The 454760-nt window shown below is 45.4% G+C and carries 490 protein-coding genes, 4 tRNA genes, 1 other RNA gene and 3 pseudogenes (2 of these 498 cut by a window edge); 160 read left to right on the top strand and 338 right to left on the bottom strand.

Translation table 11 applies throughout. The features are described 5' to 3' along the window. The 7 genes in view from Pas1_RS02785 to Pas1_RS02755 are tightly spaced (at most 48 nt apart) and all read right to left on the bottom strand, a layout consistent with a single transcriptional unit that may run on beyond the window. Nucleotides 1–426: the 5' portion of an ATP-binding cassette domain-containing protein gene (locus Pas1_RS02785; RefSeq protein WP_112294428.1), read on the bottom strand. 1497 nt of this gene lie to the left of the window's left edge; 426 of the gene's 1923 nt are visible here — the first part of the coding sequence; it begins with the start codon at nucleotides 424–426; its stop codon lies off the left edge, out of view. Between the two features lie 48 nt (nucleotides 427–474). Further along, nucleotides 475–927 (bottom strand): molybdopterin synthase catalytic subunit MoaE, encoded by a 453-nt coding sequence (gene moaE / locus Pas1_RS02780; RefSeq protein WP_112237523.1) that lies wholly within the window; start codon nucleotides 925–927, stop codon nucleotides 475–477. A gap of 3 nt (nucleotides 928–930) precedes the next feature. Then, nucleotides 931–1188 carry a molybdopterin converting factor subunit 1 gene (gene moaD, locus Pas1_RS02775; RefSeq protein ID WP_112204611.1) on the bottom strand — a complete coding sequence of 86 codons (258 nt, stop codon included), beginning with the start codon at nucleotides 1186–1188 and terminating at the stop codon, nucleotides 931–933. A 3-nt stretch (nucleotides 1189–1191) separates the two neighbouring features. Next, nucleotides 1192–2433: a molybdopterin molybdotransferase MoeA gene (locus tag Pas1_RS02770; protein WP_112294427.1), complete on the bottom strand. Its 1242-nt coding sequence runs from the start codon at nucleotides 2431–2433 to the stop codon at nucleotides 1192–1194. Nucleotides 2434–2452: 19 nt separating this feature from the next. Beyond that, the gene (gene thrC / locus Pas1_RS02765; RefSeq protein WP_112204615.1) at nucleotides 2453–3895 is read right to left on the bottom strand and encodes a threonine synthase; all 1443 of its coding nucleotides are present in this window, start codon (nucleotides 3893–3895) and stop codon (nucleotides 2453–2455) included. A gap of 11 nt (nucleotides 3896–3906) precedes the next feature. Next, complete coding sequence (locus Pas1_RS02760) at nucleotides 3907–5217, bottom strand: homoserine dehydrogenase (RefSeq protein ID WP_112204617.1); 1311 nt, start codon at nucleotides 5215–5217, stop codon at nucleotides 3907–3909. Beyond that, the gene (locus Pas1_RS02755) at nucleotides 5214–6470 is read right to left on the bottom strand and encodes a pyridoxal phosphate-dependent aminotransferase (protein WP_112237513.1); all 1257 of its coding nucleotides are present in this window, start codon (nucleotides 6468–6470) and stop codon (nucleotides 5214–5216) included. The genes Pas1_RS02760 and Pas1_RS02755 overlap by 4 nt, the downstream gene beginning before the upstream one ends. Nucleotides 6471–6548: 78 nt before the next feature. Here Pas1_RS02755 and Pas1_RS02750 point away from each other — a divergent pair, with 78 nt between their 5' ends. From Pas1_RS02750 to Pas1_RS09735, 10 genes are all read left to right on the top strand, one after another. Continuing rightward, nucleotides 6549–6929 carry an Mth938-like domain-containing protein gene (locus Pas1_RS02750; RefSeq protein WP_112204621.1) on the top strand — a complete coding sequence of 127 codons (381 nt, stop codon included), beginning with the start codon at nucleotides 6549–6551 and terminating at the stop codon, nucleotides 6927–6929. Next, nucleotides 6926–8620 (top strand): ArnT family glycosyltransferase, encoded by a 1695-nt coding sequence (locus Pas1_RS02745; RefSeq protein ID WP_112294426.1) that lies wholly within the window; start codon nucleotides 6926–6928, stop codon nucleotides 8618–8620. The genes Pas1_RS02750 and Pas1_RS02745 overlap by 4 nt, the downstream gene beginning before the upstream one ends. A gap of 6 nt (nucleotides 8621–8626) precedes the next feature. Beyond that, the gene (locus tag Pas1_RS02740) at nucleotides 8627–9784 is read left to right on the top strand and encodes a DegT/DnrJ/EryC1/StrS family aminotransferase (RefSeq protein ID WP_112294425.1); all 1158 of its coding nucleotides are present in this window, start codon (nucleotides 8627–8629) and stop codon (nucleotides 9782–9784) included. A gap of 63 nt (nucleotides 9785–9847) precedes the next feature. After that, nucleotides 9848–10819 (top strand): glycosyltransferase, encoded by a 972-nt coding sequence (locus tag Pas1_RS02735; protein WP_112204627.1) that lies wholly within the window; start codon nucleotides 9848–9850, stop codon nucleotides 10817–10819. Continuing rightward, nucleotides 10820–11695 carry a formyltransferase gene (locus Pas1_RS02730; protein WP_112209509.1) on the top strand — a complete coding sequence of 292 codons (876 nt, stop codon included), beginning with the start codon at nucleotides 10820–10822 and terminating at the stop codon, nucleotides 11693–11695. 18 nt (nucleotides 11696–11713) lie between these two features. After that, nucleotides 11714–12760 carry a bifunctional UDP-4-keto-pentose/UDP-xylose synthase gene (locus tag Pas1_RS02725; RefSeq protein ID WP_112209510.1) on the top strand — a complete coding sequence of 349 codons (1047 nt, stop codon included), beginning with the start codon at nucleotides 11714–11716 and terminating at the stop codon, nucleotides 12758–12760. Nucleotides 12761–12770: 10 nt separating this feature from the next. After that, nucleotides 12771–13688, top strand: a complete 918-nt coding sequence (locus Pas1_RS02720; RefSeq protein ID WP_112294424.1) for a polysaccharide deacetylase family protein — start codon at nucleotides 12771–12773, stop codon at nucleotides 13686–13688. Nucleotides 13689–13706: 18 nt separating this feature from the next. Beyond that, on the top strand, nucleotides 13707–14174 hold the full coding sequence (locus tag Pas1_RS02715; protein WP_112294423.1) for a peroxiredoxin: 468 nt from the start codon (nucleotides 13707–13709) through the stop codon (nucleotides 14172–14174). Between the two features lie 208 nt (nucleotides 14175–14382). Further along, nucleotides 14383–16047 (top strand): PhoH family protein, encoded by a 1665-nt coding sequence (locus Pas1_RS02710; protein ID WP_112209512.1) that lies wholly within the window; start codon nucleotides 14383–14385, stop codon nucleotides 16045–16047. Beyond that, nucleotides 16028–16585, top strand: a complete 558-nt coding sequence (locus tag Pas1_RS09735; protein ID WP_112237503.1) for a C40 family peptidase — start codon at nucleotides 16028–16030, stop codon at nucleotides 16583–16585. The genes Pas1_RS02710 and Pas1_RS09735 overlap by 20 nt, the downstream gene beginning before the upstream one ends. On the opposite strand, the gene dnaB is transcribed toward Pas1_RS09735, so the two are convergent. The 6 genes from dnaB to Pas1_RS02675 form a co-directional block, all read right to left on the bottom strand. Continuing rightward, a complete protein-coding gene (gene dnaB, locus Pas1_RS02700) occupies nucleotides 16582–19086 on the bottom strand; it encodes a replicative DNA helicase (protein ID WP_112294422.1) in 2505 nt (834 codons plus the stop codon). The two genes, Pas1_RS09735 and dnaB, sit on opposite strands and share 4 nt — an antisense overlap. A 24-nt stretch (nucleotides 19087–19110) precedes the next feature. Continuing rightward, nucleotides 19111–19563, bottom strand: coding sequence for a 50S ribosomal protein L9 (rplI, locus tag Pas1_RS02695; protein WP_112204643.1), 453 nt, complete (start codon nucleotides 19561–19563; stop codon nucleotides 19111–19113). A 13-nt stretch (nucleotides 19564–19576) separates the two neighbouring features. Beyond that, nucleotides 19577–19849, bottom strand: a complete 273-nt coding sequence (rpsR, locus tag Pas1_RS02690; RefSeq protein ID WP_112204645.1) for a 30S ribosomal protein S18 — start codon at nucleotides 19847–19849, stop codon at nucleotides 19577–19579. 12 nt (nucleotides 19850–19861) lie between these two features. Continuing rightward, nucleotides 19862–20155, bottom strand: a complete 294-nt coding sequence (priB, locus tag Pas1_RS02685; RefSeq protein ID WP_112204647.1) for a primosomal replication protein N — start codon at nucleotides 20153–20155, stop codon at nucleotides 19862–19864. A 59-nt stretch (nucleotides 20156–20214) separates the two neighbouring features. Next, a complete protein-coding gene (gene rpsF, locus Pas1_RS02680; RefSeq protein ID WP_112204649.1) occupies nucleotides 20215–20589 on the bottom strand; it encodes a 30S ribosomal protein S6 in 375 nt (124 codons plus the stop codon). 113 nt (nucleotides 20590–20702) lie between these two features. After that, entirely contained in the window at nucleotides 20703–21779 is a 1077-nt protein-coding gene (locus Pas1_RS02675) for an asparaginase (RefSeq protein WP_112209516.1), read from the bottom strand. 63 nt (nucleotides 21780–21842) lie between these two features. Here Pas1_RS02675 and lexA point away from each other — a divergent pair, with 63 nt between their 5' ends. Next, nucleotides 21843–22562, top strand: a complete 720-nt coding sequence (gene lexA, locus Pas1_RS02670) for a transcriptional repressor LexA (protein WP_112204653.1) — start codon at nucleotides 21843–21845, stop codon at nucleotides 22560–22562. A 68-nt stretch (nucleotides 22563–22630) separates the two neighbouring features. Here lexA and Pas1_RS02665 read toward each other — a convergent pair whose 3' ends face one another. The 5 genes from Pas1_RS02665 to uvrC form a co-directional block, all read right to left on the bottom strand. Beyond that, complete coding sequence (locus Pas1_RS02665) at nucleotides 22631–23086, bottom strand: hypothetical protein (protein ID WP_112294421.1); 456 nt, start codon at nucleotides 23084–23086, stop codon at nucleotides 22631–22633. Nucleotides 23087–23181: 95 nt separating this feature from the next. After that, nucleotides 23182–23255: transfer RNA gene (locus tag Pas1_RS02660), tRNA-Cys, on the bottom strand. Nucleotides 23256–23303: 48 nt separating this feature from the next. Next, nucleotides 23304–23379, bottom strand: a tRNA-Gly gene (locus Pas1_RS02655). Between the two features lie 73 nt (nucleotides 23380–23452). Beyond that, nucleotides 23453–24028 (bottom strand): CDP-diacylglycerol--glycerol-3-phosphate 3-phosphatidyltransferase, encoded by a 576-nt coding sequence (gene pgsA / locus Pas1_RS02650; protein ID WP_112204657.1) that lies wholly within the window; start codon nucleotides 24026–24028, stop codon nucleotides 23453–23455. 48 nt (nucleotides 24029–24076) lie between these two features. Next, entirely contained in the window at nucleotides 24077–25996 is a 1920-nt protein-coding gene (gene uvrC / locus Pas1_RS02645; RefSeq protein WP_112294420.1) for an excinuclease ABC subunit UvrC, read from the bottom strand. On the opposite strand from uvrC, the gene earP reads away from it, so the two are divergent. Further along, nucleotides 25995–27065 (top strand): elongation factor P maturation arginine rhamnosyltransferase EarP, encoded by a 1071-nt coding sequence (gene earP, locus Pas1_RS02640; protein ID WP_112294419.1) that lies wholly within the window; start codon nucleotides 25995–25997, stop codon nucleotides 27063–27065. The genes uvrC and earP overlap by 2 nt on opposite strands. Before the next feature lie 86 nt (nucleotides 27066–27151). Then, nucleotides 27152–27712 carry an elongation factor P gene (gene efp / locus Pas1_RS02635; RefSeq protein WP_112204670.1) on the top strand — a complete coding sequence of 187 codons (561 nt, stop codon included), beginning with the start codon at nucleotides 27152–27154 and terminating at the stop codon, nucleotides 27710–27712. 46 nt (nucleotides 27713–27758) lie between these two features. On the opposite strand, the gene nagZ is transcribed toward efp, so the two are convergent. From nagZ to Pas1_RS02550, 17 genes are all read right to left on the bottom strand, one after another. Then, nucleotides 27759–28841 carry a beta-N-acetylhexosaminidase gene (nagZ, locus tag Pas1_RS02630; RefSeq protein WP_112294418.1) on the bottom strand — a complete coding sequence of 361 codons (1083 nt, stop codon included), beginning with the start codon at nucleotides 28839–28841 and terminating at the stop codon, nucleotides 27759–27761. A gap of 12 nt (nucleotides 28842–28853) precedes the next feature. After that, nucleotides 28854–29249 carry a holo-ACP synthase gene (gene acpS, locus Pas1_RS02625; RefSeq protein WP_112204674.1) on the bottom strand — a complete coding sequence of 132 codons (396 nt, stop codon included), beginning with the start codon at nucleotides 29247–29249 and terminating at the stop codon, nucleotides 28854–28856. Further along, nucleotides 29246–29992 carry a pyridoxine 5'-phosphate synthase gene (gene pdxJ / locus Pas1_RS02620; protein ID WP_112237489.1) on the bottom strand — a complete coding sequence of 249 codons (747 nt, stop codon included), beginning with the start codon at nucleotides 29990–29992 and terminating at the stop codon, nucleotides 29246–29248. Before pdxJ ends, acpS begins: the two co-directional genes overlap by 4 nt. Nucleotides 29993–30022: 30 nt before the next feature. After that, the gene (gene recO, locus Pas1_RS02615) at nucleotides 30023–30757 is read right to left on the bottom strand and encodes a DNA repair protein RecO (RefSeq protein WP_112237487.1); all 735 of its coding nucleotides are present in this window, start codon (nucleotides 30755–30757) and stop codon (nucleotides 30023–30025) included. Next, on the bottom strand, nucleotides 30758–31654 hold the full coding sequence (era, locus tag Pas1_RS02610; RefSeq protein WP_244973719.1) for a GTPase Era: 897 nt from the start codon (nucleotides 31652–31654) through the stop codon (nucleotides 30758–30760). A 44-nt stretch (nucleotides 31655–31698) separates the two neighbouring features. Further along, nucleotides 31699–32490, bottom strand: coding sequence for a ribonuclease III (gene rnc, locus Pas1_RS02605; protein ID WP_112209527.1), 792 nt, complete (start codon nucleotides 32488–32490; stop codon nucleotides 31699–31701). Nucleotides 32491–32493: 3 nt separating this feature from the next. Further along, nucleotides 32494–33300 (bottom strand): signal peptidase I, encoded by an 807-nt coding sequence (gene lepB, locus Pas1_RS02600; RefSeq protein WP_112209528.1) that lies wholly within the window; start codon nucleotides 33298–33300, stop codon nucleotides 32494–32496. Next, nucleotides 33300–35105 (bottom strand): translation elongation factor 4, encoded by a 1806-nt coding sequence (gene lepA, locus Pas1_RS02595; protein ID WP_112204686.1) that lies wholly within the window; start codon nucleotides 35103–35105, stop codon nucleotides 33300–33302. The genes lepB and lepA overlap by 1 nt, the downstream gene beginning before the upstream one ends. Nucleotides 35106–35241: 136 nt before the next feature. Continuing rightward, nucleotides 35242–36696, bottom strand: a complete 1455-nt coding sequence (locus Pas1_RS02590) for a Do family serine endopeptidase (protein WP_112209529.1) — start codon at nucleotides 36694–36696, stop codon at nucleotides 35242–35244. 49 nt (nucleotides 36697–36745) lie between these two features. After that, on the bottom strand, nucleotides 36746–37993 hold the full coding sequence (gene fabF / locus Pas1_RS02585) for a beta-ketoacyl-ACP synthase II (protein ID WP_112237483.1): 1248 nt from the start codon (nucleotides 37991–37993) through the stop codon (nucleotides 36746–36748). A gap of 21 nt (nucleotides 37994–38014) precedes the next feature. Then, complete coding sequence (acpP, locus tag Pas1_RS02580) at nucleotides 38015–38254, bottom strand: acyl carrier protein (protein ID WP_028819177.1); 240 nt, start codon at nucleotides 38252–38254, stop codon at nucleotides 38015–38017. A gap of 105 nt (nucleotides 38255–38359) precedes the next feature. Then, the gene (fabG, locus tag Pas1_RS02575) at nucleotides 38360–39103 is read right to left on the bottom strand and encodes a 3-oxoacyl-ACP reductase FabG (protein ID WP_112204691.1); all 744 of its coding nucleotides are present in this window, start codon (nucleotides 39101–39103) and stop codon (nucleotides 38360–38362) included. A 38-nt stretch (nucleotides 39104–39141) separates the two neighbouring features. Further along, nucleotides 39142–40077: an ACP S-malonyltransferase gene (fabD, locus tag Pas1_RS02570; protein ID WP_112294416.1), complete on the bottom strand. Its 936-nt coding sequence runs from the start codon at nucleotides 40075–40077 to the stop codon at nucleotides 39142–39144. 34 nt (nucleotides 40078–40111) lie between these two features. After that, nucleotides 40112–41098, bottom strand: coding sequence for a beta-ketoacyl-ACP synthase III (locus Pas1_RS02565; protein WP_112294415.1), 987 nt, complete (start codon nucleotides 41096–41098; stop codon nucleotides 40112–40114). After that, a complete protein-coding gene (gene plsX / locus Pas1_RS02560) occupies nucleotides 41095–42108 on the bottom strand; it encodes a phosphate acyltransferase PlsX (protein WP_112209533.1) in 1014 nt (337 codons plus the stop codon). The genes Pas1_RS02565 and plsX overlap by 4 nt, the downstream gene beginning before the upstream one ends. 84 nt (nucleotides 42109–42192) lie before the next feature. After that, a complete protein-coding gene (gene rpmF / locus Pas1_RS02555) occupies nucleotides 42193–42372 on the bottom strand; it encodes a 50S ribosomal protein L32 (protein WP_112294414.1) in 180 nt (59 codons plus the stop codon). A gap of 102 nt (nucleotides 42373–42474) precedes the next feature. After that, nucleotides 42475–43056, bottom strand: coding sequence for a YceD family protein (locus Pas1_RS02550; RefSeq protein ID WP_112294413.1), 582 nt, complete (start codon nucleotides 43054–43056; stop codon nucleotides 42475–42477). Between the two features lie 31 nt (nucleotides 43057–43087). Here Pas1_RS02550 and Pas1_RS02545 point away from each other — a divergent pair, with 31 nt between their 5' ends. After that, nucleotides 43088–43696 (top strand): Maf family nucleotide pyrophosphatase, encoded by a 609-nt coding sequence (locus Pas1_RS02545; RefSeq protein ID WP_112294412.1) that lies wholly within the window; start codon nucleotides 43088–43090, stop codon nucleotides 43694–43696. Next, on the top strand, nucleotides 43693–44466 hold the full coding sequence (locus Pas1_RS02540) for an SAM-dependent methyltransferase (RefSeq protein WP_112209536.1): 774 nt from the start codon (nucleotides 43693–43695) through the stop codon (nucleotides 44464–44466). Before Pas1_RS02545 ends, Pas1_RS02540 begins: the two co-directional genes overlap by 4 nt. On the opposite strand, the gene sppA is transcribed toward Pas1_RS02540, so the two are convergent. Genes sppA through Pas1_RS02525 form a run of 3 tightly spaced genes read right to left on the bottom strand, consistent with a single transcriptional unit; the run spans nucleotide 44463 to nucleotide 47150 of the window. Beyond that, nucleotides 44463–45416 carry a signal peptide peptidase SppA gene (gene sppA, locus Pas1_RS02535; RefSeq protein WP_112204705.1) on the bottom strand — a complete coding sequence of 318 codons (954 nt, stop codon included), beginning with the start codon at nucleotides 45414–45416 and terminating at the stop codon, nucleotides 44463–44465. The two genes, Pas1_RS02540 and sppA, sit on opposite strands and share 4 nt — an antisense overlap. A gap of 17 nt (nucleotides 45417–45433) precedes the next feature. Beyond that, the gene (locus Pas1_RS02530) at nucleotides 45434–46117 is read right to left on the bottom strand and encodes an HAD-IA family hydrolase (protein ID WP_112294411.1); all 684 of its coding nucleotides are present in this window, start codon (nucleotides 46115–46117) and stop codon (nucleotides 45434–45436) included. 1 nt (nucleotide 46118) lies between these two features. After that, complete coding sequence (locus tag Pas1_RS02525; RefSeq protein ID WP_112237473.1) at nucleotides 46119–47150, bottom strand: RluA family pseudouridine synthase; 1032 nt, start codon at nucleotides 47148–47150, stop codon at nucleotides 46119–46121. A 446-nt stretch (nucleotides 47151–47596) separates the two neighbouring features. On the opposite strand from Pas1_RS02525, the gene Pas1_RS02520 reads away from it, so the two are divergent. The 5 genes from Pas1_RS02520 to Pas1_RS02500 all read left to right on the top strand — a co-directional run bounded on the left by Pas1_RS02520 (nucleotide 47597) and on the right by Pas1_RS02500 (nucleotide 53599). Further along, nucleotides 47597–50194, top strand: coding sequence for an Rne/Rng family ribonuclease (locus tag Pas1_RS02520; protein ID WP_112294410.1), 2598 nt, complete (start codon nucleotides 47597–47599; stop codon nucleotides 50192–50194). Between the two features lie 83 nt (nucleotides 50195–50277). Further along, complete coding sequence (gene moaA / locus Pas1_RS02515; protein WP_112204712.1) at nucleotides 50278–51393, top strand: GTP 3',8-cyclase MoaA; 1116 nt, start codon at nucleotides 50278–50280, stop codon at nucleotides 51391–51393. Continuing rightward, nucleotides 51393–51998 carry a molybdenum cofactor guanylyltransferase MobA gene (mobA, locus tag Pas1_RS02510; protein ID WP_112204714.1) on the top strand — a complete coding sequence of 202 codons (606 nt, stop codon included), beginning with the start codon at nucleotides 51393–51395 and terminating at the stop codon, nucleotides 51996–51998. The genes moaA and mobA overlap by 1 nt, the downstream gene beginning before the upstream one ends. Then, nucleotides 51995–53293 carry a molybdopterin molybdotransferase MoeA gene (gene moeA / locus Pas1_RS02505; protein ID WP_112294409.1) on the top strand — a complete coding sequence of 433 codons (1299 nt, stop codon included), beginning with the start codon at nucleotides 51995–51997 and terminating at the stop codon, nucleotides 53291–53293. Before mobA ends, moeA begins: the two co-directional genes overlap by 4 nt. Nucleotides 53294–53305: 12 nt before the next feature. Then, complete coding sequence (locus tag Pas1_RS02500) at nucleotides 53306–53599, top strand: hypothetical protein (protein ID WP_112204718.1); 294 nt, start codon at nucleotides 53306–53308, stop codon at nucleotides 53597–53599. 28 nt (nucleotides 53600–53627) lie between these two features. Here Pas1_RS02500 and Pas1_RS02495 read toward each other — a convergent pair whose 3' ends face one another. Next, nucleotides 53628–54629, bottom strand: coding sequence for a 2-hydroxyacid dehydrogenase (locus Pas1_RS02495; protein ID WP_112204720.1), 1002 nt, complete (start codon nucleotides 54627–54629; stop codon nucleotides 53628–53630). A 133-nt stretch (nucleotides 54630–54762) separates the two neighbouring features. On the opposite strand from Pas1_RS02495, the gene fdxA reads away from it, so the two are divergent. Genes fdxA through Pas1_RS02475 form a run of 4 tightly spaced genes read left to right on the top strand, consistent with a single transcriptional unit; the run spans nucleotide 54763 to nucleotide 57469 of the window. After that, entirely contained in the window at nucleotides 54763–55086 is a 324-nt protein-coding gene (gene fdxA / locus Pas1_RS02490) for a ferredoxin FdxA (RefSeq protein WP_112204722.1), read from the top strand. Nucleotides 55087–55117: 31 nt separating this feature from the next. Continuing rightward, nucleotides 55118–56155 carry an NAD(P)/FAD-dependent oxidoreductase gene (locus tag Pas1_RS02485; protein ID WP_112294408.1) on the top strand — a complete coding sequence of 346 codons (1038 nt, stop codon included), beginning with the start codon at nucleotides 55118–55120 and terminating at the stop codon, nucleotides 56153–56155. A gap of 28 nt (nucleotides 56156–56183) precedes the next feature. After that, on the top strand, nucleotides 56184–56978 hold the full coding sequence (locus Pas1_RS02480) for a thymidylate synthase (protein ID WP_112204726.1): 795 nt from the start codon (nucleotides 56184–56186) through the stop codon (nucleotides 56976–56978). Nucleotides 56979–56980: 2 nt separating this feature from the next. Continuing rightward, the gene (locus tag Pas1_RS02475; RefSeq protein WP_112204728.1) at nucleotides 56981–57469 is read left to right on the top strand and encodes a dihydrofolate reductase; all 489 of its coding nucleotides are present in this window, start codon (nucleotides 56981–56983) and stop codon (nucleotides 57467–57469) included. Between the two features lie 3 nt (nucleotides 57470–57472). On the opposite strand, the gene pmbA is transcribed toward Pas1_RS02475, so the two are convergent. After that, nucleotides 57473–58819 (bottom strand): metalloprotease PmbA, encoded by a 1347-nt coding sequence (gene pmbA / locus Pas1_RS02470; RefSeq protein WP_112294407.1) that lies wholly within the window; start codon nucleotides 58817–58819, stop codon nucleotides 57473–57475. Between the two features lie 26 nt (nucleotides 58820–58845). Here pmbA and mog point away from each other — a divergent pair, with 26 nt between their 5' ends. After that, the gene (gene mog, locus Pas1_RS02465) at nucleotides 58846–59457 is read left to right on the top strand and encodes a molybdopterin adenylyltransferase (protein ID WP_112204733.1); all 612 of its coding nucleotides are present in this window, start codon (nucleotides 58846–58848) and stop codon (nucleotides 59455–59457) included. An 8-nt stretch (nucleotides 59458–59465) separates the two neighbouring features. On the opposite strand, the gene orn is transcribed toward mog, so the two are convergent. Then, nucleotides 59466–60065, bottom strand: a complete 600-nt coding sequence (orn, locus tag Pas1_RS02460; protein ID WP_112204735.1) for an oligoribonuclease — start codon at nucleotides 60063–60065, stop codon at nucleotides 59466–59468. A 15-nt stretch (nucleotides 60066–60080) separates the two neighbouring features. Between orn and Pas1_RS02455 the strand changes: the two genes are divergently transcribed. Further along, nucleotides 60081–61337, top strand: coding sequence for a M48 family metallopeptidase (locus Pas1_RS02455; RefSeq protein WP_112204737.1), 1257 nt, complete (start codon nucleotides 60081–60083; stop codon nucleotides 61335–61337). Beyond that, nucleotides 61337–62350 carry a ribosome small subunit-dependent GTPase A gene (rsgA, locus tag Pas1_RS02450; protein WP_112204739.1) on the top strand — a complete coding sequence of 338 codons (1014 nt, stop codon included), beginning with the start codon at nucleotides 61337–61339 and terminating at the stop codon, nucleotides 62348–62350. Before Pas1_RS02455 ends, rsgA begins: the two co-directional genes overlap by 1 nt. On the opposite strand, the gene Pas1_RS02445 is transcribed toward rsgA, so the two are convergent. The 6 genes from Pas1_RS02445 to rpsP form a co-directional block, all read right to left on the bottom strand. Next, on the bottom strand, nucleotides 62295–63254 hold the full coding sequence (locus Pas1_RS02445) for a CobD/CbiB family protein (protein WP_112204741.1): 960 nt from the start codon (nucleotides 63252–63254) through the stop codon (nucleotides 62295–62297). The genes rsgA and Pas1_RS02445 overlap by 56 nt on opposite strands. Next, complete coding sequence (locus Pas1_RS02440) at nucleotides 63251–63988, bottom strand: CoA pyrophosphatase (RefSeq protein WP_112204743.1); 738 nt, start codon at nucleotides 63986–63988, stop codon at nucleotides 63251–63253. Before Pas1_RS02440 ends, Pas1_RS02445 begins: the two co-directional genes overlap by 4 nt. A 67-nt stretch (nucleotides 63989–64055) precedes the next feature. Further along, nucleotides 64056–64451 (bottom strand): 50S ribosomal protein L19, encoded by a 396-nt coding sequence (gene rplS / locus Pas1_RS02435; protein ID WP_112204746.1) that lies wholly within the window; start codon nucleotides 64449–64451, stop codon nucleotides 64056–64058. Nucleotides 64452–64527: 76 nt separating this feature from the next. Continuing rightward, on the bottom strand, nucleotides 64528–65280 hold the full coding sequence (trmD, locus tag Pas1_RS02430) for a tRNA (guanosine(37)-N1)-methyltransferase TrmD (protein WP_112294406.1): 753 nt from the start codon (nucleotides 65278–65280) through the stop codon (nucleotides 64528–64530). A 6-nt stretch (nucleotides 65281–65286) separates the two neighbouring features. Beyond that, nucleotides 65287–65844: a ribosome maturation factor RimM gene (gene rimM, locus Pas1_RS02425; RefSeq protein ID WP_112294405.1), complete on the bottom strand. Its 558-nt coding sequence runs from the start codon at nucleotides 65842–65844 to the stop codon at nucleotides 65287–65289. Between the two features lie 81 nt (nucleotides 65845–65925). Further along, entirely contained in the window at nucleotides 65926–66171 is a 246-nt protein-coding gene (gene rpsP, locus Pas1_RS02420; protein ID WP_112204750.1) for a 30S ribosomal protein S16, read from the bottom strand. 236 nt (nucleotides 66172–66407) lie between these two features. Here rpsP and Pas1_RS02415 point away from each other — a divergent pair, with 236 nt between their 5' ends. Then, on the top strand, nucleotides 66408–66953 hold the full coding sequence (locus Pas1_RS02415; protein ID WP_112294404.1) for an META domain-containing protein: 546 nt from the start codon (nucleotides 66408–66410) through the stop codon (nucleotides 66951–66953). Further along, the gene (locus Pas1_RS02410) at nucleotides 66950–67396 is read left to right on the top strand and encodes a hypothetical protein (protein WP_112204754.1); all 447 of its coding nucleotides are present in this window, start codon (nucleotides 66950–66952) and stop codon (nucleotides 67394–67396) included. Before Pas1_RS02415 ends, Pas1_RS02410 begins: the two co-directional genes overlap by 4 nt. Before the next feature lie 12 nt (nucleotides 67397–67408). Here Pas1_RS02410 and Pas1_RS02405 read toward each other — a convergent pair whose 3' ends face one another. The 3 genes from Pas1_RS02405 to Pas1_RS02395 form a co-directional block, all read right to left on the bottom strand. After that, the gene (locus Pas1_RS02405; protein WP_112294403.1) at nucleotides 67409–68344 is read right to left on the bottom strand and encodes an electron transfer flavoprotein subunit alpha/FixB family protein; all 936 of its coding nucleotides are present in this window, start codon (nucleotides 68342–68344) and stop codon (nucleotides 67409–67411) included. Further along, a complete protein-coding gene (locus Pas1_RS02400; protein ID WP_112294402.1) occupies nucleotides 68345–69094 on the bottom strand; it encodes an electron transfer flavoprotein subunit beta/FixA family protein in 750 nt (249 codons plus the stop codon). An 85-nt stretch (nucleotides 69095–69179) separates the two neighbouring features. After that, nucleotides 69180–70100 (bottom strand): histone deacetylase family protein, encoded by a 921-nt coding sequence (locus Pas1_RS02395; RefSeq protein ID WP_112204764.1) that lies wholly within the window; start codon nucleotides 70098–70100, stop codon nucleotides 69180–69182. An 83-nt stretch (nucleotides 70101–70183) separates the two neighbouring features. Here Pas1_RS02395 and Pas1_RS02390 point away from each other — a divergent pair, with 83 nt between their 5' ends. Next, nucleotides 70184–71446, top strand: a complete 1263-nt coding sequence (locus Pas1_RS02390; protein WP_112294401.1) for a lytic murein transglycosylase — start codon at nucleotides 70184–70186, stop codon at nucleotides 71444–71446. On the opposite strand, the gene cysM is transcribed toward Pas1_RS02390, so the two are convergent. From cysM to gyrA, 16 genes and pseudogenes are all read right to left on the bottom strand, one after another. Then, entirely contained in the window at nucleotides 71443–72354 is a 912-nt protein-coding gene (cysM, locus tag Pas1_RS02385; RefSeq protein WP_112209548.1) for a cysteine synthase CysM, read from the bottom strand. The genes Pas1_RS02390 and cysM overlap by 4 nt on opposite strands. A 41-nt stretch (nucleotides 72355–72395) precedes the next feature. Then, on the bottom strand, nucleotides 72396–72824 hold the full coding sequence (locus tag Pas1_RS02380; RefSeq protein WP_112204769.1) for a ComEA family DNA-binding protein: 429 nt from the start codon (nucleotides 72822–72824) through the stop codon (nucleotides 72396–72398). Between the two features lie 126 nt (nucleotides 72825–72950). After that, complete coding sequence (locus Pas1_RS02375) at nucleotides 72951–73697, bottom strand: alpha/beta hydrolase (RefSeq protein ID WP_112204771.1); 747 nt, start codon at nucleotides 73695–73697, stop codon at nucleotides 72951–72953. 8 nt (nucleotides 73698–73705) lie between these two features. Next, complete coding sequence (rfaD, locus tag Pas1_RS02370; RefSeq protein ID WP_112294400.1) at nucleotides 73706–74725, bottom strand: ADP-glyceromanno-heptose 6-epimerase; 1020 nt, start codon at nucleotides 74723–74725, stop codon at nucleotides 73706–73708. After that, entirely contained in the window at nucleotides 74722–75651 is a 930-nt protein-coding gene (rfaE1, locus tag Pas1_RS02365; RefSeq protein ID WP_112294399.1) for a D-glycero-beta-D-manno-heptose-7-phosphate kinase, read from the bottom strand. The genes rfaD and rfaE1 overlap by 4 nt, the downstream gene beginning before the upstream one ends. 35 nt (nucleotides 75652–75686) lie before the next feature. Further along, the gene (locus tag Pas1_RS02360; protein WP_112204777.1) at nucleotides 75687–77051 is read right to left on the bottom strand and encodes a UDP-glucose dehydrogenase family protein; all 1365 of its coding nucleotides are present in this window, start codon (nucleotides 77049–77051) and stop codon (nucleotides 75687–75689) included. Nucleotides 77052–77133: 82 nt separating this feature from the next. Continuing rightward, nucleotides 77134–78345 (bottom strand): lipopolysaccharide assembly protein LapB, encoded by a 1212-nt coding sequence (gene lapB / locus Pas1_RS02355; protein ID WP_112294398.1) that lies wholly within the window; start codon nucleotides 78343–78345, stop codon nucleotides 77134–77136. Between the two features lie 66 nt (nucleotides 78346–78411). After that, nucleotides 78412–78750 (bottom strand): annotated as a pseudogene (locus Pas1_RS02350) (integration host factor subunit beta); the annotation flags it as partial. 52 nt (nucleotides 78751–78802) lie between these two features. Beyond that, entirely contained in the window at nucleotides 78803–80476 is a 1674-nt protein-coding gene (gene rpsA / locus Pas1_RS02345; RefSeq protein ID WP_112204783.1) for a 30S ribosomal protein S1, read from the bottom strand. A gap of 126 nt (nucleotides 80477–80602) precedes the next feature. Next, on the bottom strand, nucleotides 80603–81265 hold the full coding sequence (gene cmk / locus Pas1_RS02340) for a (d)CMP kinase (protein WP_192874759.1): 663 nt from the start codon (nucleotides 81263–81265) through the stop codon (nucleotides 80603–80605). 6 nt (nucleotides 81266–81271) lie between these two features. Further along, nucleotides 81272–82600 (bottom strand): 3-phosphoshikimate 1-carboxyvinyltransferase, encoded by a 1329-nt coding sequence (aroA, locus tag Pas1_RS02335; RefSeq protein WP_112294396.1) that lies wholly within the window; start codon nucleotides 82598–82600, stop codon nucleotides 81272–81274. After that, nucleotides 82600–83469, bottom strand: a complete 870-nt coding sequence (locus Pas1_RS02330; protein WP_112204789.1) for a prephenate dehydrogenase — start codon at nucleotides 83467–83469, stop codon at nucleotides 82600–82602. The genes aroA and Pas1_RS02330 overlap by 1 nt, the downstream gene beginning before the upstream one ends. Before the next feature lie 3 nt (nucleotides 83470–83472). Continuing rightward, on the bottom strand, nucleotides 83473–84591 hold the full coding sequence (gene hisC / locus Pas1_RS02325; RefSeq protein WP_112295152.1) for a histidinol-phosphate transaminase: 1119 nt from the start codon (nucleotides 84589–84591) through the stop codon (nucleotides 83473–83475). Next, on the bottom strand, nucleotides 84591–85673 hold the full coding sequence (gene pheA / locus Pas1_RS02320; protein ID WP_112237437.1) for a prephenate dehydratase: 1083 nt from the start codon (nucleotides 85671–85673) through the stop codon (nucleotides 84591–84593). Before pheA ends, hisC (Pas1_RS02325) begins: the two co-directional genes overlap by 1 nt. Continuing rightward, nucleotides 85673–86770, bottom strand: coding sequence for a 3-phosphoserine/phosphohydroxythreonine transaminase (gene serC, locus Pas1_RS02315; protein WP_112294395.1), 1098 nt, complete (start codon nucleotides 86768–86770; stop codon nucleotides 85673–85675). The genes pheA and serC overlap by 1 nt, the downstream gene beginning before the upstream one ends. Before the next feature lie 33 nt (nucleotides 86771–86803). Then, nucleotides 86804–89512 carry a DNA gyrase subunit A gene (gene gyrA / locus Pas1_RS02310; protein WP_112294394.1) on the bottom strand — a complete coding sequence of 903 codons (2709 nt, stop codon included), beginning with the start codon at nucleotides 89510–89512 and terminating at the stop codon, nucleotides 86804–86806. Between the two features lie 160 nt (nucleotides 89513–89672). Here gyrA and ompA point away from each other — a divergent pair, with 160 nt between their 5' ends. The 4 genes from ompA (at nucleotide 89673) to ssrA (ending at nucleotide 92100) form a co-directional block, all read left to right on the top strand. After that, a complete protein-coding gene (ompA, locus tag Pas1_RS02305; RefSeq protein ID WP_112294393.1) occupies nucleotides 89673–90239 on the top strand; it encodes an outer membrane protein OmpA in 567 nt (188 codons plus the stop codon). A 64-nt stretch (nucleotides 90240–90303) separates the two neighbouring features. Next, nucleotides 90304–90999 (top strand): bifunctional 2-polyprenyl-6-hydroxyphenol methylase/3-demethylubiquinol 3-O-methyltransferase UbiG, encoded by a 696-nt coding sequence (gene ubiG, locus Pas1_RS02300; RefSeq protein ID WP_112294392.1) that lies wholly within the window; start codon nucleotides 90304–90306, stop codon nucleotides 90997–90999. After that, a complete protein-coding gene (locus Pas1_RS02295; RefSeq protein WP_112204800.1) occupies nucleotides 90990–91670 on the top strand; it encodes an HAD family hydrolase in 681 nt (226 codons plus the stop codon). The genes ubiG and Pas1_RS02295 overlap by 10 nt, the downstream gene beginning before the upstream one ends. Nucleotides 91671–91741: 71 nt before the next feature. Further along, nucleotides 91742–92100, top strand: a transfer-messenger RNA (tmRNA) gene (gene ssrA, locus Pas1_RS02290). A 43-nt stretch (nucleotides 92101–92143) separates the two neighbouring features. Here ssrA and Pas1_RS02285 read toward each other — a convergent pair. The 4 genes from Pas1_RS02285 to Pas1_RS02270 form a co-directional block, all read right to left on the bottom strand. Next, nucleotides 92144–92443 (bottom strand): hypothetical protein, encoded by a 300-nt coding sequence (locus tag Pas1_RS02285; protein WP_225971640.1) that lies wholly within the window; start codon nucleotides 92441–92443, stop codon nucleotides 92144–92146. A 61-nt stretch (nucleotides 92444–92504) separates the two neighbouring features. Further along, nucleotides 92505–93671 (bottom strand): 50S ribosomal protein L11 methyltransferase, encoded by a 1167-nt coding sequence (locus Pas1_RS02280; RefSeq protein WP_112294390.1) that lies wholly within the window; start codon nucleotides 93669–93671, stop codon nucleotides 92505–92507. 6 nt (nucleotides 93672–93677) lie between these two features. Next, on the bottom strand, nucleotides 93678–94220 hold the full coding sequence (locus tag Pas1_RS02275) for a carboxymuconolactone decarboxylase family protein (RefSeq protein WP_112204804.1): 543 nt from the start codon (nucleotides 94218–94220) through the stop codon (nucleotides 93678–93680). Between the two features lie 8 nt (nucleotides 94221–94228). Continuing rightward, complete coding sequence (locus Pas1_RS02270; RefSeq protein ID WP_112205854.1) at nucleotides 94229–95227, bottom strand: tripartite tricarboxylate transporter substrate binding protein; 999 nt, start codon at nucleotides 95225–95227, stop codon at nucleotides 94229–94231. An 88-nt stretch (nucleotides 95228–95315) separates the two neighbouring features. On the opposite strand from Pas1_RS02270, the gene Pas1_RS02265 reads away from it, so the two are divergent. After that, entirely contained in the window at nucleotides 95316–96086 is a 771-nt protein-coding gene (locus tag Pas1_RS02265; protein ID WP_112294389.1) for a sulfurtransferase, read from the top strand. A gap of 12 nt (nucleotides 96087–96098) precedes the next feature. On the opposite strand, the gene Pas1_RS02260 is transcribed toward Pas1_RS02265, so the two are convergent. Beyond that, entirely contained in the window at nucleotides 96099–96401 is a 303-nt protein-coding gene (locus tag Pas1_RS02260) for an antibiotic biosynthesis monooxygenase family protein (RefSeq protein WP_112294388.1), read from the bottom strand. 81 nt (nucleotides 96402–96482) lie between these two features. Between Pas1_RS02260 and Pas1_RS02255 the strand changes: the two genes are divergently transcribed. The 6 genes from Pas1_RS02255 to Pas1_RS02230 are packed head-to-tail and all read left to right on the top strand — an operon-like array spanning nucleotide 96483 to nucleotide 101914. Next, the gene (locus tag Pas1_RS02255; RefSeq protein WP_112209560.1) at nucleotides 96483–97463 is read left to right on the top strand and encodes a Bug family tripartite tricarboxylate transporter substrate binding protein; all 981 of its coding nucleotides are present in this window, start codon (nucleotides 96483–96485) and stop codon (nucleotides 97461–97463) included. 35 nt (nucleotides 97464–97498) lie between these two features. Further along, entirely contained in the window at nucleotides 97499–98872 is a 1374-nt protein-coding gene (locus Pas1_RS02250; protein ID WP_112209561.1) for an MmgE/PrpD family protein, read from the top strand. A 4-nt stretch (nucleotides 98873–98876) separates the two neighbouring features. Continuing rightward, on the top strand, nucleotides 98877–99857 hold the full coding sequence (locus tag Pas1_RS02245) for a D-2-hydroxyacid dehydrogenase family protein (RefSeq protein ID WP_112294387.1): 981 nt from the start codon (nucleotides 98877–98879) through the stop codon (nucleotides 99855–99857). Nucleotides 99858–99870: 13 nt separating this feature from the next. Beyond that, complete coding sequence (locus Pas1_RS02240; protein WP_112294386.1) at nucleotides 99871–100407, top strand: chromate transporter; 537 nt, start codon at nucleotides 99871–99873, stop codon at nucleotides 100405–100407. Continuing rightward, on the top strand, nucleotides 100407–100928 hold the full coding sequence (locus Pas1_RS02235; RefSeq protein ID WP_112294385.1) for a chromate transporter: 522 nt from the start codon (nucleotides 100407–100409) through the stop codon (nucleotides 100926–100928). The genes Pas1_RS02240 and Pas1_RS02235 overlap by 1 nt, the downstream gene beginning before the upstream one ends. Nucleotides 100929–100939: 11 nt before the next feature. Beyond that, on the top strand, nucleotides 100940–101914 hold the full coding sequence (locus Pas1_RS02230; protein WP_225971639.1) for a Bug family tripartite tricarboxylate transporter substrate binding protein: 975 nt from the start codon (nucleotides 100940–100942) through the stop codon (nucleotides 101912–101914). A gap of 9 nt (nucleotides 101915–101923) precedes the next feature. Here Pas1_RS02230 and crcB read toward each other — a convergent pair whose 3' ends face one another. Genes crcB through Pas1_RS09610 form a run of 4 tightly spaced genes read right to left on the bottom strand, consistent with a single transcriptional unit; the run spans nucleotide 101924 to nucleotide 103464 of the window. Further along, the gene (crcB, locus tag Pas1_RS02225) at nucleotides 101924–102307 is read right to left on the bottom strand and encodes a fluoride efflux transporter CrcB (protein WP_112294384.1); all 384 of its coding nucleotides are present in this window, start codon (nucleotides 102305–102307) and stop codon (nucleotides 101924–101926) included. Nucleotides 102308–102315: 8 nt separating this feature from the next. Beyond that, the gene (gene ygiD, locus Pas1_RS02220) at nucleotides 102316–103092 is read right to left on the bottom strand and encodes a 4,5-DOPA-extradiol-dioxygenase (protein ID WP_112204823.1); all 777 of its coding nucleotides are present in this window, start codon (nucleotides 103090–103092) and stop codon (nucleotides 102316–102318) included. Between the two features lie 23 nt (nucleotides 103093–103115). Next, nucleotides 103116–103253 carry a hypothetical protein gene (locus Pas1_RS09680; protein WP_168183336.1) on the bottom strand — a complete coding sequence of 46 codons (138 nt, stop codon included), beginning with the start codon at nucleotides 103251–103253 and terminating at the stop codon, nucleotides 103116–103118. Nucleotides 103254–103296: 43 nt separating this feature from the next. Further along, nucleotides 103297–103464, bottom strand: coding sequence for a hypothetical protein (locus tag Pas1_RS09610; RefSeq protein ID WP_158525191.1), 168 nt, complete (start codon nucleotides 103462–103464; stop codon nucleotides 103297–103299). 28 nt (nucleotides 103465–103492) lie between these two features. Between Pas1_RS09610 and Pas1_RS02215 the strand changes: the two genes are divergently transcribed. The 4 genes from Pas1_RS02215 (at nucleotide 103493) to Pas1_RS02200 (ending at nucleotide 107889) form a co-directional block, all read left to right on the top strand. Next, on the top strand, nucleotides 103493–104155 hold the full coding sequence (locus tag Pas1_RS02215; protein ID WP_112205856.1) for a site-2 protease family protein: 663 nt from the start codon (nucleotides 103493–103495) through the stop codon (nucleotides 104153–104155). Between the two features lie 9 nt (nucleotides 104156–104164). Further along, the gene (locus Pas1_RS02210; RefSeq protein WP_112294383.1) at nucleotides 104165–105370 is read left to right on the top strand and encodes an MFS transporter; all 1206 of its coding nucleotides are present in this window, start codon (nucleotides 104165–104167) and stop codon (nucleotides 105368–105370) included. A gap of 71 nt (nucleotides 105371–105441) precedes the next feature. Continuing rightward, entirely contained in the window at nucleotides 105442–106368 is a 927-nt protein-coding gene (locus tag Pas1_RS02205; RefSeq protein ID WP_112209564.1) for a dihydrodipicolinate synthase family protein, read from the top strand. Between the two features lie 90 nt (nucleotides 106369–106458). Further along, a complete protein-coding gene (locus Pas1_RS02200) occupies nucleotides 106459–107889 on the top strand; it encodes a M23 family metallopeptidase (RefSeq protein WP_192874758.1) in 1431 nt (476 codons plus the stop codon). Nucleotides 107890–107899: 10 nt separating this feature from the next. On the opposite strand, the gene Pas1_RS02195 is transcribed toward Pas1_RS02200, so the two are convergent. Then, the gene (locus Pas1_RS02195) at nucleotides 107900–108340 is read right to left on the bottom strand and encodes a universal stress protein (protein ID WP_112204829.1); all 441 of its coding nucleotides are present in this window, start codon (nucleotides 108338–108340) and stop codon (nucleotides 107900–107902) included. A 96-nt stretch (nucleotides 108341–108436) separates the two neighbouring features. On the opposite strand from Pas1_RS02195, the gene Pas1_RS02190 reads away from it, so the two are divergent. Then, nucleotides 108437–108838: a DUF2177 family protein gene (locus tag Pas1_RS02190; RefSeq protein WP_112294382.1), complete on the top strand. Its 402-nt coding sequence runs from the start codon at nucleotides 108437–108439 to the stop codon at nucleotides 108836–108838. Between the two features lie 13 nt (nucleotides 108839–108851). On the opposite strand, the gene Pas1_RS02185 is transcribed toward Pas1_RS02190, so the two are convergent. After that, nucleotides 108852–110084: an MFS transporter gene (locus tag Pas1_RS02185; RefSeq protein ID WP_112294381.1), complete on the bottom strand. Its 1233-nt coding sequence runs from the start codon at nucleotides 110082–110084 to the stop codon at nucleotides 108852–108854. Between the two features lie 14 nt (nucleotides 110085–110098). After that, entirely contained in the window at nucleotides 110099–110845 is a 747-nt protein-coding gene (locus Pas1_RS02180) for a 2OG-Fe dioxygenase family protein (RefSeq protein WP_112204835.1), read from the bottom strand. A 64-nt stretch (nucleotides 110846–110909) separates the two neighbouring features. On the opposite strand from Pas1_RS02180, the gene Pas1_RS02175 reads away from it, so the two are divergent. Then, nucleotides 110910–112019, top strand: a complete 1110-nt coding sequence (locus tag Pas1_RS02175; protein WP_112204837.1) for an AbrB family transcriptional regulator — start codon at nucleotides 110910–110912, stop codon at nucleotides 112017–112019. Between the two features lie 35 nt (nucleotides 112020–112054). After that, entirely contained in the window at nucleotides 112055–112816 is a 762-nt protein-coding gene (locus tag Pas1_RS02170; RefSeq protein WP_112204839.1) for an SDR family oxidoreductase, read from the top strand. 9 nt (nucleotides 112817–112825) lie between these two features. On the opposite strand, the gene ccmI is transcribed toward Pas1_RS02170, so the two are convergent. From ccmI to Pas1_RS02090, 16 genes are all read right to left on the bottom strand, one after another. Beyond that, entirely contained in the window at nucleotides 112826–114010 is a 1185-nt protein-coding gene (gene ccmI / locus Pas1_RS02165) for a c-type cytochrome biogenesis protein CcmI (RefSeq protein WP_112294380.1), read from the bottom strand. Next, nucleotides 114007–114489 carry a cytochrome c-type biogenesis protein gene (locus Pas1_RS02160; RefSeq protein ID WP_112204843.1) on the bottom strand — a complete coding sequence of 161 codons (483 nt, stop codon included), beginning with the start codon at nucleotides 114487–114489 and terminating at the stop codon, nucleotides 114007–114009. The genes ccmI and Pas1_RS02160 overlap by 4 nt, the downstream gene beginning before the upstream one ends. Next, nucleotides 114486–115016: a DsbE family thiol:disulfide interchange protein gene (locus tag Pas1_RS02155; protein ID WP_112204845.1), complete on the bottom strand. Its 531-nt coding sequence runs from the start codon at nucleotides 115014–115016 to the stop codon at nucleotides 114486–114488. The genes Pas1_RS02160 and Pas1_RS02155 overlap by 4 nt, the downstream gene beginning before the upstream one ends. Further along, entirely contained in the window at nucleotides 115006–116928 is a 1923-nt protein-coding gene (locus Pas1_RS02150) for a heme lyase CcmF/NrfE family subunit (RefSeq protein ID WP_112294379.1), read from the bottom strand. Before Pas1_RS02150 ends, Pas1_RS02155 begins: the two co-directional genes overlap by 11 nt. Then, on the bottom strand, nucleotides 116925–117359 hold the full coding sequence (gene ccmE / locus Pas1_RS02145; RefSeq protein ID WP_112295149.1) for a cytochrome c maturation protein CcmE: 435 nt from the start codon (nucleotides 117357–117359) through the stop codon (nucleotides 116925–116927). The genes Pas1_RS02150 and ccmE overlap by 4 nt, the downstream gene beginning before the upstream one ends. Nucleotides 117360–117373: 14 nt before the next feature. Further along, nucleotides 117374–117562 (bottom strand): heme exporter protein CcmD, encoded by a 189-nt coding sequence (gene ccmD / locus Pas1_RS02140; RefSeq protein WP_112204849.1) that lies wholly within the window; start codon nucleotides 117560–117562, stop codon nucleotides 117374–117376. Then, the gene (gene ccmC, locus Pas1_RS02135; protein ID WP_112204851.1) at nucleotides 117562–118323 is read right to left on the bottom strand and encodes a heme ABC transporter permease CcmC; all 762 of its coding nucleotides are present in this window, start codon (nucleotides 118321–118323) and stop codon (nucleotides 117562–117564) included. Before ccmC ends, ccmD begins: the two co-directional genes overlap by 1 nt. A 5-nt stretch (nucleotides 118324–118328) precedes the next feature. After that, a complete protein-coding gene (gene ccmB / locus Pas1_RS02130; RefSeq protein ID WP_112237403.1) occupies nucleotides 118329–118994 on the bottom strand; it encodes a heme exporter protein CcmB in 666 nt (221 codons plus the stop codon). Then, complete coding sequence (ccmA, locus tag Pas1_RS02125) at nucleotides 118991–119635, bottom strand: cytochrome c biogenesis heme-transporting ATPase CcmA (RefSeq protein WP_112204855.1); 645 nt, start codon at nucleotides 119633–119635, stop codon at nucleotides 118991–118993. The genes ccmB and ccmA overlap by 4 nt, the downstream gene beginning before the upstream one ends. A gap of 133 nt (nucleotides 119636–119768) precedes the next feature. Then, on the bottom strand, nucleotides 119769–120344 hold the full coding sequence (locus tag Pas1_RS02120; RefSeq protein ID WP_112209572.1) for a YceI family protein: 576 nt from the start codon (nucleotides 120342–120344) through the stop codon (nucleotides 119769–119771). Nucleotides 120345–120371: 27 nt separating this feature from the next. Beyond that, a complete protein-coding gene (locus Pas1_RS02115) occupies nucleotides 120372–120947 on the bottom strand; it encodes a YceI family protein (protein ID WP_112294378.1) in 576 nt (191 codons plus the stop codon). Continuing rightward, nucleotides 120944–121501 carry a cytochrome b gene (locus tag Pas1_RS02110; RefSeq protein WP_112204863.1) on the bottom strand — a complete coding sequence of 186 codons (558 nt, stop codon included), beginning with the start codon at nucleotides 121499–121501 and terminating at the stop codon, nucleotides 120944–120946. Before Pas1_RS02110 ends, Pas1_RS02115 begins: the two co-directional genes overlap by 4 nt. Before the next feature lie 6 nt (nucleotides 121502–121507). After that, entirely contained in the window at nucleotides 121508–122149 is a 642-nt protein-coding gene (locus Pas1_RS02105; RefSeq protein ID WP_112237400.1) for a lipid-binding SYLF domain-containing protein, read from the bottom strand. Nucleotides 122150–122173: 24 nt separating this feature from the next. Then, on the bottom strand, nucleotides 122174–122656 hold the full coding sequence (locus tag Pas1_RS02100; protein WP_112209574.1) for a methyltransferase family protein: 483 nt from the start codon (nucleotides 122654–122656) through the stop codon (nucleotides 122174–122176). A gap of 73 nt (nucleotides 122657–122729) precedes the next feature. Then, the gene (locus Pas1_RS02095; RefSeq protein ID WP_225971638.1) at nucleotides 122730–123710 is read right to left on the bottom strand and encodes a quinone oxidoreductase family protein; all 981 of its coding nucleotides are present in this window, start codon (nucleotides 123708–123710) and stop codon (nucleotides 122730–122732) included. A 55-nt stretch (nucleotides 123711–123765) separates the two neighbouring features. Further along, nucleotides 123766–124467, bottom strand: a complete 702-nt coding sequence (locus Pas1_RS02090; RefSeq protein WP_112294376.1) for a pirin family protein — start codon at nucleotides 124465–124467, stop codon at nucleotides 123766–123768. A gap of 184 nt (nucleotides 124468–124651) precedes the next feature. Between Pas1_RS02090 and Pas1_RS02085 the strand changes: the two genes are divergently transcribed. Together Pas1_RS02085 and Pas1_RS02080 are read left to right on the top strand one after the other, a co-directional pair. Further along, complete coding sequence (locus tag Pas1_RS02085) at nucleotides 124652–125071, top strand: hypothetical protein (RefSeq protein WP_112204871.1); 420 nt, start codon at nucleotides 124652–124654, stop codon at nucleotides 125069–125071. 82 nt (nucleotides 125072–125153) lie between these two features. Next, complete coding sequence (locus Pas1_RS02080; protein WP_112294375.1) at nucleotides 125154–126764, top strand: FMN-binding glutamate synthase family protein; 1611 nt, start codon at nucleotides 125154–125156, stop codon at nucleotides 126762–126764. A 4-nt stretch (nucleotides 126765–126768) separates the two neighbouring features. On the opposite strand, the gene Pas1_RS02075 is transcribed toward Pas1_RS02080, so the two are convergent. From Pas1_RS02075 to Pas1_RS02060, 4 genes are all read right to left on the bottom strand, one after another. Next, the gene (locus tag Pas1_RS02075; protein WP_112204875.1) at nucleotides 126769–127311 is read right to left on the bottom strand and encodes a DUF3833 domain-containing protein; all 543 of its coding nucleotides are present in this window, start codon (nucleotides 127309–127311) and stop codon (nucleotides 126769–126771) included. Beyond that, nucleotides 127308–127865 (bottom strand): chalcone isomerase family protein, encoded by a 558-nt coding sequence (locus tag Pas1_RS02070; protein ID WP_112294374.1) that lies wholly within the window; start codon nucleotides 127863–127865, stop codon nucleotides 127308–127310. The genes Pas1_RS02075 and Pas1_RS02070 overlap by 4 nt, the downstream gene beginning before the upstream one ends. 66 nt (nucleotides 127866–127931) lie before the next feature. Then, on the bottom strand, nucleotides 127932–128615 hold the full coding sequence (locus tag Pas1_RS02065; protein WP_112294373.1) for a haloacid dehalogenase type II: 684 nt from the start codon (nucleotides 128613–128615) through the stop codon (nucleotides 127932–127934). A 29-nt stretch (nucleotides 128616–128644) separates the two neighbouring features. After that, a complete protein-coding gene (locus Pas1_RS02060) occupies nucleotides 128645–129913 on the bottom strand; it encodes an MFS transporter (protein WP_112204881.1) in 1269 nt (422 codons plus the stop codon). Between the two features lie 187 nt (nucleotides 129914–130100). Between Pas1_RS02060 and Pas1_RS02055 the strand changes: the two genes are divergently transcribed. Together Pas1_RS02055 and Pas1_RS09605 are read left to right on the top strand one after the other, a co-directional pair. After that, a complete protein-coding gene (locus tag Pas1_RS02055; protein ID WP_225971637.1) occupies nucleotides 130101–130721 on the top strand; it encodes a cysteine dioxygenase family protein in 621 nt (206 codons plus the stop codon). 115 nt (nucleotides 130722–130836) lie between these two features. After that, entirely contained in the window at nucleotides 130837–130998 is a 162-nt protein-coding gene (locus Pas1_RS09605; protein WP_158525192.1) for a hypothetical protein, read from the top strand. A gap of 129 nt (nucleotides 130999–131127) precedes the next feature. On the opposite strand, the gene cydB is transcribed toward Pas1_RS09605, so the two are convergent. The 9 genes from cydB to Pas1_RS09600 form a co-directional block, all read right to left on the bottom strand. After that, complete coding sequence (cydB, locus tag Pas1_RS02050; RefSeq protein WP_112294372.1) at nucleotides 131128–132141, bottom strand: cytochrome d ubiquinol oxidase subunit II; 1014 nt, start codon at nucleotides 132139–132141, stop codon at nucleotides 131128–131130. 8 nt (nucleotides 132142–132149) lie between these two features. Then, nucleotides 132150–133502 (bottom strand): cytochrome ubiquinol oxidase subunit I, encoded by a 1353-nt coding sequence (locus Pas1_RS02045; protein WP_112294371.1) that lies wholly within the window; start codon nucleotides 133500–133502, stop codon nucleotides 132150–132152. Nucleotides 133503–133612: 110 nt separating this feature from the next. Next, nucleotides 133613–135058 (bottom strand): amino acid permease, encoded by a 1446-nt coding sequence (locus tag Pas1_RS02040; protein ID WP_112294370.1) that lies wholly within the window; start codon nucleotides 135056–135058, stop codon nucleotides 133613–133615. Between the two features lie 54 nt (nucleotides 135059–135112). Next, nucleotides 135113–135565 (bottom strand): hypothetical protein, encoded by a 453-nt coding sequence (locus Pas1_RS02035; RefSeq protein WP_192874757.1) that lies wholly within the window; start codon nucleotides 135563–135565, stop codon nucleotides 135113–135115. Nucleotides 135566–135729: 164 nt separating this feature from the next. Further along, nucleotides 135730–136170, bottom strand: a complete 441-nt coding sequence (locus Pas1_RS09815) for a coenzyme F420 hydrogenase/dehydrogenase beta subunit N-terminal domain-containing protein (protein ID WP_112294369.1) — start codon at nucleotides 136168–136170, stop codon at nucleotides 135730–135732. 13 nt (nucleotides 136171–136183) lie between these two features. Next, nucleotides 136184–138061, bottom strand: coding sequence for a 1-deoxy-D-xylulose-5-phosphate synthase (gene dxs, locus Pas1_RS02025; protein ID WP_112295147.1), 1878 nt, complete (start codon nucleotides 138059–138061; stop codon nucleotides 136184–136186). Nucleotides 138062–138077: 16 nt separating this feature from the next. After that, nucleotides 138078–139379 carry a glutamyl-tRNA reductase gene (hemA, locus tag Pas1_RS02020; protein ID WP_112294368.1) on the bottom strand — a complete coding sequence of 434 codons (1302 nt, stop codon included), beginning with the start codon at nucleotides 139377–139379 and terminating at the stop codon, nucleotides 138078–138080. A 138-nt stretch (nucleotides 139380–139517) separates the two neighbouring features. Next, nucleotides 139518–139757: a hypothetical protein gene (locus Pas1_RS02015; RefSeq protein ID WP_112294367.1), complete on the bottom strand. Its 240-nt coding sequence runs from the start codon at nucleotides 139755–139757 to the stop codon at nucleotides 139518–139520. 36 nt (nucleotides 139758–139793) lie between these two features. Next, nucleotides 139794–139931 (bottom strand): hypothetical protein, encoded by a 138-nt coding sequence (locus tag Pas1_RS09600; protein ID WP_158525979.1) that lies wholly within the window; start codon nucleotides 139929–139931, stop codon nucleotides 139794–139796. Nucleotides 139932–140251: 320 nt separating this feature from the next. Here Pas1_RS09600 and pufB (Pas1_RS02005) point away from each other — a divergent pair, with 320 nt between their 5' ends. From pufB (Pas1_RS02005) to Pas1_RS09595, 5 genes are all read left to right on the top strand, one after another. Then, nucleotides 140252–140395 carry a light-harvesting antenna LH1, beta subunit gene (gene pufB, locus Pas1_RS02005; RefSeq protein ID WP_112294365.1) on the top strand — a complete coding sequence of 48 codons (144 nt, stop codon included), beginning with the start codon at nucleotides 140252–140254 and terminating at the stop codon, nucleotides 140393–140395. Nucleotides 140396–140410: 15 nt separating this feature from the next. Further along, nucleotides 140411–140614, top strand: a complete 204-nt coding sequence (locus Pas1_RS02000) for a light-harvesting protein (RefSeq protein WP_112294364.1) — start codon at nucleotides 140411–140413, stop codon at nucleotides 140612–140614. A gap of 88 nt (nucleotides 140615–140702) precedes the next feature. Then, a complete protein-coding gene (locus Pas1_RS01995) occupies nucleotides 140703–142115 on the top strand; it encodes a PucC family protein (protein WP_112294363.1) in 1413 nt (470 codons plus the stop codon). 239 nt (nucleotides 142116–142354) lie between these two features. Further along, the gene (locus Pas1_RS01990; protein WP_112294362.1) at nucleotides 142355–142537 is read left to right on the top strand and encodes a hypothetical protein; all 183 of its coding nucleotides are present in this window, start codon (nucleotides 142355–142357) and stop codon (nucleotides 142535–142537) included. Next, the gene (locus tag Pas1_RS09595) at nucleotides 142534–142689 is read left to right on the top strand and encodes a hypothetical protein (RefSeq protein ID WP_158525978.1); all 156 of its coding nucleotides are present in this window, start codon (nucleotides 142534–142536) and stop codon (nucleotides 142687–142689) included. Before Pas1_RS01990 ends, Pas1_RS09595 begins: the two co-directional genes overlap by 4 nt. A 42-nt stretch (nucleotides 142690–142731) precedes the next feature. Here Pas1_RS09595 and Pas1_RS01985 read toward each other — a convergent pair whose 3' ends face one another. Further along, nucleotides 142732–143205 carry a glutathione peroxidase gene (locus tag Pas1_RS01985; protein WP_112294361.1) on the bottom strand — a complete coding sequence of 158 codons (474 nt, stop codon included), beginning with the start codon at nucleotides 143203–143205 and terminating at the stop codon, nucleotides 142732–142734. Between the two features lie 125 nt (nucleotides 143206–143330). Here Pas1_RS01985 and Pas1_RS01980 point away from each other — a divergent pair, with 125 nt between their 5' ends. The 4 genes from Pas1_RS01980 to Pas1_RS01965 are packed head-to-tail and all read left to right on the top strand — an operon-like array spanning nucleotide 143331 to nucleotide 146110. Further along, nucleotides 143331–144527 carry a Coenzyme F420 hydrogenase/dehydrogenase, beta subunit C-terminal domain gene (locus tag Pas1_RS01980; RefSeq protein ID WP_112294360.1) on the top strand — a complete coding sequence of 399 codons (1197 nt, stop codon included), beginning with the start codon at nucleotides 143331–143333 and terminating at the stop codon, nucleotides 144525–144527. 26 nt (nucleotides 144528–144553) lie between these two features. Further along, nucleotides 144554–145138 carry an NnrU family protein gene (locus Pas1_RS01975; RefSeq protein WP_112294359.1) on the top strand — a complete coding sequence of 195 codons (585 nt, stop codon included), beginning with the start codon at nucleotides 144554–144556 and terminating at the stop codon, nucleotides 145136–145138. A gap of 53 nt (nucleotides 145139–145191) precedes the next feature. Next, the gene (locus tag Pas1_RS01970; protein WP_112294358.1) at nucleotides 145192–145518 is read left to right on the top strand and encodes a hypothetical protein; all 327 of its coding nucleotides are present in this window, start codon (nucleotides 145192–145194) and stop codon (nucleotides 145516–145518) included. A gap of 28 nt (nucleotides 145519–145546) precedes the next feature. Continuing rightward, nucleotides 145547–146110: a lipocalin family protein gene (locus tag Pas1_RS01965; protein WP_112294357.1), complete on the top strand. Its 564-nt coding sequence runs from the start codon at nucleotides 145547–145549 to the stop codon at nucleotides 146108–146110. Nucleotides 146111–146275: 165 nt separating this feature from the next. Here the strand turns inward: Pas1_RS01965 and Pas1_RS01960 are convergent, their stop codons facing one another. From Pas1_RS01960 to bchF, 11 genes are read right to left on the bottom strand one after another with little or no spacing between them, the layout of a single operon-like run. Beyond that, complete coding sequence (locus Pas1_RS01960) at nucleotides 146276–147478, bottom strand: geranylgeranyl diphosphate reductase (protein ID WP_112294356.1); 1203 nt, start codon at nucleotides 147476–147478, stop codon at nucleotides 146276–146278. Between the two features lie 43 nt (nucleotides 147479–147521). Further along, nucleotides 147522–148877 (bottom strand): BCD family MFS transporter, encoded by a 1356-nt coding sequence (locus tag Pas1_RS01955; RefSeq protein WP_112294355.1) that lies wholly within the window; start codon nucleotides 148875–148877, stop codon nucleotides 147522–147524. A gap of 10 nt (nucleotides 148878–148887) precedes the next feature. Further along, nucleotides 148888–149775 (bottom strand): chlorophyll synthase ChlG, encoded by an 888-nt coding sequence (gene chlG / locus Pas1_RS01950; RefSeq protein ID WP_112294354.1) that lies wholly within the window; start codon nucleotides 149773–149775, stop codon nucleotides 148888–148890. An 11-nt stretch (nucleotides 149776–149786) separates the two neighbouring features. Next, a complete protein-coding gene (gene puhE / locus Pas1_RS01945) occupies nucleotides 149787–150539 on the bottom strand; it encodes a putative photosynthetic complex assembly protein PuhE (protein WP_112294353.1) in 753 nt (250 codons plus the stop codon). A gap of 4 nt (nucleotides 150540–150543) precedes the next feature. After that, nucleotides 150544–151638, bottom strand: coding sequence for a magnesium-protoporphyrin IX monomethyl ester (oxidative) cyclase (gene acsF, locus Pas1_RS01940; protein WP_225971636.1), 1095 nt, complete (start codon nucleotides 151636–151638; stop codon nucleotides 150544–150546). Between the two features lie 25 nt (nucleotides 151639–151663). Beyond that, complete coding sequence (gene puhC / locus Pas1_RS01935; RefSeq protein ID WP_112294352.1) at nucleotides 151664–152125, bottom strand: photosynthetic complex assembly protein PuhC; 462 nt, start codon at nucleotides 152123–152125, stop codon at nucleotides 151664–151666. After that, a complete protein-coding gene (gene puhB / locus Pas1_RS01930) occupies nucleotides 152122–152781 on the bottom strand; it encodes a photosynthetic complex putative assembly protein PuhB (RefSeq protein WP_112294351.1) in 660 nt (219 codons plus the stop codon). Before puhB ends, puhC begins: the two co-directional genes overlap by 4 nt. Nucleotides 152782–152805: 24 nt before the next feature. Beyond that, complete coding sequence (puhA, locus tag Pas1_RS01925; RefSeq protein WP_112294350.1) at nucleotides 152806–153576, bottom strand: photosynthetic reaction center subunit H; 771 nt, start codon at nucleotides 153574–153576, stop codon at nucleotides 152806–152808. 56 nt (nucleotides 153577–153632) lie between these two features. Further along, entirely contained in the window at nucleotides 153633–155075 is a 1443-nt protein-coding gene (locus tag Pas1_RS01920) for a BCD family MFS transporter (protein ID WP_112295145.1), read from the bottom strand. Between the two features lie 8 nt (nucleotides 155076–155083). After that, entirely contained in the window at nucleotides 155084–155809 is a 726-nt protein-coding gene (bchM, locus tag Pas1_RS01915) for a magnesium protoporphyrin IX methyltransferase (protein WP_112294349.1), read from the bottom strand. A gap of 23 nt (nucleotides 155810–155832) precedes the next feature. After that, nucleotides 155833–156507, bottom strand: coding sequence for a 2-vinyl bacteriochlorophyllide hydratase (gene bchF / locus Pas1_RS01910; protein ID WP_112294348.1), 675 nt, complete (start codon nucleotides 156505–156507; stop codon nucleotides 155833–155835). A 350-nt stretch (nucleotides 156508–156857) separates the two neighbouring features. On the opposite strand from bchF, the gene Pas1_RS01905 reads away from it, so the two are divergent. The 5 genes from Pas1_RS01905 to Pas1_RS01885 all read left to right on the top strand — a co-directional run bounded on the left by Pas1_RS01905 (nucleotide 156858) and on the right by Pas1_RS01885 (nucleotide 162181). Beyond that, the gene (locus tag Pas1_RS01905; RefSeq protein WP_136625598.1) at nucleotides 156858–157637 is read left to right on the top strand and encodes a cobalamin B12-binding domain-containing protein; all 780 of its coding nucleotides are present in this window, start codon (nucleotides 156858–156860) and stop codon (nucleotides 157635–157637) included. 1 nt (nucleotide 157638) lies between these two features. Next, nucleotides 157639–159054: a transcriptional regulator PpsR gene (gene ppsR, locus Pas1_RS01900; RefSeq protein WP_112294346.1), complete on the top strand. Its 1416-nt coding sequence runs from the start codon at nucleotides 157639–157641 to the stop codon at nucleotides 159052–159054. Nucleotides 159055–159064: 10 nt separating this feature from the next. Further along, entirely contained in the window at nucleotides 159065–159751 is a 687-nt protein-coding gene (locus Pas1_RS01895; RefSeq protein WP_112294345.1) for a spheroidene monooxygenase, read from the top strand. Beyond that, complete coding sequence (gene crtD, locus Pas1_RS01890) at nucleotides 159744–161309, top strand: 1-hydroxycarotenoid 3,4-desaturase CrtD (protein ID WP_225971635.1); 1566 nt, start codon at nucleotides 159744–159746, stop codon at nucleotides 161307–161309. Before Pas1_RS01895 ends, crtD begins: the two co-directional genes overlap by 8 nt. A 158-nt stretch (nucleotides 161310–161467) precedes the next feature. Continuing rightward, nucleotides 161468–162181 (top strand): carotenoid 1,2-hydratase, encoded by a 714-nt coding sequence (locus tag Pas1_RS01885; RefSeq protein ID WP_225971634.1) that lies wholly within the window; start codon nucleotides 161468–161470, stop codon nucleotides 162179–162181. A gap of 11 nt (nucleotides 162182–162192) precedes the next feature. Here Pas1_RS01885 and Pas1_RS01880 read toward each other — a convergent pair whose 3' ends face one another. From Pas1_RS01880 to Pas1_RS01810, 14 genes are all read right to left on the bottom strand, one after another. After that, complete coding sequence (locus Pas1_RS01880) at nucleotides 162193–163227, bottom strand: phytoene/squalene synthase family protein (RefSeq protein ID WP_112294343.1); 1035 nt, start codon at nucleotides 163225–163227, stop codon at nucleotides 162193–162195. After that, complete coding sequence (locus Pas1_RS01875) at nucleotides 163224–164741, bottom strand: phytoene desaturase (protein WP_112294342.1); 1518 nt, start codon at nucleotides 164739–164741, stop codon at nucleotides 163224–163226. Before Pas1_RS01875 ends, Pas1_RS01880 begins: the two co-directional genes overlap by 4 nt. Before the next feature lie 77 nt (nucleotides 164742–164818). Further along, on the bottom strand, nucleotides 164819–165886 hold the full coding sequence (gene pufC, locus Pas1_RS01870; protein WP_112294341.1) for a photosynthetic reaction center cytochrome PufC: 1068 nt from the start codon (nucleotides 165884–165886) through the stop codon (nucleotides 164819–164821). Continuing rightward, the gene (pufM, locus tag Pas1_RS01865) at nucleotides 165883–166905 is read right to left on the bottom strand and encodes a photosynthetic reaction center subunit M (protein WP_225971633.1); all 1023 of its coding nucleotides are present in this window, start codon (nucleotides 166903–166905) and stop codon (nucleotides 165883–165885) included. Before pufM ends, pufC begins: the two co-directional genes overlap by 4 nt. An 18-nt stretch (nucleotides 166906–166923) precedes the next feature. Then, nucleotides 166924–167748, bottom strand: a complete 825-nt coding sequence (gene pufL / locus Pas1_RS01860; protein WP_112294339.1) for a photosynthetic reaction center subunit L — start codon at nucleotides 167746–167748, stop codon at nucleotides 166924–166926. A gap of 85 nt (nucleotides 167749–167833) precedes the next feature. Then, nucleotides 167834–168040, bottom strand: coding sequence for a light-harvesting antenna LH1, alpha subunit (gene pufA, locus Pas1_RS01855; RefSeq protein ID WP_112294338.1), 207 nt, complete (start codon nucleotides 168038–168040; stop codon nucleotides 167834–167836). 261 nt (nucleotides 168041–168301) lie between these two features. Beyond that, entirely contained in the window at nucleotides 168302–168454 is a 153-nt protein-coding gene (gene pufB, locus Pas1_RS01845) for a light-harvesting antenna LH1, beta subunit (RefSeq protein ID WP_112294336.1), read from the bottom strand. Nucleotides 168455–168596: 142 nt separating this feature from the next. Then, complete coding sequence (bchZ, locus tag Pas1_RS01840; protein WP_112294335.1) at nucleotides 168597–170054, bottom strand: chlorophyllide a reductase subunit Z; 1458 nt, start codon at nucleotides 170052–170054, stop codon at nucleotides 168597–168599. Further along, nucleotides 170054–171592, bottom strand: coding sequence for a chlorophyllide a reductase subunit Y (bchY, locus tag Pas1_RS01835; protein WP_112294334.1), 1539 nt, complete (start codon nucleotides 171590–171592; stop codon nucleotides 170054–170056). The genes bchZ and bchY overlap by 1 nt, the downstream gene beginning before the upstream one ends. Before the next feature lie 24 nt (nucleotides 171593–171616). Further along, the gene (locus Pas1_RS01830; protein ID WP_112294333.1) at nucleotides 171617–172624 is read right to left on the bottom strand and encodes a chlorophyllide a reductase iron protein subunit X; all 1008 of its coding nucleotides are present in this window, start codon (nucleotides 172622–172624) and stop codon (nucleotides 171617–171619) included. After that, complete coding sequence (gene bchC / locus Pas1_RS01825; RefSeq protein ID WP_112294332.1) at nucleotides 172621–173568, bottom strand: chlorophyll synthesis pathway protein BchC; 948 nt, start codon at nucleotides 173566–173568, stop codon at nucleotides 172621–172623. The genes Pas1_RS01830 and bchC overlap by 4 nt, the downstream gene beginning before the upstream one ends. 157 nt (nucleotides 173569–173725) lie before the next feature. Then, nucleotides 173726–174850: a methyltransferase gene (locus tag Pas1_RS01820; protein WP_112294331.1), complete on the bottom strand. Its 1125-nt coding sequence runs from the start codon at nucleotides 174848–174850 to the stop codon at nucleotides 173726–173728. Between the two features lie 39 nt (nucleotides 174851–174889). Continuing rightward, nucleotides 174890–175792 carry a polyprenyl synthetase family protein gene (locus Pas1_RS01815; RefSeq protein WP_112294330.1) on the bottom strand — a complete coding sequence of 301 codons (903 nt, stop codon included), beginning with the start codon at nucleotides 175790–175792 and terminating at the stop codon, nucleotides 174890–174892. Between the two features lie 10 nt (nucleotides 175793–175802). Next, nucleotides 175803–179621 (bottom strand): magnesium chelatase subunit H, encoded by a 3819-nt coding sequence (locus Pas1_RS01810; protein ID WP_112294329.1) that lies wholly within the window; start codon nucleotides 179619–179621, stop codon nucleotides 175803–175805. Nucleotides 179622–179877: 256 nt separating this feature from the next. On the opposite strand from Pas1_RS01810, the gene bchI reads away from it, so the two are divergent. Further along, the gene (gene bchI, locus Pas1_RS01805) at nucleotides 179878–180924 is read left to right on the top strand and encodes a magnesium chelatase ATPase subunit I (protein ID WP_112294328.1); all 1047 of its coding nucleotides are present in this window, start codon (nucleotides 179878–179880) and stop codon (nucleotides 180922–180924) included. A gap of 27 nt (nucleotides 180925–180951) precedes the next feature. Continuing rightward, nucleotides 180952–182895, top strand: coding sequence for a VWA domain-containing protein (locus Pas1_RS01800; RefSeq protein WP_112294327.1), 1944 nt, complete (start codon nucleotides 180952–180954; stop codon nucleotides 182893–182895). Here Pas1_RS01800 and bchO read toward each other — a convergent pair whose 3' ends face one another. Together bchO and Pas1_RS01790 are read right to left on the bottom strand one after the other, a co-directional pair. After that, entirely contained in the window at nucleotides 182896–183747 is an 852-nt protein-coding gene (gene bchO, locus Pas1_RS01795) for an alpha/beta fold hydrolase BchO (protein ID WP_112294326.1), read from the bottom strand. Nucleotides 183748–183750: 3 nt separating this feature from the next. Continuing rightward, nucleotides 183751–184677, bottom strand: coding sequence for an alpha/beta fold hydrolase (locus Pas1_RS01790; protein WP_112294325.1), 927 nt, complete (start codon nucleotides 184675–184677; stop codon nucleotides 183751–183753). 61 nt (nucleotides 184678–184738) lie between these two features. Between Pas1_RS01790 and Pas1_RS01785 the strand changes: the two genes are divergently transcribed. Further along, nucleotides 184739–185722 carry a protochlorophyllide reductase gene (locus tag Pas1_RS01785; RefSeq protein ID WP_112294324.1) on the top strand — a complete coding sequence of 328 codons (984 nt, stop codon included), beginning with the start codon at nucleotides 184739–184741 and terminating at the stop codon, nucleotides 185720–185722. 21 nt (nucleotides 185723–185743) lie between these two features. On the opposite strand, the gene bchL is transcribed toward Pas1_RS01785, so the two are convergent. From bchL to Pas1_RS01760, 5 genes are all read right to left on the bottom strand, one after another. After that, on the bottom strand, nucleotides 185744–186649 hold the full coding sequence (gene bchL / locus Pas1_RS01780) for a ferredoxin:protochlorophyllide reductase (ATP-dependent) iron-sulfur ATP-binding protein (protein ID WP_112294323.1): 906 nt from the start codon (nucleotides 186647–186649) through the stop codon (nucleotides 185744–185746). 39 nt (nucleotides 186650–186688) lie between these two features. Beyond that, nucleotides 186689–188257, bottom strand: a complete 1569-nt coding sequence (gene bchB / locus Pas1_RS01775; RefSeq protein WP_112294322.1) for a ferredoxin:protochlorophyllide reductase (ATP-dependent) subunit B — start codon at nucleotides 188255–188257, stop codon at nucleotides 186689–186691. Then, nucleotides 188254–189537 (bottom strand): ferredoxin:protochlorophyllide reductase (ATP-dependent) subunit N, encoded by a 1284-nt coding sequence (locus tag Pas1_RS01770; RefSeq protein ID WP_112294321.1) that lies wholly within the window; start codon nucleotides 189535–189537, stop codon nucleotides 188254–188256. The genes bchB and Pas1_RS01770 overlap by 4 nt, the downstream gene beginning before the upstream one ends. 271 nt (nucleotides 189538–189808) lie before the next feature. Further along, nucleotides 189809–190012 (bottom strand): hypothetical protein, encoded by a 204-nt coding sequence (locus Pas1_RS01765; protein WP_136625597.1) that lies wholly within the window; start codon nucleotides 190010–190012, stop codon nucleotides 189809–189811. Nucleotides 190013–190096: 84 nt separating this feature from the next. Then, complete coding sequence (locus tag Pas1_RS01760; RefSeq protein ID WP_112294319.1) at nucleotides 190097–191074, bottom strand: NAD-dependent epimerase/dehydratase family protein; 978 nt, start codon at nucleotides 191072–191074, stop codon at nucleotides 190097–190099. Between the two features lie 320 nt (nucleotides 191075–191394). Between Pas1_RS01760 and Pas1_RS01750 the strand changes: the two genes are divergently transcribed. Then, nucleotides 191395–193167, top strand: coding sequence for an ABC transporter transmembrane domain-containing protein (locus Pas1_RS01750; protein WP_112294317.1), 1773 nt, complete (start codon nucleotides 191395–191397; stop codon nucleotides 193165–193167). A 170-nt stretch (nucleotides 193168–193337) separates the two neighbouring features. Next, a complete protein-coding gene (ispH, locus tag Pas1_RS01745) occupies nucleotides 193338–194285 on the top strand; it encodes a 4-hydroxy-3-methylbut-2-enyl diphosphate reductase (protein WP_112294316.1) in 948 nt (315 codons plus the stop codon). 327 nt (nucleotides 194286–194612) lie between these two features. On the opposite strand, the gene Pas1_RS01740 is transcribed toward ispH, so the two are convergent. Next, nucleotides 194613–195802 (bottom strand): IS3 family transposase gene (locus tag Pas1_RS01740; RefSeq protein WP_112294315.1). Its coding sequence is split into 2 segments (ribosomal slippage): nucleotides 194613–195535 and nucleotides 195535–195802, totalling 1191 coding nucleotides; the frame shifts between segments, so codons are not numbered across the junction. Between the two features lie 18 nt (nucleotides 195803–195820). On the opposite strand from Pas1_RS01740, the gene Pas1_RS01735 reads away from it, so the two are divergent. Next, nucleotides 195821–196783: a site-specific integrase gene (locus Pas1_RS01735; RefSeq protein WP_112294314.1), complete on the top strand. Its 963-nt coding sequence runs from the start codon at nucleotides 195821–195823 to the stop codon at nucleotides 196781–196783. Between the two features lie 589 nt (nucleotides 196784–197372). Here Pas1_RS01735 and Pas1_RS01730 read toward each other — a convergent pair. The 9 genes from Pas1_RS01730 to Pas1_RS09860 all read right to left on the bottom strand — a co-directional run bounded on the left by Pas1_RS01730 (nucleotide 197373) and on the right by Pas1_RS09860 (nucleotide 206860). Further along, on the bottom strand, nucleotides 197373–198122 hold the full coding sequence (locus Pas1_RS01730; RefSeq protein WP_112294313.1) for a glycosyltransferase family 2 protein: 750 nt from the start codon (nucleotides 198120–198122) through the stop codon (nucleotides 197373–197375). Beyond that, nucleotides 198115–199239 carry a glycosyltransferase gene (locus Pas1_RS01725; RefSeq protein ID WP_225971632.1) on the bottom strand — a complete coding sequence of 375 codons (1125 nt, stop codon included), beginning with the start codon at nucleotides 199237–199239 and terminating at the stop codon, nucleotides 198115–198117. Before Pas1_RS01725 ends, Pas1_RS01730 begins: the two co-directional genes overlap by 8 nt. Beyond that, nucleotides 199236–200399, bottom strand: coding sequence for a glycosyltransferase (locus tag Pas1_RS01720; protein ID WP_112294312.1), 1164 nt, complete (start codon nucleotides 200397–200399; stop codon nucleotides 199236–199238). Before Pas1_RS01720 ends, Pas1_RS01725 begins: the two co-directional genes overlap by 4 nt. Nucleotides 200400–200401: 2 nt before the next feature. Continuing rightward, complete coding sequence (locus Pas1_RS01715) at nucleotides 200402–201574, bottom strand: glycosyltransferase (protein WP_112294311.1); 1173 nt, start codon at nucleotides 201572–201574, stop codon at nucleotides 200402–200404. Then, nucleotides 201571–202065, bottom strand: a complete 495-nt coding sequence (locus tag Pas1_RS01710) for an acyltransferase (RefSeq protein WP_112294310.1) — start codon at nucleotides 202063–202065, stop codon at nucleotides 201571–201573. The genes Pas1_RS01715 and Pas1_RS01710 overlap by 4 nt, the downstream gene beginning before the upstream one ends. Before the next feature lie 155 nt (nucleotides 202066–202220). Continuing rightward, nucleotides 202221–203450 carry a glycosyltransferase family 4 protein gene (locus Pas1_RS01705; RefSeq protein ID WP_112294309.1) on the bottom strand — a complete coding sequence of 410 codons (1230 nt, stop codon included), beginning with the start codon at nucleotides 203448–203450 and terminating at the stop codon, nucleotides 202221–202223. Between the two features lie 279 nt (nucleotides 203451–203729). Next, entirely contained in the window at nucleotides 203730–205253 is a 1524-nt protein-coding gene (locus tag Pas1_RS01700; protein WP_112294308.1) for a hypothetical protein, read from the bottom strand. Between the two features lie 80 nt (nucleotides 205254–205333). Further along, the gene (locus Pas1_RS01695; protein WP_112294307.1) at nucleotides 205334–206065 is read right to left on the bottom strand and encodes an ABC transporter ATP-binding protein; all 732 of its coding nucleotides are present in this window, start codon (nucleotides 206063–206065) and stop codon (nucleotides 205334–205336) included. Nucleotides 206066–206068: 3 nt separating this feature from the next. Continuing rightward, nucleotides 206069–206860 (bottom strand): ABC transporter permease, encoded by a 792-nt coding sequence (locus Pas1_RS09860; RefSeq protein ID WP_112294306.1) that lies wholly within the window; start codon nucleotides 206858–206860, stop codon nucleotides 206069–206071. Nucleotides 206861–206872: 12 nt separating this feature from the next. On the opposite strand from Pas1_RS09860, the gene Pas1_RS01685 reads away from it, so the two are divergent. Next, complete coding sequence (locus tag Pas1_RS01685) at nucleotides 206873–208270, top strand: hypothetical protein (protein WP_112294305.1); 1398 nt, start codon at nucleotides 206873–206875, stop codon at nucleotides 208268–208270. Nucleotides 208271–208462: 192 nt separating this feature from the next. On the opposite strand, the gene Pas1_RS01680 is transcribed toward Pas1_RS01685, so the two are convergent. The 16 genes from Pas1_RS01680 to Pas1_RS01605 all read right to left on the bottom strand — a co-directional run bounded on the left by Pas1_RS01680 (nucleotide 208463) and on the right by Pas1_RS01605 (nucleotide 223982). Further along, nucleotides 208463–209416, bottom strand: a complete 954-nt coding sequence (locus Pas1_RS01680) for a glycosyltransferase family protein (protein WP_112294304.1) — start codon at nucleotides 209414–209416, stop codon at nucleotides 208463–208465. Beyond that, nucleotides 209416–210132, bottom strand: a complete 717-nt coding sequence (locus Pas1_RS01675) for a TylF/MycF/NovP-related O-methyltransferase (RefSeq protein WP_158525977.1) — start codon at nucleotides 210130–210132, stop codon at nucleotides 209416–209418. The genes Pas1_RS01680 and Pas1_RS01675 overlap by 1 nt, the downstream gene beginning before the upstream one ends. A gap of 2 nt (nucleotides 210133–210134) precedes the next feature. Beyond that, a complete protein-coding gene (locus Pas1_RS01670; RefSeq protein ID WP_112294302.1) occupies nucleotides 210135–210872 on the bottom strand; it encodes a class I SAM-dependent methyltransferase in 738 nt (245 codons plus the stop codon). After that, nucleotides 210869–211642, bottom strand: a complete 774-nt coding sequence (locus tag Pas1_RS01665) for a phytanoyl-CoA dioxygenase family protein (protein ID WP_112294301.1) — start codon at nucleotides 211640–211642, stop codon at nucleotides 210869–210871. Before Pas1_RS01665 ends, Pas1_RS01670 begins: the two co-directional genes overlap by 4 nt. 2 nt (nucleotides 211643–211644) lie before the next feature. Then, nucleotides 211645–212607, bottom strand: coding sequence for a hypothetical protein (locus tag Pas1_RS01660; protein ID WP_136625596.1), 963 nt, complete (start codon nucleotides 212605–212607; stop codon nucleotides 211645–211647). Further along, a complete protein-coding gene (locus Pas1_RS01655) occupies nucleotides 212567–213334 on the bottom strand; it encodes a phytanoyl-CoA dioxygenase family protein (RefSeq protein ID WP_112294299.1) in 768 nt (255 codons plus the stop codon). The genes Pas1_RS01660 and Pas1_RS01655 overlap by 41 nt, the downstream gene beginning before the upstream one ends. After that, complete coding sequence (locus tag Pas1_RS01650; RefSeq protein WP_112294298.1) at nucleotides 213335–213991, bottom strand: acetyltransferase; 657 nt, start codon at nucleotides 213989–213991, stop codon at nucleotides 213335–213337. Continuing rightward, the gene (locus Pas1_RS01645) at nucleotides 213988–214671 is read right to left on the bottom strand and encodes a WbqC family protein (RefSeq protein ID WP_112294297.1); all 684 of its coding nucleotides are present in this window, start codon (nucleotides 214669–214671) and stop codon (nucleotides 213988–213990) included. Before Pas1_RS01645 ends, Pas1_RS01650 begins: the two co-directional genes overlap by 4 nt. Nucleotides 214672–214735: 64 nt before the next feature. Continuing rightward, on the bottom strand, nucleotides 214736–215647 hold the full coding sequence (locus tag Pas1_RS01640) for a glycosyltransferase family 2 protein (RefSeq protein WP_112294296.1): 912 nt from the start codon (nucleotides 215645–215647) through the stop codon (nucleotides 214736–214738). Between the two features lie 224 nt (nucleotides 215648–215871). Then, on the bottom strand, nucleotides 215872–216981 hold the full coding sequence (locus Pas1_RS01635) for a DegT/DnrJ/EryC1/StrS family aminotransferase (protein WP_112294295.1): 1110 nt from the start codon (nucleotides 216979–216981) through the stop codon (nucleotides 215872–215874). Between the two features lie 117 nt (nucleotides 216982–217098). After that, the gene (locus tag Pas1_RS01630) at nucleotides 217099–217956 is read right to left on the bottom strand and encodes a Wzz/FepE/Etk N-terminal domain-containing protein (RefSeq protein ID WP_112294294.1); all 858 of its coding nucleotides are present in this window, start codon (nucleotides 217954–217956) and stop codon (nucleotides 217099–217101) included. A 127-nt stretch (nucleotides 217957–218083) separates the two neighbouring features. Further along, nucleotides 218084–219307: an NAD-dependent epimerase/dehydratase family protein gene (locus tag Pas1_RS01625; protein ID WP_318784736.1), complete on the bottom strand. Its 1224-nt coding sequence runs from the start codon at nucleotides 219305–219307 to the stop codon at nucleotides 218084–218086. Further along, nucleotides 219264–220319 carry a hypothetical protein gene (locus Pas1_RS01620; RefSeq protein ID WP_112294292.1) on the bottom strand — a complete coding sequence of 352 codons (1056 nt, stop codon included), beginning with the start codon at nucleotides 220317–220319 and terminating at the stop codon, nucleotides 219264–219266. The genes Pas1_RS01625 and Pas1_RS01620 overlap by 44 nt, the downstream gene beginning before the upstream one ends. Beyond that, on the bottom strand, nucleotides 220316–221290 hold the full coding sequence (gene fcl, locus Pas1_RS01615) for a GDP-L-fucose synthase (protein WP_112295142.1): 975 nt from the start codon (nucleotides 221288–221290) through the stop codon (nucleotides 220316–220318). The genes Pas1_RS01620 and fcl overlap by 4 nt, the downstream gene beginning before the upstream one ends. Before the next feature lie 29 nt (nucleotides 221291–221319). After that, entirely contained in the window at nucleotides 221320–222462 is a 1143-nt protein-coding gene (gene gmd / locus Pas1_RS01610) for a GDP-mannose 4,6-dehydratase (RefSeq protein ID WP_112294291.1), read from the bottom strand. A 32-nt stretch (nucleotides 222463–222494) separates the two neighbouring features. After that, the gene (locus Pas1_RS01605) at nucleotides 222495–223982 is read right to left on the bottom strand and encodes a mannose-1-phosphate guanylyltransferase/mannose-6-phosphate isomerase (RefSeq protein WP_112294290.1); all 1488 of its coding nucleotides are present in this window, start codon (nucleotides 223980–223982) and stop codon (nucleotides 222495–222497) included. A 113-nt stretch (nucleotides 223983–224095) separates the two neighbouring features. Here Pas1_RS01605 and Pas1_RS09590 point away from each other — a divergent pair, with 113 nt between their 5' ends. Beyond that, nucleotides 224096–224242, top strand: a complete 147-nt coding sequence (locus Pas1_RS09590; protein WP_158525165.1) for a hypothetical protein — start codon at nucleotides 224096–224098, stop codon at nucleotides 224240–224242. Between the two features lie 23 nt (nucleotides 224243–224265). Here the strand turns inward: Pas1_RS09590 and Pas1_RS01600 are convergent, their stop codons facing one another. The 11 genes from Pas1_RS01600 to Pas1_RS01550 form a co-directional block, all read right to left on the bottom strand. Further along, a complete protein-coding gene (locus tag Pas1_RS01600; protein ID WP_112294289.1) occupies nucleotides 224266–224805 on the bottom strand; it encodes an HPP family protein in 540 nt (179 codons plus the stop codon). A gap of 67 nt (nucleotides 224806–224872) precedes the next feature. Continuing rightward, a complete protein-coding gene (locus tag Pas1_RS01595) occupies nucleotides 224873–225730 on the bottom strand; it encodes a class I SAM-dependent methyltransferase (RefSeq protein ID WP_112294288.1) in 858 nt (285 codons plus the stop codon). 156 nt (nucleotides 225731–225886) lie between these two features. Further along, on the bottom strand, nucleotides 225887–226195 hold the full coding sequence (locus tag Pas1_RS01590) for a high-potential iron-sulfur protein (protein ID WP_112294287.1): 309 nt from the start codon (nucleotides 226193–226195) through the stop codon (nucleotides 225887–225889). 154 nt (nucleotides 226196–226349) lie between these two features. Continuing rightward, nucleotides 226350–226568, bottom strand: a complete 219-nt coding sequence (locus Pas1_RS01585) for a hypothetical protein (RefSeq protein WP_112208828.1) — start codon at nucleotides 226566–226568, stop codon at nucleotides 226350–226352. 32 nt (nucleotides 226569–226600) lie between these two features. Beyond that, nucleotides 226601–227392 carry a GTP cyclohydrolase I gene (folE, locus tag Pas1_RS01580; RefSeq protein WP_225971463.1) on the bottom strand — a complete coding sequence of 264 codons (792 nt, stop codon included), beginning with the start codon at nucleotides 227390–227392 and terminating at the stop codon, nucleotides 226601–226603. A 19-nt stretch (nucleotides 227393–227411) separates the two neighbouring features. Beyond that, a complete protein-coding gene (locus Pas1_RS01575; protein WP_112294286.1) occupies nucleotides 227412–227783 on the bottom strand; it encodes an MAPEG family protein in 372 nt (123 codons plus the stop codon). A gap of 12 nt (nucleotides 227784–227795) precedes the next feature. Then, nucleotides 227796–228419, bottom strand: a complete 624-nt coding sequence (gene plsY / locus Pas1_RS01570; RefSeq protein ID WP_112208826.1) for a glycerol-3-phosphate 1-O-acyltransferase PlsY — start codon at nucleotides 228417–228419, stop codon at nucleotides 227796–227798. 23 nt (nucleotides 228420–228442) lie between these two features. Then, nucleotides 228443–229348 (bottom strand): site-specific tyrosine recombinase XerD, encoded by a 906-nt coding sequence (gene xerD, locus Pas1_RS01565; protein ID WP_404824873.1) that lies wholly within the window; start codon nucleotides 229346–229348, stop codon nucleotides 228443–228445. Nucleotides 229349–229387: 39 nt separating this feature from the next. Then, entirely contained in the window at nucleotides 229388–229660 is a 273-nt protein-coding gene (locus tag Pas1_RS01560; protein ID WP_112203046.1) for a BrnA antitoxin family protein, read from the bottom strand. Then, nucleotides 229644–229946 carry a BrnT family toxin gene (locus tag Pas1_RS01555; protein ID WP_112294285.1) on the bottom strand — a complete coding sequence of 101 codons (303 nt, stop codon included), beginning with the start codon at nucleotides 229944–229946 and terminating at the stop codon, nucleotides 229644–229646. Before Pas1_RS01555 ends, Pas1_RS01560 begins: the two co-directional genes overlap by 17 nt. A 60-nt stretch (nucleotides 229947–230006) precedes the next feature. After that, nucleotides 230007–230492 carry a YajQ family cyclic di-GMP-binding protein gene (locus tag Pas1_RS01550; protein ID WP_112203042.1) on the bottom strand — a complete coding sequence of 162 codons (486 nt, stop codon included), beginning with the start codon at nucleotides 230490–230492 and terminating at the stop codon, nucleotides 230007–230009. Between the two features lie 93 nt (nucleotides 230493–230585). On the opposite strand from Pas1_RS01550, the gene murB reads away from it, so the two are divergent. Further along, complete coding sequence (gene murB, locus Pas1_RS01545) at nucleotides 230586–231620, top strand: UDP-N-acetylmuramate dehydrogenase (RefSeq protein WP_112294284.1); 1035 nt, start codon at nucleotides 230586–230588, stop codon at nucleotides 231618–231620. A 20-nt stretch (nucleotides 231621–231640) separates the two neighbouring features. Here the strand turns inward: murB and Pas1_RS01540 are convergent, their stop codons facing one another. Continuing rightward, nucleotides 231641–232693: a nucleotidyltransferase family protein gene (locus Pas1_RS01540; RefSeq protein WP_204881662.1), complete on the bottom strand. Its 1053-nt coding sequence runs from the start codon at nucleotides 232691–232693 to the stop codon at nucleotides 231641–231643. Between the two features lie 53 nt (nucleotides 232694–232746). Further along, nucleotides 232747–233949 carry an exodeoxyribonuclease VII large subunit gene (gene xseA, locus Pas1_RS01535; RefSeq protein ID WP_112294283.1) on the bottom strand — a complete coding sequence of 401 codons (1203 nt, stop codon included), beginning with the start codon at nucleotides 233947–233949 and terminating at the stop codon, nucleotides 232747–232749. Between the two features lie 314 nt (nucleotides 233950–234263). Here xseA and Pas1_RS01530 point away from each other — a divergent pair, with 314 nt between their 5' ends. The 7 genes from Pas1_RS01530 to Pas1_RS01500 all read left to right on the top strand — a co-directional run bounded on the left by Pas1_RS01530 (nucleotide 234264) and on the right by Pas1_RS01500 (nucleotide 239555). Then, nucleotides 234264–234890, top strand: coding sequence for a MotA/TolQ/ExbB proton channel family protein (locus Pas1_RS01530; RefSeq protein ID WP_112203036.1), 627 nt, complete (start codon nucleotides 234264–234266; stop codon nucleotides 234888–234890). After that, a complete protein-coding gene (locus Pas1_RS01525; RefSeq protein ID WP_112294282.1) occupies nucleotides 234887–235348 on the top strand; it encodes an ExbD/TolR family protein in 462 nt (153 codons plus the stop codon). Before Pas1_RS01530 ends, Pas1_RS01525 begins: the two co-directional genes overlap by 4 nt. 23 nt (nucleotides 235349–235371) lie before the next feature. Further along, the gene (gene lpxK, locus Pas1_RS01520; RefSeq protein WP_112294281.1) at nucleotides 235372–236463 is read left to right on the top strand and encodes a tetraacyldisaccharide 4'-kinase; all 1092 of its coding nucleotides are present in this window, start codon (nucleotides 235372–235374) and stop codon (nucleotides 236461–236463) included. 24 nt (nucleotides 236464–236487) lie between these two features. After that, complete coding sequence (locus Pas1_RS01515) at nucleotides 236488–236667, top strand: Trm112 family protein (protein ID WP_112203030.1); 180 nt, start codon at nucleotides 236488–236490, stop codon at nucleotides 236665–236667. 27 nt (nucleotides 236668–236694) lie between these two features. Beyond that, the gene (gene kdsB, locus Pas1_RS01510; protein ID WP_112294280.1) at nucleotides 236695–237450 is read left to right on the top strand and encodes a 3-deoxy-manno-octulosonate cytidylyltransferase; all 756 of its coding nucleotides are present in this window, start codon (nucleotides 236695–236697) and stop codon (nucleotides 237448–237450) included. Nucleotides 237451–237551: 101 nt separating this feature from the next. After that, nucleotides 237552–238217: an adenylate kinase gene (gene adk / locus Pas1_RS01505; protein ID WP_112294279.1), complete on the top strand. Its 666-nt coding sequence runs from the start codon at nucleotides 237552–237554 to the stop codon at nucleotides 238215–238217. A gap of 111 nt (nucleotides 238218–238328) precedes the next feature. Then, nucleotides 238329–239555, top strand: coding sequence for a dicarboxylate/amino acid:cation symporter (locus Pas1_RS01500; RefSeq protein ID WP_112294278.1), 1227 nt, complete (start codon nucleotides 238329–238331; stop codon nucleotides 239553–239555). Between the two features lie 6 nt (nucleotides 239556–239561). On the opposite strand, the gene nrdR is transcribed toward Pas1_RS01500, so the two are convergent. Together nrdR and glyA are read right to left on the bottom strand one after the other, a co-directional pair. Further along, nucleotides 239562–240008: a transcriptional regulator NrdR gene (nrdR, locus tag Pas1_RS01495; protein ID WP_112203024.1), complete on the bottom strand. Its 447-nt coding sequence runs from the start codon at nucleotides 240006–240008 to the stop codon at nucleotides 239562–239564. A gap of 25 nt (nucleotides 240009–240033) precedes the next feature. Further along, entirely contained in the window at nucleotides 240034–241284 is a 1251-nt protein-coding gene (gene glyA, locus Pas1_RS01490; RefSeq protein ID WP_112203023.1) for a serine hydroxymethyltransferase, read from the bottom strand. Nucleotides 241285–241350: 66 nt separating this feature from the next. Here glyA and tolQ point away from each other — a divergent pair, with 66 nt between their 5' ends. The 7 genes from tolQ (at nucleotide 241351) to queC (ending at nucleotide 246628) form a co-directional block, all read left to right on the top strand. Next, nucleotides 241351–242007 carry a protein TolQ gene (gene tolQ, locus Pas1_RS01485; protein ID WP_112203021.1) on the top strand — a complete coding sequence of 219 codons (657 nt, stop codon included), beginning with the start codon at nucleotides 241351–241353 and terminating at the stop codon, nucleotides 242005–242007. A 9-nt stretch (nucleotides 242008–242016) separates the two neighbouring features. Next, entirely contained in the window at nucleotides 242017–242436 is a 420-nt protein-coding gene (gene tolR / locus Pas1_RS01480; RefSeq protein WP_112203019.1) for a protein TolR, read from the top strand. Between the two features lie 13 nt (nucleotides 242437–242449). Further along, entirely contained in the window at nucleotides 242450–243241 is a 792-nt protein-coding gene (locus Pas1_RS01475; RefSeq protein ID WP_112203017.1) for an energy transducer TonB, read from the top strand. A gap of 3 nt (nucleotides 243242–243244) precedes the next feature. Further along, nucleotides 243245–244540, top strand: coding sequence for a Tol-Pal system beta propeller repeat protein TolB (tolB, locus tag Pas1_RS01470; RefSeq protein WP_112294277.1), 1296 nt, complete (start codon nucleotides 243245–243247; stop codon nucleotides 244538–244540). Nucleotides 244541–244636: 96 nt separating this feature from the next. After that, a complete protein-coding gene (gene pal / locus Pas1_RS01465; RefSeq protein WP_112208814.1) occupies nucleotides 244637–245140 on the top strand; it encodes a peptidoglycan-associated lipoprotein Pal in 504 nt (167 codons plus the stop codon). Continuing rightward, nucleotides 245140–245871 (top strand): tol-pal system protein YbgF, encoded by a 732-nt coding sequence (ybgF, locus tag Pas1_RS01460; RefSeq protein ID WP_112294276.1) that lies wholly within the window; start codon nucleotides 245140–245142, stop codon nucleotides 245869–245871. Before pal ends, ybgF begins: the two co-directional genes overlap by 1 nt. Before the next feature lie 16 nt (nucleotides 245872–245887). Further along, nucleotides 245888–246628 (top strand): 7-cyano-7-deazaguanine synthase QueC, encoded by a 741-nt coding sequence (gene queC, locus Pas1_RS01455; RefSeq protein ID WP_112294275.1) that lies wholly within the window; start codon nucleotides 245888–245890, stop codon nucleotides 246626–246628. 33 nt (nucleotides 246629–246661) lie between these two features. Here queC and Pas1_RS01450 read toward each other — a convergent pair whose 3' ends face one another. From Pas1_RS01450 to Pas1_RS01425, 6 genes are all read right to left on the bottom strand, one after another. Beyond that, nucleotides 246662–247288, bottom strand: a complete 627-nt coding sequence (locus tag Pas1_RS01450) for a riboflavin synthase (protein WP_112203007.1) — start codon at nucleotides 247286–247288, stop codon at nucleotides 246662–246664. A 25-nt stretch (nucleotides 247289–247313) separates the two neighbouring features. Continuing rightward, nucleotides 247314–248444, bottom strand: coding sequence for a bifunctional diaminohydroxyphosphoribosylaminopyrimidine deaminase/5-amino-6-(5-phosphoribosylamino)uracil reductase RibD (gene ribD / locus Pas1_RS01445; protein ID WP_225971629.1), 1131 nt, complete (start codon nucleotides 248442–248444; stop codon nucleotides 247314–247316). Between the two features lie 18 nt (nucleotides 248445–248462). Then, nucleotides 248463–248993: a pilus assembly FimT family protein gene (locus tag Pas1_RS01440; protein ID WP_112295139.1), complete on the bottom strand. Its 531-nt coding sequence runs from the start codon at nucleotides 248991–248993 to the stop codon at nucleotides 248463–248465. Nucleotides 248994–248997: 4 nt separating this feature from the next. Continuing rightward, nucleotides 248998–249261: a hypothetical protein gene (locus tag Pas1_RS01435; protein WP_133256436.1), complete on the bottom strand. Its 264-nt coding sequence runs from the start codon at nucleotides 249259–249261 to the stop codon at nucleotides 248998–249000. Nucleotides 249262–249323: 62 nt separating this feature from the next. Then, nucleotides 249324–249971, bottom strand: coding sequence for a PilW family protein (locus tag Pas1_RS01430; RefSeq protein WP_112294273.1), 648 nt, complete (start codon nucleotides 249969–249971; stop codon nucleotides 249324–249326). Then, nucleotides 249968–250174, bottom strand: coding sequence for a type IV pilus modification PilV family protein (locus tag Pas1_RS01425; protein WP_112203001.1), 207 nt, complete (start codon nucleotides 250172–250174; stop codon nucleotides 249968–249970). Before Pas1_RS01425 ends, Pas1_RS01430 begins: the two co-directional genes overlap by 4 nt. A gap of 128 nt (nucleotides 250175–250302) precedes the next feature. Here Pas1_RS01425 and ribBA point away from each other — a divergent pair, with 128 nt between their 5' ends. Genes ribBA through Pas1_RS01405 form a run of 4 tightly spaced genes read left to right on the top strand, consistent with a single transcriptional unit; the run spans nucleotide 250303 to nucleotide 253974 of the window. After that, nucleotides 250303–251442: a bifunctional 3,4-dihydroxy-2-butanone-4-phosphate synthase/GTP cyclohydrolase II gene (gene ribBA / locus Pas1_RS01420; protein WP_112294272.1), complete on the top strand. Its 1140-nt coding sequence runs from the start codon at nucleotides 250303–250305 to the stop codon at nucleotides 251440–251442. A gap of 5 nt (nucleotides 251443–251447) precedes the next feature. Further along, the gene (gene ribH, locus Pas1_RS01415; protein WP_112294271.1) at nucleotides 251448–251966 is read left to right on the top strand and encodes a 6,7-dimethyl-8-ribityllumazine synthase; all 519 of its coding nucleotides are present in this window, start codon (nucleotides 251448–251450) and stop codon (nucleotides 251964–251966) included. Continuing rightward, nucleotides 251966–252478 carry a transcription antitermination factor NusB gene (gene nusB / locus Pas1_RS01410; protein ID WP_112208808.1) on the top strand — a complete coding sequence of 171 codons (513 nt, stop codon included), beginning with the start codon at nucleotides 251966–251968 and terminating at the stop codon, nucleotides 252476–252478. Before ribH ends, nusB begins: the two co-directional genes overlap by 1 nt. 17 nt (nucleotides 252479–252495) lie before the next feature. Beyond that, nucleotides 252496–253974, top strand: a complete 1479-nt coding sequence (locus Pas1_RS01405) for an NAD-dependent succinate-semialdehyde dehydrogenase (protein WP_112294270.1) — start codon at nucleotides 252496–252498, stop codon at nucleotides 253972–253974. 40 nt (nucleotides 253975–254014) lie between these two features. Here the strand turns inward: Pas1_RS01405 and trmB are convergent, their stop codons facing one another. From trmB to Pas1_RS01385, 4 genes are read right to left on the bottom strand one after another with little or no spacing between them, the layout of a single operon-like run. After that, nucleotides 254015–254866, bottom strand: coding sequence for a tRNA (guanosine(46)-N7)-methyltransferase TrmB (gene trmB / locus Pas1_RS01400; RefSeq protein WP_112294269.1), 852 nt, complete (start codon nucleotides 254864–254866; stop codon nucleotides 254015–254017). Then, nucleotides 254820–255755, bottom strand: coding sequence for a UDP-glucuronic acid decarboxylase family protein (locus tag Pas1_RS01395; RefSeq protein WP_112202990.1), 936 nt, complete (start codon nucleotides 255753–255755; stop codon nucleotides 254820–254822). The genes trmB and Pas1_RS01395 overlap by 47 nt, the downstream gene beginning before the upstream one ends. 20 nt (nucleotides 255756–255775) lie before the next feature. Next, entirely contained in the window at nucleotides 255776–256237 is a 462-nt protein-coding gene (locus Pas1_RS01390) for a DUF2721 domain-containing protein (RefSeq protein ID WP_112202988.1), read from the bottom strand. A gap of 16 nt (nucleotides 256238–256253) precedes the next feature. Continuing rightward, nucleotides 256254–257123, bottom strand: coding sequence for an undecaprenyl-diphosphate phosphatase (locus Pas1_RS01385; RefSeq protein ID WP_112202986.1), 870 nt, complete (start codon nucleotides 257121–257123; stop codon nucleotides 256254–256256). A gap of 118 nt (nucleotides 257124–257241) precedes the next feature. Between Pas1_RS01385 and Pas1_RS01380 the strand changes: the two genes are divergently transcribed. Next, on the top strand, nucleotides 257242–258903 hold the full coding sequence (locus Pas1_RS01380; protein ID WP_112294268.1) for a TolC family protein: 1662 nt from the start codon (nucleotides 257242–257244) through the stop codon (nucleotides 258901–258903). Here the strand turns inward: Pas1_RS01380 and waaC are convergent. The 5 genes from waaC to rfbB are packed head-to-tail and all read right to left on the bottom strand — an operon-like array spanning nucleotide 258900 to nucleotide 263516. Then, a complete protein-coding gene (waaC, locus tag Pas1_RS01375) occupies nucleotides 258900–259937 on the bottom strand; it encodes a lipopolysaccharide heptosyltransferase I (protein WP_112294267.1) in 1038 nt (345 codons plus the stop codon). The genes Pas1_RS01380 and waaC overlap by 4 nt on opposite strands. Nucleotides 259938–259978: 41 nt before the next feature. Continuing rightward, the gene (gene rfbC / locus Pas1_RS01370; RefSeq protein WP_215276885.1) at nucleotides 259979–260545 is read right to left on the bottom strand and encodes a dTDP-4-dehydrorhamnose 3,5-epimerase; all 567 of its coding nucleotides are present in this window, start codon (nucleotides 260543–260545) and stop codon (nucleotides 259979–259981) included. Further along, nucleotides 260545–261471, bottom strand: a complete 927-nt coding sequence (gene rfbA, locus Pas1_RS01365) for a glucose-1-phosphate thymidylyltransferase RfbA (RefSeq protein WP_112202980.1) — start codon at nucleotides 261469–261471, stop codon at nucleotides 260545–260547. Before rfbA ends, rfbC begins: the two co-directional genes overlap by 1 nt. A 26-nt stretch (nucleotides 261472–261497) precedes the next feature. After that, nucleotides 261498–262454, bottom strand: coding sequence for a dTDP-4-dehydrorhamnose reductase (gene rfbD, locus Pas1_RS01360; RefSeq protein WP_112294266.1), 957 nt, complete (start codon nucleotides 262452–262454; stop codon nucleotides 261498–261500). Between the two features lie 3 nt (nucleotides 262455–262457). Continuing rightward, nucleotides 262458–263516, bottom strand: a complete 1059-nt coding sequence (gene rfbB, locus Pas1_RS01355) for a dTDP-glucose 4,6-dehydratase (RefSeq protein WP_112294265.1) — start codon at nucleotides 263514–263516, stop codon at nucleotides 262458–262460. Between the two features lie 93 nt (nucleotides 263517–263609). Between rfbB and Pas1_RS01350 the strand changes: the two genes are divergently transcribed. From Pas1_RS01350 to Pas1_RS01340, 3 genes are read left to right on the top strand one after another with little or no spacing between them, the layout of a single operon-like run. Next, a complete protein-coding gene (locus Pas1_RS01350) occupies nucleotides 263610–264377 on the top strand; it encodes a hypothetical protein (RefSeq protein ID WP_112294264.1) in 768 nt (255 codons plus the stop codon). Between the two features lie 7 nt (nucleotides 264378–264384). Then, nucleotides 264385–265173: a hypothetical protein gene (locus Pas1_RS01345; RefSeq protein WP_112294263.1), complete on the top strand. Its 789-nt coding sequence runs from the start codon at nucleotides 264385–264387 to the stop codon at nucleotides 265171–265173. Nucleotides 265174–265183: 10 nt separating this feature from the next. Further along, nucleotides 265184–266029 (top strand): glycosyltransferase family 17 protein, encoded by an 846-nt coding sequence (locus Pas1_RS01340; protein WP_112294262.1) that lies wholly within the window; start codon nucleotides 265184–265186, stop codon nucleotides 266027–266029. Here the strand turns inward: Pas1_RS01340 and Pas1_RS01335 are convergent. From Pas1_RS01335 to Pas1_RS01295, 9 genes are all read right to left on the bottom strand, one after another. Beyond that, complete coding sequence (locus tag Pas1_RS01335; RefSeq protein ID WP_158525976.1) at nucleotides 265991–266926, bottom strand: glycosyltransferase family 2 protein; 936 nt, start codon at nucleotides 266924–266926, stop codon at nucleotides 265991–265993. The two genes, Pas1_RS01340 and Pas1_RS01335, sit on opposite strands and share 39 nt — an antisense overlap. A gap of 54 nt (nucleotides 266927–266980) precedes the next feature. After that, a complete protein-coding gene (locus tag Pas1_RS01330) occupies nucleotides 266981–268318 on the bottom strand; it encodes an O-antigen ligase family protein (protein ID WP_112294260.1) in 1338 nt (445 codons plus the stop codon). Between the two features lie 9 nt (nucleotides 268319–268327). Further along, nucleotides 268328–269065: a DUF5672 family protein gene (locus Pas1_RS01325; protein ID WP_136625595.1), complete on the bottom strand. Its 738-nt coding sequence runs from the start codon at nucleotides 269063–269065 to the stop codon at nucleotides 268328–268330. 65 nt (nucleotides 269066–269130) lie between these two features. Then, complete coding sequence (locus tag Pas1_RS01320; RefSeq protein WP_112294258.1) at nucleotides 269131–270057, bottom strand: DUF6492 family protein; 927 nt, start codon at nucleotides 270055–270057, stop codon at nucleotides 269131–269133. A 10-nt stretch (nucleotides 270058–270067) separates the two neighbouring features. Further along, nucleotides 270068–271390 carry a glycosyltransferase gene (locus Pas1_RS01315; protein WP_112294257.1) on the bottom strand — a complete coding sequence of 441 codons (1323 nt, stop codon included), beginning with the start codon at nucleotides 271388–271390 and terminating at the stop codon, nucleotides 270068–270070. 28 nt (nucleotides 271391–271418) lie between these two features. Beyond that, nucleotides 271419–272387 carry an aspartate carbamoyltransferase catalytic subunit gene (locus Pas1_RS01310; protein WP_112294256.1) on the bottom strand — a complete coding sequence of 323 codons (969 nt, stop codon included), beginning with the start codon at nucleotides 272385–272387 and terminating at the stop codon, nucleotides 271419–271421. Beyond that, complete coding sequence (gene pyrR, locus Pas1_RS01305; RefSeq protein ID WP_112202955.1) at nucleotides 272384–272890, bottom strand: bifunctional pyr operon transcriptional regulator/uracil phosphoribosyltransferase PyrR; 507 nt, start codon at nucleotides 272888–272890, stop codon at nucleotides 272384–272386. Before pyrR ends, Pas1_RS01310 begins: the two co-directional genes overlap by 4 nt. Then, complete coding sequence (gene ruvX / locus Pas1_RS01300; RefSeq protein WP_112208795.1) at nucleotides 272887–273297, bottom strand: Holliday junction resolvase RuvX; 411 nt, start codon at nucleotides 273295–273297, stop codon at nucleotides 272887–272889. The genes pyrR and ruvX overlap by 4 nt, the downstream gene beginning before the upstream one ends. Then, the gene (locus tag Pas1_RS01295; protein WP_246531484.1) at nucleotides 273290–273829 is read right to left on the bottom strand and encodes a YqgE/AlgH family protein; all 540 of its coding nucleotides are present in this window, start codon (nucleotides 273827–273829) and stop codon (nucleotides 273290–273292) included. The genes ruvX and Pas1_RS01295 overlap by 8 nt, the downstream gene beginning before the upstream one ends. A gap of 162 nt (nucleotides 273830–273991) precedes the next feature. On the opposite strand from Pas1_RS01295, the gene Pas1_RS01290 reads away from it, so the two are divergent. Then, a complete protein-coding gene (locus Pas1_RS01290; RefSeq protein ID WP_112294255.1) occupies nucleotides 273992–275464 on the top strand; it encodes a cryptochrome/photolyase family protein in 1473 nt (490 codons plus the stop codon). 37 nt (nucleotides 275465–275501) lie between these two features. Beyond that, nucleotides 275502–276341, top strand: coding sequence for a symmetrical bis(5'-nucleosyl)-tetraphosphatase (locus Pas1_RS01285; protein WP_112237155.1), 840 nt, complete (start codon nucleotides 275502–275504; stop codon nucleotides 276339–276341). A 6-nt stretch (nucleotides 276342–276347) separates the two neighbouring features. Here Pas1_RS01285 and hemL read toward each other — a convergent pair whose 3' ends face one another. The 10 genes from hemL to Pas1_RS01235 are packed head-to-tail and all read right to left on the bottom strand — an operon-like array spanning nucleotide 276348 to nucleotide 286889. Beyond that, complete coding sequence (gene hemL, locus Pas1_RS01280) at nucleotides 276348–277646, bottom strand: glutamate-1-semialdehyde 2,1-aminomutase (RefSeq protein ID WP_112294254.1); 1299 nt, start codon at nucleotides 277644–277646, stop codon at nucleotides 276348–276350. 19 nt (nucleotides 277647–277665) lie between these two features. Further along, nucleotides 277666–277836: a rubredoxin gene (locus Pas1_RS01275; RefSeq protein ID WP_112202943.1), complete on the bottom strand. Its 171-nt coding sequence runs from the start codon at nucleotides 277834–277836 to the stop codon at nucleotides 277666–277668. Between the two features lie 60 nt (nucleotides 277837–277896). Continuing rightward, the gene (locus Pas1_RS01270) at nucleotides 277897–279318 is read right to left on the bottom strand and encodes a THUMP domain-containing class I SAM-dependent RNA methyltransferase (RefSeq protein WP_112294253.1); all 1422 of its coding nucleotides are present in this window, start codon (nucleotides 279316–279318) and stop codon (nucleotides 277897–277899) included. Between the two features lie 23 nt (nucleotides 279319–279341). Then, a complete protein-coding gene (locus Pas1_RS01265; protein ID WP_112202939.1) occupies nucleotides 279342–279767 on the bottom strand; it encodes a CopD family protein in 426 nt (141 codons plus the stop codon). Between the two features lie 16 nt (nucleotides 279768–279783). Continuing rightward, nucleotides 279784–281061, bottom strand: a complete 1278-nt coding sequence (locus Pas1_RS01260) for a glutamate-5-semialdehyde dehydrogenase (RefSeq protein ID WP_112294252.1) — start codon at nucleotides 281059–281061, stop codon at nucleotides 279784–279786. A gap of 3 nt (nucleotides 281062–281064) precedes the next feature. Continuing rightward, entirely contained in the window at nucleotides 281065–282123 is a 1059-nt protein-coding gene (holA, locus tag Pas1_RS01255) for a DNA polymerase III subunit delta (RefSeq protein WP_112294251.1), read from the bottom strand. A gap of 18 nt (nucleotides 282124–282141) precedes the next feature. After that, nucleotides 282142–282702: an LPS-assembly lipoprotein LptE gene (locus Pas1_RS01250; protein ID WP_112237142.1), complete on the bottom strand. Its 561-nt coding sequence runs from the start codon at nucleotides 282700–282702 to the stop codon at nucleotides 282142–282144. 20 nt (nucleotides 282703–282722) lie between these two features. Further along, complete coding sequence (gene leuS / locus Pas1_RS01245) at nucleotides 282723–285404, bottom strand: leucine--tRNA ligase (RefSeq protein ID WP_112294250.1); 2682 nt, start codon at nucleotides 285402–285404, stop codon at nucleotides 282723–282725. Nucleotides 285405–285429: 25 nt separating this feature from the next. After that, entirely contained in the window at nucleotides 285430–286230 is an 801-nt protein-coding gene (gene dapB / locus Pas1_RS01240) for a 4-hydroxy-tetrahydrodipicolinate reductase (RefSeq protein ID WP_112294249.1), read from the bottom strand. A gap of 14 nt (nucleotides 286231–286244) precedes the next feature. Continuing rightward, nucleotides 286245–286889 carry an outer membrane protein assembly factor BamE gene (locus Pas1_RS01235; protein WP_168183328.1) on the bottom strand — a complete coding sequence of 215 codons (645 nt, stop codon included), beginning with the start codon at nucleotides 286887–286889 and terminating at the stop codon, nucleotides 286245–286247. A gap of 49 nt (nucleotides 286890–286938) precedes the next feature. On the opposite strand from Pas1_RS01235, the gene fur reads away from it, so the two are divergent. Next, on the top strand, nucleotides 286939–287388 hold the full coding sequence (gene fur / locus Pas1_RS01230; protein WP_192874756.1) for a ferric iron uptake transcriptional regulator: 450 nt from the start codon (nucleotides 286939–286941) through the stop codon (nucleotides 287386–287388). Nucleotides 287389–287441: 53 nt separating this feature from the next. Here the strand turns inward: fur and gap are convergent, their stop codons facing one another. Together gap and tkt are read right to left on the bottom strand one after the other, a co-directional pair. Further along, nucleotides 287442–288470: a type I glyceraldehyde-3-phosphate dehydrogenase gene (gap, locus tag Pas1_RS01225; RefSeq protein ID WP_112237138.1), complete on the bottom strand. Its 1029-nt coding sequence runs from the start codon at nucleotides 288468–288470 to the stop codon at nucleotides 287442–287444. A gap of 44 nt (nucleotides 288471–288514) precedes the next feature. Next, nucleotides 288515–290506 carry a transketolase gene (gene tkt, locus Pas1_RS01220; protein WP_112294247.1) on the bottom strand — a complete coding sequence of 664 codons (1992 nt, stop codon included), beginning with the start codon at nucleotides 290504–290506 and terminating at the stop codon, nucleotides 288515–288517. Nucleotides 290507–290550: 44 nt separating this feature from the next. Between tkt and Pas1_RS01215 the strand changes: the two genes are divergently transcribed. Further along, a complete protein-coding gene (locus Pas1_RS01215) occupies nucleotides 290551–291294 on the top strand; it encodes a 16S rRNA (uracil(1498)-N(3))-methyltransferase (RefSeq protein ID WP_112294246.1) in 744 nt (247 codons plus the stop codon). Nucleotides 291295–291298: 4 nt separating this feature from the next. On the opposite strand, the gene Pas1_RS09715 is transcribed toward Pas1_RS01215, so the two are convergent. Then, the gene (locus Pas1_RS09715; protein ID WP_112202920.1) at nucleotides 291299–291919 is read right to left on the bottom strand and encodes a barstar family protein; all 621 of its coding nucleotides are present in this window, start codon (nucleotides 291917–291919) and stop codon (nucleotides 291299–291301) included. Between the two features lie 128 nt (nucleotides 291920–292047). Then, the gene (locus Pas1_RS01205; protein WP_112208784.1) at nucleotides 292048–294372 is read right to left on the bottom strand and encodes an NADP-dependent malic enzyme; all 2325 of its coding nucleotides are present in this window, start codon (nucleotides 294370–294372) and stop codon (nucleotides 292048–292050) included. A gap of 84 nt (nucleotides 294373–294456) precedes the next feature. Between Pas1_RS01205 and thiL the strand changes: the two genes are divergently transcribed. Genes thiL through Pas1_RS01190 form a run of 3 tightly spaced genes read left to right on the top strand, consistent with a single transcriptional unit; the run spans nucleotide 294457 to nucleotide 296520 of the window. Beyond that, nucleotides 294457–295479 carry a thiamine-phosphate kinase gene (gene thiL / locus Pas1_RS01200; RefSeq protein ID WP_112294245.1) on the top strand — a complete coding sequence of 341 codons (1023 nt, stop codon included), beginning with the start codon at nucleotides 294457–294459 and terminating at the stop codon, nucleotides 295477–295479. Further along, nucleotides 295476–296039 (top strand): phosphatidylglycerophosphatase A family protein, encoded by a 564-nt coding sequence (locus tag Pas1_RS01195; RefSeq protein ID WP_112202914.1) that lies wholly within the window; start codon nucleotides 295476–295478, stop codon nucleotides 296037–296039. The genes thiL and Pas1_RS01195 overlap by 4 nt, the downstream gene beginning before the upstream one ends. 1 nt (nucleotide 296040) lies before the next feature. Next, complete coding sequence (locus Pas1_RS01190; protein ID WP_112202912.1) at nucleotides 296041–296520, top strand: CinA family protein; 480 nt, start codon at nucleotides 296041–296043, stop codon at nucleotides 296518–296520. On the opposite strand, the gene corA is transcribed toward Pas1_RS01190, so the two are convergent. Continuing rightward, complete coding sequence (corA, locus tag Pas1_RS01185) at nucleotides 296521–297486, bottom strand: magnesium/cobalt transporter CorA (RefSeq protein ID WP_112202910.1); 966 nt, start codon at nucleotides 297484–297486, stop codon at nucleotides 296521–296523. Nucleotides 297487–297560: 74 nt separating this feature from the next. On the opposite strand from corA, the gene pyrF reads away from it, so the two are divergent. Then, a complete protein-coding gene (gene pyrF, locus Pas1_RS01180) occupies nucleotides 297561–298403 on the top strand; it encodes an orotidine-5'-phosphate decarboxylase (RefSeq protein ID WP_112202908.1) in 843 nt (280 codons plus the stop codon). A gap of 1 nt (nucleotide 298404) precedes the next feature. On the opposite strand, the gene mtgA is transcribed toward pyrF, so the two are convergent. The 6 genes from mtgA to mpl are packed head-to-tail and all read right to left on the bottom strand — an operon-like array spanning nucleotide 298405 to nucleotide 305119. Further along, entirely contained in the window at nucleotides 298405–299136 is a 732-nt protein-coding gene (gene mtgA, locus Pas1_RS01175; protein ID WP_112294244.1) for a monofunctional biosynthetic peptidoglycan transglycosylase, read from the bottom strand. Nucleotides 299137–299143: 7 nt separating this feature from the next. After that, a complete protein-coding gene (gene aroE / locus Pas1_RS01170) occupies nucleotides 299144–300058 on the bottom strand; it encodes a shikimate dehydrogenase (RefSeq protein WP_112208778.1) in 915 nt (304 codons plus the stop codon). 24 nt (nucleotides 300059–300082) lie between these two features. Continuing rightward, complete coding sequence (locus tag Pas1_RS01165) at nucleotides 300083–300961, bottom strand: energy transducer TonB (RefSeq protein WP_225971627.1); 879 nt, start codon at nucleotides 300959–300961, stop codon at nucleotides 300083–300085. Next, nucleotides 300942–302951: a ribonuclease catalytic domain-containing protein gene (locus Pas1_RS01160; protein ID WP_112294243.1), complete on the bottom strand. Its 2010-nt coding sequence runs from the start codon at nucleotides 302949–302951 to the stop codon at nucleotides 300942–300944. Before Pas1_RS01160 ends, Pas1_RS01165 begins: the two co-directional genes overlap by 20 nt. A gap of 2 nt (nucleotides 302952–302953) precedes the next feature. Further along, nucleotides 302954–303688, bottom strand: coding sequence for a 3-oxoacyl-ACP reductase FabG (gene fabG, locus Pas1_RS01155; RefSeq protein WP_112202900.1), 735 nt, complete (start codon nucleotides 303686–303688; stop codon nucleotides 302954–302956). A gap of 42 nt (nucleotides 303689–303730) precedes the next feature. Beyond that, nucleotides 303731–305119 (bottom strand): UDP-N-acetylmuramate:L-alanyl-gamma-D-glutamyl-meso-diaminopimelate ligase, encoded by a 1389-nt coding sequence (gene mpl, locus Pas1_RS01150; protein WP_112294242.1) that lies wholly within the window; start codon nucleotides 305117–305119, stop codon nucleotides 303731–303733. Between the two features lie 26 nt (nucleotides 305120–305145). On the opposite strand from mpl, the gene Pas1_RS01145 reads away from it, so the two are divergent. The 7 genes and pseudogenes from Pas1_RS01145 (at nucleotide 305146) to Pas1_RS01120 (ending at nucleotide 310757) form a co-directional block, all read left to right on the top strand. Beyond that, nucleotides 305146–305673 (top strand): TlpA family protein disulfide reductase, encoded by a 528-nt coding sequence (locus tag Pas1_RS01145; RefSeq protein WP_112202896.1) that lies wholly within the window; start codon nucleotides 305146–305148, stop codon nucleotides 305671–305673. Nucleotides 305674–305909: 236 nt separating this feature from the next. Then, nucleotides 305910–306359 carry a type II 3-dehydroquinate dehydratase gene (aroQ, locus tag Pas1_RS01140; protein WP_112202894.1) on the top strand — a complete coding sequence of 150 codons (450 nt, stop codon included), beginning with the start codon at nucleotides 305910–305912 and terminating at the stop codon, nucleotides 306357–306359. A gap of 25 nt (nucleotides 306360–306384) precedes the next feature. Then, complete coding sequence (gene accB / locus Pas1_RS01135) at nucleotides 306385–306855, top strand: acetyl-CoA carboxylase biotin carboxyl carrier protein (protein ID WP_112202892.1); 471 nt, start codon at nucleotides 306385–306387, stop codon at nucleotides 306853–306855. A gap of 12 nt (nucleotides 306856–306867) precedes the next feature. Next, nucleotides 306868–308232, top strand: a complete 1365-nt coding sequence (gene accC / locus Pas1_RS01130) for an acetyl-CoA carboxylase biotin carboxylase subunit (RefSeq protein ID WP_112202890.1) — start codon at nucleotides 306868–306870, stop codon at nucleotides 308230–308232. Between the two features lie 2 nt (nucleotides 308233–308234). Further along, nucleotides 308235–309158, top strand: a pseudogene (gene prmA, locus Pas1_RS09710) (50S ribosomal protein L11 methyltransferase); the annotation flags it as partial. 105 nt (nucleotides 309159–309263) lie between these two features. Continuing rightward, complete coding sequence (locus Pas1_RS09705) at nucleotides 309264–309758, top strand: DUF3426 domain-containing protein (RefSeq protein ID WP_252865976.1); 495 nt, start codon at nucleotides 309264–309266, stop codon at nucleotides 309756–309758. A 39-nt stretch (nucleotides 309759–309797) separates the two neighbouring features. Then, nucleotides 309798–310757: a carbohydrate kinase family protein gene (locus Pas1_RS01120; protein WP_112208772.1), complete on the top strand. Its 960-nt coding sequence runs from the start codon at nucleotides 309798–309800 to the stop codon at nucleotides 310755–310757. A gap of 192 nt (nucleotides 310758–310949) precedes the next feature. Here Pas1_RS01120 and Pas1_RS01115 read toward each other — a convergent pair whose 3' ends face one another. The 5 genes from Pas1_RS01115 to Pas1_RS01090 all read right to left on the bottom strand — a co-directional run bounded on the left by Pas1_RS01115 (nucleotide 310950) and on the right by Pas1_RS01090 (nucleotide 317664). Further along, nucleotides 310950–311186, bottom strand: a complete 237-nt coding sequence (locus Pas1_RS01115) for a hypothetical protein (RefSeq protein WP_404824870.1) — start codon at nucleotides 311184–311186, stop codon at nucleotides 310950–310952. 332 nt (nucleotides 311187–311518) lie between these two features. Continuing rightward, entirely contained in the window at nucleotides 311519–312703 is a 1185-nt protein-coding gene (locus Pas1_RS01105) for a ribonucleotide-diphosphate reductase subunit beta (RefSeq protein WP_112202882.1), read from the bottom strand. A gap of 45 nt (nucleotides 312704–312748) precedes the next feature. Continuing rightward, nucleotides 312749–315730 (bottom strand): ribonucleoside-diphosphate reductase subunit alpha, encoded by a 2982-nt coding sequence (locus Pas1_RS01100; RefSeq protein WP_112294240.1) that lies wholly within the window; start codon nucleotides 315728–315730, stop codon nucleotides 312749–312751. Between the two features lie 270 nt (nucleotides 315731–316000). Continuing rightward, nucleotides 316001–316819, bottom strand: a complete 819-nt coding sequence (ampD, locus tag Pas1_RS01095) for a 1,6-anhydro-N-acetylmuramyl-L-alanine amidase AmpD (RefSeq protein WP_264080454.1) — start codon at nucleotides 316817–316819, stop codon at nucleotides 316001–316003. Continuing rightward, complete coding sequence (locus Pas1_RS01090; RefSeq protein WP_112294239.1) at nucleotides 316816–317664, bottom strand: cytochrome C assembly family protein; 849 nt, start codon at nucleotides 317662–317664, stop codon at nucleotides 316816–316818. The genes ampD and Pas1_RS01090 overlap by 4 nt, the downstream gene beginning before the upstream one ends. Before the next feature lie 20 nt (nucleotides 317665–317684). On the opposite strand from Pas1_RS01090, the gene ffh reads away from it, so the two are divergent. Continuing rightward, nucleotides 317685–319067 carry a signal recognition particle protein gene (ffh, locus tag Pas1_RS01085; protein ID WP_112208769.1) on the top strand — a complete coding sequence of 461 codons (1383 nt, stop codon included), beginning with the start codon at nucleotides 317685–317687 and terminating at the stop codon, nucleotides 319065–319067. Here the strand turns inward: ffh and Pas1_RS01080 are convergent, their stop codons facing one another. Then, nucleotides 319068–320810, bottom strand: coding sequence for a proline--tRNA ligase (locus Pas1_RS01080; RefSeq protein WP_112294238.1), 1743 nt, complete (start codon nucleotides 320808–320810; stop codon nucleotides 319068–319070). Between the two features lie 48 nt (nucleotides 320811–320858). Here Pas1_RS01080 and Pas1_RS01075 point away from each other — a divergent pair, with 48 nt between their 5' ends. Then, entirely contained in the window at nucleotides 320859–321458 is a 600-nt protein-coding gene (locus Pas1_RS01075) for an RNA pyrophosphohydrolase (RefSeq protein ID WP_112294237.1), read from the top strand. Further along, nucleotides 321451–322020 carry a CNP1-like family protein gene (locus Pas1_RS01070; RefSeq protein ID WP_112294236.1) on the top strand — a complete coding sequence of 190 codons (570 nt, stop codon included), beginning with the start codon at nucleotides 321451–321453 and terminating at the stop codon, nucleotides 322018–322020. Before Pas1_RS01075 ends, Pas1_RS01070 begins: the two co-directional genes overlap by 8 nt. A 9-nt stretch (nucleotides 322021–322029) precedes the next feature. On the opposite strand, the pseudogene proB reads toward Pas1_RS01070, so the two are convergent. From proB to rplU, 4 genes and pseudogenes are all read right to left on the bottom strand, one after another. Further along, nucleotides 322030–322806: pseudogene (gene proB / locus Pas1_RS01065) on the bottom strand (glutamate 5-kinase); the annotation flags it as partial. Between the two features lie 13 nt (nucleotides 322807–322819). Next, nucleotides 322820–323902 (bottom strand): Obg family GTPase CgtA, encoded by a 1083-nt coding sequence (gene cgtA / locus Pas1_RS01060; RefSeq protein WP_112208765.1) that lies wholly within the window; start codon nucleotides 323900–323902, stop codon nucleotides 322820–322822. A gap of 90 nt (nucleotides 323903–323992) precedes the next feature. Further along, the gene (gene rpmA / locus Pas1_RS01055) at nucleotides 323993–324253 is read right to left on the bottom strand and encodes a 50S ribosomal protein L27 (RefSeq protein WP_112294234.1); all 261 of its coding nucleotides are present in this window, start codon (nucleotides 324251–324253) and stop codon (nucleotides 323993–323995) included. A 26-nt stretch (nucleotides 324254–324279) separates the two neighbouring features. Next, complete coding sequence (rplU, locus tag Pas1_RS01050; protein WP_011902040.1) at nucleotides 324280–324591, bottom strand: 50S ribosomal protein L21; 312 nt, start codon at nucleotides 324589–324591, stop codon at nucleotides 324280–324282. 76 nt (nucleotides 324592–324667) lie between these two features. Here rplU and Pas1_RS01045 point away from each other — a divergent pair, with 76 nt between their 5' ends. The 3 genes from Pas1_RS01045 (at nucleotide 324668) to Pas1_RS01035 (ending at nucleotide 326588) form a co-directional block, all read left to right on the top strand. Further along, on the top strand, nucleotides 324668–325672 hold the full coding sequence (locus Pas1_RS01045; RefSeq protein WP_112294233.1) for a polyprenyl synthetase family protein: 1005 nt from the start codon (nucleotides 324668–324670) through the stop codon (nucleotides 325670–325672). Between the two features lie 21 nt (nucleotides 325673–325693). Further along, nucleotides 325694–325770 (top strand) — tRNA-Pro (locus Pas1_RS01040). A 50-nt stretch (nucleotides 325771–325820) separates the two neighbouring features. Next, nucleotides 325821–326588, top strand: coding sequence for a fumarylacetoacetate hydrolase family protein (locus Pas1_RS01035; RefSeq protein WP_112208764.1), 768 nt, complete (start codon nucleotides 325821–325823; stop codon nucleotides 326586–326588). Nucleotides 326589–326628: 40 nt separating this feature from the next. On the opposite strand, the gene Pas1_RS01030 is transcribed toward Pas1_RS01035, so the two are convergent. Both Pas1_RS01030 and Pas1_RS01025 read right to left on the bottom strand, forming a co-directional pair. Continuing rightward, nucleotides 326629–327648, bottom strand: a complete 1020-nt coding sequence (locus tag Pas1_RS01030) for a 2-dehydropantoate 2-reductase (RefSeq protein ID WP_112208763.1) — start codon at nucleotides 327646–327648, stop codon at nucleotides 326629–326631. A 99-nt stretch (nucleotides 327649–327747) separates the two neighbouring features. Continuing rightward, on the bottom strand, nucleotides 327748–329160 hold the full coding sequence (locus Pas1_RS01025) for a sodium:solute symporter family protein (RefSeq protein ID WP_112294232.1): 1413 nt from the start codon (nucleotides 329158–329160) through the stop codon (nucleotides 327748–327750). Nucleotides 329161–329264: 104 nt separating this feature from the next. On the opposite strand from Pas1_RS01025, the gene Pas1_RS01020 reads away from it, so the two are divergent. Beyond that, the gene (locus Pas1_RS01020; protein WP_112294231.1) at nucleotides 329265–330257 is read left to right on the top strand and encodes a squalene/phytoene synthase family protein; all 993 of its coding nucleotides are present in this window, start codon (nucleotides 329265–329267) and stop codon (nucleotides 330255–330257) included. On the opposite strand, the gene Pas1_RS01015 is transcribed toward Pas1_RS01020, so the two are convergent. Next, a complete protein-coding gene (locus Pas1_RS01015) occupies nucleotides 330239–330751 on the bottom strand; it encodes a methylated-DNA--[protein]-cysteine S-methyltransferase (protein WP_112202854.1) in 513 nt (170 codons plus the stop codon). The two genes, Pas1_RS01020 and Pas1_RS01015, sit on opposite strands and share 19 nt — an antisense overlap. Before the next feature lie 115 nt (nucleotides 330752–330866). Here Pas1_RS01015 and Pas1_RS01010 point away from each other — a divergent pair, with 115 nt between their 5' ends. The 6 genes from Pas1_RS01010 to zapD are packed head-to-tail and all read left to right on the top strand — an operon-like array spanning nucleotide 330867 to nucleotide 336198. Beyond that, the gene (locus Pas1_RS01010) at nucleotides 330867–332156 is read left to right on the top strand and encodes an HlyC/CorC family transporter (RefSeq protein ID WP_112202852.1); all 1290 of its coding nucleotides are present in this window, start codon (nucleotides 330867–330869) and stop codon (nucleotides 332154–332156) included. Beyond that, nucleotides 332153–333226: a GspE/PulE family protein gene (locus Pas1_RS01005; RefSeq protein WP_112202850.1), complete on the top strand. Its 1074-nt coding sequence runs from the start codon at nucleotides 332153–332155 to the stop codon at nucleotides 333224–333226. The genes Pas1_RS01010 and Pas1_RS01005 overlap by 4 nt, the downstream gene beginning before the upstream one ends. Further along, nucleotides 333226–334293 carry a type II secretion system F family protein gene (locus Pas1_RS01000; protein ID WP_225971626.1) on the top strand — a complete coding sequence of 356 codons (1068 nt, stop codon included), beginning with the start codon at nucleotides 333226–333228 and terminating at the stop codon, nucleotides 334291–334293. The genes Pas1_RS01005 and Pas1_RS01000 overlap by 1 nt, the downstream gene beginning before the upstream one ends. 17 nt (nucleotides 334294–334310) lie before the next feature. Next, the gene (locus Pas1_RS00995) at nucleotides 334311–334787 is read left to right on the top strand and encodes a prepilin peptidase (RefSeq protein WP_225971625.1); all 477 of its coding nucleotides are present in this window, start codon (nucleotides 334311–334313) and stop codon (nucleotides 334785–334787) included. Further along, on the top strand, nucleotides 334784–335419 hold the full coding sequence (gene coaE / locus Pas1_RS00990; RefSeq protein WP_225971624.1) for a dephospho-CoA kinase: 636 nt from the start codon (nucleotides 334784–334786) through the stop codon (nucleotides 335417–335419). Before Pas1_RS00995 ends, coaE begins: the two co-directional genes overlap by 4 nt. 26 nt (nucleotides 335420–335445) lie before the next feature. Then, the gene (zapD, locus tag Pas1_RS00985) at nucleotides 335446–336198 is read left to right on the top strand and encodes a cell division protein ZapD (RefSeq protein WP_112202844.1); all 753 of its coding nucleotides are present in this window, start codon (nucleotides 335446–335448) and stop codon (nucleotides 336196–336198) included. On the opposite strand, the gene Pas1_RS00980 is transcribed toward zapD, so the two are convergent. The 6 genes from Pas1_RS00980 to secA all read right to left on the bottom strand — a co-directional run bounded on the left by Pas1_RS00980 (nucleotide 336195) and on the right by secA (nucleotide 344311). Then, the gene (locus Pas1_RS00980) at nucleotides 336195–336611 is read right to left on the bottom strand and encodes an NUDIX domain-containing protein (protein WP_112294228.1); all 417 of its coding nucleotides are present in this window, start codon (nucleotides 336609–336611) and stop codon (nucleotides 336195–336197) included. The two genes, zapD and Pas1_RS00980, sit on opposite strands and share 4 nt — an antisense overlap. A 12-nt stretch (nucleotides 336612–336623) precedes the next feature. Then, entirely contained in the window at nucleotides 336624–337481 is an 858-nt protein-coding gene (locus Pas1_RS00975; protein WP_112294227.1) for an ATP-binding protein, read from the bottom strand. 6 nt (nucleotides 337482–337487) lie between these two features. Further along, complete coding sequence (gene argJ / locus Pas1_RS00970) at nucleotides 337488–338723, bottom strand: bifunctional glutamate N-acetyltransferase/amino-acid acetyltransferase ArgJ (protein ID WP_112294226.1); 1236 nt, start codon at nucleotides 338721–338723, stop codon at nucleotides 337488–337490. A gap of 78 nt (nucleotides 338724–338801) precedes the next feature. Next, nucleotides 338802–340922: a xanthine dehydrogenase family protein molybdopterin-binding subunit gene (locus Pas1_RS00965; RefSeq protein ID WP_112294225.1), complete on the bottom strand. Its 2121-nt coding sequence runs from the start codon at nucleotides 340920–340922 to the stop codon at nucleotides 338802–338804. A gap of 9 nt (nucleotides 340923–340931) precedes the next feature. After that, a complete protein-coding gene (locus Pas1_RS00960) occupies nucleotides 340932–341390 on the bottom strand; it encodes a (2Fe-2S)-binding protein (RefSeq protein ID WP_112294224.1) in 459 nt (152 codons plus the stop codon). A 155-nt stretch (nucleotides 341391–341545) separates the two neighbouring features. Continuing rightward, a complete protein-coding gene (gene secA / locus Pas1_RS00955) occupies nucleotides 341546–344311 on the bottom strand; it encodes a preprotein translocase subunit SecA (protein WP_112294223.1) in 2766 nt (921 codons plus the stop codon). 54 nt (nucleotides 344312–344365) lie between these two features. On the opposite strand from secA, the gene Pas1_RS00950 reads away from it, so the two are divergent. Continuing rightward, entirely contained in the window at nucleotides 344366–344857 is a 492-nt protein-coding gene (locus Pas1_RS00950) for a hypothetical protein (protein WP_112202830.1), read from the top strand. A 10-nt stretch (nucleotides 344858–344867) separates the two neighbouring features. Here the strand turns inward: Pas1_RS00950 and lpxC are convergent, their stop codons facing one another. From lpxC to bioB, 19 genes are all read right to left on the bottom strand, one after another. After that, entirely contained in the window at nucleotides 344868–345782 is a 915-nt protein-coding gene (gene lpxC / locus Pas1_RS00945; protein WP_112208754.1) for a UDP-3-O-acyl-N-acetylglucosamine deacetylase, read from the bottom strand. A gap of 25 nt (nucleotides 345783–345807) precedes the next feature. Continuing rightward, the gene (locus Pas1_RS00940; protein WP_112237079.1) at nucleotides 345808–346308 is read right to left on the bottom strand and encodes a peroxiredoxin; all 501 of its coding nucleotides are present in this window, start codon (nucleotides 346306–346308) and stop codon (nucleotides 345808–345810) included. 118 nt (nucleotides 346309–346426) lie between these two features. After that, nucleotides 346427–347755, bottom strand: coding sequence for a cell division protein FtsZ (ftsZ, locus tag Pas1_RS00935; RefSeq protein WP_112202824.1), 1329 nt, complete (start codon nucleotides 347753–347755; stop codon nucleotides 346427–346429). Between the two features lie 50 nt (nucleotides 347756–347805). Further along, nucleotides 347806–349035, bottom strand: coding sequence for a cell division protein FtsA (ftsA, locus tag Pas1_RS00930; RefSeq protein ID WP_112294222.1), 1230 nt, complete (start codon nucleotides 349033–349035; stop codon nucleotides 347806–347808). A gap of 21 nt (nucleotides 349036–349056) precedes the next feature. After that, nucleotides 349057–349914: a cell division protein FtsQ/DivIB gene (locus Pas1_RS00925; RefSeq protein WP_112294221.1), complete on the bottom strand. Its 858-nt coding sequence runs from the start codon at nucleotides 349912–349914 to the stop codon at nucleotides 349057–349059. Next, complete coding sequence (locus Pas1_RS00920) at nucleotides 349911–350906, bottom strand: D-alanine--D-alanine ligase (RefSeq protein ID WP_112202818.1); 996 nt, start codon at nucleotides 350904–350906, stop codon at nucleotides 349911–349913. The genes Pas1_RS00925 and Pas1_RS00920 overlap by 4 nt, the downstream gene beginning before the upstream one ends. Next, the gene (gene murC, locus Pas1_RS00915; RefSeq protein WP_112202816.1) at nucleotides 350899–352335 is read right to left on the bottom strand and encodes a UDP-N-acetylmuramate--L-alanine ligase; all 1437 of its coding nucleotides are present in this window, start codon (nucleotides 352333–352335) and stop codon (nucleotides 350899–350901) included. Before murC ends, Pas1_RS00920 begins: the two co-directional genes overlap by 8 nt. Further along, nucleotides 352332–353381 (bottom strand): undecaprenyldiphospho-muramoylpentapeptide beta-N-acetylglucosaminyltransferase, encoded by a 1050-nt coding sequence (murG, locus tag Pas1_RS00910; protein WP_112295135.1) that lies wholly within the window; start codon nucleotides 353379–353381, stop codon nucleotides 352332–352334. Before murG ends, murC begins: the two co-directional genes overlap by 4 nt. Before the next feature lie 20 nt (nucleotides 353382–353401). Continuing rightward, on the bottom strand, nucleotides 353402–354673 hold the full coding sequence (gene ftsW, locus Pas1_RS00905; protein WP_112208751.1) for a putative lipid II flippase FtsW: 1272 nt from the start codon (nucleotides 354671–354673) through the stop codon (nucleotides 353402–353404). Then, on the bottom strand, nucleotides 354670–356283 hold the full coding sequence (gene murD, locus Pas1_RS00900) for a UDP-N-acetylmuramoyl-L-alanine--D-glutamate ligase (RefSeq protein ID WP_112294220.1): 1614 nt from the start codon (nucleotides 356281–356283) through the stop codon (nucleotides 354670–354672). The genes ftsW and murD overlap by 4 nt, the downstream gene beginning before the upstream one ends. A gap of 10 nt (nucleotides 356284–356293) precedes the next feature. Further along, nucleotides 356294–357463: a phospho-N-acetylmuramoyl-pentapeptide-transferase gene (mraY, locus tag Pas1_RS00895; RefSeq protein ID WP_112202812.1), complete on the bottom strand. Its 1170-nt coding sequence runs from the start codon at nucleotides 357461–357463 to the stop codon at nucleotides 356294–356296. Further along, entirely contained in the window at nucleotides 357454–358884 is a 1431-nt protein-coding gene (locus Pas1_RS00890) for a UDP-N-acetylmuramoyl-tripeptide--D-alanyl-D-alanine ligase (RefSeq protein ID WP_404824872.1), read from the bottom strand. Before Pas1_RS00890 ends, mraY begins: the two co-directional genes overlap by 10 nt. A gap of 2 nt (nucleotides 358885–358886) precedes the next feature. Next, nucleotides 358887–360425: a UDP-N-acetylmuramoyl-L-alanyl-D-glutamate--2,6-diaminopimelate ligase gene (locus Pas1_RS00885; RefSeq protein ID WP_112294218.1), complete on the bottom strand. Its 1539-nt coding sequence runs from the start codon at nucleotides 360423–360425 to the stop codon at nucleotides 358887–358889. Next, nucleotides 360422–362197, bottom strand: coding sequence for a peptidoglycan D,D-transpeptidase FtsI family protein (locus Pas1_RS00880; protein ID WP_112294217.1), 1776 nt, complete (start codon nucleotides 362195–362197; stop codon nucleotides 360422–360424). The genes Pas1_RS00885 and Pas1_RS00880 overlap by 4 nt, the downstream gene beginning before the upstream one ends. Continuing rightward, nucleotides 362194–362460, bottom strand: a complete 267-nt coding sequence (gene ftsL, locus Pas1_RS00875) for a cell division protein FtsL (RefSeq protein ID WP_112202804.1) — start codon at nucleotides 362458–362460, stop codon at nucleotides 362194–362196. Before ftsL ends, Pas1_RS00880 begins: the two co-directional genes overlap by 4 nt. Beyond that, nucleotides 362457–363401 (bottom strand): 16S rRNA (cytosine(1402)-N(4))-methyltransferase RsmH, encoded by a 945-nt coding sequence (gene rsmH / locus Pas1_RS00870; protein WP_112202802.1) that lies wholly within the window; start codon nucleotides 363399–363401, stop codon nucleotides 362457–362459. The genes ftsL and rsmH overlap by 4 nt, the downstream gene beginning before the upstream one ends. Before the next feature lie 12 nt (nucleotides 363402–363413). Then, a complete protein-coding gene (gene mraZ, locus Pas1_RS00865) occupies nucleotides 363414–363842 on the bottom strand; it encodes a division/cell wall cluster transcriptional repressor MraZ (RefSeq protein WP_112237066.1) in 429 nt (142 codons plus the stop codon). A 271-nt stretch (nucleotides 363843–364113) separates the two neighbouring features. Next, nucleotides 364114–364743, bottom strand: coding sequence for a 2-polyprenyl-3-methyl-6-methoxy-1,4-benzoquinone monooxygenase (gene coq7 / locus Pas1_RS00860; protein WP_112294216.1), 630 nt, complete (start codon nucleotides 364741–364743; stop codon nucleotides 364114–364116). An 11-nt stretch (nucleotides 364744–364754) separates the two neighbouring features. Beyond that, on the bottom strand, nucleotides 364755–365792 hold the full coding sequence (gene bioB, locus Pas1_RS00855) for a biotin synthase BioB (RefSeq protein WP_112294215.1): 1038 nt from the start codon (nucleotides 365790–365792) through the stop codon (nucleotides 364755–364757). 181 nt (nucleotides 365793–365973) lie between these two features. On the opposite strand from bioB, the gene bioA reads away from it, so the two are divergent. From bioA to Pas1_RS00835, 4 genes are read left to right on the top strand one after another with little or no spacing between them, the layout of a single operon-like run. Further along, on the top strand, nucleotides 365974–367242 hold the full coding sequence (gene bioA / locus Pas1_RS00850) for an adenosylmethionine--8-amino-7-oxononanoate transaminase (RefSeq protein ID WP_404824869.1): 1269 nt from the start codon (nucleotides 365974–365976) through the stop codon (nucleotides 367240–367242). Next, nucleotides 367239–368474: an aminotransferase class I/II-fold pyridoxal phosphate-dependent enzyme gene (locus tag Pas1_RS00845; RefSeq protein WP_112237057.1), complete on the top strand. Its 1236-nt coding sequence runs from the start codon at nucleotides 367239–367241 to the stop codon at nucleotides 368472–368474. The genes bioA and Pas1_RS00845 overlap by 4 nt, the downstream gene beginning before the upstream one ends. Next, nucleotides 368471–369202, top strand: coding sequence for a dethiobiotin synthase (bioD, locus tag Pas1_RS00840; RefSeq protein WP_112294213.1), 732 nt, complete (start codon nucleotides 368471–368473; stop codon nucleotides 369200–369202). Before Pas1_RS00845 ends, bioD begins: the two co-directional genes overlap by 4 nt. Before the next feature lie 33 nt (nucleotides 369203–369235). Next, the gene (locus Pas1_RS00835) at nucleotides 369236–370426 is read left to right on the top strand and encodes a M20 aminoacylase family protein (protein ID WP_112294212.1); all 1191 of its coding nucleotides are present in this window, start codon (nucleotides 369236–369238) and stop codon (nucleotides 370424–370426) included. Here Pas1_RS00835 and Pas1_RS00830 read toward each other — a convergent pair. The 3 genes from Pas1_RS00830 to apaG all read right to left on the bottom strand — a co-directional run bounded on the left by Pas1_RS00830 (nucleotide 370423) and on the right by apaG (nucleotide 372875). Next, nucleotides 370423–371199 carry an enoyl-CoA hydratase gene (locus Pas1_RS00830; protein ID WP_112294211.1) on the bottom strand — a complete coding sequence of 259 codons (777 nt, stop codon included), beginning with the start codon at nucleotides 371197–371199 and terminating at the stop codon, nucleotides 370423–370425. The two genes, Pas1_RS00835 and Pas1_RS00830, sit on opposite strands and share 4 nt — an antisense overlap. Nucleotides 371200–371226: 27 nt before the next feature. Beyond that, nucleotides 371227–372381, bottom strand: coding sequence for a murein transglycosylase A (gene mltA, locus Pas1_RS00825; protein WP_112294210.1), 1155 nt, complete (start codon nucleotides 372379–372381; stop codon nucleotides 371227–371229). 119 nt (nucleotides 372382–372500) lie between these two features. Beyond that, on the bottom strand, nucleotides 372501–372875 hold the full coding sequence (apaG, locus tag Pas1_RS00820; RefSeq protein WP_112208738.1) for a Co2+/Mg2+ efflux protein ApaG: 375 nt from the start codon (nucleotides 372873–372875) through the stop codon (nucleotides 372501–372503). Nucleotides 372876–372924: 49 nt separating this feature from the next. On the opposite strand from apaG, the gene rpe reads away from it, so the two are divergent. From rpe to Pas1_RS00790, 6 genes are all read left to right on the top strand, one after another. Next, a complete protein-coding gene (gene rpe / locus Pas1_RS00815) occupies nucleotides 372925–373650 on the top strand; it encodes a ribulose-phosphate 3-epimerase (protein ID WP_112202781.1) in 726 nt (241 codons plus the stop codon). Continuing rightward, the gene (gene trpE / locus Pas1_RS00810) at nucleotides 373650–375155 is read left to right on the top strand and encodes an anthranilate synthase component I (protein ID WP_112294209.1); all 1506 of its coding nucleotides are present in this window, start codon (nucleotides 373650–373652) and stop codon (nucleotides 375153–375155) included. Before rpe ends, trpE begins: the two co-directional genes overlap by 1 nt. Continuing rightward, nucleotides 375139–375702: an anthranilate synthase component II gene (locus Pas1_RS00805; protein ID WP_112202777.1), complete on the top strand. Its 564-nt coding sequence runs from the start codon at nucleotides 375139–375141 to the stop codon at nucleotides 375700–375702. The genes trpE and Pas1_RS00805 overlap by 17 nt, the downstream gene beginning before the upstream one ends. An 8-nt stretch (nucleotides 375703–375710) precedes the next feature. Then, nucleotides 375711–376739, top strand: coding sequence for an anthranilate phosphoribosyltransferase (trpD, locus tag Pas1_RS00800; protein ID WP_112294208.1), 1029 nt, complete (start codon nucleotides 375711–375713; stop codon nucleotides 376737–376739). Nucleotides 376740–376749: 10 nt separating this feature from the next. Further along, a complete protein-coding gene (trpC, locus tag Pas1_RS00795) occupies nucleotides 376750–377562 on the top strand; it encodes an indole-3-glycerol phosphate synthase TrpC (protein ID WP_112294207.1) in 813 nt (270 codons plus the stop codon). Between the two features lie 87 nt (nucleotides 377563–377649). Then, a complete protein-coding gene (locus Pas1_RS00790; RefSeq protein WP_112237041.1) occupies nucleotides 377650–378003 on the top strand; it encodes a hypothetical protein in 354 nt (117 codons plus the stop codon). Nucleotides 378004–378065: 62 nt separating this feature from the next. On the opposite strand, the gene ychF is transcribed toward Pas1_RS00790, so the two are convergent. Further along, entirely contained in the window at nucleotides 378066–379160 is a 1095-nt protein-coding gene (gene ychF / locus Pas1_RS00785; RefSeq protein ID WP_112202769.1) for a redox-regulated ATPase YchF, read from the bottom strand. Nucleotides 379161–379200: 40 nt separating this feature from the next. Between ychF and Pas1_RS00780 the strand changes: the two genes are divergently transcribed. The 11 genes from Pas1_RS00780 to rmuC all read left to right on the top strand — a co-directional run bounded on the left by Pas1_RS00780 (nucleotide 379201) and on the right by rmuC (nucleotide 389576). Continuing rightward, a complete protein-coding gene (locus tag Pas1_RS00780; RefSeq protein WP_112294206.1) occupies nucleotides 379201–380475 on the top strand; it encodes an FAD-dependent monooxygenase in 1275 nt (424 codons plus the stop codon). Continuing rightward, nucleotides 380468–381187: a DsbC family protein gene (locus Pas1_RS00775; RefSeq protein ID WP_112294205.1), complete on the top strand. Its 720-nt coding sequence runs from the start codon at nucleotides 380468–380470 to the stop codon at nucleotides 381185–381187. The genes Pas1_RS00780 and Pas1_RS00775 overlap by 8 nt, the downstream gene beginning before the upstream one ends. Nucleotides 381188–381203: 16 nt before the next feature. Then, entirely contained in the window at nucleotides 381204–382985 is a 1782-nt protein-coding gene (locus Pas1_RS00770) for a M61 family metallopeptidase (protein WP_112295134.1), read from the top strand. Nucleotides 382986–382995: 10 nt separating this feature from the next. After that, nucleotides 382996–383718, top strand: coding sequence for a uracil-DNA glycosylase (locus tag Pas1_RS00765; protein WP_112294204.1), 723 nt, complete (start codon nucleotides 382996–382998; stop codon nucleotides 383716–383718). A gap of 116 nt (nucleotides 383719–383834) precedes the next feature. Then, nucleotides 383835–384050 carry an antitoxin MazE family protein gene (locus tag Pas1_RS00760; protein WP_112294203.1) on the top strand — a complete coding sequence of 72 codons (216 nt, stop codon included), beginning with the start codon at nucleotides 383835–383837 and terminating at the stop codon, nucleotides 384048–384050. Continuing rightward, the gene (locus Pas1_RS00755; RefSeq protein WP_112294202.1) at nucleotides 384047–384373 is read left to right on the top strand and encodes a type II toxin-antitoxin system PemK/MazF family toxin; all 327 of its coding nucleotides are present in this window, start codon (nucleotides 384047–384049) and stop codon (nucleotides 384371–384373) included. Before Pas1_RS00760 ends, Pas1_RS00755 begins: the two co-directional genes overlap by 4 nt. Before the next feature lie 313 nt (nucleotides 384374–384686). Then, nucleotides 384687–386003 (top strand): glutamyl-tRNA reductase, encoded by a 1317-nt coding sequence (gene hemA / locus Pas1_RS00745; protein WP_112294201.1) that lies wholly within the window; start codon nucleotides 384687–384689, stop codon nucleotides 386001–386003. Beyond that, nucleotides 386004–387083, top strand: a complete 1080-nt coding sequence (prfA, locus tag Pas1_RS00740; protein WP_112294200.1) for a peptide chain release factor 1 — start codon at nucleotides 386004–386006, stop codon at nucleotides 387081–387083. Between the two features lie 6 nt (nucleotides 387084–387089). Then, nucleotides 387090–387932, top strand: a complete 843-nt coding sequence (gene prmC, locus Pas1_RS00735; RefSeq protein ID WP_112294199.1) for a peptide chain release factor N(5)-glutamine methyltransferase — start codon at nucleotides 387090–387092, stop codon at nucleotides 387930–387932. Between the two features lie 82 nt (nucleotides 387933–388014). Continuing rightward, nucleotides 388015–388323 (top strand): Grx4 family monothiol glutaredoxin, encoded by a 309-nt coding sequence (gene grxD / locus Pas1_RS00730; protein ID WP_112202749.1) that lies wholly within the window; start codon nucleotides 388015–388017, stop codon nucleotides 388321–388323. Between the two features lie 17 nt (nucleotides 388324–388340). Beyond that, nucleotides 388341–389576 (top strand): DNA recombination protein RmuC, encoded by a 1236-nt coding sequence (gene rmuC / locus Pas1_RS00725; RefSeq protein WP_225971454.1) that lies wholly within the window; start codon nucleotides 388341–388343, stop codon nucleotides 389574–389576. A 78-nt stretch (nucleotides 389577–389654) separates the two neighbouring features. Here the strand turns inward: rmuC and Pas1_RS00720 are convergent, their stop codons facing one another. After that, nucleotides 389655–390236 carry a phasin family protein gene (locus tag Pas1_RS00720; protein ID WP_112294198.1) on the bottom strand — a complete coding sequence of 194 codons (582 nt, stop codon included), beginning with the start codon at nucleotides 390234–390236 and terminating at the stop codon, nucleotides 389655–389657. Nucleotides 390237–390453: 217 nt separating this feature from the next. On the opposite strand from Pas1_RS00720, the gene Pas1_RS00715 reads away from it, so the two are divergent. After that, a complete protein-coding gene (locus tag Pas1_RS00715; protein WP_112295133.1) occupies nucleotides 390454–391752 on the top strand; it encodes an MFS transporter in 1299 nt (432 codons plus the stop codon). 9 nt (nucleotides 391753–391761) lie between these two features. Here the strand turns inward: Pas1_RS00715 and Pas1_RS00710 are convergent, their stop codons facing one another. The 10 genes from Pas1_RS00710 to petA all read right to left on the bottom strand — a co-directional run bounded on the left by Pas1_RS00710 (nucleotide 391762) and on the right by petA (nucleotide 399324). Further along, on the bottom strand, nucleotides 391762–392913 hold the full coding sequence (locus tag Pas1_RS00710; RefSeq protein WP_112295132.1) for a DegT/DnrJ/EryC1/StrS family aminotransferase: 1152 nt from the start codon (nucleotides 392911–392913) through the stop codon (nucleotides 391762–391764). A 10-nt stretch (nucleotides 392914–392923) separates the two neighbouring features. Next, nucleotides 392924–393679, bottom strand: a complete 756-nt coding sequence (locus tag Pas1_RS00705; protein ID WP_112294197.1) for a hypothetical protein — start codon at nucleotides 393677–393679, stop codon at nucleotides 392924–392926. A gap of 42 nt (nucleotides 393680–393721) precedes the next feature. Beyond that, nucleotides 393722–394627, bottom strand: a complete 906-nt coding sequence (locus tag Pas1_RS00700; protein WP_112294196.1) for a glycosyltransferase family protein — start codon at nucleotides 394625–394627, stop codon at nucleotides 393722–393724. Continuing rightward, nucleotides 394605–395300: a DUF5672 family protein gene (locus tag Pas1_RS00695; protein WP_112294195.1), complete on the bottom strand. Its 696-nt coding sequence runs from the start codon at nucleotides 395298–395300 to the stop codon at nucleotides 394605–394607. The genes Pas1_RS00700 and Pas1_RS00695 overlap by 23 nt, the downstream gene beginning before the upstream one ends. A 10-nt stretch (nucleotides 395301–395310) precedes the next feature. Next, nucleotides 395311–395386 (bottom strand) — tRNA-Thr (locus tag Pas1_RS00690). A gap of 17 nt (nucleotides 395387–395403) precedes the next feature. Next, nucleotides 395404–395811, bottom strand: a complete 408-nt coding sequence (locus Pas1_RS00685) for a ClpXP protease specificity-enhancing factor (protein WP_112294194.1) — start codon at nucleotides 395809–395811, stop codon at nucleotides 395404–395406. A gap of 27 nt (nucleotides 395812–395838) precedes the next feature. Further along, a complete protein-coding gene (locus Pas1_RS00680; RefSeq protein WP_062307169.1) occupies nucleotides 395839–396450 on the bottom strand; it encodes a glutathione S-transferase N-terminal domain-containing protein in 612 nt (203 codons plus the stop codon). 55 nt (nucleotides 396451–396505) lie between these two features. After that, on the bottom strand, nucleotides 396506–397279 hold the full coding sequence (locus tag Pas1_RS00675) for a cytochrome c1 (protein WP_112294193.1): 774 nt from the start codon (nucleotides 397277–397279) through the stop codon (nucleotides 396506–396508). Between the two features lie 31 nt (nucleotides 397280–397310). After that, the gene (locus tag Pas1_RS00670; RefSeq protein ID WP_112202733.1) at nucleotides 397311–398711 is read right to left on the bottom strand and encodes a cytochrome b; all 1401 of its coding nucleotides are present in this window, start codon (nucleotides 398709–398711) and stop codon (nucleotides 397311–397313) included. Nucleotides 398712–398721: 10 nt separating this feature from the next. Beyond that, complete coding sequence (gene petA, locus Pas1_RS00665) at nucleotides 398722–399324, bottom strand: ubiquinol-cytochrome c reductase iron-sulfur subunit (protein ID WP_112208722.1); 603 nt, start codon at nucleotides 399322–399324, stop codon at nucleotides 398722–398724. 139 nt (nucleotides 399325–399463) lie between these two features. Here petA and mscL point away from each other — a divergent pair, with 139 nt between their 5' ends. Both mscL and Pas1_RS00655 read left to right on the top strand, forming a co-directional pair. Beyond that, nucleotides 399464–399886 (top strand): large conductance mechanosensitive channel protein MscL, encoded by a 423-nt coding sequence (gene mscL, locus Pas1_RS00660; RefSeq protein WP_112202729.1) that lies wholly within the window; start codon nucleotides 399464–399466, stop codon nucleotides 399884–399886. Between the two features lie 21 nt (nucleotides 399887–399907). Further along, nucleotides 399908–401071: a trypsin-like peptidase domain-containing protein gene (locus tag Pas1_RS00655; protein ID WP_112294192.1), complete on the top strand. Its 1164-nt coding sequence runs from the start codon at nucleotides 399908–399910 to the stop codon at nucleotides 401069–401071. Here Pas1_RS00655 and Pas1_RS00650 read toward each other — a convergent pair. Further along, complete coding sequence (locus Pas1_RS00650) at nucleotides 401068–403269, bottom strand: tetratricopeptide repeat protein (RefSeq protein ID WP_158525975.1); 2202 nt, start codon at nucleotides 403267–403269, stop codon at nucleotides 401068–401070. The two genes, Pas1_RS00655 and Pas1_RS00650, sit on opposite strands and share 4 nt — an antisense overlap. Nucleotides 403270–403417: 148 nt before the next feature. Beyond that, nucleotides 403418–404830, bottom strand: coding sequence for a porin (locus Pas1_RS00645; RefSeq protein WP_112294190.1), 1413 nt, complete (start codon nucleotides 404828–404830; stop codon nucleotides 403418–403420). Nucleotides 404831–405037: 207 nt separating this feature from the next. Between Pas1_RS00645 and Pas1_RS00635 the strand changes: the two genes are divergently transcribed. Next, nucleotides 405038–406504, top strand: a complete 1467-nt coding sequence (locus Pas1_RS00635; protein ID WP_112294188.1) for a tetratricopeptide repeat protein — start codon at nucleotides 405038–405040, stop codon at nucleotides 406502–406504. Here Pas1_RS00635 and tatC read toward each other — a convergent pair. From tatC to hisB, 10 genes are read right to left on the bottom strand one after another with little or no spacing between them, the layout of a single operon-like run. After that, on the bottom strand, nucleotides 406471–407256 hold the full coding sequence (gene tatC / locus Pas1_RS00630) for a twin-arginine translocase subunit TatC (protein ID WP_112294187.1): 786 nt from the start codon (nucleotides 407254–407256) through the stop codon (nucleotides 406471–406473). The genes Pas1_RS00635 and tatC overlap by 34 nt on opposite strands. Nucleotides 407257–407271: 15 nt before the next feature. After that, nucleotides 407272–407754, bottom strand: a complete 483-nt coding sequence (gene tatB / locus Pas1_RS00625; protein ID WP_112237013.1) for a Sec-independent protein translocase protein TatB — start codon at nucleotides 407752–407754, stop codon at nucleotides 407272–407274. Nucleotides 407755–407777: 23 nt separating this feature from the next. Then, nucleotides 407778–407999, bottom strand: a complete 222-nt coding sequence (gene tatA, locus Pas1_RS00620) for a Sec-independent protein translocase subunit TatA (protein ID WP_112202701.1) — start codon at nucleotides 407997–407999, stop codon at nucleotides 407778–407780. 16 nt (nucleotides 408000–408015) lie between these two features. Then, nucleotides 408016–408372 (bottom strand): histidine triad nucleotide-binding protein, encoded by a 357-nt coding sequence (locus Pas1_RS00615; RefSeq protein WP_112202699.1) that lies wholly within the window; start codon nucleotides 408370–408372, stop codon nucleotides 408016–408018. Nucleotides 408373–408377: 5 nt separating this feature from the next. Next, nucleotides 408378–408779, bottom strand: coding sequence for a phosphoribosyl-ATP diphosphatase (locus Pas1_RS00610; RefSeq protein WP_112294186.1), 402 nt, complete (start codon nucleotides 408777–408779; stop codon nucleotides 408378–408380). Nucleotides 408780–408812: 33 nt separating this feature from the next. Continuing rightward, the gene (hisI, locus tag Pas1_RS00605; protein ID WP_112202695.1) at nucleotides 408813–409214 is read right to left on the bottom strand and encodes a phosphoribosyl-AMP cyclohydrolase; all 402 of its coding nucleotides are present in this window, start codon (nucleotides 409212–409214) and stop codon (nucleotides 408813–408815) included. A gap of 15 nt (nucleotides 409215–409229) precedes the next feature. Further along, nucleotides 409230–409988 carry an imidazole glycerol phosphate synthase subunit HisF gene (hisF, locus tag Pas1_RS00600; protein WP_112294185.1) on the bottom strand — a complete coding sequence of 253 codons (759 nt, stop codon included), beginning with the start codon at nucleotides 409986–409988 and terminating at the stop codon, nucleotides 409230–409232. A gap of 5 nt (nucleotides 409989–409993) precedes the next feature. Continuing rightward, nucleotides 409994–410755: a 1-(5-phosphoribosyl)-5-[(5-phosphoribosylamino)methylideneamino]imidazole-4-carboxamide isomerase gene (gene hisA / locus Pas1_RS00595; RefSeq protein WP_112294184.1), complete on the bottom strand. Its 762-nt coding sequence runs from the start codon at nucleotides 410753–410755 to the stop codon at nucleotides 409994–409996. A gap of 8 nt (nucleotides 410756–410763) precedes the next feature. Continuing rightward, entirely contained in the window at nucleotides 410764–411420 is a 657-nt protein-coding gene (gene hisH / locus Pas1_RS00590; RefSeq protein WP_112294183.1) for an imidazole glycerol phosphate synthase subunit HisH, read from the bottom strand. A gap of 48 nt (nucleotides 411421–411468) precedes the next feature. Next, a complete protein-coding gene (gene hisB, locus Pas1_RS00585) occupies nucleotides 411469–412056 on the bottom strand; it encodes an imidazoleglycerol-phosphate dehydratase HisB (RefSeq protein WP_112202687.1) in 588 nt (195 codons plus the stop codon). Between the two features lie 127 nt (nucleotides 412057–412183). Here hisB and hisC (Pas1_RS00580) point away from each other — a divergent pair, with 127 nt between their 5' ends. Continuing rightward, nucleotides 412184–413251 carry a histidinol-phosphate transaminase gene (gene hisC / locus Pas1_RS00580; protein WP_112294182.1) on the top strand — a complete coding sequence of 356 codons (1068 nt, stop codon included), beginning with the start codon at nucleotides 412184–412186 and terminating at the stop codon, nucleotides 413249–413251. Nucleotides 413252–413256: 5 nt separating this feature from the next. Here hisC (Pas1_RS00580) and hisD read toward each other — a convergent pair whose 3' ends face one another. From hisD to Pas1_RS00500, 16 genes are all read right to left on the bottom strand, one after another. Further along, a complete protein-coding gene (hisD, locus tag Pas1_RS00575) occupies nucleotides 413257–414579 on the bottom strand; it encodes a histidinol dehydrogenase (RefSeq protein ID WP_112294181.1) in 1323 nt (440 codons plus the stop codon). 3 nt (nucleotides 414580–414582) lie between these two features. Further along, nucleotides 414583–415209 carry an ATP phosphoribosyltransferase gene (hisG, locus tag Pas1_RS00570; protein WP_112236999.1) on the bottom strand — a complete coding sequence of 209 codons (627 nt, stop codon included), beginning with the start codon at nucleotides 415207–415209 and terminating at the stop codon, nucleotides 414583–414585. A gap of 20 nt (nucleotides 415210–415229) precedes the next feature. Next, entirely contained in the window at nucleotides 415230–416504 is a 1275-nt protein-coding gene (murA, locus tag Pas1_RS00565) for a UDP-N-acetylglucosamine 1-carboxyvinyltransferase (RefSeq protein ID WP_112294180.1), read from the bottom strand. Next, nucleotides 416497–416742, bottom strand: coding sequence for a BolA family protein (locus Pas1_RS00560; RefSeq protein ID WP_112202677.1), 246 nt, complete (start codon nucleotides 416740–416742; stop codon nucleotides 416497–416499). The genes murA and Pas1_RS00560 overlap by 8 nt, the downstream gene beginning before the upstream one ends. 19 nt (nucleotides 416743–416761) lie before the next feature. Then, nucleotides 416762–417550 carry an ABC transporter permease gene (locus tag Pas1_RS00555; protein ID WP_112236995.1) on the bottom strand — a complete coding sequence of 263 codons (789 nt, stop codon included), beginning with the start codon at nucleotides 417548–417550 and terminating at the stop codon, nucleotides 416762–416764. Further along, nucleotides 417547–418299 carry an ABC transporter ATP-binding protein gene (locus Pas1_RS00550; RefSeq protein ID WP_112202673.1) on the bottom strand — a complete coding sequence of 251 codons (753 nt, stop codon included), beginning with the start codon at nucleotides 418297–418299 and terminating at the stop codon, nucleotides 417547–417549. The genes Pas1_RS00555 and Pas1_RS00550 overlap by 4 nt, the downstream gene beginning before the upstream one ends. A 1-nt stretch (nucleotide 418300) precedes the next feature. After that, nucleotides 418301–418561, bottom strand: coding sequence for an STAS domain-containing protein (locus Pas1_RS00545; RefSeq protein ID WP_112294179.1), 261 nt, complete (start codon nucleotides 418559–418561; stop codon nucleotides 418301–418303). Nucleotides 418562–418571: 10 nt separating this feature from the next. Then, on the bottom strand, nucleotides 418572–419219 hold the full coding sequence (locus Pas1_RS00540; protein WP_112294178.1) for an MlaC/ttg2D family ABC transporter substrate-binding protein: 648 nt from the start codon (nucleotides 419217–419219) through the stop codon (nucleotides 418572–418574). 63 nt (nucleotides 419220–419282) lie between these two features. After that, nucleotides 419283–420029, bottom strand: coding sequence for an MlaA family lipoprotein (locus Pas1_RS00535; RefSeq protein ID WP_112294177.1), 747 nt, complete (start codon nucleotides 420027–420029; stop codon nucleotides 419283–419285). Further along, nucleotides 420029–420511, bottom strand: coding sequence for an outer membrane lipid asymmetry maintenance protein MlaD (mlaD, locus tag Pas1_RS00530; protein WP_112236985.1), 483 nt, complete (start codon nucleotides 420509–420511; stop codon nucleotides 420029–420031). The genes Pas1_RS00535 and mlaD overlap by 1 nt, the downstream gene beginning before the upstream one ends. A gap of 20 nt (nucleotides 420512–420531) precedes the next feature. Then, a complete protein-coding gene (gene mlaE / locus Pas1_RS00525) occupies nucleotides 420532–421329 on the bottom strand; it encodes a lipid asymmetry maintenance ABC transporter permease subunit MlaE (RefSeq protein ID WP_174683280.1) in 798 nt (265 codons plus the stop codon). Further along, nucleotides 421326–422192, bottom strand: coding sequence for an ABC transporter ATP-binding protein (locus Pas1_RS00520; RefSeq protein WP_112294176.1), 867 nt, complete (start codon nucleotides 422190–422192; stop codon nucleotides 421326–421328). The genes mlaE and Pas1_RS00520 overlap by 4 nt, the downstream gene beginning before the upstream one ends. Before the next feature lie 8 nt (nucleotides 422193–422200). Then, on the bottom strand, nucleotides 422201–423664 hold the full coding sequence (locus Pas1_RS00515) for a glutamate synthase subunit beta (protein ID WP_112208702.1): 1464 nt from the start codon (nucleotides 423662–423664) through the stop codon (nucleotides 422201–422203). Between the two features lie 33 nt (nucleotides 423665–423697). Further along, nucleotides 423698–428443 (bottom strand): glutamate synthase-related protein, encoded by a 4746-nt coding sequence (locus Pas1_RS00510; RefSeq protein WP_112294175.1) that lies wholly within the window; start codon nucleotides 428441–428443, stop codon nucleotides 423698–423700. 169 nt (nucleotides 428444–428612) lie between these two features. Beyond that, entirely contained in the window at nucleotides 428613–429317 is a 705-nt protein-coding gene (locus Pas1_RS00505) for a transposase (RefSeq protein ID WP_112202659.1), read from the bottom strand. Between the two features lie 11 nt (nucleotides 429318–429328). Next, nucleotides 429329–431665, bottom strand: coding sequence for a penicillin-binding protein 1A (locus Pas1_RS00500; RefSeq protein WP_112208700.1), 2337 nt, complete (start codon nucleotides 431663–431665; stop codon nucleotides 429329–429331). A gap of 103 nt (nucleotides 431666–431768) precedes the next feature. Between Pas1_RS00500 and Pas1_RS00495 the strand changes: the two genes are divergently transcribed. The 4 genes from Pas1_RS00495 to aroB are packed head-to-tail and all read left to right on the top strand — an operon-like array spanning nucleotide 431769 to nucleotide 435171. Further along, nucleotides 431769–432461 carry a hypothetical protein gene (locus Pas1_RS00495; RefSeq protein ID WP_112202655.1) on the top strand — a complete coding sequence of 231 codons (693 nt, stop codon included), beginning with the start codon at nucleotides 431769–431771 and terminating at the stop codon, nucleotides 432459–432461. Further along, the gene (locus Pas1_RS00490) at nucleotides 432458–433555 is read left to right on the top strand and encodes a type II and III secretion system protein (RefSeq protein WP_112294174.1); all 1098 of its coding nucleotides are present in this window, start codon (nucleotides 432458–432460) and stop codon (nucleotides 433553–433555) included. Before Pas1_RS00495 ends, Pas1_RS00490 begins: the two co-directional genes overlap by 4 nt. Nucleotides 433556–433567: 12 nt before the next feature. Continuing rightward, complete coding sequence (locus Pas1_RS00485; protein WP_225971623.1) at nucleotides 433568–434092, top strand: shikimate kinase; 525 nt, start codon at nucleotides 433568–433570, stop codon at nucleotides 434090–434092. After that, nucleotides 434089–435171 (top strand): 3-dehydroquinate synthase, encoded by a 1083-nt coding sequence (gene aroB / locus Pas1_RS00480; protein ID WP_112294173.1) that lies wholly within the window; start codon nucleotides 434089–434091, stop codon nucleotides 435169–435171. The genes Pas1_RS00485 and aroB overlap by 4 nt, the downstream gene beginning before the upstream one ends. Here aroB and cyaY read toward each other — a convergent pair. Further along, entirely contained in the window at nucleotides 435155–435535 is a 381-nt protein-coding gene (gene cyaY / locus Pas1_RS00475; protein WP_112205763.1) for an iron donor protein CyaY, read from the bottom strand. The genes aroB and cyaY overlap by 17 nt on opposite strands. A gap of 47 nt (nucleotides 435536–435582) precedes the next feature. On the opposite strand from cyaY, the gene lptM reads away from it, so the two are divergent. Further along, a complete protein-coding gene (gene lptM, locus Pas1_RS09855; protein ID WP_112294172.1) occupies nucleotides 435583–435774 on the top strand; it encodes an LPS translocon maturation chaperone LptM in 192 nt (63 codons plus the stop codon). Beyond that, complete coding sequence (lysA, locus tag Pas1_RS00465) at nucleotides 435771–437066, top strand: diaminopimelate decarboxylase (protein WP_112294171.1); 1296 nt, start codon at nucleotides 435771–435773, stop codon at nucleotides 437064–437066. The genes lptM and lysA overlap by 4 nt, the downstream gene beginning before the upstream one ends. 68 nt (nucleotides 437067–437134) lie before the next feature. Here lysA and Pas1_RS00460 read toward each other — a convergent pair whose 3' ends face one another. Continuing rightward, nucleotides 437135–437830 carry a c-type cytochrome gene (locus Pas1_RS00460; protein ID WP_112294170.1) on the bottom strand — a complete coding sequence of 232 codons (696 nt, stop codon included), beginning with the start codon at nucleotides 437828–437830 and terminating at the stop codon, nucleotides 437135–437137. Between the two features lie 114 nt (nucleotides 437831–437944). On the opposite strand from Pas1_RS00460, the gene yihA reads away from it, so the two are divergent. Both yihA and hemB read left to right on the top strand, forming a co-directional pair. Next, a complete protein-coding gene (yihA, locus tag Pas1_RS00455; protein ID WP_112202641.1) occupies nucleotides 437945–438610 on the top strand; it encodes a ribosome biogenesis GTP-binding protein YihA/YsxC in 666 nt (221 codons plus the stop codon). Then, nucleotides 438594–439613, top strand: a complete 1020-nt coding sequence (hemB, locus tag Pas1_RS00450) for a porphobilinogen synthase (protein ID WP_215274635.1) — start codon at nucleotides 438594–438596, stop codon at nucleotides 439611–439613. The genes yihA and hemB overlap by 17 nt, the downstream gene beginning before the upstream one ends. Here hemB and dsbD read toward each other — a convergent pair whose 3' ends face one another. The 29 genes from dsbD to rplD form a co-directional block, all read right to left on the bottom strand. Then, nucleotides 439614–441269, bottom strand: a complete 1656-nt coding sequence (dsbD, locus tag Pas1_RS00445; RefSeq protein WP_112294169.1) for a protein-disulfide reductase DsbD — start codon at nucleotides 441267–441269, stop codon at nucleotides 439614–439616. Continuing rightward, nucleotides 441266–441598 (bottom strand): divalent-cation tolerance protein CutA, encoded by a 333-nt coding sequence (gene cutA, locus Pas1_RS00440; RefSeq protein ID WP_112202635.1) that lies wholly within the window; start codon nucleotides 441596–441598, stop codon nucleotides 441266–441268. Before cutA ends, dsbD begins: the two co-directional genes overlap by 4 nt. Nucleotides 441599–441667: 69 nt before the next feature. Beyond that, on the bottom strand, nucleotides 441668–442060 hold the full coding sequence (rplQ, locus tag Pas1_RS00435; RefSeq protein WP_112202633.1) for a 50S ribosomal protein L17: 393 nt from the start codon (nucleotides 442058–442060) through the stop codon (nucleotides 441668–441670). 16 nt (nucleotides 442061–442076) lie between these two features. After that, nucleotides 442077–443057, bottom strand: coding sequence for a DNA-directed RNA polymerase subunit alpha (locus tag Pas1_RS00430; RefSeq protein ID WP_112202631.1), 981 nt, complete (start codon nucleotides 443055–443057; stop codon nucleotides 442077–442079). A 23-nt stretch (nucleotides 443058–443080) separates the two neighbouring features. Beyond that, nucleotides 443081–443704, bottom strand: coding sequence for a 30S ribosomal protein S4 (rpsD, locus tag Pas1_RS00425; RefSeq protein ID WP_112202629.1), 624 nt, complete (start codon nucleotides 443702–443704; stop codon nucleotides 443081–443083). 113 nt (nucleotides 443705–443817) lie between these two features. Further along, nucleotides 443818–444225 (bottom strand): 30S ribosomal protein S11, encoded by a 408-nt coding sequence (gene rpsK / locus Pas1_RS00420; protein ID WP_112202627.1) that lies wholly within the window; start codon nucleotides 444223–444225, stop codon nucleotides 443818–443820. Nucleotides 444226–444243: 18 nt separating this feature from the next. Then, nucleotides 444244–444609, bottom strand: coding sequence for a 30S ribosomal protein S13 (gene rpsM / locus Pas1_RS00415; protein ID WP_112202625.1), 366 nt, complete (start codon nucleotides 444607–444609; stop codon nucleotides 444244–444246). 24 nt (nucleotides 444610–444633) lie between these two features. Further along, entirely contained in the window at nucleotides 444634–444750 is a 117-nt protein-coding gene (gene rpmJ / locus Pas1_RS00410; RefSeq protein WP_012357167.1) for a 50S ribosomal protein L36, read from the bottom strand. Between the two features lie 34 nt (nucleotides 444751–444784). Next, on the bottom strand, nucleotides 444785–445003 hold the full coding sequence (gene infA, locus Pas1_RS00405; protein ID WP_112202623.1) for a translation initiation factor IF-1: 219 nt from the start codon (nucleotides 445001–445003) through the stop codon (nucleotides 444785–444787). Nucleotides 445004–445007: 4 nt separating this feature from the next. Next, nucleotides 445008–446345: a preprotein translocase subunit SecY gene (secY, locus tag Pas1_RS00400; RefSeq protein WP_112202621.1), complete on the bottom strand. Its 1338-nt coding sequence runs from the start codon at nucleotides 446343–446345 to the stop codon at nucleotides 445008–445010. 17 nt (nucleotides 446346–446362) lie between these two features. Beyond that, nucleotides 446363–446803 carry a 50S ribosomal protein L15 gene (gene rplO / locus Pas1_RS00395; RefSeq protein ID WP_112202619.1) on the bottom strand — a complete coding sequence of 147 codons (441 nt, stop codon included), beginning with the start codon at nucleotides 446801–446803 and terminating at the stop codon, nucleotides 446363–446365. Between the two features lie 24 nt (nucleotides 446804–446827). Next, the gene (rpmD, locus tag Pas1_RS00390; RefSeq protein WP_112202617.1) at nucleotides 446828–447019 is read right to left on the bottom strand and encodes a 50S ribosomal protein L30; all 192 of its coding nucleotides are present in this window, start codon (nucleotides 447017–447019) and stop codon (nucleotides 446828–446830) included. 23 nt (nucleotides 447020–447042) lie between these two features. After that, a complete protein-coding gene (gene rpsE / locus Pas1_RS00385; protein WP_112202615.1) occupies nucleotides 447043–447561 on the bottom strand; it encodes a 30S ribosomal protein S5 in 519 nt (172 codons plus the stop codon). Between the two features lie 21 nt (nucleotides 447562–447582). After that, entirely contained in the window at nucleotides 447583–447936 is a 354-nt protein-coding gene (rplR, locus tag Pas1_RS00380) for a 50S ribosomal protein L18 (protein ID WP_112202613.1), read from the bottom strand. Between the two features lie 13 nt (nucleotides 447937–447949). Beyond that, the gene (gene rplF / locus Pas1_RS00375) at nucleotides 447950–448483 is read right to left on the bottom strand and encodes a 50S ribosomal protein L6 (protein ID WP_112202611.1); all 534 of its coding nucleotides are present in this window, start codon (nucleotides 448481–448483) and stop codon (nucleotides 447950–447952) included. A gap of 10 nt (nucleotides 448484–448493) precedes the next feature. Continuing rightward, complete coding sequence (rpsH, locus tag Pas1_RS00370) at nucleotides 448494–448889, bottom strand: 30S ribosomal protein S8 (RefSeq protein WP_112202609.1); 396 nt, start codon at nucleotides 448887–448889, stop codon at nucleotides 448494–448496. Between the two features lie 25 nt (nucleotides 448890–448914). After that, nucleotides 448915–449220, bottom strand: a complete 306-nt coding sequence (rpsN, locus tag Pas1_RS00365) for a 30S ribosomal protein S14 (protein WP_071464445.1) — start codon at nucleotides 449218–449220, stop codon at nucleotides 448915–448917. Nucleotides 449221–449229: 9 nt separating this feature from the next. Next, nucleotides 449230–449772: a 50S ribosomal protein L5 gene (rplE, locus tag Pas1_RS00360; RefSeq protein ID WP_112202607.1), complete on the bottom strand. Its 543-nt coding sequence runs from the start codon at nucleotides 449770–449772 to the stop codon at nucleotides 449230–449232. Between the two features lie 16 nt (nucleotides 449773–449788). Next, a complete protein-coding gene (rplX, locus tag Pas1_RS00355) occupies nucleotides 449789–450097 on the bottom strand; it encodes a 50S ribosomal protein L24 (protein WP_112202605.1) in 309 nt (102 codons plus the stop codon). Nucleotides 450098–450106: 9 nt separating this feature from the next. Then, nucleotides 450107–450475, bottom strand: a complete 369-nt coding sequence (gene rplN / locus Pas1_RS00350) for a 50S ribosomal protein L14 (RefSeq protein ID WP_112202603.1) — start codon at nucleotides 450473–450475, stop codon at nucleotides 450107–450109. A 187-nt stretch (nucleotides 450476–450662) separates the two neighbouring features. Then, nucleotides 450663–450932 (bottom strand): 30S ribosomal protein S17, encoded by a 270-nt coding sequence (gene rpsQ, locus Pas1_RS00345; protein WP_112202602.1) that lies wholly within the window; start codon nucleotides 450930–450932, stop codon nucleotides 450663–450665. 12 nt (nucleotides 450933–450944) lie between these two features. Further along, the gene (gene rpmC, locus Pas1_RS00340) at nucleotides 450945–451139 is read right to left on the bottom strand and encodes a 50S ribosomal protein L29 (protein WP_112202600.1); all 195 of its coding nucleotides are present in this window, start codon (nucleotides 451137–451139) and stop codon (nucleotides 450945–450947) included. Nucleotides 451140–451153: 14 nt separating this feature from the next. Then, a complete protein-coding gene (gene rplP, locus Pas1_RS00335) occupies nucleotides 451154–451567 on the bottom strand; it encodes a 50S ribosomal protein L16 (protein ID WP_100379479.1) in 414 nt (137 codons plus the stop codon). 2 nt (nucleotides 451568–451569) lie between these two features. After that, nucleotides 451570–452397 (bottom strand): 30S ribosomal protein S3, encoded by an 828-nt coding sequence (rpsC, locus tag Pas1_RS00330; RefSeq protein ID WP_112294168.1) that lies wholly within the window; start codon nucleotides 452395–452397, stop codon nucleotides 451570–451572. 8 nt (nucleotides 452398–452405) lie between these two features. Further along, entirely contained in the window at nucleotides 452406–452738 is a 333-nt protein-coding gene (rplV, locus tag Pas1_RS00325) for a 50S ribosomal protein L22 (RefSeq protein WP_425325354.1), read from the bottom strand. A gap of 7 nt (nucleotides 452739–452745) precedes the next feature. Beyond that, entirely contained in the window at nucleotides 452746–453024 is a 279-nt protein-coding gene (gene rpsS / locus Pas1_RS00320; protein WP_087908800.1) for a 30S ribosomal protein S19, read from the bottom strand. A 19-nt stretch (nucleotides 453025–453043) separates the two neighbouring features. Further along, nucleotides 453044–453874 (bottom strand): 50S ribosomal protein L2, encoded by an 831-nt coding sequence (rplB, locus tag Pas1_RS00315; protein ID WP_112202594.1) that lies wholly within the window; start codon nucleotides 453872–453874, stop codon nucleotides 453044–453046. A 2-nt stretch (nucleotides 453875–453876) separates the two neighbouring features. Continuing rightward, nucleotides 453877–454191: a 50S ribosomal protein L23 gene (gene rplW, locus Pas1_RS00310; protein ID WP_068947693.1), complete on the bottom strand. Its 315-nt coding sequence runs from the start codon at nucleotides 454189–454191 to the stop codon at nucleotides 453877–453879. Then, nucleotides 454188–454760, bottom strand: the 3' portion of a protein-coding gene (rplD, locus tag Pas1_RS00305; RefSeq protein ID WP_112202592.1) for a 50S ribosomal protein L4. The gene runs 48 nt beyond the window's last position; only the last 573 of its 621 coding nucleotides appear in the window; the start codon falls outside the window, past its right edge; its stop codon occupies nucleotides 454188–454190. The genes rplW and rplD overlap by 4 nt, the downstream gene beginning before the upstream one ends.

Raw genomic sequence — 454760 nt, 5'->3', positions numbered from 1 at the left:
GCGGTCTAGTGTTTCATGAACACGTTGCTCCCAATTCCAACCGCTGAGGGCTTCCAATTGAGACTGGACTTGATCGAGGCGATGATGAGAGGCATCATCCCACTCTCCTACGCTCAGGGCTTCGTATTCTTCACGCAAGGCTTTTGCTTGGGCAACTCCCTTAGAGACTGCCTCAAAGATACTTTCATTGGCTTCGAAGAGCGGTTCCTGAGGCACATAAGCAATGCGTAAGCCTTGCTGATATTGCAACAGGCCATCGTCCATTTTTTCAATGCCAGCCAGAATCTTTAATAAAGAAGATTTACCAGTACCATTGCGACCAATCAGGCCGACACGTTCGCCAGATTCAAGAGAAAAAGCAGTGTTTGCGAGTAGATCAACGTGGCCAAAAGCCAATTTTGCATCAGTGAGTACGATTAGAGCCATGGCAGCATTATCGCTACTTTAGCCAACACTCTCAGAATTAGAGCGACTTTAGGTTTTCTTCCAGCGTGCCATGGCGGCATCGTCAGCTACTCTGGCATCAACCCAACGCCCACCATCGGCAGTCTCTTCTTTTTTCCAGAAGGGAGCAGCCGTTTTGAGGTAGTCCATCATGAACTCACAGGCTGCAAAAGCTTCGGCTCGATGAGCGCTAGTGACTACGACCAAAACGATTTGGTCTTCGGGCTTCAGCGGCCCTACTCGATGAATAATCAAAGTATTGCGGATATCCCAACGCGCTTTAGCTTGAGCAACAATTGCCTCCAAAGCTTTCTCGGTCATGCCAGGATAATATTCAAGGGTCATCGAGTGCACCTCGCTACCCACGTTCATATCCCGTACCGTTCCTAGAAAAGATACAACGGCGCCTACTTGTCGATCACCCTTGCGTAGATTGGCAATCTCAGCACTGAGATCAAAGTCAGATTCCTGAATGCGAATCATTTTTTAACCTCCGGTTACCGGTGGAAAGAAAGCGACTTCGGCATCATCACTTAAAGGCGTACTCGAGTCAACCATGACTTGATTTAAGGCGCAACGAATGACTTGATTACCCGCCAAGACTTCAGACCAAAGCGCGTTTCGTTTACAAAGATAGTTTTTGAGATCATCGATGGTTTTAATATCATCAGGAATATCAATGCTCTCTTGAGAAACACCCAGTTTTTCACGCAGAGCGGCAAAGAAGCGTAATTGAATCTTCATAGACTAAGTCAGTAGCGCACTAAAAGGAATGTACTTCACCATGCTGCCAGCCTCAAAGGCTTGACCTGCTGGACAGTCAATCAAACCATCACCCCATGAAGCACTGGTTAATACACCTGAACTCTGATTGGGGAATAAATCTAGACCACCCTGGCTATTGACTTTAACGCGCAAGAATTCATTACGGCGATCCGCTTTAGGCCAAGCAAAATCAGCCCGCATCAGATAGCGAGGCATCGACTCTGAGCTACGTCCTTGTAATTTGAGAATAAATGGGCGGACAAACAATAAGAAAGTGACAAAACTAGAAACGGGATTGCCGGGCAAACCGATAAACCATGCCTCTCCAGCCTCTGCTTGTTCTGCTTTGCGAACAGCCCCAAATGCCAAAGGTTTACCGGGCTTAATAGCAATTTGCCATAAATCGAGACGTCCCTCTGCGGTCACTGCAGGTTTAATGTGGTCCTCTTCACCAACGGACACTCCGCCAGAGGTAATAATCAAGTCATGATCTTTGCTAGCTTTGCGAAGTGCCTCCCGAGTAGCATCAAGGCGATCAGGGATGATTCCCAAATCAGTTGCATCGCATCCCAAAGAACGTAAGCATGCTAATAATGTGTCGCGATTAGAGTTGTAAATACCACCTGGCTTTAAGGGTTCGCCTGGTAGCGCTAATTCATCACCAGTAAAGAATGCAGCAACCCCTACACGACGCTTCACATTTAAATGGGTCAAGCCAGCCGAGGCAGCAACACCCAACTCTTGGGGACGCAGAAATATGCCTGCATGAAGCGCAACTTTTCCAGCACTCAGATCTTCACCACGACGGCGAATCCATTGACCTAATTTAGGGATGTAATTAACTTGAACTTGATCGGCTTGACCTGCAACAAGAGAGGTGTCTTCCTGCATGATGATCGCATCGGCATTGGGTGGAACAGGAGCCCCTGTAAAAATTCGTGCGGCACAAGCGGCCTCTAAAGGCTTGCCGACTGAACCTGCCGGAATCCGCTGGTTTACTCTCAGTACTGCGCCCTCTTTAGTGATGTCAGCAGTTCGTACTGCATAGCCATCCATTGAAGTGTTATCTAGTGGGGGGACGTCTACCAAGCTATTGACGTCTTCAGCAAGAACTCTCCCGAGAGCAGATTGCATGGCAACCCGCTCTGTTTCTGAAACTGCTTTTGCATGACCGAGTAAATGCTCAAGTGCCTGCTCAGCAGTCAGCATGGGTGGCTTATTCATGGCGGCTTTAAAAATAGAATTAATTGACGTGATCAGTGATGAAAGACTTCACTTGACTAACATCAGCATCGATATTAACGACGCGTTGTGGAAGTGACTTAATGCCTTCCAGTCCTTTGGGGCAGTCAGCCGGGCGGCCAAGAGCCTCTAAAATAGTTTCTTCGAACTTGATAGGTAGTGCAGTTTCTAGAACAAGCATAGGAATACCTGCTTGCAGATGCTCACGAGCCACCTTCACGCCATCGGCGGTATGCGTATCGATAACTACGCCATAGCGTTGATCGATATCCTGAATGGTTGCAATCCGGTTTTCATGAGTACTGCGGCCCGACTGAAAGCCATACTTAGCCATCGTTTTATAGACAGAATCTTTTGAGAGATCAAAGCCGCCTTGGCTCTCTACTTGCTGGAAGAGCTTAGCAGTCGCTTGGCCATCTTGTGACATCAAATCAAAGATAAAGCGTTCAAAGTTACTGGCTTTGGAGATGTCCATCGATGGGCTTGAAGTATGCAAGGTCTCTGCAGACTTGCGAGCGCGATAAACACCGGTCTTATAAAACTCGTCAAGGACATCGTTCTCGTTAGTTGCAACCACTAAATGCTCAATCGGCAAGCCCATCATGCGAGCAATATGACCAGCGCAGACATTACCGAAGTTGCCCGAAGGAACTGTAAAAGATACTTTCTCATTACTTGATTTGGTAGCTAAGAGATAACCTTGAAAGTAGTAAATCACTTGGGCTACTACCCTACCCCAGTTAATCGAGTTCACGGTACCGATTTGGTTCTTGGCTTTAAAAGGCAGATCATTGCTGACTGCTTTCACAATATCTTGACAATCATCGAATACACCACCAACCGCTAAGTTAAAAATATTAGGGTCTTGCAGCGAGTACATTTGGGCTGACTGAAAGGCACTCATCTTACCGCGGGGTGACAACATAAACACGGTCACACCCTCTTTACCTCGCATCGCATATTCTGCTGCACTGCCAGTATCTCCAGAAGTTGCGCCCAGAATATTGAGCTGTTGACCAGCACGTTTAAGTGCGTACTCAAATAAATTACCCAGCAATTGCATGGCCATATCTTTAAAGGCTAAAGTGGGTCCATTCGAGAGGCTCAGTAAACCAATACGTGTGCCCTGCTCTTCGCCCAGCCAATGAATAGGGGTAATATCTTGCGCTGAGTCTGCTGCGCGGCCATTGCAGTACACCTGAGCGGTATAGGTCTTGCGCAATAAAGCACGCAAATCTGTGTCAGGAATATCGTCACAGTACAGACTCAGAATCTCGTAAGCAAGATCAGCGTAGGAGAGGCCACGCCAGCTATCGAGTTGAGCTTTACTAATTTGTGGATAGTGCGAGGGCAGATATAAGCCGCCATCTGGCGCTAGCCCACCCAGCAGAATTTCTAAAAAGGATTGTTGCGGACTATTGCCGCGAGTCGATTGGTAACGCATCTCTTTAAATACTAGGATAAGTTCTCTAAACGAATCTTAATGACTTCACCCGTTACCGTTTTCAAGCCTTGAATCTCTTGAATTGCAGCCAACATATTTTTCTCTTTAGTTTCGTGCGTGAGCATAACTAGATCAGTTTGGCTTTCGCCCTCATTGGCTTCTTTTTGAAGAAGCGCATCGATAGAGACGCCATGGGAAGCCAAGATTTTGGTAATTTCCGCTAAGACACCTGCCTGATCTGCTACCCGCAAACGCAAGTAGTAACTTGTGGTGATCTCACCAATTGGCAGAACAGGAATATCCTGCACGGCATCAGACTGGAAAGCCAAATGGGGTACGCGATTTTGAGGATCGGCCGTTAACAAGCGTGTCACATCAACTAAGTCTGCAATCACAGCAGATGCGGTTGGCTCAGAGCCAGCACCCTTACCGTAATACAAAGTGGTGCCCACTGCATCACCAAAGACTTGTACCGCATTCATAGCACCTTCAACGTTAGCAATCAAACGCTTGCTTGGTATTAAGGTGGGGTGAACACGCAACTCTATACCAGCAGATGTTTTCTTGGCAATGCCCAGTAATTTGATCCGATAACCCAATTGCTCAGCGTAACGAATATCAGTAGCAGATAACTTAGTAATACCCTCCACATGGGCTTTATCAAACTGCATTGGAATACCGAATGCAATTGCGCTCATGATCGTTGCTTTATGAGCAGCATCAACGCCTTCAATATCGAAGGTTGGATCTGCTTCTGCATAGCCCAGACGCTGAGCTTCTTTGAGGACGGTAGCAAAGTCCAAGCCTTTGTCACGCATCTCGGAAAGAATGAAATTGGTGGTGCCATTAATAATGCCAGCGAGCCACTCAATACGATTAGCGGTTAGGCCTTCACGCAAAGCTTTAATAATTGGAATGCCGCCAGCAACAGCTGCTTCAAAAGCGACCATCACACCTTTTTCGTGGGCTGCCTTGAAGATCTCATTGCCGTGTACCGCAATCAAAGCTTTATTAGCAGTCACTACATGCTTGCCTGCGGCGATCGCTTCCATTACGAGGTCTTTGGCAATGCCATAGCCACCAATCAACTCGACCACAATATCAATCTCAGAGTTATTGATAACGGCGCGAGCATCGCTGACGATCTGAGCGTGATTGCCAACCAATTCTTTGGCACGCTGAACATTTAAATCTGCTACGGTATGAATGCGGATACCACGACCCGCACGGCGCTGAATCTCATCTTGATTACGTTCAAGAACATTGAATACACCGCTACCAACAGTGCCAATACCTAATAGACCTACTTGGATCGGTTTCATGATGCCTTTGCTGCAGAAGAAGCCGCTTTACGGCCATGTTTATTACGATAGCGCTCTAAGAAGCTAGCCAAACGAGTAATCGCTTCTTTAAGAACGTCCTCATGAGGTAAAAACACAACACGGAAATGATCTGGAGTGGCCCAGTTAAATCCGGAGCCTTGTACCAAGAGTACTTTTTCTTCTTTTAATAAATCAGCAATGAATTGTTGATCATCTGTGATTGGATACATCTCCGGATCCAGCTTGGGAAAGAGGTACAAGGCAGACTTTGGTTTGACACAAGTCACACCAGGAATCGCAGTAATGAGCTTCCAAGCAATATCACGCTGTTTTGCCAGGCGACCGCCCTCTGCTACTAAATCATTAATACTTTGATAGCCACCTAAAGCCGTCTGAATCGCGTATTGGCCTGGAACATTGGCACAGAGTCTCATTGAGGACAACATATTGAGTCCCTCAACATAATCTTGCACCATCGACTTATCGCCTGAGACCACCATCCAGCCAGCCCGGTAGCCGCAGGATCGATAGTTCTTGGATAAACCATTGAAGGTAATGGTGACAACATCCCGAGAAAGGGAAGCCAAAGACACGTGCTTCTCTTGGTCATACAGCATCTTGTCGTAGATCTCATCGGCAAACAGAATCAAGCCATGCTCACGAGCAATCTTAGTCAGCTCAGTTAATACTTCGGTGGAATAAATTGCACCCGTTGGATTGTTGGGATTGATCACCACAATCGCTTTAGTCCGTGGCGTAATTTTTTTACGCAGATCGGCTAAGTCAGGAGCCCACTCTTTAGACTCATCGCATAAGTAGTGCACTGGTGTACCGCCAGACAAACTCACTGCTGCCGTCCATAAGGGATAGTCTGGTGCCGGCACCAATACTTCGTCACCATTGTTCAGCAATGCATTCATAGCAAGAACGATTAACTCGGATACACCGTTACCGGTATAAATGTCATCGAGAGTGACACCCTGGATACCTTTTTCCTGGCAATACTGCATGATGGCTTTGCGAGCAGCAAAGATTCCTTTTGAATCGGAGTAAGCAGAAGCATTGGCCAAATTACGAACCATATCTAACTGAATTTCTTCAGGGGGATCGAAGCCAAAGATGCCCACATTGCCAATGTTGAGCTTGATGATCTTTTGCCCCTCTTCCTCCATGCGCTGAGCCAACTCGAGCACGGGCCCACGAATGTCATAACAAACGTCTTTTAGTTTTTCGGACTTAAGGATCGGCTTCACGTTAAATTAGAGGTAAGTTCTTGAAATCTTGGAAAAAATGCCTAGCTATAATCACCATAATTATGACAGAGAGTCCATGTGAAGCTTGAATCTGACCCCCATTCTGGAGCTAATACCATTACTGGTTACGGCGATGGCTACGTTGAAATCAACAAAGTCCCCCATCAACACGCTGTTCTACTGAGCTCCAATGGCGAGATCAGTCCATGGCCGGTAGCCCGTTTTAGTGAGCTTCAAAGCGAGCATTTTTCACAAATAGCTACCCTCAAGCCAGAATTAATCATCATTGGAACTGGTAAACGTCAGCAATTTCCTAAACCAGAACTGCTTAAGCCATTAATTGCTGCCAAGGTGGGTTTTGAAATCATGGACTCACAAGCGGCCTGTAGAACGTACAACATTTTGGTTGGCGAAGGACGTCGAGTTTTACTCGCACTGATCGTTGAAGGCGATTCATGAGCTTTAGCTCCAGAAAACCCGAGACTCTATTAACTCCGGGCAAAGTTCTTTTGCTCTTAGCCATTTATGCATTACTTTGGTTCGGTAGTCTCAACTATCGACATCTCATTCCGTCAGATGAAGGTCGCTATGCAGAGATGGCACGCGAGATGTTGGTGACAGGCGACTGGGTTACGCCGCGTTACAACGGCTACCAATACTTTGAGAAGCCTCCGCTACAAATTTGGGTCACTGCAATTGCATTTAAGATTTTTGGCATTGGTGATTGGCAAGCGCGTTTATGGTCGGCGTTAACGGGTTTTATCACGATTCTCTTCGCTGGCTTTACGAGCGCACGTATCTATGGTGCTCGAGCAGGCTGGCTAACTGCCGCTGTGCTTGCGTCAAGTCCGATGTGGATTATTGGAGGTCACTTTAATTCACTCGATATGGGTTTGTCTGCATTTTTAGTTGCAGCGCTATGCAGTCTTTTGTTATCACAAACATCGAACAATAAAAATGCAAGCAGGCAATGGATGTGGGTCTGCTGGATCATGATGGGTCTAGCAACACTCTCCAAAGGCCTGATTGGCGCAGCCATACCGCTCATGGTGTTGATTGCGTATTCCATTAGCAGTTGGAATTGGAAAATCTGGAAGCAACTTTCAGTACTGAGTGGTTTGATTATTTTTCTAGCCATTACTGCGCCATGGTTTGTATTAGTTTCAAGCCGTAATCCCAATTTCGCAGAATTCTTTTTCATTCACGAACATCTGCAGCGGTTCACCAATGATGCCCATAGCAGAACCGGCCCAATCTATTACTTTGTCCCCTTGCTTCTGATTGGCTTCTTGCCCTGGATCTTCCAGATTCCCGGCGCAATTGCACAAGCTTGGAGAGAATCCAAGCGGGGCTTCTCTAGCGCTTGGTTATTGGTGTGTTGGTTTGCTGTAATTTTTGGATTCTTTAGCGTATCTCACTCCAAGCTGCCTGGCTACATCATGCCAATCTTTCCAGCACTTGCCATCTTGGTTGGCTATCGTCTCAATCACAACTTAGGCCAAATGAATGTACTCAAGTTCACTTGGCAATTGCAGACTCTTGCCTTCGCAATTTCGGGTGGCATCGGATTTGTGTTCTTAGATAAAGTGGGCGCTCAAGCGCGTCCCGATGAAATCGCTGCCTATGCAAGTTATGTGTCTTGGATTATTGCTGCTTTAATTACATTGATCGTTTTTTCCCTGCTTGCTGCTTGGCAAGCTAAGCGTAATGGTCTTACCAGCATCGCTAGTTTTGCGATGGGATTCTTTTTATGCGCCATCATTGCTGGCACCGGCCATGAAACTTTAGGCCGCGCTGTCTCAGGAGTTGATCTGGCTGAGCGCGTGAAATTGATTATTCCAGAGAAAGTGAATTTCTACTCTGTTCGCATTCTGGATCACACCCTGCCCTTTTATTTAGGCAAAACGATGATCATGGTAGAAGATCCTGATGAGCTGGAATTTGGTGTAAGCCAGGAGCCCAATCTCTGGCTACCTACTTTAGATGCTTTCATCGTGCGCTGGAAAGAAGATCCCACTAGCTATGCCTTGATGGTACCCGAGCAATATACGCAACTGCAACAGCAGGGCTTACCAATGCAAGAGGTGGATCGCGACTCCCGTCGAGTTATTGTGAAACATCCCGATAGCCCGCAATCTCTGCAACAATAAGGCACCATGGCAGATACCCCCTTTATTCCGTTTACGCGCCCCAGCTTTGATCAAGCTACGATTGATGCTGTTGGTGAAGTATTGCGCTCGGGTTGGGTTACATCAGGCCCCAAGTTAGCCGAGTTTGAATCTGCCTTGAGTGACTATTTTGGCGGTCGTCCAGTACGTTGCTTTGCTAACGGCACGGCTACCATGAAGATTGCTCTCCAAGTAGCAGGCATTGGCGAAGGCGACGAAGTGATTACTACCCCCATCTCTTGGGTTGCTACCTCTAATGTGATTTTGGGTGTGGGTGCTAAGCCCGTCTTTGTTGATATTGATCCGATCACCCGCAATCTCGACTTAGCCAAAGTTGCCGCTGTAGTTACCTCTAAGACACGCGCCATCATGCCCGTCTATCTTGCAGGCTTACCGGTCAATATGGATGAACTTCATAGCTTAGCTAAACAATACAAATTGCGCGTGATTGAAGATGCTGCACAAGCAATAGGCTCGACTTGGAAAGGTCATAAAATCGGTAGCATCGGTGATCTTGTGAGTTTTAGTTTTCAGGCCAATAAAAATCTTTCGACCGTTGAAGGCGGCTGCCTGGTTTTCAATAATCTAGATGAGGCAAAACTTGCTGAGAAGTTACGTTTACAGGGCGTGACTCGGCAAGGTATGGATGGCATGGACGTCGATGTACTTGGTGGTAAGGACAACCTCACCGATGTCAATGCGGTCATTGGCTTACATCAACTCAAACAGCTCCCTCAATTTCAGGCTAAACGTGCTGAGTTAGCGCGTCACTACTTTGCAACTCTTCGTCAAGAAATGAAAACCGCTGGTCTTGAGAGTTTGAACTTAGAGTTACCCCCAGAAAATTTCACTGAGACAAATTGGCATATGTTTCAAGTGGTCTTACCATTAAATCAACTCCATGTTGATCGCGCGCAAGTCATGACAGAACTAAAAGAGATGGGCATTGGTACAGGGGTACATTACCCAGCCATCACTGGCTTTAGTCTTTACAAAAAACTGGGGTATCAAGTCGGTGCTACACCAATTGCTGAGCGCATCGGCAAATCAATTTTGACCCTACCGCTATTCCCGGGCCTCACCCAGGTGAACGTTGAGTTCATCTCCAAGAGCATGGTTGCCATCCTCAAAAAACACGCTAAATAGTCCTTTAAGTGCCTCTCTAGGTCAGAATAAGGGCTAAATGCCAAGATCAGGCAAAATTGCGGCATGACTGCGAATATAGCCACCCCAGCCAATAAGCCTCAACTGAGCATCGTTATCCCGGTATATAACGAGGAAGATGGTCTTCAAGCCCTCTTTGATCGTCTCTACCCTGCAATGGATAGCGTAGCAGCCAAGCATCAACTCTCCTACGAAATCATCTTCGTAAACGATGGCAGCAAAGATCGTTCGGCTGGAATGCTTAGCAAGCAATTTGAGCTTCGCCCTGACCAAACCCGCGTTCTGTTATTTCATAGTAATTTTGGTCAGCACATGGCAATCATGGCAGGCTTCGAATATGCTGGGGGCGATTACATCATTACCCTGGATGCTGATCTTCAAAATCCTCCCGAAGAAATTGATGCTTTAGTTGTCGAATTACTTAAGGGTCATGATTACGTTGGCACGATTCGTGCAAACCGCCGTGACAGCTTCTTTCGTAAATTTGCATCACGCATGATGAATCGTCTGCGCCACAGCATTACCCATATTACGATGACCGATCAAGGCTGCATGTTAAGAGCTTATAGCCGTCGAATTGTGGACTTGGTCCGTCAATGTGATGAGAGCAACACTTTCATTCCAGCCCTTGCTTACACCTTTGCTGCTAACCCAGTAGAGATTTCGGTAAAGCACGAAGAGCGTTTTGCTGGTGAATCCAAATACAGCCTCTATCAGTTGATTCGCTTGAACTTTGACTTAGTTACCGGCTTCTCAGTGATGCCACTTCAGATCTTCTCTATTTTGGGCATGCTGCTTGCCTTGGCTGCAGGCAGCCTGTTTGTCTACCTCTTGGTACGTCGCTTCTTGCTAGGCGCAGAGGTAGAGGGCGTCTTTACCCTCTTCGCTTTAACCTTCTTCTTGATCGGCGTGATGTTATTTGGTCTCGGTTTAGTAGGCGAATACATTGGGCGTATCTACCAACAGGTTAGACAACGTCCTCGCTATGTTGTCAAAACTGTTCTCGAGAAAAAATAATTGCGTGTAGTCGTCTTTGCTTATCACGATGTAGGCGTCAATTGCTTACAGGCCTTGCTGGATGCAGGCGTTCAAGTCGATCTGGTGGTAACGCATCACGATGATCCTAATGAGAATGTTTGGTTTGGTAGTGTTGCTAAACTCTGTCAAGAAAAACAGATACCTTATGTTCAGCCAAGCGCTAGTGAATTAGTAAGTCTTGCTCCAAAACTCCAAGTACTTGCACCAGACTATCTATTTTCTTTTTATTACCGCTATATGATTCCTGCAGAGCTTCTGAGTTGCGCCAAGATCGCAGCTCTGAATATGCATGGTTCATTACTACCAAAGTATCGTGGTAGAGCGCCGGTTAATTGGGCGATACTGCATGGTGAATCCGAAACCGGTGCGAGCTTACACATCATGGAAGCCAAGCCCGATGCAGGCGATATTGTTGGTCAAGAAGCAGTAACGATTGGTCCTAATGAAACCGCAACAGAGGTATTTACCAAAGTGAGTAAGGCCGCTGTAGTAGTTCTCAAAAGCGTTCTTCCAAAACTGCTCCATGGCCAAGTTCCTCGCGAACCCAATCTTTTGAGTGAGGGTAGTTATTTTGGTGGACGCAAGCCTGAAGACGGACGGATTATCTGGGGCCAAACAGCTCAGCAGGTTCATAACTTGGTCCGCGCGGTAGCACCCCCCTATCCTGGCGCTTTTACCGAATATCACGGGCAAACGCAGATTGTGGCTAAAACCCGTTTGGACGGGCCATTTCCGCGGGGGCTTGATCTTCAGACCCCAGGAGTCCAAGTGGTTGATAATCGGGTATTTGGCATCTGCGGAGACCATCAGGCTCTGGAAATTCTGGATTGGTATCCCGCAAACAAAACTTCATGAAAACGGGGCAGTAAGAAGATGAAAAAAGTACTCATTCTGGGTGTTAATGGCTTTATCGGCCACCACCTCTCCAAACGTATTTTGGAGACGACTGATTGGGATGTCTATGGCATGGACATGCAAAACGATCGCTTAGGCGATTTGATCAATCATCCACGGATGCATTTCTTTGAGGGTGATATCACCATCAATAAAGAATGGGTTGAATACCATATTCGTAAATGCGATGTGATCCTGCCCTTAGTTGCAATTGCAACCCCTGCAACTTATGTTCAGCAACCACTTAAAGTATTTGAGCTCGACTTTGAGGCTAATTTGCCCATCGTGCGCTCTGCGATGAAATACAAAAAGCATTTGGTCTTCCCTTCAACCTCAGAAGTCTACGGCATGTGCGAAGACAGCGAGTTTGATCCCGGCACATCCAATTTAGTTTACGGTCCGATTAACAAACCCCGTTGGATTTATGCCTGCTCTAAACAGCTGATGGATCGCGTGATCTGGGGTTACGGCATGGAAGGTTTACGCTTTACCCTGTTCCGTCCGTTCAATTGGATTGGGCCTGGTCTAGACAGCATCTACACACCTAAAGAAGGTTCCTCACGCGTGGTAACCCAGTTCTTGGGTCACATCGTTCGTGGTGAACCCATTAACTTAGTGGATGGTGGCGCTCAAAAAAGAGCCTTCACTTATATTGATGATGGTATCGATGCTTTGATGCACATTATTGCGAACAAGAATGATGTTGCTAATGGCAAGATTTATAACATTGGCAATCCTAAAAATAATCACTCTGTGCGCGAACTCGCTAATCAGATGCTCGAGATTGCTAGAAGCATTCCTGAGTACGCCAAGACTGCTAAAGAAGTGAAGATTGTTGAGACTACTTCAGGCGCCTATTACGGCGAGGGCTATCAAGACGTTCAGAACCGCGTCCCTGCAATCGATAACACTATGGCTGAATTAGGCTGGAAACCTACAACCACGATGACCGATGCGCTCAAGAATATCTTTGAAGCTTATCGTATGGATGTGGATAAAGCCCGCCAGCTCGTCGACTCAGAATAATTCGGGGTCCATGGCAAAAATTGCTCTCAAGGTTGATGTTGATACCTTACGCGGCACTCAAGAAGGCGTCCCCAATTTAGGGCGCCTCCTCCAACGGCACAATTTAAAGGCTACCTTTTTATTTAGCTTAGGGCCAGACCATACCGGTTGGGCATTAAAGCGCGTCTTTCGTCCAGGCTTTCTGAAAAAAGTGAGTCGCACCTCTGTCTTAGAACACTACGGACTTAAAACACTCTTGTATGGCGTTCTGTTGCCTGGGCCAGATATTGGCAAGGAGGCGGCTAATGAAATGCGTGCTGTTGATCAATCGGGTCATGAGACTGGCATTCATACTTGGGACCATGTAGCCTGGCAAGATGCCGTCCGTGATCGAGATCCACAGTGGACTCAAACGCAAATGCAAAAGAGCTGGGATCGCTTTGTAGAGATCTTTGGCCATCCTCCAATCACCTATGGAGCAGCAGGCTGGCAAATGAATGAGGCCGCTTTTGAGCAACTCGATCAATGGGGTATTCGCTTCTCCTCTGATGGTCGATCTGAACCAAACCTCATGCCCTACCGCTTGGCACTTCCATCTGGTAAAGCAAAACACGTCCAATATCCAACCACCCTCCCCACATTTGATGAACTCATTGGTGTAGATGGGGCTTCAGAACTCGATGCGGTGAAACAAATACTGGCTATTACCCAAAGCAACCCTAATGACCAAGTCTTCACATTGCATGCTGAACTCGAAGGGCAAAAACTCCTCCCCGCCTTTGAAGCCTTGATTCGAGAATGGCTAGAGCAGGGTCATGATCTAGTCACAATGGGAGAGTTACATCAATCCTGGGAAGCAACAAAACAGCTTGATAAGATAGCGGTACTCCCCCTAGCTTGGGCCGAGATTCCGAATCGCAGTGGTGAACTAATCGTACAAACCCATTAACACTTAAGAGAGACCAATATGACTGTATCCATCGGCCACAATATCCCTAACTGTGCGATTCCTGCCACATCAGGACTGACCTTCAGCCCAGAGTCTGCAAAAGGCAAAAAACTGGTGCTCTACTTTTATCCTAAAGATATGACTCCTGGATGCACGGCTGAATCTGGCGAGTTCAGAGATCACATTGAGGCATTTACCAAAGCCAATACTTTGGTCGTTGGCGTCTCCCGCGATAACCTCAAGTCACACGATAACTTCCGCAGTAAGTTGGGTCTGCCATTTGAATTGGTAGCCGATACCGAAGAAAAACTATGCCAGCTTTTTGGCGTCATGAAAATGAAAAATATGTATGGGAAACAAGTCCGTGGCGTTGAGCGCAGCACCTTCCTATTTGACGCTTCAGGCAAGCTGGTCAAGGAGTGGCGCGGCCTGAAAGTTCCCGGTCATGTGACAGAAGTATTACAAGTTGCCCAGGCAATTAAATAAATTTGCTGCAGTTGCTTGCAAAGCCTTAAATTTGGGGTAAAGTATTTATATGCACCGTAAACGACGGGAAAGTCTGACAATCCGTTTGAATCATCAGCCTGAAGACTCTAGAGCAGGCACGGTAAGTAACCCCCTCTTTTTTGTATCCAGTTTCATCACAAACCGTCAACGCAAATCGCTTGGCGGTTTTTTCTTTTAGGAGAGCTGCATGCCATTGCCCCCCATCCCAACTCAAATTGCTGGTCAAGTGAAATTGAGCACCAAAGACACACCTGATTTAAAGAAACGTCCTGCTCCAGCAAAACCTGTTGTGATGGAAAATCATGCGCCTGATTGGGCTAGTGATGATGAGGTCGATTTATCTGCTGCAGAAGAAGCCTTAGAGAAGATTAAAAGCGATCATCGCCCAGCGCAAATTCAGCGCACCGAGGCTAAAGCTCCAGCTCCAGAAAAGCCAAAGCGAATCATCCGTACCGGCCCACCCAGCTTGTTTGTGCTCGATACCAATGTGTTGATGCACGATCCTAGCTCGCTCTTCCGCTTTGATGAGCACGATCTATTCTTGCCAATGACCACTCTGGAAGAGTTAGATAACCATAAGAAGGGTATGACCGAAGTAGCGCGTAATGCCCGAACCGTTAGCCGCTCGCTCGACCAACTGATTGCCGGCACCAATGGTTCGCTAGATGAAGGCATTCCACTGAACAAGCTAGGCAACCAAGATGTTTCTGGTCGCCTCTACTTCCAAACCAAGTTATCGACCCAAGCTTTGCCTGAAGGTTTGCCTGAAGGTAAAGGCGACAACATGATCTTGGCGGTAGTGAGTGAATTACAAAAAACTCGCCAAGGCCAAGAGGTAGTGCTGGTTTCTAAAGATATCAATATGCGTATCAAGGCGCGCGCCTTGGGATTGCCTGCAGAAGATTATTTCAATGATCAAGTCTTAGAAGATCGCGACCTAATGTACTCGGGTGTCATGACGCTGGCAGCCGATTTCTGGCCTAAGCATGGTAAATCGATGGAAAGCTGGGCTGACTCTAAGTCAGGCACCATGTTCTATCGTGTGACTGGCCCAGCTGTGCCAAGCATGCTGGTCAATCAATTTGTATACCAAGAGAATCCTGACGGCTCCACGCCTTTCTACGCTCAAGTACGCGAGATCAATGGTAAGACTGCCCTACTCCAAACCTTGAGAGATTTTTCTCATCAAAAGAATAATGTGTGGAGTGTCACAGCACGTAATCGTGAGCAGAACTTTGCAATGAACCTGCTCATGAATCCTGAGATTGATTTTGTAACACTCTTGGGCCAAGCCGGTACAGGCAAAACCTTATTAGCCTTGGCCGCTGGTCTCGAACAAGTACTCGATAGCAAACGCTATAACGAAATCATCATCACACGTGCCACAGTTCCTGTTGGGGAAGATATTGGCTTCTTACCAGGCACCGAAGAAGAAAAAATGCAGCCTTGGATGGGAGCATTTGACGATAACCTCGAAGTGCTTCATCGCAACGACGATAACGCTGGTGAATGGGGCCGTGCTGCCACCCAAGAACTGATTCGTTCACGCATCAAAGTAAAGAGCATGAACTTTATGCGCGGCAGAACCTTTGTTAGCAAGTTTGTGATCATTGACGAGGCGCAAAACTTAACACCAAAGCAAATGAAAACTTTAGTTACCCGTGCAGGTCCTGGCACAAAGATTGTGTGCTTGGGTAATATTGCTCAGATTGATACGCCTTACTTGACTGAGGGGTCTTCGGGTCTGACCTATGTTGTCGATCGCTTTAAGGGTTGGCGTCATGGCGGCCACATTACCTTAGCTCGGGGCGAGCGTTCCCGTCTTGCGGATCATGCTGCAGACGCACTCTAAATCGCAATCATCATGCCGCACTCTCCTGGGGTGCGGCATTTTTATTTGTGCTTTGCTAGCACTATCGGGTTGTAGCACCTTCTCCAGCTCAACAGGTAAGCACTCCAATCCTAAGCTCGCTCAATTCAAAAATGATACGAGTGTGGGTACTGAAGACATTTCGATTGCAGCAGTCGGTTTAGTGGGCGTTCCTTATCGCTGGGGTGGCAATAATCCGAATGGTGGCTTTGATTGCAGTGGCTTAATCAACTACGTCTATCTCAAGGCTGCAAGCATCAAATTACCGCGGACCATCCAAGAGATGAGTAATAAGGGTCGCAGTGTTGATAATCAAGCGCCCGCACCAGGTGATTTGTTGTTCTTTAATACCACCGGTGAAAAGTATTCACACGCAGGCATTTATGTGGGTCAAGGACGTTTTGTCCATGCCCCTAGTGCAGGTGGCACAGTTCGTTTAGAGCAAATTGAAAGCCCTTACTGGGCAGCACGCTTTACGGAAGCGAGAAGGTTTAGCTTCTCAAGCCAGCGCGCGAATTAAAACGGCTCGTAGCCACCAGAGGAGTAGCCAATAGATCCTAGTGCCAAGTTATCGAACTTGGTATATGGACCTTGCCAGCTCAGGCGGATTGTCCCGATCGGACCATTACGCTGTTTACCAATAATGATCTCTGCCATACCTTTATCTGTCGTGGTATCTGGGTGATAGACCTCGTCACGATAAATAAACATGATTAAGTCAGCATCTTGCTCAATCGCGCCTGACTCCCGCAAGTCAGACATGATGGGGCGTTTATTAGGACGTTGCTCAAGACCCCGGTTTAACTGAGACAGGGCAACTACAGGGCATTGCAGTTCTTTTGCAAGCGACTTTAAGGAACGGGAGATCTCAGAGATTTCCGTGGCACGGTTTTCAGAACTAGAGCCACCACTACCACTCATGAGCTGCAAATAGTCGATCACGACCAAGCCGAGTGTGCCGCCAAAGTTTCGGGCAATGCGTCTAGCGCGAGCACGGAGCTCGAGACTCGATAAAGAGCCGGTTTCATCAATCAGAATTTGGGTATTACTGAGGCGGGCAATGGCATCAGTCACGCGAGGCCACTCATCATCTTGCAACTTGCCAGTACGCATTCGACTCTGATCTACCTTGCCTACCGAACCTAGTAAACGAGAGGCCAATTGCTCACCCGACATCTCCATCGAGAAGAGAACTACTGGCAAACCTTCAGAAAGGGCTACGTTCTCGGCAATATTCAGTGCAAATGCGGTGTTATGGGTAACAACGTAATCGTCCGTTATATATGTTCTCTGAGGATGACTCACTGAAATACATTGCGCCTCAGACATCCTGGAGGGTTCAATACTTTTGAATGAAAGCCTGCGTTGACGATCCCAACTTGCTCGTAACCTTTCAGTCTTTTCAGGCAGAGTAAACGCTTGAAAACCAGGGCCAAAACTCATATTTAGAACATAACTGAGGCGACCTTGCTTCTTTTCACCCTTGTAGGTATAGCTTGTCTGCTTATGCGCTATTGAGCAAAAGCCACCCAATGATCTGGCTAAAGATGCAACATCTTCAGACAATTGCTTGCTTGCTGTACAAAAGCGAATGGAGCCCCACTTCTCAATCCAGCCATCAGTGTCCATTAGCCCCTGAAATAAAGCGAGACGAGAATTCTTATTGGCCTCAAGATAAGTTGCTGGAATATATTTATCAAAACTTCTGCACCCAAGAACACCTATATCCTGCAATGCAGACCTAAAATAATTTGTTGGAACTGTTTGACGTGCACCATTGGCTGCGACTCTCGCTTTAGAGACTATTCTCCAGTCGTATGCATTAGCATGCACCAACTCCATCTCATAGTTCGCAAGTAAATTCATACGCTCTACCAACTCTGGAGATTTGGTAGAGAATGAAATGCTGGTATGAGATAAAGCCAAAGTTCCATCGCCAAGCAATGCACCCAATACCCAGGGATGAATTGGCAATGCATTCGAATGACCAAAATCACCTGATACAGGGTCAATCCATAGTCTGTTCTTATATCGAACACACTGCAGCATTTCCATTAAACGAGCTGTATTGATAACGCGCGGCTCAGACCAATCGCGATACATCACACGCCATAGGTGCTCATCGCAACACTCTGCTTGACGACCATCTGAAAAAGTGACTTTGTATATCTGCTTAAGGCCTTGTGGGTAAATGCCAGTCACCATTGAATGCTGACCATCCACCGAAGCGAGGCGATCGCCAAAACGTAAATCACCCATCAACTTCCAACCATCAACCGTTTTGATCTTTGCGTCTAAAGGTTGCGCCTTGCCCATAGAGGGTCTACCGGCCACAATAACCAAATCACCTTTTTGTAAGCCACTCGTTTGTTTGTCTAGATCGATGAAGCCTGTAGCAATACCAGTGATATCGCTTCCACCTTGACGGTTATAAAGCTCATCGATTCGTGCAACAACAGATTTGAGCAAAGGTTCGATTTCGAGCCAGTCGTTTTTGCGATTGCCCTCTTCACCGATCTGCAAAATGCGAGACTCTGCCTCATCAAGCAAAGTTCTGACAGTGCGACCTTCAGGCACAAAAGCCGAGTTCACAATACTGTCTGAGACTTCAATTAAGCGCCGCAGAATACTGCGATCACGCACGATATCAGCGTAGCCTTTGATATTTGCTGAGCTGGGTGTGTTCTGCGCTAAAGAATTTAAATAATCAATACTAACGAGATCGCCGCCCTGCTCTGCCTTAACGGCGTCGTGCACAGTAATTACGTCAGCGGGTTGATTCTCACCAATTAGTCGTGCCAGTACCTTAAATACCAAGGCATGCTCAGGACGATAGAAATCTTTATCAGTTAACACGCCGCCCAAACGGTCCCAGGCGGTGTTATCGAGAAGTAGACCGCCGAGCAGTGACTGCTCGGCTTCTACGGAGTGAGGCGGGACTTTTAAAGCCTGCAAGACTGAGTCCCCAGAACCCGTCATGCCGGGATTCAGCGTAACAGAACGTGAACGGGATTCAGCCATGAGGCTAGTTTACAGGTCTAAAACTTAAGCTTGCTCGCCAATGACACGAATGGTGATATCAGCCACTACATCGGTATGAACAGCAACCGCTACAGGGTGATCACCAACCATTTTCAATGGGCCAGTAGGCATACGAATAGACGCTTTTTCAATCACAAAACCCTTGGTCTTTAAACCATCAGCAATGTCATGATTAGTAACCGAACCGAACAAACGGCCATCTACGCCAGCTTTTTGACTAATTTCTAAAACGAGGTCTTTCAACTTCACGCCAATTGCTTGCGCAGCAGCCAATTTCTCAGCAGCCAGCTTTTCCAATTCAGCGCGACGCACAGCGAAGTCAGCAATCGCCGCTTCAGTTGCACGCCGGGCTTTGCGTTGTGGGATCAAGAAATTACGAGCGTAGCCATCTTTGACACGAACTACGTCGCCAAGATTGCCCAAATTGGTCACTTTTTCTAAAAGAATAATTTGCATAGTGGGCTCCTAATTATTTCTTATGTTGATCTGAGAAAGGCAACAGAGCCAAGAAACGGGCACGCTTGATAGCGGTGTCCAATTGACGCTGATACTTTGCTTTTGTGCCGGTCAAACGTGCAGGGGTAATCTTTGCATTTTCAGCAATGAAGTCCTTCAAGGTATCGACATCTTTGTAATCGATCTGCTCAACACCAGCAACAGTAAAACGGCAATAACGCTTACGCTTGAACAATGGGTTCTGAGCGGGCTTCTTTTTGAAATCGGGTTTCTTTCCAAACGCCATGATGATTCCTCTTTAATCTTTCAATTGAATATGGGTAATGTGGAAAACGAGTCTTTGATTACGTAAGGTCTTGGGGGCTAGGAATCCTTCAAACACTGCCTTGGCTCCTAAATCCATTTGCTCTATGCCCTTTTGAATCGGACCGATTGCAATAGCTTCAACACTCATCTGAATTTTCCTCGCTACTCCTACTTCGTTAGCTTCACCAGCATGTTCTAACTGGCAATGCATTACTGGTATTCCAGCGGGGGTAAATCGAATTGCGTCTTTAGCAACCAAGCGTGCAGTTAGGGTGAAATGATTCAACGCCGTTCCGCCACTCTATTTCGTTTCGTAGTCTCTGTTTTCCTCTTCAAATTTCTTACTTAGACGGCCAATTCAGGCGCATCGGTATGAGCTTGTTTGCGTGCTTCTTCACGTTGAACTTCTTTCATCATGATGGAGGGCTCTGTTTCAGCTTTCTTAGTCTTGATGATGAGATGACGCAAAACAGCATCATTAAACTTGAACGCATGCTCGAGCTCTTCCAGAGTTTTCTGGTCGCACTCAATATTCATACAAACGTAATGGGCTTTAGCAAGTTTGTCGATCATGTAAGCCATCTGACGACGACCCCAATCTTCAATACGATGAACTTTGCCGCCGCTGGCAGCTAAGGTCGCCTTGTAGCGATCAATCATCGCTGGCACTTGCTCGCTTTGGTCCGGGTGGACGATAAAAACGATTTCATAATGACGCATCTAACACTCCTTTAGGGTAAAGCCACCTGGGCGTCTTGCTAAGTTCTGATGGTTGTGGAACTTAGCGACCAGTGTGGCAAGGTAGTAACAAATTGTAGGTAAACCTAAAACCCTTACCTGACTTCAGGCAAGACCGCTATTCTAGCAAAAAAATCCTGCCAAGTCAGCGATTTAGCGCTACCGCCTTCTAAATCTGCAGCATTTAACGCCAATTGCAAGGCCACCCTGGCTTTGGCGCTCGAAAGCTTTCCAGAGGCCATGAAGCCTGGGGCATCTTGCTCTGGAATATTGGGATAAACCGGGCCTGCGCCAGTGCGAGTGCTTCTCACAATGCCTATGCCCTGCTTAGCAGCCTGCTCTAAAGCAAACTTCCAGGCATCATGAAAGCCTCCCAAGCCCGAGCCCGCGACTACCAAGCCTCTGACACCTGTTTTAAGCCAATGGGCAATAGCTGCCTCTCTAGCGCCTGCATGGCTAGTCAAAATCTCGACCCAGGGCCAAGCATCTTCTGCTGGGATCGGCAAATCTGCCTTGAAGTTCGCCAAAGTCTCACGAACCATCGACAACCAAGAGGGGTTAATTAAGTGCATTGGGCTTGAAGGTGAGTCTTGGATGGGGGCATTGAGGGCGCTGCTATGCCGTTTGGCAAGATCTGCAGCCAAGCAAACCTGGCCTGAAAACACCCCATAAACCCCGCCTGGGGCATTATCCAAGGAGGTGGCAGCCCAGCCAATCGAAGCCATCAAGTTCTTTGGCCCATCCGCCCCAGGCGCATTGGCTGGTAGCATCGCACCAGTCAAAACCACCCGCTTACCTAAGCTTGCAGCCAGCTTGCTGCAAGTGGACTGGAGAAATAGTCCAGTCTCTTCCAAGGTATCCGTACCATGGGTGATCACGATCCCCGAGACTTGAGGATTTAAAAGGGATTCCCTGACGGCATTGCCGAGCTGGGTTAGCAGCTCTTCACTCAGATTGCGACTGTTGATATTGGCAAGCTGCTGGGGGATAAGGCGGATGCCCTCCGGAAGAGCCGACTTTAACTGGCTCAGCAGGGTGTCCACGCCCAATTGTCCAGCCTCATACTGAAGGGGGTTTGCAGAGGGATTAGGAGTCACCCCAGCGATCGTGCCGCCCATTCCGAGAATCAGGATATGGGGAGAACTCGAGGTATTTGTGGTTTTTGTGCTCATGGTTCATTATCCCGCTTCCCAAATTCTCTTGAATTGTCCAAAACTGCTGTATACAATCACAGCATGGACATAAATACAGTCGATTTCCCTGAGGAGCTAGCTGCCCTCCCCAAACTCACTCCCCGCCAAAGTGAGATTTTGGAACTTATTACCAGCGCGATTGAAGAAAGTGGTCTGCCACCTACTCGCGCAGAAATTGCAACGCGCTTAGGTTTTGCATCTGCCAATGCAGCTGAGGAACACTTGCGCGCTTTAGCTCGTAAAGGTTATGTTGAATTGAGTCCTGGTACATCACGCGGCATTCGGATTCCACAACGCTTCAACCAATCCCACACTCAATCTCGCCCACGTCAAATGTCCTTACCTTCGGGCGCGTTACAACAATTGACTCTGCCTCTTATTGGTAGAGTTGCTGCAGGCTCCCCCATCATGGCGATTGAGCATATTGAGAAACACGTTCCAATTGATCCGAGTTTATTTAGCAAAGGTGCTGATTATTTACTTAAAGTAAAAGGCATGAGCATGCGCGATGCCGGCATTTTAGATGGTGATTACCTTGCCGTTCGCAAAACTACTGAAGTACGCAATGGTGATATTGTGATTGCGCGCTTAGATGACGAAGTCACTGTCAAACGTTGGCAGCAAAAGAAAACTGCAGACGGTCTAGTAATCGAACTACAAGCAGAGAACCCCGACTTCAAAAATATTGTGGTGGACTCCCGGCAAGCGAACTTCGCTATCGAAGGTCAAGCAGTTGGTTTGATTCGGTCAGGCGGCTTATAGAGCTTAGCTAAAGCACTAATAGAAAAGGCCTCGTTAGAGGCCTTTTGCTTATGTACTTCCTGCCAGTCTTAACGCTTAGTAGGAGAAATCACATTCGCGTTCTTGGGAGATGAAGTAATCACAATGATTGTCTTGGGTCCACTAAATGAACCCTCGGAAACTTCGACCGTTGCCGTTCTATCACCTTTGGTGAATACCAAAATACTGGTCTTAGCCTTGACTGCACTGACTGTATTCCAGCCAGCCTTAGGATACTCAGATTGGAAGAAAGCGTAAACATCAGTTGCGCCTTGCAGAGCATTAATCACTGCGCGCCCTACCCATTGATCACCGCGCCCAATGATGATGGACTCACCACCAACAATTTTGGCGCCTTGTGGCAAAGGCATATCACCCAATAGTTGAGTCTGGACTTCTTGGACTTCAGCTTGTGTACCACTTGGAGAATCGCCTGATGCGCAAGCAAATAATACGGAGCCTAAGAGAATTAAGAATCCGGCTTTGATCATTTTGAATAAAGTCATGTTTTGCTCTTTTCGATTATTTTTTCTAGAGTCATACAAATTACAGCAACTAGAAGTATTTTAGGTGAAGCCACTATTTCGTCAAGGGAAATAGTTGGAGGCGCGTGAGGGAATCGAACCCCCGTACGAAGCTTTGCAGGCTCCTGCCTAACCACTCGGCCAACGCGCCAGAACTTGAATCAAAAATGGGAAGCTTTTCAGGGCTTCCCATCAAAATTGGAGCGGGAAAGGAGGTTCGAACTCCCGACCTATACCTTGGCAAGGTATCGCTCTACCAGCTGAGCTATTCCCGCATAACAGGGCGACAGTTTAACAAACAATCGCCAAGAGAGCATTATTTCAATTTAAGAGAGGTGCTACCTCAGCTTAATTGGCCTTGCCACTCAGTTGGGGTAAGGCCTTTTGCAGGTAATAGAACATTGACCATAAGGTTAAAAAAGCAGCAACCCAAATCAACCAGGTTCCGACCCGAGCACAATTTAGCCAACCAAAAAGAGTGTCATTGAGCAGTAAAAAAGGAATCGCTATCAGCTGTGCCGTAGTTTTGAGCTTACCAACCAAATGCACTGCCACACTTCTGCCCGCGCCTAGGAGTGCCATCCATTCACGCAGTGCCGAGATCGTAATCTCGCGTCCAATAATGACTAGGGCCACCCAAACCTGAACACGGTCCATATTGAGCAGAACTAGCAATGCGGCAGCTACGATGAGTTTATCCGCGACTGGATCTAGAAACTGCCCAAAAGCCGATTCTTGTTTAAGACGTCTAGCCAGAAAACCGTCTAACCAATCTGTGATGGCTGCTGAAACAAATAAAATCGTTGCAAATAGATTTTGATCAAACGGAGATAACCAAGAATTAGGTAAGTAAAAAATGGCTAGCAATAATGGGATGGCGGCAACGCGCAACCAGGTTAAAGCGATTGGTAAATTAAAAGGCATCGTGTAAGCATAAACCAATGCCAAATATTGGTAGCAGGACTCCAGAAATCAGTGTAGCTGTCGATAGATTTGCTCTGCCAGAGTCATTGAGATTCCATCTACTCCAGCAATTTCTTCAACGGTAGCACCAGCTACGCCACGTAAGCCCCCGAAACGGGCCAAGAGTTTTTGACGACGCTTTGCCCCAATACCCTCAATCTCTTCCAAACGAGAAACTGTTCTGGCCTTAGCACGTTTGGCTCTCATACCAGTGATTGCAAAGCGATGTGCCTCGTCCCGAATTTGCGCAACCAATAATAAGGCTGCGCTATCGATGCCCAACTCGAGCGGTTTACGCTCATCAGCAAAGATGAGCGTCTCTAAACCTACCTTACGCCCCTCACCCTTAGCAACACCCACAATCAAACTAATATCCATACCGAATTCAGTGAGGACTTGTCTGGCCATCTCAACCTGCCCTTTACCGCCGTCAATCAAAATCACTTGCGGTAATTTATCAACGGGTAATTCTTGAAAATTGGCATAACGTCTTTGCAAGACTTGACGCATCGCTGCGTAATCATCTCCAGGAGTGATGCCGTCAATATTGAAACGACGGTATTCACTCGATTGCATATCGTTCTTGGCATACACCACACAGGATGCTTGAGTTGCCTCACCAGAGGTGTGACTAATATCAAAGCACTCAATGCGGAGTTGCTCCAGATTTTCTAGATCTAAGCTCAGAACATCCGCTAGCGCTCGGGCGCGGGCTAACTGCCCTCCTGTCTCTACCAAGCGCTTGGTGAGTGCAAGCTTGGCATTGCCCTCTGCCATAGCTAACCAGTGGCGACGCTGACCTTGGGGTTGATGTAAGAAGGTAATTTTTTTACCTGCTTGGATGCTTAATAAACTTTGTAAACTCTCGACTGATTTATCTTCAGAAGACCCACCATCTTCAGCTGCAATCTGCAAAGAGTGATTCAGAATAAAGACAGGGGGAATTAAATTAGTCGTACTTGCTCCCCCCTCGGTCGGCTCATCCTCTAAGTAATGTTGCTGAATAAAGGTTTCTAAGATTTCTGCTGGGCTGGCTTGTTCACCCGAAGACATTCGCAGACCTTTAGGGAAATACGGCCTATCCCCCAAGTGGCGGCCACCGCGCACCATTGCCAGATTGACGCAAATCATTCCCTCCATCTGCGCCACTGCGATGATGTCAACGTCACCCTCGCCATCGGCGACAGTATCCATCGATTGCTGTTGCAGAACACTAGAGAGGTCAGCAATACGATCCCGCATGACAGCAGCCATTTCAAATTCCATCGCCTCGCTATGCGCTTCCATCTCTTTTTCTAATTCAGATAGCACGCGACTATGGTCGCCCTCTAAGAAACGGGTTGCCTGCATAACGTCCTGCCCATACTGCTCTTCACTCAGTCGCCCCACACAGGGTGCACTACAGCGATGAATTTGATGGAGTAGGCAAGGACGACTACGATTCTTAAACACAGAGTCTTCGCAAGTACGTAAGCGAAATACTTTCTGCAGAATCTGCACGCTATTACGGACTGCCCATGAATTTGGAAAAGGACCAAAGTAACGGTTGCGTTTATCTACCTTGCCACGATATGAAGCTAGGCGCGGAAATGTATGGCCTGTGAGCATGACATAGGGATAAGATTTATCATCCCGGAACAAAATATTGAACGGCGGCGACAACTCCTTAATCAGATTGTTTTCTAAAATTAAGGCTTCGGTTTCAGTTCGTGTTACCGTCGTTTCATAGCGGGCAATTTTGCGCACCATATTTTGAATTCGTGGAGATAACTGGGTGCGCTGAAAATAACTCGATACACGCTTTTTGAGGTTGCGGGCCTTACCCACATACAGAATATGTCCTGCTTCATCAAAAAAGCGATATACCCCCGGCAATCCGGGAAGCCGTTTAACGTCCTGCTGAAGGGTTTCAAAAAGCGAATTACTCATGCGTTGGGATATTTTCTGCCAAATCGTCGATAACTATGGTGATGCCGGTATTTGCTGGCGTCTAGCCCGAAGCTTAACAAGTCTTTATGGTCAAGAGGTCCGTATTTTTTGCGATGACCTGCCAACCCTCAATTTACTCGCCCAAGGCTGTCCAGTAGAGATTGGGGAGAAAATCAGAACAGAGTCTTGGGAGGCCAGTTTTGAAAATGCGCGCCACCCTATTGAACCCCCCGATGTTGTGATTGAAGCATTCGGCTGCGATTTACCTGAACGCTATCTATCAGGCTTGCTGATCGCCCCCAAAAAGCCAGTCATTATTAATCTGGAATATCTGAGTGCTGAACCTTGGGTGCTGGGCTTTCATGCAAAGGCTTCACCTCAAGCCCATGGAATACCGAAATATTTTTTCTTTCCTGGATTTCAGGAGGCTGCGGGGGGCATCCTTGTTGATCCTATTCCTACCGAACAATTTCAAGCTGCAAGCAATATTCCTAAGAGCTTGATGAATACTTGGGGGAAGCTGCGGCCTGGTGCAAAGCGCATTAGCGTGTTCTGCTACCCTGGCTTCCCACTGCGCAAATGGATTGAAGACTTGGGTTCAATAGGTGAGCCAATCGATGTGATTCTCACTCATGGCCATGCTGAGCTTTTAAAGATGGGTTCTAAAGAATCTCTTGAGCTGGCTCCCAGCATTCAAGTGCTTTCAATACCATTTATTTCTCAAGATGATTACGACTGGTTTCTTGCTCAGTGTGACTTGAATATCGTTCGTGGAGAAGATTCATTTATCCGCGCTCAATTGGTTGGTAAGCCATTTATTTGGCATATCTATCCACAGGGTGATCAAGCACATCAAGTCAAATTGGCAGCCTTTTTAGAGCTCTATCTTGCTTGCGCAGGTGCGCCTTTACAGAATGCTTGCCGAAATGCCATGAATTGGGCACTGCCCCATACCTGGTTTTCGGAGTTAGATGGCTGGACCATACATGCCAAGGCTTGGCAGGCAGATTTACTGGAAAAACAAGGTGATGGGGGCTTGGCAGCACGTTTGGTCAAGTTCGTGAGTTAACCCCCTGTGGACTAGGTCTGCGGGCGGTTACAATGCTGTCTTTGATAAAAATCGCAGATTATTGATCTGCCCTCAGGAATAGCAAGATGAAAACAGCACAAGAACTCCGCGTTGGTAACGTAGTAATGCTCGGTACCGATCCTATGGTTGTATTAAAGGCTGAATATAGCCGCTCAGGTCGCAACTCTTCCGTTGTGAAGATGAAATTTAAAAACCTGATATCTGGCGCGCCTAACGAAGGTGTTTACAAAGCGGATGATAAGTTCGATGTCGTAATCCTGGAGAAGAAAGATTGCACCTATTCTTACTTTGCCGACCCAATGTATGTCTTTATGGATTCTGAATACAACCAATACGAAGTTGAAGCAGAATTTATGGGTGATGCACTCCATTACCTCGAAGAAGGAATGCCATGTGAAGTGGTGTTCTATGAAGGTAAAGCGCTTTCTGTCGCAATGCCAAACTCTTTGGTTCGTGAAATTACTTACACCGAGCCAGCAGTTAAAGGCGACACCAGTTCAGGCAAAGTATTGAAGAACGCTAAGCTTGCCACTGGTTATGAATTACAGGTCCCCTTGTTCTGTAACACTGGCGACAAGATTGAAATTGATACCCGCACTGGTGAATACCGCAGTCGCGCCAATTAATTACCAAGCCTCAGATCTTAATAAAGCCCGCTAGTAGCGGGCTTTATTATTTGATCAAGTCAAACTCTACGAGTAAGCCCTTGGCATGCTGATATTCAGCCTGCTTTTGTAACCCATCCCAATTAGCTGCACTGGCTGTTGGCATCAAACGATTTAAACGCAATCTCGATTCAGATTGCTTTGCTGCTGAAACTTTAAGCTTAGCAAGCAACTCATCCGCAAGATCTGGACGGTTACAGATCAAGACTGCATCACAACCAGCATCCAGAGCCAACTCAGCGCCTTTGACGACTGAACCATCAACGCTAGCGCCTTCCATGGAGAGGTCATCACTGAAGATCACACCCTGAAAACCTAATTCTTGACGCAAGACGGAGTGAAGCCATATTTTGGAGAAACCCGCAGGCAGTTTGTCTACCTTTGGGTAGATCACATGTGCAGGCATCACCGCAGCCAAACTCAGGTCAAGCCACTCGTAAGGCTTCGCATCATCATTGAGAATTTCTTCTAGAGAACGCTCGTCGACCGGAATGGCGATATGAGAATCTGCTTCTGCCCAACCATGGCCTGGAAAATGCTTACCGCAATTGGCCATACCTGCCATACGCAAACCTTCATTCAGGCTTTTAGCTAGAGCAAAAACAATTTGGGGGTCGCGACTAAATGAACGATCACCAATGACGGCACTGCGCCCAAAATCTAAATCTAGTACCGGCGTGAAACTGAAATCAACACCACAAGCCCTAAGCTCTGCTGCTAATACATAGCCGCAGGCTGTTGCAGCTGCCATCGCCAAGGCTGCAGACTCAGCAGGAAGGCTTGCTTGACTCTTGCTCATCCAAATCTCACCTAGCTTGCGCATCGCAGGCAGATGCGTGAAGCCATCAGTTTTACAACGTTGTACTCGACCGCCTTCATGATCAATCGAAATCAAAACATCAGGACGTAGCTTCTTAATTTCTGCAGTGAGTTTACTCAGTTGCTTGCGATTAGAAAAGTTTCTACCAAATAAAATCACTCCGCCTGTTAGTGGATGCAGGATTCGGCGGCGATCTTCGGCGTTAAGCTCTAAACCGATAACGTCCAGAGTCACTGGGCCCGGAGAAGATTGATGAAGATTTTGCGCCATTGATAGTCCTAGTTAATTTTGTTCAGTCACAACTACAAAAGCAATAGCCATATCGAGTTCATCACTGACAGTGACTTGCGCCTGCCATTGTTTTTCTGTCATGAAGCGTGCTAAGGCGCCTGAATAACTTGTTACTGGTTTACCGCTCACTTCATTCAAAGTCTGTAATGATCTCCAAGTCATTGGCATTCTCATGCCTAGACCAATCGCTTTTGAGAAAGCCTCTTTGGCAGCAAACCGGGTTGCCAGGAAAGCTATACCCCGCTTGTGGTTGCGGGCTAAGCGGGCTTTGAAGACCAGCATCTCGTCAGGGCCCAGAATTTTTTCTGCTAATCGTCCTTGCGTACGATCATAGGCCGCTTGCAAGCGCTCGATCTTCAAAATATCAGTGCCAATACCTATGATCATGATTGGACTTGCCTTGCTTTTACCATCAAGGCTTTCATATCTGCAATAGCTTTTTCCAAGCCTTTGAATAAAGCCTCCGCCACAATCGCATGGCCGATGTTCAGTTCAGATAACTCGGCAATAGCGGCTATAGGTAGAACATTGTTTTCATTTAGGCCATGACCGGCATTGACTCTGAGGCCTAAACTTTTACCAAATTGAGCAGCTTTTTTAATACGTTCTATCTCAGCGGCCTGCTCTGCTCCAGAAAGATCGGCATAAGGACCCGTATGAAGTTCAACCACACTAGCCCCAGCATCTTTGGCAGCCTGAATCTGCTTTTCTTCAGGATCAATGAAGAGAGATACCCGAATACCAACAGCTTTTAATTGTTGTGTCGCCGCTTTCACTGCAGCAAAATGCGTCACCACATCTAAACCACCCTCCGTTGTGACTTCTTCCCGTTTTTCAGGAACTAGGCATACATCCTGTGGCTTTACTTGACAGGCAATAGCAAGCATCTCAGGAGTAACAGCGCACTCTAGATTCATGCGGGTCTTAATTAGTGGACGCAAAGCCAAGAGGTCAGCATCTTTAATATGACGTCGATCCTCACGCAAATGCAAAGTGATTAGGTCTGCGCCTGCTTCTTCTGCCAATTGAGCAGCCCGAATCGGGTCTGGGTAAAGCGTACCCCGCGCATTGCGTAAGGTAGCTACGTGATCGATATTGATGCCAAGCTCAAGGGTTGGGGAAGGGCTCATGGCGATAGATTACTGGAATTTATGGGCAGGCTAGATTTTCTTGAGATCAATCAAGATCTGGCGGGTAGTGAGCACTTGATCCTGAAGATGGAGCCCTAGTAAAAATCGCATCAACTGTTTACTCTCTGCAAGAGTCACTGGATCAGAAAAATTACCCGCTGCAATATTCAGTAGGGATTGCCCACTCAATATTGGCCAATGAGAGGGATCATCGGCTTGGACTGGCCTAACCCCTTTCTCGGGCTGGTAAACATATTGCAAGTCTGGTTCTGGCTTATTTTGTGTCTCTACACAACGATCTAAAGCGGCTGCATAACCCGTTTCTTGCAAGAGCGCCAACTCAAAAGGTCGCAGAATTTCTTCTAGGCCCTTAGATTCAAACTCGAGATTGGACAACGCAGTGATTGTCTCGGTATAGCGGTCATAGAGTCTTTCATAATCATCCTCTCGAGCTAGGAATTTGACTAAGAGCTCATTGAGGTAAAAACCGCAGAGCAGAGCATCGCCTACTAAGGCAGGCGTACCTCCAACCCATTCCGACTTAGTTAGGGTACGTAGTTCAGATTTACCGCTCCAAGAAACCAATAGTGGCTGAAAGCGTTGCAGTACAGGTCGCAAAACGGAGTGTGGACGCTTTGCACCTTTCGCTATCAGAGCCATGCGGCCGTGCTGTCTGGTGAAGACGTCTAGGATTAGGCTAGTCTCTTTATAGGGAATACTGTGTAACACGAAAGCAGGCTCATCAACGATCCGGATCGAAGCCATTTATTCCAAACCTTGCGCCCGGAGTTCAGCGCGATCATCAGCCCAGCCACGCTTGACTTTGACCCAAGTTTCTAAGAACACCTTGCCATCAAATAATTTTTCCATATCAATCCGAGCATCGGTTGATATCTTTTTGAGGCGCTCGCCTTTCTCACCAATGATCATGGCCTTGTGGCTATCCCGATCCACCAGAATCGTGGCAGCAATACGGCGCATTCGACCATCCATCTTGAACTGATCAATGACTACCGTACTGGTATAGGGCAACTCATCCCCAGTAAAACGAAAAACTTTCTCACGCAAAATCTCAGCTGCTAAGAAACGCTCATTACGGTCAGTCAAAGTGTCTGGATCGTAAACTGCTTCAGCTTCTGGTAGGTAGTCCTCTAGGACATCTAGCAAGCGTGCAATGTCAGGAGGACTTTTAGCGCTCATTGGGACGATCTCAGCAAACTCGCATTTATCCTGATCTTCGTGACCACCTAATTCACTCCAAGGACGACTCATGTCTTTCATGAAATTTAATAAAGCCTGATCACGCTCCGATGGTGCTTGGAAACGGCCATTAAAGAGATCAAGCTTATTGAGTATCAAGACAACGGGTATATCAGCGGGCAAGAGTTTTAATACTTTCTTATCATCCTCGCCCCAATAGCCCGCCTCGATAATGAAACAAACCACATTCACATCTTGTAAGGCAGTAGTCACCGTGCGATTAAGCGCTTTATTGAGTGTATTGAGTAAGCGCGTTTGAAAGCCGGGCGTATCAATAAAAATGAACTGGGCATTTTCCCTTGTCTGGATACCTAAAATACGATGTCGGGTAGTTTGTGCTTTCCGAGAAGTAATACTGATCTTCTGCCCAACTAAAGCATTGATCAAAGTTGACTTGCCCATATTGGGACGACCAACAATAGCAATAGTGCCGCATCTAAACACAGTTAGCCCTTCAGCTTTAAATTCAACTGCTCTTCACCAGCATCTTGCTTAGCGGCCTTCTTCTTAGCTGCTCTGGTCTTCTTGGGTTTACGAGATTCCTGTGGCAAGGCTTTGAGTATTGCAGCCAGTGCCAACTTTGCCGCACCTTGCTCTGCTGCTCGGCGTGAGGCGCCCTCGCCCTTAACGGTAATCTTGAGATTCGGAATTAAGCATTCCACTTCAAACTGTTGATTGTGAGCAGCGCCGCTAGTGCCTGTCACGTTATACGTTGGTAGTGGTAGCTGATAGCTTTGCAAGCATTCTTGCAAAAGGGTTTTGTCGTCTTTACCTAATGTTTTAGGGTCTACATTTTGCAAGATCAATGAGTAGAGTTTGCGTAGACAGTCTTTTGCAGAATCAAAGCCACCATCCAAGAAAATTGCTCCTGTAACTGCTTCCAAGGTATCTGCCAAGATTGAAGGACGTCTAAAGCCCCCGCTCTTAAGCTCCCCCTCGCCTAAACGAAGATAGTCTGATAAAGCGAGTGATTGTGCGATTTCATATAGCGCTTGCTGCTTTACAAGGTTGGCGCGTACCCTGGACAGATCACCCTCATCTAAATCAGAGTAACGCTCATACAGCATTTCAGCAACCACACAATTGAGAACGGAGTCTCCTAAAAACTCAAGGCGCTCATTATTCTTTTTACTATGACTACGGTGTGTCAGGGCTTGCGTCAACAGCTCAGGCTTCTTGAAGGTATACCCCAAGCGCTCTTGTAGCGGGACGATATCGATGACAGCGCGTGCGTTCATAGCTTAGTTAAAGCCGCCAATACGACTTAGTGAGCCTAAGTTCAACCAAACAAAGAAGGCTTTACCAACAATATTTTGATCAGGTACAAAACCCCAATAACGGGAGTCAGCACTGTTATCGCGGTTGTCACCCATCGCAAAATAGCTTCCAGGTGGAACTGTGCAAACTAAACCGGCATTGATATAGTGACAGGCTTCAAATCCGGGAAAACGCTCAGCCGGGAACATTCCTGCTGGGCGATCAGGATCATTAATAATCTCGTGATGATTACCACCTAGATCCGCAGGGAATGATTCCGTAAAGCGCTTGTCATAACGCATGCTTTCGGGATCGAGATAAGATTCGCCGCCGCTATAACTTAATGCTTGGCCATTAATTTTTAAACGCTTGTCTTGATACTCAATCACATCGCCTGGTAGAGCAACAATTCGTTTGATGTAATCGACCGACTCATCGCGTGGGTAGCGGAACACTACAACGTCACCGCGCTGTGGAGAGCCTAATTGAATGACTTTTTTATTGATCACCGGCAAGCGGATGCCATAGGTAAACTTATTAACCAAGATGAAATCACCGATTTGTAAAGTCGGGATCATCGAGCCGGAAGGGATCTTAAAAGGCTCAACAATAAACGAGCGCAAAACAAAAACAGCGCAGATCACTGGAAAGAAGCTGGCGGTGTACTCCAGCCACAAAGGCATCCGCTCAATTCCAGCAGCGCGGCGTTGGGGTGCGAAATGCCATTTATCGGCAACCCAAGCAATGCCTGAGATGATCACGAGCACAAATAGAATCAGAGCAAAGTTCATTAATCGTCCACCTGCAATATGGCAAGAAACGCCTCTTGAGGAATCTCTACGTTACCAACCTGTTTCATGCGCTTCTTACCCTCTTTTTGTTTCTCTAATAATTTACGTTTACGAGAAATATCGCCGCCATAGCATTTAGCCAGAACGTTCTTGCGAAGTGCTTTGACATTCTCACGAGCCACAATATTGCTACCAATGGCCGCCTGAATTGCGACATCAAACATTTGACGCGGAATAATGCCGCGCATCTTAGCGACGACTTCACGACCACGATGCTGGCTATTACTTCGGTGCACAATCACTGACAAGGCATCAACGCGATCGCCATTAATCAAGATGTCCACCTTCACCACATCGGCAGGACGATATTCCTTGAACTCGTAATCCATCGATGCATAACCACGAGAAATTGACTTTAAGCGGTCAAAGAAATCCATCACAATTTCTGCCATCGGTAACTCATAGGTCAACTGCACTTGGCGGCCGAGATAGTTCATCCCAGTCTGAATGCCCCGCTTACCTACGCACAAAGTAATGATGGAACCAACATACTCTTGTGGCATGTACAAATTGACGGTAACAATAGGTTCATAAATCGTATCGGTCTTACTCGGCTCTGGCATCTTGGATGGGTTATCCACCATCAAGATTTCGCCATCAGATTGCTTAACTTGATAAACCACTGTTGGCGCAGTCGTAATCAGATTCATTCCATACTGACGCTCTAAACGCTCTTGGACGATCTCCATGTGGAGCAAGCCCAAGAAGCCACAGCGAAATCCAAAACCCAGTGCTTGAGAAACTTCGGGCTCATACAAGAGCGAGGCGTCATTGAGTTTGAGTTTTTCTAATGACTCACGCAACTGATCGTATTCACTTGCCTCAACCGGATATAGTCCAGCGAAGACCTGGGACTTCACTTCTTTAAATCCTGGTAATGGCTCTGGAGAAGGCGTTCGACCTTGTTGACCGGGCGCATGTGTTACCGTGTCGCCGACTTTGGCAGCCTTGAGTTCTTTAATGCCCGCGATGATGAATCCCACCTGTCCCGCAGAAAGTTCTGGGCGATCAACTGATTTAGGGCTAAAGACTCCAACATGCTCAACCAAATGGGTAGAGCCGTTTGCCATCAGTAGAATTTTGTCTTTGGGTTTAAGAGTGCCATTTACGACCCGAACCAACATCACGACACCAACATAATTATCAAACCAAGAATCAATGATTAAGGCTTGTAAAGGAGCAGATGCATCTCCCTTGGGTGCTGGTACACGCCGAATCATTTCTTCAATGACTTCAGCCACACCCAGGCCGGTTTTAGCAGAGCAAGTCACGGCATCGGTTGCATCAATACCAATCACATCTTCAATTTCTTGTTTAGCGCGCTCAGGATCGGCTTGGGGCAAATCAATCTTATTGAGCACTGGCACCACCTCAACACCAAGCTCAATTGCGGTGTAACAGTTGGCTACAGTTTGGGCTTCGACCCCTTGACTAGCGTCGACTACGAGCAGCGCACCCTCACATGCCGAAAGTGAACGACTGACTTCATAAGAGAAGTCAACATGCCCCGGGGTGTCAATGAGATTGAGGTTGTAGATCTTGCCATCTTTGGCTTTGTAATTGAGAGCTGCAGTTTGGGCTTTGATGGTGATGCCACGCTCGCGCTCAATATCCATCGAGTCCAAAACCTGGGCTTCCATCTCACGATCAGAAAGTCCACCGCATAATTGAATAATGCGATCAGCCAAGGTCGACTTGCCGTGATCAATGTGGGCGATGATTGAGAAATTGCGGATTAAATCCATGGCGTCTTGTAAGGTCCTTCAAAAAACGCCTTATCAGAACACACCACTATGATGCGCTGCAAAAAGTCGTCTTATGGGAATTGTAATGGGTGAACCTAAACCCAGCTCCAAGGCCGATTTAGGGGTGAGAAAGGCCTTATTTTGGCCTTACAGGGATCACTAGGGTGCTATCGCCTCGACGGACAAAAACTGGCACAGCCCTATTAGAATCAAGTCCTTTGACCAGGGATTCGAACTGTTTTACCCCTGAGACGTCAGTATCAGCAACCCTCACAATGATGTCTCCAGGTCGAATACCCGCGCGCGCCAAGGGGCCATCAGCTAGGCCGGTCACCTCAACCCCCGATCTCAGCCCCATGTCCTTCTTCTTGGTGTCGGATAGCTCGGTTACGGCAACCCCAAAAGCATTATTAGTAGCTCCAGAATTATTAGCTGGACTATCTGATCTCTTAGCGACACTCGAGTTATTTTCAGTATCGGATACTGTAATACTCAAATCGCGTGAAGCACCCTTCCGCCAGATCTGGACAATCGCTACAGTTCCGGGCCGTGTATCACCTACCACTCTCGGTAAATCCGTTGCTTTATTAATATCACGGCCATTGAAACTCAATATGACATCGCCTGCCTCCATGCCACCAGCCGCGGCAGGGCCACCAGCTTCAACATTACGCACATACGCACCACGAGGTTTACCGAGACCCAAACTCTCAGCCACTTCTTTGGTCATATCGCCTAAAGCAACACCAATCCGGCCTCGAACCAATTTGCCATTGGTCCGCAACTGATCAGCAACGCGCATCGCCTCATCAATTGGAATCGCAAAAGAGATTCCCATGTATCCACCGGAGCGACTAAAGATTTGAGAATTGATTCCGATGACTTGGCCCGCAGTGTTCAACAAAGGCCCTCCTGAATTACCAGGATTGACTGCGACGTCTGTTTGAATAAAAGGCAAGTAATCACCAGTATCTCGACTCTTCGCGGAAACAATACCCGCTGTTACAGTGTTCTCTAAACCAAATGGCGAACCAATTGCCAAGACCCACTCGCCTACACGCACCTTTGAAGAGTCACCCAAAGGAAGCTTCGGTAAATCATGCGCATCGATTCGAACCACAGCAACATCGGTACGTTTATCCATGCCTAATAATTTGGCCTTGAATTCGCGTTTATCTGTGAGAGTCACATAGATGGTTGTTGCGCCTTCAACCACATGGGCATTTGTCAGAATCAAGCCATTCGCATCAATGATGAAACCCGATCCAACACCTCGCTCAGATTCTTGAGGCTTACCGGAGTTAGGTTGTTGGGGTTTTGGGGTATTTGGTATACCGGGAATAGGCACACCAAAGAAACGACGGAAGAATTCAGCCTGATCTTCAGGCATGCCTGGAATACCGCCCTGGGCTTGTTGAATAACGACATTTTCTGTTGTCCGAATATTCACAACTGCAGGACTAGCACGCTCGACTAAGTCGGCAAAGTCAGGAATAGTAACCCGGGGGTTTTGCGCAAACGCAGTAGGCGAAACAAATACTTGCCCTATAGCAAGAGCAACCAGAAGTACGATCAGAAACTTTTTCATCATGCCCTAAACTTACCGAGTTAATGCAAATGAAGCCAATATGAATTGAATATTAGTTTATTTTGCCAAAAACCAGTGAGCCGTTAGTACCCCCAAAGCCAAAATTGTTTTTAAGGGCGTAATCAATCTTCATATCTCGGGCTGTATTGGCGCAGTAGTCCAAATCACATTCGGGATCTTGATTAAAGATATTGATAGTGGGTGGTGATTTTTGATGATGCAAAGCCAGAATCGTAAAGACGGACTCTAAGCCACCAGCACCGCCCAAGAGATGACCTGTCATTGACTTAGTCGAGTTAATCACAGCCTTCTTAGCATGATCACCCAAAGCGGCTTTGATTGCTTCGGTTTCATTCTTATCGCCCAAAGGTGTAGAAGTACCGTGGGCATTGAGATACTGAATTTGATCATTGTTCAAACCTGCATCACGAATCGCATTCACCATACAGCGGCGTGGGCCGTCCATATTAGGTGCAGTCATATGATAAGCATCGCCACTCATGCCAAAGCCAACGAGTTCACAATAAATCTTGGCGCCACGGGCTTTAGCATGCTCATATTCTTCAAGAACAACAACACCAGCGCCCTCTCCCAATACAAAACCATCACGGTCTTTATCCCAGGGGCGAGAAGCGGTAGCGGGATCATCATTGCGTGTCGAGAGTGCACGTGCAGCAGCAAAACCGCCAACACCTAATGGTGAAATCGTAGACTCTGCACCACCAGCAACCATGACATCCGCATCGCCATACTGAATTAAGCGAGCCGCTAAACCAATGCTATGCAGACCCGTTGTACAGGCAGTCACTGCGGCAACGTTAGGGCCCTTCAGCCCAAACAAAATACTGAGATGGCCAGAGATCATATTGATGATCGAACCTGGCACAAAGAAAGGGGAGATGCGACGAGGACCACGGGACAGATACTCCGCATCAGTCTCTTCGATCAGCGGCAAACCACCAATACCGGAACCAACCATCACGCCGACTCTCTCGGCATTAACATCATTGATCTCCAGACCGCTGTCACGAATCGCTTGGGAACCAGCAGCAATGCCGTAATGGATAAAGGTATCCATATGGCGCGCCTCTTTGGCAGACACATACTCTTCTACATTGAAGTCTTTGACCTCTCCAGCGAAATGAACGCCTAGAGCTGCATGATCAAATTTGGTGATGGTCGCAATGCCTGATCTGCCCGCAAGCAAATTGGACCAAGCTACATCGACTGAATTGCCGACAGGTGAAATGAGGCCTAAGCCGGTGACTACTACCCGGCGTCGGCCATTTGATGCTGACACGAAAAGTCCTAAGCTCGGGAATTAACCCTGAGCTTTAGATTTAGCGAAATCGATCGCGAGCTGAACGGTGGTGATTTTTTCGGCTTCCTCATCAGGAATTTCGATACCGAATTCATCTTCCAAAGCCATTACTAACTCAACAGTGTCAAGAGAGTCAGCGCCCAGGTCATTCACAAAAGAAGACTCATTCTTGATGTCTCCTTCAGCGACGCCCAATTGCTCAGCGACGATTTTCTTAACGCGTTGTTCGATGTTATCCATTAAGTCCCCCAAGGGTTGTAAAAAAACGATTTGAGGATTTTATCAGCTTGCTGGAATAAATCAGCAAATCCGCTAAAACCCAATGAAATCCATAGCTTAGCGAGATCAAGCCAAATAGAGCCCGCCATTGACATGTAGCGTATTTCCGGTGATATATCCAGCGGCTGGAGAGGCCAGAAACGCCACAGCTTGGGCTACATCCTCCGGAGTGCCCAAACGGGCTAAAGGAATATTGGCTTTGAGCGCATTTTGTTGCTCTTCACTCAAGGCACGAGTCATATCGGTATCGATAAAGCCGGGCGCCACACAATTGACCGTAATGTTACGACTGCCAATTTCTCTAGCAAGCGCCCGAGTCATTCCAGAGACCCCTGCTTTAGCAGCCGCGTAGTTCGCCTGCCCAGGATTACCCATATGTCCCACAATCGAGGTGATGTTAATAATGCGGCCAGCGCGGGCTTTCATCATAGGGCGTAAAACTGCTTGCGACAACCTGAAGACTGCGCTCAGATTTGTATCAATCACGTCCGCCCATTCATCAGACTTCATGCGCATCGCCAATTGATCTTTGGTGATGCCGGCATTATTAACTAAAACATCGATTCCACCGAAGTCTTTAACAAGCAAATTGATAATGTCTTCACAAGCCTTTGGGTCAGTGACATTGAGCGCCAAGCCCTTGCCACCATTACCCTTCAAGCGCTCATCGATCGCTTTAGCGCCGGCCTCTGTAGTAGCTGTACCGATCACCTTTGCGCCACACTTCATTAACTCATCAGCAATTGCCTGACCAATACCACGCGAGGCGCCAGTAACTAATGCAATTTTTCCGTTGAGATCGAGGTTCATATTCTTTTCTATTCCGTAAGCGATAGTCTACTGGGGATTTATTTCACACCCTGCAATACTTCTTGAAGACTAGCCTCATCGAAGACTGCTAAGCCTGTGACTTGATCATTAATCCGTTTTGCTAAACCCGCTAGCACTTTGCCAGGGCCACATTCAATGACTTGGGTGACACCATGGTTTGCCATCGCATTAATGGTTTCATGCCAGCGTACCGGTTTGGCAGCTTGACGGACCAAAGCATTTTTAATCGCAGCAGGATCGTTCAAGACTTGCACATCTACGTTATTCAAAACGGAGATGCTTGGGATATTGAAAACAACGCTACTTAAGTAGTCCTGTAATTTTTCTGAGGCAGGCTGCAAGAGTGAAGAATGAAACGGTGCAGAGACAGGTAATGGCAAAGCACGCTTAGCACCGGCTGCTTTTAACAGCTCGCAAGCCTTAGTGACTGCATCGCTTGAACCTGCTATCACCACTTGACCAGGGGCATTGAAATTGACTGCTTCTACTATTTGACCAGAGGCTTTACTAGCTTCATCACAAACCCGCTTCACGATCTCATCATCTAAACCCAAAATCGCTGCCATACCACCAGTACCCACCGGCACAGCAGTCTGCATAGCCTCGGCTCGGAAACGCACTAAGGGCACGGCATCTTCAAATGCAATGACCCCTGCCGCAACCAATGCAGAGTACTCACCCAAGCTATGGCCAGCCATCATGGCGGGTGCAGTGCCGCCATCTGCCAACCAAGCGCGGTAGAAAGCAACTCCTGCGGTCAACATGACGGGTTGAGTATTGGTAGTTAAAGACAAGGTCTCAGCAGGGCCCTCAGCAATCAGTTTCGCTATATCCTCATTGAGCGCATCAGAAGCTTCTTGCAGGATGGCTTTAACTTCTGCACGATGTGCGATGGTGTTCAACATGCCTACTGATTGCGAGCCTTGACCAGGAAAAATAAATGCAAAAGTCATGTGATGAATAGTTGTATTGAAATTAAGTAGTTATTTAGTATTTAAGAACAACCGCGCCCCAAGCAAAACCCCCACCCACACCCTCTAATAAAAGATGTTGGCCACGCTGTATTTGACCAGAACGGACACCCGCATCTAATGCGAGCGGAATAGAAGCTGCTGAAGTGTTGCCATGCTCGTGCACGGTCACAATCACTTTATCCATCGACATGCCCATCTTGCGAGCCGTGCCTTCCATAATCCGGATATTGGCTTGATGTGGCACTAACCAATCGATCTGCTCTGACTTGAGACCCGCTTTTTCAATCGCTTCATGAGCAACTTGCTCAAGCACCTTGACGGCTAACTTAAACACAGCCTGACCATCCATGGTCATAAAAGCTGAGCCTTCAACGCCGCCGTGAGCTGCTCTGCCTGGTACACATAGAATGTCGCGTTGACTGCCATCAGCATGCAAAGCACTCGATAAGATTCCGGGAGTTGTTGAAGCTTCAAGCACTACTGCACCTGCACCATCTCCGAAGAGGACACAGGTTGTCCGATCTTGAAAATCTAAAATACGTGAGAAGGTTTCTGCGCCGATCACTAAAACTTTTTTGTAAGTGCCTGTTCGAATGAATGCATCAGCAATCGCTAGAGCGTATGAAAAGCCAGCACAAACTGCTTGCACGTCGAATGCAGCGCATTGATTATGTGCGCCAAGCTTATCTTGTACTACACAAGCTGTGCTTGGGAATCCACCCAAGTGATCGGGAGTAGATGTAGCCAGAATAATAAGATCGATTTCATCGGCAGAAGCGCTAGCACTAGCTAAAGCAGCCTGAGCTGCTTTGAGTGCGAGATCGCTAGTCAGCTCATTTTTCGCAGCGAAGTGACGTGCAGAAATTCCGCTACGACTAAAAATCCATTCATCACTTGTTTCTACACCACTCTTTGCTAGGCGCTCGACCAGATCTTGATTAGTCAGGCGTTGCTCTGGCAGATAACTGCCAGTGCCTGCTACCCGAGAATAGATACTCATGCCTTAGTCTCCACGACAAAATCTTGTGCGATACGCTCCACCATTTTGTTCTTAGCCGCCTCATAGGCGCGATCCAAAGCACAACCAAAAGCAAAACGATCAGCGGAGCCATGACTTTTAATGACGCAGCCCCGAAGACCTAACAATACAGCACCGTTATAGCGACGATGATCTACCCGCTTACGTACCCTCAATAAAGGCACCATGGCAAAGGTTGCCATAATCTTGGTCATCAATGAACGATTAAATTCTTCCCGAATCAAGCCGCTCATCATCTTAGCTAAGCCTTCACTCGCTTTGAGAACCACATTACCAACAAAGCCATCACAAACCACGATATCGGTTGTGCCTTTAAAGATGTCATTGCCTTCAACGTTGCCATAGAAATTGAGTTTGCTTGCACGCAAGAGTTCAGCGGTTTGCTTAACCACCTCATTACCCTTAATCACCTCTTCACCAATATTGAGTAACCCAATTGAAGGGCGATCTTTACCATCAACTACTTGAACCATCACACTCGCCATTTGAGCGAACTGCAATAAATGCATCGGCTCACAGTCTGCATTAGCACCTAAATCTAGCATCGTCGTTCCGCGCCCTAACTCATTAGGGATTGCAGTGGCGATAGCGGGACGGTCAACTCCATCGAGCGTTTTAAGAACATAACGAGAGATCGCCATCAAAGCACCGGTGTTCCCAGAAGAAATTACAGCGTCTGCCAAGCCCTCCTTCACCTGCTCGATTGCCACGCGCATCGAAGAATCTTTTTTACGACGCAAGGCGACCTCAATCGGATCATCCATCAAGACGATCTCACTTGCAGGAATAATTTGAATCTGCTCGATCAGTGTTTTGGAGTATGGCTTTAGGGCGAGCTTAAGTTTTTCAGGATCTCCGACTAATGAGATTCTGACATCAGGGTGTTTTTCTAGAAAGTCGCAGCAAGCAGGAACGGTAACAATGACCCCATGGTCTCCGCCCATGGCATCAATAGCGAGAGTGACACTCATAAGCTGATTGAATACTGCAATTGGGTATGTTCAAGAAAAAAGCGGCTTTTTAGGGAGCCGCTTCGATCTTTATTAGACTAAAAATTAGTCGTTTTTGGTTTTAACAACCTTGCGACCACGGTAGTAGCCGTTTGGTGAAATGTGGTGACGCAAATGCGCCTCGCCTGTGGTGGCTTCAACAGCCTTAGCAGGTGCGGACAAGAAATCGTGCGCACGGTGCATGCCACGTTTGGAAGGTGATTTTTTATTCTGTTGGACGGCCATATTGAACTCCTAAGCAAGGCGATATTCTAGCATGGAAAACCGCCTAAATGCTTGATTTATTGGCAATTTGACTCAAGCCCACCCCCTAACTGCCTGTGCTATCTAGGAACTTTTCTTCATATTTTTCAATATGTTAAAGGGATTTTCTCGCTTTTCAGTGGGGCTAAGTTCTGTCTCATTGGCGTCAACAGAAGACAGGTGGGCTGAACAAGCCCCATCAGGGTGTTTTGGGATTAAAGGCAAGGAAAGGAGGATTTCATCCTCAATGGTTTCAAGCAAATTGAAGTGCTGACTAGCTACCAAGGGCTCTAGCTCATCATCCTCAATGGGATAGGCATCGGCCTCCGCTTCGCTTGCCATCAGCAAAAATTGACGGTTTTCAGCCAGATGCGCAAGAAAAGGCTTGAGGCAGCGCTGGCAGACCAGATGAAGCTCTCCATTGAGACTGAGATCCAAAATTGGGTTGGGATCGCTGCCAGGCGAATGGGTAAAGTGACTCTGTATTGTCCAGTCAAAACCGTCGCCTTTGGCAACTTCAGAGACCTCCTCAGCCACTCGGGGCAAGGCTTCGATAGGCAAGAAGCCTTTGCCTTGATAGGTCTGGGGCGCACAAAAATCGATCTTGCGTAAGGAGCTAGGTTCGCCTGATAAGACCACTTGAGGTAAAACTTGATTACGATTCATGACATCAGTCTAAATGAAGGTAAGTTTTAGTATGAGCAATTTCAAAAATCCCAGGTTGATCTTGGCCTCAACTTCGGTTTACCGCAAGGAACTTTTGGGGCGGCTTGGCATTCCTTTTGAGGTGGTCTCGCCCAAGGTAGATGAAACTCCGCTTGCTGGAGAAACTACTCAGACCCTCGCTTTGCGCCTAGCTAAGGCAAAAGCTGCGGCTGTTGCTTCACTCAATCCAGAAGCTTGGGTTATCGGATCAGATCAAGTGGCTGACCTGTGTGGAGCAGCTATCGGCAAGCCAGGCAACTTTGAACGCGCACTCGCACAACTTCAACTCATGCGTGGCTCAATAGTCACCTTTCATACTGCTTTGTGTTTAATGCGCGGGGATATAGGAACAACTGTTTGTATTCCGACTGAAGTGAAATTTCGTAATCTCAAAGATGATGTTCTCGAAGCTTACTTACATGCTGAAGAGCCTTATGACTGCGCCGGCAGTGCCAAGTCCGAAGCTATGGGTATCAGCCTTTTGGAATACATTCGTAGCGACGACCCAACTGCACTCATTGGCTTACCTTTGATTGCACTCAGTGGTTTATTACGCGATGCAGGTTTTTTAATTCCCAACAGCAAAGAGCGTACTGAGTGAGTTCTTCATTAGGAACTTTATATCTTGTTCCCAATACTTTGGGTGATCAAGCTCGTCAGGCGCAATTAGCATGGGTGCTCCCATCTGAAACGATTGGCCAAGCGGCCAAACTTCAACATTGGATTGTTGAAGAAGCCAAAACAGCTCGCGCATTACTCAAAGCAATTGAAACTGTGACGCCTTTGGTATGCCCTATTCAAGAAATGCAAATGAGCGAATGGCGTGGTGCAGCTCGCAACGCCAAATATGGTGCGGAAATTAAAGCAGCGGATCTACTCAAGCCCCTGCTTGCCGGAAAAGATATGGGGCTGATGTCAGAGGCAGGTGTACCTGGTGTTGCCGACCCTGGTGCGGAATTGGTATTAGCTGCGCATCAACTGGGGGCTAAAGTGAAACCTTTGGTTGGCCCAAGCTCGCTCTTATTGGGTTTGATGGCCAGCGGCTTGAACGGACAACGCTTTGCATTCCAAGGGTATTTGCCGCATGACAATCAAGAGCGCGTTAGCAAGCTTAAGCAACTCGAGCTGGAGTCCAGAAAATTACAACAGACTCAACTCTGGATTGAAACGCCCTATCGCAATACTGTAATGGTGATGGCTTGCTTGAGTAACCTATCGCCACAAACAAAACTCTGCATTGGGATCGACCTCACGCTGCCAACTGAGGCAATTAGCACTCTAAGTATTTCTGAATGGCGCAAGCGTTACCCAAATGAGGCAGCTTGCGCATCTTTACAAAACCGGCCAGCCGTATTTTTAATATTGGCCTAGTGCAGATCTGAAGCTTTCACGATAGCTTTACCAGCAGCCGTTCCTGCCTCGGCACCAAAACGCTTTGCTACTCTCTCAGCAAAGTTTTCTTTCACGGTGTAATCCAAAATGTCTGGAGCCTTGAAGGTATCGCGCGCAACCGAATCGACCGTGCCATAGCCGTCAGCTAAGCCAAGCTTGACTGCTTGTTCGCCATTCCAAACGCGTCCTGAGAAGAGATCTGGTGCATCTTTCAGACGATTACCTCGTCCTTCTTTCACTACATTAATGAATTGCTGATGAATTTCATTAATCATGGTTTGTACCATCTCAACTTGTTTTGGATTTTCTTTGGTGAAGGGATCCATCATTCCTTTATTAGATCCCGAAGTAATCATGCGACGAGTCACACCCAACTTATCCATCAAGCCAGTAAAACCAAAGCCTTCCATGATGACGCCGATTGAACCCACTAAGCTGGCTTTATCGACCAAAATCTGATCACTCGCGACTGCTACGTAATAGCCGCCTGAGGCACAAATATCCTCGACTACAACCACAAAGGGTTTGTTGGGATGAAGCTTGCGCAAGCGATGAATCTCATCATTCATCATGCCAGCCTGGACTGGCGAACCACCAGGACTATTAATGCGCAGAATGACACCAGCACTGTGCTCATTCTCAAAGGCGGCATCCAATGATGCATTAATGTCTTCTGCGTTAGCCATTGAACTTGAAGAAATCTCGCCCTCTAGAGAAACCAAGGCGGTATGTTTTTCAACGCCCATACCATGACCGGGTAAATGGAAATCAAATAATGAGATGGCAATACCAATCATGATTAGCAGCGTGACGACTCTAAAGACAACACGCCAGCGACGGCCTCTCCGACTCTCTTTGAGATTTTCAAGGAGCAAATGCTCGAGTGCTTGACGCTCCCAGTTAGGATTTGGGTTCTGATTATTTTCCATGAGTGCCTTCCAAGCCTTTATTGCTCTATTAAGTTCAGTTTTAACCACTGTGATAATTGAGAAACATTATCCACATGGATCAGGGACTTTGCTTCTCGCAAAGTATCTGGGGGATGTGCCCCATAAGTTACGGCAATCGCATCGACTCCTGCATTATTAGCCATATCCAGATCGTGTGTAGTGTCACCAATCATCAGCATCCGGCGTGTTGGCACTTGCATTACATCCGATAACTCTAAGAGCATGCCAGGATGCGGTTTTGAAAAGGACTCGTCTGCAGTGCGAGTCTCATGAAAGACATGGCCTAATTGATGAAATTCAAGAGAGCGATCTAAGCCTACGCGCGACTTTCCGGTAGCAACACCTAATAAGTAACCTTCATTACGCAAATCCTCTAGCAGCTCACGGATACCTTCAAATAAATGGAGCTCGTGATCTTTGGCTAAATAATGAAAGCGAAAACGGTCTGTCAGTTTCAGAAAATGAACGGGCTCAATCCAAGGCACTGCCCGTCTTAGTGAGTCCTGAATCCCCAAGCCAATCACTGAGCTTGCTAAAGAATCATCTGGCTCCTTGAAACCTAAGTCACGGCAGGCCTGTTGAATGCAGTTCACAATCGTTGGCGTGGAATCCATGATCGTACCATCCCAGTCCCAAACAATGAGGTCATAGCGTCGGTTCAATTTTGGCGCTTTGGTCATACTACTGCTCAAAGCTTTGCATCATGGCTGCGAATTCTGCAGGCAAGGGAGACTCAATACGCATTTTTTCTCCCGTTCGCGGATGGGTAAAGCCTGCTAGATGAGCGTGCAAATAGAGTCGCTTGGATTTAATCCGTTTATCTGCGTCCTCAAAGCCATACTTATCATCACCCAAAATGGCATGCCCCAGTTTTTGTAAATGCACCCGGATTTGGTGGGTACGGCCCGTCTTTAATTGCGCCTCAGCAAAACTGATTGCAACATCCCCTTGTTGCAACTTTTTGACAAGCCGCAAGGCGGTATGGCTAGGTAGTCCTTCAGGATCAACTCTCACCCGACGCTCACCATTAGGCAATAAATACTTATGGAGTGGAAATTTCAGCTGCATGGTGCCTGGACCAGCATCAATTGCACCATGCGCTAAAAGGTAATAGCGTTTATCGGTGTGGCCTTCCCGAATTTGCCGGTGCATCTCTACTAAAGCACTGCGCTTCTTAGCCAACATTAAAACGCCAGAAGTATCTCGATCTAAGCGATGTACCAATTCTAGAAAATTCAGTTCGGGCCTAGTAATACGAAGTGTCTCAATCACGCCAAGCGCAATTCCGGAGCCACCATGCACAGCTAGTCCTGGTGGCTTATCGACAATCAGTAAAGCCTCATCTTCAAATAAGATTGGCATCTTGTCAGAAAAGCCCTGGGCACGGGATTGAGTTTGAGCAGAATTCGCAGCCGCAATTTGGGCTGGTTCCGCAATTCTGACGGGGGGTACTCGAACGACATCACCTTCAATGAGACGGGTTGTGGGCTCTGCTCTTTTTTTATTGACCCGCACTTCACCTGAGCGAATAATCCGATATACATGACTTTTGGGGACGCCCTTAGCCCAGCGCAAGAGGTAGTTATCTAGACGCTGTCCAGCCTCTTCGGGTCCGATCGTTTCCAAGCGAACCGCTGGGGCAACCGGGATTTTGGTCTTGGCGGGCCTACTCATTGGCTTAGTTTGGGGCTTGGGGGATGGGGTCGATTTCATACTTTTATCTCTCGCCAGACTGGCAAGGGACTTAACAATACCCCATTGTCATTCAACTTGTGCCGTATAATCAACGCTCTAGCCAATTTATTGGGCCGAGACCAGTCTAATTTAGACTTGAATCGTGGAGCTTGGAGTCGCCCTTAAAGACTCCCAGGGTTGCCCCTCCCCTGTTTAATGAGGCGCAGGGTTGGTGTGCCGTATGCCGCGACCCGCGATTAGAAGACAGTTTTCAGGCGCGCGCCTGCATTGATGACCTAAAGGAGGTCTCTGTGGCGAGCGTCAAGTGTGGCACCGAATCACAGAACAGTGAATTCAGTGAGCTCAGTGAAATTCACTGGCAATAGTTTGACCCACACTCTTATACCAATGGGCTTGCCCATCACTGGTACAAATCTGTCCCCTAACGCACCGCGCAACGACGCCCTCCCCCTTAGGAGAGTGTTATGAAACGCATGTTATTTAATGCAACTCAACAAGAAGAGTTGCGAGTTGCCATCGTCGATGGTCAAAAACTCATAGATATTGATATTGAAGCTGCCGGTCGTGAACAACGTAAAGGCAATATTTACAAAGGGGTTATCACCCGCATTGAACCTTCCCTCGAAGCCTGCTTCGTAAATTACGGTGAAGAACGGCATGGCTTCCTGCCATTTAAGGAAGTAGCCCGTACCTATTTCAAAGAAGGTATCGACGTTCGCAACGCTTCGATTAAAGATGCCTTGCGCGAAGGCCAAGAAATCATTGTTCAGGTAGAAAAAGAGGAGCGGGGCCAAAAAGGTGCTGCCCTAACGTCTTTTATCTCTCTGGCAGGTCGTTACTTGGTGTTGATGCCAAATAATCCTCGCGGAGGTGGCGTATCTCGTCGTATTGAGGGTGAAGACCGTCAAGAGCTGCGAGATGCCATGTCGCAATTGGATATTCCCGACGGAATGAGCATCATTGCTCGTACCGCTGGTATTGGCCGTGATGCTACCGAATTGCAATGGGACTTAAGTTATCTCATGCAGTTGTGGAAAGCGATTGATGAAGCAGCTCAAGGCAACTCAGCGCCACTGCTGATTTATTTAGAGTCCAGCTTGGTGATTCGCGCGATCCGTGATTATTTCCAGCCTGATATTGGCGAAATTCTGATCGATACCGACGACATCTTTGAACAAGCGCAAGCATTTATGTCGGTAGTCATGCCAGACAACTTGCCACGGGTTAAGCGTTATCAAGATGATGTTCCCCTCTTCTCGCGTTTCCAAATTGAGCATCAAATTGAAACTGCGTACTCACGTACCGTGCCTCTACCATCTGGCGGCGCCATTGTGATTGACCATACCGAAGCTTTGGTGTCGGTCGACGTGAACTCGGCCCGCGCTACTCGTGGATCTGATATTGAAGAAACTGCAGCGCGTACCAATTTAGAGGCCGCCGATGAAATCGCTCGTCAAGCACGCTTGCGTGACTTGGGTGGTTTGATTGTGATCGACTTCATTGATATGGACTCGAGTAAAGCACAGAAGGATGTTGAGAATCGCCTACGCGATGCTTTGCGTCATGATCGTGCCCGCGTTCAGATGGGCAAGATCTCTAAGTTTGGTTTGATGGAAATGTCACGCCAGCGTTTGCGCCCCGCTCTTTCTGAGGGTAGTCATGTCACCTGCCCACGTTGTAATGGCACAGGCCATATTCGGGATACCGAGTCTTCAGCACTGCAAGTCTTGCGCATCATTCAAGAAGAGGCAATGAAAGAAAATACCGCTGCGATTCATACGCAGGTACCAGTCGAAGTGGCTGCTTTCCTACTCAATGAGAAACGCGCTGAAGTGATCAAGATCGAAAGTCGCTTTAAGGTCAATGTCTTGATGGTGCCTAATAAGCACCTTGAGACACCGCACTACAAGCTTGAGCGTTTGCGTCATGATGATCCTCGCTTAGACGATCAAAAAGCCAGCTACGTGATGGCTGAAGAAGCCGCTCGTGAATTAGAAGCAGACACCATCGTGAGCCGTAAAGATGCTGATCTCAAAGTTCGTCCTGAAGCTGCGGTAAAAGGTATCACACCAAATCAACCGGCGCCAATCAGTCAGCCACGTCCACAACGTGAAGCTGCTAAGAAAGTGGAAAGTTCCGGAGGTGTGTTTGGCTTTATTAAAAAGCTGTTCTCATCTGCTGAGCCAGAAGTCAAGCCAGAAGAAAACCGTGGTCGCGGTCGTAATCCCAACCAACGCAACGCCAATGGCAATAATCGAAATCGTGGACGTCGCGGTGAGCGCAACGATCGCAATGGTGAACGTGCTGAGCGGCCCGCTGTGGATGCTGCTTCAGGTGAGCAAAAAACTCGCCCAGAAGGTCAGGGCCAAGGACGCAATCGTAACAATCGTAATCAAAATGGTCCTAAGCCTGAGCGTCAACCAAACAATGCGAATGCCGCAACTCCAGCAACAACTGGTGAGGCGGCCCCTCAAGCTGATGCACCTCAAAATGCAGACGGTGAAGAGCGTCGTGGTCGTGGTCGCAATCGTCGCGGTCGCGGACGGGGTCAACGCGAGCGTGGCGAACGTAATGATGGAGAAAGTAGTCAAGCCAATGATGTTGCTACGAGCACTGTATCTGCGGCTCCAGTTTCAGCGCCTACTTTCTCGGGACCTCCTGTTGGGATGGCGGGATCCTCTGCTTCAATGCCTACCCAAAATTTGGCACAAAGCTTTGGTAAGCACAAGCCTGCTCCTGTCACTCCTGAGCGCACACAGAGAAGCCATAGCAGTCCAAAATCTGCAAGTCCAGCCCCCGCAATTGAAGTGATTGCTAAGCCTGTAGCTGAACTTCCTAAAGTGGCTTTCAAGGCGCTAGAGGAAAGTCCCCTGCAGAATGTCGTGCAATCGGCTGGCATGGTTTGGGTAGCTACCGACTCCAGTAAACACTCGGAAGTACAGTCTCAAATTCAGACAGAACACATTTCTGTGAATTTGGGCCGGACTCCTAAGGCTCCAGCAACACTTCCCGACGGCCCAATGGTTTTAGTTGAAACCGGCGGTCAAGAAAAAACGGTTTAAAACGAATTCTCCAAGCCGCGAGATACCTTACTAGGGTATTCAGCGGTTTGGCAGAAACCGCGTTTCACAGCCATAATTGAACGATGGTTGAAAAAGTCATCCCCATTCGAATTGATGAAGGAAAAGGTCTAACCCCCTCTATTCCTCCTCAACTTCAATCTCCGAATTCATCAAACCAAGACACTCGAGGTCGACTCTTAAGAGATCTGCGAATTTCTGTTACCGATCGCTGTAACTTTCGGTGTACTTATTGCATGCCAAAGGAAGTCTTTAATCAAGACTATCCTTATCTAGCCCATGATGAACTTCTCAGCTTTGAAGAAATCACCCGACTGGCTACGATCTTTGCATCTCTCGGTGTAGAAAAAATTCGCTTAACGGGTGGCGAACCCTTACTTCGGAAAAATATCGAGGTTCTGATTGATATGCTGGCAAAGATTCGGACCCCTCAAGGTGAGGCACTAGATCTCACTTTGACAACGAATGGCAGCATCTTACGTAAAAAAGTTGCTGCTCTTAAAGCAGCCGGACTCAAGCGCGTCACTGTGAGTCTCGATGGTCTTGACGATGCTGTCTTTAAAAAAATGAATGATGTTGATTTTCCAGTTGCTGATGTATTGGATGGTATTGCGGCAGCACAAGAAAATCGATTTGAATCCATCAAAGTGAATATGGTGGTGAAGAAGGGTAGCAATGAACATGAAATCATTGCTATGGCCAAACGCTTCAAAGGTACTGGTGTCGTTCTGCGCTTTATTGAATATATGGATGTTGGCAGCTCTAATGGTTGGAACATGGCTGAAGTAGTCCCCTCACAAGAGGTTATTTCAACAATTCATGCGGTCTATCCCCTGGAGCCTATCTCCCCTAATTATTCTGGTGAAGTCGCTAAACGTTGGCGCTACCTGGATGGTTCTGGCGAGATTGGTGTGATCTCCAGTGTGACCCAAGCCTTTTGCGGTGATTGCTCCCGCGCACGCATTTCAACAGATGGGCAACTGTATCTCTGTCTCTTTGCTAATGATGGTTTTGATTTCAAATCTATGTTGCGTTCAGGCAAAAGTGATTTAGAGATTGCCAATGCCATTATGAGCGTTTGGTCAAAACGGGATGATCATTATTCTGAAATCCGGGGATCGCTACTTGAATCAGCACCTTCAGCAGGACCCAAAGTTGAAATGTCTTACATTGGCGGCTAATGATCTCTCAAACAGAAATCACCGGACTCATTCTTGCTGGCGGTCGCGCCCAAAGAATGGGCGGCATTGATAAGGGTCTTATTCCCTTTCATCATCGCCCACTCATTGAATCGGTCATTCATCGACTGCGCCCTCAAGTGGGTTCAATATTGATCAATGCTAATCGCAATCTTGAACAGTACTCAACTTATGGATTCCCAGTTATTAGTGATGATGATCTGAGCTTCTCAGGGCCTCTAGCAGGCTTTGCAGCTGGCCTAAAGGCCTGTCCCACTGAATACTTAGTAACTGCCCCTTGTGATTCTCCATTACTACCAACAAACTTAGTCGAACTTCTAGTGACCAAGATGACTGAGGGATCTTTTGATCTCGTCTATGCATCTAGCAAAGATCCTGCAGGTAAAACTTGGGCTCAACCTGTCTTTTGTCTGATGCGTGTCTCACTATCAAAGTCACTAGAGGAATTTATTAGTCTGGGTGATTTGAAAATTGATCGCTGGTTCAAAGAACTCAATAGCAGTACAGTAGTTTTTGATTCAGAATCTGCATTTGCGAATATCAATACTCCTGAAGAACTCCTTACTTTAGAAAAAGCTTCATCATGAAGTGTTCACCTAATAATCCTATTCTCCTAAGCTCATCCTTGCGCGTAGATCAAGCGCGTGAAGCAATCGCCGGCTTGGTGAATGAGTTGCTCACAGAATCTCCCCTTGATTCTGAACTCGTGGCACTCAATGATGCTCTCAATCGGGTGTTATCAGAAGATCTGCTCTCGCCGATAGATGTTCCATCTGCCGATAATTCTGCGATGGATGGTTACGCTTTTGATGGCGTTTGCTTGAAGGGTGGCAGCGGAAAAACCCAGTTAAAGATAGCTGGAATTGCTTATGCAGGCAAACCATTTGTTGGTGAAATTGCAAAAGGAGAATGCATCCAAATCATGACCGGCGCTCTGATGCCTAGCGCATGTGACACTGTCATCCCCCAAGAATTAGTAAGCATAAGTGATCATGAGATAGTCTTCGATCCATCCCTCTTAAAGTCTGGCGATAACCGCCGTCTTAAAGGAGAGGACTTGCAAAAGAACAAGCCAGCAATCATTGCCGGCAGAATTTTACGGCCTGCCGATCTCGGCTTAGCAGCTTCATTGGGAATTGCATCATTAAAGGTTAAACGTAAATTACGAGTAGCTATTCTGTCATCGGGCGATGAACTGACCCCTTTAGGAAAAACGCTTCAGGAAGGTGGCATCTACGATAGCAATCGCTACAGCTTAACTGGCATGCTTAAGCGCTTAAATTTAGATGTGATCGATTGCGGCATTGTGCGGGATGATCCAGATTCATTAAAGGCAGCCTTCTGTGCGGCAGCGGTTAAGGCTGATGTACTGATCTCCAGTGGCGGGGTCTCGGTTGGTGAGGCGGATTTCACTAAACATGTTCTACAAGAGCTTGGAGATGTAGGCTTCTGGAAAATTGCCATGCGACCTGGCAGACCAATGGCATTTGGCACTTTAAAGCCAGTTCCTGAAAAGACTCCAGCCCACAAGACCCTCTTCTTTGGCCTACCAGGCAACCCTGTGGCTGTGATGGTTACCTTCTACCAATTTGTTCGATCCGCCCTTTTACAGCTGAATGGCGCCAAGGACACTACACCTCTACTCACTCAAGCGATTGCTGAGAACGCGATTCGAAAAAAGGCTGGCCGCACTGAATTTCAAAGGGCTATTTTGAGCCGAGATCCAGAGGGTAAGCCCAGTGTGAGACTAACTGGTAGCCAGGGTGCAGGCATCTTGCGCTCAATGAGTGAGGCAAACTGCTTCGTCATTCTTGCTCATGATCAAGAAAATATTGCTGCTGGTGACTGGGTAGATGTAGCGCTTTTCGAAGGACTGCTTTAAGATTGCAGCATTATGAAATTCACTAAAAAAGAAGTTGTCTTCCTCGATCCGATGCACACTGCCAAAACTCTGGTTTTGGTTTACCTCTGCTTCTCGGTGCCGATCGTTCTCCTAGCCCTGTTTGTCGCATTTATTCGGGATGGTGCAATTCCTGGATTTACTGTGATCTCTGCATTAATTCTGAATGCACTACTCGGTTTTGCATTGCTATGGATTGCATGCAAAGTCTACAACTGGGTCGCCAGCAAGTTTGGTGGCATTGAATTGGCTCTGCGCGAGCTATCAGACGAAATCGAAACAGAGTAATTACTCTGTTTCGATTATTTATCAAACGCTAGTTCTGCATTAAGTCTGTATTAATTAAGTTTGGCGGTCTTTGACCTGCGAGTCCTGCGCGCAGATTTTTGATTGCTAAATTCATCATGGCTCTGCGGGTCTGCTCAGTCGAGCTACCTACGTGCGGTGCGAGCACTACATTACTGCACGCCAATAACTCTGGGATTACCTTCGGTTCGCCCTCAAATACATCTAAGCCAGCACCAAAGATCTTGCCAGCCTTGAGGGCTTGCGCCAGCGCGAGATCGTTCACAATACCGCCGCGAGCGATATTCGTTAAGGTTGCAGTGGGCTTCATCAGTGAGAGCTCTTTCTCGCCAATCGTGTGATGACTCTCTGCACTGTAAGGCAAGACCAAAATGATATGGTCAGCTGTTTTTAGTAATTCCTCTTTTGATACATGGGTCGCACCACACTCTTGCTCAAGTGCCTCTGGCAATCGTTTGCGATTGCAATAGATCACCTTCATACCAAAACCTAAACCGCGTTTGGCGATAGCTTGTCCAATGCGGCCCATACCAATAATGCCCAATGTGCTGTGGTGAATATCTACGCCCAATGGATTGTTGAACAAGGCCCACTTTTCCCACTTACCCGCTCTGAGCCAATGCTCCGATTCAGTCACTCGACGCGCAGCCGCCATCATCAAAGCAAATCCAAAGTCGGCGGTTGTATCCGTTAGGACATCAGGGGTATTGGTACCCATCACACCTGCGGCAGTCATTGCCGGAATATCCAAGTTGTTGTAACCCACTGCAATATTGGCCACAATTTTGAGGTCTTTTGCGGCAGATAAAACCTTAGCGTCAATTCGGTCGCCGCCCGATACTAGGGCGCCATCCATACCTACAAGGGCTTTTTGTAATTCTTCAGGGGTCAATACCTCATCCGACTGATTTGAGGTCACCTCAAAAGACTCCTCTAATTGGGGGAGTGCATCTGCAAATATCGCTCTGGCGATGAAAATTTTAGGTTTTTTAGCTGTATTTTGTGTAGTCATTTAAATCTCCTTAAAAGAGACTTTACCTCAAGTGAATTAGCGGGTTTACCAAGAAAAAGGGTGAATTCGGCTAAAATGCCTTTAATCCCCATGGCATGCCCTGGGCTACCGAATCGAAAACTGACCAATTACCATGACTTACGTTGTTACTGAATCTTGTATCCGCTGCAAATACACCGATTGTGTGGACGTTTGCCCAGTGGACTGCTTCCGCGAAGGCCCCAATTTTTTAGTGATCGATCCTGACGAGTGTATTGATTGCGCCGTATGCGTTCCAGAGTGCCCAGTCAATGCGATCTATGCAGAGGATGATGTCCCTGGAGATCAGCAACAATTCATCAAAATCAATGCTGACCTCGCATCCTCTTGGACGTCCATTACAAAATCCAAAGGCGCTCTACCCGACGCTGATGAGTGGAAAGACGTTAAAAGTAAATTGGCTGAACTGGTTAAGTAAGCTTTACTTACTCACCTCTTAGAGCGCCCATTTGTCCTCTTCCATTGAAACCGATGCAGTCATCATTGGCGCCGGTCCGGTGGGGCTCTTCCAAGTATTTGAACTTGGTCTTCTAGAAATTAAAGTCCATGTGATTGATGCGCTACCCATTATTGGTGGCCAATGCATGGAGCTCTACCCCGATAAACCGATTTACGATATCCCCGCTTTACCAGTTTGCACTGGTAAAGAGCTAACCGACAATCTTCTAAAACAGATCGAACCTTTTGGCGCCCAATTTCATTTGGGGCAAGAGGTCAGCATGGTCACTCAGAGACCTGATGGTCGCTTTGATATTCATACCAGCGCTGATCAGCACTTCATTAGCAAAACCGTTTTTATTGCCGCTGGTGTCGGCGCATTCCAACCGCGACTGGTTCCGCTCGATGACATTGATAGATTTGATGGCACACAAGTGTTTTATCGAGTCAAAGATCCCGAGCAATTCGTTGGTAAAAATATGGTGATCTGTGGCGGCGGAGATTCTGCACTCGATTGGGCTTTATATTTTGCGGATAAGGTCAGTCAGTTGACTCTGATTCATCGGCGCGATGACTTTAAGGCTGCACCAAAATCCGTTTCCAAAATGCGTGAGCTTTGTGACGCTGGGAAGATCAATCTCAAGATCGGGCAACTATCTGGGTTTGAAGTCCATGATGGAAAACTGAGTGAGCTATTTGTCACTGGTATTGATGGCACCAAGAGCTCTGTGCCTTGTGATGTGATGTTGGCATTCTTCGGCCTGTCCCCTAAATTAGGTCCTATCGCCGACTGGGGCTTGGATATTGATCGTAAGCAAATTACAGTTGATACCGAAAAGTTCCAAACTAGTACGCCAGGAATATTCGCGGTAGGTGATATCAACCTCTATCCTGGGAAGAAGAAACTGATTCTGTCGGGCTTTCATGAAGCAGCCTTGGCAGCCTTTGCAGCTGCAGCCTATCTGAGCCCTGAAAAAACCATTCAACTCCAATACACCACCACCTCAACCAAGCTTCACAAAGTCCTTGGGGTGGGGAATACAGAGTGAAGCCCTTTTACATTACACTTTACTAATCATGCGCCAATATCACGACCTGATGAAAGAAGTTCTCGCCAAGGGAACCCCCAAATCTGACAGAACAGGCACTGGCACACTCTCGGTTTTTGGCCACCAGATGCGCTTTAATTTGGCCGACGGTTTTCCGATGGTGACAACCAAAAAACTCCATCTTAAATCCATCATCTATGAATTACTCTGGTTCCTCAAAGGTAGCACTGATAACAATTGGTTAAAAGAGCGTGGCGTCTCGATTTGGAATGAATGGGCCGCGCCCGATGGTGATCTTGGTCCAATCTATGGATATCAATGGCGTTCCTGGCCAGCGCCCAATGGCCAACACATCGATCAGATCACTGAAGTGCTCGAGACCATCAAAAAGAATCCTGATTCTCGTCGCATCATTGTCTCAGCATGGAACGTAGCAGATATCCCCAAAATGGCACTAGCACCTTGTCATGCTTTCTTTCAGTTCTATGTTGCGGATGGCAAACTCTCGTGCCAGCTCTACCAGCGCAGTGCAGATATCTTTTTAGGGGTTCCTTTCAACATTGCGAGCTATGCTTTGCTAACGCACATGGTTGCTCAGCAATGTAATTTAGAGGTAGGTGACTTTATTTGGACTGGCGGTGACTGCCACTTGTATAGTAATCATCTTGAGCAAGTTGAGCTCCAATTATCTAGAGAATTCTTCCCTCTACCTAAGCTCAATATTTTGCGCAAGCCAGACTCTCTGTTCGATTATGAGTTCGAAGACTTTGAGATTGTCGGCTATGAATCTCATCCTCATATCAAAGCGCCGGTAGCGGTTTAATCATGGCGCAACCTGCAATCTCAATGATTGTTGCTCGTTCACAGAATCATGTAATTGGGCGAGACAATCAAATGCCTTGGAAGATCTCAGCAGATCTTCAATTCTTCAAGCGCGTGACCATGGGTCATCCTGTCATCATGGGTCGCAAGACTTGGGAATCCATTGGTCGTCCACTTCCGGGTCGCCGCAATATTGTTGTGACACGCAATCTTGATCTCCAGCTCAATGGTGGTGAAGTCGTTCACTCTTTAGAGGAAGCGCTTGCTAGTCTTGCAGAGTTCCCCCGAGTATTTGTGATCGGCGGAGAGCAGCTCTTTACCCAAGCCTTCCCTTTAGCGGATCGCCTATACCTGACTGAAATCAAACTCGACGTACAGGATGGAGATACCTTCTTTGAGATTCCAGACCCAGTCCATTGGCATGAGGTAGAACGCATCCCGAATGTCGAAGGCGACATTCACTTTGACTTTGTTACTCTAGAGCGCAAGTAAAGCTTACTTACCGCCGACGGTCATTGAGCCAATCAAGATCGATCCGGTTTCTTTGCTGCCCCGAACCAAAGTATCACTGCCAATCATCGCAATATCCATTAGCATGTCGCGCAGATTGCCAGCAATCGTCACTTCTTCGACTGGATACTGAATTTCACCGTTCTCGACCCAGTACCCAAAAGCCCCTCGAGAGTAGTCACCAGTAACGTAATTCACGCCCTGCCCCATCAGTTCAGTTACCAATAAACCGGTGCCCATTTCTTTTAGTAGCGCAGGTAATCCACCCTTACACGTTTTTTTACTTTGGAATGTGAGGTGGTGTGAGCCGCCCGCATTACCAGTAGTTTTCATACCCAACTTACGTGCTGAATAGGTCGACAGAAAATAACCTTGCAAAATTCCTTGATCTACCACAGTACGCGCATGGGTTTTAACACCTTCTTCATCAAATGGCGCACTACCCATCATCGCATGATGATGCGGCTCTTCAATCAGACTGACATGCTTAGGGAGTACTGCTTTACCCAAACTATCCAATAAGAAGCTCGACTTACGATATAAAGCTCCACCTGAAACTGCTTGGACTAACCCACCCATCAGGCCAGCAGCCAGCGGGGCTTCAAAGATCACTGGACAACGACGGGTACTAATCGATTTTGCATTCAGACGAGAGAGTGCTCGCTGCGCTGCGTATTTTCCAATCGCAGCGGGCTCCGCTAACTCCTTGGGCACTCGAGAGCTGGAGTACCAGTCGTCACGTTGCATACCTGATTTTTTAGTCAGGCCGTTCGCAATCGGTGCGCATGAAATGTAATGGCGTGAGAAAGGATAGCCTCCCATAAAACCATTTGTAGTCCCCATCATAAAATGCCCGTGATGCGCTGATACTGAGGCGCCATCACTATTGCGAATTTGTTTACTGACCGCAAAGGCGGCAGCTTCCGCAGCGCGCGCAATCTCTACGGCCTCAATTGCATCAATTGCCCATGAATGAAATAAATCCAAGTCTTTCGGTTTTTTCTCTAAAAGCTCGGGCTCTGCTGGACCTGCACAATCATCCTCGGCGGTATGTTGAGCGATATGGTACGCAGCCTCTACGGTTGCGCGCAAGGATGCTTGAGAAAAATCACTGGTACTGGCATTACCCCGGCGCTGTCCCAGAAAAACAGTAACCCCAACTTGTTTGTCGAGACTTTGCTCAATAGTTTCTACTTCACCCTTGCGGACAGTCACTGCTAGGCCTTGACCTTCGGAGACTTCAGCAATTGCATCAGAGGCGCCTCTCCGCCTAGCCTCTGCCAGCATAAACTCGATGGTTTCTTGAAACTGATTGGATGAATAAGTAAACATGTCTCAATAATAGCTAGAATAGAAACATGAAGCATACAGAAGCCGCCCCGGATTCGATCAAAATTGGCCTAATCTCGATCTCTGACCGAGCCAGTCAAGGTGTTTATACCGACGAAGGCATACCAGCCCTCAAGACTTGGCTTGAAAAAGCCATGCTTAATCCCTGTACTTTCTCTGAGCGCTTGATTGCGGATGAATCTCATATCATTACCAAAAATATTATTGAATTGGTTGATCAAGAAGCTTGCGATTTAGTTCTAACAACTGGTGGGACAGGGCCATCACGCCGCGATGTCACCCCTGAAGCAACCATTGCTGCTGGCACCCGGGAAATGCCTGGGTTTGGTGAGCAAATGCGACAGATCAGTTTGCGTTTTGTACCTACCGCTATTTTGTCGCGGCAAACTGCTGTTCTGCGAGAAATTGAGAACCATGCTGCTTTAATTATCAATTTACCGGGACAACCTAAGTCAATTCAAGAAACTTTGGAGGGCTTAAAGGATTCCGAAGGCAAATCGATTGTCCCTGGCATCTTTGCTGCTGTACCCTACTGTATCGATCTGATTGGCGGTCCTTATATTGAGGTCCAAGAAAGTGTCGTCAAGGCATTTAGACCCAAAAGCGCTATCAAGAAATAATTGCCCTGCTATTGAGGTAGCGGCACGATAAACTTTTCGCGGTAATACTTTAACTCTTCGATAGATTCTTCAATATCAGCCAGGGCTGTATGGGCCTGTTGCTTGGTAAAGCCCTTGAGTAGTTCAGGGTGCCACCGCTTACAAAGCTCTTTGAGGGTTGAGACGTCAATATTTCGGTAATGAAAGTAGGCCTCTAGTTTAGGCATATACCGAGCCATAAAACGCCGATCTTGGCCGACGGTATTACCGCACATCGGCGCAATGCCTGCTTTGATATGTTGCTTGAGAAAGGCAATACATTGAGCCTCAACCGTTGCCTCATCGAGCACAGACGCTTTGACTTTATCGATCAGACCAGATCTGCCGTGGGTGCCCTTGTTCCATGCATCCATGGCATCTAAAACAGTGTCATCCTGATGGACCACCCAGACTGGAGCAGTCGCAATGGTATTGAGGTGGGCATCAGTAACAATAATGGCGATTTCTAGAATACGCTCAGTTTCTGGATTTAAGCCTGACATCTCCATATCAACCCAAATGAGGTTCTCACTGGCAGGAGGGCTGCTTGGGACATTTTTGGGGGCCTGGGACTCAATATTTTCACTCATAACTATAATCATCTCATGACATTCACAATTGTTTTTTTAATCGCCTTTGCCACCAGTTTCGGCCTTCGTTACTGGCTTTCTCAACGCCAAATTCGCTATGTTGCAAAACACCGCGCTCAGGTGCCCACAGAATTTGTCCAAAAAGTTTCATTAGCAGAACACCAAAAAGCTGCTGACTATACGATTGCTAAATTACGCCTGGGTATTTTAGAGAATAGCGTCAGCGCGATTGTGCTGATTGGCTTCACTTTACTGGGCGGACTCCAAATCCTCAACCTCATTCTGATTGGCAGTCTTGGTCAGGGCATTATTCAACAGATCGCTTTGCTTGTTTCGATTGTGCTGATCTCAAGTGCGATTGATCTGCCCTTCTCTTGGTACAAACAGTTTCACCTAGAAGAGCGGTTTGACTTCAATCGCATGTCAAAGAAACTCTTTTTTATCGATTTGCTTAAAGGCGTCCTCTTAGGTGGAGTGATTGGTATTCCCTTGCTGTGGATCATCTTAAGCTTGATGGCCCAAGCAGGTAGCTTCTGGTGGCTCTGGGCTTGGGCTGTCCTCACTGTGTTCAGTCTATTAATGCAATGGATTTTCCCCAGTGTTATTGCGCCCCTCTTCAATAAATTCCAAGCGCTGGAAGATGGCGCTCTAAAGACACAAATTGAGGCACTACTAAAGCGTTGTGACTTTGCTAGCCAAGGTCTTTTTGTAATGGATGGCAGCAAGCGGAGTGCGCATGGCAATGCTTTCTTTGCCGGTATGGGTAAGGCCAAGCGGATTGTTTTCTTTGATACCTTGATTGAGAAACTCAATGCCAATGAAGTTGAGGCTGTCCTCGCTCATGAACTCGGTCACTTTAAGTGTAATCATATTCGTAAGCGGCTTTTATTTTCTTTCGCCTTAAGCTTTGGGGTCTTTGCCTTACTAGGCTGGATCAGCACACAGGTTTGGTTCTACGAGGATCTCGGGGTAATGCCGAGTATGGATGGCTATAACGGGGGCTTAGCTCTGGCACTCTTTATGCTGGTCTCACCTGTGTTTACCTTCTTCTTCACACCACTAGGTAGCCTCGCCTCTCGTAAACATGAATACGAGGCTGATAACTTTGCTGCTAGCAAATCCTCTGCGAGTGATCTCATTGCAGCACTAGTGAAGTTATATCAAGACAATGCCTCTACGCTAACACCTGATCCAATCTATACCGCTTTCTATAGTTCTCATCCACCCGCTCCATTACGGATCGCGAATCTGCAAAAGAGTTCAGCAAACTGATGGCACAGTTTCGCGCGCTACTGACGGCTTCTTATGGTCGACATTATTTAGCGCAGCGTTTGGCACAAGACTCATCTGGCAATGAGTCGCCCGATGGACCCCTGATTCAAGTAAGTACTCCTGCCAAACAACATATTGGTGCCGTAGGTGATCGGATGTTGCTAGAAAGTACTTCGGCTGACCAAGCCCGCCTGGTCGAGATCGAGCCACGCCGAAATTTACTCTATCGCTCAGATGCATTCAAGAGCAAATTGATTGCTTCAAATGTGGATCAAATTTTAGTGGTACTGGCTACCCAGCCTGCTTTCTCGCCAGATCTCTTAGGTCGAGCCGTTGTTGCTGCGCAGGCCAATCAAATTGATTTGCATATTCTGCTTAATAAGTCTGATCTGCCCGAGAACTTAGCGCATGCCCGCAAACTGATTGAGCCTTATGCACGAATGGGCTATCCCGTCAGTGAAGTATCTGCCAAGTTTGATAGTGCCTCGATTGAGGCCCTGCGTCCTGCGCTGCAAGGCAAAGTCTCTGTCTTTGTGGGTCAATCCGGTATGGGAAAATCGAGCCTACTCAATGCTTGGGTACCCAATGCTGCTGCTATTACCCAAGAGTATTCCGTCAGACTGGATACGGGTAAACACACCACCACAGCCTGTCGTTACTTCGAACTTCCTGAGTCTTGGGGAAGAAACCCTTCAGGGAAGTTGGGGGCTTTAATCGACTCCCCGGGCTTTCAAGAATTTGGGCTTGCCCATATGTCAGTAAGCGAACTCCAGCATGCCTTTAGAGAGTTCCAACCGCTTTTAGGAAAGTGCCACTTTCATAACTGCGCCCATCAATCCGAGCCAGGCTGCGTGATTCGGGAGGCGGTTGAGAAGAATGAAATCGCGCCAGAAAGACTGGCGCTATTTAGACAATTACACTCGGATTCGAGAACAGCGGATACGCAGCTACAGGGAATTACCCAAGCCAAAGAGCGATGGTCAGCATTAACAACAAAGCCAACCAAACGATAACTAAGCGCCACACTAAGCCTACTGCTGAGCGCATAGTTCTTTCGGTAGGTTCGATACCAATTTCATAAATCTGAGGCTCACCCGCTTCTGCCATGAGCAAAGCTTGATCACTATCGGGCTCGGCTAAGGGTTCACCTAAACGCACGCCAAGCGCGCCACTACCAGCAGACAAAATCACTGCATTGATAGAGTCAGCCCATTTATGAGTAAGGTGACGCCACGCATAAGCAGCATCTTCAAAATTACCTACGATGGCAAAGCCCATCGCTGTAATACGTGATGGAATCCAATCAATCACATAGAAAAAGTAACGAGCCGCCTCGCTGAGGTTGAAATCACCTTTAGCAGACCAACGTGTAATAGCCGTGTCTGCCAAGCGATACATCACAATTCCGGCGGGGCCAAGCGGCATCAGGAACCAAAATAGCACTCCAAAGACATGGCGATGGGCGCCCACAATGGCTCGCTCAAGTGCTAAAGAGATAACTTCGGTTTCATTCAGATTGCTCACATCTAAATCTGGGCCATACCACTGGGCTAAAGCGGCACGAGCGGCAGGCAAATCATGAACCTCAATTGCTTCGTGAACTTTAGTAAAGGAATGGCTAAATTGGCGAAAGCCAAAAAAGAGATAAGCAATGATGACATTCCAGATGAAACCTAGAATCGCGTACTTCAGCATACAAGCAATATAAATACAGAATACGATAAAGGTCGGAAGAATAAAAGCGATGGCACAAGCAATTCTTGCACCTACTGGACTTGCGCCCTCTTGATTCTTGCCACCGAACTCTTTGGCGATCCAATCTAACCAGCGATCGCTCATCCGCCGAATCCAATGATTAGCGTTGACTGGGCGATATTGCTCAGCAATCAGGGCGATGAGAATTGAGAAGAAAGTCATGCTTTTAATAAATGATACAGGTTACGCAACATACCGGCAGTAGCGCCCCAGATGAACCGATTCTCGTAGGGCATGGCATAAAAACGGCGCATCCCCTGCGCACTCTGCCAGATACGGACTTGATGATTAGCTGGGTTCATCAGAAAGCTCAGGGGCACTTCAAAGACGTCCGCCACCTCAAACTCGTCATGGAGATATTCTGCCTGAGCCTGAACTAAACCTATAACCGGAGTGACGCTGTATCCAGACACTGTCAGATATTGAGGTAAATGCCCAATGATTTCAACATTAGCAGGGTTTAGACCAATCTCTTCCTGACTCTCACGTAAGGCAGTATTTTCTGGAGTGAGGTCCTCCGGATCCATGCGGCCACCCGGGAAACTAATTTGCCCAGCGTGATCATGAAGATGCTGCGTTCTCTGAGTGAGTAATACCGATAAACCGCCCTCCTTTAACAAGAGGGGAATGAGTACTGCAGCCTGGGTAATTTTCCCTGCCGCTTGACGCTTGGCAATAATATCGGCTGCAATGACATGACGGTTCTCATCGGTAATCTCAGGTTGCCATTGCGGAGGATTTTGAATACGTTGCCGCAGTTGTTCTGGCTGCAAGATTTGGGGAGATACCTTTGGGTCTTGGCTACACTGCAAATGAATTGGGATTGCCTCTGCATCAAACCCTGGGGGCGCTGCAACATTCAACTGCATGTGTTCAGGAGAGGAGGCTTTAGACATAGTTCGATTTTAGGGCAATAAAAAGGCGACCGAAGTCGCCTTTTTGATAGCAAGCCAAGGGCTCAGATTATTCAGCAGCTGGAGCAGCCACTTCTTTAACGCGAGCTTGAAGCTTTTCTTTAATACGTGCAGACTTACCTGAACGATCACGCAAATAGTAGAGCTTAGCGCGACGTACGTCGCCACGACGCTTCACTTCAATGCTAGCGATCAGTGGAGAGTAAGTTTGGAATGTACGCTCAACACCTTCGCCAGAAGAGATCTTACGCACGATGAAATTGGAGTTCAGACCACGATTGCGTTTAGCAATAACGACACCTTCAAAAGCCTGAGTACGTTTACGAGTGCCTTCAACGACGTTAACGCTTACAACAATCGTATCGCCAGGAGCAAAACTTGGTAGCGTTTTGTTGGCAGTGAGGCGAGCAATTTCTTCTTGCTCAATTTTTTCAATTAAGTTCATTTTGAATCCTTAAACATCTTGTCAGAGTTCAATCCCGAGACTTTCATCAACGGACCTGATAGAGGATGTAGTTAAATCATTTCACTAAATCTTGAAGGAACCGCTCATCTTCTCGACTTAGTAACCCATTGGCTCTGGCCAATTCAATAAGATCTGGCCTGATCCTTAACGTCAGCTCAAGAGACTTCTGCCGACGCCAATCCGCTATTTTAGCGTGATGTCCGCCTAAAAGCACGTCCGGTACCGATAAATTTTCATAGACCTCTGGCCGGGTGTAGTGGGGATAGTCCAAAAGACCGTTCATAAAGCTATCCTGCAGGGCAGACTCATCATCCCCCAAAGCTCCCGGAATCAGCCTAATTAAGGCGTCCATGATGGCCATAGCAGGGATTTCACCCCCAGAAACAACGAAATCCCCCAGGGAGATCTGCAGGTCTACATTTCGGTCAACAAAACGTTGGTCAATTGCCTCATATCTGCCACAAATCAGGGTCAAATTGCTTCTTTTGAGGAGGTCTGAGGCCAATTTTTGAGAAAACCGCTCCCCTTGAGGTGCCAGTAAACAAACGGGGCCGCTGGAGAGATTTTGCGCCTGATGGTCGGTCTTGATGGCATTGACCGTGTCTTCCAATGGTTTGACCATCATCACCATGCCAGGGCCGCCCCCATAGGCACGATCATCGACCGTCTTACGGGAATCGCTTGAATAGTCTCTGGGGTTCCATAGTTTTACTTGAGCTAAATCCTGCTCACATGCGCGACCAGTGACTCCCCATTGCGTTAATGCGGAGAACATTTCTGGAAAGATGGTGAGAACATCAAAGCGCATCATGCTTTACCAATCTGCTTGCCAATCAAGCGTAATGAGTTTCTTAGATAAGTCTACGCTTTGCACTACGTCTTTGACAAAGGGAATTAACTGCTTCGTTGTGCCTTCAGCAAGATTACCCAAAGTAATCACACCATGCGCACCATTTTCAGTCACATCTAAAACCTGACCTAAATTGTCACCTTGTAAATTAACGGCATCACAACCAATCAAATCGACCCAGTAATAACTATCTGCCTCTGCTTTTGGGAAAGTATCACGCGCCACCAAAATGCGTGCACCCTTCAAGGCCAAGGCTTGATCACGATCAGTCACACCATCAAGAGTAATGACGACAGTACCACTGTGCATCTTCGCTTGCTTGAGCTGATACAACTCTAAGGAAGGTTTGACGCTAGTCTGAGCAGCCGCCATCCGCGGCAATAGAGAGAGCCAAACAGTCTTGCTAGAAAGTAAGGCTACGGGATCAGATGAATATGGACGAACCTTAAGTTGGCCCCGCAAGCCTTGAGCATCTTGAATAGAGCCCAGTTCAATTAAATCTTCTAGGGAAGGTGTGCTCATATGCAAGTCACCCTATCACCCCTAAATAGTCCTGCTACTAAGAGCTCAATCATGTTGACTAAGCTCTTAGCAAAACAGTTTTTAGACTGCAGGATGATCTTTGATCAAACGCTTAACGGTTGGAGAAATCTGCGCTCCAACACCAGTCCAATAGCTCAAACGATCTTGAGCAACGCGCATAGCTTGTTCAGCTTCTGCAGCTTTTGGATTGAAATAACCAATGCGCTCGATGAAGTTCGAGTCACGACGGTTGCGTTTATCAGTAGCAACGATGCTGTAAAAAGGGCGCTTCTTAGAACCGCCGCGTGCCAGTCGAATGACGACCATATTTATTCCTTAAAATCTAAAATGAAAACGGGTTGATTACAAGCCAAAGCAATTTCTTTCAAAACTGCAGGCTCCAACTAAGAAGGCAAATGCTGAAAACATGTGCAATGCATAGCGGAAAACCTCATATTCTAGACGAAAAGCCCTATTTGTTCCACCTATTTAAGCACTTTAGTCATTAGAATAGATGCACTGTCGTAATAAAAAAATCATTAAAAACAATAACTTACCTATTTATGTCAATCCAAGAACGCACCCCAAATAGCCTCAAGGCACCCGCCAGAGGGCTTCGAAGTGTTGTTTATGGCATCGGATTGACTTTCTTAAGCGCCTGTTCTGGGGTCATTCCACCCTGTGGTGCAAAAATGAGCCCGCCCAGTAGCGAGTTACGCAATACCAAATGGGAACTGATTCGCTGGAATCTGACTCCCAATGCCAATGGTGAAGTCCGGGGTCGACAAATTCCGCTGGGTGATACCAGTAACCCTATTCAATTGGCATTTGATGTCAATGGTGAGCGCGTGAGCGGCTTCACTGGATGCAATCGCTTCACTGCCAGTCTGAGTGAAGATTCAAGAGGCTTTACCTTTGAAAAAATCACTACGACTAAGATGGCTTGCAATTCTCAGCGGACCGAATTAGAAAATGATTTTCTATATGAGCTTAATGACTATCGCAATATCGTACGCGATGGTGATCGCTTGCTCATGATTGGTCGCGATCGAGAAGTACTCACTTTTGCGCAACGCGATATTCCTCAAAGCAAATCAGGATCGAAATGAAAAAATATAAGTTCTTATTTTGTGCACTTGGTCTTTTACTTCCAGGTACTGGCCTCAATGGTTTTTATTTAAAGGGTCCAAAATTCTTTTGGTCCTGGATTCAGTTGTTTGCCCTCATCGGCGGTGTTGCAGGTTGGTTTCTTTTAAAAGAATATCGCTTTCAATCTGCACCGGGCTGGGTCTTAATCACGCTAGGCTTTATTGCCATGGAGGCAAGCTGGCTGACCACCATCACCTTTGGTCTGCGTCCTGATGAAAAATGGGATGCACAATTCAATCCACAGCTTGATGCTTCTCAAGCAACCCAATCGCGTTGGCCTACGATATTGACTGTAATCTTCTCACTCATTCTTGGCGCAGGCGTAATGATGACTTTCCTAGCGATTTCTTTTGAGCAGTACTTTGTATCCCAAATTTCAGAAGCGAGAAAAATTTCTCAGTGAGGCATTGCAATATTAAGAGATCGCCTTAGTAAGCTCAGGCACAGCAGTAAAAAGATCAGCAACTAAGCCATAGTCAGCAACACTAAATATTGGCGCATCAGGATCTTTGTTAATTGCCACGATGACCTTGGAGCCTTTCATTCCTGCTAGATGCTGAATCGCCCCAGAAATTCCGATGGCGATATAAAGATCAGGAGCCACGATCTTCCCAGTTTGGCCTACTTGATAATCATTGGGCACATAACCCGCATCGACAGCTGCACGTGACGCACCTAAAGCAGCACCCAATGCATCAGCTAAGGGCACGACTAATTCTTGATAGGCCTCACCAGAACCTAGTCCGCGCCCTCCCGACACAATGATCTTTGCTCCCGCTAATTCTGGGCGATCCGACTGATTCAGATCGCGACTCATAAAGATCGATTGCCCAGCATCAGGCACAGCGACCAACTTTTCAATGCTGGCAGAGCCGCCGCCAGCTTGGGCAGGTTCAAAGCTAGTAGTCCGAACTGTAATGGCCTTAATGGGATCAATGGATTGAATCGTTGCGATTGCATTACCAGCATAGATCGGACGCTCGAAAGTATCGCTGCTGACTACCTTCGTAATATCTGATAACTGAGCTACATCTAATTTGGCTGCAACACGTGGCATCAGATTTTTACCGCTCGCATTCGCTGGCACAAGGATATGGGTATATTGACTTGCAACAGCCAGCACCTGGGCAGTTAAAGGTTCAGCTAACCGATTGGCTAGATGAGGGGCATCTGCTTGAATAACTCTACGCACTCCAATAATTTTGGATGCTTCTAGTGCAACTGTATCTGAGCCATGACCCATAATGAGGATATCAACCTCGGCATTACATTGCAGCGCTGCAGTAACGGTATGCAAAGTTGCAGCGTTTAAAGATAGATTATTGTGTTCAGCTATAACAAGTGAGGCCATTTAAATTACCTTCGCTTCATTCTTGAGCTTCTCAACTAGCTCTTCAACATTAGCCACCATGATTCCGGCAACGCGCTTAGGCGGCTCATCCACTCTGAGGGTCTTGAGCCGAGGGGAAATATCTACATCCAACTCTTCTGGCCTCACAATATCTAAAGGCTTCTTCTTGGCCTTCATGATGTTAGGCAGCGTGACGTAACGAGGTTCGTTCAAGCGTAAGTCTGCAGTAATCACTGCAGGTAGTGAGAGGTTGATAGTCTCAAGGCCGCCATCCACTTCACGCGTCACAATCGCTTTTCCATTCTCAATCGTGACCTTTGATGCAAATGTTCCTTGTGGAATATCCATCAAGCTAGCTAACATCTGGCCAGTTTGATTGCTATCGTCATCAATCGCTTGCTTGCCTAACAAGATCAGTTGGACTTGCTCTTTTTCACAAATCGCTTTGAGTAATTTCGCAACTGCTAGAGGCTGTAACTCAACATCGGTCTCTACGAGGATTGCCTTATCGGCTCCAATCGCTAAAGCAGTGCGAAGGGTTTCTTGGCACTGTATAGATCCAGCTGAAACTACTACGATCTCACTGACGATACCAGCTTCTTTTAATCGAACGGCCTCTTCAATTGCAATTTCGTCAAAAGGATTCATACTCATTTTGACGTTAGCAATGTCGATTCCAGAATTATCGGATTTGACGCGGACTTTTACATTGTAATCAACGACGCGCTTTACTGCCACCAAGATCTTCATGCTGCTTTCACAATCTATCTAAAACGATGTAAATAAGGTTAAGACCCTTATTTTATCTTTATCAATTGGCGATTGTGGATATTGACTAAAGATCGGCCAATGCCTTGACATGAGCGACTACGCTACGCCCCAGCGCAGAAAGGTTATAACCCCCCTCCAGACAACTGACGATTCGCCCGCCCGCATACTGATTTGCAAGCTCTTTCAGTTTTTTAGTAATCCATACATAGTCTTCCTCGACTAGACCCATCTGTCCCAAATCATCTTCGCGATGCGCATCAAAACCCGCAGAAATAATGATGAGCTCAGGCTCAAAAGCCCGCAGACGAGGTAACCACTCCTCCTCTACGATTGAGCGGACCACATCTCCTCTAGTGGATGCTGGCAGCGGAATATTGACCATATTCTTCGCATGATCTAAACCACTATATGGATAAAAAGGATGCTGGAAGAAGCTACACATCAAGACATGGGGATCATTTATGAAGGCAGCTTCAGTTCCGTTACCATGATGGACATCAAAATCAATTAATGCAACGCGTTCAATGCCGTACTCCTCAATAGCGTAACGCGCTGCAATGGCTACGTTGTCGAATACACAAAATCCCATGGAGCGAGTGGGTTCTGCATGATGGCCTGGCGGTCTCACTGCACAGAAAACATTCTCTACCTCACCTTTCATGACGGCATCAACGCCTGCAATCGCAGCGCCAGCGGCTCTCAAGGATGCCTGCCAAGTATGGGGGTTCATGATCGTATCCCCATCGAGCATGCGATAACCACTTGCCGGAGCTTGTTCTTTAACAAAAGCAATGTGATCTTGAGTATGAACAAGCTCAAGTTGGTCCTCTGAAGCCAGAGGTGCATCAAGATGTGTTAGAAATTGATCTACTCCACTTCGAATCAGTTGATCATTAATAGCCTGAATTCGTTCCGGGCACTCAGGATGATGACTTCCCATTTCATGTTTCAGAAAATCTGGATGCGTAATATATCCTGTAGTCATTAAGAGTATTCCTTCATAGCCAAATGATCTTTTTTGTAATCTAATGCATTGTGCTCACAAACCTAGAAATTCCCCATTCAAGAATGAAGTTATCTCTACCGTTATTTCCCAAGCTCTTCCTGCTTACTTTAACCATTCTTTTGGGAGCTTGCTCTACGCCAGCTCCTGAGGTAAGCGATTCTGTAGATGCTGGGAACTCAGATTCGATTTCCCAGGCAGCTTTAAGTCAAAATCTTCAGCTTTTAATTAGCCAAGTAAGCCAATCCCAAGATATCCCCTTAGCCTTTATAGAGTCCGGTTTTTCCGATACTAAGACCATCCCATCTATACGCAAATTGGTATTACCCCCATCCGGAACTTTTAAGAAAAATTGGGCGGTCTATCGACAGCGTTTTGTCGAACCCATCAGGCTGAAGGCCGGAAAAGTCTTCTGGGATCAAAATGAAGCCTATTTAAGCCAAATTGAGCAGGACTCTGGGGTGCCAGCTGAGGTCATTGTGGCCATCATTGGTATCGAAACCATATATGGTCGCCAAACCGGCAATTTCAGGGTGAAGGATGTTTTATCGACTCTCGCCTTTAATTACCCCGATACACCCAATAAAACTGTCCGCGAGCAGTTATTTAAGGATGAAGTCAAATCCCTCATTCTGCTTTGCTGGACCCAAGCTGGCGGAAAGTTGCCTGCCAATCAGTCCACTCTGGGAGTAAGCCCTGCTCTATTCAATAATTGCGTCAATCAAAATAGCTCTTATGCAGGTGCAATTGGTCTACCCCAATTTATGCCCAGCAGTATTCGAGCTTACGCAGTCGATGGCGATAGTGACGGGCAAATTGACTTAAGACAAAGCCCCAGAGATGCGATTGCGAGTGTGGCCAACTTTCTAAAGAAACAAGGGTGGCATCCGGGTATGCCAATCTATTTTGCAATCCCAGAGAGTGCCTTTGCACAAGCCAGCCTTCTTGCTGATGGTGAGCCTCAACTGAAATACTCTGTGCAAACATTCATTAATCAAGGTATTTTGACGCCTGAGCAAGGTGACCTGCAAGCAGGTGGTGTATCACCACAAAGTAAAGCCCTCATTGTTGATTTACCTTATATAGATAAAGATGGCACAGATAAGGTTCGGTATGTAGTTGGTCTCAATAACTTCTTAACGATTGTGCAATATAACCGTAGTTATTTTTATGCCCAGAGTGTTGCTGAATTTGCAGAAGCCTTGGGCTATAAGAACCAAAGTGTCATTGCTGCTAATTTACCTGCATTGCCATCAGCCAAGCAAAGTGCTAACTCTAAAAAGAAGAAAGTACCTCACAAGAAAGCGACTAAAGCCTCAGCCAATTAGGCCGGGAATACACCCGTGGAGAGATAACGATCACCCCGATCGCAAACGATAAATACAATCGTGGCATTCTCAACCTGTCTCGCTACGCGCAGCGCCACTACCAGAGCACCTCCCGCAGAAATGCCGCAAAAGATACCTTCCTCTGCCGCTAAGCGTCTTGCCATTTCTTCCGCATCGGCTTGACTAACATACTCGATGCGATCAACACGATCTCCTTGATAGATTTTAGGGAGATATTCAGGAGCCCATTTACGAATACCTGGAATTTGTGAGCCCTCTTCAGGCTGGACGCCAATAATGAGAACATTCGGATTCTTGGACTTTAGGTAAGTAGAGACACCAGTAATAGTCCCCGTAGTCCCCATCGAAGAGATGAAATGGGTTATTTGACCATCAGTATCACGCCAAATTTCTGGGCCAGTGGTTTCGATATGCGCACGAGGATTGTCAGGATTGGCAAACTGGTCGAGCAATTTACCGCGCCCCTCTCTTTGCAATTGCAGTGCGTAGTCACGCGCAAACTCCATACCACCTGAAGCTGCGGTCAGAATGAGTTCTGCACCATAAGCGGCCATACTCTGGCGACGTTCGATACTTTGATTTTCTGGCATCACCAAAACCATCTTGTAACCCAACATGGCAGCAGCCATTGCCAGGGCAATACCGGTATTGCCACTGGTAGCTTCTACAAGGGTATCGCCTGGTTTGATTTCGCCACGCTCTTGTGCGCGCAGAATCATCGACAGCGCGGGTCGATCTTTGACCGACCCGGCTGGATTGTTACCCTCTAACTTACCCAATATCACATTATTACGAGCCGTATTATCAGCACCCGGAATACGTTGCAATTTAACTAAAGGCGTATTGCCAATAGTCTGTGAAATGGTCAAGTAGTTAGGAGTCGCCATAAGGACATTTTAGCCACAAGACCGCTCAGACATGGAAAGGTTTAATTTCGGCGATTTGTGCTTGGGCGATCCTGATGATTGCGAGTATTGCCCTGATTGCGGGAAGAACGACGGCTCGATGCGGATCCCTCTTTTTTCGTCCGACCATGAGGCTCCCGAAAAGAACTTGGGCTTTCAATCGTTAAGCCGTTGTCTACCATTTTTTCAACAGACTTCATCCCAATGCCCCGAACCCGCTTTTGTAAATCATTAGCATCTTGAAAATGGCCGCCATCTTCACGTTCAGCAATGATGGTTCTTGCTTTGGCTGGGCCAATGCCTTTAATGGTTTCTAACTCAGTCTGCGAAGCCGTATTCACATTAACCGGTGATGCCTGTGCATGACTAACTCCTGATATTGCTAACCAAGCTGATAGCAATACAGCAGCGACAGGAACAACAAAATTATTCAATGCAAAATGTTTAATCATCTTTTCTCCAGAAGTAAATAAAAAATCCACGCCAAAAGGACGTGGATCATTTACAACGGGACGAGTGATCTTAAGTTGACTCCATCATAGACCACTACAAATCAATCCGTAATGACTGATAGCTGCTTAATTACCGAGAATAAATTTTGCCGCTCTTCTGATGAGCTCTGGCTCAGTTTGATTGAAACCATGATAGGCAAAGGATTGGCACTCATCACCCTGAGAAGTTCCACCTTCAATCATTTCTAATTGAGCAATAAACTTAGGCGGCCTTCCCTTAATAATTCTAGCGGAAGCATCTGGTGGGGTACCTCCACAAGAGTCCTGAACATGATGCAGAGCAAGAATTGGTAAAGACACATCGTCGCTAACCGAGGCAGTTCTCACGGTACCAGCAATAATGATTCCGGATATTAAATGGGAATTTTTATCCAAGCTATTGGCAAAGTTTGTTGCAGTTGAGGTGCCCATACTATGCCCAAAAATCCAGATTGGCAGGTGGTATTTATCTTTGTAATAAGCAGCAACTTCAGCAACTCTTTCCAAATGATCAGAGCGACCCCGAAGATCTCCTCTTCGGTAGTCACCTAAATCATATGGGGTATCAACTAGAACAGCATCAATATGGTATTGACTCCATTGATCCACCGAACGAATAAAGGTATGTCGATTTTTAGTGGAGCCATCATCCTGCAATCTCATCATTCCACCGCCACCAGGAAAGAGTAAAACGAGTGCTTTAGGATTTGGCGCAGTAAACAATAGGGTTCTAGTTGCCGCGTCTTGTTGGTGCGGAATATCAATCACCTGAGCAAATACTGGAGATCCAATATAGGCCAGGATCAATGTAAGAAAAAACTTTCTTACTAACATGCAATTCTTTACAGCGGATTAGCTAAGAAATCCGCATTAGCGGCCAGCCAGTCGATATAACGACTGACCCCCTGCTCAACATTGAGAAAGGGTTCGGCGTAACCGGCGGCTCTGAGTTTGGTGAGGTCTGCCTGTGTAAAGCACTGATACTTACCTTTGAGTGCTTCTGGGAAGGGAATGTACTCAATAGCCTTCATCTTGACAAGTTGTTCTAATGATTCTGAATTAGCACCATCCAGCTTTCTGAGTGAATTCACTACGGCATGGGCTACGTCATTAAAGGGTTGGGCACGGCCGCTTCCCAAATTAAAGATGCCGCTGATTTCTGGATGATCAAAGAAGAAGAGGTTGACCTTCACTACATCCTCTACCGAGACAAAGTCACGGCTTTGCTGTCCTTGTGCATAGCCACCATATTCACCAAAGAGCTTTACCACTCCGTCTTTCTTGTATTGGTGGTACTGATGGAAGGCTACTGATGCCATACGACCTTTGTGGGATTCACGTGGGCCATACACATTGAAATATCTAAAACCAACTACTTGGGCGGTATTGGCTTTTTCAGAAAAGCGCTTACGCATCACTTGGTCGAATAAGAATTTGGAATAGCCGTAGATATTTAAAGGCTTCTCGTGCTCACGGCTTTCAACAAACACATCTGATCCGCCGTAGGTGGCTGCAGAAGAGGCATAGAGTAATTGCACTTTTTGCTCAGTGCAGATATCGAGCAGATCCATGGTGTAGCGATAATTATTCGCCATCATGAAGATGCCGTCTGTTTCCATCGTATTGGAGCAAGCGCCTTCATGAAAAACGGCCTTCACTTTACCAAAGCGACCGCTTCTAAAAGCTTCTAGAAACTCATCTTTATCAAGGTAATCAATGATATCGAGATCGGCTAAATTGCGATATTTATCAGCAGGACACAAGTCGTCGACTGCAATAATATTTTTCTCGCCACGAGCATTGAGGCCCTGAACAATATTGGCACCAATAAAGCCGGCGGCTCCAGTTACGATAATAGTCACTGTAATTCCTCGGAAGTAACGGTTGCAGTACCCAACTTGCCAACCACAATGCCACCAGCACGATTAGCTAATGCCATCGCCTTCTCAAGCGGCCATTTTGCAGCCAATGCAACTGCTAGGGTAGCAATCACAGTATCACCAGCGCCTGAGACATCAAAAACTTCACGTGCTTGGGCTTTGACATGGCTCACACCTGCATCGGTAAATAAACTCATACCCTCTTCTGAACGAGTCAAGAGAAGCGCCTGTAGATTAAGCGAGCGGCGCAGGTCTTGGGCTTTTTTAGTGAGGTCCTCTTCACTACTCCAGCGACCAACCACCTGGCGCAGCTCGCTGCGGTTTGGTGTTAGGACAGTGGCGCCACGATATTTTTCATAGTCCTCCCCCTTGGGGTCAACGAGAATCATTTTGTTTTGAGCGCGAGCCTGCTCAATCATCAGCGTGACTTGATCCAGGGCACCCTTGCCATAGTCAGACAGAATCACGACATCAGCATCAGCAAGAGACTTTTCAAAACGCTCGAGCTTTCTGGCGAGCGCCTTATCGCTAGGGGGCTCTTCAAAATCTAAACGAATGAGCTGTTGTTGTCGTGCAATCACCCGCAGCTTCACAATGGTTGGGACTTTGCTATCGACTTCCAGCTGACTATCTACTCCGCTGGCTGTGAGAAGTTGAGTAACGCGCTGACCAGGCTCATCATCGCCAATCACACCCAAAATCGTGGCATGGCCGCCTAAGGCTGCAACGTTACGCGCTACGTTAGCAGCACCACCCAAACGTTCATCAACCTTGCCTACTTGTACTACCGGCACAGGAGCTTCTGGAGAGATCCGATGGGTATCGCCAAACCAGTAGCGATCGAGCATCACGTCACCAACAACCAGTAAGCGGGTTTTGGCAAATTGTTCTAGGTTAGCTTTTTCCACGGGCAAATGAGTCTTTAAATGCAATTTAAGTAATTTTAATTATGACGACCAATACCTTGGTACTCAATGCCTAATTCTTGCATAGCTTGAGGCTCATAGAGGTTTCGGCCATCAAAAATGACTGGATGCTTGAGTTTTTGCTTAACAACATCAAAGTCAGGGCTACGGAAGGCCTTCCACTCAGTCACGATCACAAGAGCATCACAACCCTCTAAGGCTGTTGTGGGGTCATCAACCATCGCAACTTTTTTCAGGCCCTCGGGATTACCTTTAAAGTCTAATTCAAGCGCGTGCTTCGCTTCGGGCATTGCTACCGGATCAAATGCCACAACCTCGGCACCACGCCTAACCAACTCGCCAATAATGACGCGGCTTGGGGCTTCGCGCATATCGTCTGTATTGGGCTTAAATGCTAAGCCCCATAAAGCAAACTTTTTGCCTTGTAAGTTTTTACCAAAGCGTTTTTCAATCTTTTCAACCAAGATCGTTTTTTGAGCTTCATTGACTGCTTCAACAGCTACCAAGATTTTGAGATCTTTACCATGCTCAATGGCTGTTTTGCTCAGTGCTGAGACGTCCTTTGGAAAGCATGAGCCTCCATAACCAGTTCCCGAATACAAGAAGCCATAACCAATACGAGAATCTGAACCAATACCTTGACGAACGGCTTCGATATCAGCACCAACCAGATCAGCTAAGTTAGCCAATTCATTCATGAAAGAGATGCGGGTGGCCAACATGGCATTAGCGGCGTACTTCGTCAATTCAGCACTCTTCACATCCATGTAATAAGTACGCTCGTGGTGACGATTAAAGGGAGCATAGAGTTTACGCATCTGCTCTTTAGCGCGCAAACCTGCTGCATCGCTAGAGGTACCGATCACAATGCGATCAGGGCGCATAAAGTCCTCTACAGCAGCGCCCTCTTTTAAGAATTCTGGATTAGACACAACTGAACACAGCTCAGGGCTAAGATTGCGCTTTGATAGTTCTTCAATGATAGCGGCGCTAACCTTATCAGCAGTGCCTACAGGAACTGTTGATTTATCAACAATCACCTTTGGCGTGCTCATATGCTTGCCAATATTACGAGCCGCTGCAACGACGTATTGCAAGTCTGCTGAACCATCTTCATCAGGAGGGGTACCTACGGCAATGAATTGGATCTCACCGTGGTCTACTGATGCTTTGATGTCGGTCGAAAACTGAATGCGTCCTGCAGCTCGATTACGCTCAATCATTTCTTTGAGACCAGGCTCGTAAATAGGCACACCACCAGAATTGAGAATATCAATTTTCTTGGGATCGAGATCTAAGCAAAAAACATTGTTGCCCTGTTCTGCCAAGCATGCACCAGTTACCAAACCGACGTAACCACTACCAATAATCGTAACTTTCAAAACGCCTCCGACTGATTTAATAATGTAATCGTCATTAAACTGTAATTTAATGACGAATTAGTTAATTCTCTTTATCTACCAATCACATTGATGGTCCGCTAGGAGCCACCCCTTCGCTTCTTCTAGGAGAATACGCTTCCCAATGATTGCACCCAGGGCACTGCCAGTAAAAACGACGGGCTCTAAAGCCACAATTACCGCAGGTATAGCGGGCTAGGCTAGTCGTACGCTGCTTTAATAAGCCCAAAATAGCCTTGATCTCTGCAACCTTATCGTCAGAGCCATTGCTTTGTGCTAGAGCTAAACGGGTTTCGGCAAGCTTGGATAAGGCACTCAAACTGGGTGAGCTCTGCATCACCTCAACTAGCATGGTCTGTGCAACATGAGAGCCCCTTAATTGGGTGATGTGCTTGTGAACAATATCCAGCAATTCACCTGATGCTTGGGTTTTTAACAAGTCCACCAAGCGATCCAAGCCCTCTTCAGCTTTATTCAAATTGGTATGGGCAAGCATCCAACGGTCGGCCAGCAAATGCATGTAAGCAGGATGTAGCTTAGTAAGCACGCTCCAAGTCTCAATCGCTTGCACAGGACGATCCATCGCCATCAAATAATCGCCTTGCAAAATGAGGGCACGTGCATGATTGGGCACCGCTTGAAGTGCGCGAGTGATCGATTGTTCTGCCCCGACTAAATCCTGGCGGCGCAATGCCTCTTGACCTAACTCGCAATGAAACTGAGCGATTTCTATTTGATGGGGCTTGCTTTGAAGTGATTCCAACTCCTGTGCAGCAATGATCGCTTTTTGCCAATCTCGCTCGATCTGATACATCTCGAGCAAGCTCTCTTTTGCTGGAGCAGCATATTTGCCTTCTCCAACGCGGTTCAATGAGGCTTCAGCACGATCCAATAAACCAGCACGCAGAAAGTCTCTACCGAGCTCATAAGCAGCATGATCCCGATCACGCGGCTTTAAATCATCTCGATTGGCTAAGTGTTGATGTACCCGAATCGCACGTTCAGTTTCACCGCGGCGGCGAAATAGATTTCCTAAGGAAAAATGAAGTTCAATAGTTTCTGGATCAAGCTGTGCAATTTTCACCAGAGTTTCAATTGCTTGATCAGGTTGCTCGTTCAATAATAGGCTTAGGCCTTTAAAGGTAGAGCGCTGTTGACGTAAACGTTCACGCTCATCCATCCGGTTCTCAAGTCCAAGATCCCAGCGTGCCGCCATCCAACCCAAACCAAATAAAATTGGAATAAGAAATAACCAAGCGGTAGCGATCTGAATCATAGCGCTAGGCTCTTTAATAAAAAAATGGTCCGAATGGACCACTGGTGGTTTGCCGAATGATTAGGCACCAGAACCCTCTTTGGGCCCTGACTGCTTCAGTGGCTTGTAATCAACCCGTTCGCGTAACTCTTTACCAGGCTTAAAGTGTGGCACCCGTTTTTCTGGAATAAGCACTTTCTCGCCAGACTTAGGGTTGCGTCCAGTTCTAGCAGGACGGCTGTGCAAAACAAAACTGCCAACACCCCGTAACTCAATCCGCTTGCCTTCGGCCAAAGCGTGGGTCATGGTGTCCAACAATGTTTTGACGGCCAGCTCTACATCCCTTGGAAGCAACTGGGGAAACTGTTCCGCCAGGCTCTCCACAAGTTCGGAGCGTGTGATTGCTTGTTGCTCTTGATCTGACATGATCTATCAATAAAAAACCGCCGTCCCCAACTCTGGAGACGGCGATATTGATTTAGCCTTGATTGTCCATTTTTGCTTTAAGCAAAGCACCCAAGTTGGTGGTGCCAGACTGCGCATCACCTTGGAGCTTGCTCATTGCATCTTGTTGATCAGAGCTATCTTTTGCCTTAATCGAAAGATTGATGACGCGGGACTTACGATCAATATTAATGATCATAGCAGTCACGCTATCACCCTCTTTCAATACATTACGTGCATCTTCAACGCGATCGGTTGAGATTTCAGAAGCACGTAAGTAAGCTTCAACTTCGTCAGCCAAATGAATGGTTGCACCTTTAGCATCAACAGCCTTCACAGTGCCAGTAACAAGACTACCCTTGTCGCTAACAGATGTGTAGTTGTTGAATGGGTCGCCAGACAATTGTTTGATACCGAGAGAGATACGCTCTTTCTCAACATCAATCGCCAATACAGTAGCTTCAACTTCGTCACCTTTTTTATATTTCTTAACAGCCTCTTCGCCAGGCTCATTCCAAGAGATATCGGAAAGATGAACCAGACCATCGATGCCGCCAGGCAAGCCAATGAATACACCAAAGTCAGTAATTGACTTGATTGCACCGCTTAACTTGTCACCCTTTTGATGGGCGCGTGAAAACTCTTCCCATGGATTGGCTTTGCACTGCTTGATACCCAAGCTAATACGACGCTTGTCTTCATCAATATCCAAAACCATAACTTCAACTTCAGTACCCAAAGCAGTTGCTTTACTTGGAGCAACGTTCTTATTGGTCCAGTCCATTTCTGAAACGTGAACGAGACCTTCAATACCGCTCTCGATTTCAACGAATGCGCCGTAGTCAGTCAAGTTGGTTACTTTGCCGAATAAACGGGTATTTGGTGGGTAACGACGAGCGATACCAACCCAAGGATCATCACCAAGTTGTTTTACACCGAGGGATACACGATTCTTCTCTTGATCGAATTTCAAAATCTTAGCGGTAACTTCTTGACCAACAGTCAACATCTCGCTTGGGTGACGCACACGACGCCATGCCAAATCGGTAATGTGCAAGAGGCCATCGATACCACCAAGGTCAACGAATGCGCCGTAGTCAGTAATGTTCTTAACGAGGCCAGTCACTACTGCACCTTCTTTAAGATTCGACATCAACTCAGCACGCTCTTTACCTTGGCTAGCTTCAACCACTGCACGACGTGACAAGACAACGTTGTTACGCTTACGGTCCAACTTGATAACCTTGAACTCCATGGTCTTGCCCTCGTAAGGGCTGGTGTCTTTAATAGGACGGGTGTCAACGAGTGAGCCAGGCAAGAATGCGCGGATACCGTTCACCATTACTGTTAAGCCGCCTTTAACTTTACCGGTAACCGTACCAGTAACAATCTCAGCTTGCTCGAGTGCTTTTTCTAGATTCATCCAAGACGCTAAGCGTTTTGCTTTATCGCGTGAGAGGATGGTGTCGCCGTAGCCGTTTTCAAGGGCATCGATCGCAACAGAAACGAAGTCGCCAGGGCTTACTTCAATTTCGCCAGCGTCGTTATGGAATTCTTCAACAGGAATAAACGCTTCAGACTTCAAACCAGCGTTAACAACAACGAAGTTATGGTCGATGCGGAGGACTTCAGCCGAAATAACTTGGCCGGTCTTCATATTCGATCGGGTTAATGATTCTTCAAATAGTTCTGCAAATGATTCAGACATGTTTATTCACTTTGTGCCGTCAGAAGGCCTGACGGGTTAGGTTGTAAAAGTCTCAAGAAACACGCTGATTAAGAAATCGCGTTGTGGAGCTTCCGAAGACGCCAAAAAACTACTGCATTCAACTACTTACGCTGATGTGGATTGGTACCAATCCAACACCGTTTGGACCGCTTGATCGATCGATAAATTCGATGTTTCAAGCACTTGCGCACCTTTTGCAAGAACTAAAGGGGAGGCACCTCGACTACTGTCTCTGGCGTCACGCTCTTCTAAATCCTGCAGCAAGTCTTCTAGTTTAGCAGAAATTCCCTTAGCTATCAATTGCTTATACCGACGCTCGGCTCTAGCTGAGGCGCTGGCCGTCAGAAAAACCTTCAAACTGGCGTCTGGAAAGATAACGCTGGCCATATCTCGCCCATCGGCTACTAGGCCGGGTTTTTGCCTAAAACTACGCTGCAGGCCCACTAAAGCCCCCCGAACTGATGGCTGAGTAGCTATATTTGAAGCTCGCAGCCCATTAGCCTCAGTCCGAATGGCTTGCGTTACCTTCTCGCCCCCGAGGAAAATTTGGCCATCTCTGAAGCTAATCTGAAGGTTTTCTGCTAACCGACCCAAGGCAGGGCCATTGTTGACATCAATGTCCTCTTTTTGACTAGCAAGCGCAACTAAACGATACAAAGCGCCACTGTCCAAATAATGAAAGCCCAGCTTCTGAGCTACCAAGGATGCGACCGTCCCTTTGCCAGAGGCGGTGGGTCCATCAATAGCGATAACTGGGGGCAAATTCATAGCGATCTAGGAAACAATCTTGGCAAATTCAGCAAAGTACGCAGGGAAGGTTTTTGCAACGCAATTGGGATCATTGATCTTGAGGGCATTGGGGCCAAAGGCAGCGAGCGAAAAACACATTGCCATCCGATGATCATCGTACGTATCAATTCCACTTGCAGGAGATTTCCAATCAGCCAATTTGGCTGGAGCTTCTACCGTAATGTAATCAGCACCCTCCTCCACAGCGGCGCCAAGCTTACGCAATTCGGTTGCGATTGCCGCAATACGATCGGTTTCCTTAACGCGCCAACTGGCAATATTATTCAGACGCGTTTGCCCTTCAGCAAATAAAGCAACGACTGCTAAAGTCATTGCTGCATCAGGAATCTCGGTGCAATCCAAAGTAATTCCCTTGAGCTTGCCGCTTGAATTGCTTACTCCAGAGACCTCAATCGATTCATCTGTTGCAGTAATGTTAGCGCCCATCTTGGCTAAGGCATCTGCAAAAGCCACATCACCCTGAATACTATTGGATCCTACACCCAAGACTTTCACGGGGCCAGCACCAATGGCGCCAAGCGCCAAAAAATATGAAGCTGATGAAGCATCCCCTTCAACGAGTAACTCGCCTGGACTGGAGTAGACCTGGTCGCTTATTTTCGGGGGGATGATAAAACTTTGTGCATCAGGACAAATGACTTTCACACCAAAACGCGACATGAGTTTGAGCGTGATATCGATATAAGGTCGAGAAATCAGCTCTCCGATTACTTCGATTCGAATCGGCTCTTTGGCTACCAGAGGTAATGCCATCAATAGCGCAGTTAAAAACTGGCTCGATACATCACCCCGTACCTTCACAATATCGGTAATCTTGATTGGGGCAGCCCCGATCTGAATCGGTGGGTAGCCCTCTTGTAACTCATAAGTAATCTTTGCACCGACTTGACGAAGACCATCGACTAAATCCTGAATGGGCCTTTCATGCATGCGCGGCACGCCCGATAGACGATAGTCTCCGCCTTGCATCGCAAGCGCAGCAGTGAGTGGGCGAATGGCGGTACCAGCATTACCCATGAATAAATCTGCATCCCTGACTGGGAAATGTCCGCCACATCCTTCGATCACGCAGACTTGATTAGGTTGGTCAGTAACGGATACACCCAGCTTACGCAAAGCATTACGCATCACTTGCGTATCGTCGGCATCTAAGAGATTCTTTAGTGTGGTTTTACCATTTGAGAGCGCCGCTAACAGTAGCACTCGATTTGAAATACTCTTAGATCCTGGTAGAACTACTGCGCCTTGGGCTCGCGCCAATGGACCGATTGTGATACTGGGAGAAGCAGTCATTAGCTTGCATCCAAGTCTTGTCGCGCTTTACTCGCTTTTGCAAATAGCCTTTCAATTCCAGCGCCATCATTGTCTGCAATCAATTTACGTAAATGCTGAACGATCGCCAAATATTGATCTAACTCTTTGAGGATTGAAGTACTGTTAGCCAAGCAGATGTCACGCCACATCTCAGGACTTGAGGCTGCAATCCGGGTAAAATCTTTAAAGCCTGCACCAATGTGACTTAATTTATCTGCAGCGTCTTCAGAATTGATCACACTTGCCATCAGAGCGTAAGAGAGTATGTGGGGCAGATGGGAGACTGCTGCATAAATAGCATCGTGTTGCACACTCGAAAGCATTTTTACTAGCGCACCCACTGCCTGCCAAAACTTCTCAATCAATGCGATATCTTGCGGAGAATTTTCTTGCAGAGGGCAAATAATGACTTGCTTACCGAAGAACAAATCGGCTTTAGCAGCAGATGCACCATGCTGAGCGCCGCCAGCAATTGGATGCGCAGGTACAAATTGGCAAGCTTTCTTACCTAAGACTTCTTTAGCAGCCAAAATAACATCACCTTTGGTACTACCAGCATCGGTAATTAAAGTCTTAGAGGCAAGATGGGGTTCGATAGCTGCAAAGGTAGCGCGCATTTGCGCAACGGGCACACATAGGACAATCAAATCAGATTGCTTGGCAGCGTCGACTAAATCCACTGCACCATCGATCGCACCAATCTTTAATGCTTGCTCCAAATTCAACTGGCTTCGGCCAACACCAAGTACTTTGGTGACTACTCCAGCCTGCTTTAGTGCCAAACCAAGCGAGGCACCAATCAGGCCCACGCCAACAATTGATACCACGCCGTAGTTTGGTTTTGTCATCACTTAGCCCAGAATCGCTCTTAGGGCGTCAATAAATGCCGCATTTTCTTCGGGCAGGCCAATAGAAATTCTGAGCCACTGTGGCAAACCATAATTTGCGACTGGACGCACAATAATGCCGCGCTTGAGCAGAGCCAAATTCACCTTCGCTCCAGCATCTGCCTCGTCACCCACTTTAACTAAAACAAAATTACCTGCGGAAGGCAAGTATGTCAATCCCATCTCTTCAAAGGCATCGGTTAATTGGAGATAGCCCACACGATTGAGGTCGTATCCTTTTTGTAAGAACGCTGTGTCTTGCAATGCTGCAATCGCTGCAGCTTGCGCCAAACTATTCACATTAAAGGGTTGACGAATACGATTGAGTAAATCGGTGAGGACAGGCTGTGCAATGCCGTAGCCAATCCTCAGCCCCGCCAAACCATAGGCCTTAGAAAAACTCCGTGAGACGATCAAGTTTGAAAAACGTTTTACCCAATCGATTGCGTTGTATTGCTGATCGGGTAAGAGGTATTCGTTGTAGGCTTCGTCTAGCACTACGATGACATTAGCAGGAACCTTCTCCAAAAAAGCTTCAATCTCTTGCGCGCTTAAATAGCTGCCAGTCGGATTATTGGGATTTGCTACAAAAACCAATTTTGCTTTTGCACCTGAAGTCTGAATGGCTTTGAGCATTGCCTCTAGATCATGGCCATAGTACGGTGTTGCAGCAACTTCTATTGCGCGCGCCCCAACTGCCTGAGTAGCTAATGGATAAACTGCAAAGGCATGCTTAGAGAAAATAATTTCATCATCGGTATCCGCAACTGCTCGCGCAGTGAGCTCAAGAATGTCATTACTACCATTGCCGAGTGTGATCCAGTTTGTTGGAATACCTAGTCGCTCCGATAAAACCTTCTTAAGCTCAAAACCGTTGGAATCGGGATAACGACCTAAGTCACTAGCTGCCTTAAGCATCGCATCATGAGCCGACTGAGGCATGCCTAGAGGATTTTCATTAGATGCCAGCTTGATAATCTTGCTCTCATCTAAACCATATTCACGCGCAACCTCGCTGATGGGTCTACCACCAACGTATGGTGCAATAGCCTGAATATGTTTTAAACCGAAAGAACTCATGATCAAATTGATGAGCGAGGATAAGAGCCAAGCTTTTTATAGAAAGCTGCGGTATCTTGGAGCTCAGTTAATGCTTTAGCAACCTTCTCTTCGTCTGCATGGCCAGCCACGTCAATAAAGAAGTGATACTCCCAAGTTCCCTTCCGCGCCGGACGAGACTCAAAACGATTCATGGAGACGCCATGCTTTGCCAAGGGAGCAAGTAAGCGATGCACAGCACCAGGTTGGTTATCAACAGATAACACCAGTGAAGTTTGATCATTACCAGTCGCTTGACATACATAGTTGCCAATCACTACAAAGCGAGTGCGATTATGGGGATCATCCTGAATTTGAGATGCCACAGCTTGTAAGCTGTAAGCAATTTGTGCAGGCTCACCGGCAATCGCCGCTAAAGTAGGATCAGCAGCAGCCATGCGAGCAGCTTCTGCATTACTGCTAACTGCTTGGCGTTTTAACTGAGGAGCATGCTCGCTCAACCACTGTTGGCATTGGGCGAGTGCTTGAGCATGGGCACAGACAGTAGTGACCCCATCCAAGCTTCCACTCTTGGTCAACAAGTGATGACGAATCGGTAGCACTACTTCACCGCTGATTTGCACAGGAGCATCAAGCAACAAGTCTAAGGTTCGAGAAATAGCGCCTTCACTAGAGTTTTCAACTGGCACAACGCCAAATTGCGCTGCGCCCTTCTCAACCGCCTTGAAGACCTCATCGATACTAACGCAAGGTAAACCTGCGATGGATTGACCAAAATAGGTTTGCGCAGCTTGCTCAGAAAAAGTTCCCACTGGTCCGAGGTATGCAATCGTTTGGCGCGCCTCTAGAGCGCGACAAGCAGACATCACTTCACGCCAGATAGCAGCAATCCCATCGGGCAGCAGTGGACCCTGATTGATCTCTTGTAGCTTAGCCACAACTTGGCGCTCGCGCTCAGGACGAAATATTGGTGAAGCAAATCCACCTTTGACATGCCCTACTTCTTGTGCGGCTTGGGCGCGCTGTGAGAGCAGATCCAAGATCTTGGCATCCAGAGCATCAATCTTGTCACGCAGGGGCGCAAGTCGCTGTTCTTCAGTACTCATTAAGCCCGCCTTTCAAAATCACGCATAAATTCAACCAAGGCTTTTACACCTTCTATAGGCATTGCATTGTAGATACTCGCCCGCATTCCACCAACTGCTTTGTGACCTCTCAATGCTACCAAACCTGCAGCATGGGATTGCGCCAGAAACTCGGCGTTCAAGGCCTCATCCTTCAAAAAGAAGGTGACGTTCATTCTGGAGCGATAGAGTTTGGCAATACGGTTCTCATACAAACTACTTTGGTCGATACATTCATAAAGCAAATCGGCTTTGGCTTGATTCTGCTTAGCAATCGCTTTAACACCACCCTGCTTTAACAACCACTTGAAGCTAAGACCAGCCATATAGATGGCAAAAGTAGGCGGAGTATTCAACATCGATTGATTGGCAGCCTCCTTGGCCCAATCCCAAACTGATGGGGTAATTGGCATGCAGTGGCCCAACAGATCTTTGCGCACGATCACAATTGTGACACCAGAAGGCCCAATATTTTTTTGCGCGCCTGCGAACAAGACGCCGTATTGGCTTACATCCATTTCTTTTGAAAGAATGTTGCTCGATACGTCCGCGACTAAAGGCACATTGCCAACATCGGGCGCATGGTCAAATTCAACGCCACCAATTGTTTCATTTGCGCAGATGTGAACATAAGCGGCATCGCTAGATAAGTTCCAAGCGGAGCGTGGCGGAACAGTGGTGAATTTTTCTGCCTCTGAAGAAGCGGCTAGATGGGCCACTCCATACTTTTGAGCTTCCTTGAAAGATTTCTCGGACCAAATACCCGTCACAATAAAATCTGCCTTGGGACCATTCTTGCCAAGACCCATGAGATTCATTGGGATTGCCGCGTTTTGACCAATACCCCCACCTTGTAAGAGCAAAATCTCATAGTCATTGGGAATGTTCATTAGAGTTCGCAGATCGTGCAATGTCTCTTCATAGACTGCCATGAACTCTTTGCTGCGGTGGCTAATTTCCATGACGCTGCTACCTAGACCATGCCAGTTCAGCATTTCATCGGCAGCCTGCCTCAGAGTCTCCTCTGGCAGAGTGGCGGGACCCGCAGCGAAATTGAAAATGCGGCGGTCAAACGTCATGTTGGTATCGACTAGTCTTTAATCGATGCCAGTTTAGGCATCACTAGCAGTATCGCTAGCAGTATCACCAACATCGCCAGCATCAATCGAATCATCTTCTCCAAGATCATCCTCGTCATCTGAATCGCTCTCAGCAATTCTCTGCAAGCCAGACAGACGTGTACCTTCGTCAACGTTAATCAGCGTTACACCTTGAGTAGAACGACCCATCTCACGGATTTCAGAGACGCGCGTACGAACTAAGACACCGCCCGTAGTGATCAACATAATTTGGTCTTCAGGAGAAACGAGTGCTGCAGCAACAACTTTGCCGTTACGCTCTGATGTCTGAATGGCAATCATGCCTTTAGTACCGCGGCCATGGCGGGTGTATTCTGCGATTGGCGTACGTTTACCAAAACCATTTTCTGTTGCAGTCAATACGCTACCGGTGATTGCATTCGCTTCAGCATCCGCGTTACTAATCTGTGCACCTTCAGCTGCTTCAGCAGGTGCTACTAGCATTGCAATGACTTGCTGACCTTCGCCCAAGTTCATACCACGCACACCACGAGCAGTTCGGCCCATTGGACGAACATCATTCTCATCAAAGCGCACTGCTTTACCAGCATCGGAGAACAACATCACATCGTGTTGACCATCGGTAATCGCCGCGCCCACCAAGAAATCGCTCTCATTGAGATCGACCGCAATAATGCCGGCCTTACGTGGGTTAGAGAAGTCCGATAAACGGGTCTTCTTAACGGTACCTAAGCTGGTTGCCATGAAGACGTACTGATCATCTTGATAGCCTTTAATTGGCAAAATCACAGTGATCTTCTCGCCTTCAATCAGCGGGAACATATTGACGATCGGTTTGCCTCTGGAAGTACGACTACCTTGCGGTACTTCCCAAACCTTGAGCCAGTACATACGACCGCGATCAGAGAAGCACAAAATCGTATCGTGTGTATTTGCTACGAATAGAGTGTCAATCCAATCTTCATCTTTAGTTGCTGCAGCTTGTTTACCGCGACCACCGCGCTTCTGTGCGCGATATTCGCTGAGCGGTTGGCTCTTCATATAACCCGTATGTGAGAGCGTAACCACCATGTCTTGCGGTGTGATGAGATCTTCAGTGAAGAGCTCAGTTGCATTCATCTCAATGAATGAACGGCGACCATTATCGCTACCCGCGATGCCAAACTCAGCTTGCACTTCTTTTAATTCGCTTTCGATAACCTGAGTCACACGCTCTGATTTAGCCAGCAGGTCGAGCAGGTCAGCAATCTCGGACATTACGTCTTTGTACTCTGAAACAATCTTATCTTGCTCAAGACCAGTCAAGCGTTGCAAACGCATTTGCAGAATCTCTTGCGCCTGACTATCTGATAAACGATAGAGGCCGCTACTTTGCATGCCGTACTCAGGTAAGAGCCCGTCTGGACGATAAGCATTGCGACCGCCAGGTGTATCCGTCTCAGCGCGCGCCAACATCTCACGCACCATAGAAGAATCCCAATTCTTACCCATCAACTCTGTCTTCGCTTCCACTGGGTTAGCAGCAGCTTTGATGATCGCAATGAATTCATCAATGTTTGCTAATGCGACAGCTAAACCTTCGAGCACATGACCACGCTCACGCGCTTTACGTAATTCAAAGATCGTGCGACGTGTTACAACCTCGCGACGATGCTGCAAGAAATACTCGAGCATCTGTTTCAAGTTCAACAAGCGTGGCTGGTTATCAACCAAGGCCACCATATTCATACCAAAATTATCTTGTAACTGTGTGCCCTTGTACAAATTATTGAGAACAACCTCAGGCACTTCACCCCGCTTAAGCTCAATTACAACGCGCATACCGGATTTATCGGACTCATCCCGTAAATCCGAAATACCTTCAATCTTTTTCTCATTCACTAACTCAGCAATCCGCTCGAGCAAGTTTTTCTTATTCACTTGGTAAGGTAACTCATCAACAATGATGGCTTGACGTGAACCCTTATCAATATCTTCAAAGTGGGTCTTCGCACGCATGACCACACGTCCACGACCCGTGCGATAACCTTCGCGTACACCTTGCACGCCATAGATGATTCCAGCGGTTGGAAAATCTGGTGCTGGGATGATTTCAATCAATTCATCAATCGTGCAGTCTGGGTTGTGCAAAACATGTAAACAGGCCTGCACGACCTCGTCTAGGTTGTGGGGCGGAATATTGGTTGCCATACCTACCGCAATGCCTGAGCTGCCGTTAATCAGCAAATTAGGCACTTTAGCCGGCAGAATCAGGGGTTCCTGCTCGCTACCGTCATAGTTGGGGCCAAAATCAACTGTTTCTTTGTCTAAATCGGCTAACAGATCATGGGCGATTTTGCGCAAACGGATCTCGGTATACCGCATTGCAGCAGCGTTATCACCGTCTACGGAACCGAAATTGCCCTGGCCGTCAACCAACATATAGCGCAGAGAGAAATCCTGAGCCATCCGAACAATGGTGTCATAGACCGCAGAATCGCCATGGGGATGGTATTTACCGATTACATCGCCAACTATACGGGCAGATTTTTTGTAAGCTCGGTTCCAATCGTTGTTTAATTCATACATCGCAAATAAGACCCGGCGGTGTACCGGTTTGAGGCCGTCACGCACGTCAGGCAAGGCTCTGCCGACAATGACGCTCATAGCGTAGTCCAAATAGGACCGCCGCATTTCGTCTTCTAGGGATATTGGTAGTGTTTCTTTAGCGGCTTGTTCCATTTAGAAATAATATCATTTTGATGACGGAAGGCCCCTATGCTAAGATTCTGTCAGTTTGTACGAAATTGAGATGTGTCGCTTTGCGGTGTTTTTGCTTCAAAGTAGGGCGAATTACATTTAAGTTTGACTTTAATTAAAAAGAGATTTTTGAGGACTAAAAATGAACAAAACCCTAAAACTGTTGCTCGCTTCCGTTATTACCGTTTCTGCATCCGCAGCAATGGCTTCTGATAACTGGCAAAACGGCGACGGCTCCCTGAACTGGAAAAACGGCGACGGCACATTGTGCTGGCGTGATAACGCTTGGACTCCTGCTTCTGCAGCTCCTGGCTGTGACGGCGCTTTGAAAGGTCACTCTGCATCTGGCGTTAGCCAAAGCAAGATCACTTTGCAAGCTGACACCCTCTATGATTTCAACAAGTCTGACTTGAAACCAGAAGGCAAAGCAACTTTGGACAAGATCGCTGCTGATCTTTCCAAGATTAAGTTAGAAGTCATCATCGCTGTTGGTAACACTGATAGCGTTGGTACAGATGCATACAACATGGCCCTCGGTCAGCGTCGTGCACAGTCTGTTAAGGCATACCTCGTAGCTAAGGGTATTGATGCAAGCCGCATCTACACAGAATCTAAAGGCAAGAGCAATCCAGTTGCATCAAACGCAACTGCTGAAGGCCGCGCTAAGAATCGCCGTACCGATATCGAAGTTGTTGGTACAGCTAAGTAATTCGCTTCAAACCTAAAAAAGCCCGGTTCTGCCGGGCTTTTTTATTTCCGCTATATTCGTTTACATGAACGTCGATCAATCCGAAATCGCTAAATTTAGCGCCCTAGCCCATCGCTGGTGGGATCCCAATAGTGAATTTAAGCCTCTGCACGCCATTAATCCGCTGCGCTTGAACTGGATTAAGTCCTTTATCAGCCTAGAGGGTAAACAAGTACTGGATGTCGGGTGTGGTGGTGGCATCCTGGCAGAGTCCATGGCGCAGTCTGGCGCCAGTGCTACTGGTATCGATCTATCAGAGAAGGCCCTCAAGGTCGCTGAATTACATGCTCTCGAGGTAGGAGCCAAACTCAACTATCGCGCGATTTCGGCCGAAGCACTCGCGCAAGAGAATGCTGGCCAATATGATGTTGTGACCTGCATGGAGATGCTTGAGCACGTTCCAGATCCGGCATCGGTTGTAAGGGCCTGTGCGGCGCTTGCAAAGCCCGGTGGCACCCTTTTCTTCAGCACACTCAATCGCAATCCCAAATCCTACTTATTCGCCATTCTTGGCGCTGAATATCTTCTTCGACTGCTCCCTAAAGGGACTCACGAATACGCTAAATTTATTAAGCCATCTGAGCTAATTGCCTTTACTCGTGAAGCACAATTAGATCTACTAGGCATGAAAGGGATGAGCTACAACCCATTTACTCAAGTCTATTCACTGGGTAGCGATATGGATGTCAATTACATGATTGCTGTTCGTAAATGCACTTGATACAGAGTCCTTATCGCGGGATCTTCTTTGACTTAGATGGCACCCTAGCAGATACCGCCCCTGATTTAGTTGCCGCTGCAAATCAATTACTCATTGCCCGCAAGCAAGCTGCACTCCCTTATGAAATATTGCGCCCTCGGGCCTCTGCTGGGGCTCGTGGTCTTATCGCAGGCGCCTTTGGTATTAACCCAGAGCACCCTGACTTCAGTCTCTTGCGCGATGAGTTTTTTACCAACTATGAAAAAGCCTTGCTAGTAAATAGTGTTTTATTTGACGGCATTGATGAGTTACTCAATCAGCTTGACCAAGCCAAACTACCTTGGGGCATAGTGACCAATAAGCATGAGCGCTTTACGCATCCTCTTACTGAGGGGATGGGCCTACGTCAGCGTGCAGCTTCAACAGTCTCTGGTGACACCACACCTCATGCAAAACCTCACCCAGCGCCGATCTTGCATGCTGCCAAGCTAGCTAAAGTGGACCCCACAAAAGGACTTTATGTTGGCGATGACATCCGCGATATTGTTGCTGGTAAAGCAGCAGGCATGAAAACGGTTGCTGCAGCCTATGGCTATTGCGGCTGCGCAGAGCCGCCCGAAGCATGGGGAGCCGATTTTTTGGTGAAAACCCCACAAGAACTAATGGAAATCATCTTTCCTGGTCAGCCTTAAGGTCTTTGGAAAAGATAACGAGCTTTTTTAAGCCGTCCGCCTTAAAATAGATTTCCAAATGCACAGTCTTCGGGGTCGACATGGTTTCGACGTGGATTACAAAGCATCAAGGGCATACCGAGGACCCGTTATCTCGTAAATCAATGGGAATGTAATAACTGCTAACGACGAACGTTACGCACTAGCCGCTTAAATGCGGTTGCCCCTGAACTGATTCTCTCTTGGGTCAGGTAGCGCAAGCTACATCAGGGTCATTTACAAGAGATAAGACTATCTCGTGTCACGAGTGATAGTTCGAAAATCAAGTGAATCGCCAGTCAGTAACGTGTCTATTCGTGACTAGCTGGTTAAATCAAATGATAAGACTAAGTATGTAGAACTTGTTGTGGAGGATTTGCGGACGCGGGTTCGATTCCCGCCGACTCCACCATTATTAGTAGTAGCCTCAGCAAAAACCCCTTACGGTGAAAATCTTAAGGGGTTTTTTGTTCACTCTCGTTTTTGACTTTATACCAACCTTTTTCTAACATGCAGCGACTGTATAAGTCTGCCTTAGGTCCAGTATTGCGCATAGGCTGAAACAGGGCATTACCTTGATCGGGGAGCGCGCTTTGTCGTATAACTCGATCGCAATGTGCCTCATCAGCTTCTAGGTTTGCATTACTGTTAGTGTTATGCCACTCATTTTTAGTAGCACAAGCAGCTAAGCAAAGCATGCAAGCAAACATGCTTAAAGCAAGCAAGAGGCGATAGCCCAAGATTGAACGAAGCATAGCGAATTTCATCAACAATCCCCTGAATTTAATCCCTGATATTTCCGATATTACCTGAAATTTATTTCAAAATTAGACGCCATAAAGAAGTTACCTCTTTGCTTCTGGCGACATGCAAAGGATCTGTTTGATCAAAGACCTTTTTGTGATGTGGCTTGATATTCATACGATCAACTACCTTGACCCCAGCCTCATCGAACCAGGCTTGTAGTTGCTCTCGGCTACGCAAACCTAAATACTCAGCTAGATCAGACAGAACTAACCAAGCCTCACCTTCAGGCAACAAATGATCTTTCAATCCCGATAGAAACCCTGTAAGCATTTGGCTATTAGGATCGTAGATCGCACCCTCCAGGAGCGAGCTAGGCCTCGCAGGAAGCCAGGGGGGATTACAAACTATCAGAGCGGCTTTACCTTCTGGAAACAGATTGGTTTTAAGCAGCTCAATCTGTTTAGCAAAGTTCGATCGCTCAATATTATCTTTGGCGCAATCCAGCGCCCTTTGATCCAAATCTGTTGCAATGATTTTTGCTATACCCCTACTGGCTAGGACGATGGATAAGATCCCTGTCCCCACCCCAATATCAAATGCAATGGGATGTGAATCCAGTATTCTAGGTAAAGGCGCTTGATTAACTAGGTCAATATATTCACCTCGTATCGGCGAGAACACACCGTAGTGAGGATGAATGTGAAATGCTTGAGTTCCACTTAGCGCTGGAATAAGAACGCCTTTCTTGCGCCATTCGTGAGCACCAACTACACCTAGCAACTCTCTTAGCGAGACAAGATATGACGATTGAGTGGGGCCATAAGCCTCTTCGCAAGCCTGCGCAATATCGGGCGCTCGTCTTAAATCAATATGATGCTCAGCAGTACATTCAATTAAGAGCATGCCTAAAGTACGAGCGCGTTGTGATTGCGCAAGACGATGCAAATTAAAGATGTCTAGCTGGCTCTGATGAAAATCTTTTTTGCTACGTACCGATTTCTTAGATGGTTTATCGACTCGTCTTGCTAAGGCTTGCAATAGCTGACGCGCATTCTGAAAATCGCCACGCCATAAAATGGCAGTTCCTTCGCAAGCCATTCGATAAGCTGCGTCTGCAGTCAGAGTGTCGTCAGCAATCACCAGTTTTTGATGGGGTCGAATCCCATTTTCAGAGCGCCACAGGGCAGAATGGGTTACACCATCCTCCTCCCAGCCGATGGATTGATCAGAGCTCAACTTAGCTTAATGATCTTCGGGGGTTACGTCTAAGGCAATGAGGAAACGTGACACCATGTTGTATGCCGCAATGACACTCACCAACTCAACTACTGCAGTATTTCCAAGTTCGGTATGTAGGCGCTTCATCAGTTCTGGGTGAACTTGAATGTTGCGCGTCATTTGTAGAGTGAGCTCTGCAGCATCTTGCTCAATAGAATTGAATAAGTGCTTAGGGAAAGTTGCCTGTCCTAATAAACGAAGGGCCTCAACCTGCTCTTGTGTTCCACCAGCTTCTTTAAAGGGGGGTGCATGATGAATAAATTCATATTCAGCACCATTTAAAACGGCCACTCCACACATTCCCAGTTCACGCAACTTGGGATCTAAAGAAAGCTGATTTCGGATTGCACCAATGTAATGATTCCAGCCCTCTGCAATTGGCACGCTATGTAAAAGCATGCGATCCAGATTGATAAATTTGCCGCCACGTCGTTTCCGAATGGCAGCAACCAACTCTGCAGGCTGGGCCAAATCCATCGGCTGGTAATCAATTAAGCGCTTATTCATTACTTGCGTTACTGAGAATCTTTAATATTGTTCTCAATCACAAACTTGCCCCAGATCGCAATTTGTTTACCAACAAAATCGCCCAATACCTCTGGACTGCCGCCCACAATTTGAATGCCCTGTGCTTTAAATTTCTCAGAAACAGCTGGGTTCTTGAGAGCCTTATTAACTGCAGCATTCATCGCGTTCACAATGGCTGGAGGTGTCTTGCCTGGCGCAAGTAATCCCCACCATGCTGGCGCATTAAATCCTGGGAAGCCACTTTCAGCAACAGTGGGCACATTAGGTAGCTCTGGAGATCGTTTGGCTGTAGTGATGACTAAAGGCACTACCCCGCCATTTTCAATATGGGGCATGACCAAAAATTGCGAGCCAATCCCAAGGGGCACTTGGCCACCCAAAACATCTTGCATCAAGGGGCCGCCGCCACGATAAGGAACGTGAATCCAATCAAAGCCCGCTGTCTTCGCTAGACGGGCAATCGCCAAATGTCCAAGACTTCCAATACCAATTGAGCCATAGCTAAACTTCTTACCTGCCTTTGATTCTTCCACCAATTGCTTAAAGGTTTTAATACCCGAGGCCTTACTTGCAACTAAGACCATTGGAGAAGTTCCAATTAAACTCACAGGAGCAATATCTTTGATCGTGTCGTAGGGTAATTTGTCTTTAAGGCTGGGGTTAACGCCGTGAGTATCAAAGACCACTGCAAAGGTGTAACCATCTGGCTCAGCTCGCGTCATGGCAGCCGTTCCAATCACACCAGAGGCACCACCGACGTTCTCCACAATCACGTTCTGCTTGAGTTCTGCCTGCAATGCGGGGGCCAAAATACGGGCAACCTGATCAACCGATCCCCCTGCCGGGAAAACGGCAATTAAACGAATGGGTTTCTGGGTAGGCCAAGTGCCAACCCCCGAGTCTGCAGCCAACGCAAGGCTACTCATACCGCACAAAATAAGGCCCATCGATAGGGCTCTAGTGATTTGATTAAATAGGTGTCTCATTGACAGGTCTCCTCCACTTAAGGACATAAGATTACCACTCCTACAGCGCCTTGTTTGATAATAGAGGGGCGTATTAGAAAGAAAATCCATGAAACCCATTCTGAACATTGCCGCCTACTTGTTTGTTAGCCTTGACGGGCTAGAAGACCTGCGCGCGCTCATGCTCGAAGAGTGTCAACAGCGCCATTTAAAAGGGACAATTTTGCTCACTGGCGAGGGTATCAATTTATTCCTTGCCGGCACAGAGCCAGATATGCGTGGTTTTTTAAGCTGGTTACGGAGTGACTCCCGTTTTAGTGCTATCGAGTCAAAAGAGAGTTGGTCGGATGAGCAGCCCTTTAAAAAAATGCTCATCAAACTCAAAAGCGAAATTATTCGCATGAATCATCCAACTATTCAACCAGAAAAGGGCCGGGCTAATTTCCTTCCTCCCCAGAAGTTAAAAGAATGGTTAGATCGGGGTACTGATGATTTAGGACGGCCAGTCGTGATGCTCGATACGCGCAATGCATTCGAAGTTGACTATGGCACTTTTGAAAATGCCCTGCACTTCAATATTGAAAAGTTCACTGAATTTCCAGAGGCGATTACGAAGCACAAAGAAGCATTGCTAGACAAAACGGTTGTGAGTTTCTGTACTGGCGGCATTCGCTGTGAGAAGTCTGGACTGTATATGCGTGAAATTGGAATGGAGCATACCTACCAACTTGAGGGTGGAATTCTGAAATACTTTGAAGAGGTTGGTTCAGCCCATTACCAGGGGTCTTGTTTTGTCTTTGACGAACGTGAAGCACTCGAGCCCAGCCTAGATATCATTCCCCCCGAACACTCAATACGTAAAAAGCTTCAAGCCAGCTAACTAGCAAGCTGACTAGGCTGACTTTCCTACCAAATCGAAGTGCTCCACCACTGGAGGCTTTAGGAAAAAAGGTCCGACAATCGAGCGCCATTTTGCAAAGTCAGGAGATTGCCGAAAATCAACAGTGTGATTCTCTAGGGTGTCCCAATAGTTCATGAGTAAATAACGTCCAGGGCTTTCCTGGCTGTGATTCACTTTAAAGCCTTGGAAGCCCTTGGCCTTTGAAATGACGGTCTGGATGCCCCGCAAAATAGCCTCTTCGAACTCTTTTTGCTTGGCTGGATCAATTTCTATATCGGCAACTTCTAGAATCATGACTGTTCCCTTATTTCTGCTTCACTAAATAGTAAAATTCCTACATAACGATACATTAATCCAAACCCAAGGATGCGAGACATGTCTAAATTTTGCAATCGGCTGCTGCCGATTTTTTTATCCTCATTCATCTTGGCAATCAGCTCTTCTGCTTTTAGTCAGAGTGCCTATCCTACGAAAACCATTCGATTGATTGCGCCGGTATCTGCTGGCGGCGGATTAGATAATATTGCCAGGGCAGTCGCAGAACGCCTATCGAAGAATTTAGGCCAAAGCGTCATCGTTGATAACCTCTCCGGTGGTGGTGGCGCAATCGCAGCCATCACTACTGCTAAAGCAAATCCAGACGGTTATACCCTCATGATTGCCTATGTGGGAACCCATGGCACTAATCCAGCAGTTCGCAAGCTCAACTACGATGCGATAAAAGACTTCACACCAATCGGTATGATTGGTGCAACCCCCAATGTTTTGATTGTGAATCCTCAGGTGCCAGCAAAAACACTGGGTGAATTTATTGCCTATGTAAAGAAGAATCCGTCCAAGCTGAGTTACGGTAGCTCTGGTCCTGGGACCCTAACGCACTTGTCGATGGAAGAATTCAAAATGGCGACTGGGATCTTTATGGTTCACATACCTTATCGCGGCATTGCTCCCGCCTTTACCGATCTGATTGGTGGCCAAACCGATGCCATGTTCCCAGGCTTATTTGCAGCCATGCCTTACATCACTACAAACCGTGTGCGCCCCTTAGCAGTCACCGGTGTGAAACGCAGCCCTGCTGATCCATCGATTCCGACCTTTAAAGAATTAGGTTATCCCGGCTTTGAAGGTCAACAGTGGTATGGCATTGCAGGTCCTGCCAATATGCCACCAGCCGTAGTCGCCAAATTAAATACCGAACTTAATAAGGTGTTATCGAGCCCCGAGTTCGCAGACAAAATGTCTGCAGAGGCACTTACCGTGCTGCCAATGAATCCACAACAATTTGCTACCTATATTAAGGATGACATTGCACGCTGGAGCAAAGTAGCTAAAGACCGTCACATCGAAATTGAATAACCTATCTCACTCCTCACTTCTCATTAGGAATTCTTATGTCACAAGTTATCGCCGCAGCAGCCGATTTGAACGCTCCACCAGTCACCAAGACCTTGGCGGACTTTGTCAGCACTCACCCATCTCAGGGATGGTCTGCAGAAGTTGAGCACGAGGCTCACCGCACTTTTTTAAATTGGTTAGGTTGCGCAATTGGCGCAGCCCAGCACGAGAGCGTAACGTCTTCCCTTGCAGCTGTTCAAGAGTTTCAACCAGCACCGCAAGCCTCCATCCTGGGACGGAAAGAGCGCGTGGATATGGGTGGCGCTGCATTAATCAATGGCATCAGCTCACATACTTTTGACTTTGACGATACCCATCTGAAGACTGTTATTCATCCAGCGGGCCCAGTTGCCTCTGCCATTTTGGCGCTTGGTGAACACATCAATACGAATGGTCGTCAAATTATTGATGCGATGGTTCTAGGTATAGATGTGGAATGTCGAGTGGGTAATGCAATGTACCCAGATCACTACCATCGTGGCTGGCATATTACCGGCTCTACCGGCATGTTAGGTTCTGCTGCAGCCTGTGCCCGCATTCTGGGTTTAGACACTCACAAAACAATGATGGCTTTAGGTATTGCCGCCTCACAACCCATTGGCATGCGTGAGCAATTCGGCACAATGACTAAACCCTTTCATCCGGGAGGTGCTGCCCGTGCAGGACAAATGTCAGCCCTCTTAGCTAAACATGGCTTTACCGCGAGCTTGCGTGCATTAGAAGCAGGTCGAGGTTATATGCAAACCGTCTCCACTAAAAATGATTGGTCAGAAATTGATCGTGATCTCGGCAAATCGTTTGAGATTTCACTCAATACCTACAAGCCTTTTGCTTGCGGCATTGTGATTCATCCTGCGATTGATGCTTGTGCGCAATTACGCGCCCAGGGTGTTAAAGCGGATGAGGTTGAGCGAATTGAGCTGCGTGTTCACCCTCTCGTGCTTGAGCTTACTGGCAAAAAGACACCTAAGACAGGTCTGGAAGGCAAGTTCAGTGTGTACCACGGCTGTGCCATGGGCTTAATTTTTGGGCAGGCAGGTGAGAGTGAGTACGCCGATGACATCGTGAATCGTCCTGACGTTGTAGCGCTGAGAGCAAAAGTCAATGCCACCACCGATAGCGATATTAGCGAGGCATCAGTGGATGTCAAAGCCATTTTGAAGAACGGCAAAGAAGTTCACGTCTTTGTGAAGAATGCCATTGGCTCTGTTGAAAACCCAATGAGTGATACTAATCTGGAGCAAAAATTTACTAGCCTAGCTGAGCCTATTATTGGTAAACAAAAAACGGCTCAACTAATTTCTGCTCTCTGGAATTTAGGTAAAGCTGCTGATCTCAAGCAAATTATTCAACTCTCAACACCCAATTAAAGTAATGACCGAAATTACCAAACCTACGATTGTTGTCCTCGGAGATTACGAGCAAGCACTGCGGCGCTTCTCATCCTGGGATCAACTCGACCAGCGCGCGAATCTCACCATCCATCACGAACCCTTGAGGGATGAGGCACTCTATGAAGCTGTTAAAGATGCAGATGCGATTGCGATTGTGCGCGACCGCTCTCCTTTTAATGAGGCGATGATTGCACGCTTACCGAGATTGAAGTTTCTGATGTTTACGGGTGAGCGCAACGGCACGCTCGATGCGGCAGCTTTAATCAAGAGAAATATCCCCATGGCATGCACCCATGGTGGCCCCTCAAAAGAGACGACTGCTGAACTGACTTGGGCCATGATTCTAGGTGCATCCAAACGCTTGATAGAACAAAATCATCTGATTGCTTCAGGTGGTTGGCGAGATTCCTTATCGCTACTCCCAATGCTTTCTGGAGAACGTCTCGGCATTATGGGCTTAGGTGCGATTGGCAGTAAAGTAGCAAAAGTAGGCGCAGCATTTGGGATGGAAGTGGTTGCTTGGAGTCCTCGCATGACTCCTGAAAGAGCTGCGGCAGAAAATGCAAAGTCCGTTAGTTTGGAAGAATTGCTCAGCACCTCTAAAGTGGTGACGATGCATTTAGTCGCAGGTCCTGGTACGAAAGGTCTTATTAGCGCAGATCAATTAGCACTGATGCGCCCCGATGCGATCTTGGTGAACACATCGCGTGCAGCACTCATTAACATGACTGATTTACAAAAGGCATTGGCTGCTGGTAAGCCAGGTCAAGCTGCGGTCGATGTCTTTGATCTAGAGCCACTTCCGCAAAACGACCCACTTCGCAATACGCCTAACTTGCTGGTTACCCCTCACCTGGGTTTTATTGCAGAACCGATTTTTGAGACCTTCTCCAAAGGCATCACGCAAACTTTGGAAGCATGGTTAGATCAGAAACCTGTACCCATGCCCTTCAAGCCATAACAATTTTTCCCCCTTGAAAACCCTTACTCCTCTACAACTATTTATCGGCTTTTCTAGGATTGGCCTGTCAGGATTTGGGGGTGTTCTGCCTTGGGCAAGACGCACGATTGTGGAACAAGAGAAATGGCTCACTTCAGAGGAATTTAGTGCCATGCTTGGCATCTGCCAAATTGTCCCAGGCCCAAATGTAACCAACTTAGCAGTGTGTGTTGGCTCTCGATTCTGTGGTGTAAGGGGTGCAATCGCTTCGGTTTTAGGCTTATCGCTTGGCCCAATTTGTATCGTGATACTTCTAGCCCTGCTTTACGATCATTTCAGCTATTTAGAATCTGTGAGCGGCATCTTAAGAGGCATTTCAGCAGTAGGCGTAGGCTTAATTGCCTCTACCGGTTTGAAGATGCTCAAAGATGAATTTCACTATCCACCGAGTCTGCTGGTTGTGGTCGTAGTGATCATTGCAGCCAGCTACTTTCATCTAGGATTAGCTTGGGTGGTACTCATTGCTTCACCAGTCGCACTGTTTTTAGCATGGCATAAAGCAAAAAGATAATGCCAACACTGATCACTCTTTTTCTGAAGTTTTCGGCTTTCTCCCTAATTGCCTTTGGGGGTGTGAACGCTCTACTTCCCGTATTACTAGAACTCGCTGTTTATCAAGAGCATTGGTTGGATTTACAAACCTTCTCGGATTACTTTGCAATTGCTCAGGCTGCGCCCGGTCCAAACTTTATGACAGTAACCTTAATTGGTTGGCATATTAGCGGAATTCTCGGTGCATTTATGGCCACTTTTGCTATTATTTGGCCCGCTGGGATTCTGGTATTTTTCTTGCAACGTTTTATCTTGAAGATGCAAGATCCTATGCGGAAGAAAACAGTGCATTATGCCGCTGCTACTTTAGCAATTGGTCTAGTACTCTCTTCTGCCATTGAAATATCATTACAAATTAACCATGGCACTATGGCCTTTTTATTGAGTGGAATCACTATTGCCATAGTTTTATTGACACGCTGGCATCCTTTATATTTAATTGGATTGGGCGCCCTCCTGGGTGCATGTGGCTTAATTTAGAGGTGAACTGCATGAGTAAATTGAATCTTTGGAAACTGGGCTCCTTGGTCCTGATCATTTTTGGCCTTCATTCTGCTTGGGCAGACAACTACCCTAGTAAACCGATTAATTTCATAGTGCCCTATGGCGCTGGCGGTGGTGCAGACGCACGAAGCCGTCAAATTGCGCAAAAGATGAGCGTCATTTTGAAGCAACCCATCATTGTCGATAACAAGCCTGGTGCTGGCGGCAACATTGGTACCGAGTACATAGCCAGAGCTACCCCCGATGGATACACGATCGGCATGGGGAACTTTGCTCCAATGGCTGTTAACAAAACCCTCTTTGGTAATTTGCGTTATGACCCTGAAGCTGACTTAACACCCATTGTCTTGGTTGAAAAAGGTCCGCTAGTATTGGTTGTTAATCCCAACTCGCCTTATAAAACGGTCCAAGATATTGTGGCAGCTGCCAAAGCAAAACCTGGCAGCCTTACTTTTTCTTCTGGTGGCATTGGTGGTAGCCATCAATTGTCTGCTGAATTGTTTCAGCAAAATGCCGGCATTGAAATGATTCATGTTCCATACAAAAGTGGATCTGCTGGCTTAACCGATCTCATGGCGGGTAATGTCACGATGATGTTCGATCAAATGTATTCAGCAATGCCAAGCATTAAGGCAGATAAACTTCGTCCAATTGCGATCACCAGTAAAAAACGCTCCCCCTTGCTCCCCGATGTGCCAAGCTTTGCAGAGGTGGGGTATCCCAAGGTTGTTGTTCTGAATTGGCAAGGTCTGATAGCGCCAAAGGGAACGCCTAAAGTAATTATTGATAAGCTCAATGCGGCGGCTAATGAAGCTTTGAAGGATCCTCAACTCAGGGATCTAATGCTCTCTCAGGGAAATGAAATCGGCGGGGGCAGCCCTGCAGATTTTGCTGCTTTGATTAAATCAGAGTCTGCTAAATGGGGCGCTGTAGTCAAGCTGGCAAACATCAAGCCAGAATGAGACAAAGTCTTACCTAGAAAACAATGCCTGGAACGTCATGATGCCAAGGAAGGTCAGCGTTAGGGAACCCACTAGATGAATGACTGCTGTACCCAGTGCCCAGGTGAACTCGCCGCGCTGCATAAAGCCAACTACTTCAGCAGAGAAACTCGAGAATGTAGTCAGGCCGCCCAGAAAACCTGTCACCACTAAAAGGCGCCACTCGGGAGAAAGACCAGGGTTGTTGCCAAAGAAAGCAACTGCCAAACCAATCAGGTAGCCGCCGAGCATGTTCGACAGCAGAGTACCCATCGGGATGATAGAGGGGGAGTTAATTGTCCAAAAGTTAAAGCCTGCCCTGAGTAAAGCACCGAAGCCTGCACCAACAAAGATTGCGAATATCGATAGCCACATAATGGTCTCTATTGTAAATAAAAGCTGAGCATACTAATCGAACTCATTTCAATACCATCGACCAGTAGCTCAACCTGCTCTTGCTCAGCCTGTAATGCCAAGGTATAAAGCGCGGGCCAATAGTGCTCGGGGGTTGGAATCGACAAATGCGCAGCTTCACCAAATTGCTCCCAATCAATCAGGGGCTGGTGTTGCCGAGCTTGGATATGTGAAATAAAGAATTGATTAAACGATTGCGCCCAAGGATAAGGCTGCGCATCATCTTGCCAGTGGATAGTACGTAAGTTATGAACCACATTGCCACTCGAAACAATCAGAATATTTTCATCACGCAAAGCTTGCAACTGCTTAGCCAAATCGTAATGCGACTGTGCACTCATTGCCCCATTTAGACTAAGCTGTACTATGGGAACATCCGCCTTAGGGAAAAGATATTTCAGTACCGACCAAGCACCGTGGTCAATCCCCCATTCATGTTCTTCAAGAACAACTGGGGTGCTTAATAATTCTTGGATACGGTCTGCTAGTGCCGGACTTCCAGGGGCGGGATATTCAATTTCAAAAAGGGCTTGCGGAAAACCGCCAAAGTCATGAATGGTTTTAGGCTTTGGCATTGCCGTGACCCAGACACCTCGTGTAACCCAATGCGCAGAGATCATCAGAATCGCATCGGGTCTTTTAAGTGACTTGCCTAAATTAGCCCAAGCCGCTGTATAGCGATTGGGCTCAAGGGCATACATCGGACTACCATGGCCTACAAAGATTGCAGGCTGGCGGGCAGTCATCGGGGGCTATCTAATCGCTTCTTTTAACCGAATACGTAGCCGATATGAGCGGCAACGAGGGCAAATAAAATCGCTAGGCTGGTAGCGACTGCCAACATCACCACGAGGGTGATGATCTTCTTATTGATCACTTCTTTGGTTTCGTTTTGCCATTCATTCATACCAAATCCTTAGTAAATACCGTATTAATCCCTTAATTATCCACTATCGGCCGCGGCCGGCCTTACGCATCATGCCTTTACCGCCCCCAAAGCCAGCCTGTGGGCGTCCACTTCCAGCCCCAGGCCCCTTAGAAACTTGAGGGCGTAGTGCAGGCTTTGCGGTTAAGGGTTTAGCGGGAACTTTTACTACGGGCTTTTTGTCATCGGTCACAATGGTCTCCTATCGATATCATATTGCCATGATTACTGACTATTCTATCCAAGCTATCGCAATTAATGCGATTCCCTTGATTTTCGCTATTACGATCCACGAAGCTGCCCATGGCTATGCGGCCCGTTATTTTGGCGATAACACCGCTTACGTCCTCGGACGGGTTAGCCTCAACCCTGCCAAACACATTGACCCCATAGGCACTGTTTTAGTCCCTCTGATGCTCATCTTGGCTGGCTCACCCTTTTTGGTGGGATATGCAAAACCCGTCCCAGTTCGCTTTGATCGTCTGCATCACCCCAAAACAGACTCGATTTGGGTGGCTCTTGCAGGGCCTGGGGCAAACTTTATTCAGGCTATCTTATGGGCTATGGCTTGGATTGTGATTCAGGGGCTTAGCATCCAGGAACCCTTCCTAACAGGCATGGCTCAAGCCGGGGTGATGTGGAATATCGGCCTCCTTGTCTTTAACTTATTTCCCATTCCTCCCCTGGACGGCGGGCGGATTTTATCTGGCCTACTGCCAACGCGCCAATCGCTTGCGTTTGACCGATTAGAGCGCTGGGGATTCTTCATTGTTTTGGCTCTGGTATTTACTGGCATTATTGGAGAGTTGTGGATGCAGCCATTGAGTAATCTATTTATGCGTCTGATTGATCTGCTCATGACCCCTTTGCGGATGATTTTTTAATTGAACTCGATGTCGCCTAGTAAGGGCTTTAAAACGATTCTGCTGTATCGCGTTGGCAATACGCTAAGCTATCAAATCATGATGGTTGCTGTCGGCTGGCACCTCTATGAAATTACGAATAGCGTTGTCTCTTTGGGTCTCGTGGGTCTTGCTGAGCTCGTACCCTATTTTTTATTTGCCTTGTGCTCCGGACATGCAGTTGATCACTACTCCCGCAAAAAAATTGCGGCTTTAGCTTGCTTCATTCACATGAGTGTTGCCTTATTTCTTACGGCAATCGCGTTGGGTTGGTTAAGCCCTCCCGTACCACTCATCTATACCGCAGTCGCTTTGATTGGAGTTGGTCGCGCAGTGATGCGGCCTGCGTACCAAGCCCTATTTGGTCAAGTGATCCCACGTGAGCATCTAGCCCGCTACACCGCTTACGCTTCATCGGCCTTTCAGATCTGTGTGGTTGCAGGTCCTGGCTTAGGCGGTCTCTTAATTGGGTTTGCTGGCCTTGAATGGACCTACCTTTCAGCAGCAATTGCAGGCGCTCTTGGTTTATACGGTGTGAGCTTGATTAATGTTAAACAAGAAATTACTGGCAATCTTTCAGGAAACTTTCTGAAAAGTTTTCTCGAGGGCTTTCATTATGTGAAGCAGCATGAACTTATTCTCGGCACAATGGCTCTGGATATGTTTGCCGTTTTATTTGGCGGAGCCGTTTCGATATTGCCCGCTTTTGTCAAAGAAGTACTTCATTCAGGGCCAGAGATTTTAGGAATTTTGCGAGCAGCTCCTGCAGCAGGCGCTGTCATTACTGGAATTTATTTAGCCAGCAGACCCCTTATGATTGATTCAGGAAAATATTTGCTTATGGCTGTCGCTGGCTTTGGCTTGGCCATTATTGCTTTTGGTCTTTCAAGCAGCCTATGGGTCTGCGCCTTTTTTCTGTTCATCTCGGGATGTTGTGACTCGGTCTCAGTTGTCATCCGCGGAAGTATCATTCAGCTAACCACGCCCGATCATATGCGCGGCAGAATTGGTGCGATTAATGGGATTTTTATTGGCTCCTCAAATGAGTTGGGGGCTTTAGAGTCTGGTATTGCTGCCAGCTTGATGGGTTTAGTACCCTCAATCGTCTTTGGGGGGATTGCCACTATTGTCGTGGTCCTGATTACCTCCCAAATGGCCCCCCATTTGCGTAAATTGCATATTCGAGATCTTTCCTAAGACAATTAATTTAGAAGTATGATTTACCCATTCAATCTCATCTGACACCCTATTTCTGATTTGGAGCCCCTATGACCTTCGCCCTCCACCCATCTAGCTTGCCAGCAGTTCTCTCCCCAGTCCTAACCCCTTTTACGGCCAATGGCAACGTAGATCATCAGCGCCTGTTGAAGCATTGTCAGTGGCTAGCCGCAAATGGAGTTGGTCATGCATTATTTGGCACAAACTCAGAGGCTAACTCGATGTCAGTCCGTCAAAAGATGGATGCGCTAACCAAGTTAATTGAAGGTGGCTTAGATCCTGCTCATATCATGCCTGGCACTGGTGCTAACGCTATCGATGCTGCAGTGAATATGACCAACCATGCGCTTGCCCATCATTGCGCTGCAGTTCTCATGATTCCGCCTTTCTACTACAAAGATATTTCAGATGATGGATTGTTTGCCTATTTTTCTGAAGTGATTCAGAAGGTTGGTAACTCTGCATTACAGCTTTATTTTTATAACATCCCTCCCGTAACCAAAATTACTTTGAGCCTCGCTTTGTTAGATCGCTTAGTCAGAGCCTATCCAAAAACAATCGTAGGTATGAAAGATAGTTCTGGAGACTGGTCCTATACCGAGTCGGTGATTAAGCTCTTAGCGCCTCACGGTTTTAGAGTCTATGCTGGTAACGAAGCATTCTTATTGCGCACTATGAAAGCGGGTGGTGCTGGCTGTATCTCAGCAACAGTGAATATGAATCCAAAAGCGATCGCTAAACTTGCAGCTCATTGGGAGGATGCAGATGCTGCTGAACAGCAAGTCGGCTTAGATCGGGTGCGTTCCGTATTTGACAAACATCAAATGATTACCGGGATGAAAACAGCGCTCGCTTTCTTTAGCAAAGATCCTGACTGGCTTCGGGTTCGTCCTCCACTGATGCAATTGAGTGGAGACCAGCAAGGGCAATTAATGGGTGAATTGAAAGCCATTCACTTTGATATGCCAGGGCTGTAATTTAGCCTTCTAAAAAATTGGTGTCTACTAGCTTTGGTAGATAATGATGTTGTGAAAAAAATTGTGCTCCTAAGGCCTCGTTTTCAGAGGTTGAGAATTCTTTGCATTGCCTTGCTAATTGCAATTCAGATTCCTGGCCTTGAGCTGATTTCGTATGCTAATGCGCAGACTAGCCAAAACAATAAAACGGTACAAATACGAAAACGGGCTGGATCTCAAAATACTCGCCCTGTTGGATTTAAAGATAGCGCAAACTCTAAATCAAATAGCCTAAGCCCCAGCCTAATTGATAACAGCTCAACCCAAACCTTTACTGGCGATGCAGCTGATAACTTAGACTATCGCGTGACAAGAGGCTGCTTACGCCGCAGTCTCAATGATGACAATTTGCCTGCGAGTATTGGTATAGAAGATCGCACTTTCTCTGAGTTTTTCAGGAATCAAACTAGGACTTTCTTTGAACACATGCGCGGCAATTGTGTTCCTTACGCCGTAGCACTTGGTAAGCGTAATCGCTTTGAATCACTTAGCATTATGAATGGTCCTGTACAAGATAATAAGACTGAAATTTGGACTTTTACACCATCTGCTGTTGGTGGTTTTTTGATTCAACAAGATTACCTCAAAGATGAATCTAAGCGCTTCGCTGAAATTCAGATTCCTTTGCGTAATGTTTTGTACGATCCCAATAAAGTTAGCGATAAGCTTCCAGTTGAATTGGTTTGGGATCTGAATGCATTAATTAAGCAAATTTATCCCGAGACCAATAACACGCTTGAAAATACTAATAGTGTGGTTAGGCTCATTATTGACTTTGGTGATCGAGAGCGCTGGGCACAGATTTGGGCCGTTGAAATCATCAATCCTACTAATGGCGAAGTCTATGCAAGCGCCTATTGGTTAGAGCGTGGAGACATTCCAGGGGGATTCTTTACAGCCAATGGCGAACCCTTAGAGCATGCTTTCTGGACCAACCCACTAAGCTATCGCCGCATCTCACGAGGCGTTGGAATGGTGCCAGCAGGAAGAAGAAAAAGTACTAAGCCTTCTGCTGCCAATACTAAAGCTGCTGTTGCAGCAGCCACCAACCCACAGCCACAGTCTGGGCAGAATAAGCAGCGCTATCGAGCCCATATGGGAATTGACTATGCAGCACCGATTGGAACACCTGTCTTTAGCGTTGCTACAGGTAAAGTGATTCAGCTCGGATTTAATGGTGCTTTTGGCAATCTCATCATCCTTGAGCATCCTGGAAACTACCGTACCTATTACGCACATCTGAGTAGCTTCAATCCTGAACTTGAACTGGGCAATGAAGTCCGTCGCGGCTTTGAAATCGGCTCAGTAGGAATGACTGGCAGATCAACAGGCCCTCATCTTCACTTTGAATTACGTAAAGATGGAGTTTATGTCGATCCATATAGCGCAAAGACGCAACTCAATCTTTGGCTCATGCGCGATACTGATAGCGGCCAACTCACCCGAGAAATTCTTTTACTCGGTAGCGTGCTGAAAAACTAATCCTTCTGAACTAGCCCAGTACTAATACTGGCAACTTAGCATGCACAATCACGTCGTGGGTTTCACTGCCAAGTAGTACGCCTGAGATTCCAGTACGTTTATGTGAAGCCATCACAATCACGTCGGCCTTGGATTTTTTAGCAGCATCCAAAATTCCTTGAGCCAATGAGATATCGAGCGCATGAATCGTGCTCACCTTAATTCCAGCGCCAAATTGGGTCTGCGCTTGCTTGAATACACTTTTAGCAAAAGCTTCGCATGCCTGTTTATGCTCTTTAGTCGTAATCATGTACCCCATGGTGCTATCTGAGTAAGCCAAAGGTGGGGTTGGATCAGAAACGTAAACTAAGGTCACAGCAGCGCCATCGGATTTGGCTAATTGAGCCACTTTCTTAAGCGATTTTTTACTGATGTCTGAACCGTCTACTGGAACCAATAATTGCTTAAACATATTACCCCCTGGTTTATTTACTATCGTGATGTTGGCATTATTCCTAATTCCATCATAATGCTATTTATTGACTCAAACCTTACAAAGGTAACTTAAATGCTCAAGTATTTTTTACTCTATCTTGCTTTTCTCGTGGCGCTGGCTTCAATCGATCTAGTATGGCTATTAGGGATCGCTAAAAACGTCTACCGCGATGAAATGGGCAGCCTCATGGCAACCGAGCCTAAACTCTTGGCTGGGCTTGCCTTCTATGTTTTATACGCCCTGGGAGCTCTTATTTTTGTCGTGATTCCTGCGCTATCTAAGCAGTCTCTATCGCATGCACTGTTGTATGGCGCCCTCTTTGGCTTTTTTTGCTACATGACCTATGACTTAACCAACTTGGCAGTGATTCGGGATTTCCCAAGCCGCTTGGCATTCATTGATATTGCTTGGGGTAGCCTGGTTACTGCTGGCGTATCCGGCTTGATTTATAAACTCGGTGAGTGGGCAAAATAAGTACCGCCTTGATTTAACTGGCCTGCTCTGCCCAGCCTCTGCGTCTTTCATACATTACGAATAAAACGCCCCACATCACAATCGAGGTATAAGCCCAGATCCAGGCATGGGGTGAGCTTCTCGATCCGCTCATATCTAAAACAAAACCAAAAATCGCTGGGCCAACTAAACCACCGCCAAAGCCCATCAAAGAATGGAGCCCCATAGCCGCCCCTTTAATATCAGAACGAGCGCTAATGACTAAGCCGGCCGTTAAGGTGGAAGAGTCTGCCATGATGAAAATTGCATGCGCAACAGCTAGCGCAACAATAAGCCACCAACTTTGACCTGTTGAAGCTGCTAGAGAGATTCCGATGACAGCACTGATGAGCATCACAATACAGACCCACTTTTGACGGCCAATACGCAGAGCAACTTCATTTCCTAAAATGGATGCTGGAACGGCAAAAAAATTGACAACGCCTGCCAGTGTGGTTGCCGCCAGTAAAAAGCTCTGTCCAGCATATGCTGTACAAAATCCAAAGAAAGCAACTAGCCAACTACGTGAGGCGAAGAGTTCTAAAGTATGGGCGGTATAGCCCAAGATAAAGCCAGCAGCATTACGGTCTTGTAACACCAGCTTCCACTTCGCAATTGGAAAAATATCCTGCATGCGTAAATTAATCGGTCCATGCCATTGGGCGGATACTAAAGGCGGAATACAAAAGAACACAATCACTACTGCAGCAAGGGGCGCTAGAGCAATCCAAGCGAAAACTGCGTGCCAGCCGAAGGCCGCATAAATCCAACCAGAACACAAATACGAAAGCCCGGTACCAATTCCAAAAAAGGCGGTATAGAAAGCAATATGTCGTGTGAGCTCTCCACTTTGAATACGATCAGACAAGATTTTTAAACCAGGCATATAGGTCGCCGCTAGACCTGCGCCATTCATTGCCATCCAAAAAAGTGCAGTGAAAAATCCATTAGCGAAGAACGCCATACCCAATAAGCCACAACTCGCTAATGCCCCGCCACAGAAATACACCTTACGAGCATCGATGCGATCTGTAAGCGCAGTAGCAAGAGGTACGGCCAGCATATAACCAAAGAAAAAAGCGCTAGCAATTAAACCGGATTGGAGATTATTAAGATGCCACTCCTCTTGCAAGGGAGTGAGGACGACTGCGTAACAAGCAAAACCGAGTAAAGCACAGATCTGCGCTAAGAGCATGAATGGAGTGTAGGCTGCCGAACGGATGCGCACTGGGAGAATGATTTTTACTGCTGCGTCTGCAAAGGAGAATCCTGAAATCCATTCGAACGATAGGTCAGCACCAAAGTATCACGATGACCATGCGCTCCCAGCGGTTGAATCGGAGTCGACTCATGAATCATTTTTTCATCATTCATGAGCAGCAAAGACCAAGGCTGAGATAAAGTAAAACGAAGACCAGCGGAACCATTCGCATCAAAGATACGGGTTTCACCACCCTTAATGCCCACTCGGTTCAATAAGAACACTGCAACAAAATCAACCCCGTCTCGATGTGCTCCTTCGGGTGTTGGGCGGCCAATTCCATCGGTGGTATCAATCCGAAATTGATGCGCCTCTATAAACCATGTTTTGATTGGCTTCAAACTACTGAGCGTATTTGCAATTCCAAGCAAGACTGCCTGCCATGCGGCAGACTTGGCTAAATCGACATGGATAGGATCAAACCATCGCTCAATGCCACCATGCAGCGCGTTATAAGTGACAGACTGCCAATGAGCACGATGTGGCACCATCTCTAGCTGCTGACCGGTGATTTGATAGCTAGCATGACGACGATAACGATAGCGACCGCCATCCTTCAAATACGGATCTCTGGGCATCTCATCCCAAAAATGATTGAGGGCTTCCAGGTCACTCACAGCAACATGACATAGCTCGGCGACCGATTCAGCAGAGATCACCACATATCCATTCTTTTTAAGCGACTGGACAATTTCCTGGCGCGGGGTTAACAAGGGAGCTAGGGTCATCGCCCTATTTTAGGCTAATGCGCCAACGTGAGCTCTCCCTGACCGCTAAAATGGGGCCAACATCATGAAGCCAGCCCATCATCCGCTCGATTTTCTCCGTCAAGGTCAACAATCTATCTGGCTCTTGTGGGCTCTGACCTACCTGATTGCAATCGCCAGTGCTTGGATCGCAGAGCTTCTCCATACCCCACTCCCTTGGATGCTGGGACCCCTCTTCGTTTTAGCCTTGCTGGGCTCTCTCGGCATTCCCTTGCAAGCACCACCCTTAGGTAGAAGTGCTGGGCAATGTTCGCTCGGCATTGCGATTGGACTTTACTTCACGCCGATAGCGGTAGCAAACATTGGACATGACCTTCCCTTTATTGCAATTGCTTGCGTAGTCTCAACCATCTTGCTTGGCTTTGGCACCTGGATGCTATGGCGTTTCTTTCATATTCCCCTTCGAACCGCCTTTTTTGCTTCAGCACTCGGCGGCGCATCCGAGATGACCGTGCTCGCAGAACGCCATGAACAAAGGGCGGACTTGGTGGCAGCAGCACACTCTCTGAGATTACTTTTAATTCTGGCAATCATTCCAGGAATTTTTCAGGCTTATGGAGTTCCGGGTAACCTCGACTTCCAATCAATGCATTTACCAATCTCCTATTCCGGGGTTGCCTTACTCTTACTCTGCTCCTCAATTGGTATCACCACCTTTCATGTACTAAAACTCCCTAATGCATTTCTATTGGGGCCTCTTGCAGTCAGCGCAGGACTCACAGCCTTTGGAGTGGAGTGGACCACTTGGCCAAAAGAGCTTTCTAATGCGGGTCAGCTTTTAATTGGGGTTGGCTTAGGAATTCGTTTCACCCGAGACTTCGTAGTTCATGCCAAAAAATTGGCAATAGGTGTCACAATTTATACCCTGCTAGCCTGCGTTGTTAGTCTCCTATTTTCATTAGCGATTGCCAAGCCATCAGGACTTGATATTGAATCCCTCATTCTGAGTACCGTTCCTGGTGGCATGTCAGAAATGGGCATCACTGCCAAAAACTTTCACTTAAACGTTCCTGCTGTTGCTGTCTTTCACGTCCTGCGTATGGCTTTTGTCATTCTCTCCGCAGAATTATTCTTCCATCAAGTTTTAGGTAGACTTGAACGTAAATTTGACCTACATATTGATCACCCAAGATAAGATGATCTTTATACATTCTCATCAGAAAGATTGTTATGAGCACAACTCACAATAAAGTCGCACTTGTCACTGGAGCTGGCGCAGGTATCGGCAAAGCGGCAGCCAAAGCACTTCTTCAAGGTGGTTATCAAGTTGCACTGACGGGTCGTAATCTTGATAAGCTTCAAAAAGCCATTATCGATATTGGCGGTAGTGAAGACAGCTGCTTAGCCGTAGCATGTGATGTAGGCAAACCCGAGCAAGTGAAACGTCTGTTCGTCGCCTTAAGAGAACGCTTTGGTCGCATTGACGTGCTCTTCAATAACGCAGGTATGGGGGCTCCAGCGATTCCCATGGAAGATCTGAGTTATGAGCAATGGATGAATGTGGTGAACGCGAACCTCTGTGGTGCCTTTTATTGTTCTCAAGAGGCAATTCGGATGATGAAGACCCAATCTCCGCAGGGCGGCAGAATCATTAATAATGGGTCGATTTCTGCACATGTACCGCGCCCACTATCAGCACCCTATACTGCCACCAAACATGCAATTACTGGTCTAACTAAAACGATTGCCTTAGATGGTCGCCCTTTTAACATCGCGTGCGGGCAAATTGACATTGGTAATGCTGCTACTGAAATGACTGAAGCAATGGCGGCTGGGATTTTACAGGCCGATCAATCTATCAAGATTGAACCCAGAATGGACGTCGATCATGTGGGGCAAGCAGTACTTCATATGGCGCAATTACCACTCGAGAGCAATATTTTATCAATGACCATCATGGCAACCAACATGCCTTATGTTGGCAGAGGCTAAATCACGTATTTACTTTTGAACCTGATCAACGTTGATACGCAGATTGCTCGAACCAACTTTGACGGTTTGCACATTAGAAATAAGATCGCCCGCCTCCGCTTTAGCCATACCTGTCTTAGAGATTCGCACCTCAATCGTAACTTCCGACTGCTGAGAGATCAGCGCAGCAGGATTCATGGCTAAAGAATCGTCCAAGGTAAATCGCATCGGGAAAGCGCTCACGGGCCTCTTCAGAACTGCTACTGGCATTCTTTCGCCAGGCTTGCGTGCGATGACCATAACCAGCTGATCCGGCTTCACACGTGAGGCTAAGTCTGGCGTAATTGTGATGACTCCACCAATACCTTTACCAGCAGATGCAATTGGCGCTGCTAAGTGTCCTTTAGCTCTTGCCTCAGCAATCGAATTCATGACCGCTCGAGCCTCTTCAGATTGAGGGGGTAATTGCTTTGCTAACTTCTCCCAATTTTGGACAGCTAATGCAAACTGCTTGGTACTGAATGCATCGCTACCGGCTAACCATAGAGCCAAGAAATTATTAGGATCCAACTTAAGGGCTTGGGCAATGAGTTGATGGGGTTTACCAGAAAAATTCCCATTCGCATTCGCGGCTAGGAGATCGGCGTAGTCAGCCAACAGTTCAGGTTGATTATTAATATAGGAGCCTGCTCGCTCATAAGCCTTGATAGCCTCTGGAATGCGCCCCATTACTCTATAGGAACGCGCCAACATTGCCCAACCTTGGAGGTTAGTGGGATCTTTCTCCATCTTGGCCGCAAACTCGCTAACCATTTTCTCTACGTCGGCTTGCGAGACAGGCTGTTTGGCATTTTCCTCTGCTATCTTGAGGGCATCGCCTTGATAAAAGTAGATGCCAGATGAGAGTAAAACGATCGCTAGACAAACAAAGACAATCGTTTTTTTGGTAGAGCCAAAACTGGCCTGATCGTCCACCTCTTGCGTATCTTGAAATAATCTATGGCGTAACTCAGCATGAGCCATCTCATAGCTAGCTGTATCGATTTCACCCGTTTGGCGCTCTTGCTCTAGCTTCTCAAGTTCTTCACGATAGATTGCTGCATTCATTTGACGACGAGAAGTGCTTGCTGCCCGCCTTCTAAAGAATAGCGGGCGCAAGAGCAAGCCCAGCGCAAGCAAGAGGATACAAAATGCTGGAATCAAAAAAGACATCATGGACGTGAATCCTTTTTAAATTCTGTCTCAACAGTATTTAAAAGTGCATCTAGACGACGATTTTCATCATCTGAAAGCGTCCTGCTATCCATGCTGGTATTTCTTCTTCGTAAATACATTAATAAGCCGATGATTCCAACCACTAGAATCGTAAAAGGGCCAAGCCAGAGTAACCAGGTTGTTGGCTTGACTGGTGGACGGTAGAGCACAAAGTCGCCATAACGATCAACCATATACTGCCTAATCTCTGCATCGCTCTTACCGGCCTTGATCATGCTTCGAATCTGGGCCCGCAAGTCATTAGCTAAATCAGAACGAGAGCCCGCCAAGGATTCATTTTGGCAAACTAAGCAGCGCATTTCTTCTGAAATACCAATCAGCCTTTGCTCGACCACAGGATCTTCTGCTAAAGGAGCAGCCTCATTTGCCATCAACCCATAACAAGCCAACATCAGCAGAATAGATACAAGAGACTTCATGATCGATTTAGCTCTGTAATCAGAGGAGAAATCTTCTCCCTCAGAATGTCTGGGGTAATCGGCCCAATATTTTTGTAACGAATCACTCCTGCCTTATCAATGATGTAAGTCTCAGGGACGCCATATACCCCATAGTCAATGCCGACGTGGCCATCACCATCAAAGGCACTCAATATATAAGGATTCCCCTCTCGAGCCAGCATTGCCATAGCAGCAGGTCTTTGATCTTTGTAATCGAGGCCAATAATCGGCAAAGTTTGGGTTTTGCTAAATGCAATTAAGAGGGGATGCTCTTCGCGACAAGCAACACACCAAGAGGCCCAGACATTGAGCATCCATACTTTCCCCTTCATGCTCTCTGGAGAAAACATTTTTTGAGGATCAGCTAACTGCCCAAGCTCAAAAGTGGGGGCGGACTTACCAATTAAGGGTGATGGGACTTCATGAGGATCTCGACTGAGGCCAACTGCCAAGAAAATCACGAGTAAAACAAACAGAATGAGAGGAATTAACAGTCTAGATTTCATGCTTACCTCTCAACTTTGAGCGATAGCGCTTGTCCAACATTGCAATGATTCCACCAATCGCCATCAGCAAACAACCGCCCCAAATCCAGTCAACAAAGGGCTTGTAATAGACCCTCACTGCCCAAGATTGATCGGGTAGCGCTTCACCCAGGGAAACATAAATATCGCGTGTCAAACCAGCATTAATCGCGGCTTCAGTCATCGGCATCGTTGAAGCAACGTAATTCCGTTTTTCGGGATAGAGCGTGGTTTCTAGTTGACCCTTACGGCTCACTACAAAAGTTCCGCGTGTAGCCATGTAGTTTGGTCCAGTAACAGCAGCAATTCCCTGCATCTGAATTTGATAACCACCCACTGCAACCGTATCGCCTGAGGACATCTTTACGTCCCGTTCTTCTTGATAAGCCCCAACCATGGTGACACCAATCACAAAGATCGCAATGCCAAGGTGAGCAAACTGCATACCAATAAAGGAACCGGTAGGCTTCCCTGCTTTAAATTGACGAATCACCTGCTGAATGCCAGAGCCAATAATCCAAAAAGCCAAGAGAAAACCTAAACTCGCCAGCCATGTGAACTCGCCCATCACCCTCGGAATAAGAAGCGCTGCAAGTACCGCCAGCAAGACGGCAATCCAAAGACGCTTAATCACTGCCAGCAGATTGGTATTTTTCCAGTTGGTCCATGGGCCAATTCCCATCAGGACTAACAAAGGAATCATGATGGGCACAAATACCGCATTGAAGTAAGGAGGCCCTACTGAAATCTTGCCGAGATTTAAAGCATCAATCAAGAGCGGATAGAGTGTCCCCAGTAAAACAGAAGCTGCTGCAGTAACCAAGAAAACATTACCGAGCAAAATCATGGTCTCACGCGCAGTCAAGGTAAATTTTGCGCCCATCGCTCGCTTAGGAGCTCGCACAGCATACAGAGTCAAGGATGAACCAACGACCAAAGATAATAAAATTAGAATAAAAATACCGCGCCTAGGATCTGTTGCAAATGCATGTACTGAAGTGAGCACACCCGAGCGAACTAAAAAGGTACCAAGCAAAGATAAAGAAAAGGCGGTAATAGCTAATAGAACAGTCCAACTTTTAAACACGCCCCGCTTTTCAGTCACAGCTAAAGAATGCAACAAAGCCGTACCCACTAGCCAAGGAATGAAAGAGGCATTTTCAACGGGGTCCCAGAACCACCAACCGCCCCAACCCAATTCGTAATAAGCCCACCAGGACCCCAGTGCAATACCGAGAGTCAGAAAAATCCAAGCAGCTGTCGTCCAAGGACGCGACCAACGTGCCCATGCGGCATCTAAACGATTCGAGAGTAAGGAAGCAATCGCAAACGCAAACGCGACCGAGAAACCCACGTAGCCCATGTAAAGCATAGGTGGATGAAAGACTAAACCAGGATCTTGCAATAAAGGATTGAGCGAACGACCTTCTTGAGCAGCAGGTAACAATCTTTCAAAAGGATTGGAGGTGGCTAATACGAATAAGAGTAAGCCGCTTGATACCAAACCCAGCACCCCAATAACACGCGCAACCATAAACTCATCCAGAGTTTTTGACAGTTGCGCAACCAAGAAAGTCCAGGTGCTAAGCAATAGCAGCCACAGCAAAAGAGAACCTTCGTGTCCGCCCCATACCGCCCCAAGGCGATACACTGTAGGTAGCAAGGTGTTGGAGTGCTCGGCAACATAGAGTACCGAAAAGTCATTGACATAAAAACTCCATGCCAAGCTCCCAAAAGCAAAAACCAATAGCAAGAAAACTGTCTGCGCTGCTGGTCTTGCTAAAACCAACCACTCTCGTCGACCTTGTTGAGCGCCGAAAAGTGGCAATACACCCTGAACCAAAGCAACACAGAAGGCCAAAATTAAAGCGTAGTGCCCTAGCTCTGGAATCATTTTTTTACTTCCTGCTTTTGGGCTTGCTCTAGTGCATGTTTTGCTTCTGGCGGCATATAGTTTTCATCATGCTTAGCGAGTACTTCGCTTGCCACAAATTCTCCATCCTGATTTAAGCGCCCTTGCACAACTGCACCCTTACCTTCTTTAAACAAATCAGGAAGAATGCCGGTATAGTTCACTGGGATATCTTTAACGAGGTCAGTCACCACAAAGTGAACGGTGATGCCATCGCGTCTTAATGAACCACTTTTCACTAAGCCGCCAATCCGGAAGGTCTGAGATTGAGGTGCTTTGCCATTAGCAACATCACTTGGCGTGACATAAAGAGCGATATTGCTATTAAGTGCATTCAGGATCAGCAGGGCTGCAACCCCAATGGCGATGAGGGCGCCAATAATGAACAGGGCCCGCCTATGACGCGGCTTCAGATTGGTCTGAAGACTCATTGTTGACCCTCTTGATGAAATTGGTCGGCAAGTAATTCTTGTTTGAGTCTGCGCAAGATGGCCTTACGTTGTGAACGAACCATAAGTACCTCTATACAAAAGGCAATTGCACAGAGTCCAAAGCTACTCCAAACATAGAGCGCATATCCGCCCATTGCTAGAAACTCGCTGGCACTATTCCACATTAGCTTCTAACCTCTTCTAATTGCTTAACCCAATCAGTATGAGTCTCTCTTTCTAAGATAATGACACGCACTCGCATGAGAGTTACGGCAATGGCATACATCCAAAAACACAAAGCCATGAGTAACATTCCCCAAAGCATCGTTTGAGCCATCGAAGGCGCTTTTGACATCGAGACTGAAGCGCCTTGGTGTAAGGTATTCCACCACTTCACCGAGAAGTAAATAATTGGCACATTGACAACACCCACCAAGGCCAGAATAGCGCCTGCCTTATCGGCACGACGCACTTGATCAATCGAAGCCTGTAAAGCAATGAAGCCGAGGTATAAAAAGAAGAGGATAAGTTCGGAAGTCAGACGTGCATCCCAAACCCACCATGCTCCCCACATTGGCTTGCCCCAGAATGCGCCTGTCCATAAAGAGAGAAAAGCCATGACAGCCCCAATCGGTGCTATGGCTTGCGCCATCATGGCCGAAAGTCGGGTATTAAAGACTAAGCCAATGCCAGCCCACCCGGCCATCACGATGTACAGAAACATTGACATCCAGGACACTGGAACATGGACAAAGATAATGCGATAGCCTTGACCTTGCACTGCATCTACTGGCGCAACAAAAAAACTCACCCACAGACCAGCTAAACCGAATGCAATCGACAAAATCCAGAAAAAGGGTATGAGTCTTCCAGCCACAGGATAAAAAGCACTGGGGCTGGCAAGCCTAAACCAATTGAGCCAAGATTTGTTAGTCAGATCGTTCATTGAAATTATTCAATCGCAATTCTAAGGGCAGCAGCGCTAACCCAAGGCATAAATGCTAAAGCCAAAACCAATAAAGCGCCTAAGAGTGAAAAATGCCCCGTGACATCGAGCCCAACACTTTTGGCATATACCGCTCCCGCCCCAAAGATCAGTACTGGGATATAGAGGGGCAAAACGAGTAGACTCATCAGCGCTCCACCGCCCCGCAACCCTAGCGTCAACGCAGCACCAATCGACCCAATCAATGAAAGCACTGGAGTTCCTAATAGGAGCGTCAGCAATAGGGTTTTTAAGGAAGCAGTATCGAGGTCGAACTGCAAACCAATCACAGGCGCCAATATCAACAGTGGTAATCCGCAAACCAGCCAGTGAGCCGTGATCTTTCCCAAAACGAGTACGACGAATGAGCGTGGCGACAAAGCCAATTGCTCTAAGGTTCCATCTTGATAGTCACTTGCAAAGAGTCTTTGTAAACCCAATAAGGTAGCCAATAAAGCCGACACCCAAATCACCCCAGGGGCAATCTTACGCAGCAAGGCCGTATCCGCTCCAATACCCAAAGGAAATAAGCTAGTCACAATCACAAAGAAAAACAAGGCAGTCAGCACTTCACTCTTACGGCGCATCACTAACAATAAATCCCGCTGAACAATCATGAAGAAGGCATTCATAGTTGCAAAGCCCTCAATCCAGTAATACCGAGCTCTTGATGACCTGTTAATACTGCGATTCCACCTCGAGAAAGATGTTGCTCTACCAACCCGATGAATCCTTGCACTCCCTGAGAATCAAGTGCATTAAAAGGTTCATCCAAAATCCACAGGGGTACTCCTCGCATTGCAATGCGCGCTATCACTACCCGTTTTTTTTGACCTGCCGATAAATAATGCACAGGCAAATCTTCTCGACCCCGTAAGCCAAATTGCCATAGGCATTGCAAAGCCGATTCGCGACTTGAATTGCTTGCTCCAAGCGTCGCATACATCATGAGATTTTCTAAAGCGCTCAGGTCTTCCTTAAGGGCATCACGATGTCCTAAAAAACACAATGCTTGATGAAAGGCTTCGCGATCACTCTTGATGTTCGATGCATTCCAGATGACTTCGCCCTGCTCTGGTTGCGAAAGTCCAGCCAATAATCGAAGGAGACTAGTTTTACCAACGCCGTTCTCTCCCCTCACATGCAAACACTCACCTGAAGTTAAAGCAAAACTCAGGCTGGCAAATAATGTTTGATCGCCCCGCACGCAGGTCAGATTCTTCGCTTGAAAGCTCTGGGCAGAAAAAGGGGGATGAGAAATATGGTTAGTCATGGAGGCAATAGCTTGAAACAAAAATTTGTAGAATATTGTCTTTTATTTCAAGTATTTAAAGAATTATAGACGCAAGCCTAGGATATGAAAAACCACCCGTAGGTGGTTTTTTCTCGACTGCGGGAAGCTAGAGTTATTCAGCCTTAACTGCCTCAATTGCGATCGCTATGGTGACTTCATCGCCAACGTTAGGAACATACTTGGCCATATTGAAATCGCTACGCTTCACTTTAGTTTCTGCGTTTGCACCGCAAACATCTTTACCAGACATAGGGTGCTTTTTGCACTCAAAATGGGTAATCGCTAAAGTGACCGGCTTGCTGACACCCTTCAAAGTTAATACACCCTTCAATGCGCTAGGTTTATCGCCCTTAAAGACCATTTGATCAGCCTGGAAAGTTGCTGTTGGAAACTGTGTAGTTGATAGGAAATCTTCACTCTGAATGTGTCCATTAAATACATTGGAACCAGTATCAACTGACTTAGTATCAATCGTAATATCGGCACTTCCTTTTTTAGCAGCCTGATCAATTGTCACTGTACCGGTGACTGTATTGAAACGGCTAGTCTGTATCGAAAAGCCTAAATGGTTATAGGAGAACTGAGCGAATGTATGGTTTGGCTCAGCGGTGTAAGTTGCTGGTGCAGCAAAAGCTGCAACGGTTAATCCGAGGGTTGCCAAAAGGGCAACGAGTAATTTAGATTTCATTGATTTCTCCGTGATTAAAAAACACTACTAATTAGAATTTAATACTAAATGGACTTTTACGGGTACTTCATTAGCAACAGCAGAGGTATCAGCCCAATTACCTGCTCCTAAGCCGTAATCCAGCCTAAGTAACTGAAATGACGAATCAAAGATGACCCGCTTGCCCTGCACCTGGTAGGTTACTGCCATAGTTAATGGCATTGCCTTGCCCTTAATCGATAGCTTGCCAGCAATCTCGAGTCGATTATTGCCTAAGTTCTTAACTGAATCACTCACAAAATTGGCTGTTGGAAAACTTTTGGTATTGAACCAATCTTTACCTCTAGCCTCTTCTTGCAAATCGTCACCACCCGCATTAAAGCTAGCGATCTCAATGACTAAATTGGCTTTAGCCTTCTCAGGCTGATCTGGATTGAAATCCACCTTGCCAGAAAATTTACTAAAGCCACCATTGAGATTGGAGCCCATCAATTTGGTTGTAAAGGTAATTTTGCTTTTAGCTGCATCGATGGCGCTGAACTCTGCTGCATTAACAGCGGGGATAATTCCACCCAAAATTAAGGAGGCGCTAAGTACCGCTAAAGCTTTAGAAGACCTACTCATATAGCACCCTTTTTATTGGATGACTTATGGAATGACATCCGAGAGAGCAGGCCATCCTTATCAATAAATTGATGTTTCAAAGCTGCCAAGACATGCAGACCCACCAGGATCATCAATCCATCTGCCAACAGAGCATGTAAATCTTCTAGCTGCTCTCCTAAGACTTTATCTTTTGAGACCAAATCTGGTAGCTCGAATAGCCCAAAGTAGTTCACTGTATAGCCATGAGCAGAGCTCATTAACCAACCCACCACAGGAATGGAGAACATCAAAATATACAAAGCCCAATGCGTGAAGGCCATGGTTCGCTCTTGCCACTTTGGCATCGCAATATTGAGTTCAGGTACTCGATGGGTCAAGCGCCAAACGATCCGTAATAAGACCAAGAATAAGACTGTGATCCCAATCCACTTATGCCAACTAAAGCTCACGATACGGTCGGGGCCTAAAGGCATATCTACAGCGAGCGTTCCAATGGTCCAGGCCACAATAATTAAAGCGGCCATGACCCAATGAATCAGGATAGCGGGGGTTGTATAGCGAGTTTGTTCCATCAATATCTACTCCTTTGATTTGCTACTTTGCTGAGACTTCTTAGGCAATGAAGCGAGAGTACTTGCATCATTTAATTGCTGGTCTACTAAATAAAGCGTACCACCGTAATTTGCTTGCAGATCGTAACCCGATAAACCCACGGTATAAAACGTGATGTCTGGGTTAAAGGAGCGAATCGTGCCACCTGAACCCGCAGAAAAATTTGCAGCGATATCAATGCCGCCTTTTTGACCGTCTATAGATGTTAGAAGAAACTCATCAATCGATCCAGGAGTTTTAAAGAATGCGATTTGATATTGATCTTGATAGCCAGCTCCGACGCCCTCTCCTGTTTTGAGAGCATTCATAAAGACGGGTTCTTTGCGGCGTTTATCAAAGAGCACTCCTTGCCCTCTTGCCACTACGATCAGCACTACATTGATATTAGTTGTGCTAAACACAGCGTATCCAGCTGATTTCGAAACCATAGCTTTGACTTTGGGGTCTTGCTTGATTAAGGAATCTAAACCGGTTTGGGCCATCTTTAATCTGGCTTCGCGCATTTGAGTAATTTGTGCTGGAGTCAGCGGTTCTCCATCCTTACTAGTGGATTGGCATCCTGCCAGAAACATCAATAAAACCAATAAGAAGGTAGTAAGTTTTTTCATGACCTTAGTAGTTGCATGTATATATTAATAGACCCCAGGAATCAGTTTAGCAGTGCGTTTTTGATACCCAGCGTACTCAGGGTATACCTGCCCCATCCAGTATTCCTCTTTTTTAGACTTGATCTCAAAGAAAATAATTAAGGCTACTAGTTCAACCAGCGTAAGGACTGCCTGAGTATGCAAAAACCAAGCTAGTGCTGCCAAAATCACACCAAAATAGATTGGATGTCGCACATAAGCATACAAGCCTGTTTGGATGAGTTCACCTCGCTCTACTGGCATCGGCAAAGGCGTAAGGTTTCGCTTGAGCTGAATCGCCGCCACAATCGCGATGAGAAGGCCAAGCGGAAAGAGTGCTACTGCGATTAAATGCAATGTCTCGCTTACTGATTGAGAAAATGTTAGCGTGCCCCACCAATCAGTAGGCCCTAGAAAAAGTATTCCCAAAAGAATGGCTTGAACCAAAACGTAAGCTGCGCCATTTTGAAGTAATTTTTTACTTTTCATAAAACCCCCTCAATCCATAAACAAAAAAGCCCCACATGATTGCGAGGCTTTTTAATTTGCAACATCTTTGTGCTTAAGGAATCATGATGATGGCGCCAGATACTTTTCTAGCCTCTGCTGCCCGATGAGCATCAGCAGCTTGCTCAAGCGGAAACTTAGCGCCAATCTGCACCTTCACTGCACCACTCTTGATCGCATCAAACACATCTTTTGCATTTTCCTGTAACAGGGCAGCTGTTGCGTTATGAGGAAAGACAGATGGTCTGGTTAAAAACAAGCAACCCTTCTTATTCAGAATCTCCGGATTGATATCGGGAGCGGGACCAGACGCGGCACCAAAGAGTGCAACCGTTCCAAAAGGTGCGGCGCAATCTAATGATCCCAAGAAAGTGGTCTTTGCAACGGAGTCATAAACAACGTTAGCTTTGCGACCACCAGTCGCCTTCAACACCTCTTCTACCCAATTGGGCTTGGAGTAATCAACGACTGCATCGCAGCCTGCAGCCTTGGCTGCAGCAAACTTCGCTTCAGAACCAACGGTTCCCACTACAAATGCGCCTAAGGCCTTAGCCCAACCCGCCAAGATCTGCCCTACTCCACCAGCAGCAGCATGCACTAACACCACATCGCCCGCTTTGACTTTATAAGTCTTCTTTACTAAATACTGCGCAGTCATTGCCTTGAAAAACACCGCGGCAGCAACTTCATCTGAAACACCTTCAGGAATATGTACCAATTTTTCAGCAGAGACATTGCGTCGGCTTGTATAAGCACCAATACCAGCGTTGATGTACATCACGCGGTCACCGACCTTAAAACCATTGACGCCCTGACCAACAACTTCAACTACGCCAGCTGCCTCATGGCCTAAACCGGTTGGCAGCTCTAAGGGGTACATGCCCGAGCGCTGATAAATATCAATAAAGTTAAAGCCGACAGCGGTCTGACGAATTTGTACTTCACCTGCTGCTGGAGCTAGAAGTCCCTTATCAATCAATTCAATTACTTCTGCACCACCATGCTTTGCAAGACTAACCATTCGAGCTGTTGCCACAAATCACCTCATTATTATTTTGTTAAGAAAAACATCATAGTGCAAGACTATCGTCTTACTGTGCCAAATCAAATACCAAGACCTCGGCATGATGTCCATTGCCTAGTTCAATTTTAGGCTCCTGATCGAGATAAGCTGCATCACCACCCTGAAGCACTTTGCCATTAACAGTCAGCTCGCCCTTTACGAGATGAATATAGGCCTTACGGGCAGGGTCTATAGCCAAAGTTGCTGACTCGGCTCCATCAAATAAGCCGGCATATAACTTGGCATCGGCATGCATCACAACCGAATCTTGCTCACCATCAGCTGAAGCTATTAAACGTAATTTGCCACGCTTTTCTGCCTCTGGAACGGTTTTTTGCTCATAGCCTGGAGCAATGCCTTTCATGCTCGGCTCAATCCAAATTTGTAGGAGATGGGTTTGCTTACCTTCAGCATGGTTGAACTCGCTATGAACTACGCCAGTGCCGGCACTCATTCTTTGGACATCGCCAGGCGGGATAGCTTTGATATTGCCCATGCTGTCTTTATGGGCCAGTTCTCCCTCAACAACGTAACTGATGATTTCCATATCGCGATGACCATGATCGCCAAAACCTCGACCAGCCTCGATCCAGTCCTCATTAATCACCCTTAAATTACCCCAGCCCATAAATTGAGGATCGTAATAGTTGGCAAAGGAGAAAGAATGGAAGCTTTTTAACCAGCCGTGGTCCGCAAAACCCCGCTCAGCTGATTTACGAATATTGATCATTTGGATAACCTTAAAACATACTGTGTCTGCAAAAGACTATCCTACACCAAGGCGCAAAATCGGGCTCTGCCCGCCCCCTGCTTGGTTTGGGAGGCACTTGGAACGTGGCGGCATCATCTGATTGTCATAATTCAATGGGAAACTCGAGCCTTATTCGATACCTCAATCGACCGGGAGTGATGCGATGCTCTACCAAATTATTCCTCTTGAAATTGGCTCCATTGTTGAGCGCGAGATCTTTCGCAAAGCCAATATGGAAATCAAGTGTGGTCTGGTCTGGAAGCTAGGCTCAGTTTTGACCCCCCATAAGCCTGCTTTCCTTAAAACCTATAACCCAGCTCTGGGAATATGCCTGGAGGACATCAAGGGCGCACAGATCAGCGATACCTACAACGGGGAGAAGGTCATCTATTTCTCAGAAACCGTTCCTGATGATCTACAAGAAGAATTAACTGATATTTTTTATGGGATCTCTCAAAAATACTCGGGCCCCCACCAAGCTGTTTTTGAAGACTTAGACTGGACTCTTGAAAAAGTAGAATCCTTTATCTTTGGCCAACTTGAAGTCAAAGAGTTAAAAGAAGAATTGGCTTCCTATAAATAAGCAGCAGTAATTGGTTTTCTAAAACCAGTAGTCGTGCTATTGTCTTTTCGACGTACCCCCATAAGCCTATTTCGATACCAATATGACTCGCTACTTTGTTTGGAACGCCTCGGTTTTTCTGTGTTTAGGATTTGCCTATTTACTTTTTAGTGGCCGCCAGACTCCCATCATTTGGGATGGCTTCATTCTCTTTTTCATTCTCAGCACGATCGGTGCCCTCGATCAGATTCAAAAAAAGCATGCCATTCTTCGTAACTATCCTGTCATTGGGCACCTGCGTTTCTGGCTTGAATTCATTCGTCCAGAAATTCGGCAATATTTTCTGGAATCCGATAATGAAAAACTTCCTTTCTCTCGAAATCAACGTGCTTTGGTGTATCAACGCTCTAAAAATTTATCTGATCAACGACCATTCGGCACGATTGACGATGTCTACAAGCCCGGCTATGAATGGCTGAACTACTCTAATGCGCCCATTACAGATGAACTTCCTGATGACATCCGAGTAGAAGTAGGACAAGGCAGTTGTTCAAAACCTTACTCGATCTCGCTATTTAATATCTCAGCGATGAGTTTTGGCTCCCTCTCAGCCAATGCAGTTCTGGCTTTAAACAAGGGTGCTAAGCTCGGCGGCTTCGCTCAAGATACTGGTGAGGGCTCGGTCTCCTCGTATCACAAGGTCTACGACGGTGATCTCATCTGGGAAATTGGCTCGGGCTACTTTGGCTGTCGTAAGCCAGATGGTCGCTTCGATATTGAAAAGTTCACTCAGGTTGCGATTGATCCACAAATCAAAATGATTGAGATTAAGCTATCTCAAGGCGCTAAACCTGGGCACGGCGGTATTTTGCCAGCAGCCAAGGTAACGCCAGAGATTGCGCTTACTCGTGATGTGCCAATGGGGGTTGATTGCGTTTCACCGAGTAGGCACACAGCTTTCAATACGCCCATTGAGATGTTAGAGTTTTTCTCCCTATTACGAGAAAAATCTGGTGGCAAGCCAGTTGGTTTCAAACTCTGTATTGGTAAGCCTGAAGATTGGTTTGCGATTCTCAAAGCAATGATCGACACCCAATTAACACCAGACTTTATCGTTGTGGACGGCAGTGAAGGTGGCACGGGTGCAGCACCAGTCGAATTTATCGATCATATCGGTATGCCGATGCGCGATAGCTTGCGCCTCATTCATGAAACCCTCATCGGTGCTAATTTACGCTCTCGCATCAAGCTAGGCGCTGCAGGAAAAATCATTTCAGCATTTGATATTGTGCGCGCCTGCGCCATCGGTGCGGACTGGTGTAACTCGGCACGCGGATTTATGTTCGCGATTGGCTGCATTCAATCTCGCACATGCAATACGGATATGTGCCCTACTGGCGTAGCCACTCAAAACACTCTGAGACAAAAGGCTTTAGATCCTGTTGATAAAGGAACCCGTGTTTATCAATTCCATAAAAACACGATGCATGCCTTGAAAGAAATCCTGGCTGCAGCCTCAATTCGTCACCCTTCGGAGTTAAAACCGAATCACATCATGCGGCGTGATGAAAATGGAGTTACTCAGCCTTTCTCAAAACACTTGCTTCATATTGAGGCGGGTGCTTTATTACAGACTGAGCCAAGCCTTGCTTTTACAGGCGAATATGCCTACTTAAAAGCCGCATGGAGTACAGCGAACCCCAAGAACTGGTAGTGACTTAAGGTTTGTAAAAGCTTAGCGTCACTTCACCCAAGTAAATACCAAATTTACTCATTTGCGCTTTGTTGATCATGACCTTGGGAGTCACTAAGTACATCCAGTCATTAAACTGCACGTTATAGATATCTTTGTCGACTGGTAGTGCTAAGGTGTATGTCCAATTTAGGGCATTGCCTGCAGATTCACCGATGGCTTCACCGACAACATCATCGGCCTTACCAATATATTTTCCTGGCGACACTTCAGTTAACTTCCAGATCCGCTTTTGCTTTGTGCCATCTGAATATTCAAAGCTTTCATCCAGAGTGCCAACTTTCTTACCATCTATCACTTCCCAGCGGCACTTCATTAATACGGTAAAACGCTTCACAACCGCTCCGCTACGATCGGTAAATATTCCATAAGCATCTAAAGTGCCATTAAAGTAATCTGATAAATCGAGGACAGGCTTCTGATTTGCATAATCACTCACCTTAGGGCTGGCACAGGCAGCCAATAAACCAATGAGGAAAATCGCTAAGAGTCGATAAATCATTTTCATGGTGTGCAGGGTTCGTTAAATAATGGTGTTAGGCAGTTCTGGCCCAATAATGCTTTGCGCAATTTGGGGGAGCTGGTTTTATCAGAGAACCAAACTCCAAAAAAGGCTTTCGAGAAATCCTCTCCTGGAACTTGAGCTAAGGGCTTTTGATTCAACAAGAAAGTAGTTCCTTGTTTTGGTATATAGACTGCAGTCAACATCGTGCCAGGTTCTACATTTGGGAAAATTTTTGCTAACTCTTTACCCCATAAGTCCGCTTGCTTTTCAGAAACTCCCGTCTTGATCATTTCGTCTGCGGTTCGGCTTGCCAAAGCATCACCAGAAATCGAACGTTGATAACGAATCTCTAAAGCAAACTCGCTAGCATTAGGTGCAGTGCTTCGATAAAGAGTGGCATCGTAAATTGGTAAGCCCCAGAATGTCAGGCGTCCGGAGCTTTGCACCTTAGCTTGATTGAGTATCGGATCCATATAGTTCGTTTCAGCTGCATCACATTGGCTATATGCCGTGATCAACAACACTGAAGCAACAAGGATTTTGAGGGTTAATTTCATCAGATGGCACAAGCTGTAAATACAGCCATCTTATTGCAAAAGCATGTAATACGTATTACCAGCTACCTATAACGCTTCTAAGACCTCGCTCAGGGACTTGCCTTCATACGTGGGCTTTTCACCAATCTCTTCAAATGGGTGCCCAATGCGATTGACCCAAAAGACATCAAAGCCAAACCATTTAGCAGCAAGTGCATCCCAAGCGTTGCTCGATACAAAAAGAACCTCTTGTTTTTGAACTGGAAATGCTTTTAATAACAGCTCATACGCTTGCGGAGCGGTCTTGAATAAACGGACATCTTCAATTGTCACCACTTTGTCTAGGTAGGACTCTAAGCCATTACTCTGAACAACTGTCGCCAGCATCTCACGACTACCGTTAGATAGGATCGCTGTAGAGATCCCTTTTTCTTTGATCGTCTTGAGCACATTCAGACTATCAGCAAAACCGGTGAGCTTAGCGTACTGATCCATTAGGCGCTTTTCATTGGCGGATGACAACTCAAGATTCATCCGTTTGCAGACATAACGTAATGATCGAATCGTCAAGTCCCAAAAAGGTAGGTAGTATTTACTTCCCTGAGGACTGGGATCACTCATCGTCACTAAACGGGTGTACTCGATCTGGCGATCCCGCCACATCAAGGCAAGTACTGCACCATTACCTGGAAACAATTCTTCTGCCAATGCCCCCATCGAGTAAACATCGAACAAGGTGCCATAGGCATCAAAAGCAATGAGTTTGTACATAAAATTAATTATTTCCGTTTTTATTTTGCTTAAGCATGTTTGAGCAATCGATTATGGACTGCTAATAATGCTAGAAGAGAAATTGTTGCTGCGGCAGACAAGTAATAACCCACAAACTCTAAACCATAGTTAGTTGCTAGCCAAGTTGCAATGTAAGGAGCTAGTGAGGCTCCCAGAATGCCAGCCAGTGTGAACGCTAGCGATGAACCGGTATAGCGCACAGCCGTTGGGAACAGCTGGCCTAATGCAGTACCAAGTGGGCCATAAGTAAAGCCCATCAATAACAAGCCAATTGCCAAGAATACGACTGTGGTCAGCCAGCTACCTGAAGTAAAGAGGGGTGCAAACAAAAGGCCAAACACAACAGCCGACAGCATCGTAACAATGAGTACCTTGCCGCAGCCAAACTTATCAGAAAGCATCCCCGAAATAGGTACGCCAATGGCGAAGAACAAGACCCCAATCATTTGGGCAATCAAAAAACTCGAGCGAGGGTAGTGCAAAACTGAAGTCCCCCAACTCAAGGTAAACACGGTCATCAAATAAAAGACGGCAAAGGTCGTGATAGAAAGTAAGGTTGCCAGCACCAAGGTGGAGGTGTGCTTTGTGAGAACTTCCATCATCGGCATTTGGACGCGCTGATTCTTTTGAATAGCTTCTAAGAATGCAGGTGTCTCCTCAATCTTCAAACGCACATACAAACCCACAAATACTAAGACTGCACTTGCTATGAAGGGAATGCGCCAACCGAAGTCAAAGAACTGTTCATCCGTTAAATTTTTACTCAAAATGAGGAAAGTTCCACTCGATAATAAGAAACCAATTGGTGCGCCCATTTGTGGAAACATGCCATACCAGGCGCGCTTACCGGGAGGGGCATTTTCAGTAGCGAGTAAAACTGCACCGCCCCACTCACCCCCCAAGCCCAAGCCCTGACCAAAGCGAAACAAGGCCAATAAGATCGGAGCCAAAATACCAATCTGGGCATAGGTAGGCAAAAAACCAATGGCTACGGTAGATGGGCCCATCGTCATCAACGCTGCTACCAGCGTCGCCTTACGTCCAATACGATCGCCAAAGTGCCCAAATAAAGCGGCGCCAACAGGGCGGGCAAAGAAAGCCAGCGCGAAGGTGGCTAGGGACTGAAGAACCGCTGTGTTCGCATCGCTTGATGGAAAGAAGAGTTTTGGAAAAACCAAAACGGCTGCCGTGGCATAAATATAAAAGTCAAAGAACTCGATCGTAGTGCCAATTAAACTAGCAGTTAAAACGCGAGTTGCTGAATTGCCTTGAGCCATACTTATCTCCCATTTGTAATCATTGCTAGCCTCATTGACTAGTCTTGCCCAAAATCATAGCATTGGCAAAAAAGATGACTTTTTATTAACCCCCTCCAAAACCCTTAATCGACATACCTAGCAGACTGCAGAATGATTCTTTTAAGGTACATTACAAGAATCCATGTTGACTGAAATGTCCATCACAATGACCCAAACCGCATCCATAGTCCCTTTGCGCAATTTCATTACAAGCATGACTCACTTGGTTGAGAAAACCCAAGATGAAACTCTTTTGCTTGCAGAAAGTAAGCAGCTACTGTCGAACTTAATTCAAAATGACTCATGGTTGCCTGAGTTTTGCACCGTACCCCACCCTGAGTTTTATCAACAATACTTACTGCATGCCGATCCACTCGAACGATTTTCAGTGGTGAGCTTTGTTTGGGGTCCGGGACAAAAAACACCGATTCATGATCACTGCACATGGGGCTTAATTGGCATGCTCCGGGGCGCGGAAAAAGGACAGCGTTTCCAAATCGATAACACTGGCAAGCTCGTAACAGATGGTCCAGAAACTAGGCTTAAACCAGGCGACATCGAAGCAGTGAGCCCCAATATTGGTGACATTCATATTGTGAGCAACGCCTATGATGACCAAACCTCCATCAGCATCCATGTGTATGGTGGAAATATTGGTGCCATCCAGCGGCATGTCTACGAGCCAGAAACCGGTGAAATCAAACACTTTGTCTCGGGCTATTCTTCCACCCAAACCCCCAATTTATGGGATCGATCTGCCGAAGTCAGAGCCCAAATTCAGAAATAAGCTGTAAAAACAAGAATTTAGACAAAATTGATACTTATTGCTGTCATGCAATATTCATGAAAAAGGCTCATAATATCTAGGTATTAACCCTAATACGCTAAATAAGGAGCCTTAAATGACACAATTATTGAGTCTCTGGAATGAGGTTTTTGCCCAACAAAGCAAGACCGCCAATCTTGAGCAATTTATTAACAGCCACAACCCCGCCTCTGAGCACGACGTTGAAGAGCTCACACGTGATTATTTATTTCACTACAGCACTGTAAGAGGTTTCTAAGCATTAAATCACTCTTAACAAAGTGATCTAGATTCTCATAGTAGATTCTTGAGAGATAAAAAAATACCAACCTCTAGGTTGGTATTTTTGTTTAAGATCCTACGAACTTAATAAGTGAGTAATACTGATTTAGTAATAACTAAGTGGTTCCGTTTTACCCCAAAAGATTCTATAGGAGTAAATGGTGTAGCCAATGATCGTTGGCAGAACGACAATTGCGCCCCAAAAAATCATCCACAAGGAATCCGTTGCAGAAGCAGCTTCCCAGATCGTCATTTTTCCAACAACGATATAAGGAAACATACTGTAAGCAATTCCTAGAAAAGCGAGGACAAAAATAGCGACACTCAGCGCAAATGGAAGCCATATAGGTGCAGGTTGATCTCTTTGCATTTTTACCAAGTTCAGATCAATTAAGATAAAACACGCCAGTGATAAAACTGGGAATGGCAACAAGAAAAAGAGGTTTGGGAAAGTAAACCACTTTGCAGCAATCTCAGCACTAAAAAATGGAGTAGCTACAGAGATAATGCCTACGCCAAACGCGGTCAACCATAGACATTTTCTGGCCCAAGCCACCGCCTTACGCTGCAGCTCACCCGAGGTCTTCATAATCAACCAGCCCGCGCCCAATAATGCGTAGCCAGCGGGTAAGCACAAGGCCACAATGAATGCGAATACCCAGCCCAAGCCTCCAGAGTCAAAACCAATTACCTCTCTGCCAACCATAACGCCTTGGGATGCGGCGGCTAGGAAGCTACCAAAGAAGAATAAGAAATTCCATACCGATTTTTGACTCAGATGCGCCTTAGCACGAAAGTCAAAAGAAACACCTCGCAAGATCAAACCAGCAAGCATGATGCCAACGGGTAAATAGAGCTCGGTCAAAATAATGCCATGCGCCATGGGAAAGGCGATCAAGAGGACACCAACACCAAGTACCAGCCAGGTTTCATTGGCATCCCAAAATGGACCAATCGAAGAAATCATGATGTCTTTTTCCTGATCAGTCGCTTGGTTAAGCAAAATACCGACGCCTAAGTCATAACCATCGAGGACAACATAGGCAACCATGGCAATACCCATTGCCACTAAAAAGAATAGAGGTAACCAGCCGGAGGGTTCAAGTAGATTGGGAATCATATTTTTTCTTATGCTCCAATGGGACGGTTAACTAAATTTGGTCTAGCATCATCAGCAGTCTTTACAGGGCCAGACTGACGAGCCAAATAAAACACCACCCAGATATAAGAAACAATCAAACCAAGATATAAGGCGAGATACATCACCAAGGTTCCCAAAATCATATTGGTTGGTAGCTTAGTAACCGCATCAGCCGTTTTCAAAACTCCGGTTACTAGGAAAGGCTGTCTACCCACTTCGGTCACATACCAGCCCGCCACTACGCCGACCCAGCCAGAAAAACTCATCACAGTCAAAGTCTGCAAAAGCCATCTGGGTAACTCTTGTTTTTTTCTCACAAGGTAGAAACCAACAAATGCAGTCAATAGCATTAACAATCCAATCCCGACCATAATCCGAAAAGCAAAGAAGACAGGCTTAACGGGGGGATGCGCACCTGGAAAGGCGTCCAAGCCCTGGACTTCGCCATCCCAAGAATGGGTGAGATACAAAGACGCTAGCTTTGGAACAGCCACTTCATACTGGTTGGACTTAGTAGCTTCATCAGGAATGGCGAATAAAACTGCATCGGCACCTCTAGCGGTCTGCCAAATACCTTCCATCGCTGCTACCTTAGCAGGTTGATATTCCAGGGTATTCAAACCATGTACATCGCCTAATACGATTTGTAGGGGTGCTAAAACTACTGCTACGGTCATAGCCAACTTAATCAATGCTCTGCTACCGACAGGATTAATACCGCGGAGGTAACGATAAGCTGAGATACCTGCAATCAAAAAGGTAACCGTTAGAAATGAAGCCGTCATCATATGAAAGAGTCGATATGGCATGGAGGGATTAAAAACAATTTCCATCCAATTGGTCGCATGCGCTTGACCATTAATCATTTCAAAACCTTGTGGAGTCTGCATCCAAGAATCTAAAACGATGATCCAGAAAGCCGACAGCGAAGTTCCAAAAGCAACGAGGAAGGTAGCAACAGTATGGGCTCGTTGTGAAACCCGTTTTGCTCCAAAGAGCATGATCCCCAAAAAGGTTGCCTCAAGGAAGAAGGCCGACAACACCTCATAACCCAGCAAAGGGCCAGCAATATTGCCAACCGTTTGCATATAACCTGGCCAATTGGTGCCGAACTGAAAGCTCATCGTAATGCCGCTCACAACACCTAGCGCAAAGGTCAAGGCAAAGATTTTGACCCAGAACTGGTAAGCCTCACTCCATTCAGAATCACCAGTCTTATTAAACTTAATCTTGAAATACAGCAGAGCCCAAGCTAGCGCGATAGAGATAGTTGGGAAGAGGATATGGAAAGTAATATTGGCAGCAAACTGAATTCTGCTCAAAATAAGTGTATCAAGCATCGAATTACCCCTTATTGATATTCTGTCCTCTCATTATGCTCCTCGGACTAGGGAAAACAATTGCTTGATCAGATTACTCAACTACCAATACTGATAGAAAGGCTACTGCTCTAGCGCGCTCTCGCTCGATATTCCTCAGCAGCTGCATTTTGAGCGATTACTTTTTCACGAAATTGCTCAACAAACTTTTGGTGATAAGGATTGTTACGCGTTTTGAAGAAGTAAATCAGGCCAAGTACCAAAAACCATATCGGCAATGCGTATAGTGCAATACGAGTATCTTCACTCAAAGAAAGGGCATAGATAACAATCGCAAAGAAGGCAAAAGAAACGTAAGGCATGGTTTTACTCAAAGGCATCTTGAACTCAGACTCATCGTGAGCTTGCGGTAGACGCTTGCAATATACAAGATACGCAATCAGGATCATTGACCAGATGAAGATGAAGATGATCGCCGCAACGCTACCAACCAATTCAAAAGCAGACATCATTGACTGAGTGTTAGTAAGAATTAATGCCGCTGACAAAATCAGTCCCGTTCCCAAGAAAATACCACCCGATGGAATCTTATGGGATGACAACCTACCAAATACTGCAGGAGCATGGTGTTGCTTAGCTAAGCCATATAGCATCCGCGAAGTCGCATAGATCCCACTATTGCTCGATGAGGTCGCAGAACTAATCACTACCAAGTTCACAATAGATGCAGCGCTGACCATGCCAATTAAAGAGAACATGCCAACAAATGGACTTTCGTCGGGAGAGATATCTGTCCATGGCGTTACCATCATTAGAACCAAGATTGTGCCGACATAAAAAATCATAATCCGCATGGGGATTTTATGGATTGCATCTGGCAACATCACTTTGGGATTTCGAGTTTCAGCCATCATGGTGCCAATGATTTCCATACCAGCAAAAGCAAAAATCGTCATCTGCAAGCCAGCAAGTAAACCCGTAACCCCATGCGGCATAAAGCCGCCATAAGACCAAAGATTACTCACTTTAGCCTGAATTCCAGTGGGAGATACAAATCCAGTCACACATAAATACAGACCTAAGAAAATCAATCCGACGATCGCGACGACCTTAATGATGGCCATCCAAAATTCCAGCTCTCCAAAAGCTTTAACAGTCAGCAGATTTAGCGTGAGCAAGAGCAAAATAATACAAACTGCTGAAATCCAATGGGGTAAATTGGGGAGCCAAAAAGAGATGTAGCCGCTAATCGCAATAATTTCTGCAATTGCCGCTACGATCCACACAAACCAATAAGACCAGCCTACAAAGAAGCCGGCAGTCGGTCCCAAAATATCTTCGGCGAAATCTACAAAAGATTTGTACTCCAAGTTATAGAGTAAGAGTTCGCCCATCGCTCGCATAACAAAGTAAAGGATGAAGCCTGTTAAAGCGTAGATAAACAGAATCCCTGGGCCAGCCAAAGAGATTGCCTTACCGGAGCCCATAAAAAGACCGGTTCCAATGCAACCACCAATGGCGATCATTTCAATATGGCGCTGGCCTAGTCCGCGCTCAAGATCTTTACTTTTTTCCATATGGGATCGTCTCAATCAAAATAGAGGTGAAGAGGAAAGTTGATTTTTATGGAATTACTGAGATTTAGCTGCAGTGGGAATGTTCGATTGAGCAGGAGCAGTTGAATTTGAACTTGGCGTTAATAAGATCACTTGATCTACGCACTCATTGTTGTCGTAACTCACTTCATACACAGTCAAATTACCATCATTAATTGCTTCTACCGGGGTAGTAATCACCTCAGTAATACCTAGAGTAAATACGTCTGCAGTGCCCTCTGCTAAAGCGCGCGCTGTTTTAGCTCCTTGGCTATAGCCTTGGGTAAAGCGGTAAATTTCAAACTTCTTTCCATTCTTAACCTCGCTAGAGGTTGGAACACCAAATTCTGCAATTAAGACATCTCTTGGTGTGCCTACTTTAAAAAGTGAGATATTTTTTTCGGACGGCTGATGCGCGGCCATATATACAGAGCAGCCACCCAACCATAATGCTGAGGAAATGATTACTATCGATTTAATAAATTGCATTGTATGTCTCATTTGGTATTAATGAGCCTAGTTTATTCGATTTAAGGGTACTTGTTACTTTCCATTTGATGTAAGCGCATTTGCTATTGAGCTAACCACGTCAAAAACATAACGCAGTTGCTCCATGTCGGCAATGCGTAATTGGTTCACCTCAAGCTCAGAAGTTAATGGCTTAGCAAGCCGAGGTATTGAATAATTGGGGCATAGCCCATCTTCATTCCTCTACATTGCGCCATATCTTCAGGTCTCGTTACGATCACCGGGACAGGCTTCCAACGATCGTCAGGATCAGAACTCATGGTGATTACTGCTTCAACAACTCCTTGCTCCAGTAAGACCTCACAAAGTCGCGTGATAATTCCCGTCCACTGGGCGCCCTTTAATGGCTCCTTTAACCTAGCCCTAAACATTTCCAAATATGGTCCAAAAAAGACTTCGTCAGAATGCTCTGTAGCACGCTGCCTACCGTGAGCTAATGTTTCGAATTTTGGATAATTCGGCTGAATAAACTGACAGGCAGTTGCGCAACGTTTGGGTTGCGTAGTTCGAGATACCCCGCAATCAGTGCATAAATCACGAAATGGGGCAATATCAATTGACACCATCTTCAGTCAAGCCCTACGCAAATCGTGCCAACACTCTTTGTTGAATCTTTTCCTTAGATAGGCCATAGCTATCAAGCAGCAAGCCAAGCTCACCATGTTCCACATACTCATCTGGAAGCCCTAACAACAAAGATTCAATCTGGATATTCTGCTCTGATAAGACCTCTAGACAAGCGCTTCCAGCGCCACCTTTAATAGCACTATCCTCAATAAAGACTAGTCCGTCATGAGTGGCTGCAATTTCTATTAATAAGTTTTCATCCAATGGCTTTACAAAGCGCATATCCACCACGGTGGCATTCATTTCTTGCGCAATCGATAATGCGCTATACAACATGGGTCCAAAACAAATAAAGGCAATTTTTTTCTTTTGAGGGAAAGCTTGATCGATTTTTCGTACTATGAGCCCTCTACCAATAGGCAAGGCTTCTAAGGGTTGATCTGCCGTCTCTAGACCAACTCCAGAGCCACGTGGGTAGCGCACTGCTGCTGGGCCATCGTGTTTAAAGGCGGTCGTCAACATTGCTCTACATTCTTGTTCATTGGATGGTGTCATCAGAACTAAATTTGGTAAGCAGCGTAAAAAAGCGATATCAAATACTCCGGCATGCGTTGCCCCATCAGCGCCCACCATCCCTGCTCGATCAATGGCAAATACAATTGGTAAGTTTTGTAAAGTCACGTCATGTATCAGTTGATCGTAGCCACGCTGTAAGAATGTCGAATAAATCGCGACTACTGGCTTAAGCCCTTCACAGGCAATTCCAGCCGCAAAGGTAACGGCATGTTGTTCCGCTATGCCAACATCGTAGTAGCGATCAGGGAAACGCTTCTCAAACCCCACTAATCCGGAGCCCTCACGCATGGCAGGCGTAATAGCGATGAGGCGCTCATCAGCCTGTGCCATATCACATAACCACTCACCGAATACTTGGGTGTAGGTTTTCTTAAGCACTGGCTTTGTCACAATCCCTGCTATCGGGTCAAATGGGCTTGGACCATGATAGGCAATGGGGTCTTGCTCTGCTAATGAGTATCCTTTGCCTTTTTTAGTAACGACATGAAGGAACTGTGGTCCCTCAGTTTGGGCAAGGGTTTTCACGTTTTGTAGGGTGGAAATTAAGACATCTAAATCGTGGCCATCTATTGGACCGTAATAATCAAATCCGAACTCTTCAAAAATAGTTGCTGGTCCAACCATCCCCTTTGCATGACCTTCCAATCTTTTTGCAAATTCTCGAATGGGTGGGGCTACAGAGAGTACTTTATCGATTCCCCTCTTGGTGGCGGCATACATCGATCCAGAAATTAACTTCACTAGATAACGGTTCAATGCGCCTACCGCCGGTGAAATTGACATCTCGTTGTCGTTCAGAATGACAATAAGCGGGACTTTTTTATTCACACCAGCATTGTTCATTGCCTCAAATGCCATACCAGCACTCATTGCACCATCACCAATAATGGCCACTACATTACGCTTCTCATTTTTTGTTTTAGCAGCTACTGCCATTCCTAAAGCTGCTGAAATGCTGGTAGATGAATGGGCAGTTCCGAATGCATCATATTCACTCTCGCTGCGCTTCGGAAACCCTGAAATACCGCCGAACTGTCTTAGGCCCGACATGGCCTCCCTACGACCAGTAAGTACTTTATGAGCATAACTTTGATGACCTACATCCCAGATCAGACGATCATAAGGGGTATCAAAGACATAATGAAGTGCAACGGCGAGCTCTACAGTTCCTAAGTTAGAAGAGAGATGTCCTCCAGTACTTGAAACCGAACTTAATATAAAGTTTCGCAACTCACGCGCAATTTGAGGAAGCTTGGATACCTCATGCTCCCTCAGGTCTTGCGGGTTGGATATGGTTTCAAGGAGGTTAGTCATTTTGAGCATAGCCAACTCACTTAGATGAATAGATTTTAGAAATAATCTGTTTATATTCTTCCAAATTCGCATCAGAAGACTGCTTCAATGCATGAATTGGGGCATGCATAAATTTATTGGCAAGTGCTATCGCCATATGTGAAAGTACAACCATTGGGTCATCACCATTCGCAATTCTTCTGCTTGCTTTTTCTAGCTCAATCTTTTGATATTGCTCACCAACGTTCTGAATTGACTTAATAATGGGTACAACAGCCCTTTTCTCCAAGGTTTCATAAAACTCAATGACGCCTCTTTCAATGATTTTTTCTGCATCACCAATACAATCTTGACGGTTGGCCTTGCCAGCGCTGACTATTTCGCCAAGATCATCAATAGAGTAAAGATAGGCATTTTTAAGACTCTTGATTTCTGGCTCAAAATCTCTTGGTACTGCTAAATCTATCAGAACAATAGGGCGAGATTGCCTAGCTTTAAGCGCTGTTTTAACCATTCCCATGCCAATGATTGGAAGCGAACTAGCAGTGCAAGAAACCACGACATCGTATTCATGCAACTGCTTTGGTAAGTCAACCAATGGAAATACCTCAGTTTGTAAATTCTTATCGGAAAAAGTTTTAATTAAGTCGTTGCCTCGGTCAACAGTTCTGTTTGAAATTGCAATCTTTTTCGGATTTTTTCCTGCAAAGTGATTTGCGCAAAGTCCGATCATCTCCCCAGCACCAATAAACAAAACACTGCATTGGCTCATTTTCCCAAAGATGCGCTCAACCAATTTCACGGAAGCGCCCGCCATAGAGACTGAGTGCGCACCAATTTGGGTATTACCTCGAACGACTTTTGCTACAGAAAAGGTTTTGTCAAACAACGGTTTTAAGTAAGCCCCCAAAGCACCTACTTGATTAGCATTTTCGATAGCCTTTTTCATTTGCCCTAGGATTTGAGTTTCTCCTAAGACCATTGAATCTAAACCACTGCCCACCCTGAAAGCATGTTTGACTGCATCACTTTCCTTAGCTGAATAGATGTAGGGGCGTAATTCATGTTGATGGACATTATTCTGAGCAGCTAGCCAATCAAAAGTGCGCTCCTCTAAATAATGATCAGGATAAGTAGCGTCATTAGCCGCACAATAAATCTCCATGCGATTGCAGGTAGATAAAATGGTTACCTCTGGCGTCAAATCTGAATACTTCCCCTTCAAATGATTACGAAGATCCAATAAGGAATCCTGCAAATGTTCCGGGGCAATAGCAACCCTCTCCCGAATGTCAATTGGAGCGGTGTGATGATTGACACCAAGATTCAGTATTTGCATGCTAGTGGCTATTTAAAAATAGCTTGGACGGATCAAGAAAAATCATAGAAATGATTCTTCCTCTTGATTCGCAATATGTCAATCAAGATTGACACCTATTTGAGTATCACCTAATAGGGAAAACCCCCATAAGGGCCACTACTCCTGATTCTTGGTAGCAGCTTCGTAGGCTTTAAATTTTTTGTACGAATTAATAGTGGAATACAAGGCTAAAGCTGTAATCAGCACAAAGACGAGATTTGTAAAGGAATACTCTTGATAGAGAATCCAGATCTGGCCAATGAATGCCAAGGGAAATACAACAATGGCAAATTTGAGCCAAAGCAGGGTTCTTTTCAATTTTGCGTCTACTTGTCCAGGTACAGATTGCTCTTTCATCACTTATCCTTATGGTTAAAGAGGCTGAGCCCCAAATTAATCTCGTCTGAGTATACGAAATATGAAGCTTGTAAGGCCTTGAGCAAGAATAAATGCAAAGATTGCCCCCATCAGCCCCATAAATACTGCAGGCACAGTTCCCAGATCCAGTTGCTTGGCGAATAACAGGGACATGGCAAATCCAACTGCGGCGCAAGCGATCTCAAATAGCATTTTTATCATGGCAAAGCACTCACTAGTTTGACTGCTTTGACACCCCAAAACAGCCTTTAAAGAGAATCATTCTATATCCCATCCAGATTAAACAAGCCCTAAAAATTAGCGTGATGAGCAAGTTATTTTGCACTGCAATAAAAGAACTTGTAAGGGAAATTACCCATAAAACTGTATATTTTTTTGTACACATTGGTATAAAATTCACCCTGTAGTACAGAAGGTTATTCAGTGCCCTCGTGTGGGTTAGCACGACGCAGTTAGATTTGAGAGGAAACGCTATGACAAATAACACTCTTACAGGTCTGAGTGTTGAGGAGGCGGAAGAGTTGCATCGCAACCTCATACAAGGTACGCAATTTTTTGGGATGATCGCAGCACTTGCCCATTTACTTGCTTACATCTATTCACCTTGGTTGAAGTAATTTAAGGAGCTTAAGATGATCTACGGAAAAATGTGGACAGTAGTAAAGCCAACAGTTGGTATCCCATTATTTTTGGGTGCAGTAGCCGTTGGTTCTTTTTCAGTTCATTTGGCATTACTTAACAATACAACTTGGGTGAAAGCTTTTTTAGAGGGCGGTAAGGCTGCTAAAGCTGGATCCGTTGCTGCGGCGCCTATGGCACCATCAGCGCAAAAATAAGTTTTATCTTGTCTCATAAGACCTGGATCATTCGATCTAGGTCTTATTTTTTTTGTTTTGCAGATCCCTCAGTTAAACTAAGTTTTAAATGAATCGTTTTAGCAAAAAACTTATCAGTACCTGGGCTAATTTAGGCCCACGCTTTTTACCTTTTGCAGACGCTGCTACTGCTGAATTACCGCTCGCTAGATTACTCAGGCTATCCCTATTTCAAGTATCGGTAGGCATGGCCCTCGTGCTATTGGTTGGCACCTTAAATCGCGTAATGATTGTGGAGCTACACGTACCCGCATCATTGGTGTCAATCATGGTTGCATTACCCATTATTTTTGCCCCTATTAGAGCCTTGATTGGCTTTCGCTCTGACACTCATAAATCCGCCCTCGGTTGGCGTCGGGTTCCTTATATTTGGATGGGAACGATGGTGCAATTTGGCGGCCTAGCTATCATGCCTTTTGCTTTGTTGGTCTTAGCAGGTGCAGGCAATGCCAGTGAAGCGCCGGCATGGATTGGATTAGCTGCTGCAGCACTATCATTTTTATTTGTTGGCGCTGGTATTCACACCACTCAAACAGTAGGCCTTGCCTTAGCTTGTGATCTTGCGCCACCGAAAGCACAACCCAATATTGTTGGTCTGATGTTTGTGATGTTATTAATCGGCATGATTGGTAGCGCACTTATTTTTGGTCAAGTACTGGAAGAGTACAGTCCAGGGCGCTTAATACAAGTGATTCAAGGCAGTGCTGTGGTGACGATTATCTTGAACGCTATCGCACTTTGGAAACAAGAAAGTCGCGAGGAAGCGCGCGCTAGAGCGCAAGTAGCAAGAGAGCAAAACTTTAAAGAGTCTTGGGCTACCTTTAAAGAAGGTGGGCAAGCCGTTCGTCGCTTAATTGCTGTTGGCTTTGGCACGATGGCCTTTAGCATGAATGATGTCTTGCTGGAGCCTTATGGCGGTGAATTACTCAATATGAGTGTAAGCGCCACTACCGTGTTAACTGCCACTTTAGCCATTGGCTGTTTATTTGGCTTTAGCATTGCCTCAAAAGTATTAAGTGCTGGTTACGACCCTTTTAAGATGGCTAGCAATGGTGCAAAGATTGGTATTCCCGCATTCATTCTGGTGATCGTAGCTGCACCTTTAGACAGCACACTCATTTTTATTGTGGGCGTTGTCTTGATTGGGTTTGGCAACGGGCTATTTAGTCATGGCACCTTAACTGCCACCATGAGATACGCTCCTGAAAATCAAAGTGGCTTAGCATTGGGCGCCTGGGGAGCTGTACAAGCAACTGCCGCCGGAATTGCGGTAGGTGTAGGAGGAATATTTCGGGATATTTTGGCAGGCATGGCCTCCAGAAATTATTTCGGTGCCGACCTCAATAGTCCAGCAACGGGATATTGCGGCGTCTATCTACTAGAAATCATCCTGCTTTTCATCACCATAGCGGCAATGGCCAACTTTACTTGGCCCACTAAGCCCGTGGAATCGGTAGCCTAATTGACTAAGTTACCGCAATTAATTGAAAAGGTTTTAATATTTTTTGGGTTCTTCATCAGCTCCATTAGTTTTATATTGATTACCTTGGGCTTGTGGGACTTCATTTCTATAGAAATATTCGCTTTTGGCCTTTCTTCTGGCATTCGCGTATTGGGTAGCTGCGCTATCATAGGATGCCTCCTCAGCGCAATTGGCTACGGAATTGGCGACTATTTTAATAACGAAGTGAAGGAGTGACTATGTTTAAAAAATCAGATTACTTCATTCTCATGGCAGTGGTGATTTCTTTCTTTACCTCGGCCTATTTATGGTTTGTGGTCGAAGATCGAGAGCAGTCCATTTTTACTGCGCTCTGGGTACCCTCAATATTTTGCTTTGGGATTTATTTCAAATTATCCGCATTATTGAATCGTAAAAAATGAGTAATACAACATTACTCCTCGTATCCATCTTTGTTTTCAGCCTATTAATTGCTGGCCTTTATTACATGGTCCGAGAATTTATGGGAGAGGTGCAAGACGCTTTCCCCGATGTCAATGAATGGCTAGATTCCGAACAGAAGAAAAAGAAGTGAGTACTACTTGCTTGAAGTAATACTCATCAGGCCACTTTAAAACTACAGCAGTTTTTTGATCGCAGCCGACATCTTGCTTGCGCCATCTGCAGATGCAAGGCGTGTGACTGATTCACCATCTTTGCTTACCAGAAATTTAGTGAAATTCCACTTAATACCGGCAGTTCCCAGAATGCCTGGAGCATGCTCTTTTAAATAGGCATATAAGGGATGGGTGCTGTCACCATTCACATCCACCTTCTCAAACATCGGAAATGTCACGCCATAATTAGCGCTGCAAAATTGTCCAATTTCCTCAGCTGAGCCAGGTTCTTGAGCCCCAAATTGATTGCAGGGAAAGCCTAAAATTTCTAGGCCATGAGCCTTATTTTCTTCATAGAGATTCTGTAAATCTCGGTATTGTGGTGTAAACCCGCAGCGACTGGCCACATTGACAATGAGGAGAACTTTGCCGGCATAATCCTGCAGATTTTCTTGGGCTCCATTGAGTCTTTTTAGGGGGATATTCGGCAACATATTTCATTCTCCAAGAGGATTAAAGTGGTCTGCAAATACTCTATACTCAGTTCATAATAAATGGATTATGAAGCTTTAGCTATATAGCTTTGCCCCTTAAACTATAAAGATTATTAAAGGCTTGCGTGACTACAGACACAGCACCGTATCGTAGTTTGTGTACAGACTGCGGCATCTCTCGCAGCAGCAATCCAAAACGCTGTGGTGATGCCTGCCAGTTCATCAAGCCCAAATACCCCGAATTAGAAACTCAGGTTCACGGCAGGCCAAGAGACTTGAACCGACCGGATGAACTCCATTTTGGTCCATTCACCAAGATGCTCCGCGCAGGATTAAAAAATCCGAGCACAGGCGCACAGTGGACCGGCATTACCACCCGCATTGGTGAACGCTTATTGGAGACTGGCGCAGTTGATGCCATTCTAACCATGACCGAAGATCCTAACGATCGCTGGAAGCCATTGCCCATCATCATCGATAAAGCAACTGATATGGCTAAATGTCGTGGCATGAGAATGGGATATGCGCCACTACTGTCTCTCTTAGAGCCAGCCATTGCCAAGGGTTACAAGAAAATAGCGGTCATTGGTATCCCCTGCCAGGTTTACGCCTTAAGAGCACTAGAAAAAGAGCTTGGCCTAGAAAAGTTGTATGTCATTGGCACACCCTGTTCAGACAATACAACGACAGAAAACTTTCATCATTTCTTGTCGCTGATTAGCTCAGAGCCAGAAGAAATTAACTATCTTGAATTTAGGGCGGATTACCACGTAGAGGTTCGCTTTAAAAATGGCAAGAAGAGAGAGATCCCATTTCTGCAATTACCACTCTCCACTTTGCCGAATGATTTCTTTCCATTAACCTGCCGCACCTGTGTTGACTACACCAATGTGTTGTCTGATATCACAGTGGGCTATATGGGGGGCCAGGGCGAACAATGGCTCATTGTTCGCAATCAACGCGGCGAAGAATTGCTAGGATTACTGGGAGATGAAGTACGCACCTCCGAACCGGGAAGCGCTGGTAAACGGCATTCAGCTGTAGTGGGGTTCATGAAAAACGTCGAGCGTGCCGCTGGTGGACTCCCTTTGCGAAAAATGCCGAATTGGTTAAGACCCATTGTGGGTTGGTTGATGCCTAAAGTCGGCCCGCGTGGCTTGGAGTTTGCTAGAACGCGCGTAGAAATGAAAGCAATTGAAACAGTACTTCACCTCAGAAGAGAGCAGCCCGCAAAAATGGGTTCCATGATTCCGAAACATATTTGGCCATTAGTAGAGCCTTACGGTATTAAACCGAGCGAACAAGAAATTCATAAACCCTAAACCCCATTTTCTCTTTGGAGCATTCCATGGCTTTATTCCTCATCGGCCTTATCATTTTTCTAGCTAGCCACTCTTGTCGCATCTTTGCAGAGTCATGGCGCAATCATATGATTGATCGCATCGGCGAAGTAAAATGGAAAGGTTTGTACACCATCGTCTCCTTGGTTGGATTCATCATCATGGTGATTGGCTATGGTCAAGCAAGGCAAAACACACTAGTTTTGTGGCAACCCAATGCATTACTCATTTATATCGCTCTAGCGCTTAACCTAGTCGCATTTATTTTCCTAGCAGGAAGCTCGCCTTCAAATAATGCGATTCGCCTCAAACTCAAGCACCCCATGATTTTGGGAGTTAAAGTTTGGGCACTTGCGCATTTGATATCCAATGGCACCTTAGTAGATCTCATCCTATTTGGGTCTTTTTTACTGTGGGCTGTACTGGATTTTCGTTCAGCCAGAAAACGCCCTATTCATATGCCTCAACAGGCTGAAATCAGCACAAAGGCAACGATGATTACCATTGCTTCTGGGGTAATTCTTTGGGTAGTTTTCATATTTGGGTTGCACCAATACTTAATCGGAGTCTCTCCTCTCGCCCAACTATCTTGAGCGCTATCTTTAAATCGGTCAACATGAACACTAGATCAAGATTCATCGGTCTCATGTTGACTCTGGTTTTATGGGGATGTGACTCTCAAGCTCCAAAAATAGAGGCCATAGAAAGTCAAAATAAGTCGCTATCATGCTCGCTGAATGGCAGCCCCCTTAAGATTGAAATTACTAAGGGTTCGCTCGATGCAGCAATGTACTATGAAGGTAAGGAATCCAAGATTAACCTCTTAGAGGTAAAAGATTTTTATCAAATCATCATGCGTTTTAATCCACAAATTGGGCAGCTTAAAATCAATAAAATGGGAAATGAGTTGATTCAATTACGCAACTCTGAAGAGCGTATTACGTCGTGTACAACCCAACTAAAATCTTTATAGCCGAAACATTCTCTTCTTTGGAGGCATCATGAAAATCACTTATTCTATTATTAGCCTACTGGCTTTTAGCTTAATTCACACTACAGCGATTGCACAAGGCAGCCAAAAGCCAGTTGAGCCCATCAAAACTATTGCATCACTCGATGTGCCACGCTATCAAGGTACTTGGTATGAGATTGCCAAATTTCCAAATTGGTTTCAAAGAAAATGTATAGCCGATACCAATGCCACCTATAAGATCAAGGAAGATGGCAATGTGAGTGTTACCAATCGCTGCACATTTGAGAATGGCGAAAAAGGCGAGGCACTTGGAACCGCAAGACAGATTGGTGACTCCACCTCACCCACTCTAGAGGTTCGCTTTGCACCAGCATGGCTTGGGTTTCTGCCTATGGTCTGGGGAGATTATTGGGTAATCGATATCGATCCCGAATACCAATTGGCCGCTGTGAGCGACCCTGGAAGAAAATATCTCTGGATTCTCTCCCGCACCAAGACGGTAGAGCCCAAAAAATATCAGGCGCTTCTGAATCGCCTAGTGAATGACAACGGCTTCAGTCTTGAGCAGCTGAGCCTGACACCCCAAAATTAAACGGAGAATAGGAATTTGATAAAGGTAATTCCGATAATCAAGCCTGAAAATGCAACGATGCCAAGCAGATATAATTTTCCAGTTTTATTTCTTAAAGTTGTTGCGCTGTTATCTTTCATTTTTACTTCCCTTCAGTAGTTAAGACTAATTAATGGGTACTACAGCTTAGACTTTTGCAAAACCCAATAAATGGGCGGTATCTTTAAAGAAAATCTTTATGTGCGCCATAGGGTCACGGCGTACAAGCTTCTTATTCATATAGGATTCAAAGGTTAAGCGCTGCACATCTTTATCTTCACACATTTTGACAAAGCGCTCGCGACGTTTGTCGTTGTTGTACCAAAAACGCTGCATGATTCCGAGAACTAAGAACACGGTACCGTGTTCTTTCATAAATTTTTTGCGGGCTTTTGCCAAAACCTTGCCATTACCAGTAACGAGTAGCTCTTCTACTGCCTCAGCAGCAACACGACCACCATACATTCCGTAGTAAATCCCTTCACCCGAAGCCGGAGCTACTACGCCTGCAGCATCACCAGCCAACACTACATCCCTACCGTTATCCCATTTCTTTAAGGGCTTCATTGGAAGCGGCGCACCTTCGTGTCGCAGCATTTCAGCATTCTCAAGACCAGTCTGCTTTTTAAGAGCGGTGACTGCGCTACGCAAGGAAAAGCCTTTATCAGCAGTTCCTGTACCAATGCTCATGGTATTACCATGCGGGAATATCCAGCCATAAAAGTCGGGGGATAAAGCACCCTGATAAAACACATCGCAGCGGGTACCGTCAAAACCTGCTGGCGGGTTTTCAGGAACCTTAACGATCTCGTGATAGGCGAAGACGTATTCCACATCCTTTGCACCTGGAATGGCCTGGCGTCCGACTCCTGATTTGGCGCCATCGGCACCAATCACTGCCCTAGCACGTACCGATACGGTTGTGTCAGGTGAGCCATGCTTACCACGCACAGCATAGTGAATGACTGAGACTCCATCTTGATCTCTAGTGATTTTCTCAAATATGCCCGTTCTTCTCTCGGCTCCATCATTGGCAGCACGGACACGCAAAAACTCATCAAACTTATCGCGGTCGACCATCCCTACAAAGCCGCCCTCAATATGCATATCTACCGCCTTATCTGATGGCGCAATCATTCTGGCGCAATTGGCCTTGGCGACTAAAAGCTCATCAGGGATTTCAAAATCCTTAATTAAGCGTGGAGGGATAGCCCCACCGCAAGGTTTAATTCGGCCCATCCGATCCAATAAGAGTACTTTTCGACCTTTCTTAGCAAGGTCACTTGCAGCAGTAGCTCCAGTAGGGCCACCGCCAACAACTACGACATCAAAAGTTTCTAAAGTACTCATTCTGATCTCCATATATTGAGTGCATTACTTCATCATTGATAAATTACACGCCAACCAATTGCTTTGATAGTTCGTTTGTTTGTTTTTGCGCACGCGTCTGAAATGACAGGTAGGCAGCCACAACAAATAAAACACCTTCCAGAAAAAACACAAAAGCATACGCAGAAGCAGGATCACCTAAAACAATCCTAGCGATATCGCTTAAGCCAGTTCCAATAATTCCACCTAAACCAAAGGCCATCGCTTGCGATGCCCCCCAAATACCCATGCGAATACCTTCACGCTGCGCGCTACCGATGCTGGCAAATTGCATCATTGATCCAATAGCGGCAATAGAAAAAGCGCCATTAAAAATGCCTAACAAGAAAACAGCCGCCTTAAAGAAAGTCACGCTTTCAATAGGGCCTGATAAAACAAGACCCAACATTGCCAATGCTGAAGCCAGGCAACCACCAATAGTCCAATTACTTAATGAAGTTAAAGACTGAGATTTGGCTTTGCTCGTAATAAAAGCTAAGGCAAGCATTCCCAGAAGTACGCCGCCATTTTGTATGCCAGACAAGGAGGTTGTTTCTGCAGGAGTAAAGCCAAATGCGACCGCAGCAAAAGGCTCCAAGATCAAGTCCTGTGAGCTATAAGCCAACATAGATACAAAGACAAACCAGGTAAAAGAACGTACCCTGCCTTCTTTCCAAACCTCAGCAAAGGCTTCACGAAAGTTTGCTTTGGTAGGCGTCACTTCTGACTGCGCTTCAACTACATTAGCGATTGACTGTTTGGCCTTCAACACTGGAGACTCCATTCCCCAAATTGCCAAGAATGTAACTGCCACAGCAATCACAGAGACAGTTGATGACACTATTAATAGACGCTCAAATGAAAATGGCGTCAGAAACTTTCCACTGACACTGGCCGTAAATGCAAAACCAAAAATCATCATCAACCAAACGCAAGTAGCAGCTGCAGCCTTCTTTTTAGGCTCCACGCGTTTCGCCAAAAGAACTAATAACGCAGTGCCGCTAGAGCTAACGCCAATACCAATCATTAAAAAGGCAACTGTAGCCAGCGCAATACCCAGTACAACTGAGCTACTCAATAAGATTGTTGAAGCCGCAGCCAAAACTCCACCGCAAGCCAGCACCAATATCCCACCCCGAATCCATGGAGTGGCTCTGCGAGTTTGGTCAGAGCCAAAACCCATGCGTGGGCGTATTAACTGAATAAAATAATGAATCGCCACCAATGCACCCGGCAGGATTGCTGGTAGAGCTAGCTCAACTACCATCACGCGATTTAACAGTGAAGTAGTTAGCACCACAATCGATCCCAAAGACGCTTGGACTAAACCAAGCCGTGCAATTTGAGGCCAAGTGAGATAGGTGGATTCGGAAGTGTTCATGGTTGCCTGATTAATTGACCGAGAAACGTCCTGCCACTGCAAATGCACTCACCATCATTCCTGCAACAAACAATGGCACCCCAAAACCACTCAGAAATAATGCCCGCTTGACTGGGTCCAGCAGGAAATTACGCATCATCACTATTTGCCCCGCTATCAACAGCACAATCACACCAGCCTGCCAATAAGCACCCCAGATCAGTAACAGGCCAAATACGCCAAACTGGGGAGCTAACATCATCAAGCAAGCATTCTCGGCGGCACCTGCAACACCGAGTTGGACAGGCAAAGAAAGCACGCCCATTTGACGATCACCTTCAATTGCCTTGAAGTCATTCAAAGTCATAATGCCGTGCGCGCCGATGCTATACAAAATAGCGAGAAGAATAGATGGAGTGGATGGGAATAAGTCCCCCATCATTACCGCTGAGCCTGTAAACCAAGCTAAGCCCTCATAAGAAATTCCACAAGCCGCATTACCCAGCCAACCATTTTGCTTAAAGCGCAATGGCGGCATGCTATAGAACCAAGCCAGCAAGAGGCCTAGCAGTGTTGCCACAAATGCCCATGGACTAATTAGCCAACCCAATAAGAGTGAGAGGCCGGTCCAAATAATTGCGACATATAAACCCCAAGCCCCTGGCATCCGGCCAGAAGGAATAGGACGCTGCGGTTCGTTAATGGCATCCACTTCACGATCAAACCAATCGTTTACTGCCTGACTAGCAGCGCAGACCATCGGGCCAGCGAGAATCACTCCAGCAATTAATAAGTGCCAACGTCCCTCAAAGGAAACGCCGGTTGCAATGACTCCACATGCAAAAGCCCACATGGGTGGAAACCAAGTAATGGGTTTTAGTAACTCTAAAATTGCGGACGGCGCAGGAAAGCGGCGCATGGTGGGTGTATTTATGATCGCATCCCCCATTTCCACAAGCCTTCGCTAGAAAAAGGAACCACCATCAAAATATGCTCTAAGACCGCTAAAGACAAAATAGCGCCAGTTAATGACATTGAGGCAACCACGAAATCACTTGCATTAGGATCGAACGCAGCTTGCCATAATGGAATTGCACAAAGAGCACCGCCGATCACTGATATCGGTAGCAATGGATTCATTGGCTTACAGGTGAAATAAGTAAAGATATATTTGAGGTGATTGGGCAGGAAGCGCTCATTGAGATTTAAAACACCCAAGAAGATATTTAACTTCGCACTCTGCCTCATGAGCCAAAGAATTATAAAAGTCCAAAATCCAGTCTGATTTGAGCCGCCCCAAGTCATCATAGTCACGGCTAGAGCCAAAATGACCAACGCAATCTCATGATGCTGGATTGTCTTAAATGCAAGATACGCTTTCTGCCAACCCCGACAACTCTCTGGACAGGGCTCTCGACAAGGACCGGTGACATAGCCAAATAAGAAACCAATTTCTTGCCAGCCCCAAACCAAAATGGCGCAGGTAAAACCACAATACGCGCCAGCGACTGTGTCTAAATTAGCACTGGTTTTGAGCCCTACCAAAGCCATTGCGAGCACCATGCCACTTACCCAAAAAGTATTTTTATAAGTGGAGGGATCACGCTGATTTAAGAGCAGAATAATCCCGGTACTAAACCACCAGATAAAAATCGAGTAGAGAATAGGCCAAACAATGTTCATCAAATTACCAAGAAGGAATCATGCGAACATCAGCCGGTAAGGCATTGTCTTGCACTGGCATGAAATACAGCTTCAAAAATACAATGCCAGCACGAGCACCTAAAAGAGCCGTCTTCAACTTGTTGATGAGGCCACCCTCTTTTTTATAAACATCCATCTTTTCGAACAGTGCCCTCATCTCTTCAAGGCACTGATAGAAACGGGGGTCATCTAAATTCACAGAAATTGGGAAAACTTGCTTAATAATTTCGTTGGTAATAAAAAGTACCTTCTTGTCATAATCCGTTGGCGAGATCTTCATGGCCTTATAAAGCTCAATCCGGGTATGGTCACGAACATACATCGTGGCATATACCGCGAGAATGAAGAAACGAATCCATAACTTATTAACACCTTGAAGTAATTTAGGATTGGCGCGCATGATGAGCGCAAAGGACTCGCCATGGCGAAACTCGTCATTACACCAGCGCTCAAACCATAAAAAGATCGGATGAAAGCGAACTTCGGGGCGACTTTCCATCTCCCGGAAAATGGTGATGTAACGGGCGTAACCAATCTTCTCGGAGAGATACGTGGCGTAAAAAATAAACTTAGGCCTAAAGTAAGTATATTTCTTGGATTTCGCCAAAAAACCTAGATCAATACCGATATTAAAGTCTTTGAGCCACTGATTAATGAAGCCCGCATGACGACTTTCATCTCTAGCCATGTAACCGAACAACATGCGCATATCTGGATTAGTGACTTTACGCTTGATCTCTGCATACAAAATGCAACCAGAGAACTCGGAAGTAATGGAGCTGATCAAGAAATCAACAAACTCGTCATATAAAGCTGGGTGTAGATTGGAATAATCTTTTTCCATATCTGCAGGACGTTGAAAATGATCATGATTATTGTCACCTTCATACTCCGCCATCAATGCATCCCACTCCGGGCGCAAGGAATCAATGCTGATACGATCCATCTCTTTAAAATTGGTTGTATAAAAGCGCGGGCTCAATACAGCATCTTCCAATGCCATCTTGGTAGATTCATTAATTTCACCCTTTGCAGGGATTTGACTTTGCAACATACTTTCTGCGCTATCTAAATTCATTTCCTACTCCAAATAAAAAGAAAAATTATTTAACTGTTGCTGCTAAATGCACTGGGTCAAGCAATTTATAAAATGTTCCCGCATTCGTAGGCCCAAAAGACTCCAGATCGACCATGCGACCCGTTGCTGTATCCGATAAAGTCAAGCGACCATCCGCTCTGTAAATGAGCTCAAAGGGTGGCCCACTGTCCAAGCCCCTACGCTTTCTTTCTTGGGCAAGCCCGCGCAAAGTACCCCTAATAAATCCTGCCTCACCCTGAACAGACTCAATCTGCTGTCCAGTTTTGTAATTAATGACGGCAATCGAGCCATCTGGCCGATCTTCAAAGCGCAATTGCAAGACTTTAAATGGCGCTGCATCCGACTCTCTCACCTGACTTAAATCGCGGCTATTAATAAATACCAATAAGAGCACGATGACGATGACGTCGACAACCAGTATTTTTGCTACTGGCGATAGAAAATCTTTTCTTTCTGGAGCGCTCATGCCGTCTGCACTCCCGCTTGTGTCACTTGAGCATCGAGTACTTCCATTTTGCTAAGTCCGGTAGATACAGTCCAAGCTTCTGTCAATATGCTTGCAACTGCCTTGGCATCAGGAACGCAACGCATCATAGGTTCCGGTGTAGCTAAACGCCATGGGCGTACATGAGGCCATAAATGAAAGAAGGCAATCTTATCCTCGGTAGCAATCTGCATCGGAATATCGCCCGTTCCATCTTTGTATAGCTTTAGATCTGCACTACCCAATGTCTTATAAGGGAGATTAAATGTCACAGTCAAAACAATGCCAACCCTCATTACGATACGACGGTTCGTTAAGGTATACATAGTCGTCGTTGCAGACCAGTAAGCTAATAGTCCAACCAACACAAGACCAATCACAGCTAAGAAGAAGGCAAGCGCTACGCTACTCCATCCTTCGGCCAAGCCACCCTCACTACCGAATACTGAAATCGCTTGCCAAATCACAATCACTGCAAAGTACAAGCTAAGCCACTGCAAACGAAATACATGCTTAGCCATAGAGATCCAATTGGGAGCGCCCTGCCACAAGATCACTTCGTCTTGTGGCAATGGTTCTGGCAGCCCTAAGGCAGCCTCAAACTCATACTCTGCTGATTGATGTGGTTTTTGATTCACAAAATACTTTCAATGAATAGCAATTTAAATAAGGGGTTCTTGACGCTCAGGTGTTGCATACAAGGTTCCGCCACCAAAGTAAGCCATGATCTTCTCTTCTTCCAATAGGGTGATTTGATCCTGACTCTTTAACCCTGGAACCAAAGCAAATTGATTCGCAAGAATCGATTCAACCTTGATATAGTCCCGATGAATTCGTGAGAAATTCATCGGCAGTAATACTCTTCTGCCACCAAACTCTGGCAAGGTTTCAATTTCAAAATAGCGAATCACGACTTCAGCCTGATCAATCCAGAGCTCTTTCACGGTACCAGCGATCAAACCATCGTCACCCATGACTTCCATACCAACTGGCGTTTTATCTTGTTTGGCTACCGTAAATTGACCGAGTAAACGTCCAGGCAGAATTCGCTTTTGACCTTCTGATGTCATATCAGGAATGTCTGCGCGCTTCGTAAATGCACCTGGTCCAACGCCATCTAACATTGGGTTTCCGGTTGGAACTAAAGGAGCGCCATTGAGGTAGCTTGAAGGTCTGGCGGCCACTTGTTCCAAAGGCCCATCTTTTGGAACGGTCACATCACCCCAATACTCCGTATGAAAAGTCTTCGGTGCCGGCATACCCGCAATTCCGGCAGCTCGTCGTGTCTCGCCTCGAATGTCATATTCCAGCGGAAACCCTTCACGCTTACTTTCGATAGTAAGGTAATAGACTAGCGCTGCAAAAAATACCCAAAATGCATACAGCACTAATTGCGCAACATCTACATATTCTGTAATTGCTCCGGTTGCCATCTTGCTCTCCCTTTTAACAATAACGCTTAATGTGAAAAAACATACTGTGCCGCTATTTAACTCGGTAATTCATCTAAACCAAACTTCTGAGAACCATTCATCACGGGCTGCTTGTTCATAATGACTAAAGGCCCAATTGCGATCAATGTAATAAACAGTAAATAAAATTCAATGTGATAAACAAAGCTATAACCTGTAGCGGTAGATAGCAGACCGTCCCCTAACAAGCCACTGGTCGCTAAGCTAGAAATCCCATCACGTATTACGCCGCCAGCCGCAATAGCAATGCCCGATGCGGAAGCATGTACTGCACCCCAGGCACCGAGAACTAAACCATTCATGCCGCCCGACTCAAAACTCATTGCAGCTGTTAAGGTGCTTACGGAAAATAAACCGCCTCCAAAGCCAATCAAAAATGCACCGCAACGAAATAGCGTTGGGGAGAGCAATGGTTCGGAAAAAATCACACAACTAAATGCCAGAATGCCAAATAGAGCGCCAATGGCAGCAAGGCGATAGGAATCAATAGAGCGATTTAAATAACGCGCTGCTATAGCAAAAGCAGTTAGGGCTCCTAATGAAGTTAAGCTGGTCAATACCGTGGTTGCACTGACTGATAGACCCAGCACTTCAGCGCCGTACGGCTCCAAAATAATATCTTGCATGCTAAAGGCCGCCGTGCCCAAACCTAAGGCCACTAAGAAACGCATCACTTTGCCTTGCTTTGCAAAAGTTGCCCAAGTTTCTTTAAAGCTAGGGGTTGGAGTTGAGTAGGCTGTTAAATGGGGCTGGCGAGGCTCTTGCTTCCAGACTGCGATTACATTGAGTATCAGAGTAGTAGCAGCGACACCCTGCACTACGCGAATTAACAGCAGAGGTGTAATGTCAATAAGCAAATAGCCGAAGATGGCACTGCTGACTGCCATACCTACTAACAGCATCATATACATGAGTGCAACTACTCTAGGTCTGGCCTGAGGTTCAGCGAGGTCTGATGCCAAAGCCAAGCCAGCCGTTTGCGTAGTCTGCATGCCAGCACCCACCAATAAAAAAGCTAGCCCAGTTGCTGCTTGTGCAAACCAAGTAGGCCATGTGGTGTCACCTGACAACAGAATTAATGCAAAGGGCATGATGGCAAAGCCACCAAACTGCAACCAGGAGCCAATCCAGATATAAGGCACTCTGCGCCAGCCAAGGAAAGACTTGTGACTATCACTCTTAAATCCAACCAAGGCTCTAAAGGGCGCAAATAGTAAGGGTAGAGCAACCATAATCGAAACTAAAGCGGCGCTCACTTGCAGCTCAACAATCATCACGCGATTTAAGGTGCCAATGAGCATCACCATTGCCATGCCTACTGAGACCTGAAATAGCGATAGCCTTAAGAGACGGCTGAGTGGCAACTCTTTGGTGGCGATATCAGCAAAAGGCAAGAATCTTGGACTCACTCGTTTCCAATTTTCAAATAGCTCTTTGCCGCGCCAGGTCAGAGTAAACATTTTCATCTCTATCGTACTGTGCTTGAATTGGCCTGCTTCTTACTAAGACGCATAGCCTGTGAAAAATAAAAAGCACGCTGTACTTTTTGGGTGCTCACTGGCGCCCAATCAACTAGACCATCATGCTGACTAAAAGTTCTGGTGAGGGAATCCATCGAAATCGGTTGGATAAACGGTGATCGATCACTACGCGGAAATAAGCTGCCAAGAGTGAGTAATGTACTCAGTGCCGCATTGTTGGGAGCAAAAGTAAAGGCGATATTGGCTCGAGTTCTATCAGCCAGTTTGGCCATAGCATCAGCAATATCCAAATGGTGATAATGAATCATCGAATCCATACAAACGACATGATCAAATTCACCTAAGGCAGGATCGAGCATATCGCCAGAGCGAAACTCAATAGAGCCCGCTCCAAAATCATTGCCAATTCTCTCGCGAGCTAAATCAACTAAAGTGGGTGATAAGTCAATCGCGAGGACATGTGCCCCGCGCTTCGCTAAATCGGCTGCCAACACTCCCGTGCCACAGCCAGCATCCAACACTCGGTGCCCAGTCAAATCGTTTGGCAAGTAACTAAGTAGTAGGTGGCGCATCTCTTCACGACCTGCTCTGACCTTGGCGCGAATACCACTCACTTTCGCAGTCGAAGTTAACTTCGCCCAAGCATCAACCGCCGTCCGGTCAAAGTATTCCTCTAACTGGCTACGTTTTTGGGTGTATGAATTCTTTTGCATGAGTAGTGAGGGAGTCTTTTAAATTATTTCAACCAAGGGGAATAAATATAGGCGAGGAGATGCGCAATGATTGCTATAAATCCAAAAAATTGTGTCCCTTGAACTAGATTGCGATGCAACTCTTCCGCCTCCTCCGCACTTAAACCGGTTAAGGTGGCTTTAGAGCTATAAACACTCGCCGCTTGAGCAGCTTCAAGGCGAATAGCCTCAGCGCCAATCCGAGACTCGCGCTGCTTCTTTTCTTGATCTAAGCGCGCCATCCGCAACTTCCAAATAAATTGGCCTGCATTAATCACATAAGTTGCATATGCCGCTAATGCCAAAATCATTAATTGATATTGGTCTAAGTATCCCGTTGCTAAAGCCACTAGATATAGAGTATGCAAAAGCAATACCAACATACTGAAGACATCTTCCCAGAAGAATGCCGGCGCAAATAAGTAGCAATTGAAGACTACTTTTTCCCAAATGCATCCAGTAATCATGATGGTGTAGAGCGTTAAAGTTTTCACCACCACCGAGATATTGGCCGCGGACTCCCCTTCCCCTGTCCACAAAAAACGAACAACTAAATATAAGCTGACTAAAAAAACTAAGAATTGAACGGGCGCTAAAATTCCCTGAACCAGGGTCCATTTAGTCTGGTCTCTTCTTACCCTCTCCTCTGGGGTGTAAAGAGGTTTATATATTTTTTGCATGCACAGTCTGCTGTATTTTCCAAAACAACTTTAAGACAATCGGTAACGCACTTTTTAAAGCCAAAAGTGTCACAGAAAGTTTACGGTATTTAAGAAAAGAAAGTCCTCGGGATAACCCTAGACTGGTATTTTCCCTATGGCAAGTTCCTGAAAAAGGAGGCTAAATGGTACCGGATCAAAGTAGTCCCTTTTGACACAAACTGGATTACTTATTGCACTGCAGCATATTTTCGGTGAGCATTCAGCACCCTTCGCTTTGTATTACTCATTACATCTTTGGGAGATGGGCTTTGTCGGAATCGCTGAAAAAAAAATTCGAATCTAATTTAGGCGAATTAGATAATGCAGAAATGATGCTGTGGCTCAATAAAACCATCGAATCTGAAATCATTCCCCGCTTGCTCATGGGACATAAACTTTTTTCTGCCGATGATCAGAATGGAGAAGAAGCTAGTGAGATTGAGGTGAAACAGACTGAAATTGTCGATTTTTGCCAAACGCTACTAGATGGTCCCGTAGAAGACTGCTTCTCCTATATTGAACGGATGCAAAGATCGGGGCATTCTCTTATCTCCCTTTATGTCAATCTCATCCCAGCATCTACTAGGCGCTTACAAGAGCTTTGGGAGAATGATGAAAATAGCTTTACGGAGGTCACGCTTGCCCTAGGCCGCGCTCAGAATCTGATTCACCAGCTTAGCCCCATCTTCGTAAATCAAAGTAATTTCAGCGAGTTCCAGGGAAATGCCCTTCTTGTTAATGTGCCAGGATCACAGCACACCCTAGGCATCTTAATGTTGGGTGAGTTTTTCAAACTCGCCGGCTGGAATACAACGGTAGAAATTGAAATTTCTAGCGACGAGTTGAAGGATCGAATTCGTTTGCAAGCCTGTGATTTAGTTGCCATTTCTGTCTCAACTGAGGCTCAGTGGGATACAATGGAATCATTGTTAAAAGAAATAAAAAGAGTCTCAAAAAATAAAGGGGTGTTGACGATGGTGGGCGGTCCGTTGTTCGACTTTAAACCCGAGCTAGTCAGTAGCTGCTCTGCAGACGTTTGTGCCCTTACGGCAGAAGAAGCTATCAAAAGAGTTTCTGACCTGCTATCACAAAGAACTCGCTTAAATTAAGATGCCCATTTCACAGCAACCACATAACCTCTTTCAGAACTTAAGTAGTGAAGAGCTTAGCCATTTAGCGCAAGCATCCACAGACATCTCCTTTGTATTGGATGACGCTGGATCAATACAAGATATCTACTCCCATAAACAGAGTCTAGCAAAGCATATTCCAGATGATCTCATTGGGAAAAAATGGCTAGAGGTAGTGGAGCCTGACAGTAGAAAAAAAGTTCAGCACTTGTTGGACGATGCCAACCGAGACAATATTTCCAAATTTAGACAAATTAATCTCTCTAGCAATGCGAAAGATAGCTCATTACCAATCATGTGCGCCTCTATCAAGGCGCTGTCGAATCAAAAAATTATTGTGATTGGTAGAGATCTTGCAGAAGTTGCTCAGCTTCAACAAGATTTAGTGGCAGCTCAAAAACAGATAAGTCAAAACTATCTGCAAATAAATCAGCTGGAAGAACGCTTTCGGTCTATCTTTGAAATAGGCGCTGAATCCATCATCATTCTTCAAGCGGATGATGGATACCCAATAGTCGAGATGAATAACAATGCTATCAAACAACTACTGGTTGCTAAAAATGATTGCATTGGAAGATCGTTTCTATCGCTCCTACCCGCCGATGAACTCAGTAGAGTAACCAGCTTTTTTCAAGAGATGCTCGAAATAGGTGAGTCTAGAGACTTAAACACCTCTTTTATTGGCGGCAAAAAAATTCATATCAGCGCAAGCTCTTTTACCAATAGCGGGAAACCCCACTTACTACTGAATCTGAATCCACTGGACCTCAACCAACCAGCTCTGTTATTAGAGTCGGACTCTTTAACCGTGAAGGCTATTGAAAATAATGCTTACGGTTTTGTCGTTTGCACCCCGGAAGGCCTAATCCTAAAAGCCAATAAAGCTTTTATTAAGTTAAGCAGTGCCAAGGGTGAGCAAGAATTAATCGGCACCTCTATACAAAATTATCTAGGCTCAGAGACAGCGGATTTTGATCGGATGATGCAATCCCTTAAGGGAAGAGCGAGTGCGCAATCCTGCATCTCTTCGATTAGCAACAATGGTAGTAGCTTTAAATTGGTCGATATTTCTGCAGTATCCGTGTCCCATCCACGCGCTTGTGTTGGTATGATTTTTCGACAAATCGATTCGAGGGAAAACAAAGGCAAACGCATAGACAAAAAACTAGTGCGTAGCTCTGAAGAATTATCAATGTTAGTTGGAAAAGTTCCTCTAAAGGACATCCTTACCGAGACAACTGACTTGATTGAGGAACTTTGCATCAAGGCTGCCCTAGACTTAAGCAATGACAACCGCGTTTCAGCCTCTGAAATCTTAGGCTTATCACGTCAAAGCCTATATATTAAGCTGCGAAAATATGGCTTAGTAGATAGCGACATTAAGGCTATTGATTAGAAAGACCGTAATGAACGGCCAAGTTGCCTTAATGGTTTTGGTTGATATCCAATTATCAGCAAAAATCAGCGGTATTCTCAGACTCATGTTTGCCCGCTTAGGGCTCTGGAGAACTCCAGGACTGAAATTCTATAAACATATGGGTTCAGGTAAAAATGGTGGCTTCTCGATTCATCCCAGCGGAACCCATCAAGCACTATTTTGCGTTTTTCAAGACATAGCTAGCCTAGAACAGTTTTACCAATCCTCAAGATTAATTCGCTGGTATAGAGCACATGCTCAGGATTTTTTCTCAGTCAAACTGAAGGCCTATTCCATCAAAGGTAAATGGTCAGGCTTCGCTCCACACATCACAGCTGAAGCACCCTCTGCCGGTCCAATCGTATCGATTACCAGAGCATCTATAAAGCCGCAATATTGCATTCCATTTTGGCGCAAGCAACCCGCAGCAGAAATCTCACTTGGGCAATCTTCTGGTTGCATTATTGCCGCCGGAGTTGGTGAAGCGCCCTTCTTTCGACAGGCAACCTTCACCATTTGGGAGTCTCAAGCGGCGATGGATCAATATGCCCGACAAGGTGCTCACCAAAATGCAATTCGCGCGTCCTTGAGTGGTCATTATTTTTCTGAATCCATGTTTTCTCGCTACATCCCTTTTGATGCAGATGGCAGCTGGAAAGGTCGCACCCTTGTCTAAACTGCCAGTTGTTATTGTCGGTGGCGGCATTGGTGGCATAAGTTGCGCACTCGATCTGGCATCCTCTGGAGTGGAAGTCATTCTGATAGAAAAAGAGGATCGACTAGGCGGCAAGATTCGGCAATTAAATTGTTCTAGCGACCCTCTCTCTCCTGCGCCGATAGACTCCGGTCCAACGGTCTTTACCATGCGCTGGGTTTTTGATGCACTCTTTCAAAAAGTGGGTACCACCTTAGAATCTGAACTAAAGATTACTAAGCTGGAAATATTGGCCCGTCATGCATGGAGCAAAGATGAGCGGCTAGATTTATTTGCTAATGTGGATCAGTCAGCCGAAGCGATCAAGGAATTTTCTTCTGCGGCGGAAGCAGATCGCTTTCTTCAATTCTCCCAACAATGCCGCAAACTCTATCGAGCACTTGAGAAACCCTACATGCTTTCTGAAAAGCCTAGCTTCGGAGGCATGATTACGGATCTTGGAATATCAGGATCCAAGGTCTTGTACGAGATTGGCTTATTTAATACATTATGGAAATCACTCGGCGACTACTTCCACGACCCCAGATTGCGCCAACTCTTTGGAAGATACGCAACGTATTGCGGATCATCCCCCTATCAAGCACCCGCTACCTTAATGTTAATTGCTGATGTGGAGGCGCAAGGGGTATGGGCAATTGAAGGTGGCATGTACAGCCTAGTCAAAGCCCTTCAGAAGTTAGCGCAAGATAAAGGTGTCCAATTCATGACTGGCCAAGCCTGCGAAGAAATCCTAATAGAGCAAGGTCGTGCTAGTGGAGTGAGATTGGCTGACGGCACAAGCATTCAAGCACAAGCAGTCATTTTTAATGGTGATCTGGCTGCGCTTCAAACGGGTCTACTGAACCCAGCCAGTAAGCAATCATTGAATGCAAAAATGGCAGCACCTAGCGCAGCCAAAAGATCGCTTTCTGCAGTTACTTGGTCCATCAATGCTAAAGCAGATGGCTTTCCTTTAGTCAGACATAATGTATTCTTTAATCAAGACTATCGTGCTGAGTTTGATGATACTTTTCAAAAAAAACGTCTCCCCCGAAAGCCAACGGTATATGTATGCGCTCAGGATCAAGGTGATGTCCATCAATCAAGCTCAAACCCTGAAAGACTACTATGCCTAGTCAATGCTCCAGCAAATGGCGATCAGTCAGAATTCAGTACTCAAGAAATTGAAGCATGCGAACAAGAAACTTTTAGCCTTCTACAACAATGTGGTCTTAATATCGACTTGGATAGCGCAATATGTCAACGCACAACGCCCTCTCTTTTCAATCAACTATTTCCAGCAACGGGTGGAGCTCTTTACGGCCAAGCCAATCATGGCTGGATGGAAACCTTTGGGCGAGCCTCAGCGCAAAGCCCGATTCCGGGTCTCTACCTAGCGGGGGGCAGCGTGCATCCAGGTCCGGGAGTGCCAATGGCAGCACTATCGGGACGCATGGCGGCCGCAACCCTGATGGATCACCTCGGTTTGATCAAGCTGTCAGGGAGAATGCTTATCTCTGGTGGTACATCGATGCTCTAAGCGATGATGGTAAGAATGGCATCGTACTGATTGCATTTGTTGGTAGTGTTTTCTCCCCCTACTATGCCTGGGCAAGAAGAAATAATCCGGCAGTCAACCCTGAAAATCATTGTTCTCTGAATATTGCGATCTATAGTCCCGGAAAAAATCGTTGGGCTATGACTGAGCGAGGAGAAAAACAAGTCTCCCGAAACTCAAGCGAGTTTGTCATTGGCCCTAGCAGCCTGCAATGGGACGGTAATAAATTAACTATTCAAATATTAGAACGTGCAGTTCCTTTTGGGCAAAAGATCGCAGGCACTGTTGAACTCTATCCCAACAGCTTATTTAACTTTAGTACGCCACTAGATGCTGCTGGTAAGCACCGCTGGGGGCCTCTGGCCCCATCAGCACGTGTCAAGGTGAACTTAAATTCTCCAGACTTGAAATGGGAAGGGAATGCTTATTTAGATTCTAATGAAGGAGATGAGCCCATCAGCCAAAGCTTTCATGAATGGGATTGGTCAAGAGCAGAAATGAGTGGTGGCAGAACTTCGGTAATTTATGATGTGCGAGAAAAGAATGCCCAAGAAAATATATTGGCATTGACATTTAATCCCAATGGCACGATTGATCACTTTGAGCCCCCTCCAAGGCAAGCACTGCCAAAAACGATATGGGGTATTCAGGGGCATATGCGCAATCAAAATTCTGAGAGTTTGAGAGTGCAAAAGATTTTAGAAAACACACCCTTTTATACCCGCTCTGTTTTAAATTCTGAACTACTGGGAGAAAAGGTGCTCTCATTTCACGAGACCTTAAGCGTACCGAAGCTTACTTTAGCTACAACGCAATTCATGCTCCCCTGGAGAATGCCCCGCGTTACTTGGTAATGCCCCAATAACTACTGTAGAGCCCTACCACTCTTGCGTGGATTACGACGTTGCTCTTGTCGCTCCATCAGATCTACAAACCAGAGTAAACGATCGTGAGCTGTTCCTTCGAAACGCTTTTCATGAGGCACCTTAATGACTGCATTTACTAAATACTGAATGGCTTTATCGGCATCCACTTTAAGCTGCCTTGAAAATATCTTAGAAATTGCGGTAAAGGCTTCTGCCAAAAGAATGACTTTTCTCTTAGAGGGTACATAAGCTCTTGTTGAAACAGAATCCAAATTAAGTTTTTCTACTTGTCGACCAATCTCTGCATAAATCAATCGAGCTGCCTGAATTGCTGGACGACAATCCCACGGTAAATCAGAAATTCCACTTTCTGCACGAGAGTACAAAACATCGGCATGCTTTAAGAGACGAGCAATAACACTCGCAATTTGTTCGTTAAACTCAGGCTTACTTAACCAGGCTTGAGGATCTAGACCAGCCTCTCTCAGCCAATTCAGAGGTAAATAGATTCGCCCATTAGCAGCATCTTCGCCAACATCACGTGCAATATTAGTGAGCTGCATCGCAAGGCCAAGCTCACAAGCTCTTGCCAAAGTTTCAGGCTCCCGACGATCCATGATGACGCACATCATTGCTCCTACTGTACCGGCAACTCTAGCGCAATAATCCAATAAGTCCTCTAAGGTATCGTAAGTTCTAAATTGTGTATCCCACTCATAACCTTCTATTAAGGCTAGGGGTAAACTGATGGGAAGATCAAATTCTTTGACAACAATGGATAAGGCTCGATCAGCAGCAATATCATCTGGCGTGCCTTGATAGATTCGATCAAGACGTTCACGCAACTTAGGAATTGCATCAGGCTCTGCATCTACCGCATCCGCAACATCGTCAGTAATCCGACAAAATGCATAGAGTGCAGTTGCAGGATCTCTAACTCTTTGAGGCAAAATTCTAGAGGCAGCAAAGAAGGACTTGGATCCATCTCGCATAGTTGCGACACACTCTTGAAGGTCTTTAATATTTTGACTCATGCTAGAACTTTTTTAGGATCTGGTACTACAGACATTAATGCTTTTGCAGAAGATAAAACACCGGGGATACCCGCACCTGGGTGAGTTCCAGCGCCAACCATATAAAGGCCTTTAACATCTTCGCTACGGTTATGCGGCCTAAACCAAGCGCTTTGGAGCAGAAGTGGCTCAAAACCAAATGCAGCACCTTTCACTGATAAGAGGCGATCCTGAAAATCTTGCGGTGTCATACAAAAGGACGTTTTAAGATGCTTTTCGAACCCCGGCAAAACACTTTTATCCAAGTACTTAGCGATCGCTTGACGATAGGGCTCAGCTTCTTTAGCCCAGTCTGTGCCACTGGCTAAATTCGGCACTGGAGCTAATACATAAAAAGTATCGCCTCCAGCAGGAGCTAGAGATGGATCGGTGGCAGTTGGCCTATGCAAATATAGGCTAAAGTCATCGGCAAGCACATGTTTCTTAAAGATGTCTGTTAATAAGTCTTTATAGCGTTTACCCAACAAGATCATATGGTGAGGAACATCGGGATATTGCTGATCCGTACCAAAGTACCAAACAAAAAGACTCATAGAGTATTTGCTCTTATTTACTTTGGAGTCAGTCCACACTTTGCGATGCTCTGGGGCAATCAATTTTTGATAAGTCCAGGCAGCATCCGCATTAGAGACCACAATATCTGAAGGAATAAATTCCCCATTAGCTAGCGTTACGCCTTGAGCTTTCCCATTTACCACTTCAATGCGCTTGACCTCAGAGTTCAGACGAATTTCAACACCTCTTCCAGTCAATAAACCCGCTAAGCCTTTAATTAAAGAGCCTGTTCCGCCCATCGCAGAATGCACTCCATGGCGTCGCTCTAAAGAGTTGATGAGCGCATAGACTGCAGTAACAGAAAACGGGTTTCCCCCAATTAAAAGTGGATGAAAACTCATCACTTGACGTATCTTGTCATTCTTCAAATGACGTGCAACTAATTTATAAATACTTTCCCAAGCCTTCATTTTGATCATTGATGGAATTGCACGAATTAAATCACTCATTGAGTCAAATGCTGTTGAGCTAAGTTCTTCAAATCCAAGTTTGTAGCATTTTTCTGCTTCGGCTAAAAATCGCTCATAACCTGGCAAGTCTTCTGGTGCAAACTTCGCAACTTCAGCACGCATTCTGGCTGGGTCACCCGTGTAATCAAAGTGAGTACCATCATCAAAACGAATTCGATAAAAAGGATCCATTCTGCGCAGATCCACATCATCTGACATCTTCTTACCACACAACCCCCATAATTCTTCAAGCAAGAATGGCGCAGTAATGATGGTAGGCCCTGCATCAAACGTAAATCCATCGCGATGATGGACGTAAGCCCTGCCCCCTGGAGCATCGAGCTTTTCTAAAACAATGACCTTGTAACCTCTGCAAGATAAACGAATAGCAGCTGCCAACCCACCAAAGCCACTACCAATGACAATCGCAGTTGATACTTCATCTTCTTTCAAGTCAGCTTTTTTTAACATTTACTTAAACTAGATTTTCTACAAAAAAATAGCGTCATATTGAACCTATGACGCTATTGGTGTGAACAAGCAATAGACTACTTCATTGCCACTGATTTCGCTGCAGGATCAGAATCTTTTGATTTCTGAGTCACCTTAGCAGGTCCAGTTAAAAAAGGATAATCTGACAACATCGATACACCATAAAGAGGCTTATAAGCGCCTTGGTGGCAAGTAGCGCAATTGGCTTTAGCGACATCACCTGTTGGACCTAAACGATGCGGAGGAAATAACCCCTTGATAGGCTCCATATAGTTATTGTTAATATCTCGCGCCATTCGAATCGCATACCAAGCCCTTGCTCTTTGAGGTGGGCTTTCTTCCCATGATGAGAAGTTACGAGAATTGTGACAATAGGTGCAATTGACCCCCAAAGATTTTGAAAAATGCATCATCAAAGCATAGGTCGATTCCGTTTCATTGAAGCTGTGCTTATTACCCGTTGGTAATGCTGTATTACCTGCCACTCTGATGTTGCTTGATTTACTGAGGTATTGAGAGAAATAGTCATTTGGCAAGGAAGCATAACCCGAGCTACTTACCGGAGTATTTTGCCCATTTTTATTACCAAGAAGACCATTACCAGTTTGTTGTTTTGGCTCTTTAAACCAAACCTGCTGAGGAATGTTATTACCGCGATGGCATGTATAACAAGTCACACCAGTCTGAGCAACGTGGTCTTGCCATTGCGTATTCACCCGTTGTGTCATTAAAATCATATTGCGCGCGACTTGCTTGGTATACAGCGAGTCATCTGCAAAGTTTGCAGGATTATGGCAATAGGTGCAACCTTGTTCTGGCGCTACCCAACTGGTGATTGCAACCATGAATCCACCAAATTGAGCAACACTGAGATTACCAAGAACCTTTACATTTTTATATGCCGCTCCTGCTTTAGGTCCATCAGCTGGCGCAGGCCCATATGAGACAGGTACAGTATTTTTCTGTGCTTGCTCAGCTAATAAACGAGGGTTATAGACAAGGTCCATACCAGTTCCACGGAAGCCATGCTGAACCGATTCCATTGGCGGTCTCTCGCAACCTGACAGTAACAGAATGCTTACCAGCAATGCCGGCAATATTAAAAATTTTCTCAACAACTTCATGGCTTAACTCCTGTGATAACAGGAGCAGCAGGAGTAGGCGGCAGAACAAATCCAGAGGTAGCAGGATCAGCCACTGGAGTACCAAATACATAGGGATAGGAAGGGGCAACGTGGTGCTTCACAGCCCATAAATACCAGTTATCTACTACGGTTCCAGTTAGCAAAATACCAATGCCGCCAACAAGAGGGGTTAGAACAGCAAACCACCAAGCCCAACGGTGAATCGATTCCATTGTGGCGTTAAAGCCCATGGTCCATCTCCAGAATAATGCAGCTCTTTCTGAGGCTGTACCACGATCGACGATTTGCTCAATCTCACGCTCTCCTCCAAAACGACTCACTGCCAGAATGGTAGCGCCGTGCATTGCAAATAAGAGTGCAGATCCATAGAGGAAGACAATCGATAGCATATGGAATGGGTTGTAGAACAAATTGCCATAACGCAATGAGAAAGCCGCAGTCCAATCTAAGTGGGAGAAGATTCCAAAGGGAACTGCCTCGCTCCAGCTACCCATCATGATGGGACGTATAAATCCTAATACTAGATATAACCAGATCGCCGCTAAGAAGCCCCAGGCGATATGCGTACCCATACCCAAGGCAACAGCGCGGCGATACATTCTTGCCCACCACAATAAAATCGATAACGTGAGGAAGAAACCAGCCATCATCCACCAGCCGCCCTCATTTAATGGCATAAACAAAGATAGGCCATGCTTAGGTAAAGGTGGGTCAAGTGATAACCAGAATAATTGGCGCACAAATTGAATTGGGCTCCAATTCACTGAGGCCAACATATTCCAGCCAATGATCTGAAAGGCAATAATGCCGAAAAATAAAGAGGCTAAACCTAAGCGACCTAAATAAATTGGTCCTAGCTGAGCATTACCTAGACGACCAAATAAATGGTATAGCTTAGGTTCACCAAAGCGCTCACGCTCATCATAGGGATCAATAGAAACACCGTGATGCGGTGGCGCAACTACCTGTACTTGAGTAAAAAGGTTTTGATATTCCATAATATTTGTATTCCTCTCTTATCGCCAAATCGGGAGGTTCAACCACCAACCCCACCATTCAGGCCAACCACGAGACCAAAATGGACCACTAATCACAATACAAACGGCACTCCAGAAAACTGCTGCTAAAGCCAAAAATAGTCCAAGGCGATGTATGCCCAAAGTTCCAATGGAATAACCAATCGCATCCCTAAAGAATGTATCTTCGTGCTCAGGTGTTTTAACAAACTGCCCTTTCTGCGGATTGGTGGATGACAAGACTAAGCCGCCATGTAAAACGAGGGCAAAGGTCGTAGTAAAGAATAAAGACACAGCAATCATATGGGCTGGGTTGTAATGAAAATGTAAGTATTGATAGCCCGTATTAGAAACCCAATCTAGGTGGCTTAAGATGCCGTATGGGAATCCATAACCCCATGCACCCATCAGCACAGGCCGAATAATGACCAGAGTGAAATAAGCAAATACCGCCATTAAGTAGGCAAAGGGAACATGAAGACCCATGCCGAGTTTTCGACAAATTTCAATTTCCCGTAAGGCCCATGAAAAGAATGCGCCTAAGGCACAGACTGTAATCAGTTGCCATAGCCCGCCCTTTAATAAGGGAGCAAAACCTAATCCGTAACTAATATCCGGTGGTGCAATATTAATCTGCCAAGGGTTCCATGTTGGCCCCTGTGAAGCACCCCACAGAATTAGTGCAGTGCCTAAAAAAGCGAAGAAAACAGTGGTGACACCAAAAAATCCAACATAAAACGGCCCCACCCAAAAATCGAATAAGTCCCCACCGACTAATGTACCGCCCCGAACACGATACTTTCTTTCAAAACTAAGCATGGCCATTTTTTATGCTCTCCAATGAATGGATAAATAGGGTTGAGCTAAAACTCGTTTTAACCTAACCCTATTCACCATTTTTTTATACAAATTACTTTGCTGCTGGAACTGCTGGCGGCATTGCAGAACCTTCTTTTGCTTCCATTGCCTTGAACTGGGCTTGGCTCAAACCATCCAACCAGTTGTAACGCACACTGCTAAGCAAAATGAGGTGAATCATCGCTGCAAGACCAAACAGAAAAATACCTTGAACAACCATTGATCGCAAAGGATCATAAAGTTTCCAAATTCTCCACATAATCTTCTCCTAATTTAAGTAAGACATAAAGCCATAAACTGCCGAGCTCGTGCCATCGATAAGCGATTTTTCTTCAGCTCCAGGAAGCCAAGAACTCCACTTCGTTGGCAAAATCTGGGTGAATAAAGAAATAACAAAACACACTATGAAACATAAAATAAAAATAAGATTAAAAGTGATTGAGTCCTCTCTAATCATATTTTTTTCTCTGCTGATAACGTGATCCATTTTCATATCATTCCCCTAAGATTTATTCCGTTTTCAATGGAACCAAGGACGCCATGCCCAAACTAAAATATGGGCTACGACAGCTATAGAAGTAAAACCAACTAAACCTTGGATATACAACTGGTGAAACTCCTTGGCTTCGTCATCAGTAAGGCCAGATATTGAACCTGTTCTGTGATCACTCATAACCAATTACCTCCTTCAAAAATAGCCTTGCGGCCGTTACCGCGCTTAACCCGCGCGACATGGGCTGTAGCGTACGGCATGCCACATTCCGTTTCCAACAAATCAATGGATTTGTTGTAATTAACTTTTGATGTTGAGAAAATCATGCTTCGACCTCTTCAATAATTTCTTTGCAAGAGGACTTCACTCTTGCAGCTGTAATTCTTTCTTCGCCAGCCTTTTCTGCATCTTGCTCTACGCGGTCTCGCATCTCTTTTGCAGCAGAGATCTGAATCAGTACTGGCCTGGTTTTAATGAAGTCCGCAACCAATTTCTGAGCATCCTGATCCCAAGGTAAAGCATTGGATCGATAAGTACGGGTAAGTGATGCATCAACCTTGTCCATATCCGTCCCTAACGGCAGGATATAAAAGAGCGCATCAAATAATCCGTTACAAAATTCTTGAATGATGTATGTTGCACCGGCGTAACCCATAAATGGTGTACCGGTATGGCGGCGAATGATCGCGCCAGGAAATGATGAAGGGATATAAGAAGCTTTACTGCCAGTTTCAGCCAGGTACATTCTTTCGTTGTAGCTACCAAACATCACTAGTGGTGGCTTCTCTTTAGTCAGTTTGCGAACATCTTGATTATTGGTTTTTTCCCCAGGCTTTCTTGGCACAGCAAAGCTGCAAGGCAAACCCATCTCATCTGATAAGAAGTGACGGATACCTCGGGTATATGTTTCATTAGCAACTACTGCATAACTGGCTGTACTGAAGAAATCTTGGGTCACTGAACGCCATAAGTCCCAGATTGGCTTAATGGTGGTGTGTTTCTCGCGCTCAATAAATGGCTCTGGATCTAAACCAAGCAATTCACCGAGTTTTCGTAAGAATTGAGTAGTACTATGTAAACCCAGTGGTGCTTGCAAGTAAGGGCGCTCTAAAGCTTCACAAAGCATGCGGCCAAACTCGCGATACATACAGATATTGACATCTGCATTGACCAGGTTCTCCACTTCAGATAAATGAGATCCTAGCGGGAACACCATATTAATATCGGCACCAATGCCTTCAACTAGACGACGAATCTCGGCTAGATCACTTGGCATATTGAATGTGCCATAGCAGGGTCCAATAATATTGACGCGCGGCTTTTCACCTTCTGCTCTTGGTTTACGTTCTGGAATCTTACGAGTACCGTATTCACTCCATAACCAATACATTGCACGGTTAGCGCATTGCCATTGATCTTCATCAATAGTTCTTGGCAAGAAGCGGGCAATATTCATGCCTTCAGGAGTAACACCACCACCAATCATTTCTGCAATAGAGCCAGTCACCACTACTGCAGGGAGATCGGGATCTAAAGTAGCGTGGGCACGTTTCATTGCACCCTCAGTACCTTCGCGGCCTAACTGCTCTTCCTCTAAACCGGTAACTACAATCGGCAACTCATGTGGAGGTAGCGCATCGGTATAGTGCAGGACTGAAGTTACTGGTAAGTTTTCACAGCCGACAGGACCGTCAATAACTACTTGCAATCCTTTGATTGCAGTAAATACATAGACCGCCCCCCAATATCCACCAGCACGATCGTGATCGATGACAAACATTACATCATCTCCTCAGCTTTGCGCTTCTTCAATTTCTTCTCTAGCTTGCGGCGAACCTCGGCCTTGAACTCTGGGTGATCTTGTGGAATATTCTCCCAAACGCCTGATTTATAGCCAGATCCAACATCGCCAAAGAACGCCTTCATCTCATCAAAGCGCGCTTGATTACCAATCGCAGCATTGATTACCTGCGCTAGTGAACCAGCGCCTGCAGGACCCATCAGCGGTCTTGCTGAGATCAAATTCGTAAAGTAAAGCGAAGGGATTGAAGCTTGCTTAGCTGCTTGAACTACTGGAGTAGTTCCAATCGCCAAGTCTGGTTTGAACTCTTTCATCGCGGCTAAATCTTGCTCTAAAGAAGCGCGGAATTGAACGTGAACGCCCTTTGCCTCCAACCATTCACGATCTTCATCACTCCAAGGAGTGCGTGGGCATGCTGAGCCAACGTAACGGACATCAGCGCCACTCTCAATGAGCAAACGGGCAACAATGAGTTCTGAACCTTCATAGCCGCTCAAAGTAATGCGGCCCTTGATCGGTGCTGCAGCGAGTACGCCCTTAATCGCAGGGAGAATCCGGTTTTGTGCAGCAGCAATTAAATCTTGTGGAGTGTTGGTTGATTTGCCAATGGCCTCCAACCAACGGGCGGTGCCTTCGTAACCCACAGGGGCAGATCCAACAATAGATCTTCCCGCTGCTTGAAATTCGCGAATACATGAGGTGTAAAAGGGATGCAATGCGGCAACCGTTACACAATCAAGCGCTTGATACATTTCACGCCATTCACGAGTGGGTACCGACGCGCCGACTGCTAAACCCATCGGCTCAATCATCATACCGATGCCAACCGGATCGGCGGGGAAAATTTCACCTAATAAAGTAATCGTTGGTTTGCTTGAACGACCAGCGCGTGGTGCTTGGACTGGACCAGACATAGCCTCATTGCGAGCGTAATTGAGCATTGCACCTGCTAGCACATCTTTTGCTTCTGCATGAGTTGGCACGCCGAATCCTGGCACATCAATACCGATGATACGTACACCATTAATTTCTTTTGGTAACAATTGCAGTGGCACACCACTAGCAGTTGGTACGCATAAATTAATGATGACGATAGCGTCATATTTTTCTGGATCGGCTTCTTGATAGACTGAATCACGAATATCTTCAAACAACTTACCAGTGACCAATGTCTCTGAATTAAATGGTACATAACCAACACTACGGCGTGCACCATAAAAATGTGAGGTAAAAGTTAACCCATAAACGCAGCATGCAGAACCAGAAAGAATCGTGGCAGTTCTACGCATCCGCAAACCTACCCGCAATGCTCCAAATGCAGGGCACATGCTTTGTGGTTGATCATGCGGCCCCTTTGGATAGTCTTTTGCATACTGCTGCAATGTTTCAGACTTACCAGCTGCCTTAGCAGCAGCTAGCATCTCTGCTTCACCGGAGTGACAACCTAAGCCATCTCCTAAAGTAGGATCAGTCTTTAACTTTTCCTCAGGGGTAATGGGAATAATGGTTTTATTCATAGCAGCGTATAGCTCTCTATCTCTTTAAGCTTGATCGTAGATAACTTCGAGTGTTTTCTTAATGACTTCGTCTTTACCCATCATGTCTTTCACAGTAGCGGGTTTCAAAACGATATCGCGACCAGTTACTTCTGAAGAGAACAAGCCCAATAACTCATCTTGACTGAGTGGCTTAGGACGTACTGGGGGAGCTTCTGAAACATTCGTAGCCAGCTCCTCAAATAGCGACGCCCACTGCGTACCAGGCTGACCAATAATTTCATAGCTAGCACTCTTACGACGAATATCTTCGTTTGCAGGGATAGCCGCTAAAACTGGAATGCCGGCCTTTTCAGCGAAAGTCTGGGCCTCACCAGTTAGGTCATCTTTATTGATCACCATGCCTGCTACACCAACGTTACCGCCTAATTTGCGGAAGTACTCCACTGCTGAGCAAACATTATTCGCAACGTAAAGAGATTGCAAATCGTTACTAGCAACTACGATTACTTTTTGGCACATATCTCGAGCGATTGGTAAGCCAAATCCGCCACAAACCACGTCTCCCAAGAAGTCGAGCAATACATAATCAAAGCCCCAATCATGAAAGCCTAATTTTTCTAATGTTTCAAAGCCATGAATAATGCCGCGACCACCGCAGCCACGCCCTACTTCTGGGCCACCGAGCTCCATCGCAAACACACCATCACGAATAAAGCACACATCACCAATCGATACTGATTCGCCAGCTAATTTTTTCTTAGAAGAAGTTTCAATAATGGTTGGGCAAGCTTTGCCGCCGAACAGGAGTGAAGTCGTATCACTTTTTGGATCGCATCCAATCAATAACACTTTCTTGCCTTGTTGGGCCATCATGTATGACAGATTGGCAAGGGTAAAACTTTTACCAATACCGCCTTTGCCATAAATAGCAATGATTTGAGTTTCTTTAGTTACTGGACCAGTGGACACTGGATCTGGCTCAATAGCAGCCTCTTTTTTTAAGTCCATAAACTGAATTGTTGCTGTTGCCGGGATGCTTGATGAACTCATTGCAGATTTCTCCAATCTAAAACCATTTTTAAACAATCGATATTGTTGAAAGCCGTGTGATAGGCCTCGTTTGCATCTTTAGGTGATGAGCGGTGCGTGATCAAGCCGTCTAACTTTAATTTTCCTGACTCGACTAAATCTTTGATTGCAACTAAATCCCCAGGAGCCCACTGCGCCGCGATACGAATGCGGGCTTCACGCATAAAAGCTTGGGGGAATGAAAAAGAAATCGTGTCATAAAAACCAGCAAGCACTATTTCACCGCCAGGTGCAAGACAGCTGATTAACGTATCAACTAGGCGGGCGTCGCCGCTGACATCTACAATCGTTTTATATTTCTTTACTTGATCGTCCTTAGGATCTATAGCGTCATAACCTACGGCGCCCTCACGGCGGCCTGCATTGGTTTCCCACACTACCGGGCGCTTACCCTTCGCAACCGCAATCCGTGCAATCAAGCGACCTAATACGCCATGACCAATAATTAAATCTGGTTGCTCTTGTCCAGGACCAGAAGTCACGTGGTAGCCAGTAGCTGCCAGCGCAAACAGAATCGCCTCTTCACCCAAGTTGTCGTCAATTGCAATTACGCGCTGACTGTCCACAACCACCCGCGACGCTGCGCCACCGAATAAGCCCTTAATTTCTCCGTAGCACTTTGCTCCAGGAACGAATACTCTTTGCCCTACTTTCAAGCTGGAATCTGTACCTGCTTCCACTACCCTGCCAACAGACTCATAACCCGGGACCAATGGATAGCCCATACCTGGAAAATTAGGCATTTTTCCAGTCCATAGTAATTTTTCTGTACCCGTACTGATTCCGCTCCACTCCATATCCACTAAGACGTCTATGGTGGTCATAGGGGTTAATTCAAGATCGGTAAGAGTGACACTTTCTGGTCTTTCCAGAACGATCGCTCTTGTTTGATATTGATTGGTCATTTCTCGCTAAGGCTTCTTGTTTTTTGGATTAAAAGTGTATAAAAATATTTACACTTTGTTTTTAACCTGTATTTGCCCACTTGTCATCTAGGGGTTTTCTCTACTAACTCAATTAATCTGAAAAAACCTGTCCGGATAGGTCTTTTAGGCACTTTAATTAGCTAATATTGGCAGGTTTATTGCACTGCAATACTTGGGCATTCAGCGGCATATAAGAATTCAATAGCTTGATACCCGTAAAGCCTGCTTGACTTAATAAACCACTAATTTCCGCTTCAGTTCTAGGCCTTCCCCTACCCATAGCCAGAAGATAAAAGCCGAAATAGGCATGGCCCATCGCCTCGAATCCTTTGGTCTCAGCCATAGGCTCAGCAAGCAATAAAGTCCCGCCTGGATTGAGAGCATCAAACACATTGGCCAGTAACTGCCTTACTCGAACGTCATCATGATCAAAGATCACCCGAACTAGGGTTGCCAAATCACAGCCCTTGGGTAGCGGGTCTTGGAAAAAGTTTCCACCTATGGCCTGCGCTCTATTTGATAGACCAATTTCCTTAAAGTGAGCATTAGAGATCTCTGCCACGCCAGGAATATCAAATAATTTAAAACTAAGGTGGGGGTAGCGCTTAGCCAATCTTTTAATAAATGCACCTTGGCCGCCTCCGATATCTAAAACAATGTGGTGTTTAGCCATGGGGTAGGCATCAATAATCTCATCTGTCACCAGTGATTGGGTATGCGCCATCAATTTAGAGTAGTCAGCAACTGTTTCAGCGGATAAATTTTCTGGTGCAGCGCCCTGCTCAGGGGTGATGTAGGACCAGTACTCATTGAGAGCAACAGAACTTTTATCGCCCTGTAATAAAGCAATCGGATCAGACAAGTCGCGATAGAAATCAGCATGGTGTTTGACCATATCCAGAATGGCAACATTACCAACCAATGGGGCGCTTTTCATGCTGAGGGCATAACGATCATCACTGCGCTTGACTAGCAATTGGATGGCAACTGCTGCATCTAGCAAACGTCTCAAGCCGGCTGGCTTTAGGGGTACTTGTTTTTGAAGGTCACCAAAGCTCACAGCACCCTTTGCCAAGATGTCAAAAAGGTTTACTTGGGTACAAGCAAGCAGGACTTGGGTGTAGACAAAGCCCGCCATTAAATCAAAGATATCGGAGGCTTGCCTTCTGACTATCCAGCGAGTGAGTGGAAAACGGGTAGCCCAGCGTTGAAATCTTGGTGAGGCAATTAGACGATTACGCCAATCGAAGAAACGTTCCATGAATGGCAGTTTATGAATGAGAAAAAAACAGGGTGCGGCTTAAGAATGGCTAGCTTGGCTAACCAGGATCTTTCTCTCTTTATCCTTAAACCATTCTGATGGCACTAGCCGCTCAGACTCTTGTCGCACTAGGCTACGCAACATTTTCTCGCCTTTGCAATGCGGTATTGATGCAATTGCCTTTTGTACTAATTCATCAAAACGTTGCACTGCTCCAGTTAAGCCTAAATCTTTTGCTGAGCTGGGGCGATTATGAGCAACATCCTGGCCACAGGGCTTTCCTAAAACATTCTGGTCTGCAACTACATCACGAATATCGTCCGCTATTTGATAAGCTTCGCCTAGCCACTCTCCCAGGGGTCTCCAAGTTGCCGCATCCGCTCCCGCAGCTTGCGCACCAGCGGCAGTTGCCGCTTCAAATAGGGACCCTGTTTTAGCTCGCTGATAATCACCCAAATCTACTTTTGATTCACACTCCCAGGCTTGGCCAGCAACAATTCCATGGGGAGACCCCACACTCATTGCAATTGTGTTCATCAATGGGGCTAAGCGGAATATTGAACGAGTACCTGAGCTCGCTAGACACTGAAAAGCTAAAACGATAAGGGCATCGCCTGCGAGAACAGCTATACGCTCACCATAGGCCGCGTGTACCGAAGGTCTGCCACGTCGCAACTCAGCATCATCAAAACAAGGTAAGTCATCGTGGACTAGAGACGCGCAATGCAATAACTCAATTGCGCTCGCTGCTGCATTAGATAGAGCGGGATCGTCATCACCACAAGCAGATGCCACCGCTAAACATAATTGAGGACGAATTCTGGCGCCGCCAGGAAATACTGAATAGTGCATTGCTTCCTGTAACAGCTTTGGACCCTGCTTAGAGTAGGACAAATGCATTGCATCTTCAAGGCTTTGATTAATTCGATCTAGCATACTCATATTGATTTCCTCAAGCGGCTACAGCAACGTTGTCATAAATACCTTCGAGACGATCTTCAAGCTCATCGTTTGCTTCTTGCATCTGCTTCAGCATCTCTGCATCAGGCTGCCAGTAATTTCTTTGCGATGCCTCTGTCAGGCGATTTGCTAAACGTGCCGCGGCGGTAGGATTAAGCTTAGCCAAACGTTCGCGCATCTCTGGGTTCAGCATGAAGGTCTCGGTAAGTTGCTTATATACCCAGGGTTGAACTTGACCTGTAGTTGCAGACCACCCCATGGTATTGGTGATATGAACCTCAATTTGCCGCACGCCCTCATAACCACTCTCTAGCATGCCTTCATACCATTTTGGATTGAGCATGCGAGTACGAGTTTCTAAAGAAACTTGTTCCGAGAGGGTTCTGACTGCGCCCTCACCCTTCGTTTGGTCACCGATAAATACTGGCACATCAGCCCCACCCTTCGCACGCTTTACTGCCCTAGTAATGCCACCCAAGGTATCAAAGTAGTTATCAATCGTAGTAACTCCCAACTCCATTGAGTCCAGATTTTGATACGTCATTTGCACATCGGATAAAACACTCTTCAACAAAGCGTTATTCTGAATCGGTACACCAGCGCGTCCAAAAGCAAAACCTTTTCTGCGGGTATAGGTTTCAGCGAGCTCATCCTCTTCTTCCCACACGCTGTTTTCAACCATATTGCTCACGTTCGATCCATAAGCGCCATCAGCATTGCCATAAACTCGGAGTGAAGCAGTTTCTAAGTCACAGCCATGTTCTTTTTGGTAAGCCAAGGCATGTTTACGAATGAAGTTTTGCTCAAGCGGCTCATCTTCAGCAGAGGCTGCCATAAATGCGGCTTCAGCTAACAATTTAATTTGCAAAGGCAAGAGATCTCGGAAGATGCCAGACAAAGTAATGACTACGTCGACTCTAGGGCGCCCTAATTCGCTTAATGGAATCAATTCCGCGCCAGCTAAACGACCGTAACTATCAAAGCGTGGTTTAGCACCCATCAATGCAAGAGCCTGACCAATTTGTCCACCCTCAGATTTCAAGTTATCACTGCCCCATAAAACCATCGCGATTGATTCTGGAAGTTCATGACTGTCTTCTTGGTACTTATCGAGAATGCGCTGAGCTTGCTTAGCACCATCCTTGACAGCGAAGACGCTAGGAATTCTAAAAGGGTCAAAGCCATGCAAATTACGCCCTGTAGGGAGTACTTCAGGATTACGCATCACATCACCGCCTGCAGCAGGTCGAATGAAGCGACCGTCTAAGGCATCGAGCATCCCAGTCACTTCAGTCTCAGCAGACATCAGCTCGTTAGACTTGACCATCTTGCCAAATAAATCTTCTAGAGTTTCTCGACTACCTAATTCAAGTAACTCAGGATTGGCATCGATCACTTTGTCAAACTTCTCACCATTCATTAGAGCTTCGACTACAGCATCCTCTATAGGGTGATCCAATGCCACATCTGCCATAGCCTTCAATAAACCAAAGCGCTCAGCTAGTGGAGGCACAGCACCAACTACATGCAAACCATGAGGTATTAAGGTGTACTCGAGCTCAAGCAATTCATTAAAGAGATTGCTGACCGTATTTTGCAAACCTTCAACATCAGACTGGTCCCATACGGGCTCGGCTTTACACAGATCAATCTCTGCAGCTTGGGCCTGAATTAATTCGGCTAAATCAAGCCGTTCTTGATGCGCATCTACATCTAAAGATCTGAAGCGCTCGATGGAGGATTTCAAATCTGCCAAACCAGCATATAAACCCGCTTGAGTCACTGGCGGGGTAAGGTAGCTAATGAGCGTTGCACCAGAGCGACGCTTAGCAATCGCACCCTCAGAAGGATTATTCGATGCATACAAATAAATATTCGGTAGATCATTTATTAAACGATCTGGCCAGCAAGCACCACTCATACCGGTTTGCTTACCCGGCATGAACTCCAATGCACCATGAGTACCGAAGTGAATCACTGCAGTAGCAGCAAAGTCTTCCCGCAAGTAACGGTAATAGGCAGAGAAAGCGTGGGTCGGAGCAAAGCCACGCTCAAACAACAAGCGCATAGGATCACCTTCATAACCAAAAGAAGGCTGAACAGAAATGAGTACATTGCCGAATTGTTTGCCAAGCACAAAGATCGAGCTACCGTTTGAAAGTTGCTTGCCAGGAGCCGGGCCCCATTGAGCCTCGATTTCTTTTAACCAGCGTTCACGACGTACATGATCATCTACTGGAATCAAGGTATGAACGTTAGCATCAGCGCCATACTGCTGTGCATTGCCTTTTAAAATAGAGTCACGCAATTCATCAACAGATTTTGGAACATTAACGGTATAACCACGCTCCTTCATGCCAATCAATAAGTTTTGAACCGATTGGAATACGCTTAAGTAAGCAGCGCTACCAATATTTCCGGCATTTGGCGGGAAGTTAAACAACACAATGCCCACCTTGCGCTCTGCGCGTTCCGAACGACGCAGGTCAACCAATTTACCCACGCGTGCGGCCAACATCCCCACACGCTCGGTACAGGTAAACATATCCTGAGGATTGTGGTCATCCGTAAATGAGCATTGCTTATGACAACCTGTGCAAGTCGTACCAGATGCACCGGGACGTCCGCCATAAACCATCGGAATGGTAGAGCCGTCTAACTCCGGAATCGCCACCATAATGGTGCTCTCAACTGGAAGTAAGCCGCGCTCAGAACTACCCCACTGCTCCAAGTTTTGAAACTCAACAGGGTGAGCAGCAATATAAGGAATATCTAATTTAGCCAATACCTCTTCAGCTGCGTGGGCGTCGTTGTAGGCTGGTCCACCCACCAAAGAGAAGCCCGTTAAAGAAATCATGGCATCGATGGTTGGTTTACCGTCTTGACTAAAGTAATCATCAATCGCTGGACGAGCATCTAAGCCAGCAGCAAATGCAGGTACTACCTGCAAACCTTGAGCCTCTAATGCGGCAATAACCGGATCATAGTGGCCGCTATTACCAGATACCAAGTAAGAGCGAAGCACTAAGAGCCCCACTCTGCCGCGCGCTTTTGCATCGGGCACAACCTTAGGTAGATCGCTTAACTTACTGCTAAGACGATTCTTCATACGGGGGTGATACACACCAGAATCTGGATATTCAACTGGATCAAGTGCCTTAGCATTTTTACGCAAAGCCTCACGCGAGCCTGAGGCGTAGCGATTGATGAGATTGACCATCATGTTGTACATATTTTCTTGAGAGCCGCCCAACCAATACTGCAGCGATAAGAAATAAGCTCTGAGATCTTGAGCGGTACCCGGAACAAAGCGCAACATCTGCGGAATCACACGCAACATTTTCATTTGCTTTGCGCCCGCAGTCGAAGCTTTACTCTTGCCATCTTTATCTTTGGCGCTTGGGCGCAGCTTTTTGAGCATCGCCATCAAACCACTAGCTGGTTGACTCATATCCAGCTTGCCAATTTTTGTTAACTTAGTAACGTCCCCTGCAGACATGGCGCAAACCATGGCATCGCAATGTTCCCGCCTTGCTTTGAGATCATCCAAGATGGGTAAATAGTGATCTTCCAAGAACAACATTGTGGCAATCACAATGTCGCCACTAGCAATGTCATCCTTACAATTTTGTAAATGCTCTGGATTACCGGCAAATTCACTGGCTGAGTGAATCTTTAAAGTCGCTCCCGGAATCGTCTTCTTGAGATCCTCATAGGCACGGTTTGCCGCGCTATTTAAATGAGTATCCATCGTAACAAGCACCAGCTTGATAGACTCATGCACATTAGAAGCTTTTGTTTTTGTCAGCATTAAATAAGGTTGATTAAAAAGGTCAAATTTAAAAAATTTACTTTTTACTTTTTTGTCTTAGTTTGATTCTTTAAGATTCCTACAATACTGTCAACTAAAATTGACACTTTATTTCATATAAAGCTATCATTTAAGGGTAAATCCTAGTAAAAATTTAATGCCATATATTTGTGGGATGAATGACTCAATGATTGATTTGCTGCCGTGCAATAAATCAAAGAAGCAGGTTTGAATTACACAATTTCAAGGAATCTGAATGGCACGTAACTACCCTTTCTCTGCAATTGTTGGGCAAGAGGACATGAAATTAGCAATCCTGATTGCGGCACTCGATCCGAGTGTTGGGGGCGTGCTGGTGATGGGCGACCGCGGCACTGGAAAATCCACGGCAGTGCGCGCACTAGCCGCATTACTTCCAGAAATGAGCTCAGTCCAAGATTGTGTCTATGCCTGTGATCCAAATGCCGCAAGCGGAACTTGCCCGGTATGCGATCAACTCAGAGCCAAACTCAAGGTTGGCGGCAAACTGAAGGCCATTAAGAAAGCTGTGCCAGTAGTTGACTTGCCATTGGGCGCTACTGAAGACCGAGTCATCGGCGCATTGGATATTGAAAAAGCCCTAAGCTCCGGTGAGAAGGCATACGAACCCGGTCTACTTGCTAAAGCACACCGCGGCTTTCTGTATATAGATGAGGTCAATCTTTTAGAGGATCACCTAGTCGACTTATTGATAGACGTTGCTGCTTCTGGTGCAAACGTAGTTGAAAGGGAAGGCTTGAGTATTCGTCACCCAGCTAAGTTTGTATTAGTCGGAAGTGGAAATCCAGAGGAAGGTGAATTACGTCCACAACTATTAGACCGTTTTGGTCTTGCGGTAGAAGTCAAGACGCCTCAAGAACCAAAGTCTCGGGTAGAAATTATTAAACGTCGTGATGAGTTTGAGCGCAACCAAGAAAAGTTTATGGCGATCTGGGAAAAAGAAGATGAGATCATTCGACAGCAGATCCAAGCAGGTAAAAAGAAATTACCTTCAGTCAAAGTAGATGACGATATGCTTGAGAAAGTCACTCAACTTTGTAGTCACTTGGGAACCGATGGCTTACGTGGCGAATTAACACTGCTGCGTGCAACTCGTGCTTATGCAGCCTTGTGCGGAAAAAATCATGTCACGATTGAGCATCTTAAAAAGATTGCAGTACCCGCCTTGCAGCATCGTCTCAGGCGTAACCCCCTAGATGATTCTAGCTCTGCTGTACGAGTCAGAAGGGCCTTAGAAGAGTTATTCCCTGAAGCAAGTAAGTAAGCAAGATCAATCAATAAATACAGTCTTTTGGAAACTCAAGAACAAACCCAAGAGATCAGCAAGAGTGCCAAACTCGAAACTTGGTTGCGGGCACTTCAAGTTGCTCAACTCTTAGTCATTAATCCACATGGCTTGGGAGGCGTAATTTTGCGTGCGCGCTCTGGTCCCGTCAGAGATCGTTGGCTAGCTTATCTCAACACCGTTGCTCAATTAGGCGGTATGCGACTGCCATTGCGCAAAATGCCACTTGGAATCTCTGATGAAAATCTGATTGGTGGCATCGATCTTGATCAAACTTTGCGCACTGGTAAAGCTGTTCTCAGGCAGGGACTCCTCGCTCAATGTGATCAGCAGTTATTACTCATGCCAATGGCTGAAAGAGTTGAAGTAGGTGCCGTAGCAAAAGTGGTGAGTGCTTTAGACAATGGATTCATTGCGATTGAGCGTGATGGTCAAAGCCGTAGAATTGAAAGTCACTTTGGTGTTGTTGCTCTAGATGAAGGCATCGAAGATGACGAACAACCGAATGAAAAGATTCGGCAAAGAATGGCCTTTCTTTTAAATCTAGACATCATCGGCTGGAGAGATTTACCAGAAACAGATGATGATTTTTTACCGGATACGCAGTCACTAGATTACGCTCGAGAAAATTTCTCAAATATCAGCATCAGCGAAGATAGTCTGAGTGCGCTTGTAGGTGTCGCTGAGCAACTCGGTATTGTTTCAATTCGTGCATTGAACTTAGCACTCAATACTGCGAAATGTTTAGCTGCCTTTGATAGAGAATCAGAAGTCAGTAGCATGCACCTCCAGCGCGCTATTGCTTTGGTGTTATCACCCAGAGCAACCCGCTTACCGCAAAGCGCACCTCCACCTGAAGAGGAAAACGAAGCTCCGACTGATGAAGAACAAGCAGACGAGCAGCCAGAAGAAAACATAGACCAAGATCAGCCACCCCAACCAGAGCCGCCTCCGGCAGAGCCCACTGAAGATCAAAATCAGGACCAAGAAAAAAAGGAAGAGAACGAGAAGGATGAGGATGAGTCTGAGAAAACAGATTCAGAAAATCCCCAAGCTCTCGATGATGAAATTCTCGAAGCAGCTCAAGCAGCAATACCCTCCGATCTCTTAGCTCGCTTGGCTGATTTAGCCGATTTGAAAACACCTAAAGGCATGGGCGGAAAAACAGGCGCCGTCAAAGTTGGGCGTATGCGTGGGCGTCCCTTAGGCAATATGCCAGGTATGCCCGAAGGTGGTAAAACCTTGAGCATCATTGATACCTTAAGAGCTGCTGTTCCTTGGCAAGGCGTACGTAGAGCAGAAATGATCGCAGCTGGTAAGTCCATCCCCGCAGGAAAAATCATCATTCGTAAAGAAGATTTTAGGATCAAGAGCTATCAGGAGCGGACTCAAACTTTAACGATGTTTATCCTAGATGCTTCTGGCTCTTCTGCAATGCATCGCCTTGCAGAAGCCAAGGGTGCTGTAGAGCTCCTATTGGCTGAATGCTATGTAAGACGTGATCAAGTGGCGGTGATGTCATTTAGGGGTGGCGTCGCTGAACTCGTTCTTGCCCCTACACGATCATTGGTAAAAGCAAAGCGTGCCTTAAGTGGGCTACCTGGTGGAGGTGGGACTCCTCTATCACGGGCCATTGATGAGTCTTTTGAGATTGCTAGCGCATCGATGAGAAAAGGTCTTACTCCCGCTCTCGTATTCTTAACGGATGGCCGAGCCAACATTGCTAAAGATGGTTCTCCCGGCAGACCGAAAGCAATGGAAGATGCTCAGCAGTCAGCTCGAGCTGCTTCTCATTACTCCTTTAAATCCCTATGGATTGATACCTCACCCCAAGCCAGAGATGAAGGCAAGGCTCTGGCAGCAATGCTTGGGTCTATGTACTTGCCTCTCCCGAATGCAGGTGCAAACGAAGTTTCTCAAGCAATCATGCAGGGGCTTAAAAAGGCTTAGCTAAGCTAGCCCATCTAGAATCAGCTTCGCCACTCTGCTTGGCTCAAGCTCATGCATGATGTGACCACCCTCCCACTTCAAAACTTCTGCGGCAGGGAAATAATCTCCAATAATCTTCTCTAGAGGCTTCGCTGGAATCCACGCATCCTGATTACCTAATACACAAATTAATTTACCGCGATACAAATTGGCTTCGGCCAAGACCTTTTGAATGTCTGCTGCTGCCATGAAATTCATCGAGCCGCGCACGTGGTCTGAGCGTTCAAAAAGTTTGCGGTAATACACTCTTCGTGCCTCTGGCAAATTGGTATTTGTTGAATCTAGTAACTTATCCACCATTCCCAAACTAGGTGATAGTGAAGCAAGCAAACTGGAGAGTGTTGAAGATCTGGTAATAGGGCCTAAGAGTGGTCCAAAGAAACTAGTGTAGACAGGCAGTGGCGGTATGAACGACGGGTTTAAAGCAATGACTAGTTTTGGCTGTTTTGCTGCAGCTACTGCAAAACGTATCGCTAGGGGCGCCCCAGCAGAATGCCCTACTACGATCGAGGGCGCTTCAATCCCCAATTGCTCGATGAGTTTTTGCAATGAATGCGCAATGACATCTAGCTTGAGGTCTTCTAATTTTGCACCTTGGGTAAATGCATGGCCTGGTAAATCTGGCACCAGCACTTGCGAGTGAGGCTCTAACAGAGGAATCAAATCTGACCAAGAGTGGGTTGAGCTACCAGTGCCATGCAGTAGCAAAACTACTGGGCCCTGACCTGAAAGCTGAACATGCCAATCTAAATCTCCAACAGAGATAAGTCTGCTATGTTGTCGATTGGGCCAATCTAAGGGTATGCGTTTCATGACTTATAAAAACTCTTTGAGAGCAGCAAGACCGATGGCTGGCTGCTCTTCTTGCGGTAAGTGTCCAATATTAGGCAAGGATACTCTCTTCGCATTATGCATCGCCTTCAAATAATCATTGGAATTGGCAATAGGGATAAAAGCATCTTTTTCGCCCCAAAGTAACAATGTAGGTACCTTAATAGTTGCTAAGGAGGGGATTGGGTCTTGTAAAACCGTTTGCTGCATGCGAGCCAAAATTGCCCCCCTCACTCCGGGGGCTAGCATCAGATCGTAATAGCGATTCACCAAAGCATCATTTAATGTTTTTGGATTAGCGTAGGCTGGCTCTAGATTCATTGCCAAAAAAGTTTTAGAAAAGAAGTAGCGATAAAGCTCAGCGATGGCGGGAACTTCCGTCTTTTTACCGTACTCCATTCCTGGGCTGGCATATCCATCTGGGGATATAAGTACCAACTTGGCAACCTGATCCGGGTAGCGTGCAGCAAACTGCCAGGCAAACTTTCCGCCCATTGAATTACCCACCAGCGTTACCTTCGGAATCTGCAATGCTTTCAAGAAGGCCTCGATGACTTCCACACTCCTCTGATCGGTATAGATACCACTAGGGTCCTCACCCGTTAGCGCAAAGCCTGGTAAATCGAGGGAAATAACACGGTACTCACCACTTAAATCTTCTGCCCAGGCATCCCAAGTCTGCAAGCTAGATCCGAAGCCGTGCAAAAATAAAATGGGAATTGGATTTTTGGATGGTCCAGTATCTTGGTAATGAATATTGACTCCCAAGGCGCTGACATAAGCAGTTTTAGGTGACCCATAGACCTTCTCCAACTCTGCTTTAGACTTGTCGGGAGTCCATAAATAGAGAGCAGCAAGAAATAGAAGTGCCGTAAGTACAACAGCAATAATCTTGAGTGCTTTTAGAAACATTGCGTCTAGCCTTAAAATGACAATAATTCATTATTACTAAAACTAAGACTGTAATAGAAAAATGACTTCAACCACAACTCAACCGCTTGCAATTATTACTGGATCCTCATCCGGCGTTGGTTTATATACCGCAAAAGCACTGCTGGCTCGAAACTGGCGACTGATACTGGCCGTCCGAGATCCCCAAAAAATGGAGTTGGTTGCCAAAGCCCATCAATTTGACTCAAGCCAATATGAAATCTGGCAATTGGATTTAGGTAATCTGGATAGCGTTCATGCATTTGTAAAGCGCTTTAATGATGGCGGTCAAAAACTCAATGCCTTGCTCTGCAATGCCGCAACCTACTTACCACTCCTAAAAGAACCAGCACGCTCGCCCCAGGGATTTGAGATCAGCGTAGCAACGAATTACTTTGGGCACTATGTCTTAAGCAGAATGCTGCTTGAAAATCTGAAGCAAACGGCAGCAAAAGGTGAGCATGCTCGCCTCATAACCTTGGGAACCGTGACGGCAAACTCAGAAGAATTCGGAGGCAAAGTTCCGATTCCAGCCCCTGCAGATATTGGTGCACTAGAAGGTCTCATGGCTGGATTTAAAGCACCTGTTGCCATGATTAATGGCAAGCCCTTTAAGCCAGGCAAAGCCTATAAAGATAGTAAGTTGTGCAATATGGTCATGAATCGAGAGTTACAAAAAAGATATCACGCCAGTACTGGCATCATCTTCAACACTTTATATCCTGGATGCGTAGCTGAAACGGCACTTTTTCGAGATACGCCCCCACTCTTCCAGAAAATATTTCCTTGGTTTCAGAAAAACATTACCAAAGGTTTTGTGAGCCAAGAACTTGCTGGCGAGCGTGTTGCTCAGGTAGTAGCGGATCTACGCTTTACCCAATCCGGCGTTCACTGGAGTTGGGGTAATCGTAACTCTGCAATTAGGGAGCCCTTTGCCCAAGAGCTCTCCATGAAAGCCAAGAGTGAAAAACTGAGCAAGGATCTCTGGGAAATTACCGCCAAGCTCGTTGGCATGCCGAGCGATTAATTAAGCGGCCAACTAGGCCACTTAATCAAAACCAAGCAGATCAAATATATCCCTGTCCTTCATAGGTATCGAAGGTAATGGGTCTGCCCCGAGCCAAAGTGCGGCAGCTAAACGCATGTACTCTTGCTGAACGAGTTCAAGCTCTGGAGAGTACTCCATTTCAAATAAAGTCGATTTCTTCAAACGACTACGACGAATCACATCCAAATCAGGAAAGTGCGCCATCGTCTTTAATCCAACTTGCGAATTAAATTTATCAATTTGATCAGTATCTTTGCTGCGATTAGCAATCACACCACCTAATCGCACGTTATAGTTTTTGGCCTTCGCACCAATTGCTTGAATAATACGATTCATTGCAAAGATAGAATCAAAGTCATTGGCAGTGACAATCAACGCACGGTCAGCATGCTGCAATGGTGCAGCAAAGCCACCGCACACCACGTCACCTAAAACATCAAAAATCACGACATCGGTGTCGTCTAGCAAATGGTGTTCTTTTAGGAGTTTCACTGTTTGACCGACAACATAACCACCACAACCCGTGCCAGCTGGCGGACCACCTGCCTCTACACACATCACGCCGTTGTAACCCTCGTAAACAAAGTCTTCAACACGTAACTCTTCAGAATGAAAGTCCACCTTCTCAAGTACGTCGATTACCGTAGGCATCAGTTTTTTGGTCAGAGTAAATGTCGAGTCATGCTTAGGATCGCAACCAATCTGGATAACCCGCTTTCCTAATTTTGAAAAAGCGACTGACAGGTTTGATGAGGTTGTGCTCTTACCGATACCGCCTTTGCCATAGATTGCAAATACTTTAGCCTTACCAATTTTCAAATTGGGATCGAGTTGAACCTGAAGACTACCCTCGCCATCAGGTGGAGCGCTGCGAAAATCTGAAACAGGTATGTTGATTGCTTTCATTCTCTCTAACCTTCACTCTTCTCGACACGGGGTCGATATTTAACTTCTAAAATGTGCCTTTGCATCATACAAAGTTTCTAATGTAATACTTACTAGTCCCTGCTCTACTGCATAACGCTCTGTATTTCTCCTGGCTTTACCTCTGACAAAAAAGGGAATCTTATTGAGCTCTTTTTCTGCGTCAGTTTCCCAGGCAGGTGATCCATTTTTAGAGGCGGCCATAGCGGGTGGTTTGTCTGAGCTTTCTTTAGCAGGAGCTGTGGCATGACCCAGATGTGATGGCATAGCGCCGTCATGAAATTCAAAATCTCCCTTGAACATGCCAATTAAATGCTCTTCCAGACCCATCATGAGAGGATGGACCCAAGAATCAAATAACACACATGCACCCTCAAAGCCCATTTGCGGCGAGTAACGAGATGGAAAGTCTTGCACGTGCACTGGAGAAGAAATCACTGCACAAGGTATTTTCAAGCGCTTAGCAATATGGCGTTCCATCTGGGTACCCAGGATTAACTCTGGTTGAAGCTCAGTAATCTTTTCTTCAACTTCTAAATAGTCATCCGTAATGATTGCTTCAAGCCCAAGCTCAGCAGCTGCCTCACGCACTTCACGAGCCAATTCACGGCTATAAGTTCCCAATCCAACTACTTTGAAACCCATTTCATGAGCCGCTACTTTTGCCGCTGCAATTGCATGGGTGGCATCACCAAATATAAATACGCGTTTATTGGTGAGATAGGTTGAGTCTACAGATAAGGCATACCAACGCGCTTTAGACGATTGGCTTAATTTTTCGACATCGCATTCAATACCTGCTAACTGGCAGACTTCAGCTATGAACGCTTTAGTACCTTTAAATCCAATCGGAATAGTTTTAGTTGAAGGCTGACCAAAGCTTCTACTCATCCAGGTTGCTGCAGTGTTTGCAGTCTCTGGATATAAATTCACATTAAAGTCTGCCTCATGTAAACGAGCAATATCCGCTGGATCCGCACCTAGTGGCGCAACCACATTGATCTCAATACCTAAGTCACGTAATAAGCGTGAAATTTCTTCAACGTCATCGCGATGACGAAAACCCAAAGCAGTAGGACCCAAAATATTACAACTAGGCTTTGCACCCGATGCACGGGCTGGGCGTTGTTGTCCTGGCGCCAAAATAAAAGACTGTCCCAACAAACGGACCATTTGATAAAAAGTCTCTGCTGCACCCCAGTTCTCCTTCTTTTGATATGCCGGTAATTCAAGCGGCAATATCGGAACTGGTAAATCCAGGGCAGCAGCCAAGCCACCTGGATCATCTTGAATGAGTTCGGCCGTACAAGAAGCCCCTACCATTAATAAATCGGGTTTAAAACGGGCGTACGCTGTCTTCGCAGCATCTTTAAATAACTCTGCAGTGTCGCTACCTAAATCACGTGCCTGAAAAGTCGTATAGGTCACTGGCGGCCGCTTTTTCATCCGCTCAATCATGGTGAACAAGAGATCCGCATAGGTATCGCCTTGCGGAGCATGTAGCACGTAATGCACTTTCTCCATTGCAGTAGCAATCCGCATGGCGCCCACATGTGGCGGACCCTCATAAGTCCAGAGGGTTAACTTCATGCAGCCTCCGTCATCATGAGCTTCGCTTTTCTCGTTAAGGGTCGAGCAAACAACTCTGCTAGATCAGCAGCTTGGTTGAATCCTTGAATCGGCGTGAAGACAAGCTCGATAGACCACTTAGTCGTAAAGCCCTCAGCCTCTAATGGATTCGCCAGTCCCAGGCCACATACCACCATGTCTGGTTGTTGCGCACGACAACGATCTAATTGATTCTCTACATTTTGACCTTCGGACAATTGAGTCTTGGGGTCTAACATTGCCAACTCTTCTGCCATGTGCTGGCGATGCAAATAAGGAACGCCAACCTCCATCAAATTCATGCCCAGCTCTCTATTTAAATAACGCGCTAACGGTATCTCCAACTGAGAGTCAGGGAAGAAGAAAATAGATTTACCTTGCAATACTTCACGATGCGGCTCAAGTGACTTATTGGCGCGATCTCGCTGTGGAGCAATGACTTTTTCAAATACCTCGGGAGAAACATTCAAGGCCTTAGCTGCGGCAGAGAACCATTTTTCCGTTCCTTCCACTCCCAACGGAAAAGGCGCAGAAATTCTTTGAGCCCCCATGTTCTCCAGGAACCTGGCGGTATCCGTCAGAAATGGCTGGGCCAATAAATATTTGGTCTTTGGGCCGACAACGATTCTTTGAGTGGATTCGCGTGGCGGGAAAAAAGCAAAAGACTTTAAACCCAGATCTTTAAAGATGCGATGAAATTGATCCTCAACAACATCAGCCAAGCAACCGACCACCAATAGCTCAACCTCATCGGATTGATTAGATTTAGGCAAATCCTGCACTAGCGCAGCCAAACAAGCATCTTCGCCTTGGGTAAAGGTTGTTTCAATGCCGCTGCCAGAGTAATTCAGAATGCGCACATTCGGGGCAAATGTTTTGCCTAGGCGTTGTGCCGCCCTTGATAAATCCAGCTTAATCACTTCAGAAGGACATGAGCCCACCAAGAACAAGAGTTTGATATCTGGACGACGCTCAAGTAATTGCTTTACCACCTTATCCAATTCATCATTTGCATCTGCAAGGCCGGCTAAATCACGATCATCAATAATGGCAGTTGCAAAACGGGGCTCTGCGAAAATCATCACACCTGCTGCAGATTGAATCAAGTGAGCGCAGGTACGAGAGCCGACCACCAGAAAAAAGGCATCTTGAATTTTTCGATGAAGCCAGATAATCCCAGTGAGTCCGCAGAATACCTCTCTTTGCCCACGCTCTTTTAAGGGCTGGAAATCTATCTTCACTTCCTGGGTTACAGAATTCAATTCTGGCCCCTAGAGTTGATATACGACTTGAATTGAAGATTAAAGCTGTGAATCATGGGATTAATTTCAAAAAGGGTCAGGCAGCAAGAAAATACTTACTCATTTAAATGTAACAATAATCTTACACAATAAAAGCTTCTTAAGAGCTATTAGATATAAGTGTTTATACCCATCAATTGACCAAGATCAAGAAATGACTTATTCACAAATCCAATGAAAAAACCCCAAATACTGGAGCATTTGGGGTTTTTTACTAACCAAGAGTAAAGGCTTATCTTTGCGACTTTAGTAATGCCTTGAATGTCAGAACACTCAGAGCAATCCCAATGCCTAGGGACACTAAAAACATGGCAAATTTAGATTGGGTCTGTCCAGCAGGGAAGATTAGATAGAAGGCAACGGTAATGCTGACCACCATTCCAAAAAATCCCGCTATCTTGGAAATCCGGTCTCTCATGTCGTGAAATTTAAACATACTCTGCATCCTTTCAAGTTTTGCCAATTCATGAAAACTTTAAACTGCGTTATTAATCGAGTCAATATGACTAGGGAATACCCTCTATCTATTAGTAGATTTCTCTACCTCAAGCAAGCCGTCTTCTATGGTGTAAGGCGCCTCATATGCTAATTGATCTCTAGCCTTTTGAATAGAGACAGAAAAAGGATGCGCCATTAAGTGAACCATTTCTCTAATTAAGGGAGGCTCACCGCGAAGCGGCAAGTATTTCCAGCCATTTTCTGTAAAACGTGCAAGGGGTCGGGCAAAGGAACGGGGTATAGATAGGGTTGGCACCTTGTACTTACCCGCCTTCAGTCTCATGCTCATCCATTGCCTAAACCGCATTGGCGGTCCATCGCTGATAAAAAAACTTTCTTGGTTTGAATCCGACAACAGCGACTTATTCATCGCTTCACAAAGATTTTTAATGTAGCAAGTTGAGAAGAGATAATCCCCTTGATCAAACCAGCCAAATTTATTGAGATCAGCAGCTCTGCCCAAGAGTCGATCAACGATATCACCTTTGCCCCAGACAGAAGAAGGCCTGAGGCTAATTGTTTGAAGTGCTTCATTCCCAGCGTGAAGGACTAACTGCTCTGCTTGGGACTTGCTATGACTGTAAGGAAAGTCCTTTAATAGTGGCAAAGCTCGAGATTCTGAAATATTCAGATTTTGTCCCAATGGATTTTTAGCAATCGAGGCATCACTCATGTAAATGAACTTCTTAATCCCAGCCTGCTTTGCTGACTCTAGAATATTTTTTGTCATGAAAACATTAGTCTCTAATAATGCTTTTTCTGAATCCCAAAGCTTCATCTCTGCTGCGCAATGAATTACGGCATCCAAACCCTGCAGTCTCTTGGATAAGCTTTCCACATCATTCAGGCTTCCCGACCAAACCGCAGTATTAGAGTGAGATTGAATATCGATAGCTTGCGGTGTACGAAAGTGACATACAAGCTCATGACCCTCCGCGATCAAAGAGTCAATCAAATGACTGCCTACAAAACCACTAGCCCCAGTCAAAAAGATCTTCATTTACTAAAGAGCTGGCCAAGAAATAATGCAGATCTTCCGTAGTAATAAGCGGTGGCTAGTAATACCTTGGGAGAGAGGGCAATAATTGAAATAAGCAACAAGATATAGAAGAACCAATGCCTAGTAGATCCATAGGCAGTCAATGTAATGAGCCCCAGAAAAATGAGCCTGCGCACTTGACCACGGGGTAGCCAAGGGCTTCTTTTATAGAGGGGTGCTTTATGAGTTACGGAGCTTTCGCCTGCCATCTTCCTGTAGTCACTAAAAAAATTTAATCCAATCTAAGTGAACTATCATAGATAATTATTAGGGATTATTCAATGACCAAGCAGAGCAACAAAACAAGTCCCGGTGGATTTCGCACCCTAGCAGCGCTACTCCCTTTTTTAAAGCCATATAAAAAACAATTTGTATTGGCCATCTTCAGTCTAGTACTTGCTGCAAGCGCAACCTTGGCTGTCCCCTTCTCTTTTAGACAAATTATCGATTTGGGATTTAATACCAACAGCGGCAACCAAATCAACACTACTTTTTTAACGCTATTTGTTGTTGCTGGCTTAGTGGCCTTAGGAACGTCTCTGCGTTTTTATATGGTGTCCTGGTTAGGCGAAAAAATTACGACTGATATTCGCTCCGCAGTTTATAGCCACGTTATCAAGCAGAGCCCAGAGTTCTTCGAGTTCACTCATAGCGGTGAAATACTTTCACGCTTAAATACGGATACGGTGCTGATCCAGACACTCATTGGAACCAGCGTTTCAATGGCCATCAGAAATCTTCTTTTACTGGCAGGCGGCTTGGTCATGATGTTTATTACCAGCCCTAAATTATCAGTACTGATTTTTGCCACCCTATTACTCACCATCATTCCAACCGTGATCATGGGTAGACGAGTCAGAAAGCTTTCTCGAAACTCACAAGATAAGATTGCGAATGCCTCTGCCTTGGCTAGTGAAAAATTAAATGCGATACCGACAATTCAATCATTTACTAATGAGAACATTGAAATTAAGCGCTTTAATCAATCCATTCATACTGCTCTTGATGCAGCCATTACTCGCACACGGGCAAGAGCATTACTTACATTCGTAGCCATATTATTTGGCTTTACTAGCATTATCTTGGTGCTGTGGCTTGGTGCTTATGCAGTCATGGACAATCAAATAACTGCTGGAGAATTGTCTCAGTTCATTTTGTATGCCGTGATTGTGGCGGGAGCGATAGCAGGTATTTCTGAAGTCATCGGCGATACCCAAAGAGCGATTGGTGCAAGCGACCGCCTTCTAGAACTCTTAAATGTGCAGTCTTCGGTTCAAGCTCTTGCTATTGCGCAATCAATCCCCCAAGTCAGTGCAGCTGGTATTGAAGTGAAAATAGATAATCTGAACTTTCACTATCCATCGAATCAAAATAGTGTTTTGACTGATCTATCTCTAGAGATTAAGCCCGGTCAAAGAATTGCTATCGTAGGCCCATCAGGCGCAGGGAAGACCACGCTCTTTCAACTATTACAGCGCTTCTATGACCCCATTAGCGGAGAAATTCTTTTCAATGGCATCGATATTCGCAAGCTTGAGCTCGAAGCGCTAAGAAAGTTGATCGGCGTTGTTCCCCAAGATATTGTGATTTTTTCAGATAATGCCATGGAGAATATTCGTTTTGGCAGGATGAATGCGACTGATGATGAAGTTCTAGCTGCAGCTCGCCTCGCCATAGCGGATGAATTTATTTCCAAACTACCAGAGGGATATCAAACCTTCTTAGGTGATCGAGGTATCCGCTTGTCCGGAGGACAAAAACAGCGGATTGCAATTGCAAGAGTCTTATTAAAAAATCCGGCCTTGTTACTCTTGGACGAGGCTACTAGCGCCTTAGATGCCGAGTCGGAATTACTTGTACAGCGGGCTCTTGAGGCAGCAATGGATCATAGGACAACTATTGTGATTGCCCATCGACTCTCCACCGTAAAGCAAGCGGACAAAATTATCGTACTGGAACATGGACGGATCATTGAGACCGGTACTCATGCTGATTTAATTCAACGAAGTGGGCTTTATGCCCGTTTAGCTAAACTTCAGTTTACTGATCGCTAACAGAGCATCCCCTTAGGGAATAAATTCAGGAGTTCAGTGCTCTATGGACTCCAAGGGTTTATACCGATAATTAGAGTAAACACTAGTTAACGAAAAAATTATTGGCATTTAGGCTTAATGTTTTAAGCAGCAATCCGATGGTAGCTCACTAGTCATACTTTAAACACTCCATGCTTTCTTCAGACGCCAATCAATCTAAACAAATTTTTTTAGCCCAGCCCAGAGGTTTTTGTGCCGGTGTCGAGAGGGCCATCACGATTGTTGAAGAAGCCTTGAAGAAATATGGCAGCCCCATTTATGTCAGGCATGAGATTATTCACAATGCCTATGTTGTCAAAGATTTTCAGGCAAGGGGAGTTATTTTTATTAACGACGTAGCGGAGGCACCAGAGGGAGCTATTCTGATCTTTAGTGCACATGGTGTAGCTACAGCAGTTAAAAATGAAGCTCAATTTCGCAATCTAAAAGTTTTTGATGCAACCTGCCCTTTAGTTTCAAAAGTGCATGCTGAGGTCATTCGCTTGCACGCAAGTGGTTATCAAATCATTATGATCGGTCACCTCGGACATCCTGAGGTTGAAGGCACGATAGGACAAATTGATGCTCCAGTTCACCTCATAGAAAAAGTAGCTGATGTAGAGGGCTTAAGTTTTAAAGAAGCTGAATTGCTCGCCTTTGTTACTCAAACCACCCTATCGGTAGACGAAACCTCTGAAATCACTGCCGCTCTGGTCAAGAAATATCCGCATATTCACGCGCCTAAGAAACAGGATATTTGTTACGCCACGCAAAATCGACAGGATGCTGTTAAAGCAATGCTGCCTTTAGTTGAGATCGTGATTGTCGTTGGCAGCCCAAACAGCTCAAACTCCAAAAGACTTCAAGAATTGTCTTTGAAGATGCAGGTTCCTGCGTTTTTAGTAGATGAACCCCTGGATATAAAACCAGAGTGGTTTGCTGGAGTGCGCAACATCGGCATCACTGCTGGCGCATCAGCTCCCGAAGAATTAACGGCAAAAGTAATCAAAGCCATCAAAGCGCTTTCAAAAGGTGTGGTCTTACCCATGAAAGGTATCGCTGAGAACATCAACTTTTCTTTGCCTAAAGGCTTGGTTTAGGCATCCCGCTTAATTTCTATTTCTAGAAATAAAATACGTCCAATAATGAGGACTATTTATTCCAGCTTTTGAAAAAAGAGCTTGATATAGTAGCTAAAAAATAGCATGCCATACCAATAATGAAGATGTAATACTCACCAGTATTAAAAAATAGCACTAACCCTACTATCGTTATACCAAGGGAGAGAACGCTGAGTATTGTTTTTGCAAACATATTAATTCCTAAAATTAAACTATTAATCTTTGCTTATATTAAGACAAAAAGGGATTTAGTGTGAACTGCTGTCAATTTAGGTCCACTACCAAAGAGAGTTTTTCTATAGTAAATCATTGCAGCAACATGGGTTGATTTTGTATTATTTGGGGTACTTGGGTTTGGGGTGCTGGTGGTCTGTAACCTAAAGCGCTATGCGGCCTGACATGGTTGTAATGCTTAACCCACTCCCCCACGATGATCTGGGCTTCTTTTAAGCTATAAAAGATCTCCCCATCCAAAAGGTTGTCCCTAAAGGTGCCGTTAAAGCTTTCACAAAAACCATTCTCCCAAGGGCTCCCGGGTTCAATGTAGGCTGTCTTTACTCCAATGCCAGATAACCAACTACGCAGCTCTTTAGCAATAAATTCTGGGCCATTATCACTTCGGATGTGCTCGGGGATGCCGTGAGTAATCATGGCGTTCGCCAACTGCTCAATCACTTGGATCGAGCCAATCCTTCTAGCGCAGTGGATCGTTAAGCATTTCCTGGTGAACTCATGACCAAAGGAAATCCCTTTAGGGACAATCATGGTGAGCATCCGGATCTTGCCACCATAAGCATCTCTAATAAAGACAAAATCATAACTCCAAACATGATTTGGGTGGTTGGCTCTTAGCCTCATACAACTACCATCGGAGAGCCAGAGCCTGCCTCTAGGAGGCTGCTTTTGTGGGATCTTCAGACCCTCTTGCCGCCAGATGCGAGCAACCTTAGCGGTAGTCGCTTGCCCCCAACCAGCGTTACGCATCATGCCCGCAATAAATCTATAACCGTAACGGCCATAGGTGCTGGCCATGCGGATGACTTCGGCTCTAAGGGGCTCTTCGTCATCTCTAGGCAATGGCATATAGCGATACGCTGCTCTAGATAGCCCCACTAAACTGCAGGCAGTCCGCTCAGAGATAGAATGCTGGTCCATGAGCAGCTGCGCTGCATTTTTACGCCTAGTCCCTGAAGGGACTTCCGCTGGTCGTAAGCTTAGAAGTTTCCCTTAATGACTTCCTTGAGCATCACCTCTCGTAGTGATAAGTCCGCTACGAGCTTCTTAAGCCGGGTATTTTCCAGTTCCAGATCTTTGTACTTCTTTGCCTGATCGACCTTCATACCACCATAGATCTTGCGCCAGCGATAGTAGCTTTGCTCAACCGTTCCCACTTCTTTACAAGCTTGAGCTAAGGTTTTGCCATTGGTGGTTAAAACATCGATTTGACGCAATAAGGTGACGATTTGCTCGGGTTTAAGACGTTGGCCTTTTGCCATATTTAGCACTCCTTTAAGGTGAAGATTATCAAAAATCCTCTCTTCTGGAGTGGTACTAAAAATCAGGTCAGTTCAATTATCAAAAATCCTCTCTTCTGGAGTGGTACTAAAAATCAGGTCAGTTCATATGCACCAGCAAGCATTCGAGCTTACAAAGCGGACTTTAATGAACTGATTCACTTTTGCGATGAAGAAGAGGAGAATGCATTACCCACTCACCCTCGGACAATCGCAAGCTTTATTATAAAAATGAGTGATGGTAAGAGATCATCTGCCAGCATTCGAAGAGCAGTAGCTGGTATCGCAACCATTCATAAACTCAATCGCCATCCAGACCCCACCAAAGATCCAGATGTCGTTCTTGAGATGCGCAGAATGCATCGCAAGTTAGGGCGCTCATGTAGTCAGGCTGGCAGCATCAATGCAGATACCTTGGAGAAGTTGTTATTAGCTACCGATGATTCGATTAGAGGCATTCGAGATAGGGCTTTATTGCTAGTGGCCTATGACACCCTATGCAGACGTAGTGAATTAGTCTCGCTAAAAGTCAAGGATATCAAAATCAACATTCAGAATGGTACTGAGACTTCATCCATTCTCCTGAGAAAAAGCAAGACCGATCAAGACTCCACAAGGAAATGGCTACATCTAAGTCGAAGAGCCCATCTAGCATTGGTGGAGTGGATGAATGAACTTCCTGAAGGACAGGAATACCTCATGGTCGGTATTGACCGCGGGGGAAGAATTTCACTCAGCAGTCTGGGTTCAGGTCAGGTCAATCGCATATACAAACGAATAGCCAGGAATGCAGGACTCGATGAATTAGTTATTGAAGGGATCAGCGGCCATTCAATGAGAGTAGGTGCCGCGCAGGATTTACTCAATTCGGGAGCAAGCATGCCAATCATCATGCAACGCGGAAGATGGTCCAAGACTGATACTGTTATGAGATATCTGGAGCACAGCGTTAGAGCTAGCTAGGATTTAACAATCTACAGTTGCGCACTAAACCCCACGGTGGGTTTACCCATATAGTGCAAGTTGGTCCCCATAAACTGCAATTTGGTCCACCATAAAGTACAAGTAGTGCGAATTTGAATCGAAATGCTTAAAAATTTGAGGGCGACTGAATTCTGAGGGTAATCAGTGGTTTATTTTTAAGCAGATAAATCAACTAATAGTTGATTTATCTGCTTAAATTTACACTCAGAGGGAAATTTAAGCGTGAGAAGTGAAAAAAATCTTCTTAGAGATATAAACCCAGAAGAAAAAGTTAACGAAAAATTAGGCGTGGGACGGTCACTTGCAGCTTATGAATAAACCCACACTGAGAAGCCGAAATAATGCCCCTGTAGTCGTCAAGGGGTATGTACGCAAAATTGACTAAGATCCAATAAAAGTTTCCAAGATGAATCCTTTAAGAGATAGACTAGCGGGCAACATGCTTTAACTTTAATGAAACTATCGCATAGAGCCATAGCGATCCTACCCATAAAAGTAGGAAGTAAATTGCATATAGAGCTAATATTAGTTGGATCTATTTATGCGCAAGCAGCGAAAAACTAAAAGTTTAGAAAAATTGGTGGGCTTTGCTTAAACTTTTCCAGAATAAAGCACAGATACCGCCGACTTTATAGCATCTTAGAGCTCGATAGTCCTCCCTCATCTTAATTAATAAATGATTTAAAGACCTATTGCTCTGACCCCCGACTCGCATTTTTATCAAAACACGCTCTATGTAAGCGGATTGAATATCGCCCCGACTAAAGTAACGAAGAATTGCATCATAGTCTCCTGAAATTCTATAGCTTGTGTCATATGTGCCGTAATCGTCAATAACGCTGCGCCTAATAAATATAGTAGGGTGAGGAGGCATCCACCCCCAAGAAAGCTTATCTTTTGAAAACTGCCCAGCAATCCAATGACGAATTGTTTTGGTTGAATCAGATTTGGATACGTAATCTAAATCACCATAAACAATATCTACCGAAGGGTTTTCAAAAATCTTTACTACTTCTGAGATGACAGATTGGTCAGCAAAAAAATCATCGGAGTGGAGAACGCCAATAACACCTCCACTAGAATAACGAATCCCTTTATTCAGTGCATCATAAATTCCTTTATCTGGCTCACTTACGAGAATATCTTCATCTCGAATTAGACTTTTTATAACTTGCACTGTTCTATCATTAGAGGCACCATCAATTATTACATGCTCTATGAATGGGTAATCCTGACTTTGCACGCTCATGACTGCTTGAGCAATCAGGTCCTCGCGATTATAAACAACAGTAATGATTGAAATTTTCGAATTATTCATCGCATCCTGCAATCTTTTTAGTATTTATAGCTATTCTAGAGATACTTGCAGCCACGCTATCCCAGCTTTTTGGCACAGAACTAAGGCTGGCATTCCAATCTGGCTTCCAGCCCTTTTTAAGCAAATCTTTTAATCTATTTAAAGCATTCTCAAGAGATTCAATACTGTCAGGATCAAAATATATTGCCCCCTTTCCACAAAGAGCATGCGCATAAGGCAGATCAGGACAAATTACCGGCAAACCTAAAAACATCGCTTCCAATAATGGAAATCCAAAACTTTCTTTGTTTGACAAAAATAATAAAGCATCGACCCCTTTATAGGCGTCAATCAATTCGCTCGGAGAGAGAAAACCGACGCAATGGACCCATGGTATCGTAGGAGCGGGATTAATGACGTTATTAAGCGTCAACTTAAGCTCTAAAACCGGCCATTTCACAGATTGTGTTTTTTGTATTTTGCTAAGTATCTTGTGATTCTTATGCGGGTAATCTGCTGATGGATATATTAATCGAAGGCCCCGCTCTTCAATTAGGGGGATTGGATCTCGCTGAAATTTACAGGCTAATAACCACTCTGGCACTGGATGAGAAACAACATGAACCCTTTCCCGGATTGATGGATATGTGTCAATGAGGGTATCTCGCATAATTTTGCTCTGAACAATAAACGCGTCAACTCTATTCATATTAAAGCGAAAAATGAATCTGGCAACTACGTACTTCAACTCACTAAGTTTTAATTTTGATCCAGCAGGCCTTGTTAGGTGCGGGGACTGCAAAAAAAGAATTTGTGGCGATCTAACTCTAAGTGGAATATCCCCCAAAACTAGCAAGGGTGAGTCGCCATTAAATTTGTAAGCCAAGAAAGTGCACTCCAAAAATCTTGAAATCACTTTGGGCATATAACGCTTATATCTACGAAGCACTACGTTTCTTGATGTAGAACTAAAATGAGATAGTTGGCCGATATCCGGCAAATATATTTCGGAGATATGTATATTATTTTCTCTGATTAACGCAGGAAGTAGCGACTTTAGGAGCTGACTTGCGCCCGCTCCAGTTACATTTGTAAGGTGAACTCTTATACCATTGCTTAATGACGGTTTAGACATCATGACTTGTACCAAGGTGATGGTATGGTCGCCCTCTCTGAATGAGGGGCTCTAATTATTCTGAGCATATAAATAGCCGCAATTTCTGGGTCAATAAATTTCACAGCCTTGCCAGCATTCTCTTTCAATATCTTTAGCGACTTAGCATTTTTTTCAAGCCTGATTATTTGATGGGATAACTCATCAATATCACCTGACTTAAACTTTACTCCACAATTAAATTTATCAATAAGGACTCCAGCGCCCACTTCGTCACTACATATAACCGGTACACCAGCAAGAATCGCTTCGTTAACCACCACCCCCCATCCATCATACCTGCTAGGAACAAGCACTAAATCATATTTACCCATTACACCCTGAGAATTCCCAAATGGGATTACCCCCCCATACTGAATATTTCTTGACGAAAAGCGTAATAAATCAGAATTTCCTGGACCATACATATCTATCGAAATTTTTGAACCTTGATTCCATAGAATCTTGCCAACATCAATTAGCAAATCAAAACCTTTTGTCTTTAGAAGGCTGCCTATAAAAATAATTTTAAGGGTTGGATTAAATGAATACCTCATATCGTCTCTCGACTGATCAACGTCTTTTATTTGCTGAGGTATAAAATAGCCAAATCCAAATAACTTACTAATTGGAAAGCCTGCACCCAGAAATTGAGCGTGAGAACGTTGGGATATTGTAAAAATTCCAGCCACAGACGATTTAAGTAATGATCCATACAACTTATATAGCCAAGGGCGAATCAAAACTTTAATATACCCAAAAAATGGGGAAGTTTCCTGCAAATATCCATCAAGCCTTGGGGAGTAAGACTCGGAAATAATATAATATTCAGCGCCCAGCCATGAGGCGAACAACATACATGGAATAAATCTTATGTCTGAAAATGGGGATGCAAATATATGAACACTATTTCGCTGCTCCCGAATAACAGAAAAACAAAACCAAAAAAAATTGTTTCTTGGTATTAGCCTTTTTTTACTTGACAGAGGATTTAAGTCCTGCCATCCCTGTATTTTACGTATCTCATCTTCTTTTGTTACCACATAAGGTATTACTTCGCCGCCAGCTTGTTTGGCAAGGGCTTCGTAGGTATAAGCCTGATGGTCAGTAAGAACTGACTGCCATGTGTATATATCGTAACCCACAACTAGACTGATCCGAAAATAAACTCAGAGAGTTTTTCACCAGCAATCCTTGGCATACAAATTTTTTGAACAGCATCTCTCCCAACTATTGAGTAATTTAATGCGTCTTTTTGGTTAAGGGCTATAAACTTTAAAAGTTTAATAAGCTCGGATGGTTCGTCACGCTTTAAATAAATTGCCCCCTCTCCAAGAACCTTTCGCACGTCACTAATTTCTGTAGTTAAAACCAAAACACCGCTAGCTGCATACTCAATAACTTTTGATGGAAATGTTGTATTTGCATATGGCCCTCCGATTAATTTCAGCGAAAGACCGATATCAGCGCTGCTCAATATATTCAAATACTCTGGACTAGAAAGGCGTCCATGAACTACTAAATTTGGAATGGATAGCTCGGAAGCCAGCAAATGAAATCGATCTAGACTCTCCCCTTTTCCTGTAATCTCAAATCTAATATCCCTTACCCATGGCTCATTTTTTTGACGTAACATCACAATAGCATCTATCAGCAATTCAGCACCAGTTTCATGACTTAAAGTTCCACTCATTAAAACAGTTAACTTTTTAGATTGAAATCTAGGAGTAGCTGGCGAAGGGGATGCTGTACCGTAATAACAAAGCACAGGTCTTATGGAGGTAAAAGCCTTTAGTGCGCTACAAGCCAATAGCGCTTTTATGCAGATCTTATCGAACAACTGAGAAACTATTTTTAGTTGTAGAAACTTTAAAACACTCCTAACTCCTGATGTTTCCCCGTCCTCTAGATCGAGAATATTCACATACCCCAATACTCTCGACAAAAGTAACGAAGGAATGAAGGTTGCGGTACGATTGTAGTAAATTAAATGTGTAAAGCGCCGTATACGTAATATAAAAATGCAGTAGGCTAATGCTATTGATGAAAGTAAATGTGAAAAAATAGGTATAGTTGAGAATGGAATATAGATTATTGGCACCCCATCGACACGTCGAACTAATGCCGAAAAATTTTTCCAGCATGCAATTTCACCGCCTCTTCCCATGCTTAATATAACTGCGGTTACACCACTTATGCGCAATGCCTTACAAAGCATAATTATTTTTTTTGTTGCTGCAGGACTATCGGTTGTAATGTCGCGCCCGATTCTTGTAAGGTCATCTAACGCATTACACATAAAAATTACTCGTCGCTTCATAAACCCAATTTTTTCTTTATAACTCCTGGAACACCAGCGACCAGGCAATTGTTGGGTACATCAGCCCTCACCAATGAACCCGCTGCTATGATTGAGCCGGCACCTATCGTGACACCTCCCAGAATGATACTTTTTGCACCGATCCAAACTCCATCTCCAACTTTTATTGATTTTGCAAACCCCTCTCCAGCGCGCCTGCTTGAATAGCCAATCCTATGGCTGCCAGTTATAAATTCAACCCCGGGACCTACATCACAGTTATTGCCTATGAATATCTCCGCCTCAGTATTGGTAAAAATTACTGCCCCAGGACCAATCCAGGTATGGTTGCCTATTGTTAATTTACCTCGACCATAAATCCAAGATCGTCCACAGAAAGAGGTGTGTGAGCCCACCCGAATTCCAGCTATTTTTAACATGCAATTACGAAAAGAAAAAAATCTCGTTGGGGGCAAAAGGCAGAAAATGATATTAAAGATATGGCGAATCATAATGATCCCTGTGGGTATGTCTTTAGCTTAGACTTTATATTATTCACACTATTTTTCGAAATATATTGCATAAGTGAACTAAATTAACCATATTAAGCCCTTATAAAATTTCATATATTTTACAAGTCTTATAGAATTTTATGCAGTTGGAGTTGTCACTTTATTATCTCGCTATAAATATCTCTATACTTTTTAGAAATTATTTTGGCATCAAAACACCTCTCCGCTTTAATTCGAGCCGCCAGCCCTAGCTGTGATTTTGATGAATTTTTTAAAACAAAGTTTATGCCAGCTGCCAAATCTATAGTGTCATAAGGCTCAGCAAGATACCCCGTTGATTTATGGTCAACAATGTCGCGTAATCCGCCTATATTAAATGCAACGACAGGCGTTCCACATGCGTGAGCCTCAGAAGCAGTTTGCCCAAATGACTCTATACGAGATGGTACAACCATCAAGTCTGCCGCGCTATAAGCCAACCGTAATGACAAGTCGTCATTTAAGTGCCCCAAATAATGGGTTACAAAGTTTAGATCGCGCTTTATCGGCGGCTCACTTTGGCCAAAGATGACAACCTCAAAATAAACACCTTCTCCCGAGAGGTGTCTCAGGGCATCTATCAACAAATCAAACCCCTTGTTGGGGTCCAGCCCTCCCCCCATTGCCCCAAACATAACCAAAGGAATATCTTGCGGTAACCCTAACAATGTTCGCGATATATTTTTTGGTACAGGACTCCAGATATTAAGGTTAAGGGGATTGTGAATTACAGAGATTGGCCAGTCACGCATTAATTGACTCTCCATAGCACACTGGCCAAGCCAACTACTTGGGGCCACTATATGCATTGGCCTGCTCCAGTGCTTAACCTTTCTTTTCCACGTCCATCGATTCAGATCAAAGCCACCCTCATAGTAAGGACGATTATTCTTATGGTATCCCTCCCTCCATCTAAACTCCGGAGTAACATGCTCTGCACCGCAGAATGCCCACATATCATGCAATGTCCAGACAATGGGCTTTTTAATTTTCCCTATATCCGATATTGATAACATTTCCCAGGCGATCCAATGCAAATGAACTATATCAGCAGGACTATTGTTTAATTCAACCACTCTTGCAGAGGGTGTAATACAAGGGGAATGTAGCGCTAGATTAGAGGTAGTAATAAATTTTCTAAAAAATTTAACAGCTTGCGGAGCAACTAAATTACGCAGTTTTCTAATAGAAGAATAAGGTGCAGAAACAGTCGAATCATCGATTGTTGAGCTATCAACCAATAAACTTGAATTTAAATTTGCATCCAATAGCGCCCGATGTATTCTATATGCCGCTCGGGCAGCCCCGCCAGAAGAATCAGAATGGGACAAATGAGTTACATTCATACGAAACCTTAAAAATTTATTTGATTCATACCAGCTCTTTATATGACATGAACCTCAATTGCAAATAGAGTCAAGGACGCCAATTTATCAATCTAGTTTTTGTAAAAATTAAATTGACCTATATACGTCGGTTATGGCAATAAACTACACTTATTCGATAAGCGCCTATATGAAGAGATAAACAAGGATTTCTTGGCTTTTATATTTACAAAATTTCTTAATTTAAAATAATATCAATTCAACCTAATCATAAGAATATTAGTTGGTGAATTAGTGTGCCTATAAATTGCAATAATTCTTAGGCGCAACTGCTTCCCAGGATATGCTTGATTGAATGAACTTCAGATATGTATACTCATTAAAGTCTCCATATATTTCCTTACATTTAAGTTGATGGCCATCAAGAATTTCACCATCCACAACCGGAATCTCTACAATAGCGGGATCATTGAAAATAAATTTGAACATATTTCCGGTACCATACTGCCAGTCACCATCAAGGTGACTTGAACTAATGTCTAGAAAAATTACTTTAGGATTTAGAAGGCCCTTAATAACAGGGTCTTTTAAGCCTCTTGCAACAACTCGAACATACTCACTATAGCGAACACCATTACTGCTTAACTCTTGCTTTACAGCGACTTCAAATTGAACCAAAACAAAGACTGAAAATATAATAGATATTAATTTTGTATTTCGGTTCAGGAAATTATTTCTAGCTATATTCACATAAATGGCGCGTCCATATAATATGGTTATATATATCGAGGCTGTATAAAAGTGCCAAGTATTGCCGCCGAAAAAAATTGGTATAGGAAGTGAGCTGAGATACAAAATAAATATAAATAAAACTTTTTTTAACTCCTCGCCTTCACCACTTTTAATTAAATTTCTTAAATAATAAATCGTATTTATTAAAATTATTACTCCCGAAATATTAAAAATAAAATTAAAGTGGGAATCATAATGCTTTCCAAAGGGCTTTAGAAATAATCTTAATGGGATCTCAAAACCCCTTAAAATATTTTCTAAAACATAGTTAAACTCAAATGTACTTCTATAATCTGCACCCGACATTGCCCTCTTTGGAAGGAAAGTAAAATACCAATAAGCCAATAAAAATAATGCTGAAATTAAGATGAAGAGTAAAATTGGTTTTTTTAAATTAAGTTCATTTGTATAAAAATAAAAAAGAGCAGTACTTACGCACAAAAATATATATGTAGTTGCCCTCTCTTGGCTCGTGAGAGCTATCAGCAATGCAAGAAATGCAATGGTAAAATAATAAAATATAGATCTATAATTAATTTTATATTTACATATATTAATTATTTTAATAAAAGATATTAAATATATATTTAAAAATATATTAAATATTGGATCTACAATCCCAGAGCCTTCATAAGCAATACTTATATATACAGGGTGCAATAGTAACAATGAAAAAATAAAAAATTGTTCTAGTGGTGAAGAACCAAAAACTAATTTGGCGAGCCTGCTACCTATAAAAGCGCTAATTGAAATTATTATTATCCCAACTAGTTTAACTAAATATATATTCCGAAAATCTATTAGGTTAAAAAGGATGTAATTAGTAAAATTGAAGGTAAATGGTCTATACCAATAGTCGCTAAATTTTATGAAGCTTTTAAATACTTCTGTCCATGAATTTATATTCATAACCTGAAGATATGCAGCGCAAAATTCAGGTGAAATTGTATCTAAATAAATTATTTCAGCAGCAAAAAATAAAATTATTATTACTGAAAAGAATAAAGCATTGTTTTTTTCATCTTTTATCATTGAAATTTAATTGAAAATTATAAATTTATGATGGGGTAGCAAATCTCAAACATGGATTCTGTAAATCATATTTGAACGTCTTAAAGAGGCTGTGTTCGGAAAATATCAGCCGACACTTCATTAACTTGACCATGAGACACCGAAAAAAAACGGGTGCATGTATTAAGAATAAGCTCCTTTGAGTGGCTCGCAAGAACTAAAATTTTTGTTTTTTTAGTAATATCCAACATTCTTTGTTCGGACTTTTCTTGGAATTGGCTATCCCCCACCGAAAGCCATTCATCCAGAAGAAGAATTTCAGGCTCAATAGATGTTGAGATAGCAAATGCAAGTCTGAGCTGCATTCCCGAAGAGTATGTTCGCACCGGCATGTGCAAATAATCACCCAACTCACTAAAGCTTGATATTTCACCTATGAGACTCTTAATTTTTTTAACGGGAATCCCCATCATTATTCCGCGCATAAGAATATTCTCTATGCCAGTTGCCTCTTGGTCCATGCCCATCGAAATATCCAAAAGGGATGTGATCTTTCCTTTCACCTCAAGACCACCAGAAACTGGGGCATAAATGCCCGCAATTGCCCTAAGCAAAGTTGACTTTCCCGCCCCATTATGACCAAACAAACCAATCCTATCCCCAGTTTGGAATGAAAAATTAGCATCATCCACAGCTGAGACATAGACACCAGATTCCTTGCGCTTTAAGTTGCCACCTACAAGGCTTCCTAAAAACTTAGTTTTGGCTGAGAAATACCCAGCATGCCTGATGGTGAAGGAAATGGATAAGTTCTTAGCTACTATTGAAGTCATAATTTAAAGCCAGTAAGCAATCTTTTTAGTATATTTTCCCAGGTACCGCAAAGCAATTACCAATAACAAAATAGTGGTTGATATAGCCCACACCCAATTTAATAAAGTAGGAAATTGTCCAAGCAATGGGAGTCGTATGATCGAAATCAAATGATATAAGGGATTAAATTCTGCAATCCATTGACGCGATCCCAAGCTCTTAACAAACCACATGATGGGTGTGAAGAAAAACATTAATTGCATAAGACTAGTAACAATTTGGGTAATATCCCTATATCTAGTGCAAACGATCCCTAAAAAAAGAGATACCGAAAAAATACAAGTTTGAATTATTAAAAGAGCTGGAATTACCAATAAGAATGAAAAGAATTCTACCGAAGGAAAAATCAAGACGATAATAATAAGAATAACAACAAAATTATGTAGCAAGATTATAAAATTTTTGGTACAAATTCTGAGAATATATATAGGGAAAGGTAATTTCACCTGCTTAATCATTCCCTCGTATAGAGAAAATCCAACGCAGGACTCGGCAACTGATGTTGATATCCAAACCCAAATAATCTGCCCTATAGCAAAATAAGGGACATATGTTTTAAGGTCAGAGGATAAAATTGAAGACCAAAGAAAGCTAAGTGTTAGTATGAAGATTGCAGTACTCAGTGTTAGCCATATGGGGCCCAGGACAGAGCGCCTATATCTCAGCCTAATTTCTTGAAAGCCAAGAAATAGCCAGCTGGGATGAAAACCAAGGGCAGCAACTAACTCATAGAAACCAAGCAATAAAGAATTCATATCAAATAGAACATGTCAAACCATCATAATATATCAATTTGGAAAAAAAACTGGCGAAAATTTTTAGCTTTCAAGCGCACCCCCTTACATAAACTTCTTATTAAAATCCTTCCCAATAAGGTAAACCTTAGACTGAGTGGGCTTAGATATAAAGTTTCTGCCTTAGCCGATTGGTTTATTATTGAGGGGCATAAAAGGTTGCCAAAACCCTTCCATAAAATAATAAATAATCAAGATTTAGACTACTTTCTTTCAGGAAAGTTCCATTATGAAAAAAATCATTCACACATATCTTCCGAGCTACTACCAAGAATATTTCTGACAAAAAATGAGTGGGTACCTTACCTAGATTCAACAAGGCAAGAAGATTCGCTTTGTATTGTTAATAAATACAAAGAAATTGGCGAATATATTACTATTGGATTTTTTTGTAGCTATACCAGCTCACATTTTTTTGAAAAAACTATTCTTTCTTATACGAAGATTAATTCAAAAATTAAATGGGTTCTATGCAAATTTGATGATTTTCCAGATGAAAACCCTCCGGAAGGGCTGGAGCTTGTTATCTTTGAGGATGTAAGCTCAGCAGTAACTTATTGCAATTCAAATGTAGACTTTATTATCGATGCTGATGGGCCTCTAAGACCAACCAAAACATTAGAAGTTTTAAAACATACCTCAGCCTATGTACTCAACTACTACAACTTAATAACAACTTCAAATAAATACTTTTACGATGCCTTAATTATCCCAAAATTAGTGACTGCAGCTCCATTTGTTTCCGAAAAAAAAATAATAGGGTTAAATGTTTTGGGGGGATGGAATCTTCCCTCACTTTCATTAAAAATAAACCTCTTTCCAAAAAAATATCATTTTTCAATAATAGCCGAGCAGTTTAAAATTGGCCCTGAATTTCTTGAAGAATTTGCCACCCTCTCCAACAAATTTAAATTTATTTTTATTGGGATGAAGTATCGACATTATTTAATAGGGAAACTAAGCTCTTACGGCTGGAATTTGAAGAATGTATATTTTGAAAAACACATGTCAATGGATCAATTGCAAAATTTTCTAAAGAAGAATGTTTATACAATACTAGATATCCCCAATTACTCAAGCGGATCAGGAACGATAGTTGGGTTAAGCATTGGAATACCAACGATTTGCAGGAATGGGCGATTTTGGATTAATCAGATGGCTGCTAGTATTATGAACCAAACGATGAATAGTGATTATATTTACGAAAAATCATCGCAAATTGAAAATATAATAAAAGCACATATTTTTAATTCCGCAGAATTAGAAATTCGCATTGAAGAACGTTCAAGAAAATCTGGTTACTTAAATCCTAAAATATTTCTAACTGAGCTTCATCAGGAATTGAAAAATGCTTTCCAAAATAAGAAATAAGAATCTACCATCAACTTTAGTAATACTCTTGAAGGAGTGGTTTTAGGAAGTTGGGTGCAATCTGCGCAAGCAACTAATTTCTAAGATGAGGCAATATTGAATAAATAATTCAGCTCTCAAATTTATAGATTTTTATCAGGTAGAAAATATATAACTCCAGGAACTAGATATATTTTTTTATAAATTGGTATTTTAAAACACAAAGTTTTTTAATTTTCTCAAACTTTCAAACCCCCGCTTACCGAATAACTTTTCTACGGAATACAAAAATATTTGGTAAATCATATGCGGATATCCGCCATAATGCAAAAAGAGTTTTTTAGATGAGTCTCTAATGTCCCCCTCGGAGTGATCATCAAAAGTAAAATTTGTTTTTATTGAGATAGATTGCTGATGAAATTTTTCATCAGCCGTACAGTTTTGACCAGAACCATCAAATCCAATATTCCTCACCAAACTTTCGCCGGGAAAAAGAACCAGCTTATCATTTTTAATGATGTAGAGCGCCCAACTTACATCCCCTGCAATTAATTTTTTATTTGCAATCGCATTAACCATACCCAAAAGACTTGGATTTGTAAGACACATCTTTAAAAATAGATAAGGGTTATTTAGGAATTCTTTAGCCAACGAAGGGCTGTGATCATTTAAGTAAAACCTATCCCTCCAAATAGCCCAACCCCAACCATTAGCGGCAGGTAATAGCATCGTATCGCCAGAACTAGTTACGCCTTCCCATAGGTGCCCTGAAATAGAAATTAGTCTTTTATCATTTTTGTATCTTAATAAGCCTTGATTCATAAAGTTTAGAAATCCCGGCGCAGTAACAATATCATCTTCGAGCTTTATGATTTGATCGTAGTCTCTAAACACCATGTTAGTAGCATCTTGAAAATTTTGGAAATGTCCGAAATTTTTTTCTCTAAAAATTTTAGTAACAGCCCAAAAACCATCGATAGAATTAATGTACTCCCTTATTCTTAAAACCTTTTGCTGTTCACTTTCGCTTCTAGCGGCATCGGAAGCTATAAATAGATGGGTTTTGGAAGCTAGTTCATTTCGCCTTAACGCTGAAATTGTTTGCATCAAGTGATCAATGCGCGTGTGCGTTGCCACCAACACCGGCGCTAGTGAACTTAACTCCATCAGCTCACCACTAGATAAACTTTACTTTTATAGTACTTACTGTGAACTAATCGATAATTTTTATTTATTCCATGTTCAATGATGAACTTATTTACCCCTTCATATTGGTAACCATAGTCATCAAAAACAAAAACCCCTCCTTTTGATATATATGGCATAAGGGTGCTAAAGGTAAATTTTAAAGTTTCATAGGTTGCAATATCGTAATAAACAAGCGCGATTGGCTCAGAATTCTCTTCCAGATACTTTGGAATAGTCTCCCTGATATCACCGCTAACATTCTCGAATCTTGAAACAGAATTATTAATTGACTTGTGGGCGCCTTGAATTTTGCCCAACAAATCTAACCAATCATCACCCACCTGATATTTTAGAATCTCATCACTTCCTATATTTAGGCCTGAGGTTTCCTTGTAGCCATTAAATGTGTCAAAACTAACGATCTTCCTAGAGTAGTTAAATGGCTCTAATATCGCCCTTATATTTTCAAATAATATTGATGACTGCCCAAACCAACTACCAACCTCCACGATACTTCCTGGTACTGACTCTATAATTTCATACAATTCCTTGTAAAAAAATAATTTTGCAATTAATCCAGTCCGTACAAATAGGTAAGGGTTGTCATGTGACAAATTAAGACTTTCGCCCATCTCCCTCAAAAGTAGCTCTGATTTCTCTCTTTCGCTCGACATAATTAGACGTTCAGTTTTCATTCTTATCCTTTTTTGGTAACCAGGTAAATTGAGGAACATAATTCCCCATATTTATCACTCAAGCTATTAAGTGCGCTTAAAAAATTTAAATCAATTATTCCTGCCTGCAAACTTCTATCAAACTGATTATTGGAGAATATTTTAGGCATAATTCCTCCAGACTCTAAAATGGTCATTCCAGCGCTTTTAAAAAGATTGGTTAAAGAATTGATGTCATACGTTCTATGGTGACCAATCTTTTTTTCGAATTCAGTGACCTCCAGTGGATTTTTCATTAATCCCATTTCTACGGCAATCTGTCTGGATAGGCTTGTACCATTTGGAACAATAGTAATCATCAATTGATTATGATTCATTTGATCATTAATATAGGATATTAATTTGAAATCATCTGGCACATGTTCTAACGCATGTGAAAAATAAATTACCTCATAATTTTTATAATTTTTGAAATTATAAAAATCAGAGTGAAAAAATGTAACGTTGGAATGATTTAAGCAAGCCTTTTTGCTAGCGTTAATGCATTCTTCATCAATATCTAGGGCCATTACGGAATTACATACTTTTGATAACTTTTTCGTCATTTCGCCGTGATAGCATCCAAGCTCAAGGCACTGCCTCCCTTTAAGCCTTTCTGAGAACTTATTCATACAAAAATCATGCATTAGATAATCAAAGTCAGCCGCATATCTACTGCCTGAATTTAATGTATTTTCATGCTTTATTTTTGAATCAATCATATATCTTGATCCTTAATATAAAAGCGTCTTTTATTAAATCCATACCAATCCAAGTGATTTCTTGGAACATCTGAAAAGTATGAGCTTAATTGTTTTAAAAAATCTGATGAGTCATCAAAGGATTCTGAGGCTTGACAAGCCGAACTGTAGTCAAATCCTGGCTTAATAAATGCTCTGCTATAAATTGGTGTATATATAACCCTTTCTTTAAGACCCTCTATTGGCTTACCAGCCCTATGCCAGATTCTGGAGTCGAAATATACAATACTTCCAACAGCTGCCGTGATACTAATGCAAGAATCTTCAAACTCTTTTTGAGAGGGGGGGCCTTCTTTTAAATGACTACCCAACAAAAATTGCGTACTGCCAGTATTCATATTTAATGGTGAAATACACCAAATTGAATTCAACATTAATTTATCTTCAGTATAAAACCTTACGTCTCTATGAATATTGCTTGCATAATTAATCTTAGTATTATTATTGCCACCTAACGAGTTTAATATATATTTTTTTCCGTCAAAAAAAAGGTCTAATATTTTTTTATTTTCGGTCTTCTGAATCATTTTTTGAAAAATTTCCCGCATAAATAGAACGTGGTGCACGGTATTATCCATACCGCTCTCAATCCCCATTTTTGCCCTATACGATTCACACAACTCAAGGACCTCATAGAATGCAACACGTAATTGCTCTATCTCTTCAGTATTAAATACATTCTCTTCAATATGAATGCCATGCGCAAAATCTTTTAAATTTAAATTTTGCATTCCTATTGCTCCCCAGATTTAATAAATTCAGCCAACCCGAAACCGGTTGCCCCAAATGCATTCCCATTGTAGATAACGTATGTTTTACCCCCCCATTCTATGAATGATGGATAACATTGCATTACATTCTCTAGGACAGATGCAGGTGATCCAGTCCACTGGATATCACCCCTAATAACGGCATTCCCATCAATGCTGGCGTATCCAATTTTGTAACTATTTAATGGGTTGCTACGAAAGTCAAATGCATTTCTAGAGCAGAAAAGCACATCAAAAACTTCATGAGTATCATGCCTTACGGATGGATTGCTAAAACATTCAAGATTGTGCCTTGATGGTATAAATTGCTCAATAGGCCTATCCCAATCTAATAAATTTTTTGATGTTGCTTTTTTGATAACATAAAGTGGCTCATATCTATCCTCCCCTTTAATCCACTCTAGTCCGGAAATGTATAGCGCATTAAAACCACCTTTATTTTTCCAAACTGTTGGGGTAACAGCTAAATATGGATGCAAATAAGTCCTCTCCAAAATAGGTCCATCAAAGAGTCGCTCCATTTTATTTTCTACCGGAAGATATTTCGCAATCCCAGTACTGTTGTGATACGGAATGGTATTACGCGAATTCCAACCGCTATATAAAAATTGAATCTCTCCATCATCTCTCGTTACAAAACAACTGGGCATCACACCCTCGTCATCAAAGGTACCAATATTATGATTTGGAGAAAATATGGGGGTTTTGCTTATCGATATAACCCTACACTCCGGTGGAGGCGTTATATCGATAGTAAATACATGACTAATCTTTCCCACCCTTCCGGATACAAAAACCCTAATTCTGTCCTCCATTATCAAAGGAGTGGGAACCTGCGCATGAGTAAAGCCCAAATCTGCGTGGTCTTGAGGATTAAAAACCCACTTAATTCTTCTTAATAAGGGTGTTGATGTCGAATAATTCATCTTCAGTAAATTGCTTTCTATTAATTTGAGTTATTTGAGCGTATTCATAGCCTCGCTTTTGCCAAAAAACGTCGCTTGCATCCTCAATTCTGAGTGATATTGCTATTCTAGTTTTGCCGTTTTGAGAGCCATGAGGTAAAAAATGTCCAAACACAATCGCATCACCAGGTAAAACATAGAAGTACTTCTTTTCAAATTGTGCTAAATCTTCAGGCCGAGACTCTATAACACTTGGATTTATTGCGCCCCCTAATAAAGGTATTCGCCTGTCAGAGCAATAAAAATCTAACCCCCCCGATTCCTTTGTTGCACCCCCCAAGCAAATCCACACAATTATTGAATTGAAAGAACCAAGACAACTCGGCCAATCCTGATGCGGACTCAAATCCCCCGCTTCCGGAAGAAGTTTGGCGCTTGAGATATGCATTACAGGAGGTGAAAAAGAAACTGGCGCCTTGATTCCATAACGTGCGGCAATTTGACTAAGCTGATCAGAACTTAAAACATTCCTAATGAATATTGATCTTGAGCAAGCTTTGATTTTATTTAAATAATCAGAGAAATTATTTTTGGCAGCCTCTTCCAAGAGGAGTATAAGTTGATCATAATTTTCGATGCCATCGCGACCAAAAATAATTCCGAGCTCATGATAGATTCTTTTTAAAACAGCCTCTGAAATTAAGCCACTTTCTACCCTTGGTTGAGCATTTATATCAAAAATTGGCATTTAAAATTTGACCCTTGTACTAGGAATTTTAGTTAGCTCCGCTGAAGCCCCCTTGTAGACAGACCAAGGCGCAGTGTCACCGGTAATTACAGCCCCCAATGAAATAAAAGTACCCTCCGCAACTTTTACGCCATCACGCACAGTAGAGTTAACTCCAAAAAAGGAGTTGCTTCCAATATCGCATCTTCCGGAAATCACAACGTGGGAGGTTATAGAAACATGGTCCCTTATTGTAGAGTGATGGCCAATATGATTACCGCTCCACATAAGAACATTATCGCCAATTGATGTGTAAGGCTGTAACGTATTATCTTCAAGTATGAAACAATTCTTTCCTATCTTTGAGGAAAAATTTGTTGCTCTTGAACTAATGTAACTTATAAATTCATAACCTTTTCCGCATACTCTATTAAACACTTCCTGCCTAATCAACCCCATTGATGTTGGCGCGAGTGGAGCTATAAACTTATACTCAGTTGGCGGGCAAGTCTTCTCAAGATCTTCAAAAGCCACTACTGGCAAGCCATTAAAATTTGAGCTCTCCAAATATTTTCCATCCACACAAAATGCAATTACCTCATGATCGCTATCGTTCTTAAGGTAATAATGGGCAAGCTCAGAGTTTTCCTTTGTGCCAAAAATTATAATTTTACTCATATGATCTCGTAGCCCTCTAGGTGCCGCCCCCAATTCGCCTTGGGAACATTAAATAAAAAATCTACTATTGATAAATTAGGATGAAAAGGGGTATTTAACTGATCGTATTCCAATGGAATTAACTTAATGAATCTTAGGTCAATATTATGGGCTAGGAAATCATCCTTTTTATAGAGCTCCATTCCGCCAACTGGGTTCACATAAACATTTGCAGAGTGCAGTTTACATAAGGGGATAATTTTATTTGCACCGGACTCATTCAAAATAATTTTGCTTGATTTTAAAATTTCCACCTTTATAGAAAGTAGGTCGCATATTTTTTTAATTGAATGCTCAATGAAATCAACAAGACAAGGCGACCTAAAACTAAATATGTCCTCCATAAATGGATATATGGTTTCAAAGTTTAATGCGTCCTTGTATCCCTGAGAAATTGTTTTAAGGATTTTTTCATGGTCACCCAATAATTTCAATTCGCATATTTTTTTATTCTGTGAGGCTCCATCTATTGACAGGGTAAATTGATACAAGCCGTTCTTTAAAAGCATTTTATTTCTATTTATATAACCTTTTTTTATATAGTTGACATCATCAAAAATTATAAACTTATCAACATAATTTAAGAGTTGCCAATAACCCAAATAAGGAAGGAAATATGGTTGCATAACACAAATCTTCATTAATTTTCCCTAAATATAATATTTATTTAATAATCACAATTCAAGTGTATTTAAAATAAATAGACTAATCTATAATATAAGCTGGGAAATCTCTTTGATTGTCGTATATTCTCCAAATATACTCCCCAATTATTCCTAGCATCATCATTATTAGGCCGCCAGTTAATAGTATGGCAATCATAATTGGAGCCCAACCTTTGAAAGGGGTTTCTCCACAATACCAAGCATAAAATATAAAAAATGTATAAATAATACTTATAGCTGAAAATATAAAGCCAACTAAGGATATTAACTGTATTGGTAAATGTGAGGTATCAACAATAAAGTCGTAAACGATTTTTATTTTTTTACTTAAACTATATCCAGATTTTCCAACTTCTCGCTGCCTTCTTACATAAGGTATAAAGGTTTTACTAAAGCCTAGGGAAACCAAATAACCCTGAAGAAAATTATGCCTTCCTTTAAACTCAAGCAGCATATTGTTTATGCGTTTAGTCATTAGCCAATAATCAAAGCCGCCTAGGGGTAATTCCGTATAAGTTAGGCGAGATATCTTATAGGCAACTTTAGAAGCAAGACTAGCCGAAAGCCCATCCAACCTTCCCTGTCTATGGCAAATAACTATTTCCGCCCCTCCATTCAACCAATGATTGACCATCTTACCCATTAGTTCAACAGGATCTTGAAGATCTGCACTTATACAAATAATTGCATCACCTTTAGCATTTTTAAAACCAGCCATTAGGGCGCCCAATTGGCCAAAATTTCTTGATAGATTAACTAGTTGAACAATTTTATTTGAGCGCTGAAGCCTCTCAATCACCTTACGGGAGTCATCGGATGAGCCATCATTTACAAAAATTACCTCGATTTGTAAATCACCAAAAGATTTCTCCCAAACAGTAAGAATTTGATCAAAGATCTTTTCAAGAGTTTTTGAATTGTTAAAAACAGGAATAACTATAGATAAAAGCATAGATTAATTATAAAAATATAAATGTTGAATTCTTTTCAAAAGTTTTTTGCATATCATTTTTTATAGAAATTTAATTATCATATTCTATATGAATAGCCTTATATTTTTAATTCTAGAATAGAAAAATTTATATTAACGTCGTTGTTTAAGGGCCAAAGATATATCATCAATATTTATTTAAATTCTTGTGATAAATATCTTAGTTGCTCAACTTCATTACAAAATTAAATATTTTTTATCAATGAAACAATTCTAAGTTGCTCAACTTCGGGCAAGGATGAATACAAAGGCAAACATAGAACTTCTTGAGAGGCCTTCGTAGCAACCGGCAGCATGCCCGGACTGGCTGAGGGAAATTTTTTATACACTGGAAATTCACTAATCAGTGGATAAAAATATCGTCTTGCAAATATATTGCTTTGTTTTAGCCTATGATAAAGCTCATCCCTAGTAAGAGGGTATGAGCTTTCGACCATTATTGGAAAATAGGAATAATTGGCAACTCTTTCACCCGAGCCTTCAAGAAATCGAATTCCCATAACATCTTTAAGAAGTGCCCGATAGAGCGTATCGGCTGTCTTGCGCCCCTCCAACGCAGCATCAATATGGTTAAGTTGCACCAAACCAAATGCCGCATTTACCTCGCTCATCTTCCCATTGATCCCAGCTACATTAACCGTGACCTCATCTACAAAGCCAAAGTTTTTAAGCCGATCAATGAGTCGCTTAGTCTCGGCGTTCGGGCAAACAATTGCGCCACCCTCAAAAGTATTAAATACTTTAGTGGCGTGAAAACTAAGAACGGACAAGTCGCCATGCTTTAAAACACTGCCGCAATCGCATTGCACCCCAAAAGCATGTGCTGCATCATAAATTACTTTTAAGTTATGACGATCTGCAATTTCCTGAATTGCTTCCACATCACAAGGATGTCCATAGCAATGTACCGGCATGATGGCCGTGGTTTTAGATGTGATTGCGGCTTCAATCTTTGATGGATCTAAATTTAAAGTACTGGGATCAATATCAACAAAGACGGGCTCAATTCCATTCCAAAGAAGCGAATGGGCTGTAGCCACAAAAGAGTAAGGAGTGGTAATAACCTCCCCTTTGATTTTCAAAGCCTGCAAAGCAGTTATGAGCCCAACCGTACCATTATTAAACAACGAAATATGCTCTACGCCAAGATACTCACAGAGGGCTTTTTCTAGTTGCTGATGAAAGAGGCCGCCATTAGTAAGTGTTTTATTTTTCCAAATCTGCTTTAAATAAATAGTGAATTCATCTAAAGGCGGAAGAAATGGTTCGGTAACATAAATTGGCTTATCTTTCATCTGATTAATCCTTCTTTAATTAAAGCAAGATTACTACTCTATTTAGATATTTATTGCCATTACTCACGCCCGCTAATGCCCGATCTCGCACCCTGGATGCAATCCTCAGACTCAAAATCAATTGAGTCTCCCGCTCAAACTGGATTGCTGTATAAATTTGCGGCCCAGGGCGAACAGCAATCCTAAGAAAAAACCTGCCACTAAACCGGCGATCAAGCTCATCGCCTTTTTAGGCGAGACGGGTCGCTCCGAGGCGTAAATTGGAGAATCTAGGCGAGTGCCCCTGCTTTTGACCGAATTAATTAGATCGATCATCTTTTCACGATCCGTTAAAAAATAGGTCAGCTCATCACGGGCAGATAAATAGGCTGCCGACATAGCGCTTCCCGATTGGTCTGCTTTTGTAATGAGTTTTCTGGCGCCCTCGATGTGCTCATTATCGGAGTCAAGCTTAATTTTGGCCTCTTCAACAAAGTTTTTGGAAAGCTGCTCTTGCATATTAGCAATTTGCACGAAGATTGCCTGGGCACAGCTTGCTGCTAACTGCGAAGTGGGGGCAAGCACTTTTAATTCCACTGCATTAGCCACGCCCTTGGGGATCGAAAATTTAGCCGCTTTTGATAGGGCTAGCGCCGCTTGGGGTTGATCTTGATAATCGCAGACGCTAATCACCTCAGGCGAATAATTGGTGGGGAACTGCATCCGAGAGATCAGGGAGGTAGGGTCTTCTATGACGGCGCCAAAGGGGTTTGCGGGATTGGTTTGGGAGACTTGCGCCATGCGAATGTGGGCAGTGGCTTCGTACATTGGCGGGGTCACCAAAAGGTAGCCAATTGCGCAAATTAAACCCAAAAAAGATCCTAAGACTATGATTTTCCAGGACTTTTTAAAAAAATCAAGTATTTCTAATAGGGAGATTTCATGTGCGATATCCAAAGTTTGATGGTGCGTGTTTTGGTGATCTGGCGAAGTCATTGGTGATAGGTTATTGGTTATTGGTTATTGCGTTTTACATCTCTAAGCTTGGGTGAATATCTGTTTTATCTCTATTTAACTACGTGAATTTATACATCAAACAGATTAATGCTTGTTTTTACCTCAATTAATTATATCTATTAAAACCAAATATCACAAAAATTTGCCTACTCACCCCTCTTTTGAAATTTAAGGGCAGATTGGTCTGTAAAACACACCACTGCGTAAAAAAAATTAGAAAAGTAACTCCCATTAAGTAGCCATAAAAACCGTCTAAAAAGATAAAAAAGCCCAGAAAAAATGCAATCCATGTTGAGCCAAGGCTAGAGCTAGGGCTAGCTTGCAGACTTGATGCAGCTGAAATCTCCCCACTGTCAGAGCTTAACTTTAGCAAAGCATCATTGCATTTGTGATTGATTTTGTAGACTCTGAAAAAAATGAGGATTGAGAGCAAACTCACTAGCAATCCGTAATTGACCGCCTCTGATAAATAATATGATTCAGCGTTAATGAAAAATAAAGGGGTCTTTAAATATAATGGTGAATTAATCAAGCTAGATGACTGGGGAATAAAAACTTCAGGATTCAAGCGAAGATAATTGTTCACCTGCTGCCAATTGCTAATGAGCGCTTCATAGCCATAGCTCCAGCGAAAGATTCTCTCGTTGTGGGCCACTAGCTCAGGATGATGGACTGCAATATCTGCAACGCCTAAAAAAACTGCGCCGACGATCAGAGCGGATACTAAATAAATATAGATTGTTTTGGCTCTCCAGTAAAAGAGGGCATACAAAATAATAACTAGAGCTAAAGCCAACATGCCTCTTTGCGAGCCGGCTAAAACTAGGTTGAGCACTACTGTCAAAAGTAGTGGGACTAGATATCGATTTCTTAATAGGAACGCAGTAAATAAAGCAACAAGCGAAATATCAATACTGTAAAACGGGTGGCCGAATATGCCGCCCGATCTTCCAAGCCAATCTCCCGGTCTGATTTCCAGTGGAATGCCGCCCCAGCTGATACCCTGGATATGGTTATAGATATTACAAATCAAGTCAAACAAAAAAAGAGTTGTACAAAAATAGTAGAAACTTTTTTTAATATCTGTATTGCGCACATCACCTTCTACGCATGCAACAGGCTTTTGAATGATCTTTTCTAAGCGCTTAAGGACACTTTTGTCACTATTGCAAAAATTATCTAGAATGATTGGGGTATATCCGGCGCTGGCGAGCGCAACCGCAGTGTGACTACCAATATATCCTGCTCCACCTGTTAAAAGAATATTCATAATGGGCCTTGATGATCTATAGATACATTTTCTTAGAGAGATTTCGTATTTTTCTTTCAAGACGATATCTCTGTATCGATAATTTATCCAATGGGCTCAATCGTAAATCTTGAGCATCACTAGATAAAAATACTTTTTTAAACTTATTCATCACTGCAGAAGGTAAAAAATTTGTACTATAGGCATCCCAATTACGTTCATGCTGAACTTGGGGATTAAAGTTCAGCAGCATTTGCGCTAAGTCTTTTTTACCCTGATAAAGAAGTGCTTTATCTCCCAATATTTCAATATGACTGCGCTGTGGCGAAAATGCATAGGTCATGACCGGCTTATTCTTGATTGAAAACTCACCACAAGCCAAGCCAAAGCTTTCTCCTATTCCTCTAGCATGAATCATGCCATCGGCAGTATTAATAAAACGCATCTTGTAATGCATGTCCGAGTTGCCTGGCAAGAAGATCAAGCGCTCATGCTGGGCAAAAGGGGCAAAGTTCATAAAGATAAAATAAAGATCCTTACGCTTAGCCAATACCTGCACAATGGTTTCATGTACAAAAGGTAAGTTAAAACTATCTGACCCGCCATAGCTGGCGATTACTGTGGCATGTTTTGGAATATTGAGCTCTACGCGCAGATCTTCTTGTACATTGGGCAAATCAATCATATGGGGTACAAAAGGAATTTTATGATTGGAATACTCTTTGGCCAGCCACTGCGAAACAAAGGCTAACTTATCGCCATGAAATTCTGCTGGCTTAGTGGGGAAAACAGCATGAACCGCGCAAGGAACATTACTAATGATGTCACCATCGCGCTCACCTGATTTAATGAAATACAGCAAATCGATTTTTTCTTGATCTGCTAAGCGCGCCAGATCTGCATGAGTTTGATAAGGCAAGAGCTTGAAGTGCTGAGAAAATTTTTCAACAACGCTAGGCTCACTAGGCAGGTGGCTTTTGTAAAATACCAGTGATTCATTTTGAAGCAGGGATTGGTTATGTAGCGCGTAATCAAAAACAGCAATTTCAGCGCCTCGAAACGACAAGCTATTGGTATGAAAGCCAATTCTCAAGTGATTTTCTCAGCTGTGTGTTGCAAAAAGTCGGAATACGCTCTGGCTAAACCCGCATTCAGCCCAATTTTGGCTTTCCAGCCCAGGGTATTTAAGCGCGAAGAGTCCATACATTTGCGAGGAGCGCCATCGGGCTTGCTAGCATCAAAATCAATCTTGCCCGCGTAACCTGTAGTTGCGGCCACCGCATGTGCCAGCTGCGCAATCGTCACATCTTCACCAAAGCCCACATTAATGTGGCTTTGCATCGGGCTGGTGTGTTGATCGTAGATCGCCTTGTCTAAATCCATGACAAAGACTGAAGCTTCTGCCATATCCTCAACATATAAAAATTCACGCTTGGGGGTACCCGTGCCCCAAATCAGCACTTCAGGTGCATTACTCACTGTTGCCTCATGAAAGCGTCTGATGAGCGCTGGAATCACATGGCTATTTTCAGGATGGTAATTATCTCCTGGGCCGTAAAGATTGGTGGGCATGACTGAGCGATAGTCAACACCATGCGATTGGCCATATTGGCGGTTATAACTCTCGCACAATTTAATACCCGCAATCTTGGCAATGGCATAGGGCTCATTAGTCGATTCGAGCTCACCCGTCAGTAAGGCATTTTCTGCCATGGGTTGCGCTGCCAATTTTGGATAAATGCAGCTCGATCCTAAGAACAAGAGTTTCTTTACGCCTACTTCAAACGCTTGATGAATGACATTGGCCTCCATCATCAAGTTGTCGTAAATAAACTGCGCGGGATAAGTATTGTTTGCATGGATACCACCCACCTTAGCGGCAGCCAAATACACTTGAGCTGGTTTTTCTTGTTCAAAAAATTGCTTAACAGCAGCTTGATTGGTTAAATCGAGCTCAGCATGCGTGCGCGTGATGATATTGCTGCAACCTTGGGCTTTGAGGACACGCACAATTGCCGAGCCCACCATACCGCGATGGCCAGCCACATAAATCTTTTGGTTCAAATCAGTAGGCACGGTGTTTTTGATATTTATTAATTCTCTTTACCAAAGGCCACACTAAAGCCATGCTTTTTCAGCAAAGCATGTTGCTTGGCTTGGTCCAGATCATTGGCAACCATCTCCACAATCATCTGATCGATGGTAATTTCGGGAACCCAACCTAATTTGGCTTTGGCTTTGGCCGGATCACCTAAAAGGGTCTCGACTTCAGTAGGACGGTAGTAGCGTGGATCAATCTTTACAATGACATCACCCACCTTGAGGGCGGGGGCTTTATCTCCCTCGATGGCTGCCACAATGCCCTCTTCTTTCTCAGCCTTACCTTCAAACTTGAGGGTGATGCCCAATTGCTTGGCGCTACGGACAATAAATTCACGGACAGTAAATTGCACTCCAGTCGCAATCACAAAATCTTCTGGTTGTTCTTGTTGCAACATCAACCATTGCATACGCACATAGTCTTTGGCATGGCCCCAGTCGCGTAGCGCATCCATATTGCCCATGTATAAGCATTGCTCTAGACCTTGGGCAATATTGGATAAACCCCGGGTAATCTTGCGGGTCACAAAGGTCTCGCCACGACGCTTAGACTCATGATTAAAAAGAATCCCGTTGCAGGCATACATGCCATAGGCTTCACGATAGTTCACAGTAATCCAATACGCATATAGCTTGGCTACTGCATAAGGGCTGCGTGGATAAAAGGGTGTGGTTTCCTTTTGGGGAATCTCTTGTACTAGGCCATAGAGCTCCGAAGTGGAGGCTTGATAAAAACGGGTTTTCTTCTCCAGACCCAAAATTCGAATCGCCTCCAAGATTCGCAAAGGACCCATCGCATCAACATCGGCAGTGTACTCAGGCGATTCAAAAGAAACGGCCACATGAGACTGCGCGCCCAAATTATAAATTTCATCTGGCTGAGTTTGCTGAATGATGCGGGTTAAATTGCTTGAATCGGTCAAATCACCATAATGCAATACAAAGTGACGATGATTGATATGTGGGTCTTGATAAAGATGATCGACGCGCTCGGTATTGAACGAAGAGGCGCGGCGCTTAATACCGTGGACCATGTAGCCTTTTTCCAATAAGAACTCAGCCAAATAGGATCCGTCTTGTCCGGTAATACCGGTGATTAGGGCAACTTTTTGTTTCGCAGTTTTATCGTTCGTCATATGAATTTCTCTTGCTTGTAATCTTGTATTTACTAACTACGTCCGTAGGTATCTTCAAAACGCACAATGTCGTCTTCGCCTAAATAACTACCCGACTGCACTTCGATAATTTCTAAAGGCTCTTTGCCAGGGTTGGCCAAGCGATGGGTCTGCCCCTGGGGAATAAACGTACTTTGATTTTCTTGTAGGGTGATCACCTGATCGCCATTGGTAATCTGCGCAATGCCTTTAACCACAATCCAATGCTCAGCGCGATGATGATGCATTTGCAAGGACAGGCTGGCGCCCGGCTTTACCTGAATACGTTTCACTTTAAAGCGCTCGCCCTCGTCCACACTGTCATACCAACCCCAAGGCCGAGCGACCTTACGATGGAGATTTTTCTCTTCCCGCTTTTGCGCATCTAATTGAGAGACGATGTGTTTCACATCCTGGCTGTTGGCTCTATCGGCTACTAATACGGCATCCGCTGTTTCAATAATCACTAAATTATCAATACCCACGGTACTCACTAAACGGGTACTGGCGTGGACTAAAGAGTTCTTGGTATTGGAGAGTAAGGTGTCGCCACTCGTGACGTTGCCATTGCTATCTTGACTACCCACTTGCCAAACGGCATCCCAAGCACCCAAGTCATTCCAACCGGCATTGAGCTCTACCATCTTGACACTAAAACTGGTGCCCGGGCATTTTTCAATGACGGCGTAGTCAATTGATTCGCTAGGAATACTTGTAAATAAGGCTGTATCAGGCCTAACAAAACTGACCTCGCCCGATTGATCCATGCTTTTGCCTTGCCACGCGGTTTCACTCGCGCCAAAAATATCGGATCTGAATTCTTTTAAAGCTGCCAACCAAGTACTCGCGCGCAGGACAAACATCCCACTATTCCACAGATAGTTTCCATCAGCCAAATAACTCTGCGCAGTTTTGCTATCTGGCTTTTCCACAAACTTGGCAACGGTGTATTCATGATGAGCGCCCTGCTCTTGCATACGCTCAATATAGCCATAGCCCGTCTCAGGCGCTGTGGGTGTGATCCCTAAAATGGCAATGGTCTTTTTACTTTGATCTGCATTAACTACTGCAATGCACTCTTGCAAAGCTTTAACAAATGCAGCCGTGTTTTGTACAGTTTGATCCGCAGGGGTAATCACCAAAATTGGATCAAGCTCAGTATTGGATCCGCCATCTCGCGCTTGAAAAGCGGCTAAGGTCAGTGCGGGGGCTGTATTGCGACCAATCGGTTCAAGTAAAAGCGTCGCTTTAATTTCGGGCAACTCGCGTAATTGATCTAAAGCTAAAAAGCGATGCTCTTCATTAGTGACAATTAAGGTTGGACCTAAAGTAATGTCTTGATTACCAATTGCATTAATGCGCTCAATCGCTTCTTGAAACAAACTTTGTTTTGAGTCACTCCCAGATAGCACTAAAAATTGCTTAGGAAAGCCAGAGCGAGATAAAGGCCAAAGACGCGTGCCGGAACCACCACAAAGGATGACGGGGGTAACACTAGTCATAAGGTCAATGAATCCTGATTTGTTGAGTTTTCGCTTAGTGGGTTGATTTTATAGGCTTTTAGGGTGCAAACTAATGGGCAAATGATTCATTACAAAAAATAGAGGAGATTTTCATGAGCACAGGCAATATCCCTAAAATCAATTTACGCAATTCGGTCTCAGAATGCGGACAATCGGTTCGTAAAGAGAACTTTGGCAAATTTCAGAACTACAGCATTCAGGACTGCAAAGCCTCGATTGCCGCCGGCAAGATCAAATAACGTATTTTTAGGGTACTAGAGCCCTATTTTGGCTGGTTTGGGTAAACCTTACCAGTCAGATTGCTATAAATGCCACCAGTTATGACCAAGAGGATGGAATCGACCATCACTGGGAAAAAAGCATAGCGATATTGCAAGCCATGGCCTAGAACTGCAATAAGGGCTACTGCAGCTGCAGGGGGGTGCAAGCAGCGCAGAATAAACATCCCCAAAATCGACAGAGAAGCCGCTAGCGCCAAAGTCACTGAAATGGGTAAATCCGTAAAGTGGGCGCAGGTGATGCCCACTAAAGCTGAGAGCGTATTGCCGGCAATCACGGCCCAAGGTTGAGCCAAAGGACTTTGCGGAAGAGCAAAAACTAACAATGCACTTGCTCCTAAAGAGGCCATCAACCATTCATCAATTCCTACAGTCTCACCAAGGTACTTGGCGATAGTGATTACTAACATTAGACCAAGAAACGCTCCTAAAAAAGTGCGCGCCCTCTCCTGCCAGCTAACCGGCGGTTGGTCGCCACCCAAATAAAACAAACAGTGCTTAAGGCTCTCTTTGATGGTGCGCATATTTATCTCGTCCCTTGAATTACCTGATTCAAGCTTACTGATTAAAAGCCAATTTTTGAAGGAGTGCTTACTTGAAGAACCGCTTTAACCGATTTTTAACCAGCGGCGCCTCTACAAGCTTGAGAAACTTACCCATACTCACTTTCAGACCCACCTTGTGAAAAGTTTTGATTAAGGCCTGATTAAGTTGCCTTGCAGCGCTATCGTGATGCCGATAGTCTTCAGCCTCAAAAGTTTGCCCCTCATTCGAGGTCCAGCTACTGGTAAAACATTTAGTCCGATCAACGCTCAGTCCTACGATTGAGTCATAAAAGTGAACCGAGTAAACCGCTTTCTTAAATCGAGCCTGAGGAGCAGGCTGAACGCCAGGAAATCTGGAGTTCACCACATCCACAAATTGCTTTGCATAGTTGATGAATGAATATTTTGAAGGGTTACCAAAATCCTTGAAGTAGCTTGTATGCACATCTTCAACTAGTAGCAAGCCGCCATCCTTGATAAAGGGAATTGCTTCATGTGTAGTAACGATTTGCTGCTCATTAGTATGACCACCATCATCCAATAAAACATCGACTGGTCCAACTGCGCTAAAAAAATTCTTCCAAAAATCAGAGCTACTTTGGCTGCCGATATAAATCTCAAAGCCATCTTGCTCCCAGCGTTTGGCTAGCGGGTTGAAATCGATACCGATGATTCGGGCTTGGGGGCCAAAGAAATTGCGCCACATAAATAAAGAACCGCCATTCAGTACGCCGACCTCTACAAAGGTGATGGATTTACCGCGGTACTGTGAAAGCAACTCTTCATACACCTGAAAGTAAGCCGAGTGCTTTAAAGAAAGATAAGGCGATTGTTGATAGGCCTTAAAAATCTCTAAATTAGCGATAAGAGGATTGAGAGTCTGATTTTGAAATTGAATCGTCATTTAAAAAGTGGATAAAAAAATTAAGTTTCTATACCTGCTCAGACATCAATGTCCAAACTACTACACAGACAACTGTACCAGCTAGATTAGGCTAAGGAGTAAAAAATAAAGCCACCCGAAGGTGGCTTTATTTGCATTAGCTAAAGCAAGACCAAATTACGCCTTCTTATTATATGCAGAGCACCAGCCAGCGCTGTGCACTTGCTTACCAGCAAACAATGCGCAGCCGCCAGCAGCAGAACCAGCAGCGCCTTGATAAAGCGCACAGTTACCGCAATGGGAACCGGCCACAAACTTGGGGTATTTTGCTTTGTCTACTTTAGAAGCATCAGCTACATAACCCAATGCAACAGCCTGGGGATCAGTAGGAGAAACCATCGCTTGCGCTTGAACTTTGCTATTTAAAGCCAAAGTTGCAGCACCAGCAGCGGAAAGAATCATGAATTGGCGACGACTGTTTTGCATACGATCTCCAGAGAGTTAAGGGTAAACACAAGAAACTGAAGGAATCATAAAACAGAAGATTTACTCGCGTTGCAGACGACTTAAGAGCCTGATTTCATTGGCTATTTACTTGAGAATTGTTCTCAAAACAAAATTGGCTGGTTTAGCCTAACTATTAATGCCAACCTTTGAGGTTCATGCACGAGATGCGCTGCTTTACATGAACACCGGCTAAGCCATCTGGATACACCTCGATGCAATCATTTAAATCTTGATTGAACGTTTTGGCATTATTTTTAGCTGGATCGCTATTGGTCTTGGGGAACTGCGGTCCCGAACACGCAAGCAGACCAAACAAAAGCAAGCTACAGATGATGGAGAGTAAGTTGCGCATCAGCTCAATATTGATCAGTAACTATTTTTCAATTAACGCTTATCAATTAAGGAGAGAAATTCTCGGCGCAAATTGGGATCTTTTAAAAATGAGCCGCGCATCACGCTATTGATCATTTTGGAATCCCGATCTTTCACACCGCGCCATTGCATACAAAAGTGATCGGCCTCCATCACCACCGCAACGCCAATGGGCTTAATCTTTTTCTCCAGCATATCGGCTAGCTCGACCACAGCCTCTTCCTGAATTTGCGGGCGACACATGACCCACTCCGTTAAGCGAGAGTACTTGGATAAACCAATCAAAGCTGAAGTTTTACTGGGCAAGACCCCAATCCAAATGCGGCCCATGATAGGACATAGGTGGTGCGAGCAAGCGCTACGAACCGTAATTGGACCAATGATCATCAGCTCATTGAGGTGACTGACATTGGGAAACTTGGTTAAGGTGGGTTGCTCTACATAGCGCCCATTAAAGACTTCTTGCACGTACATCTTAGCAACGCGCTCACTCGTTTTTTTGGTATTGTGATCATTGTCAGTATCGATCACCAAACTTTCTAAAACGGCTTGCATCTTTTGCGCTACTTCATCAACCAAGCCCTCTAACTCACCGGGCTTAATAAACGCAGAAATATTGTCATTGGCATGAAAGCGCGCCTTTTGCGCCACAATACGGCGGCGAATAATGACCGATAAGGGAGTGCCAGCATCACTCTTACTAACTGCACGAGCCGTTTTCTTGCTCACGACTTGCTTAGTAGACGCCTGCTTGGTCGCAGGCTTGTTTGCTACTGTTTTTTTAGGGATGGGTTTAGTTGGCATAAAGGTAGGTGATGAATAATTAAATTTGACAAAAGATCGCGACTATACAGGCGATACCGCAGGTCCACACAATGGATCTTGCGGTAGGCCAGTTACCGACATAGCAAATCAGATAAACGATACGGGTAGAGACAAAAGCAATCGATAGCAGATCTAAATTGGCTTGGGGAGCATGCGCAATGGACGCAATGATGACCGCAGCAAAAAATAATGGCAGGGATTCAAAGAGATTGGCTTGAGCAGCATTGGCTCTTGCTCGAAAACCTTCTTGTTTTGCTAACCACTCACGCGGCCGGCTATTGTCGTAGTTCTGAAAACCTTTTTTAGCAATTCCAGCAGCGACATAAGGCAACAAACCCATGAAGAGGATGCAAGCGTAGGCGATGGTCATGTGTTTTCTTTCTTAGGTTTTCTTTGAACCAATCCGCGTTTCGGATCCATCCAATAATTTGACGATGTTATTGCGATGGCGCCAGAGCATCAATACACACATGACTGTCAAAGTCAGGCCCATCGGCTCAACACCAAATAAAAAGACGCAATACACCGGAGCAAAGATGGCAGCGCAGATCGCCGCCAAAGATGAGTATCGGGTAAAAAAAGCCACAATCAACCAAGTGCTTAATGTGGCTAAGCCCAATATCCAGTTGATGCCAAACAAAATACCGCAGGCTGTTGCAACTCCTTTACCACCCTTAAAGCCATGAAAGATAGGAAAGAGGTGCCCCAAAAATACGGCCAGCACTACGCCGCAAAGGACCCAAGAGTTCAAGGTCCCAACCAAAGTGTCATCACCCAAGAGCCAGCGAGCCAGTACTAGCGCAATAAAGCCTTTGGCACCATCGCCAATCAGGGTAAGTACAGCCGCTTTTTTATTACCGGTGCGCAGCACATTAGTGGCACCCGGGTTACCGGAACCATAGGTATAAGGATCAGGTAATCCCATACTTTTGCTGACAATCACGGCAAAAGAAATTGAACCAATTAAATAAGCAATGGGAATGAGTAAGTAGACTAAAGGATCCATAGCCCTATCTTAACCACTTATGCTCACGCACCACGCGGATGGTGCTGCTGATGAATCGATTTCAGGCGTTCACGCGCTACATGGGTATAGATCTGGGTCGTCGAAATATCAGCATGTCCCAATAAGAGTTGTACGACCCGCAAATCCGCACCATGATTGAGTAAATGCGTTGCAAATGCGTGTCTTAAGGTGTGCGGTGATAAAGCCACAGGAATATTGGCTTGTAATGCATAGCGTTTAATTAAGGCCCAAAAGGCTTGGCGTGTCAGCGCCCCGCCCGTATGACGCCCAATAAAAACGGCATCACTGGTTTTACCTTCCAGAATCGAAGTTCTGGCATCGGCCAAATATCGACGCAACCACTGCCCTGCTTCTGCTCCAAAAGGCACAAGACGTTCTTTACCGCCCTTACCGTTTACCACCCTCACAACGCCTTCATTCAAGCCTATGGCAATCGTTTTTAAGGAAACGATTTCAGAAACACGCAGGCCACTGGCATACATGAGCTCTAACATCGTGCGATCCCGCAGTCCCAAAGGCGTATCAATATCTGGGGCATTGAGTAAATCAGTGACTTGCGCCTCGGAGAGTGTCTTCGGAAAACGCAAGGCTTGCTTAGCGGCACGCAATCCCAAACAAGGATCTGCCTTCACTAAATTCATGCGCAGCGCATGACGGTAAAACCTTTTAAAGACGGTTAAGCGTCGATTAGCCGTAGTCGCCTTGTCACTGCGCTTAGAAGCAATATAGGCAGTGAGTTCTTTTTCACCTACGCCGTATAAATCGATTTTGCTATTTTGCAAATAGAGCCACTGCGCAAAGAGCAGTAAGTCACGTCGATAGGCCGCTAGGCTGTTTTGGGAAAGGCCATCTTCTAACCAACAAGCATCGCAAAATTGGTCGATGGCTTGTTGGCTTGATTGATTAATCAAGGTGTTCAACCTTAAAAAGCGGATTAACAACCTTCCTTATTTGGTTGCCTCTTCTAGTTTTTCAGCTAGCCAGACTTTCATAAGCGACTGATAAGGCACATCCATTTTATTTGCTTGTAATTTAATCCCCTCTAGAAAACTTTGAGATAAGCGCAAAGAAATTGAGGCTGTAGTTGGTTTTAGATTGGGCATGACCACACGTACCGCTTTGGATAAATCAAAATATTCTGAAGCATCATTCTTTTCCCAGAATGCGCGCTCCTCTTTCTCGCTCTTAAATTGTGGAATTACTTTATTGGACTTTTTCATAAAATTCCCTCTCTTTCTTGCTCATCGGCCTTGCTGAATCCACACGGATCAAGCTGCTTTGAACCCTCAAGGTAAAAATTACCGATAACTGTTTACCATCTGCAGTGATACCCAGAGCAAGAAATCGACTTTCCCCAATACTGTGTTTAGCATCATCCTGAATCAATAGCGGCTGATTAAAAAAGATCTCTTCAGCCTCCACCTGCGATACACCATGCTTATCCTTATTTTTATAAGCATTTCCTGCGTCCCACTGGAGCCCTAATATTAGCTCAAAATCAATCATTTATGTATATTACTATAATATACATAACCCACCAAGTAAAGTGGTCAAACCTCCAATGCCTTAGTCACGGAAATTATTAAAACCCAGTGGCGCCTCAGTAACTTCTTTACGCAACATAGTCATCACTTCTTGTAGATCATCGCGCTTACCACCAGTGACGCGCACAGCGTCACCTTGAATACTGGCTTGCACTTTGATCTTGCTATCTTTAATGATGCGAACGACTTTTTTAGACAACTCTGAGGTAATGCCTTTTTGGATCTTCATGGTTTGCTTGCGCTTATCGCCACCAATCGTCTCGGTCTTATCGTCTTTCAGATAACGCACATCGACGTTGCGCTTGGCCATCTTACCAACCAGCACATCTCTGACCTGACCCAATTTAAAGTCATCATCGCCATACAAAATGAGGGCTTCATCTTTTTGCTCGACTCGGCTATCCGAACCTTTGAAGTCAAAGCGATTGGCGATTTCTTTATTGGACTGCTCAATGGCATTTTTAAGTTCAACCATATCGGGTTCACAAACCACATCAAATGAGGGCATTTTTCACTCCTGTATGAATACTTTAACTTTGCACTTTTTTAGCATTTTCTGGGATTTTTTTCCCAAAACGCCGAAGACGAATAAGATTGTGGCATGAACTTGCCCTCATCAAGCACAACCCTTGCCAACTGCACGCCAAAGCTTGGGCTCTTGCAGCGCAATACCTTAGGAATCGAGTCCTACGCTGAGCAAGCGATTGTGATTTCCAAATCCGAGCAAATTCCTTTGCTTTTACAAGACATCAAAGCTCATGGCCTGCCTTGGCAAGTCTTAGGGGGAGGCAGTAATGTGGTTCTTCCAAGCGTATTGCCTGGGATCACCCTTTTAATCGATATTGCTGGCAGAGAAGTTATTTCTAGCGATAGAACAGAGACATTGATTCGAGTAGGTGCTGGTGAACATTGGCACGATTTTGTACAGTGGACTCTTGCGCAAGGTTTTCCCGGAATGGAAAACCTTGCCCTTATTCCAGGAACCGTAGGCGCCTCTCCAATTCAAAATATTGGCGCTTATGGCTTGGAAGTCGCTCACTTTATTGAGAACGTGCAGGCTTTTGATACTGAAAAAAACGGCTTTGTTACTTTGAGTAATCGCGAGTGTGAGTTTGCTTATCGCGATAGTTACTTCAAACAGAATCCCAATCGTTTCATCATCACCCAAGTCACTTTTAAACTTCCAAAAGCCTGGGCCCCAAAATTGACTTACGCTGAACTAGCAAAACAGTTTTCCAATCAGAGCCCCACCCCACTAGAAATTTTCAATGCCGTTTGTGCCATACGCTCGAGCAAATTGCCTGATCCTAAAGTCTTGGGTAATGCAGGCAGTTTTTTTCAGAACCCGATTGTCAGTGAAGCGCAATGCACCGAGCTAGCAAAGCAATATCCCGCAATAGTGTCTTTTCCAGATGCAGTAGGTCAGCGTAAGCTGGCAGCAGGCTGGCTGATTGATCAATGCGGCTTCAAAGGCAAACGAATAGGGCCTGTAGGGGTCTACAACAAACAGGCCTTGGTCTTAGTGAACTATGGTGGCGGTAGCGCTCAAGATATTCTTGGTCTAGCAAAACAGATTCAAGACAAGGTGCAAGAAACCTTTGGGGTGCAGTTGCAGATAGAGCCAAATATTTTTTAAATTAATCCGGTCAATAGAAATTACGCGTTACTGATCTTTAATAGTTCTGGATATTGTTTTAAGAGCGCCGACTTACCCTGATTGAGTCTTTTTTTCCATCCTGGTCCACGTTCTTCAGCGTTGCGCCAAGCTCTCCTAATTAACTCTATTTGCCCATTATCAGACAGCACTTGAAAAATAGCAGCGGCCTGCATGAGATCTTTATTTGCTTTTACACGATCGCTATTGGGCCTCTCCCCGTAAACAATTAACTTATGCACTGCGTAGCGCTCTGGTGAAGGAATATTCACTATACAAGCACCTTGCTTACTCAGAAGAACTGCCTGGGTTGTATCAACCAAAGAGAACTCCATAAATTTTAAACACTCGAGTGCAAGGCCTAGTTCAGGCAGAACAACTGGGCCTCCGCTACGAGTTTCGGCAGTAACAAAATCCAGACGCAGTTCCGGGTCTAGGGGATTACGGTACTGAGCCCCTGTTTTGCCAGAGAACTCTGCAATCGGCAGTAAACCCATCTCCAATGAACTCAGAGCATCATGAACAGAAATCTTCATATTGGCAGCCAAGGCAATCGAAACATTATTACCTGCATGAGCAAAATCGACATCCATTGTTTGCTGTGCAGATGTCCATTGCACCCCCAGCATATTACCCATCGCTAAAAATGCGTGGGTGCCAATTAAAATCCCCCCTGCACTAAAAAATCCATATTGCTCAAGTCGGTTGATGACACGAAAATGTTTTTGAAGCGTACCCATACAACCCAAAGCTTGAGCTGAAGCAGTCAATTTTTGCGTTTGATCCTGAATAGAGCCCTCTTTTACTTTTTTACGGCTCTCTATCAACTCTAAAACACGCTCATTTTCAGGCCCCAAATATGCCATACGCCCACGGCCATCAATGTCGCGATAGCCGTAATAAACGTAAGAACGGCCTTTTTGCAACTGACGGTGAAATGCTCCTGGCAAGGCCCGCAATCTGTCAATTGCCTGAATGCGTAATTGGTCCTGCAGCTCAGCATAAGCCGTTTGTGCGGACAAGGAGAGTGGCTTGTAGAGGATTTTGTTCGTCATTTTGGTTATTATACAAAATAATTACTTGTATAATAACTCAAAGATAGTAAGCATTACAGGGGATTTAAATCCTTAAATCGAACTTGAGAAGACCCATCTGCTAAGCGTACTTCAAACTGGTTTTGCGTATTTAAGTCTTGGGGCTTGCGGATCGCTTGCATTGCTGGATTCAGAATCACGGCATAGCCCCGCTCTAGGGTGCGCTGGGGATTGAGCATCTCGAGTTGCAATTGATAGTGATTTTGGTTGCGCTTGAAATTATCGATTTGTACTGACCACGCTTGTTGCAAACGGGTCTGCCATGAAGTGATTTGCTCACGCATCCGATCAGGATTAGGCAACGCATGGGAGAGTCTGAGCGCCAATTGATCTAAGGTTTGGGCTTCACGCTCAACGCGCTGCATTAAGCGCTGATAGAGTGCTTGCTCAATTGTTGCTAACTCTTGCAGCAATTGATCTTTACGGGGTGCTGAGAGCTCTGCTGCCCCGGTTGGGGTTGGCGCCCGCAGATCGGCGACAAAGTCTGCAATGGTGACATCGGTCTCGTGCCCTACGCCACTGACAATCGGTATGACTGAGCCTGCAATGGCGTAAGCGAGCTGCTCATCATTAAAGGCCCACAGATCTTCAATGCTCCCGCCTCCCCGAACCAACAAGATCACATCAACCGCTGCTTCTTGATTGGCGTTCTGAATAGCAGAAATAATTCCAGCAGGCGCATCAGGGCCTTGCACGAGCGTGGGATAAATCACAATCGGGATATGTGGACTTCTTCTTTGGAGGGTGCTGAGCACATCTTTGAGCGCCGCTGCTTGTGGAGAAGTGATGATGCCAATCGCACGCGGATGACTTGGAATCTCACGTTTACGCTCTAGATCAAATAAACCTTCTTTAGTGAGTTTGGCTTTGAGTTTAAGAAAGGCTTCGTATAAGCCGCCCATGCCCGCTTTACGTAAACCTTGAATGGTCAGCTGCACATCACCTCGCGGCACATACATCCCTAAACTGGCACTGACTTCAACCAAATCTCCAGATTGGGGCATAAAGCCCACCTGGCTATTACGCCCCCGAAACATCACGCAGCGAATTTGCCCTTCATCATCTTTTAATGAGAAATACCAGTGTCCGCTGTCATATGCCTTGAAGTTAGAAATCTCCCCGCTCACCAAGACGGTATCGAATTGCGCCTCTAATGAGCTTGCAATGGCGCGGTTTAGATCGCCAACCGACAGGACTTCCCTTGATATTTCCGACATTTTTTCTCGCGTGTTCTCAAACTATGAGGCTTTGCTGCCCATAAACTATCCACAGACCCATATTAGAGCCAATAGACCAAAGTCAATGTAAGTAATCGCTGACCCAGTGCGTCGCATTATTCCAACAGTAGCTCTATAAGCCATTGATTTATATTAATTAAATTTGTCTCTCTAAACGGGATCAGATCCCATCAATCTATCCAAGAAAATGTCGATTCTTGACCGAGATCAAGGCCTTAGAAAAGTTTTGCACAGAGTTATCCACAGGGCAGCTTTCAGAAAGGGATAAGGCAATTGGGCTAAAGTACCAGTCTATGTACACCATCTTATTGTCTGCTGGCTGGCCGATTTGGCCACTTCTCATCATTTCTATTCTTGGGCTTGCCATTGTCATTGAGCGAGCCTGGTATTTGCGCAAAATTCAGATCTTCCCCTCCGGCTCACTGGAAACTGCCTTCACCCTAGCCAGTCAGCTCGAATCTGGCAAAACGGTTCCCAGCTCAGAAATCGAGCGCCTTGCTCGGCTTTCACCAGCCATGCCACTCCTAGCAGGGGTTTTACAAGAGAGAATCTCTGGCGCATCAAATGAGGCAGCCTTAGAAGAATTACAAGCCATTGCCCAGGCGACCTGGCATAAGCTTGAGCGTTATCTTGGAGCCTTGGCTACCATCGCGACCGTTGCGCCGCTCCTGGGTCTTTTTGGCACCGTGGTGGGCATGATTGAGATCTTTGGCAGTCAAGGCGCAATCAATGGCGGAGCAGCCAGCCCTCAACAACTTGCGCACGGCATCTCTGTGGCGCTCTACAACACGGCCTTTGGCCTACTGATTGCGATTCCGGCTTTGGCAGCCTGGCGAGGTTTGCGTGCGATAGCTAACCAGCGTCAACGCGAGTGTGAAGAATTTACTCGCCAGTTATTTAAAAAACTCTTTACCCAATGAGTTGGCTTTCGAACTTGGCCATTAAAACAGCCACCCAAAAAGGGGGCTTCTCTTTAGGTTTGAATGCTCGTACTCAAAGTCCTGAGCCCGAGATTAATCTCATTCCGTTTATTGATGTGCTCTTGGTAGTTCTGATTTTTTTAATGATCTCAACTACCTTTACCCATTACCAAGAGCTCGCTATTTCCCTGCCAACTGCTAACGGCAGTGATAACGCTAGCCAGACCAAACAAATTCATGTAGCCGTCAGTAGTGATGGACGCTTTGCCATCAATGGCCGAGTTACTGAGCGCAGTCAGCTGGCTGCCATACTCAACCAAGATAGCCCCAACAAGGATATGCAAGTATCTATTGATGCTGATGCCAGAGCGCCGCATCAAGCCGTCATGAGCGCCCTAGAAGCTGCAAGAGATGCTAATCTCTCGAATATTGTCTTTAGCACTCAAACCAAGAAATAATTCAAGAGCGAACGCAAAAGCGCATGCCCAAAATGTTTAGCAAGGCTCCAGCCTTCTGGGAGCGTCGTGGCCCTACCAGTCTTTTACTCTGGCCTCTCTCTTTTTTGTTTGGGCAATTACTGCGTCTACGCAAACTCCTAAATGAATTTGATCTGACTGGTAAAAAGACTGCGCGCGTACCGATCATCATCGTGGGCAATATTCGGGTGGGTGGCACCGGCAAAACCCCGATCGTAATCTCACTCGCCGAGCGCTTGTCTGAGCTTGGCTGGCATCCTGGAATCATTAGTCGCGGCTATGGCGCCGATACGCAAACTGCGCCAATGCTAGTGACCAGTGATTCAGACCCCACACTGGTGGGCGATGAACCCGTCTTAATTGCTAAACGCACCAATAATCAATTTCCGCTTTATGTGTATCCCAAGCGCAAGCAAAGTATTGCCGCTTTATTACACGCATACCCCGAAGTGAATGTGATCATTAGCGATGATGGCTTACAGCACTCGGGTTTAGTCCGCTGGCCAGCGCGTGAAGGCGGTCGCGATGTAGAGTTTGTGGTCCGTGATCAACGTGGTGAGGGCAATGGATTTTTATTACCAGCAGGCCCCCTTCGTGAACCCCTGACCCGCGAGCGCGATGCGACTCTGATAATGGGTAGCGCTGCATCGCTTACTGCCAAAGCAGATGAATATTTTTTAGGTCGCCGCGCTTTTACCCTCCGCCCCCATTTTGGTAGACCCTATCAACTCAATAACCCACAGGCCTATAAAACGCTTGATGATATGAGTCTGGCTTACTCTGGTAAACCAGGGCGAACTCGCATTACAGCAGTAGCTGCGATTGGTAATCCCAAGCGCTTTTTTAGTGATCTGGAAAAACATGGTTTAAAGATTAAAGGCATTGGTCTACCTGATCACAGCAGCTTTACTCCTGAATTTTTTCAAAAAATTGATGCCGATTGCATTCTGATTACCGAAAAAGACGCCGTAAAATGTAAGGATATTAACGATGCTCGCATTTGGGTAATACCCATGCACCTCAATATTCCAGAAGATTTGCTCGAGTGGTTGCAAACCATTTTGCACAGACCCGATCCGAACCGCTACACTTTGTAATCTATTAATGAATTGAGAATTACCATGGATAAACGCCTACTCGAAATTTTGGTTTGCCCACTCTGTAAAAGTGCACTGACGCTCAATACCCAAAAGCATGAGCTCATCTGTAAAGCTGATCGCTTGGCGTATCCGATTCGGGAAGATATTCCAGTGATGATCATCGATGAAGCGCGCGCTCTTGCGCCTGATGAAGTGATCTAAGGCATTACTACTCTAGAGCCGATTACGTTGACTTCTGCCACAAGCCCTGAATTTCTGGTCGTCATTCCCGCAAGACTGGGATCGACTCGCTTACCGCGTAAACCGCTTGCCGATATTGCTGGTAAACCGATGGTTGTGCGCGTTGCTGAGCAGGCAAAAAAATCGCAGGCTAAGAAAGTGCTGGTCGCCACCGACTCTGCTGAAATTTTGGCCGCTTGCAAGTCCCATCAAATTGAATGCATTCTCACACGTGAGGACCATCCAACCGGTACTGATCGCATTGCTGAAGTCGCCCATCTACTCAAACTACCAGAACAGACTTTAGTTGTTAACGTCCAAGGCGATGAACCCGCGATTCCACCAGAGCTCATTAATCATGTAGCGCAAACGCTTTCTAGTAATACCAATTGCGCCATCTCGACCGTTGCAGTAACTATCACTGATTTAGAGGAAATTGCTAATCCGAATGTCGTGAAGGTAGTTCTCAATCGCGCGGGTCATGCTTTGTATTTTTCACGAGCACCGATTCCGTTTGTGCGAGATTCAGATACACAATTGCCCAGCCAACTGCATCTTCGTCATATCGGCATTTATGCATACCGAGCGACGTTTTTACAGGCTTACACTCGTCTCAAGCCGGCCCCTTCAGAGCAAGCTGAGGCACTAGAACAACTGCGTGCACTTTGGTATGGTTACCAGATTGCAGTCCATATCGCCCCTCAGGCACCACCAACAGGGGTCGACACACCAGAAGACCTAGAGCGCATTCGCCAGGCGTTTTAAAGAGCCAATTCCCCGCTTTTCTCGGGGATAATCCTAGTCAGAAGCCATAAACGATCCCGAAAAAATACGGGACAATGCAATTCTAATAAGGGGAAAACACAATGCGCTTAATTCTGCTCGGTGCACCTGGTGCTGGAAAAGGAACGCAAGCACAATTTATTTGTAAGCAATTTGGGATTCCACAAATCTCGACTGGTGATATGTTGCGCGCTGCCGTTAAAGCCGGTACTGAGTTGGGTATCGCTGCCAAGAAAATTATGGATGCGGGTGGCCTCGTGTCCGATGACATCATTATTGGCTTGGTTAAAGATCGCTTAACTCAGCCCGATTGTGCCAAAGGCTATTTGTTTGATGGCTTTCCTAGAACCATTCCGCAAGCACAGGCTATGAAAGATGCGGGAGTTCCGATTGATTATGTTTTAGAGATTGATGTTCCCTTTGATGCCATTATTGATCGCATGAGTGGGCGCCGAGTGCACCCTGCTTCTGGACGCACCTATCACATTAAATTTAATCCACCTAAAGTTGCAGGCGTGGATGATGCAACTGGCGAGCCCTTAATTCAGCGCGATGATGACAAAGAAGAAACTGTCCGTAAGCGCTTACAAGTCTATAACGACCAGACTCGTCCTTTGGTTGAGTATTACTCGAGCTGGGCTAAACAAAGTAATAGCAGCGATAAAGTCAAGGCGCCCGCCTATCGCAAAGTCAATGGCACCGGTAGCGTAGAGGACATCACCACTGCAATTTTTGCCGAGCTGAAATAAATCTTTTTATGGATTAGTAACAAGCATCTCAAAAGACCTGCAATTGCAGGTCTTTTTTTATTGCCACGCAAGATTAACCGGGTCGACATTGAGTAAGGTTATGATCTTCAAATGACTTCTACCAAACTCACAAACTATATTTTGGGCGCCATGCTTTTAGGCATCCTGGTGGGCTACCTCGTGAATAGGCATGGGGCTGATTCGGGGTTTTCTGTACAGTATGTGACCTATATTTCGATATTGACCGACGTCTTTTTACGCCTGATCAAAATGATCATTGCACCCTTGGTCTTTGCCACTATGGCAGTAGGCATTGCGCGCATGGGTGATGCCTCAACCATTGGCCGCGTAGGCTTGAAAACCTTTGCTTGGTTTATTTCAATGTCGACGGTTTCTTTGCTGCTCGGACTCGTGATGGTGAATTTACTGCATCCTGGAGTTGGCCTGGATTTAGCCTTGCCGGATGTTGCAGCTAGCAGCTCGATTAATAAAGGTGGTCTTAATCTTCCTGACTTTGTAAAACACATCTTCCCCACCAGCATCATGGATGCGATGGCTAAAAATGAGATCTTACAAATCGTGGTTTTCTCGGTCTTTTTTGGAGTAGCTGCAGCCAGCTTTGGTGAGCGCGCCGCAGAATTCATACGCAATCTCGATATGCTCTCGCACATCATGCTCAAAATTACGACAGCGGTCATGAAGTTCGCACCCGTTGCCGTCTTTGCTGCAGTCTCATCTGTGGTTGCTGAAAACGGCTTATCGATTTTGCTCACGTATGGCAAGTTTATGTTTAGCTTTTATGCTGCCATCGTAGTTCTCTGGATTGTGATCATTGCAATTAGCGCGATCTTTCTCAAAAAGCGCGCACTTAAACTGGCCTGGATGCTGCGTGAGCCTGCCTTACTCGCCTTTACAACTGCTAGCTCTGAAGCCGCCTACCCATTAACTCTTGAGCAACTCGAGCGCTTTGGTTGCAAAAATAAGATTGCCTCTTTTGTTTTGCCAGTAGGCTACTCATTCAATTTAGATGGCTCAATGATGTATTGCACCTTTGCAGCAATTTTCATTGCGCAGGTCTACGGTATTGAGATGTCGACTTCACAGCAACTACTAATGCTCTTAGTCCTGATGGTCACATCCAAAGGGATCGCAGGAGTGCCCAGAGCGTCCTTAGTGGTGATTGCAGCAACGCTGTCACAGTTTCATTTGCCTGAGGCGGGCATCTTGCTGATTCTGGGTGTGGATCACTTTTTAGATATGGCGCGCTCGGCCACTAATGTGCTGGGCAATGGCATGGCCACTGCAGTCATCTCTAAATGGGAAGGCGAGCTATCTTAGAGCGTGCTACTTGAGTTCTTTAAGAGCACTCTCAAACGATTCAATGTCGGCAAAGCTGCGGTAGACCGAAGCAAAGCGAATGTAGGCGACTTTATCTAAGCGCTTAAGTTCACGCATTACCAGCTCACCCACCCGCTCACTCGGAATTTCTTTTTCACCAAGGCTCAGCAGTTTTTCTTCAATCCGGGTAATGGCTTCTTCAACCGAATCAGAAGAAACTGGGCGTTTGCGTAATGCCAGCTTAATGGATCCGACTAATTTGTCATGGTTGTAATCTACACGGCTACCGTTTTTCTTAACAATGGCAGGAAGCGCCAACTCCACACGCTCATAGGTCGTAAAGCGCTTATCGCATTTAGCACAACGCCGACGACGCCGATTGGTATCGCCTTCATCGGATACCCGGGTATCCATTACCTGAGTATCGTCGTTATGGCAAAAAGGGCAGCGCAAGAATGTTCTCTTTTAACTAAATGAATTAGCTTGCGCTATAGACTGGAAAACGCTTAGTCAACTCAGTGACCCTCGCGCGCACCTGAGCGATATTGTTTGCATCATGGGGATTGTCTAAAACATCGGCAATCAGATGACCGACTTGCTTAGCTTCGGCTTCTTTAAAGCCGCGCGTGGTCATCGCTGGTGAGCCCAAACGAATACCGCTCGTTACCATGGGTTTTTCTGGATCATTCGGAATGCCATTCTTATTGCAAGTAATATGCGCTTCGCCCAAAATACGCTCCGCTTCTTTACCCGTCATTTTCTTAGCGCGCAGATCAACCAACATCACATGCGATTCGGTGCGGCCAGACACGATGCGCAGTCCACGCTCGGTAAGCGTTTCAGCCAAGGCTTTGGCATTGGCAATGACTTGTTTTTGGTAGTCTTTAAAGCTAGGCTCAAGCGCTTCTTTAAAAGCAGTGGCTTTACCTGCAATCACATGCATTAAAGGACCGCCTTGTAAGCCAGGAAAGACTGCGGAGTTAATGGCTTTTTCATGCTCGGCTTTCATCAGAATGATGCCGCCGCGAGGACCACGCAAACCCTTATGGGTCGTGGAAGTCACAATGTCTGCATGCGGTAATGGATTGGGATAAACACCTGCAGCAATCAAACCTGCATAGTGCGCCATGTCCACCATAAAAATTGCGCCCACTTCTTTAGCAATTTTGCCAAAGCGCTCAAAGTCAATTTGAAGCGAGTAAGCAGAAGCGCCAGCAATAATTAATTTAGGCTTGTGCTCACGAGCCAAACGTTCCATCTGCTCGTAGTCGATCACTTCATTTTTATCTAAACCATAGGCAATCGGATTGAACCATTTACCACTCATATTTAAAGGCATACCGTGAGTCAAGTGACCCCCTTCAGCCAAGCTCATTCCCATAAAGGTGTCGCCGGGCTTTAGAAAGGCTAAAAAGACCGCTTGGTTAGCTGATGCACCGCAATGGGGTTGTACATTCGCTGCCTCTGCACCAAAGAGTTGCTTGACCCGATCAATCGCCAACTGCTCAGCCACATCGACAAACTCACAACCACCGTAATAGCGCTTGCCGGGATAGCCCTCAGCGTACTTATTAGTCAACTGGGAGCCTTGAGCCTGCATGACCGCTGGAGAGGTATAGTTCTCAGAAGCTATGAGCTCAATATGGTCTTCTTGACGGCGATTCTCATCGGTAATGGCGGCCCATAATTCGGGGTCAGTCTTGGCTAAGGTGTTTTGACGGTCAAACATGGTGATAATCCTGATGTAATTGGACTGCTTAAGTAAAATCTACCCCTACATCATACAAAATCCCCCATGAACCCTACTCAAGACCTTTCCTTTCTCTCCCTTGTCCTCGATGCCAGCACCCTAGTGCAACTTGTGATGCTCTTATTGCTTGGTATGTCGATTGCCTCTTGGACCATTATTTTCAAAAAAGGGGCCATTTTGAGCGGCGTCAGGCGCGATACCGAGCGCTTTGAGCGCGACTTCTGGTCTGGCGGAGATCTGGGCACACTTTTAGAAGCGGCCCAGCGCAATACGCGTAGCGATGCTGTGCTCGAACATATTTTTGAAGCAGGTATGCAAGAGTTTCTCAAGTTCAAAGAAATCGATGCAGCGCGCCGCGCCATGAAAGCGACTTATCAACGTGAGATGGATATGTTAGAGGCCAATCTTCCATTTCTGGCATCTGTCGGATCAGTATCTCCTTATATTGGTTTGTTTGGCACCGTATGGGGCATCATGCATGCCTTCAGAGGTTTAGCCAATGTGCAAAATGCAACCCTGTCTGCAGTCGCTCCTGGAATTGCCGAAGCATTGGTGGCAACTGCTATTGGTTTGTTTGCAGCGATTCCTGCAGTGATTGCATACAACCGTTATGCAACAGATGTAGATCGCTTAGCGATTCGGTTTGAAACCTTCATTGAAGAGTTCACTAATATTTTGCAACGCCAAGTAGCCGGTCGTTAATTCATACTCATGGCTAAATCTTCTTTTCGCACCAGCAAGCGTCGGGCGATGTCCGATATCAATGTCGTTCCCTACATTGATGTGATGCTGGTATTGCTCGTGATCTTCATGGTCACAGCGCCCATGGTGAATCCTGGTATCGTGAATTTGCCCACTGTTGGTGGCGCTAAAGTGCAGGCCCTACCTCCCGTGTTTCTCACAATCGATGCCGATGAAAATATCATCGTGCGCAAAGATGGTGAATCAACGCAGACGCTAAGCAAAATGGAGTTGGGTAGCTTTGCACGCAATCAAGCAGAACGATCCCCGGATCAACCCTTAGTATTGGCAGCAGATAAGTCTGTCAAATACGAGGTGGTGATGGATGTGATGTCTAAACTCAAAGAAAACGGTGTTAAACGCGTTGGCTTAGCAGTCAAGAGTCAATAGCCTTATTCTCATCATGAATAGCGCGCCACTTTCAAACCAGTCGTTTTCTCGCTATCGCTTTGGTAAAACTGAAAGCACTAAGCGGGCACTCACGTTTTCGCTCATTGCTCACTTAGGTTTACTCGCTTTTCTCATGATTGGTATCCAGTGGCGCAGCTCTACTCCTGCTGGTGTAGAAGTTGAGCTGTGGGACGCCGTTCCTCAAGTCAATACTCCCGCTACACCCGAGATCAAAACTGAGGCCAAAGAAGAGGCGGCTGATATTGCGATCAAGAAAAAGAAATTAGAAAAAGAGCTCCCGAAAAAAGAACCTGCGAAAGAAGTGGTTAAACCCAAACCCATTCCCCCTCCAGAAAAACCGGCAGTAAAGCAGGCTGACACGCCTAAAGCGCTCTCGCCCGCAGAAGTCAAGGCCAATGCTGCAGCCGAAAAAGTCCGTGCCGATCAACTTGCTCGCTTACGCGCTGCTGCAGGCGCTGAAGGCGGCAGTGGTGGAACTTCTGGTAGCGGTGTTGGTGGCGGTGGCAACGCTCCTCCCGGCTGGACCGATAAGGTCATTAAGAAAGTCAAACCCTTAATTGTGTTTAACGCAGAGTCAGTGAGCGGCAATCCTGCGGCTGTCATTAAAGTCGATCTTGCTCCAGATGGTGCCATTTTGAGTACCAGCATCATGACTTCGAGCGGAATTGAAGCCTGGGATCGCGCCGTCCTCCTGGCGCTCTCACGCGCACAAAGCCTTCCGAAAGATGACAGTGGCAAAATTCCACAACGCCAAGTCAAATTGACATTCAAACCCAAGGATTAACGCATGTTGCAGTTTGTAAAAAAATGGATTGCTTACTCAACAATTGCCATCTGTGGCTTGGGAATCTCTGCAAGTGCAATTGCTCAAATGAATATCGAGATTACCGGTGTCGGCCAATCTTTGTATCCGATTGCTGTCATGCGCTTTCAGGATGAAAATAAATTACCCACCAGTGTTACTGAAATCATTCGCCAAGATTTACTACGCAGTGGTTACTTTAAAAATACTGAGAACGGTAATGCTACCGAGAACCCCAACGGGACGCCAAACTATAAATCTTGGGCGGCACGTGGAGCCGATGCTTTAGTAGTCGGGTCAGTTGAGCAAACCGGTCCTTCTCAGTTTGAGATTCATTACAAACTCTTTGATATTCGTAAGAGTCAGGCTCTGGGTGGATTGGATATCAATTCAAGTGCCGATAATTTACGTGCTGCTGCTCATAAGATTGCCGACGACATTGTGTATAAACTACTTGGTGAGCGTGGTGTCTTTTCAACTCGCTTGTCGTATGTGATCAAAGATGGTAAGCGCTATCGCTTAGTCATTTCCGATGCCGATGGTCAAAATATTCGTAATGCGCTCAATAGTGCAGACCCAATCATTTCACCGTCATGGTCACCTGATGGTAAGAAAGTAGCCTATGTTTCTTTTGAAGATCGTAAGCCCGTGATTTATGTGCACGAGTTGGCTACTGGCAAACGGGTGATGCTCTCCAATCAAAAGGGTAATAACAGCGCGCCAGCTTGGACTCCCGATGGGAAGCAATTAGCGATCTCACTTTCTAAAGATGGCAACACGCAGATCTACGGCATTAATAGTGATGGTAGTGGCCTGCATCGCCTCAGTCGCGGTTACACAATTGATACTGAACCCCAGTATTCACCAGATGGCCGTTATATTTATTTCACAAGTGATCGTGGTGGTAGTCCCCAGATCTATCGCATGAGCGCGGAAGGGGAACAGGTTGAGGGTGTCAAACGCATCAGTTACAAACAGGGTTTTGTAACCTCACCTCGCATCTCCCCCGATGGAAAATATCTAGCTTACATCGCTAATATCGGTGGCGCCTATCGACTCTATATCGTCAATTTAGCTACCGGGGATAGTCAAGCCCTCACTGATGGCACGAGCGATGAATCTCCTTCTTTCGCCGCCAATGGCCGCTATCTCCTTTACTCCACCAAGGTCAATGGCAAGCGCGTCCTGGCTGCAGTTTCGGTAGATGGCAATTCCAAGCAAGTGCTCACCATTCCAGGATCGGACATTCGTCAGCCATCCTGGGGTCCTTTTATGGACTAGCGGTTCAGCATTGAGGGAGTCAATGGGAGGCTGCAATTCACCTTTTTAGGGGCATAATATGGGGTATTAGCTCATTTGTAGGAAAAGGAAATCCCCATGACAATCTCTATCACACGTCGTTTTACAACTTCACTTCTTTTGGGTTTAGCTGCTCTGTCAGCAACTTTTTTGGTGGGCTGCTCTAGCGTTAAGTTAGACGATGTTGACGGAGGCTCTAGCAATGGGAACTTTAGTTCGCAGCCTTGGAATGATCCTAAGAGCCCATTATTTGAAAAAAGTGTTTACTTTGGCTTTGATGAATATACCGTCCAGACCAAATACCAAAATATGCTCTCCGCTCACGCTGGCTATCTCAAAGCGCACCCAGAACAGAAAATTATTATTCAAGGCAATACCGACGATCGCGGTACTGCAGAGTACAACTTGGCTCTAGGTCAACGTCGTTCTGATGCAGTTCGCAAAGCCTTAGCGCTCATGGGTGTTCCTGATGCTCAGATGGAAGCTGTGAGTTTTGGTAAAGAGAAACCCAAGGCTGAAGGTGATACTGAATCAGCTTGGGCTGAAAACCGCCGTGCTGACATTGTTTACATCACTAACTAATGATGAAGTTGCATGACTCTTTCAAACAAACGCTCTTACGAGCGTTTTGTTTAAGTAGTGCTGTCATTTGCTTGACTGCCTCTTCTAGCGCTTGGGCGCTCTTCTCTGATGATGAGGCACGTAAAGCAATTTTGGATTTACGCAAGTCGCTCGCAACAACCCAACTTGATTTGCAGGGGCAGATCGAAAAACTCAAGGCTGATAACGCTGAGTTACGAGGCAAGGTCGAAGAGTTAGAAAAGCAAGCGGAAGAAATTGGCAATAGTCAGAAAACTTACTATCAAGACTTAGATAATCGGCTCGGCAACTTTGAGCCTCGCAGCACAACGATTGAGAGTGTGAGCGGCATAGTACAACCGGGCGAGAAAAAAGCTTACGATGAATCCCTCAAGGCGTTTCAGGCAGGCAATCTCAAAAAGGCCGATGATGGCTTTACCGCTTTCACCCGCAAGTATCCGAACAGCCCTTATTTACCCCTCGCACTCTACTGGGGCGGCAATAGTAAATACGCTAATAAGGATTATGCTGGCGCTATCAGTCAACTCCAGACCCTGATTAAAAAATACCCCAACCACCCTCGCATTGCAGCAGCGATGGTCACTCTAGGAAACTGTCAACTCGAGAGCGGTAATAAGGCGGCAGCCAAGAAAACTTTTAGCGACATCATTGCCAAGTATCCCGATACTGATGCGGCTAAAGATGCGCAGCAATTATTAAGCGCGACTAAATAGTTTCTGATCGGCCTCTATGTCTAGCCTTTCTGCTGCTTTTGATCACTTAGCGCCGCGTACTCCGCATGCTCCTGCAGTGATTCTATTTTCGGGTGGTCTAGACTCCACCACCATTCTCGCGCTGGCTAAAGATCTCGGCTACGCGCCCTATGTGCTCTCAGTAAGTTATGGTCAACGTCATTCTTCAGAAGTAGCTGCTGCCAAACTCATTGCTAAGCAGATGGGCGTACTTGCACATGAAGTGGTGCAGTTGGATCTCACGCGCTTTGGTGGATCCGCTTTAACAGACGCTTCAATTGCCCTACCTCTCACCCCAAGCAAGGCCGATGAAATCCCCGTCACCTATGTGCCTGCTCGCAATACGATTTTGCTTTCGCTGGCTCTGAGCTGGGCTGAGGCTTTAGGTGGCTTAGATATTTTCTATGGCGCTAATGCAGTGGATTATTCTGGCTATCCCGATTGTCGCCCAGAGTATGTTGCTGCTTTTGAGAGCATGGCCAACCTCGCCACTAAGGCAGGTGTTGAGGCAAGCAATCATGCCAATCGCTTTCGGGTGCACGCACCGATTATTCAGATGAGTAAAGCAGAAATCATTCACTTAGGCACTACGCTAGGAGTGGATTACTCCCAAACTGTCTCTTGTTATCAAGCTGATGCAGAGGGCCATGCTTGTGGTATCTGTGAATCTTGTCGTCTCAGACAGGCTGGCTTTGCGCAAGCGAAAGTTACAGATCCTACGCGCTATCAAAATAAGTAGCGGGGAAAAGGCCCAAAGATGAAGGATGAGATCTTAGCGCTCTTTTACTTCTAGCATGCGCGCAAGATAGCGCGCAATCAGATCGACTTCTAAATTAACCGCACTACCCACTTGAAGATTTCCCAAAGTAGTATGTTGCAAAGTGTGGGGAATGATATTGATCGAGACAACACAGGCGCTCGCTTCATCCTCAACGAGATTCACAGTCAAAGACACACCATTGACCACAATCGATCCTTTGTAGGCTAAATAAGGGGCAAGGTCTATTGGTGCAGCAATCTTCAACAACCAGGAGCCATAAGCATCATTTGCAAGCGCCGCAAAGTGGGTGACCTCACCAACACCATCAACATGCCCGCTCACTAAATGCCCGCCCAAGCGATCATTAAAGCGCAGGGCCTTCTCTAGATTGACAGAGCCCAGTTGATCCAGGCCTACTGTTTTATTAAGCGACTCTCTTGAGACATCAAAGCCAAACGAATTTGCTGTCTTATCGGTAACCGTCATGCAAGCACCTTGCAAAGCAATACTGTCGCCCAATACAACATCGTCTAAAAAGTGAGCCTCTGAAGAAGAAAGCTCTACACGCAAGTGCAAGCCATCCCCTTTCGGCTTGATATCTGTAATTTGGCCAATGCCAGTGATAATTCCGGTAAACATGGCTGTATTTTATCTTCTGGGTAATTTACTTCAGCAGTTTTTGATAGCGCAAACGAATATCAGGATCAAAGGCAGCCTGATCAATCAGTTGCCAAGCTTGGTGATCTTTTAATGAATGGATTGCAGCAAGGCTGGCCATACCTAAACCCTCCCCCATGAAAAATGGAGCGTAGTAGAGCAAGAGCTCATCGACACAATCTTCACGCAATAAAGAGCCATTTAATTTAGCGCCTGCTTCTACATGAATTTCATTCATGTGGCGCTCTTGGGCAAGGTAAGCAAAGAGTTTAGGTAGATCAACTTTGCCATATGCGTTAGGCATCTCGATCACTTCGACGCCGCGCTCACGTAATGCTTTGGCATGCGCTAATTGCTCGGCTGATTGCAGCCGAGCACAGAAGATGATCACGCCAGACTGCTCAATCCCTCCTAAGAGCTTGGCATTAAGTGGCGTTTCTAGCTTGGAATCCACAATGACTTTCCAGGGCTGTCTTTGCGTTTGAACATCTCGTACATTCAAAGTCGGATTGTCTTCTTTTACTGTACCGCCCCCGGTGAGCACAGCGCAGGCTTGAGCTCGCCAATGATGTCCATCAGCGCGCGCTAGTGCTCCAGTAATCCATTGGCTTGTCCCATTGGGTAAAGCAGTCTTGCCATCAAGAGTGGTAGCAATCTTGAGGCGCACCCAAGGTAAGCCGCGTGTCATCCGAGAAATAAATCCTTTATTTAGCGCTACAGCTTCTGTCTCCATTAGCCCGCTCTGTACTTCAATACCAGCAGCGCGAAGCCGCTCGATTCCTTTGCCAGCAACTAAGGGATTGGGATCAATCATCGCCACAATCACTTTTTGAGGCTTAGCAGCAATCAGCGCATCGACGCAGGGTGGAGTTCTTCCAGTGTGATTGCAAGGCTCTAGGGTGACATATACAGTGGCACCAGCTGGATCAATACTCTGACTATGCGCATCAGCGAGCGCTTGTACTTCAGCGTGAGGACCTCCTACTTGCTGCGTGTGGCCGCGCCCAATCGCCTGTCCATTTTTGACAATGATGCAGCCTACGCGGGGATTTGGATTAGCCAGGTATAAGGCTTTTTGAGCCTCAGCCAAGGCTTCACTCATCCATTGCTGATCCGCTTGGGGGTTAACTTGATTCATGGCTCTATTAAAACCGATTTAGCGACAAGCCTTGGAATCTACCTGAGGATTGCAAATCCGCCAGCGCCCGCCACTGCCCAGAATAAGGTGCCGCTCTATATTTGAGCGTCGCCTATGACTCAAGATCAGGCGATTAGCGACAAAGCCGCCCTGCGCTGTTTTGGCTGCACCAGCGGCATTAAAAATAATTCCTTTTTGAGAAGTGTTCGGACCACTAAATTGCTTACCACCACCCTTAAAGTAAACGGGATCAATTGAGCCCTGCATAAACCAAGCCTTTTTAGAGCCGCTGGACTCGATTACCCATCCGCTATTCCAGTCATTCTCAATACGAGGGGTCATCTGGACAGACTCGCTCAGATACAAAGCCTGCTGCCTAGCAAAGTGGGCATGCTCAATAAAACTCCGGGCGATCCACTCTAGTTGGCGGGTAGCTAAAGAATCCTGAATCAAGGGAATACTAATACACGACATGATGGCAATGATGAGAGTGACAACCATCATCTCAAGTAATGTACTTCCCCGCTCTGTATTTTTTTGCAAGCGCATTAACTTAATCAAATGCCTGTCGCCAGTTCAATCTTTTGAGAACGCCTTGTTGTGAATCAAAAAAGACCAATACTTCGATTTGGGGTTTATCTATAGTCGATATAAACCAATAGTTTTTCTGAAGAAAATGAAAGTCACAATTTGGATGATGATCAGAAGCCCCCAATATAAGATCTGTTTGACAATCCAGAATGATTTTCTCCGCTTGGATAAATTTTTCTTGACTCTGAGACTGAGTTTGAGTCTGAATGAGTTCCAATGCATTCATTTTCTCTAAATACAGAATCAAAGAAGAGAAAGAAAAAATAATCGATAAAATCCAGGCAATGATCATGGCGTGTTGCGAGTCGCAAAATAGCGCTCGAATGTCAGATTAAGTGCATGACCATCGGTCATTTCTAATTGCACCTTAAATAGTCGAGGCCCAGCTAGATTTGGCTTTGGGCCCAGCTCCTCAATACTTAAATAGTTCACGCCATTCATTAATGTTGTATTTTGAATGCGCGCATGACGATCTAAGGATTGGCACATGAGAGATCCGTCGTTAACTTTGACCCCCTTAGCAATACCAGCCTGACGCTCGAGTAAAAAACCTTGTAGTGCTAACTGATTTTTAGTTCGCTCTGGACTCAATGTGTTGCCTAGGCAATCAAAATCAACACCTAAAGATGGTGAGTGCGCAATCTCATGACGAATCACGAGTACATCTGAACGGTTATAACCACGCCCCTTCTGAATCTCGATCCATTGGGGATCTGTTTTTTGTCTAATCTTATTCTCAGCCGATACCCAATTTTGATAACCCGCCATTCGAATCGCTCTACCAATGAGCTCAAAAGCGCGATCTGCTTCATTGGTTAAATGTTGCGTCTTTTGATAGTGCGCCTGTTTGACAACCATTTGTCCACTGCTTTGAATGACTGGGGTAATTAAAATCAGGGAGATTGCCAAACTAATAAGGCATTCCAGCAAACTCATTTAGACTTGGCTTGGGATATTTCAAACTGATTGATTTGCTCCCGAATTTGTACCCGTTTTTCTTGCGACTGAACAAAGCGCAAAGCCATTACTTGATATTGATTGCATAAGCCTACCCATGCTCCTGCAATTAGACTCATCGCTAGCAGTACCTCTAGCAAAATGAAGCCATTGGCTTTAGGGGTGCTAAGGATAGAGAACATAGGCCATTCTCCCAAGGACAGAATCGCCCCGCTACCCTGATAGGACCCCCTGATTGTCAGAAAGACTGGATATTAGGGCAGGACTAAGCAATCAAGGGTCCCTGAGCTTAAAATAGCAGGCTATGTCTATGAAGCTTGCCCCTACAAATGAAATCGTTGCCGACCTACGGGCTGGCAAGATGGTGATCTTGGTTGATGAAGAAGACCGAGAAAACGAAGGTGACCTCGTTCTAGCTGCAGACCATGTCAGTGCAGAAGCAGTGAACTTCATGGCTAAGCATGGGCGGGGCCTGATTTGCTTAACCCTGACCCGGGAACACTGCCAGCAACTTAACCTTCCCTTGATGGTGCGTGATAACGGCACCTCAATGGGCACCAACTTCACGGTCTCAATTGAAGCAGCAACTGGAGTGACAACTGGCATCTCTGCAGCGGATCGCGCACTCACCATCAAAACAGCTGTAGCTAAAAATGCCAAGCCGAATGATCTCGTTCAACCCGGACATATCTTTCCCTTAATGGCCCAACCTGGCGGCGTACTCATTCGGTCTGGTCATACGGAAGCAGGTTGCGATCTGGCTGCGATGGCGGGATGCTCTCCCAGTGCTGTGATTTGCGAAATCATGAAAGATGATGGCAGCATGGCACGCCTACCTGATCTCCTAGAATTTGCCAGAGAACATCAACTAAAGATTGGTAGTATTGCCGATTTAATTCAGTATCGCAGTCAACACGAAAGTATTGTGCTTCGCGAAGGTGAGCGAGAGTTTGTTACCCCCTGGGGCAGCTTTCAGGGAATCATTTACCGCGATACTCCTAGCTCCTCGATTCATATTGCTTTAGTAAAAGGCAAGCCCACCGAATCGGTTGAAACTTTAGTACGCGTTCACGAGCCAGTTACCGTATTGGATTTTCTAGATGGCAATCACAGTAACCACTCTTGGCCACTGGGTAAAGCTCTAGAAACTCTTGCCAATGCTTCTAGCGGTGTTGCCGTTTTGCTCAACGCTGCTGGTATTGCGACACCCAATGATGCTGACTGGCTGTCTCAATTTACCAAGCTTAATCAAACTGCTCATGCTGGCACTCATCCTGCGCTCACTCGTAAAACGGATTTCCGCAGCTATGGCATTGGTGCACAAATTCTGAAAGACTTAGGTGTTGGCAAAATGCGCTTACTATCTAAACCAAATCCTGTCCCCAGCCTATCTGGCTATAAACTAGAAGTTACAGGCTATCTTCCCTTTACCCCTGATCAAAAAGCGTAATTACGATGAACTCATCTACCACCCAATCTGGCGTTCAGGTTTTAGCTGCTGATCTCAATGGGCAAGATTTGCGAGTGGGGATCGTGCAAGCCCGCTTTAATGAAGATCACTGCGAAGCCTTAACCAAAGCCTGTATTGAAGAACTCCTGACCCTTGGTGTTGACCAAGCGGATATTAAATTAGTCACTGTTCCTGGCGCCCTTGAAATTCCCTTTGCCCTGCAAAAACTGGCAGAGACTGGTGAATTTGATGGCTTAGTCGCCTTGGGCGCTGTCATTCGGGGTGAGACATATCATTTCGAACTCGTCTCTAATGAATCGGCTGCAGGCATTACTCGTGTTGGATTAGAGTCGGGCTTACCCATCGCCAATGGCATCCTTACTTGCGATAACGATGCACAAGCCCAAGTTCGTGTTCAGGTCAAAGGCGCAGATTGTGCGAAAGCCGTAGTTGAAATGGCTAACCTTGCCTTGGCTTTAAGCCCCGACCTGGATATCGACTTTCAATCTGGTGAAGAAGAATAATGTCTAAAACAATCACCACCAATAAATTACCGGGCTCTGATAAAGAGAACAAATCGATAACCCCAAAACGCTCTCTTACGCCGCGTCGTCGCGCCCGCGAATATGCACTGCAAGGGGTTTACCAAAGTTTGGTGATGCGCCGTGCTGGCAGTCTACCGAATTCTGTAACGATTACCAAACAGCTTTCGGAAGATCCTGCCTTTCGTCGCTGTCAACTCGAATTATTTCAAGGAATTTTTGAAGGTGTTCTCGAGCGCACCGATGAACTCGAAGCCATTATCACGCCTGCCCTTGACCGCCCTATCAATGAGCTATCACCTGTAGAGCATGCCGCGCTTCTGATTGGCGCTTACGAACTTGCTGCCGATCTTTCTGTTCCCTACAAAGTGGCAATCAACGAAGCCGTTGAGCTCGCCAAGACCTTTGGTGGTACTGATGGTCATAAGTACGTCAACGGTGTCCTAGATCTTTTAGCGCAAAAACTGCGTAGCGCAGAAATTCAAGCCGCTTAATCCATCGGGGGTATCTCATGTCAGCTCAAGATGTTCGCAAGCTACTAAAAGACTCCAGTCTTTTTAGAGAAGAGGCCTTTATTAATGGCCAATGGGCAAGCTCATCACTAAACCAAACCTTTGCAGTCAATAACCCAGCCAACGGCGCAATCATTGCCAATGTTGCCAATCTCACCCCCAGCGATGCTGAGCTAGCGATTGAGGCAGCCAATACAGCGCTGCCAATGTGGCGCAGCAAAACCGGCAAAGAGCGCGCCAATGTCATGCGTAAATGGTTTGATCTCATCATAGCCAACACTGAAGACCTAGCCTTGCTAATGACTTTAGAGCAAGGCAAGCCCTTAATAGAGTCTCGCGGTGAAGTAGCCTACGGTGCCTCATTTATTGAATGGTTTGCTGAAGAAGCAAAACGGGTAGCGGGAACCATTCCTTCGACCACTTGGGGTGACAAACGACTCATGGTTCTTAAGCAAGCCATCGGCGTTTGTGCAGCAATCACCCCTTGGAATTTTCCGATTGCCATGATCACTCGTAAGATTGCCCCTGCCATGGCTGCGGGTTGCAGCATTGTGATCAAACCTGCAGAGCAAACCCCCTTGTCCGCACTTGCACTAGCCGAACTTGCACGCCGTGCCGGAATTCCAAATGGGGTCATTAACGTGATTACGGCTGATGCAGAGCAGTCGATCGCGATCGGTAAAACTTTATGTAGCTCATCGATTGTGCGTCACCTCTCATTTACAGGCTCAACTGAAGTGGGACGTATTCTGATAGCGCAATCTGCCCCAACAGTAAAAAAATTAGCCTTAGAACTGGGTGGCCATGCGCCCTTTATTGTGTTTGAAGATGCCGATATTGATGCGGCAGTCAGTGGTGCAATAGCTTCGAAGTACCGAAATTCTGGTCAAACCTGTGTGTGCGCTAATCGAATTTATGTTCATAAAAAAGTGCATGATGAGTTTCTAGAAAAATTTGCTAAAGCGATTCAGACAATTAAAGTGGGTAATGGTCTTGAAGAAGGTATTTTGCAGGGTCCACTTATTGACCAAGCAGCCCTTGCCAAAGTAGAGCATCATGTTGCTGATGCATTGAGTAAAGGTGCAAAGTTAATTGCAGGCGGCAAGCCATCTGCTCTTGGCGGCACCTATTACGAACCCACTATTTTGGATCATGTGACAAGCGATATGCTGATCACCGTAGAAGAAACTTTTGGTCCAGTTGCACCGATCATGAGTTTTGAAAGTGATGATGAGGTAATTAAGCTTGCAAACCAGAGTCAATATGGTCTGGCCTCATACTTCTACAGTCGTGATATCGGGCGGATCTGGAAAGTCGCTGAAGCCCTGGAATACGGCATTGTTGGTGTGAATAGCGGCATCATCTCTAATGAAGTGGCACCCTTTGGTGGAGTCAAACAATCTGGCTTGGGCCGCGAAGGCAGCATCTTCGGAATGGATGAATACTTAGAACTCAAATACCTTTGTATTGGTCTCTAAGTAAAAGTCTGTTTTTCCGTTGAAGCTTATTAGCTGCGGCCTATTTTTTCTGATACACCAAGTCCCATACGCCGTGCCCCAGCTTTAAACCGCGAGTTTCAAACTTGGTAATCGGTCGATAGCTGGGTCGCTCAACATAAGCAAGATGATGGCTTTCTAACTGGGCTCGGCTCGGTTTAAATTCATTTTCAGCACCGTCCTCTTGCGCAATATCTTCTGGGCCAAAAGTTTCAACGGGCACTGCCGCAACCGAAGTATTGATCAAGGACTGCTCAGCATTAAGCACTAGAAACATTTGCTCGGCATAGTTATGCCAATCAGTGGCCAAATGAACATATCCGCCAGACTTTAAGCGGGATACCAATAGGCGGGTAAATGCTGCCTGAATCAAGCGACGCTTATGGTGCCGCTTCTTGTGCCAAGGATCAGCAAAGTAAATATGAATGCCATCCAAACTCTCAGGCAAAATCATTTTTTCTAGCACCTCTACCGCATCATGCTGAATTAATCGTAAATTGGTGAGGCCCATTTCGCCGATTCGCTTGAGTAAAGCACCGATCCCCGGAGGATGGACTTCAATGGCCAAGAAATCATCCTGACTGCGAAGTTGGGCTATTGCGGCAGTCGTCTCCCCCATGCCAAAGCCAATCTCCAGAATCTTGGGATTGGTGGATCTATTAAAGGCTTTATTGAGATCAAGCTTCTGGTCTTGAAAGGGAATGCAAAATTGAGGGCCAAGCTCATCGATTGCACGTTGCTGCGCTGTTGTTGTTCTTCCAGTGCGAAGGACAAAAGAGCGAATGCGATCGATACGATCAAACTGACGCTCTGGCTTTGCACTCAAATTACGCCAAGACCTTCTTAAAGTAGGCAATAGTCTCTTTGAGGCCATCCTCTAGATTTACTTTAGGCTGCCAGCCCAGCTTGGATTTAGCTAATTCAATATTGGGTTGACGTTGCTTAGGATCATCAGAGGGCAAAGGCTCATAGATGAGCTTAGATTTACTACCTGAGAGTTTCAGAATCGTTTCTGCCAATTGCAACATCGTGAACTCGCCTGGATTACCGATATTGACTGGGCCTGGGAAGCCTGCTTCTGAGTTCATCATTTTGACCATCGCATCAATCAAATCATCAACGTAACAAAAGCTCCGGGTTTGCTGACCATCACCGTAGATCGTAATATCTTTACCTTGCAGGGCTTGCACAATAAAGTTACTCACCACCCGACCATCATTGGGATGCATGCGTGGGCCATAGGTATTAAAGATGCGTACGACTTTAATATCTAACTGATGTTGACGGTAGTAATCAAAAAAGAGGGTCTCGGCGCAGCGCTTGCCTTCATCGTAGCAAGACCGAATACCAATCGGATTAACTCTGCCCCAGTACTCTTCTGGCTGCGGATGCACTTCAGGGTCGCCATAGACTTCACTGGTTGAGGCCTGCAAAATGCGTGCACGCGTTCTTTTGGCCAAGCCCAGCATATTGATTGCACCATGCACACTAGTCTTAGTCGTTTGCACAGGATCATATTGATAATGCACGGGAGATGCCGGACAGGCGAGGTTATAAATCTGATGAGTCTCGACATAGAGTGGGAAGGTCACATCATGGCGCATCACTTCTAACTTCGTATCAGATAGCAAGTGCGCTAAGTTTTGCTTTGTCCCCGTAAAAAAGTTATCTACTACTAAAACTTCATTACCTTCTTTAAGCAGCTTTTCAGTAAGGTGTGAGCCCAAGAAACCTGCGCCACCTGTGATGAGGATTTTTTTCATATATGCCTGTAGGACTAATTTTATTTAGTTATAACGCGATTATCCCAGCCCGCCGAGAGATAGCCATACACTACCTCGCATAACATCAGCAGCATAGAGATCATAAAGGAGGCCATTCCCAATATAAAGCTCCACATCACATAGCCTGTCTTTGGAGTATTGAGAGCGCCAGCCTGGAAGAGGAAGAGCTCCAAAACCGTTAGGGAAATGAATACCCCACTTAAAACATCAAAAAATATTGCCATGGTACAGAGTCGGCCGCGAAACTTTGATTCATCACCCTCTTTTTGCATAAGTCGATAAAGCTGGTCATCAATAACCTGTCCATCTTGTAGCTCTTTATGGATGGCTCTCATCCGGTCTACTGTTCTCGCTAGGCGGGTTGATATGGCATTAAATAAAGTAGACACTGCCGTTAATAAAAATACTGGCGCAAGGGCAAGCTGAATATTATTGGTAATGACATCGATTGAGTTATCCATACTTAAATCCAATCCCTTAATGTGACCAGGCTACTAAGCCGGTATAAGCGCTAATGAGAACAACTAAACCAAATACAATGCGATACCAAGCAAACGGAATGAAGTTATGTCCTGCAACATAATGAATGAGCCAGCGCACGCAGGCAAACGCAGAAATAAAAGCAGCAATAAAGCCAAGCACAATGGCTAAAGTGAAATCTCCCGCACTGCTACCAGCAACTTCTAAAGAAACTGGGGACTTCCAGAGCTTAAGTAACTCATAAGCAGTCGCTCCACCAATTACCGGAATTGCCAAGAAGAAGGAAAACTCTGTTGCCACTGCCCGCGGCAATCCAAAGAGCATACCGCCAATAATAGTGGCCCCCGAGCGTGAAGTGCCTGGTATTAAAGCAGCGCATTGGGCTAGCCCAACCTTGAGCGCATCTAAATGCGAAAGCTCATCAACTGAGTGCAATGGAGATGCGATCGTTTGAGCTGGTCTTTTAGCTTGCAAACGTTCAGCCCAAAAAATGATCAGTGCCCCCACGATGAAGGCAGTAGCAACCGGAATGGGCGCAAAGAGCATTGCCTTAATCTGCTTACCAAAAACCAACCCTAGGCTCATCGCTGGGAAAGAGGCAATGAGGAGATTGACGATAAAACGGCGTGACACCGAACTACTACCGAGAGTAGAAACAACCTTCCAAAGCTTAGCCCGAAACTCCCAGCAAACAGCCAGAATCGCGCCAAACTGAATAATTACTTCAAAAGCCTTGCCCCGCTCGTCATTGAAATTGAGAAGATCTCCAACCAAAATCAGATGGCCTGTACTAGAGATCGGCAAAAACTCAGTGAAGCCTTCAACCACCCCCAAAATGAGTGCTTTAGTCAGTAAAATAAGATCCATAGATGAGATATTAAGCCATTAGCCTGGGCCCTTCTTTTTGAGCCCTAGATTAAGGGAAAATAACTGCTTTGCCCTATTTGAGCTTAAACTTCATGCCATATTTACGCTTTGGAAAAAGATGACTCGCTTTACCTTCGACCACATCGGATTGCGTAAGCTGCTTAGCCGATTTGCTCACCTTATTTTGTTTGCTGGGTCCATCCTTGGGTCTTTGCACGCCTTTGGACAAACTTCTGTCACTGTCGTTACACAAACTGTTCCCACTCAGGCTGCTTCTAAAAATGCCTTACCGATGCCGGTAACCCCGCAGAGTCTTACCGGTCTTGAAGTGCCTCCCAATATGGTGATTGCAAAACCAGCCATTCCTCAGGCGCCTGTTTTATCGAATATTGCTGGGGCAAAAGACGCCAATGTTACGGGTCAAGCAATGGACTTGATCACCCTGTATCAAGAAGCTGCATTTAGTGATCCAGTAATGACAAGCGCTCGCTTTCAGTATGTAGCCAGCCAAGAGCAATATTGGCAAGGCCTTTCGCTTTTATTGCCGCAGGTCAATGCCGCCCCAGGTTGGACGCGCTACTACCAGCATGCTGCGAATAATTCTTCTTTGCAAACCTATCCGGGTAATGCGCGCGTCTTTGGACAAAAGAATTACACCGTTACCTTGACACAACCTTTGATCAACGTGGCTTCTCTAGAACTTTATAAAGTAGCTGATTTGACTACGAAAATTGCTGACCTCCAGTTTTATCAAGCCCAGCAAGATCTGATTATTCGGGTTTCTCAAGCCTACTTTGATGTACTCACTAGCCAAGATAATGTTGTGCTCTATCAAGAAAAAATGAGTCTCATTAAACGACAGCTGGATCAGGCTCAGGCTAAATTTGATGCTGGCTTGGCTACGATTGTGGACGTGAATACTGCACAAGCAAATTACGATCTAGCCAATTCTCAAGAAATTATTTCTCAAGCAGATTTAATTGTGAAGCGCGGAGTCTTGGAGCAACTCGTAGGTCATCCAGTGCCTGCTGTTAAGCCCCTCGCTAAAAATGCCCAACTCGAAGGGGTGGCTAAAGATCCTCGCACCACCTTAAAGAATCCTGTACCAAGTCCTGCTGTCGCCGATAGCGTGAACCCTAAATTACCTGCTGGACAAACGCTCAATGATTGGATCCACCAAGCAGAAAATGCTAACTTCAATGTACTCGCTGGAAAGCTTAACGTGGATGTAGCAGAGGCAACCTATCGTGGCGCACTTGCTGCAAATTATCCAACCCTCAATTTTGGGGCCACGGCAGGCTACAACACGAATAATGGTTCCACTTACAGTACACAGCCATCGCAAACTAATATCTATAACAATACAGTTGGCCTAACTTTAAATATCCCCATTTATTCGGGTGGGTATAACACCTCCGTCATTCGGCAAAATGCCGCACTGTTAGACAAAGCCAAATCGGACTACGATAACTTACGTCGGACCGCTGCTCAAAATGTACGGCAAGCATTCACTGGCTTTTATGGTGGGCTTGCTACAGTGAAGGCTTATGAGGCTGCAGAAAAATCTGGTGTCTCTGCTTTAGAATCAAGCCAACTCGGATTTGAAGTAGGCACTCTGATTAACTTAGACGTATTGGTTGCCCTAGATTCATTAATCACTACGAGAGCCCAGCTCACTCAATCACGCTACTCGACTCTATTAAACGCGATCAAGCTCAAATCGACTGCTGGCACACTATCAGATGAAGATCTGATGGCGATTAACACACTCCTGCGTTAATGCTTCACTGAGTTCTTCAGTAGGTCACGGCTTGCAGCTAGTACTTCTGCAACGCTAGGTGGCGCTTCAATATCACCCACATTTCGAATCCGTTTCGACCAGTAGCCCTCAGTCTTCCAGAGCGGAGAGTCGCAATAGATTTCAACAGTAGGCCGATCTAATACTGCTGCTAAATGGGTCAAGCCCGTATCAACACCAATGGTGAGGTCTGCCCCTTTGATTAATGAGAATGCCTCGTCAATTGAAAATGCAGGAGGCACGAGAGAGTGTGTTACCTCAACAGCTAAAGCTTCACTAATGACTCTCTCTTCAGCGTTACCCCAAGGAAAAACAATCTGATAACCATCTGAAGCTAGAGCCTTTCCTAATGCAACCCAATGTTCTTTTGACCAGCGCTTTGCCGCCCTAGCAGTCGAATGAAAACATAAAATGTAAGGACGATGCAGACCAAATATTTGGCTATTCGGAATTTGCTCAACAAAACTTTGAGGATAAAACTGTGGCTTAGTCTCGCGGGTTACCAGGGGTACATCCATTGCAGAGCACATCACCAAACGCGAGCGATCGACCGCATGGCATTGGGTTGGCACCTGAACTGACTGGCTATAAAAAGTTTTTGCAATAGGCTCATATCCAGAAAACTCGGTAGCGTTTGCTAAACCAGCAACGATTACATGAGGACTTTTACTGGCTAGCGCGCAAACAATGGCTGATTTCAGCAAGCCTTGAGTCTCAATCACAATATCGTAGGTCTGCGCTTGCAAATCTTTTTTGAAGGCAAAGAAGGCCTGCCAGGTCTTTGGGGAGAGAAGCGATCTTTTCCAGGCTCGCAAACCAAAAGGAATAATGCGATCAATCCCCCGAAAACTTGGGCTTGAGAGAAGTGGTTCGAGAAGATTGACGTATCCCTCTTCTACAACCCAATCTATTTGCGCATTGGGATATTGAGATCGTAAATCCCAAACAATGGGTAAGTTGTGGAGAACATCCCCAAGTGAGGATAACTTTACCAATAAGATTTTTGGAGTGCCCATCAAATCATTATCTTATGTTTTGACTGAGGTTTAGGCTGGACCTAAAACTTAGGGGCTATATCCCAAGCTAAACCTGCGCTATCTTTGGTATTCATATTGGGTGCGATGCCTTGAGGTAAAGGCCACTGAATTGCTAAATGGGGATCATTCCAGGCCAAACAGGCTTCACTTTGCGGGTGGTAATAGTCTGTCGTTTTATACAAAAACTCAGCGGTTTCAGAGAGCACTAAAAAGCCGTGAGCCAGACCAGCAGGCATCCACATTTGCTTATAGTTCTCAGCGCTAAGCTCTACTCCAACCCACTTCCCGTAAGTAGGTGAATTTTTCCGAATATCCACCGCCACATCAAAAACGCTTCCTGCCACGACCCTGACCAATTTACCTTGGGATTTTTCCATCTGATAATGCAAGCCCCGCAAGGTCCACTGGCGGGAGAAGGAGTGATTATCCTGAACAAAGTCAACATTGAGTCCTGTAGCTTCTGCAAAGTCATTTGCATTAAATGACTCAGTGAACCAGCCTCGCTCATCACCAAATACTTTGGGCTCTATCACTAATACATCATGTATTGCCGTTGTAGTTACTTGAATTTTTCCACTGCCAGCCATCACAGTGCTTTCTTATTTGATAAGCTCATGGGCTGCGATGAGGTGTTGAGTTCATTCAAAATCTTACTCAAGTATTGGCCATAACTATTTTTACTCAGCTGCGCTGCCACTTTTTCAACAGTAGCTGCAGTAATCCATCCTTGGCGGTAGGCAATTTCTTCTGGGCAAGCCACCATTAGACCTTGGCGCTTTTGTAAGGTTGCGATAAATCCTGCCGCATCTAGCAAGGAATCATGCGTCCCAGTATCGAGCCATGCAAACCCTCGCCCCATGATCTCTACGCTCAGCTGCTGCTTTTCTAAATAGACCCGATTGACATCGGTGATTTCTAATTCTCCACGCGCACTGGGCTTGATTGCTGCAGCAATATCACAGACTTGATTATCATAAAAATAGAGCCCGGTAACTGCATAACTACTTCTGGGTTTCAAAGGCTTCTCTTCAATCGATAGGGCTTTATAAGATTGATCAAACTCGACCACACCATAACGCTCAGGATCGTTCACGTGATAAGCAAACACGGTTGCGCCACTTGCACGCTTATTCGCACTATCTAACTGATCTACTAGTTCATGGCCATAAAAAATGTTATCGCCCAGCACTAATGCGCTGGGGTGGCCATTAATGAAGTTCTTGCCCAAGGTAAATGCCTGCGCCAAACCGTCGGGTGATGGTTGTACACAATATTCAATATTGAGGCCCCATTGAGAGCCGTCGCCCAATAATTCATTAAAACGGGGAGTATCTTGAGGCGTGGAAATTAACAAGATGTCCCGAATCCCGGCCAACATCAGAGTACTAAGCGGGTAGTACACCATGGGCTTGTCATACACCGGCATGAGCTGTTTAGATACTGCCTGGGTCACTGGATACAAACGTGTACCAGAGCCCCCCGCCAGAATGATGCCTTTACGTTTTAAGCCCATTACCTATCCTTCACAAATCCATTGAATTACTTCGCACTTAAATCCTTGACGTACTTTTGTACCATCTTGCGCCAATCAGGAAAAGCGCTAATTTGAGCTGTTTCATTATAAGAGCTTGAATCATTGGGATTTTTGGCAGCCAGGACGGCGCGCAATTTTTGGGTTCCCATCCTCGAGTTTTGGGGTCTAGGAGCTGGCAATGGGTAAGCTGTCGCAGGAATAGGCTGGATTGCTTCTGGCTTTAACTTGAGGGTCTCGCCAGCCTCTATAGCAGAGTCAATCACTTGACAGGCCAGACCATACCAAGTGATCTCACCGGATGGGACGGCGTGGTAAATGCCGGATGGGAAGGTCTTGATCTGAGAATCAGAATCCAAGCAAAGCTCCAGGCTAATACAGGCCAACCAATTAGCATAAGTAGGAACACCATACTGATCATTAATCACTTTGAGTTCTTCGCGCTCTTTAGCTAAGCGCAGAATCGTACGGATGAAATTACTACCATCACCGTACACCCAACTGGTTCGCAAAATAGCATATTGCCCTAACTTACTTTTCTCAAACGCTTTTTGAATGGCTACTTCACCAGCGCGCTTACTCTTGCCATAGACTCCTAGGGGATTGCAGACATCATCCTCGAGATAAAAATCGGATTTACTGCCATCAAATACGTAATCCGTTGAGTAATGGATAAAAGTAGCGTCGTGTTGCGTCGCATATTTCGCCATCAACTCAGGAGCGCTGGCATTGACCGCATAAGCTGACTCGGTTTCAGTCTCAGCCTTGTCAACTGCAGTGTAAGCGGCTGCATTAATAATAAGTTTGGCTTGAGACTGTTTTAATACTCGAGCAATTTCTTCAGGATCGCCAAGGTCGCATTCAGTGCGAGTCACATAAAGCACATTTAAATTTTTATGCTCTCTCAGTAAAGCATGGAATGCTTTGCCTAACTGGCCTGCTGCTCCGAATACGAGAACGTTCATCAATTATTGATATTGTTTTTGTAGCCAGTCGCGATAAGAGCCGCTTACTACACCCTCAACCCATACTGGATTATCTAAATACCACTGGACTGTTTTCCGAATACCAGAATCAAAGGTTTCTGCAGGACGCCAACCTAAGTCACGCTCAATTTTGGAAGCATCAATGGCATAGCGACGATCATGACCTGGACGGTCTTTGACGAAAGTAATTTGCTCAGCATAAGGCTTGGAATCTAATCTAGGCTTTAGCTCATCAAGAATATGGCAGATGGTTTTTACCACCTCAATATTAGGCTTCTCATTCCAGCCACCAATGTTATAGGTCTCACCCAATTTGCCCTTGATTAAAACCTCGCGGATTGCTGAACAATGATCACCTACATACAACCAGTCTCGAATTTGTTGACCATCACCGTAAATTGGCAGGGGCTTACCTGCAAGTGCGTTGAGGATTGCTAGAGGAATTAATTTTTCAGGAAAGTGATAAGGACCGTAATTATTCGAGCAATTGGTAGTCACCACTGGGAAGCCATAGGTATGAAACCAAGCACGTACTAAGTGGTCTGAGGCTGCTTTGGAGGCTGAGTAAGGACTATTTGGCTCGTAGGGGTTTGTTTCAGTGAATGCGGGATCAGCCAGTGAAAGCGACCCGTAAACTTCATCAGTCGAAACATGGTGAAAACGAAATTGCTTTTGAGTAGATTCGTCCATCTTATTCCAATATTCACGCGCACACTCCAGAAGATTAAATGTGCCCAAGATATTAGTCTGAATGAACTCTGCTGGACCATGAATGGAGCGATCCACATGACTCTCAGCAGCGAAATTAATAATGGCCCGTGGCTGATAATCATTAAGTAGTTTGCTTACTAGTTCTTTATTGCCTATATCGCCACGAACAAAAACATGACCAGAATCCTCTTTTAAGGAGTCAAGTGTTGCCAAATTACCAGCATAGGTTAACTTATCGAGGTTGATTACACCTTCAGAGCCTGTATTGGCAAGCCAATCCAGCACGAAATTACCCCCAATAAAGCCTGCACCGCCAGTAACTAGAATCATAAAAATCTCGTTGATTACGTTTTCTATGGATTATGATTTGAGAGCCATACAAATCAATTAATTTAAGCAAGTATAAAAGGTTTTCAGGAGCCCATGACCATTACATTCGAAACCAAAGTTTGGGAAGGTGACTGGGAAATCATGCTGAAGACGGATCGCATCAAAACCATGATCAATCGATGCTATCACCACTTTGATGAAAAGATACTCTACGTCAATAATGTCAAAGATTATAAAAAAGTAGAGTCATCAATTCGGCCACTCATAGATGAAGGGATACTGAGCAAATACATCATTGTGGCTGAATACGTGGATGAAGCTCTTCGCCACTTCTCACTAAGCCCTGAAAAATTAGGCAAGGGCTATTACTACTCCATCGCTGAATTGGTTTCAATTTACCTGACTCAAACAAAGTACTTGCTCCATTTTTCTGGAGACTCGATAGTCTCTCCGTGGGCTTCAAGAAATTGGCTCAATGCTGGCATTGCCGCCTTAGAAAAAAACCAGCAGATAAAAATTTTTACGCTAACCTGGAACTATCGATACAAAGAAGCTAAAAAAGATTCTCAATATTGTGATCGGGAAAATGTCTACGGTCATAACTTTTCTGATCAGATGTACTTAATCAAGACGGAAGACTTTAAGAATCCAATTTATAATGAATATCACCCCGAATCGGAAGTCTTTCCAAGCTATGGTGGTGAGTTATTTGAAAAAAGGGTGTATTCCTGGATGCGGCAACATAACTACCTGAGAGCAGCTTATCGTCATGGTAGTTATTTGCATCGCAACTATCCAAAGGAAGCATGGAAACAAAAACTTTCTATTGCACTAAATTCACCTAATTTATTTAAACAATAAAGCAGCTATGCGAAAAATTATCCTATTTAGAATTAGCAGCAAGGGTTACCCAAAGGTGAAGGTTGATGGTATTAATAAGTATGATTCTCTAAAAAATCTTCAGAAAATATTTAAAAACTGGGAATGGATCTGCGTCGCAGATAACTGCGATGATCAACTCCTCAATAATCTCAAATCCCAGTTCTCATTTGACCAACTAATTGAAACCCAGTTAGGTAACCCTGGCTCGTTCTGGAAGCTTTATGAGACAGCGCTTAGTTTTATCAAAGATGAGGATATTGTTTATTTTGCGGAAGATGATTACCTTCATCTACCTGAGGCGCCATCCGCAATCATTGAAGGGCTGCAATATTTTGACTATGTAACGCTATACGATCACCCAGATAAATATAAAAATCATACTGGCCCTGTAAATCCTTATACCAAATTGACTGCTTATTCAGAGCCGACGGAAGTGGTAGAAGGAGAGACGGCCGTATGGAGAACCTCAAACTCTACAACTATGACATTTGCGGTCACCGGTAAGACACTAAAAGCCGATAAAGATATTTGGTCAATTACCAAGACAGCCAAAAAAGATTTTGATTTTGATAACTTCTGCGTTCTGACAAAACAACCAACTATTCTCAAATCCCGATTTATTAGGCAAATACCAAGAAAGTTGCAATTTTGGATTAAACCAAGACGCTATTTAGGCGTCTGTATTCCAGGACTTTCATTACACCTTGAGCAGGCTTACCTTAAACCTAGTGATGAAAAACGATTCCTAAAGCAACTCATTGGTACCAAAAGTTAAGAATCAGAAGATGCAAGAAAAATTCCTTGATGTTTTTCTCTTTTATAACGAACTAGACCTTCTAAAGGCGAGACTCGAGTATTTAGGCCCAACTGTAGATCACTTTATTATCTCAGAGGCTAATATCGACTTTTCAGGAGCTCCCAAGGAATTTATCCTTAGTAAAGCAGTAATTTCTACCCTACCCTATTCCGAGAAAATTATCTACCACCGTGAAGAAATCCATCTGGATTCTTTTGAATGGCGCTTCAAGAAATTGAAATATCGGAATAGAAAGAATAAATTTCTATGGAAAATTCAGGATGCTCAAAGAAATTCAACTCTTAAGGCCTTAAGGCCATTCAGTCCAGATGACATTATTCTTTTTGGCGATCTAGATGAGTTTCCAAGTCGGTTTGCCTTGGATGAAGGGCCCCGCCTCATTCTCAATATTGAAAAAAAGAATACTCTTTTTAATGCTTATAGCTGTGATCAAATATTTTTTTATTACAACATCCATAATGCTTCTCCTAAAGAGAAATTCTATGGCTCGGTATTTACTAACTTAAAATCTTTTCGGAAATATCTTCCACACAAATACCGAAGCGATAAGAATGAACTAGCCCATATCGCCAATGGAGGATGGCATTTCTCTTACTTTATGACTGAAGAAAAGATTCTTGCTAAGGTTCATGCTATCAGCGAAGTTGAAAATTTAAGCCAATACAAAGCGCTCTCAAAAAAGTCAATACAAGAGAAAATCTCGGCTGGAGTAGATTTATACGATAGAAATATTGAACTTTGTGACCAAGAAAAACTGAAGTTACCAGAGGCTATATTACAAGTCCTTAATAAATATCTTCCTTACTGCACTTAAATGGTTTTTATAAAATTGCTTCGCAAGATCGCGCAACAATCTATTCAGCATGCGGTATTGATTCGGTAAATCGAGTTGCTTTTGCCAATGTGGGCCAAGCATTTTGTATTCTTTAAAATATTCTAAAATGCCTGGATAACGAGCTATACAGTACTTATCACAGTACCAATTTATAGCCTTTGCTATAGCAAGATGACGACTTTTTATGTCATCTTCAGAATAAGGAAGCTTGGTAATATTGTTTAAATGATTACGCCAGCCAATCCTAACCGATGGTAGGTAAATTTTCTCTGCGCCTAAAACTGATGATATGTAGATTAAATGATCATCTGCCCAGTATTTTTTCATCCGGCCAATAGGATAGGGAAATATTTTTTTAAATAACTCGGACGATAGTGAAATACATGAGGTAGCATTTCCAATCCAGCACTCCCTACTTCTAACTAATGCTGAAGTTTCGTAAAAATAATAGCTTGGAAGCTCATTTAGCATGGCCGACTTAGGAGCATATTGTTCCCCCTCAAAGCCCTCTCTATCGCAAAATGCAAAATCCCACTGACTTCTTCCAATTGCTTTTAAAGTCGCTTCTAAGTAGTCCCGAGGATAAAGATCATCACCATCTAATAAAAAAATTTGTGCTTTATCTGGAATCAATAAAAGTGCTTCATTAAATGTTGATAGCTGACCTTGATTTTCTTTCTGAAGAATTTGTAAATTTTTATGATCTATTAAAAAATGACTTATCACTTCTAGCGATCGGTCAGTCGATCCATCATCAACAATAATAATCTCATCAAAAGGCCTAGTTTGATTGAAAACAGATTTTAGGCAGGATTCAATGAAGCTTTCATTATTGAAATTATTTATAAAACAAATATTTTTTATATTTGAATTCAAATTAAAGCGTCTTTTATTGATTGATTATTGCTTAATTAATATATTTTTATACCACTAGTTTTTTAATGCTATAAAAGTTCCACATAATGTTAGAAAAAAAATCGTTGATTCAAAATACTGCTTGTAGCTCATTTCCGATGTAAGGCAAAATGGAATCAGCATAAGAGCTATCATCATCGCAATTAGACTCAACCTATCTGTTCTTCGGAATCCCATAAAGATAACTGAGATAATCGCTGAAAAGATAAAGAAAAGTCCCGGCAGACCAAATCCGAGACCAAAATCTACCCAGCCACTATGTGTCTGCCCTGTATGCTCATGATAGATGTTTGCAAAATCTTGCAACTTATCAAATGATCTATTGACTGACCCATAACCCAGGGGATGTTGGGCAATTAATCGGACTCCAACTGTAGCCCAGGCCACCCGCGAATAGGTATTGAGTGCGGGCTGAAGTCCAGCCGAATTTAATGGCAAAGGACGAGAACCTTCCGCATATTGCCACTGGGTATTTTTATCTATCTCCATGGCAAGCTGAGTATCTTGAAAAATCGTATCCCAGCCGCGACTAGCTAATTGCTTTTGAGCATTCCAAACAAATCCTGAAATAAGGAGAACGATCACGATAACTGTAATTTCCAAAAATTTGTTATTTTTACTTTTTACAAAAAACAATGCGTGTGCAAAGACCACCATAAGAAGCAAAAAAATTATTAGCATAGCGATCAAAATACCATTCTTAGTATTCGAGATAACATCCGCAATAACAACTATCAATAATCCTATTACATACAAAGTAATCTGCTTATATCTTTTTGGATCATCGCTATTAATAATAAAATAAATGATGCTTGCTACTGCAACTGAGGCTGCAATTCCTCCAAAATAGGCTGTTTCAATTTTCGCAAATAAAAAGAAAATGAATTCATTAGGATTGATGAGTCCCCCATGCAAATAGGAATCATATATATAAGCCAATATATTAATAACGGGCACAGCAAAAACACCAACATAAAAGTATTTACGTAGATCTTTAAATTGGCATAAAGCCACTCCGAATCCAATTGCCATAATTGATCCGGCAAAGGTTCGCGCCCATAGGCCTTTTATCTCACTGAGCTCTAAATCAGGATTAAGTGAAAAGAAATAATAGTGAACTCCGACCCAAAAAAATAATCCTAAAATTGAATAAAGCGGTATAAGTTGCAGCTTCAAACTCCTAAAGCTTGACCAATTTTCTTTAATCAGCAAAACCCCAGAAATTGCCCCTATTGCAAGAAGAAAGTGTCTCAGAGCTATCGTATTAGGCAATACCCAAATAAACATTAAAGTAAATACGCTCAAGGCTGACAGACTAGCCCAATTTCTTTGAGTCAAATATATCTTCTGCATATTTTTATCCTAATGGGTCAGCATCCTAAACTTGGCTTTGAAAAAACATTTTCTCATTTTCCACCGGAAAGGAATATTTTCGATGATTTGCTTTGCAAGCAGCATTCGATTTTGTTCAATGAGGTACGTAACTAGATCATATGTATCTATACCTCCTAGGTAGGAAGTCGGGAGCATTGCTAAGAATTGTTTCAGAGACGTATCATCTAGTACGCGCGCAAAGTTAAAAAAACCATGGAACCCAAAAGCCTCATGCCACTTAGAGCGCTCTACAGCAAATTGCTCTGCGATCTCCCTGGGAGCAATTTGAACACCATGGTTGTTAAGAAAAACTTTATTGTCTGCAGCAATGCAATAGTCTTCAGGATGTTTAGGGTGGAAACCGGGCTGCTTCATCACTTCCAGTAATTTCTTGGAGCGCAATGAGAAGCCGCCATTGCCCACTGGTGTTTCTGGATGATGAGGCCATATTGGCCCAATATAGTCATATTGCAGGAACTCTTCGCGCCAAAGCTCCGGATGAGTAATAAAACTATCCCACTGAATCACTAAAGCATGACTGGTCTGCACATGGGGTTCAATTCCTTGGAGCAGAAAAAGAGAATAGTCCCTCGTATTTTTGATTGGTGGAGCCTGAATATACTCAATACCAGATTTCCTAATGTCAATACGCTCAAGATCAGTAAATAAGATGACCTTGGTAAATTGAACACCCTGCAAACACCGCGCTATTGCCCATTCGGCCAACTTAGGGTCTCTGGTTTCAACGCAAATTAGAGTGACAGAGGATAAATTGAGCATTACCAGCTTCTCTACTGGACTATAGAACCAGACAGAAGCTTTATCTTGAACCAAGCTTTTTTGATAAGCCGCTTAATTGAGCGCCAAAGTCTTGATGGAACAGTCTTATTAGAGGGCCCAAAGTCGCCCCAGCTTTCCCAGTTTGATTGGTAAACTACACCCAAATAATCATGAGCTAATACTTTTTCTTTGTACCCTAAGATCTGGTCCGCCCACAATTGATGCTCATAGTGATAATGCTTGAACAATTGCTCTCGAGGGAAAATGGGAATTGCCCTGAAGTTAATCAAAGATTCACCGTACCATGTAAATTCTGAGCCGCAGAGCAAGACGGCATCTAAGAAATTCATGCTGTTGGGTGTTAAGTAATTAATATCGAGAGATTCCCAAACCTTTCTGCTCCATAAAAAGGGGGCATATCCAAAGTCATATGTAGCGCCAGCGCGGCCCAGCGCCTGCTTAATTGGCTCACGATCAGCCAAAAAGTGTTGACGTATTTTCTTGGGACCGAAGCGCTCTGTAGCCTGCAGCACATCACGACCTTCATGAATGACTGAATAGGGAATGTCATCTTTGGCAAGGAAATCCTTCTCATCAAAGTCTCGCATGAAAATACAGTCTGAATCTAAAACCAAATAATTCTCTGAAATTCCTAATCTCCAAAACTCTGACTTAATGACTTGCTGACGCAAACCACCCCGAATGGAGTACAACTTTGCAATATCCAGTTTAGGGTTTGCGTTAAAGATGTCTTTTTCATCAAAAATAAGGGTGCCAAATCCGGCTAAATGGGCCTTAAACAGATTCACATCTTCAGCAGGCACTGAAATGTAAAAAGGAATGTGAGCTTTATTGTGCTTGCGAATACTTTCGGCCAGCTTGATTGTTCTTTTTAAATCTTTGCGAAAGGTGCAGCAGTAGAGAACAAGATTGAACATGGTCAGTAGCTTATTTTTGGTTATTGAGTATTCTAACAACTGCCTGATCAACACCCATCGGATGCCACTTTGGCTCTATTAAACCTTGATTCTTCCAATCTAACCAGATTTTCTCTAAAGTCGCCCCAATCCCTCCATCGTCTCCCACTTGGCTCAAATAAGCCCCGCGATCTTGGAGCATTCCGTCTAACTGTAGGTTGCGATGGGTAATGCCCCAAATTGGTCTACCCGTCCAGAGGTACTCATAAAACTTAGAGGGGATATATTCTGCGCACCACTCATCATTGCCGTGCAGGAGAATCAACACATCAGCATCCTGCATCTTCTGAACCACACGCTCGCGGCCAGATTTTCCTGTCTGAGGATCTTTTTCTAAGCGGCCATGGGCGATCAATACATTCTCATATCCACCTTTTTTAATCGCCTCGATACTTAGGGAATCTAAAGCAGCACCATAAGCATGAATGCGGATACTCTCTTTCGCCTCAGGATATTTTTTTAGCAACGCACTTAAAGCTTTCAGGATGGTAGATAAGGAGCGATCGTTTGCCAAAGAGCCAAAGTGGGAGAGATTGAGTTTGCTTGAATAAACATGGGGCTTTGGGCTAGCTAAACCTCCAGGAGGCTCTGCACCGGGCAGAACTACAAAGCCATTAGCGTACCCAGCTGTATTTAACAGCGGGTTACGTTGCTTTGCATAATAAAGTGCGCCCTCGGTAAACCACCAAACATGATCAGCATGATTAATCATTTGACGCTCTAAATATTGTCTAAATCGTGCATCACGATTTTTGGGGATCGCAGTCCCAATATCTTCTGGGCTGCTCCGAATGACCATCGGATCATGAATCTCCGCTAACCATTTCACACCAGTAGCTTTCTTTAGCCATAAAGCTGCCAGATGCGCAGACCATGCGCCACCTGTGCTGTAGACCACGTCTACATGCCCAGATCGAATCAACTGAAGTCCATGCAAAAAAGCAGGCATTGCCCAAGACCACTGACTTGAATAACCCAAACACAATTTTTCTAAAGCAATGAATGGCGATAAGAGGGTTGAGATTAAACCAGTCATTATTTTGTACGCAATTCCGCGCCCGTACTGATTGGCAAACCAATGACGGAAGTCAAAGCGAAAAGCTGATGGGCCCCAAGCTAGAAATTGTCGATGCAAAAAGCGCTGATCTTGAATACCAGTGATTGCACTAAAGACGGTTGGCTTAATGCCAGCCTTTAATAAATAGGGGATTTTATCGGTAATAGTTTGGCTAGCAGCGCGGCCATCCATATTGAAGCCATGCGACAAAATGAGCCAGCGCTGATCTGCAGACATGATTAGACTGGCTTTACTAAAAACAGGTTTAGTTACCAGCCACAATAGACATGACTGCCATGCGCACTGCGATGCCAAAAGTGACTTGGTTCAGGATGACGGATTGAGGTCCATCAGCAACGGCAGAATCAATCTCCACCCCACGATTCATTGGGCCAGGATGCATCACAATCGCATCCGATTTAGCAAGGGCTAATCGAGCGGGAGTTAATCCATACTGCTTAAAGAAGGCCTCTCCTTCTGGTACCTGACCTGCTTCCATCCGTTCTTTCTGAATCCGCAGAGTCATGACAACATCAACACCCTTCAAGCCCTCTTCCATACTGTGAAAGACTTTCACACCCAACATATCAAGATCTTTTGGTAATAGACTTTCAGGGCCGATCACGTGGATATCTTCACAACCCAATGTTCTTAAAGCAAAGATATTGGATTTAGCCACACGGCTATGGACGATGTCACCAATGATTGCCACCTTAAGACCCTTGAAATCTCTCTTAAAGTGCCGCATCGTGTACATATCTAACAAGCCCTGAGTCGGATGTTGATGACTACCATCTCCCGCATTAACAACGTGCACATGATCTGGCACGTGTTGGGCAATCTCAATTGGAGCCTTAGAAACACTATGGCGCACGATAAAAATATCGGCCTGCATCGCGACTAAGTTATCAATCGTATCCAATAGACTTTCGCCTTTTGCAGTTGACGAGGTTGAAATATCCAGATTAATGACATCAGCCGATAAACGGTTGGCAGCGATTTCAAAAGTCGTACGAGTGCGGGTCGAGTTTTCAAAGAAAAGATTGAAGACGCTCTTTCCTCGTAGCAAGGGAACCTTCTTTACCTCTCTAGCTGGATCGGTCACACTAACAAATTGTTGGGCTGTATCTAATATGTGAATAATCTGCTCTTTAGGCATACCCTCTAGCGTTAGGAGGTGTCTTAAATTACCTTCGGCATTCAATTGATTCACGATCTGTTTTACTTCACTCATGAAGCGCGCTCCTCAATTTGAAAGCTAAACTGGCCTGAAGTATTTTTATCAAGTACCAAAATTTGGTGATCCGGAATACTCACTTCTTCACCAACAAAATCTGCCATCACCGGTAACTCATGCTTACCCCGATCTGCCAAGACCATCAATTCAACGCTAGCGGGTCGACCAAAATCAAATAACTCATTCAAGGCAGCGCGGACTGTTCTGCCAGTTAACAAGACATCGTCCAACAAAACAATATTGGCGCCGGCAACTTCAAATGGCAGGTTAGTGGGCATTGTGCTAGCAGTTCGCAATGCAGTCATACCCTTCTCCGCATAGTCATCACGATGAAAGGCGACATTAATTACGCCATAGTGTGGCAAAGATAAATCACGTGCTAAACGTTCTGCAATCCAGGCGCCACCCATTGCTAGGCCAGCTAACTCAAAAGTATCTTTTCGGTCTCGCAGATTCTTTAAGAGCTTGGCGTATAAGTCTTCAGCATTCGTCATATTCAATTTCCGGTAAGGGAGTGCTCTGCGAAATACTGCTCTAAAAGCAATGTCGCAGAATGTGCATCCAAATTGTCCCGCATCTCGGGATCACCCTCCAAAACTACCGAGCTATAACGCTCATCCACCCATTCCACCGGCAATTTGAACCGGCCAGACAGCTGATTACCGAATCGCTTCGCTTTCGCTGTCATCTCATGCTCGGCACCATCTGAATGGGTTGGCACTCCAACCACCAAGAGATTTGGCATCCACTCCTTCAATAAGGATTCAATATCTGCAAAACGCGCGTCTTCATTATCTCGAGCAATCACTTCTAAAGCTTGCGCTGTACAGCTCAATGTATTTCCGATGGCAATTCCGATTCTGCGTGTGCCATAGTCAAACCCCATCACCGTAAGTGGACTAGGCATGACCTGCCTCTCCTGAAAGATGGGAGAGATCAAAGCCCAGTCGCCCCATCGTTCTCTCGTAACGCTGGCTTGAAGGGGTATCAAAAATGATGTCACTGATTTGGTCTTGAGATACCGGGATGTTCATCCAGCCATTTAAAGAAATTTCTTCCTCAAGCTGACCAGAGCTCCAGCCGGCATAACCGAGGGTCATCAAAAATCGCTTAGGCCCCTTTCCGGTTGCAACATCCTCCAAAACATCTTTAGATGTCGTCATAGTGAGGCCGCCCGGTACAATCAATGAAGAGCGGTAAGCTGTTTCCGCGAGAGTCTCATGCAGAACAAAGCCGCGCTCCACCTGGACTGGACCACCAAAATAAACAGGTTGCTCCAGCAAGGGGGTTATCTCCAGCTTGAGCTCGATTCTGTCAAATAGGCTAGCCAAATCAACTTCAGTGGGTCGATTAATCACTAGGCCCATCGCACCCCGGTCGGTATGATCAAAAAGGTAGATGACCGAACCTGCAAAATTAGGATCTAGCATGCCTGGCATGGCGATTAAAAACTGATTAGCTAAATGGTCTGCAGAATAGAAGATCGGAGACACTGGGTCTGAAGCTGGGGTAGCTTTATTGGCCGAAGTCATATAGAGTCATTTTACAGAATATCAGTACTATTTCAGCGCTTTTTGCCAATAAGCCCTAAGATACTCACTATGCAAAAAGCACTCGTTTGGCTCCGTCGAGACCTCCGCCTATATGACAATGCGGCCCTCCATCACGCCCTAAAGAGCAGCCAACAAGTTTGGGTGGTCTTTATCTTTGATGCCACTATTTTGTCGCCTCTGCTTAAACAAGGCCTAAATGAACAAGGATTAAGGCCTGATCGCCGGGTAGATTTCATTTGGCAAGGTATAGAGCAGTTAGATCAAGAGCTCCGAAAACAAGGTGGTGGACTCATTGTTCAATTTGGCAAGCCAACGGAATGCATTCCACAAATCGCCAAAGAGCTTGGTGTTGAAACCGTTTTTACTAATCATGATTACGAGCCAACGGCCATTGCGCGTGATGAACACATTCAATCCTCTCTCGCAAAATCAGGTATTGCCTTTGAAAGCTTCAAGGATCAAGTCATTTTCGAGAAAAAGGAAATTCTGACCAACTCCAATACTATTTTCTCAGTCTTCACTCCTTATAAAAATAATTGGCTGAAGACTCTGCAAGCAAAAGATCTAGAGCCATACAACTGCAATGCTAAAAAAGGTCAATATGCAGCGATCCCAGCAAATCTAAATCAAGACATTCCGTCATTAAAGTCGATGGGATTCATCAAAACTGGCATTGAAACCTATTTGCCTCCGGGCGCAGCAGGTGGTCAACATTTTCTAGAAGATTTTTTACACCGCATTGATCAATATCAAATCGGTAGAGATTTTCCCGCCATTAAAGGCGTTAGTTATTTATCGACTCACCTGCGTTTTGGCATGCTGTCCATTCGTGGCTTGGTTAGAGAAGCCCATCGTCGTATGTTGGCAGGAAGTATGGGGGCAACCATTTGGTTAAGTGAGCTTATCTGGCGTGATTTTTATTTCATGATTCTGGCTAATCACCCCCGCCTCGCAAAGGGAGAAGCTTTTAAACCGGACTACGACAAAATTACTTGGGAAAGTGGTGTGCTTGCTAAGAAACTCTTTACGGCTTGGTGCGAGGGCAAAACAGGCTATCCCTTAGTGGATGCAGCAATGCATCAACTCAATCAAAGCGGCTATATGCATAATCGACTCCGTATGGTCGTGGCCAGCTTTCTAACTAAGGATCTTGGGATTGACTGGCGCTGGGGTGAAGCCTACTTTGCTGAGCACCTGAATGACTTTGAGCTATCGTCCAATAATGGCGGTTGGCAATGGGCATCCTCTTCGGGATGTGATGCGCAGCCCTACTTTCGTATTTTCAATCCCATTACTCAGTCTGAAAAATTTGACTCAGAGGGTAAATTTATTCGGCGCTATCTCCCACAGCTTGAAAAACTCTCCAATAAGTCGATTCATGCGCCCTGGCTAGCTGGTCATATTGAACTCGAAGCTGCAGGGCTGCTTCTGGGGCGTGACTACCCATTACCGGTTGTTGACCATGATGAAGCCCGTAAAAAGACGCTCGTTCGCTATAGCGTAGTTAAAAAACCCGCTTAGTACCTGATGATTTTCTGATTCCGCTTTAGAATTTGGCATGAGCAAAATCTTTGCAGTGGGTGATATCCAGGGATGCACCCCTTCTCTCAAAAAATTAGTGAGTAAGTTACCTGCAAAATCTAAGGCGATTTTTTTAGGGGACTTGGTTAATCGTGGCCCTGATTCTCTAGGAAGCTTGCGCTTTCTCAAACGCTTACAAGAAAAAGGTCGCATCGAATGCATACTCGGGAATCATGATCTTCATCTATTAGCAATTGATGCCGGCATTCGAAAACCGCGTGGACTCGATACCGTAGATAAAATTCTGGCAGCGCCGGATCGTAAGGAATTGATTCACTGGTTACGCAACCGCCCATTGGCTCTCAATCACGGCAAGATCCTAGCAGTCCATGCCGGTGTACTCCCCCAGTGGAGCATCGACCAAACAATTGAATATGCCCAGGAAGTAGAGAAAGCCCTTCGTAAAAAAACGTATCAAGATTTTTTGGCCAATATGTATGGCAATACTCCTACAAAGTGGAGTCATTCCCTGAAAGGCTATGAGCGCCTGCGCGTGATCACTAATGCCTTAACTCGCTTACGATTCTGCACCCCCACGGGACGTATGGAATTTATCAGCAAAGAAGGCTTAAAAGCGGGTCCCAAGGGATACATGCCTTGGTTCCTGGTTCCCAAGCGCAAAACCCAAGATGCTTTAATCTACTTCGGCCATTGGTCCACTCTTGGACTTCTCAAACGCCCTAATGTGATCTGTTTAGATACAGGCTGCGTTTGGGGCGGTAAACTGAGCGCCCTTGAAATTCCAGAATCTGGAAAAAGTACTCGCAAACTCCAGCTCATTCAAGTGCCCGGCTACGATCATCCTATGCGGATGTAAAACACTTTACTTTTGGATCTTCTGAAAAGACTTTTGTGCGGCTTTAACAATCTGATCTACAACGGCATTGTCATGCGTAATTGAAGTAAAGCCTGCCTCATAGGCTGAAGGCGCTAAGTACACTCCTTCATCGAGCATTGCATGAAAAAAATGCTTGAATGCTTCAATGTTCGATTGAGTTACTTCAGCAAATGAAGTTGGTACAGCCGATGTGAAGTAGAAACCAAACATACCACCTACACTATCTACAGCAAAAGGAATGCTTGCTTGATCTGCTGCCATCTTTAAACCTGACATCAGCTTTTGAGTCTGCCCAGCAAGACACTCATAAAAGCCCTCTCTCGCAACGATCTCTAAAGTTTTTAATCCTGCAGCTACTGCAACAGGGTTACCAGATAGCGTACCGGCTTGGTACACAGCCCCTAGAGGAGCAAGCTCAGACATGATCTCCTTCTTGCCGCCAAAGGCTGCCATTGGCATGCCGCCGCCCATCACTTTACCCAAACAGGTGAGATCAGGTGTAATACCTTGAAGTGACTGCGCGCCACCTAAAGCGACTCTAAATCCAGTCATCACTTCGTCGTAGATTAATACAGCACCATGCTGACTGGTCAGTTTTCTGGCAGCAGCTAAGAACTCTGGCTTAGCTTTGATTAAATTCATATTGCCAGCGATTGGCTCGAGAATGACAGCTGCAATCTGATCGCCCTGCTTCTGAAAAACAGCTTCTAGTGCCGCTGTGTCGTTATAAGGCAGAACTAAGGTGTGCTTCACAACATCTTGTGGTACACCACTTGAAGAAGGTGCATTCTGAGTAGAGTCAGCAAAAGTGAGTAAACCTGAGCCCGCCTTGACAAGCAAACTATCCGCATGGCCGTGGTAGCAACCCTCAAACTTCACAATCAAATCACGTCCGGTATAGCCGCGCGCCAATCGCAAAGCACTCATCGTTGCTTCAGTACCGCTCGATACCATACGGATCTGCTCGATACTGGGCATCAAACTACAAATGCGTTCAGCCAATTCAATCTCGCCCTCTGTAGGAGCACCAAAGCTAAAACTGGTTGCTGCTGCTTTTTGAACTGCCTCGACAATTTCAGGATGAGCATGTCCTGCAATCATCGGTCCCCAGGACATAATTAAGTCGATATAGCGCTTATTATCCGCATCCCAAAAATACGGGCCACTAGCTTTGCTAACAAAACGCGGCACACCACCCACTTGACGAAATGCTCTCACCGGAGAATTCACGCCGCCTGGAATAACTTTTTGTGCACGCTCAAATAAAACTTCGTTTTGTCCCACGATCTATTCCTATGACTGATTAAATAGCCATCATTTCAAAATCTTCTTTGCGAGCACCGCATTCTGGACAAGTCCAATTCATTGGCACATCTTTCCACAAAGTACCTGGCGCAATACCCTCCTCGGGACAGCCCGCTGCTTCGTCGTAAACCCAGCCACAAATCAGGCACATATAGGTCTTCAATTCCATTGCTCACTCCATCTTTCGGTTTGATTTAACTCAATTATTCACTATTGCTACGAAATAGGCTCAACCCCTTTTGGAATGCATCTCAAATTTGAAGAGACGGCACTCTAGAGGGCCATTAAATAATGGGGTGCGCTTGGACTCTTTGATTCTGAGTTGGCCTGGCAATGCCATATCAGCGGTGAGAACAAAAACATTCCAACCACCAAAAACATCCTTCAAATGCTGTCCAAATTGACGTAAGAACTCAACAAACTCGGGATCCTGTTCGTCTTCTGCCTGTAGCCGTTTTAACGATTCGCGACTGGAACGCTTAGCAATCTGCCTGCCAGTTTCAAGATTTTGGCTAAAGCGATCTTCTGGCTCAAGCTGGTCTGCAACGCCACCGGGTCGCCCTCGCCCTCCCTTAATGACGAGACGCTCACCGTAAGGAGGATTGAGCAGCATGATTGGATTCTTTACATCACCTGGGGGCTTACTTACCATTGCATCAATTTGACGAACTACTGGCATATCAGGAAGCTGAGCTCGTTGCCAATTTCCTTTGAACATCCCAACTAGCTTTTCATTAATGTCTCCACCACTAATACGCAAAGACTCTGCTGTTGGAAATTGTTTGCGCTTATCCAGCATTTCTGTTTTTACAGCTTCTTTTAAATCAGACCATTTCTTTTGCTCACTACTAACTTGGAATGGCTTTAAGCGCTGAAAGCCAAAACCATGCTCCGAAGTTACTAGGGGGCGATAAGCTAGCTTACTTGGCTTGGCATCATCTCCATACAAGCCAGCCCGAATTCCACCAGGGGGAATAGCAAGCGCAATTTGCGCAGCTTCAATCAAGAAAGTACCACTACCGCACATTGGATCAAACAAGGTTTGTGAAGCTTGCCACCCTGTGATCGATAGAATTCCGGCTGCTAAATTTTCTTTCAAAGGAGCGTCGCCCTTTTCATCGCGCCAACCCCGCTTAAACAAGGCCTCACCAGAAGTGTCGAGATAAATCGTCATCTGGGTTGCAGTCAAGTGTACTTGCACGCGTACATCTGGAAATGCAGTGTCAATACTGGGACGATTACCTGACACCTCACGGAGTCGATCAACGATAGCGTCCTTCACCTTCAGGGTTGCAAAATTCAGACTCTTTAATGGCGAACGATGCGCAGTTACATCCACGCGTAAGGTTTGCTCATGGGTAAACCAATCTTCCCAGGCTAAACCGTGCGTGAGACGATATAAATCCTCTTCTTGTCGATAAGGTGCCTCAGCGAGTTGCAAAAGGACTCGACTTGCAATTCGTGAATGCAAATTTAAGGCCATGGCTGCAGAGATCGGGCCAGCTAAACCAACGCCGCCTGTAGGACTAGTAGGGGTAGGATCAATCACCCAATTGCCCAATGCTTTCGAATCTGAGCGCGCGGCAATTGATGCTAACTCTTGTGCAAGGGGAGCTTCTAAGCCTCCGGGGCAAACTACAAAAAATCTCATGAGGCCTGCAATCTATAAAATGATTAGGGTTTGATCACTGCTAATGCAGTGATGATCAGCAGCAGTAGGACCGGCGCTTCATTGAACCAGCGAAACCAAACACCAGAATGGGTATTACGCCCCAGATGAAATTTTTTCAAGAGACCCCAGCAAGCATGATGGTAGCCAATCACCAAAATGACAAAAAATAATTTGGCGTGAAGCCAGGTATCTCCGCTGCCGATTCCAAAGTAAAGCCAAAGGACTAGGCCACATAAGAGGGCCGGTATGGCCAATATTGTCATGAACCGAAACAGTCGATCAGCCATTCCTAAAAGACGCGCATGGGCTTCAGGATTTTTTTCTTCAGCTAGATTCACATAGATGCGTGGCAAATAAAACAGTCCAGCAAACCAAGAGGCAATCAAAACAATATGAATCGTCTTGGTCCAGAGATACCCATTACCCATGACTTAACCCTTAATCTTAAGTACGAATCTCACCGTGACCCATCACGATGTACTTCAATGAGGTTAAGCCCTCAAGACCAACAGGTCCGCGAGCATGCAATTTATCGTTTGAGATTCCAATCTCAGCTCCAAGACCATATTCAAAACCATCAGCAAAACGGGTACTAGCATTGACCATCACGCTAGCGCTATCAACTTCACGTAAAAAGCGATTAGCATGGTCTTGGTTCTTGGTAATGATGGCATCGGTATGCTTGCTGCCATAACGCTCAATGTGATTGATTGCCTCATCAAGATTAGCCACGGTTTTAATCGACAAAATGGGAGCCAGATATTCTGTAGACCAATCCTCCTCTTGAGCATCTACCAATCCCCCGAAGCCAGCAGACTCGAGAGTCTTACGAGTAGCAGTATCGACACGCAACTCAACCCCTTTGTCTTGATAAATCTTGCACAGGGTAGGCAATACTTGAGAAGCAACCTTCTGGTTGACCAATAAAGTCTCCATGGCATTGCATGGTGCATATCGTTGAGTTTTAGCGTTGTCGCACACCTTCACAGCCATAGCCAGGTCAGCATCTGCATCGATATAGGTATGACAGATACCATCAAGATGCTTAATCATGGGAACGCGTGCTTCAGCCATTAAGCGGGCGATTAAGCTCTTACCGCCCCGAGGAACGATGACGTCGATATATTCAGTCATGGTGATCATTTCACCAACAGCAGCGCGATCGACTGTCTGCACCACCTGAACAGCATCCCGAGGAAGACCTGCGGCACTTAAACCTGTTTGAATCATTTTTGCCAACAGCGTATTCGAATGAATTGCCTCCGAACCACCGCGCAAAATCACGGCATTACCTGACTTAAGGCAAAGCGCTGCTGCATCAATCGTGACATTAGGACGCGATTCATAAATGATGCCAATCACGCCTAATGGCACCCGCATTTGGGAAATCTCAATTCCAGAGGCTTGCTTCTTAGGCACACTCACCTGACCAATTGGATCTGCTAAAGAAACAATTTGCTCTAGACCCAAAGCCGTACTTTCAATCGATTTGGAAGTCATGGTTAGACGATCAATGAATGCGGCGTCTTGACCATTTTGTTTAGCTTGTTCTACGTCGAGCGAGTTCACCTGTAAGATTTCTGTAGCACTCTCACGAATGACCTTCGCAATCTGAATCAAAGCTTGATTTTTTTGTTCGCTTGATGCGCGTGCCATCGCCCTCGAAGCCACTCGAGCTCTTTGACCAATTTCTTGCATCATCTGCTTAATAGAAGTACTCATTTTTTAACGCAATAAATTACCAACTAAACGCAAGCCATCCCATGGATCTCCAGGAAGTTCAGCGGCTTGCAATCCCTTTGACTGACGATCCAAGCCAGCAGCAATTTGCACGGCTTGGCGTAATTGGGAACTCTGAACTCGCTTTAATGCTGCGGGATAGAGTCTTTCTTTATTACCCCAAACCCGATTCGCTCGCAACAACTGCTGAACAGATTCCCCTGAATCACTGGCCATCTTTAACTTAGATAGTAGCCGAAGCTCTTCGGTTATGCTCCAAAGAATCAGAACTAAGGGCTCGCCTTCCCCCTTTAGACCATCGAGCATTCGATTAACACGGGGCAGATCCCCTGCCAGCATGGCCTCGCTGAGCTCAAATACGTTATATCGGGCAACCTTCAAAATGGCAGAACGAACCTGCTCCTCGGATAATTCACCGGCTGGATATAGGAGTCCCAGTTTTTGGATTTCTTGGTGGGCGGCAATCAGGTTACCTTCAACCTGCTCTGCGATAAATTCAAGGGCGCGCTGACCTGCAGGCCCACTTTGAATACTCTGTCCTTGCTTTTGCAGACGCCCTGCAATCCAGCTCGGCAAATGGCCGCGATCTAAAGAATCAATCTGAACGGCCATCCCTGCTTCATCCAAACTACTAAACCAAGCGGAAGACTTGGTTTTCATATCTAGCCTAGGCAACACGATACAAAAGATCGTTTCAGGTCCATCAGCATTGGACTGCGAAGCGATCTGTGCAGAGAATTGCTTGAGCGCATCTGCACCATCGCGTCCTGGTTTGCCCGTGGGAATCCGAAGCTCGATCCAACGCCTATCTCCAAACAAAGACATGGTTTGCCCGGCATTAAGCAAGGCACTCCAATCAAAGCCACGCTCTTGCAACATCACTTCGCGCTCGGTATAGCCTAACTGTCTCGCTTTAGAGCGCAAGAGATCTATTGATTCCATCATGAGCAAGGGCTCGTCTCCACTAAATACGTACAGCGGATGAAAAGCGCTAGCAGCAGCTAAAGACTTGAGATGAGATTGAAAGGCATCGGTTTTAACCATGCGAAATATTCGTGTGCTTTAGAAACTTTTCGCTTGCGGTGCTTTAGCTGAAGCCGCAACCCGACGCAAAATTTGGATTGCCAAATCAGAACGCATCACACCTAAAAATTGTTGCTTCTGGGCATCGGATGCTAAAACAGTAGATACAGAGAAGTCCAAATCTCGTGTGACATAGATTTCAGAATCAGGAACAATTTCGGCTCCTGCAGTATCGTATGCCCTAAAGCCCGCTCTAATGGTGAGGCGATAGGCAGAAATTTGACCGTTTGAGTTGTACGCCAGAATTTCTTGGCCTGAAGTATCGTTAATAATCTCCAGAATCAGATCCGCATCTTTGGGGTTGATAGCCACTTTGGTATCTGTTCCAGTCAAAATCACTCTTTGTAAGTCTGCCCGCAGAGGCGGTGAAGGATTTCCAGTAATCGCTATGGCTTTGTAAGGAACATCCACCATACCTCGCATACGATAACCGCATCCCATCAGAGTAATTGCTGGCGATATCAGGGCCAAAGCAAGCAAAGATCTTCTCAGAGGGTTTTGTAGACCGATCTGATGAAGGTGTTTTAGATCTCTTTTCATTTGCCTGATATTTGAATGGATTAAGCCACAATATTAACGAGACGACCTGGAACCACAATCACTTTTTTTGGACTAGCGCCATTTAAAGCCTTTAATGCAGAGGCACTCTGCAATGCCAAAGCCTCTAGCTGCTCTTTACTGGCATCCGCAGGCACCCGTATCTCACCCCGTAACTTGCCATTAATTTGCAGCATGAGGTTGATTTCAGTCTGAATTAAGGCGCTCTCATCTACTGTAGGCCAAGGCGCATCCAATAAAGAACCGAAAGATTGGGTATATGCCAAGTCTTGCCAAAGTACATGGGTCATATGCGGCACAACTGGATACAGAATGCGCAACAGAATGCTGATGCACTCTGCCAACACGGGGGCACTAACTGAACTGCCATCATTTAACTTGAATGGCTCTAGCAAGTTCAGCATTTTCATTGCTGCAGAAACTACGGTGTTGTATTGACGACGTTGATAGTCAAAGTTAGCTTGCTTCAAAATTCCATGAACTTCACGACGCAATTCTTTTTCAGCATCCGTAAAGCTGGTTGGCAAAGCTCGATCGGCCTTACTCATCTGACTAATGATGGGCGCTTGACTACTTGCATATAGCCACACACGGCGCAAGAAACGAGACGCACCCTCAACGCCTGCTCCTGACCATTCCAACTGCTGCTCAGGCGGTGCTGCAAACATCGTAAATAAGCGAGCGGTATCTGCACCGTATTCATCGATTAAGGACTGTGGATCGACGCCATTATTTTTGCTCTTAGACATCTTCTCTACACCACCAATAATGACTGGTGTGCCAGGGGTATCTCCCCTCAGCTTTGCGCCTAGCGGACGACCTTTGTCGTCAAGCTCTAATTCAACATCTAAAGGGTTGAGCCAATTTTTCTTACCAGAGTCATCTTCAGAGTAATAGGTTTCATTCAAAACCATGCCCTGTGTTAACAAATTCTGGAAAGGTTCTTTAAAAGAAATTAAACCTAGGTCATACATAACCTTTGTCCAAAATCGTGCATACAGTAGATGCAAAATGGCGTGCTCAATACCACCGATGTATTGATCCATCGGCATCCAGTATTCATTGCGAGTATCCACCATAGAATCCGCCCCTGGGCTCGTATAGCGCATGAAATACCAGGAGGAATCAACAAAGGTATCCATGGTGTCCGTCTCACGCCGAGCGGGTTTGCCACATTTAGGACACTTCACGTTAATGAAATCAGAACGCTTATTTAGTGGATTACCGCTGCCATCGGGAACACAGTCCTCGGGCAATACCACTGGCAGATCTGCTTCTGGCACAGGAACTGCACCACAACCTGGATGCTGCTCATCTCCACAATGAATAATCGGAATGGGTGTACCCCAATAACGCTGACGCGAGATACCCCAGTCGCGTAAACGATAGGTAGTTTTGATTTCTCCAATACCGAGTTTGGCAAGATCTTCTGCTACAGCATGAAACGCTTCTTCATACGACATTCCATCGTAGCGTCCGCTATTCAGACACTCAACAGCCTCTTTTTGTGCATACCAATCTTCCCAATGGGTAGAGTTGAACATAGATGATGCGCCTTTTAGGGCAATCACTTGTTTGATTGGTAAATCATACTTGAGGGCAAAAGCAAAATCACGTTCGTCATGAGCTGGTACACCCATCACTGCACCATCACCATAGGACATCAAAACATAATTACCTACCCAAACTGGAACAGGCTCGTGAGTCAAGGGATGCGTCACATATAGGCCAGTGAACATACCTTCTTTTTCTTGAGTAGCTAGATCGGCTTCAATCACGCTACCTTTTTTACATTTTTCAATAAAGACCGCTAACTCTGGATTACTTGCAGCAGCTTTACTCGCCAATGGATGCTCGGCAGCAACAGCGCAAAAGGTGACACCCATAATCGTATCTGGACGGGTCGTGAAAACATACAAGCGACCATCCTGAATAAATTGGCCATCATATCCCTTAATCTCATGCTTAAAGGAGAAGCGAACCCCTTTACTTTTACCAATCCAGTTTTGCTGCATGGTCTTGACACGCTCTGGCCAGCCTAAGTCTTCTAGACCATCCAATAAAGATTCTGCATAAGCGGTGATGTTGAAGTAGTAGCCAGGAATCTCACGCTTTTCAACTAAAGCACCAGAGCGCCACCCGCGCCCATCAATAACCTGCTCATTAGCTAAAACAGTCTGATCAATCGGATCCCAATTGACTACTTGAGTCTTGCGATAGGCAATCCCTTTTTCTAACATCTTGAGAAAGAGCCATTGATTCCAACGGTAGTAATCAGGACTACAGGTTGCCACTTCACGCGACCAGTCAATTGCCAGACCCATCGCAGCCATTTGCTTTTTCATATAAGCAATGTTCTCGTAGGTCCATTGAGCAGGAGGTACCTTATTCTGAATCGCTGCATTTTCTGCTGGCATACCAAATGCATCCCACCCCATTGGCATTAAGACGTTGTAGCCTTGCATGCGTAGCTGACGGGCCATCACATCATTGATCGTGTAATTACGTACGTGGCCCATGTGTAACTTGCCCGAGGGATAAGGCAACATCGAGCATGCGTAGTACTTGGGCTTTATTTTTCCTGCTGAGTCTTTAGCATCTTCTGTGACACGGTAAACCTGTGCCGAATCCCAGTCAGCCTGGGCTGCCGCTTCAATTTTGCGGTAGTCATAATCCTTGCTCATTCAGAACAACTCTTTTCTTCTTGTTTTAATTACGCAAGCCCAACACGTCCTGCATATCGAATAAGCCTGTTTGTTGCGTTTTCAGAAAACGTGCGGCCCTTAAGGAGCCTTGTGCATAAGACTGGCGACTAGAGGATTTGTGACTAATCTCAATGCGCTCACCTTCGCCTGCAAATAAGACAGTGTGATCACCTACAATATCGCCACCCCGAATGGTTGCGAAACCAATACTGCCCTGCTTACGTTCACCGGTATGGCCTTCGCGGGCATAAACTGCTACATCATCTAATTTTTCACCAAGAGCGCCAGCAATCACCTCACCCATGCGCAAAGCAGTTCCTGATGGGGCATCTACTTTATGGCGATGATGTGCTTCGATGACTTCGATGTCGTAACCTTCGCTCAACATTTTTGCAGCAACCTCTAACAACTTAAAGGTCACATTAACGCCTACGCTCATATTGGGCGCAAACACAATTGCTAATTTCTTAGAAGCAAGCTTGAGCTCTTCGAGCTGCTGAGCACTTAACCCCGTTGTGCCAATAATCATTTTGCTACCAGTCTTTTGCGCAACCACCAAATGGGCCATGGTTCCTTCGGGACGGGTGAAATCAATTAAGAACTCTGCATGACTAAGAGCAGCAGCAATGTCAGCAGTAATTGTGATTCCCGTTTTTTTGCCCAAGAATGCACCAGCATCCTCGCCGATCTGCGCAGAGCTGCTATGCTCAAGCGCTCCAACCAGTTGCGCGTCTGGTGAATTCAGAATTGCCTCAATGAGCATCTTTCCCATACGACCGGTAGCGCCGGCAATTGCAATTTTCATCGTCATATCTTTGCCTACTGCTTAGTAGTGGTTGGGTTGTTATCACTTGTTGTTGTAGCGCTAGCAGGAACTGCTGAGCCTGTCGACAAGGTTTCTGTTTTGCTGGGGACCAATAATTCAGGCTGTTGTAATGGCGGGGTCACAGGACCCTTTCCGGTACCCGTAATTCTTTGCCAAAAACTACGCTTGGTTTTAGCGTAGTTATCGATCTCGGCGACCAATTCCACCTCAGTAGGAAGCGCATCGCCATCAAATTTCACGACTTTGTTTTCATCAAAAAATATCGTGACACGTCGATCTTTGGCGATCTTCTGACCATCCCGCTTAAATTCAAAAACATAGTCCCAACGATTGGCATGAAAATAATCTGCCAGTAATGGAGTACCCATGATTTGGCGAACCTGCTCACGAGTCATGCCCAGCTGGAGTTTGGAATACTGCTCACTCGAGATGAAATTACCCTGTACCACGTCAGGAACATAAGGTTGGAAAATCTTATTAGCCCAAGCACGCTGTGTATCATCCACAGCAGTTGAACAAGCACTCACCCCCAATACCCCTAGGAAAAGGCCGAGAAGTGCTACCAGGCGTAATGGGGCATAAAAACCTTCGGCTGAAGGCTTCAAAAAACGACTAAAAAGTTGAAAGCAATTTTGCATAGCTGGCCGTATCATTAAGACATTGATTTTAGCTCTCAAAGCCATGGCAATGAACCAAAACCCTACTACTGCAGATTTACGTGATATTGGCCTCAAGGCCACTGGTCCACGCATGAAAATTTTGGATTTTTTCCATCAAAATTCGGGCACCCATTTCAGTGCCGAGGATGTCCATGTTGCCCTGGCTAAAGATGACCAAGAAATCGGCTTAGCCACGGTTTATCGAGTACTAACCCAGTTTGAGCAGGCTGGATTACTACTCAGAAGCCATTTTGAGTCCAGCAAGGGCGTTAGTAGGGCAATCTACGAACTCAATGAAGGTCAGCACCACGACCACTTGGTTTGTCTTGACTGCGGCCATGTGGAAGAGTTTGTGGACGAGGCGATTGAAAAGAGGCAAAGGGATATTGCTAAAAACCTGGGTTTCAAGCTCCAAGAGCACTCCCTGGCGATGTATGGTCAGTGCCTCAAGAAAAACTGCAGAAATAAGCAGAAGTAATTAAAAAGACCTCAAATTGAGGTCTTTTTAATAAAAAGCAGGCAGTTTTGGACTTACTTCACGGCCATGAGGGCCTCAGCGGCGTTGAGCATCTGTACCGAATAACCCCACTCGTTGTCATACCAAGCCAATACCTTGACCAACTTGCCATCAGCGGAAACGCGGGTCTGGGATGCGTCATAAATACTAGGGCGCGGATCATGATTAAAGTCGATCGATACTAAGGGCAAAGTATTAAATCCTAAAATTCCTTTGAGCTCACCCTCGCTGGCCGTCTTCAGAATCGCATTCACTTCGTCAACACTAGTTGCGCGACTCGCCGCAAAAGTAAGATCAACTACTGAGACATTGATCACTGGTACGCGCATTGCAAAACCATCAAATCTTCCAGCTAATGCAGGCAGTACCAAACCCACTGCTTTAGCGGCCCCAGTCTTGGTTGGAATCATGCTGCTGACCGCAGAACGCGCCCGACGCATATCCTTGTGATAGACATCCGTTAACACTTGATCATTAGTGAATGCATGGATAGTGGTCATCAAGCCTGATTCAATACCAATTTTTTCGAGTAATGGTTTAACCAATGGGGCTAAACAGTTGGTGGTACAACTCGCGTTAGAAACCACAACATCGCTTGACTTCAATACATTTTGATTTACGCCATAAACAATTGTGGCATCGACATCTTTTTCACCCGGAGCAGAGATTAAAACTTTCTTAGCGCCCTGCTGAATATGCACCATGGCTTTTTCTTTGGAAGTGAATTTGCCAGAGCATTCCAAAACCAAATCTACGCCCAACTCGCCCCAAGGTGTTTCTAATGGGTTGCGGGTTGAGAACATTTTGATGCGATCACCGTTGACGACCATGCAATCGCCATCCACCTTAACCTCACCGGGGAAGCGTCCATGCGCTGAATCATATTGTGTGAGATGGGCATTGATATCAATATCGCCCATTGCATTAATTGCCACAATTTTGATATCCCGTCTTGGCTTACCGTTAGCCAGATCTTCGTAAAGCGCGCGCAATACCATGCGCCCGATTCTTCCATAACCATTAATTGCAACACGAATCGTCATCTTATTTTTCCTTACTAATATTGAATCTATTTTTTGATCAGTATTTATTGCTGACTAATCACTTGTCGAACTGTTTTCGCAATCTGATCGACAGTTAAGCCGAAATATTCATATAGTTGTGCAGCGGGAGCAGACTCGCCAAAGGTATCGACACCATGTACAGCTGAACAAGCGTACTTCCACCAAAAATCACTCACACCCGCCTCAACCGCAATACGAGGAATGCCAGCGGGTAAGACGCTCGCCTTATACGCAGCATCTTGTTGATCAAATACGGTCGTTGATGGGATCGATACCACCCGAATAGCTACGCCCTCTTTTTCTAATCGCTCTGCAGTTTGCAAGGCTAAGCCCACTTCAGAACCGGTCGCCATGATGACTGCATCAGGTTTAGCTTTTGAAGCACGAATCACATATCCACCCCGGGCAATATCTTTGATCTGCTGCGCATTTCGAGCAACAAAGGGACAATTCTGACGACTAAATATTAAGGCACTAGGGCCATGTTTGCGCTCTACTGCAGAGGCCCAAGCTACAGCTGTCTCAGAGGTATCGCAGGGGCGCCAAACCATCAAATTCGGAATTAAACGCAGGCTGGCTACATGCTCAACAGATTGATGTGTTGGTCCATCCTCACCTAAACCGATCGAGTCATGAGTGAAGACAAAGATGCTACGTAACTTCATCAAGGCCGCCATCCGAATGGCATTTCGACTGTAGTCTGAGAAAGTTAAGAAGGTTCCACCAAATGGAATGTAGCCACCGTGCAAAGCGATACCATTCATGATGGCACTCATACCAAATTCGCGCACACCATAATTAATATGGTTGCCCCACTGATTTGCTCGAACCGGTTTACAAGCACTCCAATTCGTTAAGTTGGATCCCGTGAGATCAGCAGAGCCGCCCATAAATTCTGGGAGGGCAAGCGCTAAAGCTTCAATTGCATTTTGGCTTGCCTTACGGGTCGCAATGGTTTCTGCTTTAACTTGGCAGCGCTCTAGATATTCTTTAACAGTCTTACTAAAATCTTTTGATAAGTCACCTTGCATACGACGCTGGAATTCAGAAGCAAGCTCAGGGTACTTGGCTTTATAGGATTGGAAATCTTTATTCCATTCATGCTCAAGAGCTTGACCGCGTCTCTTAAAGTCCCAGGCTTGATAGATATCCTGCGGAATTTCAAAAGGAGCATAAGGCCAGTTGAGCGCGACGCGGGTCGCTGCGATTTCATCAGCGCCCAAAGGAGAGCCATGCACCTTATCGCTGCCAGCCATATTAGGCGCACCTTGGCCAATCGCAGTCTTGCAGCAAATCAAGGTAGGCTTATCAGTCTTCTTCGCTTGCGCAATTGCTGTAGATACCGCTTCAGCATCGTGACCATCTACATTACGAATCACATTCCAACCGTAAGCTTCAAAACGCTTGGGAGTATCTTCATTAAACCAAGAAACGACCTTGCCATCGATCGAGATACCATTGTCATCCCATAGTGCAATGAGTTTATTTAACTTGAGTGTGCCTGCTAATGAGCAAACTTCATGGCTAATGCCTTCCATCAAACAGCCATCACCCAAAAATACGTAGGTGTAATGATTGACGATATCGTGACCAGGACGATTAAATTCTTCTGCTAATAATTTTTCCGCTAGCGCCATACCAACTGCATTAGAAATACCCTGACCCAATGGGCCCGTGGTGGTCTCTACCCCAGGAGTAATTCCATATTCTGGATGTCCAGCAGTTTTGCTATGAAGCTGACGGAAATTTTTTAATTCGCCAATCGGTAAGTCATAACCAGTCAGATGCAACAAAGAGTAAAGCAACATCGAGCCATGGCCATTGGATAAAACAAAGCGATCACGATTCATCCAATGTGGATCAGTTGGGTTATGTTGCAAATGATCGTTCCACAAAGCAACGGCAATATCTGCCATACCCATTGGCATGCCTGGATGCCCTGAGTTTGCCTGTTGAACCGCATCCATAGAAAGGGCGCGAATAGCATTAGCCATGCGAATTTGAAGGTTTGACATCGTAAAAAGGGTCTCTCGGAAAATAAATTGGCTATATTTCAGTAATGCCTCAATTTTATCTTCCTGGACCATGGGAAACCCAAAAGCCGACCCCACTGAACTCTGAGGTCATCCATCACCTCCGCGTGAGGCGGATTGACCTTGGCGAGACCTTCCCCGTCTTTGATGGACAGGGCCAAGTAGCTAGTGCCAAATTGCTCTCCTTGGGGAAAAAAAATGGCGAGGTCGAGCTGAGCGCAATCCGAACTGATATCCATCGTGAGACCCCTTATGCCATTACTTTGGTCCAAGCCCTGGCTGGTGGCGACAAAATGGATTGGATCGTAGAAAAAACTGTTGAGACTGGCGTCCAGAGAATTGTTCCACTGCAATGTGAACGCTCAGTAATGAAGTTAAATCGCTCCAGTGATGCAGAGCGTGCGCAAAAGCGACTGAGCCATTGGCACGCCATTATTCAAGCAGCTTGTGAGCAATGTGATCGCACTGTTTTAGCTAACTTAGAGCCCATTCAAAACTTTGCTGATTTTTTGAAGACTCCCACCGCTAGTCTTAAACTCTTATTGAGTCCAGATGCTACTGTCAGCATGGTGTCAGTACTAGCTCAAAATCCGCCACAAGATGTAATTTTGATGATTGGCCCAGAAGGCGGACATTCACCTGAAGAGGAAGCTATAGCGCAAGCTGCAGGCTATCAAATCGTTTCTTTAGGTAAACGGATTCTGAGAACAGAAACGGCCGGAATCGTTGCGATTACGGCCGTCAATACTGTCTGGAGCCCAGACTCCTAGGGGCTTAAGCGAAAGAGTAGAAAACCCGATAAGGGATGCGACGCTCAGACCAGAAGTCAACCGCATCACGGAACACATCGAGCAAAGTCTCGCGCGCTTCCTTGTCAAACTTCTGAGTACAAGGTAAGCCTTCCAAGACCACTACGAAACCAGGTTGAGGTCCAGCCTTATCGACCATGGTCGTCAATGCATCCAACAATGGGTCGAAGTTTTTAGCCTGCTGCTTGGTAAACATATAGGCATTAGCAATCGCTTCTAAAACTTCACCTTTAGTCATGGCATTTGCGCAGTTAGCGTAAATGAAATGCTGGCCAAGCTCACTAGCCGCTTCAGCCAAATCGGGCGTGCGAAATGCACGGATTGACTGAACAATATTAGTGCGGACACTACGTAACATTGCGGGTGGTCCGGCATCACGGACGGCTAAAGCGGCACGCCAAGAGGCTGTCACTTTTTTGCCTGAGGCTTGATTAGCTGCAAAGTTCTGTAAGCGGGATAAACCGCCTTGGGCATAAACGTTGGCTGCGGAAGATTCAGTCTCGAGACGATCAGAGCTATCCCAACTTTCAGCCCGACTATGTTCATCCCAGACTGCTGAACTGGTGTTTTCAGGTTGATTATTCATGATGGGTGTTAGGTTACCCCGATCACGCTATCAAATCAAGCCCGAATTAAGTACTTTTTATATAAGTTATTGATTTATATAAGATTAATATATGTAAGTAAATGCTAACTTACATATATTAATCGGGTTTATGAGACCCCACGGGCGTTGCTAGCAGCCTCTACAACCGTTAAAGCAGTCACATTCACAATCCTACGAACCGTAGCTGCGGGAGTCAAAATATGAATCGGTTTAGCCACCCCTAAAAGCAGAGGCCCAATTGAGACGCCATTACCTGCTGCAGTCTTCAGTAAGTTATAGGAAATATTGGCGGCATCAATATTGGGAAGTACCAATAAATTGGCGTCACCCTTAAGTGGAGATGAGGTAACGGCGCTAGAACGAATAGACTCGTCTAATGCACTATCGCCATGCATTTCCCCATCCACTTCTAAACTGGGATCTGCTTTTTGAATCAAGGCCAAGACTTCGCGCATCTTGATTGCTGAGGGCGCATTGCTGGAGCCAAAGTTCGAATGCGACAACAAAGCAACTTTAGGTGTAATGCCCAATTTGCGCATCTCGCTAGCAGCCATGATCGTAATTTCAGCCAATTCTTCTGCGCTGGGATCAACGTTGATATGGGTATCAACCAAGAATACTTGGCGACCTGGCAGCACTAAGCCCGACATAGCGCCATACACATTCGCACCAGTCTCATGACCAATCACTTCATCAATGTACTTGAGATGGGTAGCTGAATTGCCAACAGTGCCGCAAATCATGCCATCAGCCATCCCTTTGCTGATGAGGATCGAGCCAATTAAAGTGTGACGACGACGCATCTCTAACTTCGCAAAGCTTTGTGTCACGCCCTTACGTTCTGTGAGCGCCAAATAAGTCTGCCAGAAATCTCTAAAACGAGTATCGCTCTCAGGATTAACAATTTCAAAATCATCGCCCACTTTCATGCGCAGACCAAATTTATCAATGCGATATTTAATGACCTCTGGACGACCGATCAAAATCGGCACTGCCAGATTTTCATCAATCACGATTTGCACGGCACGCAATACCCGCTCGTCTTCACCTTCAGCAAAGACAATCCGTTTTTGATTTGCCGCAACCCGTTTAGCAATATTGAATAAAGGCTTCATTAAGGTACCAGAGTGGTACACAAATTGCTGCAGCTGATTGCGATAAGCGTCAAAGTCTTTAATCGGACGAAGCGCAACACCATCATCCATTGCTGCTTTTGCGACTGCTGGTGCAATCACTGTAATTAAGCGGGGATCAAATGGCTTAGGAATGAGATAGTCTGGGCCAAAAGATAAATTGTCATTGCCATAGACCGAAGTCACTATCTCGCTTTGCTCCACCTGCGCCAACTCAGCTACTGCCTTGACTGCTGCGACTTCCATGCCACGCGTAATCGTGGTCGCACCAACGTCCAATGCACCACGGAAGATAAATGGAAAGCACAATACATTGTTTACCTGATTGGGATAATCGGTACGCCCTGTTGCCATCACGGCATCTGAACGAACTGCTTTGACTTCCTCTGGAAGAATTTCTGGAGTGGGATTAGCAAGCGCATAAATTAATGGCTTATCAGCCATTTTTTTCACCATGTCTGGTTTGAGAACACCGCCAGCAGAGAGTCCCAAGAAAATATCAGCGCCTTCAATTGCTTCGGCCAATGTTCTTAATTTAGTGTCTTGGCAGAATGGCTCTTTCTCTGGGTCCATTAATTCCTTTCGACCCTTGTAAGCAACACCTGCTAAATCGGTTACCCAAATATTTTCACGAGCAATACCCAGATCTACCAATAAATCTAAGCAAGCCAAAGCTGCAGCTCCAGCTCCTGAAGTCACCAACTTTACTTTGCCAATTTCTTTGCCAACCACCTTGAGACCATTAATAATCGCGGCGGCAACTACGATCGCAGTGCCGTGCTGGTCATCATGAAAGACCGGGATCTTCATGCGCGCCTGAAGTTTGCGCTCCACTACGAAGCAGTCTGGCGCCTTAATGTCTTCTAAGTTGATACCGCCAAAAGTAGGCTCGAGTGCTGCAATGATCTCAACTAATTTATCGGGATCGTTTTCATTGACTTCGATATCGAAAACATCAATACCGGCAAATTTTTTAAAGAGGACAGATTTCCCCTCCATCACGGGTTTGCTGGCAAGCGGCCCAATGTTGCCTAAACCTAAAACTGCAGTTCCGTTCGTGATGACACCAACTAAATTGCCACGTGCAGTGTAACGAAACGCATTAGCAGGATCTTTTGCAATCTCTTCACACGCTGCAGCTACACCAGGGGTATAGGCCAGCGCTAAATCGCGTTGATTAGTCAGTTGTTTAGTGGGGGCAATTTCAATTTTGCCAGGCACTGGAAACTCGTGGTAGTGAAGGGCTGCTTCTCTTAGGGATGCAATTTGTTGCTCTTTGGTATTGCCAGATGAACTCATGAAATTACTCGTCAATAAATCAGATGGGAGACTGTAATTCTATTCCTCCTAGATGACTGACCTATAAGCACCCTAAAATGGGGGATGACTTCTTCTGGTAAACCACTCTCTGAATTTGAGCTGATTAAGGTATTTTTTAAATCCAAAGCGGATGCAATGGATTTATCAGGTGCTCCAGCAGTCACCCTCGGAATTGGGGATGACTGCGCTCTATTAGCCACTCTGGCTCATGAGGAGCTGGCAATTACAAGCGACATGCTGGTAGAAGGTCGGCACTTTTTCAGGGATGCTAACCCTGAGTGGCTGGGCTACAAAGCCCTTGCAGTCAACCTTTCAGACTTGGCAGCGATGGGCGCTAAGCCCCAAGGTTTCACGCTTGCGCTGGCCCTGCCGCATGCTGACACTGCCTGGCTGGAATCCTTTAGCAAAGGCCTGTTTTTGGCTGCTACAGAATTTTCTTGCCCCCTGATTGGAGGTGATACCTGCCAAGGTCCCCTCAATATTTCTATTACCGCTTTCGGAAGTACTCCAAAAGGGTCTGCCATTCGACGCTCAGGCGCTAAGCCAGGTGATCAAATTTGGGTCTCTGGAACCCTGGGTGATGCAAGACTTACTCTTGCTGCACTGCGTCATGAAATAGGACTATCTAGCGATCAACTCAAAATCATTGAGTCTCGTCTACACCAACCCAGTCCCAGAATCACCTTAGGAATCGAGCTAAGAAATTTAGCGACTGCAGCCCTCGATATCTCAGACGGCTTGCTAGGTGATCTGCAACATATCTTGAACGCTTCTCATGTGGATGCCACCGTTTTTTTAAAAAACTTACCAAAGTCTGCAACTCTGCTCAAACAGAGCCAAATGATCCAAGATCAATTTGCTGCTTGCGGTGGTGACGATTATGAAATCTGCTTCACCGCATCTGCACAAAATGAATTGCCAATTAAAGCCTTGAGTAAAAAATTGGGCTTGGCTCTGACCTGTATTGGTGAAATTCAATCTTCAACATCCACTCAATCTACGATCACCCTCATCGATTGGGATGGTCACAAAATGAATTCAGTAGCTGCCTCAAAATTCATGAAATCATTTGATCACTTCGCATGAATCTACCCATCAAACATCCCACAAACTCACCATCCTTGAAGTGGGTGTTTCAAACCGCGGGTCGCACCCTCGCTTTTGGTTTTGGCAGTGGCTTGAGTCCTATTGCTCCCGGGACCGCCGGCACGCTCTGGGCTTGGGGGGTCTTTTATATTGGACAGTATATTTTTTCTTCGCAAGATTGGTTGGGGATTATTGCCTTAAGCTTTGTAGTTGGTTGTTGGGTCTGCGGCCAAGTCAGTGAAGAGTTAGGTAAAAAAGATTTTGGTGGCATTGTGTGGGATGAGATTGTGGCTTTTTGGCTGGTACTTGTGATCATCATGCCGACAGAAATTTGGTTGCAAGCCATTGCATTCATTCTCTTTCGGTTTTTTGATGCCATCAAGCCCGGCCCGATTGGGATGATTGATCGCTATTTCAAAATTCAAGAGTCTATTCAGCCCTCCGGAACATACTCACTGCGAGCCAATGTATGGCAAGGCTTTGGCATCATGGTTGATGATCTTGCTGCGGCCTTCTTTACGCTGTTGGTTATTGCGCTTGGACAAACCTTACTCAAATAATATGAATTCATCATCTACCCTAGCAAAAGCGTTATCACTCGTCCTGATTCAAAAATCCTGGAAGATCGCTCTTGCAGAATCCTGCACTGGCGGCCTTGTTTGCGCAACGCTAACGGAGCTTCCTGGTTCAAGTGATTGGTTTGAGAGAGGCTATGTCACTTATAGCAATGTCGCTAAAGCGGAGTGTCTCGGAGTGGCACCTGAAACGATTGATTCTTTTGGAGCAGTAAGTGAGCAAGTCGCTAAAGCAATGGCTGAAGGCGCCCAAAGAAATGCTGCGGTCAATGTGGGCGTAGCTATCACAGGTATTGCAGGGCCCACTGGTGGATCACCACAAAAACCCGTTGGTACAGTCTGCTTTGCTTGGTCAGTTGCAGAATCTACAATTTGCAAAACCCAATTATTTTCTGGTGACCGCCAAGCGATTCGAGAGCAAGCTTGTGCTTATGCTTTATCCGAACTACTGACACTGCTCAAATAATTACTTCATCCAACCTTTGTGGTGGAAATACCATAAAGGAATAATGGCTGATATCACCATCAGCCCCAGAGCGGCCGGATAGCCCAACATTAAATCCAGCTCAGGCATGTATTTGTAGTTCATACCCCAGATGCTGGCTAATAGAGTTGGTGGCATCAATGCAACCGACACCACGGAGAAGATCTTGATGATCTTACTTTGGTTCAAGTTAATGAAACCTACAGTCGCGTCCATCAAGAAGTTAATCTTATCGAACAAGAAAGCGGTATGGTTTTCGAGAGAATCAATGTCGCGCAGAATTTGGCGTGCCTCTTCTTGCTGCTCATCAGACAATAATTTACTGCGCATTAAAAAAGAAAGTGCGCGTCGAGTATCCATCACATTGCGACGAATATGGCCGTTGGTATCTTCTTCTTTAGCGATGGTTTCAAGAACAGAGGCTGCAGTAGAGTCATTAATACCATCTGACAAAACTTGCTTACCGGCTCGCTCAAGATTCTCATAGACCTCTTCTAGTGCATCTGCAGAATATTCAGCATCGGTTGAATACAAATCTAGCAGAACATCTTTAGCATTGCTGACTGAGCCCGGACGCAAACGTGCGCGCAAACGAACTAATCTAAAGACAGGCAAATCTTCGTCATGAATGGAAAACAGAACCTGCTTAGTAAGGACGAAGGCAACCCGAATGTTGCGGGAGACCTCTTCTTCGTCCAACAAGAAATCCGTACGAATGTGAAGATGACCATCATCGGCCTCAAAATAACGGGCTGAAGCCTCTAAGTCACCCAAATCATCCAATTCTGGTAACAAGACACCAAATGCCTCTTTAATCCAGAGCAGCTCTTCCTCTTCTGGATCAACTACGTCAATCCAAATAGGGTTGGTATATTGCAATAATTCATTGCGATCTTCGACTTGCTCTTGAGAGAGGCGGCCATTTTGCAGGACGAACAAGTTGATCATGGTGAACTCCTAAGGAATGTGCGCTAGTTTATCCTATAGCTCATGACAGTTTCGATAAATGAAGGCTTCAGCCGATGAATACTAAGTCCCCTAGCTTTACCCAGCAACTCCAAGCTGCATGGGCTTCTCAAGGCAGCATGCTCTGTGTTGGTTTTGACCCTGACCCCAAGAGAATCCCCGCCTCCCTGGCAGGTAAACCCGAGCCTATTTTTGAGTTTTGCAAAGCAATTGCCGATGCTACGGCAGACCTTGTCTGCGCCTTCAAGCCCCAAATTGCCTACTTTGCCTCACAGGGGGCAGAGACTCAACTCAAAAAACTGATCAGTCACCTCAAGACACAATACCCATATATTCCGGTGATTTTGGATGCTAAACGGGGTGATATTGGAAGTACTGCGGAGCATTATGCGATGGAGGCTTTTGAGCGCTATGGTGCTGATGCAGTGACCGTGAATCCTTATATGGGCTTTGATTCTATTGAACCCTATTTACGCTACACCCAAAAGGGTGTGATCGTGCTGTGTCGTACCTCTAATCCGGGTGGGTCTGATTTGCAATTTCTCAAAAATAGCTCGACTGGTGAACCACTCTATCTTGAGGTGGCTAAACTCGCTGCCAGCAAATGGAATGCCTCAGGTCAACTAGGTCTAGTAGTAGGCGCTACCTTTCCAGAGGAAATTGCTAAGGTCAGAAACCTGGTTGGTGATATGCCGCTCCTAATTCCGGGGATTGGCGCGCAAGGTGGTGACATTGCTGCTACCGTCAAAGCGGGCAGTATTGCTCAAAAACCCGGAACTGGAATGATCATCAACTCATCTAGAGCGATTTTGTATGCCAGCAGTGGTGAAGATTTTGCGCAGGCCGCTAGAAAAGTTGCCCAGACTACAAGGGATGCTCTAAACGCTGCCGCGAAGTGAACTAGCGAGAGTTGCTTTTAGAGATTGGTGCTAGAGCAATCCGATCCATACTCCCGAGAATAAATTCTTGGCGGGCAGCGTAATCAATACTGCCTCTCCGACAAAATTGCGCCTTATCAAAACACTTTGGCGCTGGTAGGGCTGATGCTAAGGCTGCAGCTTCCTCGCGGGATAAAGCAGCAGGACTCGTCGAGAAATAATGTTGACTTGCTGCGCCAATTCCGAAGATGCCTTCACCCCACTCCACAGAGTTGAGATAAATCTCAAATAATCTTTGTTTTGGAAGAATGAGTTCTAAATAAGCAGTAATCAGAAGCTCTTGGCCTTTACGCAGGTAATCCTGCTCAGACGATAAAAATAAATTCTTGGCTAGTTGCTGAGTGATAGTTGAGCCACCTCGTAGAGCTGTCTTAGATTGACCTTTTTTCTGTTGATTCTTTTCCCAAGCCTTTTCCATATCCTCTACACGTACACCATGGTGCTGAAAAAAGATATCGTCCTCACTCACGAGCACGGCCCGCTTCAGATTGGGAGAGATCTGTTGATAAGGAACCCAATAGGAATGAAATGGGCAAGACCAATGCAAGCCGCATAAGCGCCAGTGCTCCGCTCTCTCAAAGGCGGTATCACCAGGATTAAACCAAGACCATAAACCGATCTGCAGCACAAAATAAATTTGCATAGCAAGCAAGCCGCTGAGCAAACATTTTGCAAGATAACCCAACCAACGCATTACAGCATCAAGAGCGAAGTTGAGCTAAGACTGAGCGAGGATGAATCTGCGCACTCAAATCAGATCCGCGCCAGATCAAGAAAGCATCAGCAGCCTGCTCTACCAGCATACCCAAACCATCACTCACCCGCGCGCCACAATAGATGGCCTGCTTCATTAAGGGCGTACTTTTGCCATAGACCATATCGTAGGCGAAGCTAGCGGGCGTAAAGATATTGGTAGCAGCTTGATCGCTTAGTGGGGATTCATCTGTTAAACCAGCAGCACTGGCATTGACGACCAAATCAAAAGGAGTATTTGTGATGGCTGAGTTCTCAAGTTCATCTAAAGAACGAATTAACAAATCAACATTCTGCATTTTTGCTTTTTCTGCAAAGAGCTTGCCTAAGTCTTGCGCTTTATCAGGGGAGCGGTTGGCGATCACCAGAGCTTGTGGCTTTTGATCTAAGAGCGGCCCCAAAACACCTCGTGCAGCACCACCTGCACCAACCAACAGAATACGTGCATCCTGCAAACGAATGCCCTGTGCCAACAAATCTCTGACTAAGCCTGCACCATCAGTATTGTCCCCATGAATCTTTCCGGATTGAAGCCACAAAGTATTTACTGCACCTGCTAGTTCGGCTCTTGGCGTGAGAATATCTGCAAACACTTTTGCGTCTAGCTTAAAGGGGACTGTGACATTTAAGCCCTTCCCACCCGCAGTAAAAAATGCTTTTGCAGTTTGTATAAAACCGTCTAGGGGCGCTTCAAGATATCCGTAGTGAATCGCTTGTTTGGATTGCTGGGCAAATTGGGTGTGAATTTGTGGGGACTTACTATGGGATATGGGGTGGCCGACAACAGCATAGACATCCAATCCTGAAAACTGGCTAGGGTCGGTATCTAAATGCATAGGGGCTGGTGTGTGATTCGTGCTCATCTGACTACAGCATAAGCGAATTTGCTAATGACGCAACTCTAGTCGATCAGTACCATCGCGAGTGAAATCAAAGCTTGCAATCCAATCCAAAATATCAATCTGCTTTTGCATCGGCTCAGGGAACATGCCAAAGGGGGCAGATGCTCGGACAATCGCCAGCGCTTGCCGATCTAGCTCCGGGTTTCCAGAGCTACGACCAATACTTAAACCATCCTTTCCCTGAGGATTATTGATGATTCGCCCCTGAGAATCCACGCTTACGACGATGATAAGGCTGCCATATAGGGGGTGCCCGTTTGCTCGAGGGAAGAAAGTGCTGCCATAGGCCTCAATCTTTTGTCGCATAGCATCGTAATACTGGGCAAATACGACCGATTTCGTAGTAGTGCTAGTCATGACTTTATGACGCATACCACGCCCTTCAGTTTGAAGACGTTTTGATAACTCGGCTTCCAAAGAATTGAGCTGAGGCAAAGCATGCTGTGCCTCACCACTTTTTTGACCACCAGACTTTAATCGCTCGGCCTCTAGTTTCGCTAGCATTTGCTTTTGCTGCTTCTCTAATACCTCTAGGCGTGCCTCGGTACCCAAGCGTGCACGATGTAATGCAGTTGCGTCCTGATCCGTACTAGACCCACCGCCTTGCAAATCGACTTGCGCCAATTTACTTGCCTCTGGCGTTTTAGTATGGCTCGCTGCATTGACTAGAACCACACTCAATGGCGTATTGAGTCTACGACTTTGAATCTCTCCCAAACCCCAGCGAAATGATAAGAAGATGAGATGAATGACTAAGGAGATACAAATCGCTAGTCCCAAAGGATGGCGTCGCCATGCTTTCTCAAATAGTGTTTGGGCTCGTCCGAGCTGAGGCCAAGCAGGTCTACGCAGCGCTTGCATCATCCTCACCACGCTCAGGTGCCACCTCAACTGGGGCTGGTTCAGATTCAACATGTAATACCCGGGCACTTGCACTCAGCTGCAATAGATCTAAATCGGTAATCTCCACTTCTGCTCTCGTCATGCGGGGGTGTGTTGCTAACTCAGGAATAGCAATGTGCAGAGGGACTGCTTCAAGACGAGACATCCCCTCTTTGAGGTGTCGTACAAAAACTGTTTTGGGTAGACCTTGCTGTTGTAGCCAACGTAGACACCAATATTTTTCTAAGCGATCCTGAAACTCTCCGTAAGCTTGGTAACAGGTCTCAAAGTCAGCAGCGATCCCCATCAAGCTAGCATCCTTTGAAGAAAAAGGAGCTACCATCTTGGCGGTTACGCCATGTTTAGCCAGGGCAATCAATTGCCATTGGTTGACTAAATCAGAATAGCGGCGCAGGGGTGAGGTTGACCAAGCGTAGTAATCCAAGCCTAAGCCTTCATGAGGCCCAGGGGTGGTTTGCATCCGCGTCCGTAATGGTCCCCAACCCTTTTGGGTACGAAATAAACCTGGCAAGCCATGCTCTGATAGCAAATGTCCAGCGCTACTGTTACAAAAGATCATCCACTCAGCAACAATCGTATCCAAGATCGAGCCGCGCTGACGTGGCACGATCTCAACAAACTGGTCACCAGAGCGCTCTTCAATCTCAAAATAGAAATCTCTAGCGAGTGCATTGGGATCTACCAGGCCCAATTGTTCAGCGCGCAAGCCATTAGCGACGCGCCGCTCTTGGCGTGCAGCATGCAAATGCTGGGCTCCTTTCCACAAGATGGCCAACTCTTCATGAAATGGAAATACCTCTTTATTTGCAAAGGCTTCTTCAGTAACTAGGTGCTCAAGATCTTCTAGACGTAAGTTAGCAAGAATAGGCACCCGCTCTGCTCGAATCTCTAAAGTATCTTCTTGTAATTTATTGTCCGCATCGAGATCGACATACATAGAAAGCGCTGCCCGCTCTCCACCTTCATCTAAGGAGAATTGCGTAATGATGGAATCGGGCAACATCGTCATCTTGTCACCGGGGAAATAGACCGTCGACATACGATGACGTGCTACCAAATCGACTGGATCATCTTTTGCAATCACCAATCCAGGAGCTGCAATATGGATACCGATGCGGTGACCACCGCCTTCCAATGGCGTAACAGATAGAGCATCATCAATCTCAGTAGTGCCAGAGTCATCAATCGAGAATGCTTTAACCTGCGGTACCGGCAATTCAGCAAAACGAATGTCACACAAAGCTTGGTCAATTCCAGTTTGCTCATGATGCTCAGCACCTTGAGGAAAATGGGTCTTGAGAAACATTTCTTGATGAAAGGCCAGTGGAGAATCAATAGCTCCACAACGAATCATCAATTGAGCTGCTGACTCGCCAGTCTCCGAACATGCGGCTTGGAGCGCCTTATAGGCACTGGTATTTTTATCAGGATTAAATAGCAATTGCTTTCTGATGGAGCGCAAAGTTGCTGGAAATTGGCCGGCAATCAGCTCTTGTTGCCAAGCTTGTTGTTGCTCTAATTCTTTTTGCTTGCGCTCCATGGCCGCTAAGCCGGCTTGCAGTTGTTCTAAAGGTGCACGCTGAAAACGTCCACGCCCTTTGCGCCGAAAAAATACCGGGGCGCCTTGTAATGCGAGGCCTAAAGCCACTTGCTGTTCAATGCTAGCCTGATCTCCAAAATATTCTTGAGATACATCAACCAAGCCAAACTCTTCATCAGGGGCGCAGTCCCATAATAGTTGCAAATCAATCCCTGCGGATAACGCATTGGCTTGAGTCATGACTGCATGCGCATCAGAATTTTCAAAACGCAGCCAAACTTCTTTTGCCTTGAGTTTAATTTTTTTACCCGAGAGCGTCGTAGCTTGCCAGGATTCTGCATCTCCAACACCACTGGCAGATTGCGTAGTGGCAATCTTGAGATCGCCACTCTCTTCGAATAAGAGATGCATGTTTATAGGGAAATTCCGCCGCTGGCTTCGAGTGCCACGCCATTGACATAACTAGCTTCATCGCTTGCCAAGAATAAATAGACGTTTGCCATTTCCTCTGGCGTACCCAAACGCCCCAACCAACTCCGCTTTTCGATATCTTGGAGGATATTGTCTGGCATCGCTTTGACCATCTCGGTTGAGATAAAACCAGGACAAACTGCGTTCACCCGAATGCCTTTAGCGCCGAGTTCCCGAGCCCAGGTCTTTGTAAATCCAATCACTCCAAACTTCGTTGCTGAGTAATTGGTTTGCCCAAAATTTCCATAGATACCAACTACGCTTGAGGCATTGACAACAGCGCCCTTACCTTTTTCCAACATATGCGGCACAACGAGTTGAGTGCAATTAAAAACACCCTTCAAATTGACATCAATAACGGCATCAAACTGAGCCTCGGTCATTTTGATTAATCTTGCGTCTTGTGTAATGCCAGCGTTATTGATCAAAATATCGATCTGTCCATGACGCTCAAGAATTTGGTCGAGTGCTATCTGAATACTCGCCCGATCAGTCACATTCACTACAAAAGCTTCCGCATTCGGAATCTGGGCAGCAGCTGTCTTGACTGCTTCCATACTGATATCAGCAATCATGACCTTAGCGCCCTCCTCCGCAAAACGCTTTGCTGTAGCAAAACCAATTCCCTTAGCGGCACCAGTAATGATGGCTACTTTATCTTTTAGTCTTTCACCCATATGGATCTTCTTTTCTTAACCTAAGACTTCATTTAAATAGATTTATAGTGCTTGCAAAATCTTTTGGTGCACTCCACCAAAGCCGCCATTACTCATTACCAAAATATGATCTCCCGGCTTTGCTTCTTTAGTGATTGCATTTACTAGAACATCTAAGTCATCATGTGCCTGAGCCCTCGCTGACTGTTCATTCAAGGGCGATAGGACTTCTGCTAAATCCCAACCCAAGCTCTCTTTCCCAGAATGTGCGCCATAGGCAAAAATCAAGTTAGCCTTTTCTAAACTAGCAGGTAGCTGTGCCTTCATCACACCTAGCTTCATCGTGTTAGAGCGAGGTTCAAGTACCGCTAAGATTCTGGCATCTCCAACTCGGCGACGCAAACCATCGAGGGTAGTAGCAATTGCAGTGGGGTGATGGGCGAAATCATCATAGACGGTGATTTGATTTTTAACGCCAACGGTCTCTAAGCGACGCTTCACATTTTTAAATTCACCCAAGGCTTTTGCGGCCTCTGCTGGAGTGATACCAATGTGATTTGCAGCCGCTATCGCCGCTAGCGCATTCAACTGGTTGTGCCGCCCCATCACGCCAGAATCTTTTGCCCATCTGACTGTCGCCACTTCTTTACCTGAGTACAAAACAATGAAATCGTCGCCCGACAAAGAAACTAATCCCCAAGTATTTTGAGGATCTTGGCCGAAAGTTTCTACTGGAGCCCAAGCTCCTCGAGCAATCACACGCTCTAATGCAGGCTCTTCGCCATTAACGACAACCAAACCATTACTAGGAACCGTTCTCACAAGGTGATGAAACTGAGTTTCGATTGCGGCTAGATCGGCAAAGATATCAGCGTGATCAAATTCCAAATTATTGAGAATGGCTGTGCGTGGTCGATAGTGGACAAACTTACTGCGTTTATCAAAAAATGCTGTGTCGTATTCATCCGCTTCAATGACAAAATATTGGCTTTCACCTAAACGTGCTGATACCGTAAAGTTCAGCGGCACTCCACCAATTAAGTAGCCTGGTTTGTAATTGTTGTATTCCAAAATCCAAGTCAACATGGCGGACGTTGTGGTTTTTCCATGGGTGCCCGCAACTGCTAAAACATGACGGCCATACAAAACTTGTTCGCCTAACCACTGTGGGCCTGAAATATAAGGTAGGCCCTGATTTAAAATCGCCTCCATCAAGGGATTGCCACGAGAAACCACATTGCCAATTACAAATAGATCGGGCATGGTTTCAAACTGAGATAATTGCTCAGGGGAGTATCCTTCTATCAACGCAATACCCTGTGCCTCTAACTGGGTACTCATTGGTGGATAGACGTTCAAATCACATCCGGTGACACGATGGCCTGCCTGCCTGGCGATAGCAGCAATGCCGCCCATGAAGGTGCCGCAAATGCCTAAGATATGAATATGCATTGGGGAATTTTAGCTAAGGACTAGTAATGAATCGCAGACAGTGGCTCACTATCATCGCAATTGGTTTTTTTGCCCTCCTCGCTGGAGTATTCAGCTCGCACTGGATCAACCAACCCCAGCTAGCCAGTGAGGTCGCTATTGAGCATTTTTTGGGACATGATTGGCAAGATCCTGATGGCAAGCCGGCCAACAGTGCCAATTGGCAAGGCAAGCTCTTGGTAGTCAACTTTTGGGCTTCCTGGTGCCCTCCCTGCGTTGAAGAAATGCCGGCTTTAAGCCGCCTTCAAACCGAGTTTAAGCAACAAAATGTCCTATTTGTCGGTATCGGTATCGATTCACCCTCTAACATTCGTGAATTCCTTAAAAAAACCCCAGTTGCTTATCCGATCGTAATTGGTGGAATAGATGGCAGCAATATCAGCAAAGAGATGGGCAATACTCAAGGGGCTCTTCCCTTTACCGTTGTGATCAATTCTCAAGGTAAAGCGGTTAGCAGCAAATTAGGAAAAATAAGCGAAGATGAGCTAAGAAGCATCATTAAGGCTAATTTATAAGCTATCTTAGACGTAGTTAATAAATTTGAATATTGATTAATTGATCCTATTTTGCCTATTTTTTAGGCAAAAATACCCCTTATATTAGGGTCATTCATAGCCAAAAGAATGCTTTTTAGCCCATTCAAGGGGTATACTGATCTCGTCTTTAGTGGCCTCAAAACCCTTTAAATCAGCCTTTTTGCCAAAAGCCAAATTATTCAACTGATAACAAAAGCGCTTAAAAATACCTATCTATGTCAAAAAATCCCTCAATTCTGGTAGTTCAAGGTCCCAACCTCAATCTACTGGGCACCCGCGAGCCAGAGGTATACGGCAAAACAACCCTAGAAGATATCCACCAAAAGCTTGGACAACTAGCCAATAGCCACTCTGTAAATCTGGATACCTATCAAAGCAACCATGAGGGTGAACTGATTGATCGGATTCAGAAAGCCAAACAAGAGAGCGTTGATTTCATCATCATTAACCCCGGTGCTTTTACCCATACGAGCGTTGCACTTCGGGATGTCTTGGCAGGAGTTGCCATTCCATTTATTGAAGTCCATCTTTCGAATATTCACCAGCGCGAAGAATTTCGTAAGCATTCTTATTTATCCGATATAGCCACCGGCGTGATTTGTGGTCTTGGTGCGCTTGGCTACGAATTAGCAATGGCAGCGGCAATTGCCCGCATACAAAAATAATAATTGAATTTAAAAGGGGTAAACCATGGATCTTAGAAAACTCAAAACCCTGATCGACCTTGTTGCCGAATCTGGCATCTCGGAGTTGGAGGTGAATGAGGGCGAAGATCGTGTTCGCATTGTGAACGCTGGAACATCCAATGTTGGCAGTGGGCAGGTGGTCTATGCAAACCCCACGCCTATGCAAAATATGTCGTCAACTCCAGCGTCTGCTGCTGCAATCAGTGCCGAGCCGATTGCTCAAGTTGCTGTTGTAGAAGCTGGGTTTACAGTGCACTCCCCCATGGTTGGTACTTTCTATAGAGCGCCAAACCCCGAGTCTCCTGATTTTGTAAAAGTAGGTGACACAGTGGCTGTAGGACAAACGCTTTGCATCATCGAAGCGATGAAATTACTTAATGAGATCGAAGCTGAAAAAGCCGGCGTCATTAAACAAATTCTTTGTGAAAACGGCCAGGGTGTTGAGTTTGATCAACCTCTCTTCGTCATTGCTTAACTCTAGGCCTCCATGTTCGATAAGATTCTGATTGCCAATCGGGGTGAGATCGCCCTTCGTATTCAACGCGCCTGTCGTGAATTAGGCATTAAAACGGTAGTGGTCTACTCCACCGCAGACAAAGAAGCAAAGTATGTAAAGCTCGCTGATGAAGCTGTTTGTATTGGGCCTCCACCATCTCCCTTAAGCTACTTGAGCATGCCGGCGATTATTTCTGCGGCTGAGGTAACTGATGCTGAAGCGATTCACCCAGGATATGGATTTCTTTCTGAGAATGCCGACTTTGCAGAACGTGTTGAGAAATCAGGCTTTGCGTTCATTGGGCCTAAGGCAGAATCGATTCGGCTGATGGGCGATAAAGTTTCAGCGAAGCGCGCGATGATCAAAGCAGGTGTTCCTTGCGTGCCAGGTTCAGAAGGTGCGCTGCCTGATGACCCCAAAGAAATTATTGCTACAGCGAAACGGGTTGGCTATCCTGTCATCATCAAAGCAGCCGGTGGTGGTGGTGGCCGTGGCATGCGCGTAGTTCATACTGAAGCAGCCCTGATTAATGCTGTCAACATGACGCGTGAAGAAGCGGGTCGCGCCTTTGGTAATCCCGAGGTCTACATGGAAAAGTTTTTAGAAAAACCACGCCATGTTGAAATTCAAGTACTCGCCGATACTCATGGCAACGCAATCTGGCTCGGTGAACGCGATTGCTCTATGCAGCGTCGTCACCAAAAAGTGATTGAGGAAGCACCAGCACCAGGAATTGATCGTCGCCTAATTGCGAAGATTGGTGAGCGTTGTGCAGAAGCCTGCAGGAAAATTGGCTATCGCGGTGCAGGCACCTTCGAATTTCTCTATGAAGATGGAGAGTTTTTCTTTATTGAGATGAACACGCGTGTTCAAGTTGAACATCCTGTAACTGAAATGATTACAGGTGTGGATATTGTCCAAGAACAGATTCGGATTGCTGCAGGCCTCAAATTAGCCTACCGTCAAAAAGACATCGTCTTTCGTGGGCATGCTATCGAGTGTCGAATTAATGCTGAAGATCCCTTCAAGTTCACCCCAAGCCCTGGTCGGATTCAGTCTTGGCATATGCCTGGCGGTCCTGGTATTCGGGTTGATTCCCATGCTTACAGCGGCTACATGGTGCCATCGCACTATGACTCCATGATTGGCAAACTGATTTCTTATGGCGTTACTCGCGAACAAGCGATTCGTCGTATGCAAATTGCGCTCTCAGAAATGGTGATAGACGGAATTACAACCAACGTCCCGCTTCATCGAGAGCTGATGCTCGATCCGAACTTCATTGAAGGCGGCACGAGTATCCATTACCTCGAGCACCGCTTGGAAGAACAAGCTGCCAGTCGCGGTAAAGCGTAAATATGGCCTATCGTGAACTTATTTTCACGGTCGTTGCTGAAATTGCAGAGCCTCTAGGGGATGCACTTCTAGAGCTTGGCGCACTCTCTGTCACCGTCGAGGATGACGCAGCTGGTGGCTATGATGAAAACCCACTCTATGGCGAGCCTGGCCTCTCTCCCGAAGTGCAGGCATGGGATCGCTCATCTGTTACTGTACTCTTCAATCCTGAAATTGATCAATCAGACGCGCCAGATTTCATCAGCAACTTAATGGCTTCTCTAAAGGATCTGGGTTTTGAGATTCAAGCTCCAGAAGAGCAGCGTGTTGAAGAACAGGATTGGGTACGTTTAACGCAAAGTCAATTTGCGCCGATTCAGATCGGTAAACGCATTTGGGTAGTTCCTTCTTGGCATGATGCACCATCGAATGATCCAGAAGCAATTTGCCTTGCCGTAGATCCGGGCCTGGCTTTTGGCACAGGCAGTCATCCGACCACCCATCTGTGTTTACTCTGGCTAGAGCAGCACACCCAATTGCGCGATCAGACCTTACTGGATTACGGGTGCGGTTCTGGTATTTTGGCGATCGCTGCTGCAAAACTCGGCTGTACTGCAGTAGTTGGTACTGATATTGATCCACAAGCCATTGTTGCTGCACAGAGCAATGCCCAGATCAATCAGGTTGAGATTCAATTTATTCTCCCCAATGAGGGTGCTATTGAACTCGCACCTGAGACCAAGTACGACATCGTGATGGCCAATATCTTGGCTAATCCACTCCAGGTTCTGGCGCCAGCCTTAGTCAATAAAATTCGGCCAGGCGGTCAAATTGTTTTGTCTGGTGTTTTGGCACGACAGGCAGAAGAAGTCATTGCTACCTACCGCCAATGGCTCGAGTTGTCGATTTGGCAAGAAAGTGAAGGATGGGTTTGCTTACAGGGAACCCTGCCAAACAAATCACGAGATTATTCTTTAGTCGGCATTAAGAAAAAAGTAAAACCGGTCTTGCTCGTCCTGTTTTGGGTCTTGGTTCTCTTGTTAGGTGAGCATATGTTCAGACAAACTTTACTTCCAACCCTCGCGCCCTTCTCAGATAACAACTCAAATAGGTTTTCACAGCGCGCTTTTTTTGTGCTGCAACAAATTGATCGCAAATTATGCAGTGCCTTAGGCTGCGTAGATCGCCCTGTAAGCGATTTTTCTACATGGAAGATCACTGCGGCAAGCCTTGCACTCAACAAGGCTCAAGAAGGCCTTCAAAATCCCTCTAAGCAATCTATTCTGCAAGTAGATATACAAAATCGTCTCGCTCTTGCTGTTTTATGGCCCAGTTTGGAAGTTTCTTTGACTGATGCAGAAGAATCTGTCATTCAAACGATCACCTTTTCGCCTGCTGAATGGATCCCTTCACAGTTTCAAGAACTTCACCCAGACTTTTTGCGCAGTGGTGCACCTGCTTTAGAAAGTATTCATGCTGAACTAGTAATTACCCTAGCCGATCAAGTGGCAGGTTACCGTGTTCGGCTGTTTTATCCTTCTCACTAATTTTTTTATCCCACCTACTCTCTTGAACGGAACACCCCTATGGCCAGCTTGATTTGCGGCTCAGTCGCCTACGACACCATCATGAACTTTGAAGGTAAATTTGCCGATCAAATTCTTCCCGAGCAAATTCATATCCTCAATGTGGCCTTTTTAGTTCCCACCATGCGCCGTGAATTTGGGGGCTGTGCTGGCAATATTGCCTACAACTTGCATCTTCTGGGTGGCGATCCCATCATCATGGCTACGGTCGGCGGCGATGCTACTCCCTACCTCAATCATCTTCATGCCCTGAAGATTGATCAAACCCATATTCGCCAAATTGATGATGCCTTTACCGCGCAGGCAATGATCACGACCGATCAATCCAATAATCAAATTACTGCCTTTCATCCGGGGGCAATGAATGAATCGCATCTCAATTTAGTGTCCAAAGTGGTTGATGAGCGCATCCAAACAGGCAAAGGCCAAGCCAAAATTGGGATTGTGGCTCCAGATGGTCGTCAAGGCATGTGGGAGCACTGTCATCAATTGGCTGATGCACAGATTCCCTTCATTTTTGATCCAGGCCAAGGCTTGCCAATGTTCAACGGTCCTGAATTACTAGAACTCATCGAGCTAGCCAGCTATTTGGCCGTAAATGACTATGAAGGCGAAATGCTCTCCCAAAGAACTGGGATGAGCCTAGACAAAATTGCTGAGCGGGTGAAGGCTCTGATTGTGACCAAAGGCGCCGAGGGTGCCGATGTCTATGCCGGCGGAAAAAAGATTGCTATTCCCCCAGTGCCGGCTGCAAAGCTAATTGACCCAACTGGATGTGGAGATGCATTTAGAGGGGGACTCCTCTTCGGCTTAGAAAATGGCATGGACTGGGAGACTACTGGCCGGCTAGCCAGCTTGATGGGCTCGATCAAAATTACCCACCAAGGGCCACAAAACCATAGGCCCTCTAAAGACGAGATCGGCGCGCAGTTCAAAACGGCGTTTGGTTTTAGCTTCTAACTTTTTCAGGCAATAAAAAAGGGGCCTCGTTAGAGACCCCTTGGAACTTCACACACCAACAAGCCGAAGCTTATGGACGTGTGCCAGTTGGGAAGGGCCAAGCAGCAGCAGGATTCAACGGAGTTGAAGCTGCAGCTTTTTTGGCAGCAGGCTTTTTAACAGAGCCTGCTTTTTTCTTCGCAGCAGGCTTACTTACTTTTTTTTTGCAGCTGGTTTACGCTTTTTTGCAGCTGGGCGCTTTTTAGCAGCAACTTTCTTTTTAGCAGCTGGACGCTTCTTAGCAGCTACTTTCTTTTTAGCAGCTGGGCGCTTCTTAGCAGCTACTTTTTTCTTCGCAGCTGGACGCTTCTTAGCAGCTGGACGCTTCTTAGCTGCAACTTTCTTAGCAGCTGGTTTCTTTGCAGCGGTTTTTTTCTTGGCGATTGCCATAATATTGCTCCTTCACGTGAGGATTAGTACAAACTACCGTTTAAGAAGACCCGACCACTCAATTCCGTAATACCTTGCGGCATTAAAGAGCTGGCGAGCGAGCCATTCATCGGCGCACGGCTTGATGCTTGGTGCTGCACGCTAATGAATCCTGGAAAAAAAGCCGTGGCCCCAAAGGACAACGGCTTTTTAAATGTGGTGAAAAAAATAGGGAGAGTAGCCCAGACACCCTTGAGCAAGGGTTTTCGGAATTTCGCCTGGTTTACCTGATTCTGAATACTATCCAACCGTCTAATCTCCTATTTAGCCGGCTGTGCGCTTTTACTAATGAACTACTCCCAACTTAGCGCACCACCGGTTTGATACTCAATAACGCGTGTCTCAAAAAAGTTTCGTTCTTTCTTCAGATCTATCATTTCTGACATCCATGGAAATGGATTCTCTTCATTTGGGAACATTGCGTCAAGTCCTATTTGCAAACATCTGCGATTACAGATGTATCGGAGGTAACCTTTGAACATCGGCGCGTTCAATCCGAGTACCCCACGAGGCATCGTATCCTCTGCATATCGATACTCTAATTCGACTGCTTTTTCAAAGATAGATTTGATCTCATCTTTGAACGCAGAAGTCCATAACTGCGGGTTCTCCAGCTTGATTTGATTAATTAAATCAATACCAAAATTGCAGTGCATCGACTCGTCGCGCAAGATGTATTGATACTGCTCAGCAGCACCGGTCATTTTGTTTTGGCGACCCATTGCAAGTATTTGCGTAAAACCAACATAAAAGAACAAACCTTCCATTACGCAAGCAAAAACAATCAGCGATCGAAGTAATTTTTGGTCGTTTTCTAAGGTGCCGGTCTTAAAGTTTGGATCCGTTAAGACATCAATAAAGGGGATTAAGAACTCATCCTTAGCGCGAATCGAATCAATTTCGTGATACGCATTGAAGATTTCGCTCTGATCTAAACCCAACGATTCAACAATATATTGGTAGGCGTGGGTATGAATAGCTTCTTCAAAAGCCTGACGCAATAGATACTGGCGGCATTCTGGGGCGGTAATGTGGCGATAAGTGCCCAAAACAATATTGTTTGCAGCCAAAGAATCCGCAGTGGTAAAGAAACCAAGATTGCGCTTAATGATGCGACGCTCATCTTCTGTCAGACCATTAGGATCCTTCCAAAGCGCAATATCGCGGTTCATATTGATCTCTTGTGGCATCCAGTGATTTGCGCAACCAGCTAAATACTTTTCCCAAGCCCACTTATATTTAAATGGAACCAACTGATTAACGTCCGTCTTGGCATTAATAACCCGCTTGTCTGCGGCATTAACGCGCAGTGAAGCGCCACCGGGCAAAGAAGCAGCCTGCACTGGTGCTGGCGCAACTTGCTGCGGTGCGATAGCAACTTGGTCTGGCTGTGGACGCTGTACTTCAGCTACTGCAGGCTGCGGAGCAATACCGGCTTTTGCGAGTGCTGGTGCAACTTCCTCTTCCCAATTCAACATAATTTTCTCCTCAATTCTTTACTTGTCAGTCAATAAGCAAATGGCTTATTGACATGCTTCACATTCTTCAAAACCAGCGTCGCCTGGACGCATTGTGCAAACCGGACCATCAGCCTCTACTGCGCCAGCAGCGCTAGCTGCGGCCGCATCAGTTCCATTGACGCCGCCGCCACTCGAAACTGAGTTGAGTTGGCCACTAGCGACCGTGGATTTCTCAACGTGGGTAGCAGCCATCGTACGGAGGTAATAGGTTGTCTTCAAACCACGCAACCAGGCCAATTTATAAGTGTCATCCAATTTCTTGCCAGATGCGCCGCCCATGTAGATATTTAGAGACTGGGCTTGGTCAATCCATTTCTGACGACGGGAAGCAGCTTCAACCAGCCAGCTTGGCTCTACTTCAAAAGCGGTCGCGTACAAATCACGCAAATCTTGTGGAATACGATCAATTTTGGACAATGTGCCATCGAAATACTTCAAATCGGCAATCATCACCTCATCCCATAGACCGCGATCTTTCAAATCACGAACCAGGTACTCGTTTACAACTGTAAATTCGCCAGAAAGATTCGACTTAACGAACAAGTTCTGGAATGTAGGCTCGATACAAGCAGAAACGCCAATAATGTTCGAGATCGTTGCGGTTGGGGCAATTGCTACGCAATTGGAGTTGCGCATACCGTGTTGCTTAATACGGCCGCGCAGACTGTCCCAATTCATTTGGGAGGAACTATCCACCTCAACATAGCCGCCACGCTCTTGCGCCAATAAAGCAACGGAGTCTTGTGGGAGGATGCCGCGATCCCACAAAGAGCCTTTGTAGGTGCTATAGGTGCCGCGCTCTTCTGCCAATTCGCTAGAAGCAAGGTAAGCGTAGTAGCAAACTGCCTCCATGGAAGAATCGGCAAACTTCACAGCCTCTTCGCTAGCGTAAGGAATGCGTTGCATATGCAAGCAATCCTGGAAGCCCATGATGCCCAAACCAACTGGACGGTGCTTCAAATTGGAGTTACGCGCCTTAGCTACAGCGTAGTAGTTAATATCGATTACGTTATCTAACATCCGCATTGCAGTGCGTACGGTGTTTCGTAATTTCTCATGATCCAAAATCATCTTGCCAGATGCATCGGTTGTCATATGAGCGGTTAAGTTCACAGACCCAAGGTTACAAACTGCAATTTCAGTCTCATTGGTATTGAGAGTGATCTCCGTACATAAATTGGATGAGTGAACCACGCCAATATGTTGCTGTGGGCTACGAATGTTGCAAGGATCCTTAAATGTAATCCAAGGGTGGCCGGTTTCAAACAACATGCCGAGCATCTTGCGCCATAACTGTTGCGCAGGAATTCTGCGGAATGGCTTAATCTCGCCCGCATCGGCTTTCTTTTCATAGGCAACATAAGCCTCTTCAAATGCTTTGCCGAATTTATCATGCAAATCAGGTGTAGTAGATGGGGAGAATAAAGTCCAGTCACCGTTTTCCATCACACGCTTCATGAACAGATCTGGGATCCAGTTTGAAGTATTCATGTCATGGGTACGACGACGATCATCGCCAGTGTTCTTACGCAACTCTAAGAACTCTTCGATATCCAAGTGCCAGGTTTCGAGATAGGCGCACACTGCACCCTTCCGCTTACCGCCTTGATTAACTGCAACAGCTGTGTCGTTCACTACTTTCAGGAATGGCACAACACCTTGTGATTTACCGTTGGTACCTTTGATGTGGCTACCGAGCGCACGAACGTTGGTCCAGTCATTGCCTAGACCACCAGCAAACTTAGACAGCAATGCGTTCTCTTTCAAAGCCTCATAGATGCCATCCAAATCATCATCAACCGTAGTCAAGTAGCAACTCGAAAGTTGTGGACGGGTTGTAGCTGAGTTGAACAAGGTTGGTGTACTGGACATGAAATCGAATGTAGAGAGAATTTCATAGAACTCAATCACACGACGCTCACGGTCCGTCTCATTTAGAGCCAAGCCCATTGCAACTCGCATAAAGAATGCTTGTGGCATTTCAATGCGACGATCTTCAATATGCAAGAAATAGCGGTCATACAAAGTTTGTAAACCGAGGTAGTTAAATTGCAAATCGCGATTTGCATTTAAAGCTGCAGCCAGTCTTGGCAAATCATATTCACGCATGCGAGGATCTAGCAATTCAGCGGCAATACCTTCGTTGATGTACTTCGCAAAGTAGGTGCTGTACTCTGCTTGTGTGTCGCCTTGCAATACTTCGCGACCTAAAATTTCTTTACGAATCACATGCATCAAAATCCGTGCTGTGACTTGACTATAAGCTGGATCTTTTTCGATCAAAGTACGTGAGGCCAAAATCGCAGAGTCATACACTTGCGCCATTGGCACGCCATCATAAAGATTCTTGATGGTTTCAGTAATGATGGGTGTGGCATCAATGTGATTACCAAGACCTTCGCAAGCTGCCTCAATGACAGTGCGCAGAGCAGCCATATCCAACCACTTCTCTACACCGTTGTCGGTAACCTTGATACCAGACTCGCCAGCCTGAGTGGCTGCTTGCGTTTCTTGTGCGCTACCTTGTTGTGCGGCACGCTCTTGATTGCGTTTTTCACGATAGAGCACGTAAGCACGAGCTACGTTGTGCTCACCACTGCGCATCAACGCCAATTCCACTTGATCTTGGATATCTTCAATGTGGAAAGTACCGCCATTAGGACGGCTACGTAATAAAGCACGCACTACTGCATGGGTCAATTGCTCAACCTGTTCACGCACACGAGCAGACGCAGCACCCTGGCCACCATTGACGGCCAAGAAAGCTTTGGTTACGGCAATAGCAATCTTTGATGGCTCAAAAGCGACAACCGAACCATTACGGCGAATGATTTTGTAGTCAGAAAGCTGGGTTGCCTGCGCTCCACCGACCCCGCCGGCCACGAAGCCAGCAGAAGGAGCCTGACTTACTGGACCACTAGGGTTCAAGCCCTGATTGGCTACCCCAGATTGTTGGTCAGCAGTTTGTGGATTCGCGTATGTCATGTTTTTCCTACTTATATATAGTTATTGGGGTAAAAAGTCTTTAAATACAAAGGGCTATTGTCTACTGTAAACACTACATCTAGTGTTTTTTTATTCATTTGACACTAAGTATAGGGAAATATTTCCAGTTTAGTAAGACTTTTATTACAAATTTGAGTAAGTATTTTTCCTAGTACTTGGCACCAATGTGACTCATTTTTACCCTGAAATATTTGAGCCCTTTTCAATGGGGCTAGAGAAGTGAGTAGATCCTCACATCAGACTTTTTGCCTAGCGAGAGTCAAGTCCAAAAGGGAAATTTTTCTCAGGGATGAGTGTTGTTTTCTGCAACTTCGTCCAGTCGAAAAATTTTCCAGGGTCCATTTTTCTTTGCGGAGCGATATCACTGTGTCCTGCAAATTGCAGCTTCGGAAATTCTTTTTGAATGTTTTGAATCAAAATGCTCAGTTGCTGATATTGAATTTCTTCAAATGAAGAATCGCCATCACCCTCCATTTCGATCCCAATCGAGAAATCGTTGCAGCGCTCTCTGCCCAAAAACTCAGAGACGCCTGCATGCCATGCCCTCTGTTTAGTGGAGACAAATTGAAAGACTTGACCTTGACGAGAAATCAAAAAATGGCTGGACACTTTTTGCCCACCAATTTCTGCAAAGTAGGGATGCGCGGATATATCAAGTGTGTTTTGAAAAAAATCAATGATATGTTGGGTGCTGGCGCGCTTCTGAAATTCTCCAGGTGGCAAACTAATGTGGTGGATCACCACCAAGTCCGGAATACATCCATCTGGACGCGCATCCTGATTTGGTGAGGGGCGCCATAAGGCAGAACCAAGCCAGCCAGCATCGTCTAGAGCCTGAAGATGCTGGGCTGAGCAATAAAAACGCTCCTCCTGTTTCATCGCCTCTGATTGTGGAAGATGCACATGGCAAAGTTGACACTGCACTATTGTCTGAGGCGCCACACTCTGCTTCTGGGCCTCGGCCTCGGCTTGAGCAAGCTGAATCTGCGCAGCCCGCTCTTTGCCTTTAAACCAATAGTAGAAATAAGCAGCGCCCAGTAATAAGAGTAGCCACTTAATCAAGTTCACGCCTTATGAAGAATGACTTCCAAAACAAAGCGACTTCCTACATAGGCAAAAATTAAAGCTGTGTAAGCACTCAAAACCCAACGCACTGCTGCTCTTCCTCGCAATCCGACTCTCCAGCGCGCTACTAAGAGACCGCCAAATAAAAACCATGAAATCAAAGCAAAGATTGTTTTATGGTCAAACACCAAAGGTCTGCCGAATAAGGTTTGCGAAAAGAAGAGTCCTGAAAAAACGGTCAGACTCAAGAGCGCAAAGCCAACATACAGCAAGCTAAATAAAAGACTTTCCATTGTCAGCAATGGTGGCAAATCTTCTAGCCAATGCGCCAAAAATCCATTAGGCCGAATACTGAGTTGTCTATGCAAGGCCCGATCCTGAATACTCATTAACATGGCATGCATTGCTGCCAGGCTCAAAAGACCAACGGACAGAGTTGCAACAATAAAGTGCCCTTTAAACCATGGGTCAGATACTGCATCGGGAGAAATCAGAACGCCTGGAAAAAGGCCTGGCAGCACAGAGCAAACCATTGCAAAAATTAAGGCCATCCAACACAAACTCACGATGGGCAAAAACCAGGACTGGAACCAATAAAAAGCGAGGCCCGCCCACGCAACTAAAGAAAGGTCCTGAGCAAAGCCAAAAACGAAGCCTTTGTCCGTAAAAACCGAGTCATGCAGCTGAATACCGTGAATGATCAAGATAAAAAAGATGCCGATGCGTACCAGTCCAGTAAAGACTGGAGATTGCGCTAAAGCCTGCGAACTTAGGGTCAAAAAGACTAAAAGCAGCAAATAAAGGGCTGGGGTAAGCCAGCTGTAACTGAGGTAACCTAAAATGTCCATCTTGAAAGTCTAATCCATAAATGCTAGAGAACCTGACCGATCGCCTATCTCGTGTTGTGAAAACAATGCGGGGAGAAGCCCGCCTGACCGAAAGCAATACTGCAGAGATGCTTCGGGAAATCCGCTTAGCCCTATTAGAGGCAGACGTAGCCCTTCCGGTCGTTAAAACGCTTCTCGAACAAATTAAATTTAAAGCCCTTGGCGAAGAAGTGGTTGGCAGTCTAAGTCCTGGGCAGGCTTTAGTGGGTGTTGTCCAACGAGAACTTGCTCAGGTAATGGCTGGAGATGGCTCTCAGAGCGGTGAAATCAATTTAGCAACCCAACCCCCCGCAGTCATCCTCATGGCCGGCTTGCAAGGCGCCGGTAAAACTACTTCAGTTGGTAAGCTTGCCAAATGGCTCCAAGAGAAAAAGAAAAAGAAAGTGCTCACCGTCTCATGTGACGTGTACCGCCCGGCTGCTATAGAACAGCTCGCTACCGTTAGCAAACAAGTTGGTGCCGAGTGCTTTCCGAGTAGCGTCGATCAAAAGCCCGCTGCTATTGCGCTTGCAGCCTTAGATTGGGCACGTCGTCATTACTTTGATGTCCTGCTGGTAGACACTGCTGGCCGACTGGGTATCGACGAGGTACTCATGCAAGAGATTGAAGATCTGCATAACAAACTAAGTCCTATAGAGACTTTATTTGTTGTTGATGCCATGCTGGGTCAGGATGCAGTTAATACTGCTAAAGCCTTTCATGATGCCCTGCCGCTCTCTGGTGTGATCCTCACTAAGCTCGATGGTGATTCACGTGGAGGTGCTGCGCTCTCAGTTCGCCAAGTAACGGGCGTACCCCTCAAGTTCATTGGCACTGCTGAAAAAATGGATGGGCTCGAAGCATTCGATGCCGAGCGCATGGCGAACCGTATTTTGGGCATGGGCGATATTTTGGCTCTGGTAGAACAGGCCCAACAAAGTGTGGATGTTGCTAAAGCAGAAAAGTTAGCAACAAAAATTTCTAAGGGAGGGTTTGATCTGGGAGACTTCCGAGATCAAATTTCTCAAATGCAGCAAATGGGTGGTATGGCCAGCCTAATGGATAAGCTCCCAAGTCATATGGCTCAGGCAGCTAGTAAAGCCAATATGGGTCAAGCTGACAAACAAATTGTACGGATGCGCGGCATCATTGATAGCATGACGCCAAAGGAACGTAGCAAGCCTGAGCTACTCAAGGCTAGTCGCAAACGGCGTATTGCTGCAGGAGCAGGAGTTGAAGTACAAGAAGTAAATCGCTTACTCGCACAGTTTGAGCAAATGCAAACCATGATGAAGCAATTCAAAGGCGGGAAGATGGCGCGTGCCATGGCGGGCATGGCTGCTAAAGGAGCCGCCAAGGGTATCGGCGGCTTATTTAAAAAGTAATTAAGAAACGAGTTGCTTTGCTGAGTTCACAGCAGCAATGACTTTATCTTTAATCTCAGTAATGGAAATATTTTGGGACTCAGCATCAGTGCGCCCCTTAAATTCCACTTGAGCATCTACCAACCCGCGTTCACCAATCACCACTCTAAATGGTGCGCCAATCAACTCCCAATCTGCAAACATCGCGCCGGGACGCTCGCCGCGATCATCAAGGATGACGTCAATACCCGCAGCAATTAACTGTTCATGCAATTGGTCAGCAGCGGCCTTAACCTGCTCAGACTTATCGTAATTCATGGGGCAGATAACGACTTCAAATGGCGCCATCGAAATCGGCCAAATAATACCGCGCTCATCATGGCCTTGCTCAATGGCGGCGCCCAAGAGACGCGTTACACCAATGCCGTAACAGCCCATCACCATCGGCTGTGACTTTCCTTGTTGATCAAGATAGGTGCAACCCATTGCTTCTGAGTAACGCGTTCCTAATTGAAAAACGTGCCCAACCTCAATGCCACGACAGATATCCACCACTCCTTTTCCATCGGGCGATGGATCGCCAATCACCGCATTGCGAAGATCCATTACTAAAGGCTCTGGTAGGTCGCGACCCCAATTCACACCAGTCAAGTGGTGACCTGCAAGATTGGCGCCACAAACAAAGTCAGACATATTCGCAACAGTATGATCTGCAACTACTTTGACATCAGGAGCAATACCTACTGGGCCTAAATATCCAGCCGGCGCATTGCAAGCTTGTTTAATCTCTGCTTCAGTTGCAAAACGAGACTCTGCCATTCCTGGAACTTTGCTGGCTTTGACTTCATTGAGATCATGATCGCCACGTAGCAGTAACATAAATAATTTGGCTGGCCCTTTTTCTTGGTCAACTGCAAACAAGAGTGACTTCACCGTTGTCTCAATGGGGATGTTGAGGAAGTTCGCCACCTCTACACAGTTGGTCTGAGTTGGTGTCACTACTTTTTGCATTGACTGCTGAGCAGCTGCACGACTTCCAAGCAACGGTAAAGACACTGCAGCCTCCAAATTCGCCGCGTAATCTGAACTTGGGCAGTAAACGATGGCATCTTCACCCGTATCTGCAATCACATGAAACTCTTGGCTACCAGAGCCGCCAATAGCGCCATTATCAGCAGTGACAGCGCGGAACTTTAGCCCCATTCTCCGAAAGATTTTCGTATAAGCACCAAACATGATTTGATAGGATTTTTTTAATCCCTCAACATCACGATCAAAGGAATAGGCATCCTTCATACTGAACTCACGCCCACGCATGATCCCAAAACGAGGACGACGTTCATCGCGGAATTTGGTTTGAATCTGATAAAAGTTAATCGGCAATTGCTTGTAACTCTTGATCTCGTTACGCGCTAGATCAGTGATCACCTCTTCTGAGGTTGGCTGAATTAAAAAATCACGCTCATGGCGATCTTTAATGCGGAGTAATTCTGGGCCCATTTTTTCCCAGCGCCCAGTTTCTTGCCAAAGTTCAGCAGGCTGAATCATGGGCATTAATAATTCAATAGCGCCTGCCCGATTCATTTCTTCACGAATGATGTTTTCTACCTTGCGAATCACCTTTAAACCCAAAGGGAGGTAGTTATAGATGCCAGCGCTTAGCTTGCGAATAAGTCCTGCACGCACCATGAGCTTGTGCGAAACCACCTCAGCGTCAGAGGGGGCTTCTTTTAGCGTCGCGAGAAATGATTGTGAGGCTTTCATGTATGGATATAATCAAATCGTTGATTTTAAAGGATTTGGGGCACGATCATGCTTGACCGTGAAGGATATAGAGCCAATGTTGGCATTGTCCTCCTCAATAGCCATAACGAGGTTTTCTGGGGAAAACGCGTTGGGCAGCATTCGTGGCAGTTTCCGCAGGGCGGAATTGCGCATGGCGAGAGTCCAGAACAGGCCATGTACCGCGAATTGCATGAGGAGGTCGGCTTACTGCCTGAGCACGTCCAAATTATTGGGCGTACCCGGGATTGGCTACGCTATGACGTCCCAGAAGAGTATTTACGCCGGCAGCACCCTACTCGGGTCCACCGCGCTGCCTATCGGGGGCAAAAACAAATCTGGTTTCTATTGCGTTTAGTTGGGCTTGATAGCGATATTCATTTAAGAGCATCGGAGCACCCTGAATTTGATGCATGGCGCTGGGTCCCTTTTTGGATTGAACTCAATTCCGTTATTGAATTCAAACGCGGGGTTTATCAACTTGCACTCTCTGAACTAGCTCGCAATCTCACCCGTGGTATCAAAATGCAGGAACTGGTCTGGGGATCCCCTCTTGATCTCATGCAATCTTTTTATTCCAAAGAAGGCTCTGTCAAAGATGCAAAAGAGGGCAAATACTCAAATGATTAAATCTTTTCAAAAATCTCGCTCATATACCCTAAGTGCTCTCATTTGTTTAACCTTAACTGCTTGCGGTGGCGATCCCATGGTGAGCGGTTTGGATCCTTTTGCACCCAGTGTATTCAAGGAGGGCTCAACAACGATGCCCTTAAATCCCCCCAATCCAGACAAGCTTCAATCTTTTTATGTTTCACCCACTACCGTTTTTAAGTTTTCAATTGACACTAGTTCAATTTTGATTGGTGCAGATGGAGTAACGCGCTATATCGTTGTTATCACCAATCCAAGTGGAGACCAGCAAGCGCAGTATGAAGGCATTCGTTGTGACTCTTACCAATGGCGCCTCTATGGCTCCTATGAGTCTGGTGCATGGCGACCAAATCCCTTGAGTCAATGGAATTACATTAAATTACATGTACCCAATCGCTATCAAGCGGCTTTAGCTCAAGGGGCCTTGTGTGACTTTAGCTCCCAAGAGACAAGTCTCAAAGCAGTTCTCAGATCACTGAATCCAGAGAAGTTTACGGGTGGAACTCAGCCAACAAATTCTTTTGGCGTGATGGGTAATTAAATATCAATCGGCACTCAAGCGAGTACCGATACTGTCGCCCGCCAAAAGGCGCGTCAAAATATCTCGCTCTTTGCCAGAAGCAATGATGGTAGAAGTTCGTGTTTGGGCCGCGACTTTTGCTGCAAGTACTTTAGTTAACATTCCACCCTTACTGAGCTGACTCCCAGCACCACCTGCCATCTTTTCTAAGGCAGGGTCTCCAGCAATACCATTTAGCACTAAGCTCGCACCTGAATCATGGCGTGGATCAGCTGTATATAAACCACCCTGATCCGTAAGAATGATCAGAAGATCAGCCTCAATTAAATTACTTACTAATGCAGCTAAGTTATCGTTATCTCCGAATTTAATTTCATCGGTCACTACAGTGTCGTTCTCATTAATAATAGGAATGACGCCCAACTTCAATAAAGTTTCTAGAGTCGCTTTAGCATTAGCATTACGATCATCGTTCGCCAAGTCTGCATTCGTTAGTAGAATTTGTGCACTACGTAAGTTGAAACGCGCGAAGCAGGTTTCATATCCCTGAACCAAGCCCATTTGCCCCACTGCTGCAGCAGCCTGTAGCTGATGAATGTCTGTTGGTCGAGTAGTCCATCCCAAGCGCTGCATACCTTCAGCAATAGCACCAGAGCTCACCATCAAAACTTGGTGCCCTGCGCTTAAAAGTGAGGCGATTTGCTCGGCCCACATTGCAATTGCTGCATGGTCTAAGCCCTCACCATTATTGGTGACTAGACTAGATCCCACTTTGACAACGATACGTTTTGATTGTTTGCTATTCATATACGGCAATACTTTAATCTGGACTCTTATCTTCTACTTGATAACGTGGATCTGCAGCACGCTCATCTTCCTCGTCACGATTACGACGAACTGAATCTAAATAATCTTGCAAGGCATAACAGAGCTTATCGCAACCCAAACCTGTTAGTGCAGAGATTTCAAAGACAGGGCCTTCCCACTTAAATTTTTTCACAAAATTAGCAACTACCTTAGCTCGATCCTCCTCAGGAATCATGTCTACTTTATTGAGCACCAACCAACGGGGTTTTTCAACTAAGGCCTCATCATATTTACGCAACTCATTCACGATCGCCTTTGCATCTGCAACGGGATCGATATTTTCATCAAAGGGCGCAAGATCCACGAGATGTAACAAGACGCCGGTGCGCTGAAGGTGGCGTAGGAAGCGATGGCCTAAGCCAGCACCTTCTGCGGCACCCTCGATCAAGCCTGGAATATCGGCAATCACAAAACTTCGCTCACTCCCAACACGCACTACACCCAAATTAGGATGCAAAGTTGTAAATGGGTAGTCTGCAATTTTAGGGCGCGCATTGGAGACGGCAGTAATCAAGGTAGATTTGCCTGCATTTGGCATGCCCAATAAACCCACATCAGCCAAGACTTTAAGCTCAAGCTTGAGCTTGCGACGTTCGCCGGGCTTGCCATTCGTCTTCTGCCGGGGTGCACGATTTGTACTGCTCTTGAAGTGAATATTGCCCCAACCACCAACTCCACCTTGGGCTAAGCATAAGCGCTCCCCATGGGTAGTGAGGTCAGCGATGGGTTCGCCTGTCTCGTAATCGGCAATGATTGTGCCAACTGGCATACGCAATTCAATATCGTCACCCGCGCGGCCATAACAATCTGCTCCACGTCCTGGCTCTCCATTTTTTGCAGTATGGGTTTTGGCATATCTGTAATCAATCAAAGTATTGATGTTGCGATCTGCAATTGCCCAGACGCTCCCACCCTTGCCGCCGTCGCCACCATCAGGACCACCGAACTCAATAAATTTTTCGCGACGCATAGATGCACTACCAGCACCACCTTGGCCAGCGATTACTTCGATACGTGCTTCGTCTATAAATTTCATGAATAAAAAAGGCCTCGCTTTAGCGAGGCCTGTTCCTAAGAGTTAAATTCGGAATCAATCTGAATTAAAACGTGTCTCAGTCAGGCGCCTTTATGAACGAGGCAACACTGAAACCTGGGCCTTCTTCAAAGCACCCTTAACGCCAAACTCAACTTGTCCATCAATTAAGGCGAACAAAGTGTGATCTTTGCCGATGCCAACGTTAACACCTGGATGAAACTTAGTGCCGCGTTGACGAATGATGATGCTGCCAGCATTAATCTGCTCGCCGCCAAATACCTTAACGCCTAAGCGTTTCGATTCTGAGTCACGGCCGTTTCGAGTCGAGCCGCCGCCTTTTTTCTGTGCCATATCTTTCTCCTGCTATTCCCGCCTAATTAGGCTTTGATCGTGTTAATCAGAATCTCAGTGAAATTCTGACGATGGCCTTGGTGCTTTTGATAATGCTTGCGACGGCGCATCTTAAAGATTGTCACTTTATCGTGACGTCCCTGGGAGACGACAGTGGCCATCACAGCTGCACCATTAACCAATGGATCACCTAATTTCAGTGATGCGCCTTCGCCAACGGCGAGGACTTGGTCAAGAGTGATTTCGCTGCCGATTTCCGCTGGTATCTGTTCTATTTTCAATTTTTCGCCAGCGGCAACTTTATACTGTTTGCCACCGGTTTTTATGACCGCGTACATGGTTTGAAACCTCAATTTAAGCCTACATTTTGGGCTAATCCACCCTGGATTAGCCAAGCCCATTATTATATCTTGCATGATCACCTCTGTCAAAAACAATGAGCTAAACCAAATTCTGGGACCTATTTCCTTAGATTTCAAGGCTTTAGACGATCTCATACGACTGCGGCTGGCCTCCAAAGTGGCTCTCATTGACCAAATCTCCAGCTACATCATCCAGGCTGGTGGCAAGCGTGTCCGCCCCGCCCTTTTGATGCTGGTGGCCAAGGCCCTATCCAATGGTAAAGAAACGCCCCATGCTCTAGAACTTGCTGCTGTTGTGGAATTTATCCATACCGCCACCCTATTGCACGACGATGTAGTGGACGAATCTACCCTGCGTAGAGGACGTGAAACTGCCAATGCTGCTTTTGGTAATGCTGCTAGCGTTTTAGTTGGCGATTTTCTTTACTCTCGAGCATTTCAAATGATGGTTGGCCCTAATGACCTCAGAGTCATGGATATTCTGTCAGATGCAACCAATACGATTGCTGAGGGCGAAGTTTTACAGCTCCTCAATATGAATGATCCTGAAGTCGATGAAGAAAGCTATCTCAGAGTCATTCGCTATAAAACCGCTAAATTGTTTGAGGCCTCCACTGAACTAGGTGCAATTATTGCTGGTGCTAGTGAAGCTGAAAGAAAAACAGCTGCTGCTTTTGGTCGCCACATTGGTACTGCATTCCAACTCATGGATGACTTACTAGACTACACAGCAGATGCCGAACAAATGGGCAAGCATGCTGGAGATGATTTACGTGAAGGCAAGCCCACCCTACCGCTGATTTATCTTCTTGAAAAAGGAAGCCATGAAGAGCAGATCTTAGTTCGGGCAGCGATTGAACAAAACCAAGATCTACCCCAAGATGTCTTTGCCCAAATTCTCAAGGCCGTTCAAGATTCTGGTGCTCTGGATTACACCCAAGCAGCCGCTCAGAAAGAAGCGCATTTAGCAGCAGATTGCCTGGCCTCTTTTCCTAAAAATGAGGCTACAGATGCCTTGTTTGCTTTATGCCAATACTCGCTTGCAAGACAATCCTAATCATTGCTAAAGTATTCGAATCGGAATGTAGCGCAGCCTGGTAGCGCACCTCGTTCGGGACGAGGGGGTCGGAGGTTCGAATCCTCTCATTCCGACCAGCGCCTGCCCTGTAAGATAATCAAATTGACATTTTTAATCGAGGAACACTATGGCGCAATGGCTCAGATTTACACATCACAATAAACCAGGCTTCGGTCAACTCTCAGGGGAGCAGATCCAAGTTCACTCTGGAGACATGTTTGCACATTCTCAAGCTACAGGCGAGACGATTCCTCTTGCAGAAGTGAAAATAGATATTCCTTGCGTTCCCTCAAAAATGATTGCCATGGTGGATAACTTTCATGCACTAGTTACTAAACTTGAGCACAAAGTCCCAGCAGAGCCTTTATATTTTTTGAAAGGCAATAATTCTTTCCTGGCCAATGAACAAACTATTCGCACACCAAAATCCTACTCCGGAAAAGTGGTCTACGAAGGAGAGCTTGGTATCGTCATTGGCAAGCACTGTCATGAGGTCAGCGAGTCTGAAGCACAGCATTGTATTTTTGGTTACACCTGCATTAACGACGTCACAGCGATTGAAATACTGAATCGTGATCCTGGCTATGCTCAGTGGACTCGCTCAAAAAGCTTTAATACCTTTGGTGTATTCGGCCCATATATTACGAGCGGTATTGACCCTATGACACTGAGCATTAAAACCATCTTGAATGATCAAGAACGTCAAAACTATCCTGTCAGTGACATGATTTTTCCACCCGCAAAACTCGTCAGCCTTATCTCACAAGATGTTCCGCTTGAGGCGGGGGACATTATTGCTTGCGGAACTTCAGTTGGGGTCGGCTCCATGAAGCCCGGCAGCCAAGTGAGTGTCGTGATTGATAGCGTAGGTCGACTCGACAATGCATTTGAGTGAGACTTGAGTGAGTCTTACGGCTCACTCAATATAGCCAAGATTAATATCCTGATACGGATGGGAGCGATAAGCTACCTTTCGATGCCTGAACGTTTTCGTCAAGATACTTAGTCAAGGCGTAGACTGAATTCAAGCAAGGTGTAGGGGTATCTGTAATTTTTCCTAACTCAATGACAGACCCCAATAAAGCATCTACTTCTAGGCTGCGGCCTGCCTCAAGATCTTGCAGCATTGAGGTTTTGTGCTTGCCAACTTTTTCTGCGCCAGCAATGCGACGCTCAATATCAACGCGGAAGGTCACACCCAATTTCTCAGCAATAGTTTGGGCCTCGGTCATCATGCTGCGAGCAAGCTCTCGTGTCAGAGGGTACTGACAAATTCCCTCGAGAGTTCCATGCGTTAGAGAGCTAATGGGATTAAAGGTCATATTGCCCCAGAGCTTCAACCAAATTTCTGAACGAATATCTTCTAAGACTGGTGACTTAAATCCGGCAGCAACCATGGCTTCGGATACCGCCTGAATCCGCTCGGTGACTTGGCCATCGAGCTCACCAATCGGGAAGCGATTGCCTTCAACGTGACGAATGACTCCGGGAGCCTGAGTAAATGTGGCTGGATAAACAACGCATCCAATAATATTGTCGGGATTAATCGCTTTTTTAGCCTTACCACCCGCATCAACCGTTTCAACTGAGTGATCTTGAAATGGCCCAGCAAGTTTTTGGAAGTACCACCAGGGAATACCATTTTGCATTGGAATCAAAATAGTATTGGGGCCCATAATTTTTGCCAAGTCATCAACGATAGGCTCAACTTGATGAGCCTTGACAGCCAAAATCACGAGATCAGGATTTTCAACATCGGTAATTTTTTCTACCGCATTGACTTGGGCAATTAAAGGCTCTGGCTGATCATCCATGATCAAAGCCAAGCCGCGCTCCTGAATTGCAGCCAAGGTTGCACCACGAGCAACGACAGTAACTTCATTGCCAGCCCTAGCAAGCATTACGGCTAAATATCCGCCAATAGCGCCGCCTCCACCGATGACACAAATTTTCATAACTACCTTGCGAAAAAAGATTGAATTACTGTCATATTAGAGGAGATTATTTTGCGGTTCAAGATTAAAAATTACTGAATTTATAAGTAATAGCAGTCTTTAAACAGGTTTTAGGAGTGATCTTGGGGTAAACCCTCCTGCAATCATCCCAAATATGCTTGCCAACAAACCGGCCAGCTGCGGAGGCATTACAGCCTCCGGAGCCAAAATTTCACAACTAATCCAAACGGTAAGTCCAAAGACAACTGCCAGCAAACCACCTAAGGAATTGGCTTTTGACCAATACACTCCAAAAGCAAGGGGTACAAAAGCTGCGACAAGAGTGACCTTATAGGCACTCTCAACCATCTTGAAGATAGACAGTTGTGAATTAACAGCAAAGAAAGTAACCACTACAGCGAAACAAATTACAGTGATACGCATGATTTTCAATAACTGCTGATCACTAAGATGCCTAAAAAATCCCTTAACAATATTCTCGGCAAAGGTGACGGAGGGCGCTAACAAGGTGGCGCTGGCGCAACTCTTAATCGCAGAGAGTAAAGCGCCAAAAAACATAATTTGCGCAATCATCGGAGCATGATTTAAGACTAACTTTGGCAAGATCATTTGTGGGTCAGTATCAAGATACTTATTCACTAAGTCTGGGCTAATTAGCGTTGCAGAGTAGGCTAAATACAGGGGCACAAAAGCAAAAATAAAATAGAGGACCCCACCCAAGATCGCAGCTTGTACAGCAATATTGACATTTTTAGATGAGGTAATGCGTTGGAACACATCTTGCTGAGGTATTGAACCTAGCATCATGGTGAATAGAGCAGCAATAAAACCTAGCATCGAAGCTAGATTCATATCGGGCCAGAAATGAAACTTGCCTGCGGCAGCTGCATGTTGAATCACAGGCATGACTCCACCAGTTTGCGTCGACATTTCGCCGCCGATATATAGCATCCCGATCACGATGATGATCATCTGAATAAAGTCAGTAATCGCTACTGACCACATTCCGCCAAATAAGGTGTATATCAAAACACTACAGGCACCAATGAGCATGCCGCCTGTTTGAGAAATACTTCCCTCTGATACAACGTTGAATACCAAACCTAAAGCCTTCACTTGTGCTGCAACCCAACCAAGGTAAGACACCACAATACAAAGTGTGACGAGAACCTCAACCGTACGGCCATATTTTTCTCTAAAGAAATCGCCAATGGTGAGCATTTTTCGGCTGTATAAATGACGAGCAAAAAAGAGCCCCACCAAAATTAAGCAGAGTGAAGAACCAAAAGGATCTGCCACGATTCCGCCCATTCCCTCTTTTAGGAAAGTTGCCGGAATGCCAAGTACAGTTTCTGAACCAAACCAGGTAGCAAATACCGTTGCAGTAACAATTGGAAGAGGTAGGCTATGGCCAGCAGCAGCAAAGTCAGCCGTATTCTTGACGCGCAACGCAGCCCAGAGGCCAATGCCCACTGAAATAATCCAATAAATAATCACAAACCAAATCAGCACAAGCCAGTTCCTTTATGAATTTGCCAAATTATAAGATCTTGTCACTTATGGCAAAGGAAGGTTTTGAACCAACTTGAAGCAAGCCCTTCTGACATAATTCAGGCGTGAATACTTCCTCGGCAACCCTGCAAGCCGACCTAGCCTATCAAAAAGTGATTCTGGGCTCGGTTTCGCGCACCTTCGCGCTTACTATCCCCTTGCTACCAGAGGCCCTAGAAAAAGTGGTTGGCAACGCATATCTACTCTGTCGCATTGTCGATACGATCGAGGATGCACCCGACCTCAGTCCACCTACTAAACAAGCACTATCGCAACTGTTCTTAGATAGCTTGATGGGCAAGATCACTGCCGAAGAATTTATAAGGCCTTGCCTCGCTGCTCTCAATACCCATTCCAACCCGAGTGAACTTGATCTTATTGAACATACGCCCGCTGTCTTGAGAATTTTGCATGCCTGCTCCCCCAAAGATCAAGAGGCGGTAAACCAATGCGTATCGATTATGTCCTTAGGCATGTCTCGCTTCCACACCAAACAATCAACAGAAGGATTAAGTGATTTAGCTGAATTTGAAGAATATTGTTACGTCGTTGCTGGAGTTGTTGGAGAACTACTCACCAATCTCTTTGGCAATCACTCGTCTCATTTTGCTCAATGCATGAGGAGTCATGAATCTTTAAGTGTCGGTTTTGGGCAAGCTCTACAGATGACCAATATCTTGAAGGATTCCTCAGAGGATCGCGCCCGGGGCGTTTCTTGGAAGCCCTCCAAAATGAGTCAAATTGATCTGCTGAATATCGCTTACCGCAAACTCATGGAAGCTTGCAATTACATTCTAATTATTCCAAAACAAGAAGTCGGTATTCGCCGATTTTGCTTTTTAGCTTTTGGATTAGCAGCCTTGACTCTAAATACTATTGCTCAGAAAGCCTCTGCCAAAAAGATTTCCGAACCAAAACTCACTCGAAAGGTGGTTTGGGGAGTTTATGGCTTTACAAAGCTGGCAGCCCACAGCAATCTTCTTGTCAAACTCTTTTTCTATCTGAGCAGCCAAGATCTCAGAAAGCTCGCGAAGTCTTCTTACAAAACACCTTCGTGACGTAATAGCCAAATTTTGATGGCGCGATAGAAGCCAGGTGAATCTTCCTGCATATAGCCCCCAAGCCCTTGTGCACTGACAACTCGATGACAAGGCGTAATAAGAGGAAAAGGGTTGGCCCCACAAGCATTTCCGACTGCTCTTGGCCCACTTTTAATTTTGCTCGCGATCTCTCCATAGGTTGCCGTTTGACCTAATGGAATCTGTTGTGTAGAACGCCAGACCTTTTCTTGATGGACTGTGCCAATGGGCTTAAGTGGAATATCAAACACATAGTGGGGATCTTTAAAATAGGCCATGCACTGCTTCTGAACCTCTTTTGCCAATAAATTTCTTGGCGCAATCAGCTTAGATTTAGTAGGCAGGTAGTCGATCCTAGAAAGCATCAAACTACCATCAACCACCTCAGTCCAGATTCCTAGGTGGCCAAAAGGCGCTTGAATCACGCAGTAATTTGAAGCTTCTAGATCGGCAATAGATTTAGGGGTAGTCATTCAGAATATTCTGACATAGGTTTAAGAAAGCTGTATTGACCTGCGGACACGGATTGATAGCTCTCTAGCTACTACTTTGCTATATTGATTGTCATGTCATTTAAAGATAGATTCAATGGATAACTTTTTTCACGACTGGCCTTTTTATGGTCAAGTTGCTTTAGTCATTTTCTTGCTAGCTCTTTCGGGATTTTTCTCGATGGCCGAGACCAGCATGATTTCAGCTAATCGCCACCGCTTACGAGCCATGGCCAAGGCTGGTAATACTGGTGCAGCTCTAGCCGAAAAACTCCTTAAAAGAATTGATTCTTTACTTTCAGTACTGTTGATTTCGAATAATTTAATTAATACCGTTTTATCGATTTTAGTTACAGGCATTGCCCTACACTTCTTTGGCGATACTGGTTATGTTCTCTCAATTGCGACCTTAGTCGCTGCATTTCTCATTATTGTTTTTAGCGAGATCACTCCTAAAGTGATTGGTGCAGCATTTCCAGAACGGATTTCATCAAGCGTTGGCTGGCTCATCCTACCATTAATTTTTATCCTCAAACCTCTGCTTTGGTTTATTAACTACTTTGTATCTAGCTTGATGAGTCTTTTCAGACTAGAGGCCTCTACTGAACATAAAGCTCTGAGTAAAGAAGAATTGCGTAGTTTGGTTTTGGAATCGAGCCGCTTCTCTTCAAATCATCACCGTAATATTTTACTGAATCTATTCAATCTTGAAAATATTTTGGTAGATGATGTCATGACGCCGAGAGCAAAAATTGAAATGCTAGATATCTCTAGACCAATTCGGGATGTGATTGAAGATTTAGAAACCTGTTATCACAATAAATTACCCGTATGTGATGGCGACTCAGAAAAAATTATTGGCATTTTGTCTGTTAAAAAAGCGCTTAGCCTGCTGGGCCATCAAGAGCTCGAGCATGAAGACTTTAGAGCCCTATTGAATGAACCCTATTTCATTCCTAGCGGAACGCCTGTATTGCAGCAAATGCAATTTTTTCAAGATAACCAGCAGCGTCTCAGTCTGGTAGTGAATGAATATGGTGAGGTATTAGGCTTAGTTACTTTCGAAGACATCGTTGAGGAGCTGATTGGTGAGTTCACTACCTCATTCTCCAATCTATCTAATGAGGCCCGCTGGCTAGAAGACGGAACTTATATCGCGAGTGGAAGTGCCTCGTTGCGTGATTTGAATCGTTTGCTCAATCTAGAGCTACCACTAGATGGGCCAAGGACACTGAATGGGCTCATCCTAGAAAAACTAGAGGCTATTCCAGACCATGATGTGAGCATTCGAATTGCAGGTATCGTGATGGAAATTGTCCAGTTCGATGATCAAGGAATTAAAACCGTCAAACTCCATCAACCCCATAGTTTCATCGGTGGGGCTTGAGTCAATTTGAAGATGACAGCTTCATCATCCGAGCCTGGCATGAAATTACTGTCACTGCATTGCAATCAAAGGCTTCGGATATTCATATTGAAGCTAGCTCTCAAGAAACCGTAGTTCGCCTCCGAATTGATGGGGCACTTCAGCATCTCGTCTCCCACCCAAACTCCCTGCATGAGCGCTTAATCACCCGCATCAAGATATTGGCTCGCCTGGATATTGCTGAAAGGCGCCTTCCTCAAGATGGTCGGCTTTGTATTGGAACAGACTTTAGTAAACCTGATGTTGATTGTCGTGTATCAACTATGCCGACACTTCATGGAGAAAAAGCAGTAGTCCGAATTCTGCCAAGTCTGATTGAGGAACTTTCCTTAGATCGCGTTGGTTTGCTACCAGAACAGCTAGCTATTTTTCGCTCAGCAATTCATCAGCCTCATGGTTTGATATTGGTTACAGGACCAACGGGATCAGGTAAAACGCGTACCCTATACAGCTGTCTAAGAGAGTTAAATCAACCTGAGAAAAATCTTTGCTCGATTGAAGACCCGATTGAAATTCGGCTCCCTGGTATTAACCAAGTGTCATTCCATGAAAAAGCAGGCCTCGATTTTGCAACAATTATTCGCGCACTGTTACGTCAAGACCCCGATGTACTCATGATTGGAGAAATTAGAGACTCGGCCTCAGCTCGAGTAGTCATTGAAGCAGCTCAAACTGGGCATCTGGTTCTCAGCACACTCCATACTCGTAATGCACGCGGTGCGATTGCACGTCTTAAAACTTTGGGTATTGAACAGGAACATATTGAATCTTGTCTACATTGTGTAAGCTCTCAACGTCTAGTAAAGGCCTATTGCCAAAAATGCAAAGGGCGCACTCTGGACTCCGATTGCTCAAAGTGCAAAGGTTCTGGTTACTTTGGCAGAATTGGCGTCCATGAAGTATTGAATCACCGCATGATTTTTAGTCAAGATACATGTTCTCTAAATATGCATTCAGCGGGTATGCATTATGTTCGGCAAGGTCTGATCAATCCAGATCTGCTTACCCATGAAATTGGGTCTTATTGCTGATGATGCACTTCCTACTGCGTCGCCATTTAGGAATCAAAGGACAGCTCCAGTTTGCAGAGCAACTGTTGAGCCTACTGGAGTCTGGTCTACCCCTGCTTAATGCAATTGAACTACTCCAGAAGGTAAACGGGTCAGACTACGACCACTTTTTGCCTAAGCTTTATACCAAACTGAAACAAGGTAATAGCCTTACTCAGAGTTTATTACTGCAAGCAGACTTATTCTCACCAGAATTCATTAACTTGATTCGAGTGAGCGAGCGCACTGGCGATCTTGAATTGGCCCTGCGGACAATTTGCCGGCAACTGAGTGCCAAAATGGAGTTAAGCAGTCAGATCCGACAAGCATTAACCTACCCTCTCATTACTTTAATCAGCTCACTTTTTTTACTCGTAGCGATGATGATTTGGGTAATTCCTGTTTTTAAAGAGGTCTTTGCCAATTTCCGCGCAGAGCTACCACCCGCCACTTCGATATTGATTGCAACTTCAGATTTAATTAAAGAGTTCTCTCTATTTATTGCGCTATTGAGCCTTGGTGGAGCCAGTATCTTTATATTTTTTTGGGTTCGATCAGTTCGACTGCAGAAACTATGTGATCGAATTAGCTTTGAGCTGCCGATCTTTGGCAATCTTCTCCGCTTAGCCACTTTGAGTAATTGGTGCCGCACCCTAGGTCATCTGCTGCACTCTGGATTAGCACTACCTGATGCAATTCGTATTACTGCCCAATCCTCAAATCATTGGTTAAGCCACGATCTTAGTGCAGAGTTATTTAAACACCTCACCCGAGGTTGGCCATTACGAGAGTCTCTCAACAAGTCCGATCCACATCTCTATTTATTTGATAAAGAAACCCTGCATCTGCTTGCTATTGGCGCTGAGAGTGCTTCCTTAGCAAAGATGTTGAATAAGCGTGCAGAAGTTTTGCAAACCCGCCTTAGCAATGAACTGAAAACACTGGGCCAAACTATGGAGCCCTTGCTAATGATTGGTATTGGCCTCATTATTGGAGCCTTAGTTGTCATTCTGTATCTGCCAATATTTAACTTGGGACAAGTCGTCTGATGCAAGCCCCCAATCTTATGATCTGGATTCAAATTACGCTTGTACTAGTGCTTATTTATTTAGCCTATGTCGATCTCACCAGCTTTCGCCTCCCTAATGCTCTAACGATTCCTCTAATTTTTTCAGGGCTGGGCTTTAATTTTTTAGCATCGCAAGGTTTTGCGGAGCCCTTCAACGCCATGCTTGGCTGCATTTTTGGTTACGGCTTTCTTTGGGTGATGAATTTCATTTACCGCATGTTCAAAAAGCATAATGGGATCGGCATGGGGGATGCCAAGCTTCTTGCTGCCTTGGGTGCCTGGCTTGGTGCTGGTGCTTTACCAGAGATCCTATTGATTGCCTCTTTAACAGGCCTTGTTGGGGGCTTCATTTGGCTCAAGTGGCATCGATCACAAATTAGCCATGCTTTTCCTTTTGGGCCCTTTTTGGCCTTTGCTGGCATCATAGAAGTGTTATGGCCTCAGGCACTTCAAACCCTTCTGCTCATTCGGTGAATTTAAGCACTCTCAAGGATGCTGCGACCCTAGTTGGCCTAACTGGAGGCATAGGATCAGGCAAATCTGCCATTGCAGAAAGGCTAGCCAGTTATGGGGCCTCAATCGTTGACTCCGATGTCATTGCACACCAAATAACTAGCACTGGAGGGTCTGCGATTGAGCCTATTCGGGAACGCTTTGGTTCTGAATTTATCCAAGCAGATGGTGCTCTAGACAGGAAAAAGATGCGTGTTTTAGTGTTTGAGGACCCACATTCTAGAAAAGCCTTAGAGGCCATTACCCACCCCCTCATTCGGACCAAAGCTATCGAACAAGCCCGCTTGGCTGTGGAAAATCAGGCACCCTACATTGTTTTTGTTGTGCCGCTGCTATTGGAGTCCTCTGACTGGCTCCAGTTTATTGACCATGTGGTGGTGGCTGATTGCTCTGAAGCGATGCAAATCCAGCGGGTAATGGAGCGAAATGACCTCACTAGACAAGAGGTTGAAAGCATCCTCCAAGCCCAGGCTACAAGGACTGAACGCTTAGCGCAGGCCGATACTGTCGTCAAAAATATGGGTAGCCTGGAAGACTTAGCAGAGCAAGTCAGACTTTTGCATCAAAAAATCCTACAGATTCGCAAGAGCTAACCTAGTTCGTCATAGAATATGGGCTTGTGATTGTCTACGAATACCCCTTCAATGAATTAGTCCGGAGCATGCTTCGGCTGGAGTATTTGTTCGCCCGTTTTAATCATTTTTTACGGTCAGATGATCCTGAACTTCATCACAATGCCATCGCTATTTTGTTTGACTTAGGAGATATTGGCGCCCGTGGAGATATCAAGTCTCTTCTATTAAAAGAGTTTGAGCGTCAAAAATATTCTTTGAATGGTTTGAAGTCCTCGCAAAAAGTGGATCAAGAGGCCCTCTTACAGACCATTGCCGAGATTGATGCCGCTGCATCTAAAATTAATCGCTCGATGGGAAAACCCAACACTATCATTTCAGAAAGCGAATGGTTGAATGCAATTCGTACTCGACTGAATATTCCAGGAGGCACGAGTCCAATTGATTTACCAAGTTACCATGCTTGGAAAAATAGCCCCGTTAGTGAGCGACGCGCCTTACTAGAAAATTACATTACTCCTTTATTGCCTTGGTATGAAGCTGGGCAATTATTTTTACGCTTACTGCGCCAGTCTGGAGAAGCTAAGGATGTAGTTGGTCACAATGGTTCATTCCAGCAAGCACCTTCTGGAAAAGTCTATCAATTGATGAGAATTGCTCTTGAGGACGACAGCCTGTACTCAGAGATTAGTGCAAATAAATATTTGCTATCGATTCGTTTTCTAAAAGCAGATCGAGATAAAAAAGCGCAACTCGTCAACGTCGACGTACCTTTTAGACTAACACTCTGTCAGTTCTAATTCAGAATCAGTTTCAGCTTTTCTAGCATCGGCCAGGCGGCTGGCAATAAAGGCTCAACGCTGGGCTTGTCAGCTAGCAATTCCTGCCAGGATAGCTGCTGTCCCTCGCAACCTCTTGGCTCACCCTGCCAACTCCGAATGATATTAACGTGAAGTCTGACGTAAGCATGGGGATAATCATGTTCCAAAACCATGATCTCTTCGCAGGAGTCAATCAGAATTCCGAGCTCTTCTTGCAGCTCTCGCTGAAGTGCCTCAAAGACTGTTTCGCCAGCCTCCATTTTCCCGCCTGGGACCTCCCAATATCCTACATAGGGCTTACCGGCTGGACGCTGACCTAGTAGATATCGACCATCCTGATCTAACAAGATCCCTGCGGCGACCTCAGTAACAGGGCGATTCAGTTCGGGCATGAGTCTGAGTATTTAGGCGTGTGAACCAGCCCAATGTTTCGCGAATTGCCGCGCTACACGGCCAGAACGCGAGCCTCGTTCTAAAGCCCAGACAAGAGCCTCCGCTCGCGCCGCCTCAATTTGGTCCGCGTTGAGCCCAAAGTGCTTAAGCCAATGCGCAACGATAGCAAGATATTCATCCTGCTTTGGTGGATAAAAGGAAAGCCATAAACCAAAACGCTCCGACAGGGAAATTTTTTCTTCGACGACCTCACCTGGATGCAGCTCACCATCATCGGTATGTGTATAGCTTTCATTGTCCTTCATGTACTCAGGCAATAAATGGCGACGATTAGAGGTCGCATAAATCAAAATATTATCAACCTGCGCTGACACCGATCCATCGAGAGCGGATTTCATGGCTTTATATCCTGACTCACCATCTTCAAAAGAGAGGTCATCACAAAACACAATGAAACGTTCAGGGCGGTCCGCCAAGAGATCAGTAATGTCCGCTAAATCTGCCAAATGCTCTTTTTCAACTTCAACTAAACGCAAACCTTGCGAAGCAAATTCATGCAAGCTTGCTTTAATTAAAGAAGATTTTCCGGTGCCTCGTGCGCCAGTTAGCAAAATATTATTTGCTGGCTTTTTTTGAATGAAGTTTTTGGTGTTATCTCGAATGGCATCACGCTGACGATCAATATTCTGCAGGTCTTCAAATGTAATATCTGAGACATGCTTGACTGGCTGCAAGAAACCGATACTCCCAAAAATACTATCGCGTCGACGCCATCTAAATGCAGTTGTGGATTGCCACTGCTCTTCAGAAAGTGGTTTTGGTAAAAAAGTTTCTAAATGGCTCAGGAGCCTGTCGAGTTTATCGTTCATATCAGCCTATGAGCGGTAGTCCGCATTAATCGAGACGTACTCATGCGATAGATCGCACGTCCACATCGTTTGAGTAGCTGAGCCACGGCCCAGATCAATCCTGACCGTGATTTCAGGCTCTTTCATAATCCTTTGTCCATCAGCCTCTTGATAGGTGGGATTTCTGCCGCCATCTTTTGCAACCCAGACATCTCCAAGCCACATTTGCACCCGATTGACATCAAGATCAGCAATACCAGCGTAACCAATTGCCGCCAAGATCCGTCCTAGGTTGGGATCGCTCGCAAAGAAAGCTGTCATCACCAAGGGGGAGTGGGCAACGGCCTTAGCCACCTTTTTGCATTCTTCCTCGGTTTTGCCGCCCAGAACTTCAATGGTAATAAATTTAGTAGCGCCCTCACCATCTCGCACAATCATTTGCGCCAATTGTCTAGCTAATGCAATGAGTCCATCTTTTAGCAGACTGTAATTGGGATCTTGTGTGGAGCCTATCTCAATTCCTGACTGTCCTGTTGCCATGATGATGAATGAATCATTTGTTGAAGTGTCACCATCAATCGTGATTGCATTAAACGAAAGATCGGCCACTTCTTTAGTGAGAGCAGTCAATAAATCGGGAGCAAATCCAGCGTCGGTCGCAATAAATCCCAACATGGTTGCCATATTCGGATGAATCATGCCAGCTCCCTTACAAATCCCAGTAAGGGTGGCGACTCCAGCGGATGTACTTACAGTTAGTGAGGCAGCCTTCGGCTGAGTATCCGTAGTCATGATGGCCTCTGCGGCATCAAACCAGTGATCCTCACCCAAATTAGCGATTGCTTTAGGCATGGCCGTAATAATTTTTTCAATTGGCAGAGGCTCTAGAATCACCCCCGTCGAGAAAGGCAAAATCTGCTCTGGCTTTAGCCGTAAATCTTTTGCCAGGGCAAGACAGGTTTCCTGAGCATGTTTCATGCCAGCCTCGCCTGTGCCAGCATTGGCATTACCTGTATTGACTACCAAGGCACGAATATCTCCGGTACCCCCATTGCGAGCCAAATGTTCTCTACAAATTTGTACAGGTGCTGCACAGAAACGATTCAAGGTAAATACTCCTGCTACCTGGGAACCTGGTACCAAGGTCATGACGAGTAAATCTTTACGATTTGCCCTTTTAATACCTGCTTCAGCAATACCCATCTCAAAGCCCTTGACTGGCTTAAGTTCACTTTTGAGGGGGAGAGGTAGGTTTACGGTCATAGTTTGATTATTGTAGATGAGGCTTAAAAAGCAAGCGCGCCATTGAAGGCGCGCTTGCTTACTCTAGACAGAAAGACTTCAGACTTTAATCGGAAGTTCCCGAATTCGCTTCCCAGTAGCCGCAGCAATCGCATTGACCAAAGCTGGGGCAACCAAGGGAACGCCAACTTCACCAAGACCACCAGGCTTCTCCTGGCTGGCCACTAGATGAACCTCGACGATCGGAGCCTGATTCATTCGGATGCTGGGATAGTTATTAAAGTTGCTTTGCTGAACTCGGCCCTGCTCAATTGTGATTTCATCATAGAGGGCAGCGCCTAAACCATACAAGATTCCGCCAGTGAGTTGGGCTCTCGCTTGATCAGGATGAATAGCAATTCCGCAATCAGAGACAAAGGTAATTTTTTTCACCATAGTGCTTGCCGCATATGGATCTAATTCAACTACACAAGCAGAATAGGTTCCATAGCATTCCATTTGAGCTACACCGAAGCGCTTACTACCCGCTTGATAGCCAGACTTTTGTACAGCCATCTTTAAGACTGCAGCTGCTCTAGGCTCTTTAGACAATGCGCTGAGTCTAAATGCCACTGGATCCTTACCAGCTGCTTTAGCTGCCTCATCCATAAAGCTCTCGACTGCAAAGGCATTGAGGGTATTACTAACAGACCGCCAGTAGCCCACGCGGATTCCGGAATCTTCAATCACATTACGAACTTCTAGGTTCGGGATTTCGTAAGTCAGATTTGCAGAGCCCTCCACCATGAAGGGATCATTGCCATCTTTTACAAAAGCAGGAAACGCTCTAGCTGTTACTGATTGAGAAACCATCTTCGTTTTCAAGGCAGAAATCTTGCCTTCAGAACTTAAGGATGCATCCATTTGGTGGACGCTCATTGGACGATAGAAATCATGTGTAATGTCATCTTCTTTAGTCCAAAGCATCTTCACCGGCATACCCGATGCTTTGGCGATCTCAGCAGCTTGACGAATAAAATCTAGCTCGAGTTTGCGCCCGAAACCACCGCCCAAGAAAGTTGTTTCTACAGTCACATCCTCCGGTTTCAAACCTGTTGCAACTGCCGCCACTGCTTGCGCTCCTTGTTGAAACTGAATCGGACCAATAATTCTGCACTTACCATCTGCAACCACTGCTGAGCAGTTCACAGGTTCCATTGTTGAGTGCGCTAGGTAAGGCATGAAGTATTGGGCACTCAACTGCTTGCCATTGCCCAATGCAGCAGTCGCATCGCCTTTTGCCTGAATAACAGCCCCAGGTTTTGTCAGTCCTGACTCTAGCTGTTTGCGCATCCCAGCATTACTGATTGAAGCGCCTGCGCCCTCATTCCAGGTGACCTTTAAAGCATCTCTCCCTTTGCGGGCGGCATAAAAGTTTTTAGCCAAGACTGCTACACCATCAGAGATTTGAACTACTTTAATCACTCCAGAGACCTTCATAGCATCAGCGCTATCCACGGACCTGGGAGCGCCTCCAATCACAGGACACTGAGCAAGTGACGCAATTGCCATCCCAGGTATCTTCACATCAATACCAAAAACTGCGGTACCAGAGACTTTCGCAGGCGTATCCAAACGACGCATGCTCTCTTTACCAATCACCATAAAGTTTGCTGGTGATTTAAGAGCTGGCTTCTCGGGAAGTGGGAGCTTAGCTGCTTCAGCCGCTAACTCTCCATAAGTAGCTGACTTTCCACCAGCATGACTTACCTTGCCATTCATTGCCTTGCAATCTGTTATAGGCACACTCCAACGATTCGCAGCAGCTTGTACCAACACGCTCCGCGTTGCAGCGCCAGCGATACGCAACTTATCAAAGGCTTCGCGAACCGATGAAGAACCACCTGTAATTTGACCACCCAATAAGGCGTTGATATAGATCGGGGCAACTCCAGCAATTTGCACCTTGACCATTGATAAAGGAATATTTAACTCCTCAGCGAGCAATGCGGGCATAGAGGTATAGACATCTTGGCCCATCTCTGACCGAGCGCAGATAAGAGTAATCTGGTTATCCGGTGTAATTTGTACCCAAGCATTAACTACCGTAGGACTTGCAGAGTTTGTTGCAGCATCGCTTGTCAAAGGCAAGTACATGCCCAATACAAAGGCGCCTGTAGTAGCCGCACTCTGCTGAATAAATTGACGGCGTGAAGGACTTTTAATTGAATTTGTTTTCATGTTTTTTCCTTAAGCCAATTTATCAGCGGCACGTTTGACTGCTTTTTCAATTCGCGCATAAGTACCGCAACGACAAATATTTCCGCTGAGTGCATTTTTGATATCGCCAGAACTGGGATGCTTATTTCTGGTTAATAAATCCGCTGCCGACATCATTTGTCCAGTTTGGCAATAACCACACTGGGGAACGTCAAACTCAACCCAAGCCTCATTTAAGGCCTTACCCATTTTGGGTGCAAGACCCTCTAGAGTGGTGACATTTTTTCCAGCAGCTGCAGAAACGGGCGTAGAGCAGGAACGAATCGCGTTACCCTCTAAATGCACCGTACATGCTCCACATAAAGCGGCACCACAGCCAAATTTGGGACTCATTACATCGAGATGGTCTCTTAATACCCACAGAATTGGGGTTTCTGGATCGCCATCAAAATTGACTGATTTGCCATTGAGATTAAAAGTCGTGCCCATTTTTTATTCCTTAATGAATATTGAGTTTTTATTACAAATAGCATTGTTATCAGATCAAATCATGCCATAGTCGCCAAAGGACTCGACTAGGGATTTCACCAAGAAAAAAGCCCAGACTCTGTCTAGGCTTTCAATGTGACACAGATTAACTGGGATTAACTTAAGGCGCCGTGGCAATTCTTATATTTCTTACCACTGCCGCAACTGCAGGGATCATTACGGCCGATCTTGGGTCCAGTTCTCACTGGGGCGGGAATGATTTCAATTGCAGATCCCCGATCGCCAGTTGAACCTGCCACTTCCAGATCGGGATCAGCATGCTGATACTGCAAATCAGAAAGCTTGGCCAAATCATCATTCATAGATTCAGAGGCTTTATCTAACTCACTAGCACTCCGAATTTGCACCGTCATAATATTTTTGACGACATCATTCTTAATGACATTCAGTAATTCTCCATAAAGCTCGAAGGCTTCCCGGCGATATTCTTGCTTAGGATCTTTTTGGGCATAGCCGCGAAGATTAATCCCTTGACGTAAATGATCCAATGCAGCCAAATGTTCACGCCAGTGCACATCTAAACTGTAGAGCAATACTGAGCGCTCAAAACCCGCAAAAGAGGGGCGGCCAGACAAGGCAACTTTAGCATCGTAGGCTTCTTGGGCAGCCTGTAGCACGCGCTCAACAATTTCCTCCGCATCAACTGAATCCGCGGCTTCTACCCATTTTTGTAAATCAAGATTGAGGCCCCACTCATTCGCTAATATATTTTCCAGCCCAGGCAAATCCCACTGCTCTTCCATAGATTGCAGTGGAATATAAATAGCGCAGATATCGCGAACTACATCTTCACGTAAATTGGCGATAAGCTCACCAATATCACCACTCTCAAGTACTTCATTACGCAGACGGTAGGTTTCTTTACGCTGATCATTTGCCACATCGTCGTATTCAAGCAATTGCTTACGAATATCAAAGTTACGGCCTTCTACCTTGCGCTGAGCAGATTCGATGGAACGCGTGACCATACCTGCCTCAATGGGTTCACCATCAGGCATCTTGAGACGCTCCATCACTGCACGAAGACGATCGCCTGCAAAAATACGGAGTAATGGATCATCTAAGGATAGGTAAAAACGGGATGAACCTGGATCACCCTGACGTCCTGAACGCCCACGCAATTGATTATCAATGCGGCGACTTTCATGACGCTCTGTGCCAATAATATGCAAGCCACCAGCATTCAGAACTATCTCGTGCAGACTTTGCCACTCGTCTTGGAGCTTCTGAATCTTGCTCGCTTTTTCTTGGGCAGATAGGGAAGCATCTTCATTGATGAGAGCGGACTGCTTCTCAACATTACCGCCTAAGACGATGTCGGTGCCACGACCAGCCATATTGGTCGCAATCGTAATCATCTGCGGTCTACCGGCTTGCGCAATAATTTCAGCTTCTCGAGCGTGTTGCTTCGCATTCAAGACTTGATGCGGTAATTTCTTTTGATTGAGTAAATGAGAAATTAATTCAGAGTTCTCAATCGAGGTAGTACCAACCAATACTGGCTGACTGCGCGCATGGCAATCTAAGATATCTTTCACTACAGCGTCATAGCGCTCGCGTGAGGACTTAAAGATTTGATCTTGACGATCTTTACGTTGGCTAATCCGATTTGGTGGAATCACAACCGTCTCAAGGTTGTAGATCTCCTTGAACTCGTAGGCTTCGGTATCAGCGGTACCAGTCATACCGGCTAACTTGCCGTACATCCGGAAATAATTCTGGAAAGTAATGGTGGCTAATGTCTGATTCTCATTTTGAATCGCTACTTTTTCTTTAGCTTCTACTGCTTGATGCAAGCCCTCGCCCCAGCGACGGCCTTGCATTAAGCGACCGGTGAACTCATCAACAATAATCACTTCATTATTTTGCACAACGTACTGCTGATCACGATGGTAAAGAGTATGGGCGCGCAAGGCTGCATAGACATGATGCATTAAGGAAATATTTTGTGGCGCATACAAGGAATCGCCATCCGTCAGAGCGCCTAGCTCGACCAAAATGACTTCGGCCTTATCATGCCCCTGCTCTGTCAGATATACCTGATGCGACTTTTCATCAACCCAGTAATCGCCTGGTACTTCTACGCCAGTTCCATCGGCCTTTTCTTCACCAATCTGGCGCTCTAGGCGAGCTGGTAACGCATTCATCTTGATATATAAATCGGTGTGATCATCTGCTTGTCCAGAAATGATCAGGGGTGTTCTGGCCTCATCAATCAAGATCGAATCCACTTCGTCTACGATCGCATACGCTAAGCCACGCTGTACTTTTTGATCCAAATCTTGAACCATGTTGTCGCGCAGATAGTCAAACCCAAACTCGTTGTTAGTACCGTAAGTGATATCTGATGCATATGCTTTTTTCTTAGACTCATGATCCATCTGAGACAAGTTCACACCAACGGCCATGCCAAGAAAGTTGTACAGCTTTGACATCCACTCAGCATCACGCTGTGCCAAGTAATCATTAACAGTCACGACGTGCACACCCTTGCCGGTGAGCGCATTTAAATAAACTGGCAGGGTTGCAGTGAGGGTCTTACCCTCACCCGTTCCCATCTCCGCAATCTTGCCTTGATGTAAAGCGAGGCCACCAATCAATTGAGAGTCAAAGTGGCGCATTTTCATAATGCGGACGCTGGCCTCACGCACTACTGCAAAAGCTTCAGCCGCGATATCGTCAAGTGATTCGCCAGCACTTAAGCGCGCTTTGAATTCAGCGGTTTTAGCCTGAAGTGCAGCATCATCCAAAGACTGCATTGCTGGCTCAAATGCGCCAACCTTAGCAACGACTTTGCGATACTGTTTTAAGAGGCGGTCGTTACGACTGCCGACCAGGGTTTTAAGAAGACCGATTACCATGGGATATTGAAGAAAATTAAGCTATTGAGTTTATCACCCGAATACACTGATTTCATGAACCAAGCCCCTAAACCTCACTCGAAGAAACAAGCACTTGAGTGGCAGGACTATCTGAAAGACTCCCATGGTCTAGGGGGTATTTTGGCTAAAACCGAAGATATGGTCAAACTCAAATCTGCCTTGACTCAATGTCTAGATGAAGTGGATTTAGCAAACTTAAGCTCGAAAATAGAAGCTGGTTGGCGCTCTGGAGGGCAAAATGAGCTATTTTTGCTGGTTGGAAGCGCCAGCATTGCAAGCCGTTTGCAGCAGATTTTACCTAGCTTAATCAATGGCTTAGCCAAAAGAGGCTACCCCTGTAGCAACATCAAAGTGCGACTTAAACCCGCTACAACAGGCTGGGAAGTAAGACCTCGAGAAACTCAACAAACTCAAGCCCGAGGATTTAACTCCGTTGCCAGGGCGTCTTGGCAGAATTTACTGGAAAAGTTGCCTCAGGATTCAGAGCTACGAAAGGCAGTTGAGCGTTTGCTGGGTGGAAAATAATTTCGCCGACTCAGAAAAAGAGGGGCTGGCTTTCTTGAGAATAGGCAGTAGGGGCATTATTTTCTGCAAAAGTACTAATTTCGTAGACGCTTGGATCCTCTAGCAATTTACGCAATAAAGCATTGTTTAGGGCATGACCGGATTTCTCAGCCACATAAGCCCCAACAATCGGATGACCAATTAAATAAAGGTCACCAATCGCATCCAAAATCTTATGGCGCACAAACTCATCGTCATAGCGCAATTCTTCATTATTTAAGATTCGATGCTCATCCAACACAATCGCGTTGTCTAAACTACCGCCCCGAGCTAAGCCCATTTCTCTTAATGCTTCCACTTCGTGAGCAAATCCAAAAGTTCGTGCACGTCCGATTTCACTCCGATAAGCATGCTCAGCAAAATCGACTACAAAGCGCTGACCTGTTTTATCAACGGCAGGATGTTTAAAGTCGATCGTGAAATCCAACTTAAAGCCAAAGAATGGCTCCAGGCGCGCCAACTTATCACCCTCTCGTACTTCAACCGGTTTTTTGATCACTAGAAATTGACGGGGTGCTTCTTGCTCAGCAATACCAGCCGATTCAATTAAGAATAAGAAAGAGGCGGCACTACCATCCATGATGGGCACTTCTTCGCCATCAATTTCAATCAGCAAATTATCTAACCCCAAACCAGCACATGCAGACAGCAAATGCTCAACTGTAGAAACTTTAGTGCCATCTTTTTGAATGACTGAAGCTAGTCTGGTATCGCATACTGATAGTGCAGTTGCAGGAACTACTGCCTGCTCTGGGGTGTCGATACGTACGAACTGAATGCCTGTATTTACCGGCGCAGGCTTGATTATTAGGGTTGCCTTACGCCCCGAGTGCAAACCGATTCCAACGGTTTTTACTGGGGAGGCAATCGTACGCTGCTTCAACATCATTGTTATAAGAATTGGATTCGAATTAGAGCTGTTTTAGAACAGAAGCAGCATCGCTTACTTCGAACTTACCGGGCGCTTCTAGGTCTAATGTTTTTACTACACCATCTTGAACAATCATGGCATAGCGTTGCGAACGCACACCTAAACCACGTGCAATCAGGTCAAACTCCATGCCTAATTTTTTGGTGAACTCAGCACTACCGTCACCAAACATGCGAATTTTTTTGCCTACTTTTAAGTCTCGGCCCCAAGCACCCATTACAAATGGGTCATTAACCGAAATACACCAAATTTCATCAACACCTTTTGCCTTGAGAGCATCGTACTGCGCTAAATATCCTGGCACATGCTGAGCAGAACAGGTGGGTGTGAATGCACCTGGCAAAGCAAAAATCACAATCTTCTTACCAGCCGTAAGCTTTTCGACCTCGAAAGTATTTGGACCCATAGCACAACCTTCGGTAGCCTCATCAATAAACTCATACAGAGTGGCGTTTGGTAATTTTTGTCCAACTGCAATCATGAGATCTCCAAATTAATAGAAGTAGTGGTAAATGAGTATGCCAGCGCTAGCGCGGGATTCGTCGTCCGGAGGGGCGCCGCGCTGGCATTGCGCACTATCTATTGTATTGAGCAGTCAATTAGTCTGCTTGTTTACGTAAAAAGGCTGGAATCTCATAGAAATCCGTGCCTTTATCCAACATGGTTTTTGCTTGAGGTGAGCTATCAGCGCCTAAAGTTGGTGCTGGAGCAGCCTCACGCGAGTTTCTGAAAACCCGTGGCAGATCATATTGGCTGTAATCAACCCCTGCAGAAGCAGGCTGAATTGCAGGTGCAGACCCTGTCATTGGCATGGAAGCAGAAGTATTCATAGCGGAATCTAAGCCTGCCTTACTCATTGCCGCAGAAGGACTAGCAGGAGCAAAGCTATTTAAATCTGCCATGGTTGGCATAGCATCATGCGTGCCTGTTGCCTGTCTCCAAACCACTTCAGGTTGACTATTTTGACGTGCTTGAGGATTATTCAGACCAGTCGCAACTACAGTTACTCGAAGTGCATCACCCAAGCTATCGTCATATACCGTACCGAAAATCACAGTAGCGTCATCCGCAGCATAGCCACGAATCGCAGCCATCACTTCGCGTGTCTCTGACAACTTCAATGAACGGCTAGCAGTAATGTTAACCAAGACACCGCGGGCACCAGATAAATCAACACCTTCGAGTAATGGCGAAGCAACTGCAGCTTCCGCAGCCAAACGCGCACGATCCATTCCAGAAACTGTTGCAGTACCCATCATGGCCTTACCTTGCTCACCCATCACGGTTTTCACGTCTTCAAAGTCAACGTTAATCAAACCTTGAACATTAATGATCTCAGCAATACCAGATACCGCGTTATGTAATACATCATCAGCACAAGCAAAGGCTTTATCAAACTCAGCATCTTCACCCATCACTTCGAATAATTTCTCATTCAAAACAACAATCAGTGAGTCAACGTAATTTTCTAATTCACTTGCCCCATTCTCAGCAACCTTCAAGCGCTTCACGCCCTCAAAGTCAAATGGCTTACTGATAACACCAACCGTCAAGATGCCCATTTCTTTTGCAACTTGCGCAACCACTGGGGCAGCACCAGTGCCTGTACCACCACCCATACCAGCGGTGATGAATACCATGTGTGCGCCTTGCAATACATCAGCGATACGAGCACGGGCTTCTTCAGCAGAGGCCGCACCGATTTCTGGCTTGGCACCAGCTCCCAGACCGCTAGAGCCTAGTTGCAAATTCACAGATGCTTCAGAACGCTGTAACGCGCCAGCATCGGTGTTCATGCAAATAAACTCTACGCCATCTACACCGCGACGAATCATATGCTGGACAGCATTGCCACCAGCCCCACCGACTCCAACCACCTTAATGATAGTTTTCCCGGCTGTTTCTTGATCTAACATTTCAAATTCCATATACCCTCCTAGGTAGAAAACGTACTACATTGACGACGACGAAAAACAACTTAAAAATTTCCTGCAAACCATTCCTTCATACGCGACACCACACTTTGTAGTGCGCCTGATTGAGAAACCCGACGACCGCGCAATAGCTGAGCCTGCCCTTCCATCAGCAAACCAATGCTGGTAGCAAAACGAGGGCTTCTTAGAACTTCATGAAGATGGCCACGGTATTCAGGGGTGCCTACTCGAGCGGGACGTAAAAATACTTGCTCGGCAAGCTCAACCATGCCTGGCATCAAGGCTGTGCCTCCAGTCAATACAATTCCTGAAGAGACCATATCTTCGTAGCCAGACTCGCGAACGACACCGCGAACCAATGTGAAAAGCTCTTCAACCCGAGGCTCAATGACAGCTGCTAAAGCCTGCTTAGACATCGGCCGTGGATCTCTATCGCCAACACCTGGTACATCAATCATTGCAGCTGGGTCAGCCATATCTTGACGAGCAATACCATATTGAATCTTCAAATCCTCTGCATCGATGGTTGGTGTACGAAGCGCCATCGCAATGTCATTGGTAATTTGATCACCTGCAATTGGAATCACTGCAGTATGACGAATCGAGCCCTGGCAATAAATTGCAATATCAGTAGTGCCGCCGCCAATATCCACCAAAACAACGCCTAACTCTTTTTCATCCTCGGTAAGTACCGCCAAACTAGAAGCTAGAGGTTGCAAAATCAAATCATTGACTTCCAGACCACAGCGGCGTACACACTTCACAATATTTTGGGCAGCACTAACGGCGCCTGTCACGATATGAACCTTGACCTCGAGACGCAGACCACTCATGCCAATGGGCTCGCGTACGTCCTCTTGGCCATCGATGATGAATTCTTGAACTAGGATGTGCAGAATTTGTTGGTCGGTTGGAATATTAATAGCCTTAGCAGTTTCTAGAACACGCTCCACATCCCCTTCGCTCACTTCCTTGTCACGAATGGCTACCATGCCGCTCGAGTTAAAACTAATAATGTGATTTCCAGCGATACCGGTGAAGACTTGCGCGATCTGACGATCTGCCATCACTTCAGCCTCTTCTAGCGCCTTCTGAATTGACTGTATGGTTGCCTCGATATTAACAACGACACCTTTTTTTAATCCCTTGGAAACGGTTTGACCTACTCCAACTACATTGAACTGACCATCAGGTGCGAGTTCAGCGACCAAGGCAACCACCTTAGATGTACCAATATCTAACCCAACCAATAAATCGCGATTGTCCTTACTCATTCGGATTCCTCATAAATATGCTCATTGCTTTGACTCACTTTTTTTTCCATTAAGGTCACTTGTCTTGATGTTGACTGAAGCTAAGTGCACCGCAAAACCATTGGCATAACGAAGATCGATTGCATCCACCCGATTCGCCCATTTATCTTGAACTTGTGGCCAATATTTAAAGAGGCGGGCAACTCGCTCCTCAGTTAAGTTCTTATCTGAGCTTTCTTCGTCGCGCCCAAATTCCACTTTCATCCCGTTGGATAACTTCACATGCCACGCATATCGATCCGATAAAGTAAGTGAACTAATTTCTGTGTTCCAAGGTTTAAACCAAGCATTAGCTTTCTCATAAAGACGCATAACTTCTTGGCCAGCATCACTTGGGCCTCGGAATTCAATTAAATGGGTATCGTCTGGAACCTCTGAAACCCGCCCACTAAATATTTCTCCATGGGTGTTCATGAGCTGTTGACTATCGGCCCCGCCCCAGGTACCAAAAGCCTTCTGCTCTTCAATACTGATTACCAATCCATTAGGCCAAATGCGACGGACATTGGCATGGCGTACCCAGGGCATAGACTCAAAACCCTTCTTTACATTCTCTAGCTTGACACTGAAGAAATTTCCTTGAACTGTCTCCAGCACTTCTTGCCTCACAACGGCTTTATTAATATGTTTCAAAGTTTGACCTGCAACAGGCTCAATCTGAACCTGTCTCAGAGCAAACACTGGGCGCTGACTTAGCCAAACCAAAATACTAATCACCAGCATGACTAGGAAACATCGCGTCAACAAACGGCTTACCTTTTGCATTCTCTCTGGGTAATTCCAGATTGGAGACATAGCAAAAGCAAAGAGATTGCCAAACTGTTGCAGTAAGCGACTCATGTTCTTAAGCCTCCAGCCTGTTTCAGTGTCTGACTTAATATCCACACTACTAAATCGGCATACTCAACACCAGCAGCCTTTGCAGCCATCGGCACCAGCGAGTGCGAGGTCATGCCTGGGGATGTATTCATTTCCAATAAGTAGGGCTTACCCGTTTTCTGATCGATCATCACATCGGCGCGACCCCAAGTTCGGCATCCAAGTGCTTTATAAGCAGCAAGCGCTAAAGACTGAACAGCAGCATTTACCTCTTCAGGAAGACCTGTTGGACATAAATACTGTGTTTCATCTGAAAAATACTTATGATGAAAATCATAATTAGCATCTGGCGGAATAATTTTGATCACTGGCAGGGCTTCTGCGCTAGCACCCTCCCCAACCAATGGGCAAGTCAGCTCATCACCAATGATGCAAGTCTCAGCAATGATCTTGGTATCAATTTTGGCTGCCAAGTCATAAGCTGCTGGTAGCCCACTAACAGACTTCACCTTAGTTAATCCCAAAGATGAGCCTTCGTGTGCAGGCTTCACAATCAGGGGTAAGCCTAATTTTTTTGCAACTGCATCCCAATCGCTATTGGCAGTCAATTCAACAAATACTGGTGTGGCTAGTCCATTGCTGAGCCATACTTGTTTGGTAACAATTTTGTCGATAGATAGAGCGGAGGCCAGAACACCACTACCTGTATACGGAATATTTAAAAGCTCAAGTAAGCCTTGAATAGTTCCATCCTCACCATATCTTCCGTGCAAAGAGATAAAAACACGATCAAATTTTTCTTGCACTAACTCAGCAGGTGAGCGCAGACTAGGATCAAAAGGATGCGCATCTATCCCTTTTGAATGCAGCGCTTCTAAGACTCCGCCGCCCGACATTAACGAAATTTCCCGCTCGCCGGAACGGCCGCCTAGCAATACGCCAACTCGACCTAAAGTCTTAATATCAAGTTTGGCTAATTCACTGTGAACGCGTTTACCCCATTGACTATGCATGCTTGGCCTCTGCTAAGTCATGCGACAAATTGGAAATAGAACCAGCGCCCATCGTAATCAGGACATCCCCATCACGCAAAAGGCCATTGAGTTTTTCAGGCATCTCAGCAATGCTGCTGGCAAATGCAGTCTCTTTTGGATTGAGAGAAGCGCTCTTAGCGCTAGCCTCTGTAACCACTGCCTTTAATAAGCTCTTACCATCTGCCCCCGGAATCTTAGCCTCGCCTGCTGGATAGACTTCAGTTAACACGAGTGCATCAAAGTTTTTCAATACTTGGACAAACTCACCGAAGCAATCTCGAGTTCTAGTAAATCGGTGTGGCTGAAAAGCCAGTACTAAACGACGATCAGGATAAGCCCCCCTTGCCGCCGATAAAGTCGCTGCCATTTCAACTGGGTGATGGCCATAATCATCAATCAAGGTAAAGCTACCGCCACTGGCAAGCGGAATTTCTCCATAGCGTTGGAAGCGTCGACCCACGCCACTAAATTCAGATAATGCTTTGACAATCGCTTGATCACTCACACCCAATTCTGTTGCAATACCAATCGCTGCTAAGGCATTTCTAACATTGTGTAGACCTGGTAGGTTTAAAGAAATCTGGAGCGGGCCAGGCTTATTGCCGTGTCTTCTCACTGTTCTACGTTCTACAGTAAAACGCATTGATGTTCCCTCTGCACGTACATCAGTTGCACGAATATCGGCATCATCCGACAAGCCGTAACGCAAAACTGGTTGAGAAACAAAAGGGATAATGTCGCGAACATTGACATCATCAATGCAAAGTACCGCTACACCATAGAATGGCATACGCTGAATAAATTGCACAAACGCCTGTTTCAGGCGAGCCATATCGTGTTGGTAAGTATCCATGTGATCAGCATCGATATTGGTGACCACTTCCATGGCTGGAAAGAGCTGTAAGAAAGAAGCATCAGACTCATCTGCTTCAACCACAATAAAGTCGCCCTGACCTAAGCGCGCATTCGCGCCAGCAGAATTTAATTTACCCCCAATCACAAAGGTAGGATCTAAGCCTCCTTCTGCGAGAACCGATGCTACCAAACTGGTAGTAGTTGTTTTGCCGTGTGTTCCTGCAATCGCGATGCCTTGTTTCAGACGCATTAACTCGCCTAGCATCACAGCACGCTGAATCACCGGAATTTTTGCTGCACGTGCGGCCAACACTTCGGGATTATTACCAGCCACCGCGGTCGAGATCACAACTGCTTCTGCTGTCCCAATATTCTTAGGATCATGTCCAATGTGAATGACTGCGCCTAATGCCTTCAAGCGCTGAGTTGTTGCATTCTCTACCAAGTCAGAACCCGAGACTTGGTAGCCTAAATTCAGAAGTACTTCAGCAATGCCACTCATTCCAGCACCGCCTATACCAATGAAGTGAATTTGCTGCACGATATGCTTCATAGAGATACTCCCGCTGCTTCTGCACATACCTGCGCAACGCGTGCAGTAGCCTGTGGTTTTGCTAATGCCTGGGCATGCTCTGCCATCTTTAATAAAGCATCACGACTAAAACCCTGAATCATTTGAGCCAAGTCATCAGCATTGAGTTGCGTCTGTGGCAATAAGATTGCTGCCTTAGCATCAGCCAAGAAGCGTGCATTAGCAGTCTGGTGATCATCGATGGCAAATGGGAAAGGAACTAAACAAGAGGCCACTCCTGCCGCAGCCAATTCTGAAATCGTCATTGCACCTGAGCGGCAGATAACAAGATCTGCATTGGCATAAGCAGTGGGCATGTCGTCAATAAAACTGCGGATATCAGCCTGTACTCCCAGGCTTGTATATAACTGTTCAAGATCTTTAAGATGTTTCTCGCCCGCTTGATGTATCACCTTTGGCCTGTTAGCTAAAGGTATTAGGGCTAAGGCCGCTGGAACCACTTGATTCAGGGCTGCTGCGCCCAAGCTGCCACCAACTACCAAAATAGATAACGAGCCTTGACGTGTACTGTAGCGTTCTGCAGGAGCAGCAAGTTGATCAAACTCTTGGCGTATGGGATTACCCACCCACTCAGCATCAAGCATCGTGTTCGGAAAACCCGTCAAGGTTTTTTTTGCAATCTTTGCTAGAGCACGATTTGCACTACCAGGTACCGAGTTGGATTCATGCAAAACCAATGCTCGTCTTAACAATGCGGATACTATACCGCCTGGGAAAGTAATATAACCACCCATGCCCAACACAACATTAGGTTTGAGGCGACGCATAATTTTGATACTCTGCAGACTTGCTCTCACTAAATTGATTGGCAACATCAATTTGGCTTTAAGTCCTTTACCACGCAGACCACCAAAATCTACCGACTCAAATGGAATCTTCGCAGCATTGACCAAGCGATACTCCATACCGTTTTGATTGCCTAGCCAAGACACTTGCCAACCACGGGCTCTCAGGTACTCAGCAACGGCCAAGCCCGGGAAGATATGTCCGCCCGTGCCACCAGCCATCACCAAGATTGAGGGTTGTGTCACAGCTTCCCCCCACGCATCAGAATTCGGTTTTCGTAATCGATGCGAAGTAGCATGGCTATGGCAATCGCATTCATTAAAATACCTGAGCCACCATAACTCACCAAGGGAAGCGTTAAACCTTTAGTTGGGAGTAGACCTAAGTTAACGCCCATATTGATAAAGGCTTGCCAACCAATCCAAATACCCACTCCCTTAGCAGCTAAACCTGCAAAGCTGCGATCCAACTGTAGTGCGGTACGGCCAATCATGAATGAGCGGCGCACTACCCAGTAAAACAAGAAGATCATCACGAGTACACCAACAAAGCCGAGCTCTTCACCAATCACCGCCAAAATAAAATCAGTGTGTGCTTCAGGAAGGTAATGCAGTTTTTCGACACTACCACCTAAGCCGGTGCCAAACCATTCGCCACGACCGAAGGCCATTAGAGAGTGAGTGAGCTGATAGCCCTTATTAGCAGCGTTATCCACCTGCCATGGATCCATAAAAGCCAGAATGCGTCCACGACGGAATGGTGACAGTGCAATAATGGTAGAGGCGCTTGCAATCCCAACTAGGACCAGGCCTCCAAATAATTTGGCATTGATTCCACCAAGGAAAAGAATGCCAAAAGCAATCAGGGCGACCACAATAAATGCGCCCATATCGGGTTCAAGCATTAACAGTGCGCCAACCAGAGCAACTGCAATACCCATAGGTAGCATGCCTTTAATGAAGGTATGTAAATGCTCCTGTCGTTGAACGGTATAGGTTGCCGCAAAAATTACCGTAGCAAACTTCATGAGTTCAGATGGCTGAAAGTTCATCACCCCCAGCGAAATCCAACGCTTTGCTCCATTCACACCCTTGCCAAGACCAGGAATCAGAACGGCTATTAATAGCAATAGCGTTACACCAAAAATAATGGGTGAATAACGATCCCAAACCTTGCTTGGAATCTTAAATGTCCAAATGCCTACCCCTAAGGCGATTACCAAAGAAATTAAATGCCGAATCAAAAAGTGATTGCTACTATAGTTTGAGTATTTTGGCCCATCAGCCAAAGTAATTGATGCTGAGTACACCATCACCAAACCAATCAGAGTAAGCGAGAGTACAGCCCACACTAGTAATTGGTCATACTCCATCATGCGGGAGCGGGTCTGCTCAACCCCTGATACCGCATCTCTTAAGCCACTTCGGAAATTATCGATTCCGCCACGAGAAAAGTTCCAGAAGCGATCGAGCCCTAAGCGATTATCAGGAAATAACTTATCTTTTAAGCTCATATATGAACACCATCGATCTGCATACCTAATTCAGTCACTTCAGATGCAAAAGCATCTGCACGGGCAATGTAATCCTTGAACTGATCAAAACTAGCACATGCTGGAGATAGCAAAACAATATCGCCAGATTGGGCTTGATGAGCAGCTTGTTGTACTGCATTAGCTAGTGTTTCACTGATAGTGCAAGAGACCTCACTACCAAGCGCATCTGCAAGTGACTTTGCATCTTTGCCAATTAAGAAAGCACCTTTGATAAAGCGTAGTGCAGGTTCACGTAAAGGTGAAAAGTCCTGGCCTTTGCCATCGCCACCCGCTATTAACCAAATTCTCTTTCTAGACTCGTTATTAGCTAGTCCATTCAATGCTGCTACTGTGGCACCAACATTAGTCCCTTTGCTGTCATCGACATACTCAACGTCAGCAACAATGCCAATACTCTGTACTCGATGAGGCTCACCCTCGTAATCCCGCAAACCATGCAACAGTAGACTCATTGGCAAACCTGCCGAACGGGCTAAAGCCAAGGCAGCTAGCGCGTTGAGCGCATTATGACGACCCCGAATTTTCAGAGCATCGGCTGGGATTAAACGCTTGAGTCGCAATTCTTCTTCATCAGGAGTCACTGTTTTACGACGACGCTTAGGTTTTGGCTCTTGATTCTCATCAACCTCAGCCCATACCAACCAATCAATTCCGCCAGCACGCAAATCACGCTCGATACCAAATGCACCCTGCTCATCTGGACGACCAGCACCAAAGGTCACGATAGATCTATTGAGTTTTTCATCTTCAGAAAGCAAATTGAAGGCAAGAGGATCGTCCCGATTCAAGATGCAAATAGAATCTGGTCCAAAAATTCGTGCCTTTGCATTGGCGTAAGACTGCATATCACCATGCCAGTCCAAGTGATCTTGTGTGATGTTAAGAACTGTTGCAGCGGTCGCATTCAGACTATCCGTAAATAGCAACTGAAAACTTGAGAGCTCTAATACCCATATATCGGGCATATCGCTGAACTGGTCAGCTTCGTTTAAGCACATCTCGAGCTTATCGAGTGCTGCAGGACTAATGTTTCCAGCGACTGCTACCTTCTTACCGGCCCGTTCACAGAGTTGGCCCGTTAACGCTGTCGTAGTGGTTTTGCCGTTCGTTCCGGTAATAACTAGCACCACAGGAGTATTAGCGACTCCTTCTTGCATGAGTGTCAATGCTGCAATCGCACGAGCAAAAAACTCGATCTCGCTCCACACTTCAACATTGTCTTGCCGTGCAGTAGCTATGAATGATTGGATCGGTTCTTGAGTCGGTGACAAACCGGGACTGATGCCAATAACATCTATTTCTTTTAGTAAGTTATTAGTCAAAGGACCCCATTGGACATCCTTCAAGCCTGCCTGCTCAAGCTCAGCTAACCAAGTTTTTTGCTTATCAGAAAATTTCTGAGAATCACGCGTATCAGCAAGGCGAACTTTTGCTCCATTGCGCAAACACCATTTAGCCATTGCTATCCCAGACTCACCTAAGCCCAGAATTAGAAAATGACTTGGTGATTTAGTCACTTCACTACTTATCACTTTAGGATTGGCAAAAGGATTTGGAATATTCAACATATTTTTTGGCTCACCGTAATTTCAGGCTAGATAAGCCAACTAAAACTAATAGGATGGTAATAATCCAAAAACGGACTACTACTTGCGTTTCTTTCCAGCCGCCTAATTCAAAGTGATGATGCAGTGGCGCCATCCTAAAAATACGACGACCTTCGCCATATCTTTTCTTGGTGTACTTGAACCAAAATACTTGAAGCATTACTGAAAATGTTTCTGCGACAAAAATACCGCCCATCACAAACAGCACAATCTCTTGACGGACAATCACTGCAATTGTTCCTAAAGCGCCACCTAGGGCGAGCGCACCAACATCACCCATGAATACTTGTGCGGGATGGGTGTTGTACCAAAGGAAAGCCAAGCCAGCGCCACCCATAGCACCGCAGAAAATCATTAACTCGCCAGCGCCAGGTATATAGGGGAAAAGTAAATATTTTGCGTAGATCGCATTACCCATCACATAGGCAAATGCACCTAATGCTGCCCCCACCAGAATCACCGGCATGATTACCAATCCATCGAGACCATCTGTGAGGTTGACGGCGTTACTACTACCGACGATCACAAAATAGCTCAAAATAATGAAGCCCATCATGCCTAAGGGATAGCTCACCTCTTTTATGAATGGCAATAACAAGTTTGTTTTCGCTGGTAGATCGAGTGCAAAACCACTTTGAAGCCAATCCAGGAATAGCTGAAGTACTTTGAGGTTATTAATTTCCGACACTGAGAATGCCAAATAAATTGCGGCAAATAATCCAATGACAGTCTGCCAAAAGAATTTTTCTCTCGAACTCATCCCATTGGGATCTTTACGGGCCACCTTACGGTAATCATCAACCCAGCCTACTACGCCAAATCCAAAAGTCACAATCATCACAATCCAGATAAATCGATTCGTTAGATCTGCCCACAAGATGCAGGAAATAAAGATTCCTAACAAAATTAAAACACCACCCATTGTGGGGGTACCTGTCTTGGCTAAATGACTTTGTGGTCCATCATTTCTAACAGATTGACCCATCTTTAAGGCTATCAATTTACGAATCACCCAGGGTCCCGAAACCAAACCAATTAATAGGGCTGTTAAAGTGGCCATCACAGCGCGGAAAGTGATGTAATTAAAGACCCGTAAAAATCCAAAGTCTTCTTGCAGCCATTGCGCCAAAATTAAGAGCATGTATTAGCCCCTTCTTGCATAGCTTGTACCACTCGCTCCATTTTCATAAAACGGGAGCCCTTAATCAAAATATGCATTTTTTCCGATACTGCCAAATTTTTGTCTTTCAAACTACTAGCCAGACTTGCATTCAATGCCTCTATTTCAGCGAAGTGCTGAGCGCTAGAATCTAAGTGGAGTTTTTGCTTAGTCTCATTAAAGCCCTGCACTGCTAATTGACACTGCTCACCGATTGCAAACAACTGGTCAACCCCTTGCTCAGCAGCATAGGCTCCCACTTCATGATGAAATGCTGGGCCCTGGTCTCCGACCTCACCCATATCACCCAAAACTAACCATGACACTCCGTTAGCTTGCTTTAAAGCATCAATTGCTGCACGGACAGAATCTGGATTGGCGTTATAACTATCATCAATTAAGGTGCAGTGATTACCTAGTGGGCTGGCTTGCATACGTCCCTTAACAGGGGTAAAAGCTTCTAAGCCTTTTTGAATATTTTCGAGACTGAGATTGGCTCCCAAAGCAACCGCTGCTGCTGCAAGCGCATTACTTACATTGTGAAGTCCTAAAGTTTTCAGCTGTACTTCAACAGAACCATTTGCAGTATTGATTTGTAAACTTCCATTTTCCTTTAGAACCCCTGAAACACTAGCCGGACTGGAGAGTGCAAAGTCAATGACCTTACGATTACCCGCTGCATTTTTCCAGAGTGAGGAGAATTCAGAATCAGCTGGGTATACCGCAATACCGTCTAATGGCAATGCTTTCAATGCATCAGCATGTTCTTGAGCTACCGCTCCAACACTAGTCATAAACTCTTGGTGCTCTCGCTGGGCATTATTAATGAGTGCGATATTAGGCTGAGCAATCGCCGCTAACTGTGCAGTCTCACCGGGATGATTCATACCCAGCTCAATGACTGCCAAACGATCAGATGGACGCAGACGCAATAAGGTTAAAGGCAAACCAATGTCATTATTAAGATTTCCTTTAGTTACTAAAGTAGCTGCCTCACCTACTGCGCTTCTAAATATCGAAGCGATCATTTCTTTGACAGTGGTCTTGCCATTGCTACCAGTCACTAGTGCAAGCGCAATGGGGTGCCTCCCTCTCCAGGCCTTAGCCAGCTGGCCAAGTCCCACTCTCGTATCGGCGACACATACAGCCGCTAAGTGATCAGGACAGTTGCTGGGATTGGCAATCATGGCAGCACTTGCAGCAGAACTTCCGATCTCACCAAGAAAATGATGCGCATCAAAACGCTCGCCACTCAAAGCGACAAATAATTCACCTGATTGTATTTTTCGACTATCACTACCGATTCCAGAAATACTTACTGCCCGAGATTTCTCTAAAGAAATATTCAATAATTGGCTGCCGGGGAGCATTTGATGAATTTCTGCAAGATTGGTCATCGTCAGCATTAGATCGCTCCTCCTGCTGCCAAGAGGATATGCTCTTGATCTGAGAAATCAAATTTTTTACCATTGATTTCTTGCGTAGATTCATGACCCTTGCCGGCGACTAAAACAATGTCTGCTTCTGTTGCATGGCGCACAGCAGCCATAATTGCTGCAGCCCGATCGACAATGATTTGTGCTTGTTTGGTCTGCGTAGTCATTCCAGAGTTGATCATGGCGATGATTTCATTTGGATCTTCTGATCTGGGGTTATCGCTGGTAATAATTACTTCATCAGAAAATTGCTCTGCAACCCTTCCCATCTGAGGTCGTTTACCAACATCACGATCGCCACCACAACCAAATACGCACCAGAGCCTCCCCTGACGTTCATCAGCAATAGGCCGCAAGGTTTTTAGAACTTTTTCTAAGGCATCCGGTGTATGCGCATAATCAACAATTACTAATGGCCCAGTTTTATTGGAATGAATTAACTCCATGCGACCGATGACGGGCTTTAAGTGACTAACTCGCTTACTAGCTTCTGAGATTGTTAAACCTTGACTTAACAAGACTCCCCAGACTGCCAAACAATTACTGACATTAAATTCACCAATGACGGGAATATGTAGCTTTTCAGACCCCTTACCTTCGTAAATGAATGAGGCATCATAGCCATTTCCGGCTAACACTAAATCTTTTGCATACAGTTGATGCAAGCGATCACCAAATTTTTCAAAGCCCTGAAAAGCGCTCTGCTCTAATGCATAGCCCCAAACTTTTACGACATTCTTCGCAAGTGCCTGCATTGCAAGCTCTCTTCCAAAGGGATCGTCCATATTCAAAACGACATCCTTGAGGGCGCTCTGATTAAATAACTTTGCTTTTGCTTGAGCATACTCAGTCATATTGGCGTGGTAGTCCAAATGATCTTGCGTCAAATTACTAAATACTGCGCAGCTAATATCTAATCCCGCAATTCGGCCTTGATCTAAAGCATGAGAGGAAACTTCGATAGCCAATTGTTTTGCGCCTTGGTCACGCAACTCACTTATCTGAGTCTGTAGTGTCGGGGCATCCGGGGTGGTATACCCCGTCTGAATTAAGGAGCCTGACAATCCTGCTCCTAGCGTACCAATCACTGCAGCGCGCTGAGAAGGGGTATCTAGCGCCTGAGCAATCCACTGGGTAATGCTCGTCTTTCCATTGGTACCAGTAACCCCAATCACATTCAGATCGCGGCTAGGATTGCCATACCACTGTGCACTTAAAAATCCGGCGTGTTTTGCTAAATTCTCAACTGCAAAGCACTGAGGATGATCTTCAAATTGATCATTCAGATTGATCGGATCATAAACAACTGCCTTTGCACCACTTTCAAGAGCTGCGGCAATAAATAGCCGACCATCTCGCAATGCTTTGCCATGACCAACGGGATAGGCAAAAAAGATATCGCCAAGTTTGATTTGTCGACTATCACTTCTAATCTTGGCGGCAGGTGCTACCAATTTTTGTAAATGCTCAATCAAGTGATTGGGTTCTATATGCACTGCCACCCTCATCTTTTCAAAACCACTTGCTGAGTCTTAAGTCCTGTCACTGGATTCTCTACAGGGCGCTTTACTTCATCAGAGACCATCTGCTTGATATTGGCATCAGGTAAGACATTCAGGGTTCGCAAGGTTTCACTCACAATAGTTGAGAACACAGGAGCTGCAACATCGCCACCATAGTGACTTCCGCCAGTAGGTTCATCGATCATTACCGCCACCACGATCCGAGGCGTGCTGATGGGGGCAATTCCTGCGAAATAAGCTCGATAAGAATTACCGTAGCCTTTACCGACCAGTTTATGTGCCGTACCTGTTTTGCCACCAACCCGATAACCATCCGCCTGGGCTTTTACTGCTGTGCCGCCAGGCTCAGTTACAGTTTCGAGCATGCTGCGCATCTCAATTGCGGTTTTTGCAGAAATTACTCTTACGCCCGATTTAACTTCTGAACTACGCTGAATCGTCAATGGCACCAGTTCACCATCCCGCGCAAAAATGGTGTATGCACGAGCAACTTGAAATAGCGATGCAGAAATCCCGTAACCAAATGCAATACGTGCCTGGTCAGATGCGCCCCATTTTTGATAAGGATGTAATGTTCCAGATACAGCACCAGGAAAACCAATCTTTGGGGCTTGGCCAAAGCCCACAGCCGAATACATATTCCACATCTCTTCGGGCGAGAGATTATTCATTGCAATTTTGGCTGTACCAATATTGCTCGACTTTTGGATCACTTGTGAAACTGTCAGATTTCCATAGGGATGGATATCGGTAATCGGTTTAGGGCCGATCAAGTAACTCGCACCGATCACCATATTCGTATTAGGAGTAATAGCACCCTTCTCTAATGCGGTAGAGATTGTGAAGGGCTTCATTGTTGAACCGGGCTCAAAAGTATCCGTTAACACTCGATTACGCAATTGTTCCCCAGTCAAATTGCGACGATTATTCGGGTTATAACTTGGATAATTCGCTAAGGCTAAGATCTCGCCAGTTTGTGTATCCAAAACTACTGCCCCACCAGCTTTAGCGTGATGCTCTTCAACCGCATTCTTAACAGCGTTATAGGCAAGGTACTGAATCTTGCTATCAATGGACAACTGCAAATCTTTACCATTTTGTGGCTCTTGTTCAATTGCCACATCCTCAACGATACGACCTAAGCGATCGACCACAACTCGACGCTGACCAGGACGGGCAGCCAATTCTTTTTCATGGGAGAGCTCCATGCCTTCTTGGCCGCGATCTTCCACATTAGTGAAACCCACAACGTGTGCCATCGCTTCACCCTCTGGGTAAAAGCGACGGTATTCATTATTCAAACCAATTCCAGGAATTTCTAATTGTTTAATTTGCTGAGCCACTGCGGGATCAACTTGTCTCTTCAAAAAGACCTGCTTACGCTCTTCTTTGAGTTTTCTTCGTAAATCCGCTTCATTCATTTGCAAAAGACTTGCAAGCTGATGAAGCTTTTCTGCCGATAAATCATCAGGCACAGTGTCGTTGTAGGCAATTACTGATTTCGCTTCAAGACTCGTTGCGATCACATTACCATTTCGGTCCAAAATCTTTCCGCGACTCGCTGGTAATTCGAGCTCACGCTGGGTTCCCCGCACGGCTTTTGCTTCATAAAAGGCGTTACCTGGGCCCTGAATCCAGAATGCCCTTAATAGCAGGAGCATGAAAACAAAGAACAACAGGAACAGCATCAAGCGTGACCGCCACATTGGCAGACGCAAGACTAAATTTGGAGTAGTTGAAAAACCAACCGGTCTCATTTGCTCTCCTTAATGTACAAAGTACGCTCAGGAGAAATAGGTGACATGTGTAGCTGATTACGAGCTGTGTCACGAATGCGGGAAGATTTTGAAAGGTTGCGTTGTTCATATTCCAAGCGCAACCAATCTTGATTTAATCGACGCTCTTCATTTTGCACTTGCTCGGTTGCAACGAATAATTTACGTGCTCGCTGTTGTGCAGCCACAAGTGACAATGCGCAAATCAATAAAAGAGCTAACAAAGTAAAGGTGGCGCGGTTCAAGCTAACGCTCCCATTCTTTTTTCCGCTACTCGCATGATGGCTGAGCGTGCACGAGGATTTTCTTCGAGCTCTTCCTTGCTCGGACGAACGCGTCCAATGATTTCTAGAGCACTTTGTGGCAAGTCTTTTTCTCTTACAGGCAAACCGCGAGGCACTTCAACTTTGGCATGGGCTTGCAAGAATTGCTTGACGATTCGATCTTCAAGCGAATGAAAGCTAATCACCACTAAGCGTCCACCCGGCTTTAGCAAACTTAAGGCCGCCTTTAGGCCCTGCTCGAGATCTTCTAGCTCCCGATTAATAAAAATTCGTAACGCTTGAAAAGTGCGTGTTGCAGGATCCTGGCCTGGCTCACGAGTACGAACCACGCTAGCAACTAAATTTGCGAGTTGCAAAGTTGTTTTAGGAGATAGGCCCTCCTCTCGCTTAGCAACAATGGCTTTAGCGATTTGTGATGCGAAGCGTTCCTCCCCGTAAGCCTTAATCACTTTAGTGATTTCCTCCTGCGGTGCCTGCTCTAACCACTCTGCTGCTGTGATTCCCTGATCGGTATTCATTCGCATATCGAGTGGACCATCCCGTCGAAATGAAAATCCACGATGTGCTTCGTCCACTTGCGGCGAACTGATTCCAAGGTCTAACAAAATTCCATCGATCGATTCTGGCTCTGCGTACTGATTCATCTGTGCAAAGCTGCTGTGAATGATCGAGAAACGCGGATCGATTATTTTTTTCGCTACTGCAATCGCATCCAAATCCTTGTCGAATGCAATCAATCGCGCATTTGAGTCGAGCTTGCTGAGTAATAGTTGTGAATGACCACCTCGCCCAAAAGTCCCGTCGATCATGACAATTTTGTGTACTTGATCTTGAAGAAGTGGCGCATCGATTAAAGCGGTCACCGCCTCGGCCAGTAGTACTGGGCGATGTATATTGTTCATGGCACTCAATCATTAAAAATTAAATTGCTTGAGTGCTTCAGGCATACCTTGTGCAATGGCAGCCTGCTCTTTTGCGGTATAGCTTGCCGCATCCCACAATTCGAGGTGACTTCCCATTCCGAGAAGCATCACTTCTTTTTCGATACCTGCTGCTGAACGTAATTCTGGACTCACCAAAATTCTGCCGGCACTATCCAGCTCAACATCTGCAGCGCTACCTAAAAATATTCTGCGCCACCAATGCGCGTCCATCGGTAACTGAGCAACTCGGGCACGAAAGGTTTCCCACTCGGGTCTTGGGAACAGCAGTAAACAGCCGTCGGGGTGCTTGGTAAGCGTCACTCTGCCCTCGCCCTGAACCAACAAGGCGTCGCGATGCTTGGCCGGCACAGACATGCGACCCTTTGCATCCAAATTGAGAGCTGAAGCACCTTGAAACACTATTTTCCCCACTTTTTCACACTTCCTCCCACTTTAGAGGATGAAATACCGAGGGTCAAGTGTTTTAGGGGGTTTTTTTAGGAAATTCTCTAGTGTTTACAAACACTTAGCGTTGTCTGTTCATAAAATACTGAGAATAAAATATCTCTTTTAAACAATAACTTGGAAAATATACTTAAGAGTAGGTCTTAGCTATATGGCTAAATATGACATCAATATACTGTTTTTAATCACAGTGTATTTATTTTTTTATATTAAAAATAATCGCGACTTAGATTTTGTAGGCAGTGCTCGTCATTAACTTTGAGCTTGCTTCCATTAACTTCTGAATCACTGGGGGCAAAACGACTCCGCCAGCATCGATTGCATCTTTTCCATGCTCGATTTCATCAAGACGCATTTGCTTAACAATCGTACGAGATTGTTGATCGTTTTCAGGCAAGGTTTCTAAATGACTTTGGAGATGATTCTCAACTTGTTTTTCAGTTTCAGCAACAAAACCTAAGCTCCATTGATCGCCCGCTAAGCCTGCTAGTAAGCCGATTGCGAAGGATCCTGCATACCAAAATGGATTGAGATAACTGGTATGTGAGCCTAACTCTTTCACACGTGTTTCACACCAAGCGAGATGGTCCATCTCCTCTTGTGCGGAGTGATTGAGCATCTCCTGAATTTGAGGATCTCGTGCTAATAATTTTTGCGATTGGTAAAGCGCTTGAGCACAAACTTCGCCCACGTGATTTACGCGCATTAAACCTGCAGCGTGTGTACGCTCCGCTTCACTTAAAGAGATTTTTCCATGATCTTCATTTATTGGAATCGAGCGTCGAGAATGGGCTCCGCCCGAGATCGATTTCAGGGCAGTATCAAACTCAATAATCAGGCGATCCGACAAAAACATGGGCAAAAATCCTAGACCTGAACCTCGGCTTTGCAGCTCGACTTGGTCTTAAGGCCCAACTCTTTCAGAAGAGCGAGGTCTTTTTCTGCCTCAGGGTTACCGGTAGTGAGTAGTTGCTCACCATAGAAAATCGAGTTCGCTCCAGCCTGAAAACACATTGCCTGAACAGCTCTGCCAAGCTCTTGACGACCAGCAGATAAACGCACCCTGGCACGGGGCATTGTGATCCGGGCGACCGCGATAGTTCGGACAAATTCCAGGGGATCTAAAGGCTCTTGGTCGGCCAAAGGTGTTCCAGCAACCGGTACCAAATGATTAATCGGAACAGATTCTGGATAAGGCTGAAGATTTGCAAGACGAGCAATAAAAGCGGCTCTTTGCTGACGTGACTCACCCATGCCCACAATGCCGCCACAACAGACTGACATCCCTGCAGCACGCACATGATCTAGTGTGTCGAGGCGATCTTGGTAGTCTCTAGTAGTGATGACGGAACGATAAAAATCCTCACTGGTATCGAGATTGTGGTTATAAAAATCAAGGCCTGCTTCCTGCAAAGCCTTTGCCTGCTTGGCCTCCAGCATGCCCAGGGTTGCGCAGGTTTCTAAGCCAAGCGCCTTCACACCCTTGATCATGGCAGTGACTTTTTCAATATCCCGGTCTTTTGGTTCACGCCAAGCTGCGCCCATACAAAACCGATTGGAGCCCGCTGCTTTAGCCGCCTTTGCTGCCTCCAAAACTTCATCTAAGTCCATCAACTTATTGGCCTTGATATCAGTGTGGTAACGAGCGGCTTGGGGGCAGTAGCCACAATCCTCAGGACATCCACCAGTCTTGATTGATAAGAGGGTGGCTAATTCGACATCACCCTCTGGGAAGTTGTGGCGGTGTGTCTCTTGCGCCTTAAACATCAACTCATTGAAAGGGAGGGCAAAAAGTGCCTCGATTTGGGCAACGGTCCAGCTCGCTCCAATATCTAGCTCCTTAATGAGCTGATCTTGTGATTTGATCTGAGTCAGGGGCTTTTCGAGCGTTTGCGAGTCCAGCATAGTGAATTTCCAGAAAATGACCTATTCAAACCTCAAACATAACAGATACAGGCCTGAATTAGGGAAAACTAGTGGTCAAATATCAAAGATGAATACGCATTTGATTGACGAGCAGAATTTAACAGATTCAAAAAACTGGGTTGACAGGAGTTTGGCTGCGGTTTGGCACCCCTGCACTCAGATGAAACATCATGAGTCTTTGCCACTCATTGCCATCACTCGCGGTGAGGGTGCCTGGCTTTATGACGACAAAGGGAATGCCTTTTTAGATTGCATTAGCTCTTGGTGGACCAATCTATTTGGTCATGCTAATCCGCGTATTAATCAAGCCATTAGTAAACAGCTAGAAAAGATTGAGCACGTAATGTTGGCTGGCTTTACCCACGCACCAGTTGTTGAGCTCTCAGAAAAACTCAGCGCTTTAACTCAAGGCCATCTAGGTCATGTGTTTTATGCGTCTGATGGTGCCTCTGCAGTAGAAATTGCACTAAAGATGAGTCATCACTATTGGCAACTGCAGGGTAAGCCTCAAAAGAAAAAATTTGTTTGTCTCGAAAACAGCTACCACGGTGAAACTTTAGGTGCGCTTGCAGTTACTGATGTTGCGCTCTTTCGTGAAGCTTATGGCCCGCTCTTGCAATCTGTTTTCATCGCGCCATCACCAGATAGCCGTAAAGCCAAAGGTAGCAAATCTGCTAAAGAGATTGCAATTGAATGTGCAGATGCTCTCGAAACAATCTTTGTCAAAGAACATCAAAACATTGCCGCATTCATTATTGAACCCTTGGTGCAATGTGCCGGACAAATGGCAATGCACTCTCCAGAATATCTTCGCCGAGTCAGGGCCTTATGTGATCAATATGAGATCCATCTGATTGCTGATGAAATTGCGGTAGGTTGTGGACGAACAGGTAAATTTTTTGCTTGTGAGCATGCTGAAATTTGGCCTGACTTTTTAACACTATCCAAAGGCATTAGCGGAGGTTACTTACCGCTTTCGCTCTCCATGACAACTGAAAAAATTTATCGAGCGTTTTATCGCGATCAAACTGCTCAAGGTTTTTTACATTCGCATTCTTATACCGGCAATCCCTTAGCTTGCGCAGCAGCACTAGCTGCTCTCGCCATCTTTGAATCAGACCAGGTCTTAGAAAAAAATATTGAGCGTGCGCAAGATCTAACCCATGCTTTTACATGGGCAAAAAAAGATGCTCGTCTTGAGTACTGGCGCCAGCAAGGCATGATTCTGGCGTTTGATGTAAAACCATCAGTCTTGAAGAACCCCAGCAGCTTCGCCAGAGAAATGTTTTCAGCAAGCCTTTTAGAGGGTATTTTAATTCGGCCGATTGGCAATACGATTTATGTCATGCCACCTTATATTTTGACTGCATCGCAAACGCAGAATATGGCTCAAGCAGTACAACGTGCGCTGAACCGAGTTTTGAAATGAGCCATTCGTTTAATGCGTACGCCTTAGTAAAACAAGCGATTGCTCAGCTTGAAGAAAAGCTGTTAAAACGTACCGTTCGGATTAATGAGAGAGCTTGCAATGTGGATGCTCTAGTCGGCGGTCGCGTACTCAAAACTTTTTGTAGTAATGATTATTTGGGTTTTGCTAATCATCCTGCACTAGTTGCAGCATTATCTGAAGGCGCCCAAGAGCATGGGGTCGGTAGTGGCGCTTCTCATCTCATTAGTGGACACAGCCGTGCGCACGACTTACTAGAAAATCAATTGGCACGCTTACAAAGTGCTCATATTCCTCATGCGCGTGCACTCTTTTTTAGTACAGGCTATTTAGCCAATCTCACAGCGATTACTAGTCTGATTGGATTGGCAAACAAGGGTGAAGCTCATATCTATTCTGCTGCACTCAATCATGCCTCATTAATTGATGGCGTTCGTTTGGCTAGCGCCCAACATCAAGCTTCAGTAACTGTCTTTGATCATCTCGATCTTGCTGAACTAGAGGGTGCCTTAATTAAAGACACGTCTCCTTTGAAACTCATCGTTATTGATGGTGTCTTTAGTATGGATGGCGATCTAGCACCACTCCATCAATTACTCAAACTCGCTGAACAATACGATGCACTTCTGATGGTAGATGATGCACATGGCTTTGGTGTGCTTGGTGAAAATGGTCATGGCATCCTTGAGCACTTTGCACTTCATTCTGAGAGGCTGATCTATATCGGTACCTTAGGTAAGGCTGCTGGTGTCAGTGGTGCATTTATTTGTGCGGAAGATTCTTTCATCGAATGGGTGATTCAAAAAGGGCGTCCCTACATCTATACAACTGCGACACCCCCAGCAATCGCACATACTGTTTCAAAGAGTCTCAATCTCATCGAGGGGATTGAAGGCAAAGCTAGGCGTAAACATTTAAATGAATTAATCAAACTGTGGAATCAGGAGATGGCGTTCTCAAGTTGGGAAAAGATACACTCATTGACTGCAATTCAGCCAATCATTATTGGCAGTAATGCCAATGCCCTACTGGCATCCAAACTACTAGACGAAGCAGGATATTGGATTCCGGCAATTCGTCCACCCACCGTGCCAGAGGGCAAGGCTCGTTTGCGAGTGACTTTCTCTGCGAACCACACAATGGATGATGTCAAAAAACTCATTGAGGTTTTACAAAAGATAGAGTCCAGCATGCTTGTAGGGGATGCTGCATGAATCTCTCGAAGGGGTATTTCGTTACAGGCACTGATACAGAGATTGGTAAAACGCTTGTCAGCGCAGCATTGCTGTGGAAACTCAACTCTTTGGGGATAGATTGTGCGGGATTCAAACCCGTTGTTGCAGGCACTTACGCAGCACAAAACGGATCGCGTCTAAATGAAGACATAGAAAGTTTAAGAATAGCGTCTACGAGTAAAGCGCAGCGCCCACTGTCTGCGGATGATCTCTGCCCTTATATCTTAGATGCGCCGATTGCACCACATCTTGGTGCAGCTTCACAAAATATTGCGCTGGATGCAAAAACGATCTTGAGCGCCTTTAAACAATTACAGCAAGATTTTTCGACTGTCATTGTTGAGGGTGTGGGTGGATTTTTAGTGCCCATCAATGATGTCAATAATATGGGCGATGTGGCTCAGAGTTTCGATTTACCCGTGATCCTGGTAGTAGGAATGCGCCTAGGCTGCATCAATCATGCGCTACTGAGTTGCGAAGCAATTGTTCAGCGCAAACTCAAGCTTGCGGGATGGGTTGCCAATTCATTAAACACGCCGATGCCCATGCTTCAAGAAAACATCAATGCACTCAAAAAATGTATTCCCGCACCTTTTTTAGGGCTTATTCCTAGCCTAAGTCAGCATTTAGTCAAACCCCAAAATGCGCCCTACTCGATAGAGGCGCTCGCTTTTGCTGCCAAGCACCTGAATTTAGAGCTTCTTTAGGGGCTTTAGGGCACTTTCGGCTAAGATGAAGGCATGCGTTTACTCCCTGAGATCATTGATTCCTCAAGCGCAATTCAAGAAATTCGGCGCAATATCCACGCCCACCCTGAATTACGTTTTGAAGAGAATCGCACTTCCCAACTCGTAGCCGAAGCGCTTTCCAGTTGGGGCATTGAGGTATTCCGAGGTCTTGGTAAGACCGGGGTTGTAGGTCGCCTGGTTGGAGATCTTGGTCCAGGAAAAATGATTGGTCTGCGTGCTGATATGGACGCCCTACCTCTTCAAGAGCACAACACCTTTTCTCATTCATCGCAAAATCCTGGAAAAATGCATGCGTGTGGTCATGATGGTCATACTGCCATGCTTCTCGGAGCAGCAGAATACTTATCTAACCATCGCGATTTCAAAGGTAGTGTGATCTTCATTTTTCAGCCTGCTGAAGAAGGTGGAGCTGGTGCACGTGAAATGATCAAAGATGGTTTATTCAAACAATTTCCTTGTGATGCTGTCTTTGGACTTCATAACTGGCCAGGTTTAGCAGAAGGAAATTTTGGTGTTACTACGGGCCCGATGATGGCCTCTAGCAATACTTTTGAAATTACGATCAAAGGTAAAGGTGGCCACGCCGCACTTCCACATAACAGCGCAGATCCTGTCCTCACTGGAGTACAAGTTGTTCAAGCCTTACAAAGTATTGTGACTCGCAACAAACGTCCAGTGGATGCTGCAGTTTTATCTGTGACGCAATTTCATGCGGGTGAGACTAGTAATGTGATTCCAGACAGTGCATTCATTGGCGGCACCATTCGCACCTTTACTTTAGAGGTGTTAGATTTGATGGAGCAAAGACTACGAGAAATTGCTGAACATACAGCTAATGCATTTGACTGTCATGCAGAAATCATTTTTACACGTAACTATCCCCCGCTGATTAATCACGCTAAAGAAGTTCGCTTTGCAGGGGAAGTCATGAAAGAGCTGGTTGGCGAAGAGCAAGTTGATATGGATATTGATCCAACTATGGGGGCTGAGGATTTCGCCTTCATGTTGCTCGAGAAACCTGGATGCTATGTTTTCTTGGGCAATGGCGATGGTGATCACCGATCAGTAGGTCATGGCATGGGTCCATGTCACTTACACAATCCCTCTTATGACTTTAATGATGCACTCATTCCAGTTGGAGTGAGTTATTGGGTCAAACTTGCACAGCGCTATCTAGCTTAAGCGTTCGTAAATTTTGCTGGGCGCTTCTCAATAAAGGCTGCCATGCCTTCTTTTTGGTCATGGGTCCCAAAACAGCTGTGAAAGAGGCGTCGCTCCAAATGAATCCCTTCGGAGAGCGTCGTTTCATAAGCAGTGTTGATGCTCTCTTTGGCCATTAATATCGTCAACAAAGGCATTGCAGCAATCTCGTGCGCAACTGCCTTTACTTGTTTTAAGAAATCCGCTTGCGGAAAAATACGAGCTACTAAACCAGCACGCTCTGCCTCAACCGCATCCATCATGCGCCCAGTTAATACAAGATCCATTGCTTTCGATTTTGAAACAGCACGAGGTAAGCGTTGTGTACCACCAGCGCCTGGAATAATTCCGAGCTTAATTTCAGGTTGAGAAAATTTAGCAGTGTCTGAGGCCATAATCATGTCGCACATCATAGCTAGCTCACAGCCGCCGCCCAAGGCAAAGCCAGATACTGCTGCAATGATAGGCTTGCGAACTTGTTTAATCTGATCCCAATTGCGCGTGATGAATTCCTGACGATAGACTTCGTTAAAGCCCATTTTGGCCATCTTAGAAACATCTGCTCCTGCAGCAAACGCTTTTTCACTTCCGGTCACGATCATGCAGGCAATATGATCATCAGCATCGAATTTCTGCAGCGCGGAGAGAAGCTCATCCATCAAGCTGTCATCAATCGCATTCAGAACCTGTGGGCGATTCAGTGTAATGATGGCAACTTTGCCATCCACTTCAGTCAATATATTTTGGTAAGTCATCATTTCCTTCCGGGCGAAGATTACAGCTTAACGAGGTAATAGTAACCACATCTTGCCATTTTGTTTCATATGGCCTGCCAGCTCTGCGGCTGCATCGCCTGAGCCCCAGAAAAAGTCAGCTCTGACGCCGCCCACAATAGCATTTCCAGTATCTTGAGCCATTACTAATTTTTGAATCGATTCTGTACTTAAGAGCTTGTTGGTTGCTAAAAATACTGGTGCGCCAATTGGAATTGATCTCAGGTCAACTGCAATACTTCTTTCGGGGGTAAGCGGCACTCCTAGAGAGCCTACTGGGCCTACCTCAGCCCCACCATCACTTGGCAACTCTTTAAAAAAGACAAAGCGAGGATTGGCATTCAGCATTTCAGTAACCTGGCCAGGATTACGTTTGGCCCATTCTGAAATACTCTGCATAGAGGCCTGATTTCTTCGAATCTCTTTTCGCTCTATTAACCATTGGGCGATAGATTGAAATGGTTGATCGTTCGTTCCCGCAAAACCGAGACGCAAAATACGGCCATCTTGTAAACGAATTTTTCCTGAACCTTGTATCTGCATAAAAGCTGCAGCAACTGGATCTTCGACCCAAGCTATTTCAGAACCATTCAAAACACCCGAGCTAAGAAGCTGTGCTCGAGTAGGTCCCGGAATTGGCTTTGATCTCTTCCAAGCACTCGGGTAGGCGTATAGGGGCACGGTATAAGTGCTGGTTCTCGTCAGCGAACCATTCAAGAGGGGTTCGTAATAGCCAGTAATTAAACCGGTATCGCTCCCGTTATAACTATTGCGTACCTCGTATACCTGAAAATTATTCTCAAAGTATTGACGAATCCCTTGAGCGTCACGGGCAGGCGGTGTGTTCGCTTGAGAGCAAACTCCACGCCAATTAATCTCACCATTTTTTTTACGCAGGACTTCACAACTTCTTAGCCATGCGGGCCATGCTTTACTGAGATCATCTTCACGCCATCCTGGCAAAGCCTGCCATGAGACCGCGGAAAAAGTTGCTACCTGAGAGCTATATGAACTCGGTGCACTACCACTGCTCGAATAATTGCCTGGAGCACGTGTAGGGGGCACAGAACACCCCACTATTAAAACGAGAATGCCCACTAGGAATACACTAGCTAGCGAGTGCCGATAGAAACCACCTAATAATTTTTCAGATTTAGAAGCCATGATTGCCAATTTACTCGATGAATACCCAATGCTACTTTTTGTCCTTGAGGCGGCCATTGCCTTAGGCTTGTTATTGTTTATTGTCCTTTGGACCGGAAAAGGGAAAAAATAAGCTTTTCTTAGTGCAAGGTCCTAGGCATGACTAGTGCAAATTCAGGGATGGGCGCCTGAAAAAACTGAGCCTCCTCCGTAATACAGAAATATTCGCCCCTCATAGTGCCAGCCGAAGTGGGCAAAGTAGCCCAACTGGTGTACTCAAACTGCTCGTTTGGTCTTAAAAGGGGTTGTTGCCCCACAACCCCTAGGCCCCGAACCTCTTGGACATCGCCATCTCCATCAGTAATAAACCAATGGCGGGCGATTAACTGAACATTCATTGCCCCAGAATTGCGAATGGTCACGGTGTAGGCAAAGGCAAATTGGCGATTATCGGGGTCAGATTGCTCCGGTAGGAACTGGGAGCGCACAGTAATGCTGATCTCTAAGGAATTCATGCCGCAATTCTGCTCCATCCAAAGTACAACTGCAAGCTAGAATCTAGGGATGGATAAGCCAAATTCGTCCCAAAATCTGCCTTTTGTAATAGCGCCCTCTATCCTTTCGGCTGACTTTGCCTGTTTAGGTAAGGAAGTTACAGAGGTTCTGGCTGCTGGAGCAGACTGGATTCACTTTGACGTGATGGATAACCACTACGTCCCCAACCTCACAATTGGTCCATTAGTATGTGAGGCTATTCGTCCGCACGCCATCAAAGCGGGTAAGCCGGCGACCATCGACGTGCATCTCATGGTTGAACCAGTCGATCGAATTGTTCCTGATTTTGCTAAAGCTGGCGCTAATCTCATTAGCTTTCATCCCGAGGCAAGTCCTCATGTAAATCGCACACTGAATCTGATTCGCGATAGCGGCTGTAAAGCGGGCTTGGTATTTAATCCTGCAACGCCTTTAGATCATCTGGATCACATTTTGGATTTGGTTGATTTGGTTTTGCTCATGTCGGTGAACCCAGGATTTGGTGGGCAATCATTTATTCCAAGTACGCTTACAAAAATTACCCAGGTGAGATCTCGCTTAGACCGTTATCAACAAGATAGCGGAAGGCAGATACGACTTGAAGTAGATGGCGGAATCAAGATCGACAATATCGCTGCAATAGCTAAGGCAGGAGCAGATACATTTGTGGCAGGCTCAGCGATTTTCGGCAAACCCAATTACGCAAATATTATTCAAGAGATGCGCTCAGAATTGGCGAAGTCAGGACAAGCGTAATGCAGCTCGATGAATTTAATGCTTTAGCAAAGCAAGGCTTTAATCGAATCCCTTTAGTAAAAGAAGTATTGGCGGATCTCGAGACGCCACTATCGCTTTATGTAAAGCTAACTCAAGCCTTTGGTAAAAAAAATACTTACTTACTAGAGTCGGTTGTAGGCGGCGAACGCTTTGGTCGCTTTTCATTCATTGGTCTTCCAGCAAAAACGCTTTTGAGAACAGCTGGGACGCCCACAGCGCCACTGACTGAGATTCTGACTGATGGCAAAGTTGTAGAGAGTAATCGGGATAATCCACTCGACTTTATCGATGCCTACTTCAAACGCTTTAAAGTGCCCTTACAAACCGGCCTGCCCCGCTTCTGTGGTGGCTTAGCGGGTTACTTTGGTTACGATACTGTGAGATATATCGAAGCAAAATTAGCTAGCCACAACTTACCTGATGAATTAGGTGTACCTGACATTCAATTGATGCTCACCGAAGAGTTGGCGGTAATTGATAACGTCACTGGAAAAATTTATTTCATAGTCTATGCTGATCCTACCGAGCCCCATGGCTTTGAAAAAGCTCAAGTACGCTTAAAAGAACTACTCGCATGCCTAAGCAAGCCCTTCAGCATGCCTGTTTCAAGACCGAGCAATAAAACAGATTTAGTACGTAACTTTAAGGCTGCTCATTTTGAGAAAGCTGTTCTTAAAACTAAAGAATATATTTTGGCTGGCGATTGTATGCAAGTCGTCATCGGCCAACGCATTAGCAAGCCCTTTACCGATTCTCCTCTAGCGCTTTACAGAGCATTACGATCTCTCAATCCATCGCCTTATATGTACTACTATGACTTCGGCGATCTCCAAGTAGTCGGCTCCTCACCAGAAATTTTGGTTAGGCAAGAACTACGTGGAGGAGAAAAAATGGTGACGATTCGCCCCTTGGCAGGCACTCGCCCCCGCGGAAGTACGCCTCAAGAGGATGAGCGTCTAGCACAAGAATTGTTAGCTGATCCCAAGGAAATTGCTGAACATGTGATGTTGATCGATCTGGCTCGTAATGATGTGGGTCGCATTGCCAAAACAGGCTCTGTCCAAGTGACTGACTCGATGTCAATTGAAAAATATTCTCATGTACAACACATTGTTAGCTCTGTTGAAGGTCAATTGCTCGACAATATGAGCAATATGGATGTACTACGCGCCACCTTCCCAGCCGGTACTTTATCTGGTGCCCCAAAGATTCGGGCGATGGAAATTATTGACGAGATGGAGGTCGTTAAACGCGGCGTCTATGGTGGTGCTGTGGGCTATCTCTCTTTCTCGGGCGATATGGACGTTGCAATTGCGATACGAACTGGGGTGATTCGGAATGGAGTTTTACATTCTCAAGCGGGTGCTGGTGTGGTTGCAGACTCAGATCCAACTGCAGAGTGGAAAGAGACCGAAGCCAAAGCGCGTGCTGTATTGTTGGCTGCTGATTTAGTTCAAGGAGGACTCGATGCTCCTCATGATTGATAACTACGACTCGTTTACTTATAACTTAGTTCAGTACTTTGCTGAGCTGGGCGAAGAAGTGAAAGTGGTGCGTAATGATGAAATTTCCGTAGAGGATATAGCCGGCCTGAAGCCAAGTCGTATTTGTATTTCTCCAGGGCCCTGCAGTCCAGCAGAGGCGGGTATCTCGGTAGAGACTATCAAGCGCTATGCGGGCCAAATTCCGATTTTGGGTGTGTGCTTAGGCCATCAAGCGATTGGTGAGGCTTTTGGCGGACATATTGTGCGTGCTCAAAAAGTGATGCATGGCAAAACTGATCAAATTCATCACACTGGATTGGGTGTTTTTAAGAACTTGCCAAACCCTTTCAAAGTGACCCGCTATCACTCCTTGGCAATTGAAAAAAGTTCTTTACCCGCAGTTTTAGAAATCACAGCGACCTCACCCGATGGTGAAATCATGGGTGTGCGTCATCGTCAACTCGCTGTAGAAGGGGTGCAATTCCACCCTGAGTCAATTCTGTCTGAACATGGACATGCTCTCTTGAAGAATTTTCTCCAGGCCTGATAACTAAAATGATGCCAATTACACCTCAAGAAGCTCTGCAACGTTGTATTGAACATCGCGAATTGTTTCACGATGAGATGACGCATCTGATGCGCATGATGATGAATGGCGAAATGTCGCCCACCTTGGTTGCAGGCTTATTAGTAGCCTTACGCACCAAGAAAGAAACCGTTGGTGAGATTGCTGCTGCTGCTAAGGTGATGCGTGAATTTGCTACGCCAGTACAGATTAATAACAAAGCACACTTAGTAGACGTGGTTGGGACTGGCGGTGATGGTGCCCATACTTTCAATATTTCTACTGCAGCGATGTTCGTTGCAGCTGCGGCTGGTGCAAAAATTGCTAAGCACGGCAATCGTAGTGTGAGCAGTAAATCCGGTAGTGCTGATGTTCTTGAAGCGTTAGGCGTCAACCTCAACCTAACACCAGAAAGAGTGTCTCAATGTATTTCTGATGTCGGTGCGGGTTTTATGTTTGCGCCCAATCATCATCCTGCTATGAAAAATGTTGCGCCGGTTCGTAAAGAGCTTGGCGTTCGTACCATCTTCAATATCTTGGGCCCCCTGACCAATCCTGCAGATGCTCAGCATATTTTGATGGGCGTTTTTCACGCAGACTTGGTTGGAATTCAATCGCGAGTCTTACAGGCTCTGAATATGAAGCATGCCTTAGTAGTCTATGGTCGCGATGGCCTTGATGAAATCTCTCTTGAGGGCCCTACCTTAGTTGGTGAACTCAAAGATGGTGTAGTTCGTGAATATGAAATTCATCCACAGGACTTTGGTCTAAGTACCGCTTTGACATCTCAGTTCAAAGTCGCCAATGCAGAAGAATCTAAGCAAATGATTCTGGATGTGCTCAATGGAAAAGCAGGTCCAGCTAAAGATATTGTTTGCCTGAATGCTGGAGCAACCCTCTATGTTGCTGATGTTAGTAAAGACATTGCCAGTGGTATTACCATGGCAAAGCAGGTTATTGAATCTGGTGCTGCCCTACAAAAGCTTAATGCATTCATTGCAGCAACCCAAAGTAACTAGCACTCGATATATGAGCGATATTCTTGACCGGATTGTGGCAACTAAGCGCCTCGAAGTTGCTAGAGATACTCAAAAAATCTCCCTCGCTCAACAGCGCAATAAAGCAGAGTCCAACAATCAAGATGCGCTGATGCAGCCACGTGGCTTTGTAGCCGCCATTGAGAAGAAAATCGCCAATGGGAAATCTGCTGTGATCAGTGAGATCAAAAAAGCCAGTCCCAGCAAAGGTATTTTGCGGGAGAACTTTCAGCCCGCTGAAATTGCGCAAAGTTATGCCGCTAACGGCGCAGCTTGTCTTTCTGTTTTAACTGATGCTGACTATTTCCAAGGAGCGAATTCCTATCTTGAAGCGGCTAGGGCAGCCTGCCACATTCCTGTCCTGAGAAAAGATTTCACGATCGATCCCTATCAAGTTTATGAAGCGCGGGCCATTGGGGCCGATGCCATTCTGCTTATTGCTGCAGCTCTGGATATCAACCAGATGAAAGAGCTTGAACTGTGCGCTATCGAACTAAACTTAGACGTGCTAGTGGAAGTTCATAACGCTGAAGAATTAGAGTTTGCACTTGAATTAAAAACGCCTTTACTGGGAATTAATAATCGCAATCTCAAGACATTTGAGGTGAGTTTGCAAACAACCCTCTCCTTGCTACCCCTGATACCTACAGGAAAGACAGTCATTACTGAGTCCGGAATATTGAACATTGAGAACGTCAAGTTAATGCAAGATCATGATGTTCATGGTTTTTTAGTTGGCGAGGCTTTCATGAGATCAGAGGATCCTGGTGTGGCTCTCAATGCACTTTTCAAGTGCAAGGACTGAAAAACATTTATCTTGGATGAGGCGTACAATCAGCCCTAGAGCTAATGCTAAATTAACTAAAAAATTCATCTCCTAGTCCAGTACAAAATGCCAAACCCAAACACTCCCGCCTATTTGCGATTTTTAAATCTTATCGATGCAATCGATAGGATCGCTCCAGGTAAAAAATTGGATTGCACAGAAGAAAGTCTGCTTAACACTGTCGTGCTGAGCTTTCATGCAAAAAAACCGGTACTCGTCGGTGACTTAATTTCCCTATCCGCGTTGGGCTCACAAGCCACCCTACACGGTCGTCTGAAAACCTTAAGCGCTATGGGCTACATTAAGATGGCAGCGAATGAAGATGGCCGAAAAAAAGAAGTGATCCCTACTAAGCTCGCCCTTAAGCGCTACGAAGAACTTTCGAAATGTCTTGAAAAGGCTGCCAAATCTGCTAGCTGATACGCTCAAAGCAAATAAAAAGCCCGCTGAATTAGCGGGCTTTCTTGTTTTAAGGCGCTACTTTAAACGTTGAACAAGAAATTCAATACATCTCCGTCTTTCACTACATATTCTTTTCCTTCAGCACGCATTTTGCCAGCCTCCTTAGCGCCTGACTCGCCCTTGTATTGAATAAAGTCAGGATAAGCAATGGTCTGGGCACGAATAAAGCCGCGCTCAAAGTCGGTATGAATCACTCCAGCCGCTTGCGGGGCCGTATCTCCTTGACGAATTGTCCAAGCCCGCACTTCTTTTACGCCAGCCGTGAAGTAAGTATGTAAACCCAGCAGCGCATACCCTGCACGAATGACTCGGTCTAAACCTGGCTCTTGCATACCTAAATCTGCCAAGAAAGCATTTTTATCAGCGTCATCCAAATCTGCGATTTCTGCTTCAATCGCCGCGCAGACTGCCACTACAGGCGCGCCCTCTTTTGCTGCATGCTGCTGAACGGCCTCTAGATGAGGATTATTGGTAAAGCCATCTTCTTTTACATTTGCTACATACATAGTGGGCTTAGCGGTGATTAAACATAGCGGCTTAATCAGTAATTTCTCTTCATCAGTCAGTTTTAAACTTCGAACTGGCAGAGCAGAATCTAAATGGGTCTGAACTTTGGTCAGAACCGCCACCAATGCAGCTGCTTCTTTGTCATTTCCTGACTTTGCGGCTTTAGTAGAACGATTCAGGGTTTTTTCAACTGTTGCTAAATCCGACAGGGCCAGCTCGGTATCAATCACTCCGATATCTGCAATGGGATCAATCTTGCCAGCCACGTGAATCACATTGGGATCCTCGAAACAACGCACTACATGCGTAATGGCATCAGTTTCCCGAATATTGGCTAAGAATTGATTACCTAGACCCTCTCCCTTAGAGGCACCAGCCACCAATCCAGCAATATCAACAAATTCCACTGCGGCAGGGAGGATTCTTTCTGGAGAAACAATCTCAGCTAAGGCAGCCAGGCGGGGATCAGGCACCTCGACCACACCCACATTAGGCTCGATTGTGCAAAAAGGATAGTTCTCAGCCGCAATACCAGCTTTGGTAAGCGCATTAAACAGGGTAGATTTGCCGACGTTAGGCAGGCCGACGATGCCACATTTCAAAGACATGTTTGTATTGTAAAGGGGCTGGTTTCGATATCATCGAGTTATGTCAGAAGTTCATCAAAATCAGGCTTTCGCCAACACTGCCAAACCCCAAGACGCTAGATCAATTGATGTAGCCGTGATCGGTGGCGGGATTGTAGGCAAAGCAGTGGCGCTAGGGCTTGCCCAGCTTGGACTTCAAACCCTAGAAATCGCTCCGGGACTAGATCAGGCAATTAGCACTCCCACAGGCAGTGAATGGGGGCAGCGAATTTACGCCTTTTCTCCAGGAACCATCACGCTACTCAAGCGCCTGCAAGTCTGGGATGCCGTAGATCATAAACGCCTTCAAGTTGTCAAAGATATGCGCATTTATGGTGATCGGAGTGAGCCTACAGATCAACTCCACTTATCCGCCTTCGAGGCAGGCATTTCTGAATTGGCGTGGATTGGTGAGTCTGATTTGATCGAACACACGCTCGATACCGCTACTCGCTTTCAGAACAAATTGGAGCGCTTAAGTACCAGCATTAAAGCAATCAGCGTCGATCCAAATGGCGCTCATCTCGAACTTGAAAATGGTAAACCGATGACTGCCAAACTTGTGATTGCAGCAGATGGCGCCAATTCTTTTATTCGCTCGTCAATCGGGATTGAGATTGAAGAAGAAAGCTACGAGCAAACTGCAGTGGTGGTGAATTGGCAGTGCGCCCAATCCCATTTACAAACTGCATATCAATGGTTTCTTCCGGGGGGTGACATCATTGCAATGCTGCCCTTACCAAATCAACAAGTTTCGATGGTCTGGTCTACCTCAAACGCTCATGCAGGACATTTACTTAAGCTCAGTCAATCTGAATGGACCAAACAGTTTGGTGAAATAGCCGACGGGGCTATTCTTCAACAACTCGGCGGGTTAACACTGCACTCTCAACCAACGAGCTTCCCTTTACGTAAAATGCGTTCTGAACGCTTTATTGGACCAGCATCAGATCCAAAAGTTGTTCTACTAGGAGATGCTGCACATGTGATCCATCCTTTAGCTGGCCAAGGACTCAACCTAGGACTGCGCGATGTTGCTGCGCTTTTAAATGTTTTGGGTAAACGTGAGAGCTTTCGCTCCATTAATGATTTAACTTTACTGCGCCGTTACGAACGAGAACGTCAAGGCGATACGAGCGCATTACTCTGGGTTACCGATAAATTAAAAAAATTATTTTCTGGTGCAAGTAACGTAGAACGTTTTGCTCGCAACTTTGGCCTGGGACTAGTGAATAAAAGTCATTTTTTGAAGCAGCGCCTGATTCAACAGGCTCTTGGGGATAACAATCTTGAATAAATTATTGAATTTTTTTCTATGCATTACTTTGAGTCTAGGTTTTGCAAGCCTTGTATCAGCTCAGACTGAACAGAAAATCAAAGCTGAGCTCCAAGGTAAATTAGGTAGCAATACCAAGATTAAATCTGTCACAGTATCTACCATTGCAGGAATCTACGAAGTTCAAGTAGGCAACGATGTGTTCTATACCGATGTCAATAGTAAATATCTTCTTCAGGGAGAGATCATTGAAGTCGCCACCGGTAAAAATATTACCGAGCAACGCCAAAATGATCTGAATCGAATTAAATGGGCTGATTTACCAAGCGCCAACGCAATCAAGATAGTTCATGGCAACGGTAGTCGCCAACTGGCCATCTTTGCGGATCCTAACTGTGGATATTGCAAGCGTTTAGAAAAATCCTTGCAGCAACTTGATAACGTCACAATCTATACCTATCTCATTCCGATTTTGTCTGCAGACTCTGTACAAAAATCTAAGCAAATTTGGTGCGCTAGCGATCCAAGCAAAACTTATGTCGATTGGATGATCAATGGCACACCCATCACCGGTAAAAATGATTGCAATACTGTGGCAATTGATAAAAATCTAAGTCTAGCAAAAACTTTGGGTATTACTGGCACACCCACCATCTTCTTTGTGGATGGCAGTCGCTTTCCTGGTGCGGCACAGTTGACTGATATCGAGAAAAAATTCAGCAGCCTGAAATAATTCACGATAGATGAATATGAATCCCATCATTTCTCAAGATTACCCAGCAATCGAGTACACGATCTGGCCAGCAGACCTTCATGGTCATCGCTTCCAAGTCAAACTTCGGATTGAGAACCCTGATCCTGCTGGACAAGCCTTACAAATGCCCAGCTGGATCCCAGGTAGCTATTTGATACGAGACTTTAGTAAACATATTGAGACTATTGCGGCCCACTCATTAAAGCAGCCTGATCAGAAGCTTGAGCTTGAGCGCATTAATAACGATCAGTGGCGCCTGCCCCGTATTGATGGTCCAGTGGAGGTATTGGCTACGATATATGCCTTCGACTCATCCGTTCGTGCCGCTTATCTAGATACCGAACGTGCATTTTTGAATGCGACAAGTTTGTGTTTAAGTGTGTGTGGACAGGAAAATATTCCATGTGCCTTGGTACTTGTTCCACCAAAGGCTGCAGATGCAGAGTTTTGGTCTGTTCAAACCACCCTGCGGTCCGCCAAAATTGATTCAAAAGGCTTTGGTTTTTACCTTGCTGAAAATTATGCAGACTTGATCGATCATCCAGTTGCAATGGGCCAGTTTCAGTTAGTCGAGTGGAAGTCTCAGGGTGTAGCGCATAGCATGGCTATTCAGGGATGCATTCACCCAATTCAGGTGAAACGTTTAGCAGAAGATTTGGAGGCAATTTGCTCTTCAACCATTGCGCTCTTTGAACCTAAAAGTAAACGCGCTCCGTTTAACCGTTATTTATTTTTAGTCAACGCTGTAGTGAGTGGCTACGGCGGTCTAGAGCACCGCAATAGTACCGCTTTGCTTTGTCGAAGAGACCAAGTTCCCCAAGCAGAAGTAGCTTTTGATGAAAAAGCATATCAAGAATTTTTAGGGCTCTGCAGTCACGAATATTTTCATGCTTGGTTAGTTAAACGCATTCAAGCTAAGGCATTCCAGCCTTACCGTTTAAATCGCAGAAATCACACGCGCTTACTTTGGTTATTCGAAGGCTTTACTAGCTATTACGATGACCTGCAACTCTTTCGCAGTAAACGCATTGATTTAAAAACGTATCTGGGTATTATTGCTGATAACTGGAACGCCATCTTACGTAGTCCAGGAAGAAATAAACAAAGTCTCGCTGATAGCTCTTTTGATGCGTGGACTAAGTATTACCAGGCTGATGAAAATACTCCTAATAGCGTAGTCAGTTACTACGGTAAGGGCGCCCTCTTAGCATTGGGACTTGATCTCCAAATTCGGAATTTCACAAAAGGCCGCAAGTCACTAGATGATCTCATGCGCTTGATATGGCAAGAGCATGGTTTAACCATGAATGGTATTGAAGAAAATGGCCTTGATACACTCATCTCTCGATTATTAGGCAGTGGCTTTCAGAAAATTTGGTCTCAATTTAAAACAGAATATATCTTTGGTACTGCAGATCTACCTTTAGAGAAATGGTTTAACCCTCGCTTGATTAAAGTGAGCTCTAAATCACTAGCCAAGCTGGAGATGGTGAAGCTGGCTTTCGGTATTCGATATACGGACGATAAGGGCTGGCTAAAATTAACTCATGTGCTTGATGGTGGTGTAGCCCAGGCAGCGGGGTTAGCACCCGGTGACTTGATCTCTAGCATCAACGGTCAGCGCGTGACGAGCTCTCGTTGGGATAAAGTCCTAACGAGCCTAACGATGGATCATGACTGCATAGTCTGCTTTTATCGACAAGATCTTGAGCATGAACGCATGGTCAATCTCAACGTTCATCAAACTCCAAAGCAATACCAGCTCTCAGTTGTCTGATTCCTGCTAGATGCTGATTTCACAAGAAGATATTCCCAAGGATTGGCAGACATTGCTTGGCGATTATTTTGCTTCATCAGCATGGCTTGCTTTACAAGCCAGCCTTCGGTCTGAACTGCAAACCCATCCAGAATTAGTTCGGCCAGAAGCCAAGAATTTTTTTAATGCTTTGCGTTTGACGCCGGTTGATCAAGTTAAGGTCGTTATTTTGGGGCAAGACCCCTATCACTCCCCAGGCCTCGCTCAAGGTTTAGCTTTTTCTATTCCATCTGATGTCCCCACGAACTCTAGAGCGTTTCCAAGCTCACTTCGAAATATTCGTAAAGCACTTGCTCTCGAAGGTTTTGGAAATTTGCCGCATGGTGATTTGCATCATTGGGCCTCTCAAGGCGTCCTATTACTGAATACAGCCCTCAGTGTGAAATTAGGTGAAGCCGGCAGTCATGCCAACATAGGATGGAGCTCTTTGGTTAATCAACTCATTTGTGCTTTAGCTATGCAAAAGCCCCACTTGGTTTGGATGCTTTGGGGCGGCCACGCACAGTCAAAACTCAGCCTGATTGAAAAAGGTCAAGATCAATTGATCTTGCGTTCATCTCACCCCTCAGGGCTTGGGGTCTTTAAAACCGATCGCCCCTTTTTAAAACCGGGCGGTCAAGAGAGTTGTGGGCACTTCACAAAAGCCAATCAGTGGCTCTTGGCGCATGATCAATCCAAGATTAATTGGGTGTAGCGTCAACATCGCAGTAGCCATTAACCCTGGCTAATTAAAGGCCTTAGATTAGTATGTTACATGTAACAGCTGCCTGTGTTAAAATGTTACATGTAACAGTTACTAATAGGGTTTCTATGGGCTCAAGCACCGCAATTCGAGTACAAAAACATCGGGTTTCGCTTCGAAATGCGGGTCTAAGGCCGATCCAACTCTGGGTTCCGGATACTCGGGTTCCGGGATTTAAGAAAGAATGTGCTCGTCAATCTTCCTTGGCGGCAATGACTGATCGGGCGGATCAGGATTTAATGTCCTTCCTTGATGATGCCCTGAATGATTTAGGCGGCGAATGAAGCGAGGCAGTCTTGTAACCATTGCAATGCAGGGTGATTTTGGTAAACCCCGGCCAGCGCTTGTAATCCAATCTGATGTGTTTAACGAGGTCCACTCTACCGTAACAGTTCTACTCGTATCCGGTGAGAAAGTTGACGCTCCGCTATTTAGGCTTGATGTCCTTCCCAGCCCAGAAAATGGACTTACCAAACTCTCTCAGATCCAAGTGGACAAAATTATGTCCGTGCGAAGTGAAAAGATAGGGTCAAAAATTGGGCAACTTGATGACGCTGAAATGCTCAGGGTCAATCGTGCTTTGGGTTTATGGCTTGGTCTGGGCTAGCTAGCGCTAGTTTTGCTTTAGTGCAACGCTGTAAATAATCCCCACAAAAGTGGCTGCAAAGATGGCGCAAAGCCATTCCAGCATTTGGCCAGAATGAAATAATTCAAACCACTGCCCTAAATAAGAGCTAGTAATTGCCGCAATTACCCCCAGAATAATTACAAACAAAAGTTGCTTTGAGCTAGTCTTGATTGGTCGTTTTATGGGGTAGAAAATCCAGCTAGCCAGGCTAGAACCGCCCCCGATCACCAGAAAAGCCAAAAACCCCATTGCAACCCCCATTATTAGCGTCTTCAAATCTATAATCACCATTATGAAGTTGTTGACACTCGGCATCAATCATCACACAGCGCCGGTCGCCATTCGGGAAAAAGTCGCCTTTGACCCTGAATTTCTTCAAGAAGCGTTGCATAACCTTCGCCAACATCTCGTTGGCGCGAATCAGGCTGGGCTGCCCGAAGCTACCATTCTGTCGACCTGTAATCGCACTGAAGTCTATTGTGCTGCGAATGATTCTAATGCTGCCAATCTTTTGCATGAAGCAACTTTTGATTGGTTAGCCAAAACCCAGCGCCTCGCCCCCAGCAGCTTAAAACCCCATATTTATTCTTTGCCACAATCCGAAGCAGTAAGACATACTTTTAGAGTGGCTTGCGGACTTGACTCTATGGTGATTGGGGAAACCCAAATCTTGGGGCAAATGAAAGATGCAGTTCGTACGGCGAGTGATGCCGGAGTATTGGGTACTTACCTAAATCAACTCTTTCAGAAAACCTTTTCCGTCGCAAAAGAAGTGCGCGGCTCAACTGAAATTGGTGCGCACTCGATTTCGATGGCAGCTGCAGCGGTGCGTTTGTCAGAGCGAATTTTTGAATCCATTCAAGATCAGCGCGTGCTATTTATTGGTGCTGGTGAAATGATCAATTTATGCGCCACCCACTTTGTTGCTCACAAGCCTAAGAACGTTGCCATTGCTAATCGCACCATTGAACGTGGCGAAGAATTAGCGGGCTCGATTGCCAATCAAAATATAGAAGCAGAATCTTTCAAACTTTCTGAGCTGCCCCAACGCCTTCATGAGTTTGACATTGTCGTCTCGAGTACTGCCTCCTCCTTGCCCATTATTGGTTTAGGCCTTGTCGAAAGTGCCCTTAAGCATCGACGCCATAAGCCGATGGTCATGATTGACTTGGCAGTGCCACGAGATTTCGAGCCCGAGATTGCCCGTCTCAATGACGTGTATTTATATACCGTCGATGACCTAGGGATGATGATTCAGACTGGCGCCTCTTTGCGTCAAGCAGCAGTGAGTCAAGCAGAAGCAATTATTGAAGATCGTGTGGGCAATTTTATGCATTGGATGCAAGGCCGCAATGCTGTCCCAATCATTCAAGATATCCAGCAGCAAGGTGAACAACTGCGTCAACTGGAACTAGAGCGTGCCATGAAACGCCTGATGCGTGGTGACGACCCTCAGGAAGTCTTGCAGGCAATGGCACAAGGCCTAACTAACAAATTTTTACATGGCTCATTAAATGCCTTGCAGCACTCAAATGGGGCTGAACGTGACGCCCTCATTAAACTCCTCCCAAAATTATTTGCCTTACAGACTAAGCCAGAAGATCAATAAATGAAGCCCAGTATGCGGGCTAAGCTAGACCACCTCGATACACGCTTAGCTGAACTCAATTCCCTCTTAACTACTGAAGAGTCGACGAAAGACATGGACGTCTATCGCAAACTCACGCGTGAGCATGCTGATATTGCAACAGTAGTTGAACAATTTGGTTTGTATAAGCAGGCTGAAGCTGATGCTCAGGCTGCAGAAGAGATGCGCAAAGATCCGGAGATGAAAGACTTTGCAGATGAGGAGCAAAAAAGAGCAGCTGCGACGATGGAAGAATTAGAAGCAGTATTGCAAAAACTGCTTCTGCCTAAAGATGAAAATGATGAACGTAACGTCTTCTTAGAAATCCGAGCAGGAACAGGTGGCGACGAAAGCGCACTCTTTGCAGGAGACTTACTCAGAATGTATACCCGCTTCGCTGAGAGACAGGGCTGGAAAGTAGAGGTTGTCAGTTCGGCTGAATCCGATCTGGGCGGTTACAAAGAGGTAGTCTTGCGCTTAGTAGGTCAATCGGTCTATTCAAGGCTGAAGTTTGAGTCGGGTGGACACCGAGTGCAGAGGGTTCCTCAAACTGAAACTCAAGGACGCATTCATACTTCGGCCTGTACTGTAGCCGTCATGCCTGAAGCAGACGAGTTAGAAGCCGTCAAAATTAATCCTGCTGAACTCCGTATTGATACTTTTAGAGCATCTGGCGCGGGTGGTCAGCACATCAATAAAACAGATTCTGCTGTGCGTATCACACACCTTCCGACTGGCACAGTGGTTGAATGCCAGGATGATCGCAGTCAGCATCGTAATAAAGAACAGGCCATGAAGGTCTTAGTATCTCGAATCATGGATGCACGGCAACGCGAGAAGCATCAGCTCGAAGCGCAGACTCGAAAGTCGCTGATTGGCTCCGGTGATCGCAGTGATCGTATTCGGACCTATAACTTCCCACAAGGACGTATTACTGATCACCGCATCAACCTCACGCTCTACAAAATTGATGCCATGATGGATGGTGATCTAGATGATCTTTGTAATGCTCTGGCATCTGAACACCAAGCTGAACTCTTAGCAGCCTTAGGCGATAACTAATTACTGATGAGCGCAGAATACTCAATTCGCGCTTTACTTGGCTCGAGCCTACTGCCTGCTAATGAAGCTCGTATTTTGTTGGCTGATGTGATTAATAAGCACTATCAACTCCCTCGTAGTGCTCTGCTCTCTAAAGATGATTTAGCGCTCAGCCCAATTGCCTTGAGTGATTGGAAAACCTTAGAGTCCAAAAGATTAGCGGGAGAACCGATTGCTTATCTCATCGGTAAAAAAGGATTTCATGAGATTGAGCTGACTGTTGCGCCAGGGGTTTTGATTCCAAGGCCAGAAACTGAACTGTTGGTTGATCTCGCCTTAGATGCAATCAAACAAGTTGCAGGAACCGTAACAGTTCTCGATCTAGGAACTGGTTCAGGCGCTATTGCATTGGCAATCGCCCACTCGGCAAATCATGCTATGGTCACTGCGACCGACCAATCCATAGCAGCCTTACAGATTGCCCAGCAAAATGCCCGAAATCTCAAATTAGATAAAAGAGTCAATTTCAAGCAGGGGTCTTGGTATCAAGCACTTGAAGGAAATGATCAATTTGATGTCATCGTCAGCAACCCCCCATATATCGCTAAAGGGGATATTCATCTGGGCCAAGGAGACTTGCGCTTTGAGCCCCAGTCAGCATTGACCGATGAATTAGATGGTTTGAGCAGCTTAAAAGTGATTATTTTTGGCACTAACGCCCATCTCAAGCCAGAAGGACTCATTGCAGTTGAGCATGGCTTTGATCAGGGTGATGCGGTGATGGGGATGATGGCTGAGGCAGGATTTAGGGATATTCAAAACCATACCGATTTAGCTGGTCACCCCAGGGTCAGTACCGCCAGAAAATGAGGTTTTACCTGATCTGCTTTACCGCTGATTTCTGATAAAGCTTTAAAATCATCTCATCCTTATTGATTCAAGAAAGACCATCATGGACACCCAAGCAAAAATCAAAGAAATTGTTAGCTCACACCCAGTCGTTCTTTTTATGAAGGGCACTGCCCAATTTCCTCAATGCGGCTTCTCCGGAAATGCCATCAATATTTTGAAGGCAGCTGGGGTAGAGAATCTGCATACCGTTAACGTATTTGATGATGAAAATATTCGTCAAGGTATTAAGCAATATGCTAATTGGCCAACGATTCCCCAACTCTATATCAATGGTGAATTCATTGGCGGCTCTGACATTCTGACAGAAATGTTCCAAAGCGGCGAACTTCAAAAGCTCGTTAAAGCCTAATTGACTCTAACTTGAATTTGAGCTTAGATACTCTTCTTTTATTAGGCCTAGCCTTTGGAATTTGTGTAGGCCTATTGGTCTACATATTTAGTCTACGCGCCGCACTTCAACAATTTACCGGCGTTCAGCAAGAACGGGATCAGGCCATTCAAAAAGCCATTCGGCTCGAGGCTGAGCTCGATTCAGAGCGTAAACAGGGCCAAGGACGAATTGAATCTCTCAATGAAGCTAAAGAGGCCCTGACCAGTCAGTTCAAGAATTTAGCTAATGAGATTCTGGAAGATAAATCCAAACGATTCACCGAACAGAATGCAGCTAGCTTAGATGCCCTCCTGAAGCCACTACAAACTAAACTCACTGAATTCAAAGAACAGGTCAACACTTCTTATGGCAATGAAGCACGCGAGCGCTTTGCCTTAAAAAGTGAGATAGAACGTCTTGCTAATCTGAATCTCAAAATGTCCGATGAGACTCGCTCCCTCACCCAAGCACTCAAGGGTGACTCTAAAGTTCAAGGTAACTGGGGTGAGCTCGTTCTAGAGTCGATCTTAGAATCTTCTGGCCTGCGTAAAGGCGAAGAGTATTTAGTTCAAGATAGCCATACCCTTACCGATGGTTCACGCCTCCAACCTGACGTTGTGGTGAAATTACCCGAAGGTCGTAGCCTTGTCGTGGATAGCAAGGTCTCCATTACTGCTTATGCCCGCCATGCTGAAAGTACTGACCCCGTCATTGCTGAGCAAGAACTTGCAGCCCATATTCAATCCTTACGTCAACATATCCAAGGCTTATCTGCAAAGAACTATAGCTCCCTCTACGGTATTGGCTCGGTCGATTTTGTTCTGATGTTTGTTCCAGTAGAGCCCGCATTCTTATTGGCTCTCAAGACTGCGCCTAATCTCTACCAAGAGGCGCTTGCTAAGAATATCGTTTTAGTTTGCCCGAGTACTCTGATGGCCACACTTCGAACCGTTGCTCACTTGTGGAGACAAGACCATCAGAATCGCAATGCGCTTGAGATCGCCAAGCAGTGTGGCAATCTCTACGATAAATTCGTGAACTTTGTGGATGATCTTGAAAAACTCGGTCAACGTTTAGACCAGGCGCAGACAAGTTATCACGATGCCTTTAATAAACTGAAGGCTGGTAAGGGAAATTTGATTCGTTCAGCTGAAAGAGTTCGCGAGCTGGGTGTAAAGCCTAGCAAGAATCTTGCTTCGCCACTGATTGAATCTGCGGACGATTCTGATTAATAAATCAGCAAATAAAAAACCCGCCGTATTTCTACAGCGGGTTTTCTTAAAACTAAATACCGTTTAAAACTTTAGCAATTAAGCAGCTTTGCGTGCACGTGATGCAGGAGCAGCTTTTTTCACTTGAGTGATCTGACCTTGAACAGCGTCAATTGCTTGCTCAGCAGTTTTTTCTGCAGTTGCAAAAGCTTCTTTGCTTGCAGAGCGGAACTGCTCAAAACCTTGCAATGCGCTACCGTATACAGTCTTGAATGTTGACAAGAATGCATCGGAACCTGCAGGAGCGTTAGCAGAAATGGTGTTTACCCACTCTTGGAAACCGTTTTGCAATTGGTCAATGTTTGCTTCGATAACATTAGCGAGTTCTTTGTTGCTATCGCGCATTACTTTGGTAACTTTGCGTTGGTAAGCAACAGCTTGTGTACCAGCAGATTGCAATGCATCAGCACTGATGATTTCAGTTATTTGCTTTGGATCTTTAGCATTCAAAACTTGCTGAATACCATCTTGTGCGTTCACTAATGCATCTTTAGAAGCTGCATAGTTCAACTCAGCCAATTTCTGGGCGTTTTCGAGAGCAGCTTCGCTCAAAGAAAATGTAGCCTCGAGGCCTTTGCTGTTAATTTGGGACAATTTAGCGGTAATTTGTTCTTGGTTCATGTATTTCTCCAGTAATTAAGTGGTACAACTAATCAATTAAGTGCATTTAATGCATACAAAAACTTTAAATATTGCACTGCACCATAGAACTATAACTAAACCAGAATGACAAATCAAGAACTTTTTGCTGCTTTGCAACAAATATCAGTAGAATTTAATTAAAGTGAATAAAAACAGTAACTTACAATCCTACCCTCGGCAACAAAGCTATCTCAAAATGCTGATTGCAGCGTGTTTTGGAACTTTTTTGGAGTGGTATGACTTTTTGACCTTCGGCGCCTTGGCGGTTACTTTTGGCCCTTTATTCTTTCCATCTAACGACCCCTCTTCCAGCCTTTTGGCTAGCTTGGCCACCTTTGGAGTGGGAATGATAGTCAGACCTATTGGAGCGGCATTTTTTGGGTCTATGGGGGATCGTATTGGCCGCAAGCCCGTATTTATGATCACCATCTCCATCATGGGGCTGGCTACGCTTTTAGTGGGGTTTTTACCCACTTACGCACAAATTGGTATCTTGGCTCCCATTCTTTTGGTGAGCCTTCGAATTTTGCAGGGATTTTCTGCTGGCGGGGAAATTGGTGGGGGAGCAATCTTCCTGGCTGAGCATGCTGGGGAAAAAAATCGGGGTTTCAAAACGAGTTTTTTACAACTCATGGGACCGTTTGGTATTTTGGCCTCTACTTTGCAGATAACACTATTACAGGGATGGCTATCAGCAGAAGAGTTTCAAGCGTGGGGCTGGAGAATTCCATTCTTTGTTTCATTCTTATTGCTTCTGCTAGCACTTTATTTCCGCAGAACTCTCGAAGAAACTCCAGTATTTCAAGAATTACAAACTAGAAGCCCAAAGACAGAAGGGCAGTTGCTGAATAATTTTAAAGACCCTGAAATCCGAAAAAAAATGTTCTTACTCTTTTTTTGTGTTTCGGGTGGAGGTGCAGTACTGTTTTTCTGCTCACAGGTCTACCTGCCGATCTTCCTTAAGACCACAGTGAAACTACCAGTAGAGCTCGTTGATCAACTGAGTGTTTTATCCACTCTTTTTTTAGTGACAACAATTATTTTTGCAGGATGGCTATCAGATCAAGTGGGGAGAAAACCAGTCATTACATGCGGTCTCTTTTTGGGAGCCGTACTCATTCTTCCGGCATTTTGGATGATGAAAACTACTGGATCTCATCTTCCATTAACTCAGCAAGATATCAAAATCATTGGCTGCATTATGTTTGGCCTGTCCTGTATTCTGGGCTTACTAGGAGGCCCTCAAGCCGCAATACTCGCTGAATTATTCCCCGCAAAGTCTAGAAATAGTGCCGCAACATTTCCTCATAATTTAGCTGCGGGATGGATTGGAGGAATGTCGCCATTGATCATCACCTGGGTGAATGAAAAATGGAATACATTAGCCGGTCTTTACTACCCATGTATATTTTTATTCTTTGCCGCTATAGCTTGGACGATATCCTACACAGAAACTTCAGTGAGAGTTTGCGGGTGCAAAAAACCCTATAAATAGGGAAAACCATTACCAGCCTTCTTTAATTATGGATACCACCCTGTCAACATCATCGACCGTCATCTTACGATGAAGAGGCAAAACCAAGTACTTATCCTCAAGAAAATCCATGTTCGGTAATTCTTGTTTTTGGGTACCAAAAATTGAGTATCGATCATTACGGTAGTGAACTTGGCCAGACTCAACCGAATTTTCCCTCAATTTTTTCATTAACCCCGCTCTGTTCTTATCAACAATAATAGTTAGCAGCCATGGACAAAAATCCACTGTTTTTTTAGAGACTGGTTGAATCACACTAATTCCTTGTACTTCTTTTAAGCCGCCTAAATAGCGCTCATAGAGCTCTTTTCGAGCGTTGACAATGTCATCAAAACACTCTAAATTTGAGAGTCCTATTGCAGCTGCAATATCATTCATTTGATATTTATACCCAATATCTTGGATGTCGTTTTCCCAAATACCACCTTGTTTTTGCGCTCTGTCAATACCGAACCATCTAAGCTTTTTTGCGCGCTCATTTAGGTTGGCATTTTTCATAACAAGCATGCCCCCGTCACCGGTGGTTAAAGTCTTAATTGCTTGAAAAGAAAATATCGTGAAATCCGATTGGTTGCCTACATAATTCTCACCATATTTTGAGCCAATCGAATGTGCAGCATCTTGAATAAGGGCTATACCATTTACGGCAGAAATTTTCTTTAGCTCATCGTACTCACAAGGAATTCCCCCATAATCCACAGTAACAATTGCTTTTGTTTTTGGAGATACCTTCTGTTTGATATCCTCTAAGCTGAGATTCATTGTTTTGGGATCAATATCAATAAATTTAATATTGGCGTTCAAGTACAAAAGAGGGATATTTGTTGCGGTACACGTAAAAGCTGGGGCCAGTACTTCATCGCCATCATTGATACCAGCCAGTATATAAGCCAAATGTAATGCGTCTGTTCCGCTTCCAACTGCAAGCGAAGATCCAGAATGTAAAAACTTTTTTGTAAATTCGTTTTGAAAGCTCTCAACTTTCGGCCCCTGACCAATCCATCTACCAGAGAGAGTTTCATTTACAGAATTAATAGCATTGGGACTTATATCAGGATAAAACAGAACTAAGCCTTTTGATGGGTCCATCAAAGGGAACTCATTCATTTTTTTATGCTTCATGATCATCAGTCTATAAAATTGAACTCAAAAAAGATTTAAGTGAATCATTAGATCCGCACTCATTATAATCCTCCTCCCTCTGATTACCGCCCGATCTAACTCTTGCTGCTCTTTGAGATAAATAACATTCAAAATCCACTCCATTTAAAAATAGGGTTGTAAATAGAAGCGATTCAGCTTGAGGATAATTTTTTAAAATAAGGGCGTATTTCCAAAAAAGATTGAAGCGGTTACCATAAACCTCAGCTCCATGAAAATTTGTGAGGGCAAATCTATCATTCACACCCCCCCATTTTTGCCAAATAGGGGTCATAACTATCGGTCGCGAATTATCACCCCATAAATTTAAACTACCCTGAAAATCAAATTTATCTAGATAATTTAGATCTGGTCTTAAAAATAAGACGACATCAGGTTTATTTTTCTTTGCCCAACTCCAGGCTCTTTGAATAGAATACAGTTCACGAATCATATTCATTAAACTCGCATAGTTGTCACTGTAAATATCTTTCAAATCGAGTGCTAATAAATCATTCCTATAATTAAAGTCGAATTCTGATTGATCGATAGCCTCGTATGAATCTGGTGAGATTAACTTTTCAAAGTTTCTTTCGACTGTCGCGTCAAATTCTTCACTTCTTAAATTGCTAAATGAATGGGCACAATTCATTAAGGCACCACAAGTAATAGTTTTCCATTCGTGAGGAATGGCACTAAATATATTATTTTGAATTGAGTTAATCGTGAATGAAAGACTGCGATTCATTCCAAAAAAACATATTGAGAATTTAATCATACCAAAAAATATCTACAGAATAAGTGGTAATCGATTAATTCCTAGAATAAACTTTTCTTCGAATTTTTCAAATAATGGAGATCCCTCAATTGAATAACTGCCATCAAATTTCTCGTATGGATTAATTTTTATTGACTCCATAAAAAAGGGGACCTGATGATTTGAGTTGACTCCAACCCCGGGTCCGATACCATAATTAGATGTTAGATTACGTGGGGGGGTCAAATACAGCAATTGATTTCTTAGGCAAGAAAAATGGAACCTAAACGCCCAAGAATCAATCTCGTTATCTTTCAGCCTTTTTCTTTGGTACCTCCAAAACATAATTAACTCTTCATCGTAATTAAGAAATTTGGGTAGTAAATTTTCAAAGAAGTTTTCGTCATTTTCGATATTATCATCATATAAAGCCCATTTTTCTCGCCAAGTTGCCCAGCCCCAGCAGTGAAAAATCTTGGCAAGAAGATACCTTCTCTCGAAGCATTCTGGTGAAAACAAATGTTCAAGAAGATTATTGCCCGAAATAGCAGCAATCCTAGGGTCTGAGTTAATTGTTGAAAATTCTTGACAATATTTAAAAAAATTGATGTCAAATTGAATATCGTCTTCCAATATGACTCCAAATTCATTTTCTTCAAAAAACCAATCTAAAGCTTTCTTTACCGCATTACGTAGTCCATAATTTTTTTCATTTCTTACTAATTTCAGATTACATTTCCAGCCTAAATTTTTAAAAAATTTCTCTACTTCATCAACCCTAAGTCTATCTTCATAAGTGCTCAGTTTATGACCGTCTATTGAAACATAAAGATTGGTCGGTTTGATCTTTTCAAGATTTTTAACAAGCCTTTTGGTAAATTCAGGCCTGTTGTAATTAAGAACCAATACAGGTATGTCAGTTATATTTATGCTTCTCATCGCTATCTATAATCGTGTTAAACATTAAGTTTCTGAGTTCTTTGCCATGAAAACCAAAAGATGTATTTGGACTCTCACCATAAGAAGCATTTGGTGACTCTACAGAGAATTTAGCTGCAAGATTAGGAGGAGGAAATCTGATTCCACCATCTAACATTTGCTCATATAGGTAGTGACAAATAATTAAATCTTCGGAATATGTTGGGTACGTTAACAAGTCAAAATTAATTCTTGCCGTCTCTACTAATAGCTTCTTACTTCTTAGAGAAAAACCACCATTTCCAACCTGATTCTTTTGCATATCCAAAACGTGATTGCCTGGCTGTAGTAATAGTTTCTTTGGCCAAGGTGCGCCAATGAAATCATATTGTAGAAATTCATTCCGCCATTTGTATGGATTAAGCACGAATCCATCTGCCTGAATTACCAGGCAATGTGAAGTATCAATATACCGGTAGAGGTCTTTAATAATAAATTTACTATACCCCCAAATATCTAATTTAGGAATGGATTCAATTTTGATCTTTGTATTCGTCGGATTAATTGATTCAGAGGTCAAAAACTTGATCTCTGCAAACTCAATTTCATGTGACGAAATTGATAAAGCAAACAGTGTACCCTCTAGGTCGACTGAGCTTACTGCAACGAGGGTGACATCCGGAAGAGATAACATAAAAATTTATTGGTGCCCCTTGTCCGACTCGAACAGACCACCTACTGATTACAAATCAGTTGCTCTACCAGATGAGCTAAAGGGGCAAAATAAGGATTTTAGCCTATTTCACAATCTTTAAAGATGGGCGATTGGGCTTAGGAGGCACATCGCTACCCCCCTGCTCGCTGGGTCTATTTTGGGTTTTTACTTGGTTGGGATCGAATGGAAATGACATTCCCTGGCCATTTTCCCGTGCATATATAGCTAAAACATGGCTTATTGGGACCAAAATCTTTTTAGGAACACCGCCAAACCTTGCCTGAAAGCTGATCCAGTCATTCTCAATTTGTAAGTTATGGCAGGCCTCGGTAGAAAGATTGAGAACAATCTCATCTTTCTTGACGAACTCCATGGGCACTTCCACGTTTTGATCGACAAAAACAGCTATAAAAGGGGTAAAACCAAAATCCGCACACCACTGGTGTAGTGCACGGATTAGATAAGGCTTATTGCTTGGAACGTCAGACATATTGATCTGATCTGACAAATGAACCGCTTAGCGGCGCATGACCTTTTCTGAAGGCGTTAATGCCTCGATATAGGCCGGTCTGCTAAAGATTCGTTCTGCGTATTTCAATAGCGCAGCTGCGTTTCTAGAAAGATCAATACCGTAATGCTCAAGACGCCACAATAAAGGCGCAATAGCTACGTCTAGCATTGAGAACTCTTCACCGAGCATATATTTGTTCTTCACAAAAATTGGGGCCAACTGAGTCAAGCGATCACGAATAGCTAGGCGAGCCTTCTCGTGAACCTTTTCTGCTGCCTTACCTTTTTCATTTTCTAGAGCGGCAACGTGGACGAACAGTTCTTTCTCAAAATTGAAAAGAAAGAGGCGTGCACGTGCACGAGCAACTGGATCTGGCGGCATCAATTGTGGATGAGGAAAACGCTCATCAATGTATTCATTGATGATGTTTGATTCATACAAAATGAGATCACGCTCAACCAAGATTGGAACTTGGCCGTAAGGGTTCATTACCGAGATATCTTCTGGCTTATTAAACAAGTCGACATCACGAATTTCAAAGTCCATGCCTTTTTCAAAAAGCACTAGACGGCAGCGTTGCGAGAATGGGCAATTAGTACCCGAGTACAACACCATCATAAATAAATTTCCTTAATCAACACTTCACAGTACTACTTTAAATTCAGTTCGGATCTTAGTGGATATCTTTCCAATAAGCCTTATTCAAGCGCCAAGCAAACAAGGTAAAGACGGCTAGGAATAAGAGAACAATCACACCTAAACGCTTACGCTCGAGTTGCACAGGTTCAGCCATCCAAGACATGAATGAAACTAAATCGGCAATATTGTCGTCGTAATCTTGAGCACTCATTGTGCCTGGAGTTAACTGCTCAAAGCCTACGAATACCTTTTCAGTTCTAGACTCATCATGTGGGTCTTTACGCTCTTCAAACTTCGCGGCACGCTGACCTTGCAATTGCCATAACACATGGGGCATGCCAACGTTTGGATACACAAGGTTATTCCAGCCAGTTGGACGCTCATCGTCTTTATAGAAAGTACGCAAATAGGTATAGAGCCAATCGGTACCGCGAGCTCTAGCTTCTACAGAAAGATCTGGTGGGACTTTGCCAAACCAGACCTTAGCATCTTTTGGCGACATTGCAATCGTCATCAAATCGCCAACCTTGGCATCAGTCAAAATTAAATTGTCTTTAATTTGCTGATCTGTCAGACCAATATCGCGCATCCGGTTATAACGAACGCTGGTCGCAGAATGGCAACCAAAACAATAATTGACAAATAGTTTTGCGCCATTTTGCAAAGAAGCGTTATTGCTGACACGATTTGGCGCAGCATCTAATGGAAAGCCGCCTTCATTTGCGCTTACATTAACACTCATTCCCAAAGCTGCTACCAGCAGACTGGCTTGGCAGAGGCTTTTCAAGGTTTGCAGAATCTGTTTCATACTTGTTCCTAATGTCTCTCTGGTATCTGAATTAATGCGCTTCAAAAGTCACCCGTGATGGAACTGGCTTAAATTTGCCCAGCTTGCTCCAGAACGGCATTCCCAAGAAAAAGCCCAGATAGTAAATGGTACAAACCTGAGAAATCTTTTCATAAGTAGGTGATGGTGGCTGAATACCCAAGTAGCCCAAAATCACAAAGCTCACTACGAAAATTCCATAAATGTATTTGTGAAATTGTGGGCGATAACGAATTGACTTCACGGGGGAGTGATCAAGCCATGGCAGGAAGAACATGATCACTACTGAACCACCCATAATCACCACACCCCAGAACTTCGCGTCTAAGAATTTAAAGCCAACCGCCAATACAACCAAGATCAACAGACAAATTCCTTTGGTCTTCCAGGTCTTAGCCATCTTTGCAAACATTAGCAAAATCACAGCCAAGAAAATCCACAATGGCAACAAGAAGTTACTAGTAGTTGCACGCAGCATGGAATAGAACGGCGTGAAATACCAAACTGGGGCAATGTGTGGGGGTGTTTGCAATGGGTTTGCAGGGATGAAGTTGTTGGCCTCTAAGAAGTAGCCACCCATCTCAGGTGCAAAGAAAACAATCAAGGCAAAGATCATCAAGAAACCGCCCAAGTACATCACATCGTGTACAGAGTAAAAGGGATGGAAAGGAATTCCATCAACAGGATGGCCTTGCGCATCAAGTGTATTTTTGATTTCTACGCCGTCAGGATTGTTTGAGCCAACTTCATGCAATGCCAAAATGTGTGCGGCTACTAAACCAATGAGTACCAATGGAATCGCTACTACGTGAAATGCAAAGAAACGGTTCAGCGTTGCATCACCAACGACATAATCACCACGCAGCCACAGGGAGAGATCTGGGCCGATCAATGGGATAGCGGAGAACAAGTTCACAATAACCTGAGCACCCCAATAAGACATTTGACCCCATGGGAGCAAGTAGCCAAAGAAAGCCTCACCCATCAAGCATAAGAAAATTGCGCAACCAAAAATCCAAATCAATTCACGGGGCTTGCGATAAGAACCGTAGATCAAGCCACGGAACATGTGCATGTACACCACGACAAAGAACATTGAGGCGCCAGTGGAGTGCATATAACGTATGACCCAGCCCCATGGTACTTCGCGCATGATGTATTCCACAGACTCAAACGCCTTGGCAGCATCTGGTTTGTAGTTCATTACCAAGAAAATACCGGTAGTAATCTGAATTGCTAAAACAACAATCGCTAGTGCGCCGAAGATGTAGAAAAAATTGAGATTCTTAGGCGCATAGTACTCACTCATATGACGCTTAAACGCTTCAGTTACCGGAAGGCGTGAGTCTACCCAGGCTAAAACTTTTTCACCAGCAGATGCGTTTGCAGGAACTTCTTTTTCATGGAATGCCATTTATTTCTCCTTAGGCCTTCTTATCATCGCCAATCAGAATCTTGGTATCGCTCAAATACATATGGGGCGGTACTTCAAGGTTATCTGGGGCTGGTTTATTTTTGTAAACACGACCTGCCATATCAAAGGTAGAACCATGACATGGGCAAAGGAAGCCGCCTGGCCAAGTATTTGGCAAAGAGGGCTGAGGACCTGCATCAAACTTAGCAGAGGGTGAGCAGCCCAAATGGGTGCAAATACCGACTACGACAAGGTATTCAGGTTTAATGGAGCGCCATTCATTACGAGCATAGGGCGGGGTCAATTCGGCTTGATTACGCTTGGACTCTGGGTCAGCCAAATTGGGGTCATTTTGAGGTAACTCAGCCAATTGAGCTTCAGTCCGACGAATCACCCAGACTGGCTTACCGCGCCACTCTATGGTTCTCATCTCGTCTGGCTTCATGCCAGAGATATCAATCTCAACAGCTGCGCCAGCGGCCTTAGCGCGCTCAGAAGGCTCAAAACTGTCAATAAAGGGGTAAAGGGCTGCAGCGGCACCAACGCCTCCCACTGCCGAAGTAGCGATCAGCCATTGGCGGCGATCCTTGTCCATACTGGGCTTGTCACTCATTTACAAAAAATCCTCAAAAGACGCGTTTAATAGTGAAAATTGCTTAAAGGTAGGATTTTAAAGTAAAAAGTGGGTTGATGAAGAAAGATCTGGGGTTAATCTTCGGGTAGGCACAATTGGCAGAGAAAGAAAGGCAATTATGGGTGTTTTAAAGGAATTTCGGGACTTTGCGGTCAAGGGGAGCGTGATCGATTTAGCCGTTGGTGTCATTATTGGCGGGGCTTTTGGCAAAATCGTCGATTCCCTGGTCAATGACATCGTGATGCCGGTCATCTCGACCCTTTTAGGCGGTCATATCGACTTTACTAACCTGTTTATTGTCCTGGGAAGTGTCCCGGATAACGTCCCCAGAACCTATGACGCCCTGAAAAAGGCAGGTGTCCCCATCTTTGCCTACGGTAATTTCATTACCATTTCGATCAATTTTATTTTGCTGGCTTTTGTGATCTTTCAAATGGTGAAAGTCGTAAACAAGATTCGGGTAGCCGATGCGCCCCCTCCCCCACCAACACCTGAAGATATTGTGTTGCTAAGAGAGATTCGAGACAGCCTAAAAAAATAATTCTTAAAGAATTTAAAACCTATGCTGAATCGACTGTGGCTTCTATTTGCCCAAGCTGTAACTATCCTCATAGCAGTTTGGTTTGTGCTGATTACGCTCAAACCAGAATGGCTAGCAGGTGCAAATGTTACGACTATTGTCGATAGTGTTACTCTCAAAGAGAGAGATGATGTATCAAGTCCAAATCCGGGCTCCTATCATGAGGCAGTGAAAAAATCGATGCCCGCGGTTGTGAATATCTTCACAAGCAAAAGTACCAAGCAGCCGTTAGCACGAAAAGACAAAAATAAAAAATCGGATCCGTTCAATCAATTTTTCTTTGGAGACACTCCGGATGCCGAGCCAATTTCCAGTCTAGGCTCTGGAGTAATAGTGAGTCCAGAAGGTGTAATTCTGACCAATCATCATGTCATCAGGGACGCAGATGATATTGATATTGCCCTTTACGATGGCAGAAAATATAAAGCGAAAATTATTGGTAGCGACCCCGAAACCGATATTGCAGTCCTAAAAATAGATGCAAAACAATTACCCAATCCAATTACCCTTGGTAATGTAAATTCAGTTCATGTTGGCGATGTTGTATTGGCTATTGGCAACCCATTTGGAGTAGGAGAAACTGTTACCTCCGGAATAGTCTCGGCAATGGGTAGAGATCACGTAGGGATTAATACCTTTGAAAACTTTATTCAAACAGATGCAGCAATTAATCCTGGAAATTCTGGTGGGGCCTTGATTGATACTCGCGGCAATCTCATTGGAATCAATACCGCGATCTACTCGAACAATGGAGGCTCGATGGGTATTGGTTTTGCAATCCCCATCAATTTAGTCAAACAAGTCATGCAGTCCATTCTTAAAACGGGGGGCGTGACTAGAGGATGGATTGGTATTGAGCCTCAGAATCTTTCTCATGAGTTAATTAACTTGATGAGACTGCCTAAAAATACTGAAGGAATTTTAGTCTCTGCGGTGCTTGAAGGTGGCCCAGCAGATCGTGGCGGTATGAACCCCAAAGATATTATTCTTGAAGTTAATAATGTCACGGTTAGAGATATTGGAGATCTTCTTAATAAAGTATCTGAATTAAATCCAGGCGATGCTGTAGATTTCAAATTAATTCGAAACTCGAAAGAATTAAATCTTAGTTTTCGAATTGGCAAGCGCCCTAAACAAAAAACTTAAGAGCTCTTTGAGCCATCGATCATAATGTGATCGGGCGTCATGCCAAACAAGTAGCGTTCATAAATAATTAGATATGCTCTCTCGAGATATTTTACAAATTTTTTTGTACTGAACAATGGACCACTAGAAATATTCTCATTTAACTTAGTTTTTATTTTCAAAAAATAATCTTTATCAGTTGCCATCTTTATCGCCAGATTAATATATTCTTGTCTTGAATGAGTGATAAGGTCAGACATATCACAGGCCTTTAAAAGGCTTGCTGCGACTCTGCCAGCAAAAGCATTTCCAGTATAAGTAATTAATGGTACTCCTGCCTTTAGTGCATCAATCGCTGTTGCATGAGCATTGTATGGATGGGTATCTAAAAATAAGTCTGCAATTTTACATCTTGCCAAATGGTCATCTATAGCATCTAACCTGCTGGCAAAAATTATGCGATCAGATTTAATTTTAAATTTTGAGAAGTTATTTAGAATATTAATTTTAAAAAATTCATTATTCTCAGATAACCACAGAACACTATTATCAACAGCCTTTAAAATTTCTACCCAGTCTTCAAGTTGCTGTAGATTAAATTTATAGCCATTGTTAAAGCAGCAGTATACGAACGCATTTTCTGGTAATCCTAATTCAGCTCTTGTGAAATTCCTTGTAGATGGAACTCTACTAGAGTTATCAATCATGAAAGAGTTCGGCATATAAAGAATTTTTTCCTCATAGTGAACTCTACTATAATCCGGGATGATTGTTGTATCCGCCACAATATAATCTATATATTCGGCTCCCATTGTTCCTGGATATCCTAGATAATTAACTTGTATTGGTGCGGCCCGATTTGCAAAAATTCCAGTTTTTGAATCTTGAGTATGTCCACCCAAATCAATTGCTATATCTATTTCTAATTCTCTGGCCAACTGAGCTATTTCTGTTGCTGAATGATTCTCTAGATCAAGGAAGTGGTCAAAATTCCTCTTAAGTTCAGTACGCACAGGATCCTTCGACTCGGCGGCAGAAAGAGAAAATGCAAATACTTCAAATTTCTCTCTGTCATGCAACAAAAATAATTCGGAGGTTAAGTATGCAACTGGATGTTCTCTGTAATCAGCAGAAAAATAACCTAATCTTATTTTTTCATGTTTATTTGCAATTGGAGCAATGAAATTTTTACTAGGAAATTTGTTTTTTATCCACTGTTTTGCAATTTTTTTATGTAGTTCTGGCCTATCAAATACTGAAAGTGCGAAAAAGGGTGTGATCACTTTTTCATTTGTATCTATTTTATTAATCAAATTCTCAATATCACGAGTGAGATTTTTCCAATCTGCTATTTGTAATTTTGTATGTATGTAGTTACCAAGTAAATATTCATGGTCAATCTGCAATTTCATTGTTTCCTCAAAACAAGAAACTGCATCCTGGTAATCTTTTTGCAATGCTAAAGCAGATCCTTTGTCGCACCTTGCCTTTACAAAATTCTCATCTAGGAGTATCGCTTTATTGAAGGATTCAATTGCATTCTTATACTTTTTGAGTTCACTTAAAACTGAACCTTTGTTATACCAAACCAAAGGGTTATTAGGGTTAATCGAAATAGATTTATCAAAACAGGCTAAGGCATCTTTAAGATTATTTTTTAAATACAAAATCCCGCCTTTACCATTCCAAGCTAGCGAATTCACAGTGTTTAATTCTATAGTCTTTTCGTATGCCAATAGGGCTTCAGATTCACGCCCCAGATCTTTAAGTACCACCCCTTTAAAGTACCACGCGTCTGAATTATTGTCTTGAAGAGATATTGACTCTTCCAGCGCTTGCAGTGCATTTAGACTCTCTCCAAGCTGTCCATATGTTATTCCTAACTTGAACCATGCCTCGGAATCTAGGGGGGCAATCTGAACTATTTTTTTGTAACGTTTCAGACCTTCCTTATTTTCACCAGAATCAATCAAGGCTGCGCCTAAATTTTTTAGGTTTAGTAAATCATTTGGATTAATAATTTCAGCTTTTTTGAAGTACTCCACCGCCTTGCGATACTTAAACTGTGTTGCGTTAATTAGTCCCAAAATACATAAAGCGCCGAAATTTTTTTGGTCGACCTCAAGAATTCTCTTTAGCATTACCTCTGCTCCAGAGTAATTTCCTCTCTGGTATGCCTCTACTGCCTGGTGAAGGAATAAATTAATTGAACTGATCATGTTGGGATTGTATTCAGTTTGATTAAAACCGTATACTTTTCTTAGCATTGTTTTTAGTGCGCTGTTTATAGGTATAGAAAAAACCCCGCTGCGTTTCCACAGCGGGGTTTCACTTTTGCTTCTTTGGCTAGCCTAGGCTAGCGTTGCATTAAAAAGTATGACGCATACCTACAGCATAGTTGTTCATGTTATAGGATACTGGGTTAACAGTGTATTGAGAGAGCGTTTGGTTAGATTGGCTTTGCTGACCGTAAATTGCATACAAATTCGTACGCTTGCTCAACCAGTAGTTCGTACCCAACTGGAATGCTCTAAATTTAGCTGTGTTGCTCTGTCCCGACGTAACGGCAGCTAATTCTGATGCTTTTACAGGCGCATTGTTAACAAATGAATTGCCTTGTGCACCGTTTGAAACAGTATAGTTACCCATACCAACACTTGCCCAACTTTCAATGGTTGGGGTAACAAATGAGCGAACACCAATTTGTGAAGCTGTGCGAGCCACATAAGCTGTTGCATTATTAACATCTGATGTCTTACGATTGATGTACTGAACATAAGCTTTCAAGATTCCAAAGTCATATGTACTTGCATAGTACTGTTGTACATCTTTTGCATTTGTACCCAAAACGCTTGTGCCGCCCCAACCATTTTGAATAGGTGCGCCAGTACTGTAAGCACCGTTTGAGTTTGCGTTATAGGGGTTCTTATCGGTGAAAGCTTGGTAGTTGGCTGTAACCAATAATTTTTGCCATGTGTAATCTACGCCTAAGCCCCATGCAGTATGTGAACTCTGACCACCAGCATAGCCAGCTCCAATGGAGTTGGTATTTGTCCCAGATGGTGTGGTGTATTGAGAAGCTGTATTGCCGTCCATTACAGCGAAAGCTTTGCCTTTGAACCCTGAGAATGTATCAGTTTCTAGGCTCAGCATGTTGTTTGCACGAACGGTATATGAGGTGTTGTTCTGCATTCCTGAGTAGTTAAAGTTACCAGCTTGAGTTGCCGAAGCACCAACCGCACTACCAACTGCCTGGTTACCCTGTGAAGCACCGATGCCCGAGAACTTATCATAAATCACGTTACCCATCATGTTGTTCTGCATACCAGGATCAGTTGCAGCCACAGCATTATGGATAGTGGTGTATTGGGTACCAAATGCAAATTGGCCTACACCAGCCTTTTTCAAACCAGCAAAGGTTTGGCGGTTAGCAGTGCCGGTGCTTGCTGAAATAGCATTTTGTTGATTTGGTGTTAGAGCTGTTTCAATAGTAAAGAATGCTGATAAACCGCCGCCCAAGTCTTCATTTCCTTTGAAGCCAAGTCGGGAAGATGATTCTGCACCGTCTGCAAAACCACCTGTTGTTGTTTTGACAACGCTGTTAGCGAGTGGGTTTGTAGTTGCGTTATAAGCATTAGATGTAGAGGCTTGATTAGCGGCTGAAGTATTTGAACCAACGTATCCTAAGTCCAAAATGCCGTAAACAGTTACGCTGGACTGAGCTTGCGCTGAGCCAGCAACTGCACCAATGGCTGCGAGTGCGAATAGCGATTTTTTCATTCTTTAAATCTCCATAAATTGAAAGTAATGCCCAAGAAAACTGGGACCTATGAATTTTGCTGGTTTTGCCTTGCTAGACTGGGTACAAGGGTATTTAGAGGCTCTTTTTGCTTGTCAAAAGGGGCTTTTTTGGCTTTCTTCGTTGTATCTCGACAACAAGACCTTTGTTTTCTGTCTTTTTATGCCCTTGAATGACAAAATTGTCATATGGCAAGTCGCGAATTCTTAAAAATCCTCAGCTCAGCCCGTTTGGGTGATGTATTCGCGCAACAAAAACTCGCATCCGCTTACCTTACTGGATCCTTTAAAACCCCAATTCAGCCTGGTAATGCCCTAATTTGGCTAGAAAAATGCTATTTAAGCCTTAAAAATCAATCTCTTGAGAAAAAATCCTCAGAAGTTGGTGAGGTATCCAAACTTTACGAGCAAATTACCCAGATTCCGTTATCAGAAACCCTTCAATCGCCCTCTTTTGGATTTGCCTGGGATATTTTTTGGGAGCTAAGTCACGCCAATAGCGCCAGCGCAAAGTGGCAACTGGCCAATCTACTAATTAACCCCTCAAACGAGGCATTGCAAGGGCAAGTTGAGCAGTGGCTTAAGAGTAAAAACACTTTGGCTTCAAACAACAAAGTATCTGCGCTCAACTTTGAAGAGCTTCAAGAGCTGGCTAAACAATATTTACAAGAGCTTGCTGATTCTGAATCAGCTTTTACCCATTTAGCTAAAGAGCTGCTAATTAAACTTCAACCCAAAAATCAAACCCTCTCATCATTGTGGGACTCTTGGCTTGAGCAAAATAATGAAGAAGCTTTGCATCGCTCTGCCGAATTAGGGCTCACTGTTGCTAAGCTCACACTGGGTTTGCGTTTAGCTCGTATTGATCAAATAGGCCAAGCTGAAAAAATAGAGGGTGGCAAATCGAACGCTTCTCTCAAAAAAGCGGCTTACTGGCTAGAGCTTGCTGCTAAAGATGGTGATCGAGATGCTTGGTTTGCTCTAGGAGAAATTTATCGGCGCCCTCAGTTTTCTGGTTACAGTGCAACAGAAAGTGATCGCTGCTTTGATAGAGCTGCCGACTTGGGGCATGCGCAAGCTCAGTTTCGGAAAGGAGCTAACTTGTGGCGCAAGCGAGAAAAAATCGAAGAGCCGGTCCGTGGTCTGCAAGCATCCTATTGGATTTGGCAAGCGCAGCAACAAGGGGTCGCTGAAGCGACCGAGCTTCTACAGAAAATTCTAGAGAGCGTGCCAAATCCAAAACGCAATGACTGGTATGAACTTGCCCTCCTTGCAGATCATGCATTAAATCATCACGCTGAACATAAGCTCGATGAAGAATGGATCCTGATGTGCCATCGCATCATCATCGCCAATCAATTTCAGATGAGCAAGGCTGAGTTACTGCTCTGTGAAGTCAGTCAGCTACAACATGAGCATTGTGTAGTGGTTGATATTCGTTGGGAGTTACCAAAAATATTACCTAGACTGATTCAGATTGAAACAATCAGTCAACGCCGTAGCTTGCTTGCTGCTGGTAAGGCGTTTTCTGGAACTGCTTTAGATCAAGAAGGTAATCTAAGACAAAGACGCTATCGATTCGATCGAGTGACTGCCTGGTTAAATACCAACATTACTAAACGTCAAATCGATGAATCCGATGCAGGGCTGGTCTGATCTTCTTTGTCTTTAGGTACGTATAGGCGAGCGGCTAAAAGCCCGATCTCATAGAGCACGATCATCGGTATCGCTAGCAATAACTGGGACAGCACATCTGGGGGCGTTACAACAGCAGCAATAATGAAAGCGCCCACAATCACATAAGGACGAATCTCTTTTAACTTTGCCAAGGTGACCATGCCCATGCGCACCAATACCACGACGACCACAGGTACTTCAAAAGTAATTCCAAACGCTAAGAAACTGGTCATAGCAAAACTCAGGTAGTTATCAATATCAGTAGACATCTCCGCACCGAGCGGCGCGTTATAGCTTGCCATGAATTTAAAGACGGTTGGAAATACTAAGAAGTAAGCAAAAGCCATACCAACAATGAATAGCGTATAACTACTCACGACCAAAGGCAGAATTAATTTCCGCTCGTGTATATAAAGACCAGGCGCAATAAATGCCCACAGCTGGTACATCACCACCGGTAAGGCAATCATGAATGCAGCCAACATAGTGACCTTCATCGGCACAAAGAAAGAGCCCGTTACATCAGTCACAATCATTTTTCCACCAGCAGGCAGCGCATTGAGTAGAGGCTGTGCAAATAGATGAAAAATATCTGGGGCCCAGTACACCAAGCAAGCAAATACGACGATCACTGCCAAGCCGGCCTTAATGATGCGATCGCGTAACTCAAATAAATGGGAGAGAAAGGATTCTTGTAATCCTGAATCTTCAGTAGAGTGGTTTTCAGTCATGGGGAAATAAAAGAATTACTTACTAGCGCTGTGATGAAAACGTTTCATTCTGGCGGCGCCCGATTGCACCCTTGCCCGAATGCCTGAAGAACGTTTGAACCATAAAGGTCTAGCTGCGCGTTTATTTGCCCAACTATTCCTGCCTTGACGCTGCGTCTTCCGAATGACATCTTGCTCATTGGGAATCGAGTCAAAACTCGTTGAGCTTGCTAAACCCAGATCAGCTTGATCACTCAGATGGGTAGTGACTTCTTGAGCGGTCGAATGAATACTGTTCTCAACCTCTTTGAGTACTGCAGTACTTTCTTCCCGTATTTTTCTGAACTCTTCCATCTCCATTTGACGGTTGACTTCAGATTTCACTTCAGACATGTAACGCTGTGCACGTCCAAATAAATTGCCAGCAACGCGGGCCACTTTTGGGAGGCGCTCAGGGCCCACCACAATTAAGGCGACTACCGCAATGAGCGCAAGTTTTGAAACTCCAAGATCAATCATGAGCGCTCATTGATATTAAATGCTTACTTATTCAGATCTTTAGCTTGCACATCTACAGTCTTGTCTGTAGTTGCTCCGCCTGAGGGGATTTGCTCTTTCGTAGCGTCGGCGCTATTCATACCATCTTTAAAGCCCTTTACTGCGCCCCCAAGATCTTGTCCGATATTGCGTAATTTTTTGGTACCAAAGACTAACATCACAATGACCAACACGATTAACCAATGCCAAATACTGAATGAACCCATCACTTTTCTCCTTGGATTATTTTTTCCAGGGGCGTGGACCGCCCAAAACATGTAAATGCAGGTGATAGACCTCTTGCCCACCATCTGCGCCATTATTGACCATCACTCTAAAGCCGCCATCTTTTCCGGGACGACAGCCCTGCTCTTTTGCAAGACGAGGTGCTAATTCCATCATTCTACCGAGCAAAGGGGCATCTTCAGCCTGAGCCGACTCTAACATTGGCATATGTTTTTTAGGAATGATTAAAAAATGAATTGGCGCCCCAGGATTAATGTCCTTAAAAGCAAAGATTTCTTCATCTTCATACACCTTTTGTGAAGGAATCAAACCTTGGGCGATCTTACAAAATAGGCAATTGGGATCGTGACTCATCAGCTTTACTCTTGGCCAGTCGCTTTTCTGGCAGCCTTCTCTTCAATGCCAGAAGTTCCCAAGCGGCGATCGAGCTCAGCAATGACATCTTCGGGACGCAAACCAAATTGAGATAGTGCAATCAGGCAATGAAACCAAAGATCGGCCATTTCACCAACTAAGCGTTTTTGTTGCTCTGCTGCCAGCTGTGATTGACGAGAGTCTTTAGCAGCCATCACTGCTTCAGTTGCCTCTTCACCAATTTTTTTCAAAATCCCATCATCGCCCTTCGAGAAGAGCAAAGCAGTATAGGAAGTCTTGGGATCGATCTGACCGGCCTTAAATGCCTCACGGCGCTGATCCACAACATCAGCCAGATAGGCTAAAGCCGAATCCAAACCTGATCCTGATTTTGCTGAATTATTCATGCCTTAATTTTATGTCTTTTACAGGGCCAGGGCTTACTTAGCGGCTTTAGACTCATCCACCCAGGCCGATTTAGCACTATCCCAATTGAGGAAGAAACAGCTATGCTCACCTCTATGGCAAGCAATGCCGTCTTTTTGCTCCACTAAAAGCAAAATCGTATCGCCATCACAATCCAAGCGAATTTCTCTCACTTTTTGGGTATGGCCAGACTCTTCTCCTTTGTGCCACAGCTTCTGTCTAGAGCGACTCCAATAGATAGCTTCGCCTAAGCGCAAAGTCTCTAGCAAAGCATCCCGATTCATCCAGGCCATCATTAAGACATCTTTACTGCCCACTTCTTGGGCAATGACTGGCACTAGGCTTTGCTCATTCCAGGAAATAGCATCCAGCCAGCCATCCGCTTGCAAAGATTGATTTGGGGTAAATGTGCTCATGGCCTTACTTTACTGCTAAATGCGCACCGGGATTCCTTGAGCCGCCATATATTCTTTTGCTTGCCCAACCGTAAATTCCCCGTAATGAAAAATACTTGCTGCTAGCACGGCGTCGGCATGCCCTTTGGTAATGCCGTCCACTAAATGCTGAAGATTGCCAACGCCGCCAGAAGCAATTACAGGCACGCTCACTGCTTTACTAACAGCGGCAGTGAGCTCCAAATCAAAACCATCTTTGCTGCCATCGCGATTCATACTGGTTAAAAGAATTTCTCCAGCGCCACGCTCGGTCACTTCTTTAGCCCAAGCCACAACATCAATCCCCGTTGCCGTTCTACCACCATGGGTAAATACTTCCCAAGTACCGCTTGGAGTTTGTTTGGCATCGATCGCGACCACAATGCATTGAGAGCCATAGTGGGCGGATGCGTCAGAAACTAAATCAGGATTGGCTACTGCGGAAGAATTCATACTGACTTTATCGGCGCCGGCATTGAGTAAACGACGTACATCTGATACTTGACGTACTCCGCCGCCCACCGTCAGCGGAATAAATACTTGTGAGGCAACATCTTCAATGATGTGCAAAATCAGATCGCGACCATCGGATGTCGCAGTGATGTCTAAGAAAGTGAGCTCATCTGCGCCCTGGATGTCATAACGACGCGCAATCTCAACAGGATCTCCAGCATCGCGCAGGCCAACAAAATTAACGCCTTTAACGACGCGACCGGCTGTCACGTCTAGGCAAGGAATAATTCTTTTGGTGAGCACTGTTATTAACTAATTTTCTTAGCGTATTTAAGTGTCATCTCATCAGCGTATTTTTGCGCAGCGGTGAGATCAAGATCACCAGCATAAATCGAGCGGCCCGCAATCACACCCATTACGCCCTCTTCTTCTGCTGCGCAGAGTGCTTCAATGTCTTTGTTGTTAGAGAGTCCGCCACTTGCTATCACCGGGATACGCACTGCTTGAGCTAGCTTGACTGTTGCTTCTAAGTTCACACCCTTGAGCATGCCATCTCGACCAATGTCTGTGTAGATGATTGCTTCAGCGCCATAGTCCTCGAATTTTTTACCCAGATCAATCACTTCATGACCAGTGATCTTGCTCCAACCATCAGTAGCCACCTTGCCATCACGCGCATCCAATCCGACCATGATGTGGCCAGGGAATGCAGTGCAAGCATCTTGCAAGAAGCCTGGATTTTTCACCGCGGCTGTACCAATAATGACGGTACTAATTCCATCATCGAGCAAACGCTCGATTGTTTCTAGATCTCGAATACCGCCACCCAACTGAACGGGGATCTCATCACCCACTGCTTTGATAATCGCTTTAATTGCGGATTCATTTTTTAACTTACCAGCAAAGGCGCCATTGAGATCAACCAAGTGCAGACGGCGTGCCCCTTTAGAAATCCAATGTTTTGCCATCGCAGCGGGATCTTCCGAAAATACCGTAGCCTTATCCATATCGCCCTGCTCCAAGCGGACGCAGTGGCCATCTTTTAAGTCAATTGCAGGAATCAGCAGCATGTCAAAATTTAAGGTTGCCAGGAAACAAAGTTTTTATACAGTCGCAGTCCATATTCTGCACTCTTTTCTGGATGAAACTGCGTAGCAAAAATATTATCTCGCGTTACCGCAGAAGTAAACCAATTCCCGTACTCGGTTGAACCGGCTATATTTTTCACCTCTTTTGGCACGACATAGTAGCTGTGGACAAAGTAGAAGCTGGTCAGATCTGGAATGTCCGCCCAAAGTGGGTGAGCAATATCTTGGCGCACTTGATTCCAGCCCATGTGGGGAACCTTGAAATCTGAACCATCTGCTTGTTTTTGGCCTTGTAATTCAAAACGACGGACTTCTCCAGGAATCAGGCCCAAGCAAGGGGTGAGAGAAGAACCAGGGCGAGTCTCAGCGCTTTGATCAAAGAGCATTTGCTCACCAACGCAGACACCCAACAAAGGCTTATTTTTGGCGGCGTCTAATACTGCTTCTAACAAGCCGGAGTCTTTTAACTGTTTCATGCAGTCGGGCATCGCACCCTGACCAGGTAGAACCACCCTGTGGGCTTGCGCGATTTCTTCAGGCCGCTGGGTCAGCAAAATCTTGGCGTCCGGCGCAACATGATGAAAGGCTTGATACACGGAACGGAGATTGCCCATTCCGTAATCAACGATCGCAATGATTTGCGCCAACTTTTAACCTATTTTCTGTTTAGTCTTCGACCCAGCAAGTGCCCTGGATTAGAGGCTGCCTTTGGTTGAGGGAACGGCCCCGGAAGCGCGGGGATCAATGGCTAAGGCCATTCTTAAAGCACGGCCAAAGGCCTTAAAGACCGTTTCAATTTGGTGGTGAGCATTAATGCCCCGAATGTTATCGATGTGCAAAGTTACTCCGGCATGATTGACAAAGCCACGGAAAAACTCAATGCTCAGATCGACATCAAAATCACCTACTCGCGCACGAGTAAAGGGTACGTTAAATTCTAAGCCAGGGCGTCCAGAAAAATCAATGACGACTCTAGATAAAGTTTCATCCAAGGGAACATAAGAGTGGCCATAACGGGTGATGCCGGTTTTATCACCAACCGCTTTGGCAAAAGCTTGGCCCAAGGTGATGCCAACATCTTCGACAGTATGGTGATCATCAATATGGGTATCACCCTTAGCGATCACTTTGAGGTCAATCATTCCGTGACGTGCAATCTGGTCAAGCATATGGTCCAAAAAGGGGACGCCCGAGGCTAATTCAGCCTTGCCGGTTCCATCCAAATTAATGGAGATCTCGATTTTGGTTTCCGAAGTGTTTCGGGTAACGTCAGCTTGCCGCATACTTCAAAGCGCCGTGAGGCGAAGTGTTGAATGAAGCCCCATAATATCATTCCTATTCGATATAGAAATAGCGCGATTAACGGGTTTGACCCAGAATTTAACTTTTAACGATTGACTTGAGTACCCCATGAGCCGTTTTTGGAGCCCTGTTGTTGAAACCCTCACACCCTATGTTCCGGGTGAGCAGCTACAAATGCAGCGCTTGGTTAAGCTCAATACGAACGAGAGTCCTTATGGCCCCTCGCCTAAGGCACTGGCAGCCATTCAAAACCAAACCACTGAAGACCTCCGACTGTACCCCGATCCCGAGAGCAATCTTCTCAAGGCTGCAATTGCCAAACTGCATGGCTTAAATACAAATCAAGTATTCGTGGGCAATGGGTCGGATGAAGTTCTGGCACATATTTTTTTAGCGCTCTTCAAGCAAAAAGCACCCATTCTTTTTCCAGACATCACTTACAGCTTCTATCCCGTCTATTGCAAGCTGTATGGAATTGAATATCAAACTATTCCATTGGGCCCTCAATTTGAGATCAACACTGCGAGCTATCAAATTCCCAATGGTGGAATTATCTTCCCCAATCCCAATGCCCCAACTGGTAGATCTATTCCCCGCATAGAGATTGAAACGCTTCTTGGCAAAAATCGTGATTCTGTTTTAGTGATTGATGAAGCCTATGTAGATTACGGAACTGAGTCTTCTATTCCGCTTCTGCGCGGACCCATTTGTCCAGAAAATTTACTCGTAGTACACACCCTCTCCAAATCACGCGCCTTAGCTGGTCTTCGCGTCGGCTTTGCAGTAGGTCACCCTGATTTAATTGCGGGTCTTGAAAGAGTCAAAAATAGTTTTAACTCCTATCCATTGGGTCAACTTGCTCAGGCTGGAGCACTTGCAGCGATTGAAGATCAAGCCTATCTTGAGCGTACCTGTGCCAAAGTCATGCAGACACGCGAGCAATTAATCAAAGCACTCAGCGATTTGGGTTTTGAGACCTTGCCTTCAAGCGCGAACTTCATTCTGACACGTCACCCCAAGAGCGCTGGTGAGAAACTTTATCAAGAGCTTCGTGAGCGCGGCATTATCGTGCGCCACTTTAAAAACCCCCGTATCACTGAGTTCCTGCGGATCACGATTGGGACAGATGAGCAGTCCCAAAAACTGCTCAAAGTACTTCAAGAAATCCTGAATTAGTTTTACTACTTCTTGAGACGCATCTCTGCTGCACGTGCATGTGCCTGCAGACCCTCACCATGAGCCAGGGTGCTGGCTACTTGCCCCAAGGTCTGGGCGCCTGCTTCGCTCACCTCAATCATGCTTGAACGTTTGATGAAATCGTAAACGCCCAAGGGAGAAGAAAAGCGAGCCGTACGAGCGGTTGGTAATACGTGATTGGGTCCAGCGCAATAATCACCAAGAGATTCACTGGTGTAGTTACCCATAAAAATTGCGCCCGCATGACGAATTTTCTCAGCCCACTGGCGAGGATTAGCCGCACAAATCTCTAAGTGCTCAGCTGCAATAGCATTGGCTATATCACAAGCCTCATTCATATCTTTTACTTGGATGAGTAAAGCGCGGTTCTTCAATGAAGTCTCGATGACTTGCTTTCTGGGCATCTCAGGCAAAAGCTTATTAATGCTAGCTTGTACTTTTTCGATAAAAGTTGCATCAGGACACAGCAAAATCGATTGAGCCAATTCATCATGCTCGGCTTGTGAGAATAAATCCATCGCAATCCAATCAGGATCAATCGTGCCATCACACAGAATCAGAATTTCAGATGGGCCAGCAATCATATCGATGCCTACGGTACCAAATACTCTGCGCTTAGCAGCGGCCACATACGCATTACCAGGACCAACAATCTTATCGACCGAAGGAATCGTTTTAGTGCCATAAGCCAAAGCCGCAACTGCTTGCGCTCCACCAATCGTAAAGACCCGATCAACTCCTGCAATCCATGCGGCAGCCAATACTAAAGAATTGCGTGCACCATCGGGAGTGGGCACCACCATGATGACCTCTTGAACCCCAGCAACCTTGGCAGGTATGGCATTCATCAACACTGAGGAAGGGTAGGCAGCTTTACCACCAGGGACATAAATACCAACCCGATCAAGCGGCGTAACTTTTTGTCCTAATCGTGTCCCGTCTTTCTCGGTATATTCCCAAGAATGGCAACCTGCTTCTTTTCTTTGTTGCTCGTGATAAGCCCGAACTCTTTGTGCAGCAATATCTAAGGCACTTTTTTGCTCTGGACTTAATTGAAGATAAGCTTGTTCAAGATCTTTTTTTGAAATCTCTAGCTGAGCCACGCTATTAACATTTAAGCGATCAAACTGCTTTGTAAAGTTCAGGATGGCGATATCGCCCTCAGACTGCACCTGTTTCAGAATATTGACTACCGCTATATCGATCGCTGCATCATCAGCCATCGGTAAAGATAGGCTGGCGAGTAATTTTGGTTTGAAATTCGCATCTTGACTACTCAGACGCTGAATTGGAATTGCTGCACTCATTTTTTACTTCAATTGCTCAAAAAAGGGCTGCAGTTGATCACGCTTCCGTTTATAGGAAGCTTGATTGACGATAAGACGAGCGCTGATATCGGTAATAGGTTCAACTTCTACCAAACCATTTGCCCGCAAAGTATTTCCTGTGGATACCAGATCTACAATTGCATCTGCTAAACCCACTAAGGGCGCTAACTCCATCGAGCCATATAGCTGAATCGTATCGATGTGTACACCTTTATTGGCAAAGTGTTCACGTGCGCAATTGACATACTTTGTGGCCACTCGTAAGCGTGAGCCTTGCTTAACGGCTGCTGCATAGTCAAATCCTTCGCGCACTGCTACTGACATGCGGCACTTAGCAATATTTAGATCGAACGGCACGTACAAACCATCAACACCCTTTTCCATCAAAATATCGAGGCCAGCCACCCCAAAGTCAGCGCCGCCAAATTGGACATAGGTTGGCACGTCTGAGGCGCGCACAATAATTAAGCGCACATCCGGCTTGGAAGTTTCAATAATGAGTTTGCGTGACTTCTCCGGATCTTCCAGCGGCCGAATGCCGACCTTGGACAAGATCTCTGCGGTTTCTTCGAAAATGCGCCCTTTTGAGAGGGCTAGAGTCAGCTTCATGGACTAATTATCCATCAGCCTTACTTGACGCGCTGAATGTTGGCTCCTAGGAGGGTCAACTTTTGCTCCATACGGTCATAACCCCGGTCCAGGTGATAAATCCGGTCAACCTGAGTTTCCCCTTGGGCAGCCAAGCCAGCAATGACTAAGCTTGCCGAAGCCCGAAGGTCGGTGGCCATCACAATGGCTCCGGATAGCTTTTCTACACCCTGAGCAATCGCGGTATTACCCTCAATCGCAATATCTGCACCCAAGCGGTTGAGCTCTTGCACGTGCATAAAGCGATTTTCAAAAATGGTTTCAGTAATGCTGGCGCTACCGGAGGCAATCGCATTGACCGCCATGAGTTGAGCCTGCATATCGGTTGGAAAAGCTGGGTACTCTGAGGTCCGAAAGCTCACTGCTTTAGGACGAGACTGCATCGTTGCTTTTATCCAATCAGATCCTGTCTCTACTATCAAGCCTGCTTCCTTAAGCTTAACAATCACAGCATCAAGTGTGTCTGGGCGGCAGTGTTTCAAAGTGATTTCTCCGCCAGCAGCAGCTACTGCACACAGGAATGTACCCGCCTCAATCCGATCAGGAATGACAGAGTGCTCTGCACTATGCAAACTTTCAACACCCTCAATCACTAAGCGATCACTACCAATACCGGTTATTTTGGCGCCCATCTTCACAAGCAGTTCTGCAAGATCACTGACCTCTGGCTCACGCGCTGCATTTTCCAAAACTGTAGTTCCTGAGGCAAGAGTCGCAGCCATCAATAAGTTTTCTGTGCCGGTCACCGTGATCATGTCGGTCACAATCGATGCACCTAACAAACGATTAAGCGGTGGCTTAGTCTCTGCCTGAATGTAACCACTTTTAATCTTGATCGTTGCACCCATCGCCTTTAAACCTTTGATGTGCTGATCAACAGGACGAGCACCGATGGCGCAGCCTCCAGGTAATGAGACTTTGGCGCTATGCATCCGCGTCAATAATGGACCCAGCACTAAGATTGAAGCCCGCATCGTTTTCACCATCTCGTAAGTGGCCTCTGAGCTTTTAATATTGGCGGCATTGAGTATTAAGTGAGTGCGATCATTGATATCGGGATACTCAACAGTCACCCCAATCTCTTGTAAAAGCTTGAGCATGGTTCTGACATCTTGTAATTCAGGAACGTTGCACAAAGTAATCGCTTGGTCTGTTAACAGGCAGGCGCACAAAATTGGGAGGGCGGCATTCTTAGCTCCCGCTATGACAACCTCACCTTTTAGCGGGGTACCACCTAGCATACGGAGTTTATCCATGACTCTGCTCAAACTCTTCAGGGGTAAACGCTTTAATCGAAAGCGCGTGGACTTCTGCTTTCATGCGATCGCCCATCGCCGCATACACCAACTGGTGACGTTGTACCAAACGCTTTCCCGCAAAGTCTGGGCTCACAATCGTGGCAAAGAAGTGTTGGCCATCCCCTTCAACCTGGATGTGAGAACAAGCAATTCCTTGCTTGATATAGCTTTCAATTTGCTCGGGGGTTGGCAACATCACACTCTCCTAATACTGATTAATGCTTTAATTTATAACCCGTTTGCAGCATTCGCAATGCAATGGCTGATACGCACAGCAAGAAAGCAGCAATGATAGTTAGGCTTGTCCAAGGAGATACATCGGATACTCCGAAGAATCCAAACCGGAATCCATCAATCATGTAGAAGAATGGATTGAAGCGCGAGACCGTCTGCCAAATTGGAGGAAGCGAGTGAATTGAATAGAAAACGCCAGACAGCATAGTGGCTGGCATGATGAAGAAGTTCTGAAACGCGGCAAGCTGATCAAATTTATCAGCCCAAATTCCCGCAATTAAACCCAAACTACCCAGTACTGCGGCGCCCAGAAACGCAAAGATCATGATCCATAGAGGGTATTCCAGTGCGGGCATACCATACCAAGCAGTAATTAAAAAGACTCCCAAGCCCACCACTACCCCCCGGAAAACTGCAGCCAATACATAAGCTGAAAAGAATTCAAAATGGCTCAAGGGGGTAAGCAAGATAAATACCAAGTTACCAGTGAGCTTAGATTGGATCAAAGAGGAGGAGGTATTTGCAAAGGCATTTTGCAAGAGGCTCATCATCACCAAACCCGGAATTAAAAAAGCGGTGTAACTAATGTGACCGTAAACCTCTTTACCTTCAAGGACATGACCAAAAATCATCAAATACAGAATCGCTGTTAATACAGGGGCAGCTACCGTCTGAAAGGCGACCTTATAAAAACGTTTAATTTCTTTACGCAATAGCGTTGGAAAGCCACTGCCATACTTCAAAGTATTTTTCTCCATCACGCTGCTCATGAAGCATTTCCTGACATGATGTTAATAAATACTTCTTCTAAATCGGTTTTGCCTTCACCATCTTTTTTAGCCGAGCCATAACGACTTAATAAATTAACGGTGGTGTCTAAAGCAACGATGTTGCCTTGCTTAAGCATAGCGATACGTTGACACAGTGCCTCTGCTTCTTCAAGGTAGTGAGTAGTCAACACAATCGTGTGTCCATCTTGATTTAAGCGACTAATAAATTGCCAAAGAGATTGACGTAACTCCACATCAACACCTGCAGTGGGCTCATCTAAAATAATCACTGGGGGCCGATGCACTAAAGCCTGCGCAACCAAAACCCTTCGCTTCATGCCGCCCGATAGCGAACGCATATTACTATCGGCTTTACTGGTGAGATCCAAATTGGCCATGATCTCATCAATCCAAGCATCGTTATTCCGAATTCCAAAATATCCAGACTGGAATTGGAGAGTCTCTCTGACAGTAAAGAAAGGATCAAAAACCAATTCTTGGGGAACCACTCCGAGCATACGGCGCGCTTGGCGAAAGTCTTTTTGCACATCTGCGCCCATAATGGCCGCATGACCATGATCAGCCTTAACTAAGCCTGCCAAGATCGAAATTAAAGTGGTTTTGCCAGCGCCATTTGGGCCCAATAAACCAAAAAACTCACCCTGCTCAATCTTAAGTGAAACTTGATCTAAGGCTTGAAGTGCGCCATAGTTTTTTGAAATATGCTCAATCGAAATTGCAGCGGTCATGCTATTGCAAACCTAATAATGCAGAGACGCCATAGACATTAGCTAATACTTTTAATTTCTCAGGAGCTTGAAGAATGGCAATGGATTGATCTTTTTCCTGTAATTTTTTTTGCCATGCTAACAACACCGTTAAGACAGTGGAATCAAAATCGACTAATTGTGAACAGTCGATCGATTGAAGGCTTGCGATATTGAGTAAGCCTTCATTTTCAAGAGCAACTACGTTTGCTTGTGTAACTTTGCTAGGCAAGGAAAATGACATCGAAATCGACTTATGAATTCGCAGGTTTAGCGGAAGCCAATTGCTTATTGCGGTCTTGTAAAAACTTCACCAAGCCATCAATACCATTTTGGCTAATTTGATTTGAGAACTGATTACGGTAAGCCTCAACCAACCATACACCCATGATGTTCATATCGTAGACTTTCCAGCCATTTGACGTTTTTTCTAAACGGTAATCTAATGGCACTGGATCGCCGTGACCCAATACAACGGTTTTCACAGTAACTTCTTGATCATCGGGTGCTGCTCTCAATTGCTTAAATTGCACAGTCTGATCTCTCAGCTGACTTAAAGCGCCAGAATAAGTACGAATCAGCAAATTCTTGAATTCAGCAATCAATTGAGCCTGTTGTTCAGGAGTCGCTTTTTTCCAGTTAGGGCCCATTGCCATTTCGGTAGTGCGGCGCATATCGGTATAAGGAACAATCTTTTTTTCTACCAGATCGACGATCTTAGGGATATTTCCTTTTTGAATTTCTGGATCAGACTTTACCGAGCTCATCACATCCGACACCACGCTTTTGATTAAGCCATCTGGAGTCGACTGATCAGGGGCTTGTGCATATGCATTCACGCTCAGCACGAGAGCACAAAACAGGAACGTAAACCACTGTCGAATTGTGAAAGGGTATTTCATAGATTCCTAGATTTGAATAAAGCAGAGTAAGCCCTTATTTTAGCTCTCGAATAGGGAATATCGTTATTCGTAGGGATTTTCGTAGACAGGCATCTGAGGTTCCTCATCGTCCCGACCTTCATTAATTTGATACTTGCGTCGCTGAATATAAGCATCACGTAAAAAGCTGTATTTATCAATTGCAGCGCCATCCAATAAATCACCTGCCTCATAGTAGGTATTACGGGCATTGACCACGCGCAAGCCCGTTAAGCTATTACGCAATCCCACATTGGGAATATATTTAAAGAGGTAGTCCGTTTCTAAATCAGCCACCGTACCGAAGGTATCGCGGACAGAACTGGGTCCAAAGAAGGGCAGAACTACGTAAGGGCCGGAAGGAATACCCCAAACTCCGAAGGTTTGTCCAAAATCTTCTTTGTGTTTTTCCAAACCACCGGGAGTGGCAAGGTCAATCAAGCCGCCCAAACCCATGGTTGTATTCACGACTACGCGCATTAAATCGTTAAATGCGTAATCGGGTTTGCCTTGTAAAAGATTATTCAGGGCCGTGTAAATATCGTTGTAGTTACTAAAGAAGTTATAAATGCCTTCACGAATAAATTCTGGCAACACAAAGCGATAACCTGAGACCACAGGTTTTAAAACATACTTGTCTAAGCCTTCATTGAACTCAAAGACGGAGCGGTTAAAAGGCTCCCAAGGGTCGTCAGGGGATGGCGGGACTCCAGCAGGAATGGAAGCACACCCCACCATTGAGACGACCAGGCCAAACACAACAAGACGTTTAAAACAAAGCCATCTGCTCATTACTTAGCAGCACCTTTATCTTGACCGCTATCAGCCGCCTTGTTGTATAGGAACTGACTGATCAAATTTTCTAAAACAATCGCTGATTGGGTCTGAGTAATTTTGCCGTTATCAGCCAACATCTCATCTGAGCCGCCCGCTTCAAGACCAATATATTGCTCACCCAATAAACCTGAAGTCAAAATCTTCGCGGATGAATCTTTCGGAAATTGATAGCTTTGCTCGATCGTCATGACGACCGTTGCTTGATAGGTTTTATCGTCAAAAGAGATGTTCGCGATGCGGCCAACAACTACACCAGCACTTTTCACTGGCGCACGTGGTTTGAGGCCACCAATATTGTCAAACCGTGCAGATACTTTATAAGTCGGCTGAAATGAAACAGCATTCATATTACCTACTTTCAAAGCAAGAAAGAGTGCTGCCAATAAACCGATGGCGACAAAAATTCCTACCCAAATATCAATTGCACTTTTTCTCATATGAGCCCTAGTTTATCTTTCTAATTTGAAAACATCATGGCGGTCAATAAAAAATCCAATGCCAAGACTGACAAGGAAGAAACGACTACCGTTCGGGTGGTTGCTTGAGATACGCCCTCCGGCGTAGGCTTTGCCTCAAAACCCTGATAAAGCGCAATAAAGGTCACTGCGACACCAAAAACGAGGCTTTTTATTAGGCCGTTACCAATATCCGAGAATAGGTCTACCCCGCCCTGCATTTGTGACCAGAAGGCGCCAGAGTCCACACCAATTAGCGGCACACCCACAAAATAACCGCCCATCACACCCACCGCAGTGAAGATCGTTGCCAAAATCGGCATCGCAATAATGCCGGCCCAAAGACGAGGGGCAATCACTCTGGCCAATGGGTCTACAGCCATCATTTCCATGGCGCTTAATTGTTCTCCAGCTTTCATCAGCCCAATTTCAGCGGTAAGTGAAGTGCCTGCGCGCCCCGCAAATAGTAGGGCGGTAATGACTGGTCCCAACTCTCTAGTTAATGAGAGTGCAACCAACAAACCCAAAGCTTGTTCTGAGCCGTAGCGGTTCAGTGTGTAGTAACCCTGCAATCCCAGAACAAAGCCAACAAATAATCCTGAAACTGCAATGATCACAAATGAATGATTACCTACAAATAAAATTTGATCGATTACTAAGCGCGGTCTTTTTAATAAGAACGCAGAACGATAGATTGCAGCTGCGAACATTCTTGCCGCCAATCCCAAACTGGTGAGATTACGACGCACAAAAAAACCAAGGCTTGCAAAAATATCGAGAGCTTTATGCAAAATCATCATGAAGTTCTCAATCCAAAATCTTGGGCCAAACTCGAGCCAGGATAATTAAATGGCACTGGGCCATCTGGTGAGGCATCTAAAAATTGCCGCACAAAAGGATCGGTTGAGCGACTTAACTCTTCCGGAGTACCCTCTGCGCCAATGCGACCATTAGCGATGAAGTAAACATAGTCTGCAATCGCAAAAGTTTCTTCAACATCATGAGTCACTAATAGGCTTGTAGCACCGAGGGCATTATTTAAATCCCGTATCAGGCGCGCTGTAATTCCTAATGAAATCGGATCGAGTCCTGCGAAAGGCTCGTCATACATGATCAGCGGAGGATCTAGCGCAATGGCACGTGCCAGTGCAACGCGTCGAGCCATGCCACCAGAAATTTGAGCGGGCATTAAATCTCGTGCTCCACGCAAACCTACTGCATTGAGTTTCATCAGCACTAAGGAGCGCAATAATTCTTCGGTTAAATCCGTATGCTCGCGCAAGGGAAAAGCTACATTCTCATAGACACTCAGATCTGTGAAGAGCGCGCCGAACTGAAAAAGCATGCCCATACGACGGCGCGCATTCATCAACTGAGCGGAGGTCATTTTTCCGATATCCTGGCCTTCAAATAAGACCTGACCTGATTGCGCAGAATACTGACCACCAATTAATCTCAAGATGGTTGTCTTGCCGCAACCAGAACCGCCCATTACAGCAACAACTTGACCGCGCTTGAACTCCATATTGAGGCCAGATAGAATCTGACGCTCTTCGGGTGCATAGGCGAAGTTCACGTCCCGAATCGAAACGATGACCTCGTCCGAGAAGGATTGGGCCTTCGCTTGGCTACTTTGCAAAGTTCGGAAGTTGTCGTCAGTCATGCCGCATATTATCGCGGTAAGACTGAAGACCCCATTAAATATTCATCCACTGCTTGTGCGCACTGACGACCCTCGCGGATTGCCCACACCACTAAGGATTGACCGCGACGCATATCTCCTGCAGCAAATACCTTAGGAACATTGGTTTGGTAGGCCTTTTGACCATCAACTGTCGCTTTAGCGTTACCCCGTGCATCCTTTTCAACGCCAAAAGCATTCAATACTTGTTGCGCTGGAGATACAAAGCCCATAGCCAGAAGCACCAAATCAGCCTTAATCTCAAATTCAGAGTTTGGCATTTCTGACATCTTGCCGTCCTTCCACTCCAAGCGAACGCCAATCAGTTTCTCCACTTTGCCATTTTTACCTTCAAAGCGTTTTGTGGCTACAGACCAATCGCGCTCACAACCCTCTTCATGCGAAGAGGATGTCCGTAACTTCGTTGGCCAGTAGGGCCATACCAAAGACTTGTTTTCTTCTTCCGGAGGTTGGGGCAATAACTCAAACTGCGTCACCTTGCTTGCACCGTGTCGATTGGAGGTCCCTACGCAATCAGAACCAGTATCACCACCGCCAATCACAACAACATGTTTATCAGTAGCGCGAATCTCATTCTTCAAATCACCAGCATTTTCTTTGTTCTGAGGAATTAAAAACTCCAAGGCGTAATGCACACCAGCCAACTCACGACCAGGCACTGGCAGATCACGGGGCTGTTCTGCACCACCAGTAATAACAACTGCATCAAAATCTTTCATCAGCTGATCTGGTGAAACGGTTTTAGTAGCGTAGTTTTTCACCTCAGCACCAATGGCTGCTTTTCCGATGAAGACACTAGTTTCAAACCTCACGCCTTCAGCTTGCATTTGCTCAACGCGACGATCAATCAGCCACTTCTCCATTTTGAAGTCAGGGATACCATAACGAAGCAATCCACCGACTCGGTCATTTTTTTCAAACACGGTGACATCGTGACCCACGCGCGCCAATTGTTGAGCAGCAGCCATACCTGCAGGCCCGCCGCCAACAACAGCAACTTTTTTACCGGTCTTTGTTTTAGAGGGTTGAGGTTTAACCCAACCGTTTTCCCAACCCTTATCAATAATGGCGTGCTCAATCGATTTAATTCCGACCGGCGCCTTATTAATCCCCAAGGTACAAGCAGCCTCACATGGTGCAGGACAAATACGCCCCGTGAATTCTGGGAAGTTGTTGGTAGATTGCAATACTTCGAGAGCATTTTTCCAATCATTATGAAAGACCAAATCATTGAAGTCTGGAATGATGTTGTTTACAGGACATCCACTATTGCAGAATGGAATACCACAATCCATGCATCGCGCACCTTGTACTTTTGCTTCTTCATCTGTAAGGGCTTGCACAAACTCTTTGTAATGATGCAAGCGCTTTATAGGAGCCTCGTAGGTTTCATCTACCCGCTCAAATTCCATAAATCCAGTGACCTTACCCATATCTAATCCTTAATATCTTTTCTTTAGTATTGATCAAGCAGCAACAGGAGCATTTTGGGATTTTTCCCACAGCTCGCCCAAGGCACGCTTGTATTCGGTTGGGAGCACCTTCACAAAGCGGGCACGAGATTTATCCCAATCAGCTAAGAGTGATTTAGCGCGCTCAGATCCGGTGTAACGGAAATGACGCTCAATCAATCCTTTGAGAATCTGCTCATCAGTTAAACGTTCACCGCCATCCTTAACATCGACGGGCGCATGCCATTGAGACTTAGGCATTTTGGCAATCTGCTCAGCGGAAGGTAAAACTTTTTCAAGGCTTGCCATGCTGGTATTGCAACGTTTTTCAAATAAACCATCTTCGTCGAACACATAAGCGATACCACCGCTCATACCCGCTGCAAAATTACGGCCTGTATTGCCAAGGACCACCACTGTTCCACCAGTCATGTATTCGCAGCCGTGATCGCCTGTGCCCTCAACGACTGCGGTGGCTCCAGAGTTACGAACTGCAAAACGCTCACCAGCAACGCCATTAAAGAAGGCTTCACCACCGATAGCACCATAGAGAACCGTATTACCAACAATGATATTACGAGCAGTATCGCCACGGAACTCATGGGGAGCGCGCACGATGACACGACCACCAGATAATCCTTTGCCCACATAGTCATTACCGTCGCCGACTAAATCGAGCGTAATACCCTTAGCCAAGAATGCTGCAAAGCTCTGACCAGCCGTACCATTTAATTGAATATGAATGGTGTCATCTGGTAAGCCCGCATGGCCATAACGCTGAGCAACATCACCCGATAACATGGCGCCGACAGTACGGTTAACGTTCTTTACAGGAACAATGAAAGAAACTTTTTCGCCACGCTCTAAAGCAGGCTCGCTCTTTTCAATCAAAATATTATCGAGCGCGCTACCTAAGCCATGCTCTTGTGTAAGCACTTGATAGCGTGGTACATCGGCAGCAACATCGATCTGAGCAAAAATCTTACTGAAATCCAAGCCATGCACTTTCCAGTTCTCAATGCCCTTACGGGTATCCAATAAATCTACTCGACCAATCAATTCATCAAATTTCCGAATACCTAATTGCGCCATGATCTCGCGCGCCTCTTCAGCAATAAAGAAGAAGAAGTTCACTACATGCTCTGGCTTGCCAGAAAACTTTTTACGCAATTCAGGATCTTGTGTTGCAACACCAACTGGGCAAGTATTCAAATGACACTTACGCATCATGATGCAACCTTCAACAACCAATGGTGCTGTAGCAAAGCCGAATTCGTCTGCACCCAAGAGTGCGCCGATCACAACGTCGCGACCTGTCTTCATCTGACCATCAGCCTGAACGCGAATGCGGCTTCGCAAACCATTCAATACCAAAGTTTGTTGGGTTTCAGCCAAACCGAGTTCCCATGGGGAACCAGCATGCTTAATAGAAGAAAGTGGGGAAGCGCCCGTGCCGCCATCGTGTCCAGCAATCACAACGTGATCTGCTTTTGCTTTCGCAACACCAGCAGCAATCGTACCTACGCCAACTTCTGAAACCAATTTCACTGAAATGTCTGCAGCAGGATTCACATTCTTCAAATCATGAATGAGCTGGGCCAGATCTTCAATTGAATAAATGTCATGGTGTGGAGGAGGAGAAATTAGACCAACGCCTGGTACCGAGAAACGTAACATGCCAATATAGTCAGAGACTTTGCCACCGGGGAGTTGGCCGCCCTCACCTGGCTTTGCGCCTTGCGCCATCTTGATCTGAATTTGATCAGCGGAGCGTAAATATTCAGTCGTTACTCCAAAGCGTCCAGAAGCAACTTGCTTAATTTTGGAGCGCAATGAATCACCATCTTGCAAAGGAATATTCACTTCAACCACATCCTTACCTAAGATGCTTGCTAAAGTTTCGCCTTGCTTAATCGGAATACCTTTTAATTCTTTAACGTAACGATTAGGGTCTTCGCCACCTTCGCCTGTATTCGATTTACCACCGATCCGGTTCATCGCAATTGCCAAAGTTGCATGTGCCTCAGTCGATATTGAACCTAAAGACATTGCACCTGTAGCAAAGCGTTTCACAATTTCTTTGGCTGGCTCTACTTCATCCAAAGGAATTGCTTTAGCCGGATCAATCTTGAACTCAAATAAACCACGCAAAGTCATTTGACGCTTGCTTTGATCGTTGATGATATTGGCGTATTCTTTATAAGTCTGATAGCCCTTCTCGATGCCGATACGGGTTGAATGCTGTAGTTTCGCAATCGTATCGGGCGTCCACATATGGTTTTCACCACGAACACGGAAAGCATATTCACCACCCGCATCGAGCATATCTTCCAATACAGGGTCATCGCCAAAAGCAGCTTGATGCATTCTTAAAGCTTCTTCAGCAACATCAAATACTCCGATGCCGCCAACATTCGAAGGCGTACCCTTGAAGTATTGATTAATCACTTCTGGGTTTAAGCCAATCGCTTCAAAAATTTGTGAGCCGGTATACGACATATAAGTAGAGATGCCCATCTTGGACATCACTTTTTGCAAGCCCTTACCGACGGCTTTGACATAGTTCTTGATGGCTTTCTCGGGGGATAAATCACCCGTAAGACCTTTTGCCATCTCAGCGAGTGTTTCCATTGCGAGGTAGGGATGAATGGCTTCTGCACCATAACCGGCTAGAAGTGCAAAGTGATGCGTCTCACGCGCGCTTCCGGTTTCGACTACTAAGCCTACGCTGGTACGCAATCCTTTTTCAACGAGATGTTGATGAATTGCAGATGTTGCCAATAGCGCAGGAATGGCAACGTGCTGCTCATCCACCTGACGATCGCTCACAATTAAAATGTTATAGCCTGAACGAACCGCATCTGCAGCTTCAGCACAAAGTGAGGCAAGTCGAGCCTCAATACCTGCTTTACCCCAAACAGCTGGATAGCAGATATCGAGCTCATATGAGCGGAACTTACCATTGGTGTAATGGCCAATATGACGAATCTTGGTGATGTCATCAAAGTCCAAAATGGGTTGACTGACTTCCAAACGCATTGGGGGATTGATATTGTTGGTATCTAATAAATTAGGCTTAGGCCCAATGAAAGAAACTAAAGACATCACCATGTTTTCACGAATCGGATCAATCGGAGGATTGGTCACTTGCGCAAACAATTGCTTAAAGTAGTTATAGAGCGGCTTGTTCTTGTTAGAGAGGACGGCCAATGGGCTGTCATTACCCATGGATCCAATTGCCTCTTCTCCGTTTTGGGCCATTGGTGCCATCAGATATTTAATATCTTCTTGGGTGTAAGCAAATGCTTGCTGACGATCTAATAGTTTTGCTGCAGGACGGATCGTCATCTTCTCATCGATCAAATCCGCCTTGCTTGCATCTACTTCATCGAGCTTGATACGTACCGCATCGATCCAGCTTTTATATGGCTTAGCTTTCGAGACTGCATTTTTGAGCTCAACGTCATCAATAATGCGTCCTTGCTCCATATCAATCATGAACATCTTGCCAGGCTGCAAGCGCCATTTCTGAACAATCTTGCTTTCTGGAATTGACAGCACCCCTGCTTCAGATGCCATGATGACTAAATCATCATCAGTCACATAGTAACGCGCAGGACGTAATCCATTACGGTCAAGCGTTGCGCCAATTTGACGTCCATCTGTAAATGCCATCGCTGCAGGACCATCCCAGGGCTCCATCATCGAAGCGTGATATTCATAGAATGCACGACGGTTATCATCCATCAAAGTGTGCTGTTCCCATGCTTCTGGAATCATCATCATCATGGCTTGCGCCAAGGGATAACCCGCCATAACCAATAACTCTAAGCAGTTATCAAAGCAAGCGGTGTCTGATTGACCTGGATAGATCAGTGGCCATAATTTTTTGAGATCGTCACCCAATACTGGTGAGCTAATTGCGCCCTCACGAGCATTGACCCAATTGACGTTGCCTTTAACGGTATTGATTTCTCCGTTATGCGCAATCATGCGATAGGGATGGGCTAATTCCCAAGCGGGGAAGGTATTGGTTGAGAAGCGTTGATGTACTAATGCTAAGGCTGAGACAGTTCGCTCATCCTGTAAATCTTCGTAATAAGCCCCTACTTGGTTTGCCAAGAGCAAGCCTTTGTAAACGATAGTGCGCGCAGACATTGAGGCAACAAAATATTCTTTGCCATGCTTCAAATGCAAATCCTGAATGGCGTGACTTGCGGTTTTCCGAATCACGTATAACTTTCGCTCTAAAGCATCGGTCGTCATGATGTCGCGACCGCGCCCAATAAAGATTTGACGTATAAAAGGCTCTGTCATTCGAACGGTAGGTGACATTGGCAGCTTCACATCAATTGGTACATCTCTCCAACCGAGAACAACCTGACCTTCCAAACGAACGGTACGCTCTAGTTCTTGCTCGCACGCGAGACGCGATGCATTTTCTTTAGGCAGAAAAATCATGCCGACACCATATTCACCTTGTGGAGGCAAAGCGACGCCTTGCTTCGCCATTTCTTCGCGATACAAAGCATCAGGAATCTGAATCAAAATTCCCGCACCATCACCCATCAGAGGATCTGCGCCAACCGCTCCACGATGATCCAGGTTTTCCAATATCTTTAAACCCTGAGCTACGATCTCATGCGACTTCTTACCCTTAATGTGCGCAACAAATCCTACGCCGCAGGCATCGTGTTCATTTTGGGGATCGTACAAACCTTGTGCGATTGGACGAATTTGGGTGCTAAATGATGTTTTCATGATTCTTCCGTGGGCCTTATTAGCCTTATTACTTTTGGAGGATCAAATATAGGGGAATACCCCTCACGATGCAATAGAAATTAAATGACTCTGTCCCATTTAATATCAGGGGTGTTCATGAAAACCATTTTAATTAGGGACAGAGTCGTCGCTTTTTGGAGCAATACCCTCAAGTAGCCGCAAATTCGGTATTTTCCTTTTTGGGCCGACCCCGATGCCGAATTTCCAGCTGATCTGGACGATCTTTAAATAACTTTTGGGCCAATATATCGCTCAACCAGGGCTTGGAACGCAATAAGGCCTCGGTTATTTGGCGGTCTTCCCAGTGGGGTGCGCCATCCTTGATAAACCCTGCCCAAGCCATTTGCCTCTCAAAAGGGGTATTGCCTAGCTTCCAAAAAGATTCATGATCGACTAACCAGGGCTCCACTTTTTGCCCAGTGTGCGATGGGTAGCTGCTCCATGTTGAGTCTTGGGGACTTGATTCAAAACCAACGCGTACCGGATTTAATTCGATATAGCGCTGACAGCGTAAGAAATAACTTGGATCAATTAAGGATGAGCGAAAACGCCCTTCCCAAATAGTGCCAGATCGATGATGCTGTTGATTAAAGTACTGTGCATAGCGCCGGCCTAGAGACTGCATGGTCTTGGCTAATGAATCCGCCTTACTTGGCGTCACTAATAAATGCACATGATTTGGCATCAGAACAAAAGCGTGCACTGAGCAAGTAAATTGCTTGGCTGCTTCTTTTAACCAATCAAGATAGATGCGGCGATCTTCATCATTAAAAAATAGGGTCTGGCGATTATTGCCTCTGACCATGACATGCATGGCCTGTCCAGGAATGACTGTGCGCGCTTGTCGTGCCATCTAATAAAAGATTATTGCAGTTCGCGTACACCACCATTGGGCGCAAACTCAGGAATGAACCAATCTCCATCAAACTGAGTAACACCATCTGGTACTTCGCGAGATTCTTGAGGGACCCCTTTTAAAGCAACTCCCATATACGAGATCCACATTGGTAATGCGAGTCCTCCACCGGTTTCTTTATCACCCAAACTTTCGGGCTTATCAAAACCAATCCAAGCGATCGCAACAAGCTTTGGGTTGTATCCCGCAAACCAAGCATCATGCGATTCATTGGTAGTACCAGTTTTTCCTGCAATATCAGTACGCCCCAACTTAGCGCGTGCACTAGCAGCTGTTCCAGTTTTAGTTACTTCTTGTAACAAACTATCCATCACAAAGGCTGTACGCTTATCAAGCACTCGACTTGCATCTTCACCAGCACGAACCGGTTTTGCTTCAAATAAGACATTACCTTTAGTATCAATCATCCTATCAATTAAGTAGGGCTCCACTTGATAGCCGCCATTTGCAAATACGCTATACGCGGTTGCCATTTGTAAGGGGGTTACTGAACCCGCGCCCAAGGCAATTGTTAAATACGGTGGATGCTTTTCTGGGTCGAAGCCAAAACGCTTTACATATTCTTGGGCATACGAAGGTCCAATGGCGCGCACAATTCTGACTGATACTAAATTTTTAGACTTGGCCAGGGCATTGCGCAAACGCATCATGCCGTCATATTTACCATCATAGTTTTTAGGCTCCCACGCCTGACTACCAGTCTCCAGACTACCAATCGATAGGGGCGCATCATTAACCATGGTGCTTGGAGAGAAACCTTTTTCCAGAGCGGCGGCGTAAATGAATGGTTTAAATGAAGAACCAGGCTGACGCCAAGCCTGTGTTACATGATTAAATTGATTGCGTCTGAAATCAAATCCACCAACCAAAGATAAGATTGCGCCGTTCTGAGCATTCATTGAAACAAATGCCGCCTCGACTTGAGGCAACTGCGCTAATTTCCATACGCCATCGTCAGTTTGTAATAAACGCACCACGGATCCAGGGCGAAGTTTTTTCTTGGGCTGGGCGCTATCAGTCAATGAGGCACTCGCTAATTTCAATGCATCACCCTTTAAAGTAATGACATCACCAGTTGAAATAATCACTTGCAACTCTTTGGGCTTAGCATCTAGAACGATTCCCGATTGCAAATCATCTAACTGGGGATATGCCAGTAAGGCATCGTCTATGACCTTCTGGCGTTTTGCCTGATCATCAGGCAAATTAACGAATCCTTCTGGCCCACGATAGGCATGTCGCAGATCATATTCAAAAATTCCACGGCGTACTGCTTTGTAGGCGGCATCCTGATCAGCCTTAAGGATGGTTGTATAAACATCGATGCCTTGTGAATAAATCACATCGCCATATTGGGCATAGAGTAATTGACGGACCATCTCAGCTGGAAAGTCTGCGCGCGTACTAAATTCATTACCAAGCCCACGAATATGCAACTCTTCAGCTATCGCCTTTTGATATTCCTCTGGAGTGATGTAACCCAAATCTCGCATGCGACCCAAGATATAGGTTTGTCGCATTTTGGCTCGACGAAAATTAGTAACTGGGTTGTACGCCGATGGCGCTTTAGGTAAGCCTGCCAACATGGCCGCCTCTGCAGTGCTGATATCCTTTAACTCTTTGCCGAAATAGATTTGGGCAGCACTTGAAAAACCAAACGCTCTTTGGCCCAAAAAGATCTGGTTCATATAAATCTCCAGAATCTTATCTTTGCTTAACTGCGACTCGATTTCCCAGGCAAGCAAAACTTCGTATATTTTTCTGCTGAAGGTTTTTTCATTACTCAGAAAGAAATTTCGAGCCACTTGCATCGTAATTGTGGAAGCTCCCTGCGCAAGGTGTCCTCGCATATTTGCTAGTCCTGCCCGCAAAACACCGACGTAGTCCACCCCACCATGTGAGTAGAAGCGGTCATCTTCGGTAGCGATAACCGCATTTCTCATTACCAAGGGCATGTCAGCCAAGGGAATCACTTTGCGACGCTCTTCCCCAAACTCCCCAATTAATACTTTATCGGCGGTATAGACGCGTAAAGGGGTTTTGGGGTTGTAGTCCACCAATGCCGAAATCTTCGGTAAGTTTGGCTTGGCAACCAAAAAAGCATAGCCCAGCAATAGAACAAACATCACCCCAACGGCCATCCCCATCACAAATAAAGCCTTAATTAAGGGGCTGCCAGATTTAGCAAATGCGGGTGGGTCTGCACGAAAATCCCGCGGACGCCGATTGGGCTGTGGATTGGACCGCTGATTCTGCGGTGGCCGGTCTTTTGGGGGGAGAGCCATATGACCAAATTATAGGCGTGGCCATCTAATCTAACCATGTTTTCTGACGATGATCTCAGATCAAACTGATGGTTTTTTATCACTATCAGCTCAAAAATAGGGCATGCCTACACGCCATATTTCCCCCCAATCCTTTGATGATATTTTGAGTGACCTTGGAGATGATCCAGCCATCCCCGATCCCCAAGGAATTCGCAAAACCAATGCGCCCCAAACGGATCCCCAAGCTAATCGCTCTTCAAAATTTGTTCTGCCCAACAAGCCCCTTTTTAGGAATAATTTCCTAGCCTCTTCCAATGTGGTTTTAGTTTTATTGGGCACCCTTTTGCTCTGTCTCGTAGTGGCATTTCTCACCCATTTATGGCTCAGCCAATCTCAGGCACCAGAAGAAAATCTTACCCTTTTGAAGCTTGAAAAAGATCTTCAAAATATGGCAATTGAAATAGAAACGCTCAAGGATGATCAAGCCGATGAGATTGATGAGCTTTATTCAGTATTAGATGAATTAGAAGTGAGTATTCACTCATTAAAGAAATTGAAGGGCTCTGTGGGCCCTGCACCAAAAGGTAAAGCAGCCTTGGACGAGCTAACGCTCCAGTCTTGGCACTTCCTAGGTAGCGCAGAAATTGGTGGTATTCACCAAGCCCTTTTCCATACCGGAAAAGCCAATCTTTTTATCAACAAGGGTGATCTCGTGTGGGGGTCTTGGCGCCTGCAAGAGATTAAAAAGGAGGAGGTCTTATTGATGAACTCTGAGGGCAAATTGTTTGCCCTGAAAGCCAAAACCAGTCGATGAAAAAGACGCTTATTACGGGGCTAATTTGCCTAAGTTTTCTATCGCTTTGGAATAACCCTGTCCGGGGGGATAACCATCGGGAGGGTTTTTCTCAAACTTTGATTAGCTTGGATTTTCCTAAGATCGAGCTGAGGGATTTATTGCAGACCTTGGCAAAAATTGGGAACACCAATTTTTTACTGAGTGAATCAATTCAAGGGCAGATTTCAATTGACCTGAAAAACACCCCTTGGCACACTGCCCTGCATTCGATACTTGCCAGCAGGGGTTTACGCCTTCTGAGATACGGTGATATTTACTGGATTGGGCCTCATTCTGAAATCCAGGCATTTCAGAAGCATCGTCGAGAGGATGCTGCCCTCCCTTTTGGGGGCGATCATATCAATAGTCCAAGGCAGATATTGATCGAGGCCCGCATCGTCGAGGCGGACCAGAGGTTTGCGCGAGAGCTCGGCATGAAATTGGCTTATCAAGCAAAAAATACCGCTTCGCAAGTCACAAAAAACTTTTCCGGAAATAGCGATTTATCAGGTGCAGGTTTAAATGGCTTTAATCCTGCCTCGCTGGCTGCAACCCTGATTTCTCGGGATGCTAGCCGCTTACTGCAACTTGAACTATCGGCATTGGAATCAGACGGACAGGGGAAAATTCTCTCCAATCCTCGCATCATGACTGGCGATCAAGTAAAAGCAACGATTGAGCAAGGTACTGAATTGCCCTATCAAGTGAGTAGTCAAAGTGGGAGCAAACTGCAATTTCGGAAGGCGAACCTACGCCTAGAGGTCATGCCCAAGATTCACCCAGATGGAAAGATTTCCATGCTGGTAGGAATCAATAAAGACACTGTGGGTATGAAAACAGAACAGGGTTACGCGATTGACACCAAAAACCTCAGTTCTGAGGTTACTGTTGAAAATGGCGGTACAGCCATTATTGGCGGGATCTTTCAAACCACCGAGCGCGAGGATGAGGTCAAGATTCCTTTATTGGGTGACATCCCCTTGCTTGGCCATTTATTTCGTCATAAGTCAAAGCTTCAGGATAAAACTGAGCTCCTAGTCTTTTTAACTCCTACCGTCTTAGATAAACCCTAATAAAATCGGAGGGTGAACTCCTCAAGTAACAACATCTTTCTAATTGGTCTTATGGGTGCTGGCAAGTCAACCGTTGGCAAACTGCTGGCTAAAAAATTGGGACGCCAATTTATCGATGTTGATCATGTTATTGAAGAGCGTTGTGGCGTCAAGATACCCCTCATTTTTGAAATGGAGGGTGAAGCTGGTTTTCGTAAACGTGAAGCACAAGCCCTAGATCATGCAAGCTCAGGCAACGATATTGTTTTAGCTACCGGTGGTGGTGCAGTTCTGTTACCTGATAATCGCCAACTATTAAGTGAACGGGGCACGGTTGTCTACTTACATGCCAATCCTGTTGAGCTCTGGCATCGCACCAAAGGGAGTGATAACCGCCCCCTGCTAAAAAACGGGGATGCTCGACAGATTCTTGAAGAGCTCTATGCCCTGCGGGATCCGCTCTATCGTGAAATCGCCAATCATATTATTGAAACTGGTAAACCCAGTGTGAATCAATTGGTTCATACTTTAATGATGCAACTTGAACTCTCCCAATGAAAACACTGAAAGTTGATCTCGGTCAAAGAAGCTATCCAATCTTTATTGGCTCCGATTTAATTGATCGGCCAGAACTATTTGAGGCTTGCTCTAAAGCTAGCTCTATTTATATTGTCGCCAATACCACTGTGGCACCACTCTATGCAGAGCGCCTGAGTAAAACGCTCGCGAGTTTTGGAAAGTCCGTCAGAACAATTGCGCTTCCAGATGGTGAATCATTTAAAGATTGGAAAAATCTACAAACCATCTTTGATGAACTGCTCAAGCATGGTGCTGATCGACAGACTGTACTCATCGCACTCGGTGGTGGTGTCATCGGTGACATGACTGGTTTTGCAGCAGCGAGTTTTATGCGTGGCATCCGCTTTATTCAAGTACCGACCACACTGCTTTCTCAAGTAGATTCTTCGGTTGGCGGTAAGACTGGTATCAATCATCCACTGGGCAAAAATATGATTGGGGCATTTCATCAGCCGATTGCAGTGATTGCAGACTTGAGCACTCTAAAAACGTTACCGCCTCGAGAACTTTCAGCCGGTCTTGCTGAAGTGATCAAACATGGTGCCATTGCCGATGCTACTTTCTTAAATTGGATTGAAGCAAATACAAGCGCTCTACTAGCCTGTGATATTGAAGCAATGTCACACGCAGTCTTGCGATCCTGTGAAATTAAGTCAGCCGTAGTTTCTGCAGATGAAAGGGAAGGCGGGGTTCGGGCGACGCTCAATTTTGGTCATACCTTTGGTCATGCGATTGAAGCTGGTATGGGCTATGGAGAATGGCTGCATGGTGAAGCCGTTGGCTGCGGTATGGTGATGGGCGCTAAGCTATCCTGCCTTTTGAAAAAAATTACCCAAGCCGATGCGGATCGCTTAACCCGCATCATTCACTCAATGCATCTTCCAACTACAGCCCCAAAGTTTGGTGCTGAGCGTTATATCGAGTTAATGCAGGTGGATAAAAAAGCCGAGGGCGGACAAATTCGTTATGTGCTTTTAGAGCAAATTGGTAAAGCGTACATTGCCACCGCGCCCCATGAGGCAGTTGTCGAAACTTTACTAGCTACAGGTGCAGCTTAATTTTGACGGGCTTGCCTGCCTGAGCACTAGCAAACTCGGATAGATCACTCATGAGCTCTCGACCCGTTTTGGTATCAAGCCACAATGGCTGGGTTTGAGTTCCTGACCACCGGTAGTGATAACCACCTGACTTTGCTGCAACCCAGATCTCATGTAATGGGGGTTGAGTATTCACCACAATGACGCTGCGATCTCGAAAGCGGATATTGATGACATTACCCCCTTGACGCTCAATATCTAAATCCAGATCTAACGCCTCATCAGCAGCCTCCAAAGCAAGTTCAATCGATTGCAAAACTTGCCCTCCCAGCTGATGGAACTGTTTGTCATCAATCTTTTCTACATTAGCCTGATTTGGCGTCATCGCGGAGTCCTGCATGCTATATTCAATCATTCGTTTTAGAGATATTCATGATAGCGATTCTTATCAGAACCTTGCTGATTACCCTCCTAATGTCCCTAGTGGGATGCGGGGTTAGGGGACCACTTTATTTGCCAAATGTGCCGCCTGCTCCAATACCTCCAAGTGAACCTGAGCCTCAAGGAGTGCTTTACCCTCCCCCAGCGCCTAGCTATCCCATTCCACCTCCCGCGCCTCAATGACTAAAGTCATCCCTCTACCCCACCTCAGCGGATTTACAGAGCGTAATGGCGTTTGGTATGCCGAAGAAATTCCATTAACCAATCTCGCAAAAGAGTTTGGCACTCCGCTTTACGTATACAGCAAGAAAGCGCTGACAGAGGCGTATGAGGCGTATGATCGCGCCTGCATTGATGCTAAAGGCAATCGACGTGCACGGGTTCATTACGCCATGAAAGCTAATAGTAATTTAGCGGTGATTGATTGCTTTAAAAATCTTGGGGCTGGTTTTGATCTAGTAAGTGGCGGTGAATTAGCTCGTGCCCTAGCCATTGGTGCAGAACCTTCAAGCTCAGTATTTGCTGGCGTTGGTAAGTCTGCAGCAGAAATTACTCAAGCCCTGAAAGCGGGAGTGAAGTGCATTAATGTGGAATCAATTGCAGAGCTCCATAAAATTAATCGTGTTGCAAAAGGGCTGAACTGCCGCGCGCCGATTTCTTTGCGTGTCAATCCAGATGTCGATGCACAAACCCATCCTTATATCTCTACTGGATTAAAAGGGAATAAGTTTGGAATTGCTTATTACGAAGTTTTAAAGACCTATCGTGAGGCAGTTCAACTTTCTCAAATTGATATAGTCGGCATTGATTGTCATATTGGGTCTCAAATTACAACAACTGAGCCATATCTTGATGCGCTCGATAAAGTATTAGATCTAGTCGAGCAACTCAAAAAAGAAGGCATCATCATTCATCATTTAGATTTGGGTGGTGGCCTCGGAATTGCTTATGGAGCCGAAACTCCACCAGATATTACGGAGTTCACGAATGCCCTTCTCGATCGCATTGCCGAGCGAGGTTTTTCTCACTTAGATGTGATTCTGGAGCCAGGCCGATCCCTAGTTGGTAACGCTGGGGTTCTATTAACTCAAGTGGAATACCTCAAGCCTGGGACAGAAAAAAACTTCTGCATTGTGGATGCAGCAATGACCGAGTTATTGCGCCCCGCTTTATATGAAGCGCATCATGGCATTGTGCCAATTGAGAAAAAGTCCGCTAAGAGTGTTATCTACGATGTCGTTGGGCCCGTTTGTGAATCTGGCGACTGGCTTGGAAGAGATCGTGCGCTTGCTGTTGAGGAAGGCGATGTATTAGCCATTCTTTCTGCGGGCGCATATGGTTTTGTCATGGCCTCAAACTACAACACACGTCCAATGCCAGCCGAAATCTTAGTGGATGGAAAAAATGCTCACGTTGTGCGAGAACGTCAAAAGCTGGTAGATCTTTTTGCGCATGAGAAAGTACCCACTAAATAGTCTAGACCGATCTAGTCAATAAAAAACCCCGCTACATCTGCGGGGTTTTATTTTTTTGGTTGCTGCAATTAATGCAAGCCAGCCATGTAATCAGCAACTGCTTTCATTTCTTTTTCAGAGAGCTTGCCAGCAATCGTGTTCATCATCGGACCATTTAAACGAACTCCGTCATGGAAGGCGGCTAACTGAGTGCTAGTATAGTCGGCCCACTGACCCGATAGCAGTGGATACTGAGTTGGAATTCCTGCACCATTTGGACTATGGCAAGCCGCACAAGCTGGCACACCTTTAGATGCAATACCACCACGATAAATACTCTGACCCAACTCAATCGTGTCTTTATTTTGAGCAACGCCTTGAGAGGGTGTCTGCTTAGCGAGGTAAGCGCCAATATTGGCCATATCCTGATCAGTTAAAGGCATTGCCATACCCATCATGATCGCGTTAGCACGAGTGCCCTCTTTAAAATTATGTAGCTGCTTAGCGATATAAGCTGCATGTTGACCGGCTAATTTAGGCCATGTCCCAACAGCACTTTGACCTTTAGGGCCATGGCAAGTAATGCAGGCTACAACCCCGCGCGTGGCATCGCCGCCGTTATAGAGGGCCTCACCAGCGGCGGGATCGATCGCTGGCTTGCTGGGCGCAGCTTGGACAGCCGGCGCAGGTTCTTCAGCTTTAGCACCAATCGAAAGGCCGAAGCCTAGAATGAGGGAAATAGCTAAAAACCCAGTTAATTTGGAGATTTGAGAGCTTTGACGCATTATGTTTACCTTGGCAAAAATTCCTAAAAGTGTTTGGGCCCTACATTTACAACTTTTTACCCGACACCATGAGATATTTCATGATTTTGCGTGATTTTACAATAGCTTCTAGACATGTCTAAACTCTTTCAAGCCCGATTTTCGACCACGGTCAATGACACCCATTGCCTGCCTGCCGCCCCTCTTCGTGAGGTGGCCTTTGCTGGTCGCTCCAATGCGGGTAAATCTAGCGCAATTAATGTCCTTTGTAACCAAAAAAGACTCGCTTTTGCGAGTAAAACCCCCGGGCGAACCCAGCACATCAATTATTTCGGTCTTTTTGCAAAAGATGACCTTTTAGCCTATTTAGTGGACTTACCAGGGTATGGCTTTGCCGCGGTAAACCATGAGACCAAATACCACTGGAATGCGCTTCTGAGCGACTATCTTCAGGAACGGGAGCAATTAGTAGGCATGGTTTTGATTGTGGATGCCCGCCGGGGAATTACTGACCTCGACGAGCAAATGATTCGATGGTTCGTGCCCACTGGAAAGCCCATTCATATTTTGCTCAGCAAGTGCGATAAGCTCAACAACAGCGAATGTAAACATGCATTAGAGGCTGTCAAAAAACAGTTGCAACAGTATGATCCAAATCTTCCAGATGGCACTGGTGAATCCAAACAACTTACGGCACAATTATTCTCTAGCACTAAACGCATTGGGCTTGAAGAAGCCGATAATCTGATTATTAAATGGTTATTTGAAGCAAACACTCATGAAAATGAAACAATCAGCTAATCCCTTATTACAGTTTCCAGCGCATCGTCCACGCCGCATGCGACGCAATGATTGGTCTCGTCGCATGATGCAAGAAAATAGTCTCAGTGCGAATAATTTGATCTATCCAGTCTTTTTACTTGATGGGAAAAATCAGTCTGAAGCAGTTGTATCCATGCCAGGTGTAAATCGTCTTTCGCTCGATTTGTTATTACCAGTTGCGCAAGAGTGTGTTGATCTCGGTATTCCAGTATTGGCGCTCTTTCCGGTAATTGATCCGGCCCTTAAAACGCCTGATGGCAAAGAGTCAACAAATCCTAACGGCTTAGTTCCCAAAGCAGTAAGAGAACTCAAAAAACAGTTTCCTAATCTGGGCATCATGACTGATGTCGCCCTCGATCCCTATACCAGCCATGGTCAAGATGGTGTGCTAGATTCTGCTGGTTATATTCTCAATGATGAGACTACTGCAATTTTAGTTCAGCAAGCACTAACTCAAGCAGAGGCTGGGGTCGATATTGTTGCGCCATCTGACATGATGGATGGACGCATCGGCAAAATTCGTGAGGCACTTGAACAAAAAGATTTAATTCACACCATGATCATGGCCTACTCAGCAAAATATGCATCTGCTTTTTATGGTCCATTTCGTGATGCGGTTGGCTCAGCAAAAAATTTAGGCAAGGCTGATAAAAAAACCTACCAGATGGATGCAAGCAATAGCGATGAGGCTTTGAGAGAAATTGCTCTCGATATCAGTGAAGGTGCCGACATGGTGATGGTCAAACCCGGCATGCCCTACTTAGACATTGTGCGTCGAGTGAAAGATGTTTTTGAATACCCTACTTACGCATATCAAGTCAGTGGTGAATACGCCATGCTCAAAGCAGCCGCCCAAAATGGTTGGCTTGATCATGATGCCGTCATGATTGAGTCGCTCTTGGCATTTAGACGTGCTGGTGCAGATGGTGTTCTGACCTACTTTGCTCTAGAGGCTGCGCGTTATCTAAAAGCCAAGGCTTAATTAGTTTTTCTCTGTAATCTCTGCAAGCGCCTTGGTAAAGGGCTCTGGGGACATATAGCCAACAATTCTTTTTTGCTTGAGTTCACTCGTATCTGAATTAAAAAACAAGATGGCAGGCGGTCCAAAGAGACCAAAACGTTTGAGTAGCTCTTTATTTGCAGGAGTATTGCTGGTCACATCTGCCTGTAGCAAAACAAAATTCTGCATTTCTTTGCTGACTTCAGAATTACTAAAAGTATTAAGCTCCATCTCTTTACAGCTGATACACCAATCTGCATAAAAGTCTAAAAGTACGGGCCGCTTAGCCTCTTTTGCTAAAGCCAACTGTTGATCCAGCTCAGAGATCGAACTCACCAATCTGAAATGAAGCTCTCCGAGTTGGCGAGTCACTTGTCCATCTTGCTTTGAGCTGGCTCCCTGAAATAAAGGGATTGCAACCCAAATTGCGGTGAATACTAGCAATACACCTAAAGCACGTTGTAGCCACACCATCCATACTCCAGTAGATGGAATCAAGATACGCGCTTCTATGGCAATGAAAAATAAGGGCAAGCCCATACCAAGCGCCATCACAAATAAAAGCCCAGCCCCTAGAGTCATCGATCCTGTTTGTGCAATAAAACCAAGTACTCCAGCTAAAGGCGCAGTAATACAGGGGCTTGCGACCAAAGTAGAAATTCCGCCCAAGGCAAATGAACCAACAATACTACCGCCCTTCTGTTTACCAGCAATTCGATCGATTAGCTGATGCCAAGAATGCGGTAGTCGCAGTTCGTAAAAACCAAACAGGCTTCCTGATAAACCCAACAACAGGAGTGCAAACATAATCAGTGCTAAAGGGCTCTGTAGCGCTCTTTGGGCGCTACCACCCAGGGCCGCCATGGCAACGCCTGCTAGCGAGTAGAGCAAAGCCATACCTAATATATAAGCAAACGCCAGGACACTCGCGCGCGATTTAGAAACTACTTTTCCTTCTTGTCGCCCAAAAATGACACTCGACATAATGGGTAGCATGGGCAATACACAGGGCGTAAATGCCAGAGTTAAACCCAGCAGAAGGAAAGCCAAGAAGAGATAGCCAACTGAAGTCTGCTCTAAAAAGTCACTAATAGCATGAACATCTTCTCTGTCATTCCATAGATCAATCAAGCTGGTGGCTTTTTTTGCCTCTACCGAACGTACGCCGTCCTCTAAAAGAGGCCCTACTTTGACGCCAGGAGCGGTCAACAAGAAATGCATCGTCATCGGCGGATAACAAATACCCGCCTCCGCACAACCCTGTAGCTCAATCTCAAGATAGATGGGCTGGTTTGCAGCGCTAGCCAGAGGAATAAAGACCTCAAAGGGCTGCTTATAAATCTGTAAATTTTTCTGAAAAGTAGGATCAAACTTTTCAATACCGACTGGTAGATTGGGTTTGAATGCAGAAAGTTTTTTCTGCTCTCTACCCAGCTGAAAATGTAAGGCCTCTTTGTAAATGTAATACCCTTTGACAGGAGCAAACTGAATCACAATTTGACTGCCATCGGCTGACCATGAAGTCTCGGCTAAAAAAGCTTTTTCAGGAGGCAAAAAATCAGGGGCTGCTTTAGCTTGGTTAAAAAACAAGCTAAAGACAAAAATGCTACACAGCAAGGATTTCAAATATTTACTCATTTTCTATTAAGTCCGGCCTCAACCCATTGTCCATATTGCCGCTCATACTCTACTGGAGTAAATGCCATTATTTCAGGTAACTCATAGGGATGGTTATTTTGGATAAAGGCCCGAATTTCTTCCCAATGCGCTGCGGTCGTTTTGGCCGATAACAATACTTCACTCTCTTCGCAAATTTTGCCATCCCAGCGATAGATTGAATGAACCCCCTGCTGGATCTGAACACAGGCAGCTAGGCGATTCTCGACTAACTTACGAGCGATGATTTGCGCTTGCTCAAGTGTTGGTAAGCTTGTTGTCACGACGAGCAGGGAAATATTTGGAGTCATAGCCTTGGTGCTGATAACAAAATGAAAAAAGCCAGACCGAAGCCTGGCTTTTCACTATACCTTATGGACTTATGCCTCTTGGGCTACAACAGTTTCTTCAACTACTGGACGATCAACCAACTCAACCAGAGCCATTGGCGCATTATCGCCAACGCGGAAGCCAAACTTCAGAATACGGAGGTAGCCGCCTGGACGAGTTGCATAACGCGGGCCAAGTTCAGTAAAGAGCTTAGCAACGATATCGCGATCGCGGGTACGATTAAATGCCAAACGACGGTTTGCCAAGTTATCTTTTTTACCCAACGTAATTAAAGGCTCAACAACCATGCGCAATTCCTTTGCTTTTGGCAAAGTCGTTTTAATAACTTCATGCTCCAAAAGTGAATTAGACATATTACGAAGCATCGCTAAGCGGTGCGACGATGTTCTATTGAGTTTGCGTAAGCCGTTTCCGTGACGCATGATACTTCCTTTCTAATTATTTCTCGAGACTGGCTGGTGGCCAGGTTTCGATCTTCATGCCCAGACTTAAACCACGAGCCGCTAAAACATCCTTGATTTCATTCAAAGATTTACGACCTAAGTTTGGAGTCTTCAACAATTCATTTTCGGTACGCTGAATCAAGTCGCCAATATAGTAAATATTTTCGGCCTTCAAGCAGTTTGCAGAGCGAACCGTGAGTTCGAGATCATCTACTGGACGCATCAACATTGGATCAACCATAGATGAGCGGCTTGGTGCAAGATCGCCAGATACTTCACTGCTTTCGAGGGCAGCGAATACAACTAACTGATCAACCAAGATGCTTGCAGCTTGACGAATTGCTTCTTCAGGAGACAAAACACCATTAGTTTCGATAGTCATTACCAAGCGGTCTAAGTCAGTACGTTGCTCAACACGAGCAGACTCAACTGCATAGCTCACACGGCTTACTGGGCTAAAAGAAGCATCTAAAACGATACGACCAATGATCTTGGTAGCTTCGTCATGGTATTGACGCATATTGCCAGGAACATAACCACGGCCTTTTTCAACCTTGATCTGCATATCTAACTTACCACCAGCGGATAAGTGAGCAATTACGTGATCAGGATTAATGATTTCAACATCGTGTGGCAAATCAATATCTTTTGCAGTAACAACTCCTGGGCCTTCTTTACGCAAGTTAATAGTAACTTCATCACGGGACTGTAATTTGAATACGATGCCCTTGAGATTCAACAAGAGATTAACTACATCTTCCTGTACGCCATCTAAAGTGGAGTACTCATGAACTACACCAGCAATAGCAACTTCAGTTGGCGCATAACCAACCATAGAAGATAACAACACACGACGTAATGCATTACCTAGAGTATGGCCATAACCACGCTCGAACGGCTCCATAACAACTTTTGCCTGGTTGGCAGAAAGCGCTTCAACAGAAATAATTTTTGGTTTGAGCAAATTTGTTTGCATATTTTTTCCTTGAGAGTGCCTAATTAACGTGAATACAATTCGACGATCAAACTTTCATTAATATCACCGCTAATTTCTTCGCGGTCTGGCACTTGCTTAAACGTCCCTTCCAGCTTTGCCGCATCAACTGATACCCAGCCGATTGCAGTGGTTTGCTGAACCAAATTTAATGACTCGCTAATACGAGCTTGTTTTTTTGCTTTTTCACGAATCGCGACCACATCACCAGGTTTAACCTGAATAGATGGGATATTTACTGGGCTGCCATTGAGCAATACTGCGCAATGAGAAACCAATTGACGCGCTTCCGCACGTGTTGAGCCAAAGCCCATGCGATAAACAACGTTATCAAGACGAGACTCTAATAACTGAAGCAATGTTGCACCAGTATTACCCTTACGACGCTCAGCTTCAGCGAAGTAACGACGGAACTGACGCTCTAAAACTCCGTAAATACGCTTAACCTTTTGCTTTTCACGCAATTGGTTGCCGTAGTCTGATGTTCTGGAACCAGAGGTGCGACCATGTTGACCAGGCTTGCTGTCTAGCTTGCACTTGTCTGACAAAGCGCGACGTGCGCTCTTTAAAAATAAGTCGGTACCTTCCCGACGTGCTAATTTGGCCTTAGGCCCTAAATAACGTGCCACGATGCTTTCCTTTCTTTGCCGCAGTCTTACGACCGGCGGTGAGTTCACCCTTTAATTCAGATGAACGGTGGGCTTGATTAAAAAATAAGTAAAACTGAACTACCTAAAACAAATTAAATACGGCGACGCTTTGGAGGGCGGCAACCATTGTGTGGAACTGGAGTAACGTCCTGAATCTCAGTAATCTTGATACCCAAAGAATTCAAAGCACGAACAGCAGATTCGCGACCTGGGCCTGGACCCTTGATCTGTACTTCAAGATTCTTGATACCACACTCAACTGCAGCTTTACCAGCTACTTCAGCTGCAACCTGAGCAGCAAATGGAGTGGATTTACGGGAACCTTTAAAACCCTGACCGCCTGAGGTTGCCCATGAAAGCGCATTGCCCTGACGATCAGTGATCGTAATAATGGTGTTATTAAAAGAAGCGTGAACGTGTGCGATACCATCCGCAACGTTCTTTTTAACCTTCTTGCGTACACGCTGCGAAGCAGCAGATGCGGTTTGTTGTTTAGCCATGTCGATAAACTTTCTTGATTATTTCTTCAGTGCGATACCAGACTTACGTGGGCCCTTGCGGGTACGCGCATTCGTCTTGGTACGTTGTCCACGAACAGGTAAGCCTTTACGATGGCGAACGCCACGGTAGCAACCCAAGTCCATCAAACGTTTGATGTTCATCGTTACTTCACGACGTAGGTCACCTTCAGTAATGAACTTACCTACCTCATCGCGTAACTTTTCTAAGTCACTGTCGGTGAGATCCTTAATTTTTTTATCGATAGCAACACCAGTGGTTTGGCAAATTTTGTGGGCACGGGTCGTGCCGATGCCAAAAATTGCCGTCAAACCGATGACAGTGTGTTGATGATTTGGGATGTTTACCCCAGCGATACGTGCCATGAGATTTCCTCTTAATTAACCAGATCAGCCTTGACGCTGCTTATGACGTGCATCAGAAGAGCAGATCACACGCACAACACGCTTGCGCTTAATGATCTTGCAATTTCTGCAAATACACTTAACGGATGCTAAAACTTTCATAACTCACCTCTTAAAAATAGGTACTACTTAATCTTTACTTCGCTCGGAAAATAATTCTGGCTCTGGTCAGGTCGTATGGGGTCATCTCCACCGTTACCTTATCTCCCGGCAAAATTCGGATGTAGTGCATCCGCATCTTTCCGGAAATGTGGCCTAGAACTACATGTCCGTTTTCTAGCTTCACGCGAAACATCGCGTTCGGCAAATTCTCTACAATCTCACCCGCCATCTGAATTACATCGTCTTTAGACATTCAGTTAGGCGCCCATCTTAAAGTTAGCTTTTTTCATCAAAGAACCATACTGTTGCTGCATGATGAATGACTGAACTTGAGCCATAAAATCCATTGCAACAACCACAATAATCAACAAAGAAGTACCGCCAAAATAGAATGGCACGTTGTACTTCAACACCAAGAACTCTGGCAACAAGCACACCAGAACCATATAAATTGCGCCGCCCAAGGTCAAACGCACTAGGATCTTATCGATGTAACGACCAGTCTGATCGCCAGGGCGGATGCCAGGAACAAACGCGCCACTCTTCTTCAAATTGTCTGCAGTCTCACGGCTGTTAAACACCAATGCTGTATAGAAGAAGCAGAAGAAAATGATCGCAGCAGCATACAAAATTGTATAAACAGGTTGTCCTGGTGCAAGCGTTGCCGCTAAATCTTTAATGATTCGACTGAAGACATTCTTTGGCTCGCCTGAAGTAAACCAACCAGCAATAGTTGCTGGGAACAAAATAATCGATGAAGCAAAAATAGGAGGAATTACGCCCGCCATATTTAACTTTAATGGGAAGTAAGAAGATTGACCGCCGTAGACCTTATTACCAACTTGGCGCTTGGCATAGTTCACCAAAATACGACGCTGACCACGCTCTACAAATACTACAAAATAGGTAACAGCAGCGACGATCACAACGATCATCAATGCAGAAAGAATATTCATTGATCCAGTGCGGACTAATTCGAGCAAGCTAGCCAATGCATTTGGTAGACCAGAAACAATACCGCCAAAGATAATGATAGAAATACCATTGCCTAAACCACGCTCTGTAATCTGCTCACCTAACCACATCAAGAAAATAGTTCCGGTAGTTAAAGTCACCACCGTATTAAATTCAAACATCATGCCGGGATTAATTACTAACCCTGGCTGAGCCTGAAGTGCAACCGAAATTCCCATTGCTTGAAAAACAGCTAAAAATACAGTGCCATAGCGGGTGTACTGGGTAATCTTCCTTTGCCCAGCTTGGCCTTCTTTTTTCAAGGACTCTAAAGATGGAACAACGATGGTCATTAACTGCATGATGATCGATGCAGAAATGTAAGGCATGATTCCCAAAGCAAAAACGGTAAAGCGGGATAAAGCACCACCTGAGAATAAGTTAAACATTCCCAAGATGCCGTCTTTTTGGCCAGCAAACAATTGACCTAGCTGATCAGGATCAATACCTGGTACAGGAATATGCGCTCCCAAACGATAGACGACCAAAGCCAAAATCAGGAATACCAAGCGACGACGTAAATCGCCAAACTTGCCTCCGGATTGTGCAGTGTCAGTGCTATTGTTAGATGTGATCGCCATATTGAACTAGATACCGATTAAGCCTGTTCTACCAACTTGCCACCAGCTGCTTCTATAGCTGCTTTAGCGCCAGCGGTTGCTGTAATGCCCTTGAGGGTCACAGCAATCTTCAATTCACCAGTCTTAACAACCTTGACTGCATTAATCTGCTCACCAGCAAAACCATGTTGCTTGAGGACCAAGAGGTCAACTTCAGGGAGGTTGATGCTTGCCAGGTCATTCAAAGTGATTTGACCAACGTGACGACGTGTCAAGGATACGAATCCACGCTTTGGCAAACGACGATACATTGGCATTTGACCGCCTTCGAAGCCGACCTTGTGGAAACCGCCTGAACGCGATTTTTGACCTTTATGACCACGACCAGCAGTCTTACCAAGACCAGAACCGATGCCGCGACCTACGCGACGACGATTTTTCTTGGAGCCAGCAGCGGGTTTGAGTGTATTGAGTTCCATATTCTTTGCCTATTAACTTGCTGATCAGTTACCGAGAACTTTGACCAGATAAGAAACTTTATTAATCATTCCGCGAATGGCAGGCGTGTCTTCTAATTCAGAAACTGAATTGATACGTCCGAGGCCTAAACCACGAACGGTTGCACGATGGCTTTCGCGTGTACCGATCAAACTGCGAACTAATTGCAATTTGACTTTAGAGTTTGATGTTGTCATTTGGAGTTCCTAATCTTTGAGTCTTAGCTCAGAATGTCTTCTACTGATTTGCCACGCTTAGCAGCGATTTCAGCAGGAGTGCTCATCTTGCTTAAGCCATCAATCGTTGCACGAACCATGTTGTAAGGGTTGGTTGAGCCAAGTGACTTAGCAACCACATTGGTTACGCCCATTACATCAAAAATCGCGCGCATTGGACCACCAGCAATAACGCCAGTTCCATCTTTGGCGGGAGAAATCAAAACACGTGAAGCACCATGCTGACCAATTACTGAGTGCTGCAAGGTGCCCTTACGCAATGGTACTTTGATCATTTTGCGGCGTGCTTCGTCCATGGCTTTTTGAACTGCCACTGGAACTTCTTTTGATTTGCCTTTACCCATGCCGATGCGGCCGTCGCCATCGCCAACTACAGTGAGTGCAGCGAAGCCGAGAATACGGCCACCCTTAACCACTTTAGTTACACGATTAACAGCGATCATCTTCTCGCGAAGACCATCATCACGCTCTTCGTTTTGCATTTTGGTTTGCATTTTTGCCATATTTTTTCCTAAACCAATCTATTAGAACTTCAGGCCGGCTTCACGCGCAGCTTCAGCTAAGGCCTTAATACGGCCGTGATAACGGTGCCCAGAACGATCAAATGCAACGTCGACAACACCTGCTTTAACAGCACGTTCAGCAATCAATTTACCGATTTGCTGAGCAGCAGCAGCATTGCCACCATTCTTAATTGCCTGGCGCAACTCTTTTTCCATCGTTGAAGCAGCAGCAAGTACTTTAGTTCCACATGGGCTGTATACCTGCGCGGAGATATGCGTATTGCTACGGATAACTGTTAAGCGATTGGCCAATGCTTCAGCAATGCGAATACGAGTCTGCCGAGCACGTCTTTGTCTGGATTCGTCTTTATTCATTTTCTAATCTCGCTTACTTCTTCTTGGTTTCTTTGAGATGCACAACTTCGTCAACATAACGAACACCCTTACCTTTGTATGGCTCTGGGGAACGATACGCACGAACTTCAGCTGCGACCTGGCCAACTTGCTGCTTGCTGGCGCCTTTAATAATGATTTCAGTTTGCGATGGGGTCTCCGCTTTTACACCCTTTGGCAGGTTGTAAATAATGTCGTGTGAGAAACCTAATTGCAATTTCAATGTATCGCCTTGAGCTTGAGCACGGTAACCAACGCCTACCAAGCTGAGCTTGCGCTCAAAGCCGGCGGTAACGCCAATAACCATGTTGTTCACTAAAGCGCGAGTGGTTCCTGACAATGCACCAGCTTCTGGTGAATTGTTATTTAAAGTCACTGTCAATACACCATCAGCCTGTTGAAGACCAACAGCTGGGTGCAAGTTATGAGTCAAGGTACCTAATGGTCCTTTGACAGTCACATTAGCGCCGCTGATATTAATTTCAGCGCCCTTAGGAACAGTAATAGGTGATTTGCCGACGCGGGACATATTTCTCTCCTTAAGCTACGTAGCAAATAACTTCGCCGCCCACGCCAGTTGCACGTGCTTTGCGGTCAGTCATTACGCCTTGAGGGGTTGAAATAATTGCAATGCCCAAGCCATTCATTACTTCTGGAATGTCATGGCGACCTTTGTAGATACGTAGACTTGGTGTTGAAACACGGTCAATACGCTCAATAACAGGACGGCCTGCATAATATTTTAGTTCAATGTGAAGTACTGGCTTAGCTGCCTCACCTTTGACTTCAAAACTATCGATATAGCCTTCATCCTGCAAAACCTTTGCAATGGCTACTTTAACTTTTGACGACGGCATCATGACAACGGGCTTCTGCACTGCTTGCGCATTGCGGATCCGGGTCAACATGTCGGCGATTGGATCGCTAATACTCATGAGTTCTCCTAAATTCTTTCGCCGCTTACCAGCTGGCCTTGGTTAAACCAGGGATCTCGCCACGGAAGGCGATTTCACGAATCTTGCTACGGGCCAAACCAAACTTACGGAATGTGCCACGTGGACGACCGGTTAATGAACAACGATTTCTTTGACGAATCGGGCTTGCGTTACGTGGAAGTGCCTGTAGCTTCAAGCGAGCTTCGTAACGCTCTTCGTCACTGCGTGATTGATCAGCAATGATTGCTTTGAGTTCAGCACGCTTGGCAGCGTACTTCTCTACAGTTTTTGCGCGCTTATTTTCGCGCTCAATTAGGGATAGTTTTGCCACGTTAGCCTCTTAATTGCGGAAAGGGAATTTGAACGCCGCTAACAAAGCTTTTGCTTCTTCGTCTGATTTAGCGGTTGTCGTAATGCTGATATTGAGACCACGAAGTGCATCAATTTTGTCGTACTCAATTTCAGGAAAAATAATTTGCTCTTTAACGCCGATGTTGTAGTTACCACGACCATCAAACGCTTTACCTGAGATTCCGCGGAAGTCACGTACGCGTGGCAATGCAACGGTAACGAAACGATCTAAAAACTCATACATACGCTGACCGCGCAATGTCACCATCGCACCAATTGGGTAGCCTTGACGAATTTTGAAACCAGCAATCGCTTTTTTAGCTTTAGTAACTACTGGCTTTTGGCCGGCTACTTTAGTTAAATCGCCAACGGCATTCTCGATAACCTTCTTATCGTTCACAGCTTCGCCCAAGCCCATATTGAGGGTAACCTTAGTGATGCGTGGAACTTCCATAATGGATTTGTAGCCAAACTTAGTCATCAAATCAGCAACAACTTGCTTTTGATAATGTTCTTGAAAACGTGTGCTCATAATTTCTCCGTATCCCTTATGCGCTCAAGCTTGCGCCAGTAGTTTTCAGGAAACGCTGTTTTTTGCCATCAACTAACTTGATACCAACGCGTGATGCTTTGCCATTGCCGTCAACTAAAGCCACATTCGAAATATGAATAGGCATAGTCTTATCAATCATTCCACCGGTTACACCAGCAGCTGGATTAGGCTTAACAGCTTTTTTGTAAATATTGACGCCCTCAACAACTAACTTGTTCTCGAGCACATCGGTAACTGTTCCTTGCTTGCCCTTATCGCGGCCAGTCAAAACAACTACGGAATCACCTTTACGAATCTTTTTCATATCAGCCTCTTAAATAACTTCGGGCGCGAGTGAAACGATCTTCATGAACTTTTCTGTACGCAATTCGCGTGTAACAGGTCCAAAGATACGTGTACCAATCGGCTCTAACTTAGCGTTGAGCAAAACCGCAGCATTTTCATCGAACTTAATCAATGAACCATCTGGACGACGAACACCCTTAGCGGTTCTCACCACTACGGCGTTATAAATGTCACCTTTTTTTACACGGCCACGTGGAGCAGCGGATTTCACGCTGACTTTGATGACATCACCGATACTGGCATAACGACGCTTTGAGCCGCCCAATACCTTGATGCACAAAACTTCACTGGCGCCTGTGTTATCGGCGACCTGCAATCTACTTTCAGTTTGTATCATTTCTAATCCCCAACTTATTAGCCAAAGGCAAACAGTCTTGGTTCCGTTATGGGCCTGAGCGAAAGCTAAGGCCCGGAATTAATGAAAAACACTGCTTTTCTTACCGCTATATCGCGAAAAGCCTTCTATTCTACTACGTAAATTAGGGATTTGGCTACGAATTTGGGCCAAAATCCCTAATAATTCTTTAAATACCCTTTGAAGCCTCTACCAAACGGGTCACAACCCAGGATTTGGTGCGTGAAATTGGCTTAGATTCGCTAATTTCAACGGTATCGCCCATTTTGTAGGTGCCAGCCTCGTCGTGCGCATGGTATTTCTTGGACTGACCAACATATTTACCAATAATGGGATGCTTTACCTGGCGCTCAACAAGAACGGTCACAGTTTTCTGCATTTTGTCGCTAACGACACGGCCCACAAGGGTACGGCGCAAGGGTTTAGATAATTCTGTCATATCCCTTTTTCCTTATTTCTGAACAGTTTTTTGGGTGATAAAAGTCTTTACACGAGCGATGTCGCGCTTAGTCTTACCCAATTGACTGGTATTGGTGAGTTGCTGAGTGCCTTTTTGCATACGGAGCTTGAAGTTGGTCTTCAAAAGCTCTGTTAACTCTGCATTCAAGGCAGTCAGATCTTTAGTAGCTAATTCTTTATTTTTCATAATATCTATCCCGATCAACCGAGGTGACGAATCACGAATGTGGTTTGCAAAGGTAATTTAGCTGCAGCAAGCTTGAATGCTTCGCGCGCCAAAGTTTCATCTACACCATCCATCTCATAGAGAATCTTGCCTGGTTGAATTTCTGCAACGTAATACTCTGGATTCCCTTTACCGTTACCCATACGAACTTCGGCAGGTTTTTGTGAAATTGGCTTATCTGGGAAAATACGAATCCAGATACGACCGCCACGTTTAATGTGACGGGTCATTGCACGACGTGCTGACTCGATTTGACGAGCAGTCAAACGACCACGACCAACAGCCTTTAAGCCGAAGTCACCGAATGCTACAGAGCTACCACGTGTTGCCACGCCAGTGTTGCGGCCTTTTTGTTCTTTACGATACTTGCGACGCTTTGGTTGCAGCATGCTTACTCTCCTGACTTCTGCGTATCGGCAGCAGCAGGTTCAACTGCTTTGCGCACGCGCTTGATTGCTGGCTTAGCAGCAACTAATGGCTTGTCTTCACCAGCAGGCTTACGAGCAGCTGTTTTGCTTGGTACACGACGGGTTTTCTTTTCTTCAACTGCTGGCTCAGCTACAGGTGCAGCTACTTGGACATCAGCGCCACGACCTAATGTGTCGCCTTTGTAAACCCATACTTTGACACCGATGATGCCGTATGTAGTTTCAGCTTCTGATGTAGCGTAGTCAATGTCTGCCTTCAATGTATGAAGTGGAACGCGACCCTCACGATACCATTCGCGACGAGCAATCTCAGCACCATTCAAACGTCCAGAGGACATAATCTTGATACCTTGAGCGCCTAAACGCATTGCGCTTTGCATGGCACGCTTCATAGCGCGACGGAACATAATGCGCTTCTCGAGCTGTTGAGTAATGGAGTCAGCGATTAACTGAGCGTCCACTTCTGGCTTACGAATCTCTTCGATATTCACATGGACTGGAACGCCCATACGTTTTTGCAATTCACGGCGGAGGACTTCAATATCTTCGCCCTTCTTACCAATGACCACGCCTGGACGTGAGCTATAAATTGTGATGCGTGCATTCTTTGCAGGACGCTCAATCACTACCTTACTGACTGATGCATTCTTTAACTTCTTTTTCAAATAGCTGCGGACATCTACGTCCTCTTTCAGCATCTTCGCAAAATCAGTATTGTTTGCGTACCAACGTGATGTCCAATTCTTCGTTACCGAGAGGCGGAATCCGGTGGGGTTTATCTTTTGGCCCATATCTTTCCTTACTTACTCAGGGTCACGCTAATGTGACATGTTTGTTTTTCGATTTGATTGCCACGACCCTTAGCGCGAGCAGTAAAGCGCTTCAAGGATGTTCCCTTGTCAACAATGACTGCTGATACTTTGAGTTCATCAATATCGGCGCCTTTGTTGTGCTCAGCGTTAGCGAGTGCAGACTCAACAACTTTTTTCACAATGAAAGCAGCTTTTTTGGGGCTGAAATTCAAAATGTTCATAGCGCGCGCAATTGGCAAACCACGAATCTGGTCTGCGACCAATCGTGTCTTTTGCGCAGAAATGCGGGCGCCGCGGTGAATTGCTTTAACTTCCATCATCATCCCCTTACTTCTTCACAACTTTCTTGTCAGCAGCGTGACCTTTGAAAGTACGGGTCAAGGCAAATTCGCCTAACTTATGACCCACCATGTTTTCTGATACATAAACCGGAACGTGTTGGCGACCGTTATGAACAGCAATTGTCAGACCAATAAAGTCTGGCAGAATTGTTGAACGGCGCGACCAAGTCTTGATCGGCTTCTTGTCTTTGTTAGCCTGTGCAACTTCAACTTTTTTAACTAAGCTGGCGTCGCAGAATGGGCCCTTTTTAGCTGAACGTGTCATATCTATTTATCCTTATCGCTTAACGTTTTTGACGACGTTGAACGATCATCGAAGTTGTACGCTTATTGCGACGTGTGCGATAACCTTTGGTTGGTGTGCCCCATGGAGAAACAGGTACTCGGCCTTCGCCAGTTTTACCTTCACCACCACCATGTGGGTGATCTACTGGGTTCATTGCCACACCGCGAACGGTTGGGCGAATACCGCGCCAGCGATTTGCACCAGCTTTACCAATTTGGCGCAAGCTGTGCTCTTCATTACCAACTTCACCAATGGTTGCACGGCACTCGATCAACACGCGACGTACTTCACCTGAGCGCAAGCGCACCTGAGCGTAAACACCTTCGCGAGCTAACAGTACTGCAGAACCGCCAGCTGAGCGAGCAATCTGCGCGCCTTTACCTGGCAACATTTCTACACAGTGAATAGTGCTACCTACTGGAATATTACGAATTGGTAAATTGTTACCGGACTTGATAGGGGCTTCAGAACCGTTTTGGATCTGTTGACCAACAGTCATTCCCTTAGCAGCCAGAATGTAGCGACGCTCACCATCAGCAAATACGATCAACGCAATATTTGCGCTACGGTTTGGATCGTATTCCAAACGCTCGACCTTGGCTGGAATGCCGTCTTTGTCATTGCGCTTGAAATCAACCATACGATAGTGATGCTTATGACCACCGCCTTTATGACGAGTAGTGATGTGGCCATTGTTGTTACGTCCAGCTTTTTGGAACTGTGGCTCTACCAACGCTGCAAAAGGCTTACCTTTATGCAGGTCAGGATTAACCACCTTGACCATTGAACGACGACCTGGTGAGGTCGGTTTTGTCTTCATCAAAGGCATGATTAATTCGCCTCCGCTTCAAAGTTAATTTCTTGACCTGGCTTCAAATTCACATAGGCCTTCTTGGTGTGGTCACGACGACCTTCAAAACGGCCATAGCGCTTTGGCTTGCCTTTTTGATTCACGATTTGAACTGAGTCAACTTGCACTTTGAAGAGCAATTCAACTGCTTGTTTTACATCGCTCTTATTTGCATCGCGAGCTACTTGGAACACTACTTGTTCGTTTTTCTCTGCAACCATAGTGGCTTTTTCAGAGATAACGGGGCCAAGCAGTACCTTCATTAAATTATGATCGTTTTTACGGACTTGGCTCATTTCAGCAACTCCTCAATTTTGGCGATCGCAGCTTTGCTAACCAATACTTTTTTGTACTGGACTAAAGCCAATGGATCAGCGTGCTGTGGCTCGACAATCGCAACTTTATGTAAGTTACGTGATGCCAAGTACAAATTCTCGCTAACTTGATCAACGATGATGAGCACAGAGTCCAATCCCATAGCTTTGACTTTGTCAGCCAACTCTTTGGTCTTAGGAGCATCTAAGCTAAATTGATCAACCACATTCAAACGACCTTCGCGAGCCAACTGAGACAAAATGGATCTCATACCAGCGCGGTACATTTTCTTGTTTACTTTTTGGCTGAAATTCTCTTCAGGAGAATTTGGAAATATACGACCACCTCCACGCCACAGCGGGGAAGAGCTCATACCAGCACGTGCACGACCAGTACCTTTTTGACGCCAAGGTTTTTTGGTAGTGTGCTTAACTTGTTCACGGTCCTTTTGTGCGCGGTTACCACTACGAGCATTTGCTTGGTAAGCCACAACAACTTGGTGTACTAGTGCTTCGTTATATTCACGCTCGAACACTTCTGGTGATGCTTG

The organism is Polynucleobacter paneuropaeus (genome assembly GCF_003261235.1).
In the GTDB taxonomy this organism is placed as follows: domain Bacteria; phylum Pseudomonadota; class Gammaproteobacteria; order Burkholderiales; family Burkholderiaceae; genus Polynucleobacter; species Polynucleobacter paneuropaeus.
The sequence above is the reverse complement of the archived record's forward strand: the minus strand, read 5'-3'. Positions and strand labels throughout refer to the sequence as shown.

Bases quoted from the DNA above. Each gene is read 5' to 3' on its own strand.
- moaE (WP_112237523.1), bottom strand. From the start codon at position 927: ATGATTCGCATTCAGGAATCTGACTTTGATCTCAGTGCTGAGATTGCC.
- moaD (WP_112204611.1), bottom strand. From the start codon at position 1,188: ATGAAGATTCAATTACGCTTCTTTGCCGCTCTGCGTGAAAAACTGGGT.
- Pas1_RS02770 (WP_112294427.1), bottom strand. From the start codon at position 2,433: ATGAATAAGCCACCCATGCTGACTGCTGAGCAGGCACTTGAGCATTTA.
- thrC (WP_112204615.1), bottom strand. From the start codon at position 3,895: ATGCGTTACCAATCGACTCGCGGCAATAGTCCGCAACAATCCTTTTTA.
- Pas1_RS02760 (WP_112204617.1), bottom strand. From the start codon at position 5,217: ATGAAACCGATCCAAGTAGGTCTATTAGGTATTGGCACTGTTGGTAGC.
- Pas1_RS02745 (WP_112294426.1), top strand. From the start codon at position 6,926: ATGAGCTTTAGCTCCAGAAAACCCGAGACTCTATTAACTCCGGGCAAA.
- Pas1_RS02740 (WP_112294425.1), top strand. From the start codon at position 8,627: ATGGCAGATACCCCCTTTATTCCGTTTACGCGCCCCAGCTTTGATCAA.
- Pas1_RS02735 (WP_112204627.1), top strand. From the start codon at position 9,848: ATGACTGCGAATATAGCCACCCCAGCCAATAAGCCTCAACTGAGCATC.
- Pas1_RS02725 (WP_112209510.1), top strand. From the start codon at position 11,714: ATGAAAAAAGTACTCATTCTGGGTGTTAATGGCTTTATCGGCCACCAC.
- Pas1_RS02720 (WP_112294424.1), top strand. From the start codon at position 12,771: ATGGCAAAAATTGCTCTCAAGGTTGATGTTGATACCTTACGCGGCACT.
- Pas1_RS02715 (WP_112294423.1), top strand. From the start codon at position 13,707: ATGACTGTATCCATCGGCCACAATATCCCTAACTGTGCGATTCCTGCC.
- Pas1_RS02710 (WP_112209512.1), top strand. From the start codon at position 14,383: ATGCCATTGCCCCCCATCCCAACTCAAATTGCTGGTCAAGTGAAATTG.
- Pas1_RS09735 (WP_112237503.1), top strand. From the start codon at position 16,028: ATGCTGCAGACGCACTCTAAATCGCAATCATCATGCCGCACTCTCCTG.
- dnaB (WP_112294422.1), bottom strand. From the start codon at position 19,086: ATGGCTGAATCCCGTTCACGTTCTGTTACGCTGAATCCCGGCATGACG.
- rplI (WP_112204643.1), bottom strand. From the start codon at position 19,563: ATGCAAATTATTCTTTTAGAAAAAGTGACCAATTTGGGCAATCTTGGC.
- rpsR (WP_112204645.1), bottom strand. From the start codon at position 19,849: ATGGCGTTTGGAAAGAAACCCGATTTCAAAAAGAAGCCCGCTCAGAAC.
- rpsF (WP_112204649.1), bottom strand. From the start codon at position 20,589: ATGCGTCATTATGAAATCGTTTTTATCGTCCACCCGGACCAAAGCGAG.
- Pas1_RS02675 (WP_112209516.1), bottom strand. From the start codon at position 21,779: ATGAGCACAAAAACCACAAATACCTCGAGTTCTCCCCATATCCTGATT.
- lexA (WP_112204653.1), top strand. From the start codon at position 21,843: ATGGACATAAATACAGTCGATTTCCCTGAGGAGCTAGCTGCCCTCCCC.
- Pas1_RS02665 (WP_112294421.1), bottom strand. From the start codon at position 23,086: ATGACTTTATTCAAAATGATCAAAGCCGGATTCTTAATTCTCTTAGGC.
- pgsA (WP_112204657.1), bottom strand. From the start codon at position 24,028: ATGCCTTTTAATTTACCAATCGCTTTAACCTGGTTGCGCGTTGCCGCC.
- earP (WP_112294419.1), top strand. From the start codon at position 25,995: ATGCGTTGGGATATTTTCTGCCAAATCGTCGATAACTATGGTGATGCC.
- uvrC (WP_112294420.1), bottom strand. From the start codon at position 25,996: ATGAGTAATTCGCTTTTTGAAACCCTTCAGCAGGACGTTAAACGGCTT.
- efp (WP_112204670.1), top strand. From the start codon at position 27,152: ATGAAAACAGCACAAGAACTCCGCGTTGGTAACGTAGTAATGCTCGGT.
- nagZ (WP_112294418.1), bottom strand. From the start codon at position 28,841: ATGGCGCAAAATCTTCATCAATCTTCTCCGGGCCCAGTGACTCTGGAC.
- acpS (WP_112204674.1), bottom strand. From the start codon at position 29,249: ATGATCATAGGTATTGGCACTGATATTTTGAAGATCGAGCGCTTGCAA.
- pdxJ (WP_112237489.1), bottom strand. From the start codon at position 29,992: ATGAGCCCTTCCCCAACCCTTGAGCTTGGCATCAATATCGATCACGTA.
- recO (WP_112237487.1), bottom strand. From the start codon at position 30,757: ATGGCTTCGATCCGGATCGTTGATGAGCCTGCTTTCGTGTTACACAGT.
- era (WP_244973719.1), bottom strand. From the start codon at position 31,654: ATGGGCAAGTCAACTTTGATCAATGCTTTAGTTGGGCAGAAGATCAGT.
- rnc (WP_112209527.1), bottom strand. From the start codon at position 32,490: ATGAACGCACGCGCTGTCATCGATATCGTCCCGCTACAAGAGCGCTTG.
- lepB (WP_112209528.1), bottom strand. From the start codon at position 33,300: ATGAACTTTGCTCTGATTCTATTTGTGCTCGTGATCATCTCAGGCATT.
- lepA (WP_112204686.1), bottom strand. From the start codon at position 35,105: ATGGATTTAATCCGCAATTTCTCAATCATCGCCCACATTGATCACGGC.
- Pas1_RS02590 (WP_112209529.1), bottom strand. From the start codon at position 36,696: ATGATGAAAAAGTTTCTGATCGTACTTCTGGTTGCTCTTGCTATAGGG.
- acpP (WP_028819177.1), bottom strand. From the start codon at position 38,254: ATGGATAACATCGAACAACGCGTTAAGAAAATCGTCGCTGAGCAATTG.
- fabG (WP_112204691.1), bottom strand. From the start codon at position 39,103: ATGAACCTCGATCTCAACGGAAAAATTGCATTAGTTACTGGCGCCTCG.
- fabD (WP_112294416.1), bottom strand. From the start codon at position 40,077: ATGACTTTTGCATTTATTTTTCCTGGTCAAGGCTCGCAATCAGTAGGC.
- Pas1_RS02565 (WP_112294415.1), bottom strand. From the start codon at position 41,098: ATGAGTATCTATTCTCGGGTAGCAGGCACTGGCAGTTATCTGCCAGAG.
- plsX (WP_112209533.1), bottom strand. From the start codon at position 42,108: ATGAGTGTCACTCTCGCTATTGATGCCATGGGCGGAGACCATGGGGTC.
- rpmF (WP_112294414.1), bottom strand. From the start codon at position 42,372: ATGGCCGTCCAACAGAATAAAAAATCACCTTCCAAACGTGGCATGCAC.
- Pas1_RS02550 (WP_112294413.1), bottom strand. From the start codon at position 43,056: ATGAATCGTAATCAAGTTTTACCTCAAGTGGTCTTATCAGGCGAACCT.
- Pas1_RS02545 (WP_112294412.1), top strand. From the start codon at position 43,088: ATGAGCAATTTCAAAAATCCCAGGTTGATCTTGGCCTCAACTTCGGTT.
- sppA (WP_112204705.1), bottom strand. From the start codon at position 45,416: ATGGAAAATAATCAGAACCCAAATCCTAACTGGGAGCGTCAAGCACTC.
- Pas1_RS02530 (WP_112294411.1), bottom strand. From the start codon at position 46,117: ATGACCAAAGCGCCAAAATTGAACCGACGCTATGACCTCATTGTTTGG.
- Pas1_RS02525 (WP_112237473.1), bottom strand. From the start codon at position 47,150: ATGAAATCGACCCCATCCCCCAAGCCCCAAACTAAGCCAATGAGTAGG.
- Pas1_RS02520 (WP_112294410.1), top strand. From the start codon at position 47,597: ATGAAACGCATGTTATTTAATGCAACTCAACAAGAAGAGTTGCGAGTT.
- moaA (WP_112204712.1), top strand. From the start codon at position 50,278: ATGGTTGAAAAAGTCATCCCCATTCGAATTGATGAAGGAAAAGGTCTA.
- mobA (WP_112204714.1), top strand. From the start codon at position 51,393: ATGATCTCTCAAACAGAAATCACCGGACTCATTCTTGCTGGCGGTCGC.
- moeA (WP_112294409.1), top strand. From the start codon at position 51,995: ATGAAGTGTTCACCTAATAATCCTATTCTCCTAAGCTCATCCTTGCGC.
- Pas1_RS02500 (WP_112204718.1), top strand. From the start codon at position 53,306: ATGAAATTCACTAAAAAAGAAGTTGTCTTCCTCGATCCGATGCACACT.
- Pas1_RS02495 (WP_112204720.1), bottom strand. From the start codon at position 54,629: ATGACTACACAAAATACAGCTAAAAAACCTAAAATTTTCATCGCCAGA.
- fdxA (WP_112204722.1), top strand. From the start codon at position 54,763: ATGACTTACGTTGTTACTGAATCTTGTATCCGCTGCAAATACACCGAT.
- Pas1_RS02480 (WP_112204726.1), top strand. From the start codon at position 56,184: ATGCGCCAATATCACGACCTGATGAAAGAAGTTCTCGCCAAGGGAACC.
- Pas1_RS02475 (WP_112204728.1), top strand. From the start codon at position 56,981: ATGGCGCAACCTGCAATCTCAATGATTGTTGCTCGTTCACAGAATCAT.
- pmbA (WP_112294407.1), bottom strand. From the start codon at position 58,819: ATGTTTACTTATTCATCCAATCAGTTTCAAGAAACCATCGAGTTTATG.
- mog (WP_112204733.1), top strand. From the start codon at position 58,846: ATGAAGCATACAGAAGCCGCCCCGGATTCGATCAAAATTGGCCTAATC.
- orn (WP_112204735.1), bottom strand. From the start codon at position 60,065: ATGAGTGAAAATATTGAGTCCCAGGCCCCCAAAAATGTCCCAAGCAGC.
- Pas1_RS02455 (WP_112204737.1), top strand. From the start codon at position 60,081: ATGACATTCACAATTGTTTTTTTAATCGCCTTTGCCACCAGTTTCGGC.
- rsgA (WP_112204739.1), top strand. From the start codon at position 61,337: ATGGCACAGTTTCGCGCGCTACTGACGGCTTCTTATGGTCGACATTAT.
- Pas1_RS02445 (WP_112204741.1), bottom strand. From the start codon at position 63,254: ATGACTTTCTTCTCAATTCTCATCGCCCTGATTGCTGAGCAATATCGC.
- Pas1_RS02440 (WP_112204743.1), bottom strand. From the start codon at position 63,988: ATGTCTAAAGCCTCCTCTCCTGAACACATGCAGTTGAATGTTGCAGCG.
- rplS (WP_112204746.1), bottom strand. From the start codon at position 64,451: ATGAACTTAATTGAAAAAATTGAGCAAGAAGAAATTGCTCGCCTCACT.
- trmD (WP_112294406.1), bottom strand. From the start codon at position 65,280: ATGCGCTTTGATGTTCTCACCATCTTTCCAGAAATGTTCTCCGCATTA.
- rimM (WP_112294405.1), bottom strand. From the start codon at position 65,844: ATGAGCACACCTTCCCTAGAAGATTTAATTGAACTGGGCTCTATTCAA.
- rpsP (WP_112204750.1), bottom strand. From the start codon at position 66,171: ATGGTCGTCATTCGACTGGCACGCGGCGGTTCTAAGAAGCGCCCTTTT.
- Pas1_RS02415 (WP_112294404.1), top strand. From the start codon at position 66,408: ATGTCAATCCAAGAACGCACCCCAAATAGCCTCAAGGCACCCGCCAGA.
- Pas1_RS02410 (WP_112204754.1), top strand. From the start codon at position 66,950: ATGAAAAAATATAAGTTCTTATTTTGTGCACTTGGTCTTTTACTTCCA.
- Pas1_RS02405 (WP_112294403.1), bottom strand. From the start codon at position 68,344: ATGGCCTCACTTGTTATAGCTGAACACAATAATCTATCTTTAAACGCT.
- Pas1_RS02400 (WP_112294402.1), bottom strand. From the start codon at position 69,094: ATGAAGATCTTGGTGGCAGTAAAGCGCGTCGTTGATTACAATGTAAAA.
- Pas1_RS02395 (WP_112204764.1), bottom strand. From the start codon at position 70,100: ATGACTACAGGATATATTACGCATCCAGATTTTCTGAAACATGAAATG.
- Pas1_RS02390 (WP_112294401.1), top strand. From the start codon at position 70,184: ATGAAGTTATCTCTACCGTTATTTCCCAAGCTCTTCCTGCTTACTTTA.
- cysM (WP_112209548.1), bottom strand. From the start codon at position 72,354: ATGGCGACTCCTAACTACTTGACCATTTCACAGACTATTGGCAATACG.
- Pas1_RS02380 (WP_112204769.1), bottom strand. From the start codon at position 72,824: ATGATTAAACATTTTGCATTGAATAATTTTGTTGTTCCTGTCGCTGCT.
- Pas1_RS02375 (WP_112204771.1), bottom strand. From the start codon at position 73,697: ATGTTAGTAAGAAAGTTTTTTCTTACATTGATCCTGGCCTATATTGGA.
- lapB (WP_112294398.1), bottom strand. From the start codon at position 78,345: ATGATTCAGATCGCTACCGCTTGGTTATTTCTTATTCCAATTTTATTT.
- rpsA (WP_112204783.1), bottom strand. From the start codon at position 80,476: ATGTCTGAATCATTTGCAGAACTATTTGAAGAATCATTAACCCGATCG.
- cmk (WP_192874759.1), bottom strand. From the start codon at position 81,265: ATGAATTTGCCCCCAGTTATCGCTATTGATGGACCCACCGCCTCTGGC.
- aroA (WP_112294396.1), bottom strand. From the start codon at position 82,600: ATGACTGCTTCTCCCAGTATCACAATCGGTCCATTGGCGCGAGCCCAA.
- Pas1_RS02330 (WP_112204789.1), bottom strand. From the start codon at position 83,469: ATGACAAAACCAAACTACGGCGTGGTATCAATTGTTGGCGTGGGCCTG.
- pheA (WP_112237437.1), bottom strand. From the start codon at position 85,673: ATGAGTACTGAAGAACAGCGACTTGCGCCCCTGCGTGACAAGATTGAT.
- serC (WP_112294395.1), bottom strand. From the start codon at position 86,770: ATGACGTTTGACCGCCGCATTTTCAATTTCGCTGCGGGTCCCGCCACT.
- gyrA (WP_112294394.1), bottom strand. From the start codon at position 89,512: ATGGAACAAGCCGCTAAAGAAACACTACCAATATCCCTAGAAGACGAA.
- ompA (WP_112294393.1), top strand. From the start codon at position 89,673: ATGAACAAAACCCTAAAACTGTTGCTCGCTTCCGTTATTACCGTTTCT.
- ubiG (WP_112294392.1), top strand. From the start codon at position 90,304: ATGAACGTCGATCAATCCGAAATCGCTAAATTTAGCGCCCTAGCCCAT.
- Pas1_RS02295 (WP_112204800.1), top strand. From the start codon at position 90,990: ATGCACTTGATACAGAGTCCTTATCGCGGGATCTTCTTTGACTTAGAT.
- Pas1_RS02285 (WP_225971640.1), bottom strand. From the start codon at position 92,443: ATGCTTCGTTCAATCTTGGGCTATCGCCTCTTGCTTGCTTTAAGCATG.
- Pas1_RS02275 (WP_112204804.1), bottom strand. From the start codon at position 94,220: ATGAATAAGCGCTTAATTGATTACCAGCCGATGGATTTGGCCCAGCCT.
- Pas1_RS02270 (WP_112205854.1), bottom strand. From the start codon at position 95,227: ATGAGACACCTATTTAATCAAATCACTAGAGCCCTATCGATGGGCCTT.
- Pas1_RS02265 (WP_112294389.1), top strand. From the start codon at position 95,316: ATGAAACCCATTCTGAACATTGCCGCCTACTTGTTTGTTAGCCTTGAC.
- Pas1_RS02260 (WP_112294388.1), bottom strand. From the start codon at position 96,401: ATGATTCTAGAAGTTGCCGATATAGAAATTGATCCAGCCAAGCAAAAA.
- Pas1_RS02255 (WP_112209560.1), top strand. From the start codon at position 96,483: ATGTCTAAATTTTGCAATCGGCTGCTGCCGATTTTTTTATCCTCATTC.
- Pas1_RS02250 (WP_112209561.1), top strand. From the start codon at position 97,499: ATGTCACAAGTTATCGCCGCAGCAGCCGATTTGAACGCTCCACCAGTC.
- Pas1_RS02245 (WP_112294387.1), top strand. From the start codon at position 98,877: ATGACCGAAATTACCAAACCTACGATTGTTGTCCTCGGAGATTACGAG.
- Pas1_RS02235 (WP_112294385.1), top strand. From the start codon at position 100,407: ATGCCAACACTGATCACTCTTTTTCTGAAGTTTTCGGCTTTCTCCCTA.
- Pas1_RS02230 (WP_225971639.1), top strand. From the start codon at position 100,940: ATGAGTAAATTGAATCTTTGGAAACTGGGCTCCTTGGTCCTGATCATT.
- crcB (WP_112294384.1), bottom strand. From the start codon at position 102,307: ATGTGGCTATCGATATTCGCAATCTTTGTTGGTGCAGGCTTCGGTGCT.
- ygiD (WP_112204823.1), bottom strand. From the start codon at position 103,092: ATGACTGCCCGCCAGCCTGCAATCTTTGTAGGCCATGGTAGTCCGATG.
- Pas1_RS09680 (WP_168183336.1), bottom strand. From the start codon at position 103,253: ATGAATGAATGGCAAAACGAAACCAAAGAAGTGATCAATAAGAAGATC.
- Pas1_RS02215 (WP_112205856.1), top strand. From the start codon at position 103,493: ATGATTACTGACTATTCTATCCAAGCTATCGCAATTAATGCGATTCCC.
- Pas1_RS02210 (WP_112294383.1), top strand. From the start codon at position 104,165: ATGTCGCCTAGTAAGGGCTTTAAAACGATTCTGCTGTATCGCGTTGGC.
- Pas1_RS02205 (WP_112209564.1), top strand. From the start codon at position 105,442: ATGACCTTCGCCCTCCACCCATCTAGCTTGCCAGCAGTTCTCTCCCCA.
- Pas1_RS02195 (WP_112204829.1), bottom strand. From the start codon at position 108,340: ATGTTTAAGCAATTATTGGTTCCAGTAGACGGTTCAGACATCAGTAAA.
- Pas1_RS02190 (WP_112294382.1), top strand. From the start codon at position 108,437: ATGCTCAAGTATTTTTTACTCTATCTTGCTTTTCTCGTGGCGCTGGCT.
- Pas1_RS02180 (WP_112204835.1), bottom strand. From the start codon at position 110,845: ATGACCCTAGCTCCCTTGTTAACCCCGCGCCAGGAAATTGTCCAGTCG.
- Pas1_RS02175 (WP_112204837.1), top strand. From the start codon at position 110,910: ATGAAGCCAGCCCATCATCCGCTCGATTTTCTCCGTCAAGGTCAACAA.
- Pas1_RS02170 (WP_112204839.1), top strand. From the start codon at position 112,055: ATGAGCACAACTCACAATAAAGTCGCACTTGTCACTGGAGCTGGCGCA.
- ccmI (WP_112294380.1), bottom strand. From the start codon at position 114,010: ATGATGTCTTTTTTGATTCCAGCATTTTGTATCCTCTTGCTTGCGCTG.
- Pas1_RS02160 (WP_112204843.1), bottom strand. From the start codon at position 114,489: ATGAAGTCTCTTGTATCTATTCTGCTGATGTTGGCTTGTTATGGGTTG.
- Pas1_RS02155 (WP_112204845.1), bottom strand. From the start codon at position 115,016: ATGAAATCTAGACTGTTAATTCCTCTCATTCTGTTTGTTTTACTCGTG.
- Pas1_RS02150 (WP_112294379.1), bottom strand. From the start codon at position 116,928: ATGATTCCAGAGCTAGGGCACTACGCTTTAATTTTGGCCTTCTGTGTT.
- ccmD (WP_112204849.1), bottom strand. From the start codon at position 117,562: ATGTGGAATAGTGCCAGCGAGTTTCTAGCAATGGGCGGATATGCGCTC.
- ccmC (WP_112204851.1), bottom strand. From the start codon at position 118,323: ATGAACGATCTGACTAACAAATCTTGGCTCAATTGGTTTAGGCTTGCC.
- ccmB (WP_112237403.1), bottom strand. From the start codon at position 118,994: ATGAATGCCTTCTTCATGATTGTTCAGCGGGATTTATTGTTAGTGATG.
- ccmA (WP_112204855.1), bottom strand. From the start codon at position 119,635: ATGACTAACCATATTTCTCATCCCCCTTTTTCTGCCCAGAGCTTTCAA.
- Pas1_RS02120 (WP_112209572.1), bottom strand. From the start codon at position 120,344: ATGAAATCTAAATTACTCGTTGCCCTTTTGGCAACCCTCGGATTAACC.
- Pas1_RS02115 (WP_112294378.1), bottom strand. From the start codon at position 120,947: ATGAGTAGGTCTTCTAAAGCTTTAGCGGTACTTAGCGCCTCCTTAATT.
- Pas1_RS02110 (WP_112204863.1), bottom strand. From the start codon at position 121,501: ATGGAACAAACTCGCTATACAACCCCCGCTATCCTGATTCATTGGGTC.
- Pas1_RS02105 (WP_112237400.1), bottom strand. From the start codon at position 122,149: ATGAAAAAACTTACTACCTTCTTATTGGTTTTATTGATGTTTCTGGCA.
- Pas1_RS02100 (WP_112209574.1), bottom strand. From the start codon at position 122,656: ATGAAAAGTAAAAAATTACTTCAAAATGGCGCAGCTTACGTTTTGGTT.
- Pas1_RS02090 (WP_112294376.1), bottom strand. From the start codon at position 124,467: ATGATCAATATTCGTAAATCAGCTGAGCGGGGTTTTGCGGACCACGGC.
- Pas1_RS02085 (WP_112204871.1), top strand. From the start codon at position 124,652: ATGCTCTACCAAATTATTCCTCTTGAAATTGGCTCCATTGTTGAGCGC.
- Pas1_RS02080 (WP_112294375.1), top strand. From the start codon at position 125,154: ATGACTCGCTACTTTGTTTGGAACGCCTCGGTTTTTCTGTGTTTAGGA.
- Pas1_RS02075 (WP_112204875.1), bottom strand. From the start codon at position 127,311: ATGAAAATGATTTATCGACTCTTAGCGATTTTCCTCATTGGTTTATTG.
- Pas1_RS02070 (WP_112294374.1), bottom strand. From the start codon at position 127,865: ATGAAATTAACCCTCAAAATCCTTGTTGCTTCAGTGTTGTTGATCACG.
- Pas1_RS02065 (WP_112294373.1), bottom strand. From the start codon at position 128,615: ATGTACAAACTCATTGCTTTTGATGCCTATGGCACCTTGTTCGATGTT.
- Pas1_RS02060 (WP_112204881.1), bottom strand. From the start codon at position 129,913: ATGGCTCAAGGCAATTCAGCAACTCGCGTTTTAACTGCTAGTTTAATT.
- Pas1_RS02055 (WP_225971637.1), top strand. From the start codon at position 130,101: ATGACCCAAACCGCATCCATAGTCCCTTTGCGCAATTTCATTACAAGC.
- Pas1_RS09605 (WP_158525192.1), top strand. From the start codon at position 130,837: ATGACACAATTATTGAGTCTCTGGAATGAGGTTTTTGCCCAACAAAGC.
- cydB (WP_112294372.1), bottom strand. From the start codon at position 132,141: ATGATTCCCAATCTACTTGAACCCTCCGGCTGGTTACCTCTATTCTTT.
- Pas1_RS02045 (WP_112294371.1), bottom strand. From the start codon at position 133,502: ATGCTTGATACACTTATTTTGAGCAGAATTCAGTTTGCTGCCAATATT.
- Pas1_RS02040 (WP_112294370.1), bottom strand. From the start codon at position 135,058: ATGGAAAAAAGTAAAGATCTTGAGCGCGGACTAGGCCAGCGCCATATT.
- Pas1_RS02035 (WP_192874757.1), bottom strand. From the start codon at position 135,565: ATGCAATTTATTAAATCGATAGTAATCATTTCCTCAGCATTATGGTTG.
- Pas1_RS09815 (WP_112294369.1), bottom strand. From the start codon at position 136,170: ATGGTGTCAATTGATATTGCCCCATTTCGTGATTTATGCACTGATTGC.
- dxs (WP_112295147.1), bottom strand. From the start codon at position 138,061: ATGACTAACCTCCTTGAAACCATATCCAACCCGCAAGACCTGAGGGAG.
- hemA (WP_112294368.1), bottom strand. From the start codon at position 139,379: ATGCAAATACTGAATCTTGGTGTCAATCATCACACCGCTCCAATTGAC.
- Pas1_RS02015 (WP_112294367.1), bottom strand. From the start codon at position 139,757: ATGAAAGAGCAATCTGTACCTGGACAAGTAGACGCAAAATTGAAAAGA.
- Pas1_RS09600 (WP_158525979.1), bottom strand. From the start codon at position 139,931: ATGTCCCTGTTATTCGCCAAGCAACTGGATCTGGGAACTGTGCCTGCA.
- pufB (WP_112294365.1), top strand. From the start codon at position 140,252: ATGACAAATAACACTCTTACAGGTCTGAGTGTTGAGGAGGCGGAAGAG.
- Pas1_RS02000 (WP_112294364.1), top strand. From the start codon at position 140,411: ATGATCTACGGAAAAATGTGGACAGTAGTAAAGCCAACAGTTGGTATC.
- Pas1_RS01995 (WP_112294363.1), top strand. From the start codon at position 140,703: ATGAATCGTTTTAGCAAAAAACTTATCAGTACCTGGGCTAATTTAGGC.
- Pas1_RS01990 (WP_112294362.1), top strand. From the start codon at position 142,355: ATGTTTAAAAAATCAGATTACTTCATTCTCATGGCAGTGGTGATTTCT.
- Pas1_RS09595 (WP_158525978.1), top strand. From the start codon at position 142,534: ATGAGTAATACAACATTACTCCTCGTATCCATCTTTGTTTTCAGCCTA.
- Pas1_RS01985 (WP_112294361.1), bottom strand. From the start codon at position 143,205: ATGTTGCCGAATATCCCCCTAAAAAGACTCAATGGAGCCCAAGAAAAT.
- Pas1_RS01975 (WP_112294359.1), top strand. From the start codon at position 144,554: ATGGCTTTATTCCTCATCGGCCTTATCATTTTTCTAGCTAGCCACTCT.
- Pas1_RS01970 (WP_112294358.1), top strand. From the start codon at position 145,192: ATGTTGACTCTGGTTTTATGGGGATGTGACTCTCAAGCTCCAAAAATA.
- Pas1_RS01965 (WP_112294357.1), top strand. From the start codon at position 145,547: ATGAAAATCACTTATTCTATTATTAGCCTACTGGCTTTTAGCTTAATT.
- Pas1_RS01960 (WP_112294356.1), bottom strand. From the start codon at position 147,478: ATGAGTACTTTAGAAACTTTTGATGTCGTAGTTGTTGGCGGTGGCCCT.
- Pas1_RS01955 (WP_112294355.1), bottom strand. From the start codon at position 148,877: ATGAACACTTCCGAATCCACCTATCTCACTTGGCCTCAAATTGCACGG.
- chlG (WP_112294354.1), bottom strand. From the start codon at position 149,775: ATGCGCCGCTTTCCTGCGCCGTCCGCAATTTTAGAGTTACTAAAACCC.
- puhE (WP_112294353.1), bottom strand. From the start codon at position 150,539: ATGAACATTGTTTGGCCTATTCTCTACTCGATTTTTATCTGGTGGTTT.
- acsF (WP_225971636.1), bottom strand. From the start codon at position 151,638: ATGAATTTAGATAGCGCAGAAAGTATGTTGCAAAGTCAAATCCCTGCA.
- puhC (WP_112294352.1), bottom strand. From the start codon at position 152,125: ATGAGCGCTCCAGAAAGAAAAGATTTTCTATCGCCAGTAGCAAAAATA.
- puhA (WP_112294350.1), bottom strand. From the start codon at position 153,576: ATGGCAACCGGAGCAATTACAGAATATGTAGATGTTGCGCAATTAGTG.
- Pas1_RS01920 (WP_112295145.1), bottom strand. From the start codon at position 155,075: ATGTTTACTCTGACCTGGCGCGGCAAAGAGCTATTTGAAAATTGGAAA.
- bchM (WP_112294349.1), bottom strand. From the start codon at position 155,809: ATGCAAAAGAATTCATACACCCAAAAACGTAGCCAGTTAGAGGAATAC.
- bchF (WP_112294348.1), bottom strand. From the start codon at position 156,507: ATGCAAAAAATATATAAACCTCTTTACACCCCAGAGGAGAGGGTAAGA.
- Pas1_RS01905 (WP_136625598.1), top strand. From the start codon at position 156,858: ATGATGCTGTGGCTCAATAAAACCATCGAATCTGAAATCATTCCCCGC.
- ppsR (WP_112294346.1), top strand. From the start codon at position 157,639: ATGCCCATTTCACAGCAACCACATAACCTCTTTCAGAACTTAAGTAGT.
- Pas1_RS01895 (WP_112294345.1), top strand. From the start codon at position 159,065: ATGAACGGCCAAGTTGCCTTAATGGTTTTGGTTGATATCCAATTATCA.
- Pas1_RS01885 (WP_225971634.1), top strand. From the start codon at position 161,468: ATGACTGAGCGAGGAGAAAAACAAGTCTCCCGAAACTCAAGCGAGTTT.
- Pas1_RS01880 (WP_112294343.1), bottom strand. From the start codon at position 163,227: ATGAGTCAAAATATTAAAGACCTTCAAGAGTGTGTCGCAACTATGCGA.
- Pas1_RS01875 (WP_112294342.1), bottom strand. From the start codon at position 164,741: ATGTTAAAAAAAGCTGACTTGAAAGAAGATGAAGTATCAACTGCGATT.
- pufC (WP_112294341.1), bottom strand. From the start codon at position 165,886: ATGAAGTTGTTGAGAAAATTTTTAATATTGCCGGCATTGCTGGTAAGC.
- pufM (WP_225971633.1), bottom strand. From the start codon at position 166,905: ATGGAATATCAAAACCTTTTTACTCAAGTACAGGTAGTTGCGCCACCG.
- pufL (WP_112294339.1), bottom strand. From the start codon at position 167,748: ATGGCCATGCTTAGTTTTGAAAGAAAGTATCGTGTTCGGGGCGGTACA.
- pufA (WP_112294338.1), bottom strand. From the start codon at position 168,040: ATGTGGAGAATTTGGAAACTTTATGATCCTTTGCGATCAATGGTTGTT.
- pufB (WP_112294336.1), bottom strand. From the start codon at position 168,454: ATGAGTGATCACAGAACAGGTTCAATATCTGGCCTTACTGATGACGAA.
- bchZ (WP_112294335.1), bottom strand. From the start codon at position 170,054: ATGTTTGTCATCGATCACGATCGTGCTGGTGGATATTGGGGGGCGGTC.
- bchY (WP_112294334.1), bottom strand. From the start codon at position 171,592: ATGAATAAAACCATTATTCCCATTACCCCTGAGGAAAAGTTAAAGACT.
- Pas1_RS01830 (WP_112294333.1), bottom strand. From the start codon at position 172,624: ATGAGTTCATCAAGCATCCCGGCAACAGCAACAATTCAGTTTATGGAC.
- bchC (WP_112294332.1), bottom strand. From the start codon at position 173,568: ATGACCAATCAATATCAAACAAGAGCGATCGTTCTGGAAAGACCAGAA.
- Pas1_RS01820 (WP_112294331.1), bottom strand. From the start codon at position 174,850: ATGGAACGTTTCTTCGATTGGCGTAATCGTCTAATTGCCTCACCAAGA.
- Pas1_RS01815 (WP_112294330.1), bottom strand. From the start codon at position 175,792: ATGAGTATGCTAGATCGAATTAATCAAAGCCTTGAAGATGCAATGCAT.
- Pas1_RS01810 (WP_112294329.1), bottom strand. From the start codon at position 179,621: ATGCTGACAAAAACAAAAGCTTCTAATGTGCATGAGTCTATCAAGCTG.
- bchI (WP_112294328.1), top strand. From the start codon at position 179,878: ATGGCACGTAACTACCCTTTCTCTGCAATTGTTGGGCAAGAGGACATG.
- bchO (WP_112294326.1), bottom strand. From the start codon at position 183,747: ATGAAACGCATACCCTTAGATTGGCCCAATCGACAACATAGCAGACTT.
- Pas1_RS01790 (WP_112294325.1), bottom strand. From the start codon at position 184,677: ATGTTTCTAAAAGCACTCAAGATTATTGCTGTTGTACTTACGGCACTT.
- Pas1_RS01785 (WP_112294324.1), top strand. From the start codon at position 184,739: ATGACTTCAACCACAACTCAACCGCTTGCAATTATTACTGGATCCTCA.
- bchL (WP_112294323.1), bottom strand. From the start codon at position 186,649: ATGAAAGCAATCAACATACCTGTTTCAGATTTTCGCAGCGCTCCACCT.
- bchB (WP_112294322.1), bottom strand. From the start codon at position 188,257: ATGAAGTTAACCCTCTGGACTTATGAGGGTCCGCCACATGTGGGCGCC.
- Pas1_RS01765 (WP_136625597.1), bottom strand. From the start codon at position 190,012: ATGTTTAAATTTCACGACATGAGAGACCGGATTTCCAAGATAGCGGGA.
- Pas1_RS01760 (WP_112294319.1), bottom strand. From the start codon at position 191,074: ATGAAGATCTTTTTGACTGGGGCTAGTGGTTTTGTAGGCAGTCATTTG.
- Pas1_RS01750 (WP_112294317.1), top strand. From the start codon at position 191,395: ATGACCAAGCAGAGCAACAAAACAAGTCCCGGTGGATTTCGCACCCTA.
- ispH (WP_112294316.1), top strand. From the start codon at position 193,338: ATGCTTTCTTCAGACGCCAATCAATCTAAACAAATTTTTTTAGCCCAG.
- Pas1_RS01730 (WP_112294313.1), bottom strand. From the start codon at position 198,122: ATGAATAATTCGAAAATTTCAATCATTACTGTTGTTTATAATCGCGAG.
- Pas1_RS01725 (WP_225971632.1), bottom strand. From the start codon at position 199,239: ATGATGTCTAAACCGTCATTAAGCAATGGTATAAGAGTTCACCTTACA.
- Pas1_RS01715 (WP_112294311.1), bottom strand. From the start codon at position 201,574: ATGAAGCGACGAGTAATTTTTATGTGTAATGCGTTAGATGACCTTACA.
- Pas1_RS01710 (WP_112294310.1), bottom strand. From the start codon at position 202,065: ATGATTCGCCATATCTTTAATATCATTTTCTGCCTTTTGCCCCCAACG.
- Pas1_RS01705 (WP_112294309.1), bottom strand. From the start codon at position 203,450: ATGAATGTAACTCATTTGTCCCATTCTGATTCTTCTGGCGGGGCTGCC.
- Pas1_RS01700 (WP_112294308.1), bottom strand. From the start codon at position 205,253: ATGATAAAAGATGAAAAAAACAATGCTTTATTCTTTTCAGTAATAATA.
- Pas1_RS01695 (WP_112294307.1), bottom strand. From the start codon at position 206,065: ATGACTTCAATAGTAGCTAAGAACTTATCCATTTCCTTCACCATCAGG.
- Pas1_RS09860 (WP_112294306.1), bottom strand. From the start codon at position 206,860: ATGAATTCTTTATTGCTTGGTTTCTATGAGTTAGTTGCTGCCCTTGGT.
- Pas1_RS01685 (WP_112294305.1), top strand. From the start codon at position 206,873: ATGTCAAACCATCATAATATATCAATTTGGAAAAAAAACTGGCGAAAA.
- Pas1_RS01680 (WP_112294304.1), bottom strand. From the start codon at position 209,416: ATGGAGTTAAGTTCACTAGCGCCGGTGTTGGTGGCAACGCACACGCGC.
- Pas1_RS01675 (WP_158525977.1), bottom strand. From the start codon at position 210,132: ATGAAAACTGAACGTCTAATTATGTCGAGCGAAAGAGAGAAATCAGAG.
- Pas1_RS01670 (WP_112294302.1), bottom strand. From the start codon at position 210,872: ATGATTGATTCAAAAATAAAGCATGAAAATACATTAAATTCAGGCAGT.
- Pas1_RS01665 (WP_112294301.1), bottom strand. From the start codon at position 211,642: ATGCAAAATTTAAATTTAAAAGATTTTGCGCATGGCATTCATATTGAA.
- Pas1_RS01660 (WP_136625596.1), bottom strand. From the start codon at position 212,607: ATGAATTATTCGACATCAACACCCTTATTAAGAAGAATTAAGTGGGTT.
- Pas1_RS01655 (WP_112294299.1), bottom strand. From the start codon at position 213,334: ATGCCAATTTTTGATATAAATGCTCAACCAAGGGTAGAAAGTGGCTTA.
- Pas1_RS01650 (WP_112294298.1), bottom strand. From the start codon at position 213,991: ATGAGTAAAATTATAATTTTTGGCACAAAGGAAAACTCTGAGCTTGCC.
- Pas1_RS01645 (WP_112294297.1), bottom strand. From the start codon at position 214,671: ATGAAGATTTGTGTTATGCAACCATATTTCCTTCCTTATTTGGGTTAT.
- Pas1_RS01640 (WP_112294296.1), bottom strand. From the start codon at position 215,647: ATGCTTTTATCTATAGTTATTCCTGTTTTTAACAATTCAAAAACTCTT.
- Pas1_RS01635 (WP_112294295.1), bottom strand. From the start codon at position 216,981: ATGAAAGATAAGCCAATTTATGTTACCGAACCATTTCTTCCGCCTTTA.
- Pas1_RS01630 (WP_112294294.1), bottom strand. From the start codon at position 217,956: ATGACTTCGCCAGATCACCAAAACACGCACCATCAAACTTTGGATATC.
- gmd (WP_112294291.1), bottom strand. From the start codon at position 222,462: ATGACGAACGATAAAACTGCGAAACAAAAAGTTGCCCTAATCACCGGT.
- Pas1_RS01605 (WP_112294290.1), bottom strand. From the start codon at position 223,982: ATGACTAGTGTTACCCCCGTCATCCTTTGTGGTGGTTCCGGCACGCGT.
- Pas1_RS09590 (WP_158525165.1), top strand. From the start codon at position 224,096: ATGAGCACAGGCAATATCCCTAAAATCAATTTACGCAATTCGGTCTCA.
- Pas1_RS01600 (WP_112294289.1), bottom strand. From the start codon at position 224,805: ATGCGCACCATCAAAGAGAGCCTTAAGCACTGTTTGTTTTATTTGGGT.
- Pas1_RS01595 (WP_112294288.1), bottom strand. From the start codon at position 225,730: ATGACGATTCAATTTCAAAATCAGACTCTCAATCCTCTTATCGCTAAT.
- Pas1_RS01590 (WP_112294287.1), bottom strand. From the start codon at position 226,195: ATGCAAAACAGTCGTCGCCAATTCATGATTCTTTCCGCTGCTGGTGCT.
- Pas1_RS01585 (WP_112208828.1), bottom strand. From the start codon at position 226,568: ATGCGCAACTTACTCTCCATCATCTGTAGCTTGCTTTTGTTTGGTCTG.
- folE (WP_225971463.1), bottom strand. From the start codon at position 227,392: ATGCCAACTAAACCCATCCCTAAAAAAACAGTAGCAAACAAGCCTGCG.
- Pas1_RS01575 (WP_112294286.1), bottom strand. From the start codon at position 227,783: ATGACCATCGCCTACGCTTGCATCCTCTTCATGGGTTTGTTGCCTTAT.
- plsY (WP_112208826.1), bottom strand. From the start codon at position 228,419: ATGGATCCTTTAGTCTACTTACTCATTCCCATTGCTTATTTAATTGGT.
- Pas1_RS01560 (WP_112203046.1), bottom strand. From the start codon at position 229,660: ATGAAAAAGTCCAATAAAGTAATTCCACAATTTAAGAGCGAGAAAGAG.
- Pas1_RS01555 (WP_112294285.1), bottom strand. From the start codon at position 229,946: ATGATTGATTTTGAGCTAATATTAGGGCTCCAGTGGGACGCAGGAAAT.
- Pas1_RS01550 (WP_112203042.1), bottom strand. From the start codon at position 230,492: ATGCCCTCATTTGATGTGGTTTGTGAACCCGATATGGTTGAACTTAAA.
- murB (WP_112294284.1), top strand. From the start codon at position 230,586: ATGAACTTGCCCTCATCAAGCACAACCCTTGCCAACTGCACGCCAAAG.
- Pas1_RS01540 (WP_204881662.1), bottom strand. From the start codon at position 232,693: ATGACGAACAAAATCCTCTACAAGCCACTCTCCTTGTCCGCACAAACG.
- xseA (WP_112294283.1), bottom strand. From the start codon at position 233,949: ATGTCGGAAATATCAAGGGAAGTCCTGTCGGTTGGCGATCTAAACCGC.
- Pas1_RS01530 (WP_112203036.1), top strand. From the start codon at position 234,264: ATGTACACCATCTTATTGTCTGCTGGCTGGCCGATTTGGCCACTTCTC.
- Pas1_RS01525 (WP_112294282.1), top strand. From the start codon at position 234,887: ATGAGTTGGCTTTCGAACTTGGCCATTAAAACAGCCACCCAAAAAGGG.
- lpxK (WP_112294281.1), top strand. From the start codon at position 235,372: ATGCCCAAAATGTTTAGCAAGGCTCCAGCCTTCTGGGAGCGTCGTGGC.
- Pas1_RS01515 (WP_112203030.1), top strand. From the start codon at position 236,488: ATGGATAAACGCCTACTCGAAATTTTGGTTTGCCCACTCTGTAAAAGT.
- adk (WP_112294279.1), top strand. From the start codon at position 237,552: ATGCGCTTAATTCTGCTCGGTGCACCTGGTGCTGGAAAAGGAACGCAA.
- Pas1_RS01500 (WP_112294278.1), top strand. From the start codon at position 238,329: ATGACTTCTACCAAACTCACAAACTATATTTTGGGCGCCATGCTTTTA.
- glyA (WP_112203023.1), bottom strand. From the start codon at position 241,284: ATGTTTGACCGTCAAAACACCTTAGCCAAGACTGACCCCGAATTATGG.
- tolQ (WP_112203021.1), top strand. From the start codon at position 241,351: ATGAACCCTACTCAAGACCTTTCCTTTCTCTCCCTTGTCCTCGATGCC.
- tolR (WP_112203019.1), top strand. From the start codon at position 242,017: ATGGCTAAATCTTCTTTTCGCACCAGCAAGCGTCGGGCGATGTCCGAT.
- Pas1_RS01475 (WP_112203017.1), top strand. From the start codon at position 242,450: ATGAATAGCGCGCCACTTTCAAACCAGTCGTTTTCTCGCTATCGCTTT.
- tolB (WP_112294277.1), top strand. From the start codon at position 243,245: ATGTTGCAGTTTGTAAAAAAATGGATTGCTTACTCAACAATTGCCATC.
- pal (WP_112208814.1), top strand. From the start codon at position 244,637: ATGACAATCTCTATCACACGTCGTTTTACAACTTCACTTCTTTTGGGT.
- ybgF (WP_112294276.1), top strand. From the start codon at position 245,140: ATGATGAAGTTGCATGACTCTTTCAAACAAACGCTCTTACGAGCGTTT.
- queC (WP_112294275.1), top strand. From the start codon at position 245,888: ATGTCTAGCCTTTCTGCTGCTTTTGATCACTTAGCGCCGCGTACTCCG.
- Pas1_RS01450 (WP_112203007.1), bottom strand. From the start codon at position 247,288: ATGTTTACCGGAATTATCACTGGCATTGGCCAAATTACAGATATCAAG.
- ribD (WP_225971629.1), bottom strand. From the start codon at position 248,444: ATGAATCAAGTTAACCCCCAAGCGGATCAGCAATGGATGAGTGAAGCC.
- Pas1_RS01440 (WP_112295139.1), bottom strand. From the start codon at position 248,993: ATGCGCTTGCAAAAAAATACAGAGCGGGGAAGTACATTACTTGAGATG.
- Pas1_RS01435 (WP_133256436.1), bottom strand. From the start codon at position 249,261: ATGAATGCATTGGAACTCATTCAGACTCAAACTCAGTCTCAGAGTCAA.
- Pas1_RS01430 (WP_112294273.1), bottom strand. From the start codon at position 249,971: ATGAGTTTGCTGGAATGCCTTATTAGTTTGGCAATCTCCCTGATTTTA.
- Pas1_RS01425 (WP_112203001.1), bottom strand. From the start codon at position 250,174: ATGTTCTCTATCCTTAGCACCCCTAAAGCCAATGGCTTCATTTTGCTA.
- ribBA (WP_112294272.1), top strand. From the start codon at position 250,303: ATGAAGCTTGCCCCTACAAATGAAATCGTTGCCGACCTACGGGCTGGC.
- ribH (WP_112294271.1), top strand. From the start codon at position 251,448: ATGAACTCATCTACCACCCAATCTGGCGTTCAGGTTTTAGCTGCTGAT.
- nusB (WP_112208808.1), top strand. From the start codon at position 251,966: ATGTCTAAAACAATCACCACCAATAAATTACCGGGCTCTGATAAAGAG.
- Pas1_RS01405 (WP_112294270.1), top strand. From the start codon at position 252,496: ATGTCAGCTCAAGATGTTCGCAAGCTACTAAAAGACTCCAGTCTTTTT.
- trmB (WP_112294269.1), bottom strand. From the start codon at position 254,866: ATGGCCTCAAAGAGACTATTGCCTACTTTAAGAAGGTCTTGGCGTAAT.
- Pas1_RS01395 (WP_112202990.1), bottom strand. From the start codon at position 255,755: ATGAAAAAAATCCTCATCACAGGTGGCGCAGGTTTCTTGGGCTCACAC.
- Pas1_RS01390 (WP_112202988.1), bottom strand. From the start codon at position 256,237: ATGGATAACTCAATCGATGTCATTACCAATAATATTCAGCTTGCCCTT.
- Pas1_RS01385 (WP_112202986.1), bottom strand. From the start codon at position 257,123: ATGGATCTTATTTTACTGACTAAAGCACTCATTTTGGGGGTGGTTGAA.
- Pas1_RS01380 (WP_112294268.1), top strand. From the start codon at position 257,242: ATGACTCGCTTTACCTTCGACCACATCGGATTGCGTAAGCTGCTTAGC.
- waaC (WP_112294267.1), bottom strand. From the start codon at position 259,937: ATGGGCACTCCAAAAATCTTATTGGTAAAGTTATCCTCACTTGGGGAT.
- rfbC (WP_215276885.1), bottom strand. From the start codon at position 260,545: ATGGCTGGCAGTGGAAAAATTCAAGTAACTACAACGGCAATACATGAT.
- rfbA (WP_112202980.1), bottom strand. From the start codon at position 261,471: ATGGGCTTAAAACGTAAAGGCATCATTCTGGCGGGGGGCTCTGGTACA.
- rfbD (WP_112294266.1), bottom strand. From the start codon at position 262,454: ATGAACGTTCTCGTATTCGGAGCAGCAGGCCAGTTAGGCAAAGCATTC.
- rfbB (WP_112294265.1), bottom strand. From the start codon at position 263,516: ATGATTCTAGTTACTGGCGGTGCAGGCTTTATTGGGGGTAATTTCGTG.
- Pas1_RS01350 (WP_112294264.1), top strand. From the start codon at position 263,610: ATGACCATTACATTCGAAACCAAAGTTTGGGAAGGTGACTGGGAAATC.
- Pas1_RS01345 (WP_112294263.1), top strand. From the start codon at position 264,385: ATGCGAAAAATTATCCTATTTAGAATTAGCAGCAAGGGTTACCCAAAG.
- Pas1_RS01340 (WP_112294262.1), top strand. From the start codon at position 265,184: ATGCAAGAAAAATTCCTTGATGTTTTTCTCTTTTATAACGAACTAGAC.
- Pas1_RS01330 (WP_112294260.1), bottom strand. From the start codon at position 268,318: ATGCAGAAGATATATTTGACTCAAAGAAATTGGGCTAGTCTGTCAGCC.
- Pas1_RS01320 (WP_112294258.1), bottom strand. From the start codon at position 270,057: ATGTTCAATCTTGTTCTCTACTGCTGCACCTTTCGCAAAGATTTAAAA.
- Pas1_RS01315 (WP_112294257.1), bottom strand. From the start codon at position 271,390: ATGTCTGCAGATCAGCGCTGGCTCATTTTGTCGCATGGCTTCAATATG.
- Pas1_RS01310 (WP_112294256.1), bottom strand. From the start codon at position 272,387: ATGAGTGAAGTAAAACAGATCGTGAATCAATTGAATGCCGAAGGTAAT.
- ruvX (WP_112208795.1), bottom strand. From the start codon at position 273,297: ATGCCTAGTCCACTTACGGTGATGGGGTTTGACTATGGCACACGCAGA.
- Pas1_RS01295 (WP_246531484.1), bottom strand. From the start codon at position 273,829: ATGCCAGGCATGCTAGATCCTAATTTTGCAGGTTCGGTCATCTACCTT.
- Pas1_RS01290 (WP_112294255.1), top strand. From the start codon at position 273,992: ATGCAAAAAGCACTCGTTTGGCTCCGTCGAGACCTCCGCCTATATGAC.
- Pas1_RS01285 (WP_112237155.1), top strand. From the start codon at position 275,502: ATGAGCAAAATCTTTGCAGTGGGTGATATCCAGGGATGCACCCCTTCT.
- Pas1_RS01275 (WP_112202943.1), bottom strand. From the start codon at position 277,836: ATGGAATTGAAGACCTATATGTGCCTGATTTGTGGCTGGGTTTACGAC.
- Pas1_RS01270 (WP_112294253.1), bottom strand. From the start codon at position 279,318: ATGAGATTTTTTGTAGTTTGCCCCGGAGGCTTAGAAGCTCCCCTTGCA.
- Pas1_RS01265 (WP_112202939.1), bottom strand. From the start codon at position 279,767: ATGGGTAATGGGTATCTCTGGACCAAGACGATTCATATTGTTTTGATT.
- Pas1_RS01260 (WP_112294252.1), bottom strand. From the start codon at position 281,061: ATGAGTACTTCTATTAAGCAGATGATGCAAGAAATTGGTCAAAGAGCT.
- holA (WP_112294251.1), bottom strand. From the start codon at position 282,123: ATGGTTAAAACCGATGCCTTTCAATCTCATCTCAAGTCTTTAGCTGCT.
- Pas1_RS01250 (WP_112237142.1), bottom strand. From the start codon at position 282,702: ATGAAAAGAGATCTAAAACACCTTCATCAGATCGGTCTACAAAACCCT.
- leuS (WP_112294250.1), bottom strand. From the start codon at position 285,404: ATGAGCAAGGATTATGACTACCGCAAAATTGAAGCGGCAGCCCAGGCT.
- dapB (WP_112294249.1), bottom strand. From the start codon at position 286,230: ATGAAAATTGCAATTGCCGGCGCTACCGGTCGTATGGGAAAGATGCTC.
- Pas1_RS01235 (WP_168183328.1), bottom strand. From the start codon at position 286,889: ATGCAAAATTGCTTTCAACTTTTTAGTCGTTTTTTGAAGCCTTCAGCC.
- fur (WP_192874756.1), top strand. From the start codon at position 286,939: ATGAACCAAAACCCTACTACTGCAGATTTACGTGATATTGGCCTCAAG.
- gap (WP_112237138.1), bottom strand. From the start codon at position 288,470: ATGACGATTCGTGTTGCAATTAATGGTTATGGAAGAATCGGGCGCATG.
- tkt (WP_112294247.1), bottom strand. From the start codon at position 290,506: ATGTCAAACCTTCAAATTCGCATGGCTAATGCTATTCGCGCCCTTTCT.
- Pas1_RS01215 (WP_112294246.1), top strand. From the start codon at position 290,551: ATGCCTCAATTTTATCTTCCTGGACCATGGGAAACCCAAAAGCCGACC.
- Pas1_RS09715 (WP_112202920.1), bottom strand. From the start codon at position 291,919: ATGAATAATCAACCTGAAAACACCAGTTCAGCAGTCTGGGATGAACAT.
- Pas1_RS01205 (WP_112208784.1), bottom strand. From the start codon at position 294,372: ATGAGTTCATCTGGCAATACCAAAGAGCAACAAATTGCATCCCTAAGA.
- thiL (WP_112294245.1), top strand. From the start codon at position 294,457: ATGACTTCTTCTGGTAAACCACTCTCTGAATTTGAGCTGATTAAGGTA.
- Pas1_RS01195 (WP_112202914.1), top strand. From the start codon at position 295,476: ATGAATCTACCCATCAAACATCCCACAAACTCACCATCCTTGAAGTGG.
- Pas1_RS01190 (WP_112202912.1), top strand. From the start codon at position 296,041: ATGAATTCATCATCTACCCTAGCAAAAGCGTTATCACTCGTCCTGATT.
- corA (WP_112202910.1), bottom strand. From the start codon at position 297,486: ATGATCAACTTGTTCGTCCTGCAAAATGGCCGCCTCTCTCAAGAGCAA.
- pyrF (WP_112202908.1), top strand. From the start codon at position 297,561: ATGAATACTAAGTCCCCTAGCTTTACCCAGCAACTCCAAGCTGCATGG.
- mtgA (WP_112294244.1), bottom strand. From the start codon at position 299,136: ATGCGTTGGTTGGGTTATCTTGCAAAATGTTTGCTCAGCGGCTTGCTT.
- aroE (WP_112208778.1), bottom strand. From the start codon at position 300,058: ATGAGCACGAATCACACACCAGCCCCTATGCATTTAGATACCGACCCT.
- Pas1_RS01165 (WP_225971627.1), bottom strand. From the start codon at position 300,961: ATGATGCAAGCGCTGCGTAGACCTGCTTGGCCTCAGCTCGGACGAGCC.
- Pas1_RS01160 (WP_112294243.1), bottom strand. From the start codon at position 302,951: ATGCATCTCTTATTCGAAGAGAGTGGCGATCTCAAGATTGCCACTACG.
- fabG (WP_112202900.1), bottom strand. From the start codon at position 303,688: ATGGGTGAAAGACTAAAAGATAAAGTAGCCATCATTACTGGTGCCGCT.
- mpl (WP_112294242.1), bottom strand. From the start codon at position 305,119: ATGCATATTCATATCTTAGGCATTTGCGGCACCTTCATGGGCGGCATT.
- Pas1_RS01145 (WP_112202896.1), top strand. From the start codon at position 305,146: ATGAATCGCAGACAGTGGCTCACTATCATCGCAATTGGTTTTTTTGCC.
- aroQ (WP_112202894.1), top strand. From the start codon at position 305,910: ATGTCAAAAAATCCCTCAATTCTGGTAGTTCAAGGTCCCAACCTCAAT.
- accB (WP_112202892.1), top strand. From the start codon at position 306,385: ATGGATCTTAGAAAACTCAAAACCCTGATCGACCTTGTTGCCGAATCT.
- accC (WP_112202890.1), top strand. From the start codon at position 306,868: ATGTTCGATAAGATTCTGATTGCCAATCGGGGTGAGATCGCCCTTCGT.
- Pas1_RS09705 (WP_252865976.1), top strand. From the start codon at position 309,264: ATGTTCAGACAAACTTTACTTCCAACCCTCGCGCCCTTCTCAGATAAC.
- Pas1_RS01120 (WP_112208772.1), top strand. From the start codon at position 309,798: ATGGCCAGCTTGATTTGCGGCTCAGTCGCCTACGACACCATCATGAAC.
- Pas1_RS01115 (WP_404824870.1), bottom strand. From the start codon at position 311,186: ATGGCAATCGCCAAGAAAAAAACCGCTGCAAAGAAACCAGCTGCTAAG.
- Pas1_RS01105 (WP_112202882.1), bottom strand. From the start codon at position 312,703: ATGTTGAATTGGGAAGAGGAAGTTGCACCAGCACTCGCAAAAGCCGGT.
- Pas1_RS01100 (WP_112294240.1), bottom strand. From the start codon at position 315,730: ATGACATACGCGAATCCACAAACTGCTGACCAACAATCTGGGGTAGCC.
- Pas1_RS01090 (WP_112294239.1), bottom strand. From the start codon at position 317,664: ATGGACATTTTAGGTTACCTCAGTTACAGCTGGCTTACCCCAGCCCTT.
- ffh (WP_112208769.1), top strand. From the start codon at position 317,685: ATGCTAGAGAACCTGACCGATCGCCTATCTCGTGTTGTGAAAACAATG.
- Pas1_RS01080 (WP_112294238.1), bottom strand. From the start codon at position 320,810: ATGAAAGCCTCACAATCATTTCTCGCGACGCTAAAAGAAGCCCCCTCT.
- Pas1_RS01075 (WP_112294237.1), top strand. From the start codon at position 320,859: ATGCTTGACCGTGAAGGATATAGAGCCAATGTTGGCATTGTCCTCCTC.
- Pas1_RS01070 (WP_112294236.1), top strand. From the start codon at position 321,451: ATGATTAAATCTTTTCAAAAATCTCGCTCATATACCCTAAGTGCTCTC.
- cgtA (WP_112208765.1), bottom strand. From the start codon at position 323,902: ATGAAATTTATAGACGAAGCACGTATCGAAGTAATCGCTGGCCAAGGT.
- rpmA (WP_112294234.1), bottom strand. From the start codon at position 324,253: ATGGCACAGAAAAAAGGCGGCGGCTCGACTCGAAACGGCCGTGACTCA.
- rplU (WP_011902040.1), bottom strand. From the start codon at position 324,591: ATGTACGCGGTCATAAAAACCGGTGGCAAACAGTATAAAGTTGCCGCT.
- Pas1_RS01045 (WP_112294233.1), top strand. From the start codon at position 324,668: ATGATCACCTCTGTCAAAAACAATGAGCTAAACCAAATTCTGGGACCT.
- Pas1_RS01035 (WP_112208764.1), top strand. From the start codon at position 325,821: ATGGCGCAATGGCTCAGATTTACACATCACAATAAACCAGGCTTCGGT.
- Pas1_RS01030 (WP_112208763.1), bottom strand. From the start codon at position 327,648: ATGAAAATTTGTGTCATCGGTGGAGGCGGCGCTATTGGCGGATATTTA.
- Pas1_RS01015 (WP_112202854.1), bottom strand. From the start codon at position 330,751: ATGACTACCCCTAAATCTATTGCCGATCTAGAAGCTTCAAATTACTGC.
- Pas1_RS01010 (WP_112202852.1), top strand. From the start codon at position 330,867: ATGGATAACTTTTTTCACGACTGGCCTTTTTATGGTCAAGTTGCTTTA.
- Pas1_RS01000 (WP_225971626.1), top strand. From the start codon at position 333,226: ATGATGCACTTCCTACTGCGTCGCCATTTAGGAATCAAAGGACAGCTC.
- Pas1_RS00995 (WP_225971625.1), top strand. From the start codon at position 334,311: ATGATCTGGATTCAAATTACGCTTGTACTAGTGCTTATTTATTTAGCC.
- Pas1_RS00980 (WP_112294228.1), bottom strand. From the start codon at position 336,611: ATGCCCGAACTGAATCGCCCTGTTACTGAGGTCGCCGCAGGGATCTTG.
- Pas1_RS00975 (WP_112294227.1), bottom strand. From the start codon at position 337,481: ATGAACGATAAACTCGACAGGCTCCTGAGCCATTTAGAAACTTTTTTA.
- argJ (WP_112294226.1), bottom strand. From the start codon at position 338,723: ATGACCGTAAACCTACCTCTCCCCCTCAAAAGTGAACTTAAGCCAGTC.
- Pas1_RS00965 (WP_112294225.1), bottom strand. From the start codon at position 340,922: ATGAAAACAAATTCAATTAAAAGTCCTTCACGCCGTCAATTTATTCAG.
- Pas1_RS00960 (WP_112294224.1), bottom strand. From the start codon at position 341,390: ATGGGCACGACTTTTAATCTCAATGGCAAATCAGTCAATTTTGATGGC.
- secA (WP_112294223.1), bottom strand. From the start codon at position 344,311: ATGGTAATCGGTCTTCTTAAAACCCTGGTCGGCAGTCGTAACGACCGC.
- Pas1_RS00950 (WP_112202830.1), top strand. From the start codon at position 344,366: ATGAACCAAGCCCCTAAACCTCACTCGAAGAAACAAGCACTTGAGTGG.
- lpxC (WP_112208754.1), bottom strand. From the start codon at position 345,782: ATGTTGAAGCAGCGTACGATTGCCTCCCCAGTAAAAACCGTTGGAATC.
- Pas1_RS00940 (WP_112237079.1), bottom strand. From the start codon at position 346,308: ATGATTGCAGTTGGACAAAAATTACCAAACGCCACTCTGTATGAGTTT.
- ftsZ (WP_112202824.1), bottom strand. From the start codon at position 347,755: ATGGAATTTGAAATGTTAGATCAAGAAACAGCCGGGAAAACTATCATT.
- ftsA (WP_112294222.1), bottom strand. From the start codon at position 349,035: ATGAGTAAGGACAATCGCGATTTATTGGTTGGGTTAGATATTGGTACA.
- Pas1_RS00925 (WP_112294221.1), bottom strand. From the start codon at position 349,914: ATGAGTCGCTTACTGCAACAGTTTGGCAATCTCTTTGCTTTTGCTATG.
- Pas1_RS00920 (WP_112202818.1), bottom strand. From the start codon at position 350,906: ATGCATAGTCAATGGGGTAAACGCGTTCACAGTGAATTAGCCAAACTT.
- murC (WP_112202816.1), bottom strand. From the start codon at position 352,335: ATGAAGCATATCGTGCAGCAAATTCACTTCATTGGTATAGGCGGTGCT.
- murG (WP_112295135.1), bottom strand. From the start codon at position 353,381: ATGGCTGGTGGCACGGGCGGACATATCTTCCCGGGCTTGGCCGTTGCT.
- ftsW (WP_112208751.1), bottom strand. From the start codon at position 354,673: ATGAGCTTAAAAGATAAGTTATTTCCTGATAATCGCTTAGGGCTCGAT.
- murD (WP_112294220.1), bottom strand. From the start codon at position 356,283: ATGTTGAATATTCCAAATCCTTTTGCCAATCCTAAAGTGATAAGTAGT.
- mraY (WP_112202812.1), bottom strand. From the start codon at position 357,463: ATGCTCTTAATTTTGGCGCAATGGCTGCAAGAAGACTTTGGATTTTTA.
- Pas1_RS00885 (WP_112294218.1), bottom strand. From the start codon at position 360,425: ATGAGGGTGGCAGTGCATATAGAACCCAATCACTTGATTGAGCATTTA.
- Pas1_RS00880 (WP_112294217.1), bottom strand. From the start codon at position 362,197: ATGAGACCGGTTGGTTTTTCAACTACTCCAAATTTAGTCTTGCGTCTG.
- rsmH (WP_112202802.1), bottom strand. From the start codon at position 363,401: ATGAACAATATACATCGCCCAGTACTACTGGCCGAGGCGGTGACCGCT.
- coq7 (WP_112294216.1), bottom strand. From the start codon at position 364,743: ATGTTTTTGTCGGATCGCCTGATTATTGAGTTTGATACTGCCCTGAAA.
- bioB (WP_112294215.1), bottom strand. From the start codon at position 365,792: ATGCTGGACTCGCAAACGCTCGAAAAGCCCCTGACTCAGATCAAATCA.
- bioA (WP_404824869.1), top strand. From the start codon at position 365,974: ATGAAACATCATGAGTCTTTGCCACTCATTGCCATCACTCGCGGTGAG.
- Pas1_RS00845 (WP_112237057.1), top strand. From the start codon at position 367,239: ATGAGCCATTCGTTTAATGCGTACGCCTTAGTAAAACAAGCGATTGCT.
- bioD (WP_112294213.1), top strand. From the start codon at position 368,471: ATGAATCTCTCGAAGGGGTATTTCGTTACAGGCACTGATACAGAGATT.
- Pas1_RS00835 (WP_112294212.1), top strand. From the start codon at position 369,236: ATGCGTTTACTCCCTGAGATCATTGATTCCTCAAGCGCAATTCAAGAA.
- Pas1_RS00830 (WP_112294211.1), bottom strand. From the start codon at position 371,199: ATGACTTACCAAAATATATTGACTGAAGTGGATGGCAAAGTTGCCATC.
- mltA (WP_112294210.1), bottom strand. From the start codon at position 372,381: ATGGCTTCTAAATCTGAAAAATTATTAGGTGGTTTCTATCGGCACTCG.
- apaG (WP_112208738.1), bottom strand. From the start codon at position 372,875: ATGAATTCCTTAGAGATCAGCATTACTGTGCGCTCCCAGTTCCTACCG.
- rpe (WP_112202781.1), top strand. From the start codon at position 372,925: ATGGATAAGCCAAATTCGTCCCAAAATCTGCCTTTTGTAATAGCGCCC.
- trpE (WP_112294209.1), top strand. From the start codon at position 373,650: ATGCAGCTCGATGAATTTAATGCTTTAGCAAAGCAAGGCTTTAATCGA.
- Pas1_RS00805 (WP_112202777.1), top strand. From the start codon at position 375,139: ATGCTCCTCATGATTGATAACTACGACTCGTTTACTTATAACTTAGTT.
- trpD (WP_112294208.1), top strand. From the start codon at position 375,711: ATGATGCCAATTACACCTCAAGAAGCTCTGCAACGTTGTATTGAACAT.
- trpC (WP_112294207.1), top strand. From the start codon at position 376,750: ATGAGCGATATTCTTGACCGGATTGTGGCAACTAAGCGCCTCGAAGTT.
- Pas1_RS00790 (WP_112237041.1), top strand. From the start codon at position 377,650: ATGCCAAACCCAAACACTCCCGCCTATTTGCGATTTTTAAATCTTATC.
- ychF (WP_112202769.1), bottom strand. From the start codon at position 379,160: ATGTCTTTGAAATGTGGCATCGTCGGCCTGCCTAACGTCGGCAAATCT.
- Pas1_RS00780 (WP_112294206.1), top strand. From the start codon at position 379,201: ATGTCAGAAGTTCATCAAAATCAGGCTTTCGCCAACACTGCCAAACCC.
- Pas1_RS00770 (WP_112295134.1), top strand. From the start codon at position 381,204: ATGAATCCCATCATTTCTCAAGATTACCCAGCAATCGAGTACACGATC.
- Pas1_RS00765 (WP_112294204.1), top strand. From the start codon at position 382,996: ATGCTGATTTCACAAGAAGATATTCCCAAGGATTGGCAGACATTGCTT.
- Pas1_RS00760 (WP_112294203.1), top strand. From the start codon at position 383,835: ATGGGCTCAAGCACCGCAATTCGAGTACAAAAACATCGGGTTTCGCTT.
- Pas1_RS00755 (WP_112294202.1), top strand. From the start codon at position 384,047: ATGAAGCGAGGCAGTCTTGTAACCATTGCAATGCAGGGTGATTTTGGT.
- hemA (WP_112294201.1), top strand. From the start codon at position 384,687: ATGAAGTTGTTGACACTCGGCATCAATCATCACACAGCGCCGGTCGCC.
- prfA (WP_112294200.1), top strand. From the start codon at position 386,004: ATGAAGCCCAGTATGCGGGCTAAGCTAGACCACCTCGATACACGCTTA.
- prmC (WP_112294199.1), top strand. From the start codon at position 387,090: ATGAGCGCAGAATACTCAATTCGCGCTTTACTTGGCTCGAGCCTACTG.
- grxD (WP_112202749.1), top strand. From the start codon at position 388,015: ATGGACACCCAAGCAAAAATCAAAGAAATTGTTAGCTCACACCCAGTC.
- Pas1_RS00720 (WP_112294198.1), bottom strand. From the start codon at position 390,236: ATGAACCAAGAACAAATTACCGCTAAATTGTCCCAAATTAACAGCAAA.
- Pas1_RS00715 (WP_112295133.1), top strand. From the start codon at position 390,454: ATGCTGATTGCAGCGTGTTTTGGAACTTTTTTGGAGTGGTATGACTTT.
- Pas1_RS00710 (WP_112295132.1), bottom strand. From the start codon at position 392,913: ATGAAGCATAAAAAAATGAATGAGTTCCCTTTGATGGACCCATCAAAA.
- Pas1_RS00705 (WP_112294197.1), bottom strand. From the start codon at position 393,679: ATGAATCGCAGTCTTTCATTCACGATTAACTCAATTCAAAATAATATA.
- Pas1_RS00700 (WP_112294196.1), bottom strand. From the start codon at position 394,627: ATGAGAAGCATAAATATAACTGACATACCTGTATTGGTTCTTAATTAC.
- Pas1_RS00695 (WP_112294195.1), bottom strand. From the start codon at position 395,300: ATGTTATCTCTTCCGGATGTCACCCTCGTTGCAGTAAGCTCAGTCGAC.
- Pas1_RS00685 (WP_112294194.1), bottom strand. From the start codon at position 395,811: ATGTCTGACGTTCCAAGCAATAAGCCTTATCTAATCCGTGCACTACAC.
- Pas1_RS00680 (WP_062307169.1), bottom strand. From the start codon at position 396,450: ATGATGGTGTTGTACTCGGGTACTAATTGCCCATTCTCGCAACGCTGC.
- Pas1_RS00675 (WP_112294193.1), bottom strand. From the start codon at position 397,279: ATGAAACAGATTCTGCAAACCTTGAAAAGCCTCTGCCAAGCCAGTCTG.
- Pas1_RS00670 (WP_112202733.1), bottom strand. From the start codon at position 398,711: ATGGCATTCCATGAAAAAGAAGTTCCTGCAAACGCATCTGCTGGTGAA.
- petA (WP_112208722.1), bottom strand. From the start codon at position 399,324: ATGAGTGACAAGCCCAGTATGGACAAGGATCGCCGCCAATGGCTGATC.
- mscL (WP_112202729.1), top strand. From the start codon at position 399,464: ATGGGTGTTTTAAAGGAATTTCGGGACTTTGCGGTCAAGGGGAGCGTG.
- Pas1_RS00655 (WP_112294192.1), top strand. From the start codon at position 399,908: ATGCTGAATCGACTGTGGCTTCTATTTGCCCAAGCTGTAACTATCCTC.
- Pas1_RS00650 (WP_158525975.1), bottom strand. From the start codon at position 403,269: ATGATCAGTTCAATTAATTTATTCCTTCACCAGGCAGTAGAGGCATAC.
- Pas1_RS00645 (WP_112294190.1), bottom strand. From the start codon at position 404,830: ATGAAAAAATCGCTATTCGCACTCGCAGCCATTGGTGCAGTTGCTGGC.
- Pas1_RS00635 (WP_112294188.1), top strand. From the start codon at position 405,038: ATGGCAAGTCGCGAATTCTTAAAAATCCTCAGCTCAGCCCGTTTGGGT.
- tatC (WP_112294187.1), bottom strand. From the start codon at position 407,256: ATGACTGAAAACCACTCTACTGAAGATTCAGGATTACAAGAATCCTTT.
- tatB (WP_112237013.1), bottom strand. From the start codon at position 407,754: ATGATTGATCTTGGAGTTTCAAAACTTGCGCTCATTGCGGTAGTCGCC.
- tatA (WP_112202701.1), bottom strand. From the start codon at position 407,999: ATGGGTTCATTCAGTATTTGGCATTGGTTAATCGTGTTGGTCATTGTG.
- Pas1_RS00615 (WP_112202699.1), bottom strand. From the start codon at position 408,372: ATGAGTCACGATCCCAATTGCCTATTTTGTAAGATCGCCCAAGGTTTG.
- Pas1_RS00610 (WP_112294186.1), bottom strand. From the start codon at position 408,779: ATGAATAATTCAGCAAAATCAGGATCAGGTTTGGATTCGGCTTTAGCC.
- hisI (WP_112202695.1), bottom strand. From the start codon at position 409,214: ATGAGCACATTTACCCCAAATCAATCTTTGCAAGCGGATGGCTGGCTG.
- hisA (WP_112294184.1), bottom strand. From the start codon at position 410,755: ATGCTGCTGATTCCTGCAATTGACTTAAAAGATGGCCACTGCGTCCGC.
- hisB (WP_112202687.1), bottom strand. From the start codon at position 412,056: ATGCGGCAAGCTGACGTTACCCGAAACACTTCGGAAACCAAAATCGAG.
- hisC (WP_112294182.1), top strand. From the start codon at position 412,184: ATGAGCCGTTTTTGGAGCCCTGTTGTTGAAACCCTCACACCCTATGTT.
- hisD (WP_112294181.1), bottom strand. From the start codon at position 414,579: ATGAGTGCAGCAATTCCAATTCAGCGTCTGAGTAGTCAAGATGCGAAT.
- hisG (WP_112236999.1), bottom strand. From the start codon at position 415,209: ATGAAGCTGACTCTAGCCCTCTCAAAAGGGCGCATTTTCGAAGAAACC.
- murA (WP_112294180.1), bottom strand. From the start codon at position 416,504: ATGGATAAACTCCGTATGCTAGGTGGTACCCCGCTAAAAGGTGAGGTT.
- Pas1_RS00560 (WP_112202677.1), bottom strand. From the start codon at position 416,742: ATGTTGCCAACCCCCGAGCAAATTGAAAGCTATATCAAGCAAGGAATT.
- Pas1_RS00555 (WP_112236995.1), bottom strand. From the start codon at position 417,550: ATGAGCAGCGTGATGGAGAAAAATACTTTGAAGTATGGCAGTGGCTTT.
- Pas1_RS00550 (WP_112202673.1), bottom strand. From the start codon at position 418,299: ATGACCGCTGCAATTTCGATTGAGCATATTTCAAAAAACTATGGCGCA.
- Pas1_RS00545 (WP_112294179.1), bottom strand. From the start codon at position 418,561: ATGTCATTTTCCTTGCCTAGCAAAGTTACACAAGCAAACGTAGTTGCT.
- Pas1_RS00540 (WP_112294178.1), bottom strand. From the start codon at position 419,219: ATGAAATACCCTTTCACAATTCGACAGTGGTTTACGTTCCTGTTTTGT.
- Pas1_RS00535 (WP_112294177.1), bottom strand. From the start codon at position 420,029: ATGAGCAGATGGCTTTGTTTTAAACGTCTTGTTGTGTTTGGCCTGGTC.
- mlaD (WP_112236985.1), bottom strand. From the start codon at position 420,511: ATGAGAAAAAGTGCAATTGATATTTGGGTAGGAATTTTTGTCGCCATC.
- mlaE (WP_174683280.1), bottom strand. From the start codon at position 421,329: ATGATGATTTTGCATAAAGCTCTCGATATTTTTGCAAGCCTTGGTTTT.
- Pas1_RS00520 (WP_112294176.1), bottom strand. From the start codon at position 422,192: ATGACTGACGACAACTTCCGAACTTTGCAAAGTAGCCAAGCGAAGGCC.
- Pas1_RS00515 (WP_112208702.1), bottom strand. From the start codon at position 423,664: ATGGGTAAGGTCACTGGATTTATGGAATTTGAGCGGGTAGATGAAACC.
- Pas1_RS00510 (WP_112294175.1), bottom strand. From the start codon at position 428,443: ATGAAAACATCATTTAGCACCCAAATTCGTCCAATCGCACAAGGTTTG.
- Pas1_RS00505 (WP_112202659.1), bottom strand. From the start codon at position 429,317: ATGGCACGACAAGCGCGCACAGTCATTCCTGGACAGGCCATGCATGTC.
- Pas1_RS00500 (WP_112208700.1), bottom strand. From the start codon at position 431,665: ATGGCTCTCCCCCCAAAAGACCGGCCACCGCAGAATCAGCGGTCCAAT.
- Pas1_RS00495 (WP_112202655.1), top strand. From the start codon at position 431,769: ATGCCTACACGCCATATTTCCCCCCAATCCTTTGATGATATTTTGAGT.
- Pas1_RS00490 (WP_112294174.1), top strand. From the start codon at position 432,458: ATGAAAAAGACGCTTATTACGGGGCTAATTTGCCTAAGTTTTCTATCG.
- aroB (WP_112294173.1), top strand. From the start codon at position 434,089: ATGAAAACACTGAAAGTTGATCTCGGTCAAAGAAGCTATCCAATCTTT.
- cyaY (WP_112205763.1), bottom strand. From the start codon at position 435,535: ATGACGCCAAATCAGGCTAATGTAGAAAAGATTGATGACAAACAGTTC.
- lptM (WP_112294172.1), top strand. From the start codon at position 435,583: ATGATAGCGATTCTTATCAGAACCTTGCTGATTACCCTCCTAATGTCC.
- lysA (WP_112294171.1), top strand. From the start codon at position 435,771: ATGACTAAAGTCATCCCTCTACCCCACCTCAGCGGATTTACAGAGCGT.
- Pas1_RS00460 (WP_112294170.1), bottom strand. From the start codon at position 437,830: ATGCGTCAAAGCTCTCAAATCTCCAAATTAACTGGGTTTTTAGCTATT.
- yihA (WP_112202641.1), top strand. From the start codon at position 437,945: ATGTCTAAACTCTTTCAAGCCCGATTTTCGACCACGGTCAATGACACC.
- hemB (WP_215274635.1), top strand. From the start codon at position 438,594: ATGAAACAATCAGCTAATCCCTTATTACAGTTTCCAGCGCATCGTCCA.
- dsbD (WP_112294169.1), bottom strand. From the start codon at position 441,269: ATGAGTAAATATTTGAAATCCTTGCTGTGTAGCATTTTTGTCTTTAGC.
- cutA (WP_112202635.1), bottom strand. From the start codon at position 441,598: ATGACTCCAAATATTTCCCTGCTCGTCGTGACAACAAGCTTACCAACA.
- rplQ (WP_112202633.1), bottom strand. From the start codon at position 442,060: ATGCGTCACGGAAACGGCTTACGCAAACTCAATAGAACATCGTCGCAC.
- Pas1_RS00430 (WP_112202631.1), bottom strand. From the start codon at position 443,057: ATGCAAACAAATTTGCTCAAACCAAAAATTATTTCTGTTGAAGCGCTT.
- rpsK (WP_112202627.1), bottom strand. From the start codon at position 444,225: ATGGCTAAACAACAAACCGCATCTGCTGCTTCGCAGCGTGTACGCAAG.
- rpsM (WP_112202625.1), bottom strand. From the start codon at position 444,609: ATGGCACGTATCGCTGGGGTAAACATCCCAAATCATCAACACACTGTC.
- rpmJ (WP_012357167.1), bottom strand. From the start codon at position 444,750: ATGAAAGTTTTAGCATCCGTTAAGTGTATTTGCAGAAATTGCAAGATC.
- infA (WP_112202623.1), bottom strand. From the start codon at position 445,003: ATGTCTAAAGACGATGTAATTCAGATGGCGGGTGAGATTGTAGAGAAT.
- secY (WP_112202621.1), bottom strand. From the start codon at position 446,345: ATGGCGATCACATCTAACAATAGCACTGACACTGCACAATCCGGAGGC.
- rplO (WP_112202619.1), bottom strand. From the start codon at position 446,803: ATGGAACTCAATACACTCAAACCCGCTGCTGGCTCCAAGAAAAATCGT.
- rpmD (WP_112202617.1), bottom strand. From the start codon at position 447,019: ATGACAACATCAAACTCTAAAGTCAAATTGCAATTAGTTCGCAGTTTG.
- rpsE (WP_112202615.1), bottom strand. From the start codon at position 447,561: ATGGCAAAAATGCAAACCAAAATGCAAAACGAAGAGCGTGATGATGGT.
- rplR (WP_112202613.1), bottom strand. From the start codon at position 447,936: ATGAATAAAGACGAATCCAGACAAAGACGTGCTCGGCAGACTCGTATT.
- rplF (WP_112202611.1), bottom strand. From the start codon at position 448,483: ATGTCCCGCGTCGGCAAATCACCTATTACTGTTCCTAAGGGCGCTGAA.
- rpsH (WP_112202609.1), bottom strand. From the start codon at position 448,889: ATGAGTATTAGCGATCCAATCGCCGACATGTTGACCCGGATCCGCAAT.
- rplE (WP_112202607.1), bottom strand. From the start codon at position 449,772: ATGAGCACACGTTTTCAAGAACATTATCAAAAGCAAGTTGTTGCTGAT.
- rplX (WP_112202605.1), bottom strand. From the start codon at position 450,097: ATGAAAAAGATTCGTAAAGGTGATTCCGTAGTTGTTTTGACTGGCCGC.
- rplN (WP_112202603.1), bottom strand. From the start codon at position 450,475: ATGATACAAACTGAAAGTAGATTGCAGGTCGCCGATAACACAGGCGCC.
- rpsQ (WP_112202602.1), bottom strand. From the start codon at position 450,932: ATGACAGAATTATCTAAACCCTTGCGCCGTACCCTTGTGGGCCGTGTC.
- rpmC (WP_112202600.1), bottom strand. From the start codon at position 451,139: ATGAAAAATAAAGAATTAGCTACTAAAGATCTGACTGCCTTGAATGCA.
- rplP (WP_100379479.1), bottom strand. From the start codon at position 451,567: ATGCTGCAACCAAAGCGTCGCAAGTATCGTAAAGAACAAAAAGGCCGC.
- rpsC (WP_112294168.1), bottom strand. From the start codon at position 452,397: ATGGGCCAAAAGATAAACCCCACCGGATTCCGCCTCTCGGTAACGAAG.
- rplV (WP_425325354.1), bottom strand. From the start codon at position 452,738: ATGATGGAAGTTAAAGCAATTCACCGCGGCGCCCGCATTTCTGCGCAA.
- rpsS (WP_087908800.1), bottom strand. From the start codon at position 453,024: ATGACACGTTCAGCTAAAAAGGGCCCATTCTGCGACGCCAGCTTAGTT.
- rplB (WP_112202594.1), bottom strand. From the start codon at position 453,874: ATGCCTTTGATGAAGACAAAACCGACCTCACCAGGTCGTCGTTCAATG.
- rplW (WP_068947693.1), bottom strand. From the start codon at position 454,191: ATGAGCCAAGTCCGTAAAAACGATCATAATTTAATGAAGGTACTGCTT.